This window comes from Endozoicomonas sp. ALD068, from assembly GCF_049310145.1.
Taxonomy (GTDB): Bacteria; Pseudomonadota; Gammaproteobacteria; order Pseudomonadales; family Endozoicomonadaceae; genus Endozoicomonas_A.
Genome location: NZ_JBLYNU010000004.1, coordinates 5502843 through 5964215 on the forward strand (window position 1 = coordinate 5502843; position 461373 = coordinate 5964215).

General features: G+C 49.0%; 365 protein-coding genes and 1 pseudogene (2 of these 366 running past the window's edge). 168 read left to right on the plus strand and 198 right to left on the minus strand.

All coding sequences use genetic code 11. The annotated features are described in order from the left end of the window. A protein-coding gene (locus ACO6V5_RS20365) for a hypothetical protein (RefSeq protein ID WP_422135950.1) crosses the window boundary here: on the plus strand, positions 1 to 33 show its 3' end. 1170 nt of this gene lie to the left of the window's left edge; 33 of the gene's 1203 nt are visible here — the last part of the coding sequence; its start codon lies off the left edge, out of view; the stop codon is at positions 31 to 33. A 482-nt stretch (positions 34 to 515) separates the two neighbouring features. Next, positions 516 to 1715, plus strand: coding sequence for a hypothetical protein (locus ACO6V5_RS20370; RefSeq protein ID WP_422135949.1), 1200 nt, complete (start codon positions 516 to 518; stop codon positions 1713 to 1715). Between the two features lie 51 nt (positions 1716 to 1766). On the opposite strand, the gene ACO6V5_RS20375 is transcribed toward ACO6V5_RS20370, so the two are convergent. Further along, entirely contained in the window at positions 1767 to 3272 is a 1506-nt protein-coding gene (locus ACO6V5_RS20375) for a hypothetical protein (protein ID WP_422139321.1), read from the minus strand. Between the two features lie 243 nt (positions 3273 to 3515). Continuing rightward, on the minus strand, positions 3516 to 5165 hold the full coding sequence (locus ACO6V5_RS20380) for an F-box/WD repeat-containing protein (protein ID WP_422135947.1): 1650 nt from the start codon (positions 5163 to 5165) through the stop codon (positions 3516 to 3518). Between the two features lie 451 nt (positions 5166 to 5616). Between ACO6V5_RS20380 and ACO6V5_RS20385 the strand changes: the two genes are divergently transcribed. Then, on the plus strand, positions 5617 to 6129 hold the full coding sequence (locus tag ACO6V5_RS20385; protein ID WP_422492147.1) for a hypothetical protein: 513 nt from the start codon (positions 5617 to 5619) through the stop codon (positions 6127 to 6129). 33 nt (positions 6130 to 6162) lie between these two features. Here the strand turns inward: ACO6V5_RS20385 and ACO6V5_RS20390 are convergent, their stop codons facing one another. From ACO6V5_RS20390 to ACO6V5_RS20415, 6 genes are all read right to left on the minus strand, one after another. Continuing rightward, entirely contained in the window at positions 6163 to 7818 is a 1656-nt protein-coding gene (locus ACO6V5_RS20390; RefSeq protein WP_422139319.1) for an F-box/WD repeat-containing protein, read from the minus strand. A gap of 162 nt (positions 7819 to 7980) precedes the next feature. Further along, positions 7981 to 9690, minus strand: a complete 1710-nt coding sequence (locus tag ACO6V5_RS20395; RefSeq protein ID WP_422409871.1) for an F-box/WD repeat-containing protein — start codon at positions 9688 to 9690, stop codon at positions 7981 to 7983. A gap of 174 nt (positions 9691 to 9864) precedes the next feature. After that, complete coding sequence (locus ACO6V5_RS20400; RefSeq protein WP_422409869.1) at positions 9865 to 11436, minus strand: F-box/WD repeat-containing protein; 1572 nt, start codon at positions 11434 to 11436, stop codon at positions 9865 to 9867. A gap of 173 nt (positions 11437 to 11609) precedes the next feature. Next, complete coding sequence (locus tag ACO6V5_RS20405) at positions 11610 to 13316, minus strand: F-box/WD repeat-containing protein (RefSeq protein WP_422135942.1); 1707 nt, start codon at positions 13314 to 13316, stop codon at positions 11610 to 11612. 176 nt (positions 13317 to 13492) lie between these two features. Continuing rightward, a complete protein-coding gene (locus ACO6V5_RS20410) occupies positions 13493 to 15196 on the minus strand; it encodes an F-box/WD repeat-containing protein (protein WP_422409866.1) in 1704 nt (567 codons plus the stop codon). Between the two features lie 162 nt (positions 15197 to 15358). Further along, the gene (locus tag ACO6V5_RS20415; protein ID WP_422409864.1) at positions 15359 to 17062 is read right to left on the minus strand and encodes an F-box/WD repeat-containing protein; all 1704 of its coding nucleotides are present in this window, start codon (positions 17060 to 17062) and stop codon (positions 15359 to 15361) included. A 330-nt stretch (positions 17063 to 17392) separates the two neighbouring features. On the opposite strand from ACO6V5_RS20415, the gene ACO6V5_RS20420 reads away from it, so the two are divergent. Both ACO6V5_RS20420 and ACO6V5_RS20425 read left to right on the plus strand, forming a co-directional pair. Further along, on the plus strand, positions 17393 to 17647 hold the full coding sequence (locus tag ACO6V5_RS20420; protein WP_422135939.1) for a type II toxin-antitoxin system RelE family toxin: 255 nt from the start codon (positions 17393 to 17395) through the stop codon (positions 17645 to 17647). After that, entirely contained in the window at positions 17631 to 17957 is a 327-nt protein-coding gene (locus tag ACO6V5_RS20425) for a helix-turn-helix domain-containing protein (protein WP_422135938.1), read from the plus strand. The genes ACO6V5_RS20420 and ACO6V5_RS20425 overlap by 17 nt, the downstream gene beginning before the upstream one ends. A 134-nt stretch (positions 17958 to 18091) precedes the next feature. Here the strand turns inward: ACO6V5_RS20425 and ACO6V5_RS20430 are convergent, their stop codons facing one another. The 9 genes from ACO6V5_RS20430 to ACO6V5_RS20470 all read right to left on the minus strand — a co-directional run bounded on the left by ACO6V5_RS20430 (position 18092) and on the right by ACO6V5_RS20470 (position 34626). Further along, entirely contained in the window at positions 18092 to 19795 is a 1704-nt protein-coding gene (locus ACO6V5_RS20430; protein WP_422135937.1) for an F-box/WD repeat-containing protein, read from the minus strand. A gap of 160 nt (positions 19796 to 19955) precedes the next feature. Further along, positions 19956 to 21662: an F-box-like domain-containing protein gene (locus ACO6V5_RS20435; protein ID WP_422135936.1), complete on the minus strand. Its 1707-nt coding sequence runs from the start codon at positions 21660 to 21662 to the stop codon at positions 19956 to 19958. Between the two features lie 192 nt (positions 21663 to 21854). Further along, positions 21855 to 23525: an F-box/WD repeat-containing protein gene (locus ACO6V5_RS20440; RefSeq protein ID WP_422409861.1), complete on the minus strand. Its 1671-nt coding sequence runs from the start codon at positions 23523 to 23525 to the stop codon at positions 21855 to 21857. A 161-nt stretch (positions 23526 to 23686) separates the two neighbouring features. Then, a complete protein-coding gene (locus tag ACO6V5_RS20445; RefSeq protein ID WP_422409859.1) occupies positions 23687 to 25387 on the minus strand; it encodes an F-box/WD repeat-containing protein in 1701 nt (566 codons plus the stop codon). A gap of 161 nt (positions 25388 to 25548) precedes the next feature. Then, positions 25549 to 27246 (minus strand): F-box/WD repeat-containing protein, encoded by a 1698-nt coding sequence (locus tag ACO6V5_RS20450; RefSeq protein WP_422442008.1) that lies wholly within the window; start codon positions 27244 to 27246, stop codon positions 25549 to 25551. A 173-nt stretch (positions 27247 to 27419) separates the two neighbouring features. Next, positions 27420 to 29132: an F-box/WD repeat-containing protein gene (locus tag ACO6V5_RS20455; protein ID WP_422413472.1), complete on the minus strand. Its 1713-nt coding sequence runs from the start codon at positions 29130 to 29132 to the stop codon at positions 27420 to 27422. Between the two features lie 113 nt (positions 29133 to 29245). After that, positions 29246 to 30928, minus strand: coding sequence for an F-box/WD repeat-containing protein (locus tag ACO6V5_RS20460; RefSeq protein ID WP_422413470.1), 1683 nt, complete (start codon positions 30926 to 30928; stop codon positions 29246 to 29248). A 172-nt stretch (positions 30929 to 31100) separates the two neighbouring features. Next, entirely contained in the window at positions 31101 to 32810 is a 1710-nt protein-coding gene (locus tag ACO6V5_RS20465; RefSeq protein WP_422413468.1) for an F-box protein, read from the minus strand. Between the two features lie 148 nt (positions 32811 to 32958). Next, positions 32959 to 34626 (minus strand): F-box/WD repeat-containing protein, encoded by a 1668-nt coding sequence (locus ACO6V5_RS20470; protein WP_422413466.1) that lies wholly within the window; start codon positions 34624 to 34626, stop codon positions 32959 to 32961. A 324-nt stretch (positions 34627 to 34950) separates the two neighbouring features. Between ACO6V5_RS20470 and ACO6V5_RS20475 the strand changes: the two genes are divergently transcribed. Beyond that, entirely contained in the window at positions 34951 to 35397 is a 447-nt protein-coding gene (locus ACO6V5_RS20475; protein WP_422413464.1) for a DUF6682 family protein, read from the plus strand. A 117-nt stretch (positions 35398 to 35514) separates the two neighbouring features. Here ACO6V5_RS20475 and ACO6V5_RS20480 read toward each other — a convergent pair whose 3' ends face one another. The 16 genes from ACO6V5_RS20480 to ACO6V5_RS20555 all read right to left on the minus strand — a co-directional run bounded on the left by ACO6V5_RS20480 (position 35515) and on the right by ACO6V5_RS20555 (position 56678). Next, positions 35515 to 35715: a hypothetical protein gene (locus ACO6V5_RS20480; RefSeq protein ID WP_422135927.1), complete on the minus strand. Its 201-nt coding sequence runs from the start codon at positions 35713 to 35715 to the stop codon at positions 35515 to 35517. A 77-nt stretch (positions 35716 to 35792) separates the two neighbouring features. Further along, complete coding sequence (locus ACO6V5_RS20485; RefSeq protein ID WP_422442007.1) at positions 35793 to 37502, minus strand: F-box protein; 1710 nt, start codon at positions 37500 to 37502, stop codon at positions 35793 to 35795. Between the two features lie 145 nt (positions 37503 to 37647). Beyond that, entirely contained in the window at positions 37648 to 39306 is a 1659-nt protein-coding gene (locus tag ACO6V5_RS20490) for an F-box/WD repeat-containing protein (protein ID WP_422135925.1), read from the minus strand. Positions 39307 to 39455: 149 nt separating this feature from the next. Beyond that, positions 39456 to 39815 (minus strand): hypothetical protein, encoded by a 360-nt coding sequence (locus tag ACO6V5_RS20495; protein ID WP_422135924.1) that lies wholly within the window; start codon positions 39813 to 39815, stop codon positions 39456 to 39458. After that, positions 39760 to 39885, minus strand: coding sequence for an F-box-like domain-containing protein (locus ACO6V5_RS20500; RefSeq protein ID WP_422135923.1), 126 nt, complete (start codon positions 39883 to 39885; stop codon positions 39760 to 39762). The genes ACO6V5_RS20495 and ACO6V5_RS20500 overlap by 56 nt, the downstream gene beginning before the upstream one ends. Positions 39886 to 40399: 514 nt before the next feature. Further along, complete coding sequence (locus ACO6V5_RS20505) at positions 40400 to 41779, minus strand: hypothetical protein (RefSeq protein WP_422414052.1); 1380 nt, start codon at positions 41777 to 41779, stop codon at positions 40400 to 40402. 124 nt (positions 41780 to 41903) lie between these two features. Continuing rightward, positions 41904 to 42530 (minus strand): F-box protein, encoded by a 627-nt coding sequence (locus tag ACO6V5_RS20510; protein WP_422135921.1) that lies wholly within the window; start codon positions 42528 to 42530, stop codon positions 41904 to 41906. A 145-nt stretch (positions 42531 to 42675) separates the two neighbouring features. Beyond that, entirely contained in the window at positions 42676 to 44334 is a 1659-nt protein-coding gene (locus tag ACO6V5_RS20515) for an F-box/WD repeat-containing protein (RefSeq protein ID WP_422442004.1), read from the minus strand. 308 nt (positions 44335 to 44642) lie between these two features. Further along, the gene (locus tag ACO6V5_RS20520; RefSeq protein ID WP_422414268.1) at positions 44643 to 45833 is read right to left on the minus strand and encodes a WD40 repeat domain-containing protein; all 1191 of its coding nucleotides are present in this window, start codon (positions 45831 to 45833) and stop codon (positions 44643 to 44645) included. Positions 45834 to 45973: 140 nt separating this feature from the next. Beyond that, on the minus strand, positions 45974 to 46732 hold the full coding sequence (istB, locus tag ACO6V5_RS20525) for an IS21-like element helper ATPase IstB (RefSeq protein ID WP_422414320.1): 759 nt from the start codon (positions 46730 to 46732) through the stop codon (positions 45974 to 45976). 10 nt (positions 46733 to 46742) lie between these two features. Then, entirely contained in the window at positions 46743 to 48296 is a 1554-nt protein-coding gene (gene istA, locus ACO6V5_RS20530) for an IS21 family transposase (RefSeq protein ID WP_422441836.1), read from the minus strand. Between the two features lie 226 nt (positions 48297 to 48522). Further along, entirely contained in the window at positions 48523 to 48969 is a 447-nt protein-coding gene (locus ACO6V5_RS20535; protein WP_422413261.1) for an F-box protein, read from the minus strand. Between the two features lie 138 nt (positions 48970 to 49107). Further along, positions 49108 to 50889 (minus strand): F-box/WD repeat-containing protein, encoded by a 1782-nt coding sequence (locus tag ACO6V5_RS20540; protein ID WP_422413259.1) that lies wholly within the window; start codon positions 50887 to 50889, stop codon positions 49108 to 49110. A 109-nt stretch (positions 50890 to 50998) separates the two neighbouring features. Continuing rightward, a complete protein-coding gene (locus ACO6V5_RS20545; protein ID WP_422413257.1) occupies positions 50999 to 52663 on the minus strand; it encodes an F-box/WD repeat-containing protein in 1665 nt (554 codons plus the stop codon). 138 nt (positions 52664 to 52801) lie between these two features. Continuing rightward, positions 52802 to 54460, minus strand: coding sequence for an F-box/WD repeat-containing protein (locus tag ACO6V5_RS20550; protein WP_422413255.1), 1659 nt, complete (start codon positions 54458 to 54460; stop codon positions 52802 to 52804). 427 nt (positions 54461 to 54887) lie between these two features. Continuing rightward, positions 54888 to 56678: an F-box/WD repeat-containing protein gene (locus ACO6V5_RS20555; protein ID WP_422413253.1), complete on the minus strand. Its 1791-nt coding sequence runs from the start codon at positions 56676 to 56678 to the stop codon at positions 54888 to 54890. Positions 56679 to 56914: 236 nt separating this feature from the next. Between ACO6V5_RS20555 and ACO6V5_RS20560 the strand changes: the two genes are divergently transcribed. Further along, positions 56915 to 57103, plus strand: coding sequence for a hypothetical protein (locus ACO6V5_RS20560; protein WP_422413251.1), 189 nt, complete (start codon positions 56915 to 56917; stop codon positions 57101 to 57103). A gap of 77 nt (positions 57104 to 57180) precedes the next feature. Here ACO6V5_RS20560 and ACO6V5_RS20565 read toward each other — a convergent pair whose 3' ends face one another. Together ACO6V5_RS20565 and ACO6V5_RS20570 are read right to left on the minus strand one after the other, a co-directional pair. Next, positions 57181 to 57387 carry a hypothetical protein gene (locus ACO6V5_RS20565; protein ID WP_317144466.1) on the minus strand — a complete coding sequence of 69 codons (207 nt, stop codon included), beginning with the start codon at positions 57385 to 57387 and terminating at the stop codon, positions 57181 to 57183. Between the two features lie 5 nt (positions 57388 to 57392). Next, a complete protein-coding gene (locus tag ACO6V5_RS20570; RefSeq protein ID WP_422137048.1) occupies positions 57393 to 57671 on the minus strand; it encodes a BrnT family toxin in 279 nt (92 codons plus the stop codon). 29 nt (positions 57672 to 57700) lie between these two features. Between ACO6V5_RS20570 and sigZ the strand changes: the two genes are divergently transcribed. The 4 genes from sigZ to ggt all read left to right on the plus strand — a co-directional run bounded on the left by sigZ (position 57701) and on the right by ggt (position 61850). Continuing rightward, positions 57701 to 58237 (plus strand): RNA polymerase sigma factor SigZ, encoded by a 537-nt coding sequence (gene sigZ / locus ACO6V5_RS20575; protein ID WP_422139292.1) that lies wholly within the window; start codon positions 57701 to 57703, stop codon positions 58235 to 58237. A 166-nt stretch (positions 58238 to 58403) separates the two neighbouring features. Continuing rightward, positions 58404 to 59165 carry a glutathione S-transferase family protein gene (locus tag ACO6V5_RS20580; RefSeq protein ID WP_422135913.1) on the plus strand — a complete coding sequence of 254 codons (762 nt, stop codon included), beginning with the start codon at positions 58404 to 58406 and terminating at the stop codon, positions 59163 to 59165. Between the two features lie 120 nt (positions 59166 to 59285). Then, on the plus strand, positions 59286 to 59981 hold the full coding sequence (locus tag ACO6V5_RS20585) for a class I SAM-dependent DNA methyltransferase (RefSeq protein WP_422135912.1): 696 nt from the start codon (positions 59286 to 59288) through the stop codon (positions 59979 to 59981). 102 nt (positions 59982 to 60083) lie between these two features. Continuing rightward, positions 60084 to 61850: a gamma-glutamyltransferase gene (gene ggt / locus ACO6V5_RS20590; RefSeq protein ID WP_422413248.1), complete on the plus strand. Its 1767-nt coding sequence runs from the start codon at positions 60084 to 60086 to the stop codon at positions 61848 to 61850. A 63-nt stretch (positions 61851 to 61913) separates the two neighbouring features. On the opposite strand, the gene ACO6V5_RS20595 is transcribed toward ggt, so the two are convergent. Continuing rightward, positions 61914 to 62132 carry a hypothetical protein gene (locus ACO6V5_RS20595; protein WP_422135910.1) on the minus strand — a complete coding sequence of 73 codons (219 nt, stop codon included), beginning with the start codon at positions 62130 to 62132 and terminating at the stop codon, positions 61914 to 61916. Between the two features lie 301 nt (positions 62133 to 62433). Between ACO6V5_RS20595 and ACO6V5_RS20600 the strand changes: the two genes are divergently transcribed. From ACO6V5_RS20600 to ACO6V5_RS20610, 3 genes are all read left to right on the plus strand, one after another. Further along, entirely contained in the window at positions 62434 to 64458 is a 2025-nt protein-coding gene (locus tag ACO6V5_RS20600; protein ID WP_422412712.1) for an ATP-binding protein, read from the plus strand. Between the two features lie 35 nt (positions 64459 to 64493). After that, entirely contained in the window at positions 64494 to 64814 is a 321-nt protein-coding gene (locus ACO6V5_RS20605) for a FitA-like ribbon-helix-helix domain-containing protein (protein WP_422135908.1), read from the plus strand. A gap of 93 nt (positions 64815 to 64907) precedes the next feature. Beyond that, complete coding sequence (locus ACO6V5_RS20610; RefSeq protein WP_422412710.1) at positions 64908 to 66038, plus strand: hypothetical protein; 1131 nt, start codon at positions 64908 to 64910, stop codon at positions 66036 to 66038. Positions 66039 to 66098: 60 nt separating this feature from the next. Here the strand turns inward: ACO6V5_RS20610 and ACO6V5_RS20615 are convergent, their stop codons facing one another. Together ACO6V5_RS20615 and ACO6V5_RS20620 are read right to left on the minus strand one after the other, a co-directional pair. After that, positions 66099 to 67148: a hypothetical protein gene (locus tag ACO6V5_RS20615; protein WP_422412708.1), complete on the minus strand. Its 1050-nt coding sequence runs from the start codon at positions 67146 to 67148 to the stop codon at positions 66099 to 66101. A 305-nt stretch (positions 67149 to 67453) separates the two neighbouring features. Further along, on the minus strand, positions 67454 to 69169 hold the full coding sequence (locus tag ACO6V5_RS20620; RefSeq protein ID WP_422412706.1) for a sugar phosphorylase: 1716 nt from the start codon (positions 69167 to 69169) through the stop codon (positions 67454 to 67456). Positions 69170 to 69362: 193 nt separating this feature from the next. On the opposite strand from ACO6V5_RS20620, the gene galU reads away from it, so the two are divergent. The 7 genes from galU (at position 69363) to ACO6V5_RS20655 (ending at position 73908) form a co-directional block, all read left to right on the plus strand. Next, positions 69363 to 70193, plus strand: a complete 831-nt coding sequence (galU, locus tag ACO6V5_RS20625) for a UTP--glucose-1-phosphate uridylyltransferase GalU (protein WP_422135904.1) — start codon at positions 69363 to 69365, stop codon at positions 70191 to 70193. Positions 70194 to 70218: 25 nt separating this feature from the next. Further along, complete coding sequence (locus ACO6V5_RS20630; protein ID WP_422135903.1) at positions 70219 to 71091, plus strand: HAD-IIB family hydrolase; 873 nt, start codon at positions 70219 to 70221, stop codon at positions 71089 to 71091. 59 nt (positions 71092 to 71150) lie between these two features. After that, a complete protein-coding gene (locus tag ACO6V5_RS20635; RefSeq protein WP_422135902.1) occupies positions 71151 to 72362 on the plus strand; it encodes a glycosyl transferase in 1212 nt (403 codons plus the stop codon). Between the two features lie 112 nt (positions 72363 to 72474). Then, positions 72475 to 72918: a hypothetical protein gene (locus ACO6V5_RS20640; protein WP_422412703.1), complete on the plus strand. Its 444-nt coding sequence runs from the start codon at positions 72475 to 72477 to the stop codon at positions 72916 to 72918. A gap of 91 nt (positions 72919 to 73009) precedes the next feature. After that, positions 73010 to 73225: a hypothetical protein gene (locus tag ACO6V5_RS20645; RefSeq protein ID WP_422135900.1), complete on the plus strand. Its 216-nt coding sequence runs from the start codon at positions 73010 to 73012 to the stop codon at positions 73223 to 73225. Next, a complete protein-coding gene (locus ACO6V5_RS20650; RefSeq protein ID WP_422412716.1) occupies positions 73225 to 73425 on the plus strand; it encodes an efflux RND transporter permease subunit in 201 nt (66 codons plus the stop codon). The genes ACO6V5_RS20645 and ACO6V5_RS20650 overlap by 1 nt, the downstream gene beginning before the upstream one ends. Positions 73426 to 73458: 33 nt before the next feature. Then, positions 73459 to 73908: a DUF411 domain-containing protein gene (locus ACO6V5_RS20655; protein WP_422412701.1), complete on the plus strand. Its 450-nt coding sequence runs from the start codon at positions 73459 to 73461 to the stop codon at positions 73906 to 73908. 239 nt (positions 73909 to 74147) lie between these two features. Here the strand turns inward: ACO6V5_RS20655 and ACO6V5_RS20660 are convergent, their stop codons facing one another. After that, entirely contained in the window at positions 74148 to 75080 is a 933-nt protein-coding gene (locus ACO6V5_RS20660) for a trypsin-like serine peptidase (RefSeq protein WP_422412699.1), read from the minus strand. A 51-nt stretch (positions 75081 to 75131) separates the two neighbouring features. On the opposite strand from ACO6V5_RS20660, the gene ACO6V5_RS20665 reads away from it, so the two are divergent. After that, the gene (locus ACO6V5_RS20665; protein ID WP_422412697.1) at positions 75132 to 76115 is read left to right on the plus strand and encodes a transposase; all 984 of its coding nucleotides are present in this window, start codon (positions 75132 to 75134) and stop codon (positions 76113 to 76115) included. Between the two features lie 384 nt (positions 76116 to 76499). Here ACO6V5_RS20665 and cueR read toward each other — a convergent pair whose 3' ends face one another. Together cueR and ACO6V5_RS20675 are read right to left on the minus strand one after the other, a co-directional pair. Beyond that, on the minus strand, positions 76500 to 76928 hold the full coding sequence (gene cueR, locus ACO6V5_RS20670) for a Cu(I)-responsive transcriptional regulator (protein ID WP_422412695.1): 429 nt from the start codon (positions 76926 to 76928) through the stop codon (positions 76500 to 76502). Then, positions 76925 to 79384, minus strand: a complete 2460-nt coding sequence (locus ACO6V5_RS20675) for a heavy metal translocating P-type ATPase (RefSeq protein ID WP_422412693.1) — start codon at positions 79382 to 79384, stop codon at positions 76925 to 76927. Before ACO6V5_RS20675 ends, cueR begins: the two co-directional genes overlap by 4 nt. Before the next feature lie 262 nt (positions 79385 to 79646). On the opposite strand from ACO6V5_RS20675, the gene ACO6V5_RS20680 reads away from it, so the two are divergent. Then, positions 79647 to 80162 (plus strand): hypothetical protein, encoded by a 516-nt coding sequence (locus tag ACO6V5_RS20680; protein ID WP_422412691.1) that lies wholly within the window; start codon positions 79647 to 79649, stop codon positions 80160 to 80162. A 257-nt stretch (positions 80163 to 80419) separates the two neighbouring features. On the opposite strand, the gene ACO6V5_RS20685 is transcribed toward ACO6V5_RS20680, so the two are convergent. Further along, on the minus strand, positions 80420 to 81007 hold the full coding sequence (locus tag ACO6V5_RS20685; protein ID WP_422442001.1) for an acyloxyacyl hydrolase: 588 nt from the start codon (positions 81005 to 81007) through the stop codon (positions 80420 to 80422). A gap of 556 nt (positions 81008 to 81563) precedes the next feature. Here ACO6V5_RS20685 and gspC point away from each other — a divergent pair. The 12 genes from gspC to ACO6V5_RS20745 all read left to right on the plus strand — a co-directional run bounded on the left by gspC (position 81564) and on the right by ACO6V5_RS20745 (position 93156). Next, on the plus strand, positions 81564 to 82460 hold the full coding sequence (gene gspC, locus ACO6V5_RS20690) for a type II secretion system protein GspC (RefSeq protein WP_422412747.1): 897 nt from the start codon (positions 81564 to 81566) through the stop codon (positions 82458 to 82460). Further along, on the plus strand, positions 82457 to 84658 hold the full coding sequence (gene gspD / locus ACO6V5_RS20695) for a type II secretion system secretin GspD (RefSeq protein ID WP_422412749.1): 2202 nt from the start codon (positions 82457 to 82459) through the stop codon (positions 84656 to 84658). The genes gspC and gspD overlap by 4 nt, the downstream gene beginning before the upstream one ends. After that, complete coding sequence (gspE, locus tag ACO6V5_RS20700) at positions 84633 to 86171, plus strand: type II secretion system ATPase GspE (RefSeq protein WP_422412751.1); 1539 nt, start codon at positions 84633 to 84635, stop codon at positions 86169 to 86171. The genes gspD and gspE overlap by 26 nt, the downstream gene beginning before the upstream one ends. Continuing rightward, on the plus strand, positions 86171 to 87394 hold the full coding sequence (gene gspF / locus ACO6V5_RS20705) for a type II secretion system inner membrane protein GspF (protein WP_422135889.1): 1224 nt from the start codon (positions 86171 to 86173) through the stop codon (positions 87392 to 87394). The genes gspE and gspF overlap by 1 nt, the downstream gene beginning before the upstream one ends. 92 nt (positions 87395 to 87486) lie before the next feature. Beyond that, the gene (gene gspG, locus ACO6V5_RS20710; RefSeq protein WP_422135888.1) at positions 87487 to 87927 is read left to right on the plus strand and encodes a type II secretion system major pseudopilin GspG; all 441 of its coding nucleotides are present in this window, start codon (positions 87487 to 87489) and stop codon (positions 87925 to 87927) included. Then, positions 87927 to 88511, plus strand: coding sequence for a type II secretion system minor pseudopilin GspH (gene gspH, locus ACO6V5_RS20715; protein WP_422135887.1), 585 nt, complete (start codon positions 87927 to 87929; stop codon positions 88509 to 88511). Before gspG ends, gspH begins: the two co-directional genes overlap by 1 nt. Positions 88512 to 88514: 3 nt before the next feature. Continuing rightward, entirely contained in the window at positions 88515 to 88916 is a 402-nt protein-coding gene (gspI, locus tag ACO6V5_RS20720; protein ID WP_422135886.1) for a type II secretion system minor pseudopilin GspI, read from the plus strand. Next, entirely contained in the window at positions 88913 to 89551 is a 639-nt protein-coding gene (gene gspJ / locus ACO6V5_RS20725; protein ID WP_422139273.1) for a type II secretion system minor pseudopilin GspJ, read from the plus strand. Before gspI ends, gspJ begins: the two co-directional genes overlap by 4 nt. Further along, a complete protein-coding gene (gspK, locus tag ACO6V5_RS20730) occupies positions 89548 to 90555 on the plus strand; it encodes a type II secretion system minor pseudopilin GspK (RefSeq protein WP_422412755.1) in 1008 nt (335 codons plus the stop codon). Before gspJ ends, gspK begins: the two co-directional genes overlap by 4 nt. Further along, positions 90552 to 91787 carry a type II secretion system protein GspL gene (gene gspL, locus ACO6V5_RS20735; RefSeq protein WP_422139271.1) on the plus strand — a complete coding sequence of 412 codons (1236 nt, stop codon included), beginning with the start codon at positions 90552 to 90554 and terminating at the stop codon, positions 91785 to 91787. The genes gspK and gspL overlap by 4 nt, the downstream gene beginning before the upstream one ends. Continuing rightward, positions 91784 to 92350, plus strand: a complete 567-nt coding sequence (gene gspM / locus ACO6V5_RS20740; protein ID WP_422412757.1) for a type II secretion system protein GspM — start codon at positions 91784 to 91786, stop codon at positions 92348 to 92350. The genes gspL and gspM overlap by 4 nt, the downstream gene beginning before the upstream one ends. 5 nt (positions 92351 to 92355) lie before the next feature. Continuing rightward, on the plus strand, positions 92356 to 93156 hold the full coding sequence (locus tag ACO6V5_RS20745) for a type II secretion system protein N (RefSeq protein ID WP_422135881.1): 801 nt from the start codon (positions 92356 to 92358) through the stop codon (positions 93154 to 93156). A gap of 4 nt (positions 93157 to 93160) precedes the next feature. Here ACO6V5_RS20745 and ACO6V5_RS20750 read toward each other — a convergent pair whose 3' ends face one another. Then, positions 93161 to 95398, minus strand: coding sequence for an ankyrin repeat domain-containing protein (locus ACO6V5_RS20750; protein ID WP_422412759.1), 2238 nt, complete (start codon positions 95396 to 95398; stop codon positions 93161 to 93163). A gap of 720 nt (positions 95399 to 96118) precedes the next feature. Here ACO6V5_RS20750 and ACO6V5_RS20755 point away from each other — a divergent pair. Beyond that, complete coding sequence (locus ACO6V5_RS20755) at positions 96119 to 96544, plus strand: hypothetical protein (RefSeq protein WP_422412761.1); 426 nt, start codon at positions 96119 to 96121, stop codon at positions 96542 to 96544. Positions 96545 to 96596: 52 nt separating this feature from the next. Here ACO6V5_RS20755 and ACO6V5_RS20760 read toward each other — a convergent pair whose 3' ends face one another. The 3 genes from ACO6V5_RS20760 to sbcD all read right to left on the minus strand — a co-directional run bounded on the left by ACO6V5_RS20760 (position 96597) and on the right by sbcD (position 101954). Beyond that, positions 96597 to 96803, minus strand: coding sequence for a hypothetical protein (locus ACO6V5_RS20760; RefSeq protein ID WP_422135878.1), 207 nt, complete (start codon positions 96801 to 96803; stop codon positions 96597 to 96599). 244 nt (positions 96804 to 97047) lie between these two features. After that, positions 97048 to 100713, minus strand: coding sequence for an AAA family ATPase (locus tag ACO6V5_RS20765; RefSeq protein WP_422441999.1), 3666 nt, complete (start codon positions 100711 to 100713; stop codon positions 97048 to 97050). Continuing rightward, positions 100710 to 101954 carry an exonuclease subunit SbcD gene (gene sbcD / locus ACO6V5_RS20770; protein ID WP_422412147.1) on the minus strand — a complete coding sequence of 415 codons (1245 nt, stop codon included), beginning with the start codon at positions 101952 to 101954 and terminating at the stop codon, positions 100710 to 100712. The genes ACO6V5_RS20765 and sbcD overlap by 4 nt, the downstream gene beginning before the upstream one ends. Before the next feature lie 290 nt (positions 101955 to 102244). Here sbcD and nagB point away from each other — a divergent pair, with 290 nt between their 5' ends. Both nagB and ACO6V5_RS20780 read left to right on the plus strand, forming a co-directional pair. Beyond that, positions 102245 to 103045 (plus strand): glucosamine-6-phosphate deaminase, encoded by an 801-nt coding sequence (gene nagB, locus ACO6V5_RS20775; protein WP_422135875.1) that lies wholly within the window; start codon positions 102245 to 102247, stop codon positions 103043 to 103045. A gap of 432 nt (positions 103046 to 103477) precedes the next feature. Then, entirely contained in the window at positions 103478 to 104398 is a 921-nt protein-coding gene (locus tag ACO6V5_RS20780; protein WP_422412148.1) for a hypothetical protein, read from the plus strand. A 97-nt stretch (positions 104399 to 104495) separates the two neighbouring features. Here ACO6V5_RS20780 and pntB read toward each other — a convergent pair whose 3' ends face one another. The 6 genes from pntB to ACO6V5_RS20810 all read right to left on the minus strand — a co-directional run bounded on the left by pntB (position 104496) and on the right by ACO6V5_RS20810 (position 116336). Then, complete coding sequence (pntB, locus tag ACO6V5_RS20785) at positions 104496 to 105896, minus strand: Re/Si-specific NAD(P)(+) transhydrogenase subunit beta (RefSeq protein ID WP_422135873.1); 1401 nt, start codon at positions 105894 to 105896, stop codon at positions 104496 to 104498. Between the two features lie 21 nt (positions 105897 to 105917). Next, positions 105918 to 107450, minus strand: coding sequence for a Re/Si-specific NAD(P)(+) transhydrogenase subunit alpha (locus tag ACO6V5_RS20790; protein ID WP_422135872.1), 1533 nt, complete (start codon positions 107448 to 107450; stop codon positions 105918 to 105920). A 669-nt stretch (positions 107451 to 108119) separates the two neighbouring features. Then, positions 108120 to 109715, minus strand: coding sequence for an isocitrate lyase (locus ACO6V5_RS20795; protein WP_422135871.1), 1596 nt, complete (start codon positions 109713 to 109715; stop codon positions 108120 to 108122). Positions 109716 to 110653: 938 nt separating this feature from the next. After that, complete coding sequence (gene gorA / locus ACO6V5_RS20800) at positions 110654 to 112021, minus strand: glutathione-disulfide reductase (RefSeq protein ID WP_422139260.1); 1368 nt, start codon at positions 112019 to 112021, stop codon at positions 110654 to 110656. Positions 112022 to 112782: 761 nt separating this feature from the next. Beyond that, entirely contained in the window at positions 112783 to 114102 is a 1320-nt protein-coding gene (locus ACO6V5_RS20805; protein ID WP_422412152.1) for a dicarboxylate/amino acid:cation symporter, read from the minus strand. A 548-nt stretch (positions 114103 to 114650) separates the two neighbouring features. Next, positions 114651 to 116336 carry an NAD-dependent malic enzyme gene (locus tag ACO6V5_RS20810; RefSeq protein WP_422412154.1) on the minus strand — a complete coding sequence of 562 codons (1686 nt, stop codon included), beginning with the start codon at positions 116334 to 116336 and terminating at the stop codon, positions 114651 to 114653. Between the two features lie 245 nt (positions 116337 to 116581). On the opposite strand from ACO6V5_RS20810, the gene ACO6V5_RS20815 reads away from it, so the two are divergent. Both ACO6V5_RS20815 and ACO6V5_RS20820 read left to right on the plus strand, forming a co-directional pair. After that, entirely contained in the window at positions 116582 to 117004 is a 423-nt protein-coding gene (locus ACO6V5_RS20815; protein WP_422135861.1) for an ArsR/SmtB family transcription factor, read from the plus strand. Positions 117005 to 117179: 175 nt separating this feature from the next. Then, positions 117180 to 118325, plus strand: a complete 1146-nt coding sequence (locus ACO6V5_RS20820) for a pentapeptide repeat-containing protein (RefSeq protein ID WP_422412157.1) — start codon at positions 117180 to 117182, stop codon at positions 118323 to 118325. Positions 118326 to 118333: 8 nt separating this feature from the next. On the opposite strand, the gene ACO6V5_RS20825 is transcribed toward ACO6V5_RS20820, so the two are convergent. The 3 genes from ACO6V5_RS20825 to ACO6V5_RS20835 are packed head-to-tail and all read right to left on the minus strand — an operon-like array spanning position 118334 to position 133405. Beyond that, positions 118334 to 129613: a VCBS domain-containing protein gene (locus ACO6V5_RS20825; RefSeq protein WP_422492148.1), complete on the minus strand. Its 11280-nt coding sequence runs from the start codon at positions 129611 to 129613 to the stop codon at positions 118334 to 118336. Between the two features lie 18 nt (positions 129614 to 129631). Continuing rightward, positions 129632 to 131170, minus strand: a complete 1539-nt coding sequence (locus tag ACO6V5_RS20830; RefSeq protein ID WP_422409803.1) for an HlyD family type I secretion periplasmic adaptor subunit — start codon at positions 131168 to 131170, stop codon at positions 129632 to 129634. Between the two features lie 57 nt (positions 131171 to 131227). Next, positions 131228 to 133405, minus strand: a complete 2178-nt coding sequence (locus ACO6V5_RS20835) for a type I secretion system permease/ATPase (protein ID WP_422135857.1) — start codon at positions 133403 to 133405, stop codon at positions 131228 to 131230. A 203-nt stretch (positions 133406 to 133608) separates the two neighbouring features. Between ACO6V5_RS20835 and ACO6V5_RS20840 the strand changes: the two genes are divergently transcribed. Further along, the gene (locus ACO6V5_RS20840) at positions 133609 to 134427 is read left to right on the plus strand and encodes a hypothetical protein (protein ID WP_422135856.1); all 819 of its coding nucleotides are present in this window, start codon (positions 133609 to 133611) and stop codon (positions 134425 to 134427) included. A 70-nt stretch (positions 134428 to 134497) separates the two neighbouring features. Here the strand turns inward: ACO6V5_RS20840 and phoU are convergent, their stop codons facing one another. The 4 genes from phoU to ACO6V5_RS20860 all read right to left on the minus strand — a co-directional run bounded on the left by phoU (position 134498) and on the right by ACO6V5_RS20860 (position 140178). Further along, positions 134498 to 135223 carry a phosphate signaling complex protein PhoU gene (gene phoU / locus ACO6V5_RS20845; protein WP_422139255.1) on the minus strand — a complete coding sequence of 242 codons (726 nt, stop codon included), beginning with the start codon at positions 135221 to 135223 and terminating at the stop codon, positions 134498 to 134500. A 38-nt stretch (positions 135224 to 135261) separates the two neighbouring features. Beyond that, the gene (gene pstB / locus ACO6V5_RS20850; RefSeq protein WP_422135854.1) at positions 135262 to 136161 is read right to left on the minus strand and encodes a phosphate ABC transporter ATP-binding protein PstB; all 900 of its coding nucleotides are present in this window, start codon (positions 136159 to 136161) and stop codon (positions 135262 to 135264) included. 63 nt (positions 136162 to 136224) lie between these two features. Further along, complete coding sequence (gene pstA / locus ACO6V5_RS20855) at positions 136225 to 137889, minus strand: phosphate ABC transporter permease PstA (RefSeq protein WP_422135853.1); 1665 nt, start codon at positions 137887 to 137889, stop codon at positions 136225 to 136227. A 15-nt stretch (positions 137890 to 137904) separates the two neighbouring features. Beyond that, positions 137905 to 140178 (minus strand): ABC transporter permease subunit, encoded by a 2274-nt coding sequence (locus ACO6V5_RS20860; RefSeq protein WP_422135852.1) that lies wholly within the window; start codon positions 140176 to 140178, stop codon positions 137905 to 137907. A 282-nt stretch (positions 140179 to 140460) separates the two neighbouring features. Between ACO6V5_RS20860 and ACO6V5_RS20865 the strand changes: the two genes are divergently transcribed. Then, the gene (locus tag ACO6V5_RS20865) at positions 140461 to 142704 is read left to right on the plus strand and encodes an RING finger protein (RefSeq protein WP_422409807.1); all 2244 of its coding nucleotides are present in this window, start codon (positions 140461 to 140463) and stop codon (positions 142702 to 142704) included. Between the two features lie 206 nt (positions 142705 to 142910). Here ACO6V5_RS20865 and ACO6V5_RS20870 read toward each other — a convergent pair whose 3' ends face one another. After that, entirely contained in the window at positions 142911 to 143951 is a 1041-nt protein-coding gene (locus tag ACO6V5_RS20870) for a hypothetical protein (RefSeq protein ID WP_422135849.1), read from the minus strand. Positions 143952 to 144370: 419 nt separating this feature from the next. On the opposite strand from ACO6V5_RS20870, the gene ACO6V5_RS20875 reads away from it, so the two are divergent. The 3 genes from ACO6V5_RS20875 to ACO6V5_RS20885 all read left to right on the plus strand — a co-directional run bounded on the left by ACO6V5_RS20875 (position 144371) and on the right by ACO6V5_RS20885 (position 149965). Next, positions 144371 to 146467, plus strand: coding sequence for an RING finger protein (locus tag ACO6V5_RS20875; RefSeq protein ID WP_422409810.1), 2097 nt, complete (start codon positions 144371 to 144373; stop codon positions 146465 to 146467). A 62-nt stretch (positions 146468 to 146529) separates the two neighbouring features. Next, complete coding sequence (locus tag ACO6V5_RS20880; RefSeq protein ID WP_422409812.1) at positions 146530 to 148467, plus strand: RING finger protein; 1938 nt, start codon at positions 146530 to 146532, stop codon at positions 148465 to 148467. Positions 148468 to 148642: 175 nt separating this feature from the next. Continuing rightward, on the plus strand, positions 148643 to 149965 hold the full coding sequence (locus tag ACO6V5_RS20885; protein WP_422139247.1) for a Na+/H+ antiporter family protein: 1323 nt from the start codon (positions 148643 to 148645) through the stop codon (positions 149963 to 149965). A gap of 58 nt (positions 149966 to 150023) precedes the next feature. On the opposite strand, the gene ACO6V5_RS20890 is transcribed toward ACO6V5_RS20885, so the two are convergent. Beyond that, positions 150024 to 150989, minus strand: a complete 966-nt coding sequence (locus tag ACO6V5_RS20890; RefSeq protein ID WP_422139246.1) for a PstS family phosphate ABC transporter substrate-binding protein — start codon at positions 150987 to 150989, stop codon at positions 150024 to 150026. Between the two features lie 413 nt (positions 150990 to 151402). Here ACO6V5_RS20890 and ACO6V5_RS20895 point away from each other — a divergent pair, with 413 nt between their 5' ends. Further along, the gene (locus ACO6V5_RS20895) at positions 151403 to 151804 is read left to right on the plus strand and encodes an acyl-CoA thioesterase (protein WP_422135844.1); all 402 of its coding nucleotides are present in this window, start codon (positions 151403 to 151405) and stop codon (positions 151802 to 151804) included. Positions 151805 to 151818: 14 nt separating this feature from the next. Here ACO6V5_RS20895 and ACO6V5_RS20900 read toward each other — a convergent pair whose 3' ends face one another. Together ACO6V5_RS20900 and ACO6V5_RS20905 are read right to left on the minus strand one after the other, a co-directional pair. Beyond that, positions 151819 to 152211 carry a response regulator gene (locus tag ACO6V5_RS20900; protein ID WP_422135843.1) on the minus strand — a complete coding sequence of 131 codons (393 nt, stop codon included), beginning with the start codon at positions 152209 to 152211 and terminating at the stop codon, positions 151819 to 151821. 69 nt (positions 152212 to 152280) lie between these two features. Then, positions 152281 to 152943 (minus strand): fumarylacetoacetate hydrolase family protein, encoded by a 663-nt coding sequence (locus ACO6V5_RS20905; RefSeq protein WP_422135842.1) that lies wholly within the window; start codon positions 152941 to 152943, stop codon positions 152281 to 152283. A 153-nt stretch (positions 152944 to 153096) separates the two neighbouring features. Here ACO6V5_RS20905 and ACO6V5_RS20910 point away from each other — a divergent pair, with 153 nt between their 5' ends. Further along, positions 153097 to 153357 (plus strand): DUF4404 family protein, encoded by a 261-nt coding sequence (locus ACO6V5_RS20910; protein WP_317144543.1) that lies wholly within the window; start codon positions 153097 to 153099, stop codon positions 153355 to 153357. Between the two features lie 242 nt (positions 153358 to 153599). Further along, on the plus strand, positions 153600 to 154829 hold the full coding sequence (gene serA, locus ACO6V5_RS20915; protein ID WP_422409816.1) for a phosphoglycerate dehydrogenase: 1230 nt from the start codon (positions 153600 to 153602) through the stop codon (positions 154827 to 154829). Between the two features lie 37 nt (positions 154830 to 154866). Here the strand turns inward: serA and ACO6V5_RS20920 are convergent, their stop codons facing one another. After that, on the minus strand, positions 154867 to 155064 hold the full coding sequence (locus ACO6V5_RS20920; protein ID WP_422135840.1) for a type II toxin-antitoxin system VapB family antitoxin: 198 nt from the start codon (positions 155062 to 155064) through the stop codon (positions 154867 to 154869). Positions 155065 to 155330: 266 nt separating this feature from the next. Here ACO6V5_RS20920 and dsbB point away from each other — a divergent pair, with 266 nt between their 5' ends. Further along, positions 155331 to 155885 carry a disulfide bond formation protein DsbB gene (gene dsbB, locus ACO6V5_RS20925; RefSeq protein ID WP_422409818.1) on the plus strand — a complete coding sequence of 185 codons (555 nt, stop codon included), beginning with the start codon at positions 155331 to 155333 and terminating at the stop codon, positions 155883 to 155885. Here dsbB and ACO6V5_RS20930 read toward each other — a convergent pair. Next, positions 155869 to 156498 carry a helix-turn-helix transcriptional regulator gene (locus ACO6V5_RS20930; RefSeq protein ID WP_422409820.1) on the minus strand — a complete coding sequence of 210 codons (630 nt, stop codon included), beginning with the start codon at positions 156496 to 156498 and terminating at the stop codon, positions 155869 to 155871. The two genes, dsbB and ACO6V5_RS20930, sit on opposite strands and share 17 nt — an antisense overlap. 112 nt (positions 156499 to 156610) lie before the next feature. Here ACO6V5_RS20930 and ACO6V5_RS20935 point away from each other — a divergent pair, with 112 nt between their 5' ends. Further along, positions 156611 to 157021, plus strand: a complete 411-nt coding sequence (locus tag ACO6V5_RS20935; RefSeq protein ID WP_422135837.1) for a VOC family protein — start codon at positions 156611 to 156613, stop codon at positions 157019 to 157021. 186 nt (positions 157022 to 157207) lie between these two features. On the opposite strand, the gene vapC is transcribed toward ACO6V5_RS20935, so the two are convergent. The 8 genes from vapC to ACO6V5_RS20975 all read right to left on the minus strand — a co-directional run bounded on the left by vapC (position 157208) and on the right by ACO6V5_RS20975 (position 164710). After that, positions 157208 to 157621: a type II toxin-antitoxin system tRNA(fMet)-specific endonuclease VapC gene (gene vapC, locus ACO6V5_RS20940; protein ID WP_422135836.1), complete on the minus strand. Its 414-nt coding sequence runs from the start codon at positions 157619 to 157621 to the stop codon at positions 157208 to 157210. Next, positions 157621 to 157860, minus strand: coding sequence for a type II toxin-antitoxin system VapB family antitoxin (gene vapB / locus ACO6V5_RS20945; RefSeq protein WP_422135835.1), 240 nt, complete (start codon positions 157858 to 157860; stop codon positions 157621 to 157623). Before vapB ends, vapC begins: the two co-directional genes overlap by 1 nt. A 95-nt stretch (positions 157861 to 157955) precedes the next feature. Beyond that, complete coding sequence (locus ACO6V5_RS20950) at positions 157956 to 158927, minus strand: alpha/beta hydrolase (RefSeq protein WP_422409823.1); 972 nt, start codon at positions 158925 to 158927, stop codon at positions 157956 to 157958. Between the two features lie 64 nt (positions 158928 to 158991). Then, positions 158992 to 159636: a transcription termination/antitermination NusG family protein gene (locus tag ACO6V5_RS20955; protein WP_422135833.1), complete on the minus strand. Its 645-nt coding sequence runs from the start codon at positions 159634 to 159636 to the stop codon at positions 158992 to 158994. 196 nt (positions 159637 to 159832) lie between these two features. Then, positions 159833 to 160798 (minus strand): molybdate ABC transporter substrate-binding protein, encoded by a 966-nt coding sequence (modA, locus tag ACO6V5_RS20960; protein ID WP_422135832.1) that lies wholly within the window; start codon positions 160796 to 160798, stop codon positions 159833 to 159835. Positions 160799 to 161060: 262 nt separating this feature from the next. Beyond that, positions 161061 to 162224 carry a phosphoglycerate kinase gene (locus ACO6V5_RS20965; RefSeq protein ID WP_422135831.1) on the minus strand — a complete coding sequence of 388 codons (1164 nt, stop codon included), beginning with the start codon at positions 162222 to 162224 and terminating at the stop codon, positions 161061 to 161063. Between the two features lie 328 nt (positions 162225 to 162552). Continuing rightward, complete coding sequence (gene metK / locus ACO6V5_RS20970; RefSeq protein WP_422409826.1) at positions 162553 to 163716, minus strand: methionine adenosyltransferase; 1164 nt, start codon at positions 163714 to 163716, stop codon at positions 162553 to 162555. A 22-nt stretch (positions 163717 to 163738) separates the two neighbouring features. Continuing rightward, on the minus strand, positions 163739 to 164710 hold the full coding sequence (locus tag ACO6V5_RS20975) for an ArsR/SmtB family transcription factor (RefSeq protein WP_422135829.1): 972 nt from the start codon (positions 164708 to 164710) through the stop codon (positions 163739 to 163741). Positions 164711 to 165026: 316 nt separating this feature from the next. Here ACO6V5_RS20975 and ACO6V5_RS20980 point away from each other — a divergent pair, with 316 nt between their 5' ends. The 3 genes from ACO6V5_RS20980 to tkt all read left to right on the plus strand — a co-directional run bounded on the left by ACO6V5_RS20980 (position 165027) and on the right by tkt (position 168819). Next, positions 165027 to 165551, plus strand: coding sequence for a MerR family transcriptional regulator (locus tag ACO6V5_RS20980; protein WP_422135828.1), 525 nt, complete (start codon positions 165027 to 165029; stop codon positions 165549 to 165551). Positions 165552 to 165631: 80 nt separating this feature from the next. Then, on the plus strand, positions 165632 to 166654 hold the full coding sequence (gene arsB / locus ACO6V5_RS20985; protein WP_422135827.1) for an ACR3 family arsenite efflux transporter: 1023 nt from the start codon (positions 165632 to 165634) through the stop codon (positions 166652 to 166654). Positions 166655 to 166821: 167 nt separating this feature from the next. Further along, a complete protein-coding gene (tkt, locus tag ACO6V5_RS20990) occupies positions 166822 to 168819 on the plus strand; it encodes a transketolase (protein ID WP_422135826.1) in 1998 nt (665 codons plus the stop codon). A 257-nt stretch (positions 168820 to 169076) separates the two neighbouring features. Here tkt and ACO6V5_RS20995 read toward each other — a convergent pair whose 3' ends face one another. The 4 genes from ACO6V5_RS20995 to ACO6V5_RS21010 all read right to left on the minus strand — a co-directional run bounded on the left by ACO6V5_RS20995 (position 169077) and on the right by ACO6V5_RS21010 (position 174296). After that, on the minus strand, positions 169077 to 170435 hold the full coding sequence (locus ACO6V5_RS20995) for an SET domain-containing protein (protein WP_422409829.1): 1359 nt from the start codon (positions 170433 to 170435) through the stop codon (positions 169077 to 169079). Positions 170436 to 170933: 498 nt separating this feature from the next. Beyond that, complete coding sequence (locus tag ACO6V5_RS21000) at positions 170934 to 171881, minus strand: ankyrin repeat domain-containing protein (protein WP_422135824.1); 948 nt, start codon at positions 171879 to 171881, stop codon at positions 170934 to 170936. Positions 171882 to 172324: 443 nt separating this feature from the next. Further along, positions 172325 to 173503 carry an ankyrin repeat domain-containing protein gene (locus ACO6V5_RS21005; RefSeq protein WP_422135823.1) on the minus strand — a complete coding sequence of 393 codons (1179 nt, stop codon included), beginning with the start codon at positions 173501 to 173503 and terminating at the stop codon, positions 172325 to 172327. Positions 173504 to 173624: 121 nt separating this feature from the next. Next, entirely contained in the window at positions 173625 to 174296 is a 672-nt protein-coding gene (locus ACO6V5_RS21010; protein ID WP_422135822.1) for a thiopurine S-methyltransferase, read from the minus strand. Between the two features lie 330 nt (positions 174297 to 174626). Here ACO6V5_RS21010 and ACO6V5_RS21015 point away from each other — a divergent pair, with 330 nt between their 5' ends. From ACO6V5_RS21015 to ACO6V5_RS21035, 5 genes are all read left to right on the plus strand, one after another. Beyond that, complete coding sequence (locus ACO6V5_RS21015; protein WP_422135821.1) at positions 174627 to 175943, plus strand: Bcr/CflA family multidrug efflux MFS transporter; 1317 nt, start codon at positions 174627 to 174629, stop codon at positions 175941 to 175943. A gap of 118 nt (positions 175944 to 176061) precedes the next feature. Further along, positions 176062 to 177072, plus strand: coding sequence for a type I glyceraldehyde-3-phosphate dehydrogenase (locus ACO6V5_RS21020; protein ID WP_422135820.1), 1011 nt, complete (start codon positions 176062 to 176064; stop codon positions 177070 to 177072). A 135-nt stretch (positions 177073 to 177207) separates the two neighbouring features. Continuing rightward, positions 177208 to 178605 carry an adenosylhomocysteinase gene (ahcY, locus tag ACO6V5_RS21025; protein ID WP_422135819.1) on the plus strand — a complete coding sequence of 466 codons (1398 nt, stop codon included), beginning with the start codon at positions 177208 to 177210 and terminating at the stop codon, positions 178603 to 178605. Between the two features lie 88 nt (positions 178606 to 178693). Beyond that, the gene (metF, locus tag ACO6V5_RS21030) at positions 178694 to 179545 is read left to right on the plus strand and encodes a methylenetetrahydrofolate reductase [NAD(P)H] (RefSeq protein WP_422135818.1); all 852 of its coding nucleotides are present in this window, start codon (positions 178694 to 178696) and stop codon (positions 179543 to 179545) included. Between the two features lie 82 nt (positions 179546 to 179627). Continuing rightward, complete coding sequence (locus ACO6V5_RS21035; RefSeq protein WP_422135817.1) at positions 179628 to 180353, plus strand: 16S rRNA (uracil(1498)-N(3))-methyltransferase; 726 nt, start codon at positions 179628 to 179630, stop codon at positions 180351 to 180353. On the opposite strand, the gene ACO6V5_RS21040 is transcribed toward ACO6V5_RS21035, so the two are convergent. The 6 genes from ACO6V5_RS21040 to ACO6V5_RS21065 form a co-directional block, all read right to left on the minus strand. Then, complete coding sequence (locus ACO6V5_RS21040) at positions 180319 to 180819, minus strand: chemotaxis protein CheW (RefSeq protein ID WP_422409833.1); 501 nt, start codon at positions 180817 to 180819, stop codon at positions 180319 to 180321. The two genes, ACO6V5_RS21035 and ACO6V5_RS21040, sit on opposite strands and share 35 nt — an antisense overlap. A gap of 12 nt (positions 180820 to 180831) precedes the next feature. Further along, positions 180832 to 186981, minus strand: a complete 6150-nt coding sequence (locus ACO6V5_RS21045) for an Hpt domain-containing protein (protein WP_422441994.1) — start codon at positions 186979 to 186981, stop codon at positions 180832 to 180834. Between the two features lie 56 nt (positions 186982 to 187037). Then, the gene (locus tag ACO6V5_RS21050) at positions 187038 to 189125 is read right to left on the minus strand and encodes a methyl-accepting chemotaxis protein (protein ID WP_422135814.1); all 2088 of its coding nucleotides are present in this window, start codon (positions 189123 to 189125) and stop codon (positions 187038 to 187040) included. Positions 189126 to 189262: 137 nt separating this feature from the next. Beyond that, positions 189263 to 189808, minus strand: coding sequence for a chemotaxis protein CheW (locus ACO6V5_RS21055; RefSeq protein WP_422413619.1), 546 nt, complete (start codon positions 189806 to 189808; stop codon positions 189263 to 189265). Next, positions 189805 to 190179 (minus strand): twitching motility response regulator PilH, encoded by a 375-nt coding sequence (gene pilH / locus ACO6V5_RS21060; RefSeq protein WP_422135812.1) that lies wholly within the window; start codon positions 190177 to 190179, stop codon positions 189805 to 189807. Before pilH ends, ACO6V5_RS21055 begins: the two co-directional genes overlap by 4 nt. Positions 190180 to 190490: 311 nt before the next feature. Continuing rightward, on the minus strand, positions 190491 to 190850 hold the full coding sequence (locus tag ACO6V5_RS21065) for a response regulator (protein WP_422137046.1): 360 nt from the start codon (positions 190848 to 190850) through the stop codon (positions 190491 to 190493). Between the two features lie 563 nt (positions 190851 to 191413). Between ACO6V5_RS21065 and ACO6V5_RS21070 the strand changes: the two genes are divergently transcribed. After that, entirely contained in the window at positions 191414 to 192673 is a 1260-nt protein-coding gene (locus ACO6V5_RS21070; RefSeq protein WP_422413616.1) for a TolC family outer membrane protein, read from the plus strand. 176 nt (positions 192674 to 192849) lie between these two features. Next, positions 192850 to 193152 carry a PTS fructose transporter subunit IIB gene (locus tag ACO6V5_RS21075; protein WP_422135810.1) on the plus strand — a complete coding sequence of 101 codons (303 nt, stop codon included), beginning with the start codon at positions 192850 to 192852 and terminating at the stop codon, positions 193150 to 193152. A gap of 7 nt (positions 193153 to 193159) precedes the next feature. On the opposite strand, the gene ACO6V5_RS21080 is transcribed toward ACO6V5_RS21075, so the two are convergent. Together ACO6V5_RS21080 and ACO6V5_RS21085 are read right to left on the minus strand one after the other, a co-directional pair. Beyond that, complete coding sequence (locus ACO6V5_RS21080) at positions 193160 to 194884, minus strand: hypothetical protein (protein ID WP_422413614.1); 1725 nt, start codon at positions 194882 to 194884, stop codon at positions 193160 to 193162. A gap of 23 nt (positions 194885 to 194907) precedes the next feature. Then, positions 194908 to 196434: a hypothetical protein gene (locus ACO6V5_RS21085; protein ID WP_422441992.1), complete on the minus strand. Its 1527-nt coding sequence runs from the start codon at positions 196432 to 196434 to the stop codon at positions 194908 to 194910. A 437-nt stretch (positions 196435 to 196871) separates the two neighbouring features. Here ACO6V5_RS21085 and hslO point away from each other — a divergent pair, with 437 nt between their 5' ends. From hslO to rsd, 6 genes are all read left to right on the plus strand, one after another. Beyond that, the gene (gene hslO / locus ACO6V5_RS21090; protein WP_422135807.1) at positions 196872 to 197792 is read left to right on the plus strand and encodes an Hsp33 family molecular chaperone HslO; all 921 of its coding nucleotides are present in this window, start codon (positions 196872 to 196874) and stop codon (positions 197790 to 197792) included. A 245-nt stretch (positions 197793 to 198037) separates the two neighbouring features. Beyond that, positions 198038 to 199639 (plus strand): phosphoenolpyruvate carboxykinase (ATP), encoded by a 1602-nt coding sequence (gene pckA, locus ACO6V5_RS21095; RefSeq protein WP_422137045.1) that lies wholly within the window; start codon positions 198038 to 198040, stop codon positions 199637 to 199639. 813 nt (positions 199640 to 200452) lie between these two features. Beyond that, the gene (locus tag ACO6V5_RS21100; RefSeq protein ID WP_422135806.1) at positions 200453 to 201829 is read left to right on the plus strand and encodes a hypothetical protein; all 1377 of its coding nucleotides are present in this window, start codon (positions 200453 to 200455) and stop codon (positions 201827 to 201829) included. 313 nt (positions 201830 to 202142) lie between these two features. Continuing rightward, positions 202143 to 204479, plus strand: a complete 2337-nt coding sequence (locus ACO6V5_RS21105) for a Tex family protein (protein ID WP_422413163.1) — start codon at positions 202143 to 202145, stop codon at positions 204477 to 204479. Between the two features lie 210 nt (positions 204480 to 204689). Beyond that, a complete protein-coding gene (gene gshA / locus ACO6V5_RS21110; protein WP_422135804.1) occupies positions 204690 to 206264 on the plus strand; it encodes a glutamate--cysteine ligase in 1575 nt (524 codons plus the stop codon). Between the two features lie 713 nt (positions 206265 to 206977). Then, a complete protein-coding gene (rsd, locus tag ACO6V5_RS21115) occupies positions 206978 to 207448 on the plus strand; it encodes a sigma D regulator (RefSeq protein ID WP_422135803.1) in 471 nt (156 codons plus the stop codon). Positions 207449 to 207517: 69 nt separating this feature from the next. Here the strand turns inward: rsd and ACO6V5_RS21120 are convergent, their stop codons facing one another. After that, positions 207518 to 208225: an FKBP-type peptidyl-prolyl cis-trans isomerase gene (locus ACO6V5_RS21120; RefSeq protein ID WP_422135802.1), complete on the minus strand. Its 708-nt coding sequence runs from the start codon at positions 208223 to 208225 to the stop codon at positions 207518 to 207520. Between the two features lie 422 nt (positions 208226 to 208647). Between ACO6V5_RS21120 and ACO6V5_RS21125 the strand changes: the two genes are divergently transcribed. Further along, positions 208648 to 209118 carry a hypothetical protein gene (locus ACO6V5_RS21125; protein WP_422135801.1) on the plus strand — a complete coding sequence of 157 codons (471 nt, stop codon included), beginning with the start codon at positions 208648 to 208650 and terminating at the stop codon, positions 209116 to 209118. A 258-nt stretch (positions 209119 to 209376) separates the two neighbouring features. Then, entirely contained in the window at positions 209377 to 211287 is a 1911-nt protein-coding gene (locus ACO6V5_RS21130; protein WP_422409910.1) for an ATP-binding cassette domain-containing protein, read from the plus strand. Between the two features lie 173 nt (positions 211288 to 211460). On the opposite strand, the gene ACO6V5_RS21135 is transcribed toward ACO6V5_RS21130, so the two are convergent. Continuing rightward, positions 211461 to 211694 (minus strand): cell division protein ZapB, encoded by a 234-nt coding sequence (locus tag ACO6V5_RS21135; RefSeq protein ID WP_317144590.1) that lies wholly within the window; start codon positions 211692 to 211694, stop codon positions 211461 to 211463. 533 nt (positions 211695 to 212227) lie between these two features. Here ACO6V5_RS21135 and ACO6V5_RS21140 point away from each other — a divergent pair. The 7 genes from ACO6V5_RS21140 (at position 212228) to ACO6V5_RS21170 (ending at position 217188) form a co-directional block, all read left to right on the plus strand. Next, positions 212228 to 212455 (plus strand): hypothetical protein, encoded by a 228-nt coding sequence (locus ACO6V5_RS21140; protein ID WP_317144591.1) that lies wholly within the window; start codon positions 212228 to 212230, stop codon positions 212453 to 212455. A 253-nt stretch (positions 212456 to 212708) separates the two neighbouring features. Beyond that, positions 212709 to 213866 (plus strand): homoserine O-succinyltransferase MetX, encoded by a 1158-nt coding sequence (gene metX, locus ACO6V5_RS21145; protein ID WP_422135799.1) that lies wholly within the window; start codon positions 212709 to 212711, stop codon positions 213864 to 213866. Further along, entirely contained in the window at positions 213863 to 214465 is a 603-nt protein-coding gene (gene metW / locus ACO6V5_RS21150; protein ID WP_422135798.1) for a methionine biosynthesis protein MetW, read from the plus strand. The genes metX and metW overlap by 4 nt, the downstream gene beginning before the upstream one ends. A gap of 4 nt (positions 214466 to 214469) precedes the next feature. Next, the gene (locus ACO6V5_RS21155; protein ID WP_422409913.1) at positions 214470 to 214946 is read left to right on the plus strand and encodes a DUF4426 domain-containing protein; all 477 of its coding nucleotides are present in this window, start codon (positions 214470 to 214472) and stop codon (positions 214944 to 214946) included. Beyond that, positions 214943 to 215563, plus strand: coding sequence for an XTP/dITP diphosphatase (locus ACO6V5_RS21160; RefSeq protein WP_422409915.1), 621 nt, complete (start codon positions 214943 to 214945; stop codon positions 215561 to 215563). Before ACO6V5_RS21155 ends, ACO6V5_RS21160 begins: the two co-directional genes overlap by 4 nt. 72 nt (positions 215564 to 215635) lie before the next feature. Next, a complete protein-coding gene (hemW, locus tag ACO6V5_RS21165; protein ID WP_422409917.1) occupies positions 215636 to 216775 on the plus strand; it encodes a radical SAM family heme chaperone HemW in 1140 nt (379 codons plus the stop codon). Between the two features lie 83 nt (positions 216776 to 216858). Continuing rightward, positions 216859 to 217188 carry a DUF3392 family protein gene (locus tag ACO6V5_RS21170; protein ID WP_422135794.1) on the plus strand — a complete coding sequence of 110 codons (330 nt, stop codon included), beginning with the start codon at positions 216859 to 216861 and terminating at the stop codon, positions 217186 to 217188. Between the two features lie 48 nt (positions 217189 to 217236). Here ACO6V5_RS21170 and trmB read toward each other — a convergent pair whose 3' ends face one another. The 9 genes from trmB to hemC all read right to left on the minus strand — a co-directional run bounded on the left by trmB (position 217237) and on the right by hemC (position 224292). Further along, positions 217237 to 217953, minus strand: a complete 717-nt coding sequence (trmB, locus tag ACO6V5_RS21175) for a tRNA (guanosine(46)-N7)-methyltransferase TrmB (RefSeq protein WP_422409920.1) — start codon at positions 217951 to 217953, stop codon at positions 217237 to 217239. 81 nt (positions 217954 to 218034) lie between these two features. Beyond that, positions 218035 to 218547, minus strand: coding sequence for a hypothetical protein (locus ACO6V5_RS21180; protein WP_422139219.1), 513 nt, complete (start codon positions 218545 to 218547; stop codon positions 218035 to 218037). 6 nt (positions 218548 to 218553) lie between these two features. Further along, on the minus strand, positions 218554 to 219012 hold the full coding sequence (locus ACO6V5_RS21185) for a hypothetical protein (RefSeq protein WP_317144599.1): 459 nt from the start codon (positions 219010 to 219012) through the stop codon (positions 218554 to 218556). A gap of 66 nt (positions 219013 to 219078) precedes the next feature. Beyond that, positions 219079 to 219561 (minus strand): DUF29 domain-containing protein, encoded by a 483-nt coding sequence (locus ACO6V5_RS21190; protein ID WP_422135792.1) that lies wholly within the window; start codon positions 219559 to 219561, stop codon positions 219079 to 219081. Positions 219562 to 219617: 56 nt separating this feature from the next. Further along, complete coding sequence (locus ACO6V5_RS21195; protein ID WP_422135791.1) at positions 219618 to 219998, minus strand: DUF423 domain-containing protein; 381 nt, start codon at positions 219996 to 219998, stop codon at positions 219618 to 219620. Continuing rightward, positions 219995 to 221242: a heme biosynthesis HemY N-terminal domain-containing protein gene (locus tag ACO6V5_RS21200; protein WP_422139217.1), complete on the minus strand. Its 1248-nt coding sequence runs from the start codon at positions 221240 to 221242 to the stop codon at positions 219995 to 219997. Before ACO6V5_RS21200 ends, ACO6V5_RS21195 begins: the two co-directional genes overlap by 4 nt. Next, positions 221239 to 222585 carry a uroporphyrinogen-III C-methyltransferase gene (locus ACO6V5_RS21205; RefSeq protein ID WP_422135789.1) on the minus strand — a complete coding sequence of 449 codons (1347 nt, stop codon included), beginning with the start codon at positions 222583 to 222585 and terminating at the stop codon, positions 221239 to 221241. The genes ACO6V5_RS21200 and ACO6V5_RS21205 overlap by 4 nt, the downstream gene beginning before the upstream one ends. Beyond that, positions 222582 to 223358, minus strand: coding sequence for a uroporphyrinogen-III synthase (locus ACO6V5_RS21210; protein WP_422135788.1), 777 nt, complete (start codon positions 223356 to 223358; stop codon positions 222582 to 222584). Before ACO6V5_RS21210 ends, ACO6V5_RS21205 begins: the two co-directional genes overlap by 4 nt. Positions 223359 to 223371: 13 nt before the next feature. Next, entirely contained in the window at positions 223372 to 224292 is a 921-nt protein-coding gene (gene hemC, locus ACO6V5_RS21215) for a hydroxymethylbilane synthase (protein ID WP_422409924.1), read from the minus strand. A 177-nt stretch (positions 224293 to 224469) separates the two neighbouring features. Between hemC and ACO6V5_RS21220 the strand changes: the two genes are divergently transcribed. Then, a complete protein-coding gene (locus tag ACO6V5_RS21220) occupies positions 224470 to 224961 on the plus strand; it encodes a DUF29 domain-containing protein (protein ID WP_422135786.1) in 492 nt (163 codons plus the stop codon). Between the two features lie 18 nt (positions 224962 to 224979). Here the strand turns inward: ACO6V5_RS21220 and ACO6V5_RS21225 are convergent, their stop codons facing one another. Beyond that, on the minus strand, positions 224980 to 225714 hold the full coding sequence (locus tag ACO6V5_RS21225; protein ID WP_422409926.1) for a LytR/AlgR family response regulator transcription factor: 735 nt from the start codon (positions 225712 to 225714) through the stop codon (positions 224980 to 224982). Beyond that, positions 225692 to 226792, minus strand: coding sequence for a sensor histidine kinase (locus tag ACO6V5_RS21230; protein WP_422135784.1), 1101 nt, complete (start codon positions 226790 to 226792; stop codon positions 225692 to 225694). Before ACO6V5_RS21230 ends, ACO6V5_RS21225 begins: the two co-directional genes overlap by 23 nt. A gap of 255 nt (positions 226793 to 227047) precedes the next feature. Here ACO6V5_RS21230 and argH point away from each other — a divergent pair, with 255 nt between their 5' ends. From argH to ACO6V5_RS21245, 3 genes and pseudogenes are all read left to right on the plus strand, one after another. After that, positions 227048 to 228427, plus strand: a complete 1380-nt coding sequence (gene argH / locus ACO6V5_RS21235; protein ID WP_422135783.1) for an argininosuccinate lyase — start codon at positions 227048 to 227050, stop codon at positions 228425 to 228427. A gap of 152 nt (positions 228428 to 228579) precedes the next feature. Further along, positions 228580 to 229662, plus strand: coding sequence for a Fic family protein (locus tag ACO6V5_RS21240; protein WP_422409929.1), 1083 nt, complete (start codon positions 228580 to 228582; stop codon positions 229660 to 229662). A 118-nt stretch (positions 229663 to 229780) separates the two neighbouring features. Beyond that, positions 229781 to 230062, plus strand: a pseudogene (locus ACO6V5_RS21245) (argininosuccinate lyase); the annotation flags it as partial. Here ACO6V5_RS21245 and ACO6V5_RS21250 read toward each other — a convergent pair. Next, the gene (locus ACO6V5_RS21250) at positions 230011 to 230283 is read right to left on the minus strand and encodes a hypothetical protein (protein WP_422409931.1); all 273 of its coding nucleotides are present in this window, start codon (positions 230281 to 230283) and stop codon (positions 230011 to 230013) included. The pseudogene ACO6V5_RS21245 and the gene ACO6V5_RS21250 sit on opposite strands and share 52 nt — an antisense overlap. 267 nt (positions 230284 to 230550) lie before the next feature. Between ACO6V5_RS21250 and ACO6V5_RS21255 the strand changes: the two genes are divergently transcribed. The 5 genes from ACO6V5_RS21255 (at position 230551) to ACO6V5_RS21275 (ending at position 236639) form a co-directional block, all read left to right on the plus strand. Beyond that, positions 230551 to 232230, plus strand: a complete 1680-nt coding sequence (locus ACO6V5_RS21255; RefSeq protein ID WP_422409933.1) for an endonuclease/exonuclease/phosphatase family protein — start codon at positions 230551 to 230553, stop codon at positions 232228 to 232230. Between the two features lie 188 nt (positions 232231 to 232418). Next, entirely contained in the window at positions 232419 to 234005 is a 1587-nt protein-coding gene (locus ACO6V5_RS21260) for an acyl-CoA ligase (AMP-forming), exosortase A system-associated (protein WP_422409935.1), read from the plus strand. Beyond that, positions 234002 to 235228 (plus strand): pyridoxal-dependent decarboxylase, exosortase A system-associated, encoded by a 1227-nt coding sequence (locus tag ACO6V5_RS21265; RefSeq protein WP_422409937.1) that lies wholly within the window; start codon positions 234002 to 234004, stop codon positions 235226 to 235228. The genes ACO6V5_RS21260 and ACO6V5_RS21265 overlap by 4 nt, the downstream gene beginning before the upstream one ends. A gap of 341 nt (positions 235229 to 235569) precedes the next feature. Beyond that, a complete protein-coding gene (locus ACO6V5_RS21270; protein ID WP_422409939.1) occupies positions 235570 to 235962 on the plus strand; it encodes a type II toxin-antitoxin system VapC family toxin in 393 nt (130 codons plus the stop codon). A 398-nt stretch (positions 235963 to 236360) separates the two neighbouring features. Beyond that, positions 236361 to 236639: a type II toxin-antitoxin system RelB/DinJ family antitoxin gene (locus tag ACO6V5_RS21275; RefSeq protein ID WP_422409941.1), complete on the plus strand. Its 279-nt coding sequence runs from the start codon at positions 236361 to 236363 to the stop codon at positions 236637 to 236639. A gap of 98 nt (positions 236640 to 236737) precedes the next feature. On the opposite strand, the gene ACO6V5_RS21280 is transcribed toward ACO6V5_RS21275, so the two are convergent. Continuing rightward, positions 236738 to 236941, minus strand: coding sequence for a BrnA antitoxin family protein (locus ACO6V5_RS21280; RefSeq protein WP_422409943.1), 204 nt, complete (start codon positions 236939 to 236941; stop codon positions 236738 to 236740). Between the two features lie 23 nt (positions 236942 to 236964). Between ACO6V5_RS21280 and ACO6V5_RS21285 the strand changes: the two genes are divergently transcribed. Beyond that, positions 236965 to 237255: an addiction module antidote protein gene (locus ACO6V5_RS21285; RefSeq protein WP_422409945.1), complete on the plus strand. Its 291-nt coding sequence runs from the start codon at positions 236965 to 236967 to the stop codon at positions 237253 to 237255. Here ACO6V5_RS21285 and ACO6V5_RS21290 read toward each other — a convergent pair. From ACO6V5_RS21290 to ACO6V5_RS21365, 16 genes are all read right to left on the minus strand, one after another. Further along, positions 237243 to 237482: an acyl carrier protein gene (locus tag ACO6V5_RS21290; RefSeq protein ID WP_422409947.1), complete on the minus strand. Its 240-nt coding sequence runs from the start codon at positions 237480 to 237482 to the stop codon at positions 237243 to 237245. The two genes, ACO6V5_RS21285 and ACO6V5_RS21290, sit on opposite strands and share 13 nt — an antisense overlap. A 92-nt stretch (positions 237483 to 237574) precedes the next feature. Continuing rightward, positions 237575 to 238342, minus strand: coding sequence for a glycosyltransferase (locus ACO6V5_RS21295; protein ID WP_422409949.1), 768 nt, complete (start codon positions 238340 to 238342; stop codon positions 237575 to 237577). A gap of 15 nt (positions 238343 to 238357) precedes the next feature. After that, positions 238358 to 239554, minus strand: a complete 1197-nt coding sequence (locus ACO6V5_RS21300; RefSeq protein WP_422409951.1) for an O-antigen ligase family protein — start codon at positions 239552 to 239554, stop codon at positions 238358 to 238360. 318 nt (positions 239555 to 239872) lie between these two features. Continuing rightward, entirely contained in the window at positions 239873 to 240838 is a 966-nt protein-coding gene (locus ACO6V5_RS21305; RefSeq protein ID WP_422409953.1) for a glycosyltransferase family protein, read from the minus strand. Continuing rightward, positions 240839 to 241519: a cytidylyltransferase domain-containing protein gene (locus ACO6V5_RS21310; protein WP_422409955.1), complete on the minus strand. Its 681-nt coding sequence runs from the start codon at positions 241517 to 241519 to the stop codon at positions 240839 to 240841. A 19-nt stretch (positions 241520 to 241538) separates the two neighbouring features. After that, a complete protein-coding gene (locus ACO6V5_RS21315; protein ID WP_422409957.1) occupies positions 241539 to 242387 on the minus strand; it encodes a 6-hydroxymethylpterin diphosphokinase MptE-like protein in 849 nt (282 codons plus the stop codon). A gap of 223 nt (positions 242388 to 242610) precedes the next feature. Next, positions 242611 to 243705, minus strand: coding sequence for a glycosyltransferase (locus ACO6V5_RS21320; RefSeq protein WP_422409959.1), 1095 nt, complete (start codon positions 243703 to 243705; stop codon positions 242611 to 242613). A 12-nt stretch (positions 243706 to 243717) separates the two neighbouring features. Continuing rightward, the gene (locus ACO6V5_RS21325; RefSeq protein ID WP_422409961.1) at positions 243718 to 245130 is read right to left on the minus strand and encodes a lipopolysaccharide kinase InaA family protein; all 1413 of its coding nucleotides are present in this window, start codon (positions 245128 to 245130) and stop codon (positions 243718 to 243720) included. Then, positions 245127 to 245882 (minus strand): lipopolysaccharide kinase InaA family protein, encoded by a 756-nt coding sequence (locus ACO6V5_RS21330; protein WP_422409963.1) that lies wholly within the window; start codon positions 245880 to 245882, stop codon positions 245127 to 245129. Before ACO6V5_RS21330 ends, ACO6V5_RS21325 begins: the two co-directional genes overlap by 4 nt. A 360-nt stretch (positions 245883 to 246242) precedes the next feature. Then, a complete protein-coding gene (locus ACO6V5_RS21335) occupies positions 246243 to 247331 on the minus strand; it encodes a HigA family addiction module antitoxin (protein ID WP_422409965.1) in 1089 nt (362 codons plus the stop codon). After that, a complete protein-coding gene (locus tag ACO6V5_RS21340; RefSeq protein WP_422135762.1) occupies positions 247321 to 247446 on the minus strand; it encodes a hypothetical protein in 126 nt (41 codons plus the stop codon). The genes ACO6V5_RS21335 and ACO6V5_RS21340 overlap by 11 nt, the downstream gene beginning before the upstream one ends. A 71-nt stretch (positions 247447 to 247517) precedes the next feature. Continuing rightward, the gene (rfaP, locus tag ACO6V5_RS21345) at positions 247518 to 248327 is read right to left on the minus strand and encodes a lipopolysaccharide core heptose(I) kinase RfaP (protein WP_422409967.1); all 810 of its coding nucleotides are present in this window, start codon (positions 248325 to 248327) and stop codon (positions 247518 to 247520) included. Further along, positions 248327 to 249469, minus strand: coding sequence for a glycosyltransferase family 4 protein (locus ACO6V5_RS21350; protein ID WP_422409970.1), 1143 nt, complete (start codon positions 249467 to 249469; stop codon positions 248327 to 248329). Before ACO6V5_RS21350 ends, rfaP begins: the two co-directional genes overlap by 1 nt. Continuing rightward, entirely contained in the window at positions 249466 to 250473 is a 1008-nt protein-coding gene (gene waaC, locus ACO6V5_RS21355) for a lipopolysaccharide heptosyltransferase I (RefSeq protein WP_422135759.1), read from the minus strand. Before waaC ends, ACO6V5_RS21350 begins: the two co-directional genes overlap by 4 nt. Then, positions 250470 to 251513: a lipopolysaccharide heptosyltransferase II gene (gene waaF / locus ACO6V5_RS21360; protein ID WP_422135758.1), complete on the minus strand. Its 1044-nt coding sequence runs from the start codon at positions 251511 to 251513 to the stop codon at positions 250470 to 250472. Before waaF ends, waaC begins: the two co-directional genes overlap by 4 nt. A gap of 289 nt (positions 251514 to 251802) precedes the next feature. Continuing rightward, entirely contained in the window at positions 251803 to 252729 is a 927-nt protein-coding gene (locus tag ACO6V5_RS21365; protein ID WP_422135757.1) for a branched-chain amino acid transaminase, read from the minus strand. On the opposite strand from ACO6V5_RS21365, the gene ACO6V5_RS21370 reads away from it, so the two are divergent. Next, positions 252728 to 253090, plus strand: coding sequence for a hypothetical protein (locus ACO6V5_RS21370; RefSeq protein ID WP_422492150.1), 363 nt, complete (start codon positions 252728 to 252730; stop codon positions 253088 to 253090). The genes ACO6V5_RS21365 and ACO6V5_RS21370 overlap by 2 nt on opposite strands. Here the strand turns inward: ACO6V5_RS21370 and glnE are convergent. Continuing rightward, positions 253054 to 255999 (minus strand): bifunctional [glutamate--ammonia ligase]-adenylyl-L-tyrosine phosphorylase/[glutamate--ammonia-ligase] adenylyltransferase, encoded by a 2946-nt coding sequence (gene glnE / locus ACO6V5_RS21375; protein ID WP_422135755.1) that lies wholly within the window; start codon positions 255997 to 255999, stop codon positions 253054 to 253056. The genes ACO6V5_RS21370 and glnE overlap by 37 nt on opposite strands. After that, the gene (locus ACO6V5_RS21380; RefSeq protein WP_422409973.1) at positions 255999 to 256877 is read right to left on the minus strand and encodes a LysR family transcriptional regulator; all 879 of its coding nucleotides are present in this window, start codon (positions 256875 to 256877) and stop codon (positions 255999 to 256001) included. The genes glnE and ACO6V5_RS21380 overlap by 1 nt, the downstream gene beginning before the upstream one ends. A 104-nt stretch (positions 256878 to 256981) precedes the next feature. Here ACO6V5_RS21380 and ACO6V5_RS21385 point away from each other — a divergent pair, with 104 nt between their 5' ends. Both ACO6V5_RS21385 and ACO6V5_RS21390 read left to right on the plus strand, forming a co-directional pair. Then, complete coding sequence (locus ACO6V5_RS21385; protein WP_422409975.1) at positions 256982 to 257665, plus strand: pirin family protein; 684 nt, start codon at positions 256982 to 256984, stop codon at positions 257663 to 257665. Between the two features lie 26 nt (positions 257666 to 257691). Then, positions 257692 to 258312, plus strand: coding sequence for an isochorismatase family protein (locus tag ACO6V5_RS21390; protein WP_422135752.1), 621 nt, complete (start codon positions 257692 to 257694; stop codon positions 258310 to 258312). Between the two features lie 37 nt (positions 258313 to 258349). Here the strand turns inward: ACO6V5_RS21390 and ACO6V5_RS21395 are convergent, their stop codons facing one another. After that, positions 258350 to 260011 carry a hypothetical protein gene (locus ACO6V5_RS21395; protein ID WP_422492152.1) on the minus strand — a complete coding sequence of 554 codons (1662 nt, stop codon included), beginning with the start codon at positions 260009 to 260011 and terminating at the stop codon, positions 258350 to 258352. Positions 260012 to 260120: 109 nt separating this feature from the next. Further along, on the minus strand, positions 260121 to 261815 hold the full coding sequence (locus ACO6V5_RS21400; protein ID WP_422409979.1) for a hypothetical protein: 1695 nt from the start codon (positions 261813 to 261815) through the stop codon (positions 260121 to 260123). 99 nt (positions 261816 to 261914) lie between these two features. Between ACO6V5_RS21400 and ACO6V5_RS21405 the strand changes: the two genes are divergently transcribed. The 4 genes from ACO6V5_RS21405 (at position 261915) to ACO6V5_RS21420 (ending at position 268604) form a co-directional block, all read left to right on the plus strand. Continuing rightward, positions 261915 to 262304, plus strand: a complete 390-nt coding sequence (locus ACO6V5_RS21405; protein ID WP_422409981.1) for a hypothetical protein — start codon at positions 261915 to 261917, stop codon at positions 262302 to 262304. A gap of 777 nt (positions 262305 to 263081) precedes the next feature. After that, complete coding sequence (gene aceE / locus ACO6V5_RS21410) at positions 263082 to 265739, plus strand: pyruvate dehydrogenase (acetyl-transferring), homodimeric type (protein WP_422135748.1); 2658 nt, start codon at positions 263082 to 263084, stop codon at positions 265737 to 265739. A gap of 19 nt (positions 265740 to 265758) precedes the next feature. Continuing rightward, positions 265759 to 267687, plus strand: a complete 1929-nt coding sequence (gene aceF, locus ACO6V5_RS21415) for a pyruvate dehydrogenase complex dihydrolipoyllysine-residue acetyltransferase (RefSeq protein ID WP_422139194.1) — start codon at positions 265759 to 265761, stop codon at positions 267685 to 267687. Between the two features lie 365 nt (positions 267688 to 268052). After that, on the plus strand, positions 268053 to 268604 hold the full coding sequence (locus ACO6V5_RS21420) for a hypothetical protein (protein WP_422409984.1): 552 nt from the start codon (positions 268053 to 268055) through the stop codon (positions 268602 to 268604). Positions 268605 to 268823: 219 nt separating this feature from the next. Here the strand turns inward: ACO6V5_RS21420 and ACO6V5_RS21425 are convergent, their stop codons facing one another. Next, positions 268824 to 270341 (minus strand): IS1182 family transposase, encoded by a 1518-nt coding sequence (locus tag ACO6V5_RS21425; RefSeq protein ID WP_422132798.1) that lies wholly within the window; start codon positions 270339 to 270341, stop codon positions 268824 to 268826. A 479-nt stretch (positions 270342 to 270820) separates the two neighbouring features. Here ACO6V5_RS21425 and ACO6V5_RS21430 point away from each other — a divergent pair, with 479 nt between their 5' ends. From ACO6V5_RS21430 to ACO6V5_RS21495, 14 genes are all read left to right on the plus strand, one after another. Next, a complete protein-coding gene (locus ACO6V5_RS21430; RefSeq protein WP_422413862.1) occupies positions 270821 to 271837 on the plus strand; it encodes a hypothetical protein in 1017 nt (338 codons plus the stop codon). Between the two features lie 291 nt (positions 271838 to 272128). Then, on the plus strand, positions 272129 to 273517 hold the full coding sequence (locus ACO6V5_RS21435) for a C2H2-type zinc finger protein (RefSeq protein WP_422413864.1): 1389 nt from the start codon (positions 272129 to 272131) through the stop codon (positions 273515 to 273517). Between the two features lie 139 nt (positions 273518 to 273656). Next, positions 273657 to 273944, plus strand: coding sequence for a hypothetical protein (locus ACO6V5_RS21440; protein WP_422135743.1), 288 nt, complete (start codon positions 273657 to 273659; stop codon positions 273942 to 273944). 146 nt (positions 273945 to 274090) lie between these two features. Continuing rightward, a complete protein-coding gene (locus ACO6V5_RS21445; protein WP_422135742.1) occupies positions 274091 to 275338 on the plus strand; it encodes a hypothetical protein in 1248 nt (415 codons plus the stop codon). A 781-nt stretch (positions 275339 to 276119) separates the two neighbouring features. Continuing rightward, positions 276120 to 277601, plus strand: coding sequence for a hypothetical protein (locus ACO6V5_RS21450; RefSeq protein ID WP_422135741.1), 1482 nt, complete (start codon positions 276120 to 276122; stop codon positions 277599 to 277601). A 236-nt stretch (positions 277602 to 277837) separates the two neighbouring features. Further along, complete coding sequence (locus ACO6V5_RS21455) at positions 277838 to 278383, plus strand: hypothetical protein (protein ID WP_422413560.1); 546 nt, start codon at positions 277838 to 277840, stop codon at positions 278381 to 278383. Between the two features lie 343 nt (positions 278384 to 278726). After that, positions 278727 to 279305, plus strand: coding sequence for a chorismate mutase (locus ACO6V5_RS21460; protein WP_422135739.1), 579 nt, complete (start codon positions 278727 to 278729; stop codon positions 279303 to 279305). Positions 279306 to 279932: 627 nt separating this feature from the next. Then, a complete protein-coding gene (locus ACO6V5_RS21465; RefSeq protein ID WP_422413562.1) occupies positions 279933 to 281432 on the plus strand; it encodes a hypothetical protein in 1500 nt (499 codons plus the stop codon). A 231-nt stretch (positions 281433 to 281663) separates the two neighbouring features. Then, positions 281664 to 282809: a hypothetical protein gene (locus tag ACO6V5_RS21470; protein ID WP_422135737.1), complete on the plus strand. Its 1146-nt coding sequence runs from the start codon at positions 281664 to 281666 to the stop codon at positions 282807 to 282809. A gap of 120 nt (positions 282810 to 282929) precedes the next feature. Then, on the plus strand, positions 282930 to 284603 hold the full coding sequence (locus ACO6V5_RS21475) for an ankyrin repeat domain-containing protein (RefSeq protein ID WP_422413564.1): 1674 nt from the start codon (positions 282930 to 282932) through the stop codon (positions 284601 to 284603). A gap of 317 nt (positions 284604 to 284920) precedes the next feature. Then, positions 284921 to 286150 carry a hypothetical protein gene (locus ACO6V5_RS21480; protein WP_422135735.1) on the plus strand — a complete coding sequence of 410 codons (1230 nt, stop codon included), beginning with the start codon at positions 284921 to 284923 and terminating at the stop codon, positions 286148 to 286150. Positions 286151 to 286382: 232 nt separating this feature from the next. Further along, complete coding sequence (locus ACO6V5_RS21485; protein ID WP_422139183.1) at positions 286383 to 287360, plus strand: hypothetical protein; 978 nt, start codon at positions 286383 to 286385, stop codon at positions 287358 to 287360. Between the two features lie 350 nt (positions 287361 to 287710). Then, positions 287711 to 289639, plus strand: coding sequence for a hypothetical protein (locus ACO6V5_RS21490; protein WP_422412454.1), 1929 nt, complete (start codon positions 287711 to 287713; stop codon positions 289637 to 289639). A gap of 286 nt (positions 289640 to 289925) precedes the next feature. Next, positions 289926 to 291059: an RNA-guided endonuclease InsQ/TnpB family protein gene (locus ACO6V5_RS21495; RefSeq protein ID WP_422135732.1), complete on the plus strand. Its 1134-nt coding sequence runs from the start codon at positions 289926 to 289928 to the stop codon at positions 291057 to 291059. A 69-nt stretch (positions 291060 to 291128) separates the two neighbouring features. On the opposite strand, the gene ACO6V5_RS21500 is transcribed toward ACO6V5_RS21495, so the two are convergent. The 3 genes from ACO6V5_RS21500 to ACO6V5_RS21510 form a co-directional block, all read right to left on the minus strand. Then, entirely contained in the window at positions 291129 to 291680 is a 552-nt protein-coding gene (locus ACO6V5_RS21500) for a YggT family protein (RefSeq protein ID WP_422135731.1), read from the minus strand. Positions 291681 to 291814: 134 nt separating this feature from the next. Continuing rightward, positions 291815 to 292639 carry a pyrroline-5-carboxylate reductase gene (gene proC / locus ACO6V5_RS21505; RefSeq protein WP_422135730.1) on the minus strand — a complete coding sequence of 275 codons (825 nt, stop codon included), beginning with the start codon at positions 292637 to 292639 and terminating at the stop codon, positions 291815 to 291817. After that, positions 292629 to 293345: a YggS family pyridoxal phosphate-dependent enzyme gene (locus ACO6V5_RS21510; RefSeq protein WP_422135729.1), complete on the minus strand. Its 717-nt coding sequence runs from the start codon at positions 293343 to 293345 to the stop codon at positions 292629 to 292631. The genes proC and ACO6V5_RS21510 overlap by 11 nt, the downstream gene beginning before the upstream one ends. A gap of 105 nt (positions 293346 to 293450) precedes the next feature. Between ACO6V5_RS21510 and ACO6V5_RS21515 the strand changes: the two genes are divergently transcribed. Together ACO6V5_RS21515 and ACO6V5_RS21520 are read left to right on the plus strand one after the other, a co-directional pair. Beyond that, positions 293451 to 294485 (plus strand): type IV pilus twitching motility protein PilT, encoded by a 1035-nt coding sequence (locus tag ACO6V5_RS21515; RefSeq protein WP_422135728.1) that lies wholly within the window; start codon positions 293451 to 293453, stop codon positions 294483 to 294485. A 2-nt stretch (positions 294486 to 294487) separates the two neighbouring features. Further along, positions 294488 to 295615: a PilT/PilU family type 4a pilus ATPase gene (locus ACO6V5_RS21520; protein WP_422135727.1), complete on the plus strand. Its 1128-nt coding sequence runs from the start codon at positions 294488 to 294490 to the stop codon at positions 295613 to 295615. A gap of 20 nt (positions 295616 to 295635) precedes the next feature. Here ACO6V5_RS21520 and ACO6V5_RS21525 read toward each other — a convergent pair whose 3' ends face one another. From ACO6V5_RS21525 to ACO6V5_RS21540, 4 genes are read right to left on the minus strand one after another with little or no spacing between them, the layout of a single operon-like run. Beyond that, on the minus strand, positions 295636 to 296496 hold the full coding sequence (locus ACO6V5_RS21525) for a hypothetical protein (protein WP_422139179.1): 861 nt from the start codon (positions 296494 to 296496) through the stop codon (positions 295636 to 295638). Further along, the gene (gene ruvX / locus ACO6V5_RS21530) at positions 296474 to 296914 is read right to left on the minus strand and encodes a Holliday junction resolvase RuvX (RefSeq protein ID WP_422135725.1); all 441 of its coding nucleotides are present in this window, start codon (positions 296912 to 296914) and stop codon (positions 296474 to 296476) included. The genes ACO6V5_RS21525 and ruvX overlap by 23 nt, the downstream gene beginning before the upstream one ends. 43 nt (positions 296915 to 296957) lie before the next feature. Continuing rightward, a complete protein-coding gene (locus tag ACO6V5_RS21535; RefSeq protein WP_422135724.1) occupies positions 296958 to 297578 on the minus strand; it encodes a YqgE/AlgH family protein in 621 nt (206 codons plus the stop codon). 20 nt (positions 297579 to 297598) lie between these two features. Further along, entirely contained in the window at positions 297599 to 298465 is an 867-nt protein-coding gene (locus ACO6V5_RS21540; RefSeq protein ID WP_422135723.1) for an energy transducer TonB, read from the minus strand. Positions 298466 to 298715: 250 nt separating this feature from the next. On the opposite strand from ACO6V5_RS21540, the gene ACO6V5_RS21545 reads away from it, so the two are divergent. The 7 genes from ACO6V5_RS21545 (at position 298716) to ACO6V5_RS21575 (ending at position 305302) form a co-directional block, all read left to right on the plus strand. Further along, complete coding sequence (locus ACO6V5_RS21545; RefSeq protein WP_422412459.1) at positions 298716 to 300077, plus strand: AAA family ATPase; 1362 nt, start codon at positions 298716 to 298718, stop codon at positions 300075 to 300077. A 159-nt stretch (positions 300078 to 300236) separates the two neighbouring features. Next, on the plus strand, positions 300237 to 300491 hold the full coding sequence (locus ACO6V5_RS21550; protein WP_422135722.1) for an AbrB/MazE/SpoVT family DNA-binding domain-containing protein: 255 nt from the start codon (positions 300237 to 300239) through the stop codon (positions 300489 to 300491). Beyond that, positions 300491 to 300820, plus strand: a complete 330-nt coding sequence (locus tag ACO6V5_RS21555; RefSeq protein WP_422135721.1) for a type II toxin-antitoxin system PemK/MazF family toxin — start codon at positions 300491 to 300493, stop codon at positions 300818 to 300820. Before ACO6V5_RS21550 ends, ACO6V5_RS21555 begins: the two co-directional genes overlap by 1 nt. A 145-nt stretch (positions 300821 to 300965) precedes the next feature. Then, entirely contained in the window at positions 300966 to 301670 is a 705-nt protein-coding gene (locus tag ACO6V5_RS21560) for a hypothetical protein (RefSeq protein ID WP_422412462.1), read from the plus strand. Positions 301671 to 301739: 69 nt separating this feature from the next. After that, positions 301740 to 302024, plus strand: a complete 285-nt coding sequence (locus ACO6V5_RS21565; protein ID WP_422412464.1) for a hypothetical protein — start codon at positions 301740 to 301742, stop codon at positions 302022 to 302024. Between the two features lie 207 nt (positions 302025 to 302231). After that, complete coding sequence (locus ACO6V5_RS21570) at positions 302232 to 303656, plus strand: RING finger protein (protein WP_422412466.1); 1425 nt, start codon at positions 302232 to 302234, stop codon at positions 303654 to 303656. Positions 303657 to 303793: 137 nt separating this feature from the next. After that, positions 303794 to 305302 carry a hypothetical protein gene (locus ACO6V5_RS21575; protein ID WP_422412468.1) on the plus strand — a complete coding sequence of 503 codons (1509 nt, stop codon included), beginning with the start codon at positions 303794 to 303796 and terminating at the stop codon, positions 305300 to 305302. A 58-nt stretch (positions 305303 to 305360) separates the two neighbouring features. Here ACO6V5_RS21575 and gshB read toward each other — a convergent pair whose 3' ends face one another. The 4 genes from gshB to rsgA form a co-directional block, all read right to left on the minus strand. Continuing rightward, positions 305361 to 306311, minus strand: coding sequence for a glutathione synthase (gene gshB / locus ACO6V5_RS21580; RefSeq protein WP_422442574.1), 951 nt, complete (start codon positions 306309 to 306311; stop codon positions 305361 to 305363). 70 nt (positions 306312 to 306381) lie between these two features. Continuing rightward, positions 306382 to 307233 carry an archaetidylserine decarboxylase gene (gene asd, locus ACO6V5_RS21585; RefSeq protein ID WP_422135716.1) on the minus strand — a complete coding sequence of 284 codons (852 nt, stop codon included), beginning with the start codon at positions 307231 to 307233 and terminating at the stop codon, positions 306382 to 306384. A 119-nt stretch (positions 307234 to 307352) separates the two neighbouring features. Beyond that, positions 307353 to 308165 carry a sulfurtransferase gene (locus ACO6V5_RS21590; RefSeq protein ID WP_422135715.1) on the minus strand — a complete coding sequence of 271 codons (813 nt, stop codon included), beginning with the start codon at positions 308163 to 308165 and terminating at the stop codon, positions 307353 to 307355. 60 nt (positions 308166 to 308225) lie between these two features. Further along, a complete protein-coding gene (gene rsgA / locus ACO6V5_RS21595; RefSeq protein WP_422135714.1) occupies positions 308226 to 309245 on the minus strand; it encodes a small ribosomal subunit biogenesis GTPase RsgA in 1020 nt (339 codons plus the stop codon). Between the two features lie 339 nt (positions 309246 to 309584). Here rsgA and orn point away from each other — a divergent pair, with 339 nt between their 5' ends. Together orn and ACO6V5_RS21605 are read left to right on the plus strand one after the other, a co-directional pair. Next, positions 309585 to 310127 carry an oligoribonuclease gene (gene orn / locus ACO6V5_RS21600; protein ID WP_422135713.1) on the plus strand — a complete coding sequence of 181 codons (543 nt, stop codon included), beginning with the start codon at positions 309585 to 309587 and terminating at the stop codon, positions 310125 to 310127. 170 nt (positions 310128 to 310297) lie between these two features. Next, positions 310298 to 311644 carry a DEAD/DEAH box helicase gene (locus ACO6V5_RS21605; protein ID WP_422413598.1) on the plus strand — a complete coding sequence of 449 codons (1347 nt, stop codon included), beginning with the start codon at positions 310298 to 310300 and terminating at the stop codon, positions 311642 to 311644. A 16-nt stretch (positions 311645 to 311660) separates the two neighbouring features. Here ACO6V5_RS21605 and ACO6V5_RS21610 read toward each other — a convergent pair whose 3' ends face one another. Both ACO6V5_RS21610 and queG read right to left on the minus strand, forming a co-directional pair. After that, positions 311661 to 312050, minus strand: a complete 390-nt coding sequence (locus tag ACO6V5_RS21610; RefSeq protein WP_422139170.1) for a nuclear transport factor 2 family protein — start codon at positions 312048 to 312050, stop codon at positions 311661 to 311663. 59 nt (positions 312051 to 312109) lie between these two features. Beyond that, a complete protein-coding gene (queG, locus tag ACO6V5_RS21615; RefSeq protein WP_422135710.1) occupies positions 312110 to 313201 on the minus strand; it encodes a tRNA epoxyqueuosine(34) reductase QueG in 1092 nt (363 codons plus the stop codon). Between the two features lie 176 nt (positions 313202 to 313377). Between queG and ACO6V5_RS21620 the strand changes: the two genes are divergently transcribed. From ACO6V5_RS21620 to mutL, 5 genes are all read left to right on the plus strand, one after another. Further along, on the plus strand, positions 313378 to 314907 hold the full coding sequence (locus tag ACO6V5_RS21620) for an NAD(P)H-hydrate dehydratase (RefSeq protein WP_422139169.1): 1530 nt from the start codon (positions 313378 to 313380) through the stop codon (positions 314905 to 314907). 84 nt (positions 314908 to 314991) lie between these two features. Further along, the gene (gene tsaE, locus ACO6V5_RS21625) at positions 314992 to 315483 is read left to right on the plus strand and encodes a tRNA (adenosine(37)-N6)-threonylcarbamoyltransferase complex ATPase subunit type 1 TsaE (protein WP_422135708.1); all 492 of its coding nucleotides are present in this window, start codon (positions 314992 to 314994) and stop codon (positions 315481 to 315483) included. Then, complete coding sequence (locus ACO6V5_RS21630) at positions 315468 to 316799, plus strand: N-acetylmuramoyl-L-alanine amidase (RefSeq protein WP_422412064.1); 1332 nt, start codon at positions 315468 to 315470, stop codon at positions 316797 to 316799. The genes tsaE and ACO6V5_RS21630 overlap by 16 nt, the downstream gene beginning before the upstream one ends. Positions 316800 to 316905: 106 nt before the next feature. Next, complete coding sequence (locus ACO6V5_RS21635) at positions 316906 to 317877, plus strand: hypothetical protein (protein WP_422412066.1); 972 nt, start codon at positions 316906 to 316908, stop codon at positions 317875 to 317877. Between the two features lie 71 nt (positions 317878 to 317948). Next, complete coding sequence (mutL, locus tag ACO6V5_RS21640) at positions 317949 to 319889, plus strand: DNA mismatch repair endonuclease MutL (protein WP_422135705.1); 1941 nt, start codon at positions 317949 to 317951, stop codon at positions 319887 to 319889. Between the two features lie 210 nt (positions 319890 to 320099). On the opposite strand, the gene ACO6V5_RS21645 is transcribed toward mutL, so the two are convergent. Next, complete coding sequence (locus tag ACO6V5_RS21645) at positions 320100 to 321935, minus strand: autotransporter domain-containing protein (protein ID WP_422135704.1); 1836 nt, start codon at positions 321933 to 321935, stop codon at positions 320100 to 320102. Between the two features lie 317 nt (positions 321936 to 322252). Between ACO6V5_RS21645 and miaA the strand changes: the two genes are divergently transcribed. The 6 genes from miaA (at position 322253) to ACO6V5_RS21675 (ending at position 328606) form a co-directional block, all read left to right on the plus strand. Further along, on the plus strand, positions 322253 to 323242 hold the full coding sequence (miaA, locus tag ACO6V5_RS21650) for a tRNA (adenosine(37)-N6)-dimethylallyltransferase MiaA (RefSeq protein ID WP_422135703.1): 990 nt from the start codon (positions 322253 to 322255) through the stop codon (positions 323240 to 323242). 306 nt (positions 323243 to 323548) lie between these two features. Beyond that, complete coding sequence (gene hfq, locus ACO6V5_RS21655) at positions 323549 to 323806, plus strand: RNA chaperone Hfq (RefSeq protein ID WP_317144701.1); 258 nt, start codon at positions 323549 to 323551, stop codon at positions 323804 to 323806. Between the two features lie 262 nt (positions 323807 to 324068). After that, positions 324069 to 325358, plus strand: a complete 1290-nt coding sequence (gene hflX, locus ACO6V5_RS21660) for a ribosome rescue GTPase HflX (protein WP_422412069.1) — start codon at positions 324069 to 324071, stop codon at positions 325356 to 325358. A gap of 531 nt (positions 325359 to 325889) precedes the next feature. After that, a complete protein-coding gene (gene hflK, locus ACO6V5_RS21665) occupies positions 325890 to 327068 on the plus strand; it encodes an FtsH protease activity modulator HflK (protein WP_422135701.1) in 1179 nt (392 codons plus the stop codon). Then, complete coding sequence (hflC, locus tag ACO6V5_RS21670; protein WP_422135700.1) at positions 327065 to 327943, plus strand: protease modulator HflC; 879 nt, start codon at positions 327065 to 327067, stop codon at positions 327941 to 327943. The genes hflK and hflC overlap by 4 nt, the downstream gene beginning before the upstream one ends. 399 nt (positions 327944 to 328342) lie before the next feature. Continuing rightward, positions 328343 to 328606, plus strand: coding sequence for a hypothetical protein (locus tag ACO6V5_RS21675; protein ID WP_422135699.1), 264 nt, complete (start codon positions 328343 to 328345; stop codon positions 328604 to 328606). A 285-nt stretch (positions 328607 to 328891) separates the two neighbouring features. On the opposite strand, the gene ACO6V5_RS21680 is transcribed toward ACO6V5_RS21675, so the two are convergent. Further along, a complete protein-coding gene (locus ACO6V5_RS21680; protein WP_422412072.1) occupies positions 328892 to 331813 on the minus strand; it encodes a death domain-containing protein in 2922 nt (973 codons plus the stop codon). Between the two features lie 671 nt (positions 331814 to 332484). On the opposite strand from ACO6V5_RS21680, the gene ACO6V5_RS21685 reads away from it, so the two are divergent. From ACO6V5_RS21685 to ACO6V5_RS21695, 3 genes are all read left to right on the plus strand, one after another. Next, complete coding sequence (locus ACO6V5_RS21685) at positions 332485 to 332670, plus strand: DUF2065 domain-containing protein (protein ID WP_317146501.1); 186 nt, start codon at positions 332485 to 332487, stop codon at positions 332668 to 332670. A gap of 116 nt (positions 332671 to 332786) precedes the next feature. Further along, entirely contained in the window at positions 332787 to 333971 is a 1185-nt protein-coding gene (locus tag ACO6V5_RS21690; RefSeq protein WP_422139162.1) for an ATP phosphoribosyltransferase regulatory subunit, read from the plus strand. Positions 333972 to 334106: 135 nt separating this feature from the next. After that, positions 334107 to 335399: an adenylosuccinate synthase gene (locus ACO6V5_RS21695; protein WP_422139161.1), complete on the plus strand. Its 1293-nt coding sequence runs from the start codon at positions 334107 to 334109 to the stop codon at positions 335397 to 335399. A gap of 45 nt (positions 335400 to 335444) precedes the next feature. On the opposite strand, the gene ACO6V5_RS21700 is transcribed toward ACO6V5_RS21695, so the two are convergent. Further along, positions 335445 to 336116 (minus strand): OmpW/AlkL family protein, encoded by a 672-nt coding sequence (locus ACO6V5_RS21700; RefSeq protein WP_422412075.1) that lies wholly within the window; start codon positions 336114 to 336116, stop codon positions 335445 to 335447. Between the two features lie 563 nt (positions 336117 to 336679). On the opposite strand from ACO6V5_RS21700, the gene rnr reads away from it, so the two are divergent. Beyond that, positions 336680 to 339211, plus strand: coding sequence for a ribonuclease R (rnr, locus tag ACO6V5_RS21705; protein ID WP_422412077.1), 2532 nt, complete (start codon positions 336680 to 336682; stop codon positions 339209 to 339211). 46 nt (positions 339212 to 339257) lie between these two features. On the opposite strand, the gene ACO6V5_RS21710 is transcribed toward rnr, so the two are convergent. Further along, positions 339258 to 339521 (minus strand): addiction module antidote protein, encoded by a 264-nt coding sequence (locus ACO6V5_RS21710; RefSeq protein WP_422412079.1) that lies wholly within the window; start codon positions 339519 to 339521, stop codon positions 339258 to 339260. A gap of 117 nt (positions 339522 to 339638) precedes the next feature. Here ACO6V5_RS21710 and trhA point away from each other — a divergent pair, with 117 nt between their 5' ends. The 3 genes from trhA to rlmB all read left to right on the plus strand — a co-directional run bounded on the left by trhA (position 339639) and on the right by rlmB (position 341624). Continuing rightward, positions 339639 to 340277 (plus strand): PAQR family membrane homeostasis protein TrhA, encoded by a 639-nt coding sequence (gene trhA / locus ACO6V5_RS21715; RefSeq protein WP_422442587.1) that lies wholly within the window; start codon positions 339639 to 339641, stop codon positions 340275 to 340277. 65 nt (positions 340278 to 340342) lie between these two features. Continuing rightward, the gene (locus tag ACO6V5_RS21720; protein ID WP_422442585.1) at positions 340343 to 340507 is read left to right on the plus strand and encodes a hypothetical protein; all 165 of its coding nucleotides are present in this window, start codon (positions 340343 to 340345) and stop codon (positions 340505 to 340507) included. Positions 340508 to 340886: 379 nt separating this feature from the next. Continuing rightward, positions 340887 to 341624: a 23S rRNA (guanosine(2251)-2'-O)-methyltransferase RlmB gene (rlmB, locus tag ACO6V5_RS21725; RefSeq protein ID WP_422135690.1), complete on the plus strand. Its 738-nt coding sequence runs from the start codon at positions 340887 to 340889 to the stop codon at positions 341622 to 341624. 13 nt (positions 341625 to 341637) lie between these two features. Here rlmB and ACO6V5_RS21730 read toward each other — a convergent pair whose 3' ends face one another. After that, positions 341638 to 341880: a DUF2789 family protein gene (locus ACO6V5_RS21730; RefSeq protein ID WP_422135689.1), complete on the minus strand. Its 243-nt coding sequence runs from the start codon at positions 341878 to 341880 to the stop codon at positions 341638 to 341640. A gap of 92 nt (positions 341881 to 341972) precedes the next feature. On the opposite strand from ACO6V5_RS21730, the gene ACO6V5_RS21735 reads away from it, so the two are divergent. Genes ACO6V5_RS21735 through ACO6V5_RS21745 form a run of 3 tightly spaced genes read left to right on the plus strand, consistent with a single transcriptional unit; the run spans position 341973 to position 343324 of the window. After that, on the plus strand, positions 341973 to 342917 hold the full coding sequence (locus ACO6V5_RS21735) for a D-2-hydroxyacid dehydrogenase (protein WP_422412915.1): 945 nt from the start codon (positions 341973 to 341975) through the stop codon (positions 342915 to 342917). 30 nt (positions 342918 to 342947) lie between these two features. Continuing rightward, positions 342948 to 343031: a type II toxin-antitoxin system RelE/ParE family toxin gene (locus ACO6V5_RS21740; RefSeq protein WP_317146502.1), complete on the plus strand. Its 84-nt coding sequence runs from the start codon at positions 342948 to 342950 to the stop codon at positions 343029 to 343031. Continuing rightward, positions 343031 to 343324 carry a HigA family addiction module antitoxin gene (locus ACO6V5_RS21745; protein WP_422135687.1) on the plus strand — a complete coding sequence of 98 codons (294 nt, stop codon included), beginning with the start codon at positions 343031 to 343033 and terminating at the stop codon, positions 343322 to 343324. The genes ACO6V5_RS21740 and ACO6V5_RS21745 overlap by 1 nt, the downstream gene beginning before the upstream one ends. On the opposite strand, the gene ACO6V5_RS21750 is transcribed toward ACO6V5_RS21745, so the two are convergent. Continuing rightward, complete coding sequence (locus tag ACO6V5_RS21750; protein WP_422412917.1) at positions 343325 to 346615, minus strand: translocation/assembly module TamB domain-containing protein; 3291 nt, start codon at positions 346613 to 346615, stop codon at positions 343325 to 343327. After that, positions 346612 to 348345, minus strand: a complete 1734-nt coding sequence (locus tag ACO6V5_RS21755; protein ID WP_422135685.1) for an autotransporter assembly complex protein TamA — start codon at positions 348343 to 348345, stop codon at positions 346612 to 346614. Before ACO6V5_RS21755 ends, ACO6V5_RS21750 begins: the two co-directional genes overlap by 4 nt. A 38-nt stretch (positions 348346 to 348383) precedes the next feature. Here ACO6V5_RS21755 and ACO6V5_RS21760 point away from each other — a divergent pair, with 38 nt between their 5' ends. From ACO6V5_RS21760 to ACO6V5_RS21785, 6 genes are all read left to right on the plus strand, one after another. Beyond that, on the plus strand, positions 348384 to 348530 hold the full coding sequence (locus ACO6V5_RS21760) for a hypothetical protein (RefSeq protein WP_422135684.1): 147 nt from the start codon (positions 348384 to 348386) through the stop codon (positions 348528 to 348530). A 149-nt stretch (positions 348531 to 348679) separates the two neighbouring features. Beyond that, positions 348680 to 349099 carry a 30S ribosomal protein S6 gene (rpsF, locus tag ACO6V5_RS21765; RefSeq protein WP_422135683.1) on the plus strand — a complete coding sequence of 140 codons (420 nt, stop codon included), beginning with the start codon at positions 348680 to 348682 and terminating at the stop codon, positions 349097 to 349099. 110 nt (positions 349100 to 349209) lie between these two features. Next, positions 349210 to 349434 (plus strand): 30S ribosomal protein S18, encoded by a 225-nt coding sequence (gene rpsR / locus ACO6V5_RS21770; RefSeq protein WP_034835335.1) that lies wholly within the window; start codon positions 349210 to 349212, stop codon positions 349432 to 349434. A 36-nt stretch (positions 349435 to 349470) separates the two neighbouring features. Beyond that, entirely contained in the window at positions 349471 to 350343 is an 873-nt protein-coding gene (locus ACO6V5_RS21775) for a hypothetical protein (RefSeq protein WP_422135682.1), read from the plus strand. 31 nt (positions 350344 to 350374) lie between these two features. Then, positions 350375 to 350821 (plus strand): 50S ribosomal protein L9, encoded by a 447-nt coding sequence (gene rplI / locus ACO6V5_RS21780; RefSeq protein WP_317144724.1) that lies wholly within the window; start codon positions 350375 to 350377, stop codon positions 350819 to 350821. Positions 350822 to 351049: 228 nt separating this feature from the next. Continuing rightward, positions 351050 to 353098: a PhoX family protein gene (locus ACO6V5_RS21785; RefSeq protein ID WP_422412921.1), complete on the plus strand. Its 2049-nt coding sequence runs from the start codon at positions 351050 to 351052 to the stop codon at positions 353096 to 353098. Between the two features lie 130 nt (positions 353099 to 353228). Here the strand turns inward: ACO6V5_RS21785 and ACO6V5_RS21790 are convergent, their stop codons facing one another. The 4 genes from ACO6V5_RS21790 to tatA all read right to left on the minus strand — a co-directional run bounded on the left by ACO6V5_RS21790 (position 353229) and on the right by tatA (position 356037). Continuing rightward, a complete protein-coding gene (locus tag ACO6V5_RS21790; protein ID WP_422412923.1) occupies positions 353229 to 354467 on the minus strand; it encodes an ATP-binding protein in 1239 nt (412 codons plus the stop codon). A gap of 263 nt (positions 354468 to 354730) precedes the next feature. Then, entirely contained in the window at positions 354731 to 355477 is a 747-nt protein-coding gene (tatC, locus tag ACO6V5_RS21795) for a twin-arginine translocase subunit TatC (protein WP_422135679.1), read from the minus strand. A gap of 34 nt (positions 355478 to 355511) precedes the next feature. Continuing rightward, a complete protein-coding gene (tatB, locus tag ACO6V5_RS21800) occupies positions 355512 to 355805 on the minus strand; it encodes a Sec-independent protein translocase protein TatB (protein WP_422412925.1) in 294 nt (97 codons plus the stop codon). Between the two features lie 10 nt (positions 355806 to 355815). After that, positions 355816 to 356037 carry a twin-arginine translocase TatA/TatE family subunit gene (tatA, locus tag ACO6V5_RS21805; RefSeq protein ID WP_422135677.1) on the minus strand — a complete coding sequence of 74 codons (222 nt, stop codon included), beginning with the start codon at positions 356035 to 356037 and terminating at the stop codon, positions 355816 to 355818. Positions 356038 to 356223: 186 nt separating this feature from the next. Here tatA and dnaB point away from each other — a divergent pair, with 186 nt between their 5' ends. The 4 genes from dnaB to ACO6V5_RS21825 all read left to right on the plus strand — a co-directional run bounded on the left by dnaB (position 356224) and on the right by ACO6V5_RS21825 (position 360923). Next, positions 356224 to 357627 carry a replicative DNA helicase gene (dnaB, locus tag ACO6V5_RS21810; RefSeq protein WP_317144729.1) on the plus strand — a complete coding sequence of 468 codons (1404 nt, stop codon included), beginning with the start codon at positions 356224 to 356226 and terminating at the stop codon, positions 357625 to 357627. Positions 357628 to 357951: 324 nt separating this feature from the next. Then, the gene (istA, locus tag ACO6V5_RS21815) at positions 357952 to 359505 is read left to right on the plus strand and encodes an IS21 family transposase (RefSeq protein WP_422441836.1); all 1554 of its coding nucleotides are present in this window, start codon (positions 357952 to 357954) and stop codon (positions 359503 to 359505) included. A gap of 10 nt (positions 359506 to 359515) precedes the next feature. After that, the gene (gene istB, locus ACO6V5_RS21820; RefSeq protein ID WP_422414320.1) at positions 359516 to 360274 is read left to right on the plus strand and encodes an IS21-like element helper ATPase IstB; all 759 of its coding nucleotides are present in this window, start codon (positions 359516 to 359518) and stop codon (positions 360272 to 360274) included. 145 nt (positions 360275 to 360419) lie between these two features. Beyond that, entirely contained in the window at positions 360420 to 360923 is a 504-nt protein-coding gene (locus ACO6V5_RS21825; protein ID WP_422413221.1) for a DUF29 domain-containing protein, read from the plus strand. A 204-nt stretch (positions 360924 to 361127) separates the two neighbouring features. Here the strand turns inward: ACO6V5_RS21825 and ACO6V5_RS21830 are convergent, their stop codons facing one another. The 3 genes from ACO6V5_RS21830 to ACO6V5_RS21840 form a co-directional block, all read right to left on the minus strand. Further along, complete coding sequence (locus ACO6V5_RS21830) at positions 361128 to 362180, minus strand: hypothetical protein (protein ID WP_422135674.1); 1053 nt, start codon at positions 362178 to 362180, stop codon at positions 361128 to 361130. Between the two features lie 381 nt (positions 362181 to 362561). Continuing rightward, positions 362562 to 363440 (minus strand): protein kinase family protein, encoded by an 879-nt coding sequence (locus ACO6V5_RS21835; RefSeq protein WP_422135673.1) that lies wholly within the window; start codon positions 363438 to 363440, stop codon positions 362562 to 362564. 166 nt (positions 363441 to 363606) lie between these two features. Further along, positions 363607 to 364266: a hypothetical protein gene (locus ACO6V5_RS21840; protein WP_422135672.1), complete on the minus strand. Its 660-nt coding sequence runs from the start codon at positions 364264 to 364266 to the stop codon at positions 363607 to 363609. Between the two features lie 125 nt (positions 364267 to 364391). On the opposite strand from ACO6V5_RS21840, the gene ACO6V5_RS21845 reads away from it, so the two are divergent. The 3 genes from ACO6V5_RS21845 to ACO6V5_RS21855 all read left to right on the plus strand — a co-directional run bounded on the left by ACO6V5_RS21845 (position 364392) and on the right by ACO6V5_RS21855 (position 367096). After that, the gene (locus ACO6V5_RS21845; protein WP_422135671.1) at positions 364392 to 365300 is read left to right on the plus strand and encodes a hypothetical protein; all 909 of its coding nucleotides are present in this window, start codon (positions 364392 to 364394) and stop codon (positions 365298 to 365300) included. A gap of 144 nt (positions 365301 to 365444) precedes the next feature. After that, the gene (locus tag ACO6V5_RS21850; RefSeq protein WP_422413217.1) at positions 365445 to 365684 is read left to right on the plus strand and encodes a hypothetical protein; all 240 of its coding nucleotides are present in this window, start codon (positions 365445 to 365447) and stop codon (positions 365682 to 365684) included. Beyond that, a complete protein-coding gene (locus ACO6V5_RS21855) occupies positions 365672 to 367096 on the plus strand; it encodes a Fic family protein (protein ID WP_422135670.1) in 1425 nt (474 codons plus the stop codon). The genes ACO6V5_RS21850 and ACO6V5_RS21855 overlap by 13 nt, the downstream gene beginning before the upstream one ends. A gap of 45 nt (positions 367097 to 367141) precedes the next feature. Here ACO6V5_RS21855 and ACO6V5_RS21860 read toward each other — a convergent pair whose 3' ends face one another. Both ACO6V5_RS21860 and ACO6V5_RS21865 read right to left on the minus strand, forming a co-directional pair. Continuing rightward, positions 367142 to 368422: a type II toxin-antitoxin system HipA family toxin gene (locus ACO6V5_RS21860; protein WP_422135669.1), complete on the minus strand. Its 1281-nt coding sequence runs from the start codon at positions 368420 to 368422 to the stop codon at positions 367142 to 367144. After that, a complete protein-coding gene (locus ACO6V5_RS21865) occupies positions 368419 to 368697 on the minus strand; it encodes a transcriptional regulator (protein WP_422135668.1) in 279 nt (92 codons plus the stop codon). Before ACO6V5_RS21865 ends, ACO6V5_RS21860 begins: the two co-directional genes overlap by 4 nt. A gap of 216 nt (positions 368698 to 368913) precedes the next feature. Here ACO6V5_RS21865 and ACO6V5_RS21870 point away from each other — a divergent pair, with 216 nt between their 5' ends. Further along, complete coding sequence (locus tag ACO6V5_RS21870) at positions 368914 to 372453, plus strand: SNF2-related protein (protein WP_422413214.1); 3540 nt, start codon at positions 368914 to 368916, stop codon at positions 372451 to 372453. A 119-nt stretch (positions 372454 to 372572) separates the two neighbouring features. Here the strand turns inward: ACO6V5_RS21870 and ACO6V5_RS21875 are convergent, their stop codons facing one another. After that, positions 372573 to 372785, minus strand: a complete 213-nt coding sequence (locus ACO6V5_RS21875) for a hypothetical protein (RefSeq protein WP_422135666.1) — start codon at positions 372783 to 372785, stop codon at positions 372573 to 372575. Between the two features lie 241 nt (positions 372786 to 373026). Here ACO6V5_RS21875 and ACO6V5_RS21880 point away from each other — a divergent pair, with 241 nt between their 5' ends. The 3 genes from ACO6V5_RS21880 to ACO6V5_RS21890 all read left to right on the plus strand — a co-directional run bounded on the left by ACO6V5_RS21880 (position 373027) and on the right by ACO6V5_RS21890 (position 373681). Further along, positions 373027 to 373236 carry a hypothetical protein gene (locus ACO6V5_RS21880; protein WP_422135665.1) on the plus strand — a complete coding sequence of 70 codons (210 nt, stop codon included), beginning with the start codon at positions 373027 to 373029 and terminating at the stop codon, positions 373234 to 373236. 114 nt (positions 373237 to 373350) lie between these two features. Beyond that, the gene (locus ACO6V5_RS21885; RefSeq protein ID WP_422135664.1) at positions 373351 to 373485 is read left to right on the plus strand and encodes a hypothetical protein; all 135 of its coding nucleotides are present in this window, start codon (positions 373351 to 373353) and stop codon (positions 373483 to 373485) included. Further along, a complete protein-coding gene (locus ACO6V5_RS21890; RefSeq protein WP_422413210.1) occupies positions 373466 to 373681 on the plus strand; it encodes a hypothetical protein in 216 nt (71 codons plus the stop codon). Before ACO6V5_RS21885 ends, ACO6V5_RS21890 begins: the two co-directional genes overlap by 20 nt. A 457-nt stretch (positions 373682 to 374138) precedes the next feature. Here ACO6V5_RS21890 and ACO6V5_RS21895 read toward each other — a convergent pair whose 3' ends face one another. Continuing rightward, entirely contained in the window at positions 374139 to 374462 is a 324-nt protein-coding gene (locus ACO6V5_RS21895) for a hypothetical protein (RefSeq protein ID WP_422442581.1), read from the minus strand. Positions 374463 to 374633: 171 nt separating this feature from the next. Next, positions 374634 to 375632, minus strand: coding sequence for a serine/threonine protein kinase (locus ACO6V5_RS21900; RefSeq protein ID WP_422135661.1), 999 nt, complete (start codon positions 375630 to 375632; stop codon positions 374634 to 374636). Between the two features lie 152 nt (positions 375633 to 375784). Between ACO6V5_RS21900 and ACO6V5_RS21905 the strand changes: the two genes are divergently transcribed. Continuing rightward, on the plus strand, positions 375785 to 376687 hold the full coding sequence (locus tag ACO6V5_RS21905) for a protein kinase domain-containing protein (protein ID WP_422135660.1): 903 nt from the start codon (positions 375785 to 375787) through the stop codon (positions 376685 to 376687). A 660-nt stretch (positions 376688 to 377347) separates the two neighbouring features. Then, entirely contained in the window at positions 377348 to 377935 is a 588-nt protein-coding gene (locus ACO6V5_RS21910; RefSeq protein WP_422413991.1) for a serine/threonine protein kinase, read from the plus strand. Positions 377936 to 378052: 117 nt separating this feature from the next. Here ACO6V5_RS21910 and ACO6V5_RS21915 read toward each other — a convergent pair whose 3' ends face one another. Continuing rightward, positions 378053 to 379570 (minus strand): IS1182 family transposase, encoded by a 1518-nt coding sequence (locus tag ACO6V5_RS21915; RefSeq protein WP_422137198.1) that lies wholly within the window; start codon positions 379568 to 379570, stop codon positions 378053 to 378055. A 386-nt stretch (positions 379571 to 379956) separates the two neighbouring features. On the opposite strand from ACO6V5_RS21915, the gene ACO6V5_RS21920 reads away from it, so the two are divergent. Continuing rightward, the gene (locus ACO6V5_RS21920) at positions 379957 to 380973 is read left to right on the plus strand and encodes a protein kinase domain-containing protein (RefSeq protein WP_422135658.1); all 1017 of its coding nucleotides are present in this window, start codon (positions 379957 to 379959) and stop codon (positions 380971 to 380973) included. Positions 380974 to 380982: 9 nt separating this feature from the next. Here ACO6V5_RS21920 and ACO6V5_RS21925 read toward each other — a convergent pair whose 3' ends face one another. Beyond that, positions 380983 to 381738, minus strand: a complete 756-nt coding sequence (locus ACO6V5_RS21925; protein ID WP_422413387.1) for a ComF family protein — start codon at positions 381736 to 381738, stop codon at positions 380983 to 380985. 101 nt (positions 381739 to 381839) lie between these two features. Here ACO6V5_RS21925 and bioB point away from each other — a divergent pair, with 101 nt between their 5' ends. The 5 genes from bioB to bioD are packed head-to-tail and all read left to right on the plus strand — an operon-like array spanning position 381840 to position 386337. Beyond that, entirely contained in the window at positions 381840 to 382940 is a 1101-nt protein-coding gene (gene bioB, locus ACO6V5_RS21930; RefSeq protein WP_422413389.1) for a biotin synthase BioB, read from the plus strand. Continuing rightward, positions 382940 to 384115: an 8-amino-7-oxononanoate synthase gene (bioF, locus tag ACO6V5_RS21935; protein WP_422413391.1), complete on the plus strand. Its 1176-nt coding sequence runs from the start codon at positions 382940 to 382942 to the stop codon at positions 384113 to 384115. The genes bioB and bioF overlap by 1 nt, the downstream gene beginning before the upstream one ends. Further along, a complete protein-coding gene (locus tag ACO6V5_RS21940) occupies positions 384112 to 384858 on the plus strand; it encodes an alpha/beta fold hydrolase (RefSeq protein WP_422135654.1) in 747 nt (248 codons plus the stop codon). The genes bioF and ACO6V5_RS21940 overlap by 4 nt, the downstream gene beginning before the upstream one ends. Then, positions 384843 to 385661, plus strand: coding sequence for a malonyl-ACP O-methyltransferase BioC (gene bioC, locus ACO6V5_RS21945; RefSeq protein ID WP_422135653.1), 819 nt, complete (start codon positions 384843 to 384845; stop codon positions 385659 to 385661). The genes ACO6V5_RS21940 and bioC overlap by 16 nt, the downstream gene beginning before the upstream one ends. Beyond that, positions 385654 to 386337 (plus strand): dethiobiotin synthase, encoded by a 684-nt coding sequence (bioD, locus tag ACO6V5_RS21950; RefSeq protein ID WP_422413393.1) that lies wholly within the window; start codon positions 385654 to 385656, stop codon positions 386335 to 386337. The genes bioC and bioD overlap by 8 nt, the downstream gene beginning before the upstream one ends. Positions 386338 to 386552: 215 nt before the next feature. Here the strand turns inward: bioD and ACO6V5_RS21955 are convergent, their stop codons facing one another. The 21 genes from ACO6V5_RS21955 to ACO6V5_RS22055 all read right to left on the minus strand — a co-directional run bounded on the left by ACO6V5_RS21955 (position 386553) and on the right by ACO6V5_RS22055 (position 424761). Further along, positions 386553 to 388103 carry an ankyrin repeat domain-containing protein gene (locus ACO6V5_RS21955; RefSeq protein ID WP_422413395.1) on the minus strand — a complete coding sequence of 517 codons (1551 nt, stop codon included), beginning with the start codon at positions 388101 to 388103 and terminating at the stop codon, positions 386553 to 386555. A 137-nt stretch (positions 388104 to 388240) separates the two neighbouring features. Then, positions 388241 to 390319 carry an ankyrin repeat domain-containing protein gene (locus tag ACO6V5_RS21960; RefSeq protein ID WP_422413397.1) on the minus strand — a complete coding sequence of 693 codons (2079 nt, stop codon included), beginning with the start codon at positions 390317 to 390319 and terminating at the stop codon, positions 388241 to 388243. Positions 390320 to 390498: 179 nt separating this feature from the next. Next, a complete protein-coding gene (locus tag ACO6V5_RS21965) occupies positions 390499 to 392154 on the minus strand; it encodes an ankyrin repeat domain-containing protein (RefSeq protein ID WP_422492154.1) in 1656 nt (551 codons plus the stop codon). 179 nt (positions 392155 to 392333) lie between these two features. Continuing rightward, the gene (locus tag ACO6V5_RS21970) at positions 392334 to 394478 is read right to left on the minus strand and encodes an ankyrin repeat domain-containing protein (RefSeq protein ID WP_422492156.1); all 2145 of its coding nucleotides are present in this window, start codon (positions 394476 to 394478) and stop codon (positions 392334 to 392336) included. Between the two features lie 137 nt (positions 394479 to 394615). Then, on the minus strand, positions 394616 to 396403 hold the full coding sequence (locus tag ACO6V5_RS21975) for an ankyrin repeat domain-containing protein (protein WP_422413144.1): 1788 nt from the start codon (positions 396401 to 396403) through the stop codon (positions 394616 to 394618). A 181-nt stretch (positions 396404 to 396584) separates the two neighbouring features. After that, positions 396585 to 398468, minus strand: coding sequence for an ankyrin repeat domain-containing protein (locus tag ACO6V5_RS21980; protein WP_422413146.1), 1884 nt, complete (start codon positions 398466 to 398468; stop codon positions 396585 to 396587). 149 nt (positions 398469 to 398617) lie between these two features. Further along, positions 398618 to 400426, minus strand: coding sequence for an ankyrin repeat domain-containing protein (locus ACO6V5_RS21985; RefSeq protein WP_422413148.1), 1809 nt, complete (start codon positions 400424 to 400426; stop codon positions 398618 to 398620). Positions 400427 to 400619: 193 nt separating this feature from the next. Then, positions 400620 to 401987, minus strand: a complete 1368-nt coding sequence (locus ACO6V5_RS21990; RefSeq protein WP_422413150.1) for an ankyrin repeat domain-containing protein — start codon at positions 401985 to 401987, stop codon at positions 400620 to 400622. A 151-nt stretch (positions 401988 to 402138) separates the two neighbouring features. Next, a complete protein-coding gene (locus ACO6V5_RS21995; protein ID WP_422492158.1) occupies positions 402139 to 404934 on the minus strand; it encodes an ankyrin repeat domain-containing protein in 2796 nt (931 codons plus the stop codon). A gap of 146 nt (positions 404935 to 405080) precedes the next feature. Continuing rightward, positions 405081 to 406076, minus strand: coding sequence for an ankyrin repeat domain-containing protein (locus tag ACO6V5_RS22000; protein ID WP_422413154.1), 996 nt, complete (start codon positions 406074 to 406076; stop codon positions 405081 to 405083). A 147-nt stretch (positions 406077 to 406223) separates the two neighbouring features. Next, entirely contained in the window at positions 406224 to 407621 is a 1398-nt protein-coding gene (locus tag ACO6V5_RS22005) for an ankyrin repeat domain-containing protein (protein WP_422442617.1), read from the minus strand. Positions 407622 to 407767: 146 nt separating this feature from the next. Then, positions 407768 to 409063, minus strand: a complete 1296-nt coding sequence (locus tag ACO6V5_RS22010; RefSeq protein WP_422442618.1) for an ankyrin repeat domain-containing protein — start codon at positions 409061 to 409063, stop codon at positions 407768 to 407770. 147 nt (positions 409064 to 409210) lie between these two features. Continuing rightward, entirely contained in the window at positions 409211 to 410506 is a 1296-nt protein-coding gene (locus ACO6V5_RS22015) for an ankyrin repeat domain-containing protein (protein WP_422442619.1), read from the minus strand. Positions 410507 to 410623: 117 nt separating this feature from the next. Beyond that, on the minus strand, positions 410624 to 411955 hold the full coding sequence (locus tag ACO6V5_RS22020; protein WP_422135639.1) for an ankyrin repeat domain-containing protein: 1332 nt from the start codon (positions 411953 to 411955) through the stop codon (positions 410624 to 410626). Between the two features lie 147 nt (positions 411956 to 412102). Continuing rightward, positions 412103 to 413404, minus strand: coding sequence for an ankyrin repeat domain-containing protein (locus ACO6V5_RS22025; RefSeq protein WP_422135638.1), 1302 nt, complete (start codon positions 413402 to 413404; stop codon positions 412103 to 412105). A gap of 147 nt (positions 413405 to 413551) precedes the next feature. After that, entirely contained in the window at positions 413552 to 414547 is a 996-nt protein-coding gene (locus ACO6V5_RS22030) for an ankyrin repeat domain-containing protein (RefSeq protein ID WP_422413119.1), read from the minus strand. Between the two features lie 159 nt (positions 414548 to 414706). Then, positions 414707 to 415960 (minus strand): ankyrin repeat domain-containing protein, encoded by a 1254-nt coding sequence (locus ACO6V5_RS22035; protein ID WP_422413117.1) that lies wholly within the window; start codon positions 415958 to 415960, stop codon positions 414707 to 414709. Between the two features lie 163 nt (positions 415961 to 416123). Beyond that, the gene (locus tag ACO6V5_RS22040) at positions 416124 to 419009 is read right to left on the minus strand and encodes an ankyrin repeat domain-containing protein (RefSeq protein ID WP_422413115.1); all 2886 of its coding nucleotides are present in this window, start codon (positions 419007 to 419009) and stop codon (positions 416124 to 416126) included. A 135-nt stretch (positions 419010 to 419144) separates the two neighbouring features. Next, a complete protein-coding gene (locus ACO6V5_RS22045) occupies positions 419145 to 420842 on the minus strand; it encodes an ankyrin repeat domain-containing protein (protein ID WP_422413113.1) in 1698 nt (565 codons plus the stop codon). 187 nt (positions 420843 to 421029) lie between these two features. Further along, a complete protein-coding gene (locus ACO6V5_RS22050; RefSeq protein WP_422413111.1) occupies positions 421030 to 422181 on the minus strand; it encodes an ankyrin repeat domain-containing protein in 1152 nt (383 codons plus the stop codon). A gap of 336 nt (positions 422182 to 422517) precedes the next feature. Then, positions 422518 to 424761 (minus strand): ankyrin repeat domain-containing protein, encoded by a 2244-nt coding sequence (locus ACO6V5_RS22055; RefSeq protein ID WP_422135632.1) that lies wholly within the window; start codon positions 424759 to 424761, stop codon positions 422518 to 422520. 57 nt (positions 424762 to 424818) lie between these two features. Here ACO6V5_RS22055 and ACO6V5_RS22060 point away from each other — a divergent pair, with 57 nt between their 5' ends. After that, complete coding sequence (locus ACO6V5_RS22060) at positions 424819 to 425073, plus strand: BrnT family toxin (protein ID WP_422139117.1); 255 nt, start codon at positions 424819 to 424821, stop codon at positions 425071 to 425073. Between the two features lie 19 nt (positions 425074 to 425092). Next, on the plus strand, positions 425093 to 425341 hold the full coding sequence (locus ACO6V5_RS22065) for a BrnA antitoxin family protein (RefSeq protein WP_422135630.1): 249 nt from the start codon (positions 425093 to 425095) through the stop codon (positions 425339 to 425341). 203 nt (positions 425342 to 425544) lie between these two features. On the opposite strand, the gene ACO6V5_RS22070 is transcribed toward ACO6V5_RS22065, so the two are convergent. The 4 genes from ACO6V5_RS22070 to ACO6V5_RS22085 form a co-directional block, all read right to left on the minus strand. Next, on the minus strand, positions 425545 to 426312 hold the full coding sequence (locus ACO6V5_RS22070; RefSeq protein ID WP_422442620.1) for an ankyrin repeat domain-containing protein: 768 nt from the start codon (positions 426310 to 426312) through the stop codon (positions 425545 to 425547). Positions 426313 to 426667: 355 nt separating this feature from the next. After that, positions 426668 to 428014: an ankyrin repeat domain-containing protein gene (locus tag ACO6V5_RS22075; protein ID WP_422135628.1), complete on the minus strand. Its 1347-nt coding sequence runs from the start codon at positions 428012 to 428014 to the stop codon at positions 426668 to 426670. Positions 428015 to 428203: 189 nt separating this feature from the next. Then, positions 428204 to 429556: an ankyrin repeat domain-containing protein gene (locus ACO6V5_RS22080; RefSeq protein WP_422412485.1), complete on the minus strand. Its 1353-nt coding sequence runs from the start codon at positions 429554 to 429556 to the stop codon at positions 428204 to 428206. 187 nt (positions 429557 to 429743) lie between these two features. Beyond that, positions 429744 to 432011 carry an ankyrin repeat domain-containing protein gene (locus ACO6V5_RS22085; protein WP_422135626.1) on the minus strand — a complete coding sequence of 756 codons (2268 nt, stop codon included), beginning with the start codon at positions 432009 to 432011 and terminating at the stop codon, positions 429744 to 429746. Between the two features lie 293 nt (positions 432012 to 432304). Here ACO6V5_RS22085 and ACO6V5_RS22090 point away from each other — a divergent pair, with 293 nt between their 5' ends. Beyond that, the gene (locus ACO6V5_RS22090) at positions 432305 to 432475 is read left to right on the plus strand and encodes a hypothetical protein (RefSeq protein WP_422135625.1); all 171 of its coding nucleotides are present in this window, start codon (positions 432305 to 432307) and stop codon (positions 432473 to 432475) included. A gap of 26 nt (positions 432476 to 432501) precedes the next feature. Here the strand turns inward: ACO6V5_RS22090 and ACO6V5_RS22095 are convergent, their stop codons facing one another. Together ACO6V5_RS22095 and ACO6V5_RS22100 are read right to left on the minus strand one after the other, a co-directional pair. Continuing rightward, positions 432502 to 432798, minus strand: coding sequence for a helix-turn-helix domain-containing protein (locus tag ACO6V5_RS22095; protein ID WP_422412482.1), 297 nt, complete (start codon positions 432796 to 432798; stop codon positions 432502 to 432504). After that, positions 432786 to 433127: a hypothetical protein gene (locus tag ACO6V5_RS22100; RefSeq protein ID WP_422412480.1), complete on the minus strand. Its 342-nt coding sequence runs from the start codon at positions 433125 to 433127 to the stop codon at positions 432786 to 432788. Before ACO6V5_RS22100 ends, ACO6V5_RS22095 begins: the two co-directional genes overlap by 13 nt. Before the next feature lie 221 nt (positions 433128 to 433348). Between ACO6V5_RS22100 and ACO6V5_RS22105 the strand changes: the two genes are divergently transcribed. Beyond that, positions 433349 to 433615, plus strand: a complete 267-nt coding sequence (locus tag ACO6V5_RS22105) for a type II toxin-antitoxin system Phd/YefM family antitoxin (protein WP_422135622.1) — start codon at positions 433349 to 433351, stop codon at positions 433613 to 433615. Next, positions 433605 to 433940, plus strand: a complete 336-nt coding sequence (locus ACO6V5_RS22110; RefSeq protein ID WP_422135621.1) for a hypothetical protein — start codon at positions 433605 to 433607, stop codon at positions 433938 to 433940. Before ACO6V5_RS22105 ends, ACO6V5_RS22110 begins: the two co-directional genes overlap by 11 nt. Before the next feature lie 134 nt (positions 433941 to 434074). Here ACO6V5_RS22110 and ACO6V5_RS22115 read toward each other — a convergent pair whose 3' ends face one another. The 16 genes from ACO6V5_RS22115 to ACO6V5_RS22190 all read right to left on the minus strand — a co-directional run. Beyond that, on the minus strand, positions 434075 to 435523 hold the full coding sequence (locus tag ACO6V5_RS22115; protein ID WP_422412478.1) for an ankyrin repeat domain-containing protein: 1449 nt from the start codon (positions 435521 to 435523) through the stop codon (positions 434075 to 434077). 136 nt (positions 435524 to 435659) lie between these two features. After that, entirely contained in the window at positions 435660 to 437054 is a 1395-nt protein-coding gene (locus ACO6V5_RS22120; protein ID WP_422135619.1) for an ankyrin repeat domain-containing protein, read from the minus strand. 171 nt (positions 437055 to 437225) lie between these two features. After that, positions 437226 to 439082 (minus strand): ankyrin repeat domain-containing protein, encoded by a 1857-nt coding sequence (locus ACO6V5_RS22125; RefSeq protein WP_422135618.1) that lies wholly within the window; start codon positions 439080 to 439082, stop codon positions 437226 to 437228. Positions 439083 to 439251: 169 nt separating this feature from the next. Continuing rightward, entirely contained in the window at positions 439252 to 441414 is a 2163-nt protein-coding gene (locus tag ACO6V5_RS22130) for an ankyrin repeat domain-containing protein (RefSeq protein ID WP_422412476.1), read from the minus strand. 172 nt (positions 441415 to 441586) lie between these two features. After that, complete coding sequence (locus tag ACO6V5_RS22135; RefSeq protein ID WP_422135616.1) at positions 441587 to 442951, minus strand: ankyrin repeat domain-containing protein; 1365 nt, start codon at positions 442949 to 442951, stop codon at positions 441587 to 441589. A 137-nt stretch (positions 442952 to 443088) separates the two neighbouring features. After that, entirely contained in the window at positions 443089 to 444888 is a 1800-nt protein-coding gene (locus ACO6V5_RS22140) for an ankyrin repeat domain-containing protein (protein ID WP_422412474.1), read from the minus strand. 136 nt (positions 444889 to 445024) lie between these two features. After that, on the minus strand, positions 445025 to 446326 hold the full coding sequence (locus tag ACO6V5_RS22145; protein ID WP_422412472.1) for an ankyrin repeat domain-containing protein: 1302 nt from the start codon (positions 446324 to 446326) through the stop codon (positions 445025 to 445027). Between the two features lie 88 nt (positions 446327 to 446414). Further along, on the minus strand, positions 446415 to 447668 hold the full coding sequence (locus ACO6V5_RS22150; protein ID WP_422135614.1) for an ankyrin repeat domain-containing protein: 1254 nt from the start codon (positions 447666 to 447668) through the stop codon (positions 446415 to 446417). A 187-nt stretch (positions 447669 to 447855) separates the two neighbouring features. Beyond that, a complete protein-coding gene (locus ACO6V5_RS22155) occupies positions 447856 to 449004 on the minus strand; it encodes an ankyrin repeat domain-containing protein (RefSeq protein WP_422139103.1) in 1149 nt (382 codons plus the stop codon). A 174-nt stretch (positions 449005 to 449178) separates the two neighbouring features. Then, positions 449179 to 450825: an ankyrin repeat domain-containing protein gene (locus ACO6V5_RS22160; RefSeq protein WP_422414155.1), complete on the minus strand. Its 1647-nt coding sequence runs from the start codon at positions 450823 to 450825 to the stop codon at positions 449179 to 449181. Positions 450826 to 450999: 174 nt separating this feature from the next. Then, on the minus strand, positions 451000 to 452745 hold the full coding sequence (locus ACO6V5_RS22165; RefSeq protein WP_422139102.1) for an ankyrin repeat domain-containing protein: 1746 nt from the start codon (positions 452743 to 452745) through the stop codon (positions 451000 to 451002). Positions 452746 to 452880: 135 nt separating this feature from the next. Further along, complete coding sequence (locus tag ACO6V5_RS22170; RefSeq protein WP_422413868.1) at positions 452881 to 454185, minus strand: ankyrin repeat domain-containing protein; 1305 nt, start codon at positions 454183 to 454185, stop codon at positions 452881 to 452883. 189 nt (positions 454186 to 454374) lie between these two features. Beyond that, complete coding sequence (locus ACO6V5_RS22175; RefSeq protein ID WP_422413870.1) at positions 454375 to 456228, minus strand: ankyrin repeat domain-containing protein; 1854 nt, start codon at positions 456226 to 456228, stop codon at positions 454375 to 454377. Between the two features lie 136 nt (positions 456229 to 456364). Continuing rightward, positions 456365 to 457114 carry an ankyrin repeat domain-containing protein gene (locus ACO6V5_RS22180; RefSeq protein WP_422442623.1) on the minus strand — a complete coding sequence of 250 codons (750 nt, stop codon included), beginning with the start codon at positions 457112 to 457114 and terminating at the stop codon, positions 456365 to 456367. A gap of 207 nt (positions 457115 to 457321) precedes the next feature. Then, the gene (locus tag ACO6V5_RS22185) at positions 457322 to 459079 is read right to left on the minus strand and encodes an ankyrin repeat domain-containing protein (RefSeq protein ID WP_422413748.1); all 1758 of its coding nucleotides are present in this window, start codon (positions 459077 to 459079) and stop codon (positions 457322 to 457324) included. Positions 459080 to 459265: 186 nt separating this feature from the next. Beyond that, positions 459266 to 461373: the 3' portion of an ankyrin repeat domain-containing protein gene (locus ACO6V5_RS22190; RefSeq protein WP_422135606.1), read on the minus strand. Its footprint extends 61 nt past the window's final position; 2108 of the gene's 2169 nt are visible here — the last part of the coding sequence; its start codon lies beyond the right edge, outside the window; the stop codon is at positions 459266 to 459268.

Genomic DNA, 461373 nt, shown 5'->3' on the forward strand with positions numbered 1-461373 from the left:
CGGAATCGAATGGATATGCTGATTTATTTTTGAGTCGGTTTTATAACGGAGGTTCATAACATTAAGGCCAGCGAAACTGACGAAAAAACAGATTCCAGATTCGTGAAAATGATAGAAAGGTATTTTTTCATTAAGATCGTGAAAATATTTGCATACCCTCAGGGTTTCAAATCGTCTATTTATATTTTTTACCTGAATGCCCGTATTCATGACTTGGGTGCAATTCCGTACATTAAAAATGCCGCACTTTCCCGGGAATATTTTATTTTCTGCCATGTCTAGGAGGCTGACCGAGAATAGACTGCCCTACTGCGGCGGCAGCAAATTGGTCTGAAAATCCGCTTTTGTTCGTCAAATAGCTCGCTATTCTCCTCACAAAACCGAATTTTCATCCTCAATTTTCTGCCGTCCTCGCTACGGGCGCTATTCTCGGTCAGCCTCCTAGTCTGCGTGTCCTGAACTATCTTTGTCCTGAATTATCCTTTCTGAATTATCCAGCTTTCGAAGGTGAAAAATTGAAAAAGACATGGAAACCATCCGGTATAAGAAAATATCTGGTCGGCTCGCTGTTCTGCTTTGTTTCAAGCGCTATTGCCAGTTCTGAACCAAGTATTGACGCTGTGCTTGCGGAATTGAACTCAAGGACAGAACCTGTGAACTATCAAAAAGACAGGCGCAAGGTTGGCGGATACGACCTCATTTACTCCATTGATCAGTACCCTGGTTATATTCTGAAAACCGACCAGAGAAATTCAGGTCGAGTGCTCTCTGCCCGGACATTTTTTGAGGCTTTTGGCCTGGAACACCTGTTTGTTCCAAAAATGCTCCCAGTGATCATAGGTGGTCTGGCGATGTTGCTTACAGAGCGGGTCAATATACCAACAGATTGGTTTGCACACTATATGGAGTACAGCCTGAATCGCAAAGGTTATCGTGATGCTATTAAAGATCTGACGACGCTGGCCTGCCTGAGGGGAATTCCTGACTTTACCATTGGTGGAACGCTGACAGGAGAGCGTATTCGTTACGATAATATTCCTCCCTTTCAAGCAGTGGATAACAATGGCAATACTCAATACAAGGTCGGTATGATTGACCTTGATCATTACTCTGACACTGTACCCGACCACCGCACTGCATTAGAGATTGTTCGCGATGTCGTACAAGCTTTTCCCTGGGCTTTGGACGATATTCTGGACATCGCTTCCTATCATCGAAGCTGCTTTCTGACAGGTGATAATATCAGTTGGTTGCGTGATTTCGCTTATCAGCAGTCAATCAGAAGGTACAAAATGTATGAAGGATATCATGATTATCTGTTAGCCAAAGGCATTAATCCGATGTCAGCTTCCGTGCACCCGGATACACTCTATCAGGAACCCGGGGGGTTCAAACTGACATTGAGATACGACTATGATCCAGTGGTTCCTAATCTGGCAGAGGTTATTTACAACACAGCGAAAGACAAAATGCGAGTTAAGAAAAAACAGAATGTTAAAGGCTATGCTGCCCGTATCAGCTACGTGGATAGTTATGACCTTGATTACCTGACACATATTAAGCAGCAGTATTTAAATACACATATGGATATTAAAAAGGCTGTTGAACAAGGTCATGCATTATTCTTGAAAGCTGTTGCTTTATTAGAGGAAAACAAACTGATTTACAGAGCATCTATTGATCGGGATCGAATGGATATCCTTATTTATTTTTGAGTGTAAACTCTCGGCGACCAGCAATTGAATATTTACTTTTCTCATAGACAGTCACTCCCTGCCTGCACTGAAACCCGCAGGTGCTTTCTCCAGCTGAGGTTGCTGAGTTGTTGGCGAGAGTGAACTGTCATTGCTGGAATTGTCATCGTTTTCAGCAAAGAGGGTTTTCCGGATAATCGCTTCTGCTTTTTCCCGGATAAATGATTCGGTTTGATTGTTCTTTTTTAACCAATCCGTGAAGTCACGTTCGAACGCTTGCCATTGCGAGCCAAGCAGTTGTTGCAACGAGACTCTGCTGGCCAGGCTTTTCGTGAGAGAACTTTTCCTGGGGTTATAAGCTAAGCTCGCACAAGCCGTTCTCCAAGGGCCCATCAAAGAACCATATTGCTCATTTCCCGGAATTGCACAAAACTTTTTCACTGCATTCAACATTCCCCAAAATAGATCCTCTTTTTTATAGGGCTCAGCGATTGGGATTTTTCCTTTGGCAAGAACATCGGAGAGACTGATATCACCGGAACTCCAATTGATTACAGAACCTTGTTGTAAAAGATCAAAGTCACTATTTACTATTCGACCAGGGGTAATAATGTGTATATTTTTTTCCTGCTCACCATCGGGATTTTGGAAAGTCATGATCACATCTTTTTTATCATCACTGTTGATTTTGAATACCTTAACAGACTTATAGGGAAAAAAGTCCGGCTGCTGTTCAGAGAAATACTCGCTGACGTGGCCCGGATTAAGCTGCTGAGAGCTGACTAACACCACATCTCTGTCGTTGTTTGCTTCCATCAGCACCAGAATTCTCAGCGCCTGAGCAAGAAAATATTTAGCATGACCATAGACAAAATAAAATACGCTCTGGTCATTCCCATCACTGCTTTTGCTCAGTGGATTAGCGCAATACTTACGCAGTAAATCGTCCTTGAATACAGTGTCAGGGTATGTATTTTCCATCAGGTATAAACGCTGACAGCTAAAACCCATATCAATCTCTTCTATTCCATGACGGCCTTTTTTACTATATTCTCCGCTTTTGAGTTCATATTCACTAACACCCACAGTTTTGCTGGCAAATTCACCATGGCTGTTTGCCAAGGGCGCTATCAAACCACTCGGGCCATGCAAGATAAAATCGGCCTCATGCAGCAATTGACGGACTTCCTCTTCCTGATGCACTTTGTCTAACTGCTGCTGTTCAGGTGGCCGGTATATTTGTCGACGGCGACCATCCAGAATGAAGGTTTTAACGTCGTCAAAGGTGGCAATGGATCTTAATCGATTCAGCTCATCAATGTCAGCGGCATGGTGTTCAAAGACAAATGAGCAAGTTGCTTCAGGAAAGAGTTTCCTGACATATCCCAACTCCCTTACCCCGGATGCAATATCACCATACCCCCTCTCTAAAATGGTATCGCTCATGTACTGCCGGGTAGCAACCACAATTTTGATGGTTCTGTTCTTAAAGCTTGGGCTACCTTTTGATTCAGGCTCATTTAAAAACCTTGTCAGGTCTTTACTAAAAAGTTCTGAATTAAGCTCTGTAACATTCATGTTTTTTCTTGGCTCCTCAATATTTGTATTTTTCTTAGCAGGGCATAACAAAAAATGTATCCAAACCTTTTCAGAAACATCACTCTTTTAACTTGGATTAATAATAAAAATAAATCCCTGACATAAATGACAGCTACAGTGACAATGCTTTAGGCGATTAAGAGGTTACAGGCGTTGCCGAGTTCCAGATGAGATGTTGAACGATTAAGTGATTGCTGCTAGCCGACGACGAACATTCGATCATCAAACGTCCTTCTGTAGTTCAGTGATTCTTGCCGAGTAATCACTGAAGGTCACCACATGTCGGCCATCGACACCGAAGGCGGCTGAGCCGAGACCGATAACACCCCTGTGGGAAATAATAGCTTTTTGAAGCCATGATCCATCGGCCCCAAGACCATAAATTTGCGCCGTTGCGTCCTTACTGGCGGTCACTACAAGACAACCATCGGTACTGAAGGTGGCTGAATAGATCCTGTCTTTGTGAGAAATGGTGGCTTTTTCTACCCATGATCCATCGGTCTCCAGACGATAGATTTTTGCCGTGTTGTTAGTAATGGTGGTCAACAAATGGCGACTATCGGCGCTGAAGATGGCTGAGTGGACCGGGCTCTCGTGAGGAATGATGGCTTTATTTACCCATGATCCGGCCAGCAGACCATAGATTTTCGTCGTTTTATCTTCACTGGCGGTCACCACCTGAGTGCCATCGGTGCTGAACTTGGCTGAATAGACACTGCCATCATGCTGAATCTCGTCTGTTTTTTTCCATGACCCATCGTCCTGCAGGCCATATATTTTTGCCTTGCCATCCCTGCTGGCAGTTACCACATAGCCGCCATCGGCGCTGAATTGGGCCGTCATCACCCAACCATTATGGTTAATGGTGCCTTTTTCGTTCCAGGAGTCATTGGCCTGCTTACCGTAGATTGTCACAGAGTATGTAGAGTAGATCATCAAATGACGGCCATCGATGCTGAAGCTGGCCAGACCGGCTTGAGTATTATGGTTAATAGTGGTCTTTGCTTGCCATGATCCATCGTTCTCCAGTCTATAGATTTTCAACTTTTTATCCAAACCGGAGGTCAACACATGATGGCCATCTGCACAGAAGGTGGCTGAGCAGACCCCATCTTCATGGGAAATTGTGAATTTTAGTTTCCATGATCCATCTTCCTCCATACCATAGATGACCGCATTAACGCGACTGGCGGTTAGCAGATGGCGGCTATCGGGACTGAAGGTGGCTGATGTGACGTTATGGGAAATGTTGGCTTTAACTTTCCATGATCCATCGTTCTCACGGCTGGAGATTTTCAATATATTATCCAAACAGGCGGTCACCAGGTGGCGGCTATCGGGGCTTAAAGTGGCTTTGTGGATCCAGCTGGAATGGATGATTTCGGTTTTTGTCTCCAGGTTGAATTTTTCACATAGAGACATCAATTTACTATTGGTGAATAGGAACAGAGCAGGGAAATAAGCATTATCTCGTCGTTCTACAAGTGACTCGATAGTTTCATTATTCGCAAACGGTCTCAACCAATCGCGGAGTTCTTGATTCGTTTTTGCCTTAAAGATGGTCTTCAGTTGATCTCTGTGTTGTGAAGGAAATCGACGATACCATGCTCTTTCCAGGGCTTTAGAGTTTTCAACAAAATCGCCAAGATATTTGCATGTCCTCGCCAAACGGGCAATCTCGCGAAGGCTCAGATAGCGAATAATCACAGATTTTGGTTCGTCGGGCAAACGGAGGAATGAAGATTGATTTTGGGTATACAGAGTAACGTCCCTGCCTGCAGTGACACCCGTTGGCACTGCTTCCAGTCGAGGTCGCTTGGGTGTTGGCGAGACTGTACCGTCATCGCTGGAATTGTTGTTCAAAGGGTTCATATCGGGCGGGTTCCTCCAAAGCCCCAAAAATGCAGTAAGTACCTAACCAGTTGGTTTCGCATATTCTGGACGGCGGCTTTTTCCATCCTTCTGCGTTCCAACTCTGGTTGCGTAGCTAAGGCTACGCGCCCGTCGTTGCGCCTTGAAGGATGAGAAAATCCACTCGCCAGAATATGCGAAACCAACTGGCCAGGTACTTATTTATTTCCGTTTTGGAAAGCGCGTTCGAAATTAAATCGATCTCTTAGACTCGGTTTTATAATGGAAGTTCAAAATAATTAAGAGAAAGAAGAGCCCTGATTCGGGTAAAGAATGGAAAGAAATTTTTTCATTGAGAGCCAAGTGCAAAAATTGCCATTGTGCTCTCGATATAACCCAGAACTGAGGGCAGCGTAGCTTTCCCCGTCAAGTGAGTTGTTAGGTGGCGTGGTTATTGGCGGGAGAGTAAGGCTTGGAGCATTTCTTTGATAGCAGCAATATCAGAACCTTGCTGGTCGAGGCGCTTATCTTGCTGCTCAAGGCGCTTATCTTGCTGGTCAAACCGTTCGCTGATTTCTTTGCTCTGCTGGTCAAGGCGCTTATCTTGCTGGTCAAGGCGCTTATCTTGCTGGTCAAACCGTTTGCTGATTTCTTTGCTCTGCTGGTCAAGGCGCTTATCTTGCTGGTCAAGGCGCTTATCTTGCTGGTCAAACCGTTTGCTGATTTCTTTGCTCTGCTGGTCAAACCGTTCGCTGATTTCTTTGCTCTGCTGGTCAAGGCGCTTATCTTGCTGGTCAAATCTCTGGTGCATCTCACCACGGGTTTGACCAAGGCCGTCAACTACGTCAGCCAGAGTGTTACGAATATGATCAATCTCTGTCGACTGAGGTTTGGGTTTCGCACTCATGGGTTACTCCTTGATAAAATGTCAAAGAGGAACAGCATAGCAGAGACTGGCACAAAGACACCTGACACTGTTTTTTAATCTGTTCTAAGCAAAAATACGCTTATTCGATCATCAATCCTTCTTGCGTAGTTCGGTGATTCTTACGCTGATATCTTTACTGACCGTCACCAGGTTTCGGCCATCGGTACTGAATTTGGCTGAGGTGACTGCTTTCTTGTGCCTGATGATGGCTTTTTCCAACCATGATCCATCGGCCTGCAGGCCAAGGACTTTCGCTGTGTTATCATCACTGGTGGTCACCACATGAAGGCAATCGGCGCTGAATTTGGCTGAGTTGACCACCTTCTTATGGGTAATGCAGGCTGTTTCTTCCCATAATCCAGGGGCCTTCCGGGTGTATATTTTTGCGGTCTTATCATCACTGGCAGTCACCACATGGAGGCTATTGGCGCTGAATTCGGCTGAGCGAACGTTACAATCATGAGGAATCGTGGCTATTTCTTTCCACGATCCATCGGTTTGCAGGTCAAAGATTTTTGCCGTGTCATCTAAACTGACGGTTACCAGATGACAGCTATCGGCGCTGAAGTTGGCAGATGTGATTGTGCTCCTGTGTTGAAGGGGGGCTTTTTTTACCCATGATCCATCGTCCCCCCGACCATAAATTTTTAGAGCGTAATCAACACAGATGATCGCCAGATGACGGTCATCGGGACTGAGCCTGGCTAGATAGACATAACTTTCATGAATAGTGTCCTCTACTTCCCATAATCCATCGTCCCCCTGACTACGGATCCTCACCGTGTGATCAAAGCCGACGCTCATCATATGCTGACTATCAGCGCTGAAGGTGGCTGAAAGAATCATATGATCATGGAAAATGATGGTTTTTACCTCCCATGATCCATCGTCCCCCTGACCGTAGATTTTCGCTGTGTGATCATGACTGGCGGTTAGCAGATGGCGGCCATCTGGGCTGAAGGTGGCTGATGCAACCCAATTATCGTGGGTAAAGGTGGCTTTTGGTGCCCATGATTCATCGTCCTGCTGAACATAGATTCTTGCTGTATTATCGTGACTGGCAGTTACCAGATAGCGGCCGTCGGGGCTGAAGTTGGCTAAAACAGCCCTGTGATTATGGAAAAAGGTGGCTTTTGGTTCCCATGATCCATCGGTCTTCTGGCTGCAGATTTTCACTGTTTTATCTTCACTGACGGATGCCAGATGGCGATCATCGGGGCTGAAATTGACCGCTCTGACTTTTTTATCATGGGTCATTTCGATTTTTTCCACTAACTTGAATTTTTTACATTGAGACATCAGTTTACTGTTGATGAAAAGTAACTGAGCAGAAAAATAAATACTCTTTTGTTGTTTTAAGAGTGACTCGACAGTGCCCATATCCGCAAACGCCTCCAACCAATGACGGAGTTGTTGCTCATCTTTTGTCCTGACGATGGTCTTTGGTTGATAATGGTAGGGCGAAGGAAACTTGCGAATCCACGCTCTTTCCAGAACTTTATCCTCTTCAACAAGTATGCAAAGAAATTTGCATACCAGTTTTAAACGGGTAACCTCGCGAAAACCCAAATAGCGAATAATCATCGATTTTGTTTCGTAGGGTAAACAGAGCAATGGCGATTGATTTTGCTTGTATACACTAACCTCTCTGCCTTCACTGACAGCCGTTGATGCTTTCTCAAGTTGAGGTTGTCCATGTGTTGGCGAGGGTAAGTCAATGCCCGAATTGCTGTTAACAGGGTTCATGCCTGTCTCCTTCTAAGCTCCAGAGTTGGTATTTATCTTTATATGAAAAAGACATTCAAAATGGATTCGACTCGGTTTCAGGATGAAAGTTCAAAATATTGGGGTCAGTGAAATCAGGAAAAAGCAGAGCTCTGATCCGGGAAAATTTTTCAAGGTCATGGATCAAAAGAGGAGACAACTAGCCTCAGGCAGTTGCTGGGTTGTGCTCATTCGATCATCGTCTCCCTTCCATAGTTCAGTGATTCTCGCACTGTAATCATTACTGACGGTCACCACATGTCGGTTATCGGGACTGAAGTCGGCTGAGATGAATCCTTTCTCGTGTCGGATGGTGGCTTTTTCCAGCCATGCGCCGTCGTTCTGCAGACCAAAAACTTTCGCCGTACCATCCACACTGGCGGTGACCACAAGACGACCATCGGCACTGAAGGTGGCTGAGAAGACTCTGTGCCTATGGGGAATGCTGGCTTCTTCCTGCCATGATCCGTCGGCCTGGAGACCACTGATTTTTGCCGTATTATCGTCACTGGTGGTCACCACATGGAGGCAATCGGCACTGAAGGTGGCTGAGACGACTCTATTAGTGTGGGAGATACAGGCTTTTTCCTGCCATGATGCGGAGGCCTTCTGGCTATAGATTTTTGCCTTGCCGTCCCAACTGGCGGTCACCACATGGCAGCTATCGGAGCTGAAGGTGGCTGTGATGAGCAAATCATCATGACAAATTGAGGCTGCTTTTTTCCATGATCCATCGGCCTGCAGGTCATAGATATTTGCCGTGCGACCTAAACTGTAGGCTAACAGGTGGCAGCTATCGGCGCTGAAATTGGCGATTTCTGCGATGCCTTGAAGGGTGGCTTTTTCTACCCATGATCCATCGGCCCCCTTGCCATAGATTGTAACAACGTAATTTATATCGAGGATCGCCAGAAGACTCTCATCGACACTGAACCTGACCGAATGGACCAGACTGGAATGATAAACAGTCTCTTCTAATTCCCACGATCCGATGTCCCCCTGACCAAAGAATTTCACCGTGTGATCTGGACCGACAGTCAGCAAACGGCGGCCATCAGCATTGAAGGTGACTGAATTGACATTGAGAACATGAGGAATGGAGGCTTTTGCTTCCCAGGATCCATTGTCTGCCTGACCGTAGATATTGAATGTATGACGGTAACCGTAGGCTATCACGGCTAACACATGACGGCCATCAGAGCTAAAGCTGGCCGACATGACTGCATCGTTATGGGTAATAGCGTTTTTTTCTTCCCAGGTTCCACCATTCTCCTGGCCATAGATTTTCAACTTATGATCCACACTGGCGGTCAACACATGGCGGCTGTCGGCGCTGAAGGTGGCTGTGCTGATACGGTTAGAATGGTTAATTTCGGTTTTTTCCACCAGGCTGAATGCTTTACATTGAGACATCAGTTTACTGTTGGTGAAAAGGAGTTGAGCAGGAAAGTAAGTACTTTCTCGTTGTTTTAAAAGTGACTCGACAGTGTCCTCATCCGCAAACGGCGCCAGCCAGTCACGAAGTTGTTGCTCATCTTTTCTCGTTATCATGGCCTTTAGTTGATATTGGTGTTGTGAAGGAAATCGGCGAAACCAGGCTCTTTCCAGAGCTTTATCGTTTTCAACAAGATCGCGAAGATGCCTGCATACCTTGGCTAAACGGGTAATCTCGCGAAAACCCAGATAGCGAATAATCATTGACTTTGTTTCATAGGGTAAACAGAGCAATGGCGATTGATTTTGGATGTATACACTGACCTCCCTGCCTGCACTGACAACCGTTGATGCTTCCTCAAGTTGAGGCTGTACAGGTGTTGGCGAGTCAATGCCCGAATTGCTGTTAACAGGGCTCATGCCTGGCTCCTTCAAAACGCCAAAGTGAGTATTTATCCTTTTGGTATTAAAAAGACATTCAAAATGGATTCAACAGGTTGGACCTGGTTTTAGTATGAAAGTTCACAATATTGGGGTCAGTGAAACCAGGAAAAAGCAGAGCCCTGATCCGGGAAAATTTTTCAAGGACATGGATCAAAAGAGGAGACAACCAACCTGAGGCGGGCGTCGGGTTACACTCATTCGATCATCATCGTCCTTCCACAGCTCAGTGATTCTCGCAATGTAATTATCACTGATGGTCACCACATATCGGTCATCGGGACTGAAGTCGGCTGAGAGGACTCCATTCTTGTGTCGGATGGTAGCTTTTTCCAGCCATGCGCCATCGGTCTGCAGACCAAAAACCTTCGCCGTACCATCCTCACTGGCGGTCACCACAAAACGACCATCGGCACTGAAGGTGACTGAGACGACTCTGCCCTTATGGGGAATACTGGCTTCTTCCTGCCATGATCCGTCAGCCTGGAGACCACTGATTTTTGCCGTATTATCGTCACTGGTGATCACCACATGGAGGCAATCGGCACTAAAGTTGGCTGAGGTGAGCCATCTAAAGTGGGATATACAGGCTGTTTCCTGCCATGATGCAGAGGCCTTCTGGCTATAGATTTTTGCACTGCCATCCCAACTGCTGGTCACCACATGGCAGTTATCGCCGCTGATATCGGCAATTGCGATCTGGAGGTCTTGAATGGCGGCTTTTCCCACCCATGATCCATCGGCCCCCTTGCCGTAGATTGTAATAACGGCATATATATCGTGGATCGCCAGAAGACTCTCATCGACACTGAACCTGGCCGAATTGACCGGACTGGTATGGTAAATAGTATCCTCTAATTCCCATGATCCATTGTCCCCCTGACCAAAGAATTTTACCGTGTGATCTGGACCGACAGTCATCAAACGGCAGCCATCAGCAATGAAGGTGACTGATTTGACATTATTAACATCAGGAATGGTGGCTTTTGCTTCCCAGGATCCATTGTCCGCCTGACTGTAGATAGTGACTGTCTTATCATAACCGGTGGCTAACACATGAAGGCCATCAGAGCTAAAGCTGGCCGACTTGACTGCACCACTATGGGTAATAGTGTTTTTTTCTTCCCAGGTTCCACCATTCTCCTGGCCATAGATTTTCAACTTATGATCCCAACTGGCGGTCACCACATGGCGGCTGTCGGCGCTGAAGGTGGCTGTGCTGATACGGTTAGAATGGTTAATTTCGGCTTTTTCCACCAGGCTGAATGTTTTACATTGAGACATCAGTTTACTGTTGGTGAAAAGGAGCTGAGCAGGAAAGTAAGTACTTTCTCGTTGTTTTAAAAGTAACTCGACAGTGTCCTCATCCGCAAACGGCGCCAGCCAGTCACGGAGTTGTTGCTCATCTTTTCTCGTTATCATGGCCTTTAGTTGATATTGGTGTGGTGAAGGAAACCGGCGAAACCAGGCTCTTTCCAGAGCTTTATCGTTTTCAACAAGATCGCGAAGATGCCTGCATACCTTGGCTAAACGGGTAATCTCGCGAAAACCCAAATAGCGAATAATCATCGACTTTGTGTCATAGGGTAAACAGAGCAATGGCGACTGATTTTTTACGTATACACTGACCTCCCTGCCTGCACTGACAACCGTTGATGCTTCCTCAAGTTGAGGTTGTACAGGTGTTGGCGAGTCAATGCCCGAATTGCTGTTAACAGGGCTCATGCCTGGCTCCTTCAAAACTCCAAAGTTAGTATTTATCCTTTTGTATGAAAAAGGCATTCAAAATGGATTCAACAGGTTGGACTCGGCTATAGAATGAAAGTTCACAATATTGAGGTCAGTGAAACCAGGAAAAAGCAGAACCCTGATCCGGGGAAATTGTTCAAGGTCATGGATCAAACGAAGAGACAACCAACCTCAGGCAGGCGTTGGGTTACGCTCATTCGATCATCATCGTCCTTCCACAGTCCAGTGATTTTCACACTGCAATCAAAACTGATGGTCACCATATGTCGGTCATCGGGACTGAAGATGGCTGACATGACTCCTTTCTCGTGTCGGACGGTGGCTTTTTCCAGCCATAACCCATCGGTCTGCAGACCAAAAACTTTCGCCGTACCATCCCAACTGGGGGTAACCACAAGACGACCATCGGCACTGAAGGTGGCTGGGGGTACCCTGTTCTTATGGCTAATGTTGGCTTCTTCTCGCCATGATCCATTGGCCTGCAGGCCATAGATTTTTGCCGTGTTATCTCTACTGGTGGTCACCACATGGAGGCAATCGGCACTGAAGGTGGCTGAGGTGAGCTCGTCATTGTGGGTAATACAGGCTTTTTCTTGCCATGATGAATCAGCCCTCTTGCTGTAGATTTTCGCCTGATGATCCTTACTGGCAGTGACCACATGGCAGCTATCGGCGCTGAAGGTGGCTGTGTTAACTATAAAATTATGAGAAATCGTGTCTGCTTCTTTCCATGATCCGTCGGCCTGCAGGTTAAAAATATTTACCCTGAAACCTGCTCTGGTTAACAGGTGGCAGTTATTGGCGCTGATATCGAGAATTGCGTACTGGGTGCGTTGAATGGTGGCTTTTTCCACCCATGATCCAGCGGCCCCCTTGCCATAGATTGTAACAACGGAATTTATATCGCGGATCGCCAGAAGACTCTCATCGACACTGAGCCTGGCCGAACTGACTGAACTGGTATGGTAAATAGTATCCTTTAATTCCCATGATCCATTGTCCCTCTGACCAAAGAATTTCACCGTGTGATCTGGACCGACAGTCATCAAACGGCGGCCATCAGCAGTGAAGGTGACTGATCCGATATTATGAACATTGGGAATGGTGGCTTTTGCTTCCCAGTATCCATTGTCCGCCTGACTGTAGATAGTGACTGTCTTATCATAACCGGAACTGGTGGCTAACACATGAAAGCCATCAGAGCTAAAGCTGGCCGACCTGACTGCACCGCTGTGGGTAATAGTGTTTTTTTCTTCCCAGGTTCCACCATTCTCCTGGCCATAGATTTTCAACTTATGATCCCAACTGGCGGTCACTACACGGCGGCTGTCGGCGCTGAAGGTGGCTGTGGTGATAAAGTTAGCATGGGGAATTTTGGCTTTTTCTACCAGCCTGAATTTTTTACATTGAGACATCAGTTTACTGTTGGTGAAAAGGAGTTGAGCAGGAAAGTAAGTACTTTCTCGTTGTTTTAAAAGTGACTCGATAGTTTCCTCATCCGCAAACGGCGCCAGCCAGTCACGAAGTTGTTGCTCATCTTTTCTCGTTATCATGGCCTTTAGTTGATATTGGTGTCGTAGAGGAAACCGGCGAAACCAGGCTCTTTCCAGAGCTTTATCGTTTTCAACAAGATCGCGAAGATGCCTGCATACCTTGGCTAAACGGGTAATCTCGCGAAAACCCAAATAGCGAATAATCATTGACTTTGTTTCATAGGGTAAACAGAGCAATGGCGATTGATTTTGGTGGTATACACTAACTTCCCTGCCTGCACTGACAACCGTTGATGCTTCCTCAAGTTGAGGTTGTACAGGTGTTGGCGAGTCAATGCCCGAATTGCTGTTAACAGGGCTCATGCCTGGCTCCTTCAAAACGCCAAAGTGAGTATTTATCCTTTTTGTATTAAAAAGACATTCAAAATGGATTCAGCAGGTTGGACTCGGTTTCAGGATGAAAGTTCACAATATTGAGGTCAGTGAAGCCAGGAAAAAACAGAGCCCTGGTCCGGGAAATTTTTTTTCAAGGTCATAGATCAAAAGAGGATGCATTCAGCCTGAGACAGGAGGTGGGTTAAGCACATTCGATCATCATCGGCCTTCGATAGTTCAGTGATTCTCGCACTGGCATCAAAACTGACGGTCACCACATGTCGGTCATCGGGACTGAAGTTGGCTGAGATGACTCCTTTATCGTGTCGGATGATGGCTTTTTTCAGCCATGACCCATCGGTCTGCAGACCAAAAACTTTCGCCGTACCATCCGTACTGGCGGTTACCATATGACAACCATCGGCACTGAGGGTGGCTGAGTGGACGCTGTTATTATGGCTAATGCAGGCTTTTTCTTGCCATGATCCATCGGCCTGAAGACTACTGATTCTTGCCGTGTTATCTCTACTGGTGGTCACCACATGAAGGCAATCGGCAGTGAAGGTGGCTGAGGTGATCTCGTTACTGTGGGTGATGCAGCCTTTTTCCTGCCATGATGAATCAGCCCTCTGGCTGTGGATTTTCGCCTTGTGATCCCAACCGGTGGTCACCATATGGCAGCTATCGGCGCTGAAGGTGGCCAGGATGATTATATCATCATGGGAGATCGTGGCTGATTTTTTCCATGATCCATCGGCCTGCAGGTTAAAGATAATTGCCTTGTGATCTGAATCTTTGGTTAACAGGTGGCAGCTATCGGCGCTGATATTGACAATTATGATCGGGTTTTCTTCAATGGTGGCTTTTTCCACCCATGATCCAGAGGCCTCCTTGCCGTAGATTGAAACAACTAATTCTGTATCCTGGATCACCAGAAGACTCTCATTGGCGCTGAACCTGGCCGATTCGATCGGACTGGTATGGCAAATGGTTTCCTCTAATTCCCATGATCCATTGTCTCCCTGAGCAAAGATTTTCACTGTGTGATCTCGACCAACAGTCATCAAACGGCAGCCATCAGCAGTGAAGGTGGCTGATCTGACATTAATAACATCTGGAATGGTGGCTTTTGCTTGCCAGGATCCATTGTCCGCCTGACTGTAGATAGTGAATGCCCTTTCATAACCGGCGGCTAACACATGACGGCCATCAGAGCTAAAGCAGGCCGACCTGACAGGACCATTATGGGTAATAGTGTTTTTTTCTTCCCAGGTTCCATCATTCTCCTGGCCATAGATTTTCAACTTATAATCCCAACTGGCGGTCACCACACGGCGGCTGTCGGCACTGAAGGTGGCTGTCCTGATATAGTCAGCATGGGGAATTTCGGTTTTTTCTACCAGCTTGAATTTTTTACATTGAGACATCAGTTTACTGTTGGTGAAAAGGAGTTGAGCAGGAAAGTAAGTACTTTCTCGTTGTTTTAAAAGTGACTCGATAGTTTCCTCATCCGCAAACGGCGCCAGCCAGTCACGAAGTTGTTGCTCATCTTTTCTCGCTATCATGGCCTTTAGTTGATATTGGTGTTGTGAAGGAAATCGGCGAAACCAGGCTCTTTCCAGAGCTTTATCGTTTTCAACAAGATCGCGAAGATGCCTGCATACCTTGGCTAAACGGGTAATCTCGCGAAAACCCAAATAGCGAATAATCATCGATTTTGTTTCGAAGGGTAAACAGAGCAATGGCGATTGATTTTGCATGTATACACTAACCTCCCTGCCTGCACTGAAAACCGTTGATGCTTCCTCAAGTTGAGGTTGTCCATGAGTTGGCGAGTCAATACCCGAATTGCTGTTAACAGGGCTCATGCTTGGCTCCTTCAAAACTCCAAAGTGGGAATTTATCTTTGTATGAAAAAGACATTCAAAATGGATTCGACTCGGCTTCAGGATGAAAGTTCAAAATATTGGGGTCAGTGAAATCAGGAAAAAGCAGAGCTCTGATCCGGGAAAATTTTTCAAGGTCATGGCTCAAAAGAGGAGACAATCAGCTTCAGGCGGGTGCTGGATTGTGCTCATTTGATCATCATCGTCCTTCCACAGCTCAGTGATTCTCGCAATGTAATTATCAGTGGTGGTCATCACGTGTCGGTCATCGGGACTGAAGTTGACTGACATGAGTCCTCTCTCGTGTCGGATGGTGGCTTTTTCCAGCCATGCGCCATCGGTCTGCAGACCAAAAACTTTCGCCGTACCGTCGGCACTGGCGGTTACCACAAGACGACCATCGGCACTGAAGGTGGCTGAGTAGACGCTGTTCTTATGGCTAATGTTGGCTTCTTCTTGCCATGATCCATTGGCCTGCAGGCCAATGATTTTTGCCGTACCATCCTCACTGGTGGTCACCACATGGAGGCAATCGGCACTGAAGTTGGCTGAGGTGAGTTCGTCCTTGTGGGTAATGCAGGCTGTTTCTTGCCATGATGAATCAGCCCTCCGGCTATAGATTTTCGCCTTGTGATCCCTACTGGCGGCGGTGACCACATGGTAGCTATCGGCGCTGAAGGTGGCTGTGGTGGGTATAAAATCATGAGGAATCGTGTCTGCTTTTTTCCATGATCCATCGGCCTGCAGGTTAAAAATATTTATCTTGACACCTGTTCTGGTTAACAGGTGGCAGTTATCGGCGCTGATATCTTTAATTGCTTCCTGGGTGCCTTGAAGGGTGGCTTTTTCCACCCATGATCCACCGGCCCCCTTGCCATAGATTGTAACAACGGCATTTATATCGTGGATCGCCAGAAGACTCTCATCGACACTGAACCTGGCCGAATTGACCGGACTGGTATGGTAAATAATGTCCTCTAATTCCCATGATCCATTGTCCCCCTGACCAAAGAATTTCACCGTGTGATCTGGAGCGACAGTCATCAAACGGCGGCCATCAGCAGTGAAGGTGGCTGATCTGAAATTAAGAACATTTGGAATGGTGGCTTTTGCTTCCCAGGATCCATTGTCCGCCTGACTGAAGATAGTGAGTGTCTTATCATAACCGGCGGCTAACACATGACGGCCATCAGAGCTAAATGAGGTCGACCTGACTGCACCATTATGGGTAATAGTGTTTTTTTCTTCCCAGGTTCCATCATTCTCCTGGCCATAGATTTTCAACTTATGATCCAAACTGGCGGTCACCACACGCCGACTGTCGGCACTGAAGTTGGCTGTGTTGATAAAGTTAGCATGGGGAATTTCGGCTTTTTCTACCAGCTTGAAATTTTTACATTGAGACATCAGTTTACTGTTGGTGAAAAGGAGCTGAGCAGGAAAGTAAGTACTTTCTCGTTGTTTTAAAAGTGACTCGACAGTGTCCTCATCCGCAAACGGCGCCAACCAGTCACGAAGTTGTTGCTCATCTTTTCTCGTTATCATGGCCATTAGTTGATATCGGTGTTGCGAAGGAAACCGGCGAAACCATGCTCTTTCCAGAGCTTTATCGTACTCAACAAGATCGTAAAGATGCCTGCATACCCTGGCTAAACGGGTAATCTCGCGAAAACCCAAATAGCGAATAATCATCGATTTTGTTTCGTAGGGTAAACAGAGCAATGGCGATTGATTTTGCATGTATACACTAACCTCCCTGCCTGCACTGAAAACCGTTGATGCTTCCTCAAGTTGAGGTTGTCCATGAGTTGGCGAGTCAATACCCGAATTGCTGTTAACAGGGCTCATGCCTGGCTCCTTCAAAACTCCAAAGTTGGTATTTGTCTTTGTATGAAAAAGACATTCAAAATGGATTCGACTCGGTTTTATGCTGAAAGTTCACACTATTGAGGTCAGTGAAACCAGGAAAAAGAGAGCCCTGATCCGTGAAAATTTTTCAAGGTCGTGGGTCAAAAGCAAAAGAGGAGACAACCAGCCTCAGGCAGGTGTTAATCACCTGATGGTACCAGCGTTTGCATGTTCGCTTAGTTCAGGCATAAAAAAACCGCCATTCCGTGGGGCAGAAAAAATGGTGGTTGTTAGACTGTAATTCTAATAAATTAACTTATAATATAAGTCATGAATACTATAAGCTGGTCCAACAAAGCCCGTAAGCAGCTTCTTAAACTGCCTAATAAAGAAGCCAAAAAAATACATGAAGAAGTGTTAGCTCTTGAGTGCTTTCCGGCTTGTCAGAACATAAAGAAACTGACGAACCATGAGTACGAATATCGTTTACGAGTGGGACCTTTCAGAGTCTTTTTCAACTTCGACGGTGCTGTTCGTATCGTCACCATAGAAGAGGTTAAACGTAGAAATGAACATACCTACTGACGTCCAGATCATTACTCATTCCGGTAAACCGGCTTTTGCAGTCGTTCCTTATGACCAATGGCTGCAGCTCACTGGTCAGGCCACTGAAGCCTATTTCCCCCATGAAGTGGTGGGGTTCCAGCTACAGGGTTTGAGCCTGATTACTGCATGGCGCAAGTATAAAAAACTGACCCAGAAACAACTGGCTGACCGGCTCGGTATCAGCCAGTCGGCTATGGCCCAAATTGAGAACACGGAATCGCCAACCGAACGAACCCTGTCCCGTGTGGCGCAAGCTCTGGGTATCACTGTTAAGCAGCTGGAAGACTGAATGCACGAAAAGGACATTCAAAATGGATTCAACAGGTTGGACTCGGTTTTATGCTGAAAGTTCACAATATTGAGGTCAGTGAAACCAGGAAAAAAACAGAGCCCTGATCCGGGAAAATTTTTCAAGGTCATGGGTCAAAAGAGGAGACAGCTAACCTCAGGCAGGCGTTGGGTCAGGCTCATTCGATCATCATCGTCCTTCCACAGTTCAGTGATTCTCGCACTGTAATCATTACTGATGGTCACCACATATCGGTCATCGGGACTGAAGTCGGCTGAGTTGACTGCTTCCTTGTGTCGGATGGTGGCTTTTTCCAGCCATGCCCCATCGGTCTGCAGACCAAAAACTTTTGCCGTACCATCTGCACTGGCGGTAACCACAAGACGACCATCGGCACTGAAGGTGGCTGAGCGGAGTACGTTCTTATGGGTAATGCTGGCTTGTTTTCGCCATGATCCATCGGCCTGCAGGCCACTGATTTTTGCCGTGTTATCTTTACTGATGGTCACCACATGAAGGCAATCGGCACTGAAGGTGGCTGAGAAGACTTCGTCCTTGTGGGTAATGCAGGCTTTTTCTTGCCATGATGAATCGGCTATCCGGCTATAGATTTTCGCCTTGTAATCCCAACTGGAAGTCACCACATGGCAACTATCGGCGCTGAAGGTAGCTGTGGCGAGTGTATAATCATGGGAAATCGTGGCCGCTTTTTTCCATGATCCATCGGCCTGCAGGTTAAAGATATTTGCCTTGTAACCTGAATCTTTGGTTAACAGGTGACGGTTATCGGCGCTGATATCGGCAATTGCGATATGGGTGCCTTGAAGGGTGGCTTTCTCCATCCATTTTCCAGCGGCCCCCTTGGCATAGGTTGTAACAACGAAATGTGTATCGTGGATCGCCAGAAGACTCTCATCGACGCTGAACCTGGCCGATTCGATCGGAGTGGTATGGTAAATGGTGTCCTCTAATTCCCATGATCCATTGTCTCCCTGGCCAAAGATTTTCACCGTGTGATCTGTACCGGCAGTCACTAAACGAAGCCCATCAGCAGTGAAGGTGACTGAACTGATATTACGAACATTGGGAATGGTGGCTTTTGCTTCCCAGGATCCATTGTCTGCCTGACTGTAGATAGTGACTGTGTTTTCATAACCGGTGGCTGACACATGACGGCCATCAGAGCTAAAGCTGGCCGACATGACTGCACCATTATGGGTAATAGTGTTTTTTTCTTCCCAGGTTCCACCATTCTCCTGGCCATAGATTTTCAAATTATTATCCCAACTGGTGGTCACTACACGGCGGCTGTCGGCGGTGAAGGTGGCTGTGTTGATAACTTCAGAATGGGGAATTTCGGCTTTTTCTACCAGTTCGAACTTTTTACATTGAGACTTCAGTTTACTCTTGGTGAAAAGGAACTGAGCAGGAAAGTAAGTACTTTCTCGTTGTTTTAAAAGTGACTCGACAGTGTCCTTATCCACAAACGGCGCCAACCAGTCACGGAGTTGTTGCTCATCTTTTTTCGTTATCATGGCCTTCAGTTGATATTGGTGTTGTGAAGGAAACCGGCGAAACCATGCTCTTTCGAGTGCTTTATCGTACTCAACAAGATCGCGAAGATACCTGCATACTTTGGCTAAACGGGTAACCTCGCGAAAACCCAAATAGCGAATAATCATCGATTTGGTTTCGTAGGGTAAACAGAGGAATGGCGATTGATTTTGGTGGTATACACTAACCTCCCTGCCTGCACTGAAAACCGTTGATGCTTCCTCAAGTTGAGGTTGTCCATGAGTTGGCGAGTCAATACCCGAATTGCTGTTAACAGGGCCCATGCCTGGCTCCTTCAAAACTCCAAAGTGGGAATTTATCTTTGTATGAAAAGACATTCAAAATGCATTTGACTCGGTTTTATGCTGAAAGTTCACACTATTGAGGTCAGTGAAACCAGGAAAAACAGAGCCCTGATCCGGGAAAATTTTTCAAGGTAATGGATCAAAAGAGGAGGCAACTAGCCTCAGACAAGAAGTGGGTTATGCTCATTCGATCATCATCGTCCTTCCGCAGCTCAGTGATTATCGCAGTGTTATCAACACCGAGGGTCATCACATATCGACTATCGGGACTGAATTTGGCTAAGGTGACTCCTTTCTCGTGTCGGATGGTGGCTTTTTCCAGCCATGCGCCTTCGGTCTGCAGACCAAAAACCTTCGCCGTACGATCCTCACTGGCGGTAACCACAAGACGACCATCGGCACTGAATGATGTAGCTGTGTAGAGGATGCTCTTATGGCTAATGTTGGCTTCTTCTCGCCATGATCCATTGGCCTGCAGGCCATAGATTTTTGCCGTGTTATCAGTACTGGTGGTCACCACATGAAGGCAATCGGCACTGAAGGTGGCTGAGAAGACTATGCCCTTGTGGGTAATGCAGGCTGTTTCTTGCCATGATGAATTAGCCTTCCGGCTATAGATTGTCGCCTTGCAATCCCAACCGTTGGTCACCACATGGCAGCTATCGGAGCTGAAGGTGGCTGAGGCGATTGCATCATCATGATAAATCGTGGCTGCTTTTTTCCATGATCCATCGGCCTGCAGGTCATAGATATTTGCCGTGCGATCTGAACTGTAGGTTAACAGGTGGCAGCTATCGGCGCTAATATTGACAATTACGCTCGGGGTGTCTTGAAGGGTGGCTTTTTCCACCCATGACCCATCGGCCCTCTTGCCATAGATTGTAACAACGAAATGTGTATCCTGGATCGCCAGAAGACTCTCATCGACACTGAACCTGGCCGAATTGACCGGACTGGTATGGTAAATAATGTCCTCTAATTCCCATGATCCATTGTCCCCCTGACCAAAGAATTTCACCGTCTGATCTGGAGCGACAGTCATCAAATGGCGGCCATCAGCAGTGAAGGTGATGGATCTGACATTGAGAAGGGGAATGGTGGCTTTTGCTTCCCAAGATCCATTCTCCGCCTGACTGTAAATAGTGACTGTATTATCATAGCTAATGGCTAACACATGAAGGCCATCAGAGCTAAAGCTGGCCGACATGACTGCACCATTATGATGGGTAATAGTGTTTTTTTCTTCCCAGGTTCCACCATTCTCCTGGCCATAGATTTTCAACTTACGATTCGCACTGGCGACCACCACACGACGGCTGACGGCACTGAAGGAGACTCCGTTGATACCGCCAGCACGGGGAATTTTGGCTTTTTCTACCAGCTTGAATTTTTTACATTGAGACGTCAGTTTACTGTTGGTGAAAAGGAGCTGAGCAGGAAAGTAAGTACTTTCTCGTTGTTTTAAAAGTGACTCGACAGTGTCCTCATCCGCAAACGGCGCCAACCAGTCACGGAGTTGTTGTTCATCTTTTTTCGTTATCATGGCCTTTAGTTGATATTGGTGTTGTGAAGGAAACCGCCGAAACCAGGCTCTTTCCAGAGCTTTATCGTTTTCAACAAGATCGCGAAGATGCCTGCATACCTTTACTAAACGGGTAATCTCGCGAAAACCCAAATAGCGAATAATCATCGATTTTGTTTCGTGGGGTAAACAGAGGAATGGCGATTGATTTTGGTTGTATACACTAACCTCCCTGCCTGCACTGAAAACTGTTGATGCTTCCTCAAGTTGAGGTTGTCCATGTGTTGGCGAGTCAATACCCGAATTGCTGTTAACAGGGCTCATGCCTTACTCCTTCAAAACTCCAAAGGTGGTATTTATCCTTGTATGAAAAAGACATTCAAAATGCATTTGACTCAGTTTTAGGATGAAAGTTCACAATATCGAGGTCAGTGAAACCAGGAAAAACAGAGCCCTGATCCGGGAAAATTTTTCAAGGTCATGGGTCAAAAGAGGAGACCACTAATCAGGCAGGCGTCAGGTTACACTCATTCGATCATCATCGTCCTTCCACAGTTCAGTGATTCTCGCACTGTAATCAACACTGACGGTCAGCACGTATCGATCATCGGGACTTAAATTGGCTGAGGTGACTCCTCTTGCGTGCTGGATGGTGGCTTTTTCCAGCCATGACCCATCTGCCTGCAGACCACAAAATTTCGCCGTACCATCCGCACTGGCGGTTAACACATGACAACCATCGGCGCTGAAGCAGGCTGAGGTGACATTGCGCTTATGGATAATGCTGGCTTCTTCCTGCCATGATCCATCGGCCTGAAGACCACTGATTTTTGCCGTATTATCGTGACTGGTGGTCACCACATGGAGGCAATCGGCACTGAAGGTGGCTGAGCTGATGTTTCTAGCGTGGGATATACAGGCTTTTTCCTGCCATGATGAATCGGCCCTACGGCTATAGATTTTCGCCTTGTGATCCCAACTGGCGGTCACCACATGGCAGCTATCGGCGCTGAAGGTGGCTGTGATGATCAAATTATCATGATAAATTGAGGCTGCTTTTTTCCATGATCCATCGGCCTGCAGGTTAAAGATATCTGCCTTGTGACCTGGACTGAAGGTTAACAGATGGCAGCTATCGACGCTGAAATTGGCGATTTCGGTCTGGGGGCCTTGAAGGGTGGCTTTTTCCACCCATGATCCAGCGATCCCCTTGCCATAGATTGTAACAACGAGATGTATATCGTGGATCGCCAGAAGACTCTCATCGTCGTTGAACCTGGCCGAATCGATCGCACTGGTATGGTAAATAGTCTCCTCTAATTCCCATGATCCGTTGTCTCTCTTAACAAAGAATTTCACCGTCTGATCTGGACCGCCAGTTACCAAGCGGCGGCCATCAGCGGTGAAGGTGGCTGAACTGGCATTAAGTACATGGGGAATGGTGGCTTTTGCTTCCCATGATCCATTGTCTGCCTGACCATAGATAGTGAATGTATTATCATAACCGGTAGCCAATACATGACGGCCATCAGAGCTAAAGCTGGCCGACTTGGCTGGACGATCATGGATAATAGTGTTTATTTCTTCCCAGGTTCCACCATTCTTTTGGCCATAGATTTTCAACTTATGATCCAAACTGGCGGTCACCACGCGGAGGCTGTCGGCGCTGAAGGTGGCTGTGTTGAGAGCGTATGCAAGGGGGATTTCCGCTTTTTCTACCAGCTTGAATTTTTTACATTGAGACATCAGTTTACTGTTGGTGAAAAGGAGCTGAGCAGGAAAGTAAGTACTTTCTCGTTGTTTTAAAAGTGACTCGACAGTGTCCTCATCCGCAAACGGCGCCAACCAGTCACGAAGTTGTTGCTCATCTTTTCTCGTTATCATGGCCTTTAGTTGATATTGGTGTTGTGAAGGAAACCGCCGAAACCAGGCTCTTTCCAGACCTTTATCGTTTTCAACAAGATCGCGAAGATGCCTGCATACCTTGGCTAAACGGGTAATCTCGCGAAAACCCAAATAGCAAATAATCATTGACTTTGTTTCGTGGGGTAAACAGAGGAATGGCGATTGATTTTGGTGGTATACACTAACTTCCCTGCCTGCACTGACAACCGTTGATGCTTCCTCAAGTTGAGGTTGTCCATGTGTTGGCGAGTCAATACCCGAATTGCTGTTAACAGGTCCCATGCCTGGCTCCTTCAAAACTCCAAAGTTGGTATTTATCCTTGTATGAAAAAGACATTCAAAATGGATTCGACTCGGTTTTATGCTGAAAGTTCACACTATTGAGGTCAGTGAAACCAGGAAAAACAGAGCCCTGATCCGGGAAAATTTTTCAAGGTAATGGATCAAAAGAGGAGGCAACTAGCCTCAGACAAGAGGTGGGTTATGCTCATTCGATCATCATCGTCCTTCCGCAGCTCAGTGATTATCGCATTGTTATCAAGACCGAGGGTCATCACATATCGATCATCGGGACTGAATTTGGCTAAGGTGACTCCTCTCTCGTGTCGGATGGTGGCTTTTTCCAACCATGATCCATCGGCCTCCTGACCATAAATTTTCACCGTACGATCCGTACCGGTGGTTATTACATGACAACCATCTGCACTGAAGGTGGCTGAGATGACGCTGCTCTCATGGCTAATGTTGGCTTCTTCTCGCCATGATCCATTGGCTTGCAGGCCATGGATTTTTGCCGTGTTATCATTACTGGTGGTCGCCACATGGAGGCAATCGGCACTGAAGGTGGCTGAGCAGACTTCTTTCTTGTGGGTAATGCAGGCTTTTTCTTGCCATGATGAGTCGGCTCTCCGGCTATAGATTTTCGCCTTGTAATCCCAGCTGGAAGTTACCACATGGCAACTATCGGCGCTGAAGGTGGCTGAGATGGGTTCATAATCATGAGAAATCGTGGCCGCTTTTTTCCATGATCCATCGGCCTGCAGGTTAAAAATATTTATCTCGACACCTGTTCTGGTTAACAGGTGGCAGTTATCGGCGCTGATATCTTTAATTGCTTTCTGGGTGCCTTGAAGGGTGGCTTTTTCCACCCATGATCCAGCGGCCCCCTTGCCGTAGATTGTAACAACGGAATTTATATCACGGATCGCCAGAATACTCTCATCGACGCTGAACCTGGCCGAAATGACCGGACTGATATGGTAAATAATGTCCTTTAATTCCCAAGATCCATTATCCCCCTGACCAAAGAATTTCACCGTGTGATCTGGACCGAAAGTCATCAAACGTCGGCCATCAGCAGTGAAGGTGAATGATTCGACATTGAGAACATGGGGAATGCTGGCTGTCGCTTCCCAAGATCCATTGTCTGCCTGACTGTAGATAGTGACTGTCTTATCATAACCGGTGGCTAAAACATGACGGCCATCAGAGCTAAAGCAGGCCGACCTGACTGGACCATTATGGGTAATAGTATTTTTTTCTTCCCAGGTTCCACCATTCTCCTGGCCATAGATTTTCAACGTATGATCCACTCTGGCGACCAACACACGACGGCTGACGGCGCTGAAGGTGGCTGTGTTGGTACCTTTAGCAAGGGGAATTTTGGTTTTTTCTACAAGCTTGAATTTTTTACATTGAGACATCAGTTTACTGTTGGTGAAAAGGAGCTGAGCAGGAAAGTAAGTACTCTCTCGTTGTTTTAAAAGTGACTCGACAGTGTCCTCATCCGCAAACGGCGCCAACCAGTCGCGGAGTTGTTGCTCATCTTTTTTCGCTATCATGGCCTTTAGTTGATATTGGTGTTGTGAAGGAAAACGGCGAAACCATGCTCTTTGGAGTGCTTTATCGTACTCAACAAGACCGCAAAGATGCCTGCATACCTTTGCTAAACGGTTAATCTCGCGAAAACCCAAATAGCGAATAATCATCGACTTTGTTTCAAAGGGTAAACAGAGGAATGGCGATTGATTTTGGATGTACACACTGACCTCCCTGCCTGCACTGACAGCCTTTGGCGTTTCCTCAAGTTGAACTTGTCCATGTGTTGGCGAATCAATAACCGAATTGCTGTTAACAGGTCCCATGCCTGGCTCCTTCAAAACTCCAAAGTTGGTATTTATCCTTGTATGAAAAAGACATTCAAAATGGATTCGACTCGGTTTTATGCTGAAAGTTCAAAATATTGAGGTCAGTGAAACCAGGAAAAACAGAGCCCTGATCCGTGAAAGTTTTTCAAGGTCATGGTTCAAAAGAGGAGACAACCAGCCTCACGCAGGCGTTGGTTTACGCTCATTCGATCATCATCGTCCTTGCGCAGCTCAGTGATTCTCGCAATGCAATCAACACCGAGGGTCATCACATATCGACTATCGGGACTGAATTCGGCTAAGGTGATTAGTCTCTCGTGTCGGGTGGTGGCTTTTTCCAGCCATGACCCATCGGCCTCCTGGCCATAAATTTTCGCCGTACCATCCACACTGGTGGTTATTACATGACAACCATCTGCACTGAAGGTGGCTGAGGAGACGCTGCTCTTATGGCTAATGTTGGCTTCTTCTCGCCATGATCCATTGGCCTGCAGGCCATGGATTTTTGCCGTCTTATCAACACTGGTGGTCGCCACATGGAGGCAATCGGCACTGAAGGTGGCTGAGAAGAGTTCGTCATTGTGGGTAATGCAGGCTTTTTCCTGCCATGATGAATCGGCTCTCCGACTATAGATTTTCGCCTTGTAATCCCGACTGGCGCTGACCACGTGGCAGCTATCGGCGCTGAAGGTGGCTGAGATGGGTGCATAATCATGAGAAATTGTGGCCGCTTTTTTCCATGATCCATCGGCCTGCAGGTTAAAAATATTTATCTCGAAACCTGTTCTGGTTAACAGGTGGCAGTTATCGGCGCTGATATCTTTAATTGCTTCCTGGGTGCCTTGAAGGGTGGCTTTTTCCAGCCATGATCCAGCGGCCCCCTTGCCGTAGATTGTAACAACGGAATTTATATCGCGGATCGCCAGAAGACTCTCATCGGCACTGAACCTGGCCGAAATGACCGGACTGGTATGGTAAATAATGTCCTTTAATTCCCATGATCCATCGTCCCCCTGACCAAAGAATTTCACCGCGTGATCCGGGCCGAAAGTCATCAAACGTCGGCCATCAGCAATGAAGGTGAATGATCTGACATTGAGAACATGAGGAATGCTGGCTGTTGCTTCCCAGGATCCATTGTCCGCCTGACTGTAGATAGTGACTGTCTTATCATAACCGGCGGCTAAAACATGACGGCCATCAGAGCTAAAGCAGGCAAACATGACTGCACCATTGTGGGTAATAGTGTTTTTTTCTTCCCAGGTTCCACCATTCTCCTGGTCATAGATTTTCAACTTATGATCCACACTGGCGGCCACCACACGGCGGCCGAAGCCACTGAAGGTGTCTTTGCTGATGCCAGCATGGGGAATTTTGGCTTTTTCTACCAGCTTGAATTTTTTACATTGAGACATCAGTTTACTCCGGGTGAAAAGGAGCTGAGCAGGAAAGTAAGTACTTTCTCGTTGTTTTAAAAGTGACTCGACAGTGTCCTTATCTGCAAACGGCGCCAACCAGTCGCGAAGTTGTTGCTCATCTTTTTCCGTTATCATGGCCTTTAGTTGATATTGGTGTCGTGGAGGAAACCGGCGATACCAGGCTCTTTCCAGAGCTTTATCGTTTTCAACAAGATCGCGAAGATACCTGCATACCTTTGCCAAACGGGTAATCTCGCGAAAACCCAAACAGCGAATAATCACCGATTTGGTTTCGTAGGGTAAACAGAGGAATGGCGATTGATTTTGCATGTATACACTAACCTCCCTGCCTGCACTGACAACTGTTGATGCTTCCCCAAGTTGAGGTTGTCGAGGTGTCGGCAAGTCAATGCCCGAGTTGCTGTTAACAGGGCCCATTTCTGGCTCCTTCAAAACTACAATGTGAGTATTTATCTTTTTTGTATGAAAAAGACATTCAAAATGAATTCGACGACTTAGACTCAGTTTTAGGATGAAAGTTCACAATATTGAGGTCAGTGAAACCAGGAAAAACAGAGCCCTGATCCGGGAAAATTTTTCAAGGTAATGGATCAAAAGAGGAGGCAACTAGCCTCAGACAAGAGGTGGGTTATGCTCATTTGATCATCATCGTCCTTCCGCAGCTCAGTGATTCTTGCACTGTAATCATTACTGATGGTCACCACATATCGGTCATCGGGACTGAAGTCGGCTGAGAGGACTCCTCTCTCGTGTCGGATGGTGGCTTTTTCCAGCCACTTCCCTTCGGTCTGCAGACCAAAAACTCTCGCCGTACCATCTGCACTGGCGGTCACCACAAGACGACCATCGGCACTGAAGGTGGCTGAGAGGATTTTTTCCTTATGGGTAATGCTGGCTTGTTTTCGCCATGATCCATCGGCCTGCAGGCCACTGATTTTTGCCTTGTTATCTTTACTGATAGTCACCACATGAAGGCAATCGGCACTGAAGGTGGCTGAGATGACTTCGTACTTGTGGGTAATGCAGGCTTTTTCTTGCCATGATGAATCGGCTCTGCGGCTATAGATTTTCGCCTTATAATCCCAACTGGCGGTCACCACATGGCAGCTATCGGCGCTGAAGGTGGCTGTTTCGAGTATATAATCATGGGAAATCGTGACCGCTTTTTTCCATGATCCATCGGCCTGCAGGTTAAAGATACTTGCCTTGTAACCTGAATCTTTGGTTAACAGGTGACAGCTATCGGCGCTGATATCGGCAAGTGCGATATGGGTGCCTTGAAGGGTGGCTTTCTCCACCCATTTTCCAGCGGCCCCCTTGCCATAGGTTGTAACAACGAAATGTGTATCGTGGATCGCCAGAAGACTCTCATCGACGCTGAACCTGGCCGATTCGATCGGAGTGGTATGGTCAATGGTGTCCTCTAATTCCCATGATCCATTGTTTCCCTGGCCAAAGATTTTTACCGTGTGATCTGTACCGGCAGTCACCAAACGGCGACCATCAGCAGTGAAGGTGACTGATTTGGCAGTGGGAACATGGGGAATGGTGGCTTTTGCTTCCCAGGATCCATTGTCCGCCTGACTGTAGATAATGAATGTCTTATCACAACCGGTGGCTGACACATGATGGCCATCAGTGCTAAAGCTGGCCGACATGACTGAACCATCATGGGTAATAGTGTTTTTTTCTTCCCAGGTTCCACCATTCTCCTGGCCATAGATTTTCAACTTATGATCCACACTGGCGGTCATCACACGGCGGCTGTCGGCGCTGAAGGTGGCTGTGGTGACATAAGAAGCGTGGGTAATTTTGGCTTTTTCTGCCAGCTTGAATTTTTTACATTGAGACATCAGTTTACTGTTGGTGAAAAGGAGCTGAACAGGAAAGTAAGTACTTCCTCGTTGTTTGAAAAGTGACTCGACAGTGTCCTTATCCGCAAACGGTGCCAGCCAGTCACAGAGTTGTTGCTCATCTTTTCTCTTTATCGTGGTCTTTAGTTGATATTGGTGTTGAGAAGGAAACCGGCGAAACCAGGCTCTTTCCAGAGCTTTATCGTTTTCAACAAGATCACGAAGATGCCTGCATACCTTTGCTAAACGGGTAATCTCGCGAAAACCCAAACAGCGAATAATCATCGATTTTGTTTCGTAGGGTAAACAGAGGAATGGCGATTGATTTTGGTGATATACATTAACGTCTCTGCCTGCACAGACACCTGTTGCCGCTTCCTCCAGTCGAGGTCGCCTGGGTGCTGGCGGGAGTAAATCGTCACGGCCGGAATTGTTGTTCAAAGGGTTCATGTCTGGCTCCTCTTGTGTTCAAAAGTCATTACTTACCCCTGCCTGGAAAAGACATCTAAAGTTGATTTGATCTGTTAGAGTCATTTTCACGACGGAAGTTCAAAATATTGAGGTCAGTGGAAATAAGAAAAAGAAGCGCCCTGATCCGGGAAAAATAGCTCAGTGATTTTCGCTGCGTACTCGGTGACGGTTACCACATGTCGGCTATCGGCACTGAAGGTGGCCCATTGGACTGCACCTTCATCCTCGTGTTGGAGGGTGGCTTTTTCCAGCCATGATCCGTCGGCCTCCTGGCCACAAATTTTCGCTGTACCATCTGCACTGGCAGTGACCAAATGACAACCATCGGCACTGAAAGTGGCTGAGATGACACACTCCTTATGGATAATGCTGTCTTCTTCTTGCCATGATCCATCGGCCTGCAGGCCACTGATTTTTGCCGTGTTGTCATCACCGGCGGTCACCACATGGAGGCAATCGCTGCTGAAGTTGGCTGAGTTGATCCCTCCGTTGTGGGAAATGCAGGCTTTATGTTGCCATGATGCAGGGGCCTTCTGGCTATAGATTTCCGCCTTGCCATCCATACTGGCAGTGACCACATGACGGCAATCGGCGCTGAAGGTGGCTGAGCCGATCACGTCACTATGATGAATAGCCGTTATTTCTTGCCATGATCCATCAGCCTGCAGACCACAGATTCTCGCCGTGCAATCAAAACTGGCGGTTACCAGATGGCAGCTATCGGCGCTGAAGCTGGCTGAGCTGATTGCTTTCTTGTGTTGAAAAGTGGCTTTTTCCAACCATGATCCAGCGACCCCCTGGGCGTAGATTTTTACAACATAATCTTCATCGAAGATCACCAGATGATGGCCATTGGCGCTGAGCATGGCCGAACAGACCGGACTACTATGGTCAATAATGCCCTCCGGTTGCCATGATCCATCGCCCCCCTGACCAAAGATCTTCACCGTATGACCCAGACTGGCAGTCACTACACGGCGCCCATCAGCACTGAAGCTGGCTGAACTGACATGATCAATATGGTGAATAATGGCTTTTTCTTCCCATGATCCATCATCCTTCAGACCACAGATTTTCGCTGTGCCATCGTGACAGGCAGTGACCAGATAACGGCCATCGGGGCTGAAGCTGACTGACATGACCATACTACTATGGGTAATAGTGGCTTTTTCTTCCCATAATCTATTGGCCTCCAGGCGGTAGATTTTTGCTGTGTTATCAAAACTGGCGGTTGCCAGGAAGTGGCCATCGGGACTGAAAGTGGCTTCGGAGACAGGACCAGCATGAGTAATCCTGATTTTTTCCACTTGCTTGAATTTTTTACATAGAGACATCAATTTACTGTTGGTGAAAAGTAACTCAACAGGGAAATGAATATTCTTTCGGTGTTCAATGAGCGACTCGGTAGTGTCCTTATTAGCAAAAGGCGCCAACCAATCACGGAGTTGTTGCTCATCTTTTTTCGTTATCGTGGCTTTTAGTTGATATTGGTGTTGTGAAGGAAACCGGCGACCCCATGCTCTTTCCTGTGCTTTATCGTTTTCAACAAGATCGCGAAGATACCTGCATACCTTTGCCAAACGGGTAATCTCGCGAAAACCCAAATAGCGAATAATCATCGATTTTGTTTCGTAGGGTAAACGGAGCAATGGCGATTGGTTTTGGTTGTATACACTAATCTCCCTGCCTGCACTGACAACCGTTGGCACTTCCTCAAGGTAAGCTTGTCCATGTGTTGGCGAGTCAATACCCGAATTGCTGTTAACAGGTCCCATGCCCGACTCCTTCAAAACTTCAAGGTGGGTATTTATCCTTGTAGGAAAAAAACATTCAAAATGGATTCGACAGCTTAGACTCGGTTTTATGATGAAAGTTCACAATATTGGGGTCAGTGAAACCAGGAAAAAAACAGAGCCCTGATCCAGAAAAATTTTTCAAAGTCATGGATCAAAAGAGGAGACAACTAACCTCAGGCTGAGGTTGGGTCAGACCCATTGGATCATCATCGTCCTTGCATAGTTCAGTGATTTTTGCCGCGTAAGAAGTAACCGTCACCACAAGTCGGCTATCGGCGCTGAAAGCGGCTGATTTGACTGGACTTTCGTGTTGAATGGTAGCTTTTTCCAGCCATGACCCGTCAGCCTCCTGGCCACATATTTTCGCTGTACCATCCAGGCTGGTAGTTACCATATGACAGCCATCGGCACTGAAGGTAGCTGAGGTGATGCAGTTCTGATGGATAATGATGATGGCCTCTTCTTGCCATGATCCATCAGCCTGCAGGGTAATGATTTTTACCGTGTTATCCTTGCTGCCGGTCACCAGATGGCGGCAATCGGCACTGAAGTTGGCTGAGGTGATCTCTTCGGTGTGAGAAATGCAGGCTTTTTCTTGCCATGATGAATCGGCCGTCTTGCTAAGTATTTTCGCCTTGCCGCCCCGACTGGCGGTTACCAGATGGCAGCTATCGGCGCTGAAGTTGGCTGAGAAGCGCCAAAGATTATGATAAATCTTGGCTGCTTTTTTCCATGATCCATCGGTCTGTAGGCCACTGATTATTGCCGTTCTGTCACCACTGACGGTCACCACATGGAGGCTATCGGCGCTGAAGTTGGCGGATTTGATTTCGAAACTGTGCTGAATGCTGGCTTTTTCTACCCATGATCCGGCGGGCCCCTGAGCGTAGATTTTTACAGAGCAATCTTTACTGCAGAGCGCCAGATGATGGCCATTGCAGCTGATTACGGACGAAGAGACCGAACTACCACGTTCAATAGTACTCTCTAATGCCCAAGATCCATCGTCCCCCTGACTAAAGATTTTCGTCCTATGAGCATTGGCAGTCACCATACGGCGGTCATCAGCACTGAAAGTGACTGAATAGACCGGACCAATATGAGGAAGGATGGCTTTCTCTTTCCATGATCCATCATCCTCCTGGCCATATATTTTCGCCTGGCAATCCGAACTGACGGTCGCCAAATGACGACCATTGGGACTGAAGCTAGCTGAGTAGAAGTAACTACTGTGGGAAATGATGCCTTTTAGTTCCCATGATCCATCGGTCTTCTGGCCGAAGATTTTCGCCCTTTTATCCCCACCGGTGACCAGATGGCGACCATCGGCGCTGAAGGTGACTGAGTCAAAGTAGAAGGAATAAGTCATTTCGGCTTTTTCCACTAACTTGAATTTTTTACATTCAGACATCAGTTTACTGTTGCTGAAAAGTAACTGGACAGGAAAATAAGAACTCTTTCTGTGTTTTATGAGTGACTCGATAGTTTCTGAATTTGCAAACGTCTGCAACCAATCACGGAGCTGTTGCTCGTCTTTTGTCTTAATTGCGGCCTTTAGTTGATAAAGGTGTGGTGAAGGAAACCGGCGATCCCATGCTCTTTCCAGAGCTCTGTTTTGTTTAACAAAATCGCGAAAATATCGGCATACCTTTGCTAAACGGGTAATCTCTCGAAAATCCAGACAGCGAATAATCTTTAACTGTGTTAATTCGGGCAAAGCTAAAATCGGAGAGTTATTGTTGTGATATAAAGCAACGTCCCTACCTGCACTGACACCCGTTGATGCTTCCTCAAGCTGAGGTTGCAAAGGTCTTGGCGAAAGTGATTTGTGTATCTCTGAATTGCTGGTGATAGGGTTCATCCCTGATTGCTCCGTAGCTCCAAAATCAGTCTTTATCCTCGCCTGGAAAGGATATTTTAAATGGATTCTATCTGTTCGACTCAGTTTTATAGTGGTAGTTCAAAAAAGATTGAGGTCAGTGGAGCCAAGCAAAAATACGCTCATTCGATCATTGATCGTTCTTCAATAGTTCAGTAATTTTCGCTGTGTACTCGGTGACGGTTACCACATGTCGGCTATCGGCACTGAAAGTGGCCTGGTGGACTGCATCTTCATCCTCGTGTTGGAGGGTGGCTTTTTCCAGCCATGATCCGTCGGCCTGCTGGCCACAAATTTTCGCTGTGCGATCCAAACTGGCGGTTACCATATGACAACCATCGGCACTGAAGTCGGCTGAGAAGACACTCCCGCTATGGGTGATACAGGCTTCTTCCTGCCATGATCCATCGGCCTGCAGGCCATTGATTTTTGCCGTGTTGTCATTACTGGCGGTCGCCACTTGGAGGCAATCGGCGCTGAAGTTGGCTGAGTTGACTTCCCTGGTGTGAAAAATGCGGGCTTTTTCTTGCCATGATGAATCGACATTCTGGCTATAGATTTTTGCACTGCCATCCCAACTGGCGGTCACCACATGACGGCAATCGGCGCTGAAGTTGGCTGAGCAGATCACATCGCCATGATGGATCGCAGTTATTTCTTTCCATGATCCATCGGCCTGCAGGCCACAGATTCTTGCCGTGCAATCAAAACTGGAGGTTACCAGATAGCAGCTATCGGCGCTGAAGTCTGCTGAGGAGATTGCTTTCTTGTGTTGAATGGTGGCTTTTTCTACCCATGATCCAGCGACCCCCTGAGCGTAGATTTTTACAGCATAATCTGCATCGCAAATCACTAGATGATGGCCATTGGCGCTGAGCATGGCCGAACAGACCTGACTACTGTGGTCAATAATGCCCTCCGGTTGCCATGATCCATCGCTCCCCTGAGCAAAGATTTTCACCGTATGATCCAAACTGGCAGTCACCACGCGGCGCCCATCAGTACTGAAGCTGGCTGAACTGATCTGATCAATATGGGTAATAATGACTTTTTCTTCCCATGATCCATCATCCTGCTGACCAAAGATTTTCGCCGTGTGATCTTTACTGGCAGTCACCACATGACGGCCATCGAGACTGAAGCTGGCTGATGTGACCCAATTATTATGGGAGATGGTGCCTTTTGATTCCCATGATCCATGGGTCTCCAGGCCGAAGATTTTTGCTGTTCCATCATAACTGGCGGTTACCAGGTGACGGCCATCGGTGCTGAAGGTGGCGGTGCAGACATTGCTGGAATGGGCAATTTCGAGTTTTTCCACTGGGCTGAATAGTTTACATTGAGACATCAGTTTGCTGTTGATGAAAAGGAGCTGAACAGGAAAGTAAGTACTTTCTCGTTGTTTTAAAAGTGACTCGACAGTGTCCTTATCCACAAACGGCTTTAACCAGGCACGGAGTTGTTGCTCATTTTTTTTCGTTATCGTGGCCTTTAGTTGATCTTGGTGAGGTGAAGGAAACCGTTGATACCACCCTCTTTCCAGTGCTTTATCGGTTTCAACAAAATCGCGAAGGTACCTGCATACCCTTGCCAAACGGGTAATCTCGCGAAGACCCAAATAGCGAATAATCATCGATTTTGTTTCGTAGGGTAAACAAAGCAATGGCGATTGGTTTTGGTAATATACATTAATGTCTCTGCCGACACAGACACTCGTTGCTGTTTCCTCCAGTCTAGGTCGCTTGGGTTCTGGCGGGAGTAAATCGTCATGGCCGGAATTGTTGTTCAAAGGGTTCATGTCTGGCCCCTCCTGAGTTCAAAAGTCAGTACTTACCCGTGCCTTAAAAAGACATCTAAAGTTGATTTGATCTGTTAGAGTCGGTTTTGTAATGGAAGTTCAAAATATTGGGGTCAGTGAAACCAGGAAAAAAACAGAGCCCTGATCCGTGAAATTTTTTCAAGGTCATGGATCAAGCAAGTGAACAAAGACTTGTTCCCTTGCGACAAAGACGGAGCTCAGCTGGCCGTGGTGCAGAACCGCCCTGATACCTATTCGCAGGTGACTAATTTTAACTGTCAGGCCAAGGCAAGGCAGAGTGTACCCATTGAAGCCTAACGGTTAATGGATATCATCGACAACGAAAATACCGGCAGATCGGTCACTAAAACTACCCGTGAGTCACTGGATTCATTAATAGCCAACTGGTCTGTCACCACCGGAACGAATGTGGAACGGTTTATCTACGACGAGAAAAGCCCCGGCGTGTTTTACGTCTACCCAGTGCCAGCGGCCAATCACATCATCAATATTATGATCAACCGAACACCGGTTCCGGTCACCATTACCGACTTTGGAAACGATCCTACCGACATGGAACTGGATACCGTCTGGCTGAACCCGGTAATCAATTACTTGATGTTCCGTGCCTACATTTCGGACGGAGAAACGGAAGAAAATCTGATGCAGGCACAAAGCTATCTGAAAATGTTCGCTAATGACCCGCAACGGAAATGGAATGTGGACCTGATTTTCAGGCAGCAGCTTCAGGGGGATGTGGTTCAGGGTTAATGCTTTTTGTTTTCATGCTTGATCCAGATAATGACCGGTATGGCAATAATGACCACAAAAAGGGTCATGAGCAGATACATATCGCTGGGTGTCATAACTTTTCTCCCTTGGAGCGATCTAAGAACCCTCGCCCGATAGGGCGGGGAGTGTCAGAAAGCCAACATAAACAAAGAAAATAATCAGCGCAGCACCGAACAGTTCTATTTCCCAAAACAGGTCACTTTCTGATACCAAAGGACCCAGGATACACAGAGCTAAGGGCACCTTGACCAGATCAAACCACATCTTAGACAAACAATCACGCTGATTTTTATTCATTGATTTCACCTTTTCATTTCTTGAAAGGACATCATAGACTATGGAACTGGACTACCTGCCGCGCATACGCCCCTACATCAAAAGAGGAGACAACTAACCTCAGGCTGAGGTTGGGTCAGACCCATTGGATCATCATCGTCCTTGCATAGTTCAGTGATTTTTGCTGTGTAAAGAGTAACCGTCACCACAAGTCGGCTATCGGCGCTGAAAGCGGCTGACTTGACCTGACTTTCGTGTTGAATGGTGGCTTTTTCCTGCCATGACCCGTCGGCCTCCTGGCCACATATTTTCGCTGTACCATCCAGGCTGGTAGTTACCATATGACAGCCATCGGCACTGAAGGTAGCTGAGGTGACGCTGTTCTGATGGATAATGATGATGGCCTCTTCTTGCCATGATCCATCGGCCTGCAGGGTACTGATTTTTACCGTGTTATCCCTGCTGCTGGTCACCAGATGGCGGCAATCGGCACTGAAGTTGGCTTTGGTGATCTCTTCGGTGTGGGAAATGCAGGCTCTTTCTTGCCATGATGAATCGGCCGTCTTGCTATGGATTTTCGCCTTGCCGCCCCGACTGGCGGTCACCAGATGGCAGCTATCGGCGCTGAAGGTGGCTGAGACCCGATGATTATGATAAATCGTGGCTGCTGTTTTCCATAATCCATCGGCCTGCAGGTCACTGATTTTTGCCGTACTGTCCCTACTGACGGTCACCACATGGAGGCTATTGGCGCTGAAGTTGGCGGATTTGATTCCGGAACTGTGCTGAATGCTGGCTTTTTCTACCCATGATCCAGCGGGCCCCCGAGCATAGATTTTTACAGAGTAATCTTGACTGCAGAGCGCCAGATGATGGCCATTGGAGCTGATTACGGTCGAAGAGACCGTACTACCACGTTCAATAGTACTCTCTAATGCCCATGATCCATCGTCCCCCTGAATAAAGATTTTCGTCCTGTAAGCACTGGCAGTCACCACACGGCGGCCATCAGCACTGAAGGTGGCTGAATAGGCCGGACCAATATGGGAAAGGATGGCTTTCTCTTTCCATGATCCATCATCCTCCTGACCATATATTTTCGCCTGGCCATCCCAACCGGCGGTCACCAAATGACGACCATTGGGACTGAAGCGGGCTGAGTAGAGGTAATCACTGTGGGAAATGATGCCTTTTGGTTCCCATGATCCATCGGTCTTCTGGCCGAAGATTTTCGCCCTTTTATCCCCACCGACGGTGACCAGATGGCAACCATCGGCGCTGAAGGTGGTTGTTTTGACATAGAAGGAATGAGTAATTTTGGCTTTTTCCACTAACTTGAATTTTTTACATTCAGACATCAGTTTACTGTTGCTGAAAAGTAACTGAACAGGAAAATAAGAACTCTTTCTTTGTTTAATGAGTGACTCGATAGTTTCTGAATTTGCAAACGTCTGCAACCAATCACGGAGCTGTTGCTCGTCTTTTGTCTTAATTGCGGCCTTTAGTTGATAAAGATGTGGTGAAGGAAACCGGCGATCCCATGCACTTTCCAGAGCTCTGTTTTGTTTAACAAAATCGCGAAAATATCGGCATACCTTGGCTAAACGGGTAATCTCTCGAAAATCCAGGCATCGAATAATCTTTAACTGTGTTAATTCGGGCAAAGCTAAAATCGGAGAGTTATTGTTGTGATATAGAGTAACGTCCCTACCTGCACTGACACCCGTTGGTGCTTCCTCCAGTTGATGCTGCACAGGTGTTGGCGGGAGTGATTCGTGTATCCCGGAATGGCTGTTAATTGGGTTCATCCCTCATTACTCCGTAGCTCCAAAGTCGGTCTTTATTCTCGCCTGGAAAGGTTATTTAAAAAGCATTCAATCTGTTGGAGTCGCTTTTATAGTGGAAGTTCAAAAAAGATTGAGGTCAGTGGAACTAATACCCATCATTCGATCATCAATTCTTCTTCCGAAGTTCAGTGATTCTTACCTTTTTATAATCACCCAGGGTCATCACATTCCGGCTATCGGGGCTGAAACTGGCTGCGGTGAGTTCTGTCCCTTTTTGAATGACGGCTTTTTGCAGCCATGACTCACTAATCTCCAGACCATAAATTTTCACTACACCATCGATACTGGCGGTCAACACATGGCAAGCATCGGCACTGAAGGTGGCTGAGACGACCTCATCCTGATGGACAATGCGGGCTTTTAGTGCCCATGATCCATCGGCCTGCAGGCTGCTGATTTTCGCTATAGCATCACTGATGGTCACCACATGCTGGCAATCGGCACTGAAGCTCGCTGAGATGACCTCCTCAGAGTGTTCAACGCGGGCTTTTTCTCCCCATGATCCAGCGTTCTGGCTATGGATTTTCACCATACCACCTTTATAGACGGTCAACACATGGCGGCAGTCGGCGCTGAAGTTGGCTGATTTGATCAACTCATCATGTTTTATCGTGTCCATTTCTTTCCACGATCCATCAGCCTGCAGGTTAAAGATTATTGCCGCGTGATTACTATAAGTGCTGAGGACCAGATGGCAGCTATCGGCGCTGAAGTTGGCCTGGAAAGCATTGGCCTCTGGTTGAATAATGGATGTTACTACCCATAATCCCTCGGCCAGCTGGCCATGAATTTCTACAACATTATCCATAATATGAAGAATTGCCATGTGACGGCCATCGGGGCTGAGCTTGGGCGAATAGATTTGATTTCCATGACAAAACTCCTTTACTTCCCATGATCCATTGTCCCTCCGAGCAATGATTTTCACCGTGTTATAGGAACTGTGGGTCACCACACGGCGGCTATCAGCACTGAAAGTGGCTGAATTGAGGTAATTCTTATGGGAAATGCAGGCCTTTTCTTCCCAGGATCCGTTGTCCTCCAGACCATAGATTTTCGCTGTGCCATCCTGACAGACAGAGACCAGATAGTGGCCATCGGGGCTGAAGCTGGCTGACAAGACCAAACGATCATGGGTAATGGTGGCTTTTTCTTGCCATGATCCATTGGCCTCCCAGCAGTAGATTTTCGCTGTGTGATCGCTACTGGCGGTTACCAGATGCCGGCCATCGGGGCTGAAACTGGCTTCATTGACTCCAGCACCATGGGTAATTTCGAGCGTTTCCACTAACTCAAATTCTCTGCACAGAGACATTAATTGACTGTTGGTGAAAAGTAACTGAACAGGGAAATGAATATTCTTTCGGTGTTCAATGAGCGACTCGACAGTGCCCTTATTAGCAAAAGGCGCCAACCAATCACGGAGCTGTTGCTCATCTTTTGTCTTAATGGCAGCCTTTAGTTGATCTAGATGTGGTGAAGGAAACCGGCGATTCCATGCTCTTCCCAAAGCGTTATTTTGTTTAACAAGATTTCGAAAATATCGGCATACTTTTGCTAAACGGGTAATCTCTCGCAAACCCAAACAGCGGATAATCTTTAACTGTATTAATTCCGGCAAATCTAAAAGCGGAGAGTTAGTGTTGTAATAAGGCGTAACGTCCCTACCGGTACAGACAACCGTTGCAGCTTCCTTCAGTCGATTTCGCTTGGGTGTTGGCGGGAGTGGTTCCTGTATCCCGGAATGGCTGTTAATTGGGATCATCCCTGATTGCTCCTTAGCTCCAAAGTCAGTCTTTCTCCACAGTTAAAAGCGACATTTAAAATGGATTTAATCCGTTGGACTCGGTTCTACAATGAAAGTTCAAAACATTGCAGTCACTTGGACTAAGCAAAAATACGCTCATTCGATCATCAATCTTTCTTCCATAGTTCAGTGATTCTCAGCGGGCATTCATGACTGATGGCCACCACATTTCGGCTATCGGCGCTGAAGCTGGCTTTGGTGAATCGTATTCTGTTGCGAACGGCTGTTTTTTGCAGCCATGATCCATTGGCCTGCTGGCCAAGAATTCTCACCATACCATCGTCACTGGTGGTCACCAGATGGCAAGCGTCGGGACTGAAGGCAGTTGAGAGGATCTTATTCTGATGGACGATGTTGGCTTTCGGTTGCCATGAGCCATCGGTTTGCAGGCTATGGATTTTCGCTGTGGCATCAGCACCGATGGTCAACCAATGCTGGCAATCGGCACGGCGGTGTTTGTCTAACAAGATCGTGAAAATATCGGCATACCTTTGCTAAACGGGTAATCTCTCGAAAACCCAAATAGCGAATAATCAACGATTTTGTTTCGTAGGGTAAACGGAGGAATGGCGATTGGTTATAGACATTGACGTCCCTGCTTGCACAGACGCCCGTTGCGCCTTCCTCCAGTGAGCTCCCCTGGGTGGTGGCGGGAGTGAACCCTCATTGTTGTAATTGTTGTTCAGAGGGTTCACGCCTGACTCATTCAAAACCCCAAAGTTAGCAAAATCGCCGTAAACCCTTGCCTGACAGAGGGTGTCGCAAAAGGGTATGGTCAGCAGGATATATCAAGATCGTCGTTCCCGCGCAGGCGGGAACCCACCACGAGCAGTGGATCTCCGCCTTCGCGGAGATGACGGTTTGAAGCTTGAAGCGTTTTAATTGACCTTTTGCGACACCCTCGACAGGGCTGGGAGTGTCACAGTGAAATCTTTACCGCAGAGCGCCAATAGATCAAAGAGCTGATTTCACGAATTTGGAAAGAAAATTTCGGGGCCGATCCGTTAAAATCTGATCAAAACAACCAGGTAGAGGTCTCCTGCTTGAATGCTTAATGCCACCAAGTGAAATCATGTCCATGAGAATAATACTTGAGTAATTGCATTCCAACGAGACTGTGTGCTTCTCTGTAATATGGGTCTGGATTAGCACATTTACCATCTGGCTTTTCATGGAGGTCTATAACGCTGACTCTCTTTGAAGCGCCCCTATAAAAAACGTCTTTAGAATGATCTGCTACAAAAAAACAACTATTATCACCTTTCCAGGAAACTCCTTTGTCAATGCGTAATAGATAATTGAATTTAGATGAAATATGTGCAATCTGATTTGATAGATGTTTAAAATTAGATTCTGCTTCACCACTTAAAATATAGTCAAATAGATTTTTCGCTTTGTCTGAAGACCATGTTACTGTTCTACCTGTATTATGGTAAGGAAAGTCAGAGAAAAACGACCTGTGTCTGGTTAAAATCGATTTATCATCATCAAATAATTTATCTGCATCGCAATCTTTTATACCGTAGAGTGGCAGGGTCTCTGACAATGTTGGTTGAGTAAACATGCCATGGCTAGCTATTATATAAGGTGGTTTCGATAGCCATTGATTATCAATGTCTGAATAAAACAAAAAATTGGTTCCGAGTTTTTCAAAACGATTAGCCAGATTAATTTTGTTTTCAGATTTAGCCTTATCTATACAAAAGTTTATAGTCTTGGTAATGTGTTGAGATACAACAATTCTGATGCAATCCATAAACATGAAACCCATATATGCAGTATGCCAATCTAATTCCTTGGGAAATTTTAACTGCAGGTCTGTTTCAAGAGAGATACATAAGATATTATCATGATCTTTGAAACTGGCTTTCATCTCATTGATTTGGGATTCTTTAAGCGCCTTGTCAGAAAATACTATAAACAGTGGGATATCATTTTTACTGAGTTCGGTTCCTTCTTTCAATATTCTTTGGACATAATTCAATCCGTTTAATCTTTCAGGATTATTTTTGCCATCAAATATGGTGGTGCCATGCAGCGCTGCCCATGTATGAAATACTGGACATGGAGGACATACCTTCAAATCCATAGCAGTAGCTTTCTCTAATGTATCTATGCCTGAAAACTTTAAACTATCAGCGATATTTCTCCAGGATAATTCATCGATTGAATCAAAATAAGTTCGGTCGAGAGTGAAGACGATGTTTTTCGCAAGGTGGACGTAGAAATCATCATTGTCTTTTTCGTTCATAACCGGAGAAATGCATCTTGATGAAAGATCCTTAGTCCCAAAATAATTTCCTGTGTGTTCTACTGCGCAAGGAAGATACTTTATATCATCCTTTTTTACAGATGGACTCTCTTGCTCCATTTTGGACTGCGTTAGAATATGTGCCCCTGGCGGTACAATTGGTTTTACTACTTGATACATGCCCTTTTCCCTTTTCCCTTTTCCCTTATTAGGCTGTTAAGAATCTAAAATGCTCACATTAGCAAAACATAGCCCTAAAGATCTTTCTAGTACCAAATAATTGCTAACAAATGTGTAATAATGGCTAACAAAAAATTTCCGAGAAATGTACGCAGGGTGTATTTGTGTGAAGAACAGATCGCTTGAGCTCGTTGGCAGTCAACACACCGAGGCCATCGACGCTGAAGGTGGCTGTGCTTAAATTGAAGGAATGAGTAATTTTGGCTTTTTCCACTAACTTGAATTTTTTACATTCAGACATCAGTTTACTGTTGCTGAAAAGTAACTGAACAGGAAAATAAGAACTCTTTCTTTGTTTAATGAGTGACTCGATAGTTTCTGAATTTGCAAACGTCTGCAACCAATCACGGAGCTGTTGCTCGTCTTTTGTCTTAATTGCGGCCTTTAGTTGATAAAGATGTGGTGAAGGAAACCGGCGATCCCATGCACTTTCCAGAGCTCTGTTTTGTTTAACAAAATCGCGAAAATATCGGCATACCTTGGCTAAACGGGTAATCTCTCGAAAATCCAGGCATCGAATAATCTTTAACTGTGTTAATTCGGGCAAAGCTAAAATCGGAGAGTTATTGTTGTGATATAGAGTAACGTCCCTACCTGCACTGACACCCGTTGGTGCTTCCTCCAGTTGATGCTGCACAGGTGTTGGCGGGAGTGATTCGTGTATCCCGGAATGGCTGTTAATTGGGTTCATCCCTCATTACTCCGTAGCTCCAAAGTCGGTCTTTATTCTCGCCTGGAAAGGTTATTTAAAAAGCATTCAATCTGTTGGAGTCGCTTTTATAGTGGAAGTTCAAAAAAGATTGAGGTCAGTGGAACTAATACCCATCATTCGATCATCAATTCTTCTTCCGAAGTTCAGTGATTCTTACCTTTTTATAATCACCCAGGGTCATCACATTCCGGCTATCGGGGCTGAAACTGGCTGCGGTGAGTTCTGTCCCTTTTTGAATGACGGCTTTTTGCAGCCATGACTCACTAATCTCCAGACCATAAATTTTCACTACACCATCGATACTGGCGGTCAACACATGGCAAGCATCGGCACTGAAGGTGGCTGAGACGACCTCATCCTGATGGACAATGCGGGCTTTTAGTGCCCATGATCCATCGGCCTGCAGGCTGCTGATTTTCGCTATAGCATCACTGATGGTCACCACATGCTGGCAATCGGCACTGAAGCTCGCTGAGATGACCTCCTCAGAGTGTTCAACGCGGGCTTTTTCTCCCCATGATCCAGCGTTCTGGCTATGGATTTTCACCATACCACCTTTATAGACGGTCAACACATGGCGGCAGTCGGCGCTGAAGTTGGCTGATTTGATCAACTCATCATGTTTTATCGTGTCCATTTCTTTCCACGATCCATCAGCCTGCAGGTTAAAGATTATTGCCGCGTGATTACTATAAGTGCTGAGGACCAGATGGCAGCTATCGGCGCTGAAGTTGGCCTGGAAAGCATTGGCCTCTGGTTGAATAATGGATGTTACTACCCATAATCCCTCGGCCAGCTGGCCATGAATTTCTACAACATTATCCATAATATGAAGAATTGCCATGTGACGGCCATCGGGGCTGAGCTTGGGCGAATAGATTTGATTTCCATGACAAAACTCCTTTACTTCCCATGATCCATTGTCCCTCCGAGCAATGATTTTCACCGTGTTATAGGAACTGTGGGTCACCACACGGCGGCTATCAGCACTGAAAGTGGCTGAATTGAGGTAATTCTTATGGGAAATGCAGGCCTTTTCTTCCCAGGATCCGTTGTCCTCCAGACCATAGATTTTCGCTGTGCCATCCTGACAGACAGAGACCAGATAGTGGCCATCGGGGCTGAAGCTGGCTGACAAGACCAAACGATCATGGGTAATGGTGGCTTTTTCTTGCCATGATCCATTGGCCTCCCAGCAGTAGATTTTCGCTGTGTGATCGCTACTGGCGGTTACCAGATGCCGGCCATCGGGGCTGAAACTGGCTTCATTGACTCCAGCACCATGGGTAATTTCGAGCGTTTCCACTAACTCAAATTCTCTGCACAGAGACATTAATTGACTGTTGGTGAAAAGTAACTGAACAGGGAAATGAATATTCTTTCGGTGTTCAATGAGCGACTCGACAGTGCCCTTATTAGCAAAAGGCGCCAACCAATCACGGAGCTGTTGCTCATCTTTTGTCTTAATGGCAGCCTTTAGTTGATCTAGATGTGGTGAAGGAAACCGGCGATTCCATGCTCTTCCCAAAGCGTTATGTTGTTTAACAAGATTGCGAAAATATCGGCATACTTTTGCTAAACGGGTAATCTCTCGTAAACCCAGACAGTGAATAATCTTTAACTGTATTAATTCCGGCAAATCTAAAAGCGGAGAGTTATTGTCGTAATAAGGCGTAACGTCCCTACCGGTACAGACAACCGTTGCAGCTTCCTTCAGTCGATTTCGCTTGGGTGTTGGCGGGAGTGGTTCCTGTATCCCTGAATGGCTGTTAATTGGGTTCATCCCTGATTGCTCCGTAGCTCCAAAGTCAGTCTTTCTCCACAGTTAAAAGGGACATTTAAAATGGATTTGATCTGTTGGAGTCGGTTTTATAGTGGAAGTTCAAAAAAGATTGAGGTCAGTGGAACTAATAAGTACCTAACCAGTTGGTTTCGCATATTCTTGACGGCGGCTTTTTCCACCCTTCTGCGTTCCAACTCTGGTTGCGTAGCTATGGCTACGCGCCCGTCGTTGCGCCTTGAAGGATGAAAAAATCCACTCGCCAGAATATGCGAAACCAACTGGCCAGGTACTTAGCAATCATTCGATTATCAATTCTTCTTCCGAAGTTCAGTGATTCTCACCGTGTTATCTTTACAGACGGTCATCACATTTCGGCTGTCGGGGCTGAAACCGGCTGCGGTGAGTTCTGTCTCTTTTTGAATAACGGCTTTTTTCAGCCATGACCCGTTGGTCTCGAGACCATAAATTTTCACTACACCATCGACACTGGCGGTCAACACATGGCAAGCATCGGCACTGAAGGTGGCTGAGACGACCTCACCCGGATGGACAATGCGGGCTTTTAGTGCCCATGATCCATCGGCCTGCAGGCTGCTGATTTTCGCTATGGCATCACTGGTGGTCACCACATGCTGGCAATCGGCACTGAAGTTGGTTGAGGTGACCTCCTCAGGGTGTTCAATGCAGGCTTTTTCTTCCCAAGATCCAGCACTCTGGCTATGGATTTTCGCCTTACCATCACTACAGGCGGTCACCACATGGCGGCAGTTGGCGCTGAAGTTGGCTGATTTGATCAACATTTCATATTTTATCGTGCCCATTTCTTTCCACGATCCATCAGCCTGCAGGTTATAGATTATTGTCGCGTGATTACGATGAGTGCTGAGGGCCAGATGGCAGCTATCGACACTGAAGTTGGCCAGGAAGACAGGGAAGACAGGGGCCTTTAGTTGGATGGTAGATGTTACTTCCCACAATCCCGCAGCCAACTGGCCATGAATTTCTACAACGTGATCCATTGAATTAAGAATTATCATGTGACGGCCATCGGGGCTGAGCTTGGCCGAAGTGATCCAATTTCTATAAAAAGTCTCCTCTACTTCCCATGACCCATTGCCCCTTCGACCAACGAGTTTCACCGTGTTATAGGAACTGTGGGTCACCACAAGGCGGCTATCAGCACTGAAAGTGGCTGAATTGAGGAAATTCTTATGGGAAATGCAGGCCTTTTCTTCCCAGGATCTATGATCATCCAGACCATAGATTTTCGCTGTGCCATCGCGACAGACGGTGACCATGTAACGGCCATCGGGGCTGAAGCTGGCTGACAAGACCGCACGATTATGGGTAATGGTGGCTTTTTCTTCCCATGATCCATTGGCCTCCCAGCAGTAGATTTTTGCCGTGTGATCGCTACTGGCGGTTACCAGATGCTGGCCATCGGGGCTGAAACTGGCTTCATAGACTCGACCACTATGGGTAATTTCGAGCGTTTCCACTAACTTAAATTCTCTGCACAGAGACATTAATTGACTGTTGGTGAAAAGTAACTGGACAGGTGCATATTCTGGTCAGCTTGAACACCCATTCTGGTTCATTTGAACACCCTGGATCTCCTACGCATCACCCAGTCTGATTTTTAGTCCAAGTGTTCAAGTGTTTCCAGTTTTCCCAGCTTCTTGCGCATGGATTCTCCTTTCAGCGTAATCCTGTGGGCGTTGTGCATCAGGCGATCCAGAATGGCATCTGCCAGAGTCTCATCACCGATGCTGCCATGCCATTGCCGGGTCGGTAGCTGGCTGGTAACCAACGTTGAACTTTGTTCGTGACGGTCATCCATCACTTCCAGTAAATCGTTGCGTTGCTGCTGGGTCAGAGGTTCCAGCCCCCAGTCATCCAGTATCAACAAATCCACCTTCGCCAGTTGCTTGAGTTGCCTGCTGTAGCTGCCATCACCATGGGCAAGGCTCAGCTCTTCCAGTAAGCGCGAGAGTCGGTAATAGCGGACACTGTAACCCTGTATGCAGGCCCAGTGTCCCAGTGCGCAAGCCAGGTAACTTTTACCACTGCCACAAGGTCCGGTAATCAGCAGGTTCCTGTGCCTGTTTAACCAGTCCTCGCTGGACAGTGTGGCTATTTGGACTTTCTTCAACCCCCGGGGATGTTCGTAGTCAATGTCGTCTACCCGTGCAGCCAGCTTAAACCTGGCCGCCCTCAGTAACCGGGCAAGACGTTTGTTATTGCGCTCGGTCTCTTCCTGTTCTGTCAGGAGGGCCAGCCGCTCCACAAAGCTCAGGCTGTCGTAGGTGCCGGGCTGCTCCAGTTGCTGAGCCAGGGCATCGGCCATGCCTGTCAGGCGCAGTGACCGCAGACGGGTCAGAGTTTGATTCATCATGATACGTCTCCGGTTACTGATAGCTGGCTGCACCACGAATATTTTCGTGGCTGTCATGAAGAGGTAGTGTCGTTTGTTTCACCTCAGGTTGAAGAGCCTGTTTGTCTTTACCTGATTGCAGGATCGCCCGGATATTCTTGAGTCGGTAACCTTTGATTTTCCGGGCATGGGCGCAAGCATTGTTTAACCGGTCAGCTCCGTAATCCCGTTTGAGGTTCAATAACCCCAGGCAAGACCGATAAGCCTGCTCCGGATGCTCACGACTGTTCAACAGATACTGAGTTATCCAGTGAACATCGGGGCCCAGCTGTTTTGCCCACTCCAGCAGTCGTTCCGGTGTCCACTCCTGGTGCTTGCTATGTCGTTCAGGCATATGGCCTGATTGAGTGGTAAAACCGGTTGTGAACTTACGGGGGTGACAGGCCACAACTTCACCTTTGCAGAAGACAGTGACCGTATGTTCTGTTGCCTGAACTTCCACCTCTTTCTTGACCAGCTGATGAGGCACTGAGTAGTAATGGCCTTTACAGTGAATGTGATAGTCAATGTTCACCCTGGCTTTGCTGAACTCAGCGTACTCAAAGGCCTGTTTGGGCAAAGGTCGCAAAGCGGGTTCATCCAGTTGCTCAAAGGTACTTCGTCGTGTACCTGGCAGTTTTTGAAAGGGCTTAAGGTTGAGTTCAGTCAATAGCTCCCGTATACGACTGTTCAGTTCTGCCAGGGTAAAGAAGGTCTCATGACGAAGTCTGGCCAGTATCCAGCGTTCAACCAACTGCACACCCACTTCGGCTTTCGCCTTGTCCTTGGGCTTGTAGGGCCGAGCTGGAATGACCGCCACCTGGTAGTGGTTGGCCAGGTGTTGGTAAGCCGGGTTCAGGTCCGGTTCATAACGGCAAGCCTTACTGACACCGCTCCTGAGGTTGTCTGGTACCACGACAGCTGGAATACCTCCAAAGAACTCAAAGGCCCGAACATGAGACCCCAGCCAGTCTTCGGACTTCTGGGACAGGGTGGCTTCTGCGTAGGTGTAGTTAGAGGCTCCCATCACCGCTACGAAAATCTGGGCGTTATGGGCGATCTCACCGGTCTTTGGATTAACGACAGGGACCGTAAGACCGGCGTAGTCTACAAACAGTTTTTCACCCGCCTTGTGATGCTGTCGCATGGAACGTTTCTGGCAGCCCAGCCACTGGTTGTAGCGGTGACAAAACTGCGAATAGCTGTAGGCATTGAGAGTGCTCTCTTGGCAGTACTCCTCCCAGAGTGTTTGCTTGGTCACCTCCTTGCGCTTGAGTGACTGGTGAATAACGCCCCAGTCCGGGTCGACCAGACCCTGGCGGCTCGACAGTGGGGTCTCAGGGAACAGTGTCTGCACCAAAGTAGCCTCAGAGCAGTCCGAGGGCAGAGGCCAGCTCAGTGGCGACCGTTCAAAGGCCTGAACGTAGTTGGACACAGTGCCAACACTGACCCGCGTGCTGCGAGCTATTTGCCGGATACTGAGTCGGTACTCAAAGCGCATCCGGAGTATTTCTTGAAGTTTTCGCATGGAAATCCTGTTATCTGGCATGGCTGCTGTCCTTTCTGTTTAGAAAGGTCAGCGGCTAAAGTTCATGGAAATCAATGCGTAAGAGATAATCTACCGAAAGAAGAGTTTTCAGATTCTGGAGGCTTGAACACGGATTCTGGGCAGTTGAACAGCGATTCTGGAAATCGCCAAAAAGTGTTCAAGAGTTAACAGAATGGGTGTTCAAGCGCCGCCAGAATCGGTGTTCAAGAGTTAGCAGAATGAGTGTTCAAGCGATGCCAGAATATGCAACAGGGAAATGAATATTCTTTCGGTGTTCAATGAGCGACTCGACAGTGCCCTTATTAGCAAACGGCGCCAACCAATCACGGAGCTGTTGCTCATCTTTTGTCTTAATGGCAGCCTTTAGTTGATATAGAGGATGTGGTGAAGGAAACTGGCGATTCCATGCTCTTCCCAAAGCGTTATGGTGTTTAACAAGATTGCGAAAATATCGGCATACTTTTGCTAAACGGGTAATCTCTCGCAAACCCAAACAGCGAATAATCTTTAACTGTGTTAATTCCGGCAAATCTAAAAGCGGAGAGTTATTGTCGTAATAAGGAGTAACGTCCCTGCCTTTACAGACAACGGTTGCAGCTTCCTTCAGTCGATTTCGCTTGGGTGTTGGCGGGTGTGGTTCCTGTATCCCGGAATGGCTGTTAATTGGGTTCATCCCTGATTGCTCCGTAGTTCCAAAGTCAGTCTTTATCCACAGTTAAAGGGGACATTTAAAATGGATTTGATCCGTTAGACTCGGTTTTACAATGGAAGTTCAAAACATTGCGTAAGCAAAAATACGCTCATTCGATCATCAATCTTTTTTCCGAAGTTCAGTGATTGTCACCTTGTTATCTGCGCTGACAGTCAACACATGTCGGCTATCGGCGCTGAAGTTGGCTGATTCGACAGAAAACTCGTGTCGAATGGTGGCTTTTTCTACCCATGAACCATCGGTCCACAAGCCATAAACTTTCGCCGTGTGATCGCAACTGGCGGTCACTACAAGGCAACCGTCGGCACTGAAGGTGGCTGAACAGACGTAACCTTTGTGGACAATAGTGGCTTGTTTTTCCCATGATCCGTCAGCCTTCCGGCCATAGATTCTTGCCTTTTTATTGTCGACGGTGGTCACCAAACGGAGGCCATCGGCACTGAAGTCGGCTGAGATGTTGTCGATTTTGTGAGAAAAGATGGCTTCCTTTACCCATGATCCGGGGGGCTCCAGGCCATAGATTTTCATCGTATTATTAGAGATGGTCAGCAGGCGGCCGCCATTGGCACTGAATCTGGTTGAGAAGACACCCGTATTAAAAATCGTGACTGTTTCTTGCCATGAACCATCGTCCTGCAGGTCACATATTTTAAGCGTCTTAAGGACACCTTTGGTTATCAGATGGCGTCCATCGGCACTGAAACGAGCTGAGTGGACAGGAACATCATGAGTCATGGTGGTATTTATTTCCCATGACCCATTGGCTTCCTGACCATAGATTTCCACAGTGTTGTCTTTACCACTGATCATCAGATGACGGCAATTGGGACTGAATCTGGGCAATATGAGCTCACCGTTATGAATCATGGTGGCTTCTGCTTTCCATGAGCCATTGTCCTTCTGACCATAGAGTGTGACAATGCCAGATACGCTGAGGATCAATAAATAACGACCATCGTCGTTTAGCTGGGCAAATTTGATCGAATCATTATGGTAATTAGTGTATTTTTCTTGCCATGATGTATCAGTCTCCAGACCATAGATTCTCAGCGTTTTATCGGTGCTGGCGGTCAACATTTGGCGTCCATCAGCAGTGAATCTGGCAAATTTGACCAGACCATTGCCAGAAATGGTGGCTTTTGGTTTCCATGAGCCATTGTCCTCCCGGCCATAAATTTCCCCCTTGTTACGACTGGCGACCACCAGATTGCGGCTATCTGGGCTGAATGTGACGATGTAGAACCGACCATTATGGGAAATGATGTTTTTTGGTTTCCATGAGCCATTGTCCTCCTTAGCAAAGATTTTCGCTGTATTATCACGACTGGCAGTGACCAGATGCTGGCCATCGGAGCTGAAACTGGCATTGTAGACAATATCACCACGGGTAATTTCGGCTTTTTCCACTGACTCAAATTCTTTACATAGCGACATCAGTTTACTGTTGGTGAAAAGTAACTGAACAGGAAAATAAGTATTCTTACGTTGTTCAATGAGGGGCTCTATAGTGCCCTTATTAGCAAATGGCTCTAACCAGTCACGGAGTTGTTGCTCATCTTTTGTTTTAATGCTGGTCTTTAGTTGATATAGATGGGATGAAGGAAACCGGCGATTCCATGCTCTTCCTAAAGCGTTAACCTGTTTAACAAGATTGCGAAAATATCGGCATACCTTTGCTAAACGGGTAATCTCTCGAAAACCCAGGCAGCGAATAATTTGCAAATGAGTTAATTCGGGCAAATCTAAAAACGGAGAGTTATTGTTGTGATACAGAGTAACGTCCCTGCCCGCACTGACGCCCGTTGATGCTGCCTCCATTTGAGGTTGCACAGGTGTCGGTGAGGCTCTGTTTATGCAGGAATTGCTGTTAATTGGGTTCATCCCTCATTGCTCCGTAACTCCAAAGTCAATATTTATTGCTATCTGGAAAGGACATTTAAAATGGATTCAGTCAGTAGGATTCGGTTTTATGATGAAAGTTCATCGATCATCAATCCTTTTTCCGAAGTTCAGTGATCCTCACTTTGTTATCCATACTGACGGTCACCACATTTCGGCTATCGGCGCTGAAACTGACTGCGGTGAATTTTGTCTCTTTTTGAATGACGGCTTTTTGCAGCCATGACCCGTCAGCCTCCAGACCATAAATCTTCACTTTACCATCGTCACTGGCGGTCACCACGTGGCAAGCGTCGGCACTGAAGGTGGCTGAGACGACCTGATCATAATGGACAATGCTGGCTTTTAGTGCCCATGATCCATCGGTCTGCAGGCTATTGATTTGCGCCGTGGCATCGTCACTGTTAGTTACCACATGTTGGCAATCTGCACTGAAGCTTGCCGACCTCACCCCCCCGGAGTGGACAATGCAGGCTTTTTCTTTCCATGATCCAGCACTCTGGCTATAGATCTTTGCCGTATTATCTTTACTGGCGGTCACCAGGTGGAGGCAGTCGGCGCTGAAGTTGGCTGATTGGATCAAATCATCATGTTTGATCGTGCCCATTTTTTTCCATGATCCATCAGCCTGCAGGTCATAGATTATTGCCGCAGGAGCAAATGTGCTGATGACCAGATGGCAGCTATCGGCGCTGAATTTGACCCGGTCGCTTCCATCCTCTAGCTGAATGGTGGATGTTACTGCCCATAATCCAGCGGCCAACTGACTCTGGATTTCTATAACGCGATACCCGGGAGTATGAATGATCAGGTGACGGCCATCGGGGCTGAGCTTGGCCGAAGTGATCCAATTTTTTTGAAGAGTGTCCTCCAATTCCCATGATCCATTGTCCCCCCGACCTGTAATTTTCAGCAAAGCATCATTACCATAACCAACAGTCAACACACGGCGGCCATCAGCACAGAAGGTGGCTGAAGTGATGTATGTCTCGTGGGAAATGGAGGCTTTTTCTTCCCATGATCCATCGTCCTCCAGACCATAGATTTTCACTGTGCCGCGATGAGCGGCGATTACCAGATAGCGGCCATCGGGGCTGAAGGTGGCTGATATCACCCAATATTCATGGGTAATAACGGCTTTTTCTTCCCATGAGCCATTGGGCTCACGGCTGTAGATTTTCGCTGTTGTATCGCGACTGGCGGTTGCCAGATGTTGGCCATCGGGGCTTAAAGTAGCCTGGTAGACACGACCTCCATGGGTAATTTCGAGTTTTTCCACTAACTCAAATTCTTTACATAGCGACATCAGTTTGCTGTTGGTGAAAAGGAGCTGAACAGAAAAATGAATGTTCTTTTCTTGTTCCATGAGCAACCCGATAGTGCCCTTGTCAGCAAACGGCTCCAACCAATCACAAAGTTGTTGCTCATCTTTTGTCTCAATGGTGGATCTTAGTTGATATTGCTGTGGTGAAGGGAAACGGCGATACCATGCTCTTTCCAGAGCTCTATCTTGATTAACAAGATCGCGAAAATATCGGCATACCTTTGCTAAACGGGTAATCTCTCGTAAACCCAAAAAGCGAATAATCTTTAATTGTGTTAATTCGGGCAAATCGAAGAATGGCGAGTTATTGTTGTGATATGGTGTAACTTCCCTACCTGCACTGAGCCCCGTTGGTGCTTGCTCCAGTTGAGGTTCTTCAGATGTTGACGACAGTAGTTCGTTAATACCCGAGCTGCTTTTTACAGGGTTCACGACCGTTTCCTTTGTATTGCCAAAGTCAGTATTTATCCTCAATTTAAAAGGACATTTAGAATGGATTCGATCCGTTGGACTCGCTTTTACAATGGAAGTTCAAAATATTGCGTAAGCAAAAATACGCTTATTGGATCATTAATCCTTCTTCCATAGTTCAGTGATTCTCAGCGAGTATTCGTGACCGATGGCCGCCACATTTCGGCTATCGGCGCTGAAGCAGGCTGCGTTGAATCGTATACTGTTATGAACGGCGGTTTTTTGCAGCCATGATCCATCGGCCTGCTGGCCAAGGATTCTCACCATACCATCGTCACTGTAAGTCACCAGATGACAAGCGTCGGGACTGAAGGCGGCTGAGAGGATCTTATCCTTATGGACAATGTTGGCTTTTGGTTGCCATGAGCCGTCGGTTTGCAGGCTATGGATTTTTGCTGTGGCATCATCACCGATGGTCAAGACATGCTGGCAATCGGCACTGAAGCTTGCCGATTTGACCCCCCCATGGTGGACAATGCAGGCTTTTTGTTCCCATGATCCAGCATTCTGGCTATAGATTTTCGCCGTACCATCATCACTGGCGGTCATCAAATGGAGGCTGTCAGGGCTGAAGTTAGCTGATTTGATCGACTGATCATGTTCAATCGAACCCATTTCTTTCCATGATCCATCAGCCTGCAGGTCAAAGATTATCGCTGTGTGAGCGTAAGTTGTGATGACCAGATGGCAGCTATCGGCACTCAAGTTGCCCGTGCGGATATTAAACCTGAAATTAATAGTGGATGTTACTACCCATGATCCGGCGGCTGACTGGCCATAGACTTCTAAAACATCATCCAGAGAACCGAAAACTACCAGGTGACGGCCATCGGAGCTGAGCTTGGCCGAATAGACCCGTTCGTCATGAATAGTGTCCTCTACCTGCCATGATCCATTGTCTTCCCGGTGGATGATTTTCACCGAATCTCTTAAACCGACGGTCACCACACGGCGGCCATCGGCACTGAATTTGGCTGAATTGAGCATATTCTCGTGGGAAATGCAGGCTTTTTCTTTCCATGATCCATCGTCTTCCAGACCGTAGATTTTTGCCTTGCCATCCCAACCGGCTGTGACCAGATAGCGGCCATCGGGGCTAAAAATGACTGAATCAACAGTATGATCATGGCTAATGGTGGCTTTTTTTTGCCATGATCCATTGGTCTGCAGGGAGTAAATTTTCGCTGATTTATCACGACTGGCAGTTGCCAGATGCTGGCCATCGAGACTTAAACTGGCGTGGTAGACAGTATCATCATGTCTAATTACGGCTTTTTCCACTAACTCAAATTCTTTACTTTGAGACATCAGTTTACTGTTGGTGAAAAGTAACTGAACAGGGAAATAAATATTCTTGCGTCGTTCAATGAGCGACTCGACAGTGCCCGTATTAGCCATTGGCTTAAACCAATCACGGAGTTGTTGCTCATCTTTTGTCTTAATAGTGGTTTTTAGCTGATATAGGTAGGGTGAAGGAAACCGGCGATTCCATGCTCTTCCCAAAGCGTTATTTTCTTTAACAAAATCATGAAAATATCGGCATACCTCTGCTAAACGGGTAATATCTCGAAAACCCAAACAGCGAATAATCTTTAATTGTGTTAATTCGGGTAAATGTAAAAACGGTGAGTTATTGTTGTGATATAGAGTAACGTCCCTATCTGCACTGATACCCGCTGGTGCCTCCTCCGGTTGAGGCTGCAAAGGCGTTGGCGAGGGTGGTTCGTGTAAGCTGGAATTGCTGTTGATAGGGATCATCCCTGATTGCTCCGTAACTTCAAAGTCAGTATTTATCCTCACATAGAAAGGATATTTAAAATGGATTCGATCACTTGGACCCGGTTTTATAATGGAAGTTCAAAATATTGAGGTCAGTGAAACCAAGAAAAAACAGGCCATGATCCGGAAAAATAACAGAAAGAAACTTTTTCATTGAAAGCTCAGAGTAAAAATTGCAACAGGGTTTTAAATAGAATGCTGTTTTTTATACCAATCGTATTTTCTAACTCCCGCAATGAGCATGGAGATTTGAGCCTTAAGACAAGGCGGCGTGAGGAGTCATAGCCTTAGCTATGGCGACGATCGCCAACGCAGGATTAAGGCTCAAATCTTCAGCGCAATAGGGAGTTAGAAAGTTCGATTGGTATTACTCGGCTCTGTGCAAAAAAGTATGCCCATTCGATCATCAATCCTTCTTCTGAAGTTCAGTGATTCTCACCTTGCTATGTGAGGTGGTGGTCAACACATGTCGACTATCGGCGCTGAAGGTGGCTGAGACGACTGCACTGTTGTGTTGAATGGTGGCTTTTTCTAGCCATGACCCATCGGTCCAAAGACCATAAACTTTCGCTGTGTAATCGTCACTGGCGGTCACCACAAGGCAACCATCGGCACTGAATCTCGCTGATCGGATGCAAATTTCGTGGACAATAGTGGCTTTTATCTTCCATGACCCGTCAGCCTCCCGGCCGTAGATTTTCGCTGTTTTACCATGGCTGGTGGTCACCAAATGTTGGCCATCGTCGCTGAAGTTGGCTGAGAAGGCCCCACCATCATGTTGAATGATTGCCTCTTTTACCCATGATCCAGGGTGCTGCTGGCCATAGATTTTCGCTGTTTTATCGTCACTCGTGATCAGATGGCGACCATTGGCGCTGAACTTGATTGGTTGGGCAAAATCATCATGAGAAACCGTAGTCATCTCTTTCCATGATCCATTGCCCTGCAGGTCACATATTTTCACCGTGTTATCGTAACTGGAGGTTGCAAGATGGTGGCAATCGGGGCTAAAAGTGGTTGATGCGACAATATCATCATGAGTAATGGTGGCTTTTACTTCCCACGAGCCAACGGCCTTCTGACCATAGATTTTCACAGTTTTATTTTTACCGTAGATCACCAGATGACGGCCATCCGGGCTGAAGTCGAAGCTTTTTTTGCGATAACGCTTATAAGCAATAGTGTCTCTTAATTCCAATGATCCATCGTCCTTCCGACCATAGATTGTCAAAGAGTTAGAATTATTGTCGACTAACAGATTACGGCTGTTGGCGCTGAAGCTGGCGAACCTGATCGGAGCATTATGGTTAATAATGTATTTTGGCTCCCATGATCCATCGGTCATCTGGCTATAGATTTTCAGCGTATTATCCTTACTGACAGTCAACGCATGGCGACCATCAGCACTGAAGGTGGCTAAGATGACCAAACCATGATGGGAAATGGTGGTTTTTGCTTTCCATAATCCATCCTCACCAATACCATGGATTTTCGCCTCAATACCACTGCTGATCACCAGATCGCGACCATCGGGGCTGAAGTTGGCTGAGAGGATCGTATCCTGAAGAGAGATGCTGGCCTTTTCTCCCCATGATCCATCGGTCTCCTGGTCACAGATCTTCAATGTATTATCCAAACTGGCGGTCAATAAGCGGCGGCTATCGGCACTAAAAGTGGCCATGTAGATATCATCATGATGGGTGACTTCGGCTTTTGCCTTTAAGTTAAATATTTCACACCGAGACATCAGTTTACTGACGGTGAAAAGGAGCTGAACAGGAAAATAAGTTCTTTCTCGTTGTTTTAAAAGTGACTCGACAGTGTCCTTATTCGCAAAAGACTCCAACCAGTCACGGAGTTGTTGCTCATCTTTTGTTTTAACGATGCTCTTTAGTTGATATTGATGACGCGAAGAGAGCCGACGAAACCAGGCTTTTTCCAAGGCTAAATCATTTTTTACAAGCGCGTGAAGACGTTTGCATACCCTTGCTAAACGGGTAATCTCTCGAAAACTCAAACAGTCAATAATTTTGGAATGTACTAAATCGGGCAGATCGATGAATGGAGAGTTAAGGTTGTAGTACGGAGTGACCTCCCTGCCTGCACTGACACCCTTTGGTGCCTCCTCCAGCGGAAGTTGCAAAGGTGTTGGCGAGAGTGGTTCGTGTAGGTTGGAATTGCTGTCGATAGGGTTCATTCCTGATTGTCCCGTAACTTCAAAGTTAGTATTTATCCCGGCTTGGGAAGGGCATTTAAAATGGATCAGATCTGTTGGACCCGGCTTTATGGTGGAAGTTCAAAAAAATATTGAGGTCAGAATAATGAAAGGCACGACTTATAAACGACTGTCCATACTGCCCGATCTGCCCCAACCCCTGTCGCACTGCCTCCCTGGACCCGGACTACAACGCCAGCAAGAAAGACGTGCTCATCATGCAAGAAGCCATCTTGCAGCACCAGGCACACTTCAATCAAAAAATGGCCGACATGAGAGCCGAGTTTGACGCTCGCTTCAAAGAACAGAAAGCCGAGTCAAACGCCCGCAAAGCCGAATCAGACGCTCGCTACTACGGAGTGAAAATGGACAACATCTTTTGGCAGGCCGGTATTATCTTGAGCTGATTAGGAATGTGCTGAGGGTTTGATTACCTGGCTCATTCGGCAACGGGGTGCCTTATATAGGGTACAGAACAATTTCTTTACCCATTTCCAGCTTCTTTCTTAGGGAGATTTGGATTTACCCGCTTAAAGCGTTTGAGTTGTTCTTCGGACAAAGGCTGTGCATCAGGGTCTTCCAATGCAGCCTCATGAAGTTCTTCTTCGGTCATTTCATCGAGAGCTTTTTTATCTTTGTACACATCAAGTTTTTGCCCTTTTACGTAGTCTACAGAGACTGTTTTTCCCATTGTGATCACCATGATTTATGCTGTTCATATAATCGACGCTCGTGCTTTTCAGCACGCCTCACCGAGATCAGCCTGGTTGAGGTTTCATTACTTCTCATTGTGTAGCATACATAAAGTGTATCCAACTCTTTATCCATACCAATGGTGATATACCGATCTTCCCCGTAAACTTCTTTGCCATCATGGGCTTCGATCCGGTAAGGATCATCGAATACGGATATACCCGCAATCAGAGACATCTTGTGCTTCCGTACTGGCGGTAAACTGTTACTTCCATGTTTAATTCCAACCCTTTCAGCAGGGGCAGACTGTTATGCAAAATCACTGGCAGGAGCATAAAGCCCGGCTGCAACGTTATATAGCCCGAGAAGTGAGCGAACCATCGGCTGTGGATGACATTTTGCAGAATGTCTATCTCAAAGCGCATACCCACATTAAGACACTCAAGTCTGGAGACAGAATGGGTAGCTGGCTGTTCCGGATTGCACAAAATGCTGTCATGGATTACTACCGTCAGCAGAAGCCCTGGGATGAGTTATCAGACAGTCTTGCTGCCGGGGAAGAAGATGAAGCAGAGAGGGCCCATCAGGAGCTGGCCCGTTGCCTGGTGCCTTTTATGGATGAGCTACCCGAGAAGTACCGGATTCCTCTGCAAATGTCAGAGTTGCAGGGCATGAGCCAAAAGCAGGTAGCAAAAGCCCTGGGTTTATCCCTGTCCGGTGCCAAGAGCCGTATTCAGCGTGGTCGGGTTCAGCTGAAAGAACGTTTTATTGCCTGCTGCGATATTGAAGTGGGCCGGGGCGGTGTGATGGACTATCGGCCTAAAAAAACCGGCTGTAAAAATTGCTGAGAACAACTATCAGCGAAAAAAACTTAGCCCTTCTCCTGCCTGTAACCAACTGGGCAAAATATTTTCACGATAAAAAAACATTTTTTTTGCGTCCTTTTTTCATACCTCGCGTCTTTATAGGTAACAGGCCGGTCTGACCGGTCATCGCTGAATCGAGGTATCGACCATGTTGAAAGTTATCAGCTTTAAAATCTGCCCATTTGTGCAACGCATTACCGGAATGCTGGAAGCCAAAAGTATTCCTTATGAAATCGAATACATCAGCCTGAGCGAAAAGCCCCGATGGTTTCTGGCTATTTCACCAAACGGCCAGGTACCTGTCATGGTCACTGAGAATGGCACAGCTTTGTTTGAATCCGATGCCATCGCCGAATACCTGGAAGAAGCTTATCCCCCACTGCTGCCTGGCTTGAGCGCAGAGCAGAAAGCACTGAATCGTGCCTGGAGCTACCTGGGCAGTAAACAGTACCTGGTTCAGTGCTCTGCACAGCGAAGTCAGGACGCTCAGGCTCTGATTGAACGCACTGAGAAGCTGGCCAGCGCCTTTGCCAAAGTGGAGAAGGGATTGGCTGAACAGCCATTCTTCAACAGTGATTCACTGGGCATGGTCGATCTGGCCTGGCTGCCCGTGTTGCATCGTGCCCATATCATTCAGGTGAACACAGGCTATGACTTCCTGGCTTTTTATCCTAAAACCAAAGCCTGGCAAAAAAGTCTGCTGGCGACCGGGCTGGCTGAAAAGAGTGTCTCCGATGACTTTATTGAAAAGTTCACAGGCTTTTATCTGTCTGAGGAAACCTTTCTTGGCCGCTGTGAACAGGGAGGGGAGTGCAATGCCTTTAATCTGGAAGAGTGCTGTATAGAAGCTGACTGCTGCAAGACAGAAGTTACGGCTTGTAAGGATTTCGTCAGTGGCTGCGGATGTTAAGCATGGGGGGCTGGTGGATCTCCTGTTTGAGTGGCATTCATTGGTGTTTGTTCGAATAGTGGCAATCGTTGTTCCTGATACACTTCTGGCCACAGAGAATAAGCGACAGAGAGTATCAGGATGAGCGAAATGTACGAAAAGTTCGCCAGGGATTACGAAAAAGCCATTATCGATAATATCTACAATGGCCATCTGGAGCGTCCATCATTAATCGCCATGCTGCCCGAACTGGGCGGAAAAAGTGTTCTGGATCTGGGGTGTGGACCGGGTGTCTATGCAGAGTATTTGATCAACCAGGGGGCAAAGGTGACTGCGATTGATGCCTCGCTGGAAATGGTTGAGATCGTCAAAGAGAAGTTGGGTGATAACGTTAGAACTTATGCACAGGATATTTCTCTTGGGCTGCCAGAAGAAAAAGAAGCCAGTTATGATGTTATTATCTGTCCTCTGACCGTGCATTACATTGAAGACCTTAGTGTACTGTTCGGTGATGTTAAGCGCCTGCTGAAAAATGGCGGCGTATTTATCTTTTCTACCCATCACCCGATAGTGGATTTTGAAGTGTCACCTTCAGGCAATTACTTTCAAAGAGAACTGATCACGGAAGAGTGGGATACTGTAGGTCATCCTGTTGAAGTAAGCTTCTATCGTCGTTCACTGACAGAGTGGTTTGAGAGTCTGGCTGCAGCAGATCTGTGTGTCACTCACCTGTCAGAAGGAAAGCCGTCGGAGCGCATGAAGTCTCTCTGCGCCGAGAGCTATAAGAAGTTATCCACAACGCCTAACTTTATCTTTTTTAAGTGTGAGGTCAGGTAGGCACCTTTTTAAACTGCTCAATTCCAAAAGTCATTGCACATTTGAGCCAAGACTGAAACCATCGTCCGACCTTATAAAAATTAATTGAAAGGAAGTCTTGCTATGTCTGGGGGAATGTTCAGACGGTATGTTATCACCGCCAGTCTTTTGGCTGCTTGCTTTAAGGTGCAGGCAGAGGCCGTGAGTCTGAGTGATGATCTGGCGCCTGAAGCAGCGACGGGATTTGAACAAAAGAGTCTGGTAAAAGCCAGCAAACATATGGTGGTAGCAGCCAACCCGCTGGCTGTGCAGGCAGGTGACGAAGTCCTTAGAAAACGTGGTTCGGCAGCGGATGCTGCGATTGCTGTTCAGTTGGTTCTGAATCTGGTTGAGCCCCAGTCGTCCGGAATTGGCGGAGGAGCCTTCACCCTTTACTTCGATGCCAAAAAGAACCGCCTGATCACTCTTGATGGCCGGGAAACAGCCCCTGTAGAGGCGACACCGACCTTGTTTCTGGACAGCGATGGCAAGCCGTTGCAATTCTATGATGCTGTGGTGGGGGGGCGCTCAGTCGGTACGCCAGGTACCGTCAAGCTGCTGGAAGAGATGCATCAGCGTTATGGTAAACGTCCATGGTCTGAGCTTTTCCAACCGGCCATTAAACTGGCTGAGGAAGGCTTTATCGTTTCTCCCAGGCTGGCCAGCCTGATTGCCAGGGATCAAAAAAGACTCAGTCGTTATTCGGGTACCCGTGAATACTTCTTTGATGAAAAAGGACAGCCGCTTCAGGCAGGCGCTGTTCTGAAAAATCCTGAGTTTGCCAGGACACTGAGGCTGATTGCCAAAGAAGGCTCAAAAGCCTTCTATGAAGGGAAGTTGGCGGACAGGATTGTCAAAACCGTCAGAGAGGCCGAGGGGAATCCCGGAGTGCTTTCAAAGAAGGATCTGAAAAACTATCAGGTAAAAGAGCGAACGCCGGTGTGTTCGGCCTATCGTCAATACTCTGTCTGTGGCATGGGACCTCCCAGCTCTGGCGCAACCACGGTGGGACAGATCCTGGGCATTTTGCAATCTTATGATCTGGCCAACCTGGGGGCGGATAATCCGGAATCCTGGCGCCTGTTTGCCGGTGCATCAAGGCTGGCTTTTGCCGACAGGGCCCGTTATTTGGCCGACAGTGACTATGTGCCCGTACCTGTTCAGGGGCTTCTGGACAGCCAATATCTGGCAGAGAGAGCCAGACAACTTCAGTCTGATCAGGCTCTAAAGACGGTTAAAGCAGGCAAACCCCTCTGGCAGCATGCTTCGCTTCAGGCCGATGATCAGTCCATTGAACTGCCTTCTACCAGCCATATTTCCATTGTCGATGCCGTGGGTAATGCGTTATCCATGACGACAACTATTGAGAATGGTTTTGGCTCCCGTTTAATGGTGGGCGGTTTCCTGCTGAACAATGAGATGACGGACTTCTCTTTTTCCAGCCATGACAATGGTACGCCCATTGCCAATCGCGTTGAACCTGGTAAAAGACCAAGGTCTTCTATGGCGCCCACCATGGTTATGGATAAAAAGGGACAGCCTTATATGGTGCTTGGTTCACCCGGCGGAAGTCGTATAATCAGCTATGTTGCCAAAACCCTGGTCGCACATATTGACTGGGGAATGGACATTCAGGAAGCCATTGCTCTGCCCCATAAGCTGAACCCTTTTGGCGTTTATGAGCTGGAGCAGGATACCGAAGCAGAGCGTCTGAAGTCGGCACTGGAAAAGCTCGGCTACTCCGTCAAGGTGCGGGAACTGAACAGTGGCCTGCACGGCATTGTGATCACGGACAAAGGCCTTGAAGGTGGCGCTGACCCCCGTCGTGAGGGAGTAGCGATGGGGATTTGAACGAAATTAAGGGGGTAATCCCGCTTCTTTAGGAGGGTGTCGCAAAACTTCAACAGCTCGTTCTCACGCTCTGAAGTCGTCATTCCCGCGAAGGCGGGAATCCAGCGCCAACGGTGGATCTCTGCCTTCTCGGGGATGACAAGGCCAGGGGGACACCGGGCAGTAGGGTTCTGGTGGAGAGTCAGTGTGGATTCCCGCCTTCGCGGGAATGACGAGAATGAAGCCGGGAATGACGAGAATGAAGCCGGGAATGACGAGAATGAAGCCGGGAATGACTGGCAATGACGGGAGTCAACGCGTTCCCATGCCGGAGAGAGTTTTGCGACACCCTCTTAGAGGCGGGGAGTGTCAGAGACTCCAGCAAATTACATTCCTGATGAAACAGTGATACCCGTCTGACATTTTCTGATGTTTTGTAATAGTCATTCCAATAACTCTGTCTATACTGCCTTCTCAAGCAACGGGTGCAGAACAGGTTTTATTTTGCTGTGCATCTTTTCTCCCTGAGCGAAAAATCACTTTGTTTGATGCTATCTTCAATCCGTGAAAAACAACAATGCGGGCTGCTTCCAAGGGAGTGCCAATGAGCCTTCATACAAACCTTGCCGGAAGGTTATGTAATACTAATCTGCCGAAAACTCATGGTCTGCTGCCGGTTTTTGAAGCTGTAGTCAACTCGATTCAGGCCCTTGAAGAAGCAGATGGGCTGGCCGAAGGTCAGATTACTCTTGAGATTATTCGTAACCCTCAACAACAAATGCACCCCGGAAAAGGGGCTGAAAAAGAAATCATCAAAGGCTTTACCATTACCGATAATGGAGTCGGATTTAACGCAGCCAACATGGAGTCCTTTGAAACCCTGGACTCAGATCACAAGATCGGAAAGGGTTGCCGGGGCATCGGGCGTTTGATGTGGTTGAAAGCCTTCGACACCGCCGAAGTAGAAAGCGTTTTCTGTCAAGAAGGAAAGCTTTATCAGCGAAACTTTTCTTTTTCATCCCGGCAGGGTGTTCAGACAGAGTCGCCGGTGGCGGTTCATGACCAGAAAGTACGGACGGTGCTAAAACTGGACGGGTTTGACAAAGAGTATTACGCGAGTTGCCGTAAAACCCCGTTGAGTATTGCCGAGGCTCTGCTGGAACATTGCCTGTGGTATTTCGTCAGAAGCCCGGCAACGCCAAACATTATTGTAAAGGATGGTACCGAAAGCATTTCTCTCAGCGACATTTACGATCGCTGCATGCACTCTGCTGCAACGGCAGAACAAGTCAGTCTGAAGGGCTATGTTTTTGAACTGAATCACATTAAGTTTCGGGCTGGAGTGAACAAAAACCACCCCATGTTCCTCTGTGCGGCTAACCGTGTTGTTAAAGAAGAGTCTATTGGCAAAAAGGTACCCGGGCTCTTTGGCACTCTATCCGATGATGCGGGTGAGTTTACCTACGCCTGCTATGTCACTTCAGACTATCTTGATGAGCATGTCCGTTCTGAAAGAACGGCATTTGATATCGCTGAAACGATTGAGGATCTTATCAGTGATCAGGAGATTTCCCTCAGCGAAATCCGGGAAGCGGTCGTAGAGAAAACCAGAGAATACCTTTCCGATTACCTCCACGACAACATGAAAGCAGGCAAGGAGCGGGTGAATACCTTTGTTGCTCAGAAAGCGCCACGGTACCGTTCAATTATGAGCCATATGGATGAGCGTGAACTTGTGGTTGACCCCAGAATATCGGACAAGGAGCTTGAGTCCCTTCTCCACAGGCACTACTACGAGGCCGAAAAAAGCCTGATGGAAGAAGGGCATGAAATTATGAATCCGGCGGTAGAAAGCAATCTGGAAGATTATCAAAACCGACTGAGTGACTACCTGAGAAAAGCACAGGACTTCAAACAGTCAGACCTGGCCAACTACGTCACTCACCGCCGGACAATCATCGATTTGCTGGAAAAGTATATTGAGCGGTTGGATGACGACAAGTACGCTCGTGAGGATTTAATCCATCAGTTGATTATGCCAATGCGTAAGGATTCCACGCAGACACCGTTTGATGCCTGTAATCTCTGGCTGATTGATGAACGACTCGCGTTTCATGACTATCTGGCCTCAGACAAGCCTTTGGGTTCCATGCCTGTTACCGGTGACATTTCTGGAAAAGAGCCAGACCTGTGTGCGTTAAATGTCTGTGATAATCCTATTCTGGTGTCCGATAAAAAAGCCTTGCCGCTGGCATCCGTTACTGTGGTCGAGATCAAACGACCCATGCGAAACGATGCCCGAGAGGGAGAAAATAAAGATCCTATCGAGCAGGCTTTGAGCTATTTGGATCGTATTCGTGAAGGCCAGGCGAAAACGGCGAGTGGCAGGCTGATACCCAATTCACGGGATATACCAGGCTTTTGCTACGTCATCTGTGATTTAACGCCATCAGTTGTGCAGCGTTGCCGAATCTTCGACCTCACGCCAACCCATGACCACATGGGGTATTTTGGATACAGTAAAAGTTACGGTGCCTTTATCGAAGTTATTTCTTATAACCGGCTGGTACAGTCGGCGAAGGAAAGGAACAAAGCATTCTTCGACAAACTGGGCCTGCCATCCACTTAACCTTGACACAGAGTGTGCTCTGCAGGAGTGAAACTATGGCAATGATGACGCTTGGAAATATCCCGGATGAGCTCTACAGTGCTCTGAAGGCCAGGGCTAAGCAAAATAACCGGAGCCTGGTTGCCGAGGTTCGGAATATTCTCAAAGAGGTTCTTCAACCTGAGGATCGGCTGTTGATGGGTGATGCCCTGGTCAATGCCGGGCGAGACATCGGCCTGACGGACGAGGAAGTTGATGCGCTGGAGTCTGACCGGGATAAGACACCAGCGGAACCGCTGAAGTTACAACTCGTTCCCACGCTGGATAGAGTTTTGCGACACGCTCTCAAAGCACGGGGTTTTAAACTCATTCGATAAAACTACCAATCAAGCTCAGAAAACGCTTATTTTCTTGATCTATCACTTTCTCAATCTACCCTTACTCTCTACAAGTCAGAGCACACGGATAGAATGATGGGCAACTCAATCTTTGCGGCATTGTTTTTACTGTCAGTGCTGTTATCTGTCGTCTATCAGGCTGAGTCGTCGACAAGACATTTTGTTGTCGATTTTCAAAAGGATGATGCAGGTTCTCCGATCCAGAGCTTTTCTATAAAACGTGATTTCAATACTCTGTCGTATACCTCGTCAGACATGGTCGACACAAACGGCTATGCGGGGTTAGGTATTGAGTCCCTTGCATGGCTACCTGCAGGAGCGTTTGTTGCTCTTGGCTGGCTTTTGAAAAACTATTGGAACTCCGATCCATCACTGCTTATCCCAATGGATCAACTGGAAGCCAGTCAGGATGACCGGCCTGCAATCATCACCATGATGCTTCCCGGGAATAGCCAACAAAAAAATGACCAACAAAACCCGCCATCAACATCATCCGGTCAGCAAGCCACAGGTGGGTCAACCAGTGCCCAGATTAAAGGCTATGCCAGCGGCTCCCAGCTTTCTGGCTCTGACGGCGATGACAGAAACCCTGAACCACAACAGCATACCTTCGATTACAATTGTCACTTTGGTTCCTGTCACGGTATTTGTAAACTCCGATCACCAACTGGCATCTTGGCGAGGCCGAGAGCAGCCAGTAAATCTATCAGGAGAGGTCGTGATCCCGCCAGGGGATTTGTCTGTGATGTGCAGATGAAAACGAGCAGTGGTGAGCGGGCGCCCTGCGGGATTCGCTGCAGAGATAGGGAGAGGCTGTCAGAACACAAAATGCGATACCACACTGCGCCACTATTCTGTGATGTGATAGTGGTCGGGGGAGATGGTGAGCAGCGAGTATGCGGAGAAGTTCTTCATGTACTAGAGCAGGAGGATCACAACGACAGTAGATACCATGACGACGAATTGGATATTAGATGGTCGGATCCCAACAGAAGCCATCAGGTTCCCGGGTCAGTATTTTGTGACGTGATCCTATACGTGAATTTTAACGAGGGTCGCGTACATCGGATGACGCAGCAACTATGCGGGAGGATCTTCGAGAGTGAAGAAGGGCTGCTTCGTCACATAAGCAGACGCCACCAGGGATGCCATCACAGATGGAAAGACATAAGACCACCGGCAAACCTCCGGTGGCGTTTTTAACCCCATATCAGCGCCGCACTTTTGCGACAGTCTTAAGAGTGAGGGGCAGTCTATTCCCGATCAGCCTCCATGCTTTATTGTGGCGCCATTATTGTTGTTCGGATTATCGGGCCTGCGTCTTTGATGTATTCTTTTATGCCACATCAGGCCCCGAGCAGTCCTGAAGCCAAGTCCGCATGGCCACCGTCGACCATTGCAAATGGCGACTGTTACGTAACAGGTGTGTTGCCTGTGTTTTCTTCTTTTGTGATCCTTCAGGGCTGTATTACTCTGGCAGATTTGCCCGCATGCTCGCTGCCGACCACCCTCCCCGAACACTGTCACTTTACAGGTGTGTTGTTGCACGAGAGGGCTCTGTCGATCGAAGTCTTCATTGGGCGTTGAGCTTTGTTTCGGTCTTGCACCTGATTGTCGGAATTTACAAACGCCATTACAGTTATCTGCGAAACAATTTAAACCCAAAGTATGTTGGTGTTGTTCAGGGACTTCGTCTCCACCGTCAGAGTCAGAATACTGGCGGCTGGTGATAGTGCCTCTGAACCCTGAGGTTGTTCCTGAGGCTTGCCGGGTCGATGATTCCGATAGTTGGCCTTGTTGTTGGTTATCTCCGGAGCTGAGCGTCATAGTGTTGATCATAAACGGATAATCCTGGCTCGACTCTTGTTGTCCAATCGGGTTGAACATCGGTGAATCGGAGTTCCAATAGTTGCTTAAAAACAAACCGACAGTGATAAACGATTCTAAAGGTAGCCGTGAATAAGTTTTGGAGCTTTGCGTGTCACGGCTGGTCAGGATCAGTTCGTAAGCAACCAGCCACTGGGAGGCGTAAAGCAAATGCCACGAAACCGACTCAATAATGATCGTTATTAGCCCGAAAATACCGGGTCCGAAGGGTGTGTCATTTGCCGGGGAATCCTGGTCTGAATGACCGTTGTTGCTGGCAATGATTGAAGGAGTGTTCGGCAAAGTATGCGGGTCATGCTGTTTGATAGAAAAGCTTTTGTCTGGAGAACCTGCATCCTGTTCAAGCTCGACAACAAAGTGTCTTATTGACGCCTGGCAGGCGATAGACAGCAACAGCAGTGCTGCAAAGAGTGGGTGTTTGATCACTTTATTCTTACATCCTGGTTTGCCCTGGAAAAAGTGTAGACCAGAGAAATAAGCGTGCTTTCTGGCAAAGAGATTCTGTTAAAAACTCATTGAAGCACTGCTGTATCCATTGTTGTGCCCGAAGAGTGTGATCACGAGCTATTCGACGGGTAGATGGATGACTTCGGTCACTTATTTAGACGATTGGTGTCTTATGATAGTTCCGGATCGCCTGACAAAAGATATCACCCTCATCAAAGAGGGTATTGTTAGAAACCTGGTAACGAGTTGTTGGAGTTATGCGAGACCCTCGATTGGGCGAGGGTTTAAGGCGTTTTTGCTAACCACAACACTTGATAGGGCTTGAGTTGCAGGTCCTGTAGGGTCCCGCTGCCCAGTAAATCGAACCAGCCGATATAGTCTGGCTGGTTCAACGTTTGATGGGCCGATGTCAGGTTGTGAATAGCCACCAGTTTCCGGCGGCCACAGGGAGATGTTCGCAAGAATGTAAAAATACCGGGCGCCATATCCAGAATGGTTTGAGAGGCATTGGGATGAAAGCAGGGTTCCTGTTTGCGAATTCTGATGTGATTCAGCAACGAATGGAAAACCAGCGACCGAATCGAAACCGGGTTTTCCAGCTCAGGCAATAATTCTTCCAGTAACCACTTGCGACGATTGATTGAGCGGGTTCTGCCACTGCTCTCGACGCCTGCCAAATCATTATCTGTAGCAAACAGGCTGTGTATGTAAAAAGCAGGTATTCCGCGCATTCCCAGCATGATGAGCTGGGAGCAGAGGAATCGCTGCACTTGCCATTGGTCCTCGCCCCTTCTCGTCCCTTTCATGGCATCAAACAGGGCAATATTGATCTCATAAGGTGACTCAGTGTTGTCCGAAAGAGTGCGCATGCTGACGAACCCCCCAAAACGGTGCATGCTGTCGATCAGCTCTGAAACTTCATTTTCCGGGATTACCCCCGCCAACGGGCGCAGGCCGACGCCATCATGAGAGGCAGTAAAGTTCAGAACGGTACAGCTCTCGGGGTAATCGGGCAGCTTGCGGGCCCATTGCACAAGGTATTTTTCTGTGCCCCGATTGAGTGCATGCAGTATCAGAGGCGGCAGGGCAAATTGATAAACCATGTGAGCCTCATCCTGGTCCCCGAAATAACTGATGTTCTCATCGTGGGGGACATTGGTTTCAGTCAGCAGTGTGCTGCCAGGGCAGGCTCTCTCCATAATCAGTCGGAACAGTTTCACGATGGCATGGGTCTCGGGCAGGTTTATGCAATGGGTGCCCGGTTTCTTCCAGAGAAAAGCGACGGCATCCAGCCTGATTACCATGGTGCCGCGGGCCAGATAGAAAAGCAGGATGTCCACCATCTGAATCAGCACATCGGGGTTTTTAAAGTTCAGATCCATCTGATCTTCACTGAAGGTGGCCCAGACGTGTTTCAGCCCTCGCCTTGTATGAATAGGCACCAGCAGGGGGGAGTTTCTTGGGCGGGTCACTTCACTGAGATCAGTGTCCGGGTCTTCTTCAATAAAGTAATCCCGGCCGGGCTGATGACCACTGACAAAGTCGGCAAACCAGAGACTTTCCCGGGAGACATGGTTAATCACCAGATCCGACATAAGCTGATAGTCACTGGCGATGGCTTCGATATCCTGCCAGCTTCCCAGCTGCTCATTGACCGACAGGTAATCAATCACAGAAAAGCCATCATCCGAGCTGTAGGGAAGGTAGGGAAGAATGTGAAGGGTATTAATAACCTCGTTCAGATAGCCATCAAGAAATCCCTTCAAGACCTGAAGAGGTGGCTGTTCACTGTTGTCATAGAGGGTGTCGCCATAGGTAATCAGAAAGATATCTTTTTCTGACCAGCCAGTGACTGTTTTGGGAGGGTTTTCATGAAGGTGATACTGAACTCTACGGACAATTCTGGCGGCTATCTCGCCCGCTTCCTGTCCATAAGGGAAGGTCAGAAGCTGAGTCATGGCCTGATGAAACTCATGGAAGGCTTTAGGATAACTTTGCACGATACATCTTCCCCTTTGGCAATGTTTTTTAGTACTTTTTCTTCTTTGCAGCAGGAGTCATGCCACTCCCGTATTTATAAAACCTTCAATCATTGTAAATGATGTTGACCCCGGCGGGTGGTTTTCTGAATTGGCACGACTTCTGCTTATAGCCTGATGAGATGCAAAACTTCTCAATAAGACGAGCAATAATATGATTAAAAAATGTCTGTTTCCTGTTGCGGGGTATGGAACCCGCTTTTTACCCGCCACCAAGTCCATGCCCAAGGAGATGCTGCCTATTGTTGATAAACCCCTAATTCAATATGGCGTAGAAGAAGCCATGCTTGCAGGTCTGACTGACCTGGGGTTTGTCAATGGCAGAAACAAACGGGCGATTCCGGATCATTTTGATATTAACTATGAACTGGAAGCGGAAATCGCTGGCAGTGGCAAAGAAGAAAAACTGTCGACCATTCGAGAAGTGATGGCGGCCTGTACTTTTTCCTATACTCGACAGAACCAGATGCAGGGGCTGGGGCATGCCATTCTCTGCGGACGAACTCTTATGGGCGATCAGCCTTTTGGTGTGGTGCTGGCCGATGATCTCTGTATTAACGACAGTGGTCCGTTGGTTATGTCGCAGTTGGTCAATCTTTACAAGCAGTTTCGCTGCACCATTCTGGCTGTTCAGGAAGTGCCCGAATCCGAAGTCGATAAATACGGTGTGATTGCCGGTGAAGCCCTGAGCGATAACCTGATCCGTGTGACCGATATGGTGGAAAAACCAGCCCCTTCGCAAGCACCCAGTAATCTGGCAGTGATTGGACGTTATGTCCTGACACCGGATATTTTCGACATTATTGAGAACACTGAACCCGGAATAAACGGAGAAGTGCAGCTGACTGACGCCATTCTGACTCAGGCCAGACAGGGCTGTGTTATTGCCTGCAAGTTTGAAGGTGAGCGCTTTGACTGTGGCAGTGTCAGTGGTTTTGTCGAGGCCACCAATACCATCTACCAAAAACGTCTGGACAGAGTTTGAGTCGATGTGCAACAGCAAAAAGGCGATGACGAAGCTGGTCATATTTTCCGACCTCGATGGTACCTTGCTGGATCATGATAGCTACAGCTGGGCGGGGGCAAAACCCGCTTTGGACCGGTTGAGAGAGCAAAATATTCCGGTTGTTTTCAATACCAGCAAAACCCTCAGTGAGGTACTGCCTCTGCAACTGGAGATGGCTCTGGATCATCCATTTATTACCGAAAACGGAATGATTACCACCATCCCGGCTCACTACTTTCAGTCGTCTGATACTGACAAGAATACCCATTACTTCCATGGTCAACCCTACAAGGCGATACGCAGGGTACTGAAACAGTTTCGCGAGCAGTACGGCTTCCGGTTCAGGGGCTTTGGCGATTGCTCTCATAGTGAAATAGCCGATCTCTCCGGGCTAAGCCTGGAGGAGGCTAAACTGGCAGCAGACCGAAAAGCCAGTGAACCTTTGGTCTGGGAAGACAGTGATAAGGCATTGGAGCAGTTTGAAAGGCAGCTTGCTGAAGAAGGATTACAACTGACCCGGGGTGGGCGTTTCTATCACGTATCCGGCAAGGGGGATAAGGGTTCGGCGGCGAAGAAACTGTTCAAACACTACCTGAAAAACTTTCCGGAGTGGACGTGGATATCCATGGGTCTGGGCGACAGCTTCAACGATCTGCCCATGCTGGAAGTAGTCGATATTCCTGTTCTTGTAAGTTCTGAAAAAAGTAAACAGCCCATTACAGAACATCTGTCTAATATTAAGTACACAAAATCAGTCGGGCCTGAAGGTTGGAATGAAGCGGTATTGGAGGTTCTTGATTCTCTTCAGGAAGGTCATGAGCCAGTCTGTCCTCCAAAAGACGGCTCTATAAAAGACTGCTCTTTACAAGACGGGTGAGCTGGACTGCAGAGTGTGATCAGAGCATAAAGCGCTAACGAAAAGAAGGGAAAGCATTTATGGGCGATTTTTACCAGAATGGCACTATCACCAATTTCCATAATTTGAGAGTACGTTCGGTTGAAGATATGGAGCAGGAGCTGCAGGCCTTTTCCCGCCAGCGCCCTATGTCTCTGGTCTTGCCTTCGCTGTTCTCCGAGCTGCAGGGACCAGCCTTGAATAATATTGTTCAGGAGCTTAGCCAGGTGGGTTATCTTTCCGAGATTGTTATAGGTCTGGATAGAGCCAACGAAAAAGAATTTTCCTATTCAAGAGACTTTTTTGCCCAGCTGAATCAGCACCACCGGATTCTATGGCAGGATGGTCCCGGACTTCGTGAAATTGACCGTCTGCTTGAAAGTAAGGGGTTGGCGCCTAAAGAGGCTGGTAAAGGAAGAAACGTCTGGTACTGCTACGGTTATGTGCTGGCTTCAGCCAAGTCAGAAGCAGTGGCTCTGCACGACTGTGATATCGTGACCTACCAGAGAGATCTGCTGGCCAGGCTACTCTATCCGGTAGCTAATCCTGCGTTTAGCTATGATTTTTGCAAGGGCTATTATGCAAGAGTCGCTGATAACAAACTTAATGGCAGGGTCAGCCGTCTTCTGGTGACGCCTCTGTTGCGAGCCCTGAAAAAAATTCTTGGCCCTATGGACTATCTGGAATACCTCGACAGTTTTCGTTATCCCCTGGCCGGTGAGTTTTCCATGCGAACCAGTGTTTTCAATGACATCCGGATTCCCAGCGACTGGGGTCTGGAAATAGGGGTACTGTCAGAAGTTAAGAGAAACTATTCCAATAAACGGCTGTGTCAGGTTGATATTGCCGATGTTTATGATCACAAACATCAGCCTCTATCGGAAGAAGATCGCAATGCCGGTCTGTCGAAAATGAGCCACGATATTATCAAGGCCGTGTTCAGGAAGCTGGCGACCAACGGGGTTCAGTTCAATACTGAAACCTTCCGCACGATCAAAGCGACTTATTACCGGGTGGCACTGGATTTCATCGAGTCTTATTACGATGATGCGATGATGAATGGCCTGCATGTCGATCGTGATACGGAAGAGCGAGCCGTTGAACTCTTTGCCAGAAACATTATGGCAGCAGGGCAACACTTTTTGGAAAACCCCATGGAAAGGCCTTTTATTCCCAGCTGGAACCGGGTGATGTCCGCTGTCCCTGATATTTTGGAGCGTCTCTATGATGCAGTAGAAGAAGACAATGCCTGATTAAAGCGCACAGAATAGTCTTGAATCATCACTCATTCAGCTTTTCAAGGGTTGACCTTCCACTTACTGGATGGTTTAAGTTGGAAAGCTGAACCATAATCTCCTGAATTCTATGTCCATCCTTCACCTGAACCTGAAACACAGGCAGAACATTGGCACAGCAATGATTGCCCTGCTGATGTTTTTGCTGTTGCAGGTTTGCCTGATGGAGTCGTCACAGGCTATGGTTGCTGACCAGTCAGACATGCCCACGACGATGTCATCCAATGCTTCCGGCATGGCTGACGGTTTGTCCGCAGATCATGACTGTTGTGCTCCTTCCCCGGCAGAGCAACTGCAGAAAGCGAATCAGGCCTGTCCAGACTGCGATTCTGAGGATCGCTATATCCCGTTTTCTTACCCGGACAGTAAGCCGACTTTTACCCTGCTTTATATTGTTGCAGAGTTGATTTTGCTGGACGCTGAACCGTCGCAGGACTGGATTTCTGCACCCCCATCTTCAGTACAGCGCTCCCAGCCTGATATCTATCTGGCCAATGTCTCCTTTCTGGAATAGCATTTCATAAATATCGTCGTTTAAAAAACAGAGTGAAACGTTGATTTTTCAGTGTACCCTGCATGGGATTGGCACGGCTGTGGAGACAAACATGCAACTGAAACGGATTATGGTATCCGCTGCATGGCTGATATTGGTATCGGCAGGAGTCAGTGCAGGCCGCCTGACTCTATCTCAAGCCGAGCAAAAAGCTCTGGCTGCTGATCCAATGATTCAAGCCTATGAAAAACAGTCCAGGCAAGGCAAAAAAAGTCAGCAGGATCTGATCAGTGCCGAGCTTACATCCCCTGCCGCAGGCCCATTGTGATGACCGTTTGCACCATTCTCTTCGGTCTTATACCGGTCATGCTCAATAATGGCACTGGCTCCGAAGTCGTGCAGCGCATAGCTAGCCTGATGATCGGTGGCATTGTCAGCTCACTGGTGGTGACTCTCGTGCTGGTGCCTGCCGTCTATTTTCTATGGCACACCCGGGAAAAGGTTCTGACCGCTCAGATCAATCAATGAATTATGAAACACTTGAAAAAGGAGAGTGAAACCATGAAAAAGCTGAAAGCCCTGTTCCTGGGAACTGCTGTTCTAATGTCGTTTATGCTGGCCAAGGCCGAGGAGTCATTACCGACAGTCATGCTCTACAAAACCCCTGCCTGTGGTTGTTGCAAACAGTGGGCGAAACACATGGAAGAGAATGGCTTTAAGGTCATGTCCCATGATGTGCCGAGCACAGCCACGTATCGAGCCAGGGCCGGTATTCCGAAAGGAATGGAGTCTTGCCATACAGCCTTTATCGGTGATTATGCCATTGAAGGTCATGTCCCGGCTACAGACATCAAGCGTTTGCTAAGTGAAAAGCCTGCTGGTGTGAATGGTCTGACTGTTCCGGGTATGCCTCTGGGATCGCCAGGTATGGAGTACGGTGATCGCAAAGATCCTTATCAGGTGATCGGTTTCACCAAGGATGGCAACACGAGTGTATTTGCCAATCATTAATCATGTCGCGATCCAAAGAAGCTCTTTTATGAGCTTCTTTGGGTGGCAGGGTTGAAATGAGTTATCCCCAATTCACGTAACGGGTGTCTAAAACTTGATAGTTGACTGCTCGATTGTGAGTTTCACAAAAACGCACTCAGAAGGTGAAAATCAGAATCAGAGAATTATACACGAAAAGCCATGGATTGGGGGCTTCTCAGGCTGATTTATGTGATGTGAACTCGGGGATTCAGGTATGATTAAGGCAAATTCATTGCCAAGGTTAATGGTGTTATTAAAATACATAACATAGTTGAAGCAGAAGCAGAAGCAGAAATGGAATTCCATCTTTGTGCATTTAGAGAAATTCCTTTTATTAGGTAATATATATCATGGCTTTTTTCTAATCGCACATACTTCTCTATAAAATTACGATTAAAAGTTAATGACAGCTTAAACTGGATTGCCAAATTGTCTTGATAGAATTTTCCAACATGTATTCCTAAGATAAATGAATTGTTTTGTCTGTAAAATAAGGGAGAACCTGAATCCCCAGGCTGGGAATCTCCGGGATATGAAACGAAATGTACTTCATCATTGCAGGAGCCTACCCAACTTACAGATGCAAGCTGCAATAACTGCTGATTGCCATAACCCGCAACCATAAGGTCAGTAATATTATAAAGGTCAGGACATTTGGTATAGTCGATGTCAGCAGGAGGAATTGACACAGGCCGGTTTAACTCAAGTATTGCTATATCGTATTTAGGCCGATCAGAGCTAGAAAAAAAATTATTATTTATTATATACTTTATAACTTTTCTTTTAATCTTGTTTTTAGCATTAAGAAAAGTTATGTCTAATTTTTTACCAATGCAGTGAGCTGAAGTCAGCAAATGCTTATCAGATATGAGCACAGTAGTACAACCATTATTAATACCAGCTATCCATGGAAGCGTACCTGAATTTATTTTTATAACCGGCTCAGTGTATCGAGGAATTCTACTGTTTGATTCACACAATATTTCTTCTGAAGTAAATATTAATATAAATGAAAAGAGCACAATAATTTTTTTCATTAAATGTTGCCTGTCTGTGCTAGCCAAGTGTATCAAAGTAGCATATTTCAAACTTGTTGCCGTATAACCACTAAAAAAGAAAAAAGACACCCATAAATTTGCTTTACCATCCACCTAGTCTACTTTTTCACCCATCACTGATTTTTTACCCAGACAGGTGAGTCCATGGCACAGGCCCGCAATACTCTGATTGACCCCGGCTCAACGCCTTATTACCACTGCATGGCAAGATGTGTTCGTCAGGCTTACCTCTGTGGAGAGAACCACCTGACTGGCAAGAACTACGAGCATCGCCGCCAATGGGTGGTGGATAAACTCCGGGAACTGGTTTCAGTCTTTGCTATCGAAGTCTGCGCTTACGCTGTCATGTCAAATCATTATCACGTGGTTTTGCACATCAATCAGTCATCTGCCAGAGGCTGGTCACGGGACGAAGTGCTTCACCGTTGGACGACCTTGTTTACAGGCCCACTTCTGGTGCAAAGGCATTTGGCTGCTGACAAACTGGGCAGCGCTGAATTGGCCCGTATTGATGAATATGCTGAGGAATACCGGCGTCGTTTAACGGATATCAGCTGGTTTATGCGTTGTCTGAATGAATACCTTGCTCGTGAGGCCAATAAAGAAGACGAGTGTAAAGGACGCTTTTGGGAAGGTCGCTTTAAAAGCCAGGCACTGCTGGACGAAGCAGCGTTACTGACCTGCATGACCTATGTTGACTTGAATCCGATTCGGGCTGGAAAGGTGGAAACACCGGAAGCATCAGACTACACGTCGATTCAGGAACGCGTAGAGCAGGTTACACATTCTGAGACTAAAAAGCAGCCGCTGACCCTGAAACCTTTTTGTTTGCAGGGCCAGAATAGGGACGTTGCCCTTCCCTACCTTCTTCATGACTATCTGGAACTGGTTGACTGGAGCGGTCGCATTGTCAGAACAGACAAGAAAGGTTCCATCCCGTCATGCACCCCTCCTATTCTTGAAAGACTGGAAATTGATCCGGATGAGTGGCTGAAAACCATGCAATGGAATAATCGTTTTTATCGGGCAGTTGGCCGTCTGGAAGCGATGAAGGCCTTTGCACTTGAAGCCGGACAGAAGTGGCTTCGAGGTTTAAACGCCTGCAGTCGTTTGTATCTGACAAGTTAGCTTAGAAGTCAGTTAAGAAATTAAACACTTTCTCTTTATCCTCCTCGACTTTAAGTCGGAATAAGTTTGTGTCGTCTGAATCATGGACTGAGCAGCCTCTGTTCGTCGAACGCTCATGTGTGGCTCGCTGATAGGCTATTCGAAGATAGGTTTTCAGATCCTTTTTTGGGAATGCAGTTTTTAAATGTCTTATTTATTTAATGGGTGTCTTATTTTTTTATTTTTTGATGGGTGTCCTATTTTTTTTTCTATTTTTTTTTCTTATTTTTATTATGGGTTTCTTATTTTTTTTATGGGTGTCTTATTATTTTTTTATATCACGCACTGGGCAACCTGCCCGAACCAGAAATGCCCCACAGATTTTGCTGACGAGGCATTTTTTTATTATGGGTGTCTTATTTTTTTTTTATCAGGATCCGATTCCATTCCCCTGGCCAGCCGTTCAATGATAGGGCAGTCCGGCATATTGTCTCCATGACAGCATTGGGCGAGCTGTTGCAGGCTGTCACGAATCACCTGCAGTTGACTGATCTTAGCCTCGACATCGACTAATTTTTTCAGGGCCAGTGATTTTACATCAGCACTTTTACGATGTTTGTCGTTATACAGATCCAGAAGGTCCGAGCACTCTTTCAGAGTAAAGCCCAGCTCTCTGGCGCGGCTAATAAAAGACAATTCTCGTATGTGTGATTCATTATAATCACGGTAACCGTTATTGAGACGATGGGCAGGTGAAATCAGGTTCAGACTTTCATAGTAACGAATGGTTTTGGCGGTCAGTCCAGTGGCCTGCGCTGCTTTGGAAATATTCATGATTCAGGCTCCCTTGCAGTTGGCTTGAAGCGTCTCAGACGATTGGCGTTGCTGACCACTGTGACCGATGACAGAGCCATGGCTGCTCCTGCAACAACAGGATTAAGCAGCATTCCTGTGAAAGGGTATAGCACTCCGGCAGCAATCGGGATACCGAGAGAATTGTAAACAAAGGCGCCAAACAGATTCTGTTTAATGTTTCCCAGAGTTGCCCTGGACAGCTCGACGGCGTCGGCCAGTCCATGGAGTGAAGAGCGAATCAGGGTGATATCTGCCGATTCAATGGCAACATCAGTCCCTGTGCCTATGGCAAAGCCAACGTCAGCACGGGCAAGGGCCGGGGCGTCGTTTATACCGTCACCTGTCATACCGACCTTGTGCCCTTTTTCCTGCAACTGCCTGACGTAGCGCTCCTTGTCTTCAGGCAGAGTTTCGGCTCTAAAGTCATCAATGCCCACCTGTTGAGCAACAGCGGCGGCAGTCAGCTTGTTATCACCGGTCACCATCAAGACCCTGATGCCCAGTTTATGGAGTCTTTCGATAGCTGCTTTGGAGTCTTTTCTTATTGGGTCGGCGACCGCTATCAGTCCCGCCAGTTGATGATCCACAGCCAGATACATGGGGGTTTTACCCTGATTGGCCAGTGACTCTGATGTGGATGCCAGAAGCGTGACATCAATGCCATTGGCAGCCATAAGCTTTTCATTACCCAGCAGCACAGACTTTTCTTGAACACACCCGCTCACTCCTTGCCCTGTGACTGCATGAAAATCGGATACGGGTGAAAGTGACAACGATTGCTGTCTGACAGAATTGACAATAGCGTCAGCCAGGGGATGCTCCGATGCACTCTCAATGCTGGCGGCAATCTGCAGAATTCTGTTTTTTTCTTCCTCAGTGTCCGCCGTGATGCTGATTCGTTCGGTCACTCTGGGATCGCCTTCGGTGATAGTGCCTGTTTTATCCAGCACTATGGTGGTCAATTGACTGGCCTGCTGCAAAGAGTCTCCCTTGCGAATCAGCATTCCCAGCTCAGCGGCCTTGCCAACACCGGCCATGACAGACATAGGAGTAGCCAGACCCAAAGCGCAGGGGCAGGCAATAATCAGAACCGTGGTGACTACCACCAGTGCGTGCGCTAATACCGGCGCAGGCCCGAAAAAGAACCAGACAGTGGCTGCCAGAACAGCAATGACTATCACAACGGGTACAAATACAGATGAGATCTGATCTGCCATCCGGGCAATGGGGATTTTTGAACTCTGGGCTTTTTTCACCAGGGCAATGATATGGGCCAGAGCGGTTTCACTGCCCACCTTTTCTGCCCTGAACAGCAAGCTGCCATTTTTATTCAGGGTGCCTGCTGAAACTGCGTCGTCTGGTGTTTTTTTCACAGCCAGTGGTTCGCCTGTGAGCATAGACTCGTCCACGAGACTGCTGCCTTCAACGACAATGCCGTCTACCGCGATATTCTCGCCGGGTCTGACTCTGACGATGTCGCCTTTTAAAACCTGGTCTGTGGGGATATCTATTTCCTGTCCATTGCGTACGACTCTGGCCGTTTTGGCCTGAAGCCCCAGCAGACGCTTAATCGCCTGACTGGTTTTGCCTTTGGCTCTTAACTCCAGAGCATGGCCCAGATTGATAAGACCAATGATCATGGCACTGGCTTCAAAGTAAACATGGCGAGCGGCAGACGGTAGAAGGTGAGGAAACAATACGACGACCATAGAGTAAAGCCAGGCTATGCCTGTGCCTATGGCAATCAGGGTATCCATATTGGTGTTGCCATGCTTCAGAGCTTTCCACATGCCGGTAAAGTAGTGTTTACCTGAGAACACCAGAACAAAAAGAGTGGCAAGGCCAACAATCCCCCAGGCGAGTTGCTGAAAGGGCGTGTTTATGCTCATTTCGCCGGTGACGACACCCCAGATCATCAGGGGAATGCCCAGACTCAGAGCAATGGCGGTATGTTTTAGCAGGTGGCGATACTGTTTTTTGTCTTCCTCCTCCTGTTTCAGCTGAAGATCACTGTCAGGTGTCAGCACGGTGCCGGGATAACCGGCATGTTCCAATGCCTGCAGAATGACGCCAATTTCAGATTGCCCCTGAACAGAGCAGGTTTTATCGGCCAGATTGACCGATGCACTCTCAACACCCGGAATCTTTAGAAGAGCCGACTCGATTTTGCTGACGCAGGAGGCACAGTGAATAGTCGGTATAGAAAATTGTCGTTCAGAGTCGCAGGGTATCACTCGCGCTTCAAATCCGGCTTTTTTCAGGGCTGAAATCAGAGAGGACGCTTCAGCACTGCCTTTGACCATAGCCGTTTTGTCTGCAAAGTTAACACTGGCTTCATTCACGCCAGTCACTCCTTTCAGGGCCTTTTCAATTTTGCCGACACAACCGGCACAGTTGACTCCGGAGAGGGCCAGCTGAATCTGTAGAGATTTCATGGTGTTTCTCCACGAGATTGATTTAGAGGGAAACTGTGCACAGGATAACCCTTACCCTGACTGGAAGGTAAAGAGGTGGTAGAGAAGATATGCCATAATCCGCAGCTAACATCTACACAACCGCTTACCGCTACGCCGAGCTCAAAGAGCTGACTGCCCGGGAACTGGATTCATCCTAAATTCTGGTGCTTCTCGAAGTTTTGCAATGATGCTCGCTGGCTCTGCTATGCTGATCAGCGCAACGACAACATGAGGTAAGATTATGTCGGTTGAGTCGAGACTGGAAAAACTGGAAGAGCAACACAGACAGTTGGATGCCAACCAGCACGGGCTGGCAAAAGTCTGTGCTGATACCAAAAATATTGCGCTGACCAATCAGCATGATATTGCGGGCCTGAAGATCGAAGTGTCATCTGTTCGATCTGACCTGGCGGCACTGATTCAGGCGACTATGGCGGGTTTCAAGCGCAGCGATGAGCAACATCGGGAGACACAAGCCCGTATTGATCGGCTGGAGCTGGAAACTCGTACCCGCTTTGAGCAGGTGGACAACCGCTTTGAACAGGTGGACAGCCGCTTTGAACAGGTGGACAGCCGCTTTGAACAGGTGGACAACCGCTTTGAACAGGTGGACAACCGCTTTGAACAGGTGGACAACCGCTTTGAACAGGTGGACAACCGCTTTGAACAGATGGACAACCGCTTTGATCAGATGGACAAACGATTTGACCAGCTGGAGCTGCTCTTTCGCCAGATGATCCCCCAGGCCCGAAATTAACTCAGGTATTTTCCTGCTAGCACCACGCTAAAGTATCCAACCGGATAATGGCCAGTTTTTTTAATCTGGCCTCTGGTTCAGACTCCTGTTCGGCCTCTACCCTTCGCAATAATGACTTGTGTCTGCCTTAGTTTGTTGAGTTCCTGTTCATTGATCAACACAAATCGGCAGTTTAATGTCGAAACTGAGCCATCCATCAAATGTTTTTGAAAAGCAGACGGTCAGCAAAACGCCCGACAACTGCCGGGCATTTAATTTCAAAAATGATAAGCAAGCGAAAACTGGACGACATTCAAATCCATATTGGGCCGTTTGATATAGGCATTGGAGTAGTGAAGCAACTTGGCGCCCAGGTCAAAACTTTTTTCGGAACCCAGAAGAACCCCGGCACCCAGCATGGTTTCAAACTGTAAATGAGTGCTTTTTTCTAAAGGCTGGTCGCCTTTGTAGCGGATCTGGGTGTCGCTGATCCAGCCAACGCCCAGGCCTGCATCGAAGTAATACCGTCCTCTGGGACTCTTGAGTTGCCATACCGGAGTCACGAAAATGCCATGGATATCATCGTCACCTTTCGAGCTGTGGGAGGGTCTGGCATCGAGTTTATTGTCCCAGTAAGAAACCGAGGTATCGAGAAGAAAGCGATCATTCCATTCTGAATGTTCGAGAAGTCCTTCGTCACTTAAATGCCATCTGAGTGCCAGACGAGTGTCCTTAACCTCTATTTTACTGGAAAGATCCGGCCCGTAGCTGAAATGAATACTCTCGGGTTGTGCGACGACAGACGTGGAAAAAACAGATAGCACCAAAGGTACTGCCGACAGAAAGGCTGTGTTTTTGAATTTCATGATCCTTATGCTCTTGTTTTTTACTTTTTATATTTATTGAGCCCGCTACCAAAGTTTGCTGCGCAATATTCTTGACGCCAAGTGGGAGGGGGCTTCCTACTAACTTACACTAAGGAGCCAGCCAATAAGACCAGATTTTTGCAACCTTGTTCTTTTTCAGCAAAGTCAGGTTGATATGCAGGCTGTTATCTCACACAGTTCTGGGCTTTTTATGACTCAAAAAATAAAGGGACCGATGAAGTAACAGATGATGAAGCTGAGTTTGGTTATTACCATTCGAACTAAAAGAGGCGATCTGATGGCTTCACGAGAGTGTAACAGTGAACCATTACCATCAAATCGGTCGATTTGATCTGGATCAAGATCAGGGCCGTTTTGCTGTAGCCTCTATGCACTGAAGGATGAAGAATAATTCGTTGTTTTTATAAGTATTTACACGTATGGTGAATTTTTTGTACCTATGTACCACTATTAGTGGCAATTGGGAAAACAAGAATTTTAATGCCGACTTAATCTGCATTGGACTGATAAACGAATTAGATGAAAAAGTTGTACCATGTCACCAAGCCTGCTCAACAGACTGAAAGCCTTTGGCCCTCTGTCCTCGCCTGACTTGAACATTGCCAGTGTGTTATCACAGACTGGGGTGCGGCGACTGATTATTGGCTGTGAAGTGCTGCTGGTGATTCTTCTGACTCAACAGCTGGCTCGTCTTACCTGGCAACTCATGGAGGGTTCTGGCAGCGCCAGGATTCAGTCGTGGCAACCTCAATCGACAGTGGTAAATCGTCGCCAATCGGAACAGGATGCCTACCCCGCACTGAATGATTTCCATCTGTTTGGTCAGGAGCCTGTCAAGCTGAGACAAACGGATAACCCTGGTATTGACCCCAACGCTGTTCCCAAATCCCGCCTCTCTGCAAAAGTCACCGGTATTGTTGCCAGTTCAGTTCCTGCTGATTCCGTTGCGGTGATTCGTTCCAGTGGCCGTGATCGCACTTATCGAATCGGTGAAAGGCTTCAGGGCTCCAATGCGGAAGTGAAAGATATTTATGAGGATCGGGTGATTGTATCGAACCGGGGCAAGCTCGAAGCCCTTTTGCTTTACCCCGATGAAGCGGATCGAAAAGTAGAAAAAAGAGACAGTGGTCGTCTGATAGAAATTCGTCAGCAACTGATCTCTGATCCGGACTCTTTTACGGATTTTTTTCAGATCACCGAGGCTCAGAAGGATGGTCAGCTGGTCGGGTATCAGATAACCCCTGGCAAGTTTCCTGACGTTTTTCGTGAGTCAGGCCTGAAGCCTGATGATATAGCCCTGTCCATTAACGGATATGACCTGAGTGACAGCAACGATACCATGAAGCTGCTGCAGGAAATCAAGCAGCTCACCCAGCTATCGATGACCATTGAACGGGGTGGTCGTCTCTATGAAATAGAAGTCAAACTATGAGTGTTAGAGGAAAGACAGGGTTATTAGTATTACTCCCTGAATTGCTTAGCGGGGCCATTGCCCGGAAATGTGTGAACCAGAATGCCGTGAGACGGCTGCGCAGACAGATCTGCTCAATGATGGCAGGACTCATACTGGTTTCAGCGTCTGCTTTTGCCAGTCAGGCTTCAGCTGACTATCAGCGTTATTCTGCCAGTTTTGAAAAGGCCGATATTGCTGAATTTGCCAGTACGGTCAGTGCCACTCTGAACAAAACCATTATTCTGGACCCCGCTGTTCGTGGCTCTGTAACGGTGCGTTCCTATGACAAGCTCAATGCTGAACAGTACTATCAGCTCTTTTTGAACGTTCTGGAAGTTCATGGTTTTGCCGTTATTGAACAAGAGAATAATGTTCTGAAAATTGTTCAGGACAAGAACGCAAAAATGTCGTCTATTGCGCTGGCCGACCGGCAAAACACGGGTCAGGGTGATGAGTTCGTTACCTGGGTGCTTCCGGTTCAGAATGTGCCGGTGAGAGAACTGTCTCCGTTATTGCGCCAGCTCAATGATACTGCAGGCAATGTGGTTCATTACGATCCCTCCAATATTCTTCTGCTGACTGGCCGTGCAGCTAATGTGAAGCGTCTGGTTGAAATTGTCAGACGAGTAGATATGGCCGGCAACCGAAACTTCTCTGTTATCCAGCTCGAGTACGCTTCTGCTTCAGAAATGCAGCGAATTCTCACTTCCCTGCTGCAGGAAAAAGGTGGTAAGGGCGGCGCGTCCCAGGTGACCGTGGTTGCTGATGATCGTAGCAACCGCCTGATTGTTGCCGGTCAGGCAAGACAACTGCAAAAAGTGAATCGTATTGTCTACCAGCTGGATGCCGAACAGGAATCCTCCGGTAATACCCGTGTCTTCTATTTGAGGTATGCCAAGGCGGAAGAACTGAAAGAAGTCATGGAAGGTGTCGGGCAAACGGTTCAGGCAGAAAAAGACAGCGGTAAAACAGTTGTTCGTAATAACCAGAAATTCAGCATCAACGTTCATGAGCAAACCAACGCTCTGGTGGTCACCGCTCAGCCAGACATTATGAAAAGTCTGGAAAGTGTCATCAAGCAGCTTGATATCCGTCGTGCCCAGGTTCTGGTCGAAGCCATTATCGTTGAGGTAGCCGATGGTGATGGCATTAACCTCTCCTTCCAGCTGGCCAATGCTAACAACGGCAGCATGATGCAGTTTAATGATGGCCGAACGGTACCGATTGGCGAGATCATGGCCGGTTTGAAAGAGGCAGAGGACGTGCCGGGCTCAACGGTCATCGGTGAAAATGGCACCACTATTAACCCTGATCAGCCGGGCGATTACACCAGATTATATGATGCTTTGGCCGGTGTTTCCGGTGCTGCATTCAGTATCACATCCGGCGACTGGACAGCCCTTTTGCAGGCTGTTACCAGCTCAACAAAATCCAATGTTCTGGCGACTCCCAGCCTGATGACGCTGGATAACGAAGAATCTTCTTTCATAGTGGGTGACGAAGTTCCTGTTATCACCGGTTCCGCCTCCAGTTCAAACAACGATAATCCTTTCCAGACTGTAGAGCGTAAGGAAGTAGGTGTGAAGATGACCGTCAAGCCCCAGATCAATGAAGGGGATTCGGTGATGCTGGATATTACTCAGGAAGTGTCTGGTGTTAATGGTACGACTTCCGTCGATGTCACTTTCTCCAAGCGTGAAGTGAAAACATCCATCATGGCCCGCAGTGGTGACACCATTGTTATTGGCGGACTGCTGGACGAAGACGTGCAGGAAAGTGTTTCCAAAGTGCCACTGCTGGGTGACATTCCCTACCTGGGGGCGCTCTTCCGCTCCACCTCCAGCGAGGTGAAAAAGCGTAACCTGATGGTCTTCCTGAGACCTACCATCATTCGTGACGATAACATCCTGACCAGTATCAGCGGTAAGAAATACAGCTATATGCGTGCCCGCCAGCTAGATCGTCGTGATCAGGGCGTTGAGTTGATGCCTGATGCGAGAACTCCGGTCCTGCCTGAATACCCTTCTAACTCCGATCTGATGAACAGAGCGCGCCAGAAACTGGATGAAGCCGATCGGAAAGAAAAAGAGAAAGAAAAAAACGACAGGGAAGACGATGACAAGGTAGCCAGTAAACAGTCGGAGAAGAACGATGCTGAGTCCGGCGATAACAGTTGATCAGGAAACCGAAGTCCTTGCTCAAGGTACTCCTGTGGGTGTTCTTGAACTGCCCTTTGCCTTTGCCCGTAACTTCGGTGTTCTGCTGGAACAAGAGCCGCAGGGCAGCCCCTGCCTGTACGTCAATGGCCAACCATCCAGAGCAGCCATTGCCGAAGTTCGTCGATTTGTTGCGGGTCCGATAGATATTAAATCACTGTCCGAGGGTGAGTTTGAAGCAAGACTGTCGGCTTATTATCAAAAAGACTCATCGGCTGCCCGACAGCTGATGAACGATATCGGCAATGATGAAGGTCTTCACTCTCTGGCAGAGGAATTACCCGACAGCGAAGACCTTTTAGATGCCGATGATGGTGCCCCGATCATTCGCATGATCAACGCCATGTTAGGTGAGGCGATCAAGGAAGGGGCTTCCGATATTCATATCGAAACCTTCGAAAACTGCCTGGTCATTCGCTTCCGCGTCGATGGTGTATTGAGAGAAATCCTTCGACCCCAGCGTAAGCTGGCGGCATTGCTGGTATCCCGTATCAAGGTTATGGCCAAACTGGATATTGCTGAGAAGCGGGTGCCTCAGGACGGTCGTATTTCTCTGCGACTGGGTGGCCGTGCCGTTGATGTCCGGGTATCGACACTGCCTTCCCGTCATGGCGAGCGAATCGTATTGCGTTTGCTGGATCGCAACAGTGTCCGTATGGATATGTCCAGCTTAGGCATGACGCCTGATATTCATCAGCACATCCGTGAGGCTTTGCATAAACCTCACGGCATTCTTCTGGTCACAGGTCCGACCGGTTCTGGTAAGAGTACGACACTGTACGCTGGTCTCACAGAAATCAATGACACAGAGCGCAATATTCTCACCGTTGAAGATCCTGTGGAATACGATCTCGAAGGTGTGGGTCAGACACAGGTCAACCCCAAGGTCGATATGACCTTTGCCCGGGGTCTGCGTGCCATCCTGCGTCAGGACCCTGATGTGGTGATGGTGGGTGAGATTCGTGATCTCGAAACCGCAGAAATTTCTATTCAGGCCTCCCTTACCGGTCACCTGGTATTGAGTACCCTGCACACCAATACGGCTATCGGTGCTGTCACACGCCTGAGAGATATGGGCATTGAGCCTTTCCTGCTGTCATCCAGTTTGCTGGGCGTTCTGGCCCAGCGTCTGGTTCGTACCCTCTGTCCTTCCTGCAAAGTAGCCAGAGAGCCAACGCCTCATGAGCGAAAGCTGATAGGAATGGACGACTCTGACAGCAGACCCGTTCACGAAGCCAGCCCTGAAGGTTGTTCCGAGTGTCATGGCGGTGGCTATAAAGGTCGAACCGGCATTCATGAGCTGTTTCTGGTCAGCGATGAAGTTCGTAGAATGATTCATGAGGGTGCCGGTGAACAGGCTCTGGAAGACGTGATTCGCAAGACCAGCCCCAGTATCCAGAAAGATGGCTTCCGTAAAGTTCTTGCGGGTATGACTTCCATTGAAGAAGTACTGCGGGTGACCAGGGAGGAATAATGGGCGTATTTGCTTACGAAGCCCTGGATAAAAAGGGTAAAAAACGCAAAGGGGTACTTGAGGCTGATTCTGCCCGCCAGCTCCGTCAGCAGTTGCGCTCCGAAGGTCTGGTTCCGGTGACCATTAATGAATCTGAGCAAAAGAGCAGTGGTGAACGTGCGTCGTTTACTCTGTTCGAGAAAAAAGCCAGCCCGGCTGAAGTCGCCATGCTGACTCGTCAGCTGGCCACTCTGGTTGCGGCTGCCATTCCTCTGGAAGAGTGTCTTCAGGCCTTGTCTCGTCAGGTTCAGAAATCCCATCTGAAAGCTATGATCACCACCGTCAGAGCCAAGGTACTGGAAGGCCGGACGCTGGCAGAAAGTCTGGCGATTTACCCGAAAACCTTCGACACACTGTATTGCTCAATGGTGGCGGCCGGTGAAAAGTCCGGTCATCTGGATACGGTTCTGGAGCGGCTGGCAGATTATACCGAACAGCGTCAGCTGATCCGGGGTAAGCTGATTCAGGCCATGATCTATCCCGCTATTCTCAGCATAGTAGCGGTCTCGGTCATCGCCATTTTGCTGGCAACCGTGGTACCCACCGTGGTGGAACAGTTTGCGGATCTCGGGCAGGACCTGCCAGCCATGACTCGTGCCTTGATTGCCATGAGTGACTTTGTTCGGGATTACGGCTTCGGTGTACTGGCTGGCCTTGTTGTTCTGTTATTCATGAGGCAACGTCTGCTGGTTAATCCCGAGCGGAGACTGACCCACGACCGATGGCTGTTGAAAATGCCCGTTATGGGTGAAGTGGGTGCCGGTGTTGATACTTCCCGTTTTGCCCGGACATTGAGTATTCTCAGCAGCAGTTCAGTGCCCCTTCTGCAGGGTATGAGAATCTCGGCAGAAGTCATGTCCAACTCTTTTATCCGGAAATCCCTTGAACAGGCTTCGGAGCGGGTGAGGGAAGGTTCCAGCCTCTGGATGGCGCTGGATCAGACACAACTGTTTCCACCCATGATGCTTCATATCATTGCCAGTGGTGAAAAATCGGGTGCGCTGGAACAGATGCTGGTTCGAGCAGCGGACAGTCAGGATCGACAGTTTGAAAACCAGGTGAATATTGCCCTGGGTGTTTTTGGCCCTTTGCTGATTGTCTCCATGGCGGGCATGGTTCTGTTTATTGTGATGGCGATTCTGACCCCGATGCTGGATCTTAACTCACTGGTATCAGATGGTTAACAGTCAGTATGGGGTTTTCAGTAAAGAGCTTTTCAGAAGAGAATATGAGCCTGACACAGATCGGGCCATGTAACATTAGGAGTGAATGACCAATGACTACGAAAAAGGCACATCGACAACAACAGCAGGGTTTTACCCTGATCGAGATCATGGTGGTGATCGTGATTCTCGGTGTCCTGGCCAGCATGGTGGCCCCGAATGTTCTGGGTAACAAAGAAAAGGCAGACCAGCAGAAAGCTGTCAGTGACTTAGTGACGCTGGAAAACGCACTGGATATGTACAAGCTGGACAATAATCACTTCCCATCGACTCAGCAGGGTTTGAATGCTCTGGTAGAACAGCCTTCCGGCAGCCCTCAACCCAGGAATTACCGTGACAACGGCTACATCCGTCGTCTACCCCAAGACCCATGGGGTAATGACTATCTGATGCAGTCTCCCGGTGAATTTGGTGATATCGATATCTTCTCTGCCGGTCCTGATGGCCAGGCGGGCTCTGAGGATGACATCGGCAACTGGAACATGAATTCCTGATGAAAAGTGCCGGTTTCACCTTGCTTGAAATTATGCTGGTTCTGGTACTGCTGGGCATTGCTACCGCTGTCGTATTGCCCACTCTGGAACCGGCTGACAGTTCCGCACGTTTAAAAACGGCTGCGGATCGATTTGCTGCTCTGGTGAAAACTGGCCACGAAAAGTCATTGCTCAAAGGTAAAGACCTTGGGGTCAGGTTTACCGACAATGGCTATCAGTTTATGGAGTGGCACGGAGACAAATGGCAGTTAATGCAAAATGACCGATTGCTCACAGAGAAAGAACTTTCAGAAGCCATCAATCTGGATTTTATGCCGGGTGAGCTGATCTGGCAGGCTGCTCTGGATGCTGAAGAGCAGCAGGATAGTGACTCGTTTTTTACTGACTCAGGGCTGTTTGAAAACGAAGCAAGCAAGAAAAAGCCTGAACTCTATATCTGGTCCAGCGGTGACCTGACCCCGGCGGAAGTGCGGTTCCAGTCAACCAGCGACATTCGTCGTTTTTTTAGTGTCATAATCACGGAAACCGGAGAAGTAACCGTGGTCAGTGCAGATGAGTACGACAAGACAGTTGGCCGGGGCTGATAAATGAAACGTTATTCAGGCTGTTCCCGATGTTCCCGACAGGTCAGGGGCTTCACTTTGTTAGAAGTGTTGATGGCCATGACTATTCTGGCCATCGCCGGTATCACGGTGCTCAGAACCAGCAGTGAAAGCCTGGATAACAGCCAGTACCTGAAGAACAAAACCATGGCTCGCTGGGTAGCCGACAATGAACTGGTCGATCTCTACCTGAAGGATCAATGGCCATCCCAGACCTGGAAAAAAGAAACCCGTGAGCTGGCTGATCAAACCTGGCATGTTCGATACCGAAGTGTGCGTACGGCGGATGACAATTTTCGGGCCATCCAGGTCGAAGTCCGACTCGACCGTGATGAGAAGAAAGCCGCTCTGGCCAGTCTGCAAACTTACACGGTGAAGCGGTCTTGAAGTCATTGAATGTCATGCAACGCTCGACCCAACGCGGTTTTACATTGCTCGAAATGTTGGTGGCTCTGACCATTTTTGCACTGGTCAGTATGAGTGCCTGGCAGATTCTGCAGGGGGTTATGGGTGCTCGGGATGTTGCCAGCGATCATCAGAGTCGTATTCGGGAAATTGACTACGCCATGATGGTCATGGAGCAGGACTTTCGGCAAATGATTGACCGGGGTGTGCGGGTCGATGGTGAACTGACGGATCAGAGTCTGTTTGCCGGTAGAGACATGCTGGAATCCGATGACGAGGCGGCGGCCTTTATTCGTCTGGGCTGGCGCAATCCGCAACAGAAACTCCCCCGCTCTGAGTTGCAGAAAGTCAGCTATCGGCTCAAAGCCGGAGTGCTCGAACGTCAGCACTTTTATGTGCTGGACCCGGAGGAGAATGCAGAACCTGTGGTCAGGGATCTGTTAACCGATGTCCGCTCACTTAAATTTCAGTACTTTATTAATGGCCAATGGCTAGAAATGCTCGGCAATACCCTGCCCCAAGGTATGAAGATTACGTTTGAGCTGAATGATCTGGGGGTCATCGAGCGGCGCTACGTGCTTTCCGGGAACTGGGAAGTTCAGGAGCAAGATTCATGACGAGCCTGATTTCAGATAAAAAGAATACAACGTCTTTTCAGCGTCGTCAGTCGGGTGTCGCATTGCTAATTGTTATGTTCGTATTGACGTTGATGGTGCTGATAGCGGCAGAGATGACTTTTGGATTTTCCCTGCAAATGCGCCGGACAGCCTCCCTGCAACAAATGGAACAGGCACGCTGGTATGCATTGTCTGGCGAAGAACTGGCAGTCAAAGTACTTCAGGACGGGTTTGATGAAAGCGAAGAAACCGTGAATCTTGGTCAAACCTGGGCCGCGGGGGAAGTGACTTTTCCGATGGATGGCGGAACAATCAGGGGCGAAATTTTCGACGCTCAGGCCTGTTTAAACCTGAATGCTTTGCAGGCTCCGGATAAAGAAGGGCAGACCTCGGTTGAAGTCAAAGTGTTTCAATCCCTGATGGAAGCTTTGGGAATTGAGTCCTATCAGGCCGAGACCATTGCGCAATCAACCAGAGACTGGGTAGATAATGACAACACCCAGGGGTCAGGCATGGGCGCGGAAGACCGTTATTACCAGTCTCTGCCAGTGCCCTATCTGGCCAGTAATACCAGTATGAGATCGGTTTCGGAGTTGAGAGCGGTAAAAGGCGTCAATGCCAGAATAATGAGAAGGGTCAAACCTTTTGTCTGTGCATTGCCGACCACTGAAATGAAGATCAATATCAATACCCTGTCGCCGGACCATGCGCCGGTGCTCAGCGCCCTGTATTGGGGTGAGCTTCCCTTAGAGCAGGCAAAAGAGGTATTGGAACAGAGGCCGGAGAATGGCTGGAGGAGTGTCGATGAATTTATTCAACAACCCTCTCTCTCCAACTTCAGTGCCGAAAACACCCATGAATTGATGTCGGTGGACAGTCAGTATTTTGCAATGACTGCAACCGCTTCTTATGCGGACACCAAAGTCCGAATAAAGAGCCTGCTGCGGCGGGAAGAAGAGAATAAGTTCAGCGTCATTCGCCGAGAGTTTGGAGGGCTTGAGTGAGCCAGTATCTTATCATCAGGCTGCCTGGAGATCCCGGCCAGCGCGTTCACTGGCAATGCTATCCAGTAGAGCAGGAGCCAGTGATTCAGGTAACCGAAGGGGAAAACGCTACCTCTGGTATTCTGCCGTCTGTTGAAGACCTGGGAACACTGATGGAGTTATTCCCGGATACCAAAACCATTGCCCTGGTTCCCACGGAGCTGGTCAGTGTTCACTGCCTTCAGGTTGAAGGCAGACTGAGCAAGGCGGTATTAAAGTCACTGCCTTTTCGTCTGGAAGATGATCTGGCTGAGGATGTGGATGATCTTCATATTTCGGTTATTGCCAGAGAAGGAACTCAGGTTTATCTGTCAGTGGTCGCTCATTCGAAAATGGCTTTCTGGTACGAAGCACTGAATCAGTCCGGTCTTAAAGTCAAAACCCTGATTCCTGAAGCCCTGGCTCTGCCCTGGACCGAGGGAGAGTGCTCGGCGCTGGCCATGAATGGACGCTGGATACTCCGGGATGGCCGCTGGCAGTGGGCTGCTTGTGATCCATCCTGGCTGAGCTTCTGTCTGGCAGAGGACGACTCAGAAGAAACGCCCCTGAAAGTGAACTGTTTCAGCGAACTACCAGAGGACAGGCCGGGTGAATGGCGTCAGGAAGCTTCGGGCTCTGCTCTGGAAGTATTGGCAGCGGGTGCGGTGAGCGCCACCTCACAGAAAAACAGTGCCAACCTCTTGCAGGGCGTCTGGCAGGTAGAGTCATCCGTCATCAAAAGCCTGAAACCCTGGGGGCTGGCTGCCGGACTTCTGGCTTTTACCGTCACTCTGTTTATGGCTCAGGCGGTAGTGAAGTCGGTACAGTTGGAACAACAGGCTGAACAGCTTAATGCACAGGCGCATAAGATCTACAGTGACATGTTCCCCGGTGAGCGGATTGTGCGTCTGCAGTCGCAGATGCGGCAGAAGCTTATGGCCTTGAAAAGTAGCAACAGCGATGACTCGGGTCTGCTGAAACTGCTCGATCAGACTGCCCCGCTGTTTATACAGTATCCGCAACTCAAGCCGGTTACTTTGTCGTACAACCAGTCTCAGCAATCACTACGGGTGGAAGCTACTGCGAAGGATTTTGATACTTTTACGGCATTTCGGGAAGAGTCGGGTGAGCAACTGGTGATCACGGTTGAAACACTGGAGAAGCGTGGTGATATTGCCAATGGTACGCTGATCATCAAGGGGAGTGATTCATGAATAACATTGTGGAAAGCTTCAATGAGGGCTGGCAACAGGCTCAAAGCTATTGGCGTGGTCTGAGTCGACGCGAGCAGCAACTCTGTACGGTAGCAGGAGCGTTTATTATTGTCTGGAGCATTTGGCAGGGTATTTTAAACCCTTTGTCAGAACGTCAGTTAGCTGCCGAGCGAAAGCTGGTGGCCAGTCAGAAGTTACTGGCTTCTGTAGAGAAACAGGCCAACGAGATCGTCAGTCTGCGTCAGGGTCGGCCTGACAAGAGCCGCTATCTGGTGTTACCTCTGGACCAGTTGGTGAACAGAACCGCAAAAGATTTCGATCTGCGCATCACCGGGGTTCGAGCCGTTCGAGATGCATTGCAGGTCGATCTTGATACAGTGGGCTTTGATCGTTTATTGGCATGGCTGGTCAATCTTCAACAGCAGGGTGGGGTTGAGATCAGGGAGCTGGAGGTAGAAGCCGCCGAAAAGCCCGGTCATGTGATCGTTAAGGCTCTGAGAATGGAAAGAGCCTTCAGCGCAGAGACAGCCTTCAGCGCAGAGACAGCCTTCAGCGAGAGTTAAGACATATGAAGAAAATCATTTCTCTGGCTGCACTGGCCGTTGTTTCTTACTCAGTTTTTTTGCTGGCAGGGTTGCCAGCCGCTTTTGTCTGGCGTCATGCACCCAACATGTCGGGGATTGAGCTGGAAGGTCTGTCAGGTTCAGTCTGGTCGGGTTCAGCGCAGGAATTAACCATCAATGGTATCGAGCTTCAGGAAGTCAGTTGGGATTTCCAGCCTTCTGCACTGCTCACCGGAAAGGTCAGTGCGGACCTCGAGGTCGGCGATAACTTGTCTGCTGTTGTAGGTCAGGCGACAGTGACCTACAGTCCTCAGGGTGTGATGGTTGAAGACCTTGAAGCAGACGCCTCGGCAGGCTGGTTACAGCAGCTTGCAGCCATGCCAGTTCCGGCAACAGCCAGAGGTAATATCAATCTGGTGGTAGACTCCCTGGTCTATGAAGAAGGTCGGTGTGTCGAGCTGGATGGTCGTATGGAATGGGAAAGAGGGCGAATCAGCAGTCCTCTGGGTAACGTAGAACTGGGTAAAGCAGATGCTGATCTCACCTGTAAGGGAAATACTCTGGAAGGTAAAATTAGCCAGTCATCCGAGTTTCTGACAACAGATGCCGTTTTCAGCTTTAATCTTAACGGCAGTTATTCATTGAACGGGAAAGTGTCTGAAGGTGAAGCTCTGCCAGAAACCATGAAAGATGGAATGAAGTTTCTGGGAAGGCCGGATTCTCAGGGGCGCTTCCCTTTAACATTCAGAGGGGGCATCCAGGGGGTATTCTTATCCAACCGACCGAACAGATCAAAGCATCAGTAACTTGCTAGTATGCCCCACCGTTGATCAGGAGATTCACGCAGTCGGTATTGCCCTCCTTGGTTGCGATGGACAGCGGAGTGGCGCCAGTCTTGGTGCGGGCGTTGATATCCGCCTCGGCGTTGATCAGGAGTTTCACGCAGTCGGTATTGCCCTTCAGGGCTGCGGTGAACAGCGGAGTGGCGCCATTCGGCAGGGCAGCGTTGAGATCTGCCCCGGCTTCGATCAGGATTATCAGGCAGTCGGTATTGCCTTTCTGGGCTGCGATGAACGTTGGGCTGGCACCACCCTTAATCCGGGTGTTGAGATCTGCCCTGGCGTTGATCAGAAGTTGCAAGCATTCGATGTTATTTTCCTGGGCAGCGACGAATAGCGGGGTGGCACCATTCAGCAGGGCAGCGTTGAGATCCGCCCCGGCGTTGATCAGGAGTTTCACGCAGTTAGTATTGCCTTTCGCAGCAGCAACGAACAGCGGGGTGGCGCCATCCTCAATTTGCGCATTGATATCTGCCTTGGCTTCGATCAGGATTTTCAGGCTGTCGATGTTATCTTGCTGAGCAGCCATGAATAGCGGGGTGGCGCCATCCGAATTCCCTGCGTTGAGAGCCGCCCCGGCGTTGATCAGGAGTTCCACGCAGTCGGTATTGCCTTTCGCAGCAGCAACGAACAGCGGGGTGGTGCCACTCTTAGCCCTGGCGGGGCTGAGTTCCGCCCCGGCCTTGATCAGGAGTTTCACGCAGCCGGTATTGCCTCTCGCAGCAGCAACGTACAGCGGAGTGACGCCATCCAAAGTCCGGGCGTTGAGATCCGCCCCGGCCTTGATCAGGAGTTTCACGCAGTCGGTATTGCCTTTCTCAGCAGCAACGTACAGCGGAGTGGCGCCAGTCTTAGTCCGGGCGTTGAGAACCGCCCCGGCGTTGATCGGACGTTTCACGCAGTCGGCATTACCGTACTCAGCAGCAGCATAGAGCGGGGTGGCGCCATTCTCAGTGCGGGCGGTGATATCCGCCCCGGTGTTGATCAGGAGTTCCACACAGTCGGTATTACCCTTCGCAGCAGCAGCGTGCAGCGGGGTGTTGTCAGTCTTGGTCCGGGCGTTGAGATCCGCCCCGGCGTTGATCAGGAGTTTCACGCAGTCGGTATTGCCTTTCGCAGCAGCAACGTACAGCGGAGTGGCGCCAGTCTTAGTCCGGGCGTTGAGATCCGCCCCGGCGTTGATCAGGAGTTTCACGCAGTCGGTATTGCCTTTCGCAGCAGCAACGTACAGCGGAGTGACGCCATCCAAAGTCCGGGCGTTGAGATCCGCCCCGGCGTTGATCGGACGTTTCACGCAGTCGGCATTACCGTACTCAGCAGCAGCATAGAGCGGGGTGGCGCCATTCTCAGTGCGGGCGGTGATATCCGCCCCGGTGTTGATCAGGAGTTCCACACAGTCGGTATTACCCTTCGCAGCAGCAGCGTGCAGCGGGGTGTTGTCAGTCTTGGTCCGGGCGTTGAGATCCGCCCCGGCGTTGATCAGGAGTTTCACGCAGTCGGTATTGCCTTTCGCAGCAGCAACGTACAGCGGAGTGGCGCCAGTCTTAGTCCGGGCGTTGAGATCCGCCCCGGCGTTGATCAGGAGTTTCACGCAGTCGGTATTGCCTTTCGCAGCAGCAACGTACAGCGGAGTGACGCCATCCAAAGTCCGGGCGTTGAGATCCGCCCCGGCGTTGATCAGGAGTTTCACGCAGTCGGTATTACCATACTCAGCAGCGATGAACATTGCGGTGGCACCATTCGAATGGGTAGCTTCAAGGTTTGCCCCAGCGTTGATCAGGCGTTCGACGACATCTGTGTGCCCCCAGCTGGATGCCAGCATCAGGGCAGTGAAATCAGCAGTCATTACAGCATTGACATTGACTCCTTCCGCCAGAGACCTCTCCACCTGATCCAGATCCGCGTTTAAACAGGCACGATAAAACCTCTGATCGGGGAAAAATGTATCCGGGTGAGATTCACTGGTGTTCTGATTCACCAAAGGCATCGGGTTTTGCCGGCACATCGCACACCGGCGTGAGCCGATGGGCTGATTAACAAAAAACCTCGAAATACAGTCCAGATCAAAGCGGTAGCCACAACATTGGGCTTTGACGACCACAGGCGCTTCACTTCGGCCATGGAAGGGAGCTAAACAAATAGGACAATGGTCTGCCTTCAGTGTCAAAGGGGAGAGGGTAGCGAATAATACCACACATAAGTAGAACATCTGTGTCGCTCAATAAGCCGTGTGGGTTAGATACAGAAAAGCATATTAGTTCATTTAAACGGCTATCAAAGTTCGCTGTGGCCAAACAATCACCTGTTTCAAAAACTCAGAAGATGGGAACATCTGAGAGCCATGATCACTGAACAACACAACACTTTTTTTGTTCCCTTCTTTAACCTCTGTTCACTACCTCGCCCCAACGTTGAACAGGCGTTTGACGACGTCTATGTGAGACTTGATGGATGCCAACATCATACTTCGTGCATCAAATGTGTGATCAAGAGCCGTATGACGGGAGACTCTCAGGTATGGTTCCGTGAGAAGCCTGGAGATGAAATTTCCCCTTGCTTACTCGACTCAACCAGCGGCTTGAGCGGCAACTTGCCTGTTTTTCAGCAGCTCCCGTCGCTGGCTGATCCAACTGTGGTAATCAGTTGTATATTGGTTTTCAATCGTCAACTCTGCACCAGTCAATCCATAACCGCCCAATGTAGACCAGAAACCGGAGGTAATGCAAAGTAACTACCGTCAGATGCCATTGACAGAGGCAGGAAGTTAGGTTTTTCATCGCAGGAAGGGTTACCATTATATTCATCACACATTGCGTGATGAATATAGCCGAACATAATTACGCTCAGTTCAGAGCAACGGTTCTGAGGTTATTCTGTCGTATCAACCATTCAAACTGACTGTTTTTTTCTTCCCGTTAATGGAAGTTTCGTGAATAAAATCTTCATAAAAATTCTATTGTTTGTTCTGCTTCTGGCCGGAGCCACTGTCCTGTACGTGAAGTTCAAACCGGTTGAAAAGCCTGCCACTCCGGCACCGGAGCTGACCCAACTGTTGGAAAGAGCTCAGCTTCAGGCGGAAGAACTGACCATGCCAAAGGCAGAACCCATTAATCTGGCAGACTGGCAGCTGCTGATGCAGCAGGTGGCTGACCAGAGCGGTCTACAGATTGGTGTCAGAGAGGGCAATGCCCAGCAGGCTGAAATCTATATCAGGGAGGGATCGGTAGCGTCCTTTGTGAACGGGTTTGCGGATATGTATGCCAGAGGGCTCAGAGTTCAGAGCATACGATTGCTGGAAACCGGTGAGCCAGCGCAGGTTAAGGCTGAAACAGTGAAGCTGTTGGTGAGTCCTTAGCTTTCAAGTTTTCAAATGGCTGTATTTGCTGAATGATCTGAAACCGACAGGATCAGTGGGTGTCGCAAAACTCTGATTCCCATGCTCTGAGGTCGTCATTCCCGCGAAGGCGGGAATCCAGCGCCAACGGTGGATTTCTGCCTTCTCGGGGATGACAAGGCCAGGGGGGCATCGGGCAGTATGGTTCTGGTAGTGAGTCAGTGTGGATTCCCGCCTTCGCGGGAATGACGAGAATGAAGCCGGGAATGACGGGAGTCAACTCGTTCCCAGGCTGGAGAGAGTTTTGCGACACCCTCAGAGCGTGGGAACGAGTTGTTAGAGTTTTGCGACAGCCTCGATCAGCGTAGGTGTATCTTATGCAATCGTTAAAGCACTTCCCAGTTATCTGATACCGGGTCCGTTGGGTTATCGATCGAGATAACGCTACCATTCAAGAGATCTTTCGGGTCTTTTAATCGGGCCACCGCCCGCTTTTCTGTCCTTTGACCAGAAGCTAATGCCGTCTATCCGACGACGGCATAGTGTTTCTCCAGAGAGCTGTAACCCAGCCCTGTCTCTTTCCTAACTTCAATACGTGTGGGAATCCTTTCTTTCAATGATTCAATATGCGAGATGACCCCTACCATCTTTCCTGAAGCGTTCAGGTTATCCAGGGCATCCAGCGCTATTTCCAGTGTCTCCTGGTCCAGCGTGCCGAAGCCCTCGTCCAGAAACAGGGAATCAATGCTGGTTTTGTGACTGACCAGATCGGACAAGGCCAGTGCCAGTGCCAGACTGACCAGAAAGCTCTCTCCTCCCGAGAGAGTTTTGATATCCCGGGCGGTATCCCCCTGCCAGGTATCAATGACTTCCATACTGAGGGCTTCGACCGCTTTTCTGTGTAGCTGGTAACGACCATGCAGCCTTTGTAACTGCTGGTTGGCCAGATAAATCAGATGATCGAGTGTCAGTCCCTGGGCAAATTTACGAAACTTGTCGCCTTTTGCCGAGCCGATCAGACTATTGAGATGTTCCCATACCGCAAACTGCTCTCTCTGTTTGCTGATTTCATCTACCCAGTCAGACAACTGCTGACGCTTTTTCTGGTCTTCGGTGAGCGCCTGTCGAATTTCACCCAGTCGTTGATTGTTGAGGCTCAGTTCTGCTGTCTGTTGTTTCAGGCAGGTCAGGATCTCTTCAGCGGCTTGTTCAGTCAGGGCCTCTTTCAATAGTTTTTCCAGAGAGGCTTCTGCCAGTTTGAAACGTTCGGTACTGCTGGCAATGGCACTGTCCAGAGTGCTTTTCAATGCTTCCAGTTCGCTACGTTGTTCAGGAGCAAGCAGAGCCTGCTGAAACTGTTCGCTGGAATCAAAGGGGCTGTCTTCCAGAGTGGTCTGCCAGTGTGCTTCTTTTTGCTCCAGTTCTGACTGGTGAGTTTTCTGGTCATTGAGATGTTGCCGGATAGAGCCGGACAGCTCGCTCTCAGCGCGCAGTGCTGTTTGCAACTGCGTTTCTGCGTTTTTAAGGTTTTGTTCGGCGGTGACTATGGCCTGCTCGATCCTGCTGCGTTCCTCGGTCACCTTCAGTTCTCCAAACAATGTGAACCGCACGTCTTTGCGATCAGCCTGCTCTCTGTCGATCTGATCCAGTTGCCGGTTTAATTGATCGGCCTGCTGTCGGGACTGAAGCAGATTCTGCTCAAGCATTTGCATCTCATGATTGAGCGTTTGCAATGCCTGCTGTTGTTCAAGACTCTGCTGATGGCATGTTTGCCAGCGATCTTTCAACGCTTTCTGGCTCATAAGCCAAGTGTCCTGCGTTTCCAGTGCCGGAAGCGCCGTTGTCATTGACTGATGAAGGGCTGCTTCCAGCTGGCCCAGTTCCTGTTCGTGTCGGGATAGCTGCTGCCTTAGTGTTTCGATCTGTTCTGACGCTTGACTCAGCTGTTGATGCAAAAGAGCCAGTTGCGACTGTTTCTGCTCAAGCTGCTGCTGTTCCCGGGTAGCCACCTTTTCGGCACTTTGCAGTTGCTGGTTGATTGCGTCCAACTGCTTGACCTGTTCATTTATGGCTATCAGCTGCTCTCTGGTGCTGTCCAGCCAGCTATGAACCGATTCAGAGTCAGAGATATTGAGTTGAATCTGCAGTGACTGACAAAGCTGCTGCCATTCTGTCTGCGTCGATGCCTGTCGGTCCTGTAATTCGAGAATGCGTTTTTCTGAAGTGTTGCACAGCGTTTTCAGTTCTGTTTCCAGCTGCTTTTTCCGGGTTCCCTGCTGTTCCAGTTCTGTCACAAGCCGCTTCTTTTCCTCCTGCCGATTTTGAGTGGAATCAACGTCTACCTGCTGATAACGCTGCACAGCAGGGTGTGCTGTTGAACCACAGAGTGGGCAGGGGTCGCCTTCTTTCAGGTGATGACGATGTTCACTGAGACTGGCAATTTTTTGCTCTTGAAGTAGCAGGGTTTCCAGATCTTTCAGATGCTGAGCTTCTTTTCTGTAAAGGTCCCTTTGTTGAGTCAATTCTGTCTGAACAGTGGTGAGTTGCCGTTTGTTTTCGTCCAATGTCGTTTTTTCTGCACGCAGGCTGACCTGGCTTTCCAGATGTTGCTTAAGCAGAGTTTTCAACTGCTGGCATAAGGGTACTTTCTCCATCAGGGCGTGTTGTTGTTGCCTGAGTAAAGGCTCTTCCTGACCCTGAAGCCAGTGTTGACGCTGAGCCTGCTTTTGCTCAAGCAGGTCACGAGACTGGGCTAATTGTTCCTGACTGACTTTTTGCTGTTCCAGCAACTGCTCATGCCGGGTGCTGTCCTGCTTATTCCGGGTATGGTGTTCTTGCAGCCTGTGTTTAAGCTGATTAATCTGCTCTATCAGAGACTTTCTCTGATCAAACTGCGAATGCCAGAGAGGCAGCTTCTCTGCCAGTTTCTCATGATGAGTATGTTGAGCCAGATATTCAGAAGCCTGTTTCAGAGAATGCTGAAGCTCTTGTCGACTCTGTTGCAGTGTTGAGTGCTTTTCTTGCTGGCTCTGAAGCGCTTTACCGAGTTCTTTCTGTGTTTCATACAGCTCGGCCTGACTGCGTTGGGCCTCGGCTATTTTAAGATCCAGAGGAATAATCTGATCTGCGATCAGTTGCTCGGTTTCCACTTTTTGTTGTTTGACCTGTCTGAGGTTTTCCTGCGCACTTTTGCTGGCCTGTTCTTTTTCTGTCAGGGTTTGCTTGAGTGTTTGCTCTTTCTCCAGTAATTCATCCACCTGTTTCTGACGCTGAGCTGCCGCTGCCTTCAGAGTCGATAACTGATCATAGACAGGCTTTATTTCCAGGGCAGGAATCGATTCGTCCAGCTTTTTCAGCGTTTCACGTTTGGCTTCCCGCTGTTCCAGATTTTGCTGGTGTAATTGCCGGGATGTTTGCTTTTCTTGCTCAAGCTCAGCTTTCTTTTCCAGCCAGGTATGTTGTCTGTTCAGTTCATCCGCCTGGCTCTGTATCTTGCTGTTGGATTCTGTCAGGTCGGTCTGTTCTTCAGCGAGCTTTTCCAGAACGCTGTCGTCCAGTAGCTCAACGCCTTCGGTTCTGGCCTGAAGCAGGTTGAGTGTTTCCTGTTCTGCCCGTGCACGCTCAAACACCCGGCGGGAAATTTCTCCGTAGACATCCGTGCCTGTCAGCTCTTCCAGAAGCTCGGCCCGGTCATTGGCGCTGGCCTGGAGAAAAGCGGCAAATCCCCCCTGGGCCAGCATCATGGACTTGGTGAAACGACCAAAGTCGAGGCCGGTAATGTCACTGACGATCTTTAGTTTGTCCTGGATGCGGCTGGTAATGATGGTGCCATCGAGTTTCGCCAACTCTACCTGTGGGCTTTGTAATTTACCGTCTGCCTTGCCTCTGGCCCGCCGCTGGGACCAGAAAGAACGATAACCCTGTCCCTGAACTTCAAACTCCACTTCCGCCAGGGATTCTGACGTATGACGTGTCATCAACTCGTTATCGCTGGTAGAAACCGTGCTCAGTCGGGGTGTCTGGTGATAAAGAGCCAGGCAGATGGCATCCAGTAGCGTGGTTTTTCCCGCACCCGTGGGACCGGTGATGGCAAAAAGACCGTTGTTGCGGAAGTTGTCTTCGGTGAAATCAATTTTCCACTCACCTCTGAGCGAGTTGATGTTCTTCAAACGTAAACTGAGGATTTTCAAGCCATTAACTCCTTCTCGTCCTCAAGTCTGGCGGTTTTGCTGTCACCATCCGGATCATCCAGAGTGGCAAGGATTTCATTAAACGCCCGGTTGAGACTGGCTGTGCGTTGTTCATCAAGATCTTCGTCGTTCAGTCGCCGGGCAAACACTTCAGCGACATCAAGTTCGTCGAGTGTTTCTTTGCATTCGCTATGTAAAGCCGCGCTGTTGATTTCACGCTTTCGACGGACTCTTAAGACTTCCAGATTTCTGCCCTCCAGCATGATCTGAATAGGCTTTTGCAGATCGGTGAGGTAGTCGTCAGTGCTGACTTCCAATTCCAGCCAGGTGGTGAGTGGAGAGTCGTCATCGATCTTGTCCAGCGCCTGCTGAATGGTCTTCAGGCTGCCTTTCAGGCTTTTCAGGGAACGAAAGATGGGCACTGCCAGTTCATTGATTTCTGGCGCAGTGCCAGGCTCAAGGTCAACCAGCACCACCTGTTTAGGGCAGGACGTTTCATCAAAGCTGAGCGGAATAGGGGAGCCTGAGTAACGGATATGTGCCTGATCTGAAACCTTCTGGGCGCGGTGCAGGTGCCCCAGGGCTATGTAGTCTGCCGGGGGGAAGGCACTGGCCGGAAAAGCCGACAGGGTGCCAATATAAATATCCCGCACCGACTCAGACATTTGTCCACCGACCGTGGTCAGGTGTCCTGTAGCCACAGTTGGCAGGTTTTTGTCAGAGGCCAGTTCAAATACTTTTTGGTAGTGCCTGGCAATTGCGTTCTGCAGAGCCTGTTGTTTATCGGTGTCACTGTCACCAGCCTGACTTTCCAGAACATCTCTGGGTCGGATAAACGGTATAGCGCAGACCACTGCGCCGGGTTCTCCCTGATGGTTCTTTAAAACCACTATCTGGTCTTCCGGGTTTTCCGTAACGCCACCCACCACATGGGTATTCAGGCAGGCCAACAAATCTCTGGACTCATTCAGGGTTGAGACCGAGTCATGGTTGCCACCGACAATAATCAGCTGCTGACAGCAAGTTTTCTGCAGGTCGACAATGAAACGGTTGTAGAGTGTTCGGGCATAGCTGGGCGGCGTTCCGGTATCAAAAATATCACCGGCAATGATGATGGCATCCACAGAATTCTCTTCAACGGTTGTCAGCAGCCAGCAAATAAATGCCTGATGTTCAGGCTCACGGCTCTTGCCTATAAAGTGCTGGCCAAGGTGCCAGTCAGACGTGTGGAGAATGCGCATGTATTGAAGACTAACCAGAAAGAGAGGTGGACTGTAAAGAATATACTTTTTGAGTCAGGACTGTCAGTTTTATTAAAGAGGCCGCTGGTGGGTTCGGAAAGTAAAGTATCCAGCTGCTCGAACTGTTTCAGAGAAATTCGTATCTTTTGCACGAAACATTGATCTGTGAGATAGGCCGTTATCTGTAGAAATGATAGTGTAACCGGTTACATCATGCCGAAAACAGAGTGACAAATGTCCATCGTCCGGCTAAACAGAATTCAGAAGGTCCACAACCGGAAGATTAAACTATGCGCTTAATTCCTCTATCCGCAAAATCCGACGTGGGCAAATGGGCCGCCAGGCACATTGTCAGACGGATCAACAAGTTCAAGCCAACGGCAGACAGACCCTTTGTTCTGGGGCTGCCCACAGGCAGTACGCCTCTGGCTACCTACAAGAACCTGATTGAGATGAACCATGCCGACGAGGTGAGCTTTGAGCATGTAGTGACTTTCAATATGGACGAATACGTGGGCATTCCCGCCGATCATCCGGAATCCTACCGTACCTTCATGTTTAAGAATTTCTTTGAACATATTGATATCCGACACGAAAACATCAATCTGCTCAATGGAAATCCGAAAGACCTGGAAGCCGAATGCCAGCGTTATGAAGACAAGATCAAATCCTGTGGCGGCATTGATCTGTTTATGGGTGGAGTTGGTCACGATGGCCATATTGCCTTTAACGAGCCAGGCTCTTCCCTGTCTTCACGTACCCGTATCAAGACCCTGACTGACAAGACCCGTCAGGCCAATTCCCGTTTCTTCGAAAACGATATCAATCAGGTACCCAATCTGGCTCTGACCATTGGTGTAGGCACACTGATGGATGCCCGTGAAGTCATGATTCTGGTCACTGGTGCGGATAAGGCTTATGCCCTCCATGCTGCGGTAGAAGGCTCTGTGAACCATTTGTGGACCATTTCTGCCATGCAGATGCACCCGAAAGCCATGATCGTCTGTGATGAAGATGCCACCATGGAACTGCGAGTCAAGACCCTGAAATACTTTGCCGAGCTGGAAGCTGAAAATATTCGCGGCCTCTGATTTTCGGGCGGGCTCTGTGCCAGTGCAGCGGATTGACAGACTCACTGGATCAGGGCAGAAATGCCGGTATTTGGAAAGTCATTCAGGACGGCCATTTCCAGAATTGATTCTCTTGATCTGTAATGGTGGGGTGGCTTAACAAAATATTTTTTACGGTAAAAAAAGCAGTTATAGAAATGAGTATCTATAATTGAGCGGTGGTCTAATCCGGAAATATCATAAAGTGTCTAGCTTCTCATTCTACCGCTTTGCAAGTGATACATTTTGTTGTTAGACGAAAGTGGGCTGGCAAGAAGTAGGCATGTGACGTTCGTTTATTTTTGTACAGTTCAATAAACGATGGCGCCAGTATCATTGATGCGAAATTGATTCTGGTGAAAGCGACTTAATGATATTTCAGGGTTATCACATCAGAAGAGGCTTTTTTTAATCATGAAAGTTTTACTGGTTGTACCCGTTAGTATATTTCTTTCCGGTTTTGCGTCTGCGGCAGATGTGGTTTTCAGAGATGAAACGGTAGGGCTCGGTTACGGTTTCAGTGCCAAAGCTGATGGCTTTGCGTACAGTGGACTGACACACTTCAGGAAGGTGAATGGCTTGTCGGTCAAACTGGATTTTGTCGAAAAGTCTGGTGTTTACATTCCCGTCAATACCAATATCGGTTTCCAGAATGTAAATGATGATGCTCATCCCACTGATGCCAGGTATCCTCAGGGTAGTGTCGGTTGGTCCTTAGACAGTTCCGATGTGTATAAACCTACTTACACTTTTAGTGTGTTTGCAGGAGGTAGATTTTATTATCCTGATGAACAGCCATACCAGGTTACACTGTCTGTAGATGGTAAAGAATACGGTCCTGTGAAAACAGACAGTCAAAGTAACTGGTCACCCACTTATTTTCATAACGTGCCCTTCGCGGAGAGTAGCAGACTGACTATAGTTCTGTCCCCGCTGCCTTTAATCCAGCTATCTGAAGGTGCAGTACCTGGAGGTGCAGTACCCGAAGGTTCAGTAGCTGAAGGTGCAGTACCTGAAGGTGCAGTACCTGAAGGTGCAGTACCTGAAGGTGCAGTACCTGAAGGTGCAGTACCTGAAGGTGCAGTACCTGAAGGTGCAGTACCTGAAGCTTCAGTACCCGAAGGCGCAGCACCCGAAGGTTCAGTACCCGAAGGCTCAGTAGCTGAAGGTTCATTACCTGAAGGTTCAGTACCCGAAGCCTCAATACCCGAAGCTTCACCTGAAGCCGTGGTTTCTGAAGCCTCAGCCTCTGAAGCCCCGGTGCCTGAAGCATCAACGCCTGATATCTCATTATCTGAAGCTCCAGTGCAAGGGAGGCAATATGATGAGCATTAAGTGTTGCGGGTCATAATTTTAGGCAGGGTCCCTGTTCTGTCGACATCTGTTTGTTTCTACCCGGATAGAAGAATGGCTTTCTATCCGGGGGGGCAGATCAGAACTGCTTAAGAATACCTTCGACGGTACTGTGGGCATCTCCGAAAAGCATACGAGAATTGTCTTTAAAGAACAGGGGATTCTGGACACCTGCATAGCCTGTAGCCATAGAGCGTTTGAATACGACGACCCTTTCTGCTTCCCAGACACGAAGTACAGGCATGCCTGCAATCGGACTGCCCGGATCTTCAGACGCCGCCGGGTTTACAGTGTCGTTGGCACCAATCACCAGGACAACATCCGTTTCGGTAAAGTCGTCGTTAATCTCATCCATCTCTTCAACGATATCGTAAGGCACTTTTGCCTCGGCCAGCAAAACGTTCATATGACCTGGCAGACGACCAGCCACCGGATGAATACCAAAGCGTACCTTAATATTCTGGGCCAGCAACTTATTGACCAGTTCTCTCAGGGGGTGCTGAGCCTGGGCGACAGCCATTCCGTATCCGGGAGTGATGATCACGCTGGAAGCGCTTTTGAGCATTTCAGCGACTTCTTCTACATTGACCTCGGTGTATTCACCCTGTTCCTCACCTTCCGCTACAGTACCAGCTTCGGTGCCAAAACCACCGAGAATTACCGATATAAAGGATCTGTTCATTGCTGAACACATCAGGTAGGAGAGAATTGCGCCTGAAGAGCCCACCATGGCACCTGTTATAATCAGCAGGTTGTTGCCCAGCATAAAACCAGTAGCAGCAGCGGCCAGGCCGGAGTACGCATTGAGCATGGAAACCACAACCGGCATGTCAGCACCACCGATGCCCATAACCAGAGTGATACCAAAAATAAAGGCCAGACCTGTCATGATGATCAAAGCCAGAATGCTGTCCTGCTGTATGTAGATAATCCCCATCACAATGGCCAGAACAATCAAAGCCAGGTTAGTCCAGTGGCCACCAGGCAGTGATACGGGACGGCTGTTGATGTTTCCATTCAGTTTCAGGCAGGCAACAACCGAACCACTGAAAGTGATTGCACCGATGATGATGCCAATGAATATTTCAATGCTGTGAATCAGTTGCTCGGTAGACGACACCAGCTCGGAAGCCGCCTTGACCAGTGATTCTGAAGATTCAATCGCACTTGAAAAGCCGATCAACACCGCTGCCAGCCCGCCAAAACCATTCAGGATGGCGACCAGCTGGGGCATTTCGGTCATTTCCACTTTCCTGGCCAGGAAGAGGCCTGTGGCTGTTCCGACAATCATCATAATGGTGACAAAGGTAAAGCCTTCGAGGTGTGCATAACCCAGTGTGGCCAGAACGGCGATGACCATACCGACCATGCCATAGAGACTGCCGCTCTTGGCAGACTCCTGACGGCTCAGGCCTGCCAGACTCATGACAAACAGCAGCGCTGCTATCAGGTAGGCGGACGATAATAATCCTTGTGACATTCCTGTTTACTCCCGCTGCGATTAATTATCTCTGATGAACATCTTGAGCATCCGCTGGGTCACAGCGAAACCACCGACAATATTAATCATGGCCACTAACAGGGCGATGCCCGACATAGCCAGAATAATATTGTTGTCACTCCCCATTTGCATCAGGGCACCGATCACAATAATGCCGCTGATGGCGTTGGTCACACTCATCAGAGGTGTGTGCAGGGCAGAAGTAACATTCCAGATGACGTAGTAGCCGATAATGGACGACAGAACGAATACAGTGAAGTGTTCCAGAAAGCTTGCCGGAGCTGAATGGGCAACCCATCCGAAGATGGCGGCACCTGCGGCGATCAGGGCAGGTTTCAGCCAGGGACTTGAAGGCTTCTCTTTCTTGACTTCATCAACCTTTGGCGTCGGTTTAGCTACCGGAGCTGCACTGACTTTAACAGGCGGTGGAGGCCAGGTAATGTTGCCCTCTTTCACGACAGTGAGACCACGGACTACTTCGTCCTCAAAGTCGATGACCAGGTTGCCGTCTTTCTCAGGTGTCATCAGTTTCAGCATATTCACCAGGTTGGTGCCGTATAACTGCGATGACTGGGTTGGCAGTCGGCTGGGCAGGTCGGTGTAGCCGATGACGGTAACACCATGCTTGACCACAACCTTGTCTTTTTCTGTGCATTCACAGTTGCCACCGGTCTGGGCAGCCAGATCGACGATAACACTGCCTGGTTTCATGGCTTTAACCATGTCTTCCAGAATCAGCTTGGGTGCCGGTCGACCGGGAATCAGGGCGGTGGTGATAATGATGTCGACCTCTTTGGCCTGTTCCATGAACAGGGCCATCTCGGCATCAATAAAGGCCTGGCTCATTTCCTTGGCATAGCCGTCGGAAGAGTCTTGCTCTTCCTCGTAATCCAGCTCAAGGAATTCAGCGCCCATGCTTTCTACCTGTTCCTTAACTTCAGGACGAGTGTCGAAAGCCCGAACAATAGCACCCATGCTGCCAGCCGCACCCAGGGCAGCGAGACCTGCAACACCGGCACCAATGACCATGACCTTGGCAGGTGGTATTTTGCCAGCAGCGGTAATCTGACCATTAAAAAAGCGGCCAAAGTGATGGGAAGCCTCAACAACAGCCCGGTAACCGCCAATATTAGCCATGGAGCTCAGTGCATCCAGTGACTGGGAGCGGGACAGACGGGGTACACTGTCCAAAGCCAGCACGTTGATGTTGCGCTGGCTGAGTTTGTTCATAAGCTCTTCATTCTGGCCGGGCCAGATAAAGCTGGCGAGGGTAGCGCCGTCTTTTAATAGAGCTATTTCGTCGTCTGTTGGTGCGTTCACTTTCAGAACGATATCGGAACCCCAGACTTCTGAGCGTTCTGCGATTTGAGCGCCAGCTTCTCTAAAAGCCGCATCATCAAAGCTGGCTTTGATACCAGCTCCACTCTCAACGATGACGTCATAACCGAGCTTTTGCAGCTTGCCTATTGTATCAGGCGTAGCGGCTACCCGGTTTTCGTTTTCCTGAATCTCTCCAGGGATCCCTATCCGCATATCGGTCACCTAGTGTAGCTATAAAAATGTTCTGGCAGACGTGGGCTGCCGATCAGTAGTTGTGCCTTCACCGTCGTTTTTCATCGTACCCGTACTGAGCACGACAATGGATCAAAGCTGTCTGTCTATACGGGAGTCGACGCTTGTCAGAACACTGTGTTTCTTCTGACCCTTCTTTCATAACCTGGGCCTCTGTGATCCGGCTCAATCCGGACTTCATCCATGAGAGGTACTCGGGCATGAGTACTGATCACGTATAGTATGTGATTTTAAGTTAAAAGGGTAATTAACTATATAGGTGGTATGTTTTGTGTGTGGAAATCTTTCGGGTTTTCGGTTTTTACGTGCAGTCATGTTCGAGTCTCTGTGGGTGTGTGGAGGTTGTTATGGATAATTTTGAAATGAGAATTTTTGATAATTTATTCGTAAATAGTGAATAAATTTTCTTGTTAAAAGGGGTGTCGTACGTAATAGTTTGGTAGGTTGTGTTAAGGTTTGATCCCAGTGTCCGGCGTCTACGGACACCGTCCGGGGTGAGCTGATCCTAAGTCTACTCAATGAATCAGGGCTTTGCTCAGTCAAAATAAATCAGGGCAGCGAGAAGCTGCCCTGAATGGTTGCGTGATATTTCACGCGGGGGAGGCGAACTATTTAGCCTGACTGTTCAGCTTAGCCGAACTGGTTCATGGTATTGTCTTCACCGGCCGCTTTCAGTGCAGCATCACCAGAGAAGTATTCTTTGTGATCATCACCCATGTCTGAGCCAGCCATATTTTGGTGTTTAACACAGGCAATACCCTGACGGATTTCTTTGCGCTGAACGTTTGCAACATATCCCAGCATGCCCTGATCACCAAAGTACTCTTTAGCCAGGTTGTCGGTGGACAGCGCGGCAGTGTGGTAAGTTGGCAGAGTGATCAGGTGGTGGAAGATGCCTGCTTCACGGGCAGCGTCTGCCTGGAAGGTACGGATCTTCTCATCAGCCGCCTGGGCCAGTTCTGTTGCGTCGTACTCTGCACTCATCAGTTGAGCACGGTCGTAAGCAGAAACGTCTTTACCTTCTTCGCTCCAGGCATCGAATACCTGCTGGCGGAAATTCAGAGTCCAGTTGAAGGACGGTGAATTGTTGTAAACCAGCTTAGCGTTCGGGCAGGTTTCACGAATCTTGTTAACCATCTCGGCGATCTGGCCAACGTGAGGTTTTTCGGTCTCAATCCACAGCAGGTCAGCGCCGTTCTGCAGAGAAGTGATGCAGTCCAGAACGACACGGTCAACACCGGTACCCTGACGGAATTGGAACAGGTTGCTGGGCAGACGCTTGGGACGAACCAGCTTGCCGTTACGGTTAATGATCACATCACCGTTTTTCATGTTTTCTGGAGTGACTTCTTCAACATCCAGGAAGCTATTGTACTGGTCACCCAGATCACCAGGCTGGTTAGTTACTGCCAGCTGCTTGGTCAGGCCAGCACCCAGGGAGTCGGTACGGGCAACGATCACCCCGTCGTCTACACCCAGTTCCAGGAACGCGTAGCGAACAGCGCGAATCTTGGCCAGGAAATCTTCGTGAGGAACGGTTACCTTGCCGTCCTGGTGACCACACTGCTTCTCGTCGGAAACCTGGTTTTCGATCTGGATACAGCAGGCGCCGGCTTCAATCATTTTCTTAGCCAGCAGGTAAGTGGCTTCTTCGTTACCGAAACCCGCGTCGATGTCGGCAATGATGGGCACAACGTGTGTCTGGTGATTATCGATCTGGCTCTGGAGATCTGCTTCTTTAGCGGTATCGCCAGCCTTGCGAGCAGAGTCGAGTTCGCGGAACAGACCGCCCAGTTCACGGGCATCAGCCTGGCGCAGGAAGGTGTAGAGTTCTTCAATCAGGCCAGCTACTGACGTTTTCTCGTGCATGGACTGGTCTGGCAGAGGACCAAACTCGGAGCGCAGTGCAGCAACCATCCAGCCAGACAGGTAAAGGTAGCGACGGTCAGTGTTGTTGAAATGTTTCTTGATAGAAATCATCTTCTGCTGACCAATGAATCCATGCCAGCAGCCCAGGGACTGGGTGTACTTTGCAGTGTCTGCGTCGTAAGCCGCCATGTCTTCGCGCATGATTTTGGCGGTATAGCGGGCAATATCCAGACCGGTTTTGAAACGGTTCTGCGCTTTCATGCGAGCAGCGTATTCGGGATTGATCGCTTCCCAGGAAGAGCCCTGAGTAGCTTTCAGTGAAGCAATTGCGTCAATATCATTCAGGTAGTTTGACATAATCAGTCCTTCCGTTTTCACGACGTTATCAGCGTGTTTTGATGATCGGCGTTTTTAGTCAGAGACATGCCGATCCGGTGACTGCATTCTGTGATTTGTGAACATTTGTGACAATCCTGTTGTTTTTATCTTTGCTATTTATTTTGTGAATAGTGGTGTTTTTTTATACGGCATCAGAGAAGTGTTGACACTGAATAGCATTATTTTTCTGTTTAATTATTACAATAAAAACAGGCGCTTATGTTTTTTTCTTTGGAAAGATGGTGAAATACACGACCATAGTGTTATATGTGTCAGGTGTTTGATTATCTTGCAGGGATTTCTTGATGAAATTCCTTTTTCTGCTTTCGTTTGTGATTTTTTGATAATTGATATTTCAGGGGGGGGGTACTCCTTGAGCAGATATCAAAAAGTCACTCAATACCTGCTGTATAGAGCGATGCGGCAAAAGTCTCCTATGGCTGGTGCTTTTATGCACTAATCACAGCCTCGCGAAAGGCTGCGCGAGGAATCGGGGAGTCAAAGCTGCAAGCCGATGGCAGAAATCCCATAAAAGGCTGAGTCCCGAGGGCAATCCTGACACCTTCCTGCATGGTTTAGCTCGGATGTCTGGAGCTTTTTACTGATTTGATAGTCAAATCTAAGAGTAAATGAAGATTTAGTTATCATTCTGCAAATTCGCTGTCATGAGAAGTTGCTTTTGAGCTGAATGTTTGTTGATTTATGAAACCTGTATAGGACCCTGACTCGCTTTCTGCAAGCTACTTTTCGTAAATCAACTTGAGATCAGCAGTTATTGAGACACACCGTACCCTCACAGTAGGAAATTTACACGACTGTGAGGGTATGGATCAGGATAGGCAAAGTTGCCAAATTATTACGATTTGTCGAAATTATTATAAGTTGTCAAAACTTTTGTGGTTCTCCAAGAAAAAGGATCACCTCATAGTGACGAATTCTTCCGCAGAGGTCGGATGGATAGCCACTGTATTATCAAAGTCTGCTTTGGTTGCACCCATTTTCAGTGCCACTGCAAAACCCTGCAGCATTTCATCGGAGCCATGACCGATGGTGTGAATGCCAACAATTTTCTCTTCTTTACCCAGGGTAACCAGCTTCATGCGGCTTGGCTGACGGTGACTGGTCAGCGCACTGTACATGGCGGTAAAGCCACTGGTGTAAACCTTAACGTTTTCCTCACCATGACGTTCAATGGCTTCGCTTTCGCTCAGACCCACGGTGCCAATCGTAGGGTGACTGAAGACGACAGTCGCAATATTGTCGTAGTTCAGGTGTTCTTCCGGTTTGTTGTTGAAGAGCCTTTCTGACAGACGACGTCCGGCTGCCACTGCAACCGGTGTCAGTTCGATCTTGCCAATGTTGTCACCGACTGCATAAATACCAGGCACATTGGTGTTCTGGAACTTGTCGACAGGAATGTAGCCACGCTCATCGGTTTCGACACCCGCTGCTTCCAGATTGATGGAGTGGGTGTGTGGCTTACGACCTGCAGCCCAGATAACCGTATCAACTGTCAGGCTGTTGCCATTTTCAAGATGGATGGTCAGGCTGCCATCACTTTCTTTGGTGATCTCTTTGGGTACAGAATGTGTGTGCAGGGTCGGGCCTTCCGCTTCCATGATCTCAACCAGAGTATCGGACAGCATGTCGTCGAAGTTGCGCAAGGGTTTGTGCTTGCGAACCAGCAGGTGGGTTTCACTGCCCAGGGCATGGAGGACCCCCGCCAGTTCGACGGCAATGTACCCGGCCCCCAGCACTGCAACACGCTCAGGACGTTCTGTCAGTTCAAAGAAGCCGTCAGAGTCAATGCCGTATTCAGCGCCTGGAATGGATGGGACAGCAGGCTCACCACCGGTGGCGATGGTAATGTGATCAGCCGTGTATTGAACACCGTTCACTTCAACGGTTTTGGCATCCACAAAACGACCGTAACCTTTTATGACGGTTACTTTGTTGTTACCCAGTACCCGGTCATAGGACTGGTGAATACGACTGATGTAGGCCTCACGGCTTTCAACCAGCTTGCTCCAGCTGAAGTTTTTCAGGATTTCTTCACGCTTCAGATCAAAACCGTAATCCGGACCATAGTGGATGGCATCGGAAATCTGTCCTGCAAACCACATTGCTTTTTTGGGAACACAGCCAACGTTTACACAGGTGCCGCCGAGGTATTTGGCTTCAATAAGACCAACTTTTTTGCCGTACATGGCAGCCCGATTAGCAGTACCTATGCCGCCGCTACCACCACCAATGACCAGGTAGTCAAAATGAGTATCTGTAGTCATGATTATTTCCGATAAATTCCAAGTGCGATTATAAAGACACTATATGGGCAATCTCTCGAATTTAAATCTCTCAGGGTCAAAATCCCCGTTGCCCGGGGTATTCTCAGTTTATGAAATTCTGTAAGCGTTACGTCAATATCTCACTGTTACGGGACTACTTCCCACAGGTAACACATTCAGGCTGGATAAAAATACCTATTGGGGTGGGGTCTTGCGTCGGATTGTACGTACGCCAAGGGGTGTGGCCAGTTTCCAAAAAATTGGCACGTCGATTGTATACATAGGGTCGAAAGCAAGAAAAACTGCCGAAAATAAAAACAATAATGAGGCAGATGAATCGACTGATAAAAACAATAATAAAAGTCGATGACCGTACAAGCGGATTGGTTTATAGGGTGTTTTTTTGTGGTGTAGCAACCAACAGGGAAACCGGAGCTGAGAAGAATTGCAGAAGCAACGCGAGCATCCGGACATACATGGAAGGATAATAAAGCCATTATCCACACAGCCTGTAAACCAATCCGCTTATTTTTATGTTCAATTACCTTCCGTTAAAACTCTCTATTCCTTCATCTCCTTGTTTCTGACTGACGACTGTTAACGCTCGTTTGACGCTCTGAATTTATGTTGCCGAACAGTGGTTCTGATGAGTCAGGCTTACAGGAGGCTGAATTGCTGAACTGTGCAGCAGGGATGGGTAAGTTTGAGGAGGTGGGAGGAGCGTAGCCTTGGGGCTACGCTCTGTTGTGGTCAGTGATCAATCAGGCAGTCCGGACCTGCTGCTCACCGATGTGGTGGAAGTCGATGTTCTCATCGCTTTCACCGGCTTCAAGATCGTTATAAACCTTCAGATCCATCTCGCCTTCGCTCTTGGCAACGATACAGGTTACAACACTGTCGCCTGTTATATTGACAGCGGTACGTACCATATCCAGCAGGCGATCTACACCCATGATCAGGGCAATACCTTCCAGAGGCAGGCCTACCTGCTGTAGAACCATCGCCAACATAACCAGACCCACTCCGGGTACACCCGCAGTACCGACAGAAGCCAGAGTGGCTGTGACGATCACCATAAGATAGTCACCCATGCTCAGATCTACACCAAAGGCCTGGGCGATAAAGACCGTCGCAGCACCCTGCATGATGGCGGTACCGTCCATGTTGATGGTACTGCCCAGGGGGATGGTGAAAGAGGCCACCTTATTGCTAACACCCATACGACGAGTTACGCCTTCCATAGTGACCGGGATAGTGGCGTTACTGGAGGCTGTGGTAAAGGCAAACATGAAGGCATCCTGCATTTTCTTCAGGAAGATGCGCGGACTCAGACCCGTAGTGATTTTTAACAGACCGCAGTATGTGATGAACAGCTGCAGAGCCAGAGCCCCCAGAACGACCAGGAAATACTGAATCAGGTTACCGATAGCACCCAGGTCAATTGAGTAGAACAGCTTGGCCAGCAGCCCCATCACACCGTAAGGTGCCAGGTTCATGATCAAAGTAGTCAGCTTCATCATGACTTCGTTCAGAGCCACAAAAATCTTGACGATAGGCTCAGCAGGTTTACCCGCAGCAGCAATGGCAATACCGAACAGCAAGGCAAATACGATGATTTGCAGTGTGTTACCGGAGGCCATGGCTTCGATAGGGTTAGCCGGGAACATGCCGATGATGACTTCAGACAGCGAAGGTGCGGTGGAGGCGGCATAAGAAGAAGCACTTTCCAGGTTGGCACCTTCACCCGGGCTGACAAGCAGAGCCAGACCCATAGCCAGACTGATGGCAAGACAGGTCGTAAGCAGGTAAAAAGCGACTGTTTTTCCGCCCAGACGACCCAGTACTGTTACGTCTTTGAGGGAGCAGGTACCGCATACGATGGAGGTGAATACCAGAGGTACTACTATCATTTTCAGAGCGGTCAGAAATATTTGACCTATGACGTTGAATACGCCATTTACCAGGTAATGCTCAATAAAAGTATTACCTGTAAACTGACGCATTATCAGGCCAATAGCCAGGCCTGCCAACATGCCGATCAGCACTTTGGTTGTGAGTGAAAGTCGAATCCACTGCTTCATATTTATTTCCTATGTTACCAAACACGTATCTCTCACTGTTCGCTTGTCTTTGTGTTGCGAGAGAGAATTATGCCGGAGGCATGTCAGATCAGACTTTCTTGGAGGTCTTATTGCTGAGTAACCCAAGCGATTTCTTTGAACGCTTATGGAATTAAACTGACCCGCCGGTTTTTTCGGCAGGGTTGTACCGATCAAAAAATTGAACCGGAGTCCCCGATTTCTCTTACAGCTTAAGTTTGTTTGGTACGAAGCAGGTTTGATATAGATCAATAAAGGGATAAATAGTGATAATAACCCGCTATTTATGACACTATTTCTCGATTTATATTGAATATCTGGTGGATATAACTACTTCTTGGCGGCTTTTTTTAAAATGTTATTCAGTCTGGTCTGATTGGGCCTTGAAATGAGCGTCCAAGCTTTCAGGAGTTTATGATAGCGATAAAAAAGGCAGAGTAATGGGATAAAGAGAGACCAATTGCACGTCTTACGACGTGCAATTGGAGAGTGATGCTATTATCAGAAGGGCAATCTGGCAGAAGTGCAAGCTAGCAGAAGGACATGCGAATGCGGCGATACTCGGGGCTCCAGCGTTTTGTTCTGATCTTTTGTTCCAGATCAGTCAACTCAGTGATCGGGGCCAGACCGTCCTTCTGGGCCTGAAGAGCAACAGCGAGAGCAATATCGTTGGTGACATGCTGGATGCGATCCAACAAAGGCAGAAGAGGTGCTTCTCTGCTCACCAGAGCAGGAGAAGCGAGTGCCAGTGTTTCTACAGCAACGTCGAGCATCTTGTCAGTAATGCGACAGGCGCCGGAAGCCAGCACACCCAGACCCAGACCGGGGAAAATATAGATATTGTTGCACTGGGCAATCGGGTAAGCGCTGTCATTGAGCTGAACCGGCTCAAACGGGCTGCCAGTAGCAATCAGAGCCTTGCCGTTAGTCCATTTGATAATGTTTTCGGGCAGAGCTTCCACCTGACTGATCGGGTTCGAGAGTGGGAAAATAATGGGCTGCTCGTGGTTGATCGACATGTTCTCAATAATTTCCTGAGTGAACAGGCCGGGTTGACCGGAAACACCAATGATGGCGTCTGGCTTGGCAATGCGAACGACATCCGCCAGCGACACTGTGCCCTCGGCTGACCAGCCTTGAATATCAGCAAAACGCTGAGTCAGCTTCTGCTGGAATGGACGGAGGCCTTTCATCTGGTCGTGCACCAGGCCGTCACGATCAACCATGTAGATGCGCTTGCGAGCTTCCCCGTCAGACAGTCCGCGACCCACCATCAGACGGATAATTTGTTCAGCGATCCCACAGCCTGCAGAGCCTCCACCCAGGAAAGCAACGCTCAGATCTTCAATGGATTTGCCAGCAGCCTTGGCTGCAGCCATCAGGGTAGCAGCAGTAACAGCGGCCGTGCCCTGAATATCATCGTTAAAGGTGCAGAGCTGATCACGGTACTTTTCCAGCAGAGGCGTAGCGTGGTTGATCGCGAAGTCTTCAAATTGCAGCAGGGCGTTTGGCCAGCGACGTTTAAGTGTCTGGATAAACTTATCGACAAATTCGAAATAATCGTCCTCACCGATGCGCTCATGTCGCCATCCCAGGTAATTGGGATCTTTCAGCAGTTTTTTGTTGTTAGTGCCACAATCCAGAGTAATGGGCATTGTCAGGTTGGGCGTAATGCCACCCACGGCAGAGTAAAGAGATAGTTTACCGATGCAGATACCCATACCACCAATACCCTGGTCGCCCAGACCCAGGATACGCTCACCATCAGTCACTACGATGACTTCAATGTTGCGCTTGAAGTTTGCCAGCATGGCATCAATCTGAGCGCGCTCAGGGAAAGAGATGTAGAGGCCGCGAGGACGACGATAAAGATCGCTGTATCGCTGACAGGCCTGACCTACCACAGGGGTGTAGATGATAGGCAACATTTCCTGAAGATGACGCTGAACCAGAGCGTAGAAAAGCGTTTCGTTGGTATCTTGCAGTGAGCGCAGGTAAATATGTTTGAGAATAGGAGTGGGCTTGATCGCAAAAGATTTATAGGCGCGGCGACACTGCTCTTCCAATGTTTCTACACGGGGTGGCAACAGACCATGGAGGTCCAGTTCGCTGCGTTCTTCAAAAGTAAAGGCAGTGCCCTTGTTCAGCAAAGGATTTTCAAGAAGCATACGACCTGAAAGGCCAGTATGAATGCTGTTGGAATCTAGGTCGGTCATTATTCAGTTCCAGTGGTGGTTCTGGAGAGTGCATCAGATGTTAAACCCACAATGAAATTAGCTGCACTTCGTGCAATGTGTGGGCTATGACGGACAAACCCCTGGATTCTGGACTTTATACCAGCTTGCAAGGGTGTCTATCACTGTCAATAACGGCCGCTTAGGATAAATCCTGATCTAAATCTTAAATAGACAGGAAAAGCCGAAGCACCCATGCGTGTTTGTTACAGGATTCGCCTCTGTCGATGGCACTAATTGTATTAATCCGGCATGAGCTGATATTTTTAGCCCATGGCGGCTTGAACTCAATCTACTTTTTACAACGTAACTCCTATATGACTGAACTCCATCAGCCCTGTTGTACTGAATTACCAGAAATGTCTTCAGAGCATTTGGCCAGGCTGGCCTCACTTTTCAGGCTGCTGGGGGATGAAGGGCGCCTCAAACTGGTTATGGCCTGTATTGATGAACCACAACCGGTCTGTTGCCTGTCAGAAATATCAGGTATGTCTCAACCACTGACCAGCCATCACCTCAAAGGGCTCAGAGAAGCCAGAATTCTCAAATCTTCCCGCCGTGGTAAACAGGTATTCTATGAGCTTGATGACCATCATATACGGCATGTTGTGTTGGATCTTGCCAATCATGTTATGGAGCCCTCCGACTGAGAGTCTGGAGTTTTACTGCACTTGGCGAACAGTATCTTTGGATGGCCGCATTCTAAACTTTACCGTTCATCGGACGACTCTAATAAACAGCCGCAAGCTAAGACAATCATCCCCGCATTCATGGCGATGATGTCCAAATTTGATCGCAAAAAGTATCAGCCAGGGAGGCGCAGTGGTGTCCGATTCAGGGAAAAATAAAGATACCCGTCAGAATGCACGACAAGGATTGGGCAGGTTTGATGTACTGGAAACAGAGGAAATCAGAACCTCAGGTCTTGATGGAAAAAGTACCATCCTGCTGAAAGGCTTGGGTGAATACAGTATTGCTATCGACCCGGCCAGAGAAGCTCGAGTCGTGACCAATACTCCGGCATCTGATGATTTTGCGAGTGAACTTCTCGATCTTTTACATCCCGGTATGAACTTTCCTCCCAGACAGGTACTCAAAGGTGCAATGCTGGAGGGCAGAGATCTTGAAAGGGTCTGTTTTAATCAAACGGACTTGAAGGGCAGTAACTTCAGAAAGGCACAGTTGCGGGGAGCCCGATTTAAAGGCTGTAATTTATCCGGGGCTGATTTCAGAGGTGCCGATCTGAGGGGTGCCATCTTCGAAGATTCTTCCCTGGAAGGTGCTGATCTGAGGCATTGCCGGCTGGATGAGGCGCGTCTGGTGGATTGCAATCTGTTTGCTGTTAATTTTGACCAAAGTTGTCTGGATAATGCTGTCATTGATAGCTGCAATATGGGGGCTCAAAGTTTTCATAACAGCTCATGCATGGGTTTAAAGATGCACAACAGCCAGATTATTCACGGATTTCTGGATGATGCGAACTTTACCGGCTCCCAGCTCAGGAATATAGAGTTCAGGGATTGCACACTGACAAGTACTCACTTCAATAACGTTTTAATGGAAGACTGTCAGTTCAGAGGCTGTGACAGTTTTCAGGAAGGGCCGGTGTTTTCGGGTGGCAATTTGAACAAGGTGATTATGACCGACTGCGAATTCAATGTTCCCAAGCTGGTCAGGACCCGGATTTCGAACAGTTATTTTACCCGGGTCGATATGGATTCAGCTTTAATGGAAGGCACCCAGTTTAACGAAGTGATTTTTGAGCAGGGTCAGTTCAGGGAGTGTTACAGTTTGGAAGAAAGCCCATCATTTGTCCACTGTCGTTTGGATCATGTTACTATTGATCAGGCAGAGTTCAATCATGCAAGGTTTGATCGCAGCTCTTTTATTGGTGCCATGATTCGGGATTCTGATTTTGGAGCCTGGACCATGAACCACACAGGTCTGGATGGAGAAACTTTAATCGAATGACTGTCGAATCAATCGATTTGAAGGTTGCCGTCACTAATCAGGTTGTTAAGGATTTGTGCGTCGGTACTGCCTCCCCCGTAGCCTGAGAGATCAACACCTTCCAGCTTAATCTTCTGGGTAATATCACCGTCAGCGTCTGGCATCACCTCGATGGTGGTGTCGCCGTTATCAAAGTTCAGGCTCAGGTACTGGTCCAGAGGCGTTGAATTATCCACCAGGACATCACTTAGATCTATAACGTCCCCACCGGAGCCTGTGTTAAAGTCCTTGATGACATCCTCGGCAGGATTAGCGGCTGACCCCAGGTCAGAAGCAAGCCAGACAAAGGTATCGCTATCATCATCCCCCGAGAGAATGTCATCGCCTGCTCCGCCTGTGATGATGTCTTTACTCGCACCACCAAATATCAGGTCGTCACCGGCATCACCAAGAAGGTTGTCTGCACCCCCTTCACCTCTGAGAGTGTCGGACTGAACTGTACCATCAATAATTTCTCCGGAATTGGTACCCACCAGATCAACATCACCAATCTTTAATACCACTTCTGAGTCGTCAATGCTTGCCCCGTGATGACCACTCAGGTTTTCCTGGTCTTTAGCGCCGTGTTCAAAATAAACATAGCGGACACCGGCACCATAATTACTGAAGGTATTAGCAGCCTCCTGCCAGTTGTCGGTTGCAGTCAATGTTCCGGTGTCGTAGGAAGCAATAACATTATTGCTGGCGTCCCGCAGTTCAACTTTCAGGTAATAATCATCGTTGGCACCGTTATCTTTAAACCAGTCGCTGACACTGATGTCAGGAGCAGAATCCAGATATTGTTCGGTAAACCCTTTGGCCAGAAGATCCACCGTTTGTGACTTTTTCGCCCAGGCATTGGAAGTAACCCAACTCTGACCGTCGCCGTCATGACTGCTATTGCCTGAACCCCAGCCATCACCACCGTTTGCAATAATATTCCAGCCAGAGGTGCCATTCTCAGCACTGCCATTAGTCAGCAGGTTTTGAGAGTAAGTACCTCTTACATTAAGGCTGAATGTTTGTGGATCACTGGAAAGACTGCCATCGCTCACCGTAAAACCAAAACTGGTGCCAACATCCGGATCAGTGGCTGGAGCGGTATAGGTCAGATTGCCAAGGTCTGCTGCGGTAATGACCTGATTGGCTGTCACAGCAGCACCATTCAGCGTTAAAGCGCCGGAAGCGGGCAGAGAGGTGATGGTAATGGATTGCAGGCTGTCACCGGCATCACCATCGGTGAAGCTGAAATCCTCGGTACTGAATGTGTAACTGTCCGTCTGTTTTAATAAAAGACTGTTGTCTGACGATACTGGTTTGTCATCTACCGAGTTGACCCTGATGGACAAGCTCTCACTGACTGATGAACTGTCACCATTACTTTCTGTCGTGGTGGCTGTGAACGTCAGATTCATAGTATCTGTGCTGTCTGCCGGTGGTGTTATTTGCAGATTAGCGAAGTCCCAGCCGGAAATGTCGACAGCGGTTCCATCTGCTGTTATTGAGTGGCTGCCATCAGTGAGCACTGCTCCGGCAGGTACGCCATCGGCAGAAACGGTCAGCGTTTCAGAACCGTCGCTGTCGACCTGGGTGATGCCGAGATCCGGCAGATTGAAAGCGGTATCCTCATCCGTAGCACGCACTTTGGTGATCCGGATATTGTCCAGGTAAAACACATTGATATCTTCGTCGAATCGCAGCTCTGTACTGGGATTACCCGTTGCGTTTAACAGGATGGTTTTGGTCGATGTATGGGTACCTGAACCGGGAGCTTCCGTATAGGTTGCGACTGTCTGTCCATTCCATTTCACCCTGATGTTGGTGGTATGGTGTAGATTTCTCTCATGGTGAAGGATGAAGGTTAATTCGTACGTCTGAACAGAACTGTCACTGGTATCAATGTTTCTATAGCTCTCAGTTGAATAATAGTTATTCAGCCGATTATTCTTAACCATTGAATGGCTGATGCCGTAAGGGTTGGTTCGTTGCCAGCCATCAGTGTTGTTGCCATCAAAGGTACTATTCAACACTTCAGAGCCGATATTATTCATGGTGACGCTGTCCGCCACCGCTGCCACATCAAATGTCCGGGTATACTCACCAGAATAGCTGTTACCGTCGTGTACTTTGAAGCCGATAGACGTGTAGTTATCGTCGGCTTCGTTGCTGTCTGGCTCAAAGACCAGAAGACCTGCTTCAATATCCGCTTTGCTGATGACCTGATCTTGCGTCACAGCAACGCCATTCAGCTTCAGGGTTCCCTCATCAGGTAAGGTTGATAGCTTGATCTGGGTCATGGCAGCCGCTTCCTGATCGCTGTGACTCAGATCGGTCAGAGTGAGGGCATAGCTGGTATCCTCATCGGTAGACAGCGTGCTGCTGTTAACAAAAACCGTGTAATCGCGAGTACTGCTGAGCTGGCCATCGCTCACCTGCACCGTAATCGTGTGAGATGCGTTGCTGTCATGGTCCAGCAGTGTGCTGTCAGCCACTGATATTTCACCGGTTGAACTGTTTATGGTGAAGCGGCCACCGGCATCGTTACTCAAGGTGTAAGTCAGCTGGTTACTGGCATTATCAATATCCGTCGCCGCTACTGAGCCAAGGACAGTGCTGTTGGGACTCTGTTCGATAACATGGAAGGCATCGCTGATGAGATTTTCTACTGAGTCAGCTTCATAGACGGCTTTGACCTGATGAGCACTCAAGGCACTGTTGAAAACAGCAAAATCGTCTATTGAGCCGTCCAGATCACCATCATGACCCCAATGGCTCTTGCCGACATAGTTGCCTGATCGGACAATCTCCGGAAGAACAGCCCCGTTGAGATTCTCTCCGGCCAGCTCTCCGTTTTTATAGATCCGCATTGCTCCGGTATTATCGATAGTGGCTGTCAGGTGAACCCACTCACCTTCGGTAAAAAAGTTGCTGATATGGAGCTGACCGTCTGCGGGGTAGCCTGCCCCGTCATAGATTTCAAAAGCGAGATCATTCGATGTGCCGATATGAGCCAGTAGAATATTGTTGTCGGCAGGACCATTCGCGAAGTCTATTATTCTGGACCAGTTCTGATTCAGGCTGTCGTATTTCACCCAGGCAGAAATGGTCAGGGCTCCACCGATCTTAAGCCCCGAAATCTCACCACCACCGGAGCTGCCATTCATTTCAAAGGCCTGACCGCCGTTATGTCCGCTGCCCAGTGTGGCACTGCCACTGAGGGTCAGGTTGTTACCGTTACCTGAAATGTCCGTGTTATCTGAGAAACTGTAGGCTGCCTCAACTCCGCTGATAAGAGGACTGCCCGACAATTCAGGGGCATCGTTGACAGCCGTGACATTCATTGACCAGAAAACATCCGTTGTCTCTGAACCATCCGAAACGGAAATCTTGACTGACAGATTGCCAACATCAGGATCATCAGGTGTTCCACTGAAGGTTCGGGTTCCGGCATCGAACGTCAGCCATGCGGGCAGGGGATTGCCATCGGCCAGACTGGCGCTGTAAGTCAGTGTGTCGCCCTCTGCGTCGGAGAAAGCATTTGCCGGAATGGTGTAACTGAAAGCAGATTCTTCCGCCACCATCTGATTATTAAGGGTGCCAACCAGTTTCGGAGCATCGTTGACCCCTGCAACATTAATTTTGAATTGATCTGAAACAGTGAGGATACCATCGCTGGCAGTCACTTTGATGGTGATTTGTCCAAGATCCGGGTCATCGGGTGTTCCGGAAAAAGTGCCATTGGATGGATCGAATGACAGCCATGCGGGTAACGGACTGCCATCATCCAGTGTGGCAGAATAAGTCAGGTTGTCACCGTCTATGTCGGAAAAAGCGTTTGCAGGTACCTGGTAGCTGAATACCTGTTCTTCGGTTGCAGACTGGTCTGGCGTACCCGCATCAATAGCTGGACCGTCATTGGCGCCATTAATGGTAATAACGATATTGTGGGTAGTGCCATCCAAAGACTGAACCGTCAGGGTCTCGGACAGGCTGTCACCATTGCCCAGAGCCTGAATATCAGCATGGTTGTTACTGGCCGAATAGCTCCAGCTGCCACTGCCATCAATGGTCAGTGAGCCGTAGGTGCCGGTGATGGTCTCTGGGGTGAAACTGGCTTCGCCGCCATCGACATCGGCGATACTCAGGGTGCCGGAAGTCATGAGGGTGTTGCCGGCGTCCTCAGTGACGCTGCCACTGTCATCGCCAGTGATGACTGCCACATCGTTGGTGCCGTTAATGGTAATGACAATATTGCGGGTGGTGCCATCCAAAGTCCGAACCGTAAGGGTTTCGGTCAAAGTGTCATCATTTCCCAGAGCCTGAATATCAGCATGGTTGTTGCTGGCCGAATAGCTCCAGCTGCCACTGCCATCAATGGTCAGTGAGCCGTAGGTGCCGGTGATGGTCTCTGGGGTGAAACTGGCCTCGCCGCCATCGACATCGGCGATACTCAGGGTGCCGGAAGTCATGAGGGTGTTGCCGGCGTCCTCAGTGACGCTGCCACTGTCATCGCCGGTGATGACTGCCGCATCGTTGGTGCCGTTAATGGTAATGACAATATTGCGGGTGGTGCCATCCAAAGTCCGAACCGTAAGGGTTTCGGTCAAAGTGTCACCATTGCCCAGAGCCTGAATATCAGCATGGTTGTTACTGGCCGAATAGCTCCAGGTGCCACTGCCATCAATGGTCAGTGAGCCGTAGGTGCCGGTGATGGTCTCTGGGGTGAAACTGGCCTCGCCGCCATCGACATCGGTGATACTCAGGGTGCCGGAAGTCATGAGGGTGTTGCCGGCGTCCTCAGTGACGCTGCCACTGTCATCGCCAGTGATGACTGCCGCATCGTTGGTGCCGTTAATGGTAATGACAATATTGCGGGTGGTGCCATCCAAAGTCCGAACCGTAAGGGTTTCGGTCAAAGTGTCACCATTGCCCAGAGCCTGAATATCAGCATGGTTGTTACTGGCCGAATAGCTCCAGCTGCCACTGCCATCAATGGTCAGTGAGCCGTAGGTGCCGGTGATGGTCTCTGGGGTGAAACTGGCTTCGCCGCCATCGACATCGGCGATACTCAGGGTGCCGGAAGTCATGAGGGTGTTGCCGGCGTCCTCAGTGACGCTGCCACTGTCATCGCCAGTGATGACTGCCACATCGTTGGTGCCGTTAATGGTAATGACAATATTGCGGGTGGTGCCATCCAAAGTCCGAACCGTAAGGGTTTCGGTCAAAGTGTCATCATTTCCCAGAGCCTGAATATCAGCATGGTTGTTGCTGGCCGAATAGCTCCAGCTGCCACTGCCATCAATGGTCAGTGAGCCGTGGGTGCCGGTGATGGTCTCTGGGGTGAAACTGGCCTCGCCGCCATCGACATCGGCGATACTCAGGGTGCCGGAAGTCATGAGGGTGTTGCCGGCGTCCTCAGTGACGCTGCCACTGTCATCGCCGGTGATGACTGCCGCATCGTTGGTGCCGTTAATGGTAATGACAATATTGCGGGTGGTGCCATCCAAAGTCCGAACCGTAAGGGTTTCGGTCAAAGTGTCACCATTGCCCAGAGCCTGAATATCAGCATGGTTGTTACTGGCCGAATAGCTCCAGGTGCCACTGCCATCAATGGTCAGTGAGCCGTAGGTGCCGGTGATGGTCTCTGGGGTGAAACTGGCCTCGCCGCCATCGACATCGGTGATACTCAGGGTGCCGGAAGTCATGAGGGTGTTGCCGGCGTCCTCAGTGACGCTGCCACTGTCATCGCCAGTGATGACTGCCGCATCGTTGGTGCCGTTAATGGTAATGACAATATTGCGGGTGGTGCCATCCAAAGTCCGAACCGTAAGGGTTTCGGTCAAAGTGTCACCATTGCCCAGAGCCTGAATATCAGCATGGTTGTTACTGGCCGAATAGCTCCAGGTGCCACTGCCATCAATGGTCAGTGAGCCGTAGGTGCCGGTGATGGTCTCTGGGGTGAAACTGGCCTCGCCGCCATCGACATCGGTGATACTCAGGGTGCCGGAAGTCATGAGGGTGTTGCCGGCGTCCTCAGTGACGCTGCCACTGTCATCGCCAGTGATGACTGCCGCATCGTTGGTGCCGTTAATGGTAATGACAATATTGCGGGTGGTGCCATCCAAAGTCCGAACCGTAAGGGTTTCGGTCAAAGTGTCACCATTGCCCAGAACTTGAATATCAGCATGGTTGTTAATGGCCGAATAGCTCCAGCTGCCACTGCCATCAATGGTCAGTGAGCCGTAGGTGCCGGTGATGGTCTCTGGGGTGAAACTGGCTTCGCCGCCATCGACATCGGTGATATTCAGGGTGCCGGAAGTCATGAGGGTGTTGCCGACGTCCTCAGTGACGCTGCCACTGTCATCGCCCGTGATTACTGCCACATCGTTGGTGCCAGTCAGAGTAATAGTTACCTGCTGAGCTACTGTACTGCCTTCGCCATCGTCGACAGTGACGCTATAAGTCTGGGTCAGGATCTCACCGTCACCCAGATAATCAATGTCGGCATCATTAATACTGAAACTCCAGTCGATGCGGCCAGTACCATCGGCCTGGGTGTCGTCTGCTACCATGGCAGTCAGGCTACCCAGATAACCATTGGCTGCGGCACTGACGCTGACACTCTGCTGATCTGAAAGATCCACATCGGCGATGGTGAAGGAGCCGTTGTCGGTCAGGGTGTTGCTGTTCTCACCCGCACCACCGTCGACAATCTCAGTCACAGCTCCGGCGACATCGGTAACGCTGCTGATAGTGGGAGCATCGTTGCTGCCAGTAAGGGTAATGGTCACCTGCTGATCGACGGTGCCGCCCTCACCGTCGTTAACAGTCACGGTGTAGGTCTGGGTCAGGATCTCACCGTCACCCAGATAATCAATGTCGGCATCATTAACACTGAAACTCCAGTCGATGCGGCCAGTACCATCGGCCTGGGTGTCGTCTGCTACCGTGGCAGTCAGGCTACCCAGATAACCATTGGCTGCGGCACTGACGCTGACACTCTGCTGATCTGAAAGATCCACATCGGCGATGGTGAAGGAGCCGTTGTCGGTCAGGGTGTTGCTGTTCTCACCCGCACCACCGTCGACAATCTCAGTCACAGCTCCGGCGACATCGGTAACGCTGCTGATAGTGGGAGCATCGTTGCTGCCGTCGATACTAATAGCTACATTGTGGTTATCACCACCTGCCGCAGTGACTGTGAAGGTTTCACTTAAAGTATCACCGTCGCCCAGCCTCTGGATCTCCAGAAGTGTATTATCAGCCGTATAAGTCCATTGTCCGCTGGCATCAATAACAAGATCACCATAAGTTCCGGTCAGGGTTTCAGCTTGAAACTGGGCTTCACCCTGATCAGCATCAGTGATGGTGAGGGAGCCTGAGGTTGTCAGGGTGCTGGCATGACTGTCTTCAGTTATGGTTGCTGTATCAAGACCTGTTATCTGTGCGCTGTCGTTTGTACCGGTGATGACCAGAGTGGCTGTCTGGGAAACTGAGCCACCATTGCCGTCTTCGATGTCATAGCTGTAGACAATGGTTTCAGTCACTCCGTCGGGAAGATAGTCGTAGGCGCCGGGGTCAACGGTAAGGGTGTTGCCATTGATGGTGATGCCAGAGTCATCACCGGATGACAGGGTGATCTGAGTCACGGAGAGGTTATCACCAGCATCAGCGTCTGCAGCAGACTCAAGCAGGTCGATATTGACTGAAGCCGAGTCTTCAACAAAATTTTTCGCAATGGCAGAGCTGAGCGTTGGGTCATCATTAACCGATGTAATGCTGAAGTCGAAAGTTGCTGAAGGTGAGAAGAGGTTGCCATCACTGACTTGAAATTCGAATGAGGCGTAAAGGTTGCCATGTTCGTTCTGAGTCGGCTCAAATTTCAATCGGCCCGCTAAAAGTTCGTTCCTTGTTACTTCTGTGCCCGCAGTGACAGCCGATCCGTTAAAGAGCAGCTCACCTGCCAGGGGCAGCTGAGTGATTTTGATACTTTGCAGTGTCTGTCCGGCATCCGGGTCAGAGAAGGCGAAGTCAGATGTGCTGAAGATATAAGGTGTATCTTCGTCGGACGTCACCAGTGTCCCTGCCGTAACCGGAGCATCATTGACGGCCTTTATCGTGATGGTACTGGTGGCTATATGGCTGCTGTTATGACCGTCGTTAATACTGAAGCTGACGATGCGATCAGCGGTAGAGGGTGAGTCAGAACTGTTTGAGTAGGTGACCGTTCTCAGTGCTGCCTGATACTGCGCGACCGTTGCAGTTCCAGAGAGCGTCATGGTACCGGTTGATGAGTCCCAGCTTCCGGAAACCCCGTTGTGATCGGTGAAAGCCAGATTGTCTTCAGCTGAACTGAAATTGCTGATGATCGTGATCGTGGCACTCTCTATGGTGGCAGAGTCAATATCTGTCAAAGTGATATGACTGTCTATTACCTGATGGTTGTCGTTTTCTGTGTAAGCTAGAGTGCCTCCTGCGTTGACTACTGGCGCATCGTTGGTGCCATGAATAGTGGCAGTGACAATATGCTGTGTACCATCGGCAGTCTGCACTGTGAAACTGTCTCTTAGTGAGTCTCCGTCGCCCAATGTCTGAATGGTGCTCTGACTGTTATCAGCACTGTAAGTCCAGCTGCCATCAGCGTTAATGGATAACTGCCCATGGCTTCCTGAAAGTATTTCAGCCTGAAAAACAGCTTCGTTGGCATCAACATCCGTAACGGTCAGGTTGCCGCTGGTGGTTAATGTGGCGTTATCGTCTTCCGTGACGGAGCCGGTATCAACTCCGGCAACTACTGCTGCGTCATTGACAGAAATGACGTCAAGTGTGGCTGATGCGCTGGCTTCATCGCCTGAGGTTCCATCTGAAACGGTGAAGTTAAAAGTAACATCATCACCGAAGTAATGGGCAGTGGGTGTGTAGCTCCAGGTACCGTCATGATTGTTCGCCAGACTGCCTGTGGCAGGGTCTGCCAGGGTGACGGATTGAATACTCAGGCTGTCCCCATCAATATCACTGGCTGAAGCCAGAAGATCAGCAGCAGTGATGACAAAAGAGGTATCTTCCGGAGTTGATCCCAGATCAAGATTCCCCGCAACGGGAGCATCGTCTACCGGATTGACAGTGATCGTGAAAGTCTGGATATCAGAAGACAGGGCACCATCGTTCACTCGGAAATTGAAGCGGGTGTAGTTGTCTGCACTTTGATTGGCTACAGGAAGGAACGTCAGTAAGCCCGCCGAAATGTCAGCCTGACTGATGGCGTCGCCTTCAGATACCAGACTGCCGTTGAGTTCCAGCGATCCACTGGCTGGAATAGTCTCAATGACGATCGCTTTCAGCGTGTCACCGTCGTCCTGGTCAGTGTAGGGAAAGTCATTCAGGGTGAAACGATAGAGGCTGTCTTCATCGATAGTGGTCGAACTGTCTGTGGCCACAGGCGCTTCGTTGATGTCATTGACTTCAAGGGTAAAATTCTCTGAATAGGCGGCACCATCAACATCGGTGGTTGTTACCTTAACATCAACGGAGTCATCGGTTTCGTGGTCAAGGGCTATGCCTTCTTTCAGCTTGAGATCGCCGTCTACCACTTCAAAGCGATGGTCATCAATGGTGTAGGTGTGAGAGTCAGAAAGGTCTTTGTCTCTGGTAGACAGAGTACCCACAACCGCACCATCCTGGTTTTCATCAATGCGGGTACCGGAGAGTTCAATATCTTCCGGATTATCATTGGTGCCCTCAACGGTAATGGACGCACTTTGGCTGACAACACCACCCTGCCCATCCTCTATTTCATAGCTGTACTCAATGACTTCAGATTCGCCTCCAGCCAGATGCTCATAAGCAGACGCATCCACATCAAGACTGTTGCCATCGTCAGCGATTGTAATACCTGAAGGATCCCCCGCTGTTATCCTGAGAGAGACGGCATTGAGGTTGTCTGATGAATCCAGATCGAACGCACCTGCCAAGAGGTCAACGTTAAAGTCATCGCTGTTCTTATCAAAAGTCTGAATGACGGCTTCTCTGACCTGAGGCTGATCATTGTCGCCAGAGAGCGTAATAGTGACAGACTCTAAAACGGACTCTCCCCGGGAATTCGTGACCAGGTATTCGTAGGTCAGGGTTTCTGTTTCGCCAGCAGCCAAATATTTATAGGCTTCGGGGTCAATACTGAGACTGTTGCCATCCAGGCCAATACTGACACCGGCCTCGTTGCCCTCAGTCAGTCGTAACTGAGTCACAGAGAGAGTGTCTGAAGGGTCCTTGTCAAAAGCCTGAGAGAGCAGATCGATGGTTGTTTCGTCATCACTCTGAACAATCTCGGCTAATACTGGCTTTGCAGTTTCCGAGGTATCCTTGATACTTTCGTTGTTGTCACCTGTGATGGTGATATCGACAGAAGCCCTTGAACTGGCTCCGCTGCTGTCTATGGCTTCAAAGATAAAAGTAACAACCGTTTGCTCACCTGCTGCAAGGTAATCGAAGTCACTCCCGGGCAGGAATCGAAAGCTGCCATCGTCATTGAGTATCAACTGCCCTGAGTCAGGAGTAGTGACCAGGCTGAATTTTAGAGCTTCTCCGGTGTTGGCGTCGAAGGCCTGGAGCTTGCCTTCCAGCTCTGTAGCGCTTTCGCCGTTATTCATAATCATGTTTTGAGCGGTGGGCGCATAATTGACAGGAGAGGAGCTGGCTAATTCTTCATTGATCTTTTCGGGTACAAACAATGGTTGAATGGATTCAAGCGGTTGTTTAATTTCTTCTGATGATTCCGATAGCGGCTCAATCTCTCTTTTTTGTTCTAATTCTGTGGCATCTCTCTCCAGAACAACGACTTCACCGGATAAGCCATCGCTTGCTTCCTGACTGGGATCTTGAGAGGAACTGTTAGGTTCTTCTGACGAAGAGGGTTCAGAAACTTCAACAGGGTTAACTTTAATAGGGGCGATTGCGGCAGAATCTGCTCTTTCTGCAATAGCATCCAGTATCTCTTCCGCTTCTGATGAGCCATCAGTATCAGATGATGCAGGCAGAAGCATATCCTGCATCATGACAAGCTGAGACTGACCCTTCAGCTCAATGACTTCGCTACTGACAAGAAGAATAGAAACAGGGCTACTGGATTCAGAGACTACCCTGTCATTGAGATAGAGGGGATCCCCTTCCTGAAGAATGCGTTTGCTGCCATCAGGGGCGATGGCGAATACATCACCATCGGTTTTCTGAACGTGGCCGATGACAGACATGGAACCATCAGAGCTGGGAGGCATATTCCTTTCCTGAAGCGTCTATCGCTCAGTCAGAGCATTCTGTCTGGCCCTGAGAATTGGCTTCATCAAATATTCCATCAGGGTTTTCTCTCCGGTGATAATATCGATGTTAGCCTTCATACCCGGGATGATTTCCAGTGGTTTTTCAGGGTTGCCAAGCTGATTTTCATGGGTTCTGACGCGAACGATGTAGAAACTTTCCCCTTTATCATCCTTTATCGTGTCTGCGCTTATGTGCTCTACCAAGCCTTCAAGCCCTCCATAGACGGCAAAGTCGTAGGCGGTCAGCTTAACGACAGACTTCATGCCTTCCCTGAGAAAGCCTATATCTTTAGGAGCGATCTGGGCTTCAACCAGCAGGGATTCCTCTACCGGGACAATTTCCATGACATCCATTCCAGGCTGTATAACTCCGCCTACGGTTTTAACATTGATCTTTTTAACAATGCCTTCGACCGGCGAGCGAAGCAGTGTCCTGACTACCTGATCTTCCAGACTGGTTTGTGTTTCAGACATCTGGTCCAGTTTGACTTCAACGTCTTTCAGCTCCTGAACCACTTCTTCCCGGAATTTGACAGTCAGTTCTCGCTTACGTGCCAGGGCCTCCTGATAGGCTGCATTCAGCTTGGGAATGGAGAGTTCTGTCATCTTCTTCTCAGAGGCCAGATCGTTGACTCTCTGCCTGAGCTGAATCATTTCTACGTGAGAAATAACGCCTTGCTCAGCCAGAGGTTCGGTCAATTCCAGCTCCTCTTCTCCCAGCTCCAGACTGGTGGTTAAAAACTCCAGTTGTGACTCGGAAGCGGTCAGTTCGTGCTTGGCCTGAGAAGCTTGTTTGTTGACAATATCAAGCTCGGCTTTAAGACCGGCATCTCGTCTCTGGTAAATCTGTCTCTCTCGATCCACATAATCCTGGTAATGACTTAATTCGGGAGGAAATTTCAGTGGCTTGCCGGACAGTTCAGCACTAAGTCTGGCGGCTTTGGCCAGCTCACTGTAATACTCAACGGCACCTTCCCTGAAGGTGGACTTGAAGCGGGTGTCGTCCAGTTGCAGCAGCGGCTGCCCTTCCTTGACCAGCTCACCCTCCTGGACAAAAAGCTCTTCCAGTATGCCGCCTTCAAAGTTTTGAATGACCTGCAGATGAGAAGAGGGAACGACCTCTCCCATGCCCCGGGTGATTTCATCCAGTGGTGCCAGACTGGCCCAGGTGATGGCAGAGCCAATAGCCAGCAGCATGGTATAAATAAGCAGCCTGCCGCCTCTTGGGGCTTTCATTAACATGGCAGCGCTGGTATCAGACATGTACTCCAGATCTTCTGCACTGACATTGTCTTCCAGTGAAGAAGTATTCTTCAGGTTTTCATCTTCTTCACTCTGCCTGTCCCGTTCTTCCAGCTCTTCGAGCACGGCTTCTTCGGTCAGAACTTCATGATCATCAGAACTCACTTCATACTCTGCCTCCCGGGACGGAGTTGTTGATTGAGTATTCGAAGTCTCATGAGGCTGATCTTCTGGTATTTCAGAAGTGTTTTTATCGTCCTTGTACTCGCTCATTGCACGATCCTGTTCAATCCATTCAAGGTCATTGGCAGCTCATTGCTGGCTGCAGGGTTACTCGATTTTGAGTTTGCCTTGCTTAAGGGCTGCGTGAACCTGATCCTTGGGTCCGTCCGCAACAATCTTTCCGTTATCCACCAGGATCAGGCGATCAACCAGCTCCAGCATGGAAGCCTTATGAGTGACCAGAACAATGGTTTTATCCTTGCATTGCTTTTTCAGTTGTTCTTTGACTCGCAATTCGGTGGTGTTATCCATGGAGCTGGACGGTTCATCAAGAACCAGGATTGGTGGGTCCATCAACAGAGCTCTGGCTAATGCGATACTCTGTCGCTGCCCGCCTGAGAGATTTTGTCCTCTTTCGCCCACGATCATATCCATGCCGTTTGGATGCTTGTTGGCGAATTCGGTAACACCGGATATTTCAGCCGCTTTCAGCAGAGCAGCGTCGTCAACGAAGCTGGCGCCGAGGGTGATGTTTTCCTTGATACTGCCATAGAACAGGGTGATGTCCTGAGAGACACAACCAATGCTGCTACGAAGGTCTGAAGGGTTGATCTGCCTCAGGTCAATACCATCGACCCGGATGGCGCCTTCATTGGGCTCATAAAGGCCAAGAATCAGCTTCTCTATCGTGGTTTTGCCAGAACCGATGCGACCGATAATAGCTACTTTTTCACCAGGTTTGATGTGCAGATTGATGTTTCTGAGGGCCTGGATCTCCTGACCCGGGTATGTGAAATCAACACCATCAAATTCAATGCTTCCGGCCAGCTCAGGACGATTGACATAGTCACGGTCTGCCGGACGTTCTACCGGCATGTCCATGATATCGTTCAGTCCATCCAGGGCTGATTTAGCCTGGTTGTAACGAGTGGCAAGACCTGCTACCTGAGCCATGGGGGCGAGGCATCGGCCTGACAACATAACGGTTGCAATCAGGCCACCCATACTGAGGTCACCCTCAGAAATCAGGAAAACACCGTAGGAGACCAGCGCAACGTTACACATCTGTTGAACATAAGCGCTGACCGTTGATGCGGAAGAACTCAACAATTTGGTTTTGATACTCCAGGTGGCTATGTGGCCGACCGCTTTTTCCCACTTGTACTGAATCTCGCTCTCTGCCTGGGCAATTTTCAGGGCTTCCATGCCTGAGAGGCTTTCAATCAAGGTAGCGTTTTTCTGGGAGTTGGAGCGCAGGGTTTTCTCAACGGAACGCTTGAGAGGGGCTTGAATAGCAAAACTGTAAATGGCAATCAGGGCCATACAGAGCAGGGGAATGTAAGCCAGTGGTCCACCCAGAATTAAAATCACCATCAATATGATCAGGGTGAAAGGGAGATCCACCAGGGCAATCACTGTTGATGAGGTGATAAACTCCCGAATGCTCTCAAATTCCTGAAGGCTCTTGGCAAAGGAGCCGACCGAAACCGGTTTGGCCGACATGCTCAAACCCAATACTCTCTCCATAACCCGGGATGAGAGCAATATGTCCGATTTTTTCCCGGCCAGGTCAATAAAATAACTTCGAATCATTTTCAGTACGAAGTCGAAGCTGAAGATAATAATGGCACCCACTGCCAGCACCCAGAGAGTATCAAAAGCCTGGTTAGGTACCACTCTGTCGTAAACATTCATGACAAACAGCGGGCTGGCCACCACAAAAATATTGATCAGTAGGGAAGCCAGCAGGACATCACGATAAATTCTCCAGGAGCCAAGAATCGTCCCCCAAAACCAATGTCGGGAGCGAATATTCAGCGTGGTGGGAGTACGCTTGTCATATCGGTGCTTTTCGCGAACATAGATGGTGTAGCCGGTATAGTACTCTTCCAGATCCGGGAGGTCGATGTTCCTGACACCTTCTCCGGCTTCAGGAATAATCACCCGGGCATTGCCTTCTTCATGATCGATATCAATCAGAATGCAGGCTTTACGTTCTTTCAGAAAAAGAACTGCAGGCGTTACCAGAGGAGAGATATCTTTCAACGCTCTTTTGTGAGTTTTCGACGCAAGACCCGCTCTTTGGGCTGCTCGGGAAAACAGCTCTGCGGTCAGTTTGCCATTTTCCAGAGGTAGTCCGGCACGAAGAGAGTCGTGAGAAAAGGGCTTTCCATAATGCTTGGTTAGAATACTGAGGCATTCCAGTAAAGGATCAAACTCCTTTTGACCGCTCTCGGGTATGCCCCACTCTTCGTTTGCATCTTCTGCAGCTGCACTGTAATTCATAGTTCATTGCCAATGAAATAAAAAATAAATAACAGAGGTACTGCTTATATCTGTTAAAAGGTTTCTGAATTAATACTAGCGTAGTTTATTGGTCTTAAATGATTAATAAGAAAGTAATTAAAGAGTGTCTTATATCTGACGTTTAATTGTTGTTAATGACATAAAATACTAAATATGATGCTTTTTCGGCATGGAGGTAGTTTGTGAGCTTTGAAGGAATTAAGTCTTTTGCTGCGAGCCATTTAAGTCTTTCCGGTTTTAAAAATGATTGTAAAAGATTATATGGAAAAATTTTTGGAAAACTGGTTCACGTCCTTGAAGCGCTATCGACGGCTTTAGATAAAGTCAGCAGATCACCCAGGACCGAATTGTCATTTAATAAGTCTATTTACAAACGCAAAACCGATCCCTGGAGTGTTGGGGTCAAACTTCATTACTGGCGCCTTGAACGAAATGAGCAGAGAGCAAGATTGTTGATGAATGACTTTCTGGAAAATCTGGTTGAAAGAGGTGCTGGGATCGAAGACCTTTCCTCCGATAAGGCTAAAGCATTGACAAGTGAGTTAATTGAGATCCTTCTTGAGCTGGACACCACTGTTTTTAAAGCATTTTCCATTGCTAAAGGTCGTAAAGCCGCAGTGGTTGATATGGGGCAGGCAATGGGTGCTCTTTTTGATGAGGTTAAAGATTCAATAGTCGGTAGCGAAAAATTAAAAGAGCTATTAGGTGAAAAAGGTTTTTTATATCACTTTGCTCGTGCCTGTAAACAGCTGAATTTTATTGAGGTGGATGAGAAATCAGAAGATGGCGAAGTATTCAAGGCTCGTGCAATCAATTGTTTGAGTATAAGAGGTCGCAACTTTGTGGAAAATACTTTGCCGTTTTACTTCGAGATGACGTACAGAGAGCTTCAGGATCAAAAAGAATCATTACAAAAACAAATTGATGAAGTATCTGCCGACGATAAAGATCTTCGGCCCATTACTGACCTCATTTACGAGAGATTTCGTTTGCAAGATTGAGTATTACCTTAAAAACCCGAGTTTGTTACGCCTCGGGTTTTTATTCAATGGTATTCACAGAGTTCAATGATCAACTCTTATCAAACACCTCTTCCTGAATTCTTTTAATACCAATGTGTCGTACATCTCTGCCTTTCACGAGATAGATAACGTATTCCGCCAGGTTGCGGGCATGATCGCCAATCCGTTCCAGTGATCTTAATACCCACATAATATTCAGAACCCGGGTAATGGATCTTGGGTCTTCCATCATGTAGGTGACCAGTTCCCGTGTGGCACTCTTGTATTCCCGGTCGACGGTTTTATCTTCCTTGGCAACCGCCAGAGCAAGATCGGCATCGAAACGGGCAAAAGCATTCAGTGCATCCTGTACCATCTGTCGTACATGGTTACCAATATGGCGGGTCTCGATATAACCTTTGGGCGCTTCGCCCTGTTCAGTGAGACTGATGGCAAAGCGGGCAATTTTTGCCGCCTCGTCACCAATTCTTTCCAGATCGGTCGCGGCCTTGGAGCAGGCAATCACCAGACGGAGGTCACTGGCTGCTGGCTGGCGTCTGGCCAGAATGCGGGAACATTCTTCATCAATGGCCAGTTCCATGAAGTTAATGTCGGTGTCTTTCTCGCAGACCACCACAGCTCCTTCGCTGTCAGCATTGATCAGGGCATTGATCGCGTCGGATACTTGCTTTTCAACCTGCCCGCCCATGGACAGGAGGTTGTTTCGTAACTCCTCCAGTTCATGGTTGAATTGCTGGGAAATATGATGGCTAAGAAGTTCGCTTTTGGTATCCATGAGTTTTCCAGGTGCTTTCTTGGCAATAGCTATGGCATTTAGCCGTAACGACCGGTTATATAGTCTTCAGTTTGTTTCTTTTGTGGGTTTGTGAACAGCGTGTCCGTATCATCGAATTCAATGAGCTTACCCATATACATAAATGCTGTGTAATCAGAGACGCGAGCAGCCTGTTGCATATTGTGGGTAACGATGGCAATGGTGAATTTGGACTTGAGCTTGTTAATCAGCTCTTCAATTTTTAATGTTGAAATGGGGTCCAGGGCTGAAGCCGGTTCGTCCAGCAGCAGAACTTCAGGCTCCACAGCAATGGTTCGGGCGATCACCAGACGCTGTTGCTGACCACCGGACATGCCCAGGGCGCTTTCATGGAGGCGATCCTTAACTTCATCCCAAAGTGCTGCACTGCGCAGGGCCCACTCTACGACTTCATCCAGAACACGCTTTTTGTTGATGCCCTGAATGCGAAGACCGTAGGCGACATTTTCATAAATACTCTTCGGGAAGGGGTTTGGCTTCTGGAATACCATGCCAACACGACGGCGGAGGTCCGCGACATTGACGCCCTTCTGATAGATATTCTGGTTATCCAGCTGAATTTCACCTTTGACGCGGCAGCCTTCCACCAGATCATTCATTCTGTTCATACTGCGCAACAGCGTGGATTTACCACAGCCTGATGGACCAATAAACGCGGTTACCCTGCGTTTCGGAATGGTCAGGGAAATATCGTGCAGTGCCTGCTTCTCACCGTAAAACAGGTTCAAATTTCTGATATCCAGACATTTTTCTTCCTGCTGCAGGCTGAGCTTGCGACGGCTACGTCCCAGGCTGTCGAGATTAAACGCCGGAGTTGAGCTGGTCTCCTCGGGAGTGGCTCTACTCTTTTGGTTCTCTGTCCGGGTGGGTGTATTCAAGTCCAGTGCCTCATCCAGCATGATGTTACCTTTAATTAAACCTTCCTGGCTCAGTCAGGGAAACTTTTTTGTAGCAAACTAATCTCACGCTTCCAGACTCTTGTATTTTTCACGCAAATGGTTGCGAATAGCTACTGCTGAAAGGTTAAGAACCGCGATGACAATAACCAGCAGCAGAGCGGTGGCGTAAACCAGTGGTCTGGCCGCTTCTACGTTAGGACTCTGGAAGCCGACATCGTAAATATGGAAGCCCAGGTGCATGAATTTCTGATCCAGATGCAGGAAAGGATAATTAGTATCCAGAGGCAAGCTGGGAGCCAGTTTCACCACGCCAACCAGCATCAGAGGTGCAACTTCCCCAGCGGCACGGGCAACAGCCAGGATCAATCCTGTCATCATGGCAGGGCTGGCCATGGGCAGAACGACTCGCCAGAGTGTTTCTGCTTTGGTCGCCCCCAGCGCCAGACTGCCCTCACGGACAGAGCTTGGAATACGTGATAGCCCCTCCTCGGTGGCAACAATAACAACAGGTAATGTTAATAAGGCCAGAGTAATCGATGCCCAGAGTAGTCCCGGTGTACCAAAGGTCGGTGCTGGCAGTGCTTCCTGGAAAAATAACTGGTCAATCTGGCTTCCGGCAAAATAGATGAAGAAACCAAGACCAAATACGCCGTATACAATGGAAGGGACACCCGCCAGGTTATTCACGGCCACGCGAATAGTTCGGGTCAGCCAACCCTGATTAGCGTATTCACGGAGGTAAACCGCCGCTATTACACCAAATGGGGTCACGATGATCGACATCAGAATCACCATCATGACTGTACCGAAAATAGCCGGGAAAACCCCCCCTTCCGTGTTTGCTTCTCTGGGATCGTCAGTGATAAATTCGCCGACCTTGTCGAGATAGAAAAACATTTTCTGGGTCAGGGTCATGGCATTGGGTTTATAGGCCCGGACGATTTTGCCAAAAGATTGCTCAATCTCTTTACCATCAATGGTTGTAGCCACCAGACTATCACGATTGAAAGCCACATAAAGATCACCCAGTCTGGCTTCCATCACCTTATATTCAGCCTGAAATACCTTGCGTTGTGCTTCGATATCGGCGAGGGCCTGAGGGGTATCTGTACCATTAAGTTCGAGGGCACGCTGTTCCAGACGAAGGCGCTCCAGCTTAGCGTTGACGGTACCTATTTCGTGCTTTTCGATGGCGTAGATTTCGTCGTAGATAGACAGGGCTCTGTTCAGTCTCTTCTGGAACTCTGGCCAGGCGGCTTCACCCTCGGCAATAATTTTGCCATCCTGTTTGATGTTGTTCAGATAACCGTAGAAGTTACCCCACTCCCTGCGCTCCAGAGCAATGATATTTTCAGGGTAACGGCGATTCTCAAGCCAAAGATCAATGACCCAGGCAAAGTCTGAGCCTGAAACATCTCTGTTACCGACTTTCAGCAGATCACGGGTCAGTGTTTCCATTCCCTTGGGTACCGGCAGACCTGCCGCCTCAAGGCGGGTTGCAGAAACAGTTTCAGTGTCTGCTATTTCTCCAGCAATCAAGCGGGCTTCCTGGCCGGGAGGGGCATAGTCTGCCACCAGAATTTGTGCTGGCCAGAAGTGACCCAGACCCCGGATCGCTATCAAACCCAGAAGGCCGACAACAAGAATCACACTGATGGCCACCGCTCCGGCATTAAGCCAAACCCAGGGGGAGCCAGTCTGGTACCACTTGGTTATTTTATTACTCATGTTCCGGCTCCTTCCTTAAAGCGAACTGTACTTCTTGCGCAGTCGATGACGAACCATCTCGGCAGCGGTATTAACGACAAAGGTGAACAGGAAAAGCACCAGTGCAGCAAGGAATAGAATTCGATAGTGGCTGCTGCCGACTTCGGATTCAGGCATTTCAACAGCAATGTTGGCAGCCAGGGTTCTCATGCCTTCGAAGATATTGGCGTCCATGATGGGCGTGTTGCCGGTAGCCATCAGTACGATCATCGTTTCACCCACGGCGCGGCCCATACCAATCATCACGGCAGAGAATATGCCCGGGCTGGCGGTCAGCAATACCACCCGCATCAAGGTCTGCCAAGGCGTCGCACCCAGTGCCAGAGAGCCATAACTCAGATGTTTGGGAACACTGAAAATGGCATCCTCAGCGATAGAAAAAATGGTGGGGATCACTGCAAAGCCCATTGCCAGTCCCACTACCAGAGCATTGCGCTGATCGTAAGGAATGCCCAGATCAGTGGTCAGCCAGGTTCTCAGGTCACCATCAAAGAAGGTTGCTTCAATGGTACCGTTCAGGTTCATGGCAATAGCACCACTGATCAGTACCACAGGGATGAGCAGGGCTGCTTGCCAACCCTCCGGGACGGCGTGGCGGATTTTACCGGGCATGGAGTCCCAGGCAAAAGCAAAGAGCAATATGCCGATTGGAACAATCAACAAGAGTGCAAATATTCCTGCCAGACTGTTTTCGATCAGGGGGGCCAGCCAGAGACCGGCCAGAAAACCCAGAATGACCGTAGGCAGTGCTTCCATCAACTCAATGACAGGCTTTACTTTACGACGCATGGCTGGCGCCATGAAGTAAGCCGTATAGATGGCTCCGGCTATTGCCAGAGGTGTAGCCAGTAACATGGCGTAAAAGGCGGCCTTGAGAGTGCCGAAGGCCAGAGGGGTCAGGCTCAGCTTTGGCTCAAAGTCATTATTCGATGCAGACGACTGCCAGATATATTCAGGCTTCTCATAACCCTCATACCAGACTCTACCCCAGAGAGCCGACAAGGATACTTCCGGATGTTCATTTTCAACACGCCAGAATTCGGTAGAGCCATTGCTACTCACCAGCATGTAGTTGCTACGGGGGGCAATAACCAGTTGCTCAACAGGACCGTCGGTCAGCTTCTCAGTCAGCAGGGTTCTGTTGGCTGTGGTGTAGAAGATGCCAACATTACCCTTGTCATCGGCTGCCAGAAAGCCCTTGCGGCGATGCTCAGGCACTATCTGCATAATAGGTTCACCGGCCAGCTCGAACTCGCGAATTCTTTGCAGGTGCCACTGGTTTTGTTCATCTCTGACCATGAACCACTGGCTGACCATGCCGGTGTCATCGCCTATCAGCAGAGAAACTCCACCCAACAGGAATGTCATGGTTGTTACTCTGGCCGAGTCGTTAGTCAGGTCAGTCTCTGACACGACGTGAGGCTGATTGATGTTGCTGATATCGATCAGTGTCAGGCCATCAGCACCGGATTGAACAAAAAGCCAGTGCTGATCCGGAGCAATCAGTACATCGTGAACAGGTCCATCCACTTCGGGCAGAGTGACACTCATTTCTTCAAGCGTGACTTCTTCCGTCAGGAAGTTTTCTTCCTTGCTAAAAGCGGTCATATAGAGGCGCTTGTCACCATAACCGGTGAGTAGCAGCTGATCTTCACTATCACTGATACTCAGGTGTGAAACAGCCTCATTATCCGTTATCAGATCAATCGCTTCCTCACCATATGGGTAGGTGACCCTTGGCGTGATCAGCCTCTTGTCATCAGGCCAGGTAATTTGATAGCCGTGCTTGAAAATGATGACCTGACCATTACTCAGACCCGCAGCCAGGAGGTTGCTATCGGATGGATCATTGTTAATTGTGGTGACTGAGGTCCCGGCAGGAAGGGGCAGGGAATAGCGATATTTCTGCCCTCCGGTTCGGGTGGATGAAAAAGTCAGGGCACCGTCGGCAGTGATGGAAAAAGCCAGTTCAGCCTGTTCTTCCATACTCTGATAGAGAGGGCGCTGCTCCCCTGTGATCGTCTGTGTCCAGGTACTGCTTTGTTCAATTTCTGCACTTTTGAATAAAGGCCCAACTTCGTACAGAAGATAGATGAAGATCAGCAGAATGGCGGCAATAACACCGAGGCCACCGACGGCTACACCCCACCGGGTCAGGTGATCTTTGAGAAAGCGAAGTGACTGATGACGTTTATGAGCCGGGGTGTTGTAATCGACACCAGGGCTGTCTTCTATTATTGGTTGGTACATGGCACTGGTCGCAGAGATTATTGAGCGTACCTTAAAAGGTCTGTGTTACAGAAATATGACAGAATTGAAAAAAATGGGAGTTGAGTACTCAAGCCGCCACTCTCAGTATCTTGGAACAGTATACCCGGTATTGAGCGATAGATAGCCGTGACCGGACACGCTGTCTGAAAAACACCGCAGCCAAACCGCACTCTATTCAGTATCAGCTACACTGAGGCTCCAGCTGAAGAAAAGCGAAAATTTGTGTGCAACTTAAAACCGTTTTCTTTCATATTTACATTCTTGATCTCTCTGGCAGCCAGTGGATTTGCTGCTGACAACTCTCAAGGACTTCTTATTGGTATTCCCGCAACGCAAGAAGGAAAGGCAAAGCAATGGTTTGATGCGCCCTCACAAGCAAGGTCAACTGATGACGTTAAAGTTGCCCTCCTGTCATCTCTGTGGCAGTGGCTAATCTCTTCGGAGAATGTTAGTGAGAAAAGAGAGAAAAACAGCACAGGCTTTGCACTGCCGGAATGGCCCACATCAACACCTGAATCCGCCTTGCGATTATCAGGAGGCAGATTTCCACCCGACCCACCACCTCCACCATTTATGCCGGGTATTCCTGGCAAGGGATTGTTTAATAGGCCTGACTGTCAGTTTGACTACCTGTCAGCTCTGTTCAGGATCGGGCAGTGGTTGAAACAATGGTTTTATGATGGATATCGCAGCACTCCCGGTCAATCCGGACAATTCGTCAGTGACAAAGATTTATCTGCGGCTTTGGCAGAGATTACACAGAAGAGGGCGTTCAACAGTTCGTCATTCCGTCAGGCGCCGTTAGATGCTTCAGAACTGCTTGCTCAACTATCGGGGAAAGGTTTGTCTGGTCACAGGCAGGTACATCAGCCAGAAACAGTTATGTTGTATCCCGTTTTTATGCTGCCTCAATCTGATTTGGATGACTTTGAAGAAGCGCAGGGGGTTGAATATGTTGGGGAAACTTGCAGAGCATGCCGGAATAACCTTGAAGAATCTGATGACGTGGTGAAGACGTCATGCTTGCATTTGTTCCATATGGACTGCCTGAAACGGTGTCTAACAAAAGAAATTAACATTAAAGGCTACCATTTCTGTCCATATTGTCGGCAGGATCAGAGTGCTCTGGGTGACTTTCTGATCCAGAAAGAAATGCAAGAGGTGGCTCATATTGTGAAGGAAATGCTTTTAGAAAGAGGGACCTGGCCTGAAAATGACAGGTATATCTATGAAAGGCTGATTCGTGCAGGAGCTAGCAGTGACCCGGCCATCACTGAGCAGATACAGGCACTTTGGCCATTAGTTAACTTTTACTCTGTGCAGCATCTGGTGTCACAAGTGCAGTCAGGAAGAGCGACCTGGCCTGACAATGATGGGCATATCTTTTTAGAATTGAGAATGGCAAAAGGTATCGATGATCCGGAAATTGCTGAGCAGGTGCGGGTACTTTGGCCTTCAGTTTGTTTGTACTCCCTGCAAAATCTGATCTCACAAATAGAAGCAGGGAGAAAGACCTGGCCTGACGATGAGCGTGATATCGCTCTGAGGTTGAGAATGGCACTGGACAGTAATGTTCCGGCCATTGTTAAGCAGGCACGGGCACTTAAGCCGACCATTTTTCTTTACTCTGTGCAGCATCTGGTGTTACTAATGCAAGCAGGAAAAGGTGTCTGGCCAGACGATGACCGTGGTGTCTTCGAAATGTTGAATGTTGCCTTATTTGGTACTGATGACCATTTCTTAGCAGGCTTGAGTGTTGGGTTAAATGTTGGGTTATATGGTACTGATGGAACCATCGCTGAAGCATGGAGGGATGGTGATAACCTAGCCACTTTTGAGCAGGCAAGTGCACTTTATCCATTGGTGAATTTGTACTCTGCGCAGCATCTGATGTCACAAGTGCAGGCTGGGAAAAGGAGTTGGCCCGGAAGTGATCTCCTGGGGTCGTTGCGGGGATTAGTAAATAGCCCTGATCCAGCCATTGCTGAGCAGGCACGGGCTATTTATCCATTAGCTAATTTGTACGCTTTACAATATCAGGTGTCACAAATGCGGGCAGGGAGAGAGACCTGGCCAAATAATGACTGGCATATCCATGAAAAGTTGAGTATTGCAAAAACTAGCAATGATCTGGCTGTTGCTGAGCAGGCAGAAGCACTTGAGCCATTGGTTAATTTTTACTCTGTCAGGAATCTGTTGTCGCTGAGGCAGGCTTGGGGTGATATCTGGCCTGATGACGACAGTGATATCTATACAAGGTTGAGAAGTGCACAAGGAAGCGATGATCCGGCCATTGCTGAGCAGGCACGGGCACTTGAGCCAGTCGTTAATTTTTGCTCCGTGCAGAACCTGGTGTCACGAATGCAGAGAGGATTAAGGATCAGCTGGCCTGAAGATGATAATAGTGTCTATTTAAAGTTGAGTAGTGCAGAAAAATGCACTGATCCGGCCATTGCTCAGCAGGCGAGGGCACTTAAACCATTAGTTGATCAATATAAGAGATAAGTCGTCAGGGAATTGATTCCGGGCTGCTTTTTCAGCGAGACCTCTCTGCTTCAATTTGGTTATCAGTGGGTAACGATTCTCTACGAGTGTACACAGATTGTACCCATGAGGAAAAGTCGTTGTAACCGAAAGCTTTGAACCTCAGCCTTCTGGCAAGTTCAGTCTGTCTGCTCAGGTCTTAGAGTTTTGTGACGACCAATGTCGTACTACTCTTCATAGGGATCGACATCCATATCGGAATCAACATCCCACCCTGCTCCATAGGTGTCGCTGGAATATTCCAGGGTGCCCGCAGGCTCCGTTGAATGATTATTTATTAGCGAAGATTGCGAAATTGGGAATAACCCGGCTATTAGGGCGTCAAAAAACGAATGTCCACCAGCTTGTGGCTGAAAGGTTTGTGATTCTGTCATCCCGTGATGAGTTTGGTTCGCCGAACTTACTTCGGATTTCAGCGACTCTTCAGTTGATCCACCACCGTCGTATTGTCCGAGTCTGCAAAAGCCATTGCAGGAATCGAAGGAACAATTAAAACTCATAGTATGGTTCCCAAGCTCCCTAAGATAACCATCAATGTCGCTTACCATAACGCCGTATGGCCGAAATCGCTCAAGGGGGAACTCTGTGGCAAGTGAACGTGTCCAGACGATTTTCACCATAGGTTCAGGCCAAGTCGCGGGGTCAGGACCAGCCAAAAGATGGCTGATTGATGCTGAGTTTTCTGGTTCGCGAAATGCAATTCTTGGAATGTGAATACCCAAAGAACGACCGGTTCCCAGCTTATCTCTTTGCGTTTCCGTCGTGTCATGATGAGTGTGGCCCGTCGAACTTCTTTCAAAACCCTGTGACAGGAATCGACAAACACCATGACAGGAATCGACGAAACAATTTAAACCCAAAGTATGTCGGGATTGTTTGGGGTCCTGGTGACCGCCCCCAGAGCCGGAAGACATGAGGCTGGAGAAAGCAGCTGTATGATGGGGAATTATTCCTGAGGCTTGCGATTGAGATGGCTGGCTTTGTGGCTGACTTTGTGGTTGGTTTTGTTGCCCGTAGTGTCCTCGGCCATACATAAGCAAGCCGAAAGCAGCTATTGCCTCTACTACGGATATCCATGAATAAGGTTTGGCGCCCAGAGGGGTGTTGCCGAACTCGACAATAAAATGTCTTTCTGATGATTCGGCGTGACAGGTAACAGTCAGCCACGCCAGCAATAACAGCAATGACGAAGAGAGTGTTTTTTTCAAAACTTAATCCTTACATCTGTTTTGTGTTTTTCCTGAAGGGGAAATTTAGAACAAGAGATTGATAGATCAAGAAAAAAAGCATTTTTCAATATCTCAGGCAGGTGTGCCCGCACTATGAGCTACACTCAGGCTCCGACTGAAGAAAAGCGAAAGTTTGTGTGCGACTTAAAACCATTTTCTTTTGTAAGTTCTTGATCTCTCTGGCAGTCATTGGATTTGCTGCTGACAACTCTCAAGGACTTCTGCTCGTCGTCGTAAATGGGACGTCTGATCAAGAGGCTTATCTGATATCCGATTTTGTCTGCTTTGTGCCTGAAGGCTCTCTGCTCTTGCCCTCACCAGTAAGGTCAACTGATGACGTTAAAGGCTCATTTCTCCAGCAGCCCGTTTTACTCTTGTCATCTCTGTGGCAGTGGCTAATGTCTTCGGAGAATGTTCCTGAGATAAGAGAGAAAAATAGCACAGGCTTTGCACTGCCAGAATGGCCCACATCAACCCCTGAACCCACCTTGCGATTATCAGGAGGCGGATTTCCACCCGACCCACCACCTCCACCATTTATGCCGGGCCTTACTGGCAAGGGATTGTTTAATAGGCCTGACTGGCAGCTTGACTACCTGTCAGCTCTGTTCAGGATCGGGCAGTGGTTGAAACAATGGTTTTATGATGGATATCGCAGCACTACCGGTCAATCCGGACAATTCGTCAGTGACAAAGATTTATCTGCGGCTTTGGCAGAGATTACACAGAAGAGGGCGTTCAACAGGTCGTTATTCAGTCAGGTGCCGTTAGATGCTTCGGAACTGCTTGCTCAACTATCGGGGAAAGGTTTGTCTGGTCACAGGCAGATGCACCAGCCAGAAACAGTTATGTTATATCCCGTATTTATGCTGCCTCAATCTGATTCGAATGACTTTGAAGAAGCGCAGGGGGTTGAATATGTTGGGGAAACTTGCGGAGCATGCCGGAATAACTTTGAAGAATCTGACGACTTGGTGAAAACGTCGTGTTTGCATTTGTTCCATATGGACTGCCTGAAACGGTGGCTAACAAAAGAAATTAACATGAAAGGCAACCATTTATGTCCATATTGTCGGCAGGATCAGAGTGCTCTGGGTGACTTTCTGATCCAGAAAGAAATGCAAGAGGTGGCTCATATTGTGACGGAAATGCTTTTAGAAAGAGGGACCTGGCCTGAGAATGACAGGTATATCTATGAAAGGCTGATTCGTGCAGGAGCTAGCAGTGACCCGGCCATCACTGAGCAGATACAGGCACTTTGGCCATTAGTTAACTTTTACTCTGTGCAGCATCTGGTGTCACAAGTGCAGTCAGGTAGAGCGACCTGGCCTGACAATGATGGGCATATCTTTTTAGAGTTGAGAATGGCAAAAGGTATCGATGATCCGGAAATTGCTGAGCAGGTGCGGGTACTTTGGCCTTCTGTTTGTTTGTACTCCCTGCAACATCTGATGTCACAAATAGAAGCAGGGAGAAAGACCTGGCCTGACGATGAGCGTGATATCGCTCTGAGGTTCAGAATGGCACTGGACAGTAATGTTCCGGCCATTGTTAAGCAGGCAAGGGCACTTAAGCCGACAATTTTTCTTTACTCTGTGCAGCATCTGGTGTCACAAATGCAAGCAGGAAAAGGGGGCTGGCCAGACGATGACCGTGGTATCTTCGAAATGCTGAATGTTGCCTTTTTTGGTACTGATGACCATTTCTTAGCACGCCTGAGTGTTGGGTTAAATCTTGGGTCATATGGTACTGATGGAACCATTAGTAAGGCATGGAGGGAATATGGCGATAATGTTCCCACTTCTGAGCAGGCAAGTGCACTTTATCCATTAGTGAATTTGTACTCTGCGCAGCATCTGATATCACAAATACAGGCTGGGAAAAGAAGCTGGGCTGGAGATGAGAGTCATCTCATGGGGTCGTTGTGGAGATTAATAAATAACCCTGATCCAGCCATTGCTGAGCAGGCATGGGCTATTTATCCATTAGCTAATTTGTACGCTTTACAATATCAGGTGTCACAAATGCGGGCAGGGAGAGAGACCTGGCCCGATAATGACTGGCATATCCATGAAGAGTTGAGGATTGCAAAAGCTAGCAATGATCTGGCTGTTGCTGAGCAGGCAGAAGCACTTGAGCCATTGGTTGATTTTTACTCTGTCAGGAATCTGTTGTCACTGAATCAGGCATGGGGAGATATCTGGCCTGATGACGACAGTGATATCTATACAAGGTTGAGAAGTGCACAAGGAAGCGATGATCCGGCCATTGCTGAACAGGCACGGGCACTTGAGCCAGCCGTTAATTTTTACTCCGTGCAGAAACTGGTGTCACGAATGCAGAAAGGATTGAGGGTTAGCTGGCCTGAAGATGATAATAATGTCTATTTAAGGTTGAGTAGCGCAGAAAAATGCACTGATCCGAACATCGCTCAGCAGGCGCGGGCACTTAAACCATTAGTTGATCATTATAAGAGTAAGTCTTCAGGCAATTGATTCCAGGCTGCTTTTTCAGCGAGACCTCTCTGCTTCAATATTTAGGCAGGTGTGCCCGCACCATGAGCTACACTCAGGCTCCGACTGAAAAAAAGCGAAAGTTTGTGTGCGACTTAAAGCCGTTTTCATTCATATGTACACTCTTGATCTTTCTGGCGGCCATTGGAGTCGCTCTTGGGGTGCCAATAGCTGAGGCATCGTTTACCTGTTATTTCCTGAATCGCGATATTGATATTCCCGCAACGGAACAGGGAAGCTTTGCGTGTATCAGCCCTGAATGGCAAGTAGACAGAACCGCCAGTAAGGAGAGTGACCGGGCAACAGACAGCAACGAAGTAAAGCAGGCAGAAGGGCAATGGTTTGATCAGCCCTCACCGGTCTGGTCAATGGATGACGGTAAAGGTTCATTTCTCCAGCAGCCTGGTTCTCTCCTGTCAGCTCTGTGGCAGTGGCTGATGTCTTTAGAGAATGTTTTTGAGAAGAGAGAGAAAAATAGCACGGGTTTTGCTCTGCCTGAATGGCCCACATCAACACCTGAATCCGCCTTGCGATTATCAGGAGGCGGATTTCCACCTGACCCACCACCCCCTCCTCTATTTATACCGGGCATTTCCGGCAGGGGATTGTTTAAAATGCCCGACTGGCAGTTTGACTACCTGTCAGTGCTGCTCGGGATCAGTCAGCGGCTGAAACAATGGCTTTATAATGGATATCCCACCACTTCCGGTCAATCCAGACCATTCGTCAGTGACAAAGATTTATCTGCGGCTTTGGCAGGTATTACACAGAAGATGGCATTCAACAGGTCGTTATTCAGTCGGGTGCCGTTAGATGCCTCGGAACTGCTTGCTGAACTATCGGGGAAAGATTTGTCTGGTCATGGGCAGATGCATCAGCCAGAAACAGTTATGTTGTATCCGGTATTTATGCTGCCTCAATCTGATTCGAATGATTTTGAAGAAGCGCAGGGGGTTGAATATGTTGGGGAAACTTGCAGCGTATGCCTGCTTAATTTAGAACAATCTGACGACGTGATGAAAACGTCATGTTTGCATTTGTTCCATCTGGAATGCCTGAAACGGTGGCTGACAGGAGAAGTTAACATGGAAGGGAATCGTTTCTGCCCATATTGTCGGCATGATCAGAGCGCTTTGGGTGATTTTCTGACATGGAAAGAGATCCGGAAAGGACTGCAAGAGGTGATTCATATTGTGATGGGAATGCTGCTAGGTAGAGGGACCTGGCCTGAAGATGACTATAGTATCTTCGTAAGGTTGAATGCTGCGCTATTTTGTAATAATTCAGCCATTGCAGAGCAGGCACGGGCAATTTATCCATTAGTAAAATTGTACTCTGCGCAGCGTCTGGTGTTGCAAGTGCGGGCAGGGAATAGAACCTGGCCCGGATGTGAGGGTTTTATCCATCTAGGGTCGTTGAGAATGCTGGTAGACAACCCTGATCCGGCCATTGCAAAGCAGGCGCGGGCAATTTATCCATTAGCTAATTTGTACGCTGTACAGCATCAGGTATCTCAAGTGCAGGCAGAGGATGAGGCCTGGAATGACAGTTATATCCATACATGGTTGGGTATTGCAAGGGATTGTAATGATCTGGTCATTGCTGAGCAGGCAGAAGCACTTGAGCCATTGGTTAATTATTACTCTGTGCGGCATCTGTTGGCACAAGTGCAGGCGGGGAGTGAGACCTGGCCTGATGATGACAGATATATCTATACAAGGTTGAGTAGTGCACAGCGAAGCAATGATCGGGACCTTGCTGAGCGGGCACGAGCCATTGAGCCAACCGTTCATTTGTTCTCTGTGCAACATCTGGTATTACAAATGCAGACAGGAACAAGAACCTGCTGGCCTGAAGATGACAATAATGTCTATGTAAGGTTGAGCAATGCAGAAGATAGCGGTGATCCGACCATTGCTCAGCAGGCACGGGCACTCAGGCCATTAGTTGATCAATATAAGAGCAACTCGCCAGAGAATTGATTCCAGCCTGCGTTTTCAGGGATATTTCTTCACTTTATAGTTATTTGGCCTGCTAATTCTCTATTTGCGCGAAAAATAAACCAATTAACTACAATCTGGTAATGCCGCTATTGTCCATGCTTCACTATAGATAGCCGCTGGCCGTTATAACGATAAAATACAATTTGGAATTAATATGAACGCAGTGATTCTGGCGGTTGCCGTCATGCTCGCGTTGAGCTTGTTGCGGGTTAATGTGGTTCTGGCACTGTTTGTGGGGGCTCTGGCCGGGGGAGTGATCGGTGGTCTGGATATCTTCCAGACTCTGGAGGCATTCTCCAGAGGTTTGGGCGGTGGCGTAGGCATTGCTATCAGTTACGCCATGCTGGGTGCTTTTGCTGTGGCCATCGCCCGCTCCGGCATACCTGAGTGGATGGCTGGAAAGATCATCCGCAAAGTAAAGAACAGCAACAACTCGCACAATAATGTGAAGCTAAAGTACAGCCTGTTTCTGGCGCTTGTGTTGATGGCTTTTTCTTCCCAGAACCTGATACCTATCCACATAGCCTTTATTCCCATACTGATTCCTCCCTTGTTATCGGTATTCAGTGCTATGGCGATTGATCGTCGTCAGGTGGTCTGTCTTCTTACCTTTGGCCTTACCGCGACCTATATGATTTTTCCTGTAGGCTTTGGCAATGTCTATCTGAATCAGATTCTTGGTGGCAACCTTCAGGAGAATGGGCTGGATATTGAACTGAGCCAGATGCCGCTGGCGATGGCGATTCCCGTTTTGGGTATGTTCCTGGGGTTGTTGCTGGCTGTTTTTTTCAGTTACCGAAAGTCCAGAACCTATCGTGTAGAAGAGACCATTTTGATTCATGAACAAGATATTCAGTTAAGCAAGCCTGCCATTATTACCTCTGTCATAGCCATTGTTCTGGTGCTGGTGAGTCAATTGACAACCGGGTCCATGGTTCTCGCTGCTGCACTGGGCTTTATTACCATGGTCATTGGGCGAGTCGTCTGCTGGCGGGAAGCAGATGAGGTATTCAATGAGGGTCTGCGCATGATGGCAGCTTTTGGCTTCATCATGATCTCGGCCGCAGGTTTTGCGGAAGTGCTCCGCTCAACAGGTGATATTCCAGAGCTGGTGAGTCAGGTACAGATGTTTGTGGGAGGCAGTCAGGCTCTTGCGGCCATTCTTATGCTTCTGGTCGGGTTACTGATCACTATGGGTATTGGCTCTTCGTTCTCTACGGTTCCGATTATTGCCACCCTTTATGTGCCACTGGGCATGGAACTTGGATTTACGCCACTGGCGATAGCCTGTCTTGTGGGAGTCGCAGGAGCATTAGGTGATGCAGGCTCCCCGGTTTCAGAATCTACCATTGGTCCCACTGCCGGCTTGAACGTGGATGGTCAGCACGACCACATCCGGGATTCGGTGATTCCCACCTTTTTACACTTTAATATTCCGATGATTATTTTTGGCTGGATTGCCGCCATGATTCTTTGAGTACCCGCCATAAAAACGGGGCCAGATGGCCCCGTGTGGATCTCTCATGAATCTGTGATTACAGATCGAGTTCAGACAGATACTTTTCAACCACCTTGGCAGGCAGAGGGATGTAACCGTCTTTAACGACGACTTCCTGACCCTGCTGAGACAGTACCATCTTCAGGAATTCGCCTTCCAGAGGGGACAACTTCTTGTTGGGCTGCTTGTTAACGTACACGTACAGGAAACGAGACAGTGGATAAGAGTTGTTGACAGCGTTAGCGGGCGTTGCCTCAACGAATGGCTGACCGGCTTTCTTGGCCAGAGGTACAGTACGTACGCTGGAAGTCTGGTAACCGATGCCGGAGTAGCCGATGCCGTTTACAGATGCACTGACAGACTGAACCACAGAAGCAGAACCAGGCTGCTCATTTACGTTGTTACGGAAATCACCTTTGCAGAGGGCTTTCTTCTTGAAGTAACCGTAAGTGCCGGATACAGAGTTACGGCCGTACAACTGGATTGAGCGGTTTTTCCAGGCTCCGTCCAGACCGGCAGCACCCCAGGTACTGATGTCTTTGTCGCCACCACACTTGCGGGTGGAGGAGAAAATAGCGTCCACTTGAGCCATGGTCAGACCCTTGATTGGGTTGTCCTTATTGACGAAAACAGCCAGAGCGTCAATGGCAACCGGAACAGCAGTGGGCTTGTAGCCATGCTTCTTCTCAAAAGCTTCCAGTTCCTTGTCTTTCATCTTGCGGCTCATGGGGCCGATGTTGGACGTTCCTTCCGTCAGAGCGGGTGGTGCAGTAGAAGAACCGGCAGCCTGAATCTGTACGTTCACATTAGGATATTCACGCTTGAAATCTTCTGCCCACAGAGTCATCAGGTTAGCCAGAGTGTCAGAGCCGACACTGGACAGATTGCCTGATACACCACTGGCTTTCTTATAAGTGGGGATCTCAGCGTCAATCTGACTGGCAGAGGCAGCCTGGATTCCGGTCGCAAGGGCAATTGTTGTTATTAGAGCTTTAAGCTTCATTCGTATCTCTCCTAAAGGGATTTTTTAGCCTCTCTTATACAGCTACAGGCATTTGTTTACTGGCAAGAACTATAAGATGAAAATGTGACAGTTATATGAACGACAGTGAAGCTTTATATTCGCAATAGTCATAATGTAAAATCACTGACTTTAATTCCAACTTGATTGTAGATTACTGATGAAATGCCAAGACAGGTACGAGCCCGGCTTGCAAAGCATGCCTCCTGTGCCAGTTTCTATTCGCTGAGTGTTTTAGCTACAACGCTAACTGAGAAGAGAAGTAAAATACCTTCAGCTGGAAAAGCTTCACGATCAGGAAGATCGCGGGCGCAAGAAACAACTGACATTATATATAGGGATTTTCAGAGTCGGTTGCGCCAAAAAAATAAAAACATCAAGTGCTAGAGAGCAATATGGAACTGAATAATGATCTTGCTCCCGGACCTCAGGGAGAACTGACGCTGAAAGTGCTGGCAGACTACCAATCTGTTAATACGACAGGCGATGTCTTTGGTGGCTGGGTGGCCATGCAGATTGATCAGGCTGGCGCAATCATGGCCAGAAAGATTGCCACAGGACGTGTTGTCACCGTTAGTATCGGCAGTATGAGTTTTATGCGCTCAGTTAAAATGGGCGATATTCTTGCGCTGTTCACCCGGGTGACAGAGGTCGGCAAAACGTCAATTCGGGTGGTCGTTGAAGCCTGGGTGGAAGATAAACACGGTCGCGCCAAGCTGACTGAAGCCAATATGGTTTTTGTAGCCATTGATACACAGGGCAGAACGTCTCGAATCCAGAGCGCCAAAAGCCCTTAGGATTTGAGGCAGTTTCAGTCTTGGGTCCAAAGAACCAGCTTTTCTGATAAAGATGCAAGTGAAACAGGTTTGTCCAGAAAATCGTCCATACCGGCAGACTTACAGGCAATCTTATCCGATTCCGAGGTGTTGGCTGTGAAAGCGATAACCGGTATTCCGGCATAGTGTTGCCCGGAGGCTCTGATTTTTTCAGTGGCTTCCAGACCACCCATGATGGGCATCATGCAATCCATGAGAATCAGGTTGAAGGCCTCTGAAGTCTCAAGAATGTCCAGTGCTTCCTGACCATTCTGGGCCACTTTGCAGCTGCAGCCCAATTTTTCAAGCAGCTTTTTGACCACCATCTGGTTTACCTGGCTATCTTCCACCACCAGAATATGGACGCTGTAGGTTTCCCTGACTGACACTGGCTTTCCTTTGCCTGTGGCCTGATTTCTCTACAGTCAATATCTGAAGAAGTGCCGGGTTCTTTAGGATCAAATGCAGGATGTTGCCAGACTAAAGCGGTCAGTAATAGCTAATTCCAGCCGATCTCCCTGCTTCAGAGGACCAACGCCGGCCGGAGTGCCAGTGAGGACAATATCGCCGGGTTCCAGTGTGAAGTGACGGCTTATGTAGCTGATCAGCCCCGGAATTGAGGTCAGCATATGGGCTGAAGTGTCTTCCTGACGTGTCTGCCCATTAATTTTAAGGCTGAAGTGAATGTTATCGAGATCGGGCAGGTGCTCTTTGGCAATAAACCCTGAAACGGGGCAGCTGCCATCAAAGGCTTTGGCCACTTCCCATGGCAGTCCTTTTTCTTTTAGCCGGGACTGAACATCCCGGAGTGTCAGATCCAATGCCAGCCCTATTGCCTTGATGGCATCAATGCTCTCATTCTCGCTGGCATTCTGGAGTCGGGTGTCCATCAGAATTGCTATTTCTGTTTCGTGGTGAACTTCACCGCGATCGACGGGAATGGCAAAGGGTATTTCCAGAGCTGTCAGTGATGTTGAAGGTTTGATAAACAACACGGGATCGTCGGGCAGCGGATTGTTCAACTCCCGAATGTGCTCGGCATAATTTCGGCCGACACACACCACTTTGCCGGCCGGCAGATCAATGCGGTCGCCACTTAGCCAGTGATGCCTGTACTTCATAGGGCGTCCTTCTTGCTTGTTTGTTCTTGTGTTTTTATTTTGCTCATGGCCTGGCACATCGCTAGTATTTATCAGCCGGGTACGACTGCTGAAGCTATCATTCACAGTACAAATATTGTGTTTTCCAGATTAACCTGATCACAGGAGCACGTCATGTCTGAAGAACTCCACCTGAATATCCAGAATCTGCATGACCTGCTTGAAGGACAGCCTGTGGACGAATGTACTGCAGGGGCTCTCAAGCAAATTACCGATGAACTGCAGCTGGCTCTGGCTCAGGCAGAGGGCGATATTCCTCTGCAGGACTACAACGAACAGCTCGAGCAGGAAGCGATCAAGTTTTCCGAACAACATCCTGCATTGTCTCAGGCCATCAGACAGATTCTGACTACGCTATCAAGCATAGGTGTCTGAAACAGAAAACACATAATAACTGCTCTGCACGCGAGGTTTAAGTCCTGTAGTGGTGATTGGACAAGGAACATCTGATTCATACACTCAAGGTAAGGGTTTTTCTCTTTTTTATGCTATTATCCACACCCCGGTCGGTTCTGAAACCAGATGACTCGGGTTGTATTCAGCCATTGACAGTATTTCCCACTCAATTTGGCTGAAGTACTTTTCAAGGTAGATTAAAAGACATCCGAGCTATTGTTATGCCCTCTATTTCCCTGGACAAGAGTAAGATTCGATTCCTTCTTCTGGAGGGGGTTCATCAGTCTGCTGTGGAAGTGCTTGAAGCTTCCGGCTACACCAATATTGATTATGTTTCCAAGTCCTTACCAGACGATGAGCTGAAGCAGCGGATTTCCGAAGCGCACTTTGTAGGCATTCGATCCCGAACCCAGCTGAGTGAAGACGTCTTTGCTGCAGCCCAGAAGCTGATCGCTGTTGGTTGTTTCTGCATCGGTACCAACCAGGTAGAGCTGGATGCTGCTACGTCACGGGGAATCCCGGTCTTTAATGCACCTTATTCCAACACTCGCTCTGTTGCTGAGCTGGTTCTGGCTGAGGCCATTCTTCTGTTGCGGGGTGTGCCTGAAAAGAATGCCGTTGCTCACCGGGGTGGCTGGCAGAAGAGTGCCGCCAATTCCTATGAAATTCGCGGTAAAAAGCTGGGTATTATTGGCTACGGCAGTATCGGAAGCCAACTAAGTGTTTTGGCTGAATCTATGGGCATGGACGTTTATTACTACGATGTGGTGACCAAGCTCTCCATCGGTAATGCCAGTCAGGTCGGCAGTCTCAATGATCTGCTGTCCATGTCTGATGTTGTCAGCCTGCACGTTCCTGAAACACCCGCCACTCAATGGATGTTTGGCGAAGAGCAGTTTGCGGCTATGAAAGAAGGCAGTGTTCTGATCAATGCTTCTCGCGGAACTGTTGTCGACATTCAGTCCCTGGCTTCGGCGATTGAAACGGGCAAGTTGCTGGGGGCTGCAATCGATGTTTTCCCGGAAGAACCACGTTCTAACAGTGATGAGTTTGTCAGCCCTCTGCGTGGACTGGATAACGTCATTTTGACACCTCACGTGGGTGGCAGTACTCAGGAAGCGCAGGAAAATATTGGTCGTGAAGTCTCCGAGAAGTTTGTTATGTACAGTGATAATGGTACAACATTGTCGTCTGTTAACTTCCCTGAAGTCTCATTGCCTGGGCATCCGGACAAGCATCGTATCCTGCATATTCACAAGAATATCCCCGGAGTTCTGGTAGCCATCAACAAGGTTTTCTCCCTGAACAATATCAATATCAGCGGTCAGTTCCTGCAAACCAATGAATCCGTGGGTTATGTGGTCATTGACGTAGATGCCGATCACAGTGACATTGCGCTGGAGAAGCTGAAAGAAATCGACGGCACCATTCGTTGCCGGGTTCTTTACTGAGTTTGATGTAGCCGGGCCGCAGGCCCGGTTTCCAGGGTTAGTCATCGTCAACTCTCAGGCAATCCAGATCGCCTTCCCAGTTGAGCTTTCCACGATATTGTCTGATCAATTCTTGCCTGCTCAGCTTGATCAAAAGCCTGAGTCCTTTTTCAATAGCCTCACGCTTCGTTTTTAACCCGGTTATTTCAAGGGCATCATGCATGAGCGTTTCATCAATGACTGTATGGATTCTCATAACAGCATCTCGTATAGAGCATATGTTGAGTTGATTCTCTGGATATGTTTTAGACTGTAAATCAGAAGTCGGGAGAGAATTTCTTAATTGCTTTGAAGTCTTCTGAAAATGTCGATAAACAGCTCCTATGGAAACAATTGATCCCGTCAGTTTCTTGTAATGTGTCTTACACTCAACAGGGGCATGCAGTATCTTTAGCTGTCGGACTCCAAGTTGAGTCTCCAACCTACTTAGAACAATATACAGGCTTTTGGAGAAGCGCTGTTTTGACGAAACTCTCTCATCTCTGGACTGATTTCAGCACGGATCCTCTTGGGGCTATCCGTGACTGGCAGAATGCCAGAACCACCTGGCTGATCATGCTGCTGACGGCTGTTTTTCTGGAGTCTGTAGCCCTTTATTTTCAGTACGTCATGTATCTGGACCCCTGTGAACTTTGTGTTTATCAGCGTCTGGCTGTATTGCTGATTGGCCTTGCAGCCCTGATCCTGCTGGTGGCGCCACGAAACAAACTGGCAAGAGGTCTCGGATACATCATCTGGATTGCCGGTGCTGCCTATGGGTTGGATGCTTCGATCAAAATGCTGGGCTACTACACGTCTGCAGACTTGTTCATGACCTGCAAGGCTCTGCCTAGCTTCCCATTCGATCTGCCGCTTTATGATTGGTGGCCTCAAATGTTCCTGCCGTCCGGTTTCTGCGGGCAGGATGGCTGGCTATTCCTGGGAATGAATATGGCTCACTGGATGACGTTTATCTTTGGTCTCTATATTCTGGCCTACATGCTTTGTCTGATCAGTCTGTTCAGGAAATCAAAGTAATCGAGTAAGCACACCTTCGGGCGCCCCGGAGTATATGTTCCAGGCGCTCAACCCTTGCCATCCCCTCAAAAAGTTCTGCAAACACTTTTAATTCTGACTGGCAGAACCCCTGACAGGCCTTGGCTGCTGAGCAGATCGGGCAATGGTTTTCATAGAAGATAAACCCCACATCGGTGGCTTCGTAATCTGCCATGTATCCTTCCCTGGAGCGGACCTTGGCCAGCGCTTTTATTTTGCCTTCCAGATCTTTATGGCTATCGAGTGCCTTATGATATTGTCGGCCTGTTTCTTTCGAGCGATCTTCTATCAGTTCATCCAAGCCCTGTTCACCAAATACATTCTTGATGGAAATCAGCATGTCTACCGTAAGCTGATCATGACGATCAGGAAAGTGTGACTGCGACTTTTCCGTCAGCTGCCAGAGCTTCTTGGGGCGACCGACCCCTTTACTGACTTCCTCACTGGATACCAGGCCTTCTTTCTCCATTCTTTCGAGATGTTGTCTGGCACCCATGCTGGTGATGTCGAGTGTCTTGCCCAGTTCCACGGCAGTTTTTGCGCCTTGCGTCTTCAGGAGCTGGAGGATTTTGTTTTGGGCTTTTTCACTTTTCATGGCCTCAGTATATGAGGGGGGTCTTAGTTAGTAAACAAAAAGCTTTACAAATTAAAGCCATTGCCATAGCCTGAATATGTAAATAAAAAACTTTACATATCTGGAGAGGGTTATGAACGCCTATCTTGAACATGCCAATATCACCGTCCCCTCAATTGATGAAGCCACTCGTATTTTGGGTGCGGCTTTTCCTGATTTTCGGATAAGAGGTGGAGGAGAGTTCCGTGGCCGCCGCTGGGTACATTTTGGCAATGACACAACTTATATGGCGCTGAATGAATACCCTGAAGGTAAAGCGAGTAAACCAGACTACAGTCACTTTGGCGTTAATCATATTGGCTTTGTGGTTAAACAGCTTGATGAGCTGGATCAAAGACTTAAGGAAGAAGGTTATAAGTTGATTCCGGACTTTCAGGAGGAAGGCGATTTCCGCAGACGTCATTACTATTGTGACGGTAATGGTATGGAGTGGGAGTTTATTGAGTATGCAACCGAAGACGTTTCAAAAAGAAATCATTACTGAATTAAAACTAAGGCACTAAAATAATAAACCCTGTGTCGTTTATTAGTCTGCTTCACTGAGGATTACCTTCGTTTATTTTGGTTGCCGGTGCTTCTAACTTAAACGGGTAAGCCTCCGTATTGAAGAAGGCAGTGTCAGATCCTGTCTATCTCCAGCTAGCTGGCCGTTTTGAGCTTCGTTTGTCTATTATTGCCCTCTTTGCTCAAGCCAGTTCTCGACCCGTAGCCCTTCTACGCGATCAAACTCTCTTACATTATTGGTTACAGCAATCAACCCTTCACTGCGTGCATGAGCGGCTATATGCATATCATTAACATCTATCACCAATCCCTCTCTTTCAAGGTTTGCACGTGTATTGCCGAAGTGAGCAGATGCCTTAGGGGTATATTCCAGGACCTCCAGCCTGCTGACAAAGCTCTCGACGTTATCCCTGTTTCTTTTCGGATTGGCGCTTTTTTCTACACCGTGAAGTAGCTCTGACAATGTGATGGAGCTTATAGCAATCTGTCCATCATAAGCATTGAAAACAGATTGCAGTTCCGCTGGCCTGCGTTTTATCACGTAAATCGAGATATCAGTATCAAGTAAGAACTTCAACATCAGAATTCCTCTCGACCTCTCTGATCCTGAGAGGCTCGTTCAGCCATAAACTCATCGGTGACGCCTTCTGCAGGGTCTGCATTAAAGAATGAGTCCCAGGTCTTTCCCAAAGGAGAGAGAATTCGATCATTGCCACGAACCCTGACGCTGACTTTTTTGACGCCATCAGGAAATTGGGTTTCTGCGGGGAGTCGAACAGCCTGTGTCCGGTTGTTAACAAAGACAGTACCCTGAGCCATCGTTGCCACCTTTAGGTTGATGATATATGCAAAATTTTTATCTCAATGACTATATGGCAAGTTTTAAAACTTTGGGACTGACAGCAAAACTGACCTCAGGCTGACTGAGCATTCAGCTTGCTGGTCAACCAGCTGAGATAATCATCAATGGTTTCGTCCAGCTCATTGGGCAAGTGGTGTCGGGCATCTTCAAGATAATAGACACTGGGCTGGGTATAGAGCTTCTCAAGTACAGAAATATTGTGTTTGGCATCGACCGTACGGTCGAATGTACCCTGCAGGATGAGTGGGCTGACTGGTGATTTTATCTTGCAGGACTCAATGCGCTTGATCCAGCGATCCATCGCCAGTACCCATTGTACGGGCAGAATGGTGGCAGACAGAGGATCGTTGCGGGACAACTCCAGAAACGATTTTTTTCTGGAATTTCGGGTGTAAGTCCGGGGCAACTGGGTAATGAACAATTTGGCCAGCTGCAGCTGCAATCGTCCCAGTGTCCAATTCCAGGGCCTGACCAAAGGAGCGGATAAAATGACCTGTTCGAAGGGACTGGCCTTGTGATGGGCCTCGCGGTTAATCAGGCAGTCTGTCAGGATCGCACACCCTGTACTCTGGCCAAAAGCATGCCAGGGTTTGGGCAGGTGACCTTCACAATGTGTCAGTATGTCTTCAAGAATCAGAGTGTAAACAGAAAAATCCGGGATAGTGGCGGGCTTGCCGCTGGAGAGCCCATGACCGGGCAGGTCATAGGCCAGAACATTGAAGCCCTGTTCAAGGAGGAAGCGGATGATTCGGGCGAAGAGTCCAACATGGTCGTAGTAACCATGAAGAAGAAAAAAAGTGCCTCTGGCATCGCACTTCTCAAACAAATGGCAGGCCAGCTTGTAGTTGCAGCTGTCGATTGTCCCCATAAAGTGGCGAACATCCGCTGATCCGGTTTCAAAATTGATACCATAGAAATCAAGGTATGCTTTGATGTCCGGATTCTGGCCAGCGATTGAATCCCGGGCTCCCAGAGGAAAAACCAGAGGTTTGATCTGTTCCTTAAGGTTTTCAGGATTCAGCATAGGGTGCTCTGTTCCTATGTTGGGCTCAGGGCTGTCGTTAATCCTGAACGGGTTGCACCTTTCATCAGGCTTTTTCCAGATCCTCGAGCCTGACTTCTATTTGCTTCTCGGAAACGACTTCACAGACGGTATCGCCTTGTGTATTTCGCTGCATTTTGATGTATTGCACCAGAATCATACCCCGAGCAGACCCGACGTTATTTATAAACGTCATCTCCAGTTTTTGATAGAGAGGATGATTCATAATGACTTTGTCACCTTTTTTAAAGCTGACCCCTCTGCCTGAGCCCGTACCTTCACTTTCTGCATGACTATTAAGCGTTTCGACAATTAACCGGATATCCTTGATCACTTCATGGCCATTTGGGATAGGTTTTGGCAGCAGGACTTGCACATCCTGCTCCTGACTTTTGCTCAGGCGACCATCTTTATGGAGCTGGCGGGTAATCCGGTTAAAAGAGATGATCTCGCAGACGCCTCGGGTGGAACGTATCTTGTGGAAACGATCCAGATCCTTGAGGTCCAGGTAAAGAAATACATAACCGGGAAAGAGAACCTCTTCCTTCAAAAGGCCCCTGATTCGAACCTTTACCATCGGGCAGTATGCATCAAATCCTTGGGTTTCAAGGTTTTCCTGGGCTCTCTGCTCTTGACGAGGCCTGGTTTTAAGCAGGTACCATCCCTCTTGCAAGCACTCTTGATTCTGCATACATATTCCCTGAATGCTTTCTGCTATATAAAACGAAAGTGCAAATAACCTGATGTGGAACTATCTGACAGTGACTTTTAACGATCACGCGTTAACTGTCACATCAATAACGGCTATTGAACTGATTGCACTTTGATCTGAGCAGCCACATCTCGATGTCTATTAAAAGTGCCTCATTATAATTCCCATGGTCGAACTATGCACCGCTTAACATCCACATTGCTGTATTTAACCAGACGATAACCAGCGCAGCTTTGGGGTAGCGTGACTCGCGTTTGTGGAGAGACACTGCGGGACTGGGGACAAGGTTTAAATCCTGTTTTTTGGCAGCTGCTCTTTGATAACCATTGTACCCAATGAATCTCTGCGTTTCATCGGAGAGAAGGTATTCGACCAGAGTTTTGGCAGCGGCCTCATGCTCGGTAGCCTTGAGGATGACCAGCTCTTGAAGCAGTGGTGTGTAAAGTGACTGCGGGACTAAAGTTACACTCACTGGGAAAAGAATGCTATTGAAGTCGACTTCTTTCACCTGGGAAAAAGGCGCAAAACCAGCATCGGAAGAATTTTTTATATTGGTCCATGTTTCCCTGACATGGTCATTGTAAGAGAGCCTATCCTGATCTCTGATTATTCGGTAAAGATAATATTTTTGAAGGACGGACACAGCGGCGTGCCGGTAGGGTGCAGCTTCCCGGTCTGCAATGTGAATTGTTGGAGGGTTGTTATCTATAAGGTAGGTTTTTATGTCGTTGGGTTTTAACGGGCTCCGCTGACCGTGCCAGAATGCCAGCAAACCCTGGGCATAGATCTTCCTGGAATTTGCTAGAATCTTATTCATTTGTTCCAGTTCTGCCGTCTTTAAATTGTCAGCAGATAGAAACAGATCAAATTTCTGAGTGTTGTCACTGACCCGGTACCTCAGGTCTTGAGAAGTGCCATAGTACAGTTCCAGGGTGTGACCATACCGTGACTGGAACTGCCCTTTCAGGCTTTCCAGAACATGTTGAAAGCTCGCTGCCACAGCAACCTTGATAGTGTCAGCCTCTGATAGGGGAGTAATGGTGAGCAGGCATCCAAAAATGAAAGTCAGAATCGGCAGGTCAGGAATGGCTTTCAATTTAGAGAAAGATTTTGGGTGTCTAACAAAACGAAAGTGAAACAAGATTTTTCTCCACAACCCATTGAGCGAGTTACAGAGCTTAGTTTAGGTTCCAGGAGGCTGACCGAGAATAGACTGCCCCACGCGGCAATTGCTTTAGCTCCTGAGACCATGCAGCGGCAGCAAATTGGTCTGAAAATCCACTTTTGTTCGTCAAATAGCTCGCTATTTTCCCCACAAAACCGAATTTTCGTCCCCAATTTTCTGCCGTCCTCGCTACGGGGTTGCCTGGACGGGGTCGCCTGGACGGGCGCTATTCTCTATTTTACTGACAGGCTTCTTCCAGCATCGCCACAGCCGGGAGCTTCTTGCCTTCTACAAACTCCAGGAAGGCACCGCCGCCCGTAGAAATGTAAGATACTCGGTCTTTAATTCCATACTTGTCGATTGCGGCCAGAGTATCACCTCCACCGGCGATAGAGAAAGCGTCAGACTCGGCTATGGCCAGAGACATGGAGCGAGTGCCTTCACCAAACTGGTCAAATTCAAAGACACCCACAGGGCCGTTCCAAAGAATGGTTTTAGAGGACTTCAGAATTTCATTGAACAGTTTCTGGGTTTGGGGGCCTACGTCAAAGATCATGTCGTCGTCTTCTACTTGTGATACCTGTTTAACGACAGCGGTTTCATTTTCATCAAATTTCTTACCGCAGATTACATCTACAGGCATAGGTACGTTAACCTTTTCCATCAGTGCCCTGGCATTAGGGATCAGATCTTCTTCGTAAAGGGATTTACCGACATTGTGACCGGCAGCAGCGAGAAAGGTGTTGGCAATACCGCCGCCCACGATCAGCTGGTCGCAGACGTCAGATAGGGATTCCAGTACCGTCAGTTTGGTGGAAACTTTGGAGCCACCCACGATGGCACACATTGGACGCTCAGGGTTTCCCAAGGCTTTACCCAGGGCATCCAGTTCACCCGCCAGCAGGGGGCCTGCACAGGCAATTTCAGCAAATTTACCCACGCCGTGAGTGGATGCCTGAGCACGGTGTGCGGTACCGAATGCATCCATTACATAGACATCGCACAGGGCTGCCATTTTTTTAGACAGTGCTTCGTCATCGTTCTTTTCACCCCTGTTGAAACGCACGTTCTCAAGAATGACCAGTTCACCCTCGGCAACGTCAAAACCACCGTCGACCCAGTCTTTGATCAGGCGAACCTCTTTGCCTAGCAGGTTGCCAATGTAGTCTGCAACAGGCTTCAGGGAGAACTGTTCGTCGTATTCACCTTCTGTCGGACGACCCAGATGAGAGGTTGCCATGACTTTGGCACCGGATTCCAGAGCGCGCTTAATGGTGGGCAGAGAAGCAAGGATTCGTGCATCGCTGGTGACTTTGCCATCTTTGACCGGAACGTTGAGGTCTTCACGGATCAGGACTCGTTTGCCAGCCAGATCCAGGTCGGTCATTTTCAATAGGTTCATCAGGGTCTCTCCCTATGCACGGGGTCAATGAAGATCGACTGCTGTCTGGATGAGGCAACAGTACTGAAGGGTAGAATTGGCATGGACAATAGCACAAAAATATGGCGCCCGGTACGTACCTTTAGCCTGATATGAACCAAATCAACAGGCTTTCAGGAGTTAACGCGGGACAACAAAAATTCCATTGTAAAATCGTCGGTCAACAGACTCGGAAGGAAGGTTTAACAGAATTGGATAGAATATGTGATCAGTTGCTGAACCGGCATTTATACAAAAGCTGAAAGGGCTGCACAAAGCAACCCTTTTATTATTTTATTAAATGTATCGATTACAGACCTGCTGCAGCTCTCAGTGCGTCAGCCTTGTCGGTGCGCTCCCAGGAAAATTCTTCCTCTTCACGACCAAAGTGACCGTATGCGGCAGTAGCCTGATAAATTGGACGCTTCAGGTCCAGCATATCGATCAGACCTTTAGGACGCAGATCGAAATGCTCACGAACCAGCTCTTCAATTTTGGTATCAACAATCTTGCCAGTACCGAAAGTATCAATAGAGATAGACGTGGGCTCGGCAACACCAATCGCATAAGACACCTGGATCTCGCACTTGTCAGCCAGGCCAGCAGCCACAACGTTCTTGGCCACGTAACGACCTGCGTAAGCAGCAGAACGGTCAACCTTTGACGGGTCCTTGCCAGAGAAGGCACCGCCACCGTGACGAGCCATACCACCGTAGGTGTCTACAATGATTTTGCGCCCTGTCAGACCACAATCACCCACCGGGCCTCCAATCACGAAAATACCGGTTGGATTAATGTGGTAACGGGTCTCTTCATGGAGCCATTGCGCTGGTATAACCGGCTTGATGACTTTTTCCAGAATTTCTTTCTGCAGCTCTTCCTGGGAGATGTCAGGATGATGCTGTGTCGACAACACCACGGCGTCCACACTTTGTATTTTGCCTTCGCTGTCGTAACGCATGGTGACCTGGCTTTTGGCATCCGGGCGCAACCAGGGCAGGGTACCGTTTTTACGCAGCTCGGCCTGACGCTTAACCAATGCGTGAGAGTAGTAGATAGGGGCAGGCATCAGTACCGGTGTTTCATTGGTCGCGTAACCAAACATCAGACCCTGGTCACCCGCGCCCTGTTCATGCCCATCTGTTTCATCAACACCGACAGCGATGTCCGGAGACTGTTTGCCAATAGCATTCAGAACGGCGACACAATCACCGTCAAAGCCGAGGTCGCCATGGTTGTAACCAATGTCAGTGACCACTTTACGAACCAGTTCTTCGATATCAACGTAAGTGTCGGTACGCACTTCACCCGCTACAATCACCATGCCGGTTTTTACCATGGTTTCAACCGCGACACGGGCTTCCGGATCATCCTTGAGGATGGCGTCCAGAATAGCGTCGGAAATCTGGTCGGCAATCTTGTCCGGATGACCTTCGGAAACCGACTCGGAAGTGAATAGCGTGTAATCTGCCATAGTCGTCTTTCGCCTCTTGAAACTATTCAGCCCAGGGTTTAAAAAACCGCCTGACCTGAATCTGAAAACCATTACGCAGCCCCAGATACTGGGACTCACCTATTGCCAGACCTGCATCCAGTGCCCAACCGTCAAGGTCTTCAACACTGAATCCAAGCCACAAATCGCCACAGGATTCCCGCACCCAATCCTGATTGTGACTGCTGAGTTCACTGACCAGCATACTGCCACCGGGCTTCAACAGTTCTGAAACGCGGGTGAAAATACCAGAAGGGCTGGCTACATGGTGTAACACCATGTTAGCCACTATGCAGTCAAACTGACCTTCCAGCGCATTCAGGGTATCTATTTCCCCATGAATGCACTCAACGTTTTTCAGACCCCGCTCTTTTACCCTCTGTTGACTGATGGCCAGCATTTCTGCGGAATTGTCCACAGCATAGACCCGCTGAAAATTCTCACTCAGCGTTGCCAGAAAATCGCCCTCACCCGGTCCCAGCTCCAACACCCGCTGATGGTCAGGCAGTTCAGTTTTTTCCAGAACGTCGGCCACACATCGGGCGTAGAGATCATGATCAGCAATGAGTTCCTGATGCTGACGAAACTGATCCACATTACGGGCAAAGAACGCCATGGATTGCTCCGCCCTTTGGCCTCTGACTTTTAATAGACGACCGGTCAGGGAAGGCGACAACGACAAAGTGTCGACCGCTGAAAAAAGGGAACGCATGACATCACTACTGATTCCTTCTGGAGGGGGCAGCGCCCGACGGTAAAAAATGGTATTACCTTCCTTGCGGGTACTCACAAGTCCGGCCTGAGAGAGAACCTTGAGATGGTGGCTCATGGCAGGCTGACGCATATCGAAGAGGCTGCTGAGTTCAAGCACCCCGAAAGAGTCTGTGCTCAGAACTCTCAGGATTTCAAGCCTCAGTACGTCGCCATAGGCTTTTCCCAGAGCGGCAAGCTGTTCGACTGATCCTGATTCCGACACGCAAGGCTCCTCACCGCTGCACCGTTGACTTCTCGCAGACGGCCAGAAGATCCTATTCCGTCTATCCAGGGCGGAAGTCTAGCAAGCAGTACATGGTATATCAAAACTTTTTGATATAGATATTCATACGGGACGGGGTGATTTAACCTATGTCAACCTGTCGTGTGGGTTTATCACCGCGACAATGCAAATTGAGTGTGCAAATTGGATGCAAGCAATAACCTTAGTTGACCCGGATGAATTTGCTTTGATTTTCCGTTGACTCGTCTATTAGTGTAGGGCTAAGAATTGACCGCGAATTCACCGGAGAGGCCAGATGCTTACGGTTACCCAATTGGCCAGAAAGTTCGATATATCTCGCACTACCATTCTCTACTATGAGCGTGAAGGTCTGTTAATGCCTCACACTCGATCCGGGAATGGCTACCGATGGTATGGGCAACATGAAATCAAGCGCCTTGAAGCGATTATGGCTTATCGTGCTTTCGGAATACCGATCAGCAATATTGTACGGCTTCTCGACGGTGAAGACGAAATGGAGCAGGAACGCATTTTGCGTGGCCAGCTGATGGCTCTTGAGCACGAGATCCAGAAGTTGCGTCAACAGCAAAAGGCTATCGTGTTGCTTCTTAAACAACCTTCATTACTGGAGCAAAATATGGTCAACAAAGATCGTTGGGTAGAGATTATGAAAGCGGCCGGGTTCAGCGAGGAGGATATGAAAAGCTGGCATCAGCAGTTTGAAAAAATGGAGCCGCAGGCACATCAGGAATTCCTGGAGTCCCTGAGCATTGATAAAGAGGAAATCGATAAAATCCGCGTCTGGTCCAGGCAACCCTGAAACCGATAGACTTTCCACCCAGTCCACCGATAATAGCTTTTGCCGCGACATCTGGCGATTTAAGAATATGAGGTCAGCTTATGGGTATTTTTGAACGCTATCTCAGCCTCTGGGTTGCTTTGGGTATTTTTGCAGGGCTTTTTGGTGGACTGCAATTTCCAGAATTTTTTGAGGTTCTGGGTCGATGGCAATACGCCAGCATTAATCTGGTCATTGCTGTACTGATCTGGCTGATGATCTATCCAATGATGATGCAGGTGGATTTTTCTGCCATTAAAAACGTTCGTCGTCGTTCAAAAGGGTTGATCGTTACCGTCACTGTTAACTGGCTGATCAAGCCTTTCACCATGGCACTGCTGGCCGTATTGTTTATTCGCTATGTTTTTGGCGACTGGATCAATCCTGAGCTGGGTAAAGAGTACATTGCCGGTATGATTCTACTGGGTGTCGCACCCTGTACTGCCATGGTTTTTGTCTGGAGTCAGTTGACCAGGGGAGATCCTAACTACACTCTGGTTCAGGTCGCCATCAATGATCTGATTATGCTTATTGCGTTTGCGCCTCTTGCCGCCTTTTTGCTGGGAGTAACAGAAGTATTTGTACCCTGGAATACCCTGTTTCTGTCCGTAGGACTGTTTGTGGTGATTCCAGTGCTTGCAGGCTGGTTGACCCGTAAAGCTGTTCGCAGCGAACAAACACTGAGTCGATTTTTGACAGGCACCAAGCCCTTTTCGATCATTGGATTAATTGGCACGGTCATTCTTCTTTTTGGGATCCAGGCCAACACGATTATTGCCCATCCCCTGAATATCTTCCTGATTGCCATACCCCTGATCATCCAGACCTATCTGATTTTTGCCATCACCTATTTATGGATGAAGAAGTGGAAGCAACCCCATAACATTGCCTCACCCGGTGCAATGATTGGAGCCTCCAACTTTTTTGAACTGGCTGTTGCCGTGGCCATAAGTCTCTTTGGACTGAACTCCGGGGCCGCTCTGGCAACGGTTGTGGGTGTGTTGGTGGAAGTGCCAGTGATGCTATCGCTGGTCGCCTATGCCAATCGTACACGACAGTCATTCACTGAACGGGAGTCTTCCTGATCACTGACTTTCGACTTGCCGACGCCCCATATTTTCACAGGCAATAGCTATCAATAAAATGTTCAGGTGATTCAGGATAGTCATATATAGCGATTTCAGTTTCCGACTGAAGGCATTAGAATAGCGCCAATTTTAAAACAGACTGGATCTTCGGAGCCCTGATTCCTATGTCCTCACGTCGTGAGCTAGCCAATGCCATCCGCGCCCTGAGTATGGACGCTGTACAGAAAGCCAAGTCCGGACACCCCGGTGCCCCAATGGGTATGGCTGATATTGCTGAAGTATTATGGCGTGATTATCTGAATCACAACCCGGCTAACCCCCAATGGGCTGACCGTGACCGTTTTGTTCTGTCCAACGGTCATGGTTCCATGCTGCTTTACTCTCTGCTGCACCTGAGCGGTTACGATGTGTCTGTTGAAGACCTCAAGAGCTTCCGCCAGTTGCACTCCAAAACCGCAGGCCACCCTGAGTACGGTTACGCTCCGGGCATCGAGACCACTACCGGTCCTCTGGGGCAGGGTATTGCCAATGCCGTGGGTATGGCTGTTGCTGAAAAGACCCTGGCTGCACAGTTCAACCGTGAAGGTCACGAAATTGTTGACCACAACACCTATGTCTTCATGGGCGACGGCTGCATGATGGAAGGTATCTCCCACGAGGTGTGCTCGCTGGCAGGGACTCTGGAGCTGGGTAAACTGATCGTTTTCTACGACGACAACGGCATCTCTATTGATGGCGAAGTAGAAGGCTGGTTCACCGACGACACCGTTCAGCGTTTCGAATCTTACAACTGGCACGTTGTTCCAAATATTGACGGTCACGATCCGGAAGCGATCCGTGCTGCTATTGAGGCCGGTCGAGCTGAAAAAACCAAACCTACCCTGATCTGCTGCAAGACTGTCATCGGTTTTGGTTCTCCCAATAAGGAAGGCAAGGAAGAGTGCCACGGTGCACCTCTGGGTGACGAAGAGATCAAACTGACCCGCGAGCGTCTGGGTTGGGAACACCCTGCTTTCGAAATCCCGTCCGACATCTACAGCCAATGGGATGCCAAAGAAGCCGGTGCTGCCAAAGAAAGCGCATGGAACGAAAAGTTTGCTACTTATCAGGCTGCTCACCCGGAACTTGCTGCTGAATACCTTCGACGTCAAAAAGGTGAACTGCCTGCTGACTTTTCTGCAAAGGCCGATGATTTCATTAAATCCTGTCAGGTAGAAGGTGAGAAAGTGGCCAGTCGTAAAGCTTCCCAGAATACTCTGAATGCTTTTGGTCCTTTGTTGCCTGAACTGCTGGGTGGTTCTGCTGACCTGGCGGGCTCAAACCTGACCTTGTGGAGCGGTTCCAAAGGCGTTAAACCTGCTGATGCCAGCGGCAACTATGTGTTCTACGGTGTGCGTGAATTCGGCATGACCGCGATGATGAATGGTATTGCCCTGCACGGCGGTTTTATCCCTTACGGTGCCACCTTCCTGGTCTTTATGGAATACGCCTGCAATGCTGTGCGCATGGCCGCTCTGATGAAGCAGCGCGCTATTCTGGTTTACACTCACGACTCGATTGGTCTGGGTGAAGACGGCCCTACTCACCAGCCGGTAGAACAGATTGCCAGCCTGCGTATGACACCAGACGTGAATGCCTGGCGGCCCTGTGACACCGTTGAGTCGGCGGTGGCCTGGAAACATGCGATTGAGCGTGAAGATGGCCCCACTGCACTGATCTTCTCCCGTCAGGGTCTGCCCTGTATGCACCGTGAAGCTGATCAGGTGGCCGACATTGCCCGTGGTGGTTATGTACTGAAGGATTGTGAAGGCACTCCCGAACTGATCCTGATCGCTACCGGTTCTGAAGTGGAACTGGCCATGAACGCTGAAGCTGCCCTGACTGCCGAGGGTCGCAAGGTTCGCGTGGTATCCATGCCATCTACTGACGTCTTCGATGCTCAGGATGCGCAATACAAGCAGAGTGTTCTGCCTCTGGAAGTCCCTGCCCGTATCGCGATTGAAGCCGCTGCAGCTGACTTCTGGTACAAGTACGTTGGCCTGGACGGACGGATAATCGGCATGACCACTTATGGTGAGTCTGCGCCGGCCGGTGACCTTTTCCCATACTTCGGGTTTACTGTAGAAAATATTGTTGCTGCGGCTGAAGAGATTCTGGACTGATAAGTATCTGGCCAGTTGGTTTAGCATATTCTGGCGAGTGGATTTTTTCATCCTTCAAGGCGCAACGACGGGCGCGTAGCCATAGCTACGCTACCAGAGTTGGAACGCAGAAGGATGGAGAAAGCCGCAGTCCAGAATATGCGAAACCAGCTGGTTAGGTACTTGGCAATAGCAGGGAAATCATTGCTCTGAATGGCTTTTAAAAGTGTTTGAAAAAACGGCAGATGATTGATATCAACTGCCGTTTTTTTGTTCTGCTATAAGAAGAAGTTTCTCGATTTTAATTGTGAAACGGTAACCCAGGTTTGTTTTCCATTAAAAATTGTATTCGTTAAATGCTCTTTCAATTCTTCAATACTTTTAGGCGTTAATTTATCTATAAAAGTTTTTTTTCGTTGTCCGGTTTTCCCCGGAAATAGATGTGAAGCCAGATCATTTAAAATTGAAGATTTATCAGAAAGAATGATTTTGAGAAGGATCTTCTGAGAGAGAGCTAATTCTGTATCAATGTCATTAAGAGTTGCGGGTGCATCATTTGCTTTGTGAATCTCGTGTAGTGTTTGTATGATCTCATCAATTTCATCAGCAAGTTCTTTTGGCAGTATAATCTCTTTGTTCATTGTTCTTGCTGATCTTTTTTCCCCAGTGTGTAAATCTTTTAGATTCAGCTTTTTAACCCTGTCGATTATCTTGTTTCTTTTTTTTTCGGTTGTTTTTTCCACATCTGACTTGCTGAAGTCTATTTCAGAGTCTTCCTTATTTTTATCGTAATCGAATAAAAGTTCTTCTCCTGGTTTAATATCTTTTGTAGTGACCACTCTCAGTTGAAGACTGTCCTGATCCCCCCATTTTACAGTCATACTGCCTGAATAGCGTATAACGATATTGGGATCCTTGGAGTGATTAAGGAATCGGATATCCTTCTTACCGTCACGACCAATTTCAATGGCCGGTCTGCCAGATTTTGCAATAGACGCGCCCGACCATACGACAAAGGAGTCATTTTCCGGGAATTCGATCTTACTGTTCACAGTGTTCATCGTAAAGACATGATATTTGCCGGTATTAGAATTACGGATTCTGTACACCAATGGTCCTTCGTAGTCACATACTTCCTCATCCTTTTTGAAGCTCCGGGTAGCAATGACACCGGTACCGTGAACCACGCCTGCTGTTGAGGTTTTGATACCGGGAGTGGATTCAGTGCCTGGAGATGATGGAGTTGTTGCTCTTTCTGAATCCGGAGATTCAGGGGAATACATCGCTTCTTGTCCATTAGCAAAAGGGTTCCCATTACTCTGAGTAAAACGGAGAAGCTCAGAGGATATCAAGTCGCTGAAAGATGACAGGCTTTTTATGATGTTTGAATAATTTTCTCCGGGAACTACCCTGGTCTTTCTGGCTTTTAAAAGAACCATTGTATGGTTAAGTATCGTCTCTGTATCATCAAAACAACCACTATTGCAACTGGATGGCAGAGATTTCCCGGCTGCTGCGTTTCCTTCAACTTGCCGCAAGCATGATTTCTTTGCCGGGGGAGCAGCCGTGTCTGTTTCGTCAAATCGACGTAAGGTTGGCATTAGGCGAAGATCTGATCCAGATCCAGTGGGTTGCATTGATATATCCTCAATGGTTTTCTTGATATTTCACTGTTATTGACCGTAATAATCGTTTTAAGTTCAAAAGCGTCTCAGGTGCTACCTCAAAAATAGTGATCTACCCAATTCATAATTATTTGTATCGCTGTTTCTTTACAAAAGTGGTCAGCCACGTATTCAGCCATCAACCCATGGTTATGTGCTGCCTCTACCCATGTTCGGATGAGCACAACGGTAGATTGGTCTGAAAAAAACAGCCACCCCAAAAGTGCTTCTAACGCTGGAAACTCTGTTCCCATACAACTATTTCCCATCTGTTGGAAGGGTATAAGTTTGGCTCAGTGCCATGCATCTAACAAACTAAAACCTGACTGTGATTTGAGGCTCGCTTGATTTGGCAGATCAATGGATTTGACTTAAGGAGTTAATCTTTTCATAGCAAGGGCTGTTACATTCAAGCATTTAAGGAGTTAACCGGAATAGATGCAAGAAAAGTCATGGGTTATACACCCATGATTATCTCTCTAACATAGCTCTGATAATAAGCTGGGCATGAGAAGGAGGTATATTATTATTTATATCAATGTTTGTTACTCCAGAGTCAGGAAGGAAGGAAATTTGAACATCGGGTTCTCTATAAGGTGGTAGATTCCTTTCATTACGATAGTCTGTGAGTAATTTTTTGATTGCAGAGAATGAAGCGCCATTATCTTTGTGACTAAACGCACTATTAAGAAAGTCAACACAATAGCCCGCTCCATCAAGAATTTGGGTGTTGGCTTCCCACGTTAATAATTGCTCCACAACATTTGGATGCCTACCAATAACTGCAAGCATGAGTGCTGTTCGTCCATTAGTTCCATTGACTACTTCAAAAGTCTGTTCTAATTGTTCCTGATTCACATACAGAGCTTTCACTAAATCCAGTTTTCCGAATCTGCAGGCAAGAGCAAAAGGAGTAATCGCAGAGTAGTAAAGATTTTTAATAACAGGAAATGATCTTGTGCACTTGGAAATTTCATCGGCCCCATACTCAGATATCAACCTTTTAGCTTCTGCAATATCAGCATCGGTACTATCAGCGTTTGTAATGACCCATACGAGTCTATCCACAAAATGTTCCAGCTTGTCACGACTTGCAGAGGTAGCCATGGCAACACTTTTCATCGTTTTGCACGGTTGAGATTCGGTATCCGGGTCATTAGGGGATGGCCTTTTCTGTGCTTTGAAATTATTCCCACAGTCGCTTCGATCAGCGTCATATGCCTTAGAAGACAGATCAATGTTTCGATCCGCTAAGGGAGTAGCAGATGCCTGATTATATCCTTGTGAAATCATTTGTGACTGTGGTTCAGTGATTTTGACACCGACACCTAAAAAAATCGCACCATTCTCATCTAATGTAATTGAAACCTTCACATCAATATGTAGTGGTTGCTGAATGCAAGTCATTGGAATATCCATATCTAAACAACTCCGTAAGTAATTGTGTTTGAAAACGACTGTGAGTTTTGATATCACATTAGGTTAGACAATACTAATTAACTGAAGTTCCTTCTTACATTTCGAAAACGCAAATTTCTCAAAAAAGACGGGTCATTCAGGATAACACTCCATGACCTGGCGCTCAGATATTCCTGGCTGCATTAATGTTGAAATTCTCTGTATGATCACAAACAAGGCATTTAAAACCTGCCTGTGATTTGAGGCTCTCCTGATCTGGCAGATCAATGGATTTGACTTAAGGTGTTAATTATTTCATAGCAAGAGCTGTTAGATTCAAGCATTTAAGAAGTTAACTGGAGTAGATCCAAGATATAGTCATGGGTTACACACCCATGACTATATCTTGGATAAAGATTCGTCTGTCGTCTGTCGTCTGTCTTCTGAAAGTTACACCCCCATGACTATTCACTGGATAAAGATTCGAGAAGGTTCGGGTTTTCAGAAAAGAGGTGTTCCAGTAGCTCCGGGGTTTCACGACGGAGACGACTGACAAAACCCGGATTTTCAGAAAAGAATTTTTCAAGTGCCTTCGGCTGTGTAGTAAGGAGATATACCAGAAACTCCGGGCTTTCACGACCGATCTGCATGAGACAACCCGGGTTTTCAGAAAGGTATTTTTCAAAAATTTCCGGATGTTCAGAAAGGAATGCTGGAAGGTTAATAGTAGCACTCATTTCCCCAGTATCTTTAATGTAATAACCATGAATAGCGGGTTCTTTAAAAGGTGGTAGATTGTTTTCTTTGCGATAGTCTATTAATAATTCTCTGATTTTAATGTATGTATCTTGTTTGCTGCTGTTAAAAACTGAATTAAGCTTATCAGCACAATTGTTATCTTCATCAACAATTTGAGGGTCAGCCCCCAAGTCTAATAATTGCTTCACTACATCTGCATGGCCATGACTAACTGCAAGCATGAGGGCTGTTTTTCCATTAGTCCCATTTTTCATATCAAATGTCTGGTTTAATTGTTGCTGATTCACGTACAGAGCCTTCACTAAATCCAGCTTACCGAATCTGCATGCAAGAGCAAAAAGAGTAATAGCAGGGTAACAACTCCTGGTGATATTTGTATGAAAAGAAAATGGGACTGTTAGCTTGGCAAGTTCATCGGCACCGAACTTGGATATCAACCCTACGGCTTCCGAAGTATCAGCGTCAGTGCTTTCAGGGTCTGTAATCACTTTAAAAAGGCTCTCTGCAAAAGGCTCCAGATTGTCGCGCCCGGTAGAGATAGCCATAGCCTCACCTTTCATTGATTTGCAAAGTTGAGATATGGTGCCCGCGTCATCACTGAATGGCCTTTTTTGTGCTTTGAAACTATCACTACTATCACTTTGAGCCGTTTCATTTGAAGTTGAAGCTTGTGCATACGCTTCAATATTACGATCCACGATGGGTGTAGCAGAGTTTTGGGTATAACTTTCTGGTAAATTTACTTGTGGTGGTAGCTTCAAAGTTGAGAAAACGTAAAACGAAGAAACCTCATCATTCTTATCTCGTGTAACTTTAGTAGTCACTTCTCCAATAGTCGCACCATCATAATTTAATGGACCAATGCCAGTTTTTGATATATCCATGTTCAAACATCTCCGTAAGTTATTTAATGTAAATACGCTTGGGAATTTCATTCCGTTGTCACATGTAGACAGCGATAGTCAACCAAGGTTCCCTCTTAGTTTTGAAAAAAACGCAAATTTCTCAAAAAAGACCGGGAGGCTGAGAACTTAATGCGAGTTTGTAGACCACTTCAATCAGCTCGTTGACGCCCTTCTCTCTCAGGTTGGTTGATGCCGGTGCGCTGTGTGTGTCCAGCTTAATTACTTCAAACTGCGGTGAATAAAGTGCTCTGACTTCATGCTCCTCGACTGAGAAAGGCGGGCCGGACACCAGGTCCTGATCGTACTCAACAGTGATTAATAGGCCTTCTTGTAAATGGGGCGCAGCGTTTGCCAGATGGTTGACATACTGCTGCCTCATCTCCCGGGGCAATGCAACCAGAGCAGCACGGTCGTAAAAAACGGTGCTTTGGATGGAACCTTCCGGCAAAGCAAAAAAATCACCTTCGAGGATATGGATATCATCGGCTTGCCAATGTCGGTAACCCTGAGCCTCTTTCACTGCCGGTTGCAGTGCCTGCTCCTGATAGAAGGACTCAACCGCTGTTTTTACCAACTCGGTGCCGATCACTTCCAGTCCCTGCTGCCTGAGCCAGACCATATCCAGGCTTTTGCCACACAATGGCACCAGCACTGACCGGGCTTCTGACAGGTTCAGTTGGGGCCAGTATTTCAATAATGTCGAGTTGAACTCAGATCTGTGGAAACCAATCCGTCCTTCTTTCCAGCGATTAACCCAGTCAGGATTGCTCATTGTGTCCTCTCATGCATTCAAGTCGTATTTGGTTTGATTTTGGCGATCAGCACTGACGAAACACTGACAACGGCGAAGCTCAAGCGCCTATACCAGAGTGCAACCCTGATATTATAAATTTACCTATCAAATATATTTTTTTATGTCGATAAGATTTAAGATAGCGGTGTAAAACTGCCATCTCTTCTGTATACGACAGCGAACTTATTTTTATTCCTCAATCCTGCGACGGCAGTGTCGCAACCTTTCACTTGTGCAGCTCAAACAGAAGGAATACAGCACAAACATTTAATGATTTCAGCGCCTCATCCGCTTGATCGAAGGAAGTACATGACCATCAATATCGAAAGCAGTCCTGAGCCAAAAGCAACCAGGCAAGAAGATAAAAAGCAGGGCATTTCAATGAGCCATAGCCGTGACAGGCTACTTTTCATATTGACCCTGGGCGCTTTAACCGCACTTGGCCCTATGGCAGTGGATCTCTATCTCCCGGCAATCCCCGCGATAGCAGAAGATATGGGAGAACCCCTGAGCATTATCCAGTATACACTCAGTGCCTATACCGTAGGCTTTGCCCTGGGACAGCTGTTGTACGGACCTCTCTCAGACCGCTTTGGTCGCAGAAAAATCATGTTTCCGGGTCTGGTTGCTTTTCTTGTTACCAGTGTCTTGGCTTCACTCTGTGAAAACGGCTTGCAACTGATTATTGTCCGTGTTCTGCAAGCTATGGCCGCCTCTGCGGTTATGGTCACTATTCCTGCCATGGTTCGGGATCTGTTCTCAAGGCAGCAAAGCGCAAAGATTATGTCGTCTATTTTAATGGTCATGACAATAGCTCCTCTGATTGCTCCCCTGCTGGGAGGTCAGATGCTTAAATTCATGGGTTGGGAAAGTCTGTTTATTTTTCTGGCTGTCATGTCCGCACTTGCCATGGTGCTGGCCGCTTCAAAAGTTCCGGAAACCCTCCCGGAGGAGAAAAGACTGGTGATTCCTGCCAGTCAGCTGTTCCTGATCTATCTGTCCGTCCTGAAAAACCGGGAAGCTATGGGCTGTATCCTCTGCCATGGGTTTTTCTTTGGCGGTATGTTTGCCTTTATTGCCGGCTCACCCTACGTGTATATCGAGCTGTATGGGGTCAAGCCAGAGCATTACGGACTGCTGTTTGCTGTCAATATTATGGCCATGATGGTCATGAATATGATCAATATCCGTCTGATAGATCGCCTGCCACTGTTCACTATCCTGAAAACAGGGAGCATTCTTGCCAGTATCAGCGCAGTAGTGATGTTGGTTAATGCAAAGTTTGAGATCGGCGGGCTGGTTGGGTTGATGATTCCTGTCGTGATTTACGTCAGCTGTATTGGTCTGACAGGCCCTAACTCCAACGCTCTGGCCCTGTCTCACTTTCCAAGGTCTGCGGGCACAGCCAATGCTATGTCCGGTGCACTTCGCTTTACCATTGGCGGTGTTTCTTCTGCGGTGGTTGGTCTTTTGCATAATGGAACTGATGTACCTATGACAGCGGTAGTAGCCGTTTGTGGTTTGCTCTCCTTCGTATCCTTGCTAATAGTCAGGAATAAGGGTGTGCCATCGGATGAAGTGATGCCGGAAGACACATCCGATTCTGAAGTCCGGACTTCCGCCTGATCATCAGGAACAAGCGCCCTGCCCTGGCAACAAGGTAGGGCAAATATTTTTTATCCCTTCACTAGTTGCGCTTATAATACCGCCTCAATTCAGCAGTAATGAGCCTGACAGCAAGACTATGTTTCGAATAGCCATCAACGGGTACGGCCGTATCGGCCAGTGTGTTCTTCGTGCTCTTTACGAGAATGGTTATCGCAAAGACTTGCAGGTTGTCGCCATTAACGAGTTGTCCGATGAGGACACCCTGACCTATCTGACTCGCTATGACACCACTCACGGTCGCTTTCCAGCCAAGGTAGAGTCGGAGGAAAATCAGCTCATAGTGGCAGGCGACCGGATTCAGCTTATTCACGAAGCCCGGCCTGAAAATATTGACTGGAAAAGTCTCGATATTGATCTGTTGCTGGAGTGTTCAGGGTCGTTTAATGACAGGGCAATAGCAGAGCAACACATAGAGAGTGGAGCCAGAAAGCTGCTTTTTTCACAGCCCGCTCAACCGGATGTAGACGCCACTATTGTCTACGGTATCAATGAGCAGGATCTCAGTCGTGATCAGCGCATTGTGTCCAGTGCTTCATGCACCACCAATTGCATTGTTCCTGTTATCAAGACACTGAATGACGCCCTTGGTATTGAGTACGGTAGTATCACAACTATTCATTCGGCGATGAATGATCAACCGGTGATTGATGCTTATCATCACAGTGATCTCAGGCTGACCCGCAGTGCGTTGCAGTCCATCATCCCCGTAGATACCGGCTTGGCAAAGGGCATCGACAGATTGCTTCCTGACCTTGGCGGCTGCTTCAAAGCCAATTCAATCAGGGTGCCCACCATCAATGTTTCCTGCATGGATCTCTGCGTTCATGTCAATCAGGAAACAACCGGAGAGGAAGTTAACCGGATTCTGGAACAAGCTACCCATGGACGTCTGGAGGGGATTCTGGGTTTCTCTAATGAACCCCACGCATCCGTAGACTTCAACCATGATGCCCGCTCATGTGTGGTCGATGGTACCCAGACCAAGGTGACTTCAGGCAAGCTGATCAAGCTGCTTTGCTGGTTTGATAACGAGTGGGGGTTCTCCAACCGTATGCTGGATGTGGCCAACCACTGGCTGAGGCAATAGGAAAAAGCTGGCCGGTTGATTGAATTCCCGACCTGTTGCTTATTTGAAATCTATATCAAAAAAAATTGATATAGGTTGGTGCGACTGTTAGACTTCAACCTGTTTTCGGTAATTACGCATAACAGGATCATACCCATGAGCGCTACTCCTGCAGTTGTTCAGAGCTTTACTGACTATCGAGTTGCCGACATTTCCCTGGCCGAGTGGGGTCGCCGCGAAATTCAGATCGCAGAAGGTGAAATGCCTGCACTGATGACTATCCGCCAGAAGTACCATGATCAGCAGCCTCTGAAAGGCGCGAAGATCATGGGCTGCATTCACATGACCATTCAGACCGCTGTACTGATTGAAACCCTCGTCGATCTGGGGGCTGAGGTCCGCTGGTCTTCCTGCAACATTTTTTCCACCCAGGATCACGCTGCTGCAGCAATAGCTGCTGTGGGTATCCCTGTATTCGCCTGGAAGGGGGAGACGGAAGAAGAATTCTGGTGGTGTATCGAGCAGACCATTCTGACAGAAGAAGGCCAGCCCTGGGATGCCAATATGATTCTGGACGACGGTGGCGACCTGACTCTGATGCTGCACGACAAGTACCCTGAAATTCTGGATAACATCCACGGTATCTCCGAAGAGACCACCACCGGGGTTCATCGTTTGCTGGAAATGCTGGAAAAAGGCACTCTGAAAGTACCGGCGATTAACGTTAACGACGCAGTTACCAAGAGCAAGAACGACAATAAATACGGCTGTCGTCACTCATTGAATGATGCTATCAAGCGGGGTACAGATCACCTGCTGGCGGGCAAAAAAGCCCTGGTTATCGGTTACGGTGATGTTGGTAAAGGCTCTGCGGCTTCACTGCGCCAGGAAGGCATGATCGTTAAGGTCACCGAGATTGATCCTATCTGTGCCATGCAGGCTTGCATGGACGGCTTTGAAGTGGTTTCTCCTTACATTGACGGTGTCAACGATGGCACTGCTGCCAGCATCAACAAAGACTTGCTGGGTACTACCGACATGCTGGTAACCACCACCGGTAACTTGCATGTTTGTGATCGTGAAATGCTGAAAGCGCTGAAGAGTAGCTGCGTTGTCTGCAACATTGGTCACTTTGATACCGAAATTGATACGGCTTTCATGAGAGAAACATGGGAGTGGGAAGAAGTTAAGCCACAGGTCCACAAGATCTGGCGTGACAAGGGCAGCAATGATCATCTGATTCTGCTCTCGGAAGGTCGCCTGGTCAATCTGGGTAACGCCACAGGTCATCCATCGCGTATCATGGACGGTTCATTTGCCAACCAGGTCCTGGCCCAGATTCATCTGTATGAAGAAGGCTTTGCCAATCTACCCGCTGCCGAGAAGGCTGAGAACCTGTATGTGAAGGTTCTTCCCAAGAAACTGGACGAAGAGGTGGCAAGCTACATGGTTCAGGGCTTTGGCGGGGTAATCACCCAGCTGACCCAACAGCAGGCAGACTACATTAATGTCGCTGTTGAAGGTCCATTCAAAGCGGATGAGTACAAGTACTGATCTGCACTGAGCCTGCGTCTCTGCGCAGGCTCCTGACGCTTATAGAGAACCGTAAGCGACAGAACAGTGATAAAGGTTTTAATTAACGATGACAACTAACGATAAAAAGCTGACAATCAGCTTTGAATTTTTTCCGACCAAAACGGAAGAGGGTGCTAAAAAGCTCGATCAGACAGCGATTGAGCTCTCCGAATGTCAGCCAGAATTCTTCTCTGTGACCTATGGTGCTGGCGGTTCCACCCGAGACAGAACCCTTGATACCGTCATAAGCGTTCGCAACTGCACTGATATTCCTGCTGCGCCTCACCTCTCTTGTGTGGGCGATAGCAAAGCGCAATTGAAAAGTTTGCTAGAGCAATACCAGAGTCTGGGAATTAATCGTATTGTTGCTTTACGCGGCGATCTGCCATCGGGTATGGGGCGCTCAAACGGTGAGCTGCAGTATGCCAATGAACTGGTGGAATTTATCCGGGCCGAAACCGGTGATCATTTTCATCTGGAGGTTGCTGCTTATCCGGAAGCCCACCCCCAGGCGCAAAACTTTGAAGCGGATCTGATGCACTTCAAACGCAAGGTTGATGCCGGTGCCAGTTCAGCTATTACCCAGTACTTCTTTAACGCTGACAGCTATTTTAACTTTGTTGATCGTGCCATAGGTCTGGGGATTGATCTGCCGATTATCCCGGGTATTATGCCTATCACCAACTACACCCGTCTGGCTCGTTTCTCCGATGCCTGCGGTGCAGAAATTCCTCGCTGGATTCGCAAGCAGCTGGAAGCCTACGGTGATGATATCGACAGCATCAAGCAGTTTGGTGAAGAGGTAGTTACCCGGATGTGTGAAAGGCTCATTGAGCAAGGGGTTCCGGGGTTGCATTTCTACGCCCTGAATCAGGCTGCACCCTCCAGAGTCATCTGTCAGAACCTCAGGCTGGTCTGATCCTGCGGCCAACGCTTCTGGCCGCACGCAGTCCATAGCCTTTCTGTACTCCTGAGAATTACGGCCTCGCCATGAGAACGTCATGAGAAACCCTCGAATCTATACCGATCAGCCTCTGGCAAAAGATCAGGTCGTTGAGCTAAGTGACAGTGCTGCCAATCATGTCGGTAAAGTCCTGCGCATGAGGCCTGAAGAGTCTCTTATCCTGTTTAATGGGCAGGGCGCTTCATGGCAGGGTAGAATCAAGTCTGTGGCAAAAAAAAACGTTGCAGTTGTCCTGGAAGCAGAAATAAGCCTGGTCACGGAATCCCCCTTGAAAGTCCACGTCGGGCAGAGTCTTAGCAGGGGTGAACGAATGGATTACGCTATCCAGAAGGCTACCGAGATGGGCGTGACCGAAATAACGCCGCTCTTTTCCGAGCGCTGTGAAGTCAGGTTGAATGCCGAGCGCCAGGAAAAGCGAGCCAGACACTGGCAACAAATAGCCATCAGTGCCTGTGAGCAGTGTGGCTTGAACAGAGTTCCGGTGATTCACTCGCCCGAGCCTGTTGCGGATTGGATGGCAAAGCAAAACGCTGACCTGAAATTTGTGCTTCACCATCGGACCGATAAAAAACTGGAGGGGTTCGTTCCTCCAGAAACGGTTTCTCTTTTGATCGGTCCCGAAGGTGGGTTGACTCAAGAAGAAATTACCAGCGCCGAGTCGTTAGGCTTTCATGTCCTTGCACTGGGCCCGAGAGTCCTGAGAACGGAAACCGCCCCGGTCACTGCAATCAGTGTGATGCAGTATCTTTGGGGTGATCTGTAAACATTGCCGAGAGCTGTTGTTCCACTTTTTCAAGATCAGGAATGGCAGCAGGAATTTCCTTGATAATGACCCTGAATGTTTCTGCTGAACCTGTATCTGCCTCGATAGCGGGTTGAACGTCACCCGCTGTCAGATCTAATGTCCTGGGGATACCCTGTATCACCATGCCATAAAAAGGCAGCTGCTCATTTCCGGTACTGCTGTGCATTACTGCAATCCGTGCCGTTGCAGAGAACTCTGCAAAACGACCACCGTTGATTCGTTCAAAGGAAATCAGGGGTAGTGTTTGTCCCCGCCAGTCAATTTCACCGAGAAACCATGAGTTTTTCTCTCTGTTACCCGATGGACGACTGTAGTCTACAACATCGGCAATACAGGAGGCAGGCAGCAGAAGTGGCTTCTGCTGCATCGGGATCAAACGGGACTTCAGGCTTCTGCTTTCCATAGGTTCAGGACTGCCCGTCATGACGCTACTCCTTTATTCATTGTTGTGAGCTTTGGCACTGATCAATTGCTCGATGGAGGCCAGCATTTCATGTTCCTGGAAAGGTTTACCCAGATATTCATTAACCCCCAGGCTGAAGGCTCTGGCTTTATGTTTCTCACCAGTTCTTGAGGTGATCATGATGATCGGCAAAGACTTCAGGCTGTCATCATTACGCACGGCACTGGCCACCTCATAGCCGTCCATCTTCGGCATTTCGATATCCAGAAGCATGATGTCGTAGCGGTTTTCAGCCAGTTTGGCCAGAGCTTCGATACCATCCCTAGCACTTTCAACCAAATAGCCATTACGTTCTAACAGACGGGTGGTCACTTTACGTACAGTAACCGAGTCGTCCACTACCAGAACACGTTGGATGGTTTCTGCTTCTTCATCCATCTGGCTGGCCAGTTCTACAGAGTGCTGTTCAATCCGATGTCTGCGAAGCAGTGTGACAGGGTCGATAATGATGGCAACACGACCATCACCAAGAATGGTGGCACCGTTGACACCGACCAGACCTGCGAACTGCGGGCCCAGACTTTTGGCAAAGATTTCAGTACCGCCAATGATTTCATCCACATGCAGGGCCAGATTCTTGCCGCCCCGCTCGATGATCACAACCGGGCACTGCCCGGACTGAATTCTGGGGGTTGCATCACCCAGAATTTCACCCAGGAACATGAGCTGGTGTTCGATACCCCCATAATGCAGAGGGGTGTTGTTCTGGTAGCAGTCGATCAGGACACTGGGGTCCACTACCGTAATACCATCAATGGACTGCATGGGCAGGGCGTAAAGGTTGTCTGCAACCTGGACCATCAGAGCACGGTTTACCGACAGCGTGAAGGGTAGACGGAGCTTGAAAGAGGTTCCCTTGCCAGGCTCGCTGTCAATCTGAATACTACCACCCATCTGACGTATTTCTGTATTGACCACATCCAGACCTACACCTCGACCGGAAATCTGGGTGACAGATTCCGCAGTACTGAAGCCTGGTTCCAGGATCAGCTGAGCAATTTCCTGGTCGGTCAGCTCATCTTCCGGAGTGATCAGATGTTTTTCCAGTGCCTTGGCGTGAACAGCCCGAAGATTGATGCCCCGGCCATCATCGGCCAGTTCAATAACAATATCGGCACCATCTCGGGCAATGGCAAGCGTTAGATTGCCGGTTTCCGGTTTACCCAGTGTCAGGCGGTCCTTAACGGAGGCTTCAATACCATGATCAATGGCATTTCGCAGCAGGTGCTCCAGTGGTGCGAGGGTCCGCTCCAGCATGGTACGGTCCATCTCACCTTCAGCATTGCTGACATTCAGGTTGATCGGCTTGTCGAGCTCAGTCGACAACTGACGGGTAATTTTTCGCAGGCGTGGCAGCAGACGACTGAATGAAACCATTCGGGCCTGCATCAACTTTTCCTGAAGCTCTATCAGCGTTCTGGACTGTTGAAGCAGCAGGGTTTCTGCATCACGATTTTTTTCCTGGATGTCTTCCTTCAGGTCCTGGAGGTCAGTCGCGGACTCAACCAGAGAGCGGGACAGCTGGGTCAGTTCTGAATACTGGTCCATTTCCAGGGGATCAAACTCAGGATTACTGCCGTACTCTTCTTCAAAGGTGGAAATAACCTGGGCCTGGGTTTCGGTATCCAGACGACGCAGCTGTTCTTTTACCCGGTCGATGGTACTGTTCATCTCCTCAAGAATGTTCCCCATGTCCTGAATCTGCTGCTCGATTCGACCACGATGAATACTCGACTCACCGGAAAGGTTGATCAGCGATTCCACAAGCTGCGCAGGGACACGAATCATCTCAACACCTTTGAAGGTATTGGCTGCGCTGCTGGTAACCGGTGTGTTTATTCGTGTTGATGCAGGGGCAGTCTCTTGTGCGATCATTTCAGGCGCACTGTTACTACTCTCTACGGATTCAGACACTCTGGTGACGCCTGTGTTCCGATTTTCTTCATCAATAACCAGAGCATCGTCTATTACTATTTCTTCGGGCTGTTCGCAGGTCGTGTCAGACTCTTTTTTGACCTGACCCAGGTAGTCAGGGAGAGCTTCTACATGCGCTTCAGCCGTTGCAAGAGAGGGTAATTCTGCTTCATAGTCATGATTGAGAGTCCATTGCTCCAGCTGTTCTACCATCGGGATGACAGAATCGGGTGACTGCTGATTTTTCAGGGCAAGCAACATCTGGTCAACCTGATCATGAGCAGCCTGTAGCAGGTGTATCGGTGCTTTATCTGCAGAACTTCTGCCCATGGCAATAGCACTGTAGATAGCTTCGATGGCATGACTGAGGTCACCCAGTTCCGGCTGGTCTGCCATTCGGGCACTGCCCTTGAGGGTATGCAGAGAGCGCTGCAGATCGGTCAGAGATGTCAGGTTTTGACGATTATTCAGCCAGTCTTCCAGAGCATGATGGCAATCTTCTGCCAGATCAGAGGCTTCTTCCAGGAACAGTTCCAGCAGTTCAAGGTCATGCTCTTCCACTTCTACTTCTGTTTCAATGGTGAGAGCAGGTGACATCCCTGAAACTGAGGGCTTTAGAAGCAATTCTTCAACATCTTTGGCATCTTCAGCATCTTCAACAACGACAGCAACTTCAGCCTCTGGCTTAACAGCAGGTTGCTCTTCAATGGCAGGTTTTTCTGTCAGCGACTCCAGGATGATTTCTTCAACTTCAGGGTTCTCAACCACTGGCTCTGGAGACGGTGCCTCCTGAACAATCTTGTCAATTTCAATATTTTCAGGGACGGCTCCTGCCTGAATCGGTTCAGCGATGAGCAGAGCTTCCAGAGACTCCCTGAGTTCTGTGAATACTGATTGCGGTGGAACCGGGGTTTGCTGGGCCGCAATCATATTCATCATATCGACCATGGCTTCGAAGCCGTTGGACAGAGGTGCCGCAAGAACCCCGGGTAGATTGTCTTCGTACTTATCCAGATAGTTCATAACATCCAGAAGCACGTCACATAGTTCAGTCAGAGCGGTGAGTCGTGCTTCGGTTGCCCGTTCGGCCAGTGTTGTCAGTTCTTTCTGGAACATTACCAGCTCATCTCTGGGCAGAGCGATGCGCCAGGTAGAGAGGTACTCATCGGCATCCAGCAGTAAACCCAGGTCGCTGTGAGCAAACAGCCGGGTGTCCTGACCGCCAGTGTATTTTCTGTTGGTAGACTGTGCTTTATGCTGTTCGGTGATGAGCTGGGCATGAAGCGCTTCCAGCCAGGACAGGTAATTTTCAGAATCCAGTACCGGTTGTCTGGGTGAGAGGGCCAGCTGTTCGAGGCCATCCTGAATGAGCTCAAGACCCTTTTCCAGCATACTGATCACCCGGTCATTGGCCGGAATCAGGTGGGCTCTGAAATCCTTGATGTTCTTTTCAAGGGCAACAATGATGCTGGCCAGCGGCGCTATTTCTGCCATCAGGGCTATGCCCTTCATAGTATGGAGAGAGCGTTGTACCTGATCACTGATCTGGCGCTTTCCACCCTGGACTTTCACCTGCTCAACAAAGGATTGAACGACTTCCAGATGAACTCTGGACTCGCCGAGGAATACGTTAAGCAGCTGGATGTCGTAAGCTTCCTGTCCGACAGATTGCGAAACGTCTTTCTCGACATCTACATTTATTTCTGGCTCAGATGATGGCTTGGATAGCGCATCAATAGTGGCCCGCTCTGCTGCCTGTGGGACAGGTTCTTCCGCTCGTTGAAAATCGATATCCGGGTCATTGGCGATGGCGTCATCAATGGACTCTTCCTCGTCCTCAATGGTGTATGCTTCACCTCGGGACAAAGCGTCAGCCTGTTCCATGCAAACCAGAACTTCGTGGGTCAGAACCTGGCTCTGCTCAGCAAAGTCGGAAATCAATCCTGGCAGCATATGGGTAACGCGGCTAACCAGATTGCTCAATTCAGGGCTGTTATGAACGGTTCTCTCGATCAGGCGGTTTAACATGTTCTCGATGGACCAGGCCAGTTCACCCACAACGCTCGCACCCACCATACGACCACTGCCTTTCAGAGTATGAAAAGCCCTGCGGATATCTTTCAGGGTGTTCAGATCATCCTGATGATTGATCCAGGTAGTTACGTCTTCGGTCAGCTGCTTCTGAACTTCGCCAGCCTCTTCAATGAAGATGATCAGCAATTCATCGTCGATGATGTTCTCTTGTCGGTCCTCTTTGACTTCGACTTGCGGAGTGAGGGCTTGCGCCTGCTGCGGTCCAGCCAACCGTGAAGCTTCACCCGGAGCCTCTGCCTCAACGCTGCTGTTGCTAGTGTACTTGAACTGAACTACATCGTATGGGCTGACTTCGACGGGTCTGTTTCTGTTGGTCAGGGTCAAAGAAGTCTTAACTTCCAGATCAGTGGTTTTTGCAGAACTTTGTTTTTCTTCCGTTGAGGGCTCTTGTACTTTATTTTCGTCCAGAGTGATGGGCATCGAGCCGTCGAGAAAGCTCTGCTCATCAATCAGCAGTTCAAGATCTGTCTCACGCAGGGCAGACAGGCTTTTGTCTGCAACATCCAGAATGGCGTCATGTTCTTCCTGATCTCTGTCACCCAACCTTTCAAGGTAGTATTCAATACTGGTCAATGCATCAGCCAGGTGTTCCAGTTCCATCTTTTCAGGTGTTTTACCGTTTTCTATCCACTCTTTCCTGATGTGATCTGAACAGGCTCCGACCAGAGCAGCGGCCCGGGTCAGAGGTGTCATGGACAAACCGCCTTGCACTTTACCGAGCAGTTCGGGTATCGGGCTCAGGAAATCCGGGTGATGATGACTGTCCACAAAATCGACGATGGCATCTTTGCCCTGCTCAAGATAGTGGCGAGCCTCTTTGACAACCGCCTGATAGACCTCTTCCAGCAGGGGTGCGCCTTCGCCTGCCTCCAGACTTTCACCTGCAGCATACCTGGATAGCGCAGTCTCAAGGTCAAGAATGGTGCCAGCAACGTCCATCAGATGCTCTTCAGCGTTCTGACCTGTATTGATCACACTCTGGATCAGTGCTTTTTTCTGCTTCAGGCGATTTTTAAGATCTTCCATGCCCAGGATGGTCAGGGTATCTGCCACCTGCTGAATGACCGGCAGCTGGTTTTCCAGAACCAGTGGATCAGGATCGGTTGAGAGAAGGTAAAGGTCTAGTGCTTCCTTGATACCTGTCAGCTCGTAGTTCAAAGCTTCAACAACAGGTTTTGTAGCATTCACGCCCGTCAGAACATCGGAAATACCAGCCTGAGCTCGTTTCAGCTCATCTTTCAGGTTATAGCGTGATTTCAGTACTCCAGTGAAACCCCCACGGCCTTCGGAAGTGGCAATGTTGTACAGCAACCCCCGGAACAGTGCATCATTTGGATGACTATTGACAAAGGGAGCGCCCTGTCTGATGAACAGACGGATCTGGCCATCCAGTTCCCTGAGCAGGTTAGCAACATGGATGTTCTGTTCGATCGACTCATTATCCAGCCCTTCAGTCAGCGCAATACTGGCTTCCCAGAGAGGAGAAAGAGGGGTGCCCCAGGAAAGGTCCTGAAGTTTGGCAAACAATTTGGCCAGAATTTTAATCTGCTGAGGTCTGTTCTGATCTCGAAGATAGCCTGCCAGTGTTAGCTGATACTTCTGTCTTATTTTTCTCAGTAACGGTGTCAGTCCGCTCCGTTCAAGGCTTTCCAGTTGTGGTGACGCAATAGGATCGATCAGCGAGCGGGTATCCGGAAAGAAAAAAGTAGCTTCCGGGAGAGGGTCTTCACCTCGCAGACGTCTTAGTTCATTGATCAGTGGCAGAAGTGTCAAGGGACGATCAACGCCACTGTTCAGAGTTTGTTGAATGTAACCTGTCAGCTGCAGAGTGGCCTGCATCAGGACTTCCAGAGCCATTCTGACATCAGGCACTCGCTCACTGATCAGGGCCTCGGACAGTTTGCTCATTTCCAGACTCAAGTGGGTTGCGCCTACATGCTGCAACATTTTGAGTGTGCCATGAACCTGACTGAATGCGCTCTGCCCGGCATTGATGTGGGCTGGGTTGCCTGGCTCTTGCTGGTAATTTTCCAATGCCTGGCCAGCTTCAATGAGCGTCTGCTCAATCTCTTCCTTAACCCAGTCCAGGCCTGCATAATCCTGTTGTTCAGCCATTGCCGGCCCCCGCTATTCCGTGCCAGCAACCTGGGCTGCTGGAATAAAAATACTCATCAAACGGTGATTTCGTCTTCTTGCGCTCTAGTCACTGCTTCATTTTCTGCTACTGAAGGCAGGCGGAAGCCGGATACAGACTGACGCATTTCCAGAGCCATTTCTGCCAGGTTGCCTACTGAACCGGCTGTTGCTGTGGTACTGGAGGCTGTATGGGTGGTGATGTCCCGGATGGTGGTCATACGCAGGGCTATCTGTTCTGCTGAGCCTGTCTGCTTCTTCGCTGTGTCGGAAATGTTCCGGATCAGGTCGGCGAGGTTACTGGATACTTTCTCAATTTCTTCCAGGGCAACACCCGCATCCTGTGCCAGTCTGGCACCGTTTACCACCTCGGAAGTGGTTTGTTCCATGGAAATAACGGCTTCGTTGGTATCGGTCTGGATGGCCGATACCAGTGCTTCAATCTGCCTGGTCGCGCCGGATACTCGTTCCGCAAGACGCTGTACTTCATCCGCTACCACCGCGAAGCCCCGACCGGCTTCTCCCGCCATGGAGGCCTGGATGGCGGCGTTCAGGGACAGAATGTTGGTCTGGTCTGCGATATCGTTGATCAAGGCAATGATGTCACCGATTTCCTGGGAAGACTCACCCAGCCGCTTGATACGCTTGGAGGTGTCCTGAATCTGTTCGCGGATAGTATCCATGCCCTCGATGGTATTACGAACCACCTGACCACCGCTGGTGGCAATTTCTACTGATTTTTCCGCTACATTGGCTGACTCAGAAGCGTTCTCGGATACCATGGTCATTGATTTGGTCATGTCATTGACCGCCTGACTGGCATAGTTTATTTCCTCTGCCTGATGCCCTGCTGCTTCAGCCAGTTGTTTCGCGGTACTCTGTGTTTCCTGAGCTGAGGTATCTACTTCCACCGCCGTTTCGTTGATGGTTTTAACCAATGCCCGGAGCTGTTCAATAGAGAGGTTAATGGAGTCAGCGATGATACCGGTAAAGTCTTCGGTTACTGTCGCCTGTACTGTCAGGTCACCGTCCGCAAGGCCATCCATTTCATCGAGCAGTCGCTGGATTGCAGCCTGGTTGGCTTCGTTCCGGGCTGCAGTTTCAGCCAGACGCCTGCGGGTGTCTCTTACGATGGCCACGGCGATTATCAGCACAGAGAGCAGGGCAACGACACCGGCAATACTGATGACCGTGTTGTTGATCAGGCGCTGGTCAGTCAGACTCTCGAAAGTGTCCACGAGAATAGAAGTCTGTTGCAGCAGTTGCTGGGAGTCTGTGAAAATCTGGTCAGAAGCGGCACGCACCTGGAACAGTTCCGGGGAGGTCTCCAGAATCTCGTCAACACTGCCTTCTACAAATCCGAACAGGTCGGAGATTTCGGCCAGACGATCAGTGGCTTCTTCATCGGTGACCTGACTGATACGCATGGCCAGGTTACCTTCCAGCATACCGTTCAGTACCCGACCAAACAGCTTGGCGTCACGACCAAAGCTGTCTGCAGCCATGATGGAGTCTTCACCCCCTTCCAGTACTTTTGAGACACTTCGAATAATACGTTCTGCGAGCCATGGCTGACGCTGTGCCAGTGCGATCTGCTCATTGGGAGCATTGCTCTCGAGGAGAATCTCTACCACCTCATCATACTCAACCTGCAGCTGGGGAATAGTTTCACCCAGTGTTTTTGCCACTTCGTGCAAAGCTAAAACGGTTTCTTCTGCAGCCAGAATGTTATCTGCCTCTATTTTCAGTTCAGACCAGGCAGCGTCCAGTGTGTCGATCCGTGTTTTAGCGATACTGTCACCGGGGCTGAGAAATGGAGCAACAGAAAGCCTGGTGTCTTTCAGGGAGCTAAAACGTGCATCGAACTCATTGCGTGCTTCACGCAACAGGACGAAAGCTTCTTCTTTACCGGCCGATGCCTCGGTGGCACTGGTCGCAATACGCTGAGAGAGTACCCGGAGCTCACCGGCGTCAGTCAGGTGCTGTTGATCAAGTTCACTTTGCTGGCTGAGATAAATAAATGAGCCGGTGATTACGGAAAGAGAGACTATTAACAGGATAATCGAGGCCAGAATGGCTCGGCTTGCCCCTGCTCCCTGGGCTTTGGTTGCGGTATTGCCTTTCATTATTGTGGTCCCCGGTGACTTCTTCGGAATGCTCGCTTTTTGGATTGTTTTTATTCGAATACTTTTTATCGTTTGACCCCTTTCGTCACCTGTGGTGAAGAAAGACGGTTCCTGTCACTTATCCAGCATGAAGCTGATTACGCTATGGCTGCTTTCAGAAAGCGGGGATCATTCACCAACCGCTGTGTGTTGAATACCATGTAATCTTTTTCTTGCTGGTAATGACCAACGGTAAACGGTTTAACTTCGTCAAACAGATAGTCAGGTACTGCATCATTGAACTGGCTGGTGGAAAAATGCACCATACCCTGCACCTCATCAACGATGAGACCAACTGATACTTCCCCCTGCTCGACAATCATAATCCGGTTGGCCGATTTACCGCTGTCTCTGGCCTGACCCAGAAACTCTCCCAGATCTATGATCGGAAGTAAACGTCCACGTACGTTTGAAATGCCCTTTGCCCAAGGTTGAACACCTGGCAGGGGTGTAGTGGATGGAACTGGAAGAATGGCCGTTACCTCACCAACCTGCAGTGCAAATTGCTGATTATTCAGTGTGAAGCCAAGTCCACTCCAGGACTCAACCTGTGTTTGCTTTTCAGGAAGCTCAAAAGCATATTTGCTGATCCTGGCATCCAGCTCTACCAATGCCTCAAAGGGGCTTGTTTGGGAGGTATTCATGCAAGTTTGGTTTCCAGAACATTACCCAGTGTTTTGAGCAGTGTTGCTTCACGGATAGGCTTGGTCAGATAATCCTTTGCGCCTTGCCTGATTCCCCAGACCCTGTCGGTTTCCTGATCTTTGGTGGTGACAATCACGACCGGAATATGGGAAGTATTGTTATCTTTAGACAGTTGACGTGTAGCCTGAAAACCATTCAGACCAGGCATGACAATATCCATTAACACAGCATCGGGATGTTCGGCCCGGCACAGTGCTACACCGTCGGCACCGTTTTCTGCAGTCAGCACACTGTGTCCGTGTTTTTCGAGCATGGCTTTCAATTGGAACAACTCAGTGGGTGAGTCATCAACAATGAGAATGTTTGCCATTATTTTCCCCTGTTACTGTTTTTGCCCAAATCCTCAGGGCCAAGCTTTTTTCATTGTTATTAGCCGTTCTTTTTTTACCATGGAAATACCGAATGTTCTTCGTTGCAATCTGGGTATTTCCTTGCGCTGGCTGCAGACTGTTTCTGTTTCGAAATAATCAGGTTCCTGCCAGAACCAGTGGTTAGAAGGCTCAGTACATGTTTATAACAGATTTTTTTAACATTTTTTACTACGAAAATGCAGCTCACTAGGACTTTGTTGCCTTATTAATTCTCTGCACGGAGCCGCATCAAGGCTCAGGGCTGTTTTTATCAATCATTGACTGGACAGAAATGTCTGATAGTACCCAGTAGTTCATCTTTGCTGAAAGGTTTGGTCAGGTAATGATCGGACCCGGCCACACGGCCTTTCGCCCGGTCAAATAGTCCGTCCTTACTCGATAGCATGATGACAGGGGTTTCCCGGTATGAATGATTGTTCTTGATCAGTGTGCAGGTCTGGTAGCCATCCAGGCGTGGCATCATGATATCAACGAAAATAATGTTGGGCTGGTTTTCAGCAATTTTTGCCAGGGCATCAAAACCATCAGTGGCTGTTACCACTTTACAGCCTTCTTTTGTCAACAACGTTTCTGCGGTTCTGCGAATGGTTTTACTGTCGTCTATCACCATGACTTTCAGTTGCTCAAGACTGACATCCCGCTTCTTATGACTCGCCGGTGATGCAGCGTTTGACTCATAGCTGTTCATGCTTCTGTCCATATACACTCTGATCACCCGAACCCTGATCCTTTGGCTTCAGATGCTTTTATTTTTATTTACCATGAAAATGCTGATCGGATGTCAGTCTTTCCGCTCATGGCAGTTTTTTTGCACCCTTCTCAATCCTGATTGAGAAGAAGAGTATTGATGACTCAAAATTTTTGAACTTTTTTATGTCCATTCTGAAAGGAATTTATTTCATTCAGACTTTCCCATCTTTTAACACAATTTGCCGGTGAATAGCCAGACGGCGAGTGGCTTAATAGCCTGACAAATGGGGGGAAGTTCACTAAAGCCAACTCCTTAAAAGCCGATGTATTGAGACATCGTTCAACTGAACTGTCTGGCGGAGGGGGATGCTTATGAAATTCAGTCCGAGATCGTCTTTGAGGCAGGTGCACCTGCTTCGCCTACCCCGTTTATGCCTGTTGGGCATGTCTCTGGTCGGTAGTGTTTTATTCAGCAGTCTTTCAATGGCAGAGACCCTGAGTGAGGTGATCAATAAGGCTCTGGTCAGCCACCCTCAGGCTCAGGCTGGCTTGAGTCGGTACCGGGCCGCTATTGAAAATATTGATGTAGCCTGGGGAGGCTGGTGGCCTTCTGTCGATGTCGCGACAGGGATTGGCGGCCAGAAAAAGAGTTACCCTGATGATCAGCCTAACGAAGCCCTTGGTGACAAGAGCTTTACCCGTAAGGAAGCCTCTTTTTCTATTAGCCAGAATCTGTTTTCCGGATTTAATACCAGCCGCAGTGTTGACCGGGCTCGACATAGTGCTGCTGCAGAATACCTGCGTCTGAGGAATACTCTGCAGGATCTGACTCTGGACATCACCGATGTCTACCTGAAGGTTCTGGAAAGAAGGGATATGGTGCAGCTGGCCGAAGAGAATCTGGAACTCCACAATTCCATTCTCAAGCAGATCGCCCAGCGCAGCCGTCAGGGTGTTGCCAGAAGTTCAGACCTGAACCAGGTTGAGGGAAGGGTAGCAAGAGCGACAGTGAATGTGATAAACGCCCGCAATAATCTCATGGATGCCGAGAGCGAATATTACAGTCTGGTAGGCGTCATGCCAGGCGATCTGAAGCAGCCAGACACCTACGAGCTGGCTGTTTATGAAAGTTTTGATGAGGCTCTTCAGGCCAGCGTCAAAAGGCATCCGGGCATCCTGGCGACGGAGAAGGACATCAAGGCTTCCGAGTCAGAGGAATCTGCGACTGACAGCAGCTTTTTCCCGTCATTGGATATCAATATTGATAAGAGCTGGAAACATAATGCAGATGGTCAGCTGGGCACTCACGCAGATACAACGGCTGTACTGAAGCTCAGTTATAACCTTTTTCGTGGCGGTTCTGACAGGGCCCGTTCCAAAGAAAGCGCCTACAGGACCCAAGAGAGCAGGGCCCAACGGGACAGGATGCTGAGGAATGCCGAAGAAACCTTGAGGTTGGCCTGGTCTGCCCGTGAGTTTATTGGTGAGCAGATGGAGCACCTTCGTCTCCATGAAGCATCCAGCAAAAAAACCGTTAAGGCTTACCAGGAGCAGTTCAATATCGGTAAACGAACTCTTTTAGATTTATTGGACAGCGAAAATGAACTTTTCCAGTCCAGCCGCAGTTTGACCAGCGCAGTCTATCAGGAGGTTTTCGCACGATTCCGGATTGTTGCTGCTACCGGTGAGCTTCTCGATAATCTGGAGATTATCCTCCCCGCAGACTGGCAAGAGCAGGATTAACCCTTTCAGTTTGCTGCATCGGAGCGAACCATTGCTCTGGTGCTGATTTGATCTAATCTCTCCAAGTCGTGATTATACCAATCAAACTTTCCCACTCGTGAAATCTTCTACTAGCCTTACTGGGGAAAATAAACAGGTCTGCTCAACTGGTAAAAGCGGTTCCAGAGGATCATTCAATGAAAATACTTGCTGTAACGGCCTGCCCAACCGGTATTGCTCATACCTATATGGCTGCCGAAAAACTCACCGAAGCTGCACTCAATCAGGGACATGAGATCAAGGTAGAAACCCAGGGGGCCATGGGCATTGAGAACGAAATCACGCCTCAGGATGTAGAAGAGGCAGACGTTGCACTTCTGGCAGTGGATATTACGGTGGATGGTGAGGACCGTTTCAGGGATCTCAGGATCATCAAGGTGCCTGTATCAGAAGCGATCAGGAACCCGGAAGCGGTGATGGCACAATTGGGTCAGGGATAAAGCGTGGTCAGTACTCGTCCTCAAGGTCGTTCTCAAGGTCGTCCTGATTGTCCCAATCATAGAAGTTCTTCAGATGCTCATAATTGAGCATCCACTCCCTCTGTCGCGAGTACTCACCGGCGGCAGTGGGAGCGGCGGGGGGGATGACTTTACCAATAAATTCCAGAGGTTCTCCCTCTCGATAGATCTGGAAGTCAGTGACTTCCTCCTGGTCTTTGAGGCCTTGTAGCCAGTAATGACAGAGTTCAGTCAGGTCGATTGAGATATCAGTTGCCTGATCCAGCCGATTTTTTTCGAATATCAACTGTTTGAGCATCTGATAAATCTCAAGATCCTCTACCGCTATCTGTTTATTAAACCGGCTCATTTCAAGCCTCTCAATATCCCGGACTATTGAGGCTGGAAGACTGTTGGAGAGCGCTGTTTCGGGCTGTTCGAAGCCGATATGAAGACGGGGCTGATGGCTACCAGTGACGTCCATGGCAACTACTTTGGCTACTTCCGGGTGCACATCTTCAAAATCAGTCAGCAGCTTTTGACAACGTTCTCTCTCTGTATCACTGCCGTTGCCTTTGAGGAGCTTAGCGGTATTTGGCGAGGTAGCAGCGAGTCCCACCTGATAGGCATAGATGGCTTCTGTGGGAAACTCCCGGGCTGCAGGATGCTCATACTTTCGCATTAAATTCATGAGTATGGGGAACAACATCGCTTTTCTTGCTGAATGTGCCAAGCCCTGGCGGTTGTCGTTTTGTCTCGGTAATAAAGCCGGAGTCCCGACAGAAGCTTCTTCCATGAGCGGGTCGTCCTGCCTTAACAGAACGGCCAAATCTCCCTTTGCGTCAAAATCTTTGGCGGGAGTGTCATCTTGATAAAGTTCTGCTTGATAGTACTTAAGCGTTGCGATGGCTGGGTCACTGCTCTGAGTCGCCAGATCCGGCTGCGGGTCTTCTTTCAAAGACGGAAGTTTCAGTTTAGAGGTCAACGGGTCAAGCAGAAGTTCCTCACTACGGTCATCTGTCTCCGAAAGATGTTGTGGCACTGCATACACACCAGGCCTGTGGCTATCAGGTCTGGAAAACTCTGGTGATTTCTCCAGTAAGGTTGGTTCAATGCGAATACCTCTTCCTTTTAAATTTGGTTGAGGTAAGGGAAGTCCCATGTCCAGCAAAGTTTGCTCGCTGCTTTCCAGTTCCCTTTTTGCTTCGGCGAGGTCCTTTTGCAGAGCGGCTTTTTTTTCTAAGGTGTAATACCGGCTGACTTCCGTGAACGTCTTTGCCAGTGATTCCCTGATTGCGCTTGCAGCCTGAGGATCTCCCATGTTCTCGTCGGCAGGGATAATATTGGTCATCTTGCCATTACTGCCAACGTGAATGACCAGAAGAGGTGTCTCGGTACTGTCAGGGATGCCTGAAGCAATCTGTTGGCTCAAGCTGGCTGCAGATCTGGCCAGCGTTGCACGGGTTTCAAGAGCTTCTACCCTGAAGCTTTGCTGAATGAAATGCTTTTCGGCTTCTTCCGGGGTTGTCGGAGAAGGAGTGGCAGGCCCGGGCCTGGTGTTGGGAACAGGTGCGGTTTTTGCTGTTTTTCGCTGCCCCAGAGACGTTTGCGGCTGATGATTCTCTCCCCTGGGAAGCACAGGCCTGGTTTTATCGTCTGGCTGACTGCCAGGCCTGTTGGGTGGCTGTGAGCCGTGAACGCCAGGCTTATGGGGATGGGAAGGAGGTATGCTCATAGTATGCTTCCGTTGAAAACCGGTCAGAGGCCATATTCGTATTGGACTTCCCTGATCGTATTGCGATCAGGACTGATTACATCAAAGTAATCTCTAATACCCTCTCGAATGGCATCTGCTACTTCCTCCTCACTGGCTTCAGGGTGACGATAAATATCGTCAACAAATACGCCGGTGCGAAGAACAGGTAGGGTGGGGTGACCTTCCCGGGCTGCCCAGTGGTTGTATTTGTCCTGTGTAGTAACAAGATTTTTAGCGGTTAGCCGGACACTTTGGAGAAAGTGATCTTTGTTATCAAAATGGACACTAGAACCGTTCGGAGGCACCACATAAATCATGGCGCGGTTCTTCCTGATACCGACCGGACAGTGCTCATCCTTGAAAACGTTGACAAGGACAGTCCCCTGATTTTCCCGTTCGTCGGTGACGAAACCATACATGGCTGCCAGAGGCGTACCATCAGTGAACTCTTTGTGAGAAAAGACAATTTCCGAGAGTCTTTCGCCGTCTTCAATTTCTGAGCGTCCTTCGCCCTCTTCAATTTCTGGGTGTCCTTTATTCACTTCTGAGCGTCCTTCGCCCTCTTCAATTTCTGGGTGTCCTTTATTCACTTTATTCACTTCACCCTCCGGTTTTGCCAAAAAACCCTGCTGAGCCTTTCTTATGGCTTTTTGCTGGGCAGAGGTGAAAAATTCTCTAAACCGGGCATTTATTCCGTCGGCTTCTTCTCCAAATAGTGAGTCGATAGAACCTGCGTTCACAGAGGCGATATTCCCTGTTTGCCCGTGATCAGCCTCAGTCTCCCTCGTCAGGTAGATATCTGAAAAGTCACCTCCCAGGTTCACGGGTAGCTGGCGCTCTACGGGCCTCACAAAAATGCTAAGCGGTTCGTGAGGTCCAGTTGGCCTGATGCGGGTGTCTTCATCAGGAATGTCTTCATCAGGAATGTCAAAAGGCATAAACGGTCTGGCTGTGGAAGGGGGCATGCGTCTGGAATCATCTTTTGGAATCAAAAGAAACTGACCTTCAGCCGATTGTTTGCCGTCGGGTTCGCCGGGGTTAATTGGTCTTGCCGGAGCCCGGACGGTGAACTGGTTTTCGTCAATGACCAGTGTGATTTTTGGGATCGGGGGAGTAGGTACGGTGCCACCGTTCTCTTCGATGTCTCTACTGATATGAATCAGTTTTTCTTCGGTGTTTTCTATCTGTTTTCTGAGTGCAAGTTTCTCTTCGGGACCATTCTTTTGGCCAATCACTGTGAGTTTTTTCTGCAGTGACTCCCTGAGTTTGATGGCTTTTTCCGAGTCGGTTGGCAGCTCAGGGTCTGGCGGTAATACGGAGGTCATTTTGCCATCTTTTACGTAAACAATTTCAAAAGGCAGGTTATCCTGAAACCGTGATGGATTATGAAGGTGGTTTTTCAGGTCAGGGATGTAGTCCAGAAAATCGCGCTGGGCCTGAAAGCAAAGAATCTGATTGAACTGTTCGTGATATTCATTCTCCAGCGCGTTTAACAGACTGAGTCGGGGCGTGGCGGACGTCGGTAGCATTTTGCGTCTGCTGATCGGGGTATCAGGTGCTTCGCGGTGACCAACGGGGAGTGCATTGGGTTTTGTGTGCGGTGTGATCTCTCCTGTGCCTGGCGAGGATGGAGTTTGAGACTCGGGCACAAACGGGATAGATCCCGGACGCTGCGAAGGAGGTATATTTCCGCTACCAGTTGACATAGCTTATTCCCGAATTAGTTGACCTTAAAATGCTTTTCTGTACTCACGAGTGTTTAACTTGTTGCTTTGTTATCGGTCGGTAGAAGCAACAAATGAGATAGGGAGATGAAATCGCTATAATGTCGGGTTAAATGAACCCGGCAATGCTCGCAGCCTCCTATATCAGAGACTGGCAGCACAGGCTGGAAAGGCGGTCAGTTATTCCCGATCGGGCACCGGAGCTGACCAGTCAGGAGTGAAAGCAACCGATAGAGCCGTTGATGAGTAAACAAGATACAGCCTTGAACCAGAAAGAAGCCGTGAGCCAAAAAGACTGTGCTCAGCGATTTATATTTGAGAATGCCGACCTTCGTGGAGAGATTGTCTCTCTTGACAACAGTCTGACAGAGTCTCTGGCAGCCCATGACTACCCGGTAAATGTCAAGGCGTTGCTGGGAGAGCTGGTGGCTGCTGCCGTCCTGCTCAGCTCGACCCTCAAGTTTGAAGGTATTCTGAGCCTGCAGGCCAAGGGTGATGGTCCCCTGTCGTTGTTGATGGTTGAGTGTACCGATCAGAAAACTTTCCGTGCTCTGGCGCGCTGGGACGAAGAGAATACCGACAAGCTGACCGCAAAAGGCCTGTCAGGTCTTCTGGGGAATGGTCAGCTGGTAATGACGATTGATCCTCACAAAGGCAATCGTTATCAGGGTATTGTGCCTCTGCATCATGAAACCCTCGCAGAAGGTCTGAATGCTTACTTTAAACAATCCGAACAGCTGTCAACCCGTTTATGGTTGGCCAGTAATGGTGATCAGGGAGCAGGTATTCTGTTGCAGGCTTTGCCAGCCAGTATTGAGCAGGAAGAAGATGAGCGTCAGGAATCCTGGCGGCGTATGGTCATGCTGGTGGATACGGCAACCGAAGCAGAGATGCTCGAGCTGGAACACGAGACTCTTTTGCTAAGACTGTTTCATGAAGAAGAAGTACGGGTTTTCGATCGTCAAGCGGTGACCTTCAGCTGCAACTGTTCACGTCCTCGCAGTGCAAAAATACTGGCCAGTCTGGGTCAGGAAGAAGCTGAGTCCATGGTAGCGGATCTCGGAAAGATCGAGATGGGTTGCCAGTTCTGTAGTCAGACTTATACTTTTACGGTACAGGATGTGGCTGAGATCTTCCGGGGTAATGAACCCAAGACGCACTGAATGGCCTAGCAGCTTTTGCGAATCCTCGTTTCGGCCGGAGAACTTCCGGCCAAATCCTCACGCCATTGAACTCAGACAATCAAACTTTAACAGAGAAACAGGCTATTTAAGCGTTTATCTGAACCAATATATCCCCTATCATAGGTGCCCCTTCATCGGTTATCATAGAATCACAAATGCAAACATAACAACTTTTTTGAAGCTTGGGAGAGCTCTTAATGGCAGAAGTTAGCGCAAATGTTGAGCTGAACAAAGAAGCTCTGGCCAGTCTTGGTATCAGAGACGTGGCGGACATTGTTTACAACCCGTCCTACGAGCTTCTATTTGAAGAGGAGACACGTCCTGAGCTGGAAGGTTATGAGAAAGGCGTGGTAACCGAATTGGGGGCTGTCTCTGTGGACACGGGCATTTTTACCGGCCGTTCCCCTAAAGATAAGTACATAGTAAAAGATGATACGACCCGCGATACTCTGTGGTGGTCTGACCAGGGTAAAAATGACAACAAGGCGATCACCCAAAGCGTCTGGACTGATCTGAAAGGCCTTGTTACCCAGCAGTTATCCGGCAAGCGTCTGTTCGTGATCGACGGTTTCTGTGGTGCCAACGAGGAAACCCGCCTGAGTGTTCGTTTCATCACTGAAGTAGCCTGGCAGGCACACTTCGTTAAAAACATGTTTATTCGTCCTTCACAAGGTGAGCTGGAAGGTTTCGAACCTGACTTCGTGGTCATGAATGGTGCCAGGTGCACCAATCCAAACTGGCAGGAGCAGGGCCTGAACTCTGAGAACTTCGTAGCCTTTAACCTGACTGAGCGGGTTCAGATTATCGGTGGTACCTGGTACGGTGGCGAGATGAAAAAAGGTATGTTCTCCATTATGAACTACCTGCTGCCACTTAAAGGTATGGCTTCCATGCACTGCTCAGCAAATGTTGGTAAAGACGGCGATGTTGCAATATTCTTCGGCCTGTCCGGTACCGGTAAAACCACCCTGTCTGCCGATCCAAAGCGGGCGTTGGTAGGTGATGATGAGCATGGCTGGGATGACGATGGAGTCTTCAATTTTGAAGGCGGTTGCTATGCCAAGACCATCAATCTGAGTAAGGAAAATGAGCCAGACATTTTCAATGCTATTCGTCGTGATGCGCTGCTTGAGAATGTGACGGTCCTTGAAGACGGTACGATTGATTTTGCTGATGGTTCCAAGACGGAAAACACTCGTGTCTCCTATCCGATTGAACACATTGAAAACATTGTTAAACCTGTCTCAAAAGCAGGTCATGCGAGCAAAGTGATCTTCCTGACGGCTGATGCGTTCGGTGTGCTGCCTCCGGTATCCAGACTGACACCAGAGCAGACCAAGTATCATTTCCTGTCTGGTTTTACAGCCAAGCTGGCTGGTACTGAACGTGGCATTACTGAGCCAACGCCAACCTTTTCTGCGTGCTTTGGGGCAGCTTTTCTAACCCTGCATCCGACCCGATACGCTCAAGAGCTGGTTAAAAAGATGGAAGCTAATGGTGCCAAGGCTTATCTGGTTAACACCGGTTGGAATGGCACTGGCAAACGTATCTCCATCAAGGCTACCCGTGCCATCATCGATGCCATCATTGATGGCAGCATTGATGAAGCAGAAACAGTGACAGTTCCTTACTTTGGTCTGCAAGTTCCAACTCAGGTTGAAGGGGTGGAAGATGGCATCCTGAATCCTCAGGATACCTATGAAAACAAGGCGGATTGGGATAATAAGGCCCGTGATCTTGCTGATCGCTTTATCACCAACTTCAACAAGTTTACTGATACCGACGAGGGCAAAGCTCTGATCGCCGCTGGCCCGTCACTGGACTGATGCAAATAAAAACTGTCGTTCAATAGCTGTTGTAAATGCTATTGTCCGGCAGTTTTTTTATGTTCGCAGTTTTTCCACAAAAGGAAAACAGCCCGGTGCTATCCGTTATTTTACCTTTCGGAATCATCAATTGGCCGACTATTGGTGAAAGACAGTGATAAGGTAATTAACCTTTCTCAGGCTCATGAGTCTGGCGATAAGTACCTGGCCAGTTGGTTTCGCATATTCTGGCGAGTGGATTTTTTCATCCTTCAAGGCGCAACGACGGGCGCGTAGCCATAGCTACGCAACCAGAGTTGTAACGCAGAAGGATGGAAAAAGCCGCCGTTCAGAAAATGCGAAACCAACTGGTTAGGTACTTAAAGCCATAATCAAAAAACAAGATTTACCCCGATCTTGTAATAATTTCATTCATTTACTGGCAATTTGATGATTTAGTGCCATCCTGTTGATCTGCTTTTAGTGCAATCTGAGAGAAGCGATGTTTTAACATCAGTGGTATGAATATGCTCTGGATGTAGTTTCTCGATATCTATTGCATGTTGTTTACACAAGTCAGGCTACAAGTAATGTTTGCATTGCTTAGCGCGTTTTACTGAGCTTGTAAAAATTTAATATGGTCATTAACTGATAGAGTTTTGTTTTATGTTAAAAAAAAGAACTTTGTCTAACGTCGTCCATTTTCTTGTATTGCTTCTTGTTTCTTTAATATCGGCAGCAGGCCACTGTGATGAGACTTATCACATATTTTCCCAGCCTTATGCCCCCCCGTTGATCAATGAGCTGAGGCCACTCCCACCCAATGTTTTGAGCATGATGCTTAATTTTCATGGAATACAGGGCAAGAGTGTAGTGTCGGTGGATTTATCTGGCCATGAGCCTTCAATAAGCTATGAAAAGTTCATGCGCTGGGTAGATACATTTTTCTTATCCGGCCGCTTCAAGGATTATTCCTGGATAGTCAGGCCAGTGACTGATGGGGCTGGCACATCAAAAGAGTCATCAGAGACTGTGCCCAGCAATAGTAATGAGGTGGAAAATGGTGGCCATTCAGAAACACAGCAGTCAGCAGCAGATCCAGACACTCAGCAGTCAGCAGCGGATTCGGGCACTCAGCAGATAGCAGCAGATTCAGACACTCAACAGCCAACAACGGAAAATGAGTCTGTTGTAGACGAAGCTCCTGTTGCTAAGAGAAAAAACGTCAGCAAGCGACGTAACAAAAAAGCGGTTAAAAATTCAGCTAACACTCCCGAGGTTGAGTTGAGGCTACAGGCACTCAAAGTTGAGGCAGCTTTTCTGGGAATAACATGGGAAGAGGTTACCACAGATCATATACCTGAAAATTGTCCTTTGATCGTATGGATGATAATGCATGAAGTTGATGATGCACTAAGGTCTATCCCGAGCTCTGACGAATCCAATGAGGACTTCTCCGAAATGCTGGCAAAGTTCGACCCGGCATTAGAGCTGGTATTGAGAGCAATGTTGGAGGTAACTGAAGGCAGCAGAATAGCAAAACTCGCCAAGCTCTGGATCAAACATGGGCTCATAAAAAACAACAATCATTTGGATGTTGAAAGTTGGCTGCTCAAGGAAAAAGATTTGTCTTATTTTAACTTTGAAATTGAGGATGTATCTCTGTTTTACGAAAATCGTTTAAGATCATGGGGAAAGGACTACATGATTCACAACGGGGTAACATCTAAACAATTGTATGCTAATAAGTTGAACAAAAAAGATTTCCGTTCGCAGGTATTATGGAACCTTCTTTTTCACTTTAGCGAAATAGAAGGATACATAGAGAATAAATCCCTAGCTGAATTTAAAGTGTTCGAGAACACTATCCTGTCTGTTTTAGATGATTTATTCCGTGAGACCAACAATATGAAGCACACTGAATTGGCTCTGATGGTATTATGGCTCGACATGGAAATTGACAGATGCGATATCGATTTTAATTGGAGGGATAAACTCTGTGAACTCAGGATAGACAGAAGTAGTGCTGCAGGCTTGAAGCGTCGGCAAAAAAAATCACTATCCAGCCATGCTGCCAAAAAGCGTAAATCAGAGGATGATGATAAAGATAAAGGAGAGGCAAAACGCAAGCGTTCTAAAGACACGGATGAAAACCCTGTTTCAACCAAGTCAGGGCGTAAAGTCGTTGTTCCAGTGCGATTCAAGGAATAGATTTGCACAGAAGTTAAGGCTGCCTCTTTCACAAACAGACAAAGAAGGATTAAGATAACGCTGGTCGTTTTATCACTAACTTCAGCAAGTCTACTGATACCAAAGAAGGCAAGGTCCTGTACGCTGAAGACCTGCCGCTGGACTGATGTAAAAAACTGTCGTTCAATAGGTGCTTTGGTGAGCAGTTGTCCGGCAGTTTTTTGCCGGGAGCTTTTGTACAGCAAGGAAGGTCCACAGAAAGGAAGACAACTCGCTGCCATCCGTTATAATTCGCCTTTTCGATAAATTCAAAGCTAACAATTGAGTGGGTTTTATGGAGATCATCTTTCAGCGTATTGCTGAAGAGCTGAACGTTCGTCCTGCGCAGGTCACCAGTGCTGTTGCGCTGCTGGATGATGGCGCTACAGTCCCTTTTATTGCCCGTTACCGTAAAGAGGCTACTGGTGCTCTTGATGATACCCAACTGCGTACGCTGGAAGAGCGTCTGAGGTATCTTCGTGAGCTTGAGGAGCGTCGTGAAACGGTTCTGAACAGTATTCGGGATCAGGAAAAACTGACGCCTGAACTGGAAAAGGATATTCGTGCTGCGGACACTAAAACCCGCCTTGAAGATCTTTATCTTCCTTACAAACCGAAGCGCCGTACTAAAGGTCAGATCGCCATTGAAGCCGGTCTGGAGCCACTGGCTGATCGATTGTTCAACGAGCCGGATACTGATCCGGAAGCAGCCGCCGCTGATTTCGTAGATGCTGATAAAGGCGTTGCTGACAGCAAGGCGGCACTGGAAGGCGCACGCTACATTCTAATGGAAAGGTTCAGTGAAGACGCCGAGCTGCTGGGTAAACTCAGGGATATGCTATGGAGCCAGGGCGTTCTTTCCAGCCGTGGTGTTGAGGGTAAGGAAGAAGAGGGAGCGAAATTCCGGGATTACTTTGAGCACGATGAGCCGATCAAACAGGTTCCTTCTCATCGCGCCCTGGCTATTTTTCGTGGCCGCAATGAAGGTGTGCTCCAGTCTGGCATTCGTCTCGAGAATGAACCTGAGTCGCGCCTGGAAACACATCCCTGCGAAAAAGTCATTGCTGATCACTGGGATATTTCAGATCAGGGCAGAGCGGCTGACAAGTGGCTTAAAGATGTCGTGCGCTGGACCTGGAGAGTTAAGCTCCTTACTCAGCTTGAAACCGACTTGATGACCCGTGTCCGTGAAAGTGCAGAGGAAGAAGCGATCAAGGTGTTTGCCAAGAACCTTAAAGATCTGCTTTTGGCAGCCCCTGCAGGTCTGCGCCCAACCCTGGGTCTTGATCCGGGTTTGCGTACGGGTGTCAAAGTGGCTGTCGTCGACGCTACGGGCAAACTGGTAGAACACACCACCATCTTCCCTCATGCTCCTCAGCGCCAATGGAAAGAAGCTCTGGGAACTCTGGCCACTCTCTGTCTGACACACGGTGTTGAGCTGGTCAGTATTGGCAACGGCACAGCATCCCGTGAAACGGATCGTCTCGTTGCTGAGCTGATGAGAGCTTATCCAAAACTGGGGTTGACGAAAATTGTCGTCAGTGAAGCCGGGGCGTCGGTTTATTCTGCTTCTGAACTGGCAGCTCGTGAATTTCCTGACCTGGATGTTTCTATCCGTGGTGCAGTGTCTATTGCCCGTCGTCTGCAAGACCCACTGGCTGAGCTGGTTAAGATTGAACCTAAAGCGATTGGTGTGGGCCAGTATCAGCACGATGTCAGTCAGACTCAGCTGTCACGCTCTCTGGAAGCAGTCGTTGAAGACTGTGTAAACGCTGTCGGCGTTGATGTAAATACAGCTTCCAGTGCTTTGCTGACCCGTGTGTCCGGTTTGAATAGAACGCTGGCAGATAACATCGTTGCTTTCCGTGACCAGAACGGCGTGTTTTCCGATCGTGAAGCGCTCAAGAAAGTAGGTCGTTTTGGTCCCAAAGCCTTTGAACAGGCAGCAGGTTTCCTGCGCGTCATGAACGGTGAAAACCCACTGGATGCTTCAGCGGTTCACCCTGAGTCTTATCCTGTTGTGGAGAAGATTGCCCGTCAGTCTGAGCGTGCAGTGCATGGCCTGATTGGCGATTCCCTGTTCCTGAGGTCTCTGGATCCCAAAACATTTACGGATGAAAGCTTTGGTCTGCCCACCGTGACCGACATTATTTCTGAACTGGATAAGCCGGGACGTGACCCCCGTCCGGAATTCAAGGCGCCAGAATTCCAGGAAGGCGTTGAAAAAATCAGTGACCTGAAGCTGAACATGGAGCTGGAAGGCGTTGTCACCAATGTAACCAACTTTGGTGCCTTTGTTGATGTCGGTGTTCATCAGGACGGTCTGGTTCATATTTCTGCGCTGTCCAATAAGTTTGTAAAAGATCCCGCTGAAGTGGTTAAGGCCGGTGATATCGTCAAGGTGAAAGTCATGGAAGTAGACGTCCAGCGCAAGCGCATTGGACTCTCTATGCGCATGAATGACAAGGCGGAAGAAGTGACTCAGGCCAGTCGGCAACCTCGTGGTGAACGTTCCGGTGGCACAAAGCCTCAGAGTCGTGGTAGCAAAAGAAACAACCATCAGGCTAAAAAAGAGCAGTCCGCCGGGTCTTTTGCTGACCTTTTTGCCAATGCTAAAAAGCTGAGAAAGTAAATAGGCAACAGGAGCAGCCCCCAGGAGGCTGCTCAAGGTCTCGAAGGTTTCGCGGTCATTCGATGGGTGCAAGGCCGATTCTAACGTTATATAGTCCGCCCTAAGAAATGATTACCGCCTTCTGCAATGCTCGCAGGCTCCTAGGCGACCCCTTAGCGAGGACGGCAGAGTGTTGATCTCGAAAAAACGCATCTGGATTGGAATTGTATTTTGACTAGCCAGTATGAGTGTCGTCTGCAACTACTACAGCAGTCGTCCAACCAAAACCTGCTCAGTGGTATACAACACGGAATCGAACGTGAAGGCTTGCGGGTATCGGCTGATGCACGTTTGTCGCAGTTTTCTCATCCGGAAGTGCTGGGTAAGACCCTGACGCACCCCTATATTACGACTGACTACTCTGAAGCTTTGCTGGAGTTCATCACTCCGGTCTACTGCAAGGTGGAAGATGTTATGAAATTTCTGGAAGAGCTGCATAGCTACACCTGCAAAAACCTTGATGGTGAATTGCTCTGGGCGGGCAGTATGCCAGCTCTGCTGGAAGGTGAGCAGAGCATTCCTATTGCCCGTTATGGTGACTCCAATTCAGGCAAAATGAAGACGATCTACCGTGAAGGGCTGGCGCATCGATATGGCAAGGCGATGCAGACTATTGCCGGCATTCATTATAACTTTTCCTTGCCAGAATCATTCTGGCAGTTGTTGTCTGATGCTGAATCTTCAGATCGTTCTCTGGAAGATTTCCAGTCAGAATCCTATTTGGCAATGATCAGAAACTTTCGTCGTTATTCCTGGCTGCTGATGTATCTTTTCGGCGCTTCGCCCGCTGTCAGCAAGAGTTTTTTTACTCAGGAAAAAGCCTTCGAGTCGCTGGCACAGCTGGATGAAGACACCTTGTATTTACCCTGGGCAACTTCTTTGAGAATGAGTGATCTTGGCTATACCAATAATGCCCAGTCATCCTTGAGTATTTGTTACAACACTCTGGGAGAGTATGTTTCCAGTCTTGCTAAAGCCATTAAAACGCCCTATCAGCCTTATGAAGAAATCGGACTCAAAAATGGCGATCGTTATCTACAGCTGAATACTAACCTGCTCCAGATTGAGAACGAATATTACAGCAACATTCGACCCAAGCGAATTGCCAAACGGGGTGAGAAGCCTCTGACCGCATTGTCGAACTATGGTGTTGAATACATTGAAGTGCGCTGCATGGACATCAATCCCATGGAGCCACTGGGTTTGTCTTCGGCTGATGCTGCTTTTCTGGATGTGTTCCTGGTGTTTGTCGCATTGATAGACAGTCCTGAAATTGATCATGCAGAGTGTCAGAGGGTGACTGAGAACTTTGCCCTGACGGTTTCAGAAGGAAGACGTCCCGGACTGAAGTTAAATGATGAGCAGGGTCCGGTCCCTCTGACTGACTGGGGATTGTGTTTAATCGACATGATGGTGCCCGTTGCCCAGATGCTGGATAAGGCAAATGAGTCTCATCTCTTCTCGGAATCTCTGGCTCAACAGAGAGCGAAGCTGCTGAATGCTGAGAATACACCTTCAGCCAGAATCCTGCAGGCACTGAAAAACAGCGGAGACAGTTATATTGATTGGATGCTCAAGCAGTCTGAAGCACACGCCCGCTATTTCAGTCAGCAAAATATTCAGCCTGAAAGGTTGGAGTATTTTGGGCGCATAGCTGCCGAATCAAGGGAGCATCAGGAGCGATTGAAAGCTTCTGATACGACGCATTTTGATGAGTTTCTGAAACGTTATTTTGAATCTGAATGATTCGTAATTTTTTGAAAAACCGGATCTGGTGAGTAAGTAAATGACCATCAGATCCCATCATATTCTCTCACGAACAGGGCTTTTTTCTGACCAGAAAAAGCTTTCTTACCTAGGTAAAAGTTGTTTTTTACTGGTTACTTCTATTTTGTTTTACCGTGAAAAAATTTTCACCCGTGAGGGAGACAAAAAACTGTTTCAGCTGCTCATGGCTGATTTACGCGATCGATCAAGCTCTGTTTTTTGAATCGCTCTGGAACTCACCGAACGGGAGTCAGAATCCCATTTTTTTGACTGCTTTATTAAATAATTTTTTTGAATCAAGGCAGGCCCTTTTATCTTTTATAGAATTAAAAAACCCTAAAAACCCTGAAAAAAACGACTTTTGGTGCGATCGTACAAATATAATCAAGATCGAAATTGACTGTAAATTGAAATTACCTCTTGCCGCAAAAAATCCACTGTCATAACCTAGCAACTGAGTCGCCGTTTCCAAGCAGCCTGTCGGACTTAAGACTGTCCTACTGCGGTTGCAATAAATTGGTCTAAAAATCTCTGTTTCTTCGTCAAATAGCTCGCTATTCTCCTCAGAAACAGAGATTTTTATCCTCAATTTCTTGCAATCCTCGCTACGGACGCTTAAGTCCGACAGGCTGCAAGGGGCGAGAAAGTGATCCCGTTTCAAGTAGATGAGATCCAAACGAAGAGGAATAGTCATGCTGGAGGGGTGCAAAACGGCCAGAGAACGTTGGGGTGGCGTATCGGAAATCATTGACCGCTGGCTAAACGAGCGGCAAGCGCTGATCGTTCTCTACTGCTCAATCAATGGAGTGAATCAATTTCACGATGATAAAAGACCTGTTGCAAACAAACTGAAAGAAATGTGCCAGATTCTGGTTGATTATGTTTCAGCGGGTCATTTCGAAGTTTACGAACAACTGATTCAGGAAGGTATTGATTTTGACGATGGGGGAGTAGAAATGGCACAGTCCATTTTGCCGAAACTGGAAAAAAATACGCAGGCTTGTCTGGATTTTAATGACGGTTGTGAGTCCCTCAGCAGTGTCATTATGCTGCAGACCCACCTGTCCGAACTGGGTGAAGCTTTAGAAGAACGGTTTTCTCTGGAAGACCAGATGATTGAAGTGCTTCACGAATCCCACAGAGAATTGCTTGCCTCGCAATAATACCGCTGGCAGATAGTCCGAATATCTGCCAGCAGTATTAAGGAAACTGCTCGACCTGCGGTGGTCTGATTACTTCTTTTTCTCTTCTTTTCCCTGCGATTCTTTTTTCACACTCAGCAACTCAACTTTAAAAATCAGCACCTCATTAGGCCCAATCCTTCCGGGAATTCCTCCGGGACCATATGCAAGCTCTGAAGGAATATAAAGCTCCCAGACGGAACCTTCCTGCATCTGTTTCAGACCTTCAGTCCAGCCTTTGATGACCTGATTCAGTTTGAACGTTGCCGGTTGGTTTCTGCTGTAAGAACTATCAAAGACTTTGCCATCCAGAAGGCGTCCTTCGTAATGGACAGTCACTTCACTGTTCTCTGCTGGTTTGATGCCTTGACCGTTCTTAATCACTTTGTACTGAAGGCCACTTGCCAGTGTTTTGATACCTGACTTTTTGGCGTTATCTTTCAGGAAAGTCTGACCCCTTTCAAGGTTCTTTTTTGCCTCCTCTGCCAGTTGGGCCTGACGCTTTTTCTCCTGATCTTTACGAGCCTTTTCGATCAGCCTGAACATTTCCTGCTTGTCAAAAGCCAGTGGTTTGTTCTCCAGAGTATCCTCTACTCCCCGGGACAATGCGTCCGCGTTGATGCCCTCAAACTGTTTGAGTTGCTCGGCTAAAATTGCACCCAGACTGTAGCTGAGTTTGTCTGCCTCTGTTTCCAGAGCAGTAACTGATTGCAGGGAAAAGGACATCAGGGCGATGCCAGCAAGCACTTTTAGTCTCATGAAGTTTCTCTATTTATTTTTAAAGTGCAGCTCTTCCTGACTTTGCAGTTATTGTTGTCATGTTCCGGTCAAGCTGCACTTCCGGCTCATGGCTATTTGTGTTAGCTCGACTCACGAAGGGTCAGATTTTTTTTTGGTACAAGTGTTTCTCTATCTTTCTGCAAACACAGAGAGATAGCAAGTGTTATGGAACATTACTTTTACAAAAAGGCCTTAAATTAAAGGGTTAAATGACTTTCGCCGATGATAAAACGAAAGACGACAAGTTTTTTTTGAAGGAAAAAAAATAATTTTATATAAAAAAATGCATAAAAAAATTTGCAGTCGTGTGATAAGCACTCTATTTTCTAATTAAAACTGGATATAAATTATTCAGCTTTTATATAGAAGTACTTCTAAAGGCAATGACGAGGGATGACCAAATGCCTGTAGCTAAAAGGAAACCAGCCGCCAAGAAGGCTGTAAAAAAACCAGCCGCTAAAAAAACTGTGGCAAAAAAGCCAGCAGCTAAAAAACCAGTCGTTAAAAAAACTGCAGCGAAAAAAACCACTCGCAAGGTAGATCCGGTTAAGAAACTGGAAAAAGAAATTGAAGCACTCAAGAAGAAATTGGATAAGGCTAAGGAGTCTTTGAAGAAAGCAAAGACAAAAGCCAAAGCTGACGCCAAGAAAAAAGCTCCGGCTAAAAAGGCTGCTGCTAAAAAGAAAACGGTAGCGAAAAAAACCACTGCCAAGAAAAAGGCCCCAGCTCGTAAAGCAGCTGCCAAAAAAACGGTTGCTAAGAAAAAGGCACCGGCTCGTAAAGCAGCAGCCAAGAAGGCTGTAGTTAAGAAAAAAGCCCCAGCTCGCAAGACCGCTGTTAAGGCTCCAGCCAAGAAAAAAGCCAAGAGCTAATCGCTACAGCGGTATATGCAGGAGAGGGAAGCCTCTCCTGCAATAATTCTAAATATCTCTCTCCCTCTCGCCATCTGTCTGCGAGTACTTCTTTGTGGCAATGATTCCGTTGCCACTTTTTTGGAAATAACCTGACCCGAATTTTGACCTCGAATTGCCTGACCACTCTGCATGATATTAACGTCTCGTTGTATAGAAATCCCTGTATCCGCAGTGGTTTGATATTCCCGTAGGAATGCCAGTGAAACAGTGTTTATAATGCGCGCCATGATTAATTTGAACTCAGTCAGTTTATTGCGCTCTGGCAAGGTTTTGCTGGAAGAAACCAGTGCAATAATTCATCACGGCCAGCATGTTGGGCTGGTAGGAGCCAATGGGTGTGGCAAGTCGAGTCTGCTGGCCCTAATTATGGGAAACCTGCAAGCGGACAAGGGCGATGTCAGTATCGACACCGGTCGCGGGATTGCTCACATGGCTCAGGAGGTTCTGGCTCTGGACCAGAGAGCCGTCGATTATGTGTTGGATGGAGATGAGACACTTCGGAAAATAGAAAAAGCCATTGAGCGTGCCGAACGAGACGAAGAGCACGGCAATCTTGCTGAACTTCACGAAAAGCTGCTTCAGGCAGATGGCTATACGGCGCGTTCTCGCGCTGAACAATTGCTCCATGGTCTTGGATTTTCCCATGAACAAATTGAGCGTAGCGTAAAAGATTTCTCTGGTGGTTGGAGAATGAGATTGAATCTGGCTCGTACCCTCATGTGTCCTTCAGACTTACTGTTCCTTGATGAGCCAACCAACCACCTTGACCTGGATGCCATTGTCTGGCTGGAAAGTTTCCTTAAACGTTATCAGGGCACACTGATTATTATCTCTCACGACCGTGATTTTCTGGATGCAGTGATTGATATCACCCTTCATATCGAGCATCAGAAACTGAATACCTATCGTGGCAATTATTCTGCTTTTGAACGCATGCGTTCTGAACGTCTTCAGCAACAGCAGGCTGCTTTTGAAAAGCAACAAAAGCAGCGTGCTCACATGGAGAAGTTTGTTGAACGGTTTCGTGCCAAAGCGACCAAGGCCAAACAGGCACAGAGTCGCTTGAAAGCGCTGGCCAGGCTGGAAGAAATAGCACCGGCTCATGTCGATTCGCCTTTCAGCTTCAGCTTTCCTGATCCTGAAAAAATATCTTCACCGCTGTTGACCCTGGAAAAAGCCGAACTGGGTTATGAAGGCAGCACACTTATCAAACTGAAAATGAATATCCTGCCTGGCAGTCGCATCGGTTTGTTGGGGGCTAATGGCGCGGGTAAGTCAACCCTGATCAGGACACTGGCAGGAGAGTTACCCCTGGTAGCTGGCCAGAGGCATGATGGAGAGCACCTGAGAGTGGGATACTTCGCCCAGCATCAATTGGAAAAGCTGGATGCCGATGCCAGCCCATTGCTTCATTTACAACGAATGTCGCCTGAGGCGCGGGAACAAGAGTTGAGAAACTTTCTGGGTGGCTTTGGTTTTCATGGTGACAAGGCCCTGGAAACGATTGCAGGCTTTTCTGGCGGTGAACAGGCGAGGCTGGCATTGGCAATAGTAGCCTGGCAAAAGCCTAACCTGTTATTGCTTGATGAACCGACCAACCATCTTGATCTTGAGATGCGTCATGCCCTGACTATGGCTCTACAGACGTTCGAAGGAGCCGTGATACTGGTGTCGCACGATCGTAGTCTCCTGCGCAGTACTACAGATGATCTTTTTCTGGTTCATGATGGCCGGGTTGAAGCTTTTCAAGGTGATCTGGAAGATTACAGCCTCTGGTTGACTCAGCAGCGCCAAGAAGATAAATCAGAAACCCTTTCTGAAACGGTTCAATTGGCGCACTCTGCACAAGCCCGCAAAGAGCAGAAGCGTCTTGAGGCAGAACGTCGCAAACAACTCAGGCCGCTGAAAAAGAAAGTGGAGTTTCTGGAGCAAAAACTGGAGAAGCAACAATCTATGCTGGCGGATTTGGAGTCTGAACTGGCCAGTCCGGAACTCTATGAAAGTTCAGAAAAAGAGCGTTTGAAATCTTTGTTGGATCAGCAGGCTCAATACAAAAAAACGATTGCACAAATCGAAGAAGATTGGATGGAAACGCTGGAGCAACTGGAAGCAATGGAAAGTGAGTAGGCATCTTTTGCCGCCTGATAATCATCAGGCGGCATAATCAGGGAATATCATACAGAGGAGTAGGAGTTTTCAGAGATCGATCGTAGTCTTTCTCGCAACCCTTTTTGCCTGGCGCAAAATGGGCAGGGACTCCATTCCGGAAAAGCGGGTCATGAATCTGAAGTATGACCTTATTATGCTTGCTCGTATGCCACTTCTTCAGCTTCGTCGGATACACTGTCCAGTTTGCCCAGCAAACTACCCACCCTTTCGCTCCAGGAGCTCAGTTCCTGTTTGAGATGAGTGTTTTCATCTTCCAGACGGGTATTGGTTGAACGCAATTCCTCTAGCTCCATTCGAGTGAGTTCAAGTTTGTCGATCAGGTTCTGAAGTTTGTTTTCAAGTTGGCCTAAGGATTCAATGGACATAATTGTTACTTTTTCACCAGGAATAGTTCGGACGAAATCAGCTTGTCTGTAACCAACAGCCGCCAGCCTGTTCTTTAAGCAGCAGTCCGGCAGGCACCTGTGCAAGTTAAGGGTGGTTTTTGCACTGGCTCTACGATAGCACATACTTCTGGCTAAGTTCAGATAAGTTACTTATATGCAGGCTATACTTGCGAAGTAATTACAAAAGATTGCGAGTGATAGGGGAATGTTTATGACTCTGTTCTGAATTGAATCTATCGCTTCTGAAATGCTTTAAAAACGACGATCATTTTATAATGCCCGGGCAGTCTGCTACCGACATACCAATCGTCTCTTCAAATTCTTTTCCAAAGAGGCTTTTGCGACAGCCTCTAAAGTCGGGACAGCAGGGACGTGTTCGCGGTAATTGAGACCTTGGCGTGGTCCGGTGGAGTTTTAATGACGCCAGTTAGAAATTTTGATGCTTTTCAGAGTTGCACAGGACAGCCAAGTGGGTCCTGTGCGATGAGGTGAGATGCCTCAAGGAGTTTTGCATGAGCGAAACTGCACTACCTGACGCAACCATTGTCTCTGTTCTCAATGTCGAAGACGAGGCCATGAGGGCCTTTTACATCTCCCTGACCTGTAATCAGAGTGTTGACGAATACATTCATGATCAGCATCTTTACTTTTCTTCACGTCAGGTAGAAGGTGTTTTTCTGAGTCATCTGCTGGCTTTGACGGAATTGGCCCTGGATCGCTGCTTTCTGCTCACTCGATGACGGCAATGAGTATTTTCAGGTTGAACTGACTCTTGTGATACCGGGCTTGCGTACTGACAACTACCCACCAAATAGATACACTTCCCAGCTGCGAATGTAAATGCAGATCGTGCTTCCGGGCTGACTGAGGTCAGTCTGATGTTCGTGCGTACCTGAGGACAATTTGCAAAAAGCACCATGAGCAAAAGAACCGTTTTTCATCACTTGATGTGCTGGAAAGTGTTTCACGGTAACAAGTGATAGATAAGTAACTATGCCAGAAACTATTCCCCCTGACTCGGTGGGCCTGGTCGAACCCGAAACGGTTCATTTTGATCAGCCCCTTCAGTTAAGTTGTGGCCAGACCCTGAACGAATATGACCTGGTAATTGAAACCTACGGTGAGCTGAATACCGAAAAGAGTAATGGTATTTTGATCTGCCATGCGCTCAGTGGCCATCATCATGCAGCCGGTTACCACAGCATGGAAGATCGCAAGCCTGGCTGGTGGGATAACTTTGTTGGACCGGGTAAGCCTCTGGATACCCGGCATTTCTTTGTTGTCAGTCTGAACAATCTCGGGGGCTGTCATGGCAGTACAGGCCCAACCAGTATCAACCCGCAAACCGGCAAACTTTACGGCTCTGATTTTCCCATAGTAACCGTAGAAGACTGGGTTGAGAGTCAGGCCAGACTGGCAGATCATCTGGGTATTCGACAATGGGCTGCCGTTGTGGGTGGCAGCCTTGGCGGTATGCAGACGCTTTACTGGTCTACGGCTTATCCTGAACGACTGCGTCATGCTGTTGTTATTGCTTCTGCACCGAAACTGTCGGCACAGAATATTGCTTTTAATGAAGTGGCTCGTCAGGCCATTCGCTCCGATGAAAACTTTCGGGATGGCCAATATCTTGAAGAAGGAACCCTGCCCAAGAACGGACTGGGACTGGCCAGGATGGTAGGCCACATTACCTACCTGTCGGATGACGCCATGGGACAAAAGTTTGGGCGTGAACTCAAGAATGAAGAGTACAGTTTCGACTATGGTGTTCAGTTCCAGGTAGAGAGTTATCTTCGCTATCAGGGAGAAAATTTCTCTGGCAGCTTTGATGCCAACACCTATCTGTTGATGACCCGGGCTCTGGATTATTTTGATCCGGCCCGGAAGTTTAATGATGATCTTGCACAGGCTTTGTCTCCGGCTAAAGCACGCTTTTTGCTGGTTTCATTCACTACCGACTGGCGATTCTCCCCGGAGCGTTCCAGAGAGATCACCGATGCGCTTCTCAAGGCGGGCAAGCAGGTTTCTTACCTGGAAGTGGATGCCCCCCAGGGCCATGATGCTTTCCTGATGAACATTCCCCGATACGTGAATGCCGTTTCAGGCTATATGAAACGAGTCGCTGACGAATGCAAGGAGACTGCCGTATGAGTACCCGTGTTGATTTTGCCATCATCAGTGACTGGATTGGCCAGGGCAGTCGGATTCTTGATCTGGCCTGTGGTGAGGGGGCTCTGCTGGCGGATCTGGGGAGAAACAAGCAGGTCAGGGGTTATGGACTGGAGATTAATCCACAGAATATCCAGAATTGTATTCAAAACGGCGTCAATGTTCTTGAGCAAAACATTGACCAGGGTTTGGGCAATTTTGGCGATCAAAGCTTTGATACCGTGGTGATGACTCAAGCTCTGCAGGCTCTGCAGTTTCCTCATCTGGCACTGGATGAAATGCTTAGAGTGGGTCGGGAATGCATTGTCACCTTCCCGAACTTTGGTCACTGGCGTTGCCGCTGGCATCTGGCTACCAAGGGCAGAATGCCGGTATCCAAATTTATGCCTTATACCTGGTATGACACGCCTAATATACACTTTTGCACGTTTAAGGATTTTGAAGATCTTTGTCGTCAGAAAAAGCTGAAGATCATCAATCGTATGGTAACCGATAGCGCCAACAGGGGAGGCTGGAGAACCCGCCTGCTGCCCAATCTGATGGGAGAAGTGGCTATCTATCATCTGACTCGAGGAGAGTGAAGTCATGGCTTGTGTAAGGCTGCTTAGTTTACTGTTGGCGCTTGCCGTTTTTTCAGGAGCCCATGCTGCCGGGGTGCCTGAAGCCCGTGTCATGAATGACAAACCGGCTCGGTTTGGCGATTATGAAGTCTATTACAGTGCCTTCCCCAGCACCTTTATTCAGCCGGGCATAGCCAAAACGTATGATCTGGAGCGCGGCCCAAAAAATGGTCTGGTCAATATGGTTATCAGAAACGTCAGGGATAGTGAAGAAGGCAAGGCGGTAAAAGCCTCTTTTGATGGTAATGCCGCCAACCTTCTGGGTCAGCAGTCAGCTCTGAAATTCAAGGAAATAAAAGAAGGTGATGCCATCTATTACCTGGCAGGTTTCCGGTTCAGTAATGAAGAAATGCTAAAATTCACCATCAAAGTACACCCTGAAGGTTCCAGTCAGAGTCATACCATTCAGTTCAGCCAGAAATTTTACGAGGGCGGCCAGTGAGTTCGTTGCTAAAAAAAGAGCCAAAAAAAGTGGTATTGGCCAGTGGTAACCAGGGCAAGCTGAGGGAGCTTCAGCAGATGCTCTCGGGGCTTGACTTTAAAGTGTTGGCTCAAAGTGAGTTCGGTATAGATTCTGTTGAGGAAACAGGGCTGACTTTTATAGAAAATGCCTTGATCAAGGCCAGAAATGCAGCAAAAATCTCAGGTCTTGCAGCTATTGCTGATGACTCCGGAATTGAAGTGGATGCCCTGAATGGCCAGCCAGGTATTTACTCGGCACGATTTGCCGGTGACGATGCCACCGACAAAGCCAACAATCAGAAGCTTTTGCAGAGCCTGGACGGATTACCCAAAGAGCAAAGAACCGCTCGTTTTCACAGCGTGCTGGTCTATATGCGTCATGCCGAAGACCCTACCCCTGTGATCTGTCACGGAAGCTGGGAAGGCTACATTCTGGAGTCGCCTGCAGGCAATCAGGGTTTTGGTTATGATCCGCTTTTTTATGTACCTGATTACAACTGCGCAGCGGCTGAACTCAGTCGGGAACAGAAAAACAGTATCAGCCATCGGGCCAAAGCCATGGCGCAGCTTCTGGCGCAGTTAAAAGAAGGCTCCTGATAGACGACTTTTTTTCTTTATGCGGCCGGTGATGTTATCTGGCTGCTTTAATCACCTGACCTGATTCTCGATATGCTCGAACTCCCTCCATTGAGTCTTTATGTTCACATCCCCTGGTGTGTCAAAAAATGCCCCTATTGTGACTTCAACTCCCATGCACTCAGTGATGGTATTCCTGAAGAAGCTTATGTCAACGCCCTGTTGGAAGACTTTGACAGCGAAGTGAGTTCTCTCCAGGGGAGAGCCTTGCATACGATTTTCTTTGGTGGCGGTACTCCCAGTTTGATGTCTGCCAAAGGCTTTGATCGTTTTCTCTCTGAGCTGGAAAAGCGAATCCGTTTCTCGCCGGGTATTGAAATCACCATGGAAGCCAACCCCGGCACCTATGAGCATGATCGGTTCAAAGATTATCGAAAAGCCGGTATCAACCGATTGTCATTAGGGGTTCAGAGTTTTCAGGATGAAAAGCTCAAGGCGCTGGGCCGTATTCACAGTTCGGAAGAAGCACGCAAAGCGATTGAGTCCCTCAGGGGGATGGGCTTTGATAACTTCAATATTGATCTGATGCACGGACTGCCCGGGCAAAGCATTCAAGATGGCCTGTCAGATCTGGAAAAAGCGGTTGCACTGGAGCCGACTCATATTTCCTGGTACCAGCTCACCATTGAACCCAATACGGTTTTCTATTCAAAAACGCCCATCCTGCCAGAGGATGATACCCTCTGGTCGATCCAGGAAGAAGGGTGGGATTTACTGGCAGAGGCGGGCTATCAGCAGTATGAAATTTCGGCCTACAGCCGACCCGGCAAGCAGGCAAAACATAATCTGAACTATTGGCAGTTTGGTGACTATATCGGTATTGGTGCAGGGGCCCATGGCAAGATCACCCAGCGGGAGACGGGCAGGATTTATCGAAACTGGAAAACCAGAATGCCTTCCGATTATCTGGCAATGGATAAGCCCTTTGAAGCGGGCAGCAGGATATTGGGTAGGGATGATCTGCCGATTGAGTTTATGATGAATGTTCTGCGTCTTAACCAGGGGGTTGATCACTCATTGTTTGTGCAGAGAACCGGAATGGCACTTTCTGACATAGACGTTCAATGTCAGCTGGCGATTGAAAAAGGTTTGCTGGAGCAGGATCGACTACAGCCAACAAAGCAGGGGCGACTCTTTCTGAATGATCTGTTGGCTCTGTTTATGAATGGGTGATTTTCTCGCTCAGGTAGCGACTGGACGCCATTTTTTTGGAATCTGTTGCGAATTGTTTACGCACTCAAAACGGAGGGTGAACTATGGAATGGATAACAGACGGCATTATTTTTCTGTCAAAGTTGGCTCGTGAACATCTTGGTGTCATCGCTATGGCCCTGACAGCGGTAGCCGTGGCATTTGTGGGGCGTTTTATTGCCTCATGGAGCAGTGGCTGGATGAATCGGCTGCATGCTGCAGTGAGAATCCCTGCAAGAGCTGTTTTGAATCTTGCCCTGTTCGGCGCCATCTTCTATTTTGTGCCACAGTGGCTCGGCAATTTACTGGGCTACTTCAATCATTACACTCTCGCTCCGGTATTGCTGGTAATCGCAGTCTGTGTCGGGATATTGTCGGAGAAGCTGGGGCATTGAGAAGAGGAGCAGCGATTGAAACTCTGCCCCTTCTGCATGGGGTAAAGTTTATTCTGATCTCTCGAACAACAGATCCCAGACTCCGTGACCCAGCCTGTGACCGCGCTTTTCAAACTTGGTCAGCGGTCTGAAATCTGGCCTTGGTGCGTATTGACCTTCACTTTCCTGATTTTTAAACCCTTCAGCGGCCGTCATGACGTCCATCATTTGTTCGGCGTAGTTTTCCCAGTCTGTGGCCAGATGAATAACGCCACCCAACGCCAGTTTCGGTCTGATGGCTGCAATAAATTTGGGTTGAATCAGGCGACGCTTGTGATGACGCTTTTTGTGCCAGGGATCAGGGAAATAAATCTGAACTCTGGACAGGCTGCCGTCGGCAATGCAGTCGCGAAGCACTTCAACGGCATCATCGCAATAGCTGCGAACATTGGTGACGCCTGCCAGCTGGGATTCATTCAACAGACTGCCAACTCCCGGGCGGTGAACCTCAATACCGATAAAGTTTTTGTCGCTTTCGGCTTTTGCCATAGCCACCAGTGACAGTCCCATGCCGTAACCGATTTCCAATACGACAGGTGCCTCCCGGCCAAAGGCTTCACTGATGTTTAATGGCCCGTCTTCTTTCTGTAGACCCCACTTGTCCCAGCATTCATCCCAGCCACGACGCTGCCCTGTGGTCATACGACCTGCGCGCAGGACAAAACTTTTGATTTCCCGACGTTTAGTCGGATCGGGGGTGTGATCAGGATCAACTGAGCTGGTCATGAGAGGTACATAATCTGCAAATGAAAAAGTCGGCGTAAGATACCTAAACTGTGTTGACTTGGAAACCTTTGGCTACCGGATTCAGGTTTGCTCTTTATTGTCATCTGAATGGTCAGGCAGTAAGCCGTAATGGTGTTCAAGGTTCTCTGTGCCTTTGTTCGAAATATATAGCACAGTTTTTCCAACTTCTTCATAGGCAGTTTTGATTTCTTCAAGATCAGATTTGGCTTTATTTGACAGTCCTGATCCTCCCATGAGTACATGACCATTACAGTCAGGATTTCGCTTTATATCCCCAGCAAACTTCACTATGGTGTCAGGGGACAGTTTTCTATCCGTTGTTTTTACATCAATTCTTGTTTTTTCTCTTGGGGCTCTGGACAAGTCTGGCGATTGCAAATTTTCATCCCCGGCTGCAACTCTATGCAGATATGAGAGTAAGCCTTCAGGGTGCTCCAGGACTAAATCCGCACCACCATCGGCGGTATTCGTATTTGTGTGTCGGGTGACATCGCAGTCTTCTTCAGTTTTAACAATATTGGCGAGCGTTATAAGGACTCTCATTTCACCGTCCTTACCTTTATTTTTACTCATGAACCTTTATCCAACCTTGAGTACAGCGGAGTCATCCTTTCTGAACTGGTCGTGCTTTAACTTGAACACGTTTATCAAGTTGGTGAGTGTTCTAAAACGGCTAATTGAGTCTTCAATATCCTCTGAGCTAATGGGGTCAGAGTACTTGGAAGGGAGGTTTTCAGGGGCATCAGGTTCCATCTTGCCATGTAACTTTTTTCCATCTGATTTTAAAATGGATAAAAAAATTTCTTCCAGCTTTCTGATAGCGGCTTCAACATCCGAGTCATTAAAGCAGTCTATTGAATAGTGATCTTCAGAACCTAGAGCTTCAAAGATATTCTTTTCTGCTAAGGAAAATTGATTCTTTAATTCCTCGAGTAAGGATGAAGTGACAAAAGCTGTTTCAATGAGGTCAGCATTGGTTTCGTAGAGCTTTCCATCATTGGCTGCCTCGTATTTAACGAGATTAATACTCAGTGACATGGTTGACCTCCTGTGGAGTCTGGATCAATCAAAAAGCAATGCTCACGTCTCCCTTCAACAACCGGATCAAGGTAGCCAGTCGTCTCCCATTATTTGCTCAAAAGTCCAGGGGCAATCATCCGGGAAGCTGCTGGCATTGAGTTTTCTGCTTTTTTGCTTGATGTACCTGTTCATTTGTTTGATGGCATCGATTCTGGCTTCTGCGTAAGCATCATGCATCAACTGGCTGGTTTTGGTCTGAAGAGACGGGCTTTGTTTGAGCAATTTTCGTATTTCACGCCTGGGATTATCCATGCTGGGGTACCAGGTATGGACGACCATTTCAGCTATCCATCTATCCTCCAGTTGATAGGTTTGGTATTCATATTTCAATAAGTGAAGGAGAAGGGTAGTCAAGTGAGACTCTATCGATCTTGGCTCACTCTTACCCATATCCCCTACTTCCTCAATGAGGTTTTCCAAATCAAGCTGGTCAAACTGGCGGTTAATCAAGAGCTGTTTTTGCTTCTGAACCCATTGGTAAAAGTCTGTCTCGTAAAGATTATCCATAAATCACCTCCATGAACTTCCTAATGTAGGCAAAAAGTACCGGAGCATCAAAAACATTAATCATAAAGTTCGGTGACAGCAAAGATGGCCAGAAAAAGCCAACCCAGCATCAACGAGATGCCACCCAGTGGGGTGATCGCACCCAGCCAGCCAATTCCGGTGATGGCAAGAATATACAGGCTACCGGAAAAGAGGATGATACCCGCGAGAAACAGTCTGGCGCTCCATCTCAGCTTTCTGGAGTCTTTGAAGTGGAGGGCAAGAACGGCAACAAGAACCAGAGCCAGACTGTGGTAGAACTGGTAATCCGTCGCTGTTGCCCAAACGTCTATGTAGCGTTCGGACAGCTGATCTTTCAGAGCATGGGCCCCAAATGCGCCCAGAGCCACAGACAAAAAACCACAGAGGGCACCGGGTAACAGGTAGAGTCGGGTCATTTTTTATCCGTAACTTTTGTCGGCAACAGATCAACAACACTCCCCGCTGCAAGTCTCAATCCTTCCTGAAAGTACAGAGAGCTTTTTTCATGATCATCCATATGAGCCATAAGGCGGCCCAACTCGTTATAGGTATCAATCCGTTTGCTGAGTCTCAGGCTGGCTTCAAAGTATTCCCTGGCTTTACCCCAGAGTTCATTACGGAGAGACAGACGACCCAGGGTCAGTAGCAGGTCGGCGTCGTTAGGTCTTTCATTGAGCATGGCTTCGGCAAAATGCAGCTGCTTCTTCACATCCCTGCCCTTAATCTTGCCGTAGAGCAGAGCCATGTCGCTGCAGTAGTGTTTCTTCAGGTTTTCTCTGAGCAGAGCTTCTGCTTTCTCTTCCGCTCCCAGATCTGTCAGGCACTTCGCATATCGATAGATCATGGCAGAGTTGTGTTTTTGACTGGACGACAAACTGTTCCATATTTGAGTTGCAGGCTTTATTTTCTGCTCCAGAGAGGTAAAACTGCGGCCATTGTTAAAGGCTTGATTGAAAAGGGCCTCAAAGCACTGAAGCTCAGTGGTGCGATACTCTTTATCGGAAACGATTTTTTGCTTTTTCAGCTTGGGTAACAAGGCTGCAAGTGATTGCCAGTCATTCAGACGGGTATAAACCTGCTTCAGCATCTTCAGGACGTAGCAATGTCGTGGAACCTGCTTGTGCAGCTTGGTCAGAGTGGCCAGTGCCTGCTCCAGTTGACCCGATGACAGTTGTAGCTGAGCCTGGGTAATACCAATAGCCAACTCTGCACCGGGCTCCTTGTGATCGGCTCGGCGAAGGTATTCGGCAGAGGCTTCAGGGTCATCATTTTCATGAGCCGCTCGGGCGGCAGCAAGATAATTCAGTAAGGGTGACGAGCCGTAGTCCGCTGCCTGCGAAAGCAGTCGCTCAGCTTTTTTCCAGTGTCCCTGAGTGAACTCGACAAAGCCGCGGGTTGTTAATTTACGGGCTCGCCTTTCTTTGGCGCCCGAAGTCATTGGATAGATAAAACCAGTGACGTCGAAAATCAGTTTCAGGATAATCCAGACAAGCCATAACGCACCTATGGCAAGACCTATCAGTAGAAACAGTCCCCACAGTGTGCTTTCGAACGTAGTCGTGTTGTAAGAGATAAGCACATAGCCGCTGTCACTGATCATGGTATTTGCCAGACCAAAAGTAATGCCCAGAATCGCCAGGAAGATGATAAAACTCTTCATTTCCGGGGCTCCTCTGAAGAATTAGCAGGTGCTTCTGAGGGCTGAGAATGTTCTGTCCGGTTTTCTGTGGTTGTCTGGTCAGTCACTTCAGGTGCTTTTTCGGCTGGACTGTTCTGGACAGTCTGAGCACTCTGTGCAGATTCAGTTTGTCCTGTCGTATTTTTTTTATTCTCCGGGGTATCGTTTAACTGGCTGGATTTCAGCAAGCTCAAAGCACGGCTGATATTGATGGTTACAGGTTTTACGGTGATTTTGTCTAAAACCTTCAGCTCGTCCAGCATTGCGGTCGCCTGAGACCCTGAAAGGGGAAAGTATTTTTCTATCCAGTTTGAAGCCTGTTGCAAGCTACTGTTGTAGATAGCCTGGTCTCTGGAGAGGACTGACAGCTTGGCCTGCTCCAGCATCAACTGTAGGTTTTGGCGAATGATAATATTCTCTTGGGGTGTCAGTAGTGAGGTGATTTTCTGATCGCGATCCGGAGTGAACCTGAACAGGCTGACAAAGCTCTCCCAGGTATTATTCAGCATTGAGAGGGCGACAGTCTGCCACTTGGCAGTTTCTGTAGATGGAGTGCCTGCGGATGGCATGTCAGAAGATTTTGATACAGTTGCTAAAGGTTGTTGCAGGGTCTTTTTTTCCATCAGGGGCAATTGGTCAATCTGCCGGGTGAGCGCTTCAAGCTTCAGGTAGAGCCCTTCCTGATCGAGATCCGGGAGACTGTTGAGAGAAGCTATATCTTCTGCCAGTGCTTCCCGAACGGGATACAAATTATAGTTGTCCAACTCAAGCAGCATCTTGTCAGCACTGTTAAGGAGAGCTTTGGCTGATTGGATATCAGATGACATGAGCAGACGCTGGTTAGCGAGACTGAGCAGGTATTCTACTTCTGCCAGCTTCCAGCCATCCAGACTGCTACCGGTGAGTTCCTGAAGGTTTTTGGTCAGGCTGTCGGTGCGACTGAGCAAACGTTCACTTCGACTTTCCTGTTCGCTCAGTTCGGTTTTGATAGGCGTGAGATCACTGTTTATTTCAGCGAGCCTGGCCTGAAGTCGCGCAATCTGGGTTTGCTGCTGTTCCTGCCCCTCAATAAGGGAGGGTTGTTTCTGCTCCCAATGAATGAGCCGCCAACCTAAACCGCCGCTCAATCCCAGTGCAATGATTGCAAGCAACACGGCCAGGACAGACAGCTTTCGTCCTGGCTTTGATGCTGATTTTTGAGGCTGTTTTCTGGAGCCTGCTGAAGTTGGCTTGCTTTCCTGTTTTTTGGAAGGCCCTGCTGACCTGGCCAGTTCTTTCGGTTCGGTCTGCTCGAGTTTACTGGCGTTCTGATCTTTCTTGCTCACGTTAACCCTTCGCTGTTAATCAGGTTCAGTACCGAGATCATGGCGTGATTGTCGGCGCCGCGAGCGGTATAAACCCGTTTGAATGCTTGAGCCTCTGGCATTCTGGCAATTCTATCGCTGGGAACCACCAGACAGCACTCCTGGCTTAAAGCCGGAGAAAGGTAGTCTGCGGTATTGGCCAGAATCTCACCACTACTGGTCAGTATGACATTAATAGCATGATCTTTGATCAGCCTGTTCAGATAATCTTCCGGGTAATCGGGCTTCTGGCGTTCATAAAGTTCCAGGCAATCCACCTGGGCTCCCCGATTTCTGAGGGTGTTCTCCAGCAGTTCTCTACCACCTTTTCCTTTCAGAATCAGTATTTTTTCTCCGCTGACCTGCTGAAGGCTCTCCAGTCGCAACAGTGCTTCACTGTCACCGGGCTTTTGTCTTATCTCCGGGTAAGTCGCATCAATGCCATTACTCTTAAGCCATCGTCGTGTTTTTGGGCCGACGGCATACCAGTGGATCTTCAAAGGCATTTGTGGCCAGTAGTTCTCTATATGTTCCAGACCCAGCCTGGCGGCATTCTGACTGATCACAACGACTTTACTGTACTGATCCAGCTGTAAAATCCGGTCTCGCAGTGTCTGGCTCTCTGCCAGCGGTTGGATTTGGATCATTGGTAAAGACCATGCCATGGCCCCCTGGTTCTGAATCATGGCAACCAGTGGCTCTGCCTGCTCCCTGGGGCGGGTAACCAAAGCCCTTATCTCACGGCTGTTTATCATGACACGGCTCACATTAATGCAGCAACTCTGCGAGAATTCGGTCTGCACCCTGTGCCAGCAAGGATTCTGCCAGCTGGACCCCACCTTTCTCACCATCGGAAGGTGCACAATAGACTTCTGCGCTCAGTATGACTTTGCCATCCGGTTGACCCACAAGGCCCCGGATGTAGAGCTGGTCGTCGATGAGTTCAGAGTAGCAACCAATGGGTACCTGACAGCCGCCATTTAATTTTCGGTTCATGGCTCTTTCTGCAAGGACTCGTGTTGCAGTTTCTTCATGATGCAATGGGGCCAGAAACTGTTTGATCGATTCATCGTCAGAACGAATCTCAATACCCACTGCACCCTGACCCGCCGCTGGCAGACTGAGTTCAGGGGGCAGGGCCGATTTGATCCGATTTTTCATCCCCAGCCTGATCAATCCTGCCGCTGCAAGAATGATGGCGTCGTATTGGCCATCGTCCAGCTTGGCCAGACGTGTGTTAACGTTGCCCCGCAGGAATTCAATCTTTAGATCCGGTCTTTTTGCAAGGATCTGGCATTGGCGGCGCAGGCTGGATGTACCCACGATGGCGCCCTCAGGCAGATCGCTCAGCTGGTTGTAGGTGTTGGAAACAAATGCATCCAGTGGGTTTTCGCGAGGGCAGATAACACCCAGCTCGAGCCCTTTTGGAAACTCCATAGGTACGTCTTTCATGGAGTGAACGGCGATATCAGCCCTGCTCTCCAGCATAGCCGTTTCCAATTCTTTTACAAACAGGCCTTTGCCACCGATTTTGGCCAGAGGTGAATCCAGAATCCGATCACCCTTGCTGGTCATCTTTACCAGCTCCACCCGGATACCCGGGTGAAAGTACTCCAGACGCTCTTTTACGTATTCAGCCTGCCAGAGGGCCAGGGCACTTTTTCTTGTCGCGATGCGGATGGTTTTCATGGGGAGGCTTTCAATCAATAAACTTTCAATCTACAAAAAAGGGCAACGATGGCTGAGTGGTCCTATGAAGACTGGGATAATACGATAGTCTGTAGTTGTGACCAACCGTTACTTTTCCTGAAGGCAGTTGCCGGAGGTTAAAATAGCAACTAGCTTGTTATTCCAGTGGAGGCGCTTATGACAGACCTTTATAAAACCGATTACATGCTCTGGATTGAAGAACAGAAAAAGCTGCTGGCTGCCAGGCGTTTTGATGAGCTTGATCTTGGAAATTTGCTGGAAGAGTTAGCTGATATGGGAAAGAGTGAGCCAAGAGCTTTCAAGAGACACCTTATTCAGCTACTTAGCCACTTGTTAAAATGGGACTTTCAGCAGAATCAGGTCAATGACCTCAGGGATATGGATCATTGGTTTCGCAGCTGGGTGGATACAATTCAAATTCAGAGGTATGCCGCAGCAGCGGTCCTGGCAGATAATCCCAACCTGCAGTCAAAGCAACAGGCTATCTACCTTGAGGCTTACCAGCAGGCCCGAATATTGGCTGCCAAGGGGTTAAACAGTTATGTGGATTCAAGACATTTTACCACGAAAGACTTCCCCGAAGATTGCCCATGGACACTTGAGCAGGTTATGGGCGAAGACTTTTTACCACAAGCCAGGCTCAGTTAAGCCTGGCACCCGTAGGCCTCACAGTGATTGCATAAACTTCTTCATCAGTGGCACATGCCGACGGCTTACTGAAAGAAGCTTTTCGACACCACTGAGCTGGATAGAGTAGTGACCCTGCTCGTCACGAATCATCCTCTCTATCGCTTTTCTGGCCACCAGAGCGTTCCTGTGGATTCGAACAAATCTGGAACTAAACTCGGACTCCAAGTCTTTCAGTGGGTCATCAATGAGCACTTCACCGTTCTTGTGATAGACCGTGATGTATTTGCTGTCTGCCATAAAGTAGTAGATATCATCCAGAGGAACCAGCTCTATCCCTCTGAGCGTCTTGGCTGCGATATGGCTGCGGGCGTTATCGTTCAGATTATCTTTCAGGCTGGCCAGCTGCAATCGATTAACTTTAGCGGCTCCGGTCAGCGCTTGTTGCAGATCTTCAAGCTTGACAGGCTTCAGCAGATAGCCAACCGCCTGAACCTGAAAAGCTTCAATGGCGTGAGTGTCATAAGCGGTGCAGAAAATGATAGCAGGTGGACGCTCCAGCTTGCTGATATGAGCGGCCGCCTCCAGGCCTCCCATAACAGGCATACGAATATCCATCAAGACAATGTCTGGCTGGTATTTACGACAAAGCTCAAGGGCTTCAATGCCATTACCTGCATCGTACTCCAGAGCCTGAAAGCCTTCTAAACGTCCCAACAAATGTCGCAGACGGTCTCTTGCCAGCGGTTCATCATCGGTGATCAGTATGTTCATGGTTATCGCCACCGTAAGGGTAAGTGATCAATGTTTCAAACTCCTGGGTATTTCCACTCTCACCCTCAAACAGCTGAGCTTCTACACTGGCTTTGTTACCAAAAAGCATATTCAGTCTGGAGCGGATATTTGCCAGAGCCAACTGATTACCCTGAGCCCCTTTGGCAAAACTGGAAGGGCTACTCTGGACCGGGTTTCGGACTCTGATAGTGATGTTATCGTTGCTCCTGCGAATATCTACACTCACAGTGCCACCTTTTTCCAGTGGCTGGATGCCATGATAAACCGCATTTTCAACAATGGGCTGCAGAGTAAGGGGCGGAATGTCAACCTCTTCAGGGGTTAACTCAATATTCCACCGGGTCTGCAGACGGTCTCCCAGCCTGTGCTGCTCAATTCTTAAATAGCGCTGACAGAGCTCGATTTCCCGACTCAGGGTAATATTCTTGCCATGATCCTGAAGGCTGGAGCGAAAGAGGTCCGATAAATCTTCAACGGCCTGCTCGGCCTTGTCCTGGTCAATATGAATCAGACTGGCAATGATATTCATCGAATTAAAAAGAAAGTGAGGGCGGATTCGAGCCTGCAAAGCCTCAAAGCGAGCGGTGTGGCTGGCTTTCTGCTCTTTTCTGGCTTCCTGTTGAACATAGAAATAGCGCAGCAGCATGGCTGTGATGATGAGGGCAACAGTGACATGTCTGATCAGCTGGGTCCATTCCGGGTAGGTGTCAATAAAAGCATCCCGCCACAGAAACCATTGGGCTGCGAGCGTGAATATCAGCGTGGTGGTAGCCACGACGCCAAGACAGCTGCTGATGATAACTGTCAGCTTCTGACGCTTCAGAATGGGCCTGAGTCGGCAAAGAACAGCACCTGAGACCAGAGAGATCCACTGGACAAACATGGAAGTCATGGCCAGACGGTTCCAGTCAAGATCACCCGGGCCGGGCAAAGTGAGTACCTGAATAAGGACAAAAAGCTCAGAGACCAGAACCAACATAAAGACGGCACCGGGAGAGCATAAATCCGGCAGGAAAAAGTCGTCTTCATCCTGGTTCCTGGTGGTTTTAAATGGCAAGAGGGAGCATCCTGTCTCTGGTATTTGAAAATTTATAAAAATTCACAAAAATAGAATAATTATTCTTATTTGGTTGGGTGCGCTATGTAAAATCACCCGGTTACCCTTATAATGCCGCAGCCAGCTTCAGTCATCCACAGGCTGGCTATAAAAATCAGAACAATGATGCTGCTGGCATCAAGAAATCAGCCTGCAGAACGCAAAACAGCCATGAGCTAACCAACAGCCATGAGCCAACAAAGAAAGAGGTAGAACATGTCTGATAGCAGCAATCAGCAGTGGGGCGGAAGGTTCAGCGAGGGTGTGGATGCATTTGTTGCTCGATTCACCGCCTCCATTGATTTTGATCGTCGCCTTTATCGTCACGATATAGAAGGCTCGATGGCTCATGCTCGAATGCTGCAAAAATCAGGCATTCTGAGCCAGGATGAGCTGTCAGCCATTCTGGATGGGCTCGAAAGCATTCTGAAAGATATAGAAAACAACAACATCGACTGGTCTATCGAGCTGGAAGATATTCATATGAATATTGAAGCCAGACTGACAGACAGAATTGGTGATGCGGGTAAGAAACTGCACACCGGCCGTTCCAGAAACGATCAGGTAGCGACCGATATTCGTCTGTGGCTCAGGGAAGAAATTGACCATATAGGTGATGAGTTAAAACGTTTGCAGACAGGTCTGGTGAATCTGGCAGAGCAGGAAGCTGACACCATTATGCCGGGCTTCACTCATCTGCAAACCGCACAACCCGTGACATTTGGACATCATCTGATGGCCTGGTATGAAATGCTGGTAAGAGACAGCGAACGTCTACAGGACTGCAGAAAGCGGGTTAACGTATCGCCTCTGGGAGCAGCTGCACTGGCAGGCACAACCTATCCGATTGATCGTGAATTCACTGCCAAGGCTTTAGGTTTTGATCGCCCATCCAGAAACTCACTGGACTCTGTCAGCGACAGGGACTTCGCCATAGAATTTTGTTCGGTGGGTGCACTGCTGATGACGCACCTGTCGCGTATGTCGGAAGAGCTGGTACTTTGGACATCAGCCCAGTTTAATTTTATTGATCTGCCCGATCGTTTCTGTACCGGTTCATCCATCATGCCCCAAAAGAAAAACCCGGATGTCCCCGAACTGGTAAGAGGTAAGACAGGAAGGGTGAATGGTCACCTGGTTAGCCTGCTGACGCTGATGAAATCTCAGCCACTGGCCTACAACAAAGACAATCAGGAAGATAAGGAACCACTGTTTGATACCGTAGATACCCTAAAAGACTGCCTGCGAGCCTTTGCCGATATGGTTCCACACATCCAGTCCAGGAAAGAAAACATGAAAGAGGCGGCTCGCCGCGGATTCAGCACCGCGACCGATCTGGCAGACTACCTGGTCAGACAGGGCGTGCCATTTCGCAACGCCCACGAAGTGGTTGGCAAAGCAGTGGCCTACGGCATTGAGAAGAACAAGGACTTGTCAGAGATGACTCTGGAAGAACTCACGGTTTTCTCAGACTCTATTAAGGAAGATGTGTTTGATGTGTTGACACTGGAAGGGTCTGTTGCTGCGAGGGATCATATAGGCGGGACTGCGCCGCAGCAGGTGAGGTTGGCTGTGAAGCAGGCTTTAAGTCAGTAATTTCCTTCATTTGCCTGAGCGCTGAACATGTATAAGAAGTCCTGTTTTTCTATACAGATCCAACAAATATGTATAGAGAATATCGGTTTTCTATACATGTTCTGATAACCTGTATAGAAAACGGCACTTTCCTATACATATTGGGAGTAACTGTGGCCCCTTATCAACCGGAAGGGCTTCCCCTGCCCAGAGAAAATGAGCTGGAAACACGGCAGGTATTAAAAAAACTGGCTTTAGCTCACCGGCATCTGGCAGAACTGAAAGGTGTAGTTCGCTCCATTCCTAATGAAACCATTTTGGTCAGCACCCTGACGCTTCAGGAAGCCAAAGACAGCTCAGAAGTGGAGAATATTGTCACAACTCATGATGAACTGTTTAAAAACGACCTGACAGTGTCACCCTATAGCCCTGCAACCAAGGAAGTTAAAAATTACGCCAGAGCATTGAGTCGTGGCTTCGACACTGTCAGGAAAACAGGGATGCTTCGCTTTCAGGACATTCTCGATATTCAGCAAACACTGGAAGAAAACAGGGCAGGCTTACGCAAACTGCCTGGAACTGAATTAAAAAACACCTCTACGGGTGAAGTCGTCTATACCCCTCCTCAAAATCCGGAAAAGGTTGAGTCACTGATGGCAAACCTGGTGGCTTATCTCAACGACCATGAGCTTTCAGACAATGATCCACTGGTAAAAATGGCGGTTATCCACTTCCAGTTTGAGAGTATTCATCCATTTTACGACGGGAATGGCCGAACAGGTCGAATCATCAATATCCTTTACCTGATCACTCAACAGTTACTGGACCTGCCAGTGCTCTACTTAAGCCGTTATATTATTCGCAACAAGGCTGAGTACTACTCACGATTACAAGCAGTGAGAGACCATGAGGAGTGGGAAGGCTGGTTACTGTTCATGCTTGAAGCCATATCAGAAACATCAAAAGAAACAACAACTCTGATTGATGAAATAAAAAACCGGATGCAGGCTGTAAAGCATAGAATGCGTAAAGAACTCCCCAAAATTTACAGTCAGGATCTGCTCAACCATCTGTTCTGTCACCCTTACACAAAAATAGAGTTTATTGAGAAAGAACTGAATGTCAGCCGACTGACTGCCACCAAATACCTGAATCAGCTGTGTGGTAAGGGGTTTTTGATTAAGCAAAAAATGGGGCGAAGCAATTATTATATTAACGAACCTCTGGTTACACTGTTTCTGAATATTGGTCAGTGATTGGAGAGCGATTCTCTGGCGAGGGGGTGTTAGGATGTCTGATTGGTTAGTGAAGGTATTTCGGATTCCTGCATGTAAGAAGTGTGGTATCAGGCTGTAAAGTCTAAGGTTACCCACATACAACAAGGACAATCAGGAAGATAAGGAAGCACTGTTTTATTAAGCAGATACTTTCAAAGACTGCCTGCGAGCCTTTGCTGATATAACTCCACATATCCATTCCAAGAAAGAAAACATGCAAGAAGCTGCTCGTATTGGATTCAGCACCCTGATTGATCTGGCAGATTAGCTGGCTAGACAAGGCACGCCACTGCGCAATGCCTTCGAAGTAGTTGGCAGAGCAGTGGTCTATGGTATTGAGCAGAGCCAGGGCTTGTCAGAGATGAGTCTGGGAGAGTTGACCGTCTCGCCCTGTTTCACCCAAAATTCAAAACGAGTGCCTCTGACTTTGGACTTAAGTTTTTCCAAGTTGCTCTTGTTTATAAACTCTTTGAAATAGCGAGCAGGGCAATCATTATTGCGCACCATTTTGGCCTGTGTGGAACAGGTGATCCACTCCCAGTTTTCAGGGAAGATGTTGTTTTCAAGTTGGTAAACAACGTTTTCAAAGTTAGGCTGCATGGATTGGCTTCTTAAGGACTTTAAAAGAGTTTTACCCCGAAGCTTTTGCTGGTATGGATCAGATCGCAGGCACCTCCCATTCGCAAAAAGCAGCTCTGATCGTCATGCAATTGCCGTCTCACAGTACCTGGCTTTAAAAAATACCCGGAAATGACATTTTTCGGTTGGCGCAGGCAGTTCCGAGGAAAAAACGGTACGAAAGCCATTAAGTGGCAAGAGTAATTGTCGATGGCGGATATAAGCAGCAGACAAACCAGAGGAAACTGTATGCCTGCAGTTCAGCCATCTAAAGCACAGACCCATTATCTACCCAGTGATAATGACTATGTTTATTCTCACAACCGTTTTGGTCGTGGTTGCCATTATATTGGCCGGTTTCTGTCCCGACCGGTTTCGCTGGTCGCCGATTCGGCAACAATGCTGTTTGCCCATGAACGGCCAGGCAAAAGCAATACGACTTCCGAGAGTGAAAAACAGAAGCAAAATGTACCACTGTGGGCCAGAAAGGTAGCCCGGGCAACTGCAGTTACGCTATTTCTGGTGCCCTCGCTGGCATTGGGAATGATGGGATTCTCCCTGCGCATGATCGGCAATCTGTTCAGGAACGAAATTTCCCTGATTCAGTCTGCAGTTCCACCCACCGTTTATGATCCTGAGCGGGGCCTGCATTTGATGACCTATAACATTGGCCTGATGCCCTCGTTTATCCGTAATCTGAACGACCTGCGCTCATCACAGCAGCGCAGTCATGAGATTGCCGAAGCATTAACCCGCAATCCTGACGTTGCTCCTGATGTTGTCTGCTTTCAGGAGGCGTTTGACCAGCAGGCGACAAAGCAGCTCTGTAAGGATCTCAGTGGTCACTACCATCATATTGTTCACAGTGTTGCCCCCCGTGAAACCGGATTGAGCAGTGGTCTGGCCATTGCCAGCAAATATCCCGTAAAGGAGGCAACGTTCAGGCCTTTCTCTGATCTGGCTGCGGAAGACCAGCTGGCCAATAAAGGATTGTTGCGGATCGTGCTGGATCTCGGTAACGATAAAACGGCCGTGGTTTATAATACGCACCTTCAGGCCAAAGACGGAAAAACCTATGAGACGATTCGCTATGAGGAGTTGCTTCAGGTAAGAGACTGGGTTGAGGAGGATAGCAATAACGACAGGCGTAATGACGTACATCATCATGGCACCTTCCTGATGGGAGACCTGAACAGCGCACGGTCAGACGAGCAGGGGGTGATGAGTAAAAAGTCGGAGTATGAAAACGCCATGCAGGCACTGGGGGAAAAGTTTTCCAACAGTTATTACGATACCCATGATAAGGAAAATGATACCCGGTTGGCTGAGCGCAGCGAGTCATTTTTTGTCAATAGCGACCAGGATACCATCAAGCCGAAGGATCGCCAGGAGCCGAATGGCTCATGGTATCTTGGAGCCGGAAACAGAATAGATAAACCTTGGGGCAGCAGGCGCTGGAAAGAACGTCCCAGGGTGGCAGAGCAGTGTATTTATGATTACCAGATGGTGTATGGGGACTCTGAAGAAAAATGGGCAGCTCATGCAGAAATACGGCAAATGGGACTTGATATTGATAATAACCTGGAAAGCGGGCTATCTGACCATTTGCCAGTTTCGGTTATCTACCGGGAAACGGAAGGATTTTCTGCTACCATTGCCGGTTTGAAGCCGGAGGATTTTAACACCCCGGAGGTCAGGGAACTGGTTAATAAACTGAAGCATGCCTATGGTCATCAGCCCAGTAATCAGATCAGTGAGAACATACTTGATCCAGAGTTCGCAGGCGTCAATCCCTTACGTAAAATTGCTAAACTCAGGGATCAGTTCGAAAGGGTGCCTGTGATTGTGAACGAGCTTAACCAGCTCGAAAAAATAGTCAGGCAAAGTATGAATCCTGTTTCCGGAACGTCTGGGTCGAACACCGGGTAAAACTCAATTTCTGTAATGCAGTTTTTTACCGCTTTCAAACTCGAAGGTAATGCACTAACCCACAGGGCCTAAAGCATGGGAACCAGAGTTTTGCTAGATCCCCAGTTGGGAGAGAATTTTCAAGTCGTGCTTTCCAAAATCCATGTTTGTTACAATAGTTGGTCTGCAAAGGTATTACGGATTCATGCATGAGCCAGCTGTTACATCAATTACTGTTTGATCAGGCCGAAAAAGCACCTCTGTCTCAGGCTCTGGGGGTGAAATCTCAGTGGTATGATTATGCTTCGGTTGCCCTGGATGTAAAAAGTGTGGCTTCAGGCTTGCAGAGTCTGGGATTATCGAGGCACGAAAGAGTCGCTGTTTATCTGCCAAAAACCGCTGAAGCAGTATTTAGTTATTTTGGAACAACAGCGGCCGGTGGCGTCATGGTGCCTGTCAATCCGGTGTTAAAAGCACCTCAGGTGTTGCATATTCTGACGGATTGCAAGGCCAGTGTTCTGATTACTAATAAGGCTCGCTTCAAGCAGATTGAGGCCAGCCTGACCGATTGCCACGATTTGAGTCATATTGTTTTGGTGGATGGGCACTCTGAAGAGGAAAGTTGTGTTCAGGTTATTGCCTGGTCAGATTTCCTTAAGGAAGAGAACACCTGGTTTCAACCGCCCTCTATTGATATGGATGTGGCCGCGATTCTCTATACCTCCGGAAGTACCGGTAAGCCGAAGGGGGTCGTGCTTTCTCATCGCAATATGGTGACCGGGGCTTATAGTGTCTCTGAGTATCTCGAAAATACCCATCATGACCGGCTCCTGTGTGTACTGCCGTTTAGTTTTGACTATGGTTTCAGTCAATTAACCACCGCCTTTGCCTCCGGCGCCAGCTGCTATCTGCTGGAGTATCTGCTGCCCGGAGATATCATCAAACAAGTGGCTCAGCAGAACATTACCGGCCTGGCTCTGGTGCCACCCCTTTGGGTACAGCTTTCTGAAATGAGCTGGCCTGAAGAAGCAGCAGAGAGTCTGAGGTATTTCACGAATTCTGGTGGAGCCATGCCATCGTCAACCCTGGATGCGCTTAGAAATAAATTGCCACAGGCTTCACCTTATTTAATGTATGGCCTGACAGAAGCCTTTCGATCGAGTTATCTGCCACCTGAAGACGTAGACCGTCGCCCAGGCTCCATGGGCAGAGCCATTCCCAATGCTGAATTACTGGTTATCAATGAGCGTGGACTACCCTGTAAACCCCATGAGCCGGGAGAACTGGTGCATCGGGGTAGTCTGGTGGCACTGGGCTATTGGAATGATCCTGAGCGAACCAAAGAGCGTTTCAAACCCGTGCCTTTGTCGATTCAGGAAATTCCAACCCCTGAGCTGGCTGTCTGGTCGGGTGATACTGTTACTCAGGATGAAGACGGTTATTTGTATTTCGTCGGTCGTAAAGATGACATGATCAAGACATCAGGCTATCGGGTGAGTCCCAGTGAGCTTGAAGAGCTAATGTACGCATCTGAAATGGTATTGGAAGTGGCTGCTATTGGTGTTTCCCATGACCAGCTGGGTCAGGCTATCGTACTTATCGTGGTATCTGCGACAGGTGAGCCTGTTGAAGAGAAAGCAGTTATCAAGTATTTCCAAAAACACATGCCAACCTATATGGTGCCTTTGCGGGTAATTACTCAAAGTGCTTTAGCGAGAAATCCTAACGGCAAAATAGACAGAAAAACCTTGGCTGCAGAGTATGAAAATCTGTTTGTATCCGGAGAAAGTAAATGAGCAAGCAGCATGATCGTCTGCAGAGAATTTCAGTCAGGAATAATCATCTTCAGGTCGCTGGCCGTCCTGCTGAGCAGCTGGTGGCCATCGCCGGAGGAACACCTTGTTACATATACGACAGAAAGTCACTCACTGAGCGGGTACAGTCCCTACGTTCGGTGATGCCTTCTGACCTAAAGTTGCATTATGCGATTAAAGCGAATCCAATGCCCGCTGTTGTTTATCATCTGGCAGGTCTTGTGGATGGTCTGGATGTGGCTTCCCAGAGGGAAATGATGGTCGCAATAAGTTCGGGTATTGATCCTGAGTCGATTAGCTTTGCCGGGCCTGCGAAAAGAGTAGAAGAACTCAGGGCAGCTGTGGCCGCCAATATCGTGATTAATGTTGAATCCAGTTTGGAACTGGAGAGGCTTTACCAGCTTTCCTCTGAGTTGCAAATAAAGCCCAAGATCGCTTTTCGCGTCAATCCTGATTTTGAACTCAAGTCCTCTGGTATGAAAATGGCTGGAGGCCCGAAGCAGTTTGGTATAGATGCAGAATTAATGCCTGACGTGTTATCCGGGTTGGATACCGAAAAAGTAGACTTTTATGGTTTTCATATTTATTCCGGGTCACAGAATCTGAATCCGGATGCGTTGATAGATGCTCATGGGAAAACATTTGAGTTGGCTGCACGACTTTGTGAGTTGGCTCCTGTTCCGGTTCGGCATGTCAACATAGGTGGCGGACTGGGGATTCCCTATTTTCCGGGTGAGCAGGCGCTGGATGTTGTCCCTGTTGCTGAACATCTGAAAAAGCTGATGGGGGCTCGCTCAGGCCGATTACAAAATGCCGAGATAGTCATGGAGTTAGGCCGATATCTGGTTGGTGAAGCGGGTTACTACTTCTGCCAGATTACGGATAAAAAAAAATCCAGGGGGCAAACCTACCTGATGACCGATGGCGGACTGCATCATCACCTGTCGAACTCTGGCAATTTTGGTCAGGTTATCCGTAAAAACTACCCCGTGCTGATTGCTGATCGGATCGCATCTGAAGAGAAAGAAATCGTTGAGATCGTTGGACCTTTGTGCACGCCTCTGGATATTGTTGGGGCCAAGCTGGAGTTGCCTGTAGCCGAAGTGGGTGATCTGGTTGTTGTACTTCAGTCGGGCGCCTATGGAGCCACGGCAAGTCCGCAGAAGTTCTTGAGTCATCCTGAAGTGAAAGAGATTCTGATTTGAGATGAGTCAGTCGATATCAGCTGGTTGTGAATATAATGGCTATGGTCTATATTTTTGTACACATTATTGTACAGATTTTTATAAAGGAAACGAAATGGGAGGGCGAGTATGGAAACCGTTCAGGTGAAAGTATCTGACTTTCGAGAAAACTTGCAAGCTTGGCTTGCCCGGGTTAACAATGGAGAAAGTCTGGCCCTATCCAGGCATGGTAAAATTATCGCCCGTATTATCCCTGAGCCAGATGGGCAGAGTGAGGCCAGGAACAGACTAAACAAAATAGCCTCTCAGTGTCAGATAGATGATGTCATATCCCCAGTTGGGGAAAGCTGGGATGCAGAGAAGTGATCATACTTGATACGCATGTGTTGATATTTGACGCTATTGCTCCAGAAAGGCTGTCAGTTAAAGCGAACAAAACCCTTGAAGCAGGAAGAGAAAAAGGTGAACTCGCATGCTGTGATATTTCTCTGTGGGAAATTTCTATGCTATCAGCAAAAAAGCGTTTGACCCTGCCATTGGATATTGGTGACTTTCTAAAAGAACTTATCAGTGCTAACAGCCTCTCAGTAATAGCTATATCACCAGAGATTGCAAAACTCTCGAATAGCTCTTTTTTTAACCATAACGATCCTGCTGATCGTCTTATTGGGGCTACTGCGATCCACTATCAGACATATTTGGTAACTTGTGATAGTAAACTGACTGAGGTAAAAGAACTAAAGACTTTGTGGTGACTTAATCTCTGAGATTGTGCTGAAGCCGAATAGACACAGCACACATCTTGGCATGAAAGATCTTTCCGCTGTTTATAATTGCTTTAAGCTACAGATCTTTCAACGTAGGCTATCAGGCTACCCAGACAGATTGTCAGCTAAAGCGCAAAAAACTCTCGAAGTAGGAAGAGAGAAAGGCGAACTCGCATGCTGTGATATTTCTATGCGGGAAATTTCTATGTTGTTAGCAAAAAAGCGTTTGCCCTGTGAGTGGATATTAGTGACTTTCTCATATCAAAGCCGCCTCAATTGGGTATTCCGGAGACCACCGGCTAACCGATTTATGTTGTATTTGCACTGTATCCCAAATGATCTACATTACGCTGTGCGAAGCAATCTGATATGTAGAGGTACTTACAATGAGCAAGAGCCCAATGATCCGTGCCAGAATAGAACCTGATGTAAAAGAACACGCTGAGGCGATATTCAGGAAACTTGGACTGAACGCAACTGACGCAATCACTTTGTTTTATAAGCAGGTGAGCTTGTGTAATGGATTGCCTTTTGATGTTCGTATACCTAATGAAGAAACCCTGAAAACTTTCGAAGATACAGACAAGGGTATAGGTTTGACTCGATATGATTCTATGGCAGAAATGTTTAATGATCTGGACAAAGAACGATGCTTACTCCAGTAAGGTCAAAAAAATTCAAAAAGGATTATAAAAAAGTCGAGCGCCAGGGTAGGGATATACAGAAACTTAAAAAGATTGTTCAATGACTGATAAGGCATATCTCATTTGTTGGCCTCTTGTTGAATGCCGTCCTGCAAGCTTTCCGGCAGCCGTAAGGATATGGTCTTGGTTGAAGGCTTCAAGTTCGGCAAGGTAACAGCTTCAGCCTTGCTCCAGTCCACATAATCACTTGAGTCGTGGTGTTCCCAGAAGGCTCGCTCTTCTTCCTCGGTTTTGAAATCAGGTCGTTTTCGTGTATTGCTCATAGGTCATCCTCTCTTTTCGGTGCATGTCCCTGGCCAGAGAGGCGTTTATCATTGATGCTTACGAGACTGGAGACGCTTCTTATATTGCCAGAGCTCCGGGGGTTGTTGCCTGGGCTGAGGGCATGGGCAACGTTGCCAGGCAAGCCGACCTTTCCCGGGAGCAACTGTATACCTCATTCATCGAAGACGGAAACCCAACACTGAAAACCATCCTGAGCATTATGCAGGCTCTGGGTTTCAGTATTACTCCAAAATCTCAAAAAGCCTGTCACAGCGGGGCTGTTTCGGATCAAAAAATGACTCAGGAAGCCTGATTAATATAGCCCAACAAACTACCAACCGTTTCGAAGATGGTCGCATCGATATCATCATCGGCAACGTTGATGCCAAAAGACTCTTCCATGGCAGTGATCACACCCACTACAGCCATGGAGTCAAATGCCGGCAAAGCGCCCAGTAACTCAGTAGATTCGTCAAAGTCGCTGGTATCGACCTCAAGAATGTCTGATAAAAGGGACTTAAGTTCTTGAATTTTTTCCATATGATTTACTCAATGCTGTCAACTTTCTTGGTTAAAGGATAATAAAAAATGGTCGTAAATTTAAAAAGTTTTTTGGAGAGAGAAAGGAAAAATCAATGCAGGATGTAGCCTAGTCCAAAACAAACTATAGACAATAATATGTATGAAAGCTGCCTTCGTAATTTCTTTTTTGTTTTTTTTGTTTTTTCTCTGGGGTCTTCTACATGCTGTCCAAAGCCAGTATGCAGGACTGCATCATTCTCAAGAATAACAGCGTAATATCCTTTGGCTGCATAATGTATTGATAGAGCCTTCTCGCTAGGAAAATTATCATAAGCGGTTATTGCTCTGTAATCCGAAACCCTTCGTAGCCCTGGATTAAACGAAAAACCTTGCCACTCTTTTTTATCTGAATTTATCCTGTAAAAGTGGTTTTGACCAATAGACTCTCTCTCGCCTAGAGAATGGTAAGGACTATGTATACTAATATCGTGATAGAAGCTCCTTAACCACACCTGCAAAACATGTGAATTACTTTCTAGAATTTGAAGTGAATCTTCAATGTAACCTGGACGATAGAACCTCCAATCATCTTCGCAATGAAAGATATATTCAGTATCTACTTTTGAATAAGCCTTATCAATAGACTTTATTTGACCTAGTTTTTTTTTGTTTATTATGATGTCAGTGTATGGTTTTATTTCTTCTGGTATATAGTTAGTTATTTTATCGGAGCCGGAGTCTTCTATAACAATTAGTCTTTTTATAGGATAAGTATTGGTGTCAAGAAAAGATTTTATTGTCTCTTTAAGGTGAGAAAAGCGGCCACAACTAGTAATAACAACGGTCACATTACTATCATCAGAAAATGAAAATTTCATAAAAATCCTGATAGGTTAACTGTATTTTTTGGAAGTGGGAAAGGTCTTTGCTGTAAGGCCATCGAGTATTGCCAAAGGAAACCAAAAAAACAGCCATTCAATACCTGGGTTTGTGTATAGTTTACTTCCATCAAATAAAAAACAGACTGATGCAGCCACAAAACCATAAAGCCATGGGTTAGGTTTACTAATAAATAGGAGAAGGGCCTTCGTTTGCAAAGCTAATATACAAATTAAGCTGAGTATACCGAAGTAAATAAGTTGAGAACTATAAATGCTGTGAGGGTGATTGATAGCTGTACCATTATTTAAAACTGAGGAAAGTTCGTAATTTATTCCACACCCAAATAGAAAATTACAGTTTTTTAAATATTCAGAGATTGTAATAATATAGAGCTCAATTCTATGGCTAGAACCTCTTTCAATTAATCTGTCAAAGATTCCTAGTCTTAATGCCAAAAATAATAAAGAGATAATTGCTGCAAAAGCTATAGCTATTCTTATTTTTTCTTTTATGTTTTGAGACGAAAATAAAATAAAAATAGACAAAGCTAAAAAAGCACCGAGATAACCGGCAAGCCCAGTTCTAGTTTGAAGTAAGACCTGCATACTTATCGATAATATAAGAATAATAACTGAAATTAGGTATTTTTTCTTATCGATTAGTATGGCTATACCAGTCGTTGTAAAAAATGTTAAAAGCATAGATGCCATTATGGGATTACCAAGACGAAATATCATATGTAAATTCGGTCTGGAAGATAACGGATATCCTTTGATGAATAGATGAACAAAGAAAAGAGCTAAAGAAAACAGTAGTGAAGCAAACATCATTAAAATAGCCAGTTTCTCTATGTCTATAACATTCTCTCTAACTAATGTGCTGGCTACAACCCAAAATGATACAAGATAGATAAAATACTTTATCGCTTTCACTGGGTTGTGAGGGGTTGTAACGAATAACATTATCGTTAATGAAATTAAAGCAATAGGGAATAGTGATCCTGTCGAATAAAAGGTTCGACCTTTTGTTAAAAGAGATAATAAAAAGGGCAGCAAGACCATAGAATAAAAAAAATTGTTGCCAGTTTTATTTGATATAGGGAATAGAAAGCTGATCAGAAAAAAAATGAGTCCAAAAGTTATGAACTTTATTATTTTTAACGACCATTTGTTTTGCTCGGGAAATTTTATTTTTGATGTGTAAACCATAATATGGAAATACCATAGGCCAGCTAGTTATTAGTTTGTTCAATCCTGTGGGAAATGACATTCTTCTATATTAAAAGAGTAAATACAACTGAATGATCTTAAAGATAACTGAACTGCTAGTGAATGATGTTTATCAGCAGCTCTGGCATAATGAAGTGAAAAAAGAATGAATAAAGGTCATACGATGTAGATAGACAAATCTGCGCTGGTTACAATATTTTTTGCCTCAGAAAAATTTTAAATTCTAGTCAAAGAGTGATCATAATCGTGCCATTTTTGTTAAAGGGTAAATCGAATAAGTGGTATGAATAATCGATTTCATGTGGCAGGAAGTTCATAGCTAAATCGCTTGATGCCAAAAATTGCTTTAGTTACTTTTTTTCTTAGGGGTGGAGCTAAGGCTTCGGCAATTTTCTTACCTATTTTATCGAAAGAATATTCCCTTTCAGCTAATATCTGACCGTTTACGGATATAGACAAAGCTTTTTCTGGTTTTTTTCTTAGTATATTAAGCTTATGTTTCAGCTCATCCAAAGAACTGTAGAGAACTATATTTTCCATATCAACAAACCCAAGAGCCTGATTTTCATCCTCACCTTGGTTATATGAAAAAAGAACACATCCACATGCCATGGCTTCGAAGTTTTTAATCATGTACTCTCCAAAACCAATATCGGCACTGATAAAGAATTTAATTCTATTTAGGGCTTTACAGTAATCTTCTCCTGAAGCTGTACGTACGATCTGAAGGTTTTCTTCCTCTTTTAGTTGGAGTAACCACTTTTTGCGTAGCCTATAAGTTTTATGTTCAATGCTTCCAAGAAATGCCAATTCAATATCACGTTCGAGTTTTTTATTTGAAAGAAGTTTTTGATCATACCCCTTTGGTACGAAAACAGCATCAAAGTTTTCAGATTGAAGTTTTTTTGTCACAGAATAGCCTGAGCTTATAATTCTTGACCAAGGTAATGCACGATAGTGTTTGCTAAATTTTCCTTTGTATTTGCAGTCTATGTAATTTTGATAAGCATCATGCTCGAGAATAACCAAATTAGGAATAGTCCTAATAAATGAAACTTGTTGTATTTCTTTTTTGAAACGAAGAAAAAATACTATCCGATCATACTCTTGATAAGAGATCCTTGAGAAGAAATCTTTTAAGCTGCTCTGCTCTGTGGCGGTCATTTTGTAGATGGTTAAATCGCTAATCTCCCTTTCTATAGCCTCATATAGAGTATCTAAAATAACCCTCTGTTCTTTTTGAACTAGTAATAGTGTCTTCATTTAGATGTTTTCTCTATTGTAAAACTTACATAAAGATCTAGCGATATGAAGGTCTCTTTCAGTATTAATGTCAAAGAATTCATTCTCTGGAAGTGAAAATAAATATGGTGTTTTTCCGAAAAAGTATTTATTTCTGAGCATATCATCTCTTTGTTGAATGAAAATTCCACCATCTTGCATATAATATGGTTCTATATCTTTAGCCAGAGTATGTTTTTCCTGATATGGGTTATAATTAAGTGGTTTTTTTTCAGTGCTCCATAAATGCTCTTGTAGTGAAATAACTGATAATAGTGAATCATAACCATGTTTTTTTGATTTAATAAAAGTATCTATAGCTAAGTCATAGGTGCTTGGGGTAATTAATGGATTAGTGCAGTGAGCCCATATAATTAAGTCAGTCTCAATAAGTGAGCACATGTTTTCAATCATTTCGTTTGCACTACATTTTTTTTCATCACAGTAATAATTTTCTCTTTTTACTGTTTCTGCTCCGTAATAATCTGCATGAAGAAGAATTTCTTCAGAATCTGATCCAACAATGATCCTATCGATATTTTGACACTTACTTAACTGAAGTATTTTTCTTGCAAGCAAGCTGTACTCTCCTAAAAGTTGCAAAGCCTTATTTTTCACCCTTATGCTTCCTGAACGAGCTACTATAACTGCTGTTTTTTCCATTGGTACACCTTGTTAAAAATTAAATAAATTTTGAAAAATTAATTTTCTCTAGAATTTTATTACTAAGCTTGCTGTTCTCAGAGAAGTTATAAAACCGGACACTTGTCTTTTTAGTCACTGTGTTTAGGAACTTAAATGAAGGCTCTATATAGCGACTAAAACTATCATCTAGTGTTGAGGGAAGTGCTTTTTCACTCTTTTCATAGAAACGCTCTGTACCCTGTAAATCTAAACCTGAAAAGAATATCTTTTTACCTCCCATATAATGGGCTATTTGTGCAGCAACAAAAGGTATAGTTCTGGCCGAAAAGTAGCCTTTTGTAATATCAGTAGAAAATCCTAATGTTCTTTTTTTAGCACTAAATATTGCAGTTTTACTCTGGTAAATATTGTCGTCGAAAAGGCCTTTGATATAGTTAATTAGTGGACTTTCCTTAGTTCCCGGTTTTTTTGATCTTTTAAAGATAACAACAAACTTATTAGACTTAGTACAATTGGGGTAGTTGCTATACAGAAAGGATAAAATCTCGGGTGAAACAAAACTTACTTTAGATTTGGTGATACCTTCTAGTACCAGCTCAGTCCTTTTTTGTGCGACGTCCAGATCATCTATCACGTAATAATCAGGTTTAATATCATGTTTAAGTAATAACTGAGCTGATCCGTTGACTGCAAAAAATGTCAAGCTATGTAGCTGTTTGGGGTCTATATCAGTAGCAGAAGGCCCTGAAGCCAAAATAAGGACATTATTATTTATGGAGTCTCTAAGATAAAATGGATTTTCAAGATTAATCTTATTTTTTTCATTATTGGAAATGAAAAAAGGTTTTCCATTTTCAGAATAATCTAGGTTGAATTGATTGCTCATGCTGATCATTGTCGCTTTTAACTTTTTATGTTGTCTTCTTAGTACTGTTGACTTTTTATCTTTAGATTTTTGAACCTTTTAGGTAACTCTGAGTCATTACGAAAAACAATGATTTTATTTATTCATCCCAAAAAGACGCTAGGAAACATAAATCAGAAAATCTGTTTTCAACAGGATAGAAAAATAATTGCTATTTTTGGCATATTAATCAACCCGTTAACATTTAGTCTATTTTCCAATAATTGAGAGAGTCGATAAAATCTTCTGCAGTAATCTCTAAACTGAATCTTTGTAGCTCTAGCTGGTATATTCCATTGTCTTTACTTTGGTAAAGCTCCAGAAGTATATTCGCTATTCTATCAGTGTCTCCTGTTGTGAATAGATTGCTTTTAAGAATTTCACCAGGCCCTCCACAGTTCGATGAAGCCACAGGTAAACCTGCTGCCATAGCCTCAAGTACTACCATGCCAAAGGGCTCATGATCTGAAGTAAGGATAAAACTATTGAATGCTTTGAAATATTTATAAGCATCTGGAACAACTCCAGTAAAGACAACCTTTTTCTGAATATTCTCTTTTTTGGCTAACTTTTTCAGATCACTCTCCAGTTTTCCTTTACCAATAATAACCAGAGATGCATCTGGCATTGATTTTACGGCTCTGGCAAAAGCTTTGATTAAAGAGGCCTGGTCCTTATCAGGGTGCAAGCGACCAACATTACCAAAAATGTAGCCGTCTGCTGGCAACCCAAGTAGTTTTCTGGATTCTTCTCTTGACAACTGTTTGTCTTGGATTGCTTTTATATCAATATGATTATACTGATACCTGATTTGTCCCGAAGGAAAAAATGGCAGGGCTTGCTTGATATTATTGCAAACAGCGTTTGATACCCCAAGAAGAAAGAGCCGTTTCCTGTTGAGATAAGCGAAGGCGCGTCGCCTCCAGCGATTGAATACACCAAAGGCATGACAAACGCCAATAACAGGTGTTTCGGGAAGATGGCAGGCAATGTAAATAGCTTTATAACGTTGAGCTACAACAAATTCTGGAGTGGTCTCATTATATATTTCCTTTACCTGAGCGATCTGTTTTCTTTTAGCGCCTCTTAAGTCTTCTGAGCTATTTTCCAGAAAAATCACTTTATCAGAGTCTGTATAGCGGGCTATTTTGCTGTCTTTTTTACCGGTAAGAAAGACAGTTAGTACTTTGTAGTTGAGTTTGTTCAGGAGTCGGGTGTACTGTCTGGCAATATCATGGAAGGGCATGTCATATCCATGACAGAGCTGAAGCACCCATCGTTCTTTCGTTTTACTGGTCATTAATGAAAAAACTCATGCATCTGTAATAAATAATTGTTTTACGACAGGATAATCCACCCAATTACGGGCAAACCTTTCAATATCTTTTTTATGCAGGCGTTGGAAGCATTTTTCTGTTTTGCAAATAATGGCTTGATCAAGATCTATTGTCATCATTCGTTCTGGCGTCAACATAAAGTTGGTAGCTTTCATATCACCATGAAAAACTCTGCCACTCTTTAGTGCTTCAATAATATCCAGAAGCTTCTGGGCCTGCATCTGGACAAAAGGCGTAGCTTCTTCCTGTTGCGTAAAAAATGAAAGTGCATCCCGGGCTTCGACGTATTCTGTTATCAGGTAGCTGCAGGTAATAAATCGACCTATTCTGTACTCCAGCAATGCAATAGGCTTGGGTGTGTCAACTCCCAGAATGCGCAGCAGGTAGTGAGCAATGTACCAGGCATTGCGCGCACGAGACTGTCTGAATCCACGTACGTATTTATGAATGAGACCTTTCTTGCTTTTGTAGCGTTTAACAAAAACCTTTCTGCCGTTATCCAGCAATACAACGGCAACGGTATTGGTTCGACCTCGCTTGAGTACCTGGCCTGAGTTGATAAAAGCATCAGGGCTGTTAAGAAAAGTATTGAGAGCGTCGCTGTACTCAGTTCGATCAATTACCTGGAACCGTCTGAAGCTGGATTTGGCTATGAAGTCTGTACAAGTCCTGAATACTTTTTCAAGATAACGCTCTCGCCATCTTCTCTTCTCGCGTATTGCGGTTTCAAAATCATAACGATCAACTTTAATCGGATTGATGGCCAGATAATCAGGCAGGCACTGCAGCGACAGCCTGTCATACTTTGGAAAAAGTACGGAGAGAAAAAGCGCCAGGTTATCCAGAGCTTTTCGAGGGTGTGCTGTCATTGACAGATGCTGTGTACCACCACCATCAATCAGGTAGAGTTGATGGCCTGCCACCAGAAAGTTATCAAGATGAGGGTCATTATGGATTATTTTCTGACGGTGCAGCCTGGCAATCGCTGTTACCACTTGTTTCAAATAGCTGAGGCGCTGAGCTTCAGATAAATTGCTTCGCCAGAGTTCATCCAGTGACTGGCTCTTATCCAGAAACTTAGTCGTAATAAAGGCAAAACCATCTGCCTGACACTGATTCAGTATGCTCGGCGTGGACACTCCTGCTTGCTGAAAACCTTCAATACCTGCAAGCTCTCTACGAAAGTGTCGTTTTGCTGAGGAACCAATAAAACATTTCAACAATACTGTCTGGTCATTCAATAAAGCCTTGGCTACTAGCCGTTTACCGGGTAACCAGCGAAGGCTGGTAAGTATATTGATTGGTCCATGGCCAGGCAGCTCAAGTGAGAAGGGTGTTGAAGGAGGGGCCGACCTGCTGACAAGTTCATTAAAATGAATTGGGCTCATTCCCTGCCCTCAAAGAAGCCCAGTATCTTTCTAATGAGCTTTTTGTCACTCTTATTCAGTCGGTTGACTCCAGCATATTGTTTATAAAAAGAGAGTCGCTGGCTTTGACTGAGTACTTCTTTTGCTACCTTATCAAGGCAAGCCAAGTCTTTTACGATATTTCTTTTCAGCAGCCAGCCGGACATCTGTGCACCGGCAGGGCAATCGATCAGAGCTATTACAGGGTTTTCTGTTTTCGTAACAAGAATATTTCGCCACTTTAAGTCAGTGTGAATAAAGTTATTCTCGTGCAGTTTTCTGGTGGCAGCGGCAACTTGACTGATAACAATACCCATCCATTGACGGCTATAAAGTTGTGGTAGATCCTGATCTACCAGCATTTTCAAATTCCAGGTGTTTTCAACTTCCCGGGTAATCAAAGCACCTCTGGTCATTACTCCATGCTTCTTTTCTTCTCCATAAGCGACTACAGGAGCTGCCGGTACACCAATTTCATGAAAAAACAGCATATTTTCCCACTCTGCCTTAATACGGCTGCGCCCGATGTAGCGTCTGAGTCCTTTGCCAGCCCTGGTATAGCGTTTCACATAATAGCCGGTGTTATCTATCTCAACTCTTCGGACATTGCTAAGGGTGTCCTGTGTGATGTGCTGGCCAGAAAGAGAGAAGACTTTGTCGAGACTTGAAAAGGCCGCAGCAGCCGGAGAATGCTGATACTCCCGACTTAATGTCCAATGGGATTTTGTCAGCATCTATGCCCCATTTCTTTTCGGCGCATTCGTTTGTACAGTTTTGTCGTTTTCATTTCTGCTGTTTTTCACCGGTTCATATATTGTTCCAGAGCTTCTCTCAAAGGCATGCTGTTTCACGCCTCTGGTATATCGTTTCAGGTAGTAGCCTTTATCACCAATCTCAATACGGCACATGGAGCTGATAATATCCCGGGTGGTTTCGCACCAATCACGGTATAAGTGCTCTCGAGCGAAGCGACAGCATTGCCAACCGGTGTGTTATTACAGGATTCCGTCAGTGTTCAACTGGATGACTTTGGCTCCTGTTTTGCCAAGGGGCAGTTATTTGCCTTTGACAGAGAGAGTTACGGCTCATATATGTTAGGGGTTTTGCCACTTGAAGCGAACTCTGTGGAAATTAGAAGTGTGAGGTAGCTTTTTGTTGTATTGAAGGCGTCCAGAGATAATACCGGGAAAAATGCCTATTGCTTGAGAGAATTGGCTGATAGCAGCTTTAGTGAAAACCCCTTCTTTCAAGAAAGCAGAGTATTCACTTTCAGGAATTAATGTTGTCTGTGCAAATTTATCTGCTTCAGACTCTTGTCTGATATATTGTTGATCTTTAGAATCATTTTCCAAGAATGTGATTCTTTTATCATGTAGCAAAATGTGTCCAATTTCATGCATTAAACTAAACCAAAATATATCAGACCAACTACCTCTCATAGACATCATTATTACAGCCTTGCTTTTGCCTATCCAGTAAGTTGCACCTGTAGTATAAGTTTTTGAGAAATGCGGGATGACAACTAACGCTATGCCACAATCGGCAAGTAAATTACTCAGCTTTTCTAACAGAGTCTTTGGCTCTGTTTCAAAAGTAAGCTCTCTCAAAACCGGGAGAGATTGTTGAAGTTTTACTTTATCAAATTGCCTGACTTCTGTTCTGGACGCAAGAATATGGCCAGCTCTAAGCCAAGCTGCCAGAGCTTCATGAGAAGTACTTTCTTTCTTATTCTGCCTGAATGCAGGAGCGTATTCCTTCACAGAAGTAATATGGAAGAGCGAGGAAACACCAAAAAATTTTCGGAGTTCTTTGACTTTCTCCAAAGGTTTTCTTGTTTTTTCAACAAGGCCTAATTTTGCTATCTCTGTATATGGGTAGGCAGAAGCTAATTGTAGCTCGTCTTTTGCCTTCTTTTCATCAGCATCCTTTGCCATTACCAAGCGATATTCGGACTCAAGATTGCTCCAGAAATACGCAGGCGCACCGACAACTTGCTCAAGCTGAAGAGCGGTTTCTGGTGTGATAGCCTTTTCTCCTTTGAGAATCTCATTGATGGCTTGAGGAGGTCGACCCATTCTACGAGCTAGCTCTGCTTGGGTAATATCCATCTCTTCAAGCACTTCCTCCAAATACTCACCCGGGGGAATGGCCAAATCGGACACGTAAGTCTGTTCAGTCATCATAGTGCTTGCTCACTTCTTCAATCATTGCGATATTCAGCGTGTCACCCTCGACGGTGAATATCAGTCTATAAAACCCCGTCAGATTAATAGCATTCACCAGAGCACCGCACGTCATGACACCCCTTTAGCTCGCCTGCCCATAAGCGATCACTTTGGCTGCAGGAAATGAAGGCTTAGGGCTAAGTTTTAAGCGTCACTCTTTCCCGCTTTTCGTTCCATGCGCTGATACAGTTTTACGGCTTTCTTCTCAATGCGAGTGAGCAAAGCGCTGTATTTTTTTAATGTGTCTCTGAGAGACAGCCCTGTATAGGCTTTCAAAAAACGAAAAACATCATTTCGGCTGATGCCATAATCCATGGCAGAGAAGTAGAGTCCAGATAAGTCTTTCAGTCGCCAGCGCTCGGGTATTTCATCCCGAATCTGGGCCCGGTGAAGGTCAATCAGATAAAACTTCAAGTGTTTCGGATCGGGGGTCTGGGTTTCAGGCATCATGAAATGGCAAAGATAGTAATCACGATGATTGACGCCATTATCGTGGAGTTTTTTGCTGATTTCTGCCAGCTTCAACGTTATAGCCTGCTTCAATCGAAAGGAAGGAGGAGCGCTTTTCCAATGCTCGCAAAAATCCTCCAGAGTGACCATATTCGCCAGCTCTTCTGTCACCAGAAAAGAGCGAAGTGTGGCAGGGTTATTCCCGGTTTCTCCATAGGCGACAGGTGTCATAGTATCAATGCCAATCTCATGGAGTTTGTTCAGAGCTTCCCATTCGTTTCTTGCACCAAGAACGGGTTTACGCAAATGCATAAAGTTCTCAAGAATTTCAAACCAGCCGACACCGCCATGCACTTTGGCAAAATAGCCTTTGCCATTCAGTTCAAATCGAAAGGTACGGCGAGCTTCAAGTGCTCTGTAGACCTCTCCATCCATTGTTTCCAACAGGGATTGGGGGTCCTTGCCTTGCCAGGCTTTTTTAAAATCGTCTCTAAGATATAGCATTAAGAAATCGAGAAATGGCCAGACTTTCGATCAGCCTGTTCAATAATAATATCAGCGGCCCGCTCAGGCAGGCTATACAGGTCCTCAGAGCCACTGAAAGCAATGGCATTGTTTTGCCATTCCAGCCAATGCTCTGAATCAAGCATTGTGCTGACAGCCTCATTCAGAGAAACCTGATTAAACGGACTTGGTAGTACAGTACCTGCTTTGGCGTCTTCGATATAGTGCGCATAGCCACAGACATCGGTGGTCAGCACAGGCAGCCCGGCAACCAATGCTTCTAGCAGAACGGTGCCGGTATTCTCGTTGTAAGCTGGATGGATCAGCAAGTCGGCACCCAGCAAAAATCGGGGCACATCATCTCGGCCAGCAAAAAAGCGAAGTTGGTGCTCAATACCTAATTGTTTGGCCAATGACTCAAAGGGTTTTTGTTTGTCCTGACCTATCACAAAGAAACGAGTGCTCTGTTTTTGACAAGCGGGCAATGAAGCAATAGCCCTGATGGCTCGATCCAAACCTTTGGTTTTGAAGCCAGAACCCACCATCAGAACGAGTTTGTCCCCATCAGTGAGTGAAAACTCTTTTCTGAATTCTGCCCTCACGGCTTCGGCATTTTCAGGTCGACATCGATCCTTTGAAATACCCGGAGGCAGCAAATGAATGCGCTCTTCAGGGGTATGGTAATACCGCTGAAAGACAGGCTTTTGCAGTGCAGATATCAGCAGGGAAACGGTTTTGCTTTCCTGAGAGAAAACCGCTTCCTCAAAGGCTTGGTAATATCGAAAGCGTGATGTGAGTCGATACCACCAGCCTTTTGATTGGGCTTTGTCCAGATAACAGGTGTCGGCGGCATAATAGATATCCAGCCCCGGCATTTTATTAAACCCTGTCAAAATGACTTCTGGCTGGTCGGCTAATGTTTTGCCGATCTGTTGTTGGAAGCTCTTCATCCTGACATGGTTTGAATGACCGTTGACTTTAAGAACCCGGATATCAAAACCGTCAGGCTTTTCGCCCTGCCAGCAGGTGGTAAAAACAAGAACTCTATGGCCTCTTTTCTGGCATTCAAGCGCAATCCTCAGAAAATCTCTCTGTAACCCCCCAAAAGGAAAATACTTATAAAGCGCAAAAGCCAATATCATGAAGACGCCTCTTGCAGAAGCTTCTCCAGGTAGGGCCAGACATAATCCGGGGTCATAGGGGTGAAAATGTCCGGGTCGGCTTTTGGAAGCTGGCATTCAGGGCACTGGTCAACGGTCAGATGAATCTGTGAGCTTCCGTAGGCTCCCACCCGGTCAGGACGGGTCGGGCCGTATAGAGATACAGCGGGTGTTTCCAGAGCTGCCGTCAAATGGCCTAGTCCTGTATCGACAGCAACCGCCGCTTTAGCATTTGCTATGACCCCGGCAATACCACTCAGGCTGAGGCGTGGCAGCACCTCAATATTATCGGAACATTTTGCGATGCAGTTGGCTCGTTCTTGCTCTTTTTCGTTGCCCCAGGGAATGACGATATGCATTCCCGCTGCCTGAACTTTATGGGCCAGTTGGCACCAGTAAGTTTCTGGCCAGTGTTTGGTGGGCCATGTGGTGCCATGAATAAAAACGACATAGGGTTTATTTTGAATCAGGTCGCCATCGAATCGGGATTGGTCGAGCAAAAACTGTCCGGGTTCTGTTGGCAATTCGTAGTCCAGTGATTTGGCAAACAGCTGTCGTACACGCTCGACGGCGTGTTGCCCCCAGTTAACCGTTTTTGGGAAGTCATAAAACTTGGCAGAAACGGGTTCCCGGGCTGAGTTTTTATTCAGCCCGAACTTGGGGCCCCGCGCCATTCGCGTAATAAGAGCGCTTTTCAATAATCCCTGGGCATCGATAACTGCATCGTATTCTCTGAATTTAAGATCTTTGCGAAAACGACGCCACTCGCCTGAGTGGACTGTGTTCAGGATCGATTTTCGCCATCTTCTCACCGCGACAGGTATGACTTTATCGACAGCAGGGTGCCAGCGCGGGATTTCCGCAAACCCTTCTTCTACGACCCAGTCAAACCGGATGCCCGGAATCGCTTTGGCAGCATCGGTGAGGGCTGGAAGTGTGTGAATCACATCGCCCATGGAGGTGGTTTTTACAATAAGAACTTTCAACCCTGAATCTCCAGAGTCTGTTCACCAGACAGTCGTTCCAGGGCGTCCAGAACCATTTCGGGTCCCAGCTTTTTCATGCAGTCCATGTGTTCCAGAGGACATTCACGTTTAAAGCAGGGGCTGCATTCCAGTCCCAACCAGAGTGTTTCACTGTTGTCGTTCATTGGCGGGGTATGAGCAGCAGTGGTCGAGCCATAAACAGCCACCAGAGGTCGAGAAAGTGCGGCGGCAATGTGCATAAGGCCAGAGTCATTGGAAACCACAGCATGGGCCAGAGACATCAGGTCAACGGCATCCGCCAAAGTGGTTTGTCCTGCCAGATTAAAACAACGTTTATGCAGGTTCCTGGGCAGGTAGCCCATGATTTCCTGGGTGACGGCATGGTCTTTTTCAGAGCCGAACAACCATATTTGCCAGCCTTTCTGAGCCATCGTCAAGGCCACTTCGCCGTAGTAACCGGCAGGCCATTGTTTCGAGGGGCCAAACTCAGCGCCAGGACAAAGCGCCAGAATGGGCAAGTCATCAGACAGTTGATAGCGATGCAATGCTTTGGCAACACTCTGGCTGTCAACACTCAAGGCAGGTTTGGGTAGAGGGGAGGGCAGTGGCGACTTATCCGGATAGGCCAGAGCAACAAAGCGTTCAACCATAAGAGGGTATTGCTCTTTGTCCAGAACTCTCAGGTCGTTAAGCAGGCCATACCTCATTTCTCCCCGCCAGCCAATTCTGACAGGAATGCCGGCAAGGAATGGAATCAGGGCAGACTTTAGTGAATTGGGCAGAAGAATGGTCCGGTCATACCCTTGTGCTTTCAGGTCTCTGGCTATTCTTCTGCGCACGGCCAGATTCAGGCTGCCATGGCCTACGGGCATATCAATCCCGTTCCGGACTTCAGGCATGCGCTCAATGATGGGGCGGCTCCAGCCTGGTGCCAGTACGTCGATGACAGCCTCTGGATGTTGTCGTTTCAGGGCAATGAACAAAGTTTGAGCCATTACCATATCCCCCACCCAGGAGGGACCGACAATCAAGTACTTCACGTTGCTGCAGTTCCTGTTTCAGGGAGGCTTCTGGAGCCTCCTGGGGATCGATCCGGAATCGATCTCTTGTAATTGGGCACGCTACCGCCCTCAGTGAGAGCACGCTGTCACCGATGGCAGAATAAGCACACTGGACAGTGTCCAGTTTCAAATATGCAGAGTATCCCGTCTGAAGATAGGCCGGGGATACATTACATCCATGTAAATAAAAAGCGGCGTAGATTATACGCCACTTTTTCTGATCAATAACTCAGTAATTCTTACAGCTTATGGAATGAAAGCCAGTGATTCAGATCACATGAGCCAGCCACTCAGGGTATGCTTCCCGCTGGCCCTGAACCTGATCAAAGTACATAGTTTGCAGCTGTTCGGTGATGGGGCCACGTTGACCACTGCCGATGATGCGGCCATCGTGCTCGCGAATAGGCAGTACTTCAGCGGCTGTTCCGGTGAAGAAAGCTTCTTTGGCAATATAAACTTCGTCACGGGTAATGCGCTTTTCCCTGACTTCCAGACCCAGTTCCCCGGCAAACCGGATAATGGTGTCACGGGTAATTCCTTCCAGACAGGAAGTCAGCTCAGGTGTGTAGAGAATACCATCTTCTTTGACAATGAAGATGTTTTCACCACTGCCTTCCGCCACGTAACCTTCGTTGTCCAGCAGCAGAGCTTCTTCGCAGCCGCTGTCCAGTGCTTCACGCAGTGCCAGCATGGAGTTCATGTAGTTACCATTGGCCTTGGCCTTGCACATGGTGATGTTTACGTGGTGACGGGTGTAGGAAGAAGTACGGATTTTGATACCTTTCTCTTTGGCGTCAGGGTCCATGTAAGAAGGCCAGTTCCATGCAGCAACGATGCAGTGAACAGTTAGCCCTTCTGCACGAAGGCCCATGCCTTCAGAGCCCAGGAAGCACATGGGGCGGAGATAGGCACTGTCAAGACCGTTCTCACGAACCACCAGCTTTTGAGCTTCGATCAGCTCTTCACGGGAGTAAGGGATCTTCATACCCAGGATATGAGCACTTCTGAACAGTCGATCCGTATGTTCTTCCAGACGGAAAATAGCAGGACCCTTGTCGGTATTGTAGGCTCGAACACCCTCAAAGACGCCCATGCCATAGTGCAGGGTATGGGTCAGAACGTGGGTTTGTGCTTCTCGCCATGGAACCAGCTTGCCATCAAACCAAATAACGCCATCTCTATCGGCGAAGGACATGCGAAAACTCCCGATGCAATCCAGTAATTTTAACCATGAGAATGTAGCTAAGTTCATCGCCAAATGGGCAGCTTTGTTTTCTCACGGTGGTATTGTGATTTTATTGAAGACCCTTAGTGAAAGTCTTGTCATCACTTTGGGTGACAAAAGTCTTTCTGTGCTCATGGTTGTTTCGTGTTCATGGCTACTCAGCCCGGTGGGTCTCAAGCCAGGCTTGCAGGCCGCTGTGGGTAAGGCGGCCATGATTCTGTCTGTGCTTCGGTTATCTGCAGGCAGACGAGTATTGGATCATACTTTGCTACTGATTCCAAACCGCCGGGACATTCATTCCAGCCATAGCTGCCAAAGCGCTTCAACCTGACGGGTGAAGGCCTCCACCAAGGGGATTTCCACAAAGGATGGCTCGTTTTGCAAAGCTTTCAAGTGAGCCGCTTTTCTCAAGACTTTATAAGCTTCTCTAAGCCCTTTGCCTTCACTGGCTGTCAGGTAGCCGACTTTTTCCAGTGACTCCGAAATTCGAATGTTATCCGGAAATTGCGCAATTTCCGGGTGAGCGTGAGCATGGGCTAATACGGCGTATTGCATAAGAAACTCAATATCGACAATGCCGCCGCGATCGTGCTTTAGATTAAAGAGGGGTTGCCCCTGTTCATCCCGTCGGGACTTTGTCAGATGCTCTTGCATTTTATGGCGCATCCTGATGACTTCTGCCTTCAAGGTGGCAGGGTCCCTGCCAATGGCCAGAATACTTTTGCGAAGTGATTCAAACTTTGCTGTCAGCTGTTTATCGCCAGCTACTGCCCTGGCCCGGACCAGAGCCTGATGCTCCCAGGTCCAGGCGTCATTGCGCTGGTACTTTTCGAAAGATGTGAGTGAACTGACCAGCATTCCTGAAGCGCCTGAAGGGCGCAGACGCATGTCGACTTCATAGAGTCTTCCGGAAGGGGTTTGAGCGGTGAGAATGTGTATGATTCTCTGTCCCAGTCGTGTATAGAAGGTAGAACTTTCTATGGAGCGCGAGCCGTCTGTTTCTTTATTGAGAGCGCCGTTATGCACGAACACCAAATCCAGGTCCGATCCCGGACTGAGTTCAATGCCACCCAGTTTGCCGTAGCCAATGATGATAAAGCCAGGATCGCAGATGGAACCGTCTTCACCCACAGGGTGCCCATGTCGCTCAACCATGGTTTTCCATGCGAGGCCGACCACTTGATCCAGCAAGGCTTCGGCAATCCAGGTCAGGTAATCGCTTTCCTTCATTAAGGGTAATGTACCAGCAACCTGTGCTGCCGCTACTTTCAAAAGATGTGACATCTTGAAGTAGCGCAGCGCTTCCATCTGGGCCTCCAGATCATCTTCCGGAATATGAGTCAGTTGTTGTCTGAGGTCGTGCTCAAGTTCCGCTTTTTTGGGTGGGTTATAGAGATCACCAATATCCAGGAACTCATCCAGCAAGGCCGGATGTCGGGCAATCTGGTCTGCTATCCAGGGGCTGGCGGTACAGAGGCTGATCAGGTGCTCCAGAGCTTTGGGGTTTTCCATCAGCAAAACCAGGTAAGCCGTTCGGCGTAAAACACTTTCAATAAGCGGAAGAATTCGGGTCAGTGCCAGATCAGGCTGTTCGCTACGACCGATATGTTCCAGCAGCGAAGGCATGAAGTGGTCAAGTCGCTCACGGCTTTGGCGGCGGATTCTGGTGATGGCTCTGCCATCCCTGAGCGCTGACAGACGTTGCCTCGATGCTTGTGGCTCTGAAAAGTGGTTCTCCTGGAATTGTTTTAATTCCTCGTCTTCGTTGAGATTGCCCTGCCAGAGCAGCTTCCAGTGCTCCTGAACCGTCTGTTCCTGATCGTTGGATGTATCCGGTAAGGACACAACCTCATCAAAGTGTCCCAAGACCTGCTCTCTGTGATGATCCAGTTTACTCATCAGGGAAGACCAGTCCTGGTGCCCTGCAATAAAAGCAATTCTTTCCTGTTGCAGGGTATCGACCGGCAGTTCCTGAGTCTGTCTGTCTTGCAGCGCCTGAATAGCATGCTCTAAATTTCGAAGGTATATGTAGGCTTCAGTTAACGCCTGTGTAACGAACTCTGGCAGGTAATGCGGCGAGAGTCGGTTGAGAATGTTGAGCAGTCCCTTTTCCTGAAGGCTTCGATCCCGGCCACCGTGGATCAGCTGAAATGATTGGGCAATAAATTCAATTTCTCTGATGCCGCCGGGACCTAATTTGATGTTGCCCTGCATGCCTTTGCGCTTTACTTCTCTTTGAATCAGGGCCTTCATATCCCTGAGTGCAGAAATAGCACTGAAATCAATGTACTTTCTAAAAGTGAATGGCTTCAGAATGTTGAGCAGATTCTGACCTTCCGGGATATCTCCGGCAATGGCTCTGGCCTTGATCATGGCATAGCGTTCCCAGTCTCTGCCCTGATCCTGATAATACTGCTCCATAGCGGAAAAACTCATGGCCAGTGCACCGCTGGTACCATAAGGCCTCAGTCGCATATCAACCCGGAATACAAAGCCGTCCACCGTTTGATTGTCCAGGACTTTGATCAGACGTTGCCCAAGCCGGATAAAGAACTCCTGATTATCCAGAGAGCGAGCTCCACCCAACGTTTCACCCTTATGGGGATAGGTGAACATCAGGTCGATGTCGGAAGAAAGATTCAGTTCCTGCCCACCCAGCTTGCCCATGCCGAGTACGATCATCTTTTGTGGTTGAGGTGTTTCTCCATAGGAAGCCCCCATCGGGGTACCCCAGGTTTTGCAGGCTTCTTCATACAGCCAGTCCATTGACTGATCGACGCAGGCATCCGCCATAGCAGAAAGATCCAGTGTGGTTTCCTGCATGGAGCACAGGCGGTTGAGGTCACGCCAGATGATTTTGACCATCTCACGGTTTCTGTAGACCCGGAGTTGCTGCATCAGGTCATTTTCGTTGAGGACTTCCTGAGTCAGCAGGCGGAGGGCATCCTGATGCCTCTCGGGTTTGGGGTTTTTTAATAAATCCGGATTCTGATGGAGTTGGAAAACAAGATCCGGATGCTTCAGGCATTGTTCAAAAGCAAAGTCGCTGCCCGCCCAGGTTTTATAAAGTTGGGAGAGAAAATCGGGAGATAATGAGTCAGATCTGTCAGCCAGATCTTTTGCTCGACAGGTTTCCAGAAACTCGTCCCATTGCTTGTTCAGGATGCTTTTTACCGATGCAGGGCAGTTCATTCGCTCAAGGCTTTTGATTGACTCAAGGCTGTAATCTGGCGACGCCATTAGTGGAAGCCCTCTTTAGCAAGGTGGGTGAGCAGTGCTCGAACTTTGGGGGTTGAGCCACGGTGACTGGGATACAACGCATATAAGTCCACAGGCTCGAACTGCCAATCGGGCAGAATATTGATGAGCGTACCTGCTGCCAGGGCATGCTTTGCCATGTACTCTGGCAGTTCGGTGATACCCAACCCCCTGATGGACATTCTCATCAGCATGGAAAAGTCATCGCAGCGTAGACTCGGCTCAAACTTCAGGGTTCTATTTTCTTGTCCGCAAAAGAGATGCCAATCGGGATTGCGCTCCTTTGCACTCATCAACATTAGCGGATGCTCTAATAAGTCGCCCGGCGTTTTGATTTTATGTTTTGCAAAACCCGGAGCCGCATAAAGACGCAGATGGATGGAGCAGAGTTTCCTGGCAATCAGTCCAGAGTCTGGCAAGTCTCCAATTCTAAACGCCAGATCGTACCCCTCTTCAATCAAATCAACACGTCGATTAGTCAAACTAAGATCAAGTTCAACCTCAGGATAGAGTTGGCAGTATTCGGCAAGGTGGTCACCAAGCAGTGACTGTCCAACCCCGAGAGAGGTACACACTCGCAAACGGCCCTGAGGTTTTTCCAGCATGGATTCCACTGCACTGCCTGCGGCTTCATATTCCTCTTTGATTCTTTTGCAGTACTGATAGTAGCGCAGACCGATTTCAGTCAGATGTAGGGTTCTGGTTGAACGTTCCAACAGCCGCACACCCAACCGGGACTCCAGCCGGGTGATCTTGCGGCTGATGTTGGATTTCGGTGTATTCAGTGCTTCTGCTGCCTGAGTAAAGCTGCCTCTCTCGACTACCGTTGCAAATACCATCAGATCATTAAGGTCAGTCATTTGTTATCAAATATTGAACAGTGTTTTGTATGAATGAATATATATCAACTTTGGATAACAAACTAATCTGGTTTCATCACTGACTGGAAAACAGGGATTGAGCGATGGAAATTTTGACCTTAGAGCAACTACCACAGGGCGGTTTTGCCGGACTGGAAGAAAAACAGGTCGTCACAGATCAGCGAGTATTTGGTGCTCGAAAGCGACCTGAGACGGCTAACGGCATAGGTAACTTCGTTTATCTTGCTGATGCCAGCTTCTTGCCCCACGGCGAGACAGGTATGCACCCCCACCAAGAGATCGACGTCATCAGTGTGATGGCAAAAGGCCGAGTAAGCCACGCTGGATCTTTGGAACACGGCAAAGGTTTAGTTGCCGGAGAGGCGCAGGTACAACGAGCGGGTGGTGAAGGGTTTGCTCATAACGAAGTGAATCCGGATGAAACCCCCAATCAATTGATTCAACTGTGGGTTCTGCCAGAAACAAAAGGCGAGCCAGCCGGTTACAAGGCTTATACCCCGGAAACCAATGTCAGAACACGCATCTATGGAGGTAGTAAAAAACAGACGAAAACGTTTGATAGCCACACCGTGGTAGAAATGGTTCAGGCCACCGAAGGATACCAGACAGGGCATAGCGGTGAGGTTTTGGCTTATCTCAGCACTGGCAAGGCAAGCATTAATGGCGAAACCATTCAGGCTGGCACTCTGGTAAGAGCGACGGAATTGAACTTTGTTGCCCAACAAGAGAGCCAGCTGATTCTGATTTTTACCGAATCTTTTGAATGAAACAGAGCACTGATAAGGACATGACCATGACAACAAAATACTCTGAGTTTTTAACGCCGGACAACGCTGTATTAACAATGATCGACCACCAGACGGGTTTGATGGTCGGGCTGGGTGATGAACACCCGACGGTGCTGAAAAACAACATTGTTGGCCTGACCAGAACGGCAAAAGCCATTGGCTTGCCATCGGTGGTGACTGCCAGCTTGCCTGAGGGGCCAAATGGTCCGGTGATGCCTGAAATTACCGACGTACTGGGCGGGGAAGTGATTGAGCGTGAAGGGCAGATCAATGCCTGGGATAGCCTGGCGTTCAGGCAAGCCATTGAGAAAACAGGCCGCAAAAAAATCATCATGGCCGGTGTTGTAACGGACGTATGTTTATTATTTCCGGCATTGTCCGCCATTGAAGAAGGCTACGATGTGTATGCCGTGATCGATGCCTCGGGTACCTGGAATAAAACGGTTCAGGAAGTCACGATACAGCGTTTGGCTCAGGCGGGTGTGAAAGTGACGACCTGGGCTTCGGTTCTGGCAGAGCTGATGAACGACTGGCGCAGTGAATACGGTGAAGCGTTGGGGCAGGTATTGGCTGAGCATACGACCAAATACGGTTATGTGATGAACAGTTATTTCGCAAGAGGATAGTCATGGGTGGCGAGCTCAACAGCTCGCCAGTTAACCATCATTGGGTAGCACTATTTTCACGACTTGTTGAGGCAGTGTCCTTATCCGGAATTAAAGAGTTCTTAAGCTGGTTAACCAGTCTTTGTAAATGCGTAATATCTTTTATATTTCTTACCGAATAATAAACGTATTTATAAGTGTCTGTGGGTTCAGTTGTGAACAATCTGGAGTATTCAGGGGAGGGATTGTCCTGAGTTATCCTGTTGCCATCTGCATCTTTAAAACAAGCCTCCCAGAAAAGATCAATGGCTTCATCTCGTTTGTTGGCGGAAAGGGCAAAGAAAATTAATGCAAAATTACCAACCGCTTCATACTTGTCTTCCAAGGATGAGCCTTGTTGAAGAATAATGTTTACACGCTCTGTCTCTTGACGGGCAATCTTCTCTACCAGAGCCTGTCGATCTGTATTCAAGCCTTTGATGACATTTTCTTTGAACTGATGCAAGTTAAAGCTTTTACGTGCATGAAATTTTCTTGACATCCTGGCTATACGGGTGAGGGAGTGGCAGAAGCCAAAGCGAAAGGTGTGGGTACAACTGGCACAATAATCAACAATATATTCATAGTCTTCCCCAAGGGCGTTGCACATTGCAGCAGCAAGATGTACATATACGTCGCCGACTGCCTGTTTTTCCGTGAGCCTTTTGCAATTCAGCACAAACATAATTGGATTGACGAAAGACTTTTCTAAAACTTTGAAAGGTATTTCTTCATCATCCTCTGAAAGGTCAAGATTGGGTTGATGAGTATTCGGGGACGGGTCATAACCTATATGACCAAACGACGGACGAGGTATCGGATGTTCAGTCTCTCTTTGAGCACGGGAAGGAGAGTTTTGCTGGTCCCCTCCAGCCAACCCGCTACCACCGGATGGCGGTTGGACTTGACAAACGCCATGACAGGAACCGACGTAACAATTGAAACCGTACGTGTGCCGGTGTTGTTCAGGGCCCTGGTTACCGCCGCCAGAGCCGGAAAACGTAAACCTGAAAAAAGAGCTTCTAGGTTGGGTGGTTGATCCAGAGGCCTGCTGACCGGATGATGCTGATGGCGGGTTTTGTTGGCCACTATTTTGTTGGCCACTTTGTTGTTGACCCTGCCCGGGTAGCATCATAGTGGTGATGTCAAATGGGTGATCCTGACCTGACTCCGATTGATCCACTGGGCTGAACTGCGGCGAATCGTAGTTCCAATATCTTTCCAATAGCCAGCCAACGGTGACAAACACTTCTAATGGTATTCTTGAATTGGGTTTCACGTTCAGAGCGGCGTCGCTGGTGGTCATCATCAGTTCATTAGCAACCAGAAAATGAGCGGCGTGAATCAATGGCCAGGAGATCGACTCAAAAAAGGCAGTTTCTACCCCATAACCACCAGGTCCGAGTGGTTTGTCATCAGGCAGAAAAGTTGACTCTGCGCAGCCGTTAGTGTCGGCAAGGTGAAACGGGGTACCCGGCAATTTATGTTGGTCTGGCTTTATAAACAAGCTCTCTTTTGAAAAGGCTCCATCCTGTTGAAACCCGAGAACAAAACGTCTTGTCAATGGTTCGGCCTGACAAACGACAGACAACCATGTAAACAGTAACAGCAGCGCCATAGACAACGAGTTTTTCATTAATCCCACTTTGATAGTCTGTTGCTTGTAGTAGTGCTTAGGCATTCATTTTCTACAGGGCAAAGTTAGACCAAGAAAGTGATAGATCAAAAAATAAGCGTGTTTTTTTCAAAAACAAACAGTGTCATCCCTGACCTATGCTGGAATAAATCTATCATTCATCGTCGGTTTTCTGGTTGGGCTTATTTTCACTGCTTGTTGAGGTAGTGCCCTTATCCGAAATTAAATAGTCTGCAAGCTGATTAACCAGTCTTTGTAATTGAGTAATATCTTTCATATTTCTTACTGAATAATAAACATATTTATAAGTGTCTGTGGGTTCAGTTGTGAACAATCTGGAGTATTCAGGAGGGGGATTGTCCTGTGTTATCTTGTTGCCATCTGCATCTCTATAACAAAGCTTCCAGAAAAAATCACCCGCTTCTTTTAGATGATTGGCGGAAAGAGCAAAGAAAATTAATACAAAATTACCAACCGGCTCATACTTATCTTCCATCGATGAGCCTTGTTGAAGAATAATGTTTACACGCTCTATCTCTCGACGAGCAATCTTCTCTACAAGAGTCTGGCGATCTGTGTTCAAGCCTTTGATGACATCTTGTCTGAACTGGTGCAAGTTCAAGCTTTTATTTGTATAAAAGTCTTTTACCACATTGGCCATACAGCTAAGGGAGTGGCTGAATCCAAAGTTGAAGTTATGGGTAATATTGGCACAACAATGAACAATGTATTGATATTCTTCGCCCAGGGCATTGCACATTGCAGCAGCAAGATGTACGTATTCGTCGTCAGTGTCGTGTTTATTCACAAGGACTCTGTAATTCAGAAAATTTAAAATTGGACTAACGAAAAATTCAGATACAAGTCTGGAGATTTTTTTTTCAATTCCTGAAAGATCAAGTTGTTCAGAATCTGATAAAGCCCGGGTTTCTCGAAGAGCCATTCTGGCAGTACACTCTTCAAGGCTGGGTAAATGAGGACTTCGGGACGGGTCACTACCTATGTTACCAAACAACAGACGAGCTATCGAAGGTTCAATCTCTCGTCGAGCAGGGGAAGAAGAGTCTTGCTGGCCCTCTTCATCCGAATCACTGCTATCGGGTTCTGAATCCCTGCTATCGGGAGATGATCGTAGTTTACAAATGCCATGACAGGATTCGACATGACAATTTAAACCGTATGTATGTTGGGGTTGTTCAGGGTTTTCGCCACCATCGCCAGAGTCGGAAGGCGTAAGCTTGAGAGAGGAGCCTCCAGCTTGGGTGGTTGATCCAGAGGCCTGCTGACCGGATGATGCTGATGTTGGGTTTTGTTGGCTACTTTGTTGTTGACCCTGCCCCGGGAGCACCATAGTGGTGATTGCAAATGGGTGATCCTGACCTGACTCCGGTTCACCTATTGGGTTAAGCTGCGGCGAATTGTTGTTCCAATATCTTTCCAAAAGCCAGCCAACAGTGGCAAATACTTCTAATGTTATCCTCGAATAGGGTTTGGGGTTCAGGGCGTCACTGGTGGTCATAATCAGTTCATTAGCAACCAGAAAATGAGCGGCGTAAATCAATGGCCAGGAGATCGACTCAAAAAAGGCGGTTTTTACCCCGTAACCGCCAAGTCTGAGTGGTCTGTCATCAGGCGGAAAAATTGACTCTGCATAGCCGTTTGTGTCGGCAAGGTAGGTCGGGTTGCCCGGCAGTGTCTTACGGTATGGCTTAATAGAAAAACTCCCATCTGGCAAGCTTCCATCCTGTTGAAACCTGACAATATAATCTCTTGTCAATGATTCGGCCTGACAAACGGCAGACAACCACGAAAGCAGCAACAGCAGTGTCGCAGAGAACGAATTTTTCATTAGAACCCACTTTTAAAGCCCGTTGTTCGCAGTGCTTGGTTATTCATTTATCGGTAGAGGAAAGTTAGTCCAGGAAAGTGACAGATCAAAAAAATAAGCGTGTTTTTTCAACGACACCATAGGTACAGCTGGGGCCAGATTCTGTTCCCGGCACAGGTTTCGCAAACCTTCTTTTTCGGCATCGATGATGAGCTGGCCAGCAAGGTCAGTGCTTCCCTTGATCCTGAATACAATGCCAGTAAAAAAGATACGCCTCTCTGGCAAGCTATACCTGCCACTCCAATGAATCATGGTCGATTTAATGATGTTCTGGACATGGAAGAAAGAGAACAGATTGCCAGTGAGATTGATCCTGCTCAGCAGCTGAGCATCAGCTTTAGAACAAGCTCCAGCTGGAAGCAGAAAATTGCTTTTCCATTAGCTGGCATCAAAGCGGATCAAAGGCGGCTCCGGGGTATCAGCTCATGGCAGGAAGATACGCCAATATAGTGAGAGGTTTTACACTAATTCGACGAATCGTCAGCATTTTTCTTTTTCCAGTAGGGATTTTCGACTTTTCTCTGCGTAAATTCAGAGTAAAGTCCAGCGCGGAAATTTCTATCGGGGTATGCGCTGATAGAGTTTTTTCTTGTTTGATAATAATTATGTCATGGGAATTTCATGGATAAATGTAATGATGTAGCGGCTTTTGATATATTTCTGTAACTTTACTGTGCCTAAGTACTGGTACTCATTGCGGATTTTGCTTATCTTGTAGTTCAATTACAAAATTGATCGAAATCAATTTTCTGAAGTTTTAAGCTCTGTCTTCTTTGCACCCGGTTAAATCTCCATCCAGGGCCAATCGTCCGGCTGGAAGCCGATGGCACGGTGGTCGAACCTTACGCTCAAGCAGACAGGACAGATTTTTCATAGATAACAGTTTGGCGCTGGGAGCCGCGACAGGGGTAGCCCTCGAGCAATCTTTTCTTGTTCGGACTCCTCGGATCATTGGTTTTCACTGGTGGTATGGGCTGAAAAAAACGGCCCCTTAGAGCCTCGACTATCCTGACAGACAGAATTTCACTGGCTCATTGATGAATAACCGTCATTTGAAAATGTGGTTGTCCATCTCAGATTGAGGCGATTTATTTGCTCAAGGCTGAGTTGCTAAAGTGTACTCCTGTCCGGGTAATCGTAACGGAAAGATGCATCAGTGGCTGATGATCCCTTCACAGATGCTTTTTTTAGAACTGGTTACAGCGCTCAATTCTCGGAGCAAACTATATGCACGACATTGATCCCATCGAAACCCGGGAGTGGCTGGAAGCCCTGGATTCCGTTCTGGAAAAAGAAGGGGAAGACCGGGCTCATTACCTGATGACCCGACTTTCCCAGCATGCCAGAGCGAAAGGCACCCAGCTGCCCTATGCGATTACTACCCCTTATCGCAACACCATTCCGCCTGAGAAAGAGGCGAGAATGCCGGGCGACTTGTTTATGGAACGCAGAATCCGTTCCCTGGTTCGTTGGAATGCGTTGGCAATGGTCATGCGTGCTAACCAGAAAGACAGTTCACTGGGTGGCCACATCTCTTCCTTCGCTTCCAGTGCAACCCTGTACGATATCGGCTACAACTACTTCTTCCACGGTTACAACAATAACCGTGAAGGCGATTTGGTTTACTATCAGGGGCACACGGCTCCGGGTATTTATTCCCGTGCTTACCTCGAAGGTCGTCTGAGTGAAGATCAGCTGGACGGTTTCCGTCAGGAAGTAGAAGGCAAGGGTCTTTCATCCTATCCTCACCCGCACCTGATGCCTGACTTCTGGCAGTTCCCTACCGTATCCATGGGTCTGGGCCCATTGCAGGCCATCTATCAGGCACGCTTTATGAAGTACCTGATCAACCGTGGTATGGCCCCGGAGCAGAACCGTAAAGTCTGGGCTTTCCTGGGTGACGGTGAAATGGATGAGCCGGAATCCACAGGTGCAATCTCTCTGGCGGGCCGTGAAAAGCTCGACAACCTGATCTTCGTGGTGAACTGTAACCTGCAGCGTCTGGACGGGCCGGTTCGTGGTAATGGCAAGATCATGCAGGAGCTTGAAGGCGTATTCCGTGGCGCTGGCTGGAACGTGATCAAGGTGACCTGGGGTCGTCACTGGGATCAGCTGTTTGCCCAGGACAAAGACGGTGTGCTGCAGAAGCTGATGGACGAAGCCGTCGATGGTGACTATCAGAACTGTAAGGCCAAGGGCGGTGCCTGGACACGTGAACATTTCTTCGGTCGTTACCCTGAAACCAAAAAGATGGTGGAACACCTTTCTGACGATGATATCTGGCGTCTGAACCGGGGCGGTCACGATCCATACAAGGTTTACGCAGCCTACCATGCTGCGGTAAACACCACCGACAGGCCAACGGTTATTCTGGCCAAGACTGTAAAGGGTTACGGTACCGGTACCACGGGTGAAGCCTCCAACGTCAGCCACAACGTCAAGAAACTGCCTATCGATGACCTGAAACAGTTCCGTGACCGTTTCGACCTGCCGATCAAAGATGAAGATCTGGCCAGTCTGCCTTACTTCAAGCCCGCAGAAGACAGCCCTGAGATGGTTTACATGCGCAAGCATCGTGAAAAACTGGGTGGTTTCATTCCTCAGCGTCGCGAGCAGTCGGATGTGCAGTTGGAAATTCCTGACCTGAGTGCCTTCGACGCTGTTCTCAAAGGCAGTGGTGAACGAGAAATCTCAACCACCATGGCCTACGTACGTGTTCTGGCGGCTCTGGCGAAAGACAAGAATGTCGGTAAGCACATCGTACCGATTATTCCTGATGAAGCCCGGACTTTCGGTATGGAAGGCATGTTCCGTCAGCTGGGCATCTACTCTGCTGAAGGTCAGATGTATGAGCCGGTCGACTCTGATCAGGTGATGTTCTACAAGGAGTCCAAACAGGGTCAGATTCTGGAAGAAGGTATTAACGAAGCCGGTGCCCACGCTGCCTGGATCGCGGCGGCGACTTCGTATAGTAACAACAATGTACCCATGATTCCTTTCTATGCCTTCTACTCCATGTTCGGTTTCCAGCGAACCGGCGACCTGGCCTGGGCTTCAGGCGACATGCAGGCTCGTGGTTTCCTGATCGGCGCGACTTCCGGTCGAACCTCTCTGAACGGCGAAGGTCTGCAACACCAGGATGGTCACAGCCACATTCTCGCTTCCACTGTTCCTAACTGCATCAGCTACGACCCAACTTACGGCTACGAGCTGGCAGTGATTGTTCAGGACGGTCTGCGTCGTATGTATAGCGACAACGAAAACGTGTGGTATTACATTACCACTATGAACGACAGCTATAGGATGCCAGCCATGCCAGAAGGCGATGGCATTATCGAAGGTATTGTGAAAGGTCTGTACTGCTTCGAGGAAAACGCCGGAAGCGACGGCCTGAAAGTACAGCTGATGGGCTGTGGCACTATTCTTGAGGAAGTGCGTGCTGCTGCTGACATCCTGCGTAACGACTTCGGTATCGAGTCTGATATCTGGAGTGCCACAAGCTTCAACGAACTGCGTCGAGATGGTATGGCGGCAGCTCGTCACAACATGTTGAACCCTGATTCCGGGAAGCGTGCAGGCTGGGTCGAACAGCAGCTGACTGGTCGCAAGGGTCCGGTTATTGCCGCCTCTGACTACATGAAGATCTACGCCGACCAGATTCGTGAATTCGTACCAGGTACTTTCATTGCCCTGGGCACCGATGGCTTTGGTCGTTCCGATACCCGTGAGAAATTGCGTGAGTTCTTCGAAGTGGATCGTTACTTCGTTGTTATTGCTGCCCTGTACGGTCTGGTAAAAGACGGTGAACTGGAAGTGTCTGTTATGAAAGACGCTATGAAAAAGTTCAACATCGACGGCGACAAAGCTAACCCACTGTACTGCTGATTTCATAAGGTTATCCCGAATGAGCGATGAAATAATCAAGATCCCCGACATCGGCAGTGGCAGTGCAGAAGTTATTGAAATCTGCGTTGCACCCGGTGATTCAGTTTCTGCCGATGACTCCCTGATTGTTCTGGAGTCAGACAAGGCATCCATGGAAGTGCCTGCACCCCGTGACGGCAAAATCTCCGAGATCATGGTCAAGGTAGGTGACAGTGTGTCTGAAGGTGATGACATGCTGAAAATGACGACAATTGTCGTAGATAAGGAAGGTTCCGTAACTACCACCGAAGCAGCTCCAGCTCCGGCTGCAAAGCCAGAGCCTGCTCCAGCTGCTCCACCAGTCGGCAGCAGCATTCAGGACGTTCTGATTCCAGACATCGGGGCAGAAAACGTCCCTGTTATCGAAATCTGTGTTGCTATAGGTGACGAGATTTCTGAAGAAGATTCTCTGGTCGTTCTGGAGTCTGACAAGGCGACCATGGAAGTTCCTTCACCTTTCTCTGGCATAGTAAAAGAGATCTGCGTGAAAGAAGGCGACGAGATGAGTCAGGGCGATCTGGTGGTGAAAGTGGAAACCACAGGTGCTGCTCCTGTTCCGGCTCCTCAGACGGAAGCCCCTCAGCCTGCCGCACCAGCTCCAGTCGCAGCGCCTGTTGCAGGTGGCGTTCAGGAAGTGACGGTGCCCGATATTGGTGCCGAAGACGTCCCTGTTATCGAAATCTGCGTAGCCGTGGGTGATGAAATCGCTGAAGAAGATTCCCTGATTGTGCTGGAATCTGACAAAGCGAGTATGGACGTACCTTCTCCTTTTGCCGGTGTTGTCAAAGAGATCTGCATTAAAGAAGGTGACAAGCTCAGCCAGGGCAACCTGATTGCCAGGATTGAGACCCAGGGCAGTGTTGCTGCTGCGCCTCCGGCTGCTCCCGCGCCACAGGCTTCTGCTCCGGCAGCATTGGCTCCTGCGGCTGCCAAAGCACCAGCACCTGCTGCTCCGGCTTCTGCTCAGAAACTGGTAGAACTGGAAAAAGCCAATCGCAATGTCCATGCCGGTCCAGCGGTTCGCAGGCTTGCCCGTGAGTTTGGCGTTGCCCTGGAACGAGTAAAAGGCACAGGCCCACGCAGCCGTATCCTGAAAGAAGATGTTCAGGCTTACGTTAAGGCCATGCTGTCTGAAGCTGACAAGCCTCAGACAGCTGCCGTCACAGGGGGGATGGGTATTCCTCCGGTGCCTGCCCAGGATTACGCCAAGTGGGGTGAAATCGAAGAAGTGGCCCTGAATCGTCTGCGTAAAGTAGCAGCTCAGAACTTCCAGCGCTCCTGGCTGAATGTGCCCCACGTCACACAGTTTGATGAAGCGGATATTACCGAACTGGAAGCTTTTCGTAAGGCCAACAAGGCAATGGCAGAAGCCCGGGGCACCAAGCTGACTCCGTTGCCTTTCTTCCTGAAGGCTGTGGCTTACGTACTTAAAGAGATGCCGGTATTCTGCTCTTCCCTCAGTGAAGACAGTGAGTCGGTTATCTACAAGAAGTACATCAACATTGGTGTTGCTGTAGATACTCCTGACGGCCTGCTGGTACCGGTCATCAAAAATGTTGACCAGAAAGGTATCTGGGATCTGTCCAGAGAGTGTATCGAACTGGCTGGCAAGGCCCGTGACAAGAAGTTGAAACCGGCTGAAATGCAAGGTGGCTGCTTCACCATCTCCAGCCTGGGTTCAGTCGGTGGTACCGCCTTTACCCCCATCGTGAATTCGCCTGAAGTCGCTATTCTGGGTATCTCCAAGGCATCCATGAAGCCTGTCTGGAACGGCAAGGACTTTGATGCACGCCTGATGTGCCCGCTGTCACTGTCGTACGATCACCGTGTGGTTAATGGTGCTGATGCCGCCCGCTTCACCACCCTGCTAAGTAATCTGTTGTCAGACATTCGTCGTTTGCTGCTGTAATCCCGGGATTCCGGTGAGTAAAAGAGCCCGCGACTGTTTTGCAGTGCGGGCTTTTTTTACCCGGTACAATTTTTTTGGGAGAAAAGCACGCTTGCTTTCCTGATGTACCACTTTGCCAAAATCAGTCCCATCATACGGCTAATGACTTTTACTGCGCTTTCTCTCAGATAATGAGAAGGCGTTCCCCTAAAAGAAAAAACAGACAACTGATACCACAGAGCATCCCAAACATAGTGATGCAGATGATTACTTCCGGGATGCCTTTTCCTGTTGCAAAATTCATCGCTGTGGCAATGGTTCCCGGCCCACCCAGAATAAGTCGTCTAGACTGTCAGTCGTTATATTCTGCCTATGGAGTAACCAGCGTGGTTTCAAGAACTATTTGTCTATCTCTGCTTCTGCTGTCGGCACTGGCGAATGCCGTGAATGATCGTTATAAGTTGTTATTAAGTATGAAGCACTATTATGGCGATCAGGTGGTTAAAGAGGTTAATTTCTACGGCATCGCGATTGATCCTGATGAAATGTTGGATGAGGAAGACCAGTTCAAGCTGACGATTAATGGGGTTGAAATAGATGCCGTGAATGACTCGACTTATTTGCGATTGGCTGAACTGAGGCGTTCATTCAGAGATGATACCCTTTCCCAAGGTATTCAGCAGCTTGAGCCTGGGCGAGTGATGTGTAAACTGGGTGGTCCGGCCAGTGGCGTCATTTTGGAAACCCTTTATCTGACCTATCAGGACCACCGCATTATTCATGACGAGATGAGGCCAGTTTATGACCGGCCATTGAATTGCCTCTATCAGCCCAGGTATCGGCCGGTGAATGACCGTGCCCGGGAGGCTGCCCGAGGCGTGTTGGAAACCTTGAGAACCATTAGTGAACTGAGCAATTATGGTCTAAACCAGGCTTAAAGCCCACATCCAGAGGGGATAGTCATCTGACATAATGTTTCGATTTTTTAACTGGATAGCAGGGGAGCTTTTGTTTATTCCGATAGGCTCCTAGGAGCCTGACCGAGAATAGCGCAACCAGACCAACAGAAGTTTTCCCAAATCTTAAAATGAGCAAAAAATATCCAATTATTAGTGGGATTTTGCTCATTTTTGCATATTTATGCCTTCTCACAGCCTCTATGCTGCCTTTTTAGCCTCTTTCAAATCTTCAAGACGGATTGACCTCGTGGAAGCCGCTTTTACAAATTTTTTGATATTATGCGCAGTGCATACCAGTGAAAATTCCGCTGAAACTTTTTCTTTGCCGCGGAGACTGAACCCTCGGAAACCAGATTCTTTTATCTGTCCAAATGGTGGCTCCGCAATAACTTTACGACGCTCATATATGGCTTTCGCACCGGCTGTCTCCATTTTCTTATTCATAGCCTGACGTGCTTTTTCAAACTTATCGGTACGGATAACCCTGCCAGCCTCTTTCTTTGAATCACTGCAATTCCGACGATAAGGGCATTCCCTGCATACCGTCTTGTTTGCCCGGTAGCTTTTTCTTTTGCTTTTGCTGGCCGGGTTCGTTACCAGCTTTTCCCCTGCCGGACAGATAAATACATCAGCTTCGGAATCATACGCAAAATCCGCTTTGACAAACTTCCTGTCAGAGCTTTCAAGGTCGTCAGCGGCAGGCTTCTCCGCCTTGTCGGTTGCGATATAGGCATCAATCTCATGTCGCTCGACTGTATGTAAGTTTGACCCTGAGAAGTAACCATTATCCATACTCCACTTATCTACAGCCGCGCCATCAGTGGCTCCTGATAATGCCCTCAGCGCCGGCTCCACTTCCTGTACATCGTTGGCGTGTTGGCTGACATGCTGGCCAACAATGATCTGGTTATCGGAATCAACTGTAATTTGAGCATTGTAGCTGTACTCACAATACCCCTTCTTGCTCATCACGCGGGCATCGTGATCTGCAAAACTGATCTGCTTTTTGTCGTCTATTGGTTTGTCTGGATTTAAAGCTTTTTCACGTTCTTCAAGTGCTTTCTTGGCCTCTTTGATTTTTTTCAGGCGCTCTTCTTTAAACTGGAGGTCTTCAGGAATGCTGTAACCATTGGTTGCTTTGTAGGCGTCATCTTCTTCCTGATCACACTGACTGGCTTTTTTGATCAGCTCATCCACTTCGGCACTGAGTTCTGCCTCTTTCGCTTTGAGCCTCCCGTAGCTCATGGCCTTGTGTTTTGAGCTGTTGGCTTTGAACTTGGAGCCGTCCAGGCTGATATGACCCAGTGATGCCATTTTGAGTTCAATGGCCAGTTTGACTGACTGTTTGAAGCAGTCATGGAAAAACGACAGATTATCCTTACGAAAGTCACCAAGAACCCTGAAATTCGGGCAGTTCATTTGTGAGATATACATGAACGCCAAGTCTTGTCGACACCGTCGCTCAATCTCACGGGAACTGAAAACACCATGGCTGTATGCGTAGATCAGAATAGCGACAATGAGCTTTGGAGGGTATGCGTGCTGACCAAGGTGGTGATATTTTTTTTCGACTTCAGACGTATTAATGTTCTGAAAAATGCTTTCATAAATAAAACAATCATGATCTTTGGGAAGCAAATCGAAAACGTTGGTTGGGAACAGCAGATGCTGATCAAACTCAACAGGACTGTCCTTAAACTTTGGTGGTGGTGACATTTGGCATAATCAGAGTTGGTTTAAGGCTTATCATAACAGATAAGCCTATTCTCGGTCAGGCTCCTAGGGGCTTGACCGAGAATAGACTGCCCTACGCGGCAACTGCTCCTGCGTTGCTCTAGCTCCTGAATCCATGCAGTCGTGCGGCGGCAGCAAATTGGTCTGAAAATCCGCTTTTGCTCCTCAAATAGCTCGCTATTCTCCTCAAAAAACCGAATTTTCATCCTCAATTTTTTGCCGTCCTCGCTACGGGCGCTATTCTCGGTCGGCCTCCTAGTCTATTGAAATACATTTGTCGTTCATTTCTTTAAGCCCGGGAAACCATTGAATAAAAAGTCCGCAGCTGTTTTGCATTAGTGGGCTCTTTCTTGTCTGATGCAACCTTTGGTTTTTTGAGAGAAAATGAGGCTTGTTTTCTTGATCTATCACTTTCTTGATCTACCTTTCATGCCAACAAATTCGAGTGCATTGTTACGACAATGAAGCAACTGTCTGTTGCAGCACTGCTGCTGATGCTCTTGTCGTTGTCTGTTATCTGCCAGGCCGAACTGTTGGCAACTCGTTTTATTGTCGAGTATACACAGACATCTCGGAGCTTTTCTCTTAAGCATGTCTTGAACTCGTTGCCGGGCACCCCATCGGACGTTGCTGACACAAACGGCTTCGCAGAGTCGATTTTTCTGCCTGATGACAAACCACCGAGATTTATCGGTTACGGAGTAAAAACGACCTTTATTGAATCCATTTCATGGCAATTGCTTTACGCCACAAATCTGTTGGTTGCTTACGGACTGATTCTAATCACCAATGACGCCACTCCGGGCGGCAAACCTTATTCATGGATACCAGTAGAGGCGTTTTTAGCTGTCGGCTGGCTTTTGAAAAGCTATTGGAACCCCGATTCATTGCTGTTTAACCCGATGAAACAACAGGTGGCAAGTCAGAACGACCCGTTTGCGATCACCATTATGATGCTCCCCGGGCGGGGTCAACAACAAAATGGTCAACAACAAAGCCGGTCATCATCCTCATCCGGTCAGCAGGTATCAGGGTCAACCACACATGCTACGGGCTTTTTCAACCCATCGTCTTCTGATTCTGGCGGCGGTAGTGGAGGCTCTGAACAACAACGGCATACCTTGGGTTTAAATTGTTACGTCGATTCCTGTCATGGCGTTTGTAAACTCTCACAATCATCTGATAACTCAGCAGAAGGGCCGCTGATTTCTGTAGTGAATTCTTTAGAGAATTCGACCGCCCATATGGAAGCCACACCCGGACAGGTCTCATCCCCGGATATCACTAGTCGATCCTTCACATCGCCACTGGTTTATTTCGATAGAAACACATTTATTCCAGTTACTGATGCCCCCCCAGATGAGCTCTATAATCAATTCTTTGTTGATTTCTCTGACATTCACCGCATTGATATCAACCTGACAAATGGTTGTATGAGTCCGAGGTCGCTATTATGGGTATCTCCAAGGCATCCATGAAGTCTGTCCGCAATGGCAAGGGCTTTGATGCAGGTCTGATCTACTGTCATTGTCCCCGGATTTTAGTTTCGTGCCTTCTGTCCTCTCGTCTATCCTCACTGCTCCTATCCCCGGAAAATAAAGGATAGAACCATTAACAGCTTACTCTCGCACGTATTGGTCTTTTTGCCTTTCGTCTGCCCGGCTGAGCCGCAGACTCATCGTTTTATCGTTGAGGTTGATCAAAATGAGGCTTCGACAAGCCAGAGTTTTTCTATAAAAACTGAGCCGGACCTATTAACTGCAATGCCAATGACTGATTGGAAGCTGATGCAAAACGAAGTATCACACACGATCAGCACAAACGAATGGTCAGGCATGCTGTCCGATGACCAACCCTCCAGGCGAAACAAACTTCAGATCATCACTTTGATGTACGGAACGGGCGGCGGTAACTATTCCCGGGTAACAGAGTCAGAGGTTCACGGTCAGTCATTCAATAGACATAGAGAAAAATCACATTATTTATACGACAGCGACAATAATGATGAAAATTCGGGTCGGCCCACTGACTCACGACATAGCTTTGACAAGAATTGCCATGAACAGCCCTGTTGTAATCAACAGGGAGTCTGTATCTTCGCTCCTTCCGCAAGTACCCTGTGTCGTTCAATCTCAGATGACTCTTTCGCTTACACAACAGATGTCTATTGGCAAGCAGGCGATCAGGAATCTGGCTCGGTAAGCCATCCTGCTGAAGCACCGACAGTTGTCTCAGAAGCTGACAGCACAACCGGTGGGTCATTAAAATTAAATCCACCTCCTGCGGAAAAACAGAAAAAGGCAGTCATCAAAAAATACCGATGTCATCACCCCGGCTGTAAAAAATTATTTAGCTCTCAAGCCTCATTGCACACTCACAAAAGTCAGTATCATTGCGGAGAGCGGACCTGCCTTGAGTGCCAGAAGTCCTTGCCAAACGCTCAAGCCCTGGCGGTTCACAAAAGAAAAGATCACACCGGAGAGCAAACCTGCTCTGAGTGCAAGACGACCCTGCCAAACGCTCAAGCCCTGTTGCTTCACAAAAGAAGAGACCACACCGGAGAGCAAACCTGTCCTGATTGCCAGAAGCTCATGCCAAACGCTCAAGTCCTGTCGACTCACAAAAGTCTATATCACACCGGAGAGCGAATCTGCCCTGAGTGCCTGAAGACCCTTCCAAACACTCAAGCCCTGTCGGTTCACAAAAGAAAAGATCACACCGAAAAGCAAACCTGCCCTGAGTGCCAGAGGACCCTGGCAAACGCTCATGCCCTGTCGGCTCACAAAAGTCAATATCACACCGGAAAGCGAACCTGCCCTGAGTGCCAGAAGACCTTGGCAAACGCTCATTCCCTGTCGGCTCACAAAAGTCAATATCACACAGGAAAGCGAACCTGCCCTGAGTGCCAGACTACGCTGCCAAACGTGAAAGCCCTGGCGGCTCATAGAAGAAAGGATCACACCGGAGAGCGAACCTGCCCTGAGTGCCAGACTACGCTGCCAAACGTGAAAGCCCTGGCGGCTCATAGAAGAAAGGATCACACCGCAGAGCAAACCTGCTCTGAGTGCCATAAGTCCCTGCCAAACAGTCAAGCCCTGTCGAATCACAGAAGGCAACACCGGAAACGAAAACTTGATGATGCAAAGTCAAGTGATTGATTTCTGATTGTCATTTCGCGCTGCAAGCTTTTTTTTGACCGAAAAGATGCCTGTTTTCTTGATCAATCACTCTCCCAGCTTCCAATCTGAAAAAAAGAAAGACAAAAACAAAGCACGAAACAGATGTAAGGATAAAGTTTTGAAAAACACACTCTCTATGGCACTGCTGTTTTCGTTGTCTGTCCTCTGTCAGGCTGCAACATTGAAAAGAAGTTTTGTTGTCGAATTTGAACAGGGTGGAGATTCTCCAATCCGGAGATTTGCCATAAAGCCTGAGCAGCTTATATTGTCAGGCAATCCGTCATACATCTCAGACACATACGCCTGTCGGGGACCGGCTTTGCCGCCTGATGACAAACCACAAAGAATTGGCGGTTACCGAACCTGCCCCGGTTCTGGTGATGAGGATGATTTTAAGGCAAATTAAAATCGGTCGGGACATAACGACCAAAAGTAGACAGGGCAGCAGCAACATCGAAAAATACGCTTATTTCCTTGAACTACCGATTTCTTGATCTATCTTTCCTCTTAAAAAATAAGAACTGAATATTATAAGCTACAGACTGGAATGTAATGAAAAACTCTCTGTCTGCGGCACTGCTGTTGCTGCTTTATTCGTTATCTGTCATCTGTCAGGCCAAACCGTTGACAAAGAGTTTTGTTGTGGTGCTTGAACGGAATTCAGGTTCTCCAGACGGGAACTTTCCTACAAAGCTTGGCCAGCATGGACTAGCGGGCAACCCGTCATACACTGCCCAGACAAATAGCCATTCTGGTTCAAATAGGCTACTTGATGACGAACCACACAGACTTGGCGGTGATGGGTCAAAAACGACCCTTAGTGAGTCGATTTCATGGCAGCTGTTTTACGCCACTCATCTGCTGGTTGCTTATGAACTGATCCTGACCAATAACATTCCTTCAGGCGCCAAACCTTGTTTAAGGATACCAGTAGATGCGTTTGTCGCTGTCGGCTGGCTCCTGAAAGGCTATTGGAACGCCAATTCAGCGCTGTTCAACACAATGGATCAACTGGGTGCGGCTTCTATGATGTTACAGGAGGATGACCCATATGCGACCATCACAATGACGTACCTCGAACATGGTCAACAAAAAAACCAGCAACGAAATCAGCCAACAGTATTATCAACTGATCAGCAGGCCCCCGGGGCAAACAGCCAAATTAAAGGTTCTTTCAACAGCCCTCAGCATTCCGGCTCCGGTGGCGGTAACGAAGGCTCTGAACAAAGCCGACATACGTTGAGTTTAAATTGTTTCGTCGATTCTTGTATTGGTGTTTGTAAACTTCGATCACCACTCCGAAACAGAGAGTCAGCTGAACGCTCGCTGAATTTCCCAGATAGTTCGGTATGCGACACTCTTCATGCTGATCCAGCCGATTTTCACTGTGAACAGCCCCGCAATCGAGAGAACTCTACATCGACTGATCCTGGCACATTGAATGAACCCCCCGTTTATATCATTTCTGAGTTTGGTACATTACTTGACCCTCCTGTATATATCATTTCTGATTTTGGCACATCGATTGATCGCTCTGTTTACCTCCCTGATGATGTCGACAGAGAGATGGATCCTTCTATTTATCTCCCTGATGATGCCGACACATTGATGGATACTTCCAATTATCTTCCCGATGATTTTGAGATACTGGTTGACCTCTCTGTCGATCCTCCTGATGATTTTCCTGTCACTCAAAGCATTTATCTCAACTCAACAAATAGCCAGTCACTTATAAACTCAATGAATGCAGTTGCAGCCTCTATAAAAAATAATGAAAGGGAAGATATCTCTGACAAATAATGTTCATCGAGAATGGCCAGCAGCAGAAATGCCGTGATAACTTCAACTGATGCTGACGGGGCACGTCTTGCCAGGCACTTAACCCCTGTCGAGACAGTGGCTAACGCGGATGCTCAGAGGTTGCCACGCGGGGTAACCGAAAACGCCACCCTATTGACCAAGAGCAGAATGATTTTTTCGCTCCACCATAGGTCAAGTAGTCAACCATACGAAATCATATTTTCTGACTCATTGTTCAGGCACTCGCGGCAACTGCTCCTGCGTTGCTCTAGCTCCTGCATCCATGCAGTCGTGATGCGTTGCAACTCTGGTCACATAGCTTGCTATGTTCCCGTCGTTGCGCCTTGCAGAGCACCTGCCCAATAAGCCAGAAATATTCGATTCCGTATGGCTGAGTACTTATATACGATGTACCTTTCATCCGGTGTAATTTTTGGTTTTTGACAGAAAACATACTTATTTTCTTGATCTATCACTTTCCCGATCTATCTTTCTCTTCTACAAAATAGAATGCACGAATGGAATGATGAAAAACTCACTCTTTGCGGCATTGTTTATACTGCCAGCGTCGCTATCTATCACCTGTCAGGCCGAACCGTTGACAAGACGTTTTGTTGTCAGGCTTCAGCAGGATGCAGGCTCTCCAAATCAGAACTTTTCTATAAAGTGTGACTTGCATACAGAGTCGTGTAAATCGTCAGGAATTGCCGAAACAAATAGCTATGCAGTGTCAGATTCACCCTATGATCGTAAAACACAGAACAGATGTAAGAATAAGGTTTTGAAAACACCAATTTCTGCGGCATTCCTGTCCGCGCTGTTGCTGTTGTCCATAGTCTGTCAGGCTAAAACACTGACAAGACGCTGTGTTGTCGAGCTTCAACAGGATGCAGGTTCTCTAATTGGTAACTTTTTCATAAAACGTGACCTTAATACGCTGTCGTTTACTCCGTCAGACATTGTTGGCACAAACGGCTATTCAGGATCAATTTTTCGGCCTGATAACAAACCGCACAGACTTGGCAGTTACGGACTAAAAACGTCTTTTATTGAGTCGATTTCGTGGCAATTGATTTACGGCACGAATTTGCTGGTAGCATACGAACTGGTTCTGAGTACCCGTGCCGCTGCCATGAGCACAAAACCTTATTCATGGACACCTGTAGAAGCGTTGGTCGTTGTTGGTTGGCTTTTGAAAAGCTATTGGAACTCCGATTCACCGCTGTCTGACCCGATAGAACAGCTAAAGGCAAGTCAGGATGACCCGTTTGCGATTAGCGCTATGATGCTACCCGGACAAAACCAACAACAAAATGGCCAACAAGACCAGCCATCGGCAGTGTCCGGTCAGCAGGCCTCAGGGGCAACCACCACCCAACTCACAGGCTTTCTCACCAGCCCTCTGTCTTCTGACTCTGGCGATGGTAACGGAGATCCTGAACAACACCAGAAGCATACTTTCGGTTTAAATTGTTACGTCGATTCCTGTCACGGTGTTTGTGGACTCAGATCATCATTCCGGAGCAGAGAGCCAGCTGAAGTGCTGCTGAATTGCGAAGAAAGTTCTTCAGGACACACAGGAGCAACACCCGGACAAAGCTCACACCCTCGCTCGGAAATCCAAAATAATGCACATATCCAAAATAATTTTCGCGGCCAAATTAACCAGCAAGAACACGGACCAGCTAGTCCCACTTTATACCAGACAGATTCAAGGGCACCCGATATAACTCGTAGCAGGAGAATCGAATGTGACGTGATAATGGTCGCAGAGGATGGTCAACGGCAGAGATGCGGGAAGGTCTTCAGGACTGTTCAGGGGCGGTCGCTTCATGTAAGAAGATCCCACTGCGTGCCAAAATTCTGTTACGCGCTAATCATCCTCAATGATGGCAGGCGGCGGCCATGCGAGATGTCCTTCAGGAATCAAGAAATGCTGTCGCGTCACAGAACACAATGCCACATTGAGCCAGCATTTTGTGACCTGATAGTGGTCGGGGAGGATAGCGAGCAGAGAGTATGCGGGAAGGTCTACAGGAATATCGCGGAGCAGCAGGGTCACAGCTTGTTGAACCACGAAGGTGAATGGGATATTAGATGGTCGCATCCCGGAAGAAGGGACCACATTATTGGGTCACACTTCTGTGACATGGCAGGGCTCGTGGACGATGGCGAGGGGAGACAGGTTTGGCAACTATGCGGAAGGATCTTCATTACTCTTGATGAGCTCTATTGTCACAGAAGTGGATATCACCAGAATTGATGTCATGCTGGGTAGAATTATTAAACATGCTTCAATTTCACCTACCTTTCTATTTTTAACCGAACAGCAGTAGACGTCATATACACTCTGGTCAGGGATAGCTTGTATTCTGGTATCTTATTAACGGCAAACTTTCACCTGCTGCAACCTTTGGTTTTTGACAGAAAAACAGGTTTATTTTCTTGATTTAACACTTTCTCTATCTATCTTTTCTACAAGTCATATGCGGGGATGGAATGATGAAAAAATCACTCTGTGTGGCGCAGCTGTTGCTGATTGCTTCGCTATCTGCAATCTGTCAGGGTGGAACGTTGAAAAGACGATTTGTTGTGGACTTTCAAAAGGATAATGCAGATTCTTCAGTCCAGAATATTTCTATAAAGAATGGCTCTTATACACTGTCGTGCAATCAGTCAGACATTGCTAACAACAGCGGCCGTGCAGAGTCATCTGCTCTGCCTGATGACAAACAGCGCGGACTTGGCGGTTATGGGTTAATGACCTTTATTGAGTCCGTTTCGTGGCAATGGATATACATTAGCAATCTGCTGGTTTTGTATGAACTGGTCGTTATCAACAATGCCGCTTTTAGCCACAGATATAAACTATTGCTAACTTGGGAAGCGTTTATGGCTGTCTCCTGGTTTGCTAAGAACTATAGGAATCCTGATTCACCGCAGATGGGTCAACCGGAGGCGGGTCAGGATGAACCATTTGCGAACACCAGCATGATGCTCCGCAGAAATGGCCAACAGCAAGGCCAGCAACAAAGCGACCAATAGTCAGCAGGCCTCAGGGGCAAACACCTCCCAGACTCTGTCACCGGCTCCCTGACTTCTGACTCTGGTGGTGGTAGCGGGGATCCTGAACAACACGAGCAGTAAACTTTGCTTTTAAATTGTTTCGCCGATTCCTGCCAGTGCAGGTTTGGGGAAGAGGTTTGGGGACATCCAATCAGCGACATGAATTATGTTGTTTTATCGAATGAGCATAAAACCCCGTACTTCCAGAGGCTGTCAATGGAGTTAAGTATGAGCTTATTTTTCATCTCAAGCACTGGTGACTTTGGCAGATATTTGAAGGTATTGGGAAAATATGAACTGTGTCACTAGCGGAATCGACAGAATGAAACTGGTTCTAAGCTCTGAGGATTGTTGGGGAAGTACAAAGCTTGTAGTCATTGGTTTGCTCTGTTTGACACTCTCCACCTTGACGGTTGCCGATACAATGTCGAATGGAATCTTTCAGTTAATCAACCAACGGTTGAATTATATGCAGGATGTCGCCTTATCCAAGGCCAAAAGCCACAGTGCGATTGAAGACTTGGCCAGAGAAAAGCAGGTGCTTGAGAAAGCATTGGTCGATGCGCAGCAGGCAGGTTTACAACCGGACTCTATTGTTGGTTTCTTTCAGGCACAGATGGATGCTGCCAAGGCGATTCAATATCGCTATAGGGCTGACTGGTTATCTACCCATCCTGAAAATAGTGAATATCGGGATTTAGCTTCTGAGGTCAGGCCAAAGCTTTTGGAGCTTGGTGATGAAATTGTGGTTAGAATCAGCGAATACCTGAAAGGTGGAGGGTCTTTTGATAATAATCTGCAGAAAGACTTTGTCAGAACGGTGAATACAAAGCATTTATCTGAAAACGATAAAAAGAAGATGTTTGAAAGTCTTCAGAGGATACGTTTGATCAAGAGCTAGTGCAGTGCGTTGAAACCTGTAGTGCATATCATCTCCAAACCAGTCATCAGTCCGCTTGGTTCGATGCTCAAAAAGCATACTCCTGGCTGCACAAGGCGAAATAGTCTCATCGTTGAAACAGTGGTTGGAATGACATCCATAATAGGCTGACAGGGGCTTTTGTTTAGTGTTAGTTAGGTCGGCCTCCTGGCGTCCTTATAAACAGGGCTGTCATCAGATGAAACCGCACTTGATTTCGCTGGCAGTTACGCTATAGTTCCCGTAGCAATACCCCTCCCGCTTCCCGTAAGATCAGCGCACCGTGAGGGGTTACTCGTTTCTGGGGATCAATAAATCCAATAAGTTATCGGTCATTGAAGGGTACTATGAGTTCCTCCGGAAAGAAGCCAGCCCACAAGCGCCCTTATCTCAAGCCTCCTATTACCTTTGCAAAGCAAGTACAGAAGCTTCAGAAACGAAACCTGGAGGTGCCTGACACTGCAAAGGCTGAATTTTACCTTGGGCAGATTAATTATTATCGTTTTACCGCTTACTGTTTGCCCTTTGAGTCTGAAAACACGTTTATTTTCTTGATCTGACACTTACCCGTTCTATCTTTCATGTCTATAAATCGTATGCACAAATAGAATGATGAAAAACTCACTCTATGTGGCACTTCTGTTACTACTTGCTTCATTATCTGTCATCTGTCACGGCGAAATGTTGAAAAGACGATTTGTTGTCGAGTTTCAGCGGGGTGGTGCAAGTTCTCCAATCCAGAATTTTAGTATAAAGAGCGACTCTAACACACTGTCGTGCAACCAGTCAGACATTGCCGAAAAACCACAGGTAATTGGCGGTTGCGGGCTAAAAACGACCCTTATTGAATCTCTTTCCTGGCAATGGGTTTACGCTATCAGTCCGCTGGTTGCTGACGAGTTCCTGATCACTAATACAGCTCCTCAATTCAGAGCTAATCTATGGTTAAGCGTTGGAAGCTTTATCGCTGTCGGCTGGATTATTAAAAGCTATTGGAGCCCCGATTCACCGTTGTTTAAACCGATGGGGCAACTGGAGGCAAGTCAGGATGACTCATTAGCGAACACTGCCATGATGCTCTCCGGAAATGGTCAACAGCAAGGCCAACAACAAAGCCAGCAACAAAGCGAGCAATCAGAATCTTCCAGTGGGCAGGCCTCAGCATACAGCGCCCAAATTCAAGGCTCTGTCACCGGCTCCCTGTCTTCTGACTCTGGTGGCGGCAACGAAGACCCTGAACAACACCAGCAGCATACTTTGGGTTTAAATTGCTTCGTCGATTCCTGTCATGGCGCTTGTATATTCAGACCGTCACCCGAGAACAGTGAGCCAGCTGAATTGCCACTGAATGTTGAGGAAAGTTCGACAGGACAAACAGGAACAACACCAGAGCAAAGCCCATATCCTTGCCCGGAATTCCCAAATAACGTTGAGTCCCAAAATAATTCTCACGAGCCAATGAACCAACAAGACCCCATTCCGGTTAACCCAACTGTAAGCCCGGCAAATGCAGGAGCTGCCAATACAGCCCGTGACAGGGGATACGAATGTGACGTGATACTGGTGCAGGGTGGCGACCAGCGACCATGCGGGGAGATCCTCAGGAGTGCCAGAAGGCTGTCGTGTCACAAAATCAGATTCCACACCGGACTAGGTGCAGGGACAGCCAATGCAAATCGTCTCAAAACAGTTGTCTGTGACAGACCAGTGATTTTGAGGAATGGCAGGCGAATGCCATGCGGTTCGCACTTAAGGAATAAAAAATTGCTGTCGAGTCACAAAATGAGATACCACGTTGAGCCAGCATTCTGTGACCTGATAGTGTGCGGGGAGGATGGTGATCAGCGATTATGCGGGACGGTCTTCAGAGATAGTGTACAGCAGCAGAGTCACAGCCAGTTATATCACGAAGGTGAATGGGATATCAGATGGTCGCATCCCGGAAGAAGTGACCATATTATCGGGTCACATTTTTGTGATCTGGCTGCTTTAGTGGATGATGACGCGGGGGGATTGCTGCAACAACTATGCGGAGCGATCTTCAATACTACTGAAGAGCTGCTTCTTCACAGGAGAACATTCCACCAGAAGCAATACCCGTCTGAATGAAATAATCGAAGGGTTTGAAAACGTTCCAATCTCACATATCTTTTGATTTTTAACCGAACGACGGTAGACGTCATTTATAATCAGGTCACGGATGAATTGTATTCCGGCATTTTCTTCCCGGCAAATTTTACCTGATGCAAGCTTTGATTTTTGACAAAAAACCGTTTTTTTTGATTTGTCACTTTTTCGATCTATTTTTTTCTTAACAAATTAGAATGTAGAGATGGAACAATGAAAAACTCGCTCTTTGCGACACTGCTGGCGATAATACCCGTCTTCTGCCAAGCCGAACTGTTGACAAGGCGTTTTGTTGTCGAATTTCAACAGGATGCAGACTCTTTAACCCAAAGCTTTTCTATAAAGAGTGATCTCAATGCGCAGCCACGCATTTCGTCAGACATCGCTGACACAAATGGCTATCCAGGTTCAGATTTTCTATCTGTTGATAAACGACATGGACTTAGCGGTTATGGGTTAAAGACAGCCTTTATCAGGTCCATTCCATGGCAATGGCTTTACGCCACAAATCTACTGGTTGCTCACGAACTGATCCTTACCATCCACGACGCCGCTCTGGGCGCCAAGCCAATTTCATGGTTGCCTTTAGAAGCGTTTGTCCTTGTTGGTTTGCTATTGAAAAGCTATTGGAGCCCCGGTTCACTTCGGTTTGATCCGTTGGAAAAGCCAGAGGCAGCCTCTTTGATGAAGCAGGGGGATGAGCCTTTTTCAATCACCAGGATGATGCTTCCCGGAAATAACCAGCAACAAAACGGCCAACGAAACCAGCAGTCATCATCATCCGGTCAGCAAGCCTCAGGAACCACCTCCACCCAACTTTCCGGTTATTCCAGTAGTCATCTGTCTTCTGGCTCTGGTGGCGGTAACGAAGGCCCTGAACAACGCCAGCATACTCTGGGTTTAGATTGTTACTTCGATTCCTGTCAGGGTGTTTGTAAACTCCGATCATCAACTGATAGCAAGGAGTCCGCCGAAGGGCCGCTGAATGCTGGTGTTTTACCAGCCCAATTCTCCAGTCAAAGCACTGATATCAGGCAGACAATCAGCCATGATAGGACGGGCGTGGCTATTTTATCCATAAACTCAGAAAGGAGCATTGTTAGTGGCATGAGGAGAGAGTTAATAGACTTAGTTGGCTCTATGCTTTGGAAGAATCGACTTGTGTGTGCAGTGGGAACATCCGGTAGGACCAGAGGTCAACTTCAGTTGGAAGTAATGGCTGATTACGATTGCACCCAGGAAGAAAGGCAAGAGTTAAGCACCTATGTGGAGCGTTTCCTGCGAGAAAATGTTCCGGAGCGGTTACGCAATGAATTTAAAGTCATAATCAAATATGAGGGACCTGTGGAACCTTTGTAGGCAGTTTTCTATCTATCTTTCTTGTCCAAAACCCTATACGCGACTGGAATGATGAAAAACATACTCTTGCCGACGCTGCTAGCGATAATATCTGTCTTTTGCCAAGCCGAACTGTTGACAATGCCTTTTGTTGTCGAATTTCAACAGGATGCAGGCTCTTCAACCCAGAGTTTTTCTATAAAGAGTGATCTCAATACACAGCCGCACATCTCGTCAGACATAGCTGACACAAATGGCGATCCAGATTCAGATTTTCTACCTGTTAATAAACGACATAGACTTAGCGGTAATGGATTAAAGACGGCCTTTATCAAGTCCATTTCATGGCAATGGCTTTACGCCACGAATCTGCTGGTTGCTTACGAACTGGTTCATGGCGCTGCTCTGGGCGCCAAGTCAATATCATGGCTACCTTCAGAAGCTTTTGTCCTTGTTGGTTGGCTTTTGAAAAGCTATTGGAACCCCGACTCACTGCTGTTTAATCCACTGGAAAAACCGGGGGTGGCCTCTATGATGTCGCAGGGGGATGAGCCTTTTACAATCACCAGGATGATGCTCCCCGGAAATAACCAACAACAAAACGGCCAACGAAACCAGCAGCCATCATCATCCGGTCAACAAGCCTCAGGAACCTCCTCCAACCAACCTGGCAGTTATTCTAGCAGTCCTCTGTCTTCTGGTTCTGGTGGCGGTAACGAGGGCTCTGAGCAACACCAGCATACTTTGGGTTTAGATTGTTATGTGGATTCCTGTAATGGCGTTTGTAAACTCCGATCATCAACCGATAGCAAAGAGTCCGCCGAAGGGCCTCTGAATACTGGTGTTTTTCCGGATCAATTGTCCACTCAACTCACTGATATCAACCAGACAATCGGCCCTGACAGCGTGACTGTTTCATCCATAAACTCAGAAACGGTATGCACCACGCTCAATCAAGGGGGCGATGCAAATGCCCGGCGCCACAGTGGATCATTGCTGCATAATGCAGTATCGAGAGGTCACAGTAATACTGTCCAATTTCTTTTGGCTGGTGGTGCTGACCCCGATGCCCCGGACCACGAAGGCCACTGTCCGCTATGGTTTGCGATAAGGGATGGACATGCTGAAATCGTTGAACTACTGCTTCATAGCGGTGCCAGTCTGTACCATTCCGGTTACTTTGACCGTACGCTACTGTTGTGCTGGGCGATACGCAGTGGTCCGCAAATGACAGCCACCCTTCTGGCCAACGGCGTGGAACCAAATGATCCCAATGGCTTTCTCTTTCCATTGTCTCTTGCGGTAAGCTCACGTGATCTGAAGGTGATCAAGCTCCTGCTGGCCAATGGTGCCAATCCAAATGTTCGTGATTCTGAGGGCGTTAAAGTTATCCATCAAGATCTGCAAGATAGGCTAGTTTATGGGTATGGGGATGAGTATGGGTATGGGTATGGGTATGGGTATTGTTATTATTCAGAAGGAGTAGAAATCGTCACCATTTTGCTGGCCGGGCACTTTGTTCCATTTGACCAGCTATGGGTTCCCCCGAATGTCAGTAATAAGCACAATAAGCCCGATTTGAGCTTACTCCATCTGGCTGAGAAGAACGGGCATATCAAAGTTGCTAACATCCTGAAGAATTATACACCTGTACCTTATCAACCGGCGTCGCTACAGTGTTGGGCCCGTGCCTCTATCCGCAAGCGGCTGGTGCAGAACCGGGCTAATTTTTGGCAGACCCTGTGCGCCGATTCCAATTGCCTGCAGCTGCCCAAGCACCTGAGAGCTTTTGTTTACCGACCGCTGTCCTTCTAGCAAAAACGTCATAAACCCTTGCCCAAACGAGGGTGGGGATATAAGAGCGGACAATACAGGTCGCGGTAAAAGGCTTTGTGATTTCCCAGTGTGGACTGAAACTCAAAACACGCATCCAATCTCACATATCTTTCGATTTTTAACCGAACGACAGTGGACGACAATTAGACTCGGGTCGGGGATGGTTTGTGTTCTGGCATCTTCTTCCTGAAAAATTTTTACCTCATGCAACCTTTGGTTTTTGACAAAAAACGCTTTTTTGATTTGTCACTTTCTCTATCTATCTTTCTTGTCTGTATACCATATGCACGAGTGCAATGATGAAAAACTCACTCTATGTGGCCATGCTTTTACTGCTTGCCTCATTATCTGTTATCTGTCAGCCCTACCCGTTGACAGAAAGTTTTGTTGTCGAGTTTCAAAAGGATGATGCAGGTTCTTCAATCCAGACTTTTTCTATAAAGCATGACCTCGCTACTCTGTCACGCAACTCGTCAGATATTGCCGACACAAAAGGCTATGCAGAGCCCGATTTATCGCCTCATGATGAACCACATGGACTGAACGTTTACAGGTTAAAAGCCATCCTTATTGAGTCCATTTCATGGCAATTGATTTACGCCACTCATCTGCTGGTGGCTTACGAATGGGTTCTGACCAGCAATGCCCCCCCTTTGAGTGGCAAACCTTATCCATGGCTATTTGTAGAAACGTTTTTAGCTGTCGGCTGGCTTTTGAAAAACTATTGGAAGCCCGATTCATCGCTGTCTGATCTGATAGATCAGCTGAAGGCAAGTCAGGATGACCCGCTTGCAACCATTAATATGATGGTACTTCCTGTCCATGAAAACGGCCAACAAAGTCGGCCATCAGAGTCACCCGGTCAGGAAACCTCAGGGGCAAGCAGTACCGGACTCTCAGGCTCTCTCACCCGGCTCCTGTCTTCTGACTCTGGCGGCGGTAACGAAAATCCTGAACAACACCAGCAGCATACCCTGGCTTTAAATTGTTACGCTGATTCCTGCAATGGCGTTTGTATATTCCGACTATCATCTGATAGCAGAGAGTCAGCTGAAGGACCGCTGAATTCCGAAAAAAGTACGACAGGAGATACAGGCTCAACACCCGGACAAAGTTCCTGTCCCCGCCCGGAAATCTCTTGCAACGTTCAGATCCACAATGATTTCGACGGGCAAATTTACCAGCAAGAGCCCATTCCGGTTAACCCAAATTTACGCCTGATAAATGCAGGGGCAGCCAATAGAATTCGTAACAGGAGAAACGAATGTCATGCGATAGTGATCGGGCTGGATGGAGAGCAGCGGCCATGCGGGATGATCCTCAGGAGTGTCAGAATGTTGTGGCTTCACAGAAGTAAACACCACGCCAAGCCACATTTCTGTGACGTGAGAGTGGCTGGGGAGGACGGCGGACGGCGGCTTTGTGGGAAGATCTTCGGGAATACTGCAGAGCTGCTCCGTCATAAATTAAGGCATGCAATAATGCAGAATAGAAGACTTCATGGAAGGCTTAATAGAAGGCGTTGAGAGTACAAGCCCGGAACGCGCCATGATCTCACATAACTTTCGTTTTTTTAACAGGACAGAGGAGTTTTTGTCTACCGTGAACAGGGGGATATCCTGCCCTCTTCTTGTCGGCGAATTCTTATCCGGTGAGACCTTTGGCCTTTGAAATAATGCTTTTTTTCTTGCTCTATCAATTTTTTGATCTAAGTTTCCCGTTTAGAAAAATGCACAAAACAGATGTAAGGATTAAGTTTTGAAAAAAACACTCTCTTCGTCATTGCTGTTGTTGCTGATGTCAGTGACTGTTATCTGTCAAGCCGAATCATTGAAAAGACATTTTATTGTCGAGTTTCAACAAAATGAAGGTGTTCCAAAAGGGAGCTTTTCTATAAAGCGTGATATTAATTCATTGTCGTGCAATCCGTCATACCTTGCTGACATAAATTATGACGCAGAATCAATTTTTGCGCCTGATGGCAAGCTTGGCAGTGTTGGCGGCTATGGCGCAACAAAGTCCCTTGTTGAATCGATCTCGTGGGAGTTGATTTATGCCACTCATCTGCTGGTTGCTTACAAACTGGTTCTTACCACCAGCGACAACCCTATGAGTAAAAAAGCCAATTCATGGATACCTGTAGAAGCATTTGCCGCTGTCGGCCTGCTTTTGAAAAGCTATTGGAACCCCGATTCGCTGCTGTTTAACCCGATGGATCATCGGGAGGCGACCTCTATGATGACACAGGGGGATGACCCATTTGTGATCACCACTATGATGCACCCCGGAAATGGCCAGCAACAAAGCCAACCACAAAATGAGCAAACCAGTTCATCCGGTCAGCAAGCCTCAGGGACAACAACTGGCACCGGGATTTCAGGCTCTATCACCAGCTCACTGACATCGGGCTCGGGCGATGGTGGCGAAAGCCCTGAACAACCCCAACATACTTATGGTTTAAGTTGTTACGCTGGTTCCTGTCATGGCGTTTGTCAACTCCGATCATCACCCCGTAGAACGGCGAATAATGAACAAAGTTTGTTTAGCCAGGTTGTAGAGGGGCTTCTCACTCCCGTCCTGTATTTGGCTGGCATCTATTTTACCCCCTGCGCAGCGCGGACTGGCCGAACGAAACGTTCAGAGGGCCATAGACAACCCCAACATACTTACGGTTTCAATTGCCACATCGATTCCTGTTATGGTGAGTGTAAATTCCGAGCACCATCCGATGGCTGAGACCCGGCGGATACACTTCGTACCGGGCCAATGTTCTACAAAATCTGTGATGTGTGCGGGGCACCCTGCTTGGATGCTCACGCCCATAGAATTAAACTTCATCGCAAGTGCTGATAATGATGCAGTTACTCAAGCGACATTTTCTTACCCGGTGAGACCTTTGGTTTCCAGAATCGTTCCCATGTTGGGACCCACAGAGCCTAAGAGCGTGAAGACCAGAGTTTTACGACACTGTTTGAGCATTGGAACAAGTGGTTGTTTTTGAAAAAATGCCTGTTTTCTTGATTTATTAATCTCTTGGTCTAACTTTCCTGTTCAGAAAAAGCACAAAACGCATCTAAGGATTAAGTTTGAAAAAAACACTCTCTTCGTCATTGCTCTTATTGCTGGCGTGGCTGGCTGTTACCTGTCACGCCGAATCGTTGAAAACACATTTTATTGTCGAGTTTGAACACGACGGAGGCGTTTCGGAAGGAAGCTTTTTTATACAGCGTGATCTTGATGCGTTGTCGTATAATCCATCATCCGTCGCAGACATAAGTGATGACGCAGGACTAATTTTGCCGCCTGATGACAATTCACACAGAGTTGGCGGTTATGGCGCAACAAAGTCCCTTATTGAATCGATCTCGTGGGAATTAATTTACGTTAGTCATCTGCTGGTTGCTTACAAATTGATTCTGACCACCGGCGACACCCCTCTGAGCGCCAAATCTTATTCATGGGTGCCCGCAGAGGCGTTTGCCGCTCTTGGCTTGCTTTTGAAAAGCTATTGGAACCCCGATTCGCTGCTGTTTAACCCGATGGATCAACTGGACCCGGTATCTATGCTGGCACAGGGGGATCACCCGGTTTTGATCACCACCAAAACAAAACCCGAAAATGGCGAAGGACAAAACGGGCAACAAAACCAACCACAAAGCCAGCCATCTCAATCGCAAGCCTCAGGAACAACTCCCCATCTTACAATTGCTTTGTCCAGCCTCATTTCTTCTGGCTCTGGAGGCGGTAATCAGGGCCCTGAGCAACCCCGGCATACTCTGAGTTTCAATTGTTATGTCGATTCCTGCAATGGCTTTTGCAGACTCCGACAATTCGGTAGCAGTGAATCAGTTGCAGGGTCGCGGAGTTCCGAAAGAAGTTCGACGGGCCACACTAATCGTGACATGGCAGGAACGCGAACCTATCAGCTGGGAGTCGGTAGTTCTATACTTATTGTCATTCCATCAATCGCATTTCGCAACCGACAAAACTCATTAGCAATCGGCCATCTTGCGGCTGGTTTCGACCCCTCGACTACCAGTGAACCTTGGGTTCGTACCGTCATGTCACGTTCAGAGGTCGGCAGGTTCCCATTTGATCGATTTCGGCCATATGGCGTTATGGTAAGCGACGTTCATGGTCATCTTAGGGAGCTTGGGAACCACACTATGGGTTCTAATTGTTCCTTCGATTCCTGCAATGGCTTTTGCAGACTCCGACAATCCGGCGATAGTGGATCAGCTGAAGGGTCGTTGAGATCCGAAGGAAGTTCGGCGGGCCACACTAATCGTGGCATGACGGGAATGCGAAACAATCAACTAGGAGTCGGTGGTTCTTTGCTTATTGTCATTCCATCAATTGCATTTCGCGAACGACAAAACTCAGCAGCAATCGGCCATCTTGTGGCTGGTTTCGACCCCTCGACTACCAGCGAACCTTGGGTTCGTATCTGCATAGGACGTTCAGAAGCTGCCAGGTTCCCACTTGATCGATTTCGGCCATATGGCGTTATGGTAAGCGACGTTCATGGTCATCTTAGGGAGCTTGGGAACCATACTATGAGTTCTAATTGTTTCTTCGATTCCTGCAATGGCTTTTGCAGACTCGGAGAATCCGGTGGATCAACTGAAGTGTCGCTGAGATCCGAAGGAAGTTCGGCGGGCCGAACACAAACCTTTCAGCCACAAGCTGGTGGATCTTCGGTTAGTGTCATGCCATCAAGTGCAAGTGGTGCAGGACAAAACTGGCGACAAAACCAACCATCTCAATTGCAAGCCTCAGGAGCAAGCTTGCATTCTCTGCCTGGTTTCAACCTCACGTCTTGCGGCTTTGGCCGTGGATCTTCGTTTCTTAACGCCCTATTAGCCGTGTCATTATCAATTTCGCGACTTCCGCCAATAAGCGGCGCTCATAATCATTCAACGGAGCTTGCGGGCATCCCGGAAGATTCCAGCGATACCCATGGAGCAGGGTGGGATGTTGATTCCGATATGGATGTCGATCCCTATGAGGAGTAGTCCGCAGTGCTCAATAAACCTGTAACTTGTTCCCGGGCTCCAGAGGTCGTCACAAAGCTCTGGTTCCCACGCTGGGACCCACCGGACCTGGACGTAGGAATGCGTTGCGAGAGTTATGCGATACCGGCAAAAGCCAGAGGTTTGGGGGTCTCAAACTTTATTACCTGAACCTGCGTAAAGCATCGCCCAATCGGGCGGTGATATAAGCAACAAGCCCGTGTAGGGCTTGCAGAACCGGAATCCTTAATTATTTACAGGCGCTTATCGTTTCTGTAATATTCCTGCCATGAAAACTAAACGTGCCTACAAAGAACGATTCTACCCAACGCCGGAACAGGAAATACTTCTTGCCCAGTCGTTAGGTTGCGCCCGTTTTGTCTATAACAACACCCTCCGTTTTCGCACTGATGCCTACTACAAAGACGGGCAATCTATCTCCCATTCCGAGGCAGAAAAGCGGCTTGTGTCGCTCAAGACAGAGTTCCCATTTCTGGCAGATGTATCCAGTGTCATCCTACAACAAACACTCAGGGATCAGCAGGAAGCCTTCAAGAACTTTTGGGCTGGCAGGGCGAAATACCCTAAGTTCAAAAAAAGACATTCAAGACAAAGTATGCGGCTGACAAAGGCTGCTTTCAGCGTTAAAAACGGCCACCTGTTTATAGCCAAAAGCAAAGAGCCTCTGAACATTCGCTGGAGCAGAGAACTGTCTTCTGAGCCTTCCAGTGTCACTATCAGCAAAGATCGGGCAGGCCGGTACTTTGTTTCTATGTTGTGCGAATTTGAAGCTAAAGCAATGCCTATTAGAAATAAGACAGTGGGCATTGATTTAGGTTTGAATGATCTGTTCATCACTTCAGACGGTGAAAAATCCGGTAATCCAAGGCACACCAAACGCTACGAGCGAAAGCTCGCCTACCTTCAGCGTCAGTTGTCGAAAAAGCAGAAAGGCAGCAGCAACAGAGCTAAAGCAAAGCTCAAGGTTGCTCGTATCCATGCAAAAATTGCCGATTGCCGGATGGATGCTACTCACAAGGCATCCCGCGAATTTATAGACGAGAACCAAGTTGTTTGCGTAGAGTCTCTGAACGTGAAGGGTATGATTCAAAATCCAAAGCTGGCCAAGCACATAGCCGATGCAAACTGGGGAGAATTTGTCCGACAGTTGCAATACAAGGCGGAGTGGGCAGAAAGAAAGGTTGTTCAGATTGACCGGTTCTTTCCAAGCTCCAAGCGTTGCTCCGGCTGTGGGTTTGTCCATGAAAGCTTGCCGTTGTCTATTCGTGAATGGGAGTGTCCAGAGTGCCGCACTCATCACGACCGGGACATTAACGCAGCAAAGAATATCAAAACCGCCGGGCTGGCGGGGTTAGCCTGTGGAGCGACTGGAACGGGGATGGCTGCGAAAGCAACCATCTAGGGAAGGCGTGACGAAGCAGGAAGGTTCTTGGAGCGATCTAAGAACCCTCGCCCGATAGGGCGGGGAGTGTCAGAAAGCAGCAATGAAGTTTTTCAGGGTAATAATAATCAAAACCAGTACCATCAGGGAAAAGTCCAATCCTCCCAAAGGCGGAATTACTCGTCTGATCCTGCTGCTCAGAGGCTCGGTCAGTTGATGCAGCAGCATCAGGCCCGGGTTGTAACTGCCGGGTGCTACCCAGCTGGCAATAGCGATGACGATCAGGCTGAACATATAAATGTTCAAAACTTCACCTGCCAGCTCCTTAAGGCTGACAATCAGCACCTGGGGAAAAGGAATCGCATTAGCGGCAATACCCTGAACCATAAAGAGTACGTAAACCAGCAGTATCTGCAAGATCAGGGCAAGGACCAGAGCAGCCAGATCCAGACCACCCATTCCCGGAATTACTTTCCTGAGAGGATTCAGTAGCGGTGAAGTGACTTTGACAATGGCCTGGGAGATGGGGTTATAAAAGTCTGCTTTAACCAGTTGCAGCAGAAAGCGCAGCAGTACAGCCATGATATACAGACCTCCCAGGGTCTGTATCAGAAAGACGAGGCTGGAGGAGAGTGCTGACATAAAAATCCTTCGTGTTTAAACAGCCATGGTTAAATAAAAGTGAGCAAGCCGGGGAAGCAAGGTGGCTTATGTGGCTGAGCCCAGTGTCCTGACCAGTTTACTATGAAACTTCCGGTTGCGGGAAATAGAGGCTCCTAGTCAGCCAGTTGTTCTGCCAGTTCCGCACCCCTTTCTTTTGCAGCCTTAACCGCCTTGTAAACCACCGCTTCAAAGCCTTCCTGTCGGAAGGTTTTCAAAGCCCGTTCAGTGGTTCCGCCGGGAGAGGTGACTCTTCTGCGAAGCTCGGCAGCATCAACATCACTCTGAACGGCCATGTTTGCAGCTCCCAGAGCGGTTTGCAATGAAAAACGTTCAGCGGTTTCATGATCCAGCCCCAGCCTGACCCCGGCTTCTGCCATGGCTTCCATCATCAGGAAAAAGTAAGCCGGACCCGAACCTGACAAGGCGGTGATGGTATCGACCTGTTCTTCTTTGTCCAGCCAGTGAAGAATGCCAATGGGTGAAAAAATCTCATTGGCAATGGCTTTCAGTTCATCCGTTACCCAGGGATTGGCGAACAGGCCTGTCGCACCAAAATGCAGAAGTGATGGCGTATTGGGCATACTGCGGACAATGGGCAGGCCGCCGCCAGTCCAGACATCCAGACTATCTAGGCGGATACCGGCAGCTACAGAAATAATGAAGGGCTTATGCGCCTGAAGCACGGAGGCCAGTTCAATCAGAACCGCTCTCATCATCTGAGGTTTAACAGCAAGCACCACAATTTCAGCCTTTTCTGCTGCTTCCAGATTGCTGGTAGAGGTATGAATACCGAGTTGGTCAGAACATTTTCTGGCACTTTCCTGCGTTTGGCAGGAAGCGAATATTCTCTCTTTCGGCCAGCCGTGTTCAATCAATCCACCCATGATGCTGCTGGCCATATTGCCAGCACCGATGAATGCGATGGTCTTATTGGTCATTCCTGACTCCTTGATGGTTCTGACTTCTGGCCCCGAAAAGAGCCGTACCAATGCGAACCATGGTTGCCCCTTCAGCAATGGCTGCCTCCAGGTCACTGGTCATTCCCATGGACAATGTGTCCATAGTTAGATGGTGCTCACGGTTAAGAGATTCAAGGGCATTTGCCAGCTTTTTAAAGGGAGCCCGCTGTTTAACTTCATCTTCTTCCGGCGCGGGTATTGCCATCAGTCCGCGCAGCTGAAGCCTGGGGAGTTGGGATATGGCTGCTGCCAGTTCAGGAAGTTCTGTCAGAGTGACCCCGGATTTACTTTCTTCTTCGCTGATATTGACCTGAAGACAGATATTCAGGGGCGGAAGTTGTTCCGGGCGCTGATCATTGAGTCGTTGGGCAATTTTAAAACGATCGACACTGTGTACCCATTGGAAGTGACTGGCAATATCGCGGGTTTTGTTCGATTGGATCGGTCCGATAAAATGCCAGACCAACCCTTCCAGATCGCTGAGTTGGGTTATTTTATCCACAGCCTCCTGCAAATAGTTTTCGCCAAAATCCCTCTGACCCAGCTGCCAGGCCTCGGCAATCATCCCGGCAGGTTTGGTTTTACTGACTGCCAGAAGTTTTACCTGACTTTCCCGGCCGCTGGCTTGCTCAGCTTTGTGAATTCTTTCAAAAACCTGGTCGAATTGACTTTTTAATAAGGTCATCAGCCTGTACAGTAGTTGGTTAATAGGTAGAAACCGATATTTCGGTTGAACATAAGAAGGAGTCCCGGTCTATTTTACCTGCGTCCGGGTTTCAGGGGGAAATTCATGGACATAACCGAACTGCTGGCCTTCAGTCACAAGCAAGGCGCTTCGGATCTTCACATCTCAGCCGGCCTGCCACCCATGATTCGTATAGACGGGGATATTCGCCGGATTAACCTGCCTCCCATGGATCACAAGCACGTTCACAGCCTGATCTATGACGTCATGAACGACAAGCAGCGAAAAGACTACGAAGAGAAGCTGGAAACTGACTTTTCGTTTGAAGTCCCCGGCGTCGCCCGCTTTCGTGTCAACGCCTTTAACCAGAGCCGCGGAGCCGGTGCTGTATTTCGTACTATCCCCAGTAAAGTGCTTTCGATGGATGAACTGGGCATGGGTCAGGTGTTCAAGGATATTGCTCTGAAGCCCCGGGGGCTGGTACTGGTGACGGGCCCTACAGGTTCCGGTAAGAGTACCAGTCTGGCGGCCATGATGGATTACATCAATGACAACAAGTATGAGCATATACTAACCATCGAAGACCCCATTGAATTTGTTCACACCTCGAAAAAATGTCTGGTCAACCAGCGGGAAGTTCACAGGGATACCCACAGTTTCAGCGACGCACTGCGCTCGGCACTTCGTGAAGACCCCGATATTATCCTGGTGGGTGAGATGCGCGATCTTGAAACCATTCGTCTTGCGCTGACGGCTGCAGAAACCGGTCACCTGGTTTTTGGAACTCTGCATACCACCTCTGCAGCCAAGACGATAGACCGTGTGGTGGACGTATTCCCGGGAGCTGAAAAAGCCATGGTGCGCTCCATGCTTTCAGAATCCCTGCAGGCAGTTATCTCCCAGACCCTGCTCAAGAAAAACGGCGGCGGACGTGTGGCAGCCCACGAGATTATGATCGGTACTCCTGCTATTCGTAACCTGATTCGCGAAGACAAGATTGCCCAGATGTACTCTTCCATCCAGACCGGAGGTGCCCTGGGTATGCAGACACTTGACCAGTGTCTCCACGAGCTGGTGAGAAAAGGCTTGATTGCCAAAGATGTGGCTCAGGAAAAAGCCCGGGACCCGGAAAACTTTTAACCATGGATATCAATCGTTTACTAAAAGTGATGGCCGAAAAGAAGGCCTCTGACTTATTTATCACGGCTGGCTTTCCACCCAGTTTTAAACTCAATGGCAGGATTGTTCCTGTCACCAGGGAACCTCTGGCACCTGCCATGACCCGGGACATGGTCTACGGTGTGATGGATGAGGATCAAAAAGCCGAATTTAATCGCGAGCATGAATGCAACTTTGCAATATCAGCCTCTGGAATAGGCCGCTTTCGTGTCAGTGCTTTCTACCAGCGAAATCTGGCTGGCATGGTATTGAGAAGGATTGAGACCGAGATCCCGACACTGGATCAGCTGAAGTTGCCGAAGGTGATTAAAGACCTTTCCATGACCAGAAGAGGCCTTGTGCTTTTTGTTGGGGCGACCGGTGTTGGTAAATCGACTTCCCTTGCGGCGATGCTCGGGCATCGGAATGAACATGCCTGCGGGCACATCATCAGTATTGAAGACCCGATCGAATTTATCCATCAGCATCGCAAATCCATTGTCACCCAGCGTGAAGTAGGCATTGATACAGAGTCGTATGCCGTGGCTCTGAAAAACACCCTGCGACAGGCACCGGATGTCATCATGATTGGTGAAATAAGGACCCGTGAAACTATGGAATATGCCCTGGCATTCGCAGAGACAGGGCATCTCTGTCTGGCGACACTGCACGCAAATAATGCTAATCAGGCACTGGAAAGGATTATCCATTTCTTCCCGGCGGATCGTCATAGTCAGATATGGATGGATTTATCCCTGAACCTGAAAGGCCTGGTTGCCCAGCAGCTGGTGAGAACCCGGGATGGCAAAGATCGCCGGGCAGCCGTTGAAGTCCTTCTCAATACACCCTTGATTCAGGATACTATCCTTCACGGCAATGTTCATGAACTCAAGAGCATTATGAAGAAGTCCCGCGAGCTGGGTATGCAAACCTTTGATCAGGCGTTGTTTGAGCTTTATAACAATCGAGAAATCACCTACGAAGAAGCTCTGGCGCATGCGGATTCACCCAACGATCTGCGTCTCATGATCAAGCTGGGGCCAGAGGCTGATGGGGAGCATCTGACCAAAATGGCAGACAAGCTTAGTTTGCAGCATGAGGAGATCTATTAGAGCCCGATTGAAGCCCGGTATCAGAGCCCCTTGAGGGAGGGAGTATCGTAGTCCGGGCACTCTTTAATGTAATTCTGTTGAAGGGTTACAAAATCCTCTTTGGTGAAAATATCGGTATGGATGTCTGCTTTGGTGAGACGGTTCAGGCAGCGTTCCTGCTTTGTCGCCGTTTCACGCAACTCTCTTGGCAGCAGAATGACGTTCACCAGCTCTCTGTTGCCTTTCATATCCACCTGCTCCACTAAACTGCCTATGCAACATAGCGCACAATCTGGCAGGCCTTTCGTCATTCGCTGTGCGTAGTCTGCCTTCATCCCGTAACCAACGAGCGCACTGGGTGTTACTTTGCGCCGGATCTCAAATTTCTGAGGCGAAATAATAGACAGGTGTTCAATACTTCCGAAGCAGCGATCACCGCCTTCAACGAGCAAAGTCTGGGTCAGTGTCGTGTTATTGGGGACCTGCTTTTGCAGTGAGATACCCTCAACCAGAAAAGCATGGCTAAATGTGCCGCTGCCTCCGTAACTGACAGAATAACTCATCAACACCTGCTGGTTTTCCATCTGCCCAATCAATGTATAGCTGGAATAAGTGGGTAAACCGGTTTCACTGTTGTATTCGGGTTGATCATTTTTTTCAAAAACAGCCTGCCATGGGGTAGGCTGCTTGAAAGGGTAACTGAGGTATTTGTTCATGCAGTCATTCAGGTCGATGGTCTTCTTGCCTGACGACTGGCTGCCTGCTTCCAGATTGGCGAAAGGTTCAAAGCAGAGAGGGTGAATAATTTCCCTCTCACCGGCCTGGGATTTCAGGCACAGGGTAGCCAGAAACAGAATAAACAGAGTTGAAAGAGCGTAGCTAGAGTACCGGGTTGTTCTCATCGTTCATCCAGCCTTCCAGTATGATTTGTGCTGCCATACCATCGACGGGACTAGAGCCATAGTGCCCACTGTGGCCCAGTTTGTTTGCCCAGTCTTTGGCTTCAAAAGAGCTTAGACGCTCATCCGCTTCGAAGAAAGGCAGGTTGTAACGACCATGGAGACGTTTGCCGAACTTTCTGGCTCGCATCGACATCGGGGACTCGGTGCCGTCCATATTCAGAGGGATACCCACCACAACGGCATCCGGCTGCCATTCTTCAATCAGCGCAGCAACATCGGTCCAGTTTGGAATACCATCTTTTGCTTTGATAGAAGGTAATGCTGTCGCCGTTCGAGTCACAGCCTGACCGACAGCCACACCAATATTACGTGTACCAAAGTCAAAGCCCATCAGGGTATTCAGTTTTTTTTCAGTCATGTTTTCTTTAACGTTGCCAGAGTGAGCCTTTTGCTGAGGGGGGCTATGAGTGGCCAACCTGATCAGAGAGCAGTCGAAGATCGACGCCCAATGAGTTGGCGGCAGCATCCAGACGTCGCTGGAAAGGCGTTTCGAAAATAATCTGTTGATTGGCCTTGCAGGTGAGCCAGGCATTATCAGACAACTCTTTTTCAAGTTGACCGCCACCCCAGCCGGCATAGCCCAGGGCCACCAGTGAAGCATCAGGGCCTTCATCCCGGGCCATGGCGAACAGAATGTCTCTGGAAGTGGTTAGCGCAAGCCCATGACTGATTTCAAGACTGGAATCCCATCGATCGCTGCCAGAGTGGAGAACAAAGCCCCTTTCAATCGCCACCGGGCCGCCGGCATAAATGGTGTCGGGACTGAGGAAGCATTCGTCAGCATCGCTGATGCCTACCTGACTGAACACTTCACCCAGCGTCAGATCGGTCGGGCGATTAACGATGATTCCCAATGCGCCAGAGGGATTGTGTTCACAAACCAGAGTCAGAGTACCCGCAAAAGAAGTATCTGCCATGCGAGGCATAGCAATCAGGAAGTGGTTTTTGAGGCTTTGAAAGGTTTCACTGCTCATGGTGGGAGTATCAGGGCAAACGGTCCCGATGGCAAATAAAGTGCTCAATGAATATTCGCTCAAAAACGTTACTGGCTAAATAGTCTGTCACCTTTTTCAAAGCGCCAGGTACGAATGATCTCGACAATGTCGTAATCCCGTAAATCGTCAGTGAAGGGTGCGTAGGGAGAAGCTAACCTGACAATTCGGAGAGCCGCATCATCTAAAACGCTGTAACCCGAAGATTTTAAGATTTCGACACTGGACAGAGTGCCATCACGATTGATTGCCACCATCAGACGGAGCTCGCCGTACAGTTGTTGTTGGCGGGCTTTGGCAGGGTAGTTCAGGTTACCGATACGTTCGACCTTCTGTTTCCAGGCATTTTTGTAAGCGGCACCGGGCTCAAGCATGGTGGAGGCTGAGTACAGTCTTTTCACATTAGGGCGCCTGGCGTAGGCCTGGCGCTGGTCACTGAGTTGAGCTTCGAGGCTGGCAATCTCCTGACGCAGATCGATCTGTTTGCTGGGCTCAGCCTTTTTGGGTTGTTCATCTGTGGGCTGGTCAATAACGTCAGTGTCCTGAACTTTTTTTTCACTCTCAGCCCGAGTAACGACCTGAGATGTTTTCTTTGCTTGCGTTTCAGGTGCAGCAGCTTCCTGTGGCTGAAGCTCAACCTCGTTGATTTTGTTGTCCTGTATGTCGGCTTTTCGGTCGGTAGTGGGTGTGGCTTTTTTTTCAAGTGTGCCACTGCCCTGCTGATTCAGCTGGGCCAGGAAGTCGGCATCTTCCGGCTTTTTCTGGCTCTTGTAGGTCGCAAGGGTGACTTCAAGCGTTTTCGGAGGTGGAGCTTTGTCTTCAAGTCCAAAAGACAGACCGAGCACAATCACGGCATGAATAGCGGCTGCCATAAAAACGGTAAAGCCTAGGCGGTCGGCAGAAGAAACGGTCGTCATTGACGGAGTGGGCCTCTTGGGTAGTGCATCCTGAATCTTATAGTTGATCTCCCTGGGGCCTGGAAGGTTATCACAATACCTCACCAGCTACATAAGCATTGTCATCAATGAGCATAGGGTACGCAAGTACTGCTTGCGGGGTTTGGGGACATATTTCCAATGGCTATAGGTGTCAGGCCTACTTACTTGCCGTATGGTAACGAAAATTGTGTATTATTGAGGTCTGAGAAAGTTCGGTACACCCATCATTATGAAATTTACATTTAAAAATCTGGGGTATGTGGATCAGGGATCAATAGAGTTGGGAGATATGACTCTGATCTGTGGTCCAAATAATGTCGGCGAAACCTGGCTCAACTACGCTATGTATGGCTTGTTGAAAGATTACCCTTTTATAGCCTCGTTTAATCTTGAACCTGAGATTTTTAAGAATTTGAAGGAGCACGGAACTGCAAAGCTCTCGTTGACAGACTATGCGGGAAAGCTCGATCAGATTCTCAAGAACATGTCTGATCGTTTTAGCCACAATCTTGGGAAGTACTTCAACACGGATTCCGACCTGATGTCGAAAGCCAGGGTGGGTCTGAAGCTTGAAAACTATACGCTGGATTTGAGTGAAAATATCCATCGAGTAGTGAGATTGGGTAGAAAGGATGTGCTACTTGTCTCTAAAGAGGCAGGGGATAATACTCTTATTGTCACGCTTCAGGATACTGATTCAGATCTACCTGAGCCTGCCATTATTGATATTGTAGAGCGGGAGCTGGCCAGGACGCTTCTTGGTGCTTGCATATTGACACCTTTTGTACTGACTTCTGAAAGGACTGGTATTTCTCTTTTCTATAAAGAGCTGGATCTTAGTAAGAATATTCTGGTTGAGCATTTGTCCGATAGCAGCAAAAAGGGGATTAACCCATTCAAGTTGTTGAATAGTATGCGTTCCAGATACGCAGAACCTATTAAGGATAATATCGATATTATTCGTGATACTGATAATATTGCAAAGAAAAAAAGTTTTCTTAAAGAAGATAAAGCAGGTGAATACAAGCCTGTTTTTGATGCGTTAAGAGAGATTATTGGTGGCGGTTTTAAAACTGTAAATGACCAGGTCCTTTATCAACCTGTTAAAGAGCAAAACAGGGATAAAACTGCTCTACCCATCTATCTGGCTTCTTCTTCGATTAAGTCACTGTTTTTGTTGGATCTGTATATCAATTCTATAGCTGAAAAAAACAGTGTTCTGATTATTGATGAGCCAGAGTTAAATCTTCACCCAGATAAGCAAAGGCAAATGGCCAAGTTACTGACCAGGTTAGTTAATGCTGGTATTAAAGTTGTTATGACTACTCACAGCGATTTTCTGGTGCGTGAAATAAATAACAGAATCATGCTTAATGTTGATTTCAAAGGGCGATCCCACCTCATGAAAGAACATAAGATGATCAAAGAAGATATATTACGGCCAGAACAGGTTAAGGCGTACACAGTACACTCTGATCATAAAGTTCATCAGTTGGAGGTCACTGAAGAGGGTATTGATACCGATGTTTTTGATCAAAAAATAGAGGATGCCAATGCATTGCAAGATGACATTTATTATCAGATGTATTGAATTCAGGGGCTTGGTTTTATGAGATCTGAATTTCTTGCTTTGCTTGCACCAGAGGTTATATTGCCCATAGTGGAAAGGTCAGGCATGCTTACAGTTACTGTTACTTGTTTAAAACCCTATCATGGTTATACTTGGGTAAAATATTAGGGGGAAAGTACCATGTCACTTATAGCTGTCAGGAAGTCCGGTGGAGCAAGTATCGTCAGTATACCCAAAGCCGTACTGAAAACCTTGGGGATAAAAGTAGGGTCAAGGCTGAATCTGTCCATTGAGGACAACAAGATTGTCTTGTCCCCCGTCGAAGAAGAGTTAACTCTTGAAGCTCTGCTTGAAGGAAGTCCGGCTGAACGTCTGGTCATAACAGACGAGGACAAAGAGTGGCTGGACATGCTGCCTGCTGGTAAGGAAATTTGATGTACATACCGGATCGGGGCGATATTATACTCATCAATTTTGAACCCAGTATTGGCAAGGAAATCATGAAAACCCGCCCTGGTTTTGTGCTTTCCCGGAGACTTCTTAACCAACATACGGGCCTCGCTATCATCGCTCCTATTACCAGTACCATTCGAGGCGTCAAACTGGAAGTGCTGTTAACCAAAACAATGACGACCCACGGGTCTATTCTGGTTCACCAGATGAAATCCATGGACTTTGAGTGCCGGGCTGCTCGTTTTGTAGAGAAATCGCCGGAATCAATCATCGATCAAGTAGACAAGATAGCCAAGTTAATTATCTCCTGAAAATTTATTAATCACTATCGATTGTTAGTCTTGCCAACAGAGTTGTCATTATAGTCAGGATGACTTTTCTATATCTTTTTAAAACATATTTATTGCTTATCCAAAGTGATAGGTATCTTGATTAACTTCCACGGAGGTAATTGATATGAATACTCAAGGATATTCAGCTGCCACTTATATTCATAGATTGGATAATATGATGATCGACCGAACACTCATTGATGGAATTAGTGGGTTCGAAGGTGGTGAGAAAAAAGCAATATTTTACTCGGAGCAAGCAAATAGAAATTACCATGTTTCTGTCCGCCCCAGTAATCATACATATAGATTTGTTGATGTCGATGTCACCGCTGAAACAGGCAGGAAAAATATTTTTAGCCGTATTATTGGTGCAGTTTTTGACGCATTTAAAAGGTTTGATGAAAATAAGATGAAAGTTTTTGGAACTCGTGCGCACCAGATGAAGAGTAAACTTGAAAATGATATTCTGAATAAGGCTATAGATACTGCTATTGATCGAACTAAAGATATTTATAATAAATCTGACGACGATAAAAAGATTATCGAAGACGGATTTAAAGCCGCAACTCAGTTTAATAAAAAATTTGGTATTATAGAGGTTGATAATGAAACTCGTTTTACCCTGGCAAAATCTCTTTTTAAAAAATATGGTGATGATTCTTTGCTTCATGAATTGTATCTGGAAATTAAAAGCCATGTCTTGTGGTTTGAAGAAAACCTTATGCGCCTTTTAGGCAACGAAGCCTGGTTGTATTACAATAAAATGGAATCCAGGCTTTTGGAAATCGAAAAAATATTGAATCAAAGAATTATTGTTAGGATCAAATAGATTGGACTGATTTAACTCGTTCCCACGCTCTGCGGGGTGTCGCAAAACTCTCTCCGGCGTGGGAACGCGTTGACTCCCGTCATTGCCGACTTCATTCTCGTCATTGTCGGCTTCATTCTCGTCATTGCCGGCTTCATTCTCGTCATTCCCGGCTTCATTCTCGTCATTGCCGGCTTCATTCTCGTCATTCCCGGCTTCATTCTCGTCATTCCCGCGAAGGCGGGAATCCACACTGACTCTCCACCAGAACCATACTGCCCGGTGTCCCCCTGGCCTTGTCATCCCCGAGAAGGCAGAGATCCACCGTTGGCGCTGGATTCCCGCCTTCGCGGGAATGACGACTTCAGAGCGTGAGAACGAGCTTTTGAAGTTTTGCGACACCCTCTCTGCGTGGGAATGCATACCCTTAGATCATTACACTTCCACACTAGAGCATTAGAACGAGAAACCTTCTTCCCGGTGAATTTTACCCGTTGCAACCTTTGGTTTTTGACAGAAATATGCACTTATCCTGTTATTGGTCTACTTTGCGTGAACAGAAATAAAAAGTGTATGGACAAAATGTTGAAAAAAATACTTCCTGCGGTGCTTCTTTTGCTGCTCCCGATGTCCGTCGTTTGCGGGGCCGAGGAGCTGGTAAGACATTTTGTTGTCGAGCTTGCAGAGGATCAGGATACAGATCGTTTTTTTTCTATTAAGCCTAACCTGAATTCATTGTCAGGCAGCTCATCAGGTATTGATGACACAAACGGCCTCACAGACTCGGGTTTACTGGCTGATTTCACACCTGGTGGGCTTAACGGTTACGGGTTAGCAGCCACCTTTACCGAGTCAATTTCATGGCAATTGTTTTACGCCACTCAACTGCTGGTCGCCTGCGGACTGGCTCTCACCATCCATGAAGCTCACCTGGGCTCCAAACCTTATTCGTGGCTAGCTGAAGAAGCACTTATCACCGTTGGCTGGCTTTTGAAAAGTTTTTGGGACCCTGATTCATTGTTGTTCAAGCCAACAGATCAACCGGAGGCAATTTCTATTTCGACACAGAGAGATCATCCGTTTGCGATCACCACCATGGTGCTGCCCGGGCAGTGTGAACAAAAAAATGACCCGGCAAACCAGCCATCAGCATCATCCGGTCAGCAGGCCTCAGGAACAACTAACCAACCTGGAGCTTCTTTCATCAGCCCTCTGGATTTCGGCTCTGGCGACGGTAACGGAGACCCTGAACAACAACACCAACATACTTACGGTTTAGATTGTTACGCTGGTTCCTGTCATGGTGTTTGTCAGTTACGACCACCATCCGATGGCAGTGAGCTGGCTGAATCAGGCGATGATGAGTGCCCTATATGCCTTCAAAAGTTCACTGATTTGTATGTTGTTTCCTGTTGTTCGAAGAAAATTGACAAACACTGTTTGCGAAGGATATTTCAGACCACTCGGCGATCATTAATAAAAGCCTGCCCATTTTGCAGAGCAGACATGAGTTCTACAGCACAATTAGTGGATTTTGCAGAAAGCGAAGAGGTACAGCAGGACTTACCAGGTTCTTATAACGAGCCCCAGCCCCCTTTTACCATTTCCACACAGGCGGCTTATTTCGCTGCCACATCAATAGCAGGGGGGCACCTGACCTGTGGCTTGGCCACAATCAACGAAGATGGCATGGTGCGGCCATGCAGGGCGGTCTTCATGAATGCCTCAGCCCTGTTGGCTCACGCAAGGCTAGATCACACCCAAGTGCGAACCTGCCCCGAGTGCCAGATGACCCTGCCAAGCGCTCAAGCCCTGAGGGACCACAGGAGAAGAGATCACTCCGGTCAGCAAACCTGCCCTGAGTGCCAGAAGATCCTGCCAAACGCTCAAGCCCTGACGGTGCACAAGAGAAGAGTTCACACCGGAGAGCCCTGCTCTGAGTGCCGGAAGATCCTACCAAACGCTCAAGCCCTGTCGGACCACAAAAGAAGAAAACACAGCAGGTAACCAATGGTAAGAGAGGGCGGGCAGACGCGGTCATGCGAATATTTACCCGTTGCAACCTTTGGTTTTTGACAGAAATATGCACTTATTCTGTTGCTGGTCTAATTTGCGCGTACAGAAATAAAAAGTGTAAGGACGTAATGGTGAAAAAAACACTTCCTGCGGTGCTTCTTTTGCTGCTCCCGTTGTCCGTCGTTTGCGGGGCCGAGGAGTTGGTAAGACCTTTTGTTGCCGAGCTTGCAAAGGATCAGGATACAGACCAGGTCTTTTCTTCAAAGCGCAACCTGAATACGTTATTGGACAGCTCGTTAGACATTGACGACACAAACAGCTACACAGACCCGAGTTTACTGGCTGATGCCACATCAGGTGAACTTAACGGTTACGGGTTAGCAACAACCTGTATTGAGACGATTTCCTGGCAGTTGCTATACGCCACTCAACTGCTGGTTGCCTACGGACTGGCTCTGATCACCCATGAAGCCCCACCGGGCTCCAAACCTGATTCGCGGCTACCTGAAGAAGCACTCATCACCGTCGGCATGCTTTTAAAAAGCTATTGGAACCCTGAATCATTACTGTTCAACCCGGCAGATGAACCGGAGGCGGCATCTATTTCGACACAAGAGGATTATCCGTTTGCAATCACGACTATGGTACTTCCCGGAAAGAGTCAAAAAGAAAATGGCCAACAAAGCCAGGCGTCAGCATCCTCCGGTCAGCAGGCCTCAGGAAAAATCACCCGCCTTAGACGCTTTTTCGCCAAGCGCCTGTCTCGACGTCGCGACGGTAAAGAAGACCCTGAACAACCCCAACATACTTATGGTTTAGATTGTTACGTCGATTCCTGTAATGGCGTTTGTCGATTCCGGCCACCACCCTCTGGCGGAGAGATGGCGCAAGCCGTTGAGAATTGTCCCGTATGCCTGGACAAGCTTACTGATGTGATTGCAACTCCCTGTTGTTCGCAGAAAATTGACAAACACTGTTTACAAAAGGTAATTCTGAGCACTTCACAATGTTCCTGCCCACTTTGCAGAGGGAACCTGTCTTCATTAGCGCAATTACCGGATTTCAGATCATGCTCAGAGGTACAAAGGGACTACAACGAGCTCACGACTGTCAGCTCCTCACAAACGGACTCTTCCGTTAACACTACCCAGCATAATAGGCACAATTTGGGGCCTGCCTGTTTCGTCGATTCCTGTAATGGCGGAATTTGTCGACGCCTGCCACCATACCATCGGAGAAGGGTGGCTGAAGAAGTAGCTCGTCCCATTGCCCCAGCGATCTTTTTCGTTGGCACTACGCAGCATAATTTGCATACTTTGGGTTCTAACTGTCCCGTCTATCCCTGTTATGGCATTTGTCGACTCCTGCCACCATACCGTTTTGAAACAGAAGGTCGGGCCAGTTCCTCACAGAGGGCCTCTTTCGCTGCCATAACAAGAACATGCGGGCGACTAATCTGTCGTGTGACCAGAATCGACGAAGATGGCCAGTGGCAGTTATGCGGGCGGCTCTTCAGGAATGTCGTGGTCCTGGTGGCTCATAGAGAAGATCACGCTGGAGAGCGAACCTGCTCTGAGTGCGAGAAGCTAAGCGGGAGAACTCTTTGGGATCATGTAAGAAGAGATCACAGCAGGTAACGAGTGGTGGGAGAGGGTGGCCAGCCGTGGGAACGGGGTTTGCGACCCTCTCGTTTAATCACTGGACCAGCTTTTCCTCAATCTTGTCCATCAACCTGTCACCAATGCTAATACCAAACTGGTCGTCCAGCTGTCGTATACAGGTGGGTGAAGTGACATTGATTTCGGTCAGATATTCTCCGATAACATCCAACCCCACGAACAGCAGACCTTTCTCTTTCAATACTGGCGCCACCTGCTCTGCGATCCAGTAATCTTTTTCGGTCAGCTTCTGGCCCACACCACTGCCGCCCGCGGCAAGGTTGCCACGCAGTTCACCTTCAGCCGGGATACGTGCCAGAGCGTAAGGTACCGGTTCGCCGTCGATCAATAGAATGCGTTTGTCGCCTGCCTTGATCTCGGGAATGTATTTTTGGATCATGGCCTGTTGTTGCCCGTGTTGGGTCAGGGTTTCAACAATCACACTGAAGTTCTGATCATTCGGGTGAGTTCTGAAAATAGACGACCCTCCCATACCATCCAGCGGTTTGAGAACCACATCGCCGTGTTTTTCGGCAAAAGCTTTCAAGTGTCGTGCACTGCGGGCCACCATGACCGGGGGTGTACACTGGGGGAACAGGGTGGCAAACATTTTTTCGTTGCAGTCACGAATACTCTGGGGTTTGTTGACCACCAGTGTGCCAGCGGCCTCAGCCTGTTCAAGCAGATAGGTGCTGTAAATAAACTCCATGTCAAAAGGAGGATCTTTACGCATCAGAATCACGTTCAGAGTGCTCAGCGGCTGCTCTTCCCGATCTCCCAGAGAATAAAAGTCATCCGGATTGTAGCGGGCCTGCAAGGAGCGCATACTGCCATAGGCGACACCCTCTGACTGATACAGGTCTTCCTGCTGCATATAGAACAGCTCCCAGCCTTTTTTTTGTGCTGCGACCAGCATCGCCAGAGTACTGTCCTTTTTGTATTCGATGGACTCAATAGGGTCCATCACGACGCCGAGTTTTATAGTCATTGCAAGTCCGGGGCGATCAAAAACCGCAGTGTATCCTTAATTGAGTCCTTCATCTATTTTGCAGGTGCGGTCAGGCTCCCAGAGCCTCTCCCATCCTGATCTTCGATCCGGCTTCGAAGGATTCAAGCCAGTCAACCTGATCTTTGCCAAAGAGCACAATGGCAGTAGAGCCCATCTTGAATCGGCCCATCTCATCACCCCGTTTCAAGGAGACCTGTTCTGCCGAGTCTTCGCCGTACTCAAAGGTACGAACTTTTTTTCTGATGGGGGTCACCAGTCCGGCCCAGACGGTTTCAATACTGGCAACAATCATGGCACCGACCATGATAACAGCCATCGGTCCGCGCTCAGTATCAAAAATAGCCACGACACGTTCATTTCGGGCAAACAGGTTTGGAATGTTTTCAACAGTGCCCTGATTCACCGAAAACAAACGACCCGGAACGTGGATCATTTTTCGCAGAGTGCCACCGAAAGGTGAATGAACACGGTGGTAATCACGGGGAGAAAGGTAGATCGTGGCGAACTTTCCACCCATGAATTCCTGGCCCAGATCACTGTCCCCGCCCAGCAGTTCAATCAGGCTATAGTCGTGCCCTTTGGCCTGGAAAATCCTGCCATTTTCGATGTCGCCGAGCTGGCTGACTTCGCCGTCAGCGGGGCTGACGATCAGACTTTCGTCTTCAGGCAGGGGACGCAACCCCGGTTTCAGGGAACGGGTGAAGAAATCGTTAAAGTGAAGGTATTCTTCAGGGGTTTCGCGATCAGCCTCGCTCATATCAACATCATATTGTTTGATGATGCGGCGGATCAGCGCATTCTTGAACCTGGGGCAGGTGCTCTCAACAAAGCAGTATACCGCCCGTGAAATAAGGTGGTGCGGCAGAAAATATTGGATAAAGGCAAAAAATTGTTCTTTCACAGTCAGGACTCATCCTGTTTTTAAGAGCATTGGATTGTAATGGTGAGAGCAGGGGCTCACAAGTAGACGCTGAGTAGACAGAAACGGCACTGCTTAAGATTAAACAGTGCCATTATTCCTCAGGTTTCGACGGGGGTATCGGGCAGATTGCCCCACTCTGACCAGGAGCCATCGTAAGCTTTGATAGACAGGCCCAGAGACTTGCCCACCAGATAGGTAAAGCCCGAGCGATGATGGCTCTGACAATGGGTAATGACGTTTTTGTCCCGGGTAATGCCCAGCTGTTCAAGAATATCGGCGATGTCGTTGCGAATTCTGAGGTTACGGTCATGATCCATGGCCAGTGTCCATTCAAGGTTTACGGCACCCGGAATGTGCCCCCCTTTTTGTGAGAAGCGTTTTTCACCGCGATATTCATCAACTGATCGGGCATCCCAGATCACAGTGTTTGAGTCTTCCAGTGAATTCATGATGAGCTCTTTGTTGGCAATCACAGAGTCATCAATCTTCAGATCAACTTGTGTCGGTTCAGGGCGGTTAATGGTGCTTTCGGTGGGATGACCTTCTTTCAGCCAGACGTGTGCACCACCGTTCAGGTAGCTGTATTTCTTGTGTCCGATCACATCCAGCGTCCAGATGAAACGGCCTGCCCAGCCACCGCCTTCGTCATCATAAACAACAATGTGTTTGTTTTTGCTGTAGCCAATGTTGGAGAGCATCTGGTTCAGCTGTTTAACGGCAGGAAGTTTGCCCGCTGCCGGTTTTTCACCGGAAACCATGCTCTGTGGAGCAATGCTAAGGGCACCGGGAATATGGGAGTGGTTGTACAGTTGCGGGTTGCAAAGGTCTACTATCAGCAGGTCTTCGTGCCCCAGCAGAGGTTCCAGCTGATCAGCTTCAAGGATCAGTGGCAGATCGTCTATTGAGTTCATTGTACTTCTTCATTCATGGCTGATGAGAAAAAGGCGATAGCCTATGCTAACACGGACCCGTCAGAGGTCCAGAGAGTCGACAATCTGTTTATAGCTGAACATTCGTTCTTCCAGAATTTCGCCATCTTCCAGAGCCTGCTTCAAGGCACAACCCGGTTCCTTCTCATGTTGACAGTCTCGGAATCGGCAATGACCAAGGTAGGGTCTGAATTCCCTGAAACCTTCAAGAACCGACTGGGCATCAATATGCCAGAGGCCAAATTCCCGAATGCCGGGTGAGTCAATCAACATGCCACCTGCGGGGAAATGGAAGAGCTTTGCGGCAGTGGTTGTATGCATGCCTTTGCCGGTGGCTTCGGAAAGGTCACCGACACGGATATCAACACCGGGTAAGAGTGCATTAACCAGGGAGGACTTTCCCACACCACTCTGTCCAACAAAGACACTGACATGCTCATCAAGCAGAGCCTTGAGAGGCACCAGTCCATCTTCTGAGCGGGTAGAAGCCCGCAGGACCTGATAACCAATGTCTTCATAAACCGCCAGCATATCGTCCATCAGTTCCATGCCTTCTTCATCCAGCAGGTCGATTTTGTTCAGCAAAAGAACCGGTTCAATGCCAACCGTCTCGGCAGCAACCAGATAGCGGTCAATCAGATTGGTATGAGGAATGGGCACAGGCGCTATGACCAGCACGATATAGTCAATATTGGCGGCAACGGGTTTGATTCGACCATGGTTGTCAGGCCGGGTGAGCAGGCTGGTGCGATCTTCGAGGGCGACCACCACCCCGGTTTCGTCTTTCAGGGACGGACGCCATACCACCTGGTCTCCGGTGACCAGGGGTGGGAGGTTGGTCCGCAGGTGGCATCGACGAACAGCACCGGTTTGGCCCCATGGCTCGATATCCAGGGTTGCACCATAGTGGGCAATGATCAGACCTTGTTGTTCAGGCCCCAGGTTATCGTCCTGTATTTTTTGCTCAATAAGCTGTTCTCGCTTCCGGGCCCGGGCAATGCGTTCCTGCTGGACTTTCTCTATGCGCCATTTCTGTTTGCGCGTTAGTTTGCGCTTACTCATGGTTTACTCAAGGTTTTACCTGGTCTGCTGGATAGATTCTGGCTTTTCATGGCAATGGCCAGAAATAGCCTTTGTCTCGCTGATGCCCACATCTTTAAGTGGATAGACAGAAGGTGTCAATCGATACTGAGCTACAGAGCGGTCAGAAGGAAGCGAGTGTAGGTTTCACGGAGAGATTATGATCGGTTAGACTAAATAAGTCAGCCATGGCTTTCTTCATTTGCCGATATTTTTTGTGAAAATGTTACAGAATCGGTTTCAGGGCTATTTCAAACCTTTGAATTCAAGCCGTATTCATTGTTGGGCTGGCACATCTTTCTAAAGGAAATCGGGTGCTTGATGGCTAAAGCAGATAATCTTGTCTGGATCGACCTGGAAATGACGGGACTTGATCCCGAACACGACCAAATTCTGGAAATTGCGACCATTGTTACAGATGATCAGCTGAATTTTATTGCTGAAGGCCCCGTGATAGCGGTGCATCAAAGTGATGCAGTCCTTGCGAATATGAATGAGTGGTGTATCAAAACCCACGGTGAAACGGGGTTGACCCAAAGAGTCCGTGAAAGCCAGATCAGTCTGACTGAGGCCGAGCAAATGACTCTGGCCTTTCTCAGACAGTACTCCAAGGTCGGTGCATCACCCATGTGCGGGAACAGCATTGGTCAGGATCGCCGCTTTCTGAACTGCTACATGAAAGAACTTCATGAGTTTTTCCATTACCGTAATATTGATGTCAGTACGTTAAAAGAGCTGGCAAGAAGGTGGCAGCCTGAGCTGCTTGATCAATTTAGCAAAAAAGGCACTCATCTGGCGCTGGAAGATATTCGTGAATCCATAGAAGAACTCCGTTTCTACCGCCAACACTTTATTCAATCCTGATCAGTTAATCAGAACAGTGGCTCTTAACAGTGGCTCTCAAAAAGAGCGGCTGTTCTTTTTCGTTATTGCAGCAAAGACCTGATAGCTTCAGTCAGACATATTGGTTAAGCTGCCCACCTCGCCAAGTCTTCAGCCCGGTTCTGCTGAATGACGCCAACCGGGAATGTTTCATGAGTTTTGACTCGCTGGGGTTATCAGCTCCCATCCTCCAAGCTGTCACAGAGCAAGGTTATGATGCCCCTTCGCCTATTCAGTCTCAGGCTATCCCTGCCGTACTTGAAGGCCATGACGTCATGGCAGCGGCCCAGACAGGTACCGGTAAAACGGCAGGCTTTACGTTGCCCATACTGGAGAAGCTGGCAAAAGGACCTCGTGTCCAGGCCAATCAGGTGCGGGCGTTAATTCTGACGCCGACCCGTGAGCTGGCCGCTCAGGTAGCTGAAAGTGTGGAAACCTATAGTCGCCACCTTCCTCTTCGCTCAACCGTGGTATTTGGGGGCGTCAAGATCAATCCCCAGATGATGAAATTGAGAAGAGGCGTGGATGTGTTGGTGGCAACGCCAGGCAGGCTACTGGACCTGTTCAACCAGAATGCTGTGAAGTTCAAACAGCTGGAGGTGCTGGTGTTGGACGAAGCCGACCGTATGCTGGACATGGGCTTTATTCGTGACATTCGCAAGATTCTGGCAATCCTTCCCAAAAGCAGGCAGAGCTTACTGTTTTCAGCGACTTTCTCCGATGAGATCCGAAATCTGGCAAAAGGTCTGGTGCGTTCGCCGGTAGAGATTTCGGTCACACCGGGAAATGCCGCCGCTAAAACCGTAGACCAGTGTGTTTACCCTGTGGACAAAAACAAGAAAGCCGCACTGCTGACTCAGTTGATCACAGAGAATGACTGGCGTCAGGTGCTGGTATTTACCCGAACAAAACACGGTGCCAACCGGCTGACACGGCATCTTGAGGGCAAGGGGGTCCAGGCCGCAGCTATTCACGGCAACAAAAGCCAGAATGTCCGGACAAAAGCACTGGCTGAGTTCAAAAGCGGTGAAATTCGGGTTCTGGTAGCCACTGATATTGCTGCACGTGGGCTGGATATTGATCAGTTGCCGCAGGTTGTTAACTTTGATCTTCCCAACGTTGCCGAAGACTATGTTCATCGGATCGGCAGAACAGGCAGGGCCGGTGCGACCGGACAGGCAGTGTCTCTGGTGTGTGCTGACGAATTCAAACAACTGGTGGCAATTGAGAGGTTAACCCGTCAGCTGATTGATCGACAGGAAATTCCGGGGTTCAAGCCTGTGAATGCACTGCCAGAATCCAGACTGGATACCCGCCCTCCCAGGCGCAAAAAACCCAAAAAGCCAAAGCAACCCAGGGTAGAGCATCAGGATGGTCAGCGCTCGGGAGAGGTTTCCAGAGGCCATAAACCCAATACGTCTGTCAGACGTAAACAAAGGGAAACTAGAGAGGCGCCCGGAAAGCCAAGGCGAAGAACACCCGAATCCAGGGCCGTATAAATTTTTAATTAATTCCTTAAACAGGTGACTGGGAAATATGCTGGTGACGTATCAGCCACTGTCCGGAATGATTTTCCAGAAAAATCGTAACCCTGATATGAGCACCTTCGGAACCTTTCACGGGTAGCATCATGCAGAGACAGGCGGCTTCGCCAAAGTGATAGACAACCGGTTCTGCTGCAAATTCTGCTGAGAAAGATTCACCGGCATTAAAATAATCTGTGAACCGCTGTCTCAATGCTTCCCGTTCATTCAAATTGACATGCAGTCCGAAGCTGTGGGGCTCGTCGTCTGTGACAAACAGCGACATGATGCCACGGACGTCTTTAGTCTGAATGTAATGGTCGTATTGTTTGACAATATGAAGAAAGGGCGTGAGTGAATCACCCGATAACTTGACAGACATGATCAATAACCTCGGGAATCTGCGTCTCAGTAGCTCCTAAGGGTAGTCCATGCACAGATTTAATCTTGAGCATTTGGGTTGTGTTGTTTAAGTGCCCATTGCACATGTTCTTTTACCAGTTCCGAGGGGTAGTTCTGGCGCTGATGAAGTGCTGACATGACTTTATCCGTTGTGGGGGCGTTGCCTAAACCTACTGCCAGATTCCGTAACCAGCATTCAAAGCCCGCACGTCGGATCGGTGAGCCTGCGGTGCGCTCCAGAAATTCTTCTTCTGTCCACAGAAAAAGATCCGCCAGATCACTGTTATCCAGATGGTGACGAGGCTGAAAGTCAGTTTCCTGTGTGTGTCTGGCAAATCGATTCCAGGGGCAGGTAAGCTGACAGTCATCACAGCCAAAAATTCGGTTACCCATTTTGCTGCGAAGCTCTTCGGGTATGGGGCCACTGTTTTCAATAGTCAGATAGGAAATGCACTTTCTGGCATCCACTTTGTAGGGCTCGACAATCGCCTGGGTAGGGCAAACATCCATGCAGGCGGTGCAGCGGCCGCAATGGTTCTTCTCATAAGGTTCGTCCGTGGGCAGAGGTAAATTAGTAAAGAGTTCTCCCAGGAAAAAGAAAGAACCTGCCTTACGGTTGATAATCAGTGAGTGTTTGCCCATCCAGCCCAGACCCGCCTGCTGGGCGAGAGGTCTTTCCATCACGGGAGCACTGTCAACAAATGCCCTATAACCGTGGTTCGGGGCCACTGCTTCTATTTTCTTTCCGAGTTGGGTTAAGCGTTTGCGAATCAGCTTGTGGTAATCACGTCCCAGGGCATAACGGGAAACATAGGCTTTTTCCGGTTCATTAAGAATCTTGATGGTTTCGGTTTCTGCGGGCAGATAATCCATTCTGGCGGAGATAACCCGGATGACACCTTCATGAAGCTTTTCAGGATGGCACCTGAGCTCCTTGTGTCGCTCCATGTACGCCAGATCACCGTGGAGTCCCTGATCCAGCCACTGCTGAAACTGTTTTTTGTCCCGCTCCGGGATTCGGGCTTCTGTAATACCCACATGCTGGAAGCCTAAATGTCTGGCCCAAAGACGAATATCGTCAGCCAGCTTTTGATAATCAGGGCTTTCAGAAGAGTCGTTGGAGATAGACACGTTGATCAGTTGCTGCCAGGAAAAAATCTGAGATTGTAGACGAGCATTCTAACACACCCCTTGTCGAGAATAATGGTAAACCCCCAAAAGCGTAATCCTGAGCTACTTCTTAGACGGAATCGAAGCTGTTTAGCTGTCGATATTAAGGTAATCTATCAAGGTAGGAGTGAGTGCTTATGTACGATAGCGATCGAGTTGGCATCTTTGACCGGCTTTATACTGCAGAACAAGTTCGCCGGCTTGATGATGTAGCAATCAATGATTTTCAGATCAATGGCTTTGAGCTGATGAACCGGGCTGCCCGTGCGGCTTTTCGCTCTCTGATGAACCATTGGCCAGACCTTCTTCTTGGCAATCGGCTTCAGGTCTTCTGCGGTGGCGGGAATAATGGTGGAGATGGTTATCTGGTGGCCATGCTGGCGGCTAAGCGGGGGATTTCGGTTTCAGTGAATTTCCTCTCTTCTCCGGAAAAACTGTCAGGAGATGCCCTGTCAGCCTATAAAGCCTGTATCGCAGAGGGTGTTGATGTTGAACCTTATACACCCCAGACGCTACTGTCCGGTGACGTATTCGTCGATGCCCTGCTGGGAACGGGGCTGGGAAGAGACGTTGAGGGTCGCTATCGAGACGTTGTCATTCGCATCAATGAATCGGGTCGACCTGTTCTTGCTGTTGATATTCCATCCGGTCTTTGTGCTGACAAAGGCATCGCTATGGGCGTTGCCATAAAGGCAGATGTAACGGTGACATTCATAGGTATGAAGCTGGGGTTGCTTTCAGGCAGGGGAAAAGAGCTGTCCGGGCAGGTTGAGTTTGCTGATCTGGGTATGCCGGGGGAGGTTTATGAAGCCGTGCCGAATGAAGCTCTGAGGTTGTCAGAAAACAGACTGAGTCGCTGGCTTCAGCCCAGAGCCAGAGATTTACATAAAGGCGACAATGGCCATGTTATGGTGGTGGCCGGGAACCATGGTATGCCCGGTGCTGCCATTATGTCGGCAGAAGCTGCATTATATTGTGGTGCTGGTCGGGTCACAGTGGCTACCCGTCAGGAACATCTTTTGGCTCTGGCATCCCGGCGTCCCGAGTTGATGGCCTCAGCCGTTTCGGGTGCAGAAGATCTTCGCGTGCTCCTGGAAGGGAAAAATCTGCTGGTTGTGGGACCCGGTCTGGGAAAAGATTCATGGGCCCGCGAGCTCCTTGCTGAAGTGCTGAAAGCTGAGTGTCCTGCGGTAATCGATGCCGATGGTCTCAATATCATTTCGGAAGATCCGGCGTTGCTTAAACGTCGAAAGTACCCGATGATTCTCACACCCCATTCCGGCGAAGCGGCGAGACTGCTGGAAACTCAAACTTCAACCATTAATGGCGACCGGGTTAAAGCTGCAAAAGAACTCTTTAACCGTTTCGGTGCAGTGGTCGTGTTAAAGGGGGCCGGCACGCTTGTATACGACGGAAAAATCCTGAATCTGTGCCCGGATGGTAATCCGGGTATGGCTGTGGCGGGTATGGGGGATGTACTCAGCGGTGTGATTGCCGCACTGGCAGCTCAGGGCTTAGAGACCCATAATGCAGCAGCTTTGGGGGTCTGGCTGCATGCGACAGGTGCAGACCATCTGGCGGGGCTGCAAGGCGAACGAGGGATGCTGGCACTGGAAACTCTCCCTCACATAAGAAGTCAGCTGAATAAAATTGCAAAACAGCCTTGAGCTATTGAGACAGCCTTGAGCTATGGACACAACAAATAATGAACGGGTGCCCATACCCGTTCCCGTAAAGATAATAGTGAGTGTATGGAAGGCAGGATTGAGCTGCTGATTGATAATGAGCAGGAAATGGTTCAGCTTGGCAACAAGCTGGCTGAAGTAAGCAGTGGTCATGCCGTCATTTATCTGGTCGGAAACCTGGGAGCCGGAAAGACCACTTTATGCCGGGGTATTCTGCATAGCCTTGGTCATCAGGGGGCGGTGAAAAGCCCGACTTATACCCTGGTGGAGCCCTACTCAGTTGACGGTCAGCAGGTCTATCATTTTGACCTTTATCGACTGGCTGATCCTGAAGAGCTTGAGTTCATCGGGGGGCGGGATTATTTTGAAGAAGACTGTCTGTGTCTGATCGAGTGGCCCTGCAAAGGTGAGGGAGCTCTGCCGGATGCCGATCTGGAAGTACAACTGGATTACAACCTGCCCGGACGCAAGGCTCTCATCAAAGCGGGAACCGAACGTGGGCTGGGTATGTTGAGAAAACTGCAGGGACGGCAGGAGGGAGAATGTCGTCGAGGATAAGGAAGTTCTTTTTTGCTGCTCTGTTGCTATTGCCTCTGCCATTGTTTGCAGCCCAGGTTGACGATGTCCGTGTCTGGCGATCGCCTGATAAGACCCGTCTGGTATTTGATGTCTCCAGTGAAGTGGCTCACTCGCAATTTTTTCTGGACAACCCTCGAAGACTGGTGCTGGATATTCGTGGCACCCGGAAGCCTAAAAGTTCAGTCAATCCCCGTCTTGGCTCGACCCCTATCAGCAAGATTCGTTATGGGGTTCGAAACAAGAAAGATTTGCGGATTGTTCTGGATCTGAGAAATAAGGTCACCAGTAAAAGCTTCCTGCTTAAACCCAATGCCACATACGGCTATCGTCTGGTGGTAGATCTCTTTGATGATCGGACAAAAACAGCAGAACCGGTCAAAGAGCCCATTAAAACATCCTCCAAAAGAGATATTGTTGTGGCGATTGATGCCGGCCACGGTGGCGAAGATCCGGGCGCACTGGCCTATGGAGGAGGGCATGAAAAGGTCGTCACGCTGAACATTTCCAAAGACCTCGCCGCTCTGTTGAACAAAGAACCCGGCTTCAAGCCTGTTCTGGTAAGAACCGGAGACTACTATATCCCCCTGCGTGAACGTGCCGCTATTGCTCGTAAAGCAGGAGCTGATCTGTTCATTTCCATTCATGCCGACGCTTTTACGGACCCCCGTGCGAATGGCGCCTCGGTGTATGCCCTGTCCAGGGGGGGAGCAACATCAGAGACTGCCCGCTGGCTGGCTCACAGAGCAAACTCGTCAGATCTGATTGGCGGTGAAGGGGGCATATCCCTGAGTGACAAAGACGATATTCTGGCGGGTGTTTTGTTGGATTTGTCCATGACCTCAACACTGTCTTCGAGTCTGGAAGTCGGTGACAGGGTGCTGAAGAATATCGGTACGATCAACAGGCTGCATAAAGAACAGGTGGAGCAAGCTGCTTTTGCTGTTCTGAAGTCTCCCGATATTCCCTCTATTCTGGTGGAAACAGGCTTTATCTCCAATCCCAAAGAAGGGCGTAAACTGAAAACCCGAAGTCATCAACGTGCTATGGCCCGACAGATATTCAAAGGCGTGAAAGGCTACTTTGTTGAGAAGCCACCGCCCGGTACTCTGATCTCCAGGCTCAAGACTGAGGGTAAAATAGAGACTCGTCCAGACCAGTATGTGATCCAGGCCGGTGATACCCTGTCAGAGATTGCCAGTCGCTTTGATATCAGTCTGAGCTCTTTGAAAACAGCCAATAATATCAGCCGGTCAGACAGGATCAGAACCGGACAGATGTTGGTGATTCCCAACTAAAAGACACCTGAAGATACCGTCAGTAATGCTGACAGGCTGGTCAGTCTGTTCCCGGGTTTTTTCCTGTAAAGTGCCATTGTGTGGAAAATCCAGGGAGGATCCGGTTATGCATCTGAGGGCTTCAGTTAACTTATTACCCACCCATCTGAATCAGGCATCAACCGATGAGCTGTCGGCTTATGGTTGTCAGGACAACCCTCTCAATGAGAATAACCGGGTCAACCGGTCCGGACATCGGATTTTCAGCGATACCTTCACCAGGCTCGATAGCCGGACCATTGCACAGTTTGAAAGTCTGACGCTTTCTTCCCCTGACCTTGAAGAGCCTGAAGACGATCTGTCAGATTTACTGCAATCCTATGAGGTGATTTCAGAGTACCCTGAGATAGATTCAGCCCTCAGGATCATATCTGGACTGGCTGTCCCATCTTCAGCCCGGCCTGTTTCTGTCATGTCTGAACATCACTTGGTTTTAAGGCCGCGTTTATTAGTACCTGAGCAGGTCTGGAAGCAGAAAGAAATACAAAAGGAACCTGAAGCTCAGAAACAACAGGGCAGTTTGGCAGAAGAGACGGAAACCCCGGCAGAGCAGACAACAGAACAAAGAGAGCCGAAAGAAACTCCGGTGATTGATGTGCTGACCGGTCTGCCCGCAGAAGAGCTTGAAAATAAAGTCTGGGAGTTTCTGGTCAAAGTTGTCGGTATTGCCTCCCCCGCAGGCAAAACCATTAAGGGGGCCGCAACCCTTGTCGTCTCAAAGGAGAAAATAGAGAAGCTTCAGACAGGGCTTAAGAATATCCTGAAAGGTCAGGTTCATTATGAAGTCAGTGAAAACATAGGACGTCGTATGCTTCAGCTGTCAAAGGTTTGTGGTTCTACCAGTCCATCACTGCCAGTACTGACTCTGTTGGGGTACACCATTCCGGGCTACCGGATTGTACCGGCCATGCTGACACTCTGGCGACTCAAGGATTTCAGGGATGAGATGGCTGCGTTGTACTACGACCAGAATGCCATGCCTGCGTTGACGGACTTTACCTTGAGCTGGATGCCAGCTTTATTATCCAGTCTCTTCTAACGACTTGGCAAAAGTCGATAGAGGCTGATAGTCTTTCTGGCAATAAAACCGGACTGACTGACCTGCCTTTTATGAAACCTATTCGTTTACTCGATACCCGACTTGCTAACCAGATTGCTGCCGGTGAGGTGGTTGAACGTCCCGCATCGGTTGTTAAAGAACTGTTGGAAAACAGTCTTGATGCCGGTGCCAAACGAGTGAATGTCGAGGTAGAAAATGGTGGTGTCAAATTGATCCGTATTCGTGATGACGGACATGGCATTGCCAAAGATGATCTGGCACTGGCTCTGTCGCGACACGCCACCAGCAAGATTTCTGAACTGGAAGATCTGGAAGGTGTCGGGACTCTGGGCTTTCGTGGTGAAGCCCTTGCTTCGGTCAGCTCGGTTTCACGCTTAACATTAACGTCACATGTTGATGGTCAGGAGTCTGGCTGGCAGGTTCGTACCGAAGGGCGTGACATGGAGGCTATTGTTAATCCGGCACCTCACCCCGTGGGTACGACGATTGAAGTCAAGGATCTGTTTTTTAATACCCCTGCAAGGCGTAAATTCCTGCGCACGGAAAAAACCGAGTTTTCCCATCTTGAAGAAGTCGTGAAGCGTCTGGCCCTGTCCCGGTTTGATGTTGGGTTTGGTCTCAGACATAACCAGCGCAGTATTCATCAGCTAAGACCCTGTAACACTCAGGCTGAGAAAGATCGCCGGGTGGCTTCCCTGTGTGGTCCGAAGTTTATTGAAAACTCGGTGATTGTTGATGTTAATGTTTCCGGGCTCAAGCTTTGGGGCTGGGTAGGATTGCCAACGTTTTCCCGTTCCAGTGCTGATCTTCAATACTTCTTCGTCAATGGCCGGGTGATCAGGGATAAACTGGTCGCACACGCTGTTCGTCAGGCCTATCGCGATGTTCTCTATGGCGGCAGGCATCCAACCTTTGTCTTGTATCTTGAGCTTGATCCGGCGCTGGTGGATGTCAACGTTCACCCCACCAAGCATGAGGTTCGATTCAGGGATGGTCGAACCGTCCATAATTTTCTGTTCAGTACCCTGCATCGTGCTCTGGGAGAGGTGTCTCCAGAAGATCAGTTGCCACCAGCCGCTCTCTCTTCACAACCCCAGGCCCGGGCTTCAGGTGTTGAAGGTGGCGAGTTCAAAAGTCAGGAAAGTATGCCGCTGTCGCCAGCTCCAGCAACCGCTTCCCATTCTTATGGTGCGTCTTCCGGGCAGCCATCAGCATCGGCAGGTGCAAGACAGGCAAGAGAAACACCTCAGCCAGATCAGATTCAGAAGCAGATTCAGGTCTACAGTGAACTCTATGCTTCTGGTGCCACTGAGCGAAGCTCTGTCCAGGAAAGTCAGCCACTGGCCGTCAATGATGCGCCAGCTGCTCAGCCTGCATCTGTTAATCTGCCAGAGCAGACAGCAGATATACCCCCCTTGGGTTTTGCCATAGCGCAGCTGAAAGGTATTTATATTCTCTCTGAGAACGAGCAGGGGATGATTCTGGTGGACATGCACGCTGCTCACGAGCGCATTACTTACGAGCGGATGAAAGTTTCCTGGCATGCCGATGGTATTAAAGCCCAGCCCCTGCTGGTGCCAAAATCAATAGCTGTCAGCGATCGTGAGGCGACCTGTGCAGAAGAGAATTATGAGTACTTCAAAAAGCTTGGATTAACACTTGAGCGAATGGGGCCGGAAACGCTCCTGGTTCGACAAGTGCCGGTCATGCTTCACAACGCTGATGTTGAAAAGCTGGTTCGTGATGTTTTGTCAGATCTGATGCAGCACGGTGACAGTGATCGTGTGGAAAGTCAGATGAATGAAGTGCTGGCCACCATGGCCTGCCATGGTTCGGTAAGAGCTAACCGTCGTCTTTCCATCGAAGAAATGAACGCTCTGCTCAGGGATATGGAGCAGACGGAACGCAGTGGACAGTGTAATCACGGACGACCCACCTGGACGTTATTAACACTGGATCAGTTGGACAAACTGTTTTTACGAGGGCGTTAGGAGCCGATACTCACACAGCCGTCATTCCCGAATAAGAGCGTGTCGCAAAACGCTAACAATTCGTTCCCACGCTGGGACCCACAGGGCCTGAAAGCATGGGAACCAGAGGTCTTGCGACAGCCTCAGAAGCGGGAATCCAACATTCGTTGTACTCCTGCTTTCGAGGGGTGGCGGAATGTGAGTAAGTTAACGATATAAGGCTCAGACGCACTAGATCGACCAGGAAATACCCAGTTGCAAGGCCTGATAATCGGTCTGATGGTCATCAGCCTTGCTGAACTGGTAGCTGCCGTAAACTTCCACGTCGTTTGTCAGGCTGTGCCCTACTCTTAACTTCATTCGCCAGGCATCTTTGCTACTGATATCAGCGGGTAAATAGGCCATCCGGGGAGTTAATTTCTGTCGCAGTTGAATGGTTCTCAAGTCGTCATCATTGAGATCCTTGTTGTAGTCAATCTGAATACCAAGACGTGTTTTGTCGTTTATCGCATCCAGAAAAACACCTGCTGCGGCATTTTTGAAATCCAGCTCCTGATCACCGAATACCATAGAGGACAAGTTATTTTCGGACTCGGTAAAACCGTCGACCGATGATTTATGATAGCTGGCGGAAACAATAGGGCCTACCTTTAGCCGTCCATTGTCGTATAGTGCATAGCCTGCGTCCATGGTTAAACCATAGAGTTTGCCCGAGCTGGAGCTGCTTTCTTTGCGTGTCAAGGCACCCAGATGGAAACCACGCTTGTTGTCGTAATCGAGGTCAAGATAGTTCAATGCCGTATTGGAAAAAAACCTTTCCCCCTGATAACTGGTAAAAAGGCTGCCACCAATACTGTTGGTTTTATAGTCGGACTGCTCAGGTTTGTAGTGTGTTTCAGCGCCCTGTAAGGCGACACCCAGCTTGAATTCTTCTGTCAGTTGGTAGTGTAGGCCTGCATGGATTACGAAACCCTTATTGTCATTGGCTTTCCTGGCAACAGCGTCATAAATCTGGCTTTCTGCGCCGGCTCCGCCACCAAAGAATGACAGGGTACCCGGCTCTGCGTCTTTCCAGCGATGCAGTGCCAGCTCATTAAAAATACTGCTGTCCAATGTGGTTGAATGAGAGTCTGCGATTCTTGGCAGGCTGCCGACTTCGGTAGCCGCCCTGATGGCTGACAAAATGTAATCGCTCCCTATTTTGTGCATAGCGCTGCTGGGGTGCAGGCCATCCCAGAATATGGACTTCTGTGCAACCCCGGTGATGATGCGATCTCTATCGTCTCCGCCCATAACTGTAGCGGGATCGGGCTTTTCGCAGGGTACGCCTGTGGGAACGCCTGCAACCATACAGGTGATGTCTGCGTTTTCAGGGGAAAGATCAACAAAACCAAAGGCTGCCGGGTTATCGGATACCTCTTTCACCAGACCATACAAATTCAGATAGAAGATATTGGCAGTGGACTTCTGGAGTTCTGTGAGGACGGCATCATCAATCGATTTGCTGACCATTCTGAGTTGATCACGCGTACCAGCCAGCAAATGTTCTCCTCCCGGCGTTTCTCCAAGGTTGGGAACATTGAGCATAATGATATAACGAGCGCCATAGCTATGGAGTGCATTGGCAGTGCCTACAAGGTCCTGAGCGGCTTTCAGGGGAGTTCGTAAGTTGTTTGTCACGAATTCAACATCATTGCTACCGCCCAGAATCATGTACATGGCTTTTTTATCTGCCTGTCCATGGCTTCTCATGAAGAAACTGTCTTGCGTCTGGTTCTTGAAAAAATCCAGATTTAAAGGCACATAGGGGGTATCTGACGTGACGGATAAAAGGATTTCCTCACTGGAGTTGCCACTCACGGAAAAATTATTGCCGCCATCCATAGAGGGGCGAAAATCAAACCCCATTGTGCCGGCAATATTCTGGTTGTATAAAGTGTTGTCTGAGAACTTTAATGGAACCAACCGTCCGGCATAAGGGACTTTCAGATTGCCGGTATCTGAAATACTGTCTCCAAAACTATAAAACTGACTATAAATTTCATTAGCTTTTACAGGGGATAGCATTAAGGAAAAGGCTGCTACTGAGAGTACTTTTCGGTAAGAGGGTGATAAAAAGGGGACTGCTTTCATGATAAACCCGTGTTTCTGATCAGTTTGTGTCAGTCATTCCATTGTTTGTGTGTTCCAAAAAAAATTGAGTAGCCTGTCCGAGAATAGACTACCTTGGTGTGGCAGCAACAATTGGTAAAAAAATTTTTAACATCTTCGCTTAGACTTGCGGAACTCTTTGGTAAGTTTTCAGTCCAAAGCTTTTGATCATGGGAAGGCTTCGGGTACACTCAGCTCCCCGTTTTTTCTGATAACGCATTATTTTTCTGTTTATGGCATCCGAACCGCTTTCTTTTGAAGAAAAACAGCCACAGACTCTTTCTTCTGAAGAAATACAGCCACCGGCTATTTTTCTGATGGGGCCCACTGCATCGGGCAAAACGGATCTGGCTATCCAGCTGGCGGAGAGACTGCCCTGTGAGTTGATCAGTGTTGATTCGGCACTGGTCTACAGAGGCATGGATATAGGAACGGCCAAGCCCTCTGCACAGGAACTGGCAAGGGCTCCTCATCGGTTGATTGATATCCGGGACCCTTCCGAGCCATATTCTGCAGCTGACTTCCGTGAGGATGCTCTCAGGGAAATGACGGAAATTACTAATAAGGGAAACATACCTCTCCTTGTGGGAGGTACCATGCTCTATTTCAAGGCGCTTCGAGACGGTCTGGCAACTTTGCCAGCGGCAGATGCCGGGATCAGGGAAGCGTTGATGAGAAGGGCTGAGTCTGAGGGCTGGCAGGCGCTCCATGACGAGCTTCAGACAGTTGATCCTGTAGCCGCTCTTCGTATTAAACCGACGGATACTCAGCGTCTGCAAAGAGCTCTGGAGGTCTATTATGCCACAGGCAAGGTGATTTCCCGTTGGCATCAGGAGCAGGCAACCAGTCGACTGCCTTATAATCTGGTGAATCTGGCCATTGCTCCCGGGGATCGATCAGTGCTCCATCAGCGCATTGAAACCCGCTTCAAACTTATGCTGGAGCACCATTTTGTGGATGAAGTCAGGGCTTTATACGAGCGGGGAGACCTGGATATTTCCCTGCCTTCTATCAGGGCGGTTGGTTATCGTCAGGTTTGGGGGTATCTTCAAGGAGAGATGGACTATTCCACCATGCTGGAAAAAGGGATAATCGCTACCCGACAACTGGCCAAGCGACAGTTGACCTGGCTCAGAAGCTGGCCTGATATTCATTGGCTGGACAGTTTGTCGAAAAACCGGTTGGAAGATGCCTTGAAATGGCTGAAGCCCGTCCTTAAATAAGGAATAATAAGAAAGTGATTTCTGTACAAGTCTCCTGACCTCAGCTTTGTATTGGTTAAAGCATTAACAAAGTGCATTGGAAAAGGCTGGTACGTGAGCACCTGCAATAGTTTCTGCAGGTCCGGTATGAGTAGCTAGTATTACCTATTGATGGCAGTGTGGGGCATCGCTTACTGTTGCCCAGCTAAATTTCTGGGCTGTACACAGATTGAACAATCAGGTACTGGCACTGCCGGTCGAGCGAATAGCCCAACTAGAAGTGAACAATGGCTATTCAAAACCCGAGAATTAATAAGGAGTACAGAAATGTCAAAAGGGCATTCTCTACAAGACCCTTACCTTAATGTGCTGCGTAAAGAGCGCGTGCCGGTTTCTATTTATTTGGTAAACGGCATTAAACTCCAGGGACAGATCGAGTCTTTCGATCAGTTTGTAATCCTTCTGAAAAACACCGTTAGCCAGATGGTTTACAAGCACGCAGTATCAACTGTAGTGCCAAGCCGCCCGGTTCGACTGCCAATGCAGGGTCAGGAAGGTATGGGCGAGCACGACGAGCAAGAATAAGTTTTGCTGATTGATTAAAAGGCGCTTTTATAGCGCCTTTTGACGTTTATGAGTTTCATAAACAGGTCGTGTACGATTGAAACATTTTAAGCATGAAAATTGTTTTATGGAAAAAACAGCTGTGTAGAAAAATAACCGGGCAGTATACTATTGGGGCTGGCAGTCTGTTTTAATGGTCAATTCAGACCGTCTCAATATTTCCTGTTCTGTTAATGAATGGTTAATAACCCCTATCGAAAGAAAATAATTTCAGGAGTTTTGTTTGTTTTTTGAGCGCCATGAAGGTGGTGAAAGTGCAATCCTTGTTCATCCGGATATGAGTGAAGACAAGGAACGGGAAGATCCGCAGGAATTCATGGAGCTGGTTCGTTCTGCAGGTGTTGAAACCCTTGCTTTTATCACAGTGAATGTCCGGTCTCCTTCTCCCCGCTATTTTGTCGGTCCCGGTAAAGTTGAAGAAATCCGTCAATCTGTGCTTCAGCACAAAGCCGAAGTCGTTCTGTTTAACCATGCCCTGTCACCCAGTCAGGCCAGAAACCTTGAAAAAGAACTGGAATGCCGTGTCATTGACCGCACCGGACTGATACTGGATATTTTTGCCCTGCGTGCCAGAACCTTTGAGGGTAAGCTGCAGGTTGAATTGGCTCAGCTTGAATATATGAGTACCCGCTTAATCCGCGGCTGGACTCACCTTGAAAGACAGAAAGGGGGGATTGGTCTGCGGGGGCCGGGTGAGACCCAGCTGGAGACCGACCGCAGATTGCTCAGGGCAAGAATCAAAAGCATCACCCGTCGTTTGGAAAAAGTTCGTAAACAGCGTGACCAGGGACGGCGTTCCCGAAAGAGGGCAGAAGTGCCGCAGGTCTCTCTGGTAGGTTATACCAATGCGGGCAAGTCGACATTATTTAATAGCATGACTCAGTCAGACGTTTATGCACAGGATCAGTTGTTCGCAACACTGGACCCAACGTTGAGAAGGCTGGATCTTGCTGATCTGGGGCCGGTGATCCTGGCAGATACGGTTGGATTTATTCGACACCTGCCTCATAAACTGGTGGAAGCCTTTCGGGCGACACTGGAGGAAACCCGTCAGGCAGATTTGCTGTTGCACGTGATCGATGCCCATGATCCGGAGCGTCTGGAAAATATCAGGGAAGTGCATGAAGTTCTGAAAGAAATTGATGCCAATGAACTACCCATTCTTCAGATTTATAACAAGATTGATCTGCTGGCTGAGGTGGCGCCAAAAATCCAGCGTGATGATAATGGACAACCTGAAAGAGTCTGGGTCTGTGCAAAAGACGGTGCAGGTCTGGAGTTAATCGGTCAGGCCATCACCGAATTGCTGGGCAATGATATGATTCAGGGGCGTCTGATGCTTCAGGCCAATCAGGGAAAAGTGAGGGCACGCTTGTACCAAATGGGTGCTATCCAGACAGAAGAGTATTCTGACAAAGGTGAACTGTTGCTGAATATCCGCATGCCAAGAAGTGACTTCGAACGGGTGGCAAAACAGGAAGGTTTACAGACAGGTTGTCTGATTGAAGGGTAGGATTATTGTTAATGAATAGTCAGCAAGGTGTCAGGAAGTTGCGGCGATTACTAATATGAGCTTGCACTTCCTGCTCTCCAAACTCTACAATCTGGCCTAGGAGCCTGATGGACTTAAGACTGTCCTACTGGGGTTGCTTAAGTCGGACAGGCTCCTGGAGGACTTTGTGACTCAGGGCGGTTTCGTACTCAAAAGTTTTGGTCCGATGGGCTCCCGGAGCGACACAATCAGCCTTGGTCTGTCGCCGAAAGTTGTGGTATCCGGATTTGCTGAATGTTCACTGTTTCAGTCAAGCCTTTGGTTCACACGACCGGAAAGACGCCATGCCTGTCCGGGCAAGGTCAGGTTCACATATCTGTCAGGCCGATCGCCTTATGGATTTTACGCACTGCTGTAAAGAGAGTTACCCTGTCGTTGCGACAAAGGTCAGCTTTACAGCGAAATAGTTTGCTCACAGAGCCAGTTTGGACGATGCAAGTCCTGACGCACCAGCTGGGCAAAGAATTCGTTACTGACTCTACGGAGACATATATGGCCTGGAACGAGCCGGGTGGAAACAGCCAGGATCCATGGGGTAGTGGAAATAATAAGGGTGGTGGCAAAAATCAGGGACCACCTGATCTGGATGAAGCATTCCGCAAACTGCAGGACAAACTGAACTCAATGTTTGGTGGTGGCAAGAGTGGAGGTGGTTCAGGTAAAGGGAGCAGTAATTCCGGTTCCTCCTCAGGAATGTTTATCGGAATCATTGTTTTGGCAATTGTTGCCTACCTCTGGAACGCAATTTACACCGTCGATGAAAAAGAGCGCGCCGTTATTCTGCGCTTTGGGGTATATACCGAGACCGTTGGTCCGGGTCTTCACATATACTTCCCGCCCTTTGAAAGCAAGTTTCTGGAAAAGGTGACCGAACTCCGTACCTATAACCTGAGACAGCAGATGCTGACTGAAGACGAAAACATTGTTGAAGTCTCCATGTCTGTCCAATACAACATTGAAGACGTTAAAAATTATGTTCTGAATGTTGCCAAGCCTCTGATGAGTCTTGAGCAGGCCACCCAGAGTGCGCTGCGTCATGTGGTCGGCAGCTCCGAGATGTACCAGGTACTGACCCAGGGACGTGAAGTTCTGGGGCAGGAAGTTCGTGCCCGTTTGCAGGAATACCAGGAAAACTATGGGACGGGTCTGCGCATCGGTAAGGTCAACATTGAAAGTGCCCAGCCTCCAAAAGAAGTTCAGGCTGCTTTTGATGACGTAATTCGTGCACGGGAAGACGAGCAACGTGCCAAGAACAAGGCGGAAGCTTACGCGAACAAGATTATCCCTGAAGCGCGTGGTAAGGCTCAGCGGACCATTGAGGAAGCTAATGCTTACCGTGATGAAGTCATTGCCAGGGCTGAAGGTGAATCAGATCGTTTCTCCAAGCTGTTGACAGAGTACAAGCGTGCACCTGAAGTGACACGTGAGCGTCTCTACATCGAAACCGTTGAAGAGGTCCTGAAGGGTACCAGCAAGGTGCTGGTGGACGTCAAGGGTGGCAACAATATGATCTACCTGCCACTGGATAAATTGACCCAGGGCAAGTCATCCATGCCAGCCCAGCCAGCTGAGCTGAGCAGTCAGGATTTGACTGACATCAGTAATCGCGTTGCAGAGGAGTTGAGCAAGCGAGTGAACAGTGCACGAAGCAGTGGGAGGGTTGGTCGATGAGTCAGAAAGGTTTTACAGCTCTGATCGCTGGTCTGGTCATCCTGGTTCTGGCCTGGAGTTGTCTCTTTGTCATCAGCGAGCGTGAGCGTGCAGTGCAACTGCGTTTTGGTCAGCTGGTGAACCCTAACCTGAAACCGGGTCTGCATTTGAAATTCCCGTTTGTAGACAACGTGCGTATTTTCGATGCCCGTCTGCAACACCTCGAAGTGCCATCAGAACGTTTTCTGACACTGGAACAGAAAGCGGTTATTGTAGACTCTTACATCAAGTGGCGAATAGCGGATGTCGCCAAGTTCTACAAGGCGACAGCCGGTGACATTTATCGTGCCAACACGCTGCTTTCCCAGCGTGCTGAATCCAGAATGCGTAACAAGTTTGGTGGTTTGACACTGAATGAAGTGGTATCCGGTCAGCGTGACAAGCTGATGAATGATATCACCAGCAACCTGGATAAAGTGGCCAGAGAAGAGCTGGGTGTGACTGTTGTGGATGTCCGGGTTAAAAAAGTAGACCTGCCACCTCAGGTCAGTGACTCGGTCTTCGAACGTATGTCTTCCGAGCGTGAGAAAGAGGCTCAGGAATACCGCTCCAAAGGTCAGGAAATGGCTGAAGGTATCCGTGCTAATGCGGACCGGGAACAGCGCGTTATTCAGGCAGATGCCTACAAGGACGCAGAGATTGTTCGAGGTGATGGCGATGCCAAGGCGGCAGAAGTTTATGCCGGGGCTTACCGTCAGGACCCTGAATTTTACGCATTCTATCGTAGCCTTCAGGCTTATAAAGAGTCCTTTGACAGTAAAGGCGACATCCTGTTGCTGGAACCGGATAATGATTTCTTCAACTATCTGAACAGTCACTCAGGTAGCAAAAAGTAAGCGGACAGTTTGCCGGGCAGGGCATTGCGGAAGTTCGGATGAACTGAAGCAGTGCCTCTGCCCTTGATGGCTGACCAGAGACCTGTGAGTATGTTGCAACCTCGGCCCATAGCCTGCCTATTGCCTTCGGCTTCTTCACGGGGTGAGGGATCCCCTCTTATCCTGCACAGCGAAACAGGCTACGAATAGAAGCTCTGTAGGGGGCAGTTTTGTAAGGAATCCTGATTAAAAGGGTGAGTGGCTACTCGCCAGCAGATATAGCTGCAAGCTTATTAACTCAAGCTGAATGATTCCCGGCTTCACTCCCGTCATTCCCGCGAAGGGGGCCGTCGCAAAACTCTAACAACTCGTTCCCAAGCTCTGAGGCTGTCGCAAAAGCCCAACAAGCTCTGCGTGGGAATGCATACCTCCCCTGAAAAGCTGACTCTGCAGCGCGAGATGGGTATCGGTTCCCACGCTGCAGCACGCGAACCAGAGTTTTGCAACAGCCTCCCTCGCGGGAATGACGACTTCCTTCGCGAGAATGTCGAACTCCTACTTAGCGACCATCATGATGTTGATTTTGAACTGACCAAAGTCTCAGTTGGTGTGATCCAGACAGACAACCCAGTTTCCTTTGGTCACCATCTTTGCCAGTCAATGGGTGCGTTGCACGAAAGCTGACTGCTTGAGGTAATAGGCTTGCAGAATACTTGCTATCGGTCACCTATTCACCCTTTCATACCAAGCTTTGTCTCGAAATCGTCCGCTACAGAGGAATAGGAAGTTAGCAGAATTGTGGTAGATATTTTGGCGCTCGCATACTGTCCAGAAAACTGTCTGTGAGGAAAGTTCCTGAAAGAACATTAGGTGGTTAGACGAAAGCACAACAACCATCTCTTGTCATACGATAATGAGATGGTTGTTTTAGCTGAATATGAGTTAAATAGCGGAGCTATTTTAAAAACTCTATATTTGAGGAAGATTATATCTTTGCTCTATTGAGCTTCTAATATCATTTCGGTCTATTTTTTTAAGGGTACCTAGGAAGTCTCTAAAGGTAACAGGTCGACGAGAGCCTCGCTTCCATTGGTGCAGCATTGCCATCACCTTTTCAAAAAGTTGTCTGTTATCATGATCTATAGCCTCTAATTGGGGTTCTCTAAAACCTGCTTCCGTACGTCTGGCAAACATTTTCCATTTAGTACCTATCAAGTAACCATAGTCTACGAATACTTGTTCTGGTAAAGGTGAGTCCAGAGTGTATCCTGTTGTTTGCTCACGCTGGGGTTCTGCCGCTGTTTGCATAGCAGCATGCGCTCCACTGACAGGTGTGGATGACTGTTCCTGAGCCAGTTCATCAGCCAATTCTCTGGGAATCTCGCCAAAGACGAAAAACATACTGTTTAAGAACGCATTTTTTTGCTCTGAACTGGTTGAGTTCAGTAAATTAATAAGTTCTTTTCTGGCAGTCTTGGCAAAATAAAGGAAAAGCTGACGTTGATCCTGAGTAAGTTTGTGGATGAACCCGCCACATTCCGTGAGTGTTGTGCTTAAAATAGCCAAGCCGGTGAATACAGCCATAACTTGTTCAGGTGTGGATGGATTATTGTCAGAAATATAAAATCCAAGGCCATAAAGTGCTTGAGATTGCAAATTCCTTTCTAATTTATGTATGTTAGATGGAGTAATAAAGGCGTGTTGTCCAAAACCCCAGGGGATAATATCTAGCTGACCATCCCTATAATTCGGAAAGCCAAAACTATAATCCTTAAACAGTTCTCTGGATAACTCGCCTAAATATCTGAATGTGTCATAGTTCGAAGGAACCGTTTTCTCTGCCAGTAAATCACTGGTTTGTTTAAATACTTGATAAATAAAATTCATTAATTCTTTTTTCTTTTGGCTATCTACTTGTGAATATACGAGATTATATAACTCGTTATATGTCGCAAGATGATTGCCTATAAGCTCACTGGCTAATTTGTTTTCTGTGAATTGATCCAAAAAGGCCTGGGTCTCAAATATGTCCCGGTGACGGGCCAGTGTCTTAACAATTCTTGCTATTTCAACATGCTTGTCGATTCCATGATTCTTGGCCAGTACACCGACCTGTAGAATCAAGTTACCAGCAGATATCGAACCTCTGGAAAATTTAACCCAGTACTTGTGAAATTTTTCCAGAGTCTCTTTATGCTGTAAAATATTTTCAGTTAGAAGGTTATAAAGTTCATACTTTTTGTAGAAATGGCTGGAGTGAAAAATATCCGACTCTCGTCTTTCATAGACCAGTTCACCGAGCCATCGTGTTAGTCTGATCGCTGAGGTATCAACCCACTCTGCCACGGCTACCGGTATTTCCTTACTTGTTACAATAGGAGGCGGTTCGCTGAGACCCCGCTCAAATGCAACCATGCCAGCATTAGCGCAGTCGAAGCACATATTGTTAAAGACTACAGGTTTTTGTCTCTGACAATTTTGGCAATACACGTTGTTGGGTGCCCCGCCGGAACCATCGTCTTCCCCATTTCCGCTTTCACCGAAGAGGCGTCGATTATGATGACTGTAGGCCTCCTGAGATTGCCTGTAGGAGGGAGGTTTCAGATCAACTCTGGCATCTTTTGCAGCGGTTTCAGTACCTTTCGGGCAACTTATCCCCGTTGGACAGCTGCCCGGAAATACTGAAACACTAATTAATTGCTTAGGGCTTAAAATGAACTCTTGTTCTGTATAAACACGATAGTCTTCTGTCTGTTCCGGGTTGTTGCTCTGGTAATGATCAAATGCTGCTTCCGGATTATCCGGATTCCTGAGCAATGCCATAAAAAGTCGCGGATTCCGCTCAAGGTTTGCACCCTTTATCTTATTCCACAGATGTTGTGAAATAAGGATGGTCTGCTCATTCCAGCCACGCTTGATTTTGAGAACAATCCGGGTATCCCAAACTCGTTTCTTAACAGCCTGACCGTTAGTGTCGGGGAGACGCACCAGGACCATTCTACTGACCAGTTCACTCATCAGTTCAAAAGAGTAAAGGGGAGCCATACCACCTCCCGGCCTTTTTTTAAATAAATCGTCTGAATCATCGCCGCCACCAAAACCGCCACCGCCGGAGTTTGTGTATAGCTCGCTGTTATCTGCGGTCTCAGGGGTTTGAGGTACTACAGAAGGCCCATTGAAACGGCTGGTATCGTCAGGATTATTGAACCCGTTTTCCGGAACCTGGGGGTTACGGAAAAAAATATCGACAAATGATAGCTTTTTATTGTCGGAAGTATTGTTACCAGAAGTGTTGCCACCGGAAGGTGACGGTAGACCGGTGCTTTGTGAAAAAATACCACTACACTCTGGTTGTATACGCCATGCATTATTGTCTTGAACCGACAGGACCAACGAGGCTTTACCAGCCGGTAAACGCCATCTGGCTAAATATTCATGTTGCCAGCCACCACTGTCTGGTGTCAGTTCGACCACTCTCATTCCTCCGGCCTGAATATCAGGCATACCCTGCCCTGTTAAAGCCTCTGTAATTACTGGTGGGGAGGGAAAATTTCCTGCGGATAACGAGGGAGGGGTTCTGAAACAAAAATGAAAGATATCGCCTGCTTTGCTATTCAGGCGGATATAAAGCTGATTTTTTTCCAGTTCAATTGTCTTGCCTTTATCATCAGCAGTTTTAAGATCGTAAACAAGGTGAAGAGACGGATTGTTCTCTATAAACGACATTTTATTAATAAATTCTGTTGTCTTCGGGGATTTGAAGGAGTCCCCCCATCCCGCCCAGCTCAATAGATCGGAAACAGCAGAACTATGACCGGAGACCGGCAAAATGACCGACAGAGCGAATAACAGAAACAGGCGAGCCATAGTGAGAAATCTTTTTACTTTCATAATTGAATTTGCCCATAGATTTTTATTGTTGAGGCATAACAATAGACCCTAAATCTGAAGCTGTATTATTTATCTCCCATCTGTTCATGTTCAACGTGCCAGCTCAGAAGAATTGCACGGGAAGACATAAACGGTAATTTCACGTTTTTTGTGTTTTTCAAAATCGAAGCTATCCTGTTTCATGGCTTAAGAATTTTGGGAATGAAGAAAAGATACAGAGGCGATCTATTCTGATCGCAGGCGACTGATTATGCTTCTCTTGCGCAGGTACAGTTGTAGTTGCGAGTCCTGTCTGCTGATAGAGCCTGTCGTTCAAAGCTGTCGTTTATCAATTATTGGCAATTTTGTTAACATATTTGTCGGCGTCGGGGATACAAAAATGGCAATGCGCCATCCAGAATCAGCGGTAGAGTGAGGGCCTTGATTGAGTTTCATTATATCCGGATGATCGCTTCCCAACGGACAGGCTCACAAAAAGCGGGTTGCGATCTCTGACGATGAAGAAATGAAACAGTGCTTTTGCTCTTGCCGGTTGATCAGAGACTGATAAATTATCGACTACTGGTCGTGAAGTCTGCTTCAGCCAGTGGTATGATACCGCAAACCGGGTTCTGCCCGGTTTTTTTGTGGACCTGTCCGGACTAAAAGCTTTGGGGAGTCATCCTGTGGATATGTTGCAACATCTGGGCATAGCCTTGAGTCTGATGCTGGTTCTGGAAGGCGTCTTGCCTTTTTTGTATCCCCAGCGCTGGCGCAATATGGTCACAAAGTTGTCAGAGATTGATAACCGGCAGCTGCGCATGGCAGGTTTTGGCAGCATGTTGGTAGGACTCATAATTCTGAGTATGCTCACGTAAAAGCGGAATAGTTTATCGCTCCAGGAGCCTGTCAGGCTTGAGTTGTCCGCCTCAGGACAGCCTTTAGTCCAACAGACTTCTGGCACAGTGGTAAAAGCGAAAAAAAGAGGGCTGTTATGACCGTCGCAGATCGCTGGTTATTGCCAGATGGCATTGAGGAAATTCTTGCTCCACGAGCACGTCAGGCAGAAATGCTTCGTCGTGAGATGCTGGATTTATTCGATTGCTGGGGCTACGAGCTGGTGATTCCTCCTCATCTGGAGTTCATGGAGTCACTGACAGCTGGTCTGGGCCGCGATCTGGAGTTGCAGACGTTTAAAGTAACAGATCAACTCACGGGTAGAACGATGGGGTTAAGGGCGGATACCACGCCAGCTGTTGCCAGAATTGACGCCCACACCCTGAAAGCAAAAGGGCCGGTTCGACTTTGCTACGCGAGCAGCGTGTTTCACACTCGTTCAGCGTCGTTGGGAGCCACAAGGTCGCCCATTCAGCTGGGTGCCGAACTTTATGGTCATGGCGGCGTCGAGAGTGATATTGAAGTCATTTCCCTGATGCTGGAAACACTGGCAGCGACCGGTATTGAGTCTGTGAACCTCGATCTGGGTCATGTGCGGATCTATCGTTCACTGGTGGAGTATGCCGGACTGAGTGAACAGCAGGAGCAGAAACTGTTTGATGCTCTGCAAAGAAAAGCGGTGTGTGAAGTATCTGAACTGCTGGCCAGCTGGCAAATCTGTTCGGGCACCGCAAAGATGTTTAAAGCGCTGACATCCCTGACAGGTCATGCCAGTGTCATCAATGATGCCCGTGCGGTACTGAAGGACGCGCCTGAGGCTGTTTTCAAAGCGCTCGACCAGCTGGAAGTGATTGCCGGCAAGGTCGCTGAGCTTTACCCGTCAGCTAACCTCTACCTCGATATGGGTGAGTTGCGCGGTTATAACTATCATACAGGCGTCGTGTTTGCTGCGTATGTTCCCGGAAAGGGACAGGCGATCGCCAAAGGCGGCCGATACGACGGCATTGGGCGGATCTTTGGCAGAGCTCGCCCTGCTACCGGTTTCAGTACAGACCTGAAGACGTTAATTGAGCTGAAGAGCCTTCCGGGTCTGAAAACGGATACCAGTGACGAACGAATGACGATATTTGCCCCTGTTGCTGCAGATCCTGCTGTTGTAAAGAAACTGCGTCGCCAGGGACAACGGGTAGTTTACCAACTGCCTGAACAAGAGACAGACGCTGCAGGCACGGGTTGCGACCGGCAGCTGGTCTGCCGTGACGGAGAGTGGGTTGTAGAATAACCCGGAAGTCTGATCGAAATTGATTTCAGTTAAACTTCTCCGGCCTGTCACAGATGCATGAGAGTCGGTTCAGAAAATGTTTTGAACTGAACTTTGTCATGTCTGTTTATTTTAGAAAGTAAGAGACCGTTTACCATGGGTAAGACTGTTGTCGTACTCGGCACTCAATGGGGTGACGAAGGTAAGGGCAAAATCGTTGACCTGCTGACTGAGCAGGCAAAAGCGGTTGTGCGTTTCCAGGGCGGCCATAATGCCGGCCATACATTGGTGACCGACGGTGAAAAAACCGTTCTGCACCTGATTCCTTCCGGTATTCTGCGCGAAGGCGTTGTATGCTACATCGGTAATGGCGTAGTTCTGTCTCCTGAAGCTCTGCTGAAAGAGATTCACAAGCTGGAAGAAGGTGGCGTTCCTGTTCGTGAACGTCTGCGAATCAGCCCGTCCTGCCCGCTGATTCTTCCTTATCACATTGCCCTGGACCAGGCCCGTGAATTGGCACGAGGCAAGGACAAAATCGGTACCACCGGTCGTGGTATTGGCCCTGCCTACGAAGACAAAGTAGCTCGCCGTGGACTGCGTGTTGCCGATCTTCTGCATCCTGAGCGTTTTGCCCAGAAACTGAAAGAAGTCATGGAGTACCATAACTTTGCTCTGGAGCACTACTACAAGGCTGATACAGTAGATTTTCAGAAGACTCTAGATGAAGCACTGGCCATGGGTGAACAGATCAAACCTATGATTGAGCGTGTGACCGACAAGGTTCATGAGCACCATGGCAAGGGGGACAACATTCTGTTTGAGGGGGCTCAGGGCTCTCTGTTGGATATTGATCACGGTACCTACCCATTCGTCACTTCGTCCAACACCACAGCCGGTGGTGTTTCTACCGGCAGTGGTTTTGGCCCTCTCTATCTGGACTACGTTCTGGGTATTACCAAGGCTTACACGACTCGTGTCGGTTCTGGTCCTTTCCCGACCGAGCTGTTTGACGATGTGGGTATGCACCTGGCCAGGAAAGGCAATGAGTTTGGTGCGACCACTGGACGTCCCCGTCGTTGTGGCTGGTTTGACGCTGTGGCTCTGCGTCAGTCTGTTCAGATCAACTCCGTATCCGGTCTCTGTCTGACCAAGCTGGATGTTCTGGATGGCCTGCAAACGATCAAGATCTGCACCGGTTACAAGAATGCCCGGGGTGAGTCCATTACGACCCCTGTGGATGCGGAAGAGTACGAAGCAATTCAACCGGTGTATGAAGAAGTGCCCGGCTGGAGTGAGTCTACATTTGGTGCCAGGAGCCTGAATGATCTGCCGGAAAATGCCCGCGCCTACATCCGTCGTCTGGAAGAAGTGGTGGGAACACCTGTCCATATCGTTTCTACCGGCCCGGATCGTGTAGAAACCATTATTCTGGAACAGCCTTTCGGCTGATCCAGTCCCCCGCCGGATTTACTGGCGGCGGGGGCTTCTTCGCCATCAGAACCTGTAAGAAACACCGGCCATGTAAACCAGTGGGTCCAGTTCTGCGTCCAGCTTGTAGCGGTCTCCAGAGTCGTCCCTGAACTTCGCTGTGGTATTGATGTCCATATACCATACAGCAGCATTCACGGCCCAATGCTCGTTCAGTTGATAGTCAAAGCCCAGTTGTCCACTCAGGCCCAATGAACTGTCCAGTTCCAGATCGCTGTAGATATCACTGGCGGAGCCTTTGAAATCTTCACTGAAGAAAACGGTGTAGTTCAAACCAAGTCCCAGGTAAGGCTGGAACCTGGCGTTTTTGTCCATCGGGTAGTATTGCAGGCTCAAAGTCGGTGGTAAGTGTTTAACTTCGGCAAAATCTCCCAATCCTGCCAGATCACCTTTTCCTTTCAGAGTGTGTTTGAACGGTGTCGCTGCCAGCAGCTCAACACCAAACTTATCCGACAGCATGTAGGTAAAGGAGAGTCCCAGCTGGGTGTCATTGTTGACGTCAACTGTTGCGTTCTTGTTCTCATCCCCGTTGGTTTTTAATCCTCCACTGTCAACATCCGTCTGAACACTGGCTACTCCGCCCCGGAAAATAAAATCTCCGGCCTCATAAGCCTGGGCAGAGGTAGCAGAAACAGCAATAGCTGCAGCAATGGTGAGTGAGAGAACGTTTCTGTTCATGGTGGTCCCTTGCATGTGGTTGCAAAAAAAGTTTCTTTGTTAACTATTAACAGTTTAATTAATTGCTTGTCGTACAATATTGATCTGAATCAATGCATAGCCGTGTCTGCCAACGCATATACGGTAGGAATTCTGTTGAAAGTGTGGGCATACTAAGCAAAGATGCGCGCTAGGAGCCTGACCGAGAATAGCGCCCGTAGCGAGGACGGCAGAAAATTGAGGATGAAAATTCGGTTTTGTGAGGAGAATAGCGAGCTATTTGACGAACAAAAGCGGATTTTCAGACCAATTTGCTGCCGCCGCAGTAGGGCAGACTATTCTCGGTCAGGCTCCTAGCAGTCTGTCGGACTTAAGCGTCCGTAGCGAGGATTGCAAGAAATTGAGGATAAAAATCTCTGTTTCTGAGGAGAATAGCGAGCTATTTGACGAAGAAACAGGGATTTTTAGACCAATTTATTGCAACCGCAGTAGGACAGTCTTAAGTCCGACAGGCTGCTAGTTACCCGGAGTAGGGTTACACTGCATACAGACATTATGTGATCACAGAGAGGTTAATAAACTCTATGCCCAAAAAAGGGTGGAAAGAACTGGACTCCCAGGCTGCTGATGAAGCAGCTCGCTACGACAACCCGATTCCCAGTCGTCTTTTTATTATGGAGACTCTGGAAAAGAGAGGGGCTCCGGCAAGCCATAAGTTACTGTGCCGTGAGTTGGGTGTAACTCTGCCTGAGCAGCAGGAAGCTTTGTTATTCCGCCTTAAAGCTATGATTCGTGATGGTCAGCTACTGGAAACCCGCAAGGGAACCTACGGTCTGTTGAGTAAAATGGATCTGATCAAAGGGCGTATTCAGGGTAATAAGGACGGCTATGGATTCCTGATTCCTGATGAGGGCGGCGAAGATTACTACCTCTCATGGCGTGAAATGCGCAAGGCTTTTGATGGTGATCGTGCGGTCATTCGTGAAACCGGAGTGGACCGCAGAGGACGACTTGAAGGTCAGATTGTTGAAGTCATAGAGCGTAATACCACCCAGTTGGTGGGTCGCTTTTACATAGAAAACGACAATGCTTTTGTCGTACCGGAAAACTCCAGAATTGGTCGCGAAATTCTCATCAAGCCGGGCCCTTTGATGCCCAGCCATGGGCAGTATGTTCTGGTTGAAATCCTTGAGCAGCCTGGCCGACGTGTTCAGCCGTTGGGCCTGATCAAAGAAGTGTTGGGTGAACGACAAGATGCCGGAATGGAAGTGGACGTTGCATTACGCACCCATGACATTCCTCATGAGTGGCCTCCTGAAGTGGAAGAGCAGGTGGCCCGGTTCAAGCCGGAAGTGGCTGAGCGGGACAAAAAGCACCGTGTTGATCTGAGAGAGACGCCTTTCGTTACCATTGATGGCGAAGATGCCCGTGACTTTGATGATGCAGTCTACTGTGAACCCAAAAAAAGCGGCGGCTGGCGTTTATTTGTAGCCATTGCTGATGTTTCCCATTACGTGAAGCCCGGAACAGCACTGGACAAAGAAGCCTATAACAGGGGCACTTCTGTCTACTTCCCGGGACATGTTATTCCCATGTTGCCGGAAGTATTATCAAACGGGCTCTGCTCTCTGAATCCTGAAGTGGATCGTCTGGCCATGCTGTGCGAAATGACCATCAGTGGCAATGGAAAAATTTCCGGTTACAAGTTCTACGAGGGTCTGATCCGCTCCCATGCCCGTCTGACCTATACCCAGGTTTGGGAAATGCTATCAAAGCCACTCAGTGATGAGGGCAAGGCTTTACGTCGCGAACGAAAAGCGGTTCTTCCCCATGTAGAAGAACTCTATAACCTGTTCAAGGTTCTGAAAAGTATTCGTTCTGACCGTGGCACTATTGATTTTGAAACGGTAGAAACACAGATCGTTTTCGGTCGTAACCGAAAAATCGAAAAGATTGTCCCTGCTGTCCGCAATGACGCGCACAAACTGATTGAAGAATGCATGCTTTGCGCCAATGTCTGTGCGGCCAAATTCCTTCAGAAACACAAGATTCCCGGGCTCTATCGCGTGCATGAAGGGCCTACTATGGAGAAGCGGCTCAATCTGAACAGCTTTATTGCCAGTCTTGGCTTATCGCTGCCTGCTGGCAAGCTGAAGCCCGCTCACTTTCAGGCTTTGTTGGCATCGGTTAAAGATCGCCCCGATTACAATGTGATCCAGACAGTGGTCCTGCGTTCTATGAGTCAGGCCGTGTACACTTCGGATAATCAGGGGCACTTCGGACTGGCTTTTGACGAATATGCGCACTTCACTTCGCCGATTCGTCGTTATCCTGATCTGCTGGTGCACAGGGCTATCCGTCATATTATTCGCTCTTCTGTTGAAACCCGGCATGTTGTTCGCGTGGGTGCCAGAGAGATGAATAAAAAGACCATTTATCCCTATGATGGCAGTGAAGTGCTGGCCATGGGAGAGCACTGTTCTGCGACAGAACGCCGGGCAGACGAAGCTACACGGGATGCTATGGATTGGCTGAAGTGCGAGTACATGCAGCAGCATATCGGACAGACGTATTCCGGTGTCATTTCGTCCGTTACAGGCTTTGGCCTGTTTGTCGCCCTGGATGATATTTATGTAGAAGGTCTGGTACACGTCACTAGCCTTCCGGATGATTATTATCATTACGACGCTGTTCATCATCGTATGGTGGGTGAAAGAACCGGCAGAAGTTATCGATTAGGTGATGATATCGAAGTCATGGTGGCCAGCGTCAATCTGGATGACCAGAAAATTGATTTCGAATTATCCACAGGTACTGCGCAGAGACCTTCACGTTCCCGCAAATCGCGAAAAAGCCCCTCAAAAGGTGGCAAGCCATTAACCAGTGTGGCCAAGAGTCGGGCCGCAAAAAGAGCTTTACTGGATGCAGCAAAGTCTGAAGAATCGGGCAAGAAAACTACAGGTAAAAAGAAAAAACCCACTCGCAAGCAAAAAGCCAGGGCTAAAAGTACCGGCAAGAAGTCCGGTAAATCCTCAGCCGGTAAGAAGCCAGAAACGAATAAAAAGTCGTCTGCAAAACCGGCCGACAGACAGCCGAGAAAGAGAAAGGCTAAGTGATTTGAAAGCGGTCAGGCGGCAATTTCCAATTTGACGCCTAATGATTTCAGCAATCGGTGAACAGTATCCATCGAGGCTGGACTTTGCCGTTAAATGTTTTATGAAGGCTCTCACGATTCAGGCCGGTTTGCTCTGCTAACTGAGCAATGCCCTTATGTCTGACTACATGACCCAGAGCCGTAATGAAAACAGCCGGATCATTATCGAGAGAGGCCTCAGTCAGGAACCAGGGAATGTCTTCATCGGTTAGGGCATTCTCAACCATATCGTAGCCGCCAAATCCCGCGCTTCCAGATTTTTTGATCAGCAAGTTGATCTTTCTTTGTAATCTGCTCTGACATTAACCAGAATCTTGAGTATTATCCGGGCTCAATAGCCTATTCCGAGTGTTAAGATGTCAGTCAACACCGACACAGGAAACAACCTCATGGCCAGATATAGCCTGGCTGAAGAGATTGCAAACAGTATCACCCACGGTCTGGGCGCTCTGCTCAGTGTGGCCGGTTTGACCCTTTTGGTAACCTATGCTGCCGAACAGCATGATGTCTGGCGCATTGTCAGCTTCAGTATCTATGGGGCAACGCTAATACTGCTCTTTCTCTCTTCCACGCTCTATCACAGTATCCAGCATGAGAACACCAAGAAGGTTTTCAAGCTGCTGGATCATTGTTCCATCTACCTTCTGATCGCCGGAACCTATACCCCGTTCTTACTGGTCAGCATGAGGGGAACATTGGGCTGGATCATGTTTGCCATTATCTGGCTGTTGGCTATTGCGGGCATTGTTTTTAAAGTCTGGTTTGGTCCACGCTTTAAAAAACTTTCGGTAGCCACTTATATTTTGATGGGCTGGCTGGTTCTTTTTGCGTCAAAAGAGTTGGCCAGCAAGATATCGCTGGAGGGTATCTACTGGCTGTTAGCGGGTGGCCTCTCTTATACTCTTGGGGCGGTTTTTTACCTGTGGAAAAAGCTGCCCTTTAACCATGCTATCTGGCATGTTTTTGTTCTGGGCGGTAGTGTCTGTCATTTCTTTGCTGTTTTTTTTCACGTACTGCCTGCCAGTTAGCAAAATCGTCGTAAACCCTCGCCCAATCGAGGGTGTCGCGAAACTCTCTCCAGCGTGAGAACGAGTTGACTCCCGTTATTCACGGCTTCATTCTCGTCATTCCCGCGAAGGCGGGAATCCACACTGACTCACCACCAGAACTATACTGCCCGTTGCCCCCCCTGGCCTTGTCATCCCCGAGAAGGCAGAGACCCACTGTTGGCGCTGGATTCCCGCCTTCGCGGGAATGACGACTTCAATAACCGAGGGGCACCCGGTTACTGCTGATGGAGGCTTCTGTGTAAGTCCAGTCGCTATAAGCTGGCTGTAGCCTGTGAAGTCAGAAGCCTCGCCTGACAAGGCGGGGAGTGTCACTTCCAGATCAGGCTATGGGGCAGAACTGTTGTCAGTGCTCGTGTTAGTGTGAGGTGGCAGGCAGCCATTCATCGCTTTTTGTAGTCATGGGATGTTACGTTTACGACCTTGACCTGTACCAGATGACCCTCAATGGTATAGATCACAGGGTATTGTTTATTCAAGCGTGAAGAGCGGTATCCATTCCACTGAAGCCTTCGGCTCTGCTAATATGCATTCCAATCCTGATTCCAACCCTGCATACGAATTTCCGTAATGAGTGATGATGTTGTTTTTGGCCTGCACGCTGTGCAGAGCCTGTTTGAGCATTCTCCTGAAAAAGTTTTAGAACTTTTGATCCAGAAAGGTCGCACTGATAAGCGCATTAATGCGCTGGTGGAGGAAGCCCGCAACCAGGGCGTGACGGTGCGTTTTGTCGAGCGCGGCCGACTGGACTCGAAAGTTGAAGGGGTGCACCAGGGCGTACTGGCCCGTGTTGCGCAGGCGAAAGTTTACCGGGAGGGCGATCTGGAAGATCTTCTGAACACGCTGGATGAGCCGCCTTTCCTCTTGATACTGGATGGCGTGACCGATCCTCATAACCTGGGTGCCTGTCTAAGAACCGCTGATGCCGCCGGTGTTCATGCTCTGATTACGCCCAAAGACAAATCTGCCAGCCTGAATGCGACGGCTCGAAAAGTGGCCTGTGGCGCAGCAGAGAATGTCCCGCTGGTACAGGTGACCAATCTTTCCAGAACCATGGATTGGCTGAAAGATCGTGGCATCTGGATGATTGGCACCGCCGGTGAAAGCGCTTGTGATATTTACAAGACAGACCTCAAGGGGCCCCTGACCCTGGTGATGGGTGCTGAGGGTAAGGGAATGAGAAGACTGACCCGTGACAAGTGTGATTCTTTAATCTTTATCCCCATGACAGGGTCAGTCAGCAGTTTGAATGTTTCTGTAGCGACAGGTGTCTGCCTGTTTGAGGCGGTTCGCCAAAGACAGTCATAGAACTCCGAAATTCTCAGGATGGTTTTTCTCTCAACAGAGCGTCCAGATGTTCAATGACTACAACCCAGTCAGCGTCTTCATTGTATGCCTGTTGAATAAAAGCCTGCTGGCTGTCTGAAAAGAAGTCGGCATGCTCAATTTTTACCCGATGGGGCATTTTTTTATGCTCTTCGATGAAGGCATTGATTTCTTGGTCGCTGCTGGGCAATCCAAGCTGATCAAACAGATCGTTCATGGTGTGATGAGCAGGTTCCATTGAGACCTCCTGATGGAATCTGTTTTCGTAACGTCATGATAGCAGGCCACTGTCTTTTGAAAAGATAAAACCGAATTCCAAAGGTAAAAAATGTGAGTACAAAAAAGAATGTCGTTTTATTGGATCGGGTTACTCTGGGTGACGGCGTATCACTGGAAGCGTTTCAACAGCTTTCATTACCGCTGGAAATATACGATCAGAGTCAACCAGAAGATATAGTTGAACGTTGTCGTGATGCGGTAGCGATTTTCACCAATAAAGTGGTGATTGATGAGTCGACACTCTCTTCACTCCCCAACCTTCGATATATCGGAGTAATGGCAACGGGAACAAATAATATTGATCTTGCTGCGTGTGATCTGCGAGGAATTAAAGTCCAGAACGTAGAAAGTTACAGCACCGCATCTGTTGCCCAACATACCATGGCTTTGATTCTGTCTCTGGCGGGCTCTGTTCCTGCTTACATCCAAGATGCTACCAACGGCAGCTGGGAAAAAAGCGACAGATTCTGTCTACTGAATCATCCGATCATGGAGCTGGAGGGTAAAACACTGCTCATTGTCGGTTATGGTGACTTGGGTAAGGCCACTGCCAAGCTGGCAGAAGCTTTCGGTATGAATGTGTTGAAGGCTAAAGTGCCAGGTTCGCCGACAACCTCTGAAGACAGGTTGGAGTTAGACGAAGGATTGAAACAGTCAGATGTCGTCAGTTTGCATTGTCCTTTGAGTGAAAGCACTGCCAACCTGATGGATCAGAGAAGACTGTCACTGATGAAATCCGGGGCTATTCTGATCAACACCGCCAGAGGCGGGCTGGTAGACGAGAGTGCTCTGGTTTCGGCACTGGAAGCTGGGCGACTGGGAGGCGCCGGGTTTGATGTGTTGACAGAGGAGCCCCCCAGACACGGAAATATCCTGCTCAGCACGTCTCTGCCCAATTTGATGGTCACTCCCCATTGCGCCTGGGGAAGTCTCGAGTCGAGACAACGTCTGGTCAATTTTGCGGCAGAGCACTATATACGTTTTCTTCAGGAGTAGGAGTCAGTTTCCTTAATTGCACTATGGTCAATAACAGTTAAAAAAAACTGGCGCATCACATTCGAATTTACTGATGGCAATGCATACATATTGAACTACGAGGATTATCACTGATGAGAATGCACGATCCACTCCACCCGGGAGAGTTTATAAAGCAAACCTACATGGAACCAGCCAAAGTTAGCTGCAGGCAACTGTCTGAGGCTCTGGAGGTCTCACCCTCAACTTTGAACAGGATTTTGCAGGGAAAAAGCGCTATATCCACTGAGATGGCCAGAAGACTTTCCATGGTTATTGGCAGAACTACGGAAAGCTGGCTGGTTATGCAGAACAACTACGACATCTGGCAATCAGAGCAGTCAGTAAAGCTCAATACTCTGAAGCCTTTCAAATTTTCTTTTGCGTGATCACTCAGGCCCTTTTTTGGAATCAGGGGTATAGGTAAAGCGATAGAAAATATCCACAGCCTGAGCCAGACCACTGACGACCTGAAGATAGAGTCTGGGCATGAGTTCGTAGCGAACTTTCACTTCGCTGACTGAGTCAAAAACCCCAGCACCGTATTGCAGGCGGAGACCGGGGGCTATGTAGCCACCAATGGTGATTCGGGTATCATCGCCACTGCCTTCAGTATCCAGAGAAACATCGCTAAAACCAAAGGATTCACCAAGCGATGTGGCGATACCACCAAATCGGGAAACACCAAGCCCTACCAGCATCGCCTGGGCACCGGAACTGTCATCTCCTTCCAGACCCCGGCCTCGCAGCAGGTAGGAGAGCTGCTCCTGTTGCGGCATTTCCGGGCTGGAATAAACGGTCCACTCAGGTTTTTTTACAGAGCCACTGACCTTAATGCCGACCTCAACATTATCTTCGATGGTTTCCGGATTTCGAATGGCATTGACCAATAGATAGGGGGAATCGATAGGCCCCTGAAAAATGATTTTTCCTTCCTTGATCAGTAAATCCTGGCCCAGCTGGTGGTAACGACCGCCAATTAAATTAATGGTGCCGCTTCCTTCCAGGGGTTTGTCAGGAAGCTGTAGAAGATCGAGATGCCCTGCCAGCCTGGCTTTGAGGCCGAAAGCATTGAGCCGGATATCGTCTCCCAGCATGACTCGTACCTTCATCGAAAACAGCTGTAAGGCCTGTTCGTGGAGCTCAGAAGTTTGTCCTTCCTGCACTATTACTACATCATCTGAGACTGAAACAGCACTCTCCGGAAGACTGTTGATGGTAATGCGACTCCAGGGAATTCGGATAATACCCGTCAGTGTTATCTTTTCAGACAGTGTCAGCTTAAGGTCGGGAGAAACTTTGATCTCCCCCATGCCAGGGTATTTAACATCCAGGTCTTGCCCTTTCAGGGTGATGATACCGGCAGGCTGCCGAAAATCTTTCCAGCTTAGCTGACCTCCCAGATCCAGTGAGCCCTTACCTACCTGCATTTTGCCTTCTACTGTGCCTGAGTCACCGTTCACATTGAGGTAAGTATTAAGTTCAGAAACGCTGACAATGTCTCGTGTGGTATTGGCATAACCATTTTCAATGGCCAGTCGGCCATAAAAAAGAGGTTTGGCAAGAGAGCCTTCCAGTCGGCCCCGGGCAGAAAAAGTACCTTTCAAATCGCTAACTTCAGGCAAGAAAGGCGCAAATATTTCCAGCAATAATTGCTCAATATTCAGCTGGCCACTGAGGGTTTTCCGGTTTTTCAGATCATTGACGGCTATGGTCAGGTGGCTGCGTCCCAACGTGTCTGAGAGGAAGTTTAGAGAGCTTTGCAACTGATTGTTGACGATTCTGGCTTCCATGTTGAGCTGGTTGTAATCGCCGGACAGATCATAAGCCTGAAGTTTTCCGGGGCTTGAAGAAAGCTTTAACGACAGTTTCGGCTGGTTATCCTGCCAGCTTGCTTCCCCTTTTGAGTTAAGCATCGCCTGCCAGCCAAAATCGGTGGGAAAAAAGGCTTTGAATCTTTCAGGTGCGAGTTGCTCAATGTGAAAGGAGAGAAGTCCTGAATCTTTGCCCAAGTGGCTGGATTGAGCACAAATACTGGAAGGGGATGATTCCAGACAGAATTCAGAGAATGAAGCGCTGGCTGCCGAGGCTTTGATATCAACAGGCTTTTTCAGTGACCAATCTCCGAATTCTGTGTTCAGGTCACTGCGGGTGAGCTGTCCCTGCCATTGTTCGTTGTGGTAGCTGCCAGCCAGGGTGATGACGCTCTTGAGCTCTTTACCCTGGGTTGAGAGCCGAACCTGATGTTGTTTTTCATTGCCTCTGGCTTCAAGCAAGATCTGGTTAAGCGTGTGTCTGCCCTGGTTCAGTGCCTCTATGCTGATGCGAGCCTGCCCCAGAATCTGTTCTTTCTTTACAATTTGACCTTTTGCCGAGAGGTCTTTGACGACTGTGTCCAGATAACGAACTGAAGAGCTGTCCAGTTGAAAGTTCAATCTGGGTTGCTTTTTGCTCCCGGATACATGGATTAAACCTTTCACCTCACCCTTAAGGCCGGGATAAAGTTCTGCCAGTTTTGAAGCATTGAGTTCTGCTTCTATGTCCCATTGTTTATCAATAAGACCATGGGCGTTTAACTGGTTTTCACCGACTTTGGCATTGAGGTGATCTACCTTCCAGTTAAAAAGATGATTGATGTCCAGTGTGCCGGAGAGCGAGACGGGTTTGTCCCTGAGTTCTCCGGTGATATCCATTTCAGAAATCACCAGGTGCCAGATTTTACCGTCCAGATTAAAACGGCTTTTCATAACGCCATCCAGTCTCGCAGGATACTGAGGTAAGAGGCTGGCTGTGTTCAGACTGTTGAGATTCACCTTCCCATTCCAGGCAATCCCCTTTGTCCAGTTCAGTCGGCCTGAAAGATCTGCATCACCTTCAGGGGTTGAGAGATTGAGACGATGGATCGCAATATGCTCAAGGTCTCCCCGTGCCTGGAGTAAGACCTTTACCCGGATTTCTTTATGAGTCCCGGAAGTGGCCAGGACATTGGATTTGGCCATGGCGCTGGCATCCAGTTGATAGTCGGCCAGAGAACCTTGAAGGCTGGCCTTCAGACTTTCTGGTTGGAGCTTTTTATCGAAGGAGGCTGGTTGAATTTCAACGGTTGCTGACACCGGATAATCGCCGCTCAGTGTTATTTTCCCGTGCAGGCTGGCTTTGCCCAAAGCATGTTCAACTTTGAACTCTTGGATATTGATTTGCGATTGCCGGGCATCAGACGACAAAAGTATATTACTGACTTCTTGCTTAATCTCACCCTGTTCATAAGTGCCTTTATCCAGAGTCAGCTTTTTGACAGTGATGGGCAGAGGTAGCTGTATCTCTGGCAATATCAGTCCGTCGCTGGCAGGTGTTTGTGCTTTATCAGGCACTGGTAGTTTAATTAAAAGGTTTTCCAGTCCCAGTTCATCAATGACCAGTCTTCCTTCGAGCAGCATTTGTGGTTGCCACTGCAAAGAGAGTCGGTTAGCTGTGAACGCCATATCCTGATCCACCCAGCCTGGATTCTGGAAGACAAGGCCGTTGGAAATTGATCCCTGAACCAATTCACCGTGAAGTTCAGGTAATTGTGAGCGAGCCAGGTTCCACAGCCAGAGGTTGCCGGTATGAGTCAGCAGCAAAAACAGCATCAGGCAGAGGAGAGTGACAAGAGAGGTTAAGATACCCAGAGCCGTCTTCATATTTCTGGCCCCATAGAAAAGTGCAGTCTATAAGGGGTGCCAGGTTCACTGACAGCGAAGGCCAGATCCAATCTCAGTGCGCCCAGTGGGGTTATCCAGCGGATGCCGAAGCCGGCTCCGGTTTTCCAGTCGTCCCTGTAGTCATTGGTGGCAGTTCCGTAGTCAACAAAAACAGCGGCTCGCCAGTGTTCCAGAAACTGGTAATTGTATTCCACACCGAGCGCAGTCATATATTTTGCCCCCGTCAATTTATCGTTGTCGTCTTTGGGGGCAATGCTTTCATAGTCATAGCCTCTTACCGTCTGGTCACCTCCAGTGAAGAAACGAATAGAAGGGGGTATTTTGCTGACGTCGTTTATCCAGATAGCACCTTGTTCAATTCTACCAATGAAACGGTGTTTTTCTGCCAGTGTTGTTAAACCTTTAGTACGGCCCCATAGCTTCACAAAGTTCTGATCAGAGGCAAAGAGCTTATCCGAAAATTCTGCCGTGGACATGATCAGGTAGCCGCTCCGGGGGTCGAGCTTCCCGCCTCTGGCGTGGCGTCGGGTCATGGAAATGCCTGGGATGACCAGAAAGCTTTCGCCACTCTGAAGGCCCTGTTTGTAGCTTTCGTATTGAATTCTTAAAAACAGGTCTCGGTCCCAGCCATGTGGGTTTTTTTTCCATTTATGGATGGACGTCGATCCAAGGTTACTGATGGTGTCTTCCTGTCGCTTATATTGATAACCCACCTGAAGGTCATAGAATTCAGTTAATGGGTTGCCGTAGGGGATTTTATAGCTGGAAGTCAGTTCGGCTCTGGGGGCTGAGAGCAGAGCCTCATTGGTCAGGCTGTGCCCTTTGTCATTGATCATGGGGATATCCCAGGTCAAAGAAAGCCTGGGGCCTTCGTCAGTAGAATAACCGACACCGGTTTCAATCTCATGATACCTCTTGGGAATGACACCGATATAAACAGGGACATGGTAGTCTTCGGTTTTATCCCGCATGGGGAGGATATCGATTTGCTGGAAATAGCCTGTTGAGGCCAGCTCTTTGTTCAGGTTGCCCAGCTTAACCGATTGATAGTTTGAGCCGGGCTTGAAGGTCAACATTTTCTCGATCAGGGCTTGGGTATTTTCAGGGATTTCTCTATAAACAATGTTCCCAAAGCGGTAACGCCTGCCAGAGTCAAAAACCAGTTCGACATCCGCCGCATTTTCTTGTGGATAAACTTTGACTCTGTGGGTTTGCATCTGAGCGTCGAAAAAACCGAGAGACTGGGCCTGGGTGTTAAGCTCCGTCTTAAGTTCTTCATATTCTCCGCTATTGAAGACAGTACCTTTTTTAAGGGGGGAGCGTTTGACGATCCTCTTGAACGACCGGTTTTTTCGGGCCTCTCCTTTCAGTTCTATTTTGATGGTGCGGATAAGTACGGGTTGTCCCGGATCAACATGAATCTTGAGTTGGTCAGTATCTTTGCCATCCATCTTCATGGAAATGGTTGGGTTGAAATAGCCCAGGGCTTGCAGAGATTTCTGAACGGCCTCAAGAATACTGCTTTGATAGCCAGGCAATTCTCCGGGCTCAATAGCAGGCAAAGTTTGCAGAAAGCGTTCGGCATTCCGCTTCAGCCCGTCTTCCAGACCCTTAATCTCATAGGTCAGATGGGATCGGGCCTGGCAAACAGAAGGAAGGGCTGAAAGCAAAAGTACGATAATCGATAGAAATTTATTCAGTTTACCCACTGGCGACCATTTGTTGAGAGTAAAGTTGTTGAGAGAAAGTGGCGGGACTGACCGATATCGTAGAAGGTCTGTCGATCTATCTCAATAAAAAGCAGCGTCAGGCAGTAGATTCCCGGATTCTCATGCGTTTTAACGTCGGCCGCCATCGGTTTATAATTCTTGCAACCATGGTCACACTTCTCTAAAATCCTCCGCTCTTTGTAAGCTGGGCGTGGTGTGCAGGCATCTTTCAGGTGACTGTCATCTCCGATCCATCTCCTTGCCTTACTGCTCTGTGAATGGAACCTGTGTTTCACTCAGTGTGGGAGGCTGTTTAACCCGTAAGGAGCAAATAATGCGTCATTACGAGATTGTTTTTCTGGTACATCCTGACCAGAGCGAGCAAGTACCAGGCATGATAGAGCGTTATACACGCGCTATCAGCGAAAACGGCGGTCAGGTACACCGTCTTGAAGATTGGGGCCGTCGTCAGCTGGCTTATCCAATCAACAAGATCCACAAGGCTCACTACGTTCTGATGAACATCGAGTGCAGCAATGAGATCCTGGACGAACTGACAGATAACTTCCGTTATAACGACGCAGTTATCCGTAACATGGTGATCCGTCGTGATGAGGCCGTTTCCGAGCCATCCATCATGATGCAGGCTGAAGAGAAACGTGAACGCCGTGACGATCGTCGTGAAGATCGTCGTGAAGAGCGTCGTGAAGAAGCTGCTGAAGCTCCGGAAGCTGCTGAAGAAGCTGCCGAGTAAGTCGTCCTTGATACTGCTTTAGCTCAAGGCTGTTTTAGCTCAAGGCTGTTTCAGCCCAGGCTGGCAGGATTAAGAACATCACCATTTGTTGAATTCAAGGAGACGTTGCAATGGCACGTTTTTTCCGCCGCAGAAAGTTCTGCCGTTTCACCGCTGAGGGCGTGAAAGAGATCGATTACAAAGATCTGAACACCCTGAAAGCTTATGTTTCTGAAACTGGCAAGATTGTACCAAGCCGTATCACCGGTACCAAAGCCCGTTATCAGCGTCAGCTGGCGACAGCTATCAAGCGTGCGCGTTACATCGCACTGCTGCCATATACTGATCGTCACTGATCAGTCGGCAAACTCTGGAACTGAAGGTATTGCTTGATGCGTAAACTGGCGGAACTGGCAATGAAAAGCCCGAAACATTCCTTGTTTCTGGCGGTCATATTTGCCTGTATTCCCATGCTTTTCTGGTTGAGTGCGGCTATTGTATCTCTGGTGATACTGCGTCGCGGCATTGACCACGGACTGAAAGTCCTGATTTGGGCTTTGTTACCCGGAATAGCCTGGGCCGCCTTTGGTCAATACAGCGTATTGATCGGGTTGGCAACCACAGCGTTGCTGGCTTGCGTCCTGCGCCAGACTGTCTCATGGCCGAAAACCCTGTTGGCTGTTGTGCCGCTGGGAGGCCTCGTGGCTTTTGCCATGTACCAGATATCACCGCAGATGATCAGCGTCATGGCTGGCACTGTGATGGAGTTTCTGAAAAAGAGTCTCCAGGGCAGTAGCAGTCTAGAGGCTCTGCAACCGGGTGAACATCTGAGACAGGTCCTGGAGTACGGCGTAGCGGGTGCTCTGGCCTGGGTGCACATACTGTTTTGTGTCCTGGCTTTGATGCTGGCGCGCTCCTGGCAGGCCGATCTCTATAACCCCGGAGGATTCGGTGAAGAATTCCGCAAGGTGCGGTTACCCGCAGCTGTCGGGGTAGGTCTACTGACCATCACTTTGATGGGTTCAGCACTGTCACCTGTGATGACTGCCCTGGTACCCATCGCATCGTTGCCACTGTTTATTGCAGGTCTGGCGCTGGTCCATGGGCTGGTAAAACTGCGTCAACGGGGCAGCTTCTGGTTGATTGGACTGTATATGCTGTTGATCACCCTTACGCAACTGGCATACCCGGTTATTGTTTTGACTGCTTGTCTTGACAGTCTGTTTGATTTTCGCAACCGCGTGAGTAAGCAGATTCAGGGCTGACAGGCACTAGGTATAAGGTAAGAGGCTAGCGATGGACGTTATCCTGCTTGAGAGAGTTGCCAACCTTGGCAACCTGGGCGACAAGGTAACCGTTAAAGCCGGTTACGGTCGTAACTTTCTGATTCCTTTCAGCAAGGCTGTGCCTGCTACCAAGGAAAATGTTGAAGCTTTTGAAGCTCGTCGCGCCGAGCTGGAAAAGGCTGCTAACGAAAAGCTGGCTGCTGCCCAAAAGCGTGCAGCTGAAATGGCTGAAATCGAACTGACCCTGACCGCCAAAGCGGGCGACGAAGGCAAGCTGTTCGGTTCTATCGGCTCACGTGATCTGGCTGAAGCCATCACTGGTGCTGGCGTTGAAGTAGCCAAGAGCGAAATTCGCATGGGCGAAGGTCCCATTCGCGCTACTGGCGAATACGACATCGCCATCCAGCTGCACACCGACGTTGCAGCGACTATCAAGGTATTCGTTGAAGCTGAATAAGTTCGGTTGTAACCACGCCTGATAGAAAAATACCCGTGGGCTTAGGTCCACGGGTATTTTTTTATGTGCCTTTTGTCCTGCCTCTTCATTCGCCGTCATTTCAGTCAAAAGATTGTTTTAAATCTGTCATCTTAAATACATTTCACTGTAATTCTTGTGTCGTTTAATGAGCCTGCTTTAGAGGATATTACACAACAAATAAAGCTGGCTTGAACGAGTAGATATTACATGAGCAAATATACTTTTGATCCGACGGTGTATAACTCCAGTGATAACAGGCCGATCTCGGCAGTGCTGGAAAAAGAACTCTCCCGCCGCAGTGTTCTGAAACGTGGGGGTGCACTGGCAGCATTTAGTGCACTGGCCAGCTTTGGTTTAACGGGCTGTAACGATGACGACTCTGACGATGTTTTTTCATCAGAGCTCTCTCTTGGCTTTGACTCTATTTCCGGCTCCAAGACCGATGCTGTGTCTGTACCTGCTGGCTACTCCGCTCAGGTTCTGGCGCCGTGGGGAACGCCATTGAATGATTTAGCGGCAGAGTGGAAAGATGATGGCACCAACAGTTCCACCGATCAGGCGAATGCTACTGGCATGATGCATGATGGGATGCATTTCTTCCCCCTTGAAGGCAACAGTACTGAAGGTCTGCTGTGTATAAACCATGAGTTTATTGATCAGACGCGACTGCATCCGAATGGGGCAACTGACAATAATGGTGTACGTCCTGCTGAGGAAGTTCGTAAAGAAATTAACGCTCATGGTGTTTCAGTGGTTCACATCAAACTGACTGATGGCGTCTGGGATGTGGTTAAAAACAGCAACTACAACAAGCGTTACACTGCAGGCTCTGAAATGGATCTGACCGGGCCGGTGGCAGACAGTGATCTGCTGATTACCAAATACACGGATGAAAAAGGGAATAAAGCCCTTGCCCGGGGCACCAACAATAACTGTGGTAATGGTCACACTCCCTGGGGGACTTATCTGACCTGTGAAGAAAACTGGCCTGGCTATTTTACCCGTTCCGATGACCCGTCTAACTGGACTGAAGAACAAATACGTCTGGGTATCAGTTCCAGGGGGACCCGTTATGATTGGGATACTGCTCTATCTTCTGACGAAAACGAAACCGGCGAGTTTGCCCGTTTTGATGTAACTCCGGGCTCCGGAGATGAGACTGAGGATTTCCGTAACGAAGCTAATGGTCACGGATACATTGTAGAAATAGACCCCTATAGTCCACAGGCTAAAGCGATTAAACGGACGGCTCTGGGTCGCTTCCGTCACGAAGACTGCTCATTTGGCAAACTGGAAGAAGGTCAGCCCGTTGTTTTCTATTCTGGCCATGACAGCCGGTTTGAGTACATCTACAAGTTTGTTTCCAAAGAGCTCTGGGACGCGGCAGATGCTGACTCTGAAGATCGTCTCGCCACCGGTGCAAAGTACATGGATGAAGGTACTTTGTATGCCGCTCGCTTCGATGAGGAAGGTCAGGGTGTGTGGTTGCCCCTGACTCCCGATGCCACCACTAAAGACGGTGGAAGGTTAGGTGATATCTCAGGATTCACGACTCAGGCTGAAATTATCCTGAACACGCCGGGTGCAGCTGATCTGGTAGGCGCTACCCCCATGGACCGCCCCGAATGGACTGCGGTAGATCCGAAAACCGGCTCTGTTTATGTGACACTGACAAACAACACTGATCGTGATAACCAGGACGGCAATTCTGATACCGACACCAACGTGGCCAACCCTCGTGAAGGAAATGAGTATGGCCATATTATTCGCTGGAATGAAGGGGCTGATCCAAGCCAGTTTACCTGGGAGTTCTTCCTGTTCGGCTCTTTTGCATCAGAAAGTGCCCTGGTGAATCTCTCTGGATTGAATGAAGCCAATGAATTTGGCAGCCCGGATGGTCTGGCATTTGATGACCGTGGTTTGTTGTGGATTCAAACAGATGGTGGTGTCAATGAAAACACCAATGACCAGATGCTGGCCATTATTCCATCTGAGCTAAGCAGCACTGAGGACTCGTTAGCCGTTAACGCCAACAACCAGGAGCAACTGAAGCGTTTCTTTGTGGGGCCAAATGGTTGTGAGGTGACTGGTCTTGCGTTTACATCGGATCACCAGAGCTTCTTCCTGAATATCCAGCATCCATCGAACTGGCCTGCCGCCGGGTCAACCGATGCAAAGGATGAGAGTGGTGCTAACAGGGCACGTTCTGCCACGGTGGTTGTTATGAAAGACGGTGGTGGTGAAGTGGGGGTTTAATAGCCGTCACCTGACTGCCAATTTGACAAAGCCGATGATTGGAATGCTCATCGGCTTTTTTTTGTGAAAAACATTTTGTTATGTCGTTTTCCATTGGCTGGTGGCGGAACAAAACCAGCTGATCAGGTACTTATATATCATTGCGCCAGAGCCAATCCAGTGGCACCGCCATGCAGTTTTTTGTCTTCAGTGGTAGTGCATTGTTACCGCAATATATCAACACGCCACCTTTAAAGTGGTTGTCGGCCTGGTCAGCAAGTCGCCTTAAGCCTTCTCCGTCTTTTTCCTGAATACTGATAGCTTTTTTAATTTCTACACCGTAGATATCACGATTATGTTCGATGACCAAGTCCACCTCCACCTGATCTTTATCCCGGTAATAACTGAGGTGGACAGGGTCATCCAGCCATTCGGTCAGAGCTCTTATCTGCTGTATTACAAAACTCTCCAGAATGGGACCGAAGGGGGTCGAATAGTGCTGCCATTCTTCAGCTTTCAGTCGATTCAGCCTGCTTGCCAACCCACTGTCTGCGATATGAATTTTAGGTGCTTTTATCAGGCGTTTGGCAGCATTATTATGCCATGCTGGCAAACGGTTGAAGAGAAACAGGTGTTCCAGAATACTGATGTATTTATCGGTGGTCTCGCGTCGTATTTTCAGGTCAGTGGCGATGCTACTGGTATTGAGCAGATTGCCAGTACGAAGAGATAGCAGCTCAGCCAGCTTAAGCATTTCATCTTCGTCACGGATGTTGGCAATATCCCGAATATCATTTTGAATAATGGTCTGAAGATACTGATTAAACCATTGTCGTGCACGATGGGGTGTGCGGGTGTTGGGCTCAGGAAAGCCGCCCCGACAAACCCGTTCAGCGATACCATGAATTTCTTTTTGCTCACCTTTGATAGAGGCAGACAGGGCTTGTGTGAAGAGTCGTTGTAAAAAGATGGGAGGAGTTGATTCTTTTTCCGCTTCTGTCAGTGGATGCAGATGCAAAATTTCAATACGCCCAGCAAGCGATTCTTTGACTCTGGGCAATAACATCAAGTTGGCTGAGCCTGTCAGCAGAAAGCGGCCAGGTTTGCGATTGCGATCAACTTCAGCCTTGATGGCAAAGAGCAGCTCTGGAACCCGTTGGACTTCATCCAATGTCACGTATTCAGGCAGGTTCTGTACAAATCCAGCTGGGTCGTCTTTGGCGGCTTGCAATACAGAAGCATCATCAAAGGTCAGGTAAACTCGCTCAGAGGAAAGCTTCCGACAAAGAGTTGATTTGCCCACCTGACGAGCCCCGAGCAGGCAGACTACAGGAGTATCCTGCAAGGCCTCTTCTATTTTTGGTTGTAAGTAGCGTGGGAAATTTGGCATCAGAAGGTGCTTCAAGTTTCGGCTAATTGTCTATTACTCTAGCGTCTATTTGACGGTTTATAAAGCGTCTAATTGCCTATTTAGCTTCCGGCCAAATGTCGGTTTATTTCTTTTTCTACTTTTTTATATAATAAAAACAAGTAGTTATCTCGGTCTTTTGGTAGCTTAAGTATATGGCTTTTTGCAGGCCGAAAATGGCGTGCTATTGCTTTAAATCTTGCCAGGCTTTCCCGATAAATACGGACCTTGGCGCAGGGTCGTTCTCAAGAAGACTTTTTCATAAAAGGCGTCATCCTGGCAAACAAAAGTCCAAGTTCAAACAACATCCACATAGGTCCAGCCAGCAGGCTCTGGGAGATAACGTCGGGTGGTGTCAGAAGCATACCGATCACAAAACAGCCCACCACGATATAAGGACGTTTCCTGGAGAGGGATTCAACGGTGCTCATGCCAGACCAGATCAGTAACAGCGTTGCGACAGGGATTTCGAAGGCCAGCCCGAAGGCAAAAAACAGTTTAAGAATAAAGTTCAGGTAGCTACTGATGTCGGTCATCATGGTGACCGTTTCAGGCCCGGTCGTGGTAAAGAAACCAAAGATCAGTGGGAACACCACAAAATAGGCAAAAGCGACACCGGTATAAAAGAGTATGACGCTGGTTATGAGTAATGGAATGGCCAGATGCTTTTCATTCTTGTACAGGCCGGGAGCAATAAATCCCCAGACCTGATGGAGAATAAAGGGAATGGCCATAAACAGGGAGAGCACAAGACTGAGTTTAAACGGAGCAAAGAAAGGGGAGGCTACATCGGTGGCTATCATACTGGTGCCTTCGGGCATTAGCAGGCGCAGAGGCTCGGAAACCAGCTCGTAAATGTCATTGGAAAAGTAAAACAGCCCGACAAAGAACAGCAGGGTAATCACCATACTTTTCAGCACACGAGTACGTAACTCAAGTAGATGCTGAATCAGGGGTTGTTCTGATTGAACCGTTGGGGTTTCAGTCTTCATAAATGTCTCGGCAGGCATCAAATAAAGGCAGCGCTCAGGCTGCCTTTATTTTGGAATCGGATGGTTTGGAGAGGTTTTCAGTAGCTACGGTTGCTTCCTGTTTTAGAGATCGAACCTGTTGATTCAGCTCCTCCAGCTGAAGATCCTGCTTGATCTCATCGACCTTTAGCTCTCTATTGACCGTTTCTTTTATAGTGCTGGCGCTGCTGCGCAGATAGTTGATCCACTGCAGACTGGTTTTTATCGCGTAAGGCAAGCGCTCAGGCCCCAGAATCACCAGGGCGAGCACTGAGATAACCAGCAGTTCGGCAAAGCCAATATCAAACACGCTGAAGTCCTCAGGCTTTGTTATGACTCAGTTCCCTGCTCTTTTCGGTGTCCTGGCTATTGCCCGCAGGGATTTCTGCTGAACTTGAGTCATCGCTGATGCTCTTCTTGAAGCCCTTGATCGCTCCACCCAGGTCACTGCCAAGACCCTTAAGTCGTTTGGTGCCAAACAGCATGACAAGGATCAAAAGTACGATTAACAGTTGCCAGATACTGATACCGCCTAGGCCCATAGTGATTCTTCCTTTATGATTCTTTGAAAGTGGTCACTATAGCGTTTCATTATGGAGAAATTATGACAAGCCCCTGACTGTTCTGGACACTTGGGATTGACTCTCAATCAAATCATATGCTTCAGCAGTTTAGTCACCCATCAAGTTGCTGTATTCTGTAAACTCCGATTTTGGTATTCATGAATCATGCTGGAAGCACTGCCCCAAGAAAGCGAACTGCCCATTGATGAAGCAACCGTAAGCCTGAAAACCCCTCCTCATTCCATTGAGGCGGAGCAGTCTGTGCTCGGTGGCCTGCTGCTGGATAATGAAGCCTGGGATAAAGTGGCCGACAAGATCACGGCTGACGACTTTTATCATCCCCGTCACAAAATTATTTTCTCGTCGATGGCTAAATCGGCGAATGAGACGCTTCCCTTTGACCCCCTGACACTGGCCGCCACCCTGGAGAATCAGGACGAACTGGAACAGGCCGGTGGTATGGTGTACATCACCGAGCTGGTGGCCAATGTTGCCGGTATTGCCAATATTGAGGCTTACGCCGGAATCATTCAGGAGCGTTCTGTTTTCAGAAAGGTGATCAATGCCAGTCAGAAGATGGCTGAAAGCGCCTACAATCCGGAAGGTCGGGACAGCCAGACAGTATTGGATGAAGCTGAACGACTGGTTTTCAACATCGCTGAAGAGCGCCCCAAAACCGGTGGCCCGGTGGGTGTTCGGGAAATCCTGGACAACACGGTTCAGAAAATTGATGAGCTTTTTAACGCTGGCGATGCCATTACCGGTATCACCACAGGCTTTAGTGATCTGGACAATATGACCTCGGGTATGCAGCCGTCGGATATGATTATTGTTGCTGCCAGGCCGTCGATGGGAAAAACGACGTTCGCGATGAACCTGGTCGAAAACGCCCTGCTAAATACCGAAAAAGTCGTCATGGTCTTCAGCCTCGAAATGCCCTCTGAGCAGCTGATGATGCGTATGTTGTCCTCTCTGGGCCGAATCAATCAGGGCAAAGTGCGTTCCGGTAAGCTGGAAGAAGACGACTGGCCGAAGCTGGTGTCAGCGGTGGAGAAAATCAAGGACAAAAAACTGTTTATTGATGACACCGCAGGCATCAGTCCTTCAGAAATGCGTTCCCGTATTCGTCGTGTAGTTCGTGAACATGGTGACATGGCCATGATTATGATCGACTATCTGCAGCTGATGCAGATTCCCGGTTTCAGCGAAGGTCGTACCAACGAAATTTCGGAAATTTCCCGATCCCTGAAAGCCATCGCCAAGGAGTTTAACGTACCGGTGATTGCGCTGTCTCAGCTTAACCGGTCTCTGGAGCAACGCCCCAACAAGCGTCCGGTCAACTCCGACCTCCGTGAATCCGGAGCGATTGAGCAGGATGCCGACGTCATCATGTTTATCTACCGTGACGAGGTCTATAACCCGGATACCGAGTTTAAGGGTATTGGTGAGATCATCATTGGTAAGCAGCGTAACGGCCCTATCGGTTCAGTAAGATTGGCCTTTATTGGTCAGTACACCCGGTTTGAGAATCTTGCCCCCGATGCTTATGTCAACTTTGATGATGAATAAGCAGGAAGTTATTAACGCTCTTGCGCACAGGGACTGGACCCGGTCTGTCGATATTGAAAAAGGCATCTGTGCTTTGTGCATATTCTGGCATCGCTTGAACACTCATTCTGCTAACTCTTGAACACCGATTCTGGCGGCGCTTGAACACCCATTCTGTTAACTCTTGAACACTTTTTGGCGATTTCCAGAATCGCTGTTCAACTGCCCAGAATCCGTGTTCAAGCCTCCAGAATCTGAAAACTCTTCTTTCGGTAGATTATCTCTTACGCATTGATTTCCATGAACTTTAGCCGCTGACCTTTCTAAACAGAAAGGACAGCAGCCATGCCAGATAACAGGATTTCCATGCGAAAACTTCAAGAAATACTCCGGATGCGCTTTGAGTACCGACTCAGTATCCGGCAAATAGCTCGCAGCACGCGGGTCAGTGTTGGCACTGTGTCCAACTACGTTCAGGCCTTTGAACGGTCGCCACTGAGCTGGCCTCTGCCCTCGGACTGCTCTGAGGCTACTTTGGTGCAGACACTGTTCCCTGAGACCCCACTGTCGAGCCGCCAGGGTCTGGTCGACCCGGACTGGGGCGTTATTCACCAGTCACTCAAGCGCAAGGAGGTGACCAAGCAAACACTCTGGGAGGAGTACTGCCAAGAGAGCACTCTCAATGCCTACAGCTATTCGCAGTTTTGTCACCGCTACAACCAGTGGCTGGGCTGCCAGAAACGTTCCATGCGACAGCATCACAAGGCGGGTGAAAAACTGTTTGTAGACTACGCCGGTCTTACGGTCCCTGTCGTTAATCCAAAGACCGGTGAGATCGCCCATAACGCCCAGATTTTCGTAGCGGTGATGGGAGCCTCTAACTACACCTACGCAGAAGCCACCCTGTCCCAGAAGTCCGAAGACTGGCTGGGGTCTCATGTTCGGGCCTTTGAGTTCTTTGGAGGTATTCCAGCTGTCGTGGTACCAGACAACCTCAGGAGCGGTGTCAGTAAGGCTTGCCGTTATGAACCGGACCTGAACCCGGCTTACCAACACCTGGCCAACCACTACCAGGTGGCGGTCATTCCAGCTCGGCCCTACAAGCCCAAGGACAAGGCGAAAGCCGAAGTGGGTGTGCAGTTGGTTGAACGCTGGATACTGGCCAGACTTCGTCATGAGACCTTCTTTACCCTGGCAGAACTGAACAGTCGTATACGGGAGCTATTGACTGAACTCAACCTTAAGCCCTTTCAAAAACTGCCAGGTACACGACGAAGTACCTTTGAGCAACTGGATGAACCCGCTTTGCGACCTTTGCCCAAACAGGCCTTTGAGTACGCTGAGTTCAGCAAAGCCAGGGTGAACATTGACTATCACATTCACTGTAAAGGCCATTACTACTCAGTGCCTCATCAGCTGGTCAAGAAAGAGGTGGAAGTTCAGGCAACAGAACATACGGTCACTGTCTTCTGCAAAGGTGAAGTTGTGGCCTGTCACCCCCGTAAGTTCACAACCGGTTTTACCACTCAATCAGGCCATATGCCTGAACGACATAGCAAGCACCAGGAGTGGACACCGGAACGACTGCTGGAGTGGGCAAAACAGCTGGGCCCCGATGTTCACTGGATAACTCAGTATCTGTTGAACAGTCGTGAGCATCCGGAGCAGGCTTATCGGTCTTGCCTGGGGTTATTGAACCTCAAACGGGATTACGGAGCTGACCGGTTAAACAATGCTTGCGCCCATGCCCGGAAAATCAAAGGTTACCGACTCAAGAATATCCGGGCGATCCTGCAATCAGGTAAAGACAAACAGGCTCTTCAACCTGAGGTGAAACAAACGACACTACCTCTTCATGACAGCCACGAAAATATTCGTGGTGCAGCCAGCTATCAGTAACCGGAGACGTATCATGATGAATCAAACTCTGACCCGTCTGCGGTCACTGCGCCTGACAGGCATGGCCGATGCCCTGGCTCAGCAACTGGAGCAGCCCGGCACCTACGACAGCCTGAGCTTTGTGGAGCGGCTGGCCCTCCTGACAGAACAGGAAGAGACCGAGCGCAATAACAAACGTCTTGCCCGGTTACTGAGGGCGGCCAGGTTTAAGCTGGCTGCACGGGTAGACGACATTGACTACGAACATCCCCGGGGGTTGAAGAAAGTCCAAATAGCCACACTGTCCAGCGAGGACTGGTTAAACAGGCACAGGAACCTGCTGATTACCGGACCTTGTGGCAGTGGTAAAAGTTACCTGGCTTGCGCACTGGGACACTGGGCCTGCATACAGGGTTACAGTGTCCGCTATTACCGACTCTCGCGCTTACTGGAAGAGCTGAGCCTTGCCCATGGTGATGGCAGCTACAGCAGGCAACTCAAGCAACTGGCGAAGGTGGATTTGTTGATACTGGATGACTGGGGGCTGGAACCTCTGACCCAGCAGCAACGCAACGATTTACTGGAAGTGATGGATGACCGTCACGAACAAAGTTCAACGTTGGTTACCAGCCAGCTACCGACCCGGCAATGGCATGGCAGCATCGGTGATGAGACTCTGGCAGATGCCATTCTGGATCGCCTGATGCACAACGCCCACAGGATTACGCTGAAAGGAGAATCCATGCGCAAGAAGCTGGGAAAACTGGAAACACTTGAACACTTGGACTAAAAATCAGACTGGGTGATGCGTAGGAGATCCAGGGTGTTCAAATGAACCAGAATGGGTGTTCAAGCTGACCAGAATATGCACTTTGGTAATTCATTTTGATTCCCTTCTGTTAATTGCCTACAGTGGTAGGGCAATGGAGGTATTTATGGAAAACTTGTATGACAAAGATTATCACCAATGGCTTACCCTACAGCGGGAGCTACTTGCTCAGCGACAGTTTGACCAGCTTGACATAGAGAATTTGATGGGGGAGCTGGAGTTGGGCATTAAGGACCATATTCGTGAGTTAAAAAATCGTTTAGCTACTTTGATAACTCATCTTCTGAAATGTGATTATCAAACAAGTGTATTAATAGGCACTGTAGCAACTGAAAGAGTACCAAGGGTATGGTTAATTACTATCAACAGATCAAGAAACAACATTAACAAACTTATTGCGGATAATCCTTGTCTAAAACCACAAATAGAAGATGTACTAAACAGTACATATCCTGACGGTAAAAAAGATGCGATTAAAGAAATGAATATTTATGTTAATAAAAATCAAAAGTTAAATGAAAATAGTTTCCCGGATCAGTGCCCGTGGTCTTACGAGCAAATAATGACTGAAGACTGGTATCCACTAAATGGCGTCAATATCGACGACTGAAGACTGGCTGCCGGAGGCTGACAATGACTGATTTATACAAAACCGACTACACCCAATGGTTGAGTCAATAGCGTGAACCTTCTACAAGAAAAAGTAGGAAAAAGTAAGAGGAAGGAAAATCTGCGACAAATTCTTGGGCATGCCGGCGAGGATATAAGGGGTTGGCTCACTGTGTATGCCACCCTTGCTGCAAGCGTGAGGCATTTATATACCACATAATGGGCAGCTTCGAGGATGTTCTGCTCTCGCTTTACTTAAACACAGTGTGCAAAACCAGTGGTACACACAAGCTGATGCTCCCGGGTATTGGACTTGGTTTAAACAAATTGCACAACTTTCAGCCAAAAGATAAAAGCTTGCGTAGTCAACAAAATATGAAAACACGTAAGTAACAATTCCATAGGCAAAAGAATGACCTAAAATGTACAATGTATTCAACCAGCTCTTTTCTCTCTCGTTATCAGCTTCCAGAAAATGTAAGTTCAAGATGTAATCTTGCAACGCTGATTTAATATCAGGCTCATTGCTATGGTAAAGTTCAAAGTACCCATGCTGTAAATTACAAATATTTAACAGCTGGGTTTTTGCTCGTTTGTTACCCATGTTGATAGTCATAAACTTACTGAGCCCTTCTCCCGTCACTACGTTTAGACTGTATTTTGATAAAATTTCAAGTTGCAATAATTTCTCGGGATTCTTTAGCTCAATGCAAACATTTGTTAAAACAAAGCTGTTAAAAACACTAACTGCTTTTTCTGATTTTTCCTCTTTTTCTAAATTTTTATCTTTATTTGAAATGCATGAAGTTTCAAACCACCAATCCCCTTTTTGACCATATGTTGAATCTAAATGCATGAGTTTATGCTCTGATGATATGTTTTTTAAATCTATGCTTAACTTTAATTTTTCGTCAATAGAAACAGGGTAAATAATTGAATTGTTCAATAACTGAATGCAGTCTGACTTATTTTCACTTTGCAATAATGTTTTATTCAGTAATTCAAATTCTAAAATGATGCCATAGGCATAATTACTTTTAATAATTTTTGGTTTCAGTGATCTGGAATTACGATCAAGATGTCTTGAAGCAAATATTCTATCAATCAGGTAGACTTTCGTAAGAATTGTTGAAATTACTGACAACGTCGTAAGGTGAAAAGGCCTGACATTTTGATCGAATCCCAGATTATAGTGCTTCTTAAGCTGTAAGTAATTAATGGTTGTTATAACTGGGAGCAATACACAATTAATTCTCACAATATTCTCTATGTGAATTTCTTCGAAATAAGCAAACAAAGTGCTTGAGTAAAAACATAGGCAAAAGATAAGTAAACGCATTTTTATTTACTAAATAAAAAGTGTTCAGAGTATATAGCAAAGCCTAAAAAAAAATCCAGCCGACTGCTTTGGCATTAGTCGGAAGAAGTGTGAAAGTTTTTTCTATTTTTCCAGTGGATGATTCACGAGCCAAAAGCCACGCTAGCCTTCACTGTGATCGGAGGTAGCGCTATTTTAGTAGCTCTATTCTCGTTCGAAATTCTATCAACATTGGCCCTGACGGCAGGGCTGCAGGATAACAATTACAGGAAAAGGGTTGGCATGTTGCGTTCGCCACCCTTGCTGCAAAGGTTACAGGTTCTAAAAAACAAGCTCGCTTCTGGGTGAAATTTTGTCTCGCATTTTTATAACTTGTTTTTGCTTAGACTCTTCATTAATGAAACTTCTGCTTAATAATTTTCGTGTTTCTAAAGGAAGCTGATCATGCCAGATATCAGGATCTTCAGATAAAGTTTTTGCATCAGACTCGTTGAAATCATCTGAGAGGCAAGCATTGTTAAACTTATAAGTTAACTCGTAATATTTATCGTTTGGAGCGCCACATTTCATTTTCAACTGTATTTTTGATAAAAATAGTGCAGCATTGATAAGGCGTGATGATGGAGGCTGATAAAAACGTGTTCCTTTTTTATGGACGCTATCAAAATCGATTAATTTTATTTTATTTTTCAGACAAATCATATTTTCAGGTTTGAAATCCATTTGCGTAACACTTATCGACTCAAGATGATTTAAAATCTCAAGAACTTGGAAAATAATTTCATGAAATTGTGAAACTGATAATTTTGAGAAGTTTTCATCTAAAAATTGATAGAGGTTGCTTTTCCCTAATTCCATCACAATATACATTTTATTATCTTCTTCCAGAACGCCAAAGTATTCAACAATATTAGGGTGGGGATTGGCTATTAAGGTTTTTATCGTCTTTTTCTCATCAATAGCATTCTCCGCTTTCCAACCTATCAAAGGAATAACTTTTATGGCTATATCACATTTACGTTCAGTTACGCACTTTGACCGATACACATCACCGCATGCGCCACCATCAATTTTATCTTTAAACTCGAACATATGAGCTTTTGGTATACATCCCTGTGCAAAGCCATGAAAACACTTATCTTCACTTTTACTTTGTACATCAATTTTTATCCTTTTAGAGGGTAAGCCTGAAATATCCATATTAACTCCCTGATTTAATTCATCCCTGTGGCACAGACTCTGAAACTGGCGTCATGTTGCAATCAATAACGAATGCTACTAAAACATGAAAAACCATTTGAACCCAATAAACATATTGGATTCAAATGGCTGCGTAATAACAGGCGATTTGATAGGATTTCCAATGTCAGAACTCATCTTTTTTGGATGGTTTTAATGCGCAAGCTACCTTTTCTGCTGCATTTTCTCCATTATCCCTGTTGTATAAACGTGTTTTCATAACATCAGAACTAATATCAATTTTCATTACACGCCCAGCGAGATAATCAAAATATAATTCATGAGAAGCTCGCTTGCTTAATAGCTCTTTGGCTTGATCTACAGTCATTGGAGCAGGATCATAGTGGAGCATTCCCAATCCTTGAGGTTTAGCTCTATTATAAAGAGCTGCCAGTAGTTCAGCTTTATCAAGAGTGCTTATATTCACTCTATTATGAGCAAAAACTATATCGCAAGTTTCAGATACAGCCTCCGCACTAATTGCCAGTGTTGCCATCAATATCATTAGCGTAAATTTATTTTTCATGGACTCTAGACCCTTTTGTGAAACCTTATAAAAATTAGACAACACCCAGCCCAGAAGGTTCCAAATAAAAATGACCATCATCAAAGCAACCAAAGAAACAAGTCCATAGATCATGGTTGGAAGCTGGTTAAAGTTTTTGTCACCAGATACGGCGGGTTTTCGATATAACAGGAGGTCTTTTGCTATTGCATGTTGGTTGTTTATGTCATTCTTGTTTAAAACCAGACAGAAACCATCAACATCATAGAATACACTCATCATAGGCGCAGGAGCCCTGTCAGCTATCTATAGTCTGCAACCGAAAGATGGCTAAATCGCCGGGGCTCTTGTCTTTTTTAAATCGAACTCAAGTTCAATGAGCGCATTGCTGGGAAAGGCCCGATAACATGAAGCAAGGTATTCGGTTAGTGTTAGTCCTGGTTACCATGATGCTTCCTTGTACAGGCTATTCCGGAGATGACAGATACGACGCTTACCTGCCTTTGGCAGAATTAGCGCTCATGCAAATGTTCAAAACCTTTATAGGGGGGGGCTCCTCCAGAAGCCTTTTCAATCTTGAAGAGGTTTCATTATGGTCATTTAACAGGGATCACCATTCATCTGACGGATTTCTGGGAATTGACGAGCAGACTGTTGATGGTGAGCTGAGAGTGACCGCCAGGTTCCAAATTACTGCAGTGAATACTCCCCCTGATATGAGACTTCGACCATCAAATTTCATTGAAATGGGGGCCAGGAGTAAGGCTTACTTTACGTCTGTTTTGCAATTGTTGACTGAATATTTTCGGACGCACTTCAACACTGATAAAGTTTATTATCTGGGCCGAGCCAATCTTGATCGTAATCAAGGATCAGCAGTAGTCGAAGGCCCTGATTATCATAATTATGATAGTGACTATGCTTTGGGTGGATTTAGTGACAGCAGTGATGATGAAGGAAAAGCTTCTGAAGAAGATACTGAAGCTGGAGCAAGCAAAAAAAAGTACAAATGTTATGACCATTCACATATTGATGTCTGTAGTTTATCTGAAACTCCTGAATATTGGGATGCTGAAATGATGATCAACATGAAAAAAGGCACTATCACTTACAAAGCCTTACTGCTTTATTCAGGTTTTCTCAGGCCTGCTTTTGGACCAGAACCAAGCAGCCCTAAACGAAATGATAGTGGTGAAGAATATCGTGAAATCGGAGATCTGATTGAACAGACACGTCAATGTATTGATCTATACAACGGCGGGCTCGATGAAGGGCTAAGCGAGTATCTGCCACATGAGCCAACCCCTCCGTCTTAGGATTGATGGCACCTTTTTTGATTCATGACTCTCAATAACCAGATGCTTTCGCCCGTTGCTGCCCGCAGCGGTCCGGCCTAACCAGGCGTTTTCGTCCCGCCAGAGCGTAAGCTTCAGACAACCACGAGATGTTGCTATCACAAGTTGGAAAAGGTGCTGCAAATTGGGTTTTGCGGGTGTGCTGACCTCGATGATATAGATGAAATTATCAAAGGCCATCCTCTGTATCACGAGCTTCATGGGAAACCTGCCCTCTGCCCGATAGAAGCAGCTTCAGGATCGCCTCTTTATAAACGACTAGCTTCCGTTACTAATCGCGCCAAAGCGATGGCGCAATTATGGCGCAATTATGGCGCAATTATGGCGCAATTATGGCGCAATTAGATATAATACGCCATAATCGCGCCAAAGAGCTTCAAAGTTGCATCACATTCATGAATACTCTCGATGATTTATACCAGGCTATCATGCAAGCCAACAAGCCAGTCTCTATCTCTGAACTGCTTGCTGCTCACCCAAATCTTACCCGCCGAACAACCCAGCGCTGGTTAAACAGTTTACTGGCCGAAAGCAAGATTACTGCTCTTGGTGAGGGACGGGGCAGGCAATATCAGGTATTTAGTCTATCTCAGGCAAATCAGGATAATGATCAATCTGACGAATTTCCTGCATTTATTCCACTGTCGCCAGACAGTAAGGATATTCTGTCTTATATAGAGCAACCTGTCGAAGCCCGACAACCCATTGGATACCAGCGAGAATTTCTGGACATATACCAGCCCAACAACACCTACTACTTATCAGCTCCCATACGCCATCAGCTCTGGCGCATGGGCGACACTAAGCAAACATCACAACCCGCTGGCACATACGGTCGTGCAATTCTGAACCGTTTCCTGATTGACTTATCCTGGGCATCCAGTCATCTGGAGGGTAATACCTACAGCCGTCTTGATACTGTTCGGCTTATAGAAGACGGTCATGCAGCTCAGGGAAAGGCAGCTATCGAGACACAGATGATTCTGAATCATAAAACAGCCATAGAGTTGCTGGTTGATAATGCAGAAACCGCATCATACAACCGCTTTACGCTACTAAACCTTCACAGTTTACTGTCCGAAAACCTGTTGCCTAACCCTGCTGATGAAGGACGAATTCGACAGCATCAGGTAGAAATAGGTAAAAGTGTTTTCAGGCCACTGGCTGGCGAAGTCATTATCAGTGAACTGCTTGATATTCTGTTGCAAAAAGCCAGTCAGATTGAAGATCCGTTTGAGCAGTCTTTTTTCATGATGGTCCACCTGCCCTATCTGCAACCTTTTGCTGACGTGAACAAACGGACATCACGTCTGGCAGTTAACCTGCCATTAATCCGGGCCAATCTCTGCCCTCTTACTTTTCTGGATGTACCGGAACAGGCCTATAGCTGTGCGACTCTAGGCGTCTATGAAATGACCCGGATTGAATTGTTACGTGATCTCTATCTATGGGCTTATGAACGCTCAACGCAGGAATATCTGGCGATCAAACAACAACTGGCTGAGCCTGATCCCCTGCGACTTAAACATCGGGACTTGGTTAAAAAAACGGTTAAAGAAATAGTTCTCACTCCGGATTCCGATCCTGTAGATCTGATTAAAGCCCTGTTACCAGAAGAGATTGAAGAAGCCTCACGCTCAGATTTGTCATCGCTGATTATTGAAGAACTACGTCGTTTACACGAAGGTGTATTAGCCCGTTACGGTTTAAGACCATCCCAGTTTAAACACTGGCAGGAAGTACAAAAAGAAAGTTAAACTGATCAGCTGGCAAGGGCTGACCGATCAGATTGGATGCTGGTTTCAACTGAATAAACCTTTATTAGCCCGCCAGGTTTCACGTAACTGTTTACCTATCAGCTTTTGAGTATCAGCCTTGATGTCGAACAATCCGGCCTGATCGCTCCAGCTTTGCACAGACTCAACCACTTGCTCGATCACTCGTCTGGCTTGATTCCAGTTTGCAAAATTTGCCTGGCTGGCGAGTTTCTGTATGACCTCTAGTGGCGGCTGGGAACCGTATCCCATATAGGCTGTCATGTGGTTGTTGTAGGGTGTTGGGCTGAAAGTTACGTCATAAAAAGGTGCCAGTGACCAACGACCATGGTCATCCATTAAAAAAGACCAGTTTTTCGTATGGTCATCCTGATTCATAGCAAACAAGTTGAACATGGCCCTGGCAAATTGCTCCTGTGCCACTGCCGGATTCTGGCACAATATCTGGCTCACTTTCAGCAAATCCTCATAGTCGATTGAGGGTTGCCGAAAATCGGCATCCATAAGACCACACAGTGTTTGCATATGAAAATGCCCTTGCTGAGACGGGTGGTCTGAACAATCAAATCGCTTCAATGCCAGCCAGGCTTTTGCACCAGAGTTTCCAGTATCATGAATAAGGTGCCATTGCGGTGTCGTCAATCCAGCTCGTTTTGCCAGAGTTAACCAGAGTGCTTCACACAGGCTTTCTTCATGCCCGAGGGGAAGACTCTTGGCAGTAAATTTTACCAACCAGGGGGTTAGGTGACTTTGTGGCTTAATGCTGACATAGCGGGCATTATCGGAATCAAGCCATACCGATACCTTGGGTCTGGCCCCCCCCGAACCACCAGCCTGAGCCAGGACAGGTAATATATCTTCAGTCTCACCTTCAAAAACCTGTTGAGCCTCCTGTCCCAACAGCGCAATGTCTGATAAGGAGTGATCATTCTCAGTGGCATGATCCATAGCCGGTGTATAACTCAGGCTACCCATCCCTCTCTCACCGATGAATGCCAAACGATCCATCGGGGTTACCTGATGTGGAAGTATGCCCTGTTGTCGGAAGGCTCTATCCATCAACAGCAAGCCCCAGCCATCAGGCAGAGAATCGGCAAAAACTCCCTGTAACCCTTGGTGTGGCTGCCTGGGCCCGCGACTCAAGGTAGCTTCAAAGGGCAAGGTGAAAGGAGACAAACTATGAAAACGACTGAGATAGCTCTCATCATATTGAAAGAAAATACCCTGTTGATTCTGAGCCAACTCACCGACTTTATGCTTTGTCCCGTCACTGAACCTGCGATGTACACTGAGTTTTCGAACCCTCATGTTTTTAATACCTCGCTGATACTGGCAGGCATAGACTCGGCTTTTTCTGTCAATGCAACCAGGGCTTCCAGCTGATCAACCGCCTGCCAGAGCAAAATGAACTGCCGCAACGATATTTGCCCGGTTGATTCAAATTTTTTGATCGTTGATGCTGGCACAGAACTCCGCTCTGCCAGACTCTGTCGGGACCATTTTTTTGCCTTTCTTCTGTCCATAACCGCAGTGGCCAGCTGCTGCTGAACATCAGTGGGTGTTAATAATGACAATAAGCTCATAGTGAGTCACATCCATGAAATATGGATACTATTATAGCTTTTTTTAGGTAAAATACGAGATTTTGGATATTACTGTATCCAATCAAATTGAAAGAAAACTATCATCAGAATGAGCAACCCATCTACGAACTGAGTTCTTTCCGTTACCTGAGTGAGCAATACCCCGTTAAAAACGCTACAGTAACCCAGTTACGCAAATAATGAGATGACAAACTAATGGCAACAAACTACGGCCAAACCTGGTGGGGCGAACAATGGCTGGTAGCTTTTAACGGCATTGATTACAGCAACCGTCTGCCCCGTGGGCGCCGCTATGCCGGTAATGGCTCGGTATCCAACATTGAGCTTAAAGGCACCTCAACTCATGCAGATGTTCGGGGAAGACGACCAAGGCCCTACAAGGTCAAGGTTCATCTACCGGGTTTTACCACCAACCAGCAACAAAGCATTTTAATGGCCGTCAGCCAGAGCCCGGCCCTGCTCGCTAAATTACTGAACCGGCAACTCCCCGCTCAGATGCTGACGTTGATGGAAAAACAGAACATCCCCCTGTTTCCCAAACACTGGGATGATATGAAAGCCAGCTGTTCCTGTCCTGACTGGGCAATGCCATGCAAACATATTGCCGCCGTCATCTATCTGATCGCCAATGAGATTGATAAAGACCCGTTTATGGTGTTCAAGCTTCACGGTATGGATTTACCCAAAGCTATTGAAAAACAAACCGGCATGTCCCTGGCGAAGGCCGACACACCGCCACAGGTGATGTCTTTCTGGCAGCACGAGCCTGTGTCTGAAGACTGGCAGTTGCCAAAAACCCCAACCTTTGAGTTGCTGGATCTGGCCACCATTGAGCCATTGGGTGAGAGGATTCAGGGCATTCTCACACCAAAACCCTTGTTTTATGGCAAAGAATTTAAAACCGTATTGACTGACTTTTACAAACGCAGTGCCCGTTATGTCAGCCAATACGAAAAACAACAGGCGACGGAAAATACGCTGGATATTGCTGACTTCAGCCTGACCCAGCTGGTGATCGACAAGAATGGCTGTTTCCACTCAGCCCGAAGCAAAGATAATGGACAGTCTGTATCGGAACCGAACGAATGGATCAGTCTGCTGGCATCGTTACGCAATATTCACAGCCCTGAACGTAGCCGATATTTTCACAAAGCCCTGCTCTGGCAATGGCTTTATCGTCTGAGTGTCAAGCTGGTGCAGCAACATGCTTCTATTCCGGCCGTCTTTATGCAACAGGATGACCTGACGCTGATACAGTGGCAACCAGCACTGCTCAGTGAACCGGTGAAAAACCAGCTACAGATATTCTACGACGTGTGTCCACCGGATTTCGTGGTATTAGAAACAACGCAGAAAAACCGCAAAAAACCTCAGCTGCATTATGCAGACAGCCAAACCCAGATCCATCTGGCCATCAACGCCGTCATCAGCTTCTTTATGGAACAGGCCATGGAAGCAGCGCCCGATAAATACTGGGAAGAAGATATCTGTCGTCTGTTTTTTGCCGGATCACCCTGCCTGTTTAACCAGTTTGAAACGCTGGCTTACCCCAAGGTCATTCGCAACTGGCTAAACCGGCTATCACTGGGAGAGCGGGCGCACCGTCTGCACCTGCTGGTGGAAGAAGTGGATAGCCCGGAAGCAGATGACCAGATAGCTGACCAGCTATCGGTAGATATCAGGGTTGAACAGAAGCAGACCATGTTGATGCTGCCCGAACTGTTTAAGGAGGGTTCATTATCTGAAACCAAAGTAAGCGTGCTGACCGACCTGGCATTACTGGCAGATTATATGCCTGCTATAGAACAGCTTTACCAGACCCAAAAAAAACACCGCCCGCTGCATTACACACTTCAGGCCTTCACACCCATATTCAGGGAAACCCTCCCTGCCCTGCAAATGCTGGGTATTCAGCTGGTACTGCCCAAACGACTGCAAAAGCTGGTGTACCCTCAGCTCAGTTTGTCATTGTCAAAAAGTGACAGTGATAATGCCGTCAGTTATATGAACCTTGACCAGCTTTTGCAGTTTAACTGGCAAGTGGCTTTGGGCGACCAGCGCATTGAGGTCAACGAGTTTAACCAGTTGCTTCAGGGCGCCGACGGTCTGGTTAAAATGCTGGATCAATACGTCATGCTGGATGACAGCAAATTGCAGCAACTGCTTAAAAAACTCGATAATTTACCGGAAACCCTGTCACGCACCGATCTGTTAAAAGCCGGACTGTCTGGTGAACTGGATGGCGCCAAAGTGGATTTAGGCGACAGTGCCAGACAACTGTTTGAAGAGCTGCTCAAAGGCGAACCCGCACCTCTGCCTGCAAGCCTGAATGCTGAACTACGCCCCTATCAGCAGCGTGGCTACGAATGGATGGCGCAAAATGCCCGCATTGGTTTTGGTTCACTATTGGCCGATGACATGGGTCTGGGTAAAACCCTGCAAGTCATTGCCCTGCTGTTACACCAGCAAGAAAACGGCCAGCTTGATCAACAAAAAGCCCTGGTGGTGGCCCCTACTTCCCTGCTGACCAACTGGCGCAAAGAGATTGAACGCTTTGCCCCGGATTTAAGCGTGCAGGTCTATCACGGCAGCAAACGACAGTTAAAAATCAGTGACCATGACGTAATTCTCACCAGCTACGGCCTTATCCGCACCGACAGTGCGGCACTGGCCAAACCACGCTGGCGCACATTGGTCATTGATGAAGCCCAGAACATTAAAAACCCTGGCACCCAGCAGACCAAAGCCATCAAAAAGCTGAAATCCGATATCCGTATTGGCATGAGCGGCACACCGGTTGAAAACCGCCTGCGGGAATACTGGAGCGTGTTCGATTTCACCAATAAAGGTTATCTTGGCACCCAGAAGAAGTTTCAGGAAGAACTGGCCACCCCCATTGAGAAAGACCGTGACCAGAACTGCCTGGACCGCTTTCGCAAACTCACCAGCCCATTTATTCTCAGACGACTGAAGACGGATAAAACCATCATCAGCGACCTGCCAGATAAAGTAGAAAGCAACCGCTTCTGCAACCTCAGCAAACAGCAGGCATCCCTTTACCAGAGTACGGTTAACAGCATTATGAAAGACCTGCACTCCAGTGAAGAAGGGATTGAACGCAAAGGCATTATTTTCAAACTGCTCAACGCGTTAAAGCAGATATGTAATGCACCGGCGCAATTCCTGAACCACGACCAGGCCAGTGTCGAAGAGTCCGGAAAACTGGCGCTGTTTATGGAGCTGATGCGTGAGGCTATGGATGCTGATGAGAAAGTGCTTATTTTTACTCAGTACACGACCATGGGGGAGTTACTGGTGAATACGCTGCAACAGCAAATGACCCTGGATGTCCCTTTCCTGCACGGTGGCCTGTCTCGGAAGAAACGGGACGAAATCGTCGAAGACTTTCAAAACAATGGACACACCCGTGCCATGATCCTGTCCCTGAAAGCCGGAGGTACCGGTTTAAATCTCACTGCGGCCAGCCAGGTTATTCACTACGATCTCTGGTGGAACCCGGCGGTAGAAGCCCAGGCCACCGACCGGGCTTACCGTATTGGCCAGAAACGCAATGTCCAGGTGCATCGCCTGATTACCGAAAACACCTTTGAGGAAAAAATCGATGCCATGATTCAGGGCAAGAAAGAACTGGCCAACCTGACAGTTGCCAGTGGCGAGCAGTGGATTACCGAGTTGTCGGACCAGGAAATCAAGGAGCTGGTGTCATTGGGGTGACTAGTGCAACCAAGCTCTGATATGTACCCCCTCTCGCTCCCATGCAGAGAGGGTGCCGCAAAACTCCAACCACTCGTTCCCACGCTGTGAGGGTGTCGCAAAACTTCAACAGCTCGTTCTCACGCTCTGAAGTCGTCATTCCCGCGAAGGCGGGAATCCATCGCCAACGGTGGATCTCTGCCTTCTCGGGGATGACAAGGCCAGGGGGACACCGGGCAGTATGGTTCTGGTGGAGAGTCAGTGTGGATTCCCGCCTTCGCGGGAATGACGAGAATGAAGCCGGCAATGACGGGAGTCAGCGCGTTCCCACGCCGGAGAGAGTTTTGCGACACCCTCGCTGTGCGTGGGAATGCATATCTCCTCCCCTGAACAGCGGACTCTGAGGCGCGAGATAGGTATGGGTTCCCACGCTGGGACCCACAGGGCCTAAAAGCATGGGAACCAGAGTTTTGTGAAAGCCTCTCTGCGTGGGAACGAGTGGGCTGTATGGATATCAGGGCTTGGCTGCACCAGGAGCCTGCCTGCTCTCGATAAGCAGGGGCGCTACGTATTCCGATTGACCGGTTAACAGTAATGACTACCGGTCGCAAAGGGGAGTACAAAACCCCTTTTGGAACAATCGAGTTCACTCATACCAAACGACCAGCATCCAAGATTATTGACTGCATTGATTCTAATGGACGCCCCTTGCGTATGGCGTCAAAAGAGGCTGACTGGCGAGATTTAAAACGTGTTGGCAGAAACACACACCTTGTTGACAAGCAGGCGGTTTATGAAGATTAACCCAGCAGATTTCTATCATTACTGCACCTGAGCAAAGAGATATACCCAAACAGCGAATCAGGATTGAAGTCGCCGTAAGTACTCAAAAACCGGTACATGAGGCAAAGTTCCAATTTGTCGTCTAGCCTCAAGCCTGTGATTTCATTACCCTCCACGGATCAGTCCCCGAACCTGCTAAAGTTCATCGCCCAGCAGCAGGAGCAGATTACTCATCGACTGGTGGATGTCATTGAGTATGCTGACCTGTAACCACTTTCGGGGAATGATTTTGTGGAAAGTAGACAACGAAGATTCCCCCCTGAAAGCCGTTGATCCATTGCCACTGGCAGGTGAGTGCCAGAAATCCGAGAGTTCAACCGTCGGCCCGGCAACGACCAGTGCACCGACACTTTGCCAGATCGTGAATAGCTGGCTCCTGTCAATGATTCCAAAGACACTGCTTTGACTGGACTGACCAACGTCGATGGTCAGTTCAACTTTGACTCAGCTGTTTGCATGACAGACCCTTAGTCCTCTGCTTCTATTAGCAATGCGACTACCAATGCGACTTTCAATATCAACCCGGTTTCTACTTGATCGGCGGATACAATCCCAGTGACCAATGCTTTGGGGGTCATAGCCTCTCTGGCCATATTGTTGAATCTATAGCCTGAGTGATTCACCCCCTCGTTTAAAAGAAGCTGTTACAACGCCCTTGCCCTGTATATGAACGGCTCAGGAGTCATGGCTAATACCCTGAATAGCAGCACTAAAGAGAGGATTGACAAAAAGATCCATCTGTTTTCTGGCAATACCTTAATCCTGTTAATGGATAACTATAAACACAGCGACTAGTGCAGCTAAGCTCTGATATCCATACACCCCTCGTTCCCACGCAACAAAGGGTGTCGCAAAACCCTGGTTCACCTCCCGTCATTTCCGGCCTCACTCCCGTCATTTCCGGCCTCACTCCCGTCATTTCCGGCCTCACTCCCGTCATTCCCGCGAAGGCGGGAATCCAGCGCCAACGGTGAATCTCTGCTTTCTCGGGGATGACAAGGCCAGGGGGACACCGGGCAGTATGGTTCTGGTGGAGAGTCAGTGTGGATTCCCGCCTTCGCGGGAATGACGAGAATGAAGCCGGGAATGACGAGAATGAAGCCGGGAATGACGAGAATGAAGCCGGGAATGACGAGAATGAAGCCGGGAATGACGAGAATGAAGCCGGGAATGACGGAAGAGAACACGTCAAACGGCGTAAAATCAGTGGTGGCACCAAAAGTGAGGGCGGCCGACGGAGCAGAGACACCTTTGCAAGCCTTACCGGTTTAAAATGTGTCGGGAGTACAGGCTGTCGTAGTCATGTTCAAGTGGTTATGCAAATGAAACCTTGTTTTCCGGACACAATAATCAACAACTCACCTATTCCCGTAAACTGAAAGCACGGGTTCATCCAGATTAGCCATCTGTTCCCTCAGCTCCAGAATATGTTCTGACCAGTAACGCTCGGTATTGAACCAGGTAAATGCCATGGGAAAGGCCGGGTCCGTCCAGCGTTTGGCCAGCCAGCCAGAATAGTTGATCAGCCTGAGGGTTCGGAAGTATTCCACCAGATTGAGTTCTATGGGGTCAAACTCGTGAAATTCCTCATAACCTTCTAAAAGCTCTGCCAGTTGAAGGGTCTGGCTGGCCCGGTCACCGCTCAGAAACATCCACAAGTCCTGAATAGCGGGAGCCATGCAGGTGTCGTCGAAATCGACAAAGTGAGGGTTATCATCCCGCCAGAGAATATTGCCGACATGAGCATCGCCATGCACCCGAATCATTTTCGGGTGGTATTGGGCTTCGATTCGCGCAAGACGATCCAGAATGTCCCGGGTCAGGGTTTCATAAGCTTCTCTGAGGGTGGCGGGAATAAAATCATGATCCAGCAGCCAGGTGACATTGTCGATGCCGTATCTTTGCAGATTAATGGCCGGACGGTGCTGGAAAGGTGCCGCTGAGCCCAGTTTATGTAACCTTCCCATGCAACGACCCAGCACCAGCAGATGATCCAGGTTATCCAGTTCCGGTGGGTAGCCTCCCATGCGTTTGAACAGGGCAAACCGGAAGCCCTCAAATTCATGTAAGGTTTCCTGATTCTCGTTCCGGAGGGGGGCCACAATCGGAAATTCCATGTCCTGCAGCTCCAGCGAGAAGGCGTGTTCTTCCAGAATCTCCTCCCGGCTCCAGCGCTCCGGGCGATAAAACTTGGCAATAATCGGCAAGCCATCTTCAATCCCAACCTGGTAAACACGGTTTTCGTAGCTGTTCAGAGCCAGGTTCCTGGCGTCACACAGGTATCCCTGGCTTTCCACAGCGTCCATCACCCGATCAGGCGTCAGTCGCTCATAAGGGTGTTGGATATCTGAACTCATAGAAGGCTCCCATCATCGTTTGCTGCTGAAGTTTACTACGAAACTCGTCTCGGCATTGTCAGGTTTACTGACCTTTTTGTCAGTTTCTCAGAAAACTATTTCTATTTTTGGTGGGTCTAAAAGTTATTCATGGTCTTTTGAGGAAAGCGGAAATGGATGTTCAAAGCGCTACTTTTCCCAGCAACAGGTTAGCGACTGATCAGGGTCGTTCCCGGAATCCCTGTGACATTGTTGCAAAGGCTGTTTACTACGTATTAGGTAAACTCAGGCTGATTAACGTGCCTGAGGAGATGGTGGCCTCCAAAGTCGTCTATAAGAATGAATACTTCTCGGTGACCTCAGAGCTCTGGGAGTCCCCTGTGGGTCAAAATATCTACATGAGAAAGTGTGTTGTGCCAAGAGGGGCTGAACGGCGTCTCAGGATTGAAAAGGAGCTTCTCAGAGCGGCTCAGGGTCCGAATATTGTCAGGCTCATTGAAACAGAGGACGACACTATACTGATGCCCTTCGCAGGCATGTCACTTGAGGAGATTTTGCATTTTAATAATAGAAGGATGCCTCTGCCTATCTTTGAGACTTTTGCCCGACAGTTAATGAAGGGTGTTGCTCACCTGCATGATGCAGGGATCTGGCATCTGGATTTGAAACCAGAAAATCTGGTAGTCGATGATCAGGACAATCTCTCCATCATTGATTTTGGTCTGTCTCAGTATGCGGGTCCGATTGAAAGGTCAGAAGTATGTACAGAAGGCTATAAACCTCCTGAAATGTTTCATAAGGGACCTGAGGTTATTTCCAGTAAAACCGATATTTTTTCAGCAGGAGTTTCTCTCTTCAAAATGTTGATGAATAAAAAGCTTTTTCCAGAGGACTTCGATAAGAGCGTAATGGTGAGGCAAGACGTTTATTATGAGTACCTGAATGAGCAATTAAAAGAGGTAGAGTCCATTGACCCAAGCCTTGGGGTATTACTCAGGTTGATGCTGGCCTGGTATCCACAGCATCGGCCTGATGCAAAGAAGATACTGGGCCACTTCATGAGATCCAGACCCTAAGTACCTGGCCAGTTGGTTTCGCATATTCTGGCGAGTGGATTTTTTCATCCATCAAGGCGCAACGACGGGCGCGTAGCCATAGCTACGCAACCAGGGTTGGAACGCAGAAGGATGGAAAAAGCCGCCGTCCAGAATATGCGAAACCAACTGGTTAGGTACTTAACATCAATAATGAGCCTTCCAGTCGGTAAAACGTCTGAAAATAGAATCCTGACCCAATAGGCTGATCATTGTTAGCTACTGTTGTTTACTCCGAAACTCGCCTCAAAAGGGTTAGCTTTACTGACCACACTGTTAGTCCTTCATAAAACTTTTTCTACTTTTGGTGACTCTAAAGCTTGTATCAATCAGGAAAAGGACAAAAAAATGAATATAAGAATGGATGCTCATATCCCTACTCTTACTGAAAGTGGGTCGCCAACAATAGTCGTTCATAGTTCTGCTTCTAACGGTAATAGTTCACCAACTGATCAAAGTTGTCTCAGAAATCCCTGTAACATCGCTTCATCGGCTTATCACTTCGTGTTGGGCAGGTTCAGGCGGACTCATGTGAATGAACATGTGAATGGTCGAATGCTGGACTCAAAATTACTCTGTTACAGTGGGTGCTTCGTTCTGAAGCAGGAGACCTGGGAGCTCCCTGAGGGTAGAAAAATCTACGTGAGAAAGTGTCTTAACAACAGAGCAGGTAAAAAGCTTCTCATAAATGATAAGAAGATGCTCAGGGCTGCTCAGGGTCCGAATATTGTGCCGTTTATTGAAACGAAAGACAAAAGCCTATTGATGCCCTTCGCAGGCGAACCACTTATCTGTATTTTGGCTCGGGATCAGGATCGAGGGCTACCACGACCCAAGTTTGAGAGCTATGCCCAACAACTCATGCAGGGTGTAGCTCACTTACATCATTCAGGGATCTGGCATTTGGATTTGAAACTCGCCAATGTCTTAGTGGATGAGAGCGGCGAAGATAAACTCACCATTATTGATTTCGGTCTGTCTCAGCGTGCTGGTCGTGCTAAAAATAAGGATCCGGGCACAATGGGTTATAAATCTCCTGAAATGATTTGTCGGGGACACAAGGCCCTTTCTGCGAAAACCGATATTTTTGCAGCAGGGGTTATTCTTTTTGAGTTGTTGACGAATTACAGGCTCTTTCCTCAATCTATTAATTTCCTTAACAAGGGATTTGTGGCGAAGGAAGACTCATATTACGAGTACCTGAATAGTCGACTGCAACTAGGAGCCTGACCGAGAATAGCGCAACCAGACCAACAGAAGTTTTCCCAAATCTTAAAATGAGCAAAAAATATCCAATTATTAGTGGGATTTTGCTCATTTTTGCATATTTATGCCTTCTCACAGCCTCTATGCTGCCTTTTTAGCCTCTTTCAAATCTTCAAGACGGATTGACCTCGTGGAAGCCGCTTTTACAAATTTTTTGATATTATGCGCAGTGCATACCAGTGAAAATTCCGCTGAAACTTTTTCTTTGCCGCGGAGACTGAACCCTCGGAAACCAGATTCTTTTATCTGTCCAAATGGTGGCTCCGCAATAACTTTACGACGCTCATATATGGCTTTCGCACCGGCTGTCTCCATTTTCTTATTCATAGCCTGACGTGCTTTTTCAAACTTATCGGTACGGATAACCCTGCCAGCCTCTTTCTTTGAATCACTGCAATTCCGACGATAAGGGCATTCCCTGCATACCGTCTTGTTTGCCCGGTAGCTTTTTCTTTTGCTTTTGCTGGCCGGGTTCGTTACCAGCTTTTCCCCTGCCGGACAGATAAATACATCAGCTTCGGAATCATACGCAAAATCCGCTTTGACAAACTTCCTGTCAGAGCTTTCAAGGTCGTCAGCGGCAGGCTTCTCCGCCTTGTCGGTTGCGATATAGGCATCAATCTCATGTCGCTCGACTGTATGTAAGTTTGACCCTGAAAAGTAACCATTATCCATACTCCACTTATCTACAGCCGCGCCATCAGTGGCTCCTGATAATGCCCTCAGCGCCGGCTCCACTTCCTGTACATCGTTGGCGTGTTGGCTGACATGCTGGCCAACAATGATCTGGTTATCGGAATCAACTGTAATTTGAGCATTGTAGCTGTACTCACAATACCCCTTCTTGCTCATCATGCGGGCATCGTGATCTGCAAAACTGATCTGCTTTTTGTCGTCTATTGGTTTGTCTGGATTTAAAGCTTTTTCACGTTCTTCAAGTGCTTTCTTGGCCTCTTTGATTTTTTTCAGGCGCTCTTCTTTAAACTGGAGGTCTTCAGGAATGCTGTAACCATTGGTTGCTTTGTAGGCGTCATCTTCTTCCTGATCACACTGACTGGCTTTTTTGATCAGCTCATCCACTTCGGCACTGAGTTCTGCCTCTTTCGCTTTGAGCCTCCCGTAGCTCATGGCCTTGTGTTTTGAGCTGTTGGCTTTGAACTTGGAGCCGTCCAGGCTGATATGACCCAGTGATGCCATTTTGAGTTCAATGGCCAGTTTGACTGACTGTTTGAAGCAGTCATGGAAAAACGACAGATTATCCTTACGAAAGTCACCAAGAACCCTGAAATTCGGGCAGTTCATTTGTGAGATATACATGAACGCCAAGTCTTGTCGACACCGTCGCTCAATCTCACGGGAACTGAAAACACCATGGCTGTATGCGTAGATCAGAATAGCGACAATGAGCTTTGGAGGGTATGCGTGCTGACCAAGGTGGTGATATTTTTTTTCGACTTCAGACGTATTAATGTTCTGAAAAATGCTTTCATAAATAAAACAATCATGATCTTTGGGAAGCAAATCGAAAACGTTGGTTGGGAACAGCAGATGCTGATCAAACTCAACAGGACTGTCCTTAAACTTTGGTGGTGGTGACATTTGGCATAATCAGAGTTGGTTTAAGGCTTATCATAACAGATAAGCCTATTCTCGGTCAGGCTCCTAGTGGAGGATATTGATAATCACTATGCGCAATTAATAAGGTCAATGCTGGTCTGGAATCCAAAGGACCGGCCTGATGCTGATAAGGTGCTGGGTGATCTCTTGAGATACTGACTGTGACATCAAGAATGAGCCTTCCAGTCGGTAAAGCATCTGAAGATATCGCCCTGACCCAATAGGCTGATAATTGTTAGCTACTGGTGTCCACTACGAAACTCGCCTCAAAAGGGTTAGCTTTACTGACCTTTCCGTTACTCCTTCATAAAACTTTTTCTACTTTCGGTGACTCTAAAGCTTGTATCAATCAGTAAAAGGACAAAAAAATGAATATAAGAATGGATGCTCATATCCCTACTCTTACTGAAAGTGGGTCGCCAACAATAGTCGTTCATAGTTCTGCTTCTAACGGTAATAGTTCACCAACTGATCAAAGTTGTCTCAGGAATCCCTGTAACATCGCTTCATCGGCTTATCACTATGTGTTGGGCAGGTTCAGGCGGGTTAGCGTGAATGAGCAAATGTCGGGCTCAACACTAACCAATGTGAATGGGCAAATGCTGAACTCAACTGATGAGTATGTTAAAGAAGATTACTTCGTTGTGAGGCGTGAGGTTTGGGATTTCCCTGAGGGTCCTAAAATCCTCATGAGAAAGTGCTATGAGGGCAAATTGGCTAAAAATTATCTCAAACATGAAAAGAAGATGCTCAGAGCTGCTCAGGGTCCGAATATTGTGCCGCTCATTGAAACGAAGGGCACAAACATATTGATGCCCTACGCTGGCGAAACACTTCGCAATATTTTGGATCGGGATTCGAGCAGAGGGCTACCACTGCCCAGGTTTGAGAACTATGCCCGGCAACTAATGCAGGGTGTTGCACACTTGCATCATTCAGGGATCTGGCATTTGGATTTGAAACCCGCCAATGTGGTAGTGGATGAGGATAACGATGACAAACTCTCCATCATTGATTTCGGTGTGTCTCAGCGTGCTGGTCCGGCCAGGCAGAAGGTACTCTGCGCAGAAGGCCATAAACCTCCTGAAATGTTTTATCGGGGACCCAAGACCCTTTCCGGGAAAACCGATATTTTTTCAGCGGGGGTTATTCTTTTCAGGTTGTTAACGAATGACAGACCCTTTTCTGGTGTCCTTTCTTTCTGTAGACCGACCTGTGGAGTGATGATGGAGAAAGACAGATATAACGAGTATCTGGACGATCAAATGAAAAAGGTGGAGGCTATTGATAAACGCTATGGGAAATTAATAAGGTCAATGCTGGCCTGGAATCCGAAGGATCGGCCTGATGCAGACGAAGTGCTGGGTTTTTTCATGGGATCTTGAAAAGAGAGGTTAAAGGTCCTGGCGGTAGTCAGGTGTTCTCGCCAGACACCAGATATCGACACGTTCCACGCCCTGCTTTTTCAGAAGTCGGGCGATTTCCGTGACTGTTTCTCCGGTCGTGACAACATCGTCCACTATAGCGAGGTATTGATAGTTTGACTTGTCCGTCATGGAGAAAGCATTCCTGATATTGCTCCTGCGTTTTGAAGCCTTCAGACCCTGTTGGGGAATTGTGTGCTTCTGTCGTTTGATTAGATGGGCTTCCAATTTTATTTTCTGATAGGGCTGAAGGTTTTTAACCAGTTGCCTAGCCAGCAGCAGTGCCTGATCGAAGCCTCTTGTCCGTAGACGTTTATTGTGCAGCGGAACCGGCAGTATTGCCTGAGGCCACTCCCGGCCATCGTAGTGGTGGATCAGGTTTCGAGTCAATTGATCGGCTACAGGTGGAAGGTAGATCAGTTGCTGATGGTATTTGATCTGTTTGAGAAGATGGTCAACGGGAAACTCGTAATTAAAGGCAGAATAACAGGTGTCGAATACCGGTTTCTTCTGGAGACAACGGGCGCAGAGTTCCAAAGCATTAAGTGGAACAGGAATGCCACAAGACTGACAGTGTTGTTCTGCAACAGGCAACGACTTCATGCAAAGGCCGCAAACGGGCTGATTCATCGGTGTATCGGCCCTGCACAACAGACAGCTCATGGAAATAAACTGTTTAAGATTTAACCACTTGTAAATATTGTTACGTTTTAACAATTGACGCATAGTTTCAATTAATTATCATCGATCCTGTTTTTGATCTTGATTTCTGATATTTGGTCTGACTTACAACAGAGAGCTTCTTCCCGGAAGAATCAGTGAAAAACATGACTAACCTTGCAAGCCTCAAGGACTCAGGTCCCAGCAAACTTCGCCACGACTGGACACATGACGAAGTCGAAGCCCTGTTTCAAATGCCGTTCAATGATCTGGTCTTCCAGGCTCAGCTGGCCCACAGAGAACATTTTGATCCCAACCGGGTGCAGGTTAGTACACTACTGTCCATCAAGACAGGTGCCTGCCCGGAAGACTGTAAATATTGTCCCCAGAGTGGTCACTACAACACCGGACTGAACAAGGAAAAGTTGATGGCAGTGCGCAAGGTTCTGGAAGAAGCCCGCCGCGCCAAAGCTTCCGGGGCGACCCGCTTCTGCATGGGAGCTGCCTGGAAAAACCCACCTGAGAAGGACATGCCCTACATTCTGGAAATGGTGAAAGGAGTCAAGGAAATGGGTCTGGAGACCTGTATGACCCTGGGTATGTTAAATGACGATCAGGCTGCACAGCTGGCTCAGGCTGGTCTGGATTATTACAACCACAATCTGGACACCTCACCAGAGTTTTACGGCAGCATCATCACCACTCGCACTTACTCAGATCGTCTTAATACCCTTGCCCATGTGCGTGATGCGGGAATGAATATCTGCAGTGGTGGTATCGTCGGTCTGGGTGAAACAGAAAGAGACCGTGCCGGTATGTTGATCCAGCTGGCCAACCTGCCCAAACATCCGGAAAGTGTGCCCGTAAATATGTTGGTTCGCGTCGAAGGTACGCCCCTGGCTGATGTCGAAGCTGTCGACGGTATCGATTTTGTTCGTACCATCGCAGTTGCCAAGATCATGATGCCTGCTTCCTGTGTACGCCTGTCTGCCGGTCGTGAAAACATGAGTGATGAGCTGCAGGCTCTGGCTTTTCTGGCAGGTGCCAACTCAATCTTCCTGGGTGACAAACTGCTCACGACGGCCAATCCCAAAGAGAGCCGTGACCGGCAACTCTTCAACAAACTGGGTATCAACAGAGGTGACGCCAACGGGCTGGAAGAGCAAACGCTGGAGGCCATATGCCCTCTGCGCGAGCAGGACTCTTTATTAAATAATGAGCTGAATAATGAACAGTATTACGACGCCATGGGTCAGCAGGCTTCCTGATGGCTTTCGACCTTGAGAAGGACCTTCAAATCCGGCGGGCCCGGGGCCTTTACCGGACAAGGAAAACGCTTGAGGTTCCTCAGGGGGCAGAAGTGGTGGTCGATGGCAAGTCCTATCTGGCTTTCTGCAATAACGATTACCTGGGTCTGGCTAATCATCCGGACATCTGTGCTGCCATGGCTCGGGCCACTTCTGATTACGGTACCGGCGGCGGCGCTTCCCATTTGGTCATTGGCCATAGTCGTGCCCATCATCAGCTGGAAGAAGAGCTGGCAGAGTTCACCGGTCGTGAGCGGGTTTTGCTGTTTTCCAATGGCTACATGGCGAATCTGGGGGTCATCACTGCCTTGCTGGGTAAAGAGGATGCGGTTTTTCAGGATCGTCTGAATCATGCTTCTCTGCTGGATGCCGGTTTGTTATCCGGGGCAAGGTTTCAACGATATCTTCACAAAGATCTGGCAAACCTTGAAACCCGGCTGAACCGCACCGATGGGCGGCGCAAGCTGATTGTTACTGACGGCGTTTTCAGTATGGACGGTGATCTGGCTCCTCTGAAAGCCTTAGCAGAACTTGCCCATCGACAGGATGCCTGGTTGATGGTGGATGATGCCCATGGCTTCGGTGTTCTGGGTAACAAGGGTGGCGGAGTTGCTGAACATTGTTCTCTGGGTCAGAGAGACTTGCCGGTTCTGGTGGGGACCCTGGGTAAAGCGTTTGGTACGGCAGGTGCTTTCGTTGCAGGGAGTGAAGCCCTGATTGAAACTCTGATCCAGTTTGCCCGAACCTACATCTACACCACTTCATTGCCTCCGGCCATTGCAGAGGCAACAAGAGTGAGTCTTGAAATTCTGAAGCAAGAAAGCTGGAGACGAGAGCACCTGGATAAGCTGGTTCAATACTTCAGAAAAGAGTGCCAGCAGATGGGGCTGAAACTGATGGACTCGCACTCTCCGATTCAGCCTGTTATTGTCGGGTCTGCAGATACCGCTGTAGCCATGAGTGACGCTCTGGCAGCACAGGGTATCCTGGTGACGGCCATTCGTCCCCCCACGGTTCCTGAAGGAACTTCAAGGTTACGCATTACCTTCAGTGCAGCTCACAAACAACAGCATGTAGAACAGCTACTGCATGCACTGGAAAGAACAGTACGCCCATCACAGGAGGAAGTAGCGTGAGTTTACCCATTGTTCTGGTTAGTGGATGGGCGATGCCTGCAGCTGTCATGGAGCCTCTGGCGAGTGCTTTGGACGGCGATGGTCGAGTGTCTGTGGTGCAGCTGCCGGGCCTGGTCCGGGAGCGCAGAAAATATGACTGGAAGCAACTGCTGGACTACCTCGACATGCATTTGCTGGACCCTCCCGTCATCCTGGTTGGCTGGTCCTTAGGAGGCACTTTGGCCTCTATCTACGCCAGTCAGAATCCAGACAAGGTAGCCGGTCTGGTGACACTGGGCTGTAATCCCTGCTTTGTCAGAAACAAGGACTGGTCAGAAGCAATGCTGCCACAGACCTTTGAAAGTTTTTATGCCGGAATGCAAGAAGATTCTGCGGCCACCGTTGACCAGTTTTCCCTGCTCTGCTGCATGGGTAATGGCAATCGAAAAGAGGTCGCCAGACATTTGCAAAACGCGATTCGCCGGGACGCTGACCTGGAAGCAACCATTCTTCTGCAATTGCTGAAATTGCTGGGTACCAGTGACGTTCGTTCACAGCTGGCTGATATCCGTTGTCCGGTATTGCATTGTTTTGGCAAGGATGATGCGCTGGTGCCCATTGATACCGGCAAGAGAATCGAGCAGGACTACCCGGGTCACAAAGTTCTGATGATGGAAGGCGGTCATTGCTTTTTCCTGGACCAGGGCTCTGGTGCCATCAGACAGGTAGCGGATCAGGTTAATCGCCTATGCAACCGAAGCTGAAAGCGGCTGATTGTGGGGCAGAAGCCCGCATCAACAAACAACGTGTTGCTGCCAATTTCAGTCGCGCTGCAACCACTTATGACTCCGCTGCAGTGCTTCAGAAGCGTGTAGCAGCCAGAGCCATGATGGGGCTGCCAACGGATATTTGTCCTGAGTATGTATTGGATCTTGGTTCAGGTACGGGCAGCCAGACTGGGTTACTCTCCGGACATTTCCCCGATTCCCATGTAACCGGTTTGGATCTGGCCATGGGCATGCTCAAGTTTGCCCGGTTGCAGTGCGACTCAGCTTCCTGGTGTTCAGGTGATATTGAGTCACTGCCGTTTAAGTCAGAAAGCTTTGACCTGGTGTTCTCCAGCCTGGCCATTCAATGGTGCTCATTTGAGACGGTGCTGAAGGAAATCTATCGGGTACTCCAACCGGGTGGGGTCTTTGTTTTCTCCAGCCTGGCCAGTGGCACTATGGTGGAGTTGCAAGAAGCCTGGCGACAGGTCGACAGTCATGTCCATATCAACGGCTTTGACAGTTTTGAACAGCAAAGGCTGTGGTTGCTTGAATCAGGCTTCAGGCAGCAATCTTTTAAGCAGCAGGCTGAGACGCTTTACTACCCCGAGCTGTTTCAGATGTTGAGAGAATTAAAAGCATTGGGGGTAAATACGGTGCATGGTCGGCCATCCGGTTTGGTAACCCGGAGGCGGTTGACCCAACTGCAGGAAGCCTACGAGTCTTTTCGGGCGGACGCCGGTTTACCCCTCTCCTATCAGGTGTTGTACGGAATTTTAAGAAAACCAGCCCATGCCTAGAACGTTTTTTGTCACCGGCACCGATACGGATGCCGGGAAGACTTTTGTCACCTGTGTAATGTTGCAGGCTGCCAATGAGCAAGGGCTTAAAACACTGGCCCTGAAACCGGTGGCTGCGGGCTCCGATGAGACTTCAGACGGCCCAAGAAATGCTGATGCCCTGAACCTGATGAGTGCCATGAATATCAAGTTGAGTTATTCACAGGTTAATCCGGTTCTTTTTGAAGCACCCATTGCCCCTCATATTGCGGCACAGGAAGAAGGTCGGCGAATCACTGTCGATCGTCTGACCGGCTTTTGCCGTGGGGCCCTGATGACCCGCCATGATCTTTCTTTCATTGAAGGCGCGGGCGGTTGGCGAGTCCCCCTGAACGACCGGGAGATGCTGGCCGATCTGGCTAAGGCGATGAACCTTCCGGTGATTCTGGTGGCAGGAATGAAGCTGGGATGTATCAGTCATTCCCTGTTGACGGTCGAATCCATTTTGCAAAGTGGTTGTCAGCTGGCGGGTTGGGTGGCCAATCAGGTGGATCCCGATATGAGCCGTTTTCAGGAAAATGTTGAAGCTCTCAAGCAGTCAATTCATGCGCCCTGCCTTGGCGTTGTCCCCTGGTGTTCTGAACAGCAGCCGGGTGACGCGGTAGTCAGTCTTGATCTCTCTCCTTTAACTGTCTGATCTTTTGTGAACTACTCGCTCCTAGCAGCGAGTAGTTCACCACAGTAAGCGAGACAGTGAGCCGCTTGCTTCCCGGGTGACCGCAATAAAAAAGCCAGTGTTCAGGTTTCTCTGCAAATCCTTCGCAACACAGGCATCGGATCATGTCGCCCTTTCGGGCAACGGCATCCGGAGGTACTTCACGCTGTTTGCTGAATGGGATGATGCCTTTTTTCCTACCTTGCCCCGGCGTTGATCAGGAGTCTCTCGCAGTCAGCATTGCCCATCCCGGTTGCGATGGCAAGAAGAGTGGTGCCATCCGACAAGACGGCGTTGAGGTCAGCCCCGGCGTTGATAAGGAGTTCCACGCAGTCGGTGTTATCTTCTTGTACAGCCATGAGCAACGGGGTGGCAACATCCCCGATCCAGACGGCATTGGGATCGGCCCCGGCGTTGATCAGGAGTTTCACACAGTCGATGTGATTTTCTTGTGTAGCGATGAACAGTGGGCTGGCGCCATCCTCAGCCCGGGCGTTGATATTCGCCCCGGCGTTGATCAGGAGTTGCACGCAGTCGGTATTGCCCTTCTCGGCTGCTATGAGTAGCGGGGTGGTGCCATCCTCAGTCCGGGCGTTGATATCCGCCCCGGCATTGATCAGGAGTTTCAGGCAGTCGGTGTGATTTTTTTGTGCAGCGATAAGCAATGGGGTGGAGCCACTCTTATTCCGGAGGTTGAGATCGGCCCCGGCGTTGATGAGGAGTTCCACGCAGTCGGTATTGCCCTCCTGGGCTGTGATGAATAGTGGGGTGATGCCATTCTCACTCGGGATGTTGATATCCGCCCCGGCGTTGATCAGGAGTTTCAGGCAGTCGATGTGATTTTCTTGTGCAGCTATGAACAACGGGGTGGTACCATCCTTGATCCAGACGGCATTGAGATCGGCCCCGGCGTTGATCAGGAGTTTGACGCAGTCGATGTGATTTTCTTGTGTAGCGATGAACAGTGGGCTGGCGCCATCCTCAGCCCGGGCGTTGATATCCGCCCCGGCGTTGATAAGGAGTTCCACGCAGTCGGTATTGCCCTTCTGGGCTGCGATGAATAGCGGGGTGGCACCATCCTCGATCCAGACGGCATTGAGATCGGCCCCGGCGTTGATCAGGAGTTTCAGGCAGTCGATGTGATTTTCTTGTGTAGCGATGAACAGTGGGCTGGCGCCATCCTCAGCCCGGGCGTTGATATCCGCCTCGGCATTGATCAGGAGTTTCACGCAGTCGGTGTTATTTTCCTGGGCAGCGATGAACAGTGCCGTGGCACCAGCCTCATCGACAGCGTTGAGATTCGCTGCGGCGTTGATAAGGCGTTCCACGATAGCCTTGTGTCCCCGGTAGGATGCGATCAGCAAGGCAGTCAAGCCATTCGTCATAACGGCATTGACATTGACGCCTTCTGCCAGTGACCTATTCAACTGATCCAAATCTCCGTTCAGACAGGCACTATAAAACGTCTGATCGGGGAAAAATGTATCCGGGTGAGATTCACCGGTGTTCAGATTCACCACAGGCATCGGGTCCTGCCGACAAATAGCGCACCGACGTGAGCCGATGGGCTGATCAATAAAACATCTTGAAATACAGTCCAGATCGAAGCGGTGACCACAACATTGGGTTTTGACGACCACAGGGGCTGGACTTCGGCCATGAAAGTAAGCCAAACAAACAGGACAGTGATCGGCCTTAAGTGTCAATGGGGAGAGTACAGAGAGCAATGCGATCCGTAAAAAGAACATCTGTGTTGGTCAAGCAAGTGGCCAGGGTTTGATGCAGAAAAATTATGGTAGTTTATTTATGGGCCTATCAAAGTTTGCTGTGGCTAAATAATCACGCATTTTAAAATACAGAAGCCGACAACAACTGAAAGCCGTGTTCACTGGATAATACAACGACTTTCTGTTGTTCCCTCCCTTGCTCCGGCATTGATCAGGAGTCTCGCGCAGCCAGCATTGCCCATCTCGGTTGCGATGGCGAGAGGAGTAGTGCCATCCGACAAGGCGGCGTTGATATCTGCCTCGGCCCTGATCAGGCGTTTCAGACACTCTATATTGCCATCCCGGGCTGCGATGAACAGCGTGGTCGCGCCATCCTCAGTCCTTCGGGCGTTGAGGTCAGCCCCGGCGTTGATCAGAAGTTCCATGCATTCGGTATTGCCCTTCCGGGCTGCAATGAATAGCGGGGTGGTGCCATCCTTACCCGGGATGTTGATATCTGCCCCGGCGTTGATCAGGAGTTTCAAGCAGTCGGTGTTATTTCTATAGGCAGCAACGAACAACGGTGTGGCACCAAGCTTGGTCCAGATGGCGTTGAGATCCGCCCCCTCTTTGATCAGAAGTTTAACGCAGTCGATGTGATTTTCTTGTGCAGCTATTAACAGTGGGCTGACGCCATCCTTAGTCCGGGCGTTGATATCTGCCCCGGCGTTGATCAGGAGTTTCAGGCAGTCGGTGTTATTTTCTTGCGCAGCGATGAGCAGCGGGGTGGCACCATCCTGGATCAGGGCGGCGTTGAGATCTGCCCCGGCGTTGATCAGGAGTTTCAGGCAGTCGGTGCTATTTTCTTGTGCAGCCATGAAAAGCGGGCTGGCGCCATCATTATTCTGGGCGTTGAGATCAGCCCCGGCTTTAATCAAGAGTTTCAAACAGTCGGTGTTATTTTCTTTTGCAGCGATAAACATTGGGGTGACGCCTCTCTCATTCCGGGGGTTGAGATCCGTCCCGGCGTTGATCAGGAGTTTCAGGCAGGCGGTGTGATTTTTTCGTGCAGCGATAAGCAATGGGGTGGAGCCACTCTTATTCCTGGGGTTGAGATCCGCCCCGGCGCTGATCAGGAGTTTAACGCAGTCGGTGTTATTACGCAGGACTGCCATGAACAGCGGGCTGATGCCGTCTTCAGTTCGGGTGTTGATATCAACCCCGGCCTTGATCAGGGCTTTCATGCAGTCGGCGTTATTTTCCTGGGCAGCCAAGAGCAGCGGGGTGACGCCATACCTAGGCCCGGCATTGAGATCTGCCTTGGCTTCGATCAGGGCTTTCACGCAGTCGGTATTGCCTTTCGCAGCAGCGATGAGCAGCGGGGTGTTGCCATCCTCAGTTTTGATGTTGAGGTTCGCCTTTGCTTCGATCAGGGCTTTCACGCAGTCGGTATTGCCCAACTGGGCGGCCATGAACAGTGGGGTGGAGCCATCCTCAGCCACCGCATTGAGATCTGCACCGGCCTTGATCAGGAGATTCACGCAGTCGGTGTTATTATTCTGGGCAGCGAGGAACAGTACCGTGCCACCATCCCCATCGGCGGCGTTGGGATTCGCCCCGGCGTTGATCAAGAGTTTCACACAGTCGATGCTATTTCTCAGGACAGCGATGTACAGCGGAGTGATGTCATCTTCAATTCTGGTGTTGATATCCGCCCCTGCCTTGATCAGGAGATTCACGCAGTCGGTGTTATTTTCCTGGGCAGCGAGGAACAGTGCCGTGGCACGAGCCTCACTGGTGGCGTTGAGATTCGCTCCGGCGTTGATCAGGCACTCGACGATAGCCTTGTGCCCCCGGTAAGATGCGATCATCAAGGCAGTGAAATCATCATGCGTAATGGCATTGACATTGACGCCTTCTGCCAGTGACCTCTCCACCTGATCCAAATCCCCGTTTAAACAGGCATTAAAAAACGTCTCATCGGGAAAAAATGTATCCGGATGAGATGCACCAGTGTTCAGATTCACTACAGGCATCGGGTCTTGCCGACACATAGCGCACTGGCGTGAGCCGATGGGCTGATCAACAAAACACCTTGAAATACAGTCCAGATCGAAGCGGTGACCACAGCATTGGGTTTTGACGATCACAGGGGCTTCAGTTCTGCCATGAAAGTAAGCCAAACAAATAGGACATTGATCGGCCTTCAGTGTCCATGGGGAGAGGATAGAGAGCAATGCGATCCGTAAGAAGAACATCTGTATTGGTCAAGCAAGTGGCTAGGGTTTGATGCCGAAAAATTATGGTAGTTTATTTATGGGCCTATCAAAGTTTACTGTGGCTAAATAATCACGCATTTTAAAATACAGAAGCCGACAACAACTGAAAGCCGTGTTCACTGGATAAAACAACGCCTTTCTGTTGTTTCCTTCCTTGCCTATCTTTCCTGTCTGGCCCCGGCGTTGACCAGGAGTTTTACGCAGTCGGAATTGCCTTTCGCAGCAGCGGCGAACATTGGAGTGGCGCCATCCGAAGTCCGGCGGATGTTGAGATTAGCCCCGGCGTTGATCAGGAGTTCCACGCATTCGGTATTGCCTTTCACAGCAGCGGCGAACACCGGGGTGGCACCATCCTTAATCCTGGCGGTGTTGAGATCCGCCCCGGCGTTGTTCAGGAGTTTCACGCAGTCAATGTGATTTTCTTGTGTAGCAATGAACAGTGGGGTGGCGCCATCTTCAGGCTGGGCGTTGATATCCGCCCCGGCACTGATCAGGAGCTTCAGGCAGTCGGTATTGCCCTTCTGGGCTGCGATAAACAGCGGGGTGGCACCATCCGACGCAGTAGCGTTGAGATCCGCCCTGGTGTTGATCAGGAGTTTCACGCAGTCGATATTGCCTTTCGCAGCAGCGATGAACAGTGGGGTAGCGCCTCTCCTGGTTCGCGTCTTGGGATCTGCCCCGGCGTTGATCAGGAGTTCCACGCAGTCAGTATTGCCATTCTGGGTAGCTATGAACAGCGCAGTGGCACCAACCTCACAGGCGGCGTTGAGATTCGCCCCGGCGATGATCAGGAGTTTTACGCAGTCGGTCTGGCCTTTCTCAGCAGCAGTAAACAGCGGGGTGGTACCATCCGACGCAGTAGCGTTGAGATCCGCCCTGGCGTTGATCAGGAGTTTCACGCAGTCGATATTGCCTTTCGCAGCAGCGATGAACAGAGGGGTAGCGCCTCTCCTGGTTCGCGTCCTGGGATCGGCCCCGGCGTTGATCAGGAGTTTTACGCAGCCAGTATGGCCTTTCTCAGCAGCGATAAACAGCGGGGTGGCACCATCTGACAATGTAGCGTTGAGATCCGCCCCAGCGTTGACCAGGAGTTTTACGCAGTTGGTCTGGCCTTTCTCAGCAGCAATACACAGCGGGGTGGCACCATCCGACAAAGTAGCGTTGAGATCCGCCCCGGCGTTGATCAGGAGTTTTACGCAGTCGGTGTGGCCTTTCTCAGCAGCAATAAACAGCGGGGTAGCGCCTCTCCTGGTTCGCGTCTTGGGATCTGCCCCGGCGTTGATCAGGAGTTCCACGCAGTCTGTGTGATTTTCCTGGGCAGCGAAGAATAGCGCAGTGGCACCAGTCTCACAGGCGGCGTTGAGATTCGCCCCGGCGTTGATCAGGCGTTCGACGATAGCCTTGTGCCCCCGGTAAGATGAGATCATCAAGGCAGTGAAATCATCATCCGTAATGGCATTGACATTGACGCCTTCTGCCAGTGACCTCCCCACTTGATCCAAATTCCCATCAGAACAGGCATCATAAAACGCCTGATCGGGAAAAAATGTATCCGGGTGAGATTCACCGGTGTTCAGATTCAAAATAGGCATCGGGTCTTGCCGACACATAGCGCACCGACGTGAGCCGATGGGCTGATCAACAAAGCACCTTGACATACAGTCCAGATCGAAGCGGTGACCACAGCATTGGGTTTTGACGATCACAGCGGGCAGACTTCGGCCATGAAAGCAAGCCAAGCAAATAGGACATTGATCGGCCTTCAGTGTCCATGGGGAGAGGATAGAGAGCAATGCGATCCGTAAGAAGAACATCTGTATTGGTCAAGCAAGTGGCTAGGGTTTGATGCCGAAAAATTATGGTAGTTTATTTATGGGCCTATCAAAGTTTACTGTGGCTAAATAATCACGCATTTTAAAATACAGAAGCCGACAACAACTGAAAGCCGTGTTCACTGGATAATACAACGCCTTTCTGTTGTTCCCTGCCTTGCCTATCTTCCCTGCCTTGCCCCGCTGTTGATCAGGAGTCTCGCACAGTCGGTATTGCCCATCTCGGTTGCGATGGCCAGTGGGGTGGTGCCATCCGGCGGGGCGGCGTTGAGATCGGCCCCGGCGTTGATCAGGACTTTCACGCAGTCGATATTGCCTTTCGCAGCAGCGATAAACAGCGGGGTGGTACCATCCGACGTAGAAGCGTTGAGATCCGCCCTGGCGTTGACCAGGAGTTTCACGCAGTCGATATTGCCTTTCGCAGCAGCGATAAACAGTGGGGTAGAGCCTCTCCTGGTTCGCGTCTTGGGATCTGCTCCGGCGTTGATCAGGAGTTTTACGCAGTCGGTATGGCCTTTCTCAGCAGCGATAAACAGCGGGGTAGCGCCTCTCCTGGTTCGCGTCTCGGGATCTGCCCCGGCGTTGATCAGGAGTTCTACGCAGTCAGTGTTGCCATTCTGGGTAGCGATGAACAGCGCAGTGGCACCAACCTCACAGGCGTCGTTGAGATTCGCCCCGGCGTTGATCAGGAGTTTTACGCAGTCGGTCTGGCCTTTCTCAGCAGCAATAAACAGCGGGGTGGTACCATCCGACGCAGTAGCGTTGAGATCCGCCCTGGCGTTGATCAGGAGTTCCACGCAGTCGATATTGCCTCTCGCAGCGGCGATGAACAGCGGGGTAGCGCCTCTCCTGGTTCGCGTCTTGGGATCTGCCCCGGCGTTGATCAGGAGTTTTACGCAGTCGGTATGGCCTTTCTCAGCAGCGATAAACAGCGGGGTAGCGCCTCTCCTGGTTCGCGTCTCGGGATCTGCCCCGGCGTTGATCAGGAGTTCCACGCAGTCAGTATTGCCATTCTGGGTAGCGATGAACAGCGCAGTGGCACCAACCTCACAGGCGGCGTTGAGATCCGCCCCGGCGTTGATCAGGAGTTTTACGCAGTCGGTCTGGCCTTTCTCAGCAGCAATAAACAGCGGGGTGGTACCATCCGACGCAGTAGCGTTGAGATCCGCCCTGGCGTTGATCAGGAGTTTCACGCAGTCGATATTGCCTTTCGCAGCAGCGATGAACAGTGGGGTAGAGCCTCTCCTGGTTCGCGTCTTGGGATCTGCCCCGGCGTTGATCAGGAGTTTTACGCAGTCGGTATGGCCTTTCTCAGCAGCAATAAACAGCGGGGTAGCGCCTCTCCTGGTTCGCGTCTCGGGATCTGCCCCGGCGTTGATCAGGAGTTCCACGCAATCAGTATTGCCATTCTGGGTAGCGATGAACAGCGCAGTGGCACCAACCTCACAGGCGGCGTTGAGATTCGCCCCGGCGTTGATCAGGAGTTTTACGCAGTCGGTCTGGCCTTTCTCAGCAGCAATAAACAGCGGGGTGGTACCATCCGACGCAGTAGCGTTGAGATCCGCCCCAGCGTTGACCAGGAGTTTTACGCAGTCGGTCTGGCCTTTCTCAGCAGCAACAAACAGCGGGGTGGTACCATCCGATGCAGTAGCGTTGAGATCCGCCCCGGCGTTGATCAGGACTTTCACGCAGTTGATATTGCCTTTCGCAGCAGCGATGAACAGTGGGGTAGAGCCTCTCCTGGTTCGCGTCTTGGGATCTGCCCCGGCGTTGATCAGGAGTTCCACGCAGTCTGTGTGATTTTCCTGGGCAGCGAAGAATAGCGCAGTGGCACCAGTCTCACAGGCGGCGTTGAGATTCGCCCCGGCGTTGATCAGGCGTTCGACGATAGCCTTGTGCCCCCGGTAAGATGAGATCATCAAGGCAGTGAAATCATCATCCGTAATGGCATTGACATTGACGCCTTCTGCCAGTGACCTCCCCACTTGATCCAAATTCCCATCAGAACAGGCATCATAAAACGCCTGATCGGGAAAAAATGTATCCGGGTGAGATTCACCGGTGTTCAGATTCAAAATAGGCATCGGGTCTTGCCGACACATAGCGCACCGACGTGAGCCGATGGGCTGATCAACAAAGCACCTTGACATACAGTCCAGATCGAAGCGGTGACCACAGCATTGGGTTTTGACGATCACAGCGGGCAGACTTCGGCCATGAAAGCAAGCCAAGCAAATAGGACATTGATCGGCCTTCAGTGTCCATGGGGAGAGGATAGAGAGCAATGCGATCCGTAAGAAGAACATCTGTATTGGTCAAGCAAGTGGCTAGGGTTTGATGCCGAAAAATTATGGTAGTTTATTTATGGGCCTATCAAAGTTTACTGTGGCTAAATAATCACGCATTTTAAAATACAGAAGCCGACAACAACTGAAAGCCGTGTTCACTGGATAATACAACGCCTTTCTGTTGTTCCCTGCCTTGCCCGGGCATTGATCAGGAGTTCCACGCAGTCGGTATGGCCCATCCCGGTTGCGATGGCGAGAGGAGTGGTGCCATCCGACAAGGCGGCGTTGATGTCTGCCTCGGCTCTGATCAGGCGTTTCAGACACTCGATATTGCCCTCCCGGGCTGCGATGAACAGCGGGGTCGCGCCATCCTCAGTCCTGCGGGCGTTGAGATCGGCCCCGGTGTTGAGCAGGAGTTCCACGCAGTCGGTATGGCCCTTCTGGGCTGCGATGAATAGCGGGGTGGTGCCATCCTCACCCGGGATGTTGATGTCCGCCCCGGCACTGATCAGGATTTTTACGCACTCGGTATTGCCCATCTCGGCTGCGATGTGCAGGGCAGTGGTGCCGTATTTAGTCCGAGCGTTGAGATTCGACTCGGCGTTGATCAGGAGTTTCAGGCAGTCGGTGTTATTTTTTTGTGCGGCGACGTGCAGCGGGGTGCCGCCATCATTATTCTGCTTGTTAAGGTCCGCCTCTGCTTCGATCAGGAGTTGTACAATATCGGTGTTATTTTCTTGTGCAGCAATGAACAACGGGGTAGCACCCTCCTCGATCCAGACGGCGTTGAGATCCGCCCCCTCTTTGATCAGGAGTTTCACGCAGTCGGTGTTATTTTCTTGTGCAGCCATGAACAGTGGGCTGGCGCCATCCTCAGTCCGGGCGTTGATATCCGCCCCCTCTTTGATCAGGAGTTTCAGGCAGTCGATATGATTTCTTACTGCAGCGATGTACACAGGGCTGGCGCCACTCTCAGTCCGGGCGTTGATATTCGCCCCCTCTTTGATCAGGAGTTTCACGCAGTCGATGCTATTACGCAGGACGGCGACAAACATCGGGCTCATGCCATCTTCAGATCGGGCATTAAGATCTGCCCCGGCCTTGATCAGGAGTTTCAGGCAGTCGGCGTTATTTTCCTGGGCAGCCAAGAGCACCGGGGTGATGCCACTCTTATGCCCGGCATTGGGATCTGCCTTGGCTTCGATCAGGGCTTCCACGCAGTCGGTCTTGCCTTTCGCAGCAGCGATGAGTAGCGGGGTGTGGCCAGCCTCATCCTTGACGTTGAGGTTCGCCTTCGCTTCGATCAGGGCTTTCACGCAGTCGATGTTGCCCAACTGGGCGGCCATGGACAGTGGGGTGGAGCCATCCTCAGTGCCAGCATTGAGATCTGCCCCGGCCTTGATCAGGAGTTTCATGCAGTCGGTGTTATTTTCCTGGGCAGCAGCGAACAGTGCCGTGGCACCAGTCTCACTGGCAGTGTTGAGATTCGCTCCGTGGCTGATCAGGCGTTCGACGATAGCCTTGTGCCCCCGGTAAGATGCGATTATCAAGGCAGTGACATCATCATACCTAACGGCATTAATATTGACTCCTTCTGCCAGTGACTTCTCCACCTGATCGAAATCCCCGTCATAACAGGCAGTATAAAACGTCTGATTGGGGAAAAATGTATCCTGGTGAGATTCACCGGTCTTCAGATTCACAACAGGCATGGGGTCTTGCCGACACATCGCGCAGTGTCGTGAGCCAACGGGCTGATGAACAAAGTGTCTTGTAATGCAGTCCAGATGGAAGCGGTGGCCACATTGGGTTCGACATTGGGTTTTGACGTCCATTGGCGCCACATCGCGGCCATGGAATTCATCGTGACAAATAGGGCAGACATCGGCCTCCGACTTTACGTCAGCTCCAATGGTGAGAGGGGGGCGAGCAATACCATCCATAAGTAAAACAACTGTGAAAGCAGCAAAATAATATAGATATGACATGAGAGCGGTAGGATAGTTCATTTATGTGGCTGTAAAGTCCACTGTGGCTAAATAATCACCTATTTCAAAATATCTGATGCATATCTGCCGCAATACCGGCACCGGGTCATGCCGACCTGTCGCACACCGGCCTCATTCACCTTCCCTGCATTGCCTCTGTTGCCTGCCTGGTCCCGGCGTTGGTCAGGAGTCTCGCGCAGTCGGCATTGCCCATCTCTGTTGCGATGGCGAGAGGAGTGGTGCCGTCCGACAAGGCGGCGTTGATGTCTGCCTCGGCTCTGATCAGGCGTTTCAGACATTCGATATTGCCTTCCCGGGCTGCGATGAACAGCGGGGTCGCGCCATCCTGAGTCCTGCGGGCGTTGAGATCGGCCTCGGTGTTGAGCAGGAGTTCCACGCAGTCGGTATGGCCCTTCCGGGCTGCGATGAATAGCGGGGTGGTGCCATCCTCACTCGGGATGTTGATGTCTGCCCCGGCACTGATCAGGCGTTTCACACACTCGGTACTGCCCATCTCGGATGCGATGTGCAGTGCAGTGCTGCCGTATTTAGTCCGGGCGTTGAGATCTGCCCCGGCGTTGAGCAGGAGTTTCAGGCAGTCCGTGTTATTTTTTTGCGCAGCGATGTGCAGCGGGGTGCCGCCATCATTATTCTGCTTGTTAAGGTCCGCCTCTGCTTCGATCAGGAGTCTCACAATATCGGTGTTATTTTCAAGTGCAGCAATGTGCAATGGGGAGGCACCATGCTCGATCCAGACGGCGTTGAGATCCGCCCCCTCTTTGATCAGGAGTTTCACGCAGTCGGTGTTATTTTCTTGTGCAGCCATGAACAGTGGGCTGGCGCCACTCTCAGTCCGGGCTTTGATATCCGCCCCCTCTTTGATCAGGAGTTTCATGCATTCGATATGATTTTCTTGTGCAGCGATGTACACAGGGGTGGCACCATTGTTATTCGGGGTGTTGATATCCGCCCCCTCTTTGATTAGGAGTTTCACGCAGTCGATGCTATTACGCAGGACGGCGACAAACAGCGGGCTCATGCCATCTTCAGATCGGGCATTAAGGTCCGCCTCGGCCTTGATCAGGAGTTTCATGCATTCGGTGTTATTTGCCTGGGCAGCCAAGAGCAGCGGAGTGGTGCCATTCTCAGGCTTGGCGTTGGGATCTGCCTTGGCTTCGATCAGGAGTTTCACGCAGTCGGTGTTGTCTTCCGCAGCAGCCATGATTAGCGGGGTGTTGCCATCCTCATCCTTGGTGTTGAGGTTCGCCTTGGCTTCGATAAGGGCTTTCAGGCAGTCGGTATTGCCCATCTCGGCAGCGATGGACAGAGGGGTGGCACCATTCTTGGCCCTGGCATTGAGATCTGCCCCTTTATTGATCAGGAGCTTCACGCAGTCGCTTTTATTTTCCTGGGCAGCGAAGAGCAGCGGAGTAGCACCAAGCTCATTCCGGGCGTTGAGATCCGCCTCGGCGTTGATCAGGAGTTCCACGCATTCGGTATTGCCATTCACAGCAGCCATGATTAGAGGGGTGTCGCCATCCTCATTCCGAGCGGTATTGACGTCCGCTCCGGCGTTGATCAGACGTTCGACGACATCCGTGTGCCCCCTGATGGATGCCACCATCAAGGCAGTCAAACCATACGTCATAATGGCATTGACATTGACGCCTTCTGCCAGCGACCTCTCCACCTGATCCAAATCCCCGTAATAACAGGCATCATAAAATGCTTGATTGGGGAAAGATGTATCCGGGTAAGATTCACTGGTGTCCAGATTCACTACAGGCATCGGGTCTTGCCGGCACACCGCGCAGTGTCGTGAGCCGATGGGCTGATAAACAAATTGTTCTGAAATACAGTCCAGATGGAAGTGGTGGCCGCAGTGGGTTCGACATTGGGTTCTGACGTCCACTGGCGCCACATCGTGGCCATGAAATTCAGTCAAACAAATAGGGCAGACATCGGCCTCCGACTTTACGTCAGCGCCAATGGGGAGAGGGGGGTGAGCAAGGCTATCCATAAGAGTTGAACATTCTTGATATCCAATAAATAGTACTGATCAGACATAAGAAAATTACGATAGTTCATTTGTTTGGCTATTAAGTTTGCTGCGGCTAAATAATCACCAATTACAAAAACTCAGAAGATGGGAACACCTGAAAGCCTTGTTCACTGGACAACATAATGTCTTTCTTTTGTTTTTTTCACCGCCTCTGTCCCCCTCTTTGCCCCGGCGTTTATCAGGAGTCTTGCGCAGTCGGCATTGCCCATCCCGATTGCGATGGCGAGAGGAGTGGTGCCGTCCGACAAGGCGGCGTTGATGTCTGCCTCGGCTCTGATCAGGCGTTTCAGACACTCGATATTGCCCTCCCGGGCTGCGATGAACAGCGGGGTCGCGCCATCCTCAGTCCTGCGGGCGTTGAGATCGGTCTCGGTGTTGAGCAGGAGCTCCACGCAATCGGTATGGCCCTTCCGGGCTGCGATGTGCAGTGCAGTGCTGCCGTATTTAGTCCGGGCGTTGAGATCCGCCCCGGCGTTGAGCAGGAGTTTCAGGCAGTCCGTGTTATTTTCTTTTGCAGCAACGTGCAGCGGGGTGAAGCCATCATTATTTTGCTTGTTAAGGTCCGCTTCTGCTTCGGTCAGGAGTTTTACAATATCGGTGTTATTTTCTTGTACAGCAATGAACAATGGGGTGGCACCCTCCCTGATCCAGACGGCATTGAGATCTGCCCCCTCGTTGATCAGAAGTTTCACACATTCGATGTGATTTTTTTGTGCAGCGATGAACAGTGGACTGACGCCATCTTTAGCCCGGGCGTTGATATTCGCCCCCTTTTTGATCAGGAATTTCAAGCAGTCGATATGATTTTCTTGCGCAGCGATGTACACAGGGGTGACACCATCGTTATTCGGGGCATTGATATTCGCCCCCTCTTTGATCAGGCGTTTCATGCAGTCGATGCTATTACGCATCACGGCGATGAATAGCGGGGTCATGCCATCTTCAGTTCGGGCATTAAGATCCGCCCCGGTCTTGATCAGGGCTTCCATACAGTCGCTATGACCCATCGCAGCAGCGATCATCAGCGGGGTGCTGTCATCCTTATTCCGGGCATCGGGGTCTGCCTTGGCTTTGAGCAGGGCTTTTACGCAAGCGGTATGGCCATTCGCAGCAGCGATGAACAGCAGGTTGCTGCCAGCCTCGGTCCGGACGTTAGGATCCGCCCCGGCGTTGAGCAGGAGTTTCACGCATTCGATGTAATTATTTTGTACCGGAATGAAAAGCGCGGTGACGCCATCCTCATCCCTGGTGTTGAGGTTCGCCTTGGCTTCGATAAGGGCTTTCAGGCAGTCGGTATTGCCCATCGCGGCAGCGATGGACACAGGGGTGGCACCATTCTTGGCCTCAGCATTGAGGTCTGCCCCTTTATTGATCAGGAGCTTCACGCAGTCGCTGTTATTTTCCTGGGCAGCGAAGAGCAGTGGGGTGCCGCCATCCTCATTCCGAGCGGTGTTGACCTCCGCTCCGGCGTTGATCAGACGTTCGACGATATCTGTGTGCCCATTGATGGATGCCAACATCAAGGCAGTCAAACCATCCGTCATAACGGCATTGACATTGACGCCTTCTGCCAGCGACCTCTCCACCTGATCCAAATCCCCGTAATCACAGGCATCACAAAATGCCTGATTGGGGAAAGATGTATCCGGGTAAGATTCACCGGTGTCCAGATTCACTACAGGCATCGGGTCTTGCCGGCACATCGCGCAGTGTCGTGAGCCGACGGGCTGAAAAACAAATTGTTCTGAAATACAATCCAGATGGAAGCGGTGGCCACAGTGGGTTCGACATTGGGTTCTGACGTCCACTGGCGCCACATCGTGGCCATGGAATTCAGCCAAACAAATAGGGCAGACATCGGCCTCCGACTTTACGGCAGCGGCAACGGAGAGAGGGGGGTGAGCAATACTATCCATAAGAGTTGAACATCCTTGATAACTAATAAATAGTTCGAATTAGACATAAAAAAAGTACGATAGTTCATTTATTTGGCTATAAAGTTTGCTGCGGCTAAATAATCACCTATTGCGAAAACTCAGAAGATGGAAACACCTGAAAGCCGTGTCCTCCGGACAACCTAACGCCTTTCTTTTGTTCCTTTCACCGCCTCTACTCCCTCTCAGCCCCGGCGTTCATCAGGAGTCTCGCGCAGTCGGCATTGCCCATCCCGATTGCGATGGAGAGAAGTGTGGTGCCATCCGACAAGACGGCGCTGATATCTGCCTCGGCCCTGATCAGGCGTTTCAAACACTCGATATTGCCTTCCCTGGCTGCGATGAACAGCGGGGTCGCGCCATCCTTAGTTCTTCGGGCGTTGAGGTCGGCCCCGGCGTTGATCAGGAGTTCTACGCAGTCGGTATTGTCCTCCCTGGCTGCGATGAACAGCGGGGTCGCGCCATCCTCAGTCCTTCGGGCGTTGAGGTCAGCCCCGGCGTTGATCAGGAGTTTCAGGCAGTCGGTGTGATTTTCTTGTGCAGCCATGAACAACGGGGTGACACCCTCCTCAATCCAGACGGCGTTGATGTCGGCCCCGGCGTTGATCAGGAGTTTCACGCAGTCGATGTGATTTTCTTGTGCAGCGATGAACAGTGGGCTGGCGCCATCCTTAGCCCGGGCGTTGATATCCGCCCCGGCGTTGATCAGGAGTTTCAGACAGTCGATATTGCCCCTCTGGGCTGCGATGAATAGCGGGGTGGTGCCATCCTCACAGGGGATGTTGAGATCCGCCCCGGCGTTGATCAGGAGTTTCAGACAGTCGATGTTATTTTTTTGCGCAGCCATGAACAACGGGGTGGCACCATCCACGAGCCAGACGGTGTTGAGATTGGCCCCGGCGTTGATCAGGAGTTTCACGCTGTCAATGTGATTTTCTTGTGCAGCGATGAACAGTGGGCTGGCGCCATCCTTAGCCCGGGCGTTGATATCCGCCCCGGCATTGATTAGAAGTTTCACGCAGTCGCTGTGATTTTCCTGGGCAGAGAGGAACAGTGCCGTGGTACCAGTCTCAGAGGTGGCGTTGAGATTCGCTCCGGCGTTGATCAGGCATTCGACGATAGCCTTGTGCCCCCGGTAAGATGCGATCATTAAGGCAGTGAAATCATTATGCGTAAAGGCATTGACATTGACGCCTTCTGCCAGTGACTTCTCCACCTGATCCAAATCTCCGTAATAACAGGCATCACAAAACGTCTCATTGGGGAAAAATGCATCCGGATGAGATTCACCGGTGCTCAGATTCACTACAGGCATCGGGTCTTGCCGGCATATCGCACACTGTCTTGAGCCAACGGGCTGAGAAACAAATTGTCTTGAAATACAGTCCAGATGGAAGTGGTGGCCACATTGGGTTTTGACGACCACTGGCGGTACTTCGTGGCCATGAAAATCAGCCAAACAAATTGGGCAGACATTGACCTCCGGCTTTACGTCAGTTCCCATGGAGAGGAGGGCGAGCAATACCATCCATAAGTAGAACATCTGTGAAACCTGCCAGATAGTACAGATTAGTCATAAGAACAGCAGGTTAGTTCATTTATGTGGCTATTAAGTTCCCTGCGGCTAAATAATCACCTATTTCAAAATCTCAGAAGATGGGAACACCTGAGAGCCTTGTTCACCGGGAAGGATGTTAATTTTCCTGCATTGTCTCTGTTTCCTGCCTTGCCCCGTGATAGATCAGGAAATTCGCGCATGAGGTATTGCCCATCCTGGTTGCGATGGCCAGTGGGGTGGTGCCATCCGATAAGGCGGCGTTGGGATCCGCCCCGGCTTTGACAAGGAAACCCAGGCAAAAGATATTGCCCTCCTGAGCTGCGAGGTACACCGGGGTGGAGCCATCCGTAGTCCGGGCGTTGGGGTCCGCTCTGTTTTTGAGCAGCAGTCTCATGATTTTGTTGTTATTATGCAGGATCGCGATTAGCAAGGAGGTGCAGCCATTCGGCAAGGCAGCGTCGACATCCGCTCCAGCTTCAATAAGTTTTACCGTGCAGCAGGTGTTATTTTCCTTGACAGAGGTTAGCAAAGGGGTAAAGCCGTCCTTGTTCCGGGCGTTAAGATTCGTCTCAGCTTTGATCAGGAGTTCCAGGTTGTCGAAGTGATTGTTCTGGGCAGCCAGGGACAGTGGTGTGGCGCCCAGGGAATCGGCGGCATTGACTTTCGCCCCGGCGTTGAGCAGGAGTTCCACAACGGCAGGGTTATTTTTTCTGGCAGCCAAGAGCAGTGGTGTGGCGCCATCCTCAGTCCGGACAGCGTTGACCTGCGCCCCAGACCTGATCAGGTGTTCGACGACCTCCTCGCTCCCGGTCGAGGATGCTATCATCAAGGCGGTGAGATCATCAGTCATAACGGCATTAACATTGACTCCTTCTGTCAATGACTTCTTCACCTGATCCAAGTCCCCTTTATAGCACGCACTTAAAAACACCTCGTCGGGGAAAGATTCATCCGGGTAAGTTTCGCCGGTGTTCTTATTCACCACAGGCATGGGGTTTTGCTCGCACACCATGCACTGGCGTGAGCCGATGGGCTGTTTAACCACATGCTTGGAAATACAGACCCGATCGAAGTCGTGGCCACATTGGGTTCGACATGGGGTTCTGGCAGCCAGAGCCGCCACATCGCGGTCATGGAAATCAACCGGACAAACAGGACTGGCATCGGCCTTCGCCGCCTCTTTTTCCGCCACGGCGTTGCTCAGTAGTTTCACGCAGTCGATATTGCCCAGCTTGGTTGCGATGGACAGTGGGGTGTTACCATTGGGCAAGGTAGCGTCGGGATCTGCGCCCCTGTCGATCAGGCGTTTCACCACATTGGTGTTATTTTTTCTGGCAGCAAAGTGCAGCGGGGTGGCGCCATATTTATTCCGGACGCGGGGATCCGCCCCTTCGTCGAGCAGGAATTGCACGAAGTCGGCATTGCCCTTATCGATTGCCTCGAACAGCGGGGTGCCGCCATCCTCATCCCGGACCTTGAGATCCGCCCCATTCTCTAGCAGGAGTTTAACCATATCGGCGTTATTTTTTTGGGCAGCCAAGTGCAGCGGTGTGGTGCCAAACATAGTGGGAGTGTGGACATTAGCCCCGGCTTTGATCAGGCGTTTCACGCAGTCGATATTATTTTTCAGGACTGCGATGGCCAGTGGGGTTTTGCCATCGGGCAAGTCAGTGTCGAGATCCGCCCCATTGTTGAGTAAGAGTTCCAGAATGTCGGTTTTATTGTCCTGGGCAGCGCAGAACAGCAGGCTCCTGCCATAGGCAGTGGGCTTATTGACGTTTGCCCCGGCATTGAGCAGGTGTTTCACGCAGTCGATATTATTTTCCTGGACTGCGATGGCCAGTGGGGTGGTACCATCGGGCAGGGCAGCGTTGATATCCGCCCCATTGTCGAGCAGGAGTTGCATGCAGTCGCTATTGCCCATCTCGGCTGCTAAGAACAGCGATGTGGCGCCCTTCATATTCCGGTCGTCGATATCCACCCCTTTCTCGAGCAGGAGTTTCACAATATCGGTGTTATTTTTTCGGGCAGCGAAGTGCAGCGGGGTCTCGCCATCCTTATTCCGGGCGTTGAAATCCGCCTCGTTTTCGAGCAGGAGTTTCACAATGTCGGTGTTATTTTCATGGGCAGCGGAGTGCAGCGGGGTGTGGTCAATCTTATTCCGGGCGTCGAGCTCCGCCCCTCCCTCGAGCAGGAGTTTCACAATATCGATGTTATTTTTTCGGGCAGCGAAGTGCAGCGGGGTGTCGCCAAACACAGTGAGCATGTTGACATTCGCCCCGGCTTTGATCAGGTGTTTCACGCAGTCGATATTGCCCATCAGGGCTGCATAGTGCAGCGGTGTGTCGCCACACTTATTGCGGGCGTCGAGCTCCGCCCCTTTCTTGAGCAGGAGTTTAACAATATCGGTGTTATTTTTTAGGGCAGCGAGGTGCAGCGGAGTGGACCTACTAGAGGCTTGGACAGCGTTAACGTCTGCCCCGTGTTTGATCAGGTGTTTGGCGATGTCTGTGTACCCCCTAAAGGATGCCGTTATCAAGGCAGTGCAATTATCCTTCATAGCGGCATTGACATTGACTCCTTCTGCAAGTGACTTTTTCACCTGATCCAAATTTCCATTCAAGCAGGCAACTGAAAACACCTGGTCGGGGAAAAACTTGTCCGGGTGAGATTCACCGGTTTTCAAATCCAACACAGGGAACGGGTTCTGTCCGCAATGCAAGCAGCTGCGTGAGCCTATGGGCTTATAAAGAAATAGCCATGTAAGATAGGCCAGATCAAAGCGGTGGCCACAGCGGGTTTGACATTCCTGTTTGAGGTCCACAGCCGCCACATCGCGGCCGTTGAACTTAACGAGACTGACAGAACAGATATCGGCCTTCGACGTTACGTCATTGCTCGAGGGAAGACGGTGAGGATTAATAGCGTCCATAACCAGAACCTCCATGTTATTCAATAAGTTATATAAGTTAGACACAAAAAAAGTACGATAGTTCATTTTTATGGCTACAAAGTTTTTTGTGGCTAAATCATCACGCATTGCAAAACTCAGGGGATGAAAACACTTGAAAGCCGTGTTTACAGGATGATGCAGAGTCCTTCTTCTGTTCTTCTTGTCTTAGCCTCGTTAATGGCTTCCACGCAGTCGAAATGGCCCATCATGGTTGCGACGGACAGCGGTGTGCTGCCATCCGGCAAGGCGGCGTTGACATCTGCCCCGGCCCTGATCAGGAGTTTCAAACATTCGATATGGCCTCTCTTGGCAGCTTCGAACAGCGCAGTGGTGCCGTATTTAGTCCGGGCGTTGAGATCCGCCCCTTTCTCGAGCAGGAGTTTAACAATATCGGTGTAATTTTCTCGGGCAGCCAAGTGCAGCACGGTGCCATACGCAATGGGAGTGTTGACATTCGTCCCGGCTTTGATCAGGAGTTTCGCGCAGTCGATATTATTTTTCAGGACTGCGATGGACAGCGGGGTGGCGCCATAACTGGTCTGGGGGGGGTCGAGTTTCGCCCCCTTACTGATCAGGAGTTTCACAGTGCCGGTGTGATTTTTTTGTGCAGCGAAGAACAGCGGTGTAACGCCATTCTCAGCCATAGCGGCATTGACGTTCGCCCCGTTGTTAATCAGGACTTCGGCTAATTCTGTGTGCCCCATAGCGGATGCAATCAACAAGGGATTGAAATCATCCCACATAACGGCATTGACATAGACTCCTTCTGCCAGTGACTTCTTCACCTGATTCACATCCCCATTCAAGCAGGCACGTGAAAACACCTGGTCGGGGAAAAACTTGTCCGGGTGAGATTCACCGGTTTTCATATCCAACACAGGGAACGGTTTTTCCCGGCAATATCCGCAGCTGCGTGAGTCTATGGGCTTGACATAAAATAGCCTCGTAAGACAGTGCAAATGGAAGATGTGGCCACAGTGGGTTTTACATTTGGAGTCGTCTTCCACAGCCGCCACATCGCGGCCATGGAACTCAACGAAACAAATATCACATTTATGTGCCTCCGACGTTAATTCAGTGGTGATGGGGAGAGGGGGGTGATTAAGATTAATGGCATCCATAAGTAGAACCTCCATGATATTCAAGTAAGTTATACAAATTAGACATAAAAAAAGTACGATAGTTCAGCTTTATGGCTGTTGAGTTTGCTGCGGCTAAATCATCATGCATTTCAGAACTCAGGAGATGAAAACACCTGAAAGCCGTGTTTACAGGATGATGCAGGGCCCTTCTTCTGTTCTTCTTGTCTTAGCCTCGTTAATGGCTTCCACTAAGTCGAAATAGCCCATCATGGTTGCGACGTACAGCGGGGTGGCGCCATTGGTCGGGGCAGCGTCCGGATCCGCTCCTTTCTCAAGCAGGAGCTGTACGCACTTGCTTCTGTGTTTGAAGACTGCGACGGACAGCGGGGCGAAGCCATCCGAGAAAGCGGCATTGGGATTTGCCCCAGCGTTGAGCAGGAGTTTCAAACATTCGCTATGGCCTCCGTCAGCAGCTGCGAACAGCGCAGTGGTGCCGTGTTCAGTCCGGGCGTCGAGATCCGGCCCTTTCTCGAGCAGGAGTTGCACGCAGTCGATCCAGCCTCTAAGGGCTGCGGCGTACAGCGGAGTGATGCCATTCAACAAGGCGGTGTTGGGATTCACCCCTTTGTCGAGCAGGAGTTTCACGCAGCCGCCAGAGCCCTGCTGGGCTGCCATGGACAGCGGGGTAGCGCCATCCGAAATCCGGGGGGTGTTGAGATTTGCCCCGTTGTCGATCAGGAGTTTCGCAATTTCGGTGTGATTTTTTTGTGCAGCGAAGAACAGCGGGGTGACGCCATTCTCATTCCGGGCGTTGATATCCGCCCCGTAGATGAGCAAGAGGTTCACGCATTCGATATTGCCTTTCTGTGCTGCGATGTGCAGCGGGGTCATGCCACAAGACAAGACGGCGTTGGGATTCGCCCCGGCGTTGATCAAGAGTCTCACGGAGTCAATAGAGCCCGTCTGGGCCGCCATGGACAGCGGGGTGTGGCCATCCTTAGTCTGGGAGAGGTCGAGTTTCGCCCCCTTACTGATCAGCAGTTCCACAATGTCGGTGTGATTGTTTTGCGCAGCGAAGAACAGTGATGTAACGCCTCTCTCAGCCATAGTGGCGTTGACGTTCGCCCCGTTGTTAATCAGGACTTCGGCTAATTCTGTGTGCCCCTCAGCGGATGCAATCAACAAGGGATTGAAATCATAACTCATAACGGCATTGACATAGACTCCTGCTGCCAGTGACTTCTTCACCTCATCCACATCCCCATTCCAGCAGGCACGAGAAAACGCCTGGTCGGGAAAAAACTCGTCCGGGTAAGATTTACCGGTTTCCGTATCCAACGCAGGGAACGGGTTTCCTCGGCAATACGCGCAGCTGCGTGAGCCTATGGGCTTATGAACAGATAGCATCGTAAGACAGTCCAGATGGAAGATGTGGCCGCAGTGGCTTTTACATTTAGGGTTGTGTTGCGCAGGCGCCACATTGCGGCCATGGAACTCAGCAAAACAAATATCACATTTATCGGGCTCCGACGTTAATTCAGTGCTGATGGGGAGAGGGGGGTGATTAAGATTAATGGCATCCACAATTAGAACCTTCATGTTATTAAAGTAAGTTATACGAATTAGACAAAAAAAAAGTAGATAGTTCAGTTTTGTGGCTAAAAAGTTTTTTGTGGCTAAATAATCACGCATTGCAAAACCCAGGGGATAAAAACACCTGAAAGCTGTTTTTACAGGATGATGCAGAGCCCTTCTTGTGTTCCCCTGCTTCTCTCGGCCTCGTTCAGGGCTTCCACGCACTCGGTATGGCCCATCCTGGTTGCGATGGACAGCGGGGTGGTGCCATCCGGCAAGGCGGCGTTGATATCTGCCCCGGCCCGGATCAGGCGTTTCAAACATTCGGTATGGCCTCCCTCAGCGGCTACGAACAGCGCAGTGGTGCCGTATTCAGTCCGGGCGTTGAGATCCGGCCCATTCTCTAGCAGGAGTTGCACGCAGTCGATCCTGCCTTTAAGGGCAGCGGCGTAAAGTGGAGTGACGCCATTCAACAAGGCGGTGTTGGGATTCACCCCTCTGTCGAGCAGGAGTTTCACGCAGCCGCCAGAGCCCTGCTGGGCTGCCATGGTCAGCGGGGTGGCGCCATCCGAAGTCCGGGGGGGGGTGAGATTTGCCCCGTCGTCGATCAGGAGTTTCGCAATTTCGGTGTGATTTTTTTGTGCAGCGAAGAACAGCGGGGTGACGCCATTCTCATTCCGGGCGCTGATATCCGCCCCGTAGATGAGCAAGAGGTTCACGCATTCGATATTGCCTTTCTGTGCTGCGATGTGCAGCGGGGTCATGCCACAGGACAAGACGGCGTTGGGATTCGCCCCGGCGATGAGCAAGAGTCGCACGGAGTCGTTAGAGCCCTGCTGGACTGCCATGGACAGCGGGGTGTAGCCATCCGTAGTCCGGGGGGAATCGAGTTTCGCCCCCTTATTGATCAGGAGTTTCAAAATATCGGTGTGATTTTGTTGTGCAGCGAAGAACAGCGGGGTAACGCCATCCTCAGCCATAGCGGCGTTGATGTCCGCCCCTTGGTTAATCAGGACTTCGGCGAGGGTTGTATGCCCCTCACCGGATGCCATCAACAAGGCATTGAAATCACCCTTCATAACGGCATCGACATAGACTCCTTCTGCCAGTGACTTCGTCACCTGATTCAAGTCCCCGTGAAGACAGACATCATAAAACCTCTTATCGGGGAAAAACTTATCCGGGTAAGATTCGCCGGTTTTCATATTCAACACAGGGAACGGCTTTCCTCGGCAATACGCGCAGCTGCGTGAGCCTATGGGCATACCATAAAATAGCCTCGTAAGACATTTCAGATGGAAGAGATGGCCACAGTGGGTTTTACATTCGGGGTCGTCTTCCACAGGCGTGACATCTCGACCATGGAACTCAACGAAACAAATATTACATTGATCCGCCTCCGAAGTTACTTCAGTGCTCACGGTGAGAGCAGAAAGACTAATTGTATTCATAAGCAGAACCCCCGTGTAATTTAATGAGTTATACAAATTTAGACACTAAAAAAGTACGATAGTTCAGTTTTATGGCTATTGAGTTTGCTGTGGCTGAATCATCACGCATTGCAGAGCTCAGGGGATGGAAACACCTGAAAGCTGTGTTTACTGGAGAACATCGCGCTTTTCTTTTGCTTCTTTGCTTTTCTCGGTCTCGATAAGGACTTTTACGCAGTCGGTATGGCCCATCCTGGTTGCGATGGACCGCGGGGTGGTGCCATCCGGCAAGGCGGCGTTGATATCTGCCCCGGCCCGGATCAGGCGTTTCAAACATTCGGTATGGCCTCCCTCAGCGGCTACGAACAGCGCAGTGGTGCCGTATTTAGTCCGGGCGTTGAGATCCGGCCCTTTCTCTAGCAGGAGTTGCACGCAGTCGATCCTGCCTTTAAGGGCTGCGGCGTAAAGCGGAGTGACGCCATTCGACAAGGCGGTGTTGGGATTCACCCCTCTGTCGAGCAGGAGTTTCACGAAGTCGGTAAAGCCATGCTGGGCTGCCAAGGCCAGTGGGGTGGCACCATCCGAAGTCCGGGGGGTGTTGAGATTTGCCCCGGCGTTGATCAGGAGTTTCGCAATTTCGGTGAGATTTTTTTGTGCAGCGAAGAACAGCGGGGTGGCGCCATCCTCATTCCGGGCGTTGACATCCGCTTTGGCGAGGAGCAAGAGTCTCACGGAGTCGGTAGAGCCCTTCTGGACTGCAATGCTGAGCAGGGTGTGGCCAGACGACAAGACGACGTTGGGATTCGCCTCGGCGATGAGCAAGAATCTCACTGAGTCGATAGAGCCCACCTGGGTCGCTACGGACAGCGGGGTGTGGCCATTCTTAGTCTCGGGGGTGTCGAGCTTCGCCCCCTTATTGATCAGCAGTTTCACAATGTCGGTGTGATTGTTTTGAGCAGCGAAGAATAGCGGTGTAACGCCTGTTTCAGCCATAGCGGCGTTGACGTCCGCCCCGTTGTTAATCAGGACCTTGGCTAATTCTGTGTGCCCCTCAGTGGATGCAATCAACAAGGCATTGAAATCACCCTTCATAACGGCATCGACATAGACTCCTTCTGCCAGTGACTTCGTCACCTGATTCAAGTCCCCGTGAAGACAGACATCATAAAACCTCTTATCGGGGAAAAACTTATCCGGGTAAGATTCGCCGGTTTTCATATTCAACACAGGGAACGGCTTTCCTCGGCAATACGCGCAGCTGCGTGAGCCTATGGGCATACCATAAAATAGCCTCGTAAGACATTTCAGATGGAAGAGATGGCCACAGTGGGTTTTACATTCGGGGTCGTCTTCCACAGGCGTGACATCTCGACCATGGAACTCAACGAAACAAATATTACATTCATCGGCCTCCGAAGTTACTTCAGTGCTCATGGTGAGAGCAGAAAGACTAATTGTATTCATAAGTAAAACCCCCGTGTAATTTAATGAGTTATACAAATTTAGACACTAAAAAAGTACGATAGTTCAGTTTTATGGCCATTGAGTTTGCTGTGGCTAAATCATCACGCATTGCAAAACTCAGGGGATGAAAACACCTGAAAGCCGTGTGTACAGGATGACGCAGAGCCCTTCTACTGTTCCCCAACTTGTCTCGGCCTCGTTAAGGGCTTCCACGCACTCGGTATGGCCCATCCTGGTTGCGACGGACAGCGGGGTGGTGCCATCTGGCAAGGCGGCGTTGATATCTGCCCCAGCCCCGATCAGGCGTTTCAAACATTCGGTATGGCCTCCCCTGGCAGCTACGAACAGCGCAGTGGTGCCGTATTCAGTCCGGGCGTCGAGATCCGGCCCTTTCTCTAGCAGGAGTTGCAAGCAGTTGATCTTGCCTTTAAGGGCTGCGGCGCACAGCGGAGTGACGCCATTCAACGAGGCGGTGTTGGGATTCACCCCTTTGTCGAGCAGGAGTTTTACGCAGCCGCCAGAGCCCTCTTGGGCTGCGATGGCCAGCGGGGTGGCGCCATCCGAAGTCCGGGGGGTGTTGAGATTTGCCCCGTTGTCGATCAGGAGTTTCGCAATTTCGGTGAGATTTTTTTCTGCAGCGAAGAACAGCGGGGTGGCGCCATCCTCATTCCGGGCGTTGACATCCGCTTTGGCGAGGAGCAAGAGTCTCACGGAGTCGGTAGAGCCCTTCAGGACTGCAATGCTGAGCAGGGTGTAGCCAGACGACAAGACGACGTTGGGATTCGCCCCGGCGATGAGCAAGAATCTTACTGGGTCGATAGAGCCCACCTGGGTCGCTATGGACAGCGGGGTGTGGCCAGCATTAGTCTCGGGGATGTCGAGCTTCGCCTCCTTACTGATCAGCAGGTTCACAATGTCGGTGTGATTGTTTTGAGCAGCGAAGAACAGCGGTGTAACGCCTGTTTCAGCCATAGCGGCGTTGACGTCCGCCCCGTTGTTAATCAGGACCTTGGCTAATTCTGTGTGCCCCTCAGTGGATGCAATCAACAAGGGATTGAAACCATGACTCATAACGGCGTCGACATAGACTCCTGCTGCCAGTGACTTCTTCACCCCATCCACATTCCCATTCCAGCAGGCACGTAAAAATACCTGGTCGGGGAAAAACTCGTCCGGGTAAGATTTACCGGTTTCCGTATCCAACACAGGGAACGGGTTTCCTCGGCAATACGCGCAGCTGCGTGAGCCTATGGGCTTATGAACAGATAGCATCGTAAGACAGTCCAGATGGAAGATGTGGCCGCAGTGGCTTTCACATTTAGGGTTGTGTTGCGCAGGCGTCACATCGCGGCCATGGAACTCACCGAAACAAATATCACATTTATGTGCCTCCGACGTTAATTCAGTGGTGATGGGGAGAGGGAGGTGATTAAGATCAATGGCATCCATAAGTAGAACCTCCATGATATTCAAGTAAGTTATACAAATTAGACACAAAAAAAGTACGATAGTTCAGTTTTATGGCTATAAAGCTTTTTGTGGCTAAATAATCACGCATTGCAAAACTCAGGGGATGAAAACACCTGAAAGCTGTTTTTACAGGATGATGCAGAGCCCTTCTTCTGTTCCCCTGCTTCTCTCGGCCTCGTTAAGGGCTTCCACGCACTCGGTATGGCCCATCCTGGTTGCGATGGACAGCGGGGTGGTGCCATCCGGCAAGGCAGCGTTGATATCTGCCCCGGCCTGGATCAGGCGTTTCAAACATTCGGTATGGCCTCCCTCAGCGGCTACGAACAGCGCAGTGGCGCCGTATTTAGTCCGGGCGTTGAGATCCGGCCCTTTCTCTAGCAGGAGTTGCACGCAGTCGATCCTGCCTTTAAGGGCTGCGGCGAAAAGCGGAGTGACGCCATTCAACAAGGCGGTGTTGGGATTCACCCCTCTGTCGAGCAGGAGTTTCACGCAGCCGCCAGAGCCCTGCTGGGCTGCCAAGGCCAGTGGGGTGGCGCCATCCGAAGTCCGGGGGGGGTTGAGATTTGCCCCGGCGTTGATCAGGAGTTTCGCAATTTCGGTGAGATTGTTTTGTGCAGCGAAGAACAGCGGGGTGACGCCATCCTCATTCCGGGCGTTGACATCCGCTTTGGCGAGGAGCAAGAGTCTCACGGAGTCGGTAGAGCCCTTCTTGACTGCAATGTTGAGCAGGGTGCAGCCAGACGACAAGACGACGTTGGGATTCGCCTCGGCGATGAGCAAGAATCTCACTGAGTCGATAGAGCCCACCTGGGTCGCTATGGACAGCGGGGTGTGGCCATCCTTAGTCTCGGGGATGTCGAGCTTCGCCCCGTTATTGATCAACAGTCTCACAATGTCGGTGCGATTGTATAGCGCAGCGGAGAACAGCGGTGTAACGCCTGTCTCAGCCATAGCGGCGTTGACGTCCGCCCCGTTGTTAATCAGGACTTTGGCTAATTCTGTGTGCCCCTCAGCGGATGCAATCAACAAGGGATTGAGACCATTACCCACAACGGCGTCGACATAGACTCCTGCTGCCAGTGACTTCTTCACCTGATCCACATTCCCAGTCAAGCAGGCAGTTAAAAACACCCGGTCGGGGAAAAACTCTTCCGGGTAAGATTTACCGGTTTCCGTATCCAACACAGGGAACGGCTTTCCTCGGCAATACCCGCAGCTGCGTGAGCCTATGGGCTTATGAACAGATAGCATCGTAAGACAGTCCAGATGGAAGATGTGGCCGCAGTGGCTTTTACATTTAGGGTTGTGTTGCGCAGGCGCCACATCGCGGCCATGGAACTCACCGAAACAAATATCACATTTATGTGCCTCCGACGTTGATTCAGTGGTGATGGGGAGTGGGGGGTGATTAAGATCAATGGCATCCATAAGTAGAGCCTCCATGATATTCAAGTAAGTTATACAAATTAGACACAAAAAAAGTACGATAGTTCAGTTTTATGGCTGTTGAGTTTGCTGCGGCTAAATCATCACGCATTTCAGAACTCAGGAGATGGAAACACCTGAAAGCTGTGTTTACTGGAGAACACCGCGCCTTTCTTTTGCTTCCTGGCTTTTCCCGGTCGCGATAAGGACTTTTACGCAGTCGGTATTGCCCATTCTGGTTGCGATGGACAGCGGGGTGGAGCCATTCCTGGTCCGGGCGTTGAGATCCGCACCGGCATTGATCAGGCGTTTCACGCAGTCGGTATTGCCTTTCAGGGCTGCGATGTACAGCGGGGTGATGCCAATCGACGAAGCATCGTTGGGATCCAGCCCGGCGTTGAGCAGGAGTTCCACGCAGTCGGTATTGCCTCTCAGGGCTGCGATGTACAGCAGGGTCATGCCACTCGACAAGGCTGCGCTGGTATCCGCCCCGGCGTAGATCAGGAGTCTCGCGCACTCGGTGCAGCCCTCCTGGACTGCGATGGACAGCGGGGTGGCGCCATCCGAAGTCCGGGGGGTGTTGAGATCCGCCCCGGCACCGATCAGGAGTCTCGTAATGTCAATGTCATTGTTTTTTGCAGCGAAGAACAGCGCGGTAACGCCATCCTCAGCCCGAGCGGCGTTGACGTCCGCCCCGTGTCTAATCAGGAGTTCGGCGAGGTCTGTGACCCCCTCACTGGATGCAATCATCAAGGCTGTGAAACCAGCATTCATAACGGCATTGATATAGACTCCTTCTGCCAGCAGCTTCTGCACCTGTTGCAAATCCCCGGAACAACAGGCACTACGGAACATCTGATCGGGGAAAAATTTATCCGGGTAAGATTTACCGGTGTTTATATTCAACAACGGGATCGGATTTTGTCGGCAAAGCTTGCAGCGGCGTGAGCCTATGGGCTCATCAACAAATTGCCCCGTAATGCAGTCCAGATGGAAGTAGTGGCCACAGTGGGTTTGACATTTGGGGTTGAGGTTCACAGGCGCCACATTGCGGCCATGGAACTCACCGTGACAAATAGAACAGACATCGGCTTCCGACGTCAATTCAACGCCCATGGAGAGAGGGGAGGGAGCAATAGCATCCATAAGTAGAGTTTTCGTGTTATTTAATGAGTTATACAAACCAGACATAAAAAAATTACGATGGTTCAGCTATATGGCTATATCAAAAACTCGGAAAATGAGAACACCTGAGAGCCGTGTTTACCGGATAACATAACGCCTTTCTTTTGTTCCCTTCCTTGCCTATGTTCCCTGCCTTGCCCCAGCGTTGATCAGGAGTTTTTCGCAGTCGGTATTGTCATTCTGCGCAGCGATGGACAGTGGGGTGCTGCCATCCTTAGTCCTGGCCTTGATGTCAGCCCCGGCTTCGATCAGGGCTTTCACGCAGTCGGTATTGCCCATCTCGGCTGCGATTAACAGTGGGGTGGCGCCATCCGGCAAGGTGGTGTCGAGATTCGCCCCGGCTTCGATCAGGAGTTTCAGGCACTCGGTATGGCCATTCTCTGCAGCGATGGACAGCGGGGTGGCACCATCCGACAAGACAGTGTTGATATCCGCCCCGGCATTGATCAGGCGTTTCAGGCAGTCAGTATTGCCATTCTGTGCTGCCATGAACAGTGGGGTGGCACCATCCTCAGCCTGCGCTTTGACATCCACCCCGGCTTCGATCAGGGCTTTCACGCAGTCGCTATGGCCCATCTCGGCTGCGATGAACAGCGGGGTGGCGCCAGCCTCAGTCCGGGCGTTGAGATCCGCCCCGGCTTCGATCAGGATTTGCATGCAGTGGGTGCTATTTTCCTGGGCGGCGATGAACAGCGCAGTGATGCCACCCTCAGTCCGGGCGTTGAGATCTGCCTTGGCTTCGATCAGGATTTTCATGCAGTCTGCGTTATTTTTCAGGGCAGTGATGTACAGCGGGGTTGCACCATTTTTAGTTTGTATGTTTGGATTCGCACCGGCTTTGGTCAGGAGTTCCACGCAGTCGGTGTGATTTTCCCGGGCAGCGAATAACAGTGCAGTGGCACCCACCTCACAGGTGGCGTTGAGATTCGCCCCGGCGTTGATCAGGCGTTCGACGATAGTTTCGTACCCCCCGTCGGATGCCATCATCAAGGCAGTGTAATCATCATGCTTTACGGCATTGACATTGACGCCTTCTGCCAGTGATCTCACTACCTGATCGAAATCCCCGTCATAACAGGCATCATAAAACGCCTGATCGGGGAAAAATGTATCCGGGTGTGATTCACCGGTGTTCAGATCCAGCAGAGGCATCGGGTCTTGCCGACACATCGCGCATCGACGTGAGCCAATGGGCTGATCAACAAAACACTTCGAAATACAGTCCAGATCGAAGTGATGGCCACAACAACGGGTTTTGAGGACCACAGGCGCTGCTTTACGGCCATGAAAACCAGTCAAACAAATAGGGCATTTGTCGACCCCCGACGGTTCGACAGGATTCCCGGGGGCCGAGGTGCGAGCAACGCTATCCATAAATAGAGCATCGTGTGCCAGTCAATAAGTGCTTAAGGTTGGATACAAAAACAGTTAAATAGTTCAGTTCTATGGCTATAAAGTTTGCTGTGGCTAACTAAATAATCACCTGTTTCAAAAACTCCGAAGATGAGAACACCTGAGAGCCGTGTTTACCGGATAACTAACGCTTTTGTTTTGTTCCCTGCCCTGCCCCGGCGTTGATCAGGAGTTTCTCGCAGTCGGTATTGCCCATCACGGTTGCAATGGCCAGTGGGGTGGTGCCATCCGACAAGGCAGCGTTGATATCTACCTCGGCCCTGATCAGGAGTTTCATACACTCGCTATTGCCTTTGCGGGCTGCGATGAACAGCGGGGTCGCACCATCCTCAGTCCTTCGGGCGTCGAGATCGGCCCCGGCGTTGATCAGGAGTTCCACGCAGTCGGTATTGTTTTGTGCAACAGCGGCGTGCAGCGGGGTGGCGCCATTCTTGATCCGGGCGTTGAGATCCGCCCCGGCTTCGATCAGAATTTTCAGGCAGTCGACGTTATTGTTCAGGGCAGCGATGAACAACGGGGTGGCGTCATCCTTGGTTCGGGGGTTGAGACCTGCCTTGGCGTCGGCCAGGAGTTTCACGCAGTCGGGGTGATTTTCCTGGGCAGCGATGAACAGCGCGGTGGCGCCATCCTTATTCTGGGCGTTGAGGTCCGCCCCGGCGTTGATCAGGAGTTTCGCGCAGTCGGTATTGCCTTTCTGGGCTGCGATGTATAGCGGAGTAGAACCATCTTTGATGCGGGCGTTGAGGTCCGCCCCGGCTTCGATCAGGAGTTTTACGCATTCGCTATGGCCTCCTGCAGCAGCGCTGAACAGCGGAGTGCAGCCACTCGACAAGATGACGTTGGGATCCGCTCCGTCGTTGATCAGGAGTTTCAAGCTGTCGATGTGATTTTCTTGTGCAGCGATGAACAGCGGGGTGACGCCATGCTTATTTCGCGCGTTGAGATCCGCCTTGGCTTCGATCAGGGTTTTCACACAGTCGCTATGACCTCTCGCAGCAGCAATGATTAGCGGGGTGCTGTCATCCTTGTTCCGGGCGTCGGGGTCTGCCTTGGCTTTGAGCAGGGCTTTTACGCAAGTGGTATGGCCTTTCGCAGCAGCGATGAACAGCGGGGTGGTGCCATCCTCAGTCCGGACGTCAGGCTCTGCCCCGGCGTCGAGCAGGAGTTTCACGCACTCGGTGTGATTTTTTTGTACCGCAATGAAAAGCGGGGTGACGCCATCCTCAGTCTTGGCGTTGAGATCCGCCTTGGCTTCGATCAGGGCTTTCACGCAGGCGGTATTGCCCATCTCGGCCGCAATGTAGAGCGGGTTGGCACCATCTTTGAAGCGGGCATTGAGATTCGCCCCGGCCTTGATCAGGAGTTTCAAACAGTCGATTTGATTTTCCTGTGCCGCAATGAAAAGCGCAGTGATGTCACCATCCTTAGTCCTGGCATTGAGATCTGCCTTGGCTTCGATCAGGGCTTCCACGCAGTCGGGATGGCCTTTCGCAGTAGCAACGATCAGTGGGGTGAAGTCATCCTTAGCCCTGGCGTTGAGGTCTGCCTTGGCTTCGATCAGGGCTTTCACGCAATCGGTATGGCCATTCGCAGCAGCGATGAACAGTGGGCCGGTGCCATCTTCATTACGAGTGTTGATATCGACCCCGGCGTTGAGCAGGGCTTTCACGCAAGCGGTATGGCCATTCGCAGCAGCGATGACAAGCGGGGTGCTGCCATCCTTAGTCCTGGCGTTGAGGTCCGCCTTGGCTTCGATCAGGAGTTTCACGCATTCGGCGTGATTTTCCTGTGCAGCCATGAGCAGCGGGGTGGCGCCACCCTTGGTCCGGGCATTGAGATCCGCCCCGCCTTCGATCAGGAGTTTCATGCACTCGGTATTGCCCATCTCGGCTGCGATGAGCAGCGGGGTGGTGCCATCCGGCAGGGCAGCGTCAAGATTTGCCCCGGCTTCGATCAGGAGTTTCACGCAGTCGATATTGCCCATCTCGACTGCCATGAGCAGCGGAGAGGTGCCATCCAGCAGGGCGGCGTCAAGATCTGCCCCGGCTTCAATCAGGAGTTTCACGCACTCGGTATTGCCCATCTCGACTGCCATGAGCAGCGGGGTGTTACCATCTTTAGTTCGGACGTTGAGGTCTGCCTTGGCTTCGATCAGGAGTTTCAGGCATTCGGTATTGCCGTTCTGGGCTGCCAGAAGCAGCGGGGTAGCACCATCCTTAGTCCCGGCGTTGAGATCCGCCCCGGCTTTGATGAGGGCTTTCACGCACTCGGTATTGCCTTTCGAAGCAGCGATGAGCAGCGGGGTGGCGCCCTGCCTGGACTGGGTGTCGAGATTCGCCTTGGCTTCGATCAGAGCTTTCACGGACTCGGTATTGCCTTTCGAAGCAGCGATGAACAGCGCGGTGGCGCCATGGGAAGTTCGGGCGTTGCTATCCGCCTTGGCTTCGAGCAGTCTTTTCAGGCAGGCAGTGTTATTTTTTTGTGCAGCTATGATCACTGCGGTAAGACCGCTCTTAGCGACGGCGTTGAGATTGGCTCCGGCGTTGATCAGGCATTCGACGATCGCCATATGCCCACTCATGGATGCCATCATCAAGGCAGTGAAATCATCATACGCAATGTAATGGACATTGACATTGATTCCTCCTGCCAGAGTTCTTTCCACCTGATCCAAATCCCCTTCAAAACAGGCACGAAAAAACGTCGGATCAGGGAAAAACGTATCCCGGTGAGACTCCCCGGTGTTCAGATTCAACACAGGCATCGGGTCTTGTCGGCACATTGCGCACCGCCGTGAGCCGATGGGCTGATCGACAAAACACTTCGAAATACAGTCCAGATCGAAGAGGTGGCCACAACATCGGGTTTTGACCACCACGGGCGCTATAACACGACCATGAAAATGGGTCAAACAAATAGGACAGGGATGTGCCTCCTCTGGTACTTCACTATCCCCGGGGACAGGGGGGTGAGCAATGCCGTCCATAAGTAGAACATCTATATCAGTCAATAAGCAATGCAGTTTGGACACAGGAAAAATATGATAGTTCAATCGGGTAGTTATTAAATTTGCAGTAGGCAGATAATCACCTATTTCAACAACCCGCAAGATAGGAACCCCTGAGAGCTGTGTTTACTGAACAAATCAACGTCTTTCATTTGTTTCCTTCTCTGCCTCTGTTCCGAACTCTGCCCCGGCGTCGGTCAGGAGCTTCACGCAATCGGTATTGCCCATCTTGGTTGCGATGCCAAGTGGGGTGGTGCCATCCGGCAGGGCTGCGTTGAGATTCGCCCCGGCCCGGATCAGGAGTTTCACGCAGTCGGTGTTGCCCAACCCGGCTGCAATGTATAGCGAGGTGACACCATCCTCGACCCGGGCATTGAGATTCGCCCCGGCGTTGATCAGGAGTTTCACGCAGTCGCTATTGCCCTCCTGAGCTGCGATGAACAGCGGGGTTGCGCCATCGTTGATCCTGGCGGCGTTGAGATCTGCCCCGGCGTTGATCAGGAGTTTCACGCAGTCGCTATTGCCCTCCTGAGATGCGATGAACAGCGGGGTTGCGCCATCGTTGATCCTGGCGGCGTTGAGATCTGCCCCGGCGTTGATCAGGAGTTTCACGCAGTCGGTATTGCCGTTCTGGGCTGCCATGAACAGAGGGGTGGCAGCATCCGTAATCCTGGCGGCGTTGACACCCGCCCCGGCGTTGATCAGGATTCTCAGGCAGTCAGTATTGCCGTTCTGGGCTGCCGTGAACAGAGGGGTGGCACCATACGTAATCGTGGCGGCGTTTTGATCTGCCCCGGCTTCGATCAGGATTATCAGGCAGTCGGTATTGCCGTTCTGGGCAGCGATGAACGCAGGGTTGGCACCACTCTTGGTCACGGCGTTGATATCTGCCTCGGCTGCAATCAGGATTTTCAGGCTGTCGATGTTATTTTTTTGGGCAGCGATAAACACCGGGGTAACGCCATCCTCAGTCTGGACGTTGAGATCCGCCCCGGCGTCGATCAGGAGTTTCATGCAGACGTTATTGCCCCTTTGGGCTGCGATGAAGAGCGGGGTAGCGCCACCCTTAGTCAGGGCGTTGAGATCCGCCCCGGCGTCGATCAGGAGTTTCAGGCATTCGGTATTACCTCGCGCAGCAGCGGCGAAGAGCGGGGAGGCGCCATCCTCAGTCTGGGCGTTGAGATCCACCCCGGCTTCGATCAGGATTTTCAGGCTGTCGATGTTATTTTGTTGAGCAGCCATGAATAGCGGGGTGGCTCCGCCGCCAGTCCGGGCGTTGAGATTCGCCCCTGCGTTGATCAGGCTTTTCACGCAGAGGGTATTACCACAATCAGCAGCGATGATCAGTGCGGTGGCATTATTCGAAAGGGTATTGGCAGTGTCGGGGTTCGCCCCAGCGTTGATCAGGTGTTCGACGACTTCCGTATGCCCCCAGAGGGATGCCAATATCAAGGCAGTGAAGCCACCAATCATAACAGCATTGACATTGACTCCTTCTGCCAGTGACCTCTCCACCTGTTCCAGATCCCCGTTAAAACAGGCAAGATAAAACGTCTGATCGGGGAAGAATGTATCCGGGTGAGATTCACTGGTGTTCTGATTCACCACAGGCATCGGGTTTTGCCGACACATCGCGCACCGGCGTGCGCCGATGGGCTGATCAACAAAGCACATCGAAAGACAGTCCAGATCGAAGCGTTGACCACAACATTGGGTTTTAACGATCACAGGCGCTCCACTTCGGTCATGGAAGTTAGCCAAACAAATAGGACAGTGATCGGCCTTGAGTGTCCATGGAGAAAGGGCAACGAACAATGCCGCATATAAGTAGAACATCTGTGTTGGTCAATAAGCAGTGTGAGTTGGATGCAAAAAAGCATGTTAGTTCATTTATTCGGCTATCAAAGTTTGCTGTGGCCAGATAATCACCTGCTTCAAAAACTCAGGAGATGGGAACACCTGAAAGGTGTATTTACTGGAGAGCACAAGATCTTTCTTTTGTTTCTCTGACCGCCACTGTTTCCTACTTTGCCCCGGCCTCGGTCAGGAGTTTCAGGCACTCGGTATGGTCATTCTGAGCTGCGATGAACAGAGGGGTAGCACCAGTCGTAATCCTGGCGGCGTTGAGATCCGCTCCGGCTTCGATCAGGATTTTCAGGCAGCCGGTATTGCCATTCTGCGCTGCCATGTACAGCGGGGTGGCGCCATCTTTATTCCGGGCGTTGATGTCCGCCCCGGCGTTGATCAGGAGTTTCAGGCAGTCGGTATTGCCTAACGCAGCAGCAACGTGCAGCGCTGTGATGCCTTTCCTGGACCGGGCGTTGATATCTGCCCCGGCGTTGATGAAGAGTTTCACGCACTCGATGCTATTACTCAGGGTGGCGATGTACAGCGGGGTGGTGCCATCCCTGATCCTGAAAGCGTTGAGATCCGCTCTGGCATTGATCAGTATTTTAACGCAGTCGGTGTTATTTTCTTGTGTAGCAATGAACAACGGGGTGGCGCCATGCTCAGTTTGCGCGTTGATATCCGCCCTGGCGTTGATCAGGAGTTTCACACAGTCGGTATGGCCTTTCGCAGCAGCAACGTGCAGCGGCGTGGCGCCAGACCTGGTCCGGGCGTTGATATCTGCCCCGGCGTTGATCAGGCGTTTCACGCACTCGGTATTACCGAACTCAGCAGCGATGAACAGAGCGGTGGCACCATTAGAACGGGCAGCGTCGTGGTTTGCTCCCGTGTTGATCAGGCGTACGACGACATCCGTATGTCCACTGTGGCATGCTAACATCAAGGCTGTGAAATCATCAGTCCTAAAGGCATTGACATTGACTCCTTCTGCCAGTGAACTCTCTACCTGATCCAGATCCCCGTTAAAACAGGCAAGATAAAACGTCTGATCGGGGAAGAATGTATCCGGGTGAGATTCACTGGTGTTCTGATTCACCACAGGCATCGGGTTTTGCCGACACATCGCGCATCGGCGTGCGCCGATGGGCTGATCAACAAAGCACATCGAAAGGCAGTCCAGATCGAAGCGGTGACCACAACATTGGGTTTTAACGACCACAGGCGCTCCACTTCGGTCATGGAAGTTAGCCAAACAAATGGGACAGTGATCGGCCTTCAGTGCCCATGGGGTGAGGGTAGCGAGCAATGCCACATATAAGTAGAACATCTGTGTTGGTCAATAAGCAGTGTGGGTTGGATGCAAAAAAGCATGTTATACCAATCGTACTTTCTAAATCCCGTGATGAGCATGGAGATTTGAGCCTTAAGACAAGGCGGCGTGAGGAGTCATAGCCTTAGCTATGGCGACGATCGCCAACGCAGGATTAAGGCTCAAATCTTCAGCGCAATAGGGAGTTAGAAAGTTCGATTGGTATTAGTTCATTTATCTGGCTATCAAAGTTTGCTGTGGCCAGATAATCACCTATTTCAAAAACTCAGAAGATCGGAACACCTGAAAGTTTTGTTTACTCGATAGCACAAGGCCTCTCTTGTTTTCCTCTCCTTATCTTGCCCCGGCGTTGGTCAGGAGTTCCACGCAGTTGGTATTGCCCATCTCGGTTGCGATGGCAAGTGGGGTGGTGCCATTCGACAAGGCGGCGTTGATATCTGCCTCGGCCCTGATCAGGAGTTTCAGACCCTCGGTATTACCCTCCTCAGCGGCGATTAAAAGCGGAGTCGCACCATCCTCAGTCCTTCGGGCGTCGAGATCGGCCCCGGCGTTGACCAAGCGTTCCACGGAGTCGCTATTGCCCATCTCGGCTGCAATGAATAGGGGGGTTCTGCCATCCTCAGTCCTGGCGTCGAGATCTGCCTCAGCTTCGATCAGGAGTTTCAGGGAGTCTATGTTATTTTCCTTGGCAGCGATTAACAGCGGGGTGGCGCCAACCTTAGTCCGGATGTTGAGGTCCGCCCCGGCTTCGATCAGGCGTTTCACACAGTCGGCGTGATTTTCTTGTGCAGCCAAAAACAGCGGGGTGCCGCCATCCTTGGTCTGGGTGTTGAGATCTGCCCCGGCATTGATCAGGAGTTCCACGCAGTCAGTATGGCCATTCGCAGCAGCGATCAGCAGCGGGGTGCAGCCTTCCTTATTCCTGGCGTTGAGGTCAGCCTTGGCTTCGATCAGGGATTCCACACAGTCGGTATTGCCATTCTGGGCTGCGATGTACAGCGGGGTGGCACCATCTGACAAGCTGGCTTCGAGATCCGCCCCAGCGTTGATCAGGAGCTTTACGCAGTCGCTGTAGCCCATCGCAGCAGAGCTGATCAGCGGAGTGCAGCCATTCGACAGTATAGTGTTGGGATCCGCTCCGTCGTTGATCAGGAGTTTCACGCAGTCGATGTGATTTTCCTGTGCAGCGATGAACAGCGGGGTGACGCCCTCCTTATTTTGTGCGTTGAGATCCGCCCCTGCTTCGATCAGAGCTTTCAGGCAGTCGATATGACCTCTCGCAGCAGCAATGATCAGCGGAGTGCTGTCTTCCTTTGCCCTGACGTTGGGGTCTGCCTTGGCTTCGATCAGGGCTTTCAGGCAATCGGTATAGCCTTTTGCAGCAGCGATGTACAGCGGGGTGGTGCCATCGTTAGCTGGGGCGTTGGGATCCGCCCCGGCGTTGCACAGGAGTTTTACGCAGGCGGTGTTATTTTCTTGTATAGCGATGAGCAGCGGGGTAGCGCCATCTTGAGTCAGGGCATTGAGTTTTGCCTTGGCTTCGATCAGGCGTTTCACGCAGTCGGTATTGCCTTTCGCAGCTGCGATGAACAGAGGAGTGGAGCCATCCGACAAGGCGGCGTCAAGATCCGCCCCGGCTTCAATCAGGAGTTTCACGCAGTCAATATTGTTGTTCTGGGCAGCGATGAGCAGCGAGGTGGCGCCATCCTTATTCCGGGCATTGAGATCCGCCCCGGCGTCGATCAGGGCTTTCACGCAGTCGGTATTGCCCATCTCGGCTGCGATGAATAGTGGAGTGAAGCCACCCGACAAGACTGCGTCGAGATCCGCCCCGGCTTCAATCAGGAGTCTCACACAGTCAGTATTGCCATTCTGGGCAGCGATGAGCAGCGAGGTGGCGCCATCCGGCAAGCTGGTGTTGAGATCCGCCCCGGCGTCGATCAGGGCTTTCAAGCAGACGATATTGCCCATCTCGGCTACGATGTACAACGGGGTGGTGCCATCCGGTAAGGCAATGTTGGGATCCGCCCCGGCTTTGATCAGGAGTTTCACGCAGTCGGTGTTATTTTCTATTGCAGCGATGAACAGTGCGGTAGCACCGCTCTCACAGACGGCGTCGAGATTCGCCCCGGCGTTGATCAGGCATTCGGCGACCGCCATATGCCCCCCGATGGATGCCATCATTAAGGGGGTGTAATCATCATTCGTAATGTCATGGGCATTGACATTGACTCCTTCTGCCAGTGACTTCTCCACCACATCCAAATCCCCTTCAAAACAGGCACGAAAAAACGTCAGATCGGGGAAGAATGCATCCGGGTGAGATACACCGGTGTCCAGATTCAACACAGGCATCGGGTCTTGCCGACACATTGCGCACCGTCTTGAGCCGATGGGCTGATCGACAAAACACTTCGAAATACAGTCCAGATCGAAGAGGTGGCCACAACATCCGGTTTTGACGACCACAGGCGTGACACTTCGGCCATGAAAGTAAGTCAAACAAATAGGACACTGATCGGCCTTGACTGTATATGGGGAGAGAGTAGCGAACAACGCCACATATAAGTAGAACATCTGTGTTGGTCAATATGTAATGCGGGTTAGATACAAAAAAAGCATGTTAGTTCATTTATGTGTCAATCAAAGTTTGCTGTGGCTAAACCGGACGGTGAAAGCAAAACTGAGGCAGAGCGCTTGGAGTGGGATACACTCTGTGCATGGAAAGACCAACGCTTTGACTATGGAGAGCAGCGCATGGTTGGTTTTGCCCTCTGGGGTGAGCGACTTTATTGCGTGGTGTACACCGATCGTGGTGAGACGCGACGTATTATTTCCCTTCGAAAAGCTAATAACCGGGAGAAAACTGCTTATGCGAATCAAGACTAAATCCGGTCGGTGGATCCAGATGAACACCGACGAAGAAGAGGCAGCCATCAATGCAGGCATTGCCGCTGATCCTGACACATATGAACTTACTGACGAGGAGTTCAAACAACTACGACCAGTGGGGCGACCCAAGGCCGAACAGACCAAGGAGCGGATTTCTATCCGGCTGTCACCCGAGGTGGTTGAATTTTTCCGCGCCACTGGCAAAGGCTGGCAGACCCGTATGGATGAAGCTTTGCGTGAATATGTGGTCAGGCATTCAGGGTGACAGCTTGCAGTCTCCTCCTGCTTTGGTTTCACCAGATCCCCAGCCAGCCGAAACGCCACTTCTCGGGCTCTGGCAATCAGAAATCGATTCAACTGGCTGACACAGAGTTCTTCCTGATCCTGCTCGGCGTGGAGCAGGGCCAGAAGGCGGGTGTCCAGCTTTACTTTACTGAATAGCACAAGGCCTTTCTTGCTTTCCCGTCCTTACTTTGCCCCGGCGTTGGTCAGGAGTTCCACGCAGTCGCTATTGCCCATCTTGGTTGCGATGGACAGCGGGGTAGTGCCATCCGAAGTCCTGGCGGCGTTGAGATCCGCTCCAGCTTCGATCATGAGTGTCACAAAGTCGCTGTTATTCTCTTGTGCAGCGAAGAACAGCGGGGTGGCGCCATCCGAAGTCCGGGGGGTGTTGAGATTCGCCCCGGAGTCGATCAGGAGTTTCCCAATGTCGGTGTTATTTTCTTGTGCAGCGTAGAACAGCGAGGTGGCGCCATCCGTGGCCCGGGCAACATTGACGTCCGCCCCGTCTTTTATCAAACGTTCGACGACGTCTATGTGCCCCTCACTGGATGCTACGATCAGGGCAGTGAAATCATCAGTCATAACGGCGTTGACACAGACTCCTGCTGCCAGTGACCTCTCCACCTGAATCAAATCCCCGTCATAACAGGCATCATAAAACACCTGATCGGGGAAAAATGTATCTGGGTGGGATTCACTGGTCTTCTGATTCACCACAGGCATCGGGCATTCCCGACACATCGCGCATCGGCGTGAGCCGATCGGTTCAAAAATGAATTGTTTCGAAATACAGTCCAGATGGAAGCGGTGGCCACACTGGGTTAGACATTGGGTTTTGACGTCTACTGGCGCCACATCGCGGCCATGGAAATTAGCCAAACAAATAGGACATACATCGGGCTCCGACGTTACGTCAGTTTCCATGGGAAGAAGAGTGCGAGCCATGCCATCCATAAGTAGAACATCTGTGTCAGTCAATAATGCAGTGTTGGTTAGACATAAGAGCAGTACAAAAGTTCAATTGTGTGACTATAAAGTCCGCTGTGGCTAAATAATACCAATCGTGCTTTCTAACTCCCGTGATGAGCATGGAGATTTGAGCCTTAAGACAAGGCGGCGTGAGGAGTCATAGCCTTAGCTATGGCGACGATCGCCAACGCAGGATTAAGGCTCAAATCTTCAGCGCAATAGGGAGTTAGAAAGTTCGATTGGTATAATCACCTGTTTTAAAAACTCGGAAGATGGAAACACCCAGAGGCGGGTTTACCGGTTAACACAACGCCTTTCTTTCCTTCATCGCCTCTGTTCCCTACTCTGCCCCGGCGTTGATCAGGAGTTTCACGCAGTCGGAATTGCCTCTTGCAGCAGCAACGGACAGCGGGGTGGCACGATCCGTAATTCTGGCAGTGTTGAGATCCGCCCCGGCATTGATCAGGAGTTTCACGCAATCGGGATTGCCCACCAGGGCTGCGATAAACAGCGGGGTGGAGCCATCCTCGGCCTGGGCGTTGAGATCTGCCCCTGCGTTGATCAGTATTTTCAGGCAGTCGGTATTGCCCTTCAGGGCTGCGATGAACAGCGAGGTGGCGCCATCCTCAGTCCGGACGCTGATATCTGCCCCGGCATCGAGAAGGAGTTTCACGCAGTCGATGTTGCCCTTCTGGACTGCGATGAATAGAGGAGTGCAGCCATCCGACATGGCGGCGTTAAGATCCGCCCCGGCGTTGATCAGGATTTCCACGCAGTCAGTGTTATTTTCTTGAGCAGCGGTGAGCAACGGTGTGGCGCCATCCAACATGGCGGCGTTGAGATTCGCCTTGGCTTCGATCAGGGCTTTCACGCAGTCGGTATTGCCTTTCCAGGCTGCGATGAGCAGCGGGGTGGAGCCATCATCGGTCTGGGCGTTGAGATCCGCCCCGGCTTCGATCAGGGCTGTCAAGCAGTCGATGTTATTTTCTTGGGCAGCGATGACCAGCGGGGTGGTGCCATCCGACAAGGCGGCGTTGAGATCCGCCCCGGCGTTGACCAGGAGTTTCACGCAGACAATGTTATTTTCCTGGGCAGCAATGAACAGCGATGTGGCGCCACTCGACATGGCGGCGTTGAGATCTGCCTCAGCTTCGATCAGGATTTTTACGCAGTCATCGTTATTATGATGTGCAGCGATGAGCAGCGGGCTGGCGCCATTCGACAAGGCGGCGTCGACGTCCGCCCCGGCTTCTATCAGGCGTTGGACGACAGTCTTGTTCCCGTTTTGGGATGCCAACATCAAAGCAGTGAAGCCACCAACCATAACCGCATTGACATTGACTCCTTCTGCCAGCGACCTCTCTACCTGATTCAGATCCCCGTTTAAACAGGCATTATAAAAAGTCTGATCGGGGAAAAATGTATCCGGGTAAGCTTCACTGGTGTTCTGATTCACCACAGGCATCGGGTTTTGCCGACACATCGCGCACTGGCGTGAGCCGATGGGCTGATCAACAAAGCACATCGAAAGACAGTCCAGATCGAAGCGGTGACCGCAACATTGGGTTTTGACGACCACAGGCGCTTCATGACGGTCATGGAAGTGAGCTAAACAAATAGGACAGGGATCAGCTTCCAGTGTCCATGGGGAGAGGGTAGCGAACAATGCCATATATAAGAAGAACATCTGTGTTGGTTAGTAGTGTGGGTTGGATACAAAAAAAGGAATGGTAGTTCATTTATATGGCTATCAAAGCTTGCTGTGACTAAATAATCACCTGTTTTAAAAAAAAATTCAGAAGATGGGAACACCTGAGAGTCGTTTTTACTGGACAAAGTAACGCCTTTCTTTTGTTGCCTTCACGGCCTTTGTTCCCTACTTTGCTCCAGCCTTGATCAGGGCTTCCATGCAGTCGGTATTGCCCATCGCGGTTGCGATGTAGAGTGGGGTGGCGCCATCTGAAGTCCTGGCGGCGTCGAGATCTGCCCCGGCATTGATCAGGCGTTCTACGCAGTCGGTATCGCCATTCAGGGCTGCGATGAACAGCGGGGTGGCACCATCTGAAGTCCTGGCAGCATTGAGATTCGCTCCGACGTGGATCAGGGTTTCCATGCAATCGGTATGGCCATTCAGGGCTGCAGTGAACAGCGCGGTGGTGCCATCAATAGTCCGGGCGTTGAGATTCGCCCCGGCCTTGATCAGAAGTTTCACGCAGTCGGTGTTATTTTTCTGAACTGCGATGAACAGCGGGGTGGCGCCGTCCGAAGTCCTGGTGGCCTTAAGATCCGCCCCGACCTGGATCAGTATTTCCACGCAATCGGTATGGCCTAGCCAGACTGCGATGAGAAGCGGGGTTGCACCATTCTTATTTCTCGCGTTGAGATCTGCGTTGGCTTCGGTCAGGGCTTTCACGCAGTCGGTATTGCCTCTCAGGGCAGCGACGAATAGCGGGGTTGTACCATTCTCAGTCCTGGCGTTGAGATTCGCCCCGGCGTTGATCAGGAGTTCCACGCATTCGATGTTATTTTCTTGGGCAGCGAAGAACAGCGGTGTGGCGCCATCCAACAAGGCGGCGTTGATATCCGCCCCGGCGTTGATCAGGAGTTTCATGCAGTCGGTATTGCCCTCCTTGGCAGCGATCAACAGTGCGGTGGCACCATTTGAAAAGGTGGCGTTAACATCCGCCCCGGCGTTGATCAGGAGCTTCACGCAATCGATGTTATTCTCCTGGACAGCAAAGAATATTGCGGTGGCTCCACCTGTGGAGGTGGCGTTGAGATTCGCCCCGGCGCTGATCAGGCGTTCAACGATTGCCTCGTGCCCCCCGTCAGATGCCAACATCAAGCCAGTGAAATCATCATGTATAACGGCATTGACATTGACTCCATTTGCCAATGACCTCTCTACCTGATCCAAATCCCCGTCATAACAGGCATCAAAAAACACCTGATCGGGGAAAAATGTATCCGGGTGAGATTCACTGGTGTTCTGATTCACCACCGGCATCGGGTTTTGCCGACACATTGCGCACTGGCGGGAGCCAATGGGCTGATCAACAAAACACTTCGAAATACAGTCCAGATCGAAGAGGTGACCACAGCATTGGGTTTTGACGACCACAGGCGCTTCACTTCGGCCATGGAAGGGAGCCAAACAAATAGGACAGTGATCAGCCTTCAGTGTCCATGGGGAGAGGGTAGCGAACAATGCCACATATAAGTAAAACATCTGTATTGGTCAAGAAGCAGTGTAGGTTTGATACAAAAAAGCATGTTAGTTCATTTGTATGGCTATCAAAGTTCGCTGTGGCCAAACAATTACCTGTTTCAAAAACTCAGAAGATGGGAACACCTGAGAGCCATGTTCACTGGACAACACAAATCCTTTCTTTGGTTGCCTTCATGGTCTTGGTTCCCTATTTTGCTCCAGCCTTGATCAGGACTGCCACGCAGCCGGCATCGCCTTTCAGGAATGCGATGTAAAGTGGGGTGACTGGGGTGATGCCATCCATGGTACTGGCGACATGGGGATCTGCCCCGCCACTGATCAGGATTTCCACGCAATCGGTATGGCCTTGCCAGACTGCGATGAGCAGCGGGGTGGCGCCATCTGAAGCCCGGGGGACGTTGAGATCCACCCCGGCGTTGACCAGGAGTTTCAAGCACTCGGTGTTATTTTCTTGTATAGCGAAGGACAGCGGTGTGGCGCCATCCAACCTGGCGGCGTTGAGATCCGCCCCGGCGTTGATCAGGAGCTGCACGCAGTCGGTATTGCCTTTCGCAGTGGCAGCGAACAGTGGGGTGGCACCATCCGTAATCCTGACGGCGTTGAGATCCGCCCCGGCGTTGATCAGGAGTTTCATGCAGTCGGTATTGCCTTTCGCAGCAGCAGCGAACAGTGGAGTGGAGCCGTTATCGGTCTGGGCGTTGAGGTTCGCCCCGGCGTTGATCAGGAGTTTCACGGAGTCGACGCTATTTTCCTGGACAGCCATGAACAGTGCGGTGACCCCATCCTCAGTTTGTGCGCTGAGATCCACCTTGGCTTCGATCAGGGCTTGCAGGCATTCGATTTTATTTTCTTGTGCCGCAAAGAAGAGTGGGGTGGCGCCATCACTACTCCGGGCGGCGTTAAGGTCCGCCCCGGCCTTGATCAGGCGTTTCATGCATTCGATATTGCCTAGCACAGCAGCGATGAATAGCGGGGTGGCACCATCCTCAGTCCGGGCGTTCACATCCGCCCCGGCGTTGATCAGGAGTTTCAAACAGTCGGTATTACCCTTCAGGGCCGCGACGAACAGCGGGGTGGCGCCACCCGGAGTCCTGGCGATGTTGATATTCGCCCCGGCGTTGATCAGCAGTTTCACGCAGTCGGTATTGCCCTCCTGGACAGCGATGTAAAGCGGGGTGGCGTGATTCTTATTCCGGGCATCGAGATCCGCCCCGGCGTTGATCAGGAGTTTCAAACAGTCGCTATTGCCCTCCTCGGCAGCGACGAAAAGTGGGGTGGCGCCATTCTCATTCCGGGCATTGAGATCTGCCCCGGCGTTGATCAGGAGTTTCAAAATGTCGGTATTACCCTCCTGGGCAGCGACGAAAAGCGGGGTGGCGCCATTCTCATTCCGGGCGTTGAGATCCGCCCCGGCCTCGGTCAGGAGTTTCACGCAGTCGATGTTATTTTGTTGGGCAGCAATAAGCAGGGGGGTGTCGCCATTCTCGGTTCGGGCGTCGAGATTCGCCTTGGCTTTGATCAGGGCTTTCAGGCAGTTGATATTGCCTTTTGCCGCAGCGATGAGCAACGGGCTGGCGCCATCTGAATTCAGGGGAGGGTTGAGATTCGCCCCGGCGTCGATCAGGCGTTGCACGCAGTCGGTATTGCCCACCTGAGCTGCGATGTATAGCGGGGTGGCGCTATCCTTAGTCTGGGCGTCGAGATCCGCCCCGGCCTTGATCAGGATTTCCATGCAGTCGGTATTGCCTTTCTGGGCTGTGATGAAAAGCGGTGCGGAGCCATCTGAAGTCCGGGGGAGGTTCAGATCCGCCCCGGCCTCGATCAGGAGTTTTACGCAGTCGCTGTTGCCCTTCCAGGTTGCGATGAAAAGCGGTGTGGCGCCATCCGAAGTCCTGGCGGCATTGAGATTAGCCCCGGCGTTGATCAGGAGTTTCACGCAGTCTGTATGACCGAACTCAGTAGCGGTTAACAGTGCGGTGGCACCGTTCGTACGGGCAGTGTCGAGGTTCGCCCCAGCGTTTATCAGGCGTTTGACGACATCCGTGTGACCCCTGCTGGATGCTAACATCAGGGCAGTAAAGCCACCAATCATAACGGTATTGACATTGACTCCTTCTGCCAGTGACCTCTCCACCTGATCCAAATCCCCATATATACAGGCACGATAAAACGCCTGATCGGGGAAAAATGCATCCGGGTAAGCTTCACTGGTGTTCTGATTCACCAAAGGCATCGGATCTTGCCGACACATCGCGCAGCGGCGTGAGCCGATGGGCTGTTTAACAAAAGACTTCGAAAGACAGTCCAGATCAAAGAGGTGGCCACAACAATGGGTTTTGACAACCACAGGCGCTAAACTTCGGCCATGGAAGGGAGCCAGACAAATAGGACACTGATCGGCCTTCAGTGTCCATGGGGAGAGAGCGGCGAGTAATGCCAGATATATGTAGAACATTCTGTGCCTGTCGATAACTGCTGCGGCTTGGGTACAGGAAAGGAATGATAGTTCATTTATGTGTCTCTCAACGTTTGCTTTGGTTGAATAATCACTTGTTTCAAAAACTCAGAAGATGGGAACAACCAGGGCCGTGCTTACGGGCCATGTACCAACTCAGTCCGAGACCGACATTACGGCGGCACGGTTGGCGATTGTGGGTCAGTGCGATGAGGATAAAAGACCGCATTTGAATACCTGGCTAAAACGGATGGCCGTAGTACCTAAAGTGGAAAATCCACAAGGAGGCTCACATGAGAAAACAATGGAAGGGAACGCCAGAAAGCAGAGGCCATGAAGCCCGCCTGCGGTGGATTAGAAAAGCAGGTGGCAAGATTGATAAGAACAAAGCAGTAATGAAGATGCTTAAGAAAAGTATTAGAAAATGGAATACTAAACGCACTAAAAAACAACCACATAAATAGCAGCAAAAACATTACCAGCCGATGATTCAGGAATGAGCCAGCCCTAGCATGGCGACAATCTGTTTGGGTTCTCTGGCGAGCAGGTTCAGCAATACACGGGCAGGGCCGTTCGGTTTGCGGTCACCCCGCTCCCAGTGGCGAAGGGTGGGGAGTTTTACACCTACAGCCTGGGCAAACTCTTCCTGAGTCATATCGAGCTGCTGGCGAATGCCTTTGATGTCCAGGGGTGTCACCTCATGGACGATCGCACCTGTATTCTCACCTTTTGTGTAGGTTACGGCCTCTTCAAGGCCCTGGATAATGCTGTTCGCTACGCTTTCCATTTTTTCCATCCTCTTTCGAGTAGAGTGACTAACTGTTTCATGGTGTTGCGGTCTGCCTTTGACAGGTTTTCCTGTTGGTTTTTCCCATAAACCGTGAGCAGGAACAGGGGCATTGATGGATTCTTGTAGAAGTGAATAATCTGCACTCCACCACTCTTGCCTGATGCACCTCTTCGCCACCGGAGCTTACGGATGCCGCCTGTACCCTTCATGATCTCACCAGCCTCAGGGTTTGCCACCAGGTAATCAATGATATGGCGGCGTTCCTCACTGGATAGAAGGCTCTCAGCTTCGTCCTGATAGTTTTTCAGCTCAACGACCGTATGCATTAGAATGTAATCCAATGGATTAGTTCAGGCAAAGTATAATGGTTGGTAAGAAAGATGTAAGGCGGTGGTTTTTCGCACTACACCTGACTATTTAATGGCGAACCCTGATAAAGCGTAAAGACTAGCAATTTACAACAAGTCCATATAGTGCCCATATATGGACTTTTTCGTTAATTGGGCTTATCCTTTGACTGATAAATTTTTCATTATTGGAGTCAAGCATGAGCTCATCAACCTCACCTCGCATCACAACGGTATCGGCCTTCAAGAAAAAGCTGGCTTCTATGGATGTATCAGAGCCTGTAGTTGTAACCCAAAATGGGGAACCTTTGTATGTAGTTCAAGATCCTGTCCAGTTTGAGATGCAGCAGGAACAAATGGCTCTACTACGATTGCTATCTTTTGCCGAAAAAGATGTTCAGGCAGGCCGAACCGTATCATCTTCCGACCTTCGGGCTGGATTGAAAGGGCTTATTGATGAAGTTTGAGTATTCACTAGCTTTCCAATGTCAGCTTCATGACAGGTTTTATTATTTAGCTCGACACATCGGACAGGTAGCGGCTCAGGAGCTTCTTGATGGCTTTATTGTTGGATTTGAGAAAAGAGTGAATGGACATCCTGACAGTGCTCCATTGTGTATAGAGGCGGCAGAACTTGGGCTCACAACTTATCACGATTATGTTGATCCAAAACTCCAATTGCGAACAATCTATCGCTTTTCTGAGGCAGAGGGCGTTGTGTACCCATTGTTATTTTTGAGCACAAAACAAAGCATCCGGCAGGCTTTGATTCAATATTGTCTACGCCATTAACACCCTGTTTTATATTTTTTCCAAGAAAAACAATATAGGTACGTGATTTTTATGAAGATTTGTCACGGTTACGGGCCATGTACCTACTGGATAACACAACGCCTTTCTTTTGTTCTCTTCCTGACCTCAGTTCCCTACTTTGCTCCAGCCTTGATCAGGGCCTCCACGCAGTCGGTATTGCCCTTCGCGATTGCAATGGAGAGCGGGGTGGCACCATCTGTAGTCCTCACAGCATTGAGATCCGCCCCGGCGTTGATCAGGAATTTCACGCAGCCGGTATTGCCTTTCGAAGCAGCAAAGTGCAGCGGGGTGGAGCCAGTCTTAGTGTGAGCGTTGAGATCCGCCCCGGCGTTGATCAGGAGTTTCAAGCAGTCGGTATTGCCTTTCAAAGCAGCAACGAGCAGAGGGGTGGCGCCATCGGAAGTCCGGGCGTTGAGAAGTGCTCCCGCTTTGATCAGGATTTCCACGCAGTCGGTGTTGCCTATTCCAGCAGCAATGAACAGAGCAGTGGCGCCATCCGACATGGTGGCGTTGAGATCCGCCCCGGCGTTGATCAGGCGTTTCACGCAGTCGGAATTGCCCTTCAGGGCTGCGTTAAACAGCGGGGTGTGGCCATCCTCGCTCTGGGCATTGAGATCCGCCCCGGCGTCGAGAAGGAGTTTCACGCAGTCAGTGTCATTTTCTTGGGCAGCGAACAACAGCGCTGTGGAGCCATCCGACATGGCGGCGTTGAGACTCGCCTTGGCTTTAATCAGGGCTTTCACGCAGTCGGTATGGCCCAATGTAACAGCGATGACCAGCGGGGTGGTGCCATCTGTAGTCCGAGCGGCGTTGAGCTCCGCTCCGGCTTCGATCAGGGCTGTCAGGCAGTCGATGTCATTTTGCTGAGCAGCCATGAACAGCGGGGTGCTGCCATCGGACAAGGCAGCGTTGAAATCCGCCCCGGCGTTGATCAGGAGTTTCATGCAGACGATGTTATTTCTATAGACAGCCATCATCAGCGGTGTGGTGCCACCCGACATGGCGGCGTTGAGATCTGCCTCAGCTTCGATCAGGATTTTTACGCAGTCGTAGTTATTTTGCTGTGCAGCGATGTGCAGCGGGGTGACGCCATTCGACAAGGCGGCGTTGACGTCTGCCTCAGCTTCGATCAGGCGTTCGACGACGTCCCTGTGCCCCCTGCCGGATGCCAACATCAAGGCAGTGAAATCATCAGTCATAACCGCATTGACATTGACTCCTTCTGCCAGTGACCTCTCCACCTGATCCAGATCCCCGTCAAAACAGGCATCATAAAACGTCTGATCGGGGAAAAATGTATCCGGGTGAGATTCACTGGTGTTCTGATTCACCACAGGCATCGGGTTTTGCCGACACATCGCGCACCGGCGTGAGCCGATGGGCTGATTAAAAAAACACCTCGAAATACAGTCCAGATCGAAGCGGTGACCACAACAGTGGGTTTTGACGACCACAGGCGCTGCACTTCGGCCATGGAAGGAAGCCAGACAAATAGGACAGTGATCGGCCTTCAGTGTCAAAGGGGAGAGGGTAGCGAACAGTGCCACACATAAGTAGAACATCTGTGTTGGTCAATAAGCAGTGTGGGTTAGATACAGAAAAGCATATTAGTTCATTTATATGACTATCAAAGTTTGCTGTGGCCAAACAATTATCTGTTTCAAAAACTCAGAAGATGGGAACACCTGAGAGCCCTGTTTACTGGACGGCATGACGTTTTTCTTTTGTTTCCTTCACTGCCTCTGTTCCCATCACTGCCTTAGCGTTGATGAGAAGTTTCACGCACTCGGTATTGCCTTTCGCAGCAGCAACGAACAGCGGAGTGGTGCCATCCTCGATTTGCGCATTGATATCCGCCTTGGCTTCGATCAGGATTTTCAGGCTGTCGATGTTATTTTGCTGGGCAGCGATAAACAGCGGGGTACCGCCATCGTCACTTCGGGCGTTGAGATCGGCCCCGGCGTTGATCAGGAGTTCCACGCAGTCGGTCTTGCCTTCCGCAGCAGCAGCGAACAGCGGGGTGGCGCCAGTCTTAATCCGGGCGTTGAGATCCGCCCCGGCGTTGATCAGGAGTTTCACGCAATCGGTATTGCCTTCCACAGCAGCAACGTACAGCGGGGTGCCGCCATGCGAAGTCCGGGCGTTGAGATCCGCCCCGGCGTTGATCAGGAGTTGCACGCAATCGGTATTGCCTTCCATAGCAGCAATGAACAGCGGAGTGATGCCATCCTCAGTTTGCGCATTGATATCCGCCTTGGCTTCAATCAGGATTTTCAGGCTGTCGAGATTATTTTGCTGAGCAGCCATGAACAGCGAGGTGGCGCCAGTCTTAGTCCGGGCATTGAGATCCGCCCCGGCGTTGATCAGGAGTTTCACGCATTCGGTGTTATTTTCTTGTGCAGCGACGAACAGCGGAGTGGCACCACGCGGCAAGGCGTCGTCGAGATCCGCCCCGGCGTTGATCAGGAGTTTCACGCATTCGATGTTATTTTCTTGTGCAGCCATGAACAGCGGGGTGGCGCCATCCTCATTCCGGGGGTTGAGATCCCCCCCGGCGTTGATCAGGTATTTCAGGCAGTCGGTATTATCGAACTCAGCAGCGATAAACAGTGCGGTGGCACTATTCAAACCGGCAGCGTCAAGGTTCGCCCCAGCGTTTATCAGGCGTTCGACGACATCCGTGTGCCCCCAGATGGCTGCCAACATCAAGGCCGTGAGATCATCAGTCATAACGGCATTGACATTAACCCCTTCTGCCAGAGACCTCTCTACCTGATCCAGATCTCCGTTTAAACAGGCATCATAAAAAGTCTGATCGGGGAAAAATGTATCCGGGTGAGATTCACTGGTGTTCTGATTCACCACAGGCATTGGGTTTTGCCGACACATCGCGCACTGGCGTGAGCCGATGGGCTGATCAACAAAGCACATCGAAAGACAGTCCAGATCGAAGAGGTGGCCGCAACATTGGGTTTTGACGACCACAGGCGCTTCACTTCGGCCATGGAAGGGAGCCAGACAAATAGGACAGTGATCGGCCTTCAGTGTCAAAGGGGAGACGGCAGCGAACAGTGCCAGACATAAGTAGAACATCTGTGTTGGTCAATAATCCGTGTGGGTTAGATAGAAAAAAGCATGTTAGTTCATTTTTATGGCTATCAAAGTTGGCTGTGCCCAAACAATCACTTGTTTCAAAAACTCAGAAGATGGGAACACCTGAGAGCCATGTTCACCGGGCAACATAAATCCTTTCTTTTGTTGCCTTCACGGTCTTTGTTCCTTTGTTCCAGCCTTGATCAGGGCTTCCATGCAGTCGATATTGCCCATCGCGGTTGCAATGGAGAGCGGGGTGGCACCATCCTCAGTCCGGGCGTTGAGATCTGTCCCGGCGTTGATCAGGAGTTTCACACAGTCGCTATTGCCCTTCCGGGCCGCCATGTGAAGAGGACTGGCACCATCCTTAATCCTGGCGATGTTGAGATCCGCCCCGGCTTCGATCAGGATTTTCAGGCTGTCGATGTTATTTTTTTGGGCAGCGATAAACAGCGGTGTAGCGCCATCCTCAGTTCGGGCGTTGAGATCTGCCCCGGCGTTGATCAGCAGTTTCACGCTGTCGGTATTGCCCTCCTGTGTGGCGACGAACAGCGGGGTGCCGCCATCCAAAGTCCGGGCGTCGAGAAGCGCTCCCGCTTTGATCAGGAGTTCCACGCATTCGGTGTTGCCTTGCGCAGCAGCAACGAACAGCGGGGTGCCGCCATCCAAAGTCCGGGCGTCGAGAAGCGCTCCCGCTTTGATCAGGAGTTCCACGCATTTGGTGTTGCCTTGCGCAGCAGCAACGAACAGCGGGGTGCCGCCATCCAAAGTCCGGGCTTTGAGATCCGCCCCGGCGTTGATCAGGAGTTCCACGCAGTCGGTATTGCCTTGCCCAGCAGCAACGATCAGCGGGGTGGTGCCATCCTCAATGTGCGCATTGATATCCGCCTTGGCTTCGATCAGGATTTTCAGGCTGTCGATGTTATTTTGTTGAGCAGCTATGAACAGCGGGGTGGCACCATCCGAAGTCCCGGCATTGAGAGCCGATCCGGCTCCGATCAGGATTTTAAGGCAGTCGGTATTGCCGTTCTGGGCTGCCATGAACAGCGGGGTGGCACCATCCGAAGTCCTGCCGTTGAGAGCCGCTCCGGCTTCGATCAGGATTTTAAGGCAGTCGGTATTGCCGTTCTGGGCTGCGATGAACGGTGGGTTGGCACCACTCTTAATCCGGGTGTTGAGATCTGCCTCAGCTTCAATCAGGATTTTCAGGCTGTCGATGTTATTTTTTTGGGCAGCGATAAACAGCGGGGTAGCGCCACCCTCAGTTCGGGCGTTGAGATCTGCCCCGGCGTTGATCAGAAGTTTCACGCAGTCGGTATTGCCCTCCTGTGTTGCGATGAACAGCGGGGTGACGCCATCCAAAGTCCGGCAGATGTTGGGATCCGCCCCGGCGATGATCAGGAGTTTTACGCAGTCGGCATTGCCTTTCGCAGCAGCAACGTGCAGCGGGGTAGCGCCAGTCTTGGTGCGGGCGTTGAGAACCGCCCCGGCGATGATCAGGCGTTTCACGCAATCGCTGTCACCGTACTCAGCAGCGATGAACAGTGCGGTGGCACCATTTGAACGGGCAGCGTCAAGGTTTGCCCCAGCATTGATCAGGCGCTCGATGACATCCGTGTGCCCTCTGTTGGATGCTAACATCAAGGCAGTGAAATCATTAGTCATAACGGCATTGACATTGACCCCTTCTGCCAGAGACCTCTCCACCTGATCCAGATCCCCATTTAAACAGGCACGATAAAACGTCTGATCGGGGAAAAATGTATCCGGGTGAGATTCACTGGTGTTCTGATTCACCACAGGCATCGGGTCCTGCCGACACATCGCGCACCGGCGTGAGCCGATGGGCTGACTAACAAAACACCTCGAAATACAGTCCAGATCGAAGCAGTAGCCGCAACATTGGGTTCTGACGACCACAGGCGCTTCACTGCGGCCATGGAAGGGAGCCAAACAAATAGGACAGTGATCAGCCTTCAATGTCAAAGGGGAGAGGGTAGCGAACAATGCCACAAATAAGTAGAACATCTGCTGGTAAATAAGCCGTGTGGGTTAGATAGAGAAGAGCATATTAGTTCATTTATACGACTATCAAAGTTGGCTGTGGCCAAATAATCACCTGTTTCAAAAACTCAGAAGATGGGAACGCCTGAGAGCCATGTTCACTGGGCAACATAAATCCTTTCTTTTGTTGCCTTCACGGTCTTTGTTCCTTTGCTCCAGCCTTGATCAGGGCTTCCACGCAGTCGGTATTGCCCATCGCGGTTGCAATGGAGAGCGGGGTGGCACCATCCTCAGTTTGCGCATTGATATCCTCCTTGGCTTCGATCAGGATTTTCAGGCTGTCGATGTTATTTTGTTGGGCAGCGATAAACAGCGGGGTAATGCCATCCTGAGTCCGGGCGTTGAGATCTGCCCCGGCGTTGATCAGGAGTTTCACGCAGTCGGTCTTGCCCTCCTGTGACGCGATGAACAGCGGGGTGGCGCCATCCGAAGTCTGGCAGATGTTAAGATCCGCCCCGGCTTTGATAAGGAGACTCACGCAGTCGCTATTGCCTTTCGCAGCAGCAATGAACAGCGGGGTGCTGCCATCATCAATTTGGGCATTGAGATCCGCCTTGGCTTCGATCAGGATTTTCAGGCTGTCGATGTTATTTTGCTGAGCAGCCATGAACAGCGGAGTGATGCCATCCGGAGTCCTGGCGTTGAAAGCCGCCCCGGCTTCGATCAGGATTTTAAGGCAGTGGGTATTGCCCTTCTGGGCTGCCATGAGCAGGGGGGTGACACCACGCTTAATGGTGGCAGCGTTGAGATCCGCCCCGGCTTCGATCAGGAGTATCAGGCAGTCGGTATTGCCGTTCTGGGCTGCCATGAACAGAGGCGTGGTACCATCCTCAATCCTGGCGGCGTTGAGATTCGCCCCGGCTTCGATCAGGAGTATCAGGCAGTCGGTATTGCCGTTCTGGGCTGCGATGAACGCTGGGCTGGCACCACTCTTAATCCCGATGTTGAGATCTGCTCCGGCTTCAATCAGGATTTTCAGGCTGTCGATGTTATTGTTTTGGGTAGCAATAAACAGCGGGGTAGCGCCATTCTGAGTCCGGACGTTTAGATCCGCCCCGGCGTTGATCAGCATTTTGACGCAGTCGGTATTGTCCTCCTGTGATGCCATAAACAGCGGGGTGCCGCCTTTCGAAGTCCGGGCGTCGAGAAGCGCTCCCGCTTTGATCAGGATTTGCAGGCATTCGGTGTTGCCTTTCGCAGCAGCAACTAATAGTGGGGTGGTGCCATCCGACAGTGCGGCTTTGTGATCAGCCCCGGCGTTGACCAGGCGTTTAACGCAGTCGGCATTGCCGTACTCAGTAGCGATGAATAGAGCGGTGGCGCCATCCTTAGCCCGGGCGTTGAGATCTGCCCCGGCTTCGATCAGAATTTTAAGGCATTCGGTATTGCCTTTCGCAGCAGCCATGGACAGAGGAGTGACACCATCCTCAAACGCGGCGGTGTTGAGATCTGCTTCGGCTTCGATCAGGATTTTAAGGCTGTCGATGTTATTTTTTTGGGCAGCGATAAACAGCGGTGTAGCGCCATCCTCAGTTCGGGCGTTGAGATCTGCACCGGCGTTGATCAGCCTATTCACGCTGTCGGTATTGCCCTCCTGTGTGGCGATGAACAGCGGGGTTTCGCCACCCGACGGGGTGGCGTTGAGATCCGCCCCGGCGTTGATCAGGAGTCTCACACAGTCGGTATTGCCCTTCTGTGATGTGATGTACAGTGCGGTGGCACCTCTCCAAGTGGCAGCGTCAAGGTTTGCTCCGGCGTTGATCAGGAGTTTTACGCAGTCGGTGTTATTTTCTTGTGCAGCGAGGAACAGCGCAGTGGCGCCATCTTCATGCCGAGCGGCGTTGACATCCGCCCCGGCATTGATCAGGCGTTCGACGACGTCAGTCTGCCCCCCACCAGATGCCAACATCAAGGCAGTTGAGCCATCAGTCATAAAAGCATTGACGTTGACCCCCTCTGCCAAAGACTTCTCCACCTGATCCAAATCCCCGTGAAGACAGGCATTATAAAAAGTCTGATCGGGGAAAAATGTATCCGGGTGAGATTCACTGGTGTTCTGATTCACGACAGGCATCGGGTTTTGCCGACACATCGCGCAACGGCGTGAGCCGATGGGCTGATTAAAAAAACACCTCGAAATACAGTCCAGATCGAAACGGTGACCACAACATTGGGTTTTGACAACCACAGGCGCTTCACTGCGGCCATGGAAGGGAGCCAAACAAATCGGACAGTGACCGGCCTTCAGTGCCAGAGGGGAGAGGGTAGCGAACAGTGCAACACATAAGTAGAACATCTGTGTTGGTCAATAAGCCGTGTGGGTTAGGTTCAAAAAAGCATATTAGTTCATTTATACGACTATCAAAGTTCGCTGTGGCCAAATAATCACCTGTTTCAAAAACTCAGAAGACAGGAACAACTGAGAGCTCTATTTTACAGGACAGCATGACGCTTTTCCTTTGTTTCCTTCACTCTGTTCCCATCTCTGCCTTAGCGTTGATGAGAAGTTTTACGCACTCGGTATTGCCCATCTCGGTTGCGATGGACAGCGGAGTGACGCCATTCGGCAGGGCAGCGTCAAGATCTGCCCCGGCGTTGATCAGGAGCTTTGCGCATTCGGTGTTACCATTCGCAGCAGCAACTAGTAGCGGGGTGGTGCCATCCGGCAAGGCGGTGTTGAGATCCGCCCCGGCGTTGACCAGGCGTTTGACGCAGTCGGCATTGCTGTACTCAGTAGCGATGAACAGTGCGGTGGCGCCATCCTTGGCCCGGGCGCTGAGATCTGCCCCGGCTTCGATCAGGATTTTAAGGCATTCGATATTGCCTTTCGCAGCAGCCATGGACAGAGGAGTGGCACCATGCTTAAACGCGGCGGTGTTGAGATCTGCCTCGGCTTCGATCAGGATTTTAAGGCTGTCGATGTTATTTTTTTCGGCAGCGATAAACAGCGGTGTAGCGCCATTCTCAGTTTGGGCGTTGAGATCTGCACCGGCGTTGATCAGCCTATTCACGCTGTCGGTATTGCCCTGCTGTGTGGCGATGAACAGTGGGGTGCCGCCGTCCAAAGTTCGGGGGGCGTCGAGAAGCGCTCCCGCTTTGATCAGGAGTTCCACGCATTCGGTGTTGCCTCTCTCAGCAGCAACGAACAGCGGGGTGGCGCCACCCGACGGGGTGGCGTTGAGATCCGCCCCGGCGTTGATCAGGAGTCTCACACAGTCGGTATTGCCCTTCTGTGATGCAATGTACAGTGCGGTGGCACCACTCCAAATGGCAGCGTCAAGGTTTGCTCCGGCGTTGATCAGGAGTTTTACGCAGTCGGTGTTATTTTCTTGTGCAGCGAGTAACAGCGCAGTGGCACCATCTTCATGCCGAGCGGCGTTGACATCCGCCCCGGCATTGATCAGGCGTTCGACGACGTCAGTGTGCCCCACACCAGATGCCCACATCAAGGCAGTGAAGCCGTCAGTCATAACAGCATTGACATTGACCCCCTCTGCCAGAGACCTCTCCACCTGATCCAAATCCCCGTGAAGACAGGCATTATAAAAAGTCTGATCGGGGAAAAATGTATCCGGGTGAGATTCACTGGTGTTCTGATTCACCACAGGCATCGGGTCTTGCCGACACATCGCGCACTGGCGTGAGCCGATGGGCTGATCAACAAAGCACATCGAAAGACAGTCCAGATCGAAGCGGTGACCACAACATTGGGTTCTGACGACCACAGGCGCTTCACTGCGGCCATGGAAGGGAGCCAGACAAACAGGACAGTGATCGGCCTTCAGTGTCCATGGGCAGAGGCTAGCGAACAATGCCAGATATAAGTAGAACATTTACACTGGTCAAATAATTTGTGCGGGTTGGATACAAGAAAGGGAATGATAGTTCATTCGTATGGCTATCAAAGTTGGCTGTGGCCCAATAGTCTCCTGTTTCAAAAACTCAGAAGATGGGAACACCTGAGCCCTGTTTACTGGACAGCATGACGCTCTTCTTTTGTTTCCTTCACTGCCTCTGTTTCCATCTCTGCCTCAGCGTTGATGAGGAGTTTAACGCAGTCGGTATTGCCCATCTTGATTGCTAGGGACATTGGGGTGGCGCCGTCCGAAGTCCTGGCGGCATTGAGATCCGCCCCGGCGTTGATGAGAAGTTTCACGCAGTCGGTATTGCCCGTCTTGATTGCTATGAACAGAGGGGTGGCGCCATCCTTAATCTTGGCGGTGTTGAGATTCGCCCCGGCTTCGATCAGGAGTATCAGGCAGTCGGTATTGCCGTTCTGGGCTGCGATGAACGGTGGGCTGGCACCACTCTTAATCCGGATGTTGGGATCTGCCCCGGCTTCAATCAGAATTTTCAGGCTGTCGATGTTATTTTTTTGGGCAGCGATAAACAGCGGAGTAGCGCCATCCTCAGTCCGGGCGTTGAGATCTGCCCCGGCGTTGATCAGCATTTTCACGCAGTCGCTATTGCCCTCCTGTGATGCGATGAACAGCGCGGTGCCGCCTTTCGAAGTCCGGGCGTCGAGAAGCGCTCCCGCTTTGATCAGGAGTTCCACGCATTCGGTGCTGCCTTGTGCAGCAGCGACGAACAGCGGGGTGGTGCCAGTCTTGGTGTGGGCGTTGAGATCCGCTCCGGCGTTGATCAGGAGTTTCACGCATGCGGTGTTATTTTCTTGTGCAGCGACGTAAAGCGGGGTGGCGCTATATTCAGTCTGGGCATTGAGATCCGCCCCGGCTTCGATCAGGATTTTCAGGCAGTCGATGTTATTTTGTTGGGCAGCGATGAATAGCGGGGTGGCGCCATCTGAAGTGTGGGGGGCATTGAAATCCGCCCCGGCTTCGATCAGGATTTTCAGGCAGTCGGTATTACCGTTCTGGGCTGCGATAAACGTTGGGTTCGCACCACTCTTAGTCCGGATGTTGAGATCTGCCCCGCCACTGATAAGGATTTCCACGAGATCGCTATTGCCCTCCTGTGTTGCAAAGAGCAGCGGGTTGGCGCCATCCGACGAGGCGGCATTGATATCTGCCCCGCCACTGATAAGGATTTCCACGCAATCGGTATGGCCTTTCCAGACTGCGATGAGAAGCGGGGTTTCGCCACTCTTGGTTCTCGCGTTGAGATCCGCCCCGGCGTTGATCAGGAGTTGCACGCAGATGGTATTGCCTTTCACCGCAGCGGCAAACAGCGGGGTGGTGCCAGTCTCTGTGCAAGCGTTAAGAGCTGCCCCGGCGTTGATCAGGCGTTTCACGCAGCCGGTATTACCATACTCAGCAGCGATGAACAGTGCGGTGGCGCCATTCGAACGGGCAGCGTCAAGGTTCGCCCCAGCGTTGATCAGGCGTTCGACGACATCTGTGTGCCCGCTGACGGATGCCAACATCAAGGCATTGAGATCAGCAGTCATAACGGCATTGACATTGACCCCTTCTGCCAGAGACCTCTGCACCTGATCGAGATCCCCGTGAAGACAGGCATTATAAAAAGTCTGATCGGGGAAAAATGTATCCGGGTGAGATTCACTGGTGTTCTGATTCACCACAGGCATCGGGTTTTGCCGACACATCGCGCACCGGCGTGAGCCGATGGGCTGATCAACAAAGCACATCGAAAGACAGTCCAGATCGAAGCGGTGACCACAACATTGGGTTCTGATAACCACAGGCGCTTCACTTCGGCCATGGAAGGGAGCCAAACAAATAGGACAGTGATCGGCCTTCAGTGTCCATGGGCAGAGGCTAGCGAACAATGCCACACATAAGTAGAACATCTGTGTTGGTCAATAAGCCGTTTGGGTTAGATACAAAAAAGCATGTTAGTCCATTTATATTGCTATCAAAGTTTGCTGTGGCGAAATAATCACCTGCTTCAAAAACTCAGAAGGTGGGACCACCTGGGAGCCCTGTTTACTGGACAGCATGACGCTTTTCTTTTGTTACCTTCACTGCCTCTGCTCCCATCTCTGCCTTAGCGTTGATGAGAAGTTTCACGCAGTCGGTATTGCCTTTCGCAGCGGCGACAAACAGCGGGGTGGCGCCACCCTCATTCCGGGCGTTGAGATCCGCCCCGGCGTTGATCAGGAGCTGCACGCATTCGGTGTTATTTTCTTGAGCAGCGATGAGCAACGGGGTGGCGCCATCCCAAATTTGCGCATTGATATCCGCCCTGGCTTCGATCAGCATTTTCAGACTGTCGATGTTATTTTGCTGAGCAGTGATGAACAGGGGGGTAGCGCCATCCTCATTCCGGGCGTTGAGAGCCGCCCCGGCGTTGATCAGGCGTTTCACGCAGTCGGTATTGCCTTTCGCAGCAGCAATGTACAGCGGGGTGGTGCCATCCGAAGTCCGGGAGATGTTGAGATCTGCCCCAGCGTTGATCAGGAGTTCTACGCAGTCGGTGTTGCCTTCCGCAGCAGCAGCGTACAGCGGGGAGGCGCCATCCGAAGTCCGGCAGATATTGAGATCCGCCCCGGCGTTGATCAGGCGTTTCACGCAGTCGTTGTTACCGTACTCAGCAGCGATGAACAACGGGGTGGCGCCATCCTTAGCCCGGGCGTTGAGATTCGCCCCGGCTTCGATCAGGATTGTAAGGCATTCGGTATTGCCCTTCTGGGCTGCCATGGACAGAGGAGTGGCGCCATCCGACCTGGCGGCGTTGAGATCAACCCCGGCGTTGATCAGGTGTTTCACGCAGTCGGTATTACCATACTCAGCAGCGATGAACAGTGCGGTGGCACCAGTCGAACAGGCGGCGTCGAGATTCGCCCCAGCGCTGATCAGGCGTTCGACGATGCCCATATATCCCCTGCCGGATGCCAACATCAAGGCAGTGAAGCCACCCATCATAACAGCATTGACATTGACCCCTTCTGCCAGAGATCTCTCCACCTGATCCAGATCCCCGTTTAAACAGGCATTATAAAATGTCCGATCGGGGAAAAATGTATCCGGGTGAGATTCACTGGTGTTCTGATTCACCACAGGCATCGGGTCCTGCCGACACATCGCGCACCGGCGTGAGCCGATGGGCTGATCAACAAAGCACATCGAAAGACAGTTCAGATCGAAGCGGTGACCACAACATTGGGTTCTGACAACCACAGGCGCTTCACTGCGGCTATGGAAGGGAGCCAAGCAAATAGGACAGTGATCGGCCTTCAGTGTCCATGGGGAGAGGGTAGCGAACAATGCCAAACATAAGTAGAACATCTGTGTTGGCCAACAAGCAGTGCGGGTTAGATACAAAAAAGCATATTAGTTCATTTTTATGGTTATCAATCTTCACCGCCTATGTTCCCTACCTTGCCCCGGCGGTGATAAGGAGCTTAACGCAGTCGGTATTGCCCATCTCGATTGCCATGGACAGTGGGGTGGCGCTGTCCGAAGTCCTGGCGGCATTGAGATCCGCCCCAGCGTCGATCAGGAGTCTCAGGCAGTCGGAATTGCCTTTTGCAGCAGCGGCAAACACTGGGGTGGCGCCATCTTTAGTCCTGGCGGTGCTGAGATCCGCCCCGGCCTTGATCAGGATTATCAGACAGTCGCTATTGCCCTTCTCGGCTGCCATGAGCAGAGGGGTGGCACCATCCTTAATCCTGGCGGCGTTGAGATCCGCCCCGGCTTCGATCAGGAGTCTCAGGCAGTCGGTATTGCCGTTCTGGGCTGCGATGAACGGTGGGCTGGCACCACTCTTAATCCGGATGTTAAGATCTGCCTCGGCTTCAATCAGGATTTTCAGGCTGTTGATGTTATTTTTTTGGGCAGCGATAAACAGCGGAGTAGCTCCATCCTTAGTCCGGGCGTTGAAATCTGCCCCGGCGTTGATCAGCATTTTCACGCAGTCGTCATTGCCCTCCTGTGATGCGAAGAACAGCGGGGTGGCGCCATGCGAAGTCCGGGCGTCGAGAAGCGCTCCCGCTTTGATCAGGAGTTCCGCGCATTCGGTGTTGCCTTTCGCAGCAGCAACTAACAGCGGGGTGGTGCCATCCGACAGGGTGGGGTTGAGATCAACCCCGGCGTTGATCAGGCGTTTCACGCAGTCGGTATTACCATACTCAGCAGCGATGAGCAGTGCGGTGGCACCAGTCGAACAGGCGGCGTCGAGATTCGCCCCAGCGCTGATCAGGCGTTCGACGATGTCCATGTACCCCCTGCCGGATGCCAACATCAAGGCAGTGAAGCCACCCATCATAACAGCATTGACATTGACCCCTTCTGCCAGAGATCTCTCCACCTGATCCAGATCCCCGTTTAAACAGGCATTATAAAAAGTCTGATCGGGGAAAAATGTATCCGGGTAAGATTCACTGGTGTTCTGATTTACCACAGGCATCGGGTTTTGCCGACACATTGCGCAACGGCGTGAGCCGATGGGCTGATCGACAAAACACCTCGTTATACAGCCCAGATCGAATCGGTGGCCGCAACATTGGGTTTTGACGACCACAGGCGCCACATTTCGGCCATGGAAGGGAGCCAGACAAACAGGACAGTGATCGGTCGTCAGTGTCAAAGGGGAGAGGGTAGCGAACAATGCCACACATAAGTAGAACATCTGTGTTGGCCAACAATCAGTGCGGGTTAGATACAAAAAAGCATATTAGTTCATTTATACGGCTATCAAAGTTTGTTGTGGCCAAACAATCACCTGTTTCAAAAACTCAGAAGATGACAACACCTGAGAGCCACGTTCACTGGACAACATAAATCCCTGCTTTTGTTGCCTTCACGGCCTTTGTTCCCTACTTTGCTCCGGCCTTGATCAGGGCTTCCATGCAATCGGTATTGCCGATCGTGGTTGCAATGGAGAGAGGGGTGGTACCATCTGAAGTCCTGGCGGCGTTGAGATTTGCATTTGCTTCGATCAGTATTTTTACGCAGTCGGTATTGCCTTTCGAAGCAGCAGCGTGCAGCGGGGTGGTGCCATCCGACACGGTGGCATTGAGATCTGCCTCAGCGTTGATCAGGAGTTTCAAACATTCGGTTTTGCCTCGCGCAGCAGCGGCGAACAGAGGGGTGACGCCATAGGAAGTCCGGGCGTTGAGAAGTGCTCCCGCTTTGATCAGGAGTTCCACGCATTCGGTGCTGCCTTTCCCAGCAGCAACGAACAGCGGGGTCTCGCCATTCGACATGGTGGCGTTGAGATCCGCCCCGGCGTTGATCAGGCGTTTCACGCAGTCGGTGTTATTTTCATGGGCAGCGATTAACAACGGGGTGGCGCCATCCTTAGCCCGGGCGTTGAGATTCGCCCCGGCTTCGATCAGGATTGTAAGGCATTCGGTATTGCCCATCTGGGCTGCCATGGACAGAGGAGTGGCGCCATCCGACCTGGCGGCGTTGCGATCAACCCCGGCGTTGATCAGGTGTTTCACGCAGTCGGTATTACCATACTCAGCAGCGATGAACAGTGCGGTGGCACCAGTCGAACAGGCGGCGTCGAGATTCGCCCCAGCGCTGATCAGGCGTTCGACGATGTCCATATACCCCCTGCCGGATGCCAACATCAAGGCAGTGAAGCCACCCATCATAACAGCATTGACATTGACTCCTTCTGCCAGTGACCTCTCCACCTGATCCAGATCCCCGTTTAAACAGGCATTATAAAAAGTCTGATCGGGGAAAAATGTATCCGGGTGAGATTCACTGGTGTTCTGATTCACCACAGGCATCGGGTCCTGCCGACACATCGCGCACCGGCGTGAGCCGATGGGCTGTTCAACAAAACACCTTGTTATACAGTCCAGATCGAAGCGGTGACCACAACATTGGGTTCTGACGACCACAGGCACTTCACTTCGGCCATGGAAGGGAGCCAAACAAATAGGACAGTGATCGGCCTTCAGTGTCCATGGGGAGAGGGTAACGAACAATGCCAGACTTAAATAGAACATCTGTGTTGGTCCACAAGCCGTGTGGGTTAGATACAGAAAAGCATATTAGTTCATTTATATGGCTATCAAAGTTCGCTGTGGCCAAACAATCACCTGTTTTAAAAACTCAGAAGATGGGAATACCTGAAAGCTTTGTTTACTGGATAGCACAGGGCCTTTCTTGTTTTCCCGTCCTTACCTTGCCCCGGCGTTGATCAGGAGTACCAGACATTCGATATTGCCTTTCGCTATAGCAGCGTGCAGCGGGGTGGTGCCACTCATAGTGCGGGCGTTGAGATCCGCCCCGGCGTTGATCAGGAGTTTCACGCAGTCGGTATTGCCTTTCAGGGCTGCAACGAACAGCGGGGTGGTGCCAGTATTAGTGCAGGCGTTGAGATCCACCCCGGCGTTGATCAGGCGTTTTACGCATTCGATGTTATTTTCTTGTGCAGCGATGAACAACGGGGTCACAGCGTCCTTAATCCTGCCGACATTGAGACCCGCCCCGGCTTCGATCAGGATTTTAAGGCAGTCAGCATTGCCCTTCTGGGCTGCCATGAGCAGAGGGGTGGCACCATCCTTAATCCTGGCGACGTTGAAATTCGCCCCGGCTTCGATCAGGATTATCAGGCAGTCGGTATTGCCGTTCTGGGCTGCGATGAACACTGGGCTGGCACCACTATTAATAACGGTGTTGAGACCTGCCTCGGCTTCAATCAGGATTTTCAGGCTGTCGATATTATTTTTTTGGGCAGCGATAAACAGCGGGGTAGCGCCATCCTCGGTCTGTAAGTTGAGATCTGCACCGGCGTTGATCAGCATTTTCACGCAGCCGGTATTGCCCTCCTGTGTTGCGATGAACAGCGAGGTGGTGCCATAGGAGGTCTGGGCGTTGAGAAACGCTCCCGCTTTGATCAGGCGTTTCACGCAGTCGGTATTACCGAACTCACAAGCGATGTACAGTGCGGTGGCGCCATCCTTATTCCGGGTGTTGAGAGCCGCCCCGGCTTCAATCAGGATTTTCAGGCTGTCGATGTTATTTTTTTTGACAGCGATAAACAACGGGCTAGCGCCATCCCGGGTCCGGACGTTGAGATCCGCCCCGGCGTTGATCAGGCGTTTCACGCAGTCGTTGTTACCGTACTCAGCAGCGATGAACAACGGGGTGGCGCCATCCTTAGCCCGGGCGTTGAGATTCGCCCCGGCTTCGATCAGGATTTTAAGGCATTCGGTATTGCCCTTCTGGGCTGCCATGGACAGAGGAGTGGCGCCATCCGACCTGGCGGCGTTAAGATCAACCCCGGCGTTGATCAGGTGTTTCACGCAGTCGGTATTACCATACTCAGCAGCGATGAACAGTGCGGTGGCACCAGTCGAACAGGCGGCGTCGAGATTCGCCCCAGCGCTGATCAGGCGTTCGACGATGTCCATATATCCCCTGCCGGATGCCAACATCAAGGCAGTGAAGCCACCCATCATAACAGCATTGACATTGACCCCTTCTGCCAGAGATCTCTCCACCTGATCCAGATCCCCGTTTAAACAGGCATTATAAAATGTCCGATCGGGGAAAAATGTATCCGGGTGAGATTCACTGGTGTTCTGATTCACCACAGGCATCGGGTCCTGCCGACACATCGCGCACCGGCGTGAGCCGATGGGCTGTTCAACAAAACACCTCGTTATACAGTCCAGATCGAAGCGGTGACCACAACATTGGGTTCTGACGACCACAGGCACTTCACTTCGGCCATGGAAGGGAGCCAAACAAATAGGACAGTGATCGGCCTTCAGTGTCCATGGGGAGAGGGTAACGAACAATGCCAGACTTAAATAGAACATCTGTGTTGGTCCACAAGCCGTGTGGGTTAGATACAGAAAAGCATATTAGTTCATTTATATGGCTATCAAAGTTCGCTGTGGCCAAACAATCACCTGTTTTAAAAACTCAGAAGATGGGAACACCTGAAAGCTTTGTTTACTGGATAGCACAGGGCCTTTCTTGTTTTCCCGTCCTTACCTTGCCCCGGCGTTGATCAGGAGTACCAGACATTCGATATTGCCTTTCGCTACAGCAGCGTGCAGCGGGGCGGTACCATTCATAGTGCGGGCGTTGAGATCCGCCCCGGCGTTGATCAGGAGTTTCACGCAGTCGGTATTGCCTTTCAGGGCTGCAACGAACAGCGGGGTGGTGCCAGTATTAGTGCGGGCGTTGAGATCCACCCCGGCGTTGATCAGGCGTTTTACGCATTCGATGTTATTTTCTTGTGCAGCGATGAACAACGGGGTCACAGCGTCCTTAATCCTGCCGACATTGAGACCCGCCCCGGCTTCGATCAGGATTTTAAGGCAGTCAGCATTGCCCTTCTGGGCTGCCATGAGCAGAGGGGTGGCACCATCCTTAATCCTGGCGACGTTGAAATTCGCCCCGGCTTCGATCAGGATTATCAGGCAGTCGATATTGCCGTTCTGGGCTGCGATGAACACTGGGCTGGCACCACAATTAATAACGGTGTTGAGACCTGCTTCGGCTTCAATCAGGATTTTCAGGCTGTCGATATTATTTTTTTGGGCAGCGATAAACAGCGGGGTAGCGCCATCCTCGGTCTGTAAGTTGAGATCTGCACCGGCGTTGATCAGCATTTTCACGCAGCCGGTATTGCCCTCCTGTGTTGCGATGAACAGCGAGGTGGCACCATAGGAGGTCTGGGCGTTGAGAAGCGCTCCCGCTTTGATCAGGAGTTCCACGCAGTCGGTGTTGCCTTTTGCAGCAGCAATGAACAGAGCGGTGGCGCCATCCGACAGGGTGGCGCTGAGATCCGCCCCGGCGTTGATCAGGCGTTTCACGCAGTCGGTATTACCGAACTCACAAGCGATGTACAGTGCGGTGGCGCCATCCTTATTCCGGGTGTTGAGAGCCGCCCCGGCTTCAATCAGGATTTTCAGGCTGTCGATGTTATTTTTTTTGACAGCGATAAACAACGGGGTAGCGCCATCCCGGGTCCGGACGTTGAGATCTGCCCCGGCGTTGATCAGCATTTTGACGCAGTCGGTATTGCCCTCCTGTGATGCCATGAACAGCGGGGTGGCGCCATTCGAAGTCCGGGCGTCGAGAAGCGCTCCCGCTTTGATCAGGATTTGCACGCATTCGGTGTTGCCTTTCGCAGCAGCAATTAATAGCGGGGTGGTGTCATCCGACAGTGTGGCCTTGGGATCAGCCCCGGCGTTGATCAGGCGTTTCAGGCAGTCGGCATTACCGTACTCAGTAGCGATGAACAGTGCGGTGGCGCCATTCGAACGGGCAGTGTCAGGGTTCGCCCCAGCGTTGACCAGGCGTTCGACGACATCCGTGTGCCCGCTGATGGATGCCAACATCAAGGCAGTGAGACCATCAGTCATAACGGCATTGACATTGACGCCTTCTGCCAGAGACCTCTCCACCTGATCCAGATCCCCGTCTAAACAGGCACGATAAAACGTCTCATCGGGGAAAAAATTATCCGGGTAAGATTCACTGGTGTTCTCATTCACCACAGGCATCGGGTTTTGCCGACACATTGCGCAGCGGCGTGAGCCGATGGGCTGATCAACAAAACACCTCGTTATACAGTCCAGATCGAAGCGGTGGCCGCAACATTGGGTTTTGACGACCACAGGCGCTTCACTTCGGCCATGGAAGGGAGTCCAACAAATAGGACAGTGATCGGCCCTCAGTGTCGATGGGGAGAGGATAGCGAGCAATGCCACATATAAGTAGAACATCTGTGTTGGTCAGTAGTTTGGGTTGGATACAAAAAAAAGAATGGTAGTTCATTTATATGGCTATCAAAGTTTGCTGTGGTCAAATAATCACCTGTTTTTAAAAATTCAGAAGACAGGAACAACTGAGAGCCCTTTTTACTGAACAGCATGAAGCTTTTCCTTTGTTTCCTTCACTGCCTCTGTTCCCACCTCTGCCTCAGCGTTGATGAGGAGTTTCATGCTGTCGGTATTGCCCATCTTGATTGCTATGGACAGCGGGGTGGCGCCATCCGAAGTCCTGGCAACGTTGAGATTTGCCCCGGCGTTGATCAGGAGTTCTACGCAGTCGGTATTGCCATTCAGGGCTGCGATGAACAGCGGGGTGGCACCATCTGAAGCCCTAGCAGCGTTGAGATCTGCCCCGACGCAGATCAGGATTTCTGCGCAATCGGTATGGCCATTCAGGGCTGCGATGAAAAGTGGGGTGACGCCATCCATAGACCAGACAGCATTGAGATCAGCCCCCCCAGCGATAAGAGTTTCCACGCAATCGGTATGGCCTTCCCAGACTGCGATGTGAAGCGGGGTGCCGCCATTGTTAGTTCTCACGTTGAGATCTGCGTTGGCTTCGGTCAGGGCTTTCACGCTGTTGGTATTGCCATTCAGGGCAGCGATGAATAGTGGGGTTGTACCCTTCTTAGTCCGGGCATTGATATTCGCCCCGGCCCTGACCAGGATTTTCACGCAGTCGGTGTTATTTTCCTGGGCAGCAAAGAACAGCGGGGTGGCACCATCCGATAAGGCGGCGTTGATATCCGCCCCGCCGTTGATCAGGAGTTTCACGCAGTCGGTTTTGCCCTGCCTTGCAGCGATCAACAGTACAGTGGCACCATCTGAAAAGTTGGCGTTGAGATCCGCTCCGGCGTTGATCAGGAGCTTCACGCAATCAATGTTATTTTTCTGGACAGCAAAGAATATGGCAGTGGCACTCGTTGTTGAGGTGGCGTTGAGATTCGCCCCGGCGTTGATCAGGTGTTCGACGATTGCCTTGTGCCCCCCGTAAGATGCCATCATCAAGCCAGTGAAATCATCAAGCATAACGGCATTGACATTGACTCCTTCTGCCAGAGACCTCTCCACCTGATCCAAATCCCCTTCATAACAGGCATCATAAAACACCTGATCGGGAAAAAATGTATCCGGATGAGATTCACTGGTGTTTTGATTCACCATAGGCATCGGATCTTGCCGACACATCGCGCACTGGCGTGAGCCAATGGGCTGATCAGCAAAACATTTCGAAATACAGTCCAGATCGAAGAGGTGACCACAACATTGGGTTTTGACGACCACAGGCGCTTCAACTCGGCCATGGAAGGGAGCCAAACAAATAGGACAGTGATCGGCCTTCAGTGTCCATGGGGAGAGAGTGGCGAGCAATGCCACATATAGGTAGAACATTCTGTGCCAGTCGATAAGTCGTGCGGCTTGGGTACAGAAAAGGAATGATAGTTCATTTATGTGTCTCCCAAACTTTGCTGTGGTTAAACAATCACCTGTTTCAAAAACTCAGAAGATGGGAACACCTGAGAGCCATGTTCACTGGGCAACATAAATCCTTTCTTTTGTTGCCTTCACGGCCTTTGTTCCCTACTTTGCTCCGGCGTTGGTCAGGAGTTGCACGCAGTCGGTATTGCCTTTCGCAGCAGCAAGGTGCAGCGGTGTGATGCCATCTGAAGTCCGGCAGATGTTGAGATCTGCCCCGGCGTTGATCAGGAGTTTTACGCAGTCGGTATTGCCTTTCGCAGCAGCAATGAGCACCGGGGTGCTGCCATCCTTAATTTGCGCATTGATATCCGCCTTGGCTTCGATCAGGATTTTCAGGCAGTCGATTTTATTTTGCTGAGCAGCGATTAGCAGCGCAGTGGCGCCATCCTCAGTCCGGGCTGAGAGATGCACTCCAGCGTCGATCAGGACTTTAACGCAGTCAGTATTGCCTTCCTGAGTTGCCATGAACAGTGGGGTAGTGCTATCCGACGCGGTGGCGTTGGGATCCGCCCCGGCGTTGATCAGGAGTTTCAAGCAGTCGGTCTTATTTTCTTGCGCAGCGATGAACAGAGCGGTGGCGCCATCCTTATTCCGGGTGTTGAGAGCCGCCCCGGCGTTGATCAGGAGTTCCACGCATTCGGTGTTGCCTCTTGCAGCAGCTTCGAACAGTGGGGTGGAGCCATCCGAAGTCCGGGAGTTGTCGAGATCCGCCCCGGCGTTGATCAGGAGTTTCAAGCATTCGGTATTGCCTAGCGCAGCAGCGGCGCAAAGAGGGGTGGCGACATACGAAGTCCGGACGTTGAGATCTGCCCCGGCGTCGATCAGGATTTTCACGCAATCGGTATTGCCATTGGCAGCGGCGGCGAACAGCGGGGTGACGCCATCGGGACTATGAGGGGGGTTGAGATCTGCCCCGGCGTTGACCAGGAGTTTCATGCAGTCAACATTGCCTTTCGCAGCTGCGGCAAGCAGCGGCGTGGCGCCATCCGAAGCCCGGGCATTGATATTCGCCATGGCTTCGATCAGGATTCTCAGGCAGTCTGTATTGCCCTGTATAGCTGCGCTGAACAGCGGCGTGTCGCCATCCTTATTTCGGGCGTTGATATTCGCCTTGGCTTTGATCAGGACTTTCATGCAGTCGGTATTGCCTGTTGCAGCAGCGGCGAAAAGCGGAGTGGCGGCATCCGTGATCCTGGCGGCGTTGAGATCTGCCCCGGCGTTGATCAGGAGTTTCACACAGTCTATCTCATTCCTTTGTGCAGCGATGAACAGCGGGGTGGCGCCATCCGATAAGGCGGCGTTAAGATCTGCCCCGGCTTCGATCAGGGCTTTCACGCAGTCGATATTGCCTCTCGTAACAGCAGCGATCAGCGGGGTGTCGTCAGTCTTAGTCCGGGTGTTGACAACTGCCCCGGCGTTGATCAGTATTTTCACGCAGTCGGTGTTATTTTCTTGTGCAGCGATGAACAGCCCAGTGGCGCCATCCTCATGCGGGGCGGCGTTGACATCTGCCCCGGCATTGATCAGGCGTTTGACGACGTCAGTGTGCCCCCCACCGGATGCCAACATCAAGGCAGTAAAGCCATTATTCATAACAGCATTAACATTGACTCCTTCTGCCAGTGACCTCTCCACCTGATCCAGATCCCCGTTTAAACAGGCAAGATAGAACGTCTGATCGGGGAAAAATGTATCCGGGTGAGATTCACTGGTGTTCTGATTCATCAGAGGCATCGGGTCTTGCCGACACATCGCGCAACGGCGTGAGCCGGTAGGCTGATTAAAAAAACACCTCGAAATACAGTCCAGATCGAAGCGGTGTCCACAACAGTGGGTTTTGACGACCACAGTCGCTTCATTGCGGCCATGGAAGGGAGTCAAACAAATTGGACAGTGATCGGCCTTCACTGTCCATGAGGAGAGGCTAGCGAACAATGCTACACATAAGTAGAACATCTGTGCTGGTCAATAAGCCGTGTGGGTTAGATACAAAAAAGCATGTTAGTTCATTTTTGTGGCTATCAAAGTTGGCTGTGGTCAAACAATCACCTGTTTCAAAAACTCAGAAGGTGGGAACACCTGAGAGCCCTGTTTACTGGACAGCATGAAGCTTTTCCTTTGTTTCCTTCACTGCCTCAGTTCCCAGCTTTGCCTCGGCGTTGATGAGGAGTTTCATGCTGTCGGTATTGCCCATCTTGATTGCTATGGCCAGCGGGGTGGCGCCATCCGAAGCACGGACGTTGAGATTGGCTCCGGCTTCGATCAGGAGTTTCACGCAGTAGGTATGGCCCATCTGTGCAGCGATGAAAAGCGTGGTGGTGCCATCCGACAAGGCAGCATTGAGATTCACCCCGGCATTGATCAGGCGTTCGACGACGTCCGTGTGCCCCCAGCCGGATGCCAACATTAAGGCAGTGAGACCATTAGTCATAACGGCATTGACATTGACTCCCTCTGCCAGAGACCTCTCGACCTGATCCAGATCCCCGTTTAAACAAGCAAGATAAAAAGTCTGATCCGGGAAAAATGTATCCGGGTGAGATTCACTGGTGTTCTGATTCACCACAGGCATCGGGCTTTGTCGGCACATCAAGCAACGGCGTGAGCCAATGGGCTGATCAACAAAACACCTCGAAATACAGTCCAGATCGAAGCGATGGCCGCAACATTGGGTTCTGACGACCACAGGTTCTACATTTCGGTCATGGAAGGGAGCCAAACAAATAGGACAGGGATCGGCCTTCAGTGTCCATGGGGTCAGGCTCCTAGGAGGCCGACCGAGAATAGACTGCCCTACTGCGGCGGCAGCAAATTGGTCTGAAAATCCGCTTTTGTTCGTCAAATAGCTCGCTATTCTCCTCACAAAACCGAATTTTCATCCTCAATTTTCTGCCGTCCTCGCTACGGGCGCTATTCTCGGTCGGCCTCCTAGCGTAATTGATTTTGCGATTGTTGCAATTTTATTTGACTGCAAAACCCGGAAGACAGGAACACCAGAAAGCCGTGTTTACTGGATAGCACAACGCCTTTCTTTTGTTCCCTTCCTTGCCTACTTTGTCATGGCGTTGAGCAGGATTTCCAGGCAATAGGTTTTGCCCTTCAGGGCTGCTGCGGACAGCGGGGTGCATCCATTCTTATTCCGGGTGTTGAGATCTGCTCCGGCGTTGATCAGGAGTTTCACGCAGTCGCTGTTACCTTTTGCAGCAGCAACGTACAGCGGGGTGGCGCCATCCGAAGTCCGGTAGATGTTGAGATCCGCCCCGGCGTTGATCAGAAGTTCCACGCAGCCGGTATTGCCTTTCGCAGCAGCAATGTACAGCGGGGTGGCGCCATCCGAGGTTCGGCAGATATTGAGATCCGCCCCGGCGTTGATCAGCAGTTTCAGGCTGTCGGTGTTATTTTTCAGGGCAGCGATGAACAGTGGGGTGTTACCATTTTCAGGCCGGGTGTTGAGACTCGCCCCGGCATTGGTCAGGAGTTTTACACAGTCGGTGTTATTTTCTTGGGCAGCGAAGAATAGAGGGGTGGCGCCATTTTTGGTTCGGGCGTCGAGATTGGCCTTGGCTTTGATCAGGGCTTTCACGCAGTCGGTATTGCCTTTCGCAGCAGCGATGAACAGCGGGTTGCTGCCATCCGAAGACAGGGGGATGTTGAGATTCGCCCCGGCGTCGATCAGAAGTTGCACGCAGTCGTTATTGCCCTCCTGAGCTGCGATGTACAGCGCAGTGGCGCTATTCTTAGTCCGGGCGTTGAGATCTGCCCCGGCGTTGATCAGGAGTTTCACACAGTCGGTATTGCCTTTCGCAGCAGCGGCGAGCAGTGGGGTGGCACCATCCGTAATCCTGGCGGCGTTGAGATCCGCCCCGGCATTGATCAGGAGTTTCACGCATTCGGTGTTATTTTTCTGGGCAGCCATGAAGAGTGGGGTGGTGCCATCCTCAGTCCGGGCGTTGAGATCCGCCTCGGCGTTGATCAGGAGTTTCAAACAGTCGGTATTGCCCTTCAGGACTGCGATGAACAGCGGGGTGGTGCTATCCGAAGTTCTGGCGGCGTTGATATTCGCACCGGCGTTGATCAGGAGTTTCACGCAGTCGGTATTGCCCTCCTGGACAGCGATGAAAAGCAGGGTGGCACCGTTCCTGGTTCGGGCGTCGAGATCTGCCCCGGCGCTGATCAGGAGTTTCACGCAGTCGGTATTGCCCTTCGCAGCAGCAACGTATAGCGGGGTGGCGCCATCCGAAGTCCTGGCGGCGTTGACATCCGCCCCGGCGTTGGTCAGGAGTTTTACGCAGTCGGTATTACCGTATTCAGCAGCGATGAGCAGTGCGGTGGCACCATTCGAACGGGCAGTGTCGAGGTTCGCCCCAGCGTTTATCAGACGTTTGACGACATTCATGTGACCCCGGCAGGATGCCAGCATCAAGGCAGTGAAGCCACCAGTCATAACGGCATTAACATTGACCCCTTCTGCCAGAGACCTCTCCACCTGATCCAGATCCCCGTTTAAACAGGCGCGAAAAAATGTCTTGTCGGGGAAAAATGTATCTGGGTGAGATTCACTGGTGTTCTGATTCACCACAGGCATTGGGTCTTGCCGACACATGGCGCACCGTCGTGAGCCGATGGGCTGATCAACAAAACACCTCGAAATACAGCCCAGATCGAAGCGTTGACCACAACATTGAGTTTTGACAACCACTGGCGTTTCACTTCGGCCATGGAAGAGAGCCAGACAAATAGGACAGTGATCGGCCTTCAGTGTCCATGGGGAGAGGGTGGTTAACAATGCCACACATAAGTAGAACATCTGTGTTGGTCAATAAGCAGTGTGGGTTAGATACAAAAAAGCATATTAGTCCATTTATATGGCTATCAAAGTTTGCTGTGGCTAAATAATCACGCATTGCAAAACTCGGAAGATGGGAACAACTGAAAGCCCTGTTTGCTGGATAGCACAACGCGTTTCTTTTGTTGCCTTCCTTGCCTCAGTTCCCTACTTTGCTCCAGCCTTGATCAGAGCCTCCACGCAGCCGTTATGGCCTTTCAAGGCAGCAATGAAAAGTAGGCCGCCATCCATAGTATTGGCGGCATTGGGATCTGCCCCACCACTGATCAGGATTTCCACGCAATCGGTATGGCCTTGCCAGACTGCGATGAGAAGCGGGGTGACGCCATCCGAAGCCCGGGGGGTGTTGAGATCCACCTCGGCGTTGATCAGGAGTTTCAAGCACTCGGTGTTATTTTCTTGTATAGCGAAGAACAGCGGTGTGGTGCCATCCGACCTGGCGGCGTTGAGATCCGCCCCGGCGTTGATCAGGCGTTTCACACAGTCGGTATTGCCCATCTCGATTGCGATGAACAGCGGTGTGGCGCCATCCTCAGTCCGGGCGTTGAGATCCGCTCCGGCATTGATCAGGAGTTTCAGACAGTCGGTATTGCCCTTCAGGGCTGCCATGAACAGCGGGTTGGCGCCATCCGAAGTCCTGGTGGCGTTGATATTCGCCCCGGCGTTGATCAGGAGTTTCACGCAGTCGGTATTGCCCTTCTGGACAGCGATGTAAAGCGGGGTAGCGCCAGTCTTAGTGCGGGCGTTGAGAGCTGCCCTGGCGTTGATCAGGAGTTTCAAACAGTCGGTATTGCCCTCCCGTGCAGCGACGAAAAGCGGGGTGGCGCCATTCTCATCCGGGACATCGAGATCCGCCCCGGCGTTGATCAGGAGTTGCACGCAGTCGGTAATGCCCTCCTCAGCTGCGATGTATAGCGGGGTGGCGCCAAACGAACACCGGGCGTTGAGAGGCGCTCCCGCTTTGATCAGGATTTCCACGCAGTCGGTATTGCTCACTTCGGTTGCGACGGACAATGCAGTCGCGCCATCACTATTTCTGGCGGCTTTGAGATCTGCCCCAAAGTTGAGCAGGAGTTTCAGGCATTCGGCATTGTCCTCAAGGGCTGCGATGAACAGCGGGGTGGCACCATCCGATAAAGCAGCGTTGGGATTCGCACCGGCATTGAGCAGGAGTTTCACGCAGTCAGTATTGCCTTTCTGAGCTGCTTGGAACAGCGGGGTGCGGCCATCCGGCAAGGCAGTGTTGGGATTCGCACCGGCGTTGAGCAGGAGTTTCACGCAGTCAGTATTGCCTTTCTGAACTGCTTGGAACAGCGGGGTGCGGCCATCCACAGACCGGGCGTTGAGATCCGCTTCGGCGTTAATCAGGAGTTTCACGCAGTCGGTATTACCTCTCATAGCAGCAACCAACAGTGGGGTTGCGCTATACTCATTACCGGCGTTGAGGTCTGCCCCGGCGTTGATCAGGAGTTTAACACACTCGGTATTGCCTCTCGTGGCAGCGGCGAACAGCGGGGTGACGTCGTCCGAATTTCGGGCATTGATATCCGACATGGCTTCGATCAGGAGTTTCAGGCAGTCGGTATTGCCATTCAGGGCTGCGATGAACAGTGGGGTGGCACCCGCTACCACACCCCCGGTATTGAGATTCGCCCCGGCGTTGAGATCCGCTCCGGCGTTGGCCAGGAGTTTCACGCAGTCGGTATTGCCCTTCGAGGCTGCGATGAAAAGCGGGGTTGCGCCATCCGAAGTTCTGGCGGCGTTGAGATTGGCTCCGGCGTTGATCAGAAGTTTCACGCAGTCTGCATGACCGAACTCAGCAGCGACGAACACTGCGTTGGCACCGTTCGGACGGGCAGTGTCGAGGTTCGCCCCAGCGTTTATCAGGTGTTTGACGACATCCACGTGACCCCTGCTGGATGCTAACATCAAGGCAGTGAAGCCACCAATCATAACGGTATTGACATTGACTCCTTCTGCCAGTGACCTCTCCACCTGATCCAAATCCCCATATATACAGGCACGATAAAACGTCTGATCGGGGAAAAATGCATCCGGGTAAGCCTCACTGGTGTTCTGATTCACCACAGGCATCGGGTTTTGCCGACACATCGCGCACCGGCGTGAGCCGATGGGCTGTTTAACAAAAGACCTCGAAATACAGTCCAGATCGAAGCGGTAACCACAACATTGGGTTTTGACGACAACAGGCGCTTCACTTCGGTCATGAAAGGGAGCCAAACAAATAGGACACT

What these genes read in the sequence shown, in the direction of transcription:
- ACO6V5_RS21080 (WP_422413614.1), bottom strand. Translation starts at nt 194,884, where the DNA reads ATGAGCATACCTCCTTCCCATCCCCATAAGCCTGGCGTTCACGGCTCA.
- rnr (WP_422412077.1), top strand. Translation starts at nt 336,680, where the DNA reads ATGCCCAAAAAAGGGTGGAAAGAACTGGACTCCCAGGCTGCTGATGAA.
- gspF (WP_422135889.1), top strand. Translation starts at nt 86,171, where the DNA reads ATGGGCGTATTTGCTTACGAAGCCCTGGATAAAAAGGGTAAAAAACGC.
- ACO6V5_RS21425 (WP_422132798.1), bottom strand. Translation starts at nt 270,341, where the DNA reads ATGTCACCACCACCAAAGTTTAAGGACAGTCCTGTTGAGTTTGATCAG.
- ACO6V5_RS20440 (WP_422409861.1), bottom strand. Translation starts at nt 23,525, where the DNA reads ATGGGACCTGTTAACAGCAATTCGGGTATTGACTCGCCAACACATGGA.
- ACO6V5_RS20880 (WP_422409812.1), top strand. Translation starts at nt 146,530, where the DNA reads ATGAGCTACACTCAGGCTCCGACTGAAAAAAAGCGAAAGTTTGTGTGC.
- ACO6V5_RS22120 (WP_422135619.1), bottom strand. Translation starts at nt 437,054, where the DNA reads ATGTTCTACTTATGTCTGGCACTGTTCGCTGCCGTCTCCCCTTTGACA.
- ACO6V5_RS21055 (WP_422413619.1), bottom strand. Translation starts at nt 189,808, where the DNA reads ATGAATACCTCCCAAACAAGCCCCTTTGAGGCATTGGTAGAGCTGGAT.
- ACO6V5_RS22175 (WP_422413870.1), bottom strand. Translation starts at nt 456,228, where the DNA reads ATGTTCTACTTATGTGTAGCATTGTTCGCTAGCCTCTCCTCATGGACA.
- ACO6V5_RS21860 (WP_422135669.1), bottom strand. Translation starts at nt 368,422, where the DNA reads ATGAGGGTTCGAAAACTCAGTGTACATCGCAGGTTCAGTGACGGGACA.
- ACO6V5_RS21905 (WP_422135660.1), top strand. Translation starts at nt 375,785, where the DNA reads ATGGATGTTCAAAGCGCTACTTTTCCCAGCAACAGGTTAGCGACTGAT.
- ACO6V5_RS21975 (WP_422413144.1), bottom strand. Translation starts at nt 396,403, where the DNA reads ATGGATGGTATTGCTCGCCCCCCTCTCACCATTGGAGCTGACGTAAAG.
- ACO6V5_RS21400 (WP_422409979.1), bottom strand. Translation starts at nt 261,815, where the DNA reads ATGAAAAATTCGTTCTCTGCGACACTGCTGTTGCTGCTTTCGTGGTTG.
- galU (WP_422135904.1), top strand. Translation starts at nt 69,363, where the DNA reads ATGATTAAAAAATGTCTGTTTCCTGTTGCGGGGTATGGAACCCGCTTT.
- ACO6V5_RS22055 (WP_422135632.1), bottom strand. Translation starts at nt 424,761, where the DNA reads ATGTTCTACTTATATGTGGCGTTGTTCGCTACTCTCTCCCCATATACA.
- ACO6V5_RS21605 (WP_422413598.1), top strand. Translation starts at nt 310,298, where the DNA reads ATGAGTTTTGACTCGCTGGGGTTATCAGCTCCCATCCTCCAAGCTGTC.
- ACO6V5_RS21920 (WP_422135658.1), top strand. Translation starts at nt 379,957, where the DNA reads ATGAATATAAGAATGGATGCTCATATCCCTACTCTTACTGAAAGTGGG.
- ACO6V5_RS21495 (WP_422135732.1), top strand. Translation starts at nt 289,926, where the DNA reads ATGAAAACTAAACGTGCCTACAAAGAACGATTCTACCCAACGCCGGAA.
- tatA (WP_422135677.1), bottom strand. Translation starts at nt 356,037, where the DNA reads ATGGGCCTAGGCGGTATCAGTATCTGGCAACTGTTAATCGTACTTTTG.
- ACO6V5_RS21570 (WP_422412466.1), top strand. Translation starts at nt 302,232, where the DNA reads ATGTTGAAAAAAATACTTCCTGCGGTGCTTCTTTTGCTGCTCCCGATG.
- ACO6V5_RS21785 (WP_422412921.1), top strand. Translation starts at nt 351,050, where the DNA reads ATGAGCAAATATACTTTTGATCCGACGGTGTATAACTCCAGTGATAAC.
- ACO6V5_RS20585 (WP_422135912.1), top strand. Translation starts at nt 59,286, where the DNA reads ATGAGCGAAATGTACGAAAAGTTCGCCAGGGATTACGAAAAAGCCATT.
- ACO6V5_RS21825 (WP_422413221.1), top strand. Translation starts at nt 360,420, where the DNA reads ATGGAAAACTTGTATGACAAAGATTATCACCAATGGCTTACCCTACAG.
- ACO6V5_RS20455 (WP_422413472.1), bottom strand. Translation starts at nt 29,132, where the DNA reads ATGAACCCTTTGAACAACAATTCCGGCCGTGACGATTTACTCCCGCCA.
- ACO6V5_RS20875 (WP_422409810.1), top strand. Translation starts at nt 144,371, where the DNA reads ATGTCTTCGGAGAATGTTCCTGAGATAAGAGAGAAAAATAGCACAGGC.
- cueR (WP_422412695.1), bottom strand. Translation starts at nt 76,928, where the DNA reads ATGAATATTTCCAAAGCAGCGCAGGCCACTGGACTGACCGCCAAAACC.
- ACO6V5_RS21610 (WP_422139170.1), bottom strand. Translation starts at nt 312,050, where the DNA reads ATGTCTGTCAAGTTATCGGGTGATTCACTCACGCCCTTTCTTCATATT.
- ACO6V5_RS21515 (WP_422135728.1), top strand. Translation starts at nt 293,451, where the DNA reads ATGGACATAACCGAACTGCTGGCCTTCAGTCACAAGCAAGGCGCTTCG.
- sbcD (WP_422412147.1), bottom strand. Translation starts at nt 101,954, where the DNA reads ATGCGCATTCTCCACACGTCTGACTGGCACCTTGGCCAGCACTTTATA.
- ACO6V5_RS21135 (WP_317144590.1), bottom strand. Translation starts at nt 211,694, where the DNA reads ATGTCCATTGAATCCTTAGGCCAACTTGAAAACAAACTTCAGAACCTG.
- bioD (WP_422413393.1), top strand. Translation starts at nt 385,654, where the DNA reads ATGCCTAGAACGTTTTTTGTCACCGGCACCGATACGGATGCCGGGAAG.
- ACO6V5_RS22155 (WP_422139103.1), bottom strand. Translation starts at nt 449,004, where the DNA reads ATGTTCTATTTAAGTCTGGCATTGTTCGTTACCCTCTCCCCATGGACA.
- ACO6V5_RS21385 (WP_422409975.1), top strand. Translation starts at nt 256,982, where the DNA reads ATGGAAATTTTGACCTTAGAGCAACTACCACAGGGCGGTTTTGCCGGA.
- ACO6V5_RS21250 (WP_422409931.1), bottom strand. Translation starts at nt 230,283, where the DNA reads ATGCAGCCTAACTTTGAAAACGTTGTTTACCAACTTGAAAACAACATC.
- ACO6V5_RS20550 (WP_422413255.1), bottom strand. Translation starts at nt 54,460, where the DNA reads ATGATCCCTATCAACAGCAATTCCAGCTTACACGAACCACCCTCGCCA.
- ACO6V5_RS20610 (WP_422412710.1), top strand. Translation starts at nt 64,908, where the DNA reads ATGATGGGCAACTCAATCTTTGCGGCATTGTTTTTACTGTCAGTGCTG.
- ACO6V5_RS20380 (WP_422135947.1), bottom strand. Translation starts at nt 5,165, where the DNA reads ATGAACCCTTTGAACAACAATTCCAGCGATGACGGTACAGTCTCGCCA.
- ACO6V5_RS21470 (WP_422135737.1), top strand. Translation starts at nt 281,664, where the DNA reads ATGAAAAACTCGCTCTTTGCGACACTGCTGGCGATAATACCCGTCTTC.
- metW (WP_422135798.1), top strand. Translation starts at nt 213,863, where the DNA reads ATGAGTACCCGTGTTGATTTTGCCATCATCAGTGACTGGATTGGCCAG.
- ACO6V5_RS21845 (WP_422135671.1), top strand. Translation starts at nt 364,392, where the DNA reads ATGAAGCAAGGTATTCGGTTAGTGTTAGTCCTGGTTACCATGATGCTT.
- ACO6V5_RS21075 (WP_422135810.1), top strand. Translation starts at nt 192,850, where the DNA reads ATGAAAATACTTGCTGTAACGGCCTGCCCAACCGGTATTGCTCATACC.
- ACO6V5_RS21870 (WP_422413214.1), top strand. Translation starts at nt 368,914, where the DNA reads ATGGCAACAAACTACGGCCAAACCTGGTGGGGCGAACAATGGCTGGTA.
- rlmB (WP_422135690.1), top strand. Translation starts at nt 340,887, where the DNA reads ATGAGTGATGATGTTGTTTTTGGCCTGCACGCTGTGCAGAGCCTGTTT.
- ACO6V5_RS21510 (WP_422135729.1), bottom strand. Translation starts at nt 293,345, where the DNA reads ATGACCTTATTAAAAAGTCAATTCGACCAGGTTTTTGAAAGAATTCAC.
- ACO6V5_RS20885 (WP_422139247.1), top strand. Translation starts at nt 148,643, where the DNA reads ATGAACGCAGTGATTCTGGCGGTTGCCGTCATGCTCGCGTTGAGCTTG.
- gshB (WP_422442574.1), bottom strand. Translation starts at nt 306,311, where the DNA reads ATGACTATAAAACTCGGCGTCGTGATGGACCCTATTGAGTCCATCGAA.
- ACO6V5_RS22085 (WP_422135626.1), bottom strand. Translation starts at nt 432,011, where the DNA reads ATGTTCTACATATATCTGGCATTACTCGCCGCTCTCTCCCCATGGACA.
- ACO6V5_RS21380 (WP_422409973.1), bottom strand. Translation starts at nt 256,877, where the DNA reads ATGACTGACCTTAATGATCTGATGGTATTTGCAACGGTAGTCGAGAGA.
- ACO6V5_RS21300 (WP_422409951.1), bottom strand. Translation starts at nt 239,554, where the DNA reads ATGGTTTACACATCAAAAATAAAATTTCCCGAGCAAAACAAATGGTCG.
- ACO6V5_RS20890 (WP_422139246.1), bottom strand. Translation starts at nt 150,989, where the DNA reads ATGAAGCTTAAAGCTCTAATAACAACAATTGCCCTTGCGACCGGAATC.
- ACO6V5_RS22115 (WP_422412478.1), bottom strand. Translation starts at nt 435,523, where the DNA reads ATGTTCTACTTATGTGTGGCACTGTTCGCTACCCTCTCCCCTTTGACA.
- ACO6V5_RS22165 (WP_422139102.1), bottom strand. Translation starts at nt 452,745, where the DNA reads ATGTTCTACTTATATGTGGCATTGCTCGCTATCCTCTCCCCATCGACA.
- ACO6V5_RS22150 (WP_422135614.1), bottom strand. Translation starts at nt 447,668, where the DNA reads ATGTTCTACTTATGTGTGGCATTGTTCGCTACCCTCTCCCCTTTGACA.
- ACO6V5_RS20475 (WP_422413464.1), top strand. Translation starts at nt 34,951, where the DNA reads ATGGATATCATCGACAACGAAAATACCGGCAGATCGGTCACTAAAACT.
- ACO6V5_RS21620 (WP_422139169.1), top strand. Translation starts at nt 313,378, where the DNA reads ATGTACGATAGCGATCGAGTTGGCATCTTTGACCGGCTTTATACTGCA.
- ACO6V5_RS21315 (WP_422409957.1), bottom strand. Translation starts at nt 242,387, where the DNA reads ATGAGCAATCAATTCAACCTAGATTATTCTGAAAATGGAAAACCTTTT.
- ACO6V5_RS22065 (WP_422135630.1), top strand. Translation starts at nt 425,093, where the DNA reads ATGAACACCGACGAAGAAGAGGCAGCCATCAATGCAGGCATTGCCGCT.
- ACO6V5_RS21460 (WP_422135739.1), top strand. Translation starts at nt 278,727, where the DNA reads ATGAAACTGGTTCTAAGCTCTGAGGATTGTTGGGGAAGTACAAAGCTT.
- istA (WP_422441836.1), top strand. Translation starts at nt 357,952, where the DNA reads ATGCCAGATAACAGGATTTCCATGCGAAAACTTCAAGAAATACTCCGG.
- rpsR (WP_034835335.1), top strand. Translation starts at nt 349,210, where the DNA reads ATGGCACGTTTTTTCCGCCGCAGAAAGTTCTGCCGTTTCACCGCTGAG.
- ACO6V5_RS20750 (WP_422412759.1), bottom strand. Translation starts at nt 95,398, where the DNA reads ATGTTCTACTTATGTGTGGTATTATTCGCTACCCTCTCCCCTTTGACA.
- metX (WP_422135799.1), top strand. Translation starts at nt 212,709, where the DNA reads ATGCCAGAAACTATTCCCCCTGACTCGGTGGGCCTGGTCGAACCCGAA.
- ACO6V5_RS20600 (WP_422412712.1), top strand. Translation starts at nt 62,434, where the DNA reads ATGAGCCTTCATACAAACCTTGCCGGAAGGTTATGTAATACTAATCTG.
- serA (WP_422409816.1), top strand. Translation starts at nt 153,600, where the DNA reads ATGCCCTCTATTTCCCTGGACAAGAGTAAGATTCGATTCCTTCTTCTG.
- ACO6V5_RS21915 (WP_422137198.1), bottom strand. Translation starts at nt 379,570, where the DNA reads ATGTCACCACCACCAAAGTTTAAGGACAGTCCTGTTGAGTTTGATCAG.
- ACO6V5_RS20505 (WP_422414052.1), bottom strand. Translation starts at nt 41,779, where the DNA reads ATGTATCAAGTAGTAAAACCAATTGTACCGCCAGGGGCACATATTCTA.
- ACO6V5_RS21985 (WP_422413148.1), bottom strand. Translation starts at nt 400,426, where the DNA reads ATGGATAGTATTGCTCACCCCCCTCTCTCCGTTGCCGCTGCCGTAAAG.
- ACO6V5_RS21325 (WP_422409961.1), bottom strand. Translation starts at nt 245,130, where the DNA reads ATGAGCCCAATTCATTTTAATGAACTTGTCAGCAGGTCGGCCCCTCCT.
- ACO6V5_RS21525 (WP_422139179.1), bottom strand. Translation starts at nt 296,496, where the DNA reads ATGAGAACAACCCGGTACTCTAGCTACGCTCTTTCAACTCTGTTTATT.
- trmB (WP_422409920.1), bottom strand. Translation starts at nt 217,953, where the DNA reads ATGACCAGCTCAGTTGATCCTGATCACACCCCCGATCCGACTAAACGT.
- ACO6V5_RS21520 (WP_422135727.1), top strand. Translation starts at nt 294,488, where the DNA reads ATGGATATCAATCGTTTACTAAAAGTGATGGCCGAAAAGAAGGCCTCT.
- ACO6V5_RS21925 (WP_422413387.1), bottom strand. Translation starts at nt 381,738, where the DNA reads ATGCGTCAATTGTTAAAACGTAACAATATTTACAAGTGGTTAAATCTT.
- tatC (WP_422135679.1), bottom strand. Translation starts at nt 355,477, where the DNA reads ATGAAGACTGAAACCCCAACGGTTCAATCAGAACAACCCCTGATTCAG.
- ACO6V5_RS22070 (WP_422442620.1), bottom strand. Translation starts at nt 426,312, where the DNA reads ATGGATGGCATGGCTCGCACTCTTCTTCCCATGGAAACTGACGTAACG.
- ACO6V5_RS21560 (WP_422412462.1), top strand. Translation starts at nt 300,966, where the DNA reads ATGAATACTCAAGGATATTCAGCTGCCACTTATATTCATAGATTGGAT.
- ACO6V5_RS22075 (WP_422135628.1), bottom strand. Translation starts at nt 428,014, where the DNA reads ATGTTCTTCTTATATATGGCATTGTTCGCTACCCTCTCCCCATGGACA.
- rsd (WP_422135803.1), top strand. Translation starts at nt 206,978, where the DNA reads ATGCTGGAGGGGTGCAAAACGGCCAGAGAACGTTGGGGTGGCGTATCG.
- ACO6V5_RS20825 (WP_422492148.1), bottom strand. Translation starts at nt 129,613, where the DNA reads ATGCCTCCCAGCTCTGATGGTTCCATGTCTGTCATCGGCCACGTTCAG.
- ACO6V5_RS21140 (WP_317144591.1), top strand. Translation starts at nt 212,228, where the DNA reads ATGAGCGAAACTGCACTACCTGACGCAACCATTGTCTCTGTTCTCAAT.
- ACO6V5_RS21675 (WP_422135699.1), top strand. Translation starts at nt 328,343, where the DNA reads ATGCATACCTCCCCTGAAAAGCTGACTCTGCAGCGCGAGATGGGTATC.
- ACO6V5_RS22125 (WP_422135618.1), bottom strand. Translation starts at nt 439,082, where the DNA reads ATGTTCTACTTATTTGTGGCATTGTTCGCTACCCTCTCCCCTTTGACA.
- ACO6V5_RS20430 (WP_422135937.1), bottom strand. Translation starts at nt 19,795, where the DNA reads ATGGGCCCTGTTAACAGCAATTCGGGTATTGACTCGCCAACTCATGGA.
- ACO6V5_RS21100 (WP_422135806.1), top strand. Translation starts at nt 200,453, where the DNA reads ATGATGCTTAATTTTCATGGAATACAGGGCAAGAGTGTAGTGTCGGTG.
- ACO6V5_RS20905 (WP_422135842.1), bottom strand. Translation starts at nt 152,943, where the DNA reads ATGAAGTACAGGCATCACTGGCTAAGTGGCGACCGCATTGATCTGCCG.
- hemW (WP_422409917.1), top strand. Translation starts at nt 215,636, where the DNA reads ATGCTCGAACTCCCTCCATTGAGTCTTTATGTTCACATCCCCTGGTGT.
- proC (WP_422135730.1), bottom strand. Translation starts at nt 292,639, where the DNA reads ATGACCAATAAGACCATCGCATTCATCGGTGCTGGCAATATGGCCAGC.
- ACO6V5_RS20460 (WP_422413470.1), bottom strand. Translation starts at nt 30,928, where the DNA reads ATGGGACCTGTTAACAGCAATTCGGGTATTGACTCGCCAACACATGGA.
- ACO6V5_RS21340 (WP_422135762.1), bottom strand. Translation starts at nt 247,446, where the DNA reads ATGACGTGCGGTGCTCTGGTGAATGCTATTAATCTGACGGGGTTTTAT.
- pilH (WP_422135812.1), bottom strand. Translation starts at nt 190,179, where the DNA reads ATGGCAAACATTCTCATTGTTGATGACTCACCCACTGAGTTGTTCCAA.
- ACO6V5_RS21965 (WP_422492154.1), bottom strand. Translation starts at nt 392,154, where the DNA reads ATGTTCTTCTTACGGATCGCATTGCTCTCTATCCTCTCCCCATGGACA.
- ACO6V5_RS20640 (WP_422412703.1), top strand. Translation starts at nt 72,475, where the DNA reads ATGTCCATCCTTCACCTGAACCTGAAACACAGGCAGAACATTGGCACA.
- ACO6V5_RS21685 (WP_317146501.1), top strand. Translation starts at nt 332,485, where the DNA reads ATGTTGCAACATCTGGGCATAGCCTTGAGTCTGATGCTGGTTCTGGAA.
- ACO6V5_RS20810 (WP_422412154.1), bottom strand. Translation starts at nt 116,336, where the DNA reads ATGACCGACCTAGATTCCAACAGCATTCATACTGGCCTTTCAGGTCGT.
- ACO6V5_RS22045 (WP_422413113.1), bottom strand. Translation starts at nt 420,842, where the DNA reads ATGTTCTACTTATATGCGGCATTGTTCGTTGCCCTTTCTCCATGGACA.
- ACO6V5_RS20510 (WP_422135921.1), bottom strand. Translation starts at nt 42,530, where the DNA reads ATGAACCCAATTAACAGCCATTCCGGGATACACGAATCACTCCCGCCA.
- ACO6V5_RS22110 (WP_422135621.1), top strand. Translation starts at nt 433,605, where the DNA reads ATGAAGTTTGAGTATTCACTAGCTTTCCAATGTCAGCTTCATGACAGG.
- ACO6V5_RS21195 (WP_422135791.1), bottom strand. Translation starts at nt 219,998, where the DNA reads ATGACCCGACTCTACCTGTTACCCGGTGCCCTCTGTGGTTTTTTGTCT.
- ACO6V5_RS21635 (WP_422412066.1), top strand. Translation starts at nt 316,906, where the DNA reads ATGCATCTGAGGGCTTCAGTTAACTTATTACCCACCCATCTGAATCAG.
- ACO6V5_RS22015 (WP_422442619.1), bottom strand. Translation starts at nt 410,506, where the DNA reads ATGAATACAATTAGTCTTTCTGCTCTCACCATGAGCACTGAAGTAACT.
- ACO6V5_RS20435 (WP_422135936.1), bottom strand. Translation starts at nt 21,662, where the DNA reads ATGAGCCCTGTTAACAGCAATTCGGGTATTGACTCGCCAACACATGGA.
- ACO6V5_RS22080 (WP_422412485.1), bottom strand. Translation starts at nt 429,556, where the DNA reads ATGTTTTACTTATATGTGGCATTGTTCGCTACCCTCTCCCCATGGACA.
- ACO6V5_RS20480 (WP_422135927.1), bottom strand. Translation starts at nt 35,715, where the DNA reads ATGAATAAAAATCAGCGTGATTGTTTGTCTAAGATGTGGTTTGATCTG.
- aceF (WP_422139194.1), top strand. Translation starts at nt 265,759, where the DNA reads ATGAGCGATGAAATAATCAAGATCCCCGACATCGGCAGTGGCAGTGCA.
- ACO6V5_RS21180 (WP_422139219.1), bottom strand. Translation starts at nt 218,547, where the DNA reads ATGAGTAAAAATAAAGGTAAGGACGGTGAAATGAGAGTCCTTATAACG.
- ACO6V5_RS20815 (WP_422135861.1), top strand. Translation starts at nt 116,582, where the DNA reads ATGGCACTAATTGTATTAATCCGGCATGAGCTGATATTTTTAGCCCAT.
- ACO6V5_RS21035 (WP_422135817.1), top strand. Translation starts at nt 179,628, where the DNA reads ATGAGAAACCCTCGAATCTATACCGATCAGCCTCTGGCAAAAGATCAG.
- ACO6V5_RS21070 (WP_422413616.1), top strand. Translation starts at nt 191,414, where the DNA reads ATGGCAGAGACCCTGAGTGAGGTGATCAATAAGGCTCTGGTCAGCCAC.
- ACO6V5_RS21310 (WP_422409955.1), bottom strand. Translation starts at nt 241,519, where the DNA reads ATGGAAAAAACAGCAGTTATAGTAGCTCGTTCAGGAAGCATAAGGGTG.
- ACO6V5_RS20415 (WP_422409864.1), bottom strand. Translation starts at nt 17,062, where the DNA reads ATGAGCCCTGTTAACAGCAATTCGGGTATTGACTCGCCAACTCATGGA.
- ACO6V5_RS21955 (WP_422413395.1), bottom strand. Translation starts at nt 388,103, where the DNA reads ATGTTCTTTTTACGGATCGCATTGCTCTCTGTACTCTCCCCATTGACA.
- ACO6V5_RS21125 (WP_422135801.1), top strand. Translation starts at nt 208,648, where the DNA reads ATGCCTGTAGCTAAAAGGAAACCAGCCGCCAAGAAGGCTGTAAAAAAA.
- gspH (WP_422135887.1), top strand. Translation starts at nt 87,927, where the DNA reads ATGAAAAGTGCCGGTTTCACCTTGCTTGAAATTATGCTGGTTCTGGTA.
- ACO6V5_RS20470 (WP_422413466.1), bottom strand. Translation starts at nt 34,626, where the DNA reads ATGAACCCTTTGAACAACAATTCCGGCCATGACGATTTACTCCCGCCA.
- gspK (WP_422412755.1), top strand. Translation starts at nt 89,548, where the DNA reads ATGACGAGCCTGATTTCAGATAAAAAGAATACAACGTCTTTTCAGCGT.
- bioB (WP_422413389.1), top strand. Translation starts at nt 381,840, where the DNA reads ATGACTAACCTTGCAAGCCTCAAGGACTCAGGTCCCAGCAAACTTCGC.
- bioF (WP_422413391.1), top strand. Translation starts at nt 382,940, where the DNA reads ATGGCTTTCGACCTTGAGAAGGACCTTCAAATCCGGCGGGCCCGGGGC.
- argH (WP_422135783.1), top strand. Translation starts at nt 227,048, where the DNA reads ATGTCTGATAGCAGCAATCAGCAGTGGGGCGGAAGGTTCAGCGAGGGT.
- ACO6V5_RS22020 (WP_422135639.1), bottom strand. Translation starts at nt 411,955, where the DNA reads ATGGATGCCATTGATCTTAATCACCTCCCTCTCCCCATCACCACTGAA.
- ACO6V5_RS20780 (WP_422412148.1), top strand. Translation starts at nt 103,478, where the DNA reads ATGAAAGTTTTACTGGTTGTACCCGTTAGTATATTTCTTTCCGGTTTT.
- ACO6V5_RS21550 (WP_422135722.1), top strand. Translation starts at nt 300,237, where the DNA reads ATGTCACTTATAGCTGTCAGGAAGTCCGGTGGAGCAAGTATCGTCAGT.
- gspM (WP_422412757.1), top strand. Translation starts at nt 91,784, where the DNA reads ATGAATAACATTGTGGAAAGCTTCAATGAGGGCTGGCAACAGGCTCAA.
- ACO6V5_RS20930 (WP_422409820.1), bottom strand. Translation starts at nt 156,498, where the DNA reads ATGAAAAGTGAAAAAGCCCAAAACAAAATCCTCCAGCTCCTGAAGACG.
- ACO6V5_RS20630 (WP_422135903.1), top strand. Translation starts at nt 70,219, where the DNA reads ATGACGAAGCTGGTCATATTTTCCGACCTCGATGGTACCTTGCTGGAT.
- ACO6V5_RS21745 (WP_422135687.1), top strand. Translation starts at nt 343,031, where the DNA reads ATGAGAATGCACGATCCACTCCACCCGGGAGAGTTTATAAAGCAAACC.
- ACO6V5_RS21120 (WP_422135802.1), bottom strand. Translation starts at nt 208,225, where the DNA reads ATGAGACTAAAAGTGCTTGCTGGCATCGCCCTGATGTCCTTTTCCCTG.
- ACO6V5_RS21370 (WP_422492150.1), top strand. Translation starts at nt 252,728, where the DNA reads ATGCGAAAACTCCCGATGCAATCCAGTAATTTTAACCATGAGAATGTA.
- ACO6V5_RS22105 (WP_422135622.1), top strand. Translation starts at nt 433,349, where the DNA reads ATGAGCTCATCAACCTCACCTCGCATCACAACGGTATCGGCCTTCAAG.
- ACO6V5_RS21880 (WP_422135665.1), top strand. Translation starts at nt 373,027, where the DNA reads ATGACTACCGGTCGCAAAGGGGAGTACAAAACCCCTTTTGGAACAATC.
- ACO6V5_RS21775 (WP_422135682.1), top strand. Translation starts at nt 349,471, where the DNA reads ATGCGTAAACTGGCGGAACTGGCAATGAAAAGCCCGAAACATTCCTTG.
- ACO6V5_RS21320 (WP_422409959.1), bottom strand. Translation starts at nt 243,705, where the DNA reads ATGACCAGTAAAACGAAAGAACGATGGGTGCTTCAGCTCTGTCATGGA.
- mutL (WP_422135705.1), top strand. Translation starts at nt 317,949, where the DNA reads ATGAAACCTATTCGTTTACTCGATACCCGACTTGCTAACCAGATTGCT.
- ACO6V5_RS21545 (WP_422412459.1), top strand. Translation starts at nt 298,716, where the DNA reads ATGAAATTTACATTTAAAAATCTGGGGTATGTGGATCAGGGATCAATA.
- ACO6V5_RS21200 (WP_422139217.1), bottom strand. Translation starts at nt 221,242, where the DNA reads ATGAAGAGTTTTATCATCTTCCTGGCGATTCTGGGCATTACTTTTGGT.
- vapB (WP_422135835.1), bottom strand. Translation starts at nt 157,860, where the DNA reads ATGGCTCAGGGTACTGTCTTTGTTAACAACCGGACACAGGCTGTTCGA.
- ACO6V5_RS21335 (WP_422409965.1), bottom strand. Translation starts at nt 247,331, where the DNA reads ATGATGACTGAACAGACTTACGTGTCCGATTTGGCCATTCCCCCGGGT.
- ACO6V5_RS22095 (WP_422412482.1), bottom strand. Translation starts at nt 432,798, where the DNA reads ATGGAAAGCGTAGCGAACAGCATTATCCAGGGCCTTGAAGAGGCCGTA.
- ACO6V5_RS21265 (WP_422409937.1), top strand. Translation starts at nt 234,002, where the DNA reads ATGAGCAAGCAGCATGATCGTCTGCAGAGAATTTCAGTCAGGAATAAT.
- ACO6V5_RS21395 (WP_422492152.1), bottom strand. Translation starts at nt 260,011, where the DNA reads ATGCCTAAGCACTACTACAAGCAACAGACTATCAAAGTGGGATTAATG.
- ACO6V5_RS20555 (WP_422413253.1), bottom strand. Translation starts at nt 56,678, where the DNA reads ATGAACCCTATCGACAGCAATTCCAACCTACACGAACCACTCTCGCCA.
- ACO6V5_RS22010 (WP_422442618.1), bottom strand. Translation starts at nt 409,063, where the DNA reads ATGAATACAATTAGTCTTTCTGCTCTCACCGTGAGCACTGAAGTAACT.
- rpsF (WP_422135683.1), top strand. Translation starts at nt 348,680, where the DNA reads ATGCGTCATTACGAGATTGTTTTTCTGGTACATCCTGACCAGAGCGAG.
- ACO6V5_RS21435 (WP_422413864.1), top strand. Translation starts at nt 272,129, where the DNA reads ATGACTGATTGGAAGCTGATGCAAAACGAAGTATCACACACGATCAGC.
- ACO6V5_RS22160 (WP_422414155.1), bottom strand. Translation starts at nt 450,825, where the DNA reads ATGTTCTATTTAAGTCTGGCATTGTTCGTTACCCTCTCCCCATGGACA.
- ACO6V5_RS20445 (WP_422409859.1), bottom strand. Translation starts at nt 25,387, where the DNA reads ATGGGACCTGTTAACAGCAATTCGGTTATTGATTCGCCAACACATGGA.
- ACO6V5_RS21260 (WP_422409935.1), top strand. Translation starts at nt 232,419, where the DNA reads ATGAGCCAGCTGTTACATCAATTACTGTTTGATCAGGCCGAAAAAGCA.
- ACO6V5_RS21465 (WP_422413562.1), top strand. Translation starts at nt 279,933, where the DNA reads ATGATGAAAAACTCACTCTATGTGGCACTTCTGTTACTACTTGCTTCA.
- ACO6V5_RS22135 (WP_422135616.1), bottom strand. Translation starts at nt 442,951, where the DNA reads ATGTTCTACTTATATCTGGCATTGTTCGCTAGCCTCTGCCCATGGACA.
- ACO6V5_RS21840 (WP_422135672.1), bottom strand. Translation starts at nt 364,266, where the DNA reads ATGATGAGTGTATTCTATGATGTTGATGGTTTCTGTCTGGTTTTAAAC.
- ACO6V5_RS21045 (WP_422441994.1), bottom strand. Translation starts at nt 186,981, where the DNA reads ATGGCTGAACAACAGGATTATGCAGGCCTGGACTGGGTTAAGGAAGAG.
- ACO6V5_RS20450 (WP_422442008.1), bottom strand. Translation starts at nt 27,246, where the DNA reads ATGGGCCCTGTTAACAGCAACTCGGGCATTGACTTGCCGACACCTCGA.
- ACO6V5_RS20395 (WP_422409871.1), bottom strand. Translation starts at nt 9,690, where the DNA reads ATGAGCCCTGTTAACAGCAATTCGGGCATTGACTCGCCAACACCTGTA.
- ACO6V5_RS22035 (WP_422413117.1), bottom strand. Translation starts at nt 415,960, where the DNA reads ATGGATAGCGTTGCTCGCACCTCGGCCCCCGGGAATCCTGTCGAACCG.
- ACO6V5_RS21295 (WP_422409949.1), bottom strand. Translation starts at nt 238,342, where the DNA reads ATGAAATTTTCATTTTCTGATGATAGTAATGTGACCGTTGTTATTACT.
- tkt (WP_422135826.1), top strand. Translation starts at nt 166,822, where the DNA reads ATGTCCTCACGTCGTGAGCTAGCCAATGCCATCCGCGCCCTGAGTATG.
- ACO6V5_RS21305 (WP_422409953.1), bottom strand. Translation starts at nt 240,838, where the DNA reads ATGAAGACACTATTACTAGTTCAAAAAGAACAGAGGGTTATTTTAGAT.
- ggt (WP_422413248.1), top strand. Translation starts at nt 60,084, where the DNA reads ATGTCTGGGGGAATGTTCAGACGGTATGTTATCACCGCCAGTCTTTTG.
- ACO6V5_RS22025 (WP_422135638.1), bottom strand. Translation starts at nt 413,404, where the DNA reads ATGGATGCCATTGATCTTAATCACCCCCCACTCCCCATCACCACTGAA.
- ACO6V5_RS20910 (WP_317144543.1), top strand. Translation starts at nt 153,097, where the DNA reads ATGTCTGAAGAACTCCACCTGAATATCCAGAATCTGCATGACCTGCTT.
- sigZ (WP_422139292.1), top strand. Translation starts at nt 57,701, where the DNA reads ATGCAAAATCACTGGCAGGAGCATAAAGCCCGGCTGCAACGTTATATA.
- ACO6V5_RS20420 (WP_422135939.1), top strand. Translation starts at nt 17,393, where the DNA reads ATGAATACTATAAGCTGGTCCAACAAAGCCCGTAAGCAGCTTCTTAAA.
- ACO6V5_RS21210 (WP_422135788.1), bottom strand. Translation starts at nt 223,358, where the DNA reads ATGATAAACAGCCGTGAGATAAGGGCTTTGGTTACCCGCCCCAGGGAG.
- ACO6V5_RS21220 (WP_422135786.1), top strand. Translation starts at nt 224,470, where the DNA reads ATGACAGACCTTTATAAAACCGATTACATGCTCTGGATTGAAGAACAG.
- ruvX (WP_422135725.1), bottom strand. Translation starts at nt 296,914, where the DNA reads ATGACTGAAAAAAAACTGAATACCCTGATGGGCTTTGACTTTGGTACA.
- ACO6V5_RS21130 (WP_422409910.1), top strand. Translation starts at nt 209,377, where the DNA reads ATGCGCGCCATGATTAATTTGAACTCAGTCAGTTTATTGCGCTCTGGC.
- ACO6V5_RS20675 (WP_422412693.1), bottom strand. Translation starts at nt 79,384, where the DNA reads ATGAAATCTCTACAGATTCAGCTGGCCCTCTCCGGAGTCAACTGTGCC.
- ACO6V5_RS20835 (WP_422135857.1), bottom strand. Translation starts at nt 133,405, where the DNA reads ATGAATTACAGTGCAGCTGCAGAAGATGCAAACGAAGAGTGGGGCATA.
- ACO6V5_RS22000 (WP_422413154.1), bottom strand. Translation starts at nt 406,076, where the DNA reads ATGGATGCCATTAATCTTAATCACCCCCCTCTCCCCATCACCACTGAA.
- ACO6V5_RS21500 (WP_422135731.1), bottom strand. Translation starts at nt 291,680, where the DNA reads ATGTCAGCACTCTCCTCCAGCCTCGTCTTTCTGATACAGACCCTGGGA.
- ACO6V5_RS20645 (WP_422135900.1), top strand. Translation starts at nt 73,010, where the DNA reads ATGCAACTGAAACGGATTATGGTATCCGCTGCATGGCTGATATTGGTA.
- hslO (WP_422135807.1), top strand. Translation starts at nt 196,872, where the DNA reads ATGAGTAAACAAGATACAGCCTTGAACCAGAAAGAAGCCGTGAGCCAA.
- trhA (WP_422442587.1), top strand. Translation starts at nt 339,639, where the DNA reads ATGGCCAGATATAGCCTGGCTGAAGAGATTGCAAACAGTATCACCCAC.
- ACO6V5_RS21970 (WP_422492156.1), bottom strand. Translation starts at nt 394,478, where the DNA reads ATGTTCTTCTTACGGATCGCATTGCTCTCTATCCTCTCCCCATGGACA.
- gspD (WP_422412749.1), top strand. Translation starts at nt 82,457, where the DNA reads ATGAGTGTTAGAGGAAAGACAGGGTTATTAGTATTACTCCCTGAATTG.
- ACO6V5_RS21255 (WP_422409933.1), top strand. Translation starts at nt 230,551, where the DNA reads ATGCCTGCAGTTCAGCCATCTAAAGCACAGACCCATTATCTACCCAGT.
- ACO6V5_RS21280 (WP_422409943.1), bottom strand. Translation starts at nt 236,941, where the DNA reads ATGAGCAATACACGAAAACGACCTGATTTCAAAACCGAGGAAGAAGAG.
- nagB (WP_422135875.1), top strand. Translation starts at nt 102,245, where the DNA reads ATGCGCTTAATTCCTCTATCCGCAAAATCCGACGTGGGCAAATGGGCC.
- ACO6V5_RS20515 (WP_422442004.1), bottom strand. Translation starts at nt 44,334, where the DNA reads ATGAACCCAATTAACAGCCATTCAGGGATACAGGAACCACTCCCGCCA.
- aceE (WP_422135748.1), top strand. Translation starts at nt 263,082, where the DNA reads ATGCACGACATTGATCCCATCGAAACCCGGGAGTGGCTGGAAGCCCTG.
- ACO6V5_RS21590 (WP_422135715.1), bottom strand. Translation starts at nt 308,165, where the DNA reads ATGAACTCAATAGACGATCTGCCACTGATCCTTGAAGCTGATCAGCTG.
- ACO6V5_RS20680 (WP_422412691.1), top strand. Translation starts at nt 79,647, where the DNA reads ATGTCGGTTGAGTCGAGACTGGAAAAACTGGAAGAGCAACACAGACAG.
- ACO6V5_RS20400 (WP_422409869.1), bottom strand. Translation starts at nt 11,436, where the DNA reads ATGAGCCCTGTTAACAGCAATTCGGGCATTGACTCGCCAACACCTGTA.
- ACO6V5_RS20405 (WP_422135942.1), bottom strand. Translation starts at nt 13,316, where the DNA reads ATGAGCCCTGTTAACAGCAATTCGGGCATTGACTCGCCAACACCTGTA.
- ACO6V5_RS21575 (WP_422412468.1), top strand. Translation starts at nt 303,794, where the DNA reads ATGGTGAAAAAAACACTTCCTGCGGTGCTTCTTTTGCTGCTCCCGTTG.
- gspC (WP_422412747.1), top strand. Translation starts at nt 81,564, where the DNA reads ATGTCACCAAGCCTGCTCAACAGACTGAAAGCCTTTGGCCCTCTGTCC.
- ACO6V5_RS21445 (WP_422135742.1), top strand. Translation starts at nt 274,091, where the DNA reads ATGAAAAACTCTCTGTCTGCGGCACTGCTGTTGCTGCTTTATTCGTTA.
- pntB (WP_422135873.1), bottom strand. Translation starts at nt 105,896, where the DNA reads ATGTCACAAGGATTATTATCGTCCGCCTACCTGATAGCAGCGCTGCTG.
- ACO6V5_RS20425 (WP_422135938.1), top strand. Translation starts at nt 17,631, where the DNA reads ATGAACATACCTACTGACGTCCAGATCATTACTCATTCCGGTAAACCG.
- gorA (WP_422139260.1), bottom strand. Translation starts at nt 112,021, where the DNA reads ATGACTACAGATACTCATTTTGACTACCTGGTCATTGGTGGTGGTAGC.
- miaA (WP_422135703.1), top strand. Translation starts at nt 322,253, where the DNA reads ATGGCATCCGAACCGCTTTCTTTTGAAGAAAAACAGCCACAGACTCTT.
- ACO6V5_RS20950 (WP_422409823.1), bottom strand. Translation starts at nt 158,927, where the DNA reads ATGCTGAATCCTGAAAACCTTAAGGAACAGATCAAACCTCTGGTTTTT.
- ACO6V5_RS21430 (WP_422413862.1), top strand. Translation starts at nt 270,821, where the DNA reads ATGAAGCAACTGTCTGTTGCAGCACTGCTGCTGATGCTCTTGTCGTTG.
- ACO6V5_RS20805 (WP_422412152.1), bottom strand. Translation starts at nt 114,102, where the DNA reads ATGAAGCAGTGGATTCGACTTTCACTCACAACCAAAGTGCTGATCGGC.
- ACO6V5_RS20565 (WP_317144466.1), bottom strand. Translation starts at nt 57,387, where the DNA reads ATGGGAAAAACAGTCTCTGTAGACTACGTAAAAGGGCAAAAACTTGAT.
- ACO6V5_RS20795 (WP_422135871.1), bottom strand. Translation starts at nt 109,715, where the DNA reads ATGTCAAACTACCTGAATGATATTGACGCAATTGCTTCACTGAAAGCT.
- ACO6V5_RS20935 (WP_422135837.1), top strand. Translation starts at nt 156,611, where the DNA reads ATGAACGCCTATCTTGAACATGCCAATATCACCGTCCCCTCAATTGAT.
- ACO6V5_RS21040 (WP_422409833.1), bottom strand. Translation starts at nt 180,819, where the DNA reads ATGACGGGCAGTCCTGAACCTATGGAAAGCAGAAGCCTGAAGTCCCGT.
- ACO6V5_RS21330 (WP_422409963.1), bottom strand. Translation starts at nt 245,882, where the DNA reads ATGCTGACAAAATCCCATTGGACATTAAGTCGGGAGTATCAGCATTCT.
- vapC (WP_422135836.1), bottom strand. Translation starts at nt 157,621, where the DNA reads ATGTTGAAGTTCTTACTTGATACTGATATCTCGATTTACGTGATAAAA.
- gspI (WP_422135886.1), top strand. Translation starts at nt 88,515, where the DNA reads ATGAAACGTTATTCAGGCTGTTCCCGATGTTCCCGACAGGTCAGGGGC.
- ACO6V5_RS20665 (WP_422412697.1), top strand. Translation starts at nt 75,132, where the DNA reads ATGGCACAGGCCCGCAATACTCTGATTGACCCCGGCTCAACGCCTTAT.
- ACO6V5_RS20685 (WP_422442001.1), bottom strand. Translation starts at nt 81,007, where the DNA reads ATGAAATTCAAAAACACAGCCTTTCTGTCGGCAGTACCTTTGGTGCTA.
- hfq (WP_317144701.1), top strand. Translation starts at nt 323,549, where the DNA reads ATGTCAAAAGGGCATTCTCTACAAGACCCTTACCTTAATGTGCTGCGT.
- rplI (WP_317144724.1), top strand. Translation starts at nt 350,375, where the DNA reads ATGGACGTTATCCTGCTTGAGAGAGTTGCCAACCTTGGCAACCTGGGC.
- ACO6V5_RS20650 (WP_422412716.1), top strand. Translation starts at nt 73,225, where the DNA reads ATGACCGTTTGCACCATTCTCTTCGGTCTTATACCGGTCATGCTCAAT.
- ACO6V5_RS21065 (WP_422137046.1), bottom strand. Translation starts at nt 190,850, where the DNA reads ATGGTGATAGACGACAGTAAAACCATTCGCAGAACCGCAGAAACGTTG.
- ACO6V5_RS21990 (WP_422413150.1), bottom strand. Translation starts at nt 401,987, where the DNA reads ATGTTCTACTTATGGATGGTATTGCTCGCCCTCCTCTCCATGGGAACT.
- istA (WP_422441836.1), bottom strand. Translation starts at nt 48,296, where the DNA reads ATGCCAGATAACAGGATTTCCATGCGAAAACTTCAAGAAATACTCCGG.
- ACO6V5_RS20535 (WP_422413261.1), bottom strand. Translation starts at nt 48,969, where the DNA reads ATGAACCCAATTAACAGCCATTCCGGGATACAGGAACCACACCCGCCA.
- ACO6V5_RS21480 (WP_422135735.1), top strand. Translation starts at nt 284,921, where the DNA reads ATGATGAAAAACTCACTCTATGTGGCCATGCTTTTACTGCTTGCCTCA.
- tsaE (WP_422135708.1), top strand. Translation starts at nt 314,992, where the DNA reads ATGGAAGGCAGGATTGAGCTGCTGATTGATAATGAGCAGGAAATGGTT.
- ACO6V5_RS21980 (WP_422413146.1), bottom strand. Translation starts at nt 398,468, where the DNA reads ATGGATAGCCTTGCTCACCCCCCTCTCCCCATTGGCGCTGACGTAAAG.
- ACO6V5_RS21540 (WP_422135723.1), bottom strand. Translation starts at nt 298,465, where the DNA reads ATGACGACCGTTTCTTCTGCCGACCGCCTAGGCTTTACCGTTTTTATG.
- ACO6V5_RS20895 (WP_422135844.1), top strand. Translation starts at nt 151,403, where the DNA reads ATGGAACTGAATAATGATCTTGCTCCCGGACCTCAGGGAGAACTGACG.
- ACO6V5_RS22050 (WP_422413111.1), bottom strand. Translation starts at nt 422,181, where the DNA reads ATGTTCTACTTATATGTGGCATTGCTCGCTACCCTCACCCCATGGGCA.
- pstB (WP_422135854.1), bottom strand. Translation starts at nt 136,161, where the DNA reads ATGCTGGATGAGGCACTGGACTTGAATACACCCACCCGGACAGAGAAC.
- rsgA (WP_422135714.1), bottom strand. Translation starts at nt 309,245, where the DNA reads ATGAGTAAGCGCAAACTAACGCGCAAACAGAAATGGCGCATAGAGAAA.
- ACO6V5_RS20955 (WP_422135833.1), bottom strand. Translation starts at nt 159,636, where the DNA reads ATGCAGAATCAAGAGTGCTTGCAAGAGGGATGGTACCTGCTTAAAACC.
- ACO6V5_RS21835 (WP_422135673.1), bottom strand. Translation starts at nt 363,440, where the DNA reads ATGGATATTTCAGGCTTACCCTCTAAAAGGATAAAAATTGATGTACAA.
- ACO6V5_RS20965 (WP_422135831.1), bottom strand. Translation starts at nt 162,224, where the DNA reads ATGAACCTATTGAAAATGACCGACCTGGATCTGGCTGGCAAACGAGTC.
- ACO6V5_RS20830 (WP_422409803.1), bottom strand. Translation starts at nt 131,170, where the DNA reads ATGAGCGAGTACAAGGACGATAAAAACACTTCTGAAATACCAGAAGAT.
- ACO6V5_RS20490 (WP_422135925.1), bottom strand. Translation starts at nt 39,306, where the DNA reads ATGATCCCAATTAACAGCCATTCCGGGATACAGGAACCACTCCCGCCA.
- gspE (WP_422412751.1), top strand. Translation starts at nt 84,633, where the DNA reads ATGCTGAGTCCGGCGATAACAGTTGATCAGGAAACCGAAGTCCTTGCT.
- ACO6V5_RS20540 (WP_422413259.1), bottom strand. Translation starts at nt 50,889, where the DNA reads ATGAACCCAATTAACAGCAATTCCTGCATAAACAGAGCCTCACCGACA.
- ACO6V5_RS21855 (WP_422135670.1), top strand. Translation starts at nt 365,672, where the DNA reads ATGGCGCAATTAGATATAATACGCCATAATCGCGCCAAAGAGCTTCAA.
- ACO6V5_RS21390 (WP_422135752.1), top strand. Translation starts at nt 257,692, where the DNA reads ATGACAACAAAATACTCTGAGTTTTTAACGCCGGACAACGCTGTATTA.
- metK (WP_422409826.1), bottom strand. Translation starts at nt 163,716, where the DNA reads ATGGCAGATTACACGCTATTCACTTCCGAGTCGGTTTCCGAAGGTCAT.
- ACO6V5_RS20410 (WP_422409866.1), bottom strand. Translation starts at nt 15,196, where the DNA reads ATGAGCCCTGTTAACAGCAATTCGGGTATTGACTCGCCAACTCATGGA.
- ACO6V5_RS21475 (WP_422413564.1), top strand. Translation starts at nt 282,930, where the DNA reads ATGCCTTTTGTTGTCGAATTTCAACAGGATGCAGGCTCTTCAACCCAG.
- ACO6V5_RS22060 (WP_422139117.1), top strand. Translation starts at nt 424,819, where the DNA reads ATGTGTCAATCAAAGTTTGCTGTGGCTAAACCGGACGGTGAAAGCAAA.
- ACO6V5_RS21190 (WP_422135792.1), bottom strand. Translation starts at nt 219,561, where the DNA reads ATGGATAATCTTTACGAGACAGACTTTTACCAATGGGTTCAGAAGCAA.
- ACO6V5_RS21085 (WP_422441992.1), bottom strand. Translation starts at nt 196,434, where the DNA reads ATGCTACCGACGTCCGCCACGCCCCGACTCAGTCTGTTAAACGCGCTG.
- ACO6V5_RS21225 (WP_422409926.1), bottom strand. Translation starts at nt 225,714, where the DNA reads ATGAACATACTGATCACCGATGATGAACCGCTGGCAAGAGACCGTCTG.
- ACO6V5_RS21455 (WP_422413560.1), top strand. Translation starts at nt 277,838, where the DNA reads ATGATGAAAAAATCACTCTGTGTGGCGCAGCTGTTGCTGATTGCTTCG.
- ACO6V5_RS20860 (WP_422135852.1), bottom strand. Translation starts at nt 140,178, where the DNA reads ATGTACCAACCAATAATAGAAGACAGCCCTGGTGTCGATTACAACACC.
- bioC (WP_422135653.1), top strand. Translation starts at nt 384,843, where the DNA reads ATGCAACCGAAGCTGAAAGCGGCTGATTGTGGGGCAGAAGCCCGCATC.
- ACO6V5_RS20980 (WP_422135828.1), top strand. Translation starts at nt 165,027, where the DNA reads ATGCTTACGGTTACCCAATTGGCCAGAAAGTTCGATATATCTCGCACT.
- ACO6V5_RS20465 (WP_422413468.1), bottom strand. Translation starts at nt 32,810, where the DNA reads ATGAACCCTATCACCAGCAATTCAGAGATACACAAATCACTTTCGCCA.
- ACO6V5_RS22100 (WP_422412480.1), bottom strand. Translation starts at nt 433,127, where the DNA reads ATGCATACGGTCGTTGAGCTGAAAAACTATCAGGACGAAGCTGAGAGC.
- ACO6V5_RS21995 (WP_422492158.1), bottom strand. Translation starts at nt 404,934, where the DNA reads ATGGACGCTATTAATCCTCACCGTCTTCCCTCGAGCAATGACGTAACG.
- ACO6V5_RS20655 (WP_422412701.1), top strand. Translation starts at nt 73,459, where the DNA reads ATGAAAAAGCTGAAAGCCCTGTTCCTGGGAACTGCTGTTCTAATGTCG.
- ACO6V5_RS21695 (WP_422139161.1), top strand. Translation starts at nt 334,107, where the DNA reads ATGGGTAAGACTGTTGTCGTACTCGGCACTCAATGGGGTGACGAAGGT.
- ACO6V5_RS21285 (WP_422409945.1), top strand. Translation starts at nt 236,965, where the DNA reads ATGTCCCTGGCCAGAGAGGCGTTTATCATTGATGCTTACGAGACTGGA.
- ACO6V5_RS22185 (WP_422413748.1), bottom strand. Translation starts at nt 459,079, where the DNA reads ATGTTCTACTTATGTGTGGCATTGTTAACCACCCTCTCCCCATGGACA.
- ACO6V5_RS21015 (WP_422135821.1), top strand. Translation starts at nt 174,627, where the DNA reads ATGACCATCAATATCGAAAGCAGTCCTGAGCCAAAAGCAACCAGGCAA.
- glnE (WP_422135755.1), bottom strand. Translation starts at nt 255,999, where the DNA reads ATGGCGTCGCCAGATTACAGCCTTGAGTCAATCAAAAGCCTTGAGCGA.
- ACO6V5_RS21000 (WP_422135824.1), bottom strand. Translation starts at nt 171,881, where the DNA reads ATGGATATTCCAATGACTTGCATTCAGCAACCACTACATATTGATGTG.
- ACO6V5_RS21010 (WP_422135822.1), bottom strand. Translation starts at nt 174,296, where the DNA reads ATGAGCAATCCTGACTGGGTTAATCGCTGGAAAGAAGGACGGATTGGT.
- pstA (WP_422135853.1), bottom strand. Translation starts at nt 137,889, where the DNA reads ATGAGTAATAAAATAACCAAGTGGTACCAGACTGGCTCCCCCTGGGTT.
- ACO6V5_RS21900 (WP_422135661.1), bottom strand. Translation starts at nt 375,632, where the DNA reads ATGAGTTCAGATATCCAACACCCTTATGAGCGACTGACGCCTGATCGG.
- ACO6V5_RS22170 (WP_422413868.1), bottom strand. Translation starts at nt 454,185, where the DNA reads ATGTTCTACCTATATGTGGCATTGCTCGCCACTCTCTCCCCATGGACA.
- ACO6V5_RS21865 (WP_422135668.1), bottom strand. Translation starts at nt 368,697, where the DNA reads ATGAGCTTATTGTCATTATTAACACCCACTGATGTTCAGCAGCAGCTG.
- ACO6V5_RS20390 (WP_422139319.1), bottom strand. Translation starts at nt 7,818, where the DNA reads ATGAACCCTGTTAACAGCAATTCGGGCATTGACTTACCCTCGCCAACA.
- hemC (WP_422409924.1), bottom strand. Translation starts at nt 224,292, where the DNA reads ATGAAAACCATCCGCATCGCGACAAGAAAAAGTGCCCTGGCCCTCTGG.
- hflC (WP_422135700.1), top strand. Translation starts at nt 327,065, where the DNA reads ATGAGTCAGAAAGGTTTTACAGCTCTGATCGCTGGTCTGGTCATCCTG.
- ACO6V5_RS20605 (WP_422135908.1), top strand. Translation starts at nt 64,494, where the DNA reads ATGGCAATGATGACGCTTGGAAATATCCCGGATGAGCTCTACAGTGCT.
- ACO6V5_RS21155 (WP_422409913.1), top strand. Translation starts at nt 214,470, where the DNA reads ATGGCTTGTGTAAGGCTGCTTAGTTTACTGTTGGCGCTTGCCGTTTTT.
- ACO6V5_RS21275 (WP_422409941.1), top strand. Translation starts at nt 236,361, where the DNA reads ATGAGCAAGAGCCCAATGATCCGTGCCAGAATAGAACCTGATGTAAAA.
- ACO6V5_RS21960 (WP_422413397.1), bottom strand. Translation starts at nt 390,319, where the DNA reads ATGTTCTTCTTACGGATCGCATTGCTCTCTATCCTCTCCCCATGGACA.
- ACO6V5_RS21005 (WP_422135823.1), bottom strand. Translation starts at nt 173,503, where the DNA reads ATGGATATATCAAAAACTGGCATTGGTCCATTAAATTATGATGGTGCG.
- ACO6V5_RS20560 (WP_422413251.1), top strand. Translation starts at nt 56,915, where the DNA reads ATGCAAGAAGCCATCTTGCAGCACCAGGCACACTTCAATCAAAAAATG.
- ACO6V5_RS20635 (WP_422135902.1), top strand. Translation starts at nt 71,151, where the DNA reads ATGGGCGATTTTTACCAGAATGGCACTATCACCAATTTCCATAATTTG.
- metF (WP_422135818.1), top strand. Translation starts at nt 178,694, where the DNA reads ATGACAACTAACGATAAAAAGCTGACAATCAGCTTTGAATTTTTTCCG.
- ACO6V5_RS20995 (WP_422409829.1), bottom strand. Translation starts at nt 170,435, where the DNA reads ATGCAACCCACTGGATCTGGATCAGATCTTCGCCTAATGCCAACCTTA.
- ACO6V5_RS21365 (WP_422135757.1), bottom strand. Translation starts at nt 252,729, where the DNA reads ATGTCCTTCGCCGATAGAGATGGCGTTATTTGGTTTGATGGCAAGCTG.
- ACO6V5_RS22140 (WP_422412474.1), bottom strand. Translation starts at nt 444,888, where the DNA reads ATGTTCTACTTATGTGTGGCATTGTTCGCTAGCCTCTGCCCATGGACA.
- ACO6V5_RS21730 (WP_422135689.1), bottom strand. Translation starts at nt 341,880, where the DNA reads ATGGAACCTGCTCATCACACCATGAACGATCTGTTTGATCAGCTTGGA.
- ACO6V5_RS21700 (WP_422412075.1), bottom strand. Translation starts at nt 336,116, where the DNA reads ATGAACAGAAACGTTCTCTCACTCACCATTGCTGCAGCTATTGCTGTT.
- ACO6V5_RS21790 (WP_422412923.1), bottom strand. Translation starts at nt 354,467, where the DNA reads ATGCCAAATTTCCCACGCTACTTACAACCAAAAATAGAAGAGGCCTTG.
- ACO6V5_RS21020 (WP_422135820.1), top strand. Translation starts at nt 176,062, where the DNA reads ATGTTTCGAATAGCCATCAACGGGTACGGCCGTATCGGCCAGTGTGTT.
- ACO6V5_RS20745 (WP_422135881.1), top strand. Translation starts at nt 92,356, where the DNA reads ATGAAGAAAATCATTTCTCTGGCTGCACTGGCCGTTGTTTCTTACTCA.
- ACO6V5_RS20920 (WP_422135840.1), bottom strand. Translation starts at nt 155,064, where the DNA reads ATGAGAATCCATACAGTCATTGATGAAACGCTCATGCATGATGCCCTT.
- ACO6V5_RS21290 (WP_422409947.1), bottom strand. Translation starts at nt 237,482, where the DNA reads ATGGAAAAAATTCAAGAACTTAAGTCCCTTTTATCAGACATTCTTGAG.
- ACO6V5_RS22090 (WP_422135625.1), top strand. Translation starts at nt 432,305, where the DNA reads ATGAGAAAACAATGGAAGGGAACGCCAGAAAGCAGAGGCCATGAAGCC.
- ahcY (WP_422135819.1), top strand. Translation starts at nt 177,208, where the DNA reads ATGAGCGCTACTCCTGCAGTTGTTCAGAGCTTTACTGACTATCGAGTT.
- ACO6V5_RS21630 (WP_422412064.1), top strand. Translation starts at nt 315,468, where the DNA reads ATGTCGTCGAGGATAAGGAAGTTCTTTTTTGCTGCTCTGTTGCTATTG.
- ACO6V5_RS22130 (WP_422412476.1), bottom strand. Translation starts at nt 441,414, where the DNA reads ATGTTCTACTTATGTGTTGCACTGTTCGCTACCCTCTCCCCTCTGGCA.
- ACO6V5_RS22145 (WP_422412472.1), bottom strand. Translation starts at nt 446,326, where the DNA reads ATGTTCTACTTATGTTTGGCATTGTTCGCTACCCTCTCCCCATGGACA.
- arsB (WP_422135827.1), top strand. Translation starts at nt 165,632, where the DNA reads ATGGGTATTTTTGAACGCTATCTCAGCCTCTGGGTTGCTTTGGGTATT.
- ACO6V5_RS21555 (WP_422135721.1), top strand. Translation starts at nt 300,491, where the DNA reads ATGTACATACCGGATCGGGGCGATATTATACTCATCAATTTTGAACCC.
- gspG (WP_422135888.1), top strand. Translation starts at nt 87,487, where the DNA reads ATGACTACGAAAAAGGCACATCGACAACAACAGCAGGGTTTTACCCTG.
- ACO6V5_RS21050 (WP_422135814.1), bottom strand. Translation starts at nt 189,125, where the DNA reads ATGAAAGGCAATACCGCAACCAAAGCCCAGGGAGCAGGGGCAAGCCGA.
- ACO6V5_RS20790 (WP_422135872.1), bottom strand. Translation starts at nt 107,450, where the DNA reads ATGCGGATAGGGATCCCTGGAGAGATTCAGGAAAACGAAAACCGGGTA.
- ACO6V5_RS21750 (WP_422412917.1), bottom strand. Translation starts at nt 346,615, where the DNA reads ATGAAGACGGCTCTGGGTATCTTAACCTCTCTTGTCACTCTCCTCTGC.
- ACO6V5_RS21185 (WP_317144599.1), bottom strand. Translation starts at nt 219,012, where the DNA reads ATGTCACTGAGTATTAATCTCGTTAAATACGAGGCAGCCAATGATGGA.
- rfaP (WP_422409967.1), bottom strand. Translation starts at nt 248,327, where the DNA reads ATGCTATATCTTAGAGACGATTTTAAAAAAGCCTGGCAAGGCAAGGAC.
- ACO6V5_RS21680 (WP_422412072.1), bottom strand. Translation starts at nt 331,813, where the DNA reads ATGAAAGTAAAAAGATTTCTCACTATGGCTCGCCTGTTTCTGTTATTC.
- ACO6V5_RS20375 (WP_422139321.1), bottom strand. Translation starts at nt 3,272, where the DNA reads ATGAATGTTACAGAGCTTAATTCAGAACTTTTTAGTAAAGACCTGACA.
- ACO6V5_RS21105 (WP_422413163.1), top strand. Translation starts at nt 202,143, where the DNA reads ATGGAGATCATCTTTCAGCGTATTGCTGAAGAGCTGAACGTTCGTCCT.
- ACO6V5_RS22030 (WP_422413119.1), bottom strand. Translation starts at nt 414,547, where the DNA reads ATGGATGCTATTGCTCCCTCCCCTCTCTCCATGGGCGTTGAATTGACG.
- ACO6V5_RS21350 (WP_422409970.1), bottom strand. Translation starts at nt 249,469, where the DNA reads ATGATATTGGCTTTTGCGCTTTATAAGTATTTTCCTTTTGGGGGGTTA.
- ACO6V5_RS20580 (WP_422135913.1), top strand. Translation starts at nt 58,404, where the DNA reads ATGTTGAAAGTTATCAGCTTTAAAATCTGCCCATTTGTGCAACGCATT.
- ACO6V5_RS21170 (WP_422135794.1), top strand. Translation starts at nt 216,859, where the DNA reads ATGGAATGGATAACAGACGGCATTATTTTTCTGTCAAAGTTGGCTCGT.
- hflK (WP_422135701.1), top strand. Translation starts at nt 325,890, where the DNA reads ATGGCCTGGAACGAGCCGGGTGGAAACAGCCAGGATCCATGGGGTAGT.
- phoU (WP_422139255.1), bottom strand. Translation starts at nt 135,223, where the DNA reads ATGGATACCAAAAGCGAACTTCTTAGCCATCATATTTCCCAGCAATTC.
- ACO6V5_RS20485 (WP_422442007.1), bottom strand. Translation starts at nt 37,502, where the DNA reads ATGAACCCAATTAACAGCCATTCCGGGATACACGAATCACTCCCGCCA.
- orn (WP_422135713.1), top strand. Translation starts at nt 309,585, where the DNA reads ATGGCTAAAGCAGATAATCTTGTCTGGATCGACCTGGAAATGACGGGA.
- ACO6V5_RS21690 (WP_422139162.1), top strand. Translation starts at nt 332,787, where the DNA reads ATGACCGTCGCAGATCGCTGGTTATTGCCAGATGGCATTGAGGAAATT.
- dnaB (WP_317144729.1), top strand. Translation starts at nt 356,224, where the DNA reads ATGCTGGAAGCACTGCCCCAAGAAAGCGAACTGCCCATTGATGAAGCA.
- ACO6V5_RS21645 (WP_422135704.1), bottom strand. Translation starts at nt 321,935, where the DNA reads ATGCTATCCCCTGTAAAAGCTAATGAAATTTATAGTCAGTTTTATAGT.